Here is a 456,686-nt window from a genome sequence, read left to right on the forward strand (position 1 = left end):
GTGCGCTGCCAGGCGGCGAGCCATTCCGCCTCGGGCGTTTCGGTCGGCACGGCATCGAAGATGCCGGCATTGTTGATCAGCACGTCGATCCGCCCGTCGAGCCGACCGAGTGCCTCGTCCCATAGCCGCGATGGGGCGGCGGGATCGGAAAGGTCGGCGGCGATCCGATCGGGCGCGGGGGCAGTGGCGTGGCCGACGAGGCGGACGTCCGCGACGTCGCTCAACATGTCAGCAATTGCCTGGCCTATGCCGCGGCTGGTGCCGGTGGCAAGAATATGGATGCTCATGCTGCGCGCGATACGGCGCGCACGGGCGCGCCGCAACCGCGCGTCAGACAGTGATGCGCGCCACGAAGTCGGCAGCCGACAGCGCGAGATCGCCCAGCTGCGCCTCGACCCGTTGCAGCCCGGCCTCAAGCGCACCGATCTGTTCGACGACATGATCGGTATCGCTGCGGATCATCGCGATCGTGCCGGCGGAACTGTCCGCAGCCAGCGCAGTCTCGTCGATGGCGGCGGTGATCATGGTGACGGTCTGGGCCTGATGCTCCATCGCGGTGCGGATGCGCAGCGCGGAGGACTGGACATCGCCCACGGTGTCGCGGATCGATCCGTTGGCATCGACGGTCTGGCGGGTGGCGGCCTGGATCGCGGCAATCTTGGCGGCAATGTCGTCGGTGGCACGCGCGGTCTGGCTGGCGAGGCTCTTCACTTCCTGCGCGACGACGGCGAAGCCGCGGCCGGCATCGCCGGCGCGTGCCGCCTCGATGGTGGCGTTGAGCGCGAGCAGGTTGGTCTGGCCGGCGATATCGCGGATCAGGCCGAGGATCGAATTGATCGCCTGGGCATGGTCCGACAGCGCTTCCGACACTGCGACCGCAACCGCCGACTGGTCGGCAGCACGAGTCGCGACCTGGGCGGCGAGTTCGACTTCCGAACGAGCGTCCTCGATCGCGCGGATCAGGCCGGCGGCGGTCTGCGCGGCCTCGCGCATCGCGATCGCCGATTGTTCGGCCGCAGCCGCCACTTCGGATGCCTTACCCAGCATGCCGCGCGCGGCGCCGGAGGTACCGGCGGCCAGCAGACGCAGGGCGCGGCCCTCTTCCGAGCTCGTCTCGACATTGGCGGCGATCCCGTCGCGGAACAGCGCGGCTTCGGCCGCACGATGTTCGGCGGTATCGGCATCCGCCAGTTCGGCCAGCAGCGCGGTGATGACTTCGGCCTCGACGAGCGCGAGATGCAGCACCAGCCCCGCCTGCCGCTCGATCGTAGCGGTATCGGGGGCGCGCGCAGCCAGCAGCGCGATGGTGGCGTGATGCGCGGCGCTCAATGCCCCCAGCACCACGACCAGCGGGATCCTGCGCAGATGCGCGCCGATCGCGAGCCGCCGGGCGATCGTCACCCAATGCTGGCTGCACGGCGCACCGAATTTGGCGCGGACGAAGGCGCTGGTTTCCGCCAATGCCTGTTCGCGCGAGACCTGCTCCGTGCTGGCGCGATAGGCCGCGCAGGCGCTGTAGCGCTCCCAGAAGGTGATTCCGATGGCTTCTTCATGGCCGGCGATCAGCGGGCCGAGTTCGGCGACGGCGGTCAGCCGGCCATCGGCGTCGAATTCAGCGAGCCGGTCCGACAGGCGAACGCGTGTGTCGCCGCGATCGGCCGCGATCGTGCCGAGAATGCCCATACGCGCTTCCTTCATGCCGCGATCCTCGTCGTGAAATCGCCGGCTGCCGCTTCCAGTGACGAAAGTTCGGTATCGACCGCGCTGAACCCCGCATCGAGCAAGTCGATCTCGCCTGCGACATGCTCGGTCTCGGCCTTGATCGCTGCGATCGTGCCCGACATCGAATCGGCGGCCAGCGCGGTCTCGTCGACCGCGGCGGTTATCATGGTGACGGTCTGGGCCTGATGCTCCATCGCGGTGCGGATGCGCAGCGCGGAGGACTGGACATCGCCCACGGTGTCGCGGATCGATCCGTTGGCATCGACGGTCTGGCGGGTGGCGGCCTGGATCGCGGCAATCTTGGCGGCGATGTCGTCGGTGGCACGCGCGGTCTGGCTGGCGAGGCTCTTCACTTCCTGCGCGACGACGGCGAAGCCGCGGCCGGCATCGCCGGCGCGTGCCGCCTCGATGGTGGCGTTGAGCGCGAGCAGGTTGGTCTGGCCGGCGATGTCGCGGATCAGGCCGAGGATCGAATTGATCGCCTGGGCATGGTCCGACAGCGCTTCCGACACCGCGACCGCAACCGCCGACTGGTCGGCAGCACGAGTCGCGACTTGGGCGGCGAGTTCGACTTCCGAACGAGCGTCCTCGATCGCGCGGATCAGGCCGGCGGCGGTCTGCGCAGCCTCGCGCATCGCGATCGCCGACTGTTCGGCCGCAGCCGCGACTTCGGATGCCTTGCCCAGCATGCCGCGCGCGGCGCCGGAGGTGGAGCGGGTATGGTCGCGCAGTTCGCTGGCGCGGTCGCGCACGCCTTCCAGCGTGCCGGCGACCTGCTGCTGGAAGACCGCGCTGTCGCGGCCGCGCGCCGATGCGGCGGCCTCGCGCTCGATCGCGGTGACTTCGGCCAGGATGATGTCGAGTTCGATCATGCTCAGCCGCAGGATCGTGCGGCGCGATTCGGTCAGAAACGCGGGATCATCCGCGAAGGCGGCCTCCAGCCCGATGATCATCGCTTCGGCCAGACCGACCAGCGAATCGACCAGCCGCGGGATCGGCAGCCCGGCGGCCGCGATCGCACGGCCATGGCGGGCGAGATCGATGATCCAAGCGGCATCGATCGGCGCCTGCCAACGGCCTGGGGTGGCGGCAATCACAGTCTCGATCAGTCGGCCCAGTGCCTGTTCGGCGACGCCGGTGATTGCACTGACCTCTGGCAGCCGCGCCTGCCAGAAGCGGCGTGATTCGGCGAGGATCACGTCTCCAGCGCGAGCGAATAGCGCGGCGCGTGCCTGATCGAACGCGCCTTCGGGATTATAGTGAGCGACGCGGATGGCGATCTCGGATCGGGCCAACAGGCCGTCCTTCATCTCGGTCGTCGGGGAATGATACATCGCGCAGCGCGCCCTTCTTCAAGACCTTCGCCGATCGGGATAGGCGCAACTGGTTAAGGGCCTGTTAGCCGTATGCGCTGCGACGTTCGGTTGCGTTTGCACGATGGCGCGCATCGGCTATGGGATCGCGCGACGCTGACCGGGAGTAAGCATGGCACGCAATCAGGCACGGCCGCTATCGCCGCATCTGACGATCTGGAAATGGGGCCCGCACATGGCGGTCTCGATCTTCCACCGGGCCACCGGGTCCGCGCTGGCGATCGCAGGCGGCGTCCTGTTCACCTGGTGGCTGGTGGCCGCGGCGATGGGCAAGCAGGCCTATGCCAGGTTCATCGATTGCGTGACTTATGACGCGCCGGCCGCCGCGCCCGGCGCGCCGGTCGATGCTGCCGCCCATGGCGGGCTGACCTGGTTCTGGCTCGTGGTGCTGATCGGGCTCAGCTGGGCGTTCTTCCAGCACATGGCTTCGGGCGTGCGGCATTTCGTGCTGGATACCGGCGCAGGTTACGAGCTGCGGACCAACAAGACGGGATCGGTCGCCGTCTTCGCTTTCTCGATCATCGCGACGATCCTGCTGTGGGCAGGCATCCTTGGCGGAGTGTTCCACTGATGGGTACGGGAACCGGCATCGGCCGCGTCCGCGGGCTGGGCTCCGCGCGGCACGGATCCAAGCACTGGCTGCAGCAGCGAATGACGGCGGTCGGCAACCTGCTGCTCGTGCTATGGTTCGTGGTGTCGCTGGTGCGTCTGCCGAGCCTGGATCACGACGCGGTCGTCACCTGGCTGTCGAGCCCGCTGGCGGCAGTGCCGTTGATCCTCCTCACGGTCTCGGTGTTCTGGCACCTGAAGATCGGGCTGCAGGTCTTCATCGAGGATTATGTGCATGACGAGGGGCTGAAATTCGCCGCCGTCATCGCACTCAATTTCTATGCGGTGGGCAGCGCCGCGCTCGCGATCTTCTCGATCGCGAAGATTGCCTTCGCGGGAGTTCAGGGCTGATGGCCGAGGCCTACAAGATCATCGACCATGTCTATGACGCGGTCATCGTGGGGGCCGGCGGATCGGGCCTGCGCGCCACGATGGGCTGTTCGGAAGCGGGGCTGAAAACCGCCTGCATAACCAAGGTGTTCCCCACCCGCAGCCATACCGTGGCAGCGCAGGGCGGGATCGCCGCGTCGCTGGGCAATATGGGTCCGGATCACTGGACCTGGCACATGTACGATACCGTCAAGGGATCGGACTGGCTGGGCGATCAGGACGCGATCGAATATCTGTGCCGCGAGGCGCCGGCCGCCGTGTACGAGCTGGAGCATGCCGGCGTGCCGTTCAGCCGCACGACCGAGGGCAAGATCTACCAGCGCCCGTTCGGCGGCATGATGCAGAATATGGGCGCCGGCCCGCCCGCGCAGCGCACCTGCGCTGCCGCCGACCGTACCGGCCACGCCATGCTGCATGCGCTGTACCAGCAAAGCCTGAAGTATGACGCGGACTTCTTCATCGAATATTTCGCGCTCGACCTGATCATGGGCCAGGATGGCGCCTGCAAGGGCGTGATCGCGATGTGCATGGAGGATGGCTCGATCCATCGCTTCCGCGCGCATGCCACGGTGTTGGCGACGGGCGGCTATGGCCGCTGCTATTTTTCGGCGACGTCGGCGCATACCTGCACCGGCGATGGCGGTGGCATGGTGCTGCGCGCCGGCCTGCCGATGCAGGATATGGAATTCGTGCAGTTCCACCCCACCGGCATCTACGGCGCAGGTGTGCTGATCACTGAAGGCGCGCGCGGCGAGGGGGGGTATCTCACCAACTCCGAAGGCGAGCGCTTCATGGAGCGCTATGCGCCGTCGGCCAAGGACCTTGCCTCGCGCGACGTGGTGTCGCGCTCGATGGCGGCCGAGATCCGCGAGGGCCGTGGGGTCGGCGCGCACAAGGATCATATTTACCTGCACCTCGATCATATCGACCCGAAGGTGCTGGCAGAGCGGCTGCCCGGCATCACCGAGACCGGCAAGATCTTCGCCGGCGTCGATCTGACGCGCCAGCCGCTGCCGGTGACGCCGACCGTCCATTACAATATGGGTGGCGTGCCCACGAACTATCACGGCGAAGTGGTGACGCTGAAGGACGGCGAGCCCGACAGCGTGGTGCCCGGCCTGTTCGCGGTGGGTGAGGCGGCGTGCGTGTCGGTCCACGGCGCAAACCGGCTCGGATCCAACTCGCTGATCGACCTGGTGGTGTTCGGCCGCGCGACCGGGCACCGCATCGCTGACCTTCTGAAGCCCAACGGCAAGCATGGTGCGGTCGACAGCTCGGCCGACGACAAGGCGCTGAGCCGGCTCGACCGGTTCCGCAACGCCAGCGGCGGCACGCCGACCGCGACCTTGCGCAACGAGATGCAGCGCGCAATGCAGGCGCATGCGGCGGTCTTCCGCGACAATGCGCTGCTGGCCGAGGGCAAGACGAAGATCGATGCGATCGCCGCGGGCCTCGGCGACATCGGCATCACAGACCGCTCGCTGATCTGGAACACTGATCTTATCGAGACGCTGGAGCTCGATAACATGCTGCCGCAGGCGGTGGTGACCATGCATTCGGCCGCGAACCGCAAGGAAAGCCGCGGCGCGCACATGCAGGAGGATTATCCCGAGCGGAACGACGCGGAATGGATGAAGCACACGATCGCCTGGTTCGATCCGGCGGCGGCGGATACGGTGCGGATCGATTACAGGCCGGTCCACGAATATACGCTCACCGACGAGATCGAGTACATCAAGCCGAAGGCACGAGTTTACTGACCATAAAGTTGCAGACTGGCGTGCGTCGCGCATGTCTCGAAACGGGACTTTATGCGGCAGGCGCGAACGAATGTGGCGTTGTCGAACTGCGGGAGCAGGGATAGCGTCAACGACGAGACATCTGGGGAAGTGAATCATGAGAAAGTTGCTTTTGACTGCCGTTGCGGCTCTCGCGCTCGCCGGTCCCGCCACCGCAGCGACGATCTATGGCGTGGACGAGCAGAACCGCCTGATCTCGTTCGACAGCAGCGCGCCGGGCGCGACGCTGAGCCAGGTCCAGCTTTCGGGCGGCAATGCCACGAACTTGCTGGCGTTGGACTTCCGGCCGCTAACCGGCCAGCTCTACGGTCTTGGCGATGACAACGTTATCTATACCGTCAACCGCGCCACCGGACAGCTGACCGCGGCGAGCGGCACGCTGGCGCTGACAGGCAGCAACTTCGCGTTCGACTTCAACCCGTCGATCGATCGCCTGCGGATCGTCAGCAATCTCGACAACAACTATGTCTTCAACCCGAACGACGGATCGCTGACCAACGCCGTCGCGGTGGCCTATGGCGCCAGCGATCCGAACTTCGGCCGCAACGCTGTGATCACCGCCGCTGCTTACACGCCGTCGGCGCTGACCAACAATCCGGCGACGAGCTCGCTGTTCGTGATCGACGCCAACCTCGACATCCTGGCCCGCCAGGCGAACAGCGCCGGCACGCTGACCACGGTCGGCGCGCTGGGTGTGAACTTCGGTGCGCGTGATAGCTTCGACATCGACGGTGCCGGCATTGGCTATGCGCAGGACGGTGCGAACTTCTACACCGTGAACCTGGCGACCGGCGCGCTGTCGCTCGCCGGCACCACCGATCGTGTGCTCTATGGCATCTCGGCGGCGACTGCCGTTCCCGAGCCCGCCGCCTGGGCGCTGATGATCGGTGGCTTTGGCCTGGTCGGTGGCACGATGCGCCGCCGCACGCGCCGCGAGACGCTCGCGACCGCCTGATTTATTCTCAAGTGACCGAAAGGGTCGTCGGCCATGTGCCGGCGGCCCTTTCCTTTTAGAATTGGCGGATCGGTTCGACTCGGCCGGCCGGAATCAGCGGCTATCGGCCTGATCCGGAAACTGACCGGGCCGCGGTGCCGCAACCTCGATCACACCGTCGGCCACTTTCGCCAGCACCGGCGTCCTTGCCAGCACTTCGCCATCGATCGAGATGGGCAATGGCGGATCGGTCGCGACGCGCAGCGCACGGCCGTGGAACTCACGCGTCGTCGCATGCCGAGAATCGAGCCGCAATGTGCTCGCGATCCAACTCCAGACCAGGTTGTGCCGGCCACGGCCGAGTACCGCTTGGACCACGATCTCGCCCGAATCCACAGCGGCATCGTCCACCAGCAGCGTACCGCCATGATAGGGCCCGTTCGAGATCCGCACTTCGAGCGCGTCGATCGTGACCGCGTCCTGGCCTTCGCCAACCGTGAGCTTGAATGGTTTGAAGCGTGCCAGCTGCAACGCGGCCCACGACAGATAGCCGGGTCGCCCGAACCACTTCTTCAATCCATGCGGAACGGTTTCCGCAATCAGCGGCGAGATTCCGATCGCGGCGCAATTGGCGTAATAGTCGCCATCGATCATGCCGAGATCGATCCGGCGGCGCTGGCCGTTCGCAATGACGTCGACCGCGCTATCGAGATCGATCGGAATGCCGAGCGTGCGCGCGAAGCTGTTGGCGGTGCCCAGCGGCAGCAGCGCGAACACGATATCCTTGCCCACCACATCGTCGACCGTGCCGGATAAAGACCCGTCACCGCCGCCGACGATGATCATCTTGGCACCGGCCGCGATCGCCTGCCGTACCGTATCCGTCATCCGGCTGGGATCGCGGACCGCAAACGCCGGATCGACCTTCACCCCCGCGGCCTTCAGCTTCTTGCAGGCGGCGCGGAACGTCGCGCGGCCCTTTCGGGATTTGGCGTTGACGATCAACGCGGCGGTGCGGGGGAGCGGGCGGTTCATGACGGGGGCATAACGCTGCGCCCGGCAAACGGGTGCACGTCGGCGTGCGCTTTCCTGCTGCGGCCGCCCGGTCTAGAAGCCGGGGATGAGCCACGCCCGATATCCCGCGCTTCGCCTGCGCCGTACCCGCATCGCTCCGTGGAGCCGCGCGATGGTAGCCGAGACGATGGTGACACCCGCCAACCTGATCTGGCCGTTGTTCGTGACGTCGGGCAAGGGCGTAGAGGAACCGATTGCCGCGTTGCCCGGCGTATCGCGCTGGTCTGTGGACGGGATCGCGGCGCGTGCGCGCGAGGCGCGTGATTTGGGCATTCCTTGCCTGGCACTGTTCCCGAACACGCCGCCCGAATTGCGGACCGAAGATGGCCGAGAGGCGCTGAACCCCGACAATTTGATGTGTCGCGCGATCCGCGCCGCCAAGGATGCCGCCCCCGAAGTCGGTATCCTCACCGATGTCGCGCTCGATCCCTACACCGCGCATGGCCATGACGGGCTGACCGATGCCGCGGGCTATGTGCTGAACGACGAGACGAGCGCGGTGCTGGTCGATCAGGCTCTGGTGCAGGCTGCGGCCGGGGCGGACATCGTCGCGCCATCCGACATGATGGACGGCCGGATCGGGGCGATCCGGTCCGCCCTGGAAGACGGCGGCCATCGCAACGTGCAGATCATGGCCTACGCCGCCAAATATGCGTCCGCCTTCTATGGCCCGTTCCGCGATGCTGTCGGATCACGCGGGCTGCTGAAGGGGGACAAGCGCGGCTACCAGATGGATCCGGCCAATGCCGAGGAAGCGCTGCGCGAGGTGGCGATGGATCTGGCCGAGGGCGCCGATACGGTGATGGTGAAGCCCGGGCTGCCCTATCTTGATATCGTGCGGCGCGTGAAGGAACGGTTCGAGGTGCCGGTGTTCGCCTACCAGGTATCCGGCGAATATGCGATGATCGAGGCGGCGGCGGCAGCCGGCGCGGGCGATCGCGATGCGCTGGTGCTGGAGACGCTGACCGCGTTTCGGCGCGCCGGCTGCGCCGGCGTGCTGACCTACCACGCTGCCCACGCCGCGCGCCTGCTGGGCTGATCGATGAGCGAGGCGCCGGTTGCGGCGGAGACCGATCGGCGCGCGCGCGCGCTGTTCATCGCCACCATCCTGTCAGGGTCCTTCCTGCTGTTCCTGATGCAGCCGCTGGTGGCGCGCATGGCGTTGCCGCGGGTCGGTGGCGCGCCGGCGGTGTGGAACAGCGCCATGCTGGTCTACCAGGCGCTGCTGCTGGCGGGGTATGGCTATGCGCATGTCGTCGGCCGGCTCACGCCTCGGCTGCAGGCCGGCGTCCACATCGCGCTACTGGCGGTAGCGGCGCTGTGGCTGCCGATCGCGCTACCGGCAATGACGATGCCCGCCACCGCCCGGCCCGAACTCTGGGTGCCATGGCTGTTGCTGACGACGATCGGGCCGCTCTTCCTGGCGGTTTCCGCACAAGCGCCGCTGATGCAGCGCTGGTTCGCGCTCGGTTGGCCGCAGGCGAATCCCTATGCGCTCTACGCCGCGTCCAACCTGGGCAGCTTCGCCGGCTTGATCGCCTATCCGTTGCTGCTCGAGCCAACGCTGGCGCTGGCTGCGCAGAGCCGGGTCTGGGCGATCCTCTACGCGGTTCTGCTGCTGCTCGTCATCCTGTGCGCACGCACGCTGCCGCAGGTGGCGCCGGCAGAGGCGCATCACGAAGCCACCCCCGCGCCGACCGTGCGCCAATGGCTGCGCTGGATCGCGCTGGCCGCGGTGCCGTCGGGCCTGATGCTGTCGACCACGACCCACCTGACGACGGATATCGTGGCGATGCCGCTGGTGTGGGTCACGCCGCTCGGGCTCTATCTGCTCAGTTTCACGATCGCCTTCTCGAACCGGCAGCGGCCGGCGCGGATCATCGCCTGGGCCTTTCCGATCGCGGTGATCGTGGCGGCTGCGATGGCGTTCAGATCGACCACCAACAGCCCGTTCGCGGCTGCTGCCCTGGGGTTGGCAGTGCTGCTGATTATCTCGGTGACGCTACACAACGAACTGTATCGCCGACGGCCGGATGCGGCGCACCTGACCGCATTCTACCTGGCGATGGCGATCGGCGGGGTGCTTGGCGGGGTGTTCTGCGCGATCCTGGCACCGGTGCTGTTCGACTGGGCTTATGAACATCCTCTGCTGCTGGTGGCTGCCGCGGCGATCGCGCGCTGTCGGCCGGTTGTGCCGCTGCTCGACCGGTTCTGGCGCGATCCGCGCTCGGCGCGTATCGGCCTGATCACGATCGTGGCTGCCGTGCTGCTGTTCTGGCTGGTGTCGACGGGGCTGGTGATCGTGGTCCCGGATTGGGCCCGCCAGGCGGCGGTGGCGATGCTGTGCGTGCTGGCGCTGCTTTCGGTCGGCCGGCGGATGCTGTTCACGTTGTGCGTCGCGGCGGCGGCCCTAGCCAATGGGGGTACCGACGGCATCCGCATCTCGACCGAACTCGACGCGCGCACCCGCAGCTATTTCGGGATCTACACGGTCATCGATCGCCCGCGAACGCGCGAACTGGTGCATGGCACCACGCTGCACGGCGTGCAAAGCCGCGTGCCCGGCCAGGAATATCGGCCAGCCAGCTATTACGCGCCGGGATCGGGCGTGGGCATGGCGATGACGGATGCGCCGCGACTGTTTGGCCCGCATGCTCGGATCGGCGTGGTCGGGCTGGGGGCGGGCACGCTCGCCTGCTATAGCCGGCCGGGCCAGGAATGGCGCTTCTACGAGATCGATCCCGCGGTCGTCCGCATCGCTAGCGATCCGGGCAAGTTCACCTATCTCCAGCATTGCCTGCCGCGCCCGGACATCCGGATCGGCGATGCTCGGCTGACACTTGCCGAACAGGGCCATGCGCCGCACGACCTGCTGGTGATCGACGCCTTCTCGTCGGATGCGGTGCCGATGCATCTGCTGACGACCGAGGCGTTCGCCGTTTATGGCGCGACGCTTTCGCCCGATGGGCTGCTGCTGGTCCATATCTCCAACCGTTTCCTCGATCTGGAACCGGTGCTGGCCGCCGCCGCGCGTGCCGGGCGCTGGCGGGCGGCGCTGCGCGATCATGAGCCGGATGCGGCCGAAGCTGCGGCGGGGGCCACGCGATCGGTGTGGGTCGCCTTCTCGCAGAGTGCGATGACGATGGACCAGCTGACGACTCGCGGCGGCACCCGCGTCGGTGATTGGCAGAGCCTGGACCAGCGCCCCGGTTTCGTGGCGTGGACCGACGATTATGGCAGTATCCTGCCGCTGCTCCGACGACGCTGAGAAAAGGGGATGACGACGATCATCGAGACCGCGCGGCTGCGGTTGCGCACCTGGCGCGATGGCGATGCCGATCTGTTCGAGCGGCTGACCAATACCCGGGCGGTGATGGCGCATCTCGGCGGCGTGCAGCCACCCGGCTATTTCGCGCTCGCTGTCGAGCGCATGGTCGCGCTGCAGGCGGAGCGCGGCCATTGCTTTTGGGCGGTGGAGCGAAAGGTCGATGGCGCGCTGCTCGGCTTCTGCGGCATCAAGATCTCCAGCAGCGCCGGCCCCGATGCGGACGCAATGCCCGAGATCGGGTGGCGGCTACGGGAAGATACCTGGGGGCAGGGCTATGCACGTGAAGCCGCGATCGCGTCGCTTGATCATGGTTTCGGCGCGCTCGGGTTCGGTCGCGTGATCGCCTTCACGCTGCCCGGCAATACCGCGTCATGGGGTCTGATGCTGCGGCTGGGCATGACACGGCTGCCCGATTTCATCGAGCCGCGGTTCGGCCCCGAGCTGAACCCGACCGTCTATTTCGAGATTCGCCGCGAAACCTGGCTTGGCGGCGCTCGTGACCGGGCGGTTCAGCCTGCGAGCATCGCCGACAGTTCGGCATAGCGCGTCGCCTGGGCTTCGCTCGCGGCCTGCGTGCGCGCCCACAGCGCATCGAGCGTGCTCGTGTCGACCGAAGTGTCCGCCTGGGCCCGTGCGAGCCGCAGGCCATCGAGCTGGCTGAGTGCCGCGATCATGGGTGCGCGTGCGGCATCGAGCGCCGACAAGGCTTGCTGTCCCGCCACCCACGCATCGGATCCGCTGGCGACGCCCTGTGCTCGCGCGATCGCAGGAGCCGCTTCCCGCTCGGCTGTTGTCCAAGCCGATTCGGCGTCCGACACCGTTTTCGCGAGCATAGCGACCTCGGCTTCCAGCGCGGGATCGGCGGCAGCGGGTGGGCCGGCCTCGGTGCGCTCCGGTGCGTCGGCCAGCGCTTCCACCGGGCGCGGCGCCAGTGATGGATAGGCGCGGGGATCGGCGGCACAGCTTGCCAAGGCGACTGCGAATGCGAGCGGAGCGAGGTGGGAAAGGCGCTTCATGACGCCGGGCTTTGACGGTTTCCGAATATCGACGCAACGGGCTTGCCAGCCGAGAGTCTTCCGACTAACAGGCCCCCTCCAACGCGCCCGTAGCTCAGCTGGATAGAGCATCAGACTACGAATCTGAGGGTCGGACGTTCGAATCGTTCCGGGCGCGCCATTTCAGTTCAAAACCACGAACGCCTAGCACCGCCGCCTCTACGCCAGAGGCGGCGGTGAGGGTGCGAAGCAGTTCGCTGCGTAGGCCGCGAATGCGAACCTCCGTCTTGCTGACCACTTCGACCCGCTGGGCGACGGCCCGGACATGATCGCGGGCGAATGAGCCGTCGCCCTGGCGCAGCTTCCTGCGCGCCGCCATTGCAAAGGCCCGCAGGCTTTCGGGCGTGATGGCCGGGCCGATCTTCTCGATATGCGTCACCGCCCGCTCGGCGTCGCCCCTGGCCTGGTCGCGCGTGGCCGTCAGCTCCGCGATTCGATCTTTGAGCGACAGATCGCTCACATCGATCACGCCATTCTCGATCGCGTCATAAAGCCGCTTGAGCTTCGCTTCGGCCTCGGTCGCGCGGCGCTCCAGATCGGCAACATGGAGCCGTCGCTGCTCCACCCATTCGTCGCGGCGTTCGAGGATCTGATCCATCATCTCCTCAAGCCGCTTCGGATCGAGCAGCCGCCATTCCAGATGCCCGACCACGGCTTCGTTCAGCCGATCCATCGGAACCGTTATGCCGGGGCAACCCTTCGCGCCCTGCCGCGCCTTCGTGGAGCAGGTGTAATAGCGATATTCGCGGCCGACGCTGCTGGTGCCGGTGCGCAGCGTCATGGCCCCGCCACAGCACGCGCAGAAGCAGATGCCCGTGAGCAGCGTTGGGCCGCCCACGGCCATCGGCGGCATCATCTTCGGGCTGCGAGCCTTAAGCGACCGCTGCACGGCCTCGAACTCCGCTTCCGAGACGATGGCGGGCACTTCCATGATGGCGTGCTCGCTCTCGGGCTTGGGCGCCTTGGTGCGATAGTCGCGGTAGTTGAACTTGTGCTGTCCGATATAGGTCGTGCGGGTGAGCACCTGATGCACGGCCCCAAGGCCCCAACGACCGCCGTCGCGGGTGCGGATATTGTTGTCGTTGAGCCAGGTCGCGATGGCCTTGAGGCCCATCGGTCCATTGTCATCGACGCCGTTCAGGGCCATCCGGTAGATGCGTCGCACCGTCTCGGCCTGGATCGGGTCGATCTCCAGCTTCTTCTTGACCTTCGCTCCGCGGTGCCCGGCCTCGATGATCCGATAGCCGATCGGCGGACGCGCTCCGTTCCAGAAGCCCTGGCGCGCGTTCTCTTTCATGGACCGCAGCGTATGCTTGCCATTCTCCTTCGACTGATATTCGTCGAACAGGGTCATGATCTGGCGCATCATCACGCTCATCGGGTCGTCGCCTAAATCCTGCGTGATCGAGATCAGCCGCACGCCGTTTTTCGCCAGCTTGCGGACGTAGAACTCGAACTGGAACTGGTCGCGGAAGAAGCGCGAGAAGCTGTGGACGAGGATTACGTTGAACGGCGACGGCTTCTGCATCGCCGCGTCGATCATCGCCTGGAAAGCGGGGCGTCGGTCATCCGTCGCGGTATTGCCGGGCTCGACGAACTCGGCCGCGACCTCCCAGCCGCGCGACAGGCAATAGCCTTCGATCTGCCGGCGCTGGTCGGGGATCGACAGGTCGCTCTCGGCCTGGCGGCCGGTGGAGACGCGCAGATAGAGCGCGGCGCGGGCCATCGCCATGACCGGCGGGGTGTCCTCGACGCGAAGGGCTGCGTCTGTCATGGCATGAACCTCCTCATCTCACGGCAAGGGTCCGAACAGGTCGTCCAGCTCCTTGCGCAAATGGCCTTCGATGACGCGCAACTCGGCGTCGCCGATCGGAACCCGTTCGGGCCAATCGTCCGTGACAATGATCGGCCCGTTTTCTTTAATGCCGCGTGCGCGGGACGGCGCCCGCTTCGCTGGCGCCTGCATATAGTCGTGCAGGTCGTCGAGACCGTCCGACCAGCCGCGCGGCACGCGACGACGACGTTTGCGAGACAGGGCCATGCGCCGACGCTGATGCCCGGCTGCGCCGGGTGCAAATGGTTCGGCTGGGCGTAGCGCAGATAGGGGCTCATGGCGGCTCTGGCGAGGCCGCCGCCAAGCGCTCCCGTGTTTCCGACTCGCTCGCAGCCGCCAACAACGCCGCCCAATTGTCGGGCGGATTGCCCTTGTCGAGCATCTTGCGGAACACCGCATAGGCGTCCGACTTCGACCCATAGGTGCGCAGCGTGTTCTCGTCGTTCACCCAGGCGAACACGATAACCTTGGCGCTGGTGCTGTAGCGGAAGAACAGCCGGAACCGGCCGCCGCCGAACTTCGCCCGGAACCAGTGCTTGCGGTCGTCGCCCAACGTGCCGCCCTGCCGATAGTCCGGGCGCGTGGGGTCTTGGGGAATTGTCTCGAATACGAGCTGACGCAGCGCTTCCAGCAGCTTCGCATTGGCCGACTTGCGCCAGCCACGCGGGTCTTTCTCCCGCAGACGCGCAACGGCCGCCCCCAGCTTCTCGAACTGATCGAGAAACAAAGGGTGGGCAATAAGCAGCCACCCGTTGACGACCATCATCAGAGATCGACATCGCCGTCGATCGGCGCATCGAGATCGACCTTAACGCCCTCGGTCAGCGCCGCGATACGCTTGGCGAGCGCGGGTGACAGCCCGGTCAGCGCCTCGGGCCGGCGTTTGATGTCCTCGGCCAGAAACGTCAGAAAGCTATCGATCGCCGGATCGTCATGCTCGGCATCGGCGCGATGCACCGACACCCCATGCTCATCGACGCGAAAGGCGATTTTGCCGCCGTAATCGACGCCGAGTGCCTGGCGGACCGACTTCGGAATGGTGGTCTGACCCTTGGCGGTGATGGTGCTGATTTCTTCGAGCAACGCGGGCATGGCTAATCTCCTTCACCCGCAGAATGTAAGGAAATCGCATTACTTTGTCAAGGTGGGGCCTTTCGCTGGCATCACACCATTCTTGGCATCACATCCCGGTGAATCAGTCCGATAGAAGAAGAATCTGCCCGGGTTCTCCTCGTTGGACTTGCCCAAGGTCCGGTACAACATATGGCGAAACCTATTTTCTTCCGGCAGTGTTGCGTGCGGGGCTTCACTATTACAACCGCTGCGAGTCGCGGGGCGGAAACGGGGGCGGGATGATTCTCACTGACAATGAGACAAAGGTCGATCTCCTCAACAACGAGGCGATCGCCAAGACCATCATCGAGCTGCTGCGCGAAAAGCCTGAACGCGCCGTAACGATCGGGGTTCATGGTGATTGGGGTGCGGGAAAGTCCAGCATCCTGGAGATGATCGAGAACGGCCTCAGTTCTGATGAGGACGTGCTCTGCATCAAGTTCAACGGCTGGCGCTTCCAAGGATTCGAAGACGCCAAGATCGCGCTGATCGAGGGCATCGTCACCGGGCTTGTCGAAAAACGTCCATTGCTCACCCAGGCCGGCGTGGCCGTGAAAGACATCTTTCGGCGAATCGATTGGCTCAAGATCGCGCGGCATGGGGGCGGTCTCGCTTTCACCGCGTTCACCGGCATCCCCACAGCCGATCAGATCGGCGCGGTTGTCGGCACCTTAAAGGGCATCTTCTCCGATCCCTCGAAACTCGCCACGCAGGAGAATTATGACAAGGCCATCGACGGTGTGCAGGGGCTCCTGAAACCGGGAGAGTCGAAGAATGTCCCCGAAGAGATCGAGGCGTTTCGGAAAGCCTTTGACGACCTGCTCAAGCAGGCGGGCGTCAAGCAACTGATCGTCCTCATCGACGATCTCGACCGCTGCCTGCCGGACACGGCGATTGAAACCCTCGAAGCCGTCCGCCTGTTCGTATTCACCGCCCGCACCGCGTTCATCGTCGCGGCCGACGAGGCGATGATCGAATATTCTGTGCGCAAGCATTTCCCCGAGCTGCCGGACACGACTGGCCCCCGCGACTATGCGCGCAACTATCTCGAAAAGCTGATCCAGATACCGTTTCGGATTCCGGCTTTGGGCGAGACCGAAACCCGCATTTACGTCACCCTGTTGCTCATCGGCGCCGAGCTTGGCGAGGACGATCCCGCTTACTCGGCGCTCATCATCGTCGCGCGTGAATTGCTCAAACGCCCTTGGCAAACGGCCGGGCTCGACGCGCAGACGGTTAAGACCGCCTTGGGCGACAAAGCCGGTCTGATCCAGAATGCGCTCACCTTGAGCGATCAGATCGGTCCGATCCTGGCTAGCGGCACTCAGGGCAATCCGCGGCAGATCAAGCGCTTCCTGAACACCTTGCTGCTCCGCCATCAAACTGCGCTCGCTCGCGGCTTTGGAGAAGAGGTGAAGCTGCCCGTCCTTGCGAAACTTATGCTAGCCGAACGGTTCCTCTCCAGATTGTTCGACCAGATCGCCAGCGCCGCCGCCCGCGATCCGGACGGCCGTTGCGTAGATTTGGTAGCGCTCGAAGCCGCCGCGTCGGAGGAGAAGCCAGCCGCCAAGACAAAGCGGACCGGGCCGAAGATCAGTTCAGTGGATGACGCCAAGCCGACCGCCGTGCCGGATTCCAAGGACAGTGCCATCCTGACGGAATGGAAAGCGGCCGACGCGATACGGGCCTGGGCGCGGCTGTCACCGGCCTTGGCCGAAGTCGATCTGCGCCCCTATCTGTTCGTGACCAAGGATCGGAAGGACTACTTCGGCGCGGCCTCTGTCCTCGGGCGTCTGGCGGCGGTGGTCGAAAAGCTGCTTGGCCCGAAACTTGCGGTCCAGGCGTTCGAAGGTGAACTCAAGCAGCTCGTTCCGGCCGAGGCCGCGCAGGTCTTCGAGGAACTGCGCGGTCGCGTCATGGGCGGAGACGCTTTCGATACGGCGCCTCCCGGCATCGACGGGCTCGCCGTGCTGGTTCGCGCGCACCCGACACTGCAAGCCAATCTTCTCGACCTGCTCGAAGCCTTGCCGGCCGACCGGTGCGGGCCGTGGCCCGCATCCGGCTGGGAGGGCATCATCAAGGATTCCGACGCCGTAGCTCGATTCGAAAAGCTCCTCCAAGGGTGGTCGACGTCCCAGTCGTCGTTCCTGAAGACGACAGCGAGCGCCGCGCTGCGCACGCGGAAAGGTGGGCGCTGATGGGCACGTCGAACGCCTATGGGGGTGCCGGCGGCGGCACACCCCTCATTCCGAGTTGGCTACAGGGTGACGGTGACGGCGGGGCCGGCACGGGGGCAGGCGATGGCGACGGGGCACAACCCCTGTCATCTGATGGATCGCCTCCTGCAGTTCCGTCCGCGCCGGCGCCTCGGCCAACCGCGCCGGCAGGAGCATCGGATCGCTTCACGTCGGCCCGAAACAATTTCACGCGCTTCGTAAGCTCGGGCGGCAGCGACCGCAGGAGTCTCGGCCGCGCTGTCTCGCAATATGTGTCCAAATCGGCGGGCGGTTCGCGCCAGGCCGCGCAGCGCATGGGCTCATCGCGGGGCTCGGGCGCCGGGCTCGTCCGTTTCCTCAACGACGCCAGCGCCAATGGCGTTCGCGAAGCGCTGCGAACGCTCAACCTCGAAAGCCTCGCCGGGCGGCCGATCGAGGAGGTGTTCGCGGGACTCGCCGATTACATCTGCCCCGAGGGCGGGTCGATCGACGAGGGCATCGCGCGAGACGCTTTTGTCGAGACGATCGCCGATCTCGCCGGTGCGGGCATCGCCGACATCGACGCGCTGACGCCCGGCCAAATCCAGACCGTCTTCGAACTATACGCGACCCACGCGATCGAGGCGCGCATCTGCAACGACATCGGCACCAAGGTCGTCACCTTGCCGGCCGACCCACGCGCGGCCGAGAGGGTTCAAGCGCAACTGCGTGATTTCATCCAGCGCGGAGTCAGCGACGCCATCAACGCCGCGGGCGTCAACATCCAGTCGCTGACCCCTGATGCGGTGATGGGCTTCGTGACCAACGTCTATCAATCCGCTTTCGACGTGTTGCAGACGATGGGCGATGGGGAGGCAGCAAAATGAGGCGTCACGTCATCATCGGTCGTTTCGGCGAGGACGATAAGACCCGCGTCCCCAAGGCGCGCGACGAGGTTGCATCGACCTTGCAGTTGGTGGCGGGCAAGCGTCTCGATCACGGGATCGGTCGCGCATTGGCCGACCTCAAGGCGCTGCACCTGACCCCCAGCGAAATCGGCGCGGACATGCTCGTGGTCGCGGCGCATGTTCACGCAGCGGATACCCGCATCTCCCGTTCGACGCAATCACAGGATTCCTGGACGCGCGAGATTCGGCTGGTCGTTCCCGTAAGCGATCCGGTGCGATGGACAGCTGCCGCGCCCATTCTGGTCCGCGCCTTGAACTTCCTGACCGGCGACAGGTGGGATGTCGGATTCCGCAAACGGGCCAAGGGCTATGCGAAGCTGGTTCCCGCCGCGGCACCCACCCTTATTCCCGTCCCGTTCGATGGTGTGAGTCTGTTCTCCGGCGGCCTGGATAGTCTGATCGGCGCGATCGACAGCTTGAATGCGGGCGAGACGCCGCTCCTAGTCAGCCATGCGGGCGAAGGGCTGGTGAGCAAGTCGCAGGAGCACTGCTTCGAAGGGTTGAAAGCCGCTTACAAATCATCCGCATTCGATCGACTGCGGGTGTGGATGAGCTTCGATAGCGGGCTGGTAGAGGATGTCGGATCGGAGGACACCACGCGCGGCCGCTCGTTCCTATTCTTCTCACTGGGCGTCGCCGCCGGGACCGCGCTCGACCGCGACTTCGTGCTCAAGGTTCCGGAAAACGGCTTAATCGCGCTCAACGTGCCGCTTGATCGGCTTCGGCTCGGCGCGCTCAGCACTCGGACGACGCATCCTTTCTACATGGCCCGGTGGAACGATTTGCTCAGTGCGCTCGGCGTCGAAGGGAAGGTCGAGAATCACTATTGGGACAAGACCAAGGGGGAGATGGTCGCCCAATGCGCCAATCCGGCCCTGTTAAAGCAGCTCGCCCCGCTGTCGCTATCATGTTCGTCACCAACGAAGGGGCGCTGGACCAAGAAGCCGCAGGGGCACTGTGGATACTGCCTGCCATGTCTCATTCGGCGGGCTTCTCTGCGAGGCAAGGATTCGACAGTTTATGGTGTTCCCGACCTGAAGGCCGACACATTGGACACCAGGCAGGCCGAAGGTCAGCAGGTCCGATCCTTCCAGATCGCAATCGCGCGGCTATCAAAGCGCCCGGAACTCGCAAAGGCCCTCATCCACAAGCCGGGGCCGCTCTATGATGATCCATCACGCCACGATGACCTGGCCGATGTCTATCGCCGGGGATTGAAGGAGGTTGGGCGCTTGCTGACTGGCGTTCGCGCCGCACCGTCGTAAGAGGCCCCATGCGATCGGGTCTCGTCGATTTTCATTGCCACCTCGATCTCTACCCCGACCACGCGGCCGCGGTGGAGCGTTGCGAGCGCGATGGCGTGTTCACCCTCACCGTGACCACTACGCCAAAGGCTTGGCCGCGGAACCATGAACTGGCGTCGGCCACCCGTCACGTCCGAGCGGCTCTCGGCCTGCATCCTCAACTGGTCGCCGAACGTGCTCATGAGATCGGGCTATGGGAGGAATTGCTGCCGCGCACTCGCTATGTGGGCGAGGTCGGGCTGGACGCCGGCCCGCGGTTCTACAGGTCGTTTGAGACGCAAAAGGAGATTTTCGCTCGCGTGCTGACGCTGTGCGCGGCGGCGGGGAACAAGATCGTCACGACGCATAGCGTCCGCGCGACCAAGGCCGTCCTCGATATGATTGAGCAATACATGCCGCCCCCGCGTGGGCGCGTGGTGCTTCATTGGTTCACTGGTACAGCAGCGGAGGCCAAAAGAGCTCTCGATCTCGGCTGCTATTTTTCGGTGAACGCGGAGATGCTCACCAATGAAAAACGCGCGGCGGTAACCAAGGCGCTCCCGTTGGATCGCGTTCTGACTGAAACGGATGGACCGTTCACTCAGACCGACGCCCGTCCGACCACGCCGAGCGATGTCTGGATCGCTGTGGAAGGCTTGGCGCGTCTGCACGGAATTCCGCCGGCCGATATATCCGCCACGATCATGCGGAATCTGAAAAGTTTGCTTGTAGAACAAGCATAGACGCCACCCATAGGACCGAGGCTCTATCTCCGCTGCCTGGGCACAGGTCGCCTCAGGTTTCGTTATCCTGCTCGCGCCGCAATTCTCTAATTCGCTCGATAACGGGGGAGCTGATCGTGGGGCGATTGATGTCCCGGAACAGCCGATTGACCTTGATGACACCTGAGTCCTCAAGGATCATCCGGCGTGTTTCTCTCCAATCCCGTCGGAATTGCGCGAGCCGCGCTTGCCGCTCGCTTTCTATCAGGTCGCGCAGGTCTTCCACGCCCATGAAAAGCGCGGTGCAATGGGCGCCCAGTTCCTCGTCTATATAGAGGACGCTGCGCGTTGTGTGTTCCGCGATCGGCATGATGGCTGCGGAGATCAGCTCGTGCCGCTCGGCCGCCGACAGTTCCGGATTGTCGATCACTTCGTTCGCGATCCGATGGCTCTCGAATAGGATATTTATAAGGGTGTCGTAGGCTTCGAGACGCTTGGCGAAGATCGCCGCTGCGAATTGTTCTGCTCTCTGCCGTCGCCTCAATAATTCTCCCAAGACGATGCCCAGAGGAACCCCCACGAGACCGATCAGGGCTCCGGTTAGTTGTGACCAGTCCATTGCCCCTCCAGAATGACAACACTGCCGCAGATGCGATCTAATTCCGCCAGCCACGCGCCCCGCTGTTGCCGGTCATAGATTGTGCGCGTGCATGGCGATTGCGGCGGCGCGTCGTTCATGAACGCGAACGGTCCTGAATATCGAAATCCGGTTGGGAGAGGCCGACGATCATGTCGATGAAGCGCTTGGCCTCGGCGATAACCTCGCCTGCCTCGGCGGCATTGCTGAAGCGCCCCTGATGGACCACCTCGTTGCGGACCTTGTTGATTTTCTCGGCCGACGCGATCAGCGCCTTCGCTGTCTTGCTCTTCTTCGGCCGCGCGAAATAGATCGGGACGAATAGCCGTTCGACCTTTCCGCGAAGGCCATTGGCCCACATCAGGAATTGATCGACGATGACCGCATCGAACTCGGTCTGTCGCGCCCATTCATGCCGGATCGCATAATTCGCCGCGATCTCCGCTGCGGTTGAGCATCTCACGATCGCTGCGGACGGCTCATCGCGAAGATGCAGCCCGGACAGCTTGTTCCATTGGGACTGCAATTTTTCGAGGTCGGAGCGCTCATTATAGGGCGTCTTCCTCTTGGGCCGATGACCTTCATCCGGTCCTTGCATCTTGTGTCTTCGCCCCCAACAGACTCGGCCTCGATACTCTATCGCGACATTTCAACTTAGCGAGCCTGTCCCACTTCGGCCAGATAATGCCGATAGGCGAACCCGATCAGATCCCGCACCAGTTCCAGGAGGCCGCCCGTGGGCAAGCCGTCGAACGGATCGCCGTGCGCCAAGGCATTACGGCGATCGGCAAGGGTCGGCTTCGTCTCGCCGGTCAACTGGCCGATGGCCGTGCCGCCGCACCGGGCGATCATGGGAATCTGCCCGTCGGTTAGCCCGTCCTTCGTGACCATATCCTTGAGCAGCGCATTGAACGAACGTCGGGGCGGGGTCGCCATTAGCGCCGTGGACGGATCGAGTCGCTTCCTGGGAAGCGGCTTGACGTCGGCCCCGTAGCGATCGTTCAGAGCCAGCTCCAAGGCTGTCAGCGCAACCAGCTCACCGGCCTTCACCAAATCAAGGTCGATCCAGCCCAAGAGATAGAGCTTCTGAGCCCGCGCATATTTGGCCTGCACGATCTGCGGAATGAGCGGGTCGAGAGCGAGGCTGGCGACGAAGGCCCGCCACTGTTCGGCGTCGTCGAACTGGATAAAGCCGCCGGGCCGGCCCGGCGCTGGCCAGGGCAATAACAGCGGTTCCGATCGTGGCGGCGGAACCAAGTCCGGCGGCCAACTCGTCATTCGGAGCGAGCCTTCCAAATCGCGGCGATCCTGTTCCAAGCCCTGCGCCACACCGACATGGTTGAAGGAAGCACGCCCGGCCCCCTTCGCGTGATGGTCGCCTTCACATTGTCGAACGCCCCCTCGTGGAACCCCATCAGGAACAGGGCGCGCAGTTTGTCTGCGGCCAGCGGCATCGGCTGCACCGTATCAGCCTCGCGGCGTGCGTAGTCGAGCAGCAGTTCGCAGCGCGCATGAATATCGGCGATGTCCTGAATATATTCTTCGATCTCGGACTTGAGGATATTGCGGCGGCCGGCTGTGCCCGCCACCACATCGGCGTGCAAACCGCGAAGTCGGCCGACTTGAACTTGCAGGCGACCGAGCAAATCGGCGATCACCTCCGCCACTTCATTGGACGCGGCTTCTATCACCTCGGCGAGCGCGGCCGTCTCGCCTTGCGGCAATGGCGGAATCTCCCAGGCAATCAGCGCCTCGCGCTCAATATGATTACCCGGCGCGGCCAGATAGAGACGGCGCAGGTCTCTGGCGACGGTCCGCGCATATTCCATGATGCTGCTGAGCACGAGCGGCAAGGTCGAGCGCGCGGCGGCATGGCGCCGGCCCAGCCGGTCCAACTCGAACCTGCGCGCCTGGCGTGTCTGGTGATAGACGAAACCGGCGCCGATCAGCGCCGCTAGGATCGCCAGCCCGCTTGAGATCAGCGTCTGCCACTGGTTCGCGAATGCCCCCCAATCGGTCACACCATCACCCCTCCGGCAGCGCGATCGAAACCGCAATCGCCGCCGCGATCGGTCCCGAGCGCCGCTCGATCAGCCGTCCGACGATCTCCTGCCGATCCTCGCCAAACTGTTGACCCACCTTGCAGCGCAGCAGCAAATCGGCCGCCCAGGTCTCCAGCCGCCAGTTGCTCGCCGGTCCCGCCGCTTCCAGCGCGGCAAGAGTCGGCGCAGCGCCTTCGTCCAACGCTTCCAGAACGCCATCGACGTCCGCCATCGAATAAACCCGGCAGCCGAGCGGAGGGTGGTTCACGCTCTGATAGGACGCCACTGGATAGCGCACGGTCGTCGGGATCATTGGAGGATTGTAGAACAGGTAATAGACGGCATCGCCGAACTCGTCATTGAGGCGCCGGATCACCTCCACCTGGTCGCTGCCGGCAGTGAGCGCCCCATAGGTGCAATCCACCGAGAACTCGAATTGGCGATGCGCCTTGCCCAGTGGTGATTTCGGATCGCGGCGCAGAAAGGCGTTCATGCCATAGGCGAAGCCGACCGGATCATCGTCCTCGACATCATTGTTGAGGGGGTAGAGCCGTTTGGATTGCAGCAGCCCGATCTTCTGCGCGAGCAATGTCCCGGCGCGATAGACGAAGACCAGCACCGCGATGTCCGCCGTTTCCCAGCGGCCCAAACGGCGCAGGCCCCCGATATTGTGGACGTTCATCTCGACGATCGCGCCCGAGGACAACAGCCGCGGCGGAGAAAAGGGTATCACCGCCTCAACCAGCCCATCGTCGAGGGCGGTCTCGCGAATATTGGGCACATTGACCAAGCGTTCGGTCACTTTGCGGTTCGCCTCGGCGAACACGGCGCGAAACCAGTCGATCGCGTCTTCGGCAATGTCGGGCCAAGTCGTCATGTCTCAAGCATAGCAATCGTCGAACTTCACGTCGTTCCAAAATCCGACGGCATTGGAGCGGCAGGAGCAAGTATATGGGAAGGCAGATACTTTGGCGCCTCCCTGCGGGACCGCCGCTCTATCTCCGCTTCGCTCCGACCGAGCCCCTAACGGGTCTCGTCCGTGCCGGTAACGATCAGCATGGCGGGATTGGCGCTCGCGCGCCGAATGGCAAATCCGCCGACGCGGATTTGTGTCTTTCCCAAGCTGCGGAGATCGGGCCAGGGCTGCGCCGGCCCGATCGCTTTGACGGTCGTTGCACTCCCCGAGATGGGGTGGGCGTCGCTTCCCTCTAGGCCCGCCGCGCCGAGCCGCAACGCGCGTTCCGCGCTTACCTCCTCTGCGTTCCGGTCCTGCGGATGCTGCCCGGCTCCGCCGGCGAGCCTTCCGGTCGCTCTTTCGCCGCCCACCCCATTCCGGGGTGCGTGTGGTTTTGAAGGAGAAGTGTGATGAACGCTGTTACCGAAACAGTAGCCGCCGAGCCTGTGTCGGGCGTCGAGATTTTCGTGCCGCTGGCCAAGCTCAAGAAGTCCCCGCGCAACGCGCGCAAGGTGCCGCATGGGGAAGCCGCTATCGAGGCGCTGGCCGCTTCGATCCAGCACAAGGGGTTGATCCAGAATCTTGTCGTCGAGCCGGAGGTCAAAGAGGACGGCACGCCGACCGGCTATTATCTCGTCACCGCTGGCGAGGGCCGCAGGCTGGCGATGCTGCTGCGCGCCAAGCGCAAGCAGATCAAGAAGTCCGAGCCTGTGCGCTGCTGGCTGGATACGCAGAACGATCCCTCCGAGATCAGTCTGGACGAGAACGTGACCCGGACGCCCATGCACCCCGCCGATCAGTTCGAGCGGTTCGCAGAGCTTTCCAATGACAAGGGTTGGGGCGCGCAGGAGATCGGCGCGCGGTTCGGCGTGTCGGCTTCCGTGGTGAAGCAACGACTTCGTTTGGGCGCTGTCAGTCCTAAGCTGTTGCAGGTCTATCGCGACGATGGGCTGACCTTGGACCAACTTATGGCCTTCGCGATCACCGAGGACCATGCCCGGCAGGAGCAGGTATTCGAGAACCTGCATCACAATCGCGAGCCATGGATCATCCGGCGCGACATGACCGCCAGCAATGTTCCGGCCACCGACCGGCGCGCGGTGTTCGTCGGGGCCGACGCCTATGTCGAGGCGGGCGGCAATATCATCCGCGACCTGTTCAGCGAGGACCGGGGCGGGTTCTTCGAGGATGCGGGCCTGCTCGACATGCTCGCCGCCGAGAAGCTGCGCGAGATCGCAGGCGAGGTTCAGGCCGAAGGCTGGAAATGGGCCGAGGCGCATATCGACTATCCCCACGCCCACGGGATGCGGCGCTTCTATCCGCAGACCATCGCCCTGTCCGACGAGGACGAGGCACGGCTGGAGGCGCTGTCCACCGAGCATGACGAGCTTGCCGAAGGCTATTCGTCCTATGACGAGATGCCCGAGGACGTTGCGGAGAAGCTGGAGGCGGTCTCCGACGAGATCGACGCCATCTCCGAGAAGCGCCATGCCTACGACGCCAACGTGATCGCGCATGGCGGCGTGTTCGTGGTGCTGAACCATGACGGCGTTCCCCGTCTCGAGCGCGGTTTTGTCCGTCCCGAGGATGAAGCGCCGGCCGATCCGCAGCCGGAGGACGAGGGCGACGCAATCGACCCGAAGGCCGTAGAGAATGAGCCGACCGAGGACGGTGACGAGGACGCGCAGGAGATCGAGGACGAGGACGAGGACGAGGACGAGGAACCGGGCAAGCCGATTTCCGACAGCCTTACCCGCGACCTGTCCGCCCACCGGACGCTGGCTTTGCGCGTGGCGCTTGGCGAGCGGCCCGATCTGGCGCTGATCGCCTTGACCCACACGCTCACGGCGCAACTGTTCTACAGCTATGCCGAGGCCGGTTGCCTTGAGGTTCGTCCGACCGTGACGCCGCTTGGCAGCCATGCGGACGGGATCGAGGACACCCCGCTGGTCGCCACCGCGAACGAGGCCCGCGAGGCATGGGCCGAGCGGATGCCGCGTGATGTTGCCGACCTGTGGGGCTTCATTGTTGGTCTGGACGATGAGAAGCGATTGGCGCTGTTGGCGCATTGCGCATCCCGCACCGTCAATGCGCTGCGGTTGCCGTGGGACCGCAAGCCCCGGACGCTGCAAACGGCGGACAGGCTGGCGACCGCACTGGCGCTGGACGTGGCGAAGGACTGGGCGCCGACCGTGGACAGCTACCTTGGCCGCGTCACCAAGGCGCATATCGTGGCGGCTGTGTCCGAAGGCGTGTCGGAGGATGCCGCTCGCCGTATCGCGGACATGAAGAAGCCGGACATGGCGCAAGCCGCCGAGCAGCTTCTGGCCGGGAGCGGCTGGCTTCCCGCCGTGCTGCGGACGCCGAAGCCGGAAGCAGAGCAGCCCGCATCCGTCGAGGTCGAGGACGTGGAAAGCGTGGAGCAGCCGTCCGAAGTGGAGGCTTCCGATACCGAAGCGGAGAACGGCGAAGCGTCCCACGCCGTCGCCGCCGAATAGCGGCTTGGGCCGGGATCGCGTGAGCGGTCCCGGCCTTCCTTTTGTCGCCGGCAAAAAATCGCGGCCGCGCCCTTTCCGGGCGCGGCGCTTTTCCTCGCGCAAGATCAGGGACGCGGCGGCATATGGCCGGCATCGAGCCGACGATGGATGAGGGAGACGAGCGTCAGAAGATCTTCGGCGTCGGTCTTGGTCATAAGCCAATGGATACGCGCTTCATGGGCGGTCGGATTACGGAACATCCCGAACACCCCTTTGACCAGGTTGGCGAAGCCGCCTTGCTCGCTGCGCTCGCTGGCCGTGCCGCGCGTATTGATCGCCAGCATCGGGGGATCGCCGCCCAGCACGCGGTCCACCAGCGTTCCCCCATCATCTGACAGGCCCGTCCTGACCCGCATCTTGTCGGCGACGCTTTTCACCGCCTCCTGAACCGCGTGGAAATAGTCGTCGGCTAGCAGCTCCGCGCGGCAGAAGCGCAGCACGTCCGGGTGAACGCCGCGCGTCTCCAAATCGGTGCGCAATTCCTTCGCGCGGCGCTGCGCTTCCGGCAAGGTGGTCGCCTGTTCGACTGTTTCAATCTTTCCGGCTTCGCTAACCACGAGGCCGGCGAAGGCGAGGGCCTGGTTGAGACTGGCGCGCATGGGCTCGTAACGGTGCGGCTCGCGACTATAGCGGGCGGGGCTCATCGCATGGCGGATGAAGCCGAGGATGCGGGTGCGGTCCTGCCGGGAGTTCTGGCTAGCGGCGAAGGCGTTGTAGATGCGGTGCCGCTTGGTCATCTCGCCCGGATCGGTCATCTGACAGGTCGCTATCAGCATCGCAATCTCGGTCCCTTTGAGTCCCGTTTCCGTGTCGCCTAGCGCGCCAGCGATGGCTTCGAGCTGATCCTGCGAAAACAGTTGCGCCACCTTTTCCTTCTCCCCCTTGTGAACCTCCGCGGTCTCCTCTGGTCGAATCGGCAAATCACCTTGGAACGTAGGATGAACATCGCGCAAGGCTGTTGGCAGAGTTGCCGACATAATCGCCGATCATACGAAACTCCCTGACTTCTGAGCCGGACACCCGGCGGCCTCCCCAATGGCTTGTCTGACCGAAGCCGATCGCCTTCCCGCAAGGGTGTCGTCCGGCTTTTTTCCGCCGCCTACGGCTTTGCATCGCGAAGCAAAAAAACCGCCCGCCACCCAACCTCCACTGCGTTGCGGCCGCAAGCGGTGCGGGGTCGATCGCGCCCCGGCCGACGCCGAGCCATCGAGGCCGCGATGGGCGTGGCCCGAGCAAGTAGGAGATTACGACATGGCCACGATCGGCACATTCACCGCCAACAGCAAGGGCGAGTTTACCGGCGTTATCAAGACGCTCACCCTCAACACCAAGGCGACCCTTCGCCCGATCGAGAAGGAAGGCGAGAAGTCCCCCGACTTCCGCATCCAGTCCGGCAATATGGACATCGGCGCCGCCTGGAAGAAGACCAGCCGCGAAGGCCGCGACTACATCTCGGTCAAGCTGGACGATCCGAGCTTCCCGGCTCCCATCTACGCTACGCTGTCCGAAACCGACACCGCCGGTGAATACGCGCTCATCTGGTCCCGCTGACCCCGACACGGCGCCCCGCTCCATCGGAGCGGGGCGCCTTCGTGCGTTTGTTTCGCCGGTTTTCAAAGCGGACGGGCCGTAGGCCCGGCATGTTGTCAGAGGTGCTTGGGGCGCTGCCCCCAGCGCCCTTCGGAGCGGCTTCCGCCCAGCTTCCTCCACGGCTGCGCCGTTCCGTGCAGCCGGTTCCCCGCGAAGCCGCCCACTCCGGTTGCACCCCCGGTCTCGCCGACGGGCAGGGTTTCAGCGCGGCGCTCCGCTGCGCGGAAACCCAAGCCCAAGGAGGTCAAAATGCACTACCAGCTTGCTACCCGGTTCGGCCGCAACGCCCATCAGATCAGCGGCCGGGAGCCGCTCGACAACGAGGCGCTCTATCGCCACGTCCCGTCCATCTTCGCCCGCGAGGCGCATGACAGCCGTTCGGAGCGGTATGTCTATGTCCCGACCATCGACATCGTGGAGGGGTTGCGCCGGGAGGGATGGTTCCCGTTCTTCGCCGTTCAGTCGGTTCCGCGCGACGGCAGCCGTCACGGTCACGCCAAGCACATGCTGCGCCTTCGCCGCGACGACGGTATCGGCAAGCCGGAGGCCGCCGAGGTCATCATCGTCAACAGCCATGACGGGACGAGCGCCTATCAGATGTTCGCCGGGATGCTGCGCTTCGTCTGCACCAACAGCATGATTGCGGGCGAGCGGTTCGAGGAAGTCCGCGTGCCGCACAAAGGCAATATCGAGCATGACATCATCGAAGGCGTCTATACCGTCGCCGAGGACTTCCCCCGGCTGATCGACGCCAGCGAGTCGATGAAGGCGATCCAGCTTTCCCCGGACGAGCAGCGGTTGCTTGGCGAGGTAAGCCTTGTTGCCCGCTACGGCGACGACGAAAGCCCACTCCGGCCAGAGCAGATCATCGAGCCGCGCCGCCGCGAAGATGTGGACCGCAGCCTTTGGACCACCTTCAACGTCATTCAGGAGAATGTCGTTCGGGGCGGGTTGCAGGGCCGGAAGCGCAACGCCGAGGGCCGCATACGCCGGGCGCAGACCCGCGCGATCAACGGCATCGACCAAAACGTGACGCTCAATCGCGCCCTCTGGACGCTGGCCGAAGGGATGCAGCGCCTCAAGGCCACCTGACTATCCGCCACCGCAGGGCCGGAGTTTCCGGCCCTGCGGCTTCGCCATTTTTGCGCCGATCCGCCGCAGCGGATCGGCGGCGATCGCGCGTCCTGGAGTCCGCCCGGCCGCAAGCGCGCTCGCCGGGCTGCCGCCCGGCTCGCGCTAGGTGGTGGCCAAATACTGCACATTATTCTATGACGAGAGCGGGCCGCTACGCGGCGGCCTGGGGTGTGGAAACCCCACGTTTAGCGGTTCGGCGCCGGCCGTGACGGTGCCGCCATCCTTGACCACATGGTCGGGGAGCCTGTGATGTATACAACAGGCTTCCGGGCTAAAGGTCACAGGAACCGACTAAACGCGGTTTTCCAACTCCCCGACTACGGGTCTAGGAGCTGTTTGCGGGGGCGCACCGCAAACCAGCAGGTCGTGCGGGATTGGTGTGGCTGTGCGGATTCTGCTTGCAACTATGTCGAACCGGCGGATCGAAATTGGTCCGCAAGGATCGTATTGGTTAACGCCTGCGACTATTCGGGGGCAGCATGGACGCAGATAGATTCGACGATTGCGCGCCTGATTGTTCGCAGCTCACTAGCTACGACGAATGCCATCTCGCGGCCTACCTGCGATTGCTCGATGCCGAGGAGGATGGTGCCGATTGGCGTGACGCTGCCGCCGCCATCTTCAACATTGACGTAGCGGCGGAACCTGATCGCGCCCAGACGATGCACGCGACCCATCTTGCCCGCGCGCGTTGGATGACCGAGGTCGGATACGCGCACCTGCTTGGCTGCGAACAGCGGCTAAACCGTTAAGATTTAGCTCCATTTTGGAAGCATTCTCTCTGCCCTCGCTGCACGGTTGTGCGCGGTCTTTGCGCTATTCTAGCTAGGACAACCGGAAGATGTTGCGCTCCGAAATCCGTGCCAAGCGCGGTTGGGAGGATGCAATGCCGACGCCGCCAGGGCGTCGCCAGCGGAGCGCCGGCGGACTGCCCGACGCCCTCGGGCGCGCCGATTTAGCCGCCGAGTTTCTACGCCGAAACCGCACCTACCGCGCCGAACATACGCAGATGCAGAAGCGCATCGCGGACGGCGCCGTCGCAAAGAACGCCGCCGAGACGGCGTTCGCGCGGCGATGGGGGTTGTCCTTTCGCCACAGCGCCAGATGACCTTTCAGACCCGGTTGTCTGGCGCCCAGAGCTAACCGCCGTCACGGTCATTCTCGACGCCGCACCGGATGGATTCGAGACCGCCACTTCGGTTGATCCCCGCGCACTCGGCGAGTTGCTCGCCGATCAGGCTGGAATTGAAGGACGCCATGTCATCGTTGCCGATGCCGCTGGTGAGCATCGGCTATGGCTGCGCGATCCGCAGCCCGGGCGGCCGCTCGCCGCCGTCATACCGCTCGACAAGGATTTCATCACGCGCATCGCCAGCCTGCTGCGCTTCCACCGCCGCTTGCTCGGTCGGGCGGAAGGGCCGCTGCCGCGCGGTTGGCCGCTTACCGCCTATCGGCTGGCGCGCCTCGACCTTATGCTCCGCGCGCTCGACCTGCGCGACGAGGGCGCAACCTATCGTGAGATCGCAACCGCCCTGGGCCGCGACGACGCCGCCCGGCTGTCGGCGAGCGACTGGAAAATGTCGGCGTCACGCTCATTCGTGGTGCGCCTGGTCCGCGACGGCATCGCCATGATGAACGGCGACTACCGCAAACTGCTCCGCATCCGCTGATCCGAGCCTTCTGCGTGACCCCCTATAGGGGGGTCGCATCCGTGCAGCAGCACATCTTCATACCCCACCCGGCCGCGTTCATTCTGACAATTACGCCTCCTGCCGCCACCGCCCGCAGGAGCCGTCACTTGTCCGATACGCCCACCAATCTCCCGCCCCGCTTCCTGCGAACACCGGAAGCCGCGCGCTTTCTTGGCCTCTCGGGACGCACGCTTGAGAAGCACCGCTATTTCGGCACCGGCCCGGCCTACCGCCGGATCGGGGGCCGCGTCGTCTATTCGGTCGATGATCTCCGCGCCTGGGCCGATATCGGCATCAAGCATTCGACCTCCGATCCGGGGCAAGACGACCTCATGCCGCGCGCGGACTCTGCCATCGCCCGGAGCCGGCGATGACCGTCCCGCCGTCACCCATGCGCCACCGCCAACCGTCCGACGACGGCATGACCCGTGTCGAGCTGACCTGGATCGAGAAGCGGATCGAGCACTGGATCAGGTTCGGCCGCGTCGCGGTGGACGAGATCGTCGATCGCCGCCGCCGCATCGTTCGCTTCCGCCCCGGCGCGATCTTCGCGTTCGTCCGCTGGGCGGCGAATGACTACGGCACGGTCAGCTCGCGCATCGACATCGTGCGCGCGGTCGGCACCGGCGAGCCGTTCACGACGCTGCCGTTCGTGCGGCCCGGCGGCGACATCCTGCTCAAGATCGAGGGCTGGCCGAAAGTCAGTCAAGTGCTCGCCGCGATCGACGCGACGGAGGCCGCCGGCGTCGATCCCTGCGACGCCGCGCCCGACCACTGGCGTCATGTTCACAATCGTATCTCCGCCGGACACGAGCCGCGCCCTTACACGCTGGAGCGTCATCGCGCCTGGCTGAAGCGCCGGGAGATCGAACAGTGACGCGCCGGGGCTGGACGATTGCGACGGCCACGGCGGCTTCGCTGTTCGGCGCATCATTCGCCGCCATCGCTTTGTTCGATCCGCTACCGCGCGTCGTCTGGAATGCGAGCGCGAGTGCGCCGACCGGGCTGTATCGTATCGAACCCGTGCGCGATCCCCCGCACGGCGCGCTGGTCGCCGTGACGCCGCCCGCGCCGTTGGCGCGGTGGCTGGCGGAACGTGGCTATCTCGGCGAGCGCGTGCCTTTGTTGAAGCACGTTGCGGCCAAGCCGGGGCAGCGCGTGTGCCGGATCGGCGCCGTCGTCAGTGTCGATGCGCGGCCCGTCGCCATCGCCCGCGAGCGCGACGGCCGAGGCCGTCCATTGCCGACCTGGCAGGGCTGCCGGACGTTGGGCGTCGGCGAGCTGCTGATGCTGAATCCCGATCACGCCGACAGCATGGACGGCCGCTATTTCGGGCCGTTGCCGGCCTCGACCGTGCTTGGCCGCGCCATTCCGATCCTCACCCGCGACACCCCCGACGCGCCGCTCATTTGGCGCTGACCCGCCTTCTCAACTGCCAACCAAAGGAGATCACCATGCAGATCGGCAGCTTTTTCCGCACCGCCAGCGGCTACGAAGGCATCATCGAGACGGCGACGCTCGACATCCGTATCTCGATCGTTCCGGCCGAGCCGAGCGACGCCGACAAGGCGCCGGACTGGCGGGTCCATCGCGGCGATAGCGGCGAAGGCCCGGAGATCGGCGCAGGCTGGAACGAGACTGGCGAACGCGCCGGCGATTACGTCTCGCTGCGCATCGACGATCCCGCCTTCGCGCAGCCGATCCGCGCCGCCCTGTTCCAGAGCACGGGCGACAAGTCGGCCTGGTCGCTGCGCTGGAACCGCCAGCCGAAGTCGCGCGAGCAGGACTGATCGGATGCGCTTTTCCATCATCCCTTTGTTCGCGGGAAAGCCGTCTCATCCCTTCGTCCCGCTCGGTCGCGGGCCGGCCGGCGCGCGCAGCGTAGATCAAGGGCGGCCGCAGGCCGGCGCAGCGCGCGCACCCTTGAACGTAGCGAGCACGCTGGCAGGCTGGCGGCGGAGCGGAGTCGGATCGGCGGTGGCGTTGGGCGTCGCGCTGCTGTCGGGTGGCGCTGCGCCTGTCGCGGCGACGGCGCAGAATTTGTCGGCTGCGCGATCGGCAGCGGCTCATCCCTACGCCGGTCATGTTGCCGACGCCGCGCGGAGGTTCGGCATCCGCGAAGCATGGATATGGGCGGTGATGCGCGTCGAGAGCGGCGGCAACGCCCGCGCGGTCTCGCGCGCCGGGGCGATGGGATTGATGCAGATCATGCCCGCGACCTGGGCCGACCTTCGCGCCCGATACGGTCTCGGCCCCGACCCCTTTAACGTGCGCGACAACATCATGGCGGGCGCGGCCTACCTGCGCGAGATGTACGACCGCTACGGCAATGCGAGCGCGATGCTAGCCGCCTACAATGCGGGACCGGGCCGCTACGACGATTACCTGTCGCGCGGCCGTCCGCTGCCGCCCGAAACGGTCGGCTACCTCGCCCAGCTCACGGCCATCGCTGGCACGGCTGGCGCTGCGGAGGTGGCGGTGAGCGCGCCACCCGATCCGTTCGCCTGGCGACGAGCTGGGCTGTTCGTCCGCACCGCCAGCGCCGCTTCGGAAGCGGTGGCTGCGCAGCTCGGCAGCGAAGAAGCTGCGTCCGATCTGCCGACCGATCGGCGAACATCCGGCGACGCGGACTCCGCCGCTCCGCCGTCTAATGAGCCGGCCGACACGCTGTTCGTCCCCCGCGCCCGCGCGGGCCGACCGCGATGACCCGCGCCTTATCCCCATCATCCGTCCCGAGCAGGAAAGTGGCTGGGGAGGGAAAAAACGGCAGGGACAGACGAGGGCAAGATACAAGGCCCGCCCCGTTTCGCCGAAAAGCCGAGGCTTTTCCGTGGCTTCACGCGGGGGCGTCGGTCGGCGCGCGTGCCGCGCGGAAGAGAAAAGCCAGCAAAATCAACGCCTCGAATAGCACCATAGGCCATTCTCGGCCGAAAGCACCCCGGCCGTGAGCGAGGAAAGCGACTTCCGCGTCCGGCCGGGCAAGGCCAAGCGCAGCAAGGCGCAGGCCCGCAACGCGCGCGGCCTGGTCGCTGAGGTGCTGCGCGCCGCCGCCATGAGCGGCGGCAACCCGCGCCGCGCCTGGAGCGGACCGACCCGCCGCGGCCAGTCCAACTTCGGCCGGGGCCGCACCGCGTTCGCGCGCAGCCGGCTGTTCGGATCGGGCCGGCGCGTCCTGGTAAAGGCGCTGCCCGTCAACCACCGCGGCCGGGGCGGATACCGCATGGCGCCGCTGTCTGCGCACGTCGCTTACTTGAAGCGCGAGGGCGTCACCCGCGACGGCTCGCCGACCCGCATGTTCGACGCGGCCGGCGACAATGCCGACGATCGCGGCTTCGCCGATCGCTGCAAGGACGACCGGCATCATTTCCGCATCATCGTCTCCCCGGAGGATGCGGCCGAGCTGACCGACCTGCGCGAATACACGCGCGACCTCGTGCGCCAGATGGAAGCGGACCTGGGGACGCGGCTTGATTGGGTCGCGGTCGATCATTGGAACACCGACAACCCGCACGTCCACCTGCTCGTGCGCGGCGTCACCGACACCGGCGCCGATCTCGTCATGGCGCGCGACTACATCAGCCACAATCTGCGCTCCAACGCCGAAGAGCTGGCGCAGGCCGAACTCGGACCCAAGCCTGAGCATGAGGTTCAGCGCACGCTCGAACGCGACGTGACGGCCGAGCGCTGGACCCGGCTCGATACCGAGATCAAACGCGCGGCCGACGAGCTGGGCGTCATTGACCTGCGCCCCGACCGCCCCGGCCCGGACGACCCGCAGCTCCGCCGGTTGATGGTCGGGCGGTTGCAGTATTTGGAGTCGATGGGACTCGCCGCGCAGGGCGAGCCGGGCGAGTGGGCGGTAGCGGAGGGCGCGGCAGCGAAGCTGCGCGAGCTGGGCACGCGCGGCGACATCATCCGCACGATCGGCGCGGCGCTCCGCGAACATGGTCAGGACCGGCCGCTCGACAGCTACGCCGTCGTCACTAGCGCGCCCGAGAGGCCGATCGTCGGCAGGCTGATCGACAAGGGCTTGCACGACGAGTTGACCGGCACGGCTTATGCGGTGATCGACGGCACGGACGGGCGCACTCACCATGTCCGGTTGCCCGGCATCGAGGCGCTGGAGCACAGCCCCAAGCTCGGCGGGATCGTCGAGTTGCGCGTGATCGGCCAGCCCGGTGAGGATAAGCCGACACTGGGGCTCGCCACGCGCTCGGACCTCGACCTCGCCGCGCAGGTCAAAGCGCCCGGCGCAACTTGGCTCGACCATCGACTGATTGAGCGCGGCGCCGGCGTTGCGGACGGCGGGTTCGGCGCCGAGGTGCGCCGCGCGATGGACGCGCGCACCGACCATCTCGTCAAGGAAGGGCTGGCCCGCCGTTTCGGCGAGCGCACGGTGTTCGAGCGCGGAATGCTCGACACGCTGCGCAAGCGGGAGCTGGACGCGGTTGGCGGGAAGATCGCGGGCGAGACCGGCCTTGCCTACCGCCCCGCCGCATCCGGCGAGAAGATTGCGGGCATCGTGCGCCAGCGCCTCGCGCTCGCGTCCGGCCGCTTCGCCATGATCGACGATGGCCTCGGCTTCCGGCTCGTGCCCTGGGCCAGCACCCTCGAACAGCAGCTTGGCCGTCAGGTGTCCGGCGTCGTCCGCGCCGGCGGCGGCATCGACTGGACGCTGGGCCGCAAGCGCGGCCTCGGCATCTGAATCAGGAGACCACTATGGCTGCGACCAAGATACTCTGGGGCCAGATCATCATCGTGTTCCTGATCGTGCTCGCCGGGGTGTGGGGCGCGACGCAGTGGACAGCCGCCGCGCTCGCCTATCAGCCGGAGCTTGGCCCGCCGTGGGTCGTTGCCTTCGGCTGGCGCATCTATCCGCCGCCGGCCTTCTTTTGGTGGTGGTTTTCGTTCGACGCCTACGCGCCCGATACCTTCAAGACGGGCGCGTTCATCGCCGCGTCGGGCGGGTTCGCGTCGATCGCCGTCGCCATCGGCATGTCGGTGTGGCGCGCGCGTGAGTTGAAGAACGCCGAGACCTACGGGTCGGCGCGCTGGGCGACCGGGCGCGAGGTTCGCGGTGCCGGGCTGCTCGGGCCTAACGGCGTCGTGCTCGGCAGGCTCGCGCGCGACTATCTCCGCCATGACGGCCCCGAGCATGTGCTGTGCTTCGCCCCGACCCGTTCGGGCAAAGGCGTGGGTCTGGTCGTTCCGTCGCTGCTGACCTGGCCGGCATCGGCGATAGTGCATGACATCAAGGGCGAGAACTGGACGCTGACCGCCGGTTTCCGCGCGCGGCACGGCCGCGTGCTGCTGTTCGATCCGACCAATTCGGAGTCGGCCGCCTACAACCCGTTGCTGGAGGTGCGGCGCGGCCAATGGGAGGTGCGAGACGTGCAGAATGTCGCCGACGTGCTGGTCGATCCCGAAGGATCGCTGGAGCGGCGGAACCATTGGGAGAAGACATCGCACTCGCTGCTGGTCGGCGCGATCCTCCATGTCCTGTATGCCGAGGCCGATAAGACGCTGGCTGGGGTGGCATCGTTCCTCTCCGATCCGTCGCGCACGATTGAGCAGACGCTGGCCGCGATGATGGCGACGCCGCACCTAGGCGAAGCCGGCGTGCATCCCGTCGTCGCCTCTGCCGCCCGCGAGCTGCTGAACAAATCGGACAACGAGCGATCGGGCGTGCTCAGCACCGCCATGTCGTTCCTCGGGCTCTACCGCGATCCTGTCGTCGCGCAGGTCACGCGGGCGTGCCAATGGCGCATATCGGATCTGGTGGAGGGCGAGCGGCCGGCGACGCTCTATCTGGTCGTGCCGCCCAGCGACATCTCGCGCACCAAGCCGCTGATCCGCCTCATCCTCAACCAGATCGGGCGGCGGCTGACTGAGGAGCTGACGCCCAAGGGCAATCGCCATCGCGTGTTGTTGATGCTCGATGAGTTTCCCGCGCTCGGCCGCCTCGACTTCTTCGAGTCCGCCCTGGCATTCATGGCGGGGTATGGCCTCAAGGCGTTTCTGATCGCGCAGTCGCTCAATCAGATCGAGAAGGCTTACGGCCCGAACAACGCGATCCTCGACAACTGCCATGTCCGGGTGAGCTTCGCCACCAACGACGAGCGCACCGCCAAGCGGGTGTCGGACGCACTCGGCACCGCGACCGAGATGCGGGCGATGAAGAACTACGCCGGGCACCGCCTGTCGCCGTGGCTCGGGCATTTGATGGTGTCGCGGTCGGAGACCGCCCGCCAGCTCCTCACGCCGGGCGAAGTCATGCAGCTCCCGCCTGACGACGAGATCGTCATGGTCGCGGGCGTCCACCCGATCCGGGCGAAGAAGGCGCGCTACTTTCAGGACCACCGCCTGGCCGAGCGGATCACGGATGCGCCCAAGCCGATTGCAGGCGCGGCACGTCCCGATGACTGGACCGGCCGCGCTGCCGCAGCCGACCCGGCCGACGTGGCGCGGATCGTGCGGGCGGAGGAGGACGCGGCCAATGGCGGCCTGCGCCGCGAACCGGAGCTGCCTGAGCATGTGGCCATTGCGCCCAAGACATCGCCGCCACCGGCGCAGGAATTTGCGATCGTCGATGACGAGCAGGACGACGCGGCCCGGCAAGCGGCTGTCCGTCGCCGAATGCAGAGCCTTGCGCGGCAGGCGTCGCTCGACCCCGGCGACGGCATCGAGCTGTAGGAGACCGCCATGCGGACCCGGCTCAACGTCTATTTCCCGCCAGCGCTCGCCAAGCAGGTTGACGAGCTGGCGATCCGTCGCCGTATCTCCCGCTCGGCGATCGTGGAGGCGGCGGTCGCCTCCTACCTCTCGCCGGATGGCGCCGACCGCATGGAGGCGGCGTTCGCTCGACGGCTCGATCGCTTGTCGCGTCAGGTACAGCGGCTGGAGCGCGACACCGGACTCACGATTGAGGCACTGACATTGTTCGTGCGGTTCTGGCTGACGGTGACGCCGCCATTGTCCGACGAGGATCAAGCGGCCGCGCAAGTGAAGGGGCGTAAGCGCTACGAAGGTTTCGTCGAGACGCTCGGCCGGCGCTTCGCCAGCGGCAAGAGCTTGATAGACGAGATACCGGAAGATGTCTGGCCGCGTTCGCGTCGTCCGAGTCGGACTGAATAGACACGCCAACGACCCGCTAGTCGAAAAGCAATTCCGCCGCCGGCAACGTATCTGCCGCCCCCTCTACTACGCCCGCAAGTAGCTGTTGCAGCGGAAGTATTTGTGCGTCTCTTGCTGTGCCCCGACAGCCGGGCGGCGGTTCGCCCGGCCCTTCGTAGGGGCCAGTTCTTTGACCGTTCATCCGATCCGATCCGAGGCCAAAACGCGCGGCGCGCGGATGCTGCGCACCGCGCTCGGGCCGTCGATCGCGGCATGGCTGGACGACCCGGCCGTGATCGAGGTGATGCTGAATCCGGACGGGCGGTTGTGGCTCGATCGGCTCGGCGAAGGCGTCAGCGATACCGGCGAGACGCTGACCGCCGCCGATGGCGAACGCATCGTGCGCCTGGTCGCGCATCATGTCGGCGTCGAGGTTCATGCTCGCAGCCCCCGCGTGTCGGCCGAGCTGCCGGAGGGTGGCGAACGATTCGAAGGCTTGCTGCCGCCCGTCGTTGCGGCTCCCGCCTTCGCTATCCGCAAGCCCGCCGTCGCGGTGTTTACGCTCGACGACTATGCGGCGGCTGGGATCATGTCGCCGGCCGAGGCCGCAGCGCTGCGCGATGGCGTAGCGGCCCGCGCGAACATCCTCGTCGCGGGCGGCACCGGCAGCGGCAAGACCACGCTCGTCAACGCGCTACTTGCCGAAGTCGCCAAGACCACCGACCGCATCGTTCTGATCGAGGACACGCGCGAGCTGCAATGCGCCGCGCCCAACCTCGTCGCCATGCGGACGAAGGACGGCGTGGTGTCGCTGTCCGAGCTGGTCCGCTCGTCGCTGCGGCTCAGGCCGGATCGCATCCCGATCGGGGAGGTGCGCGGCGCCGAGGCGCTCGACCTCATCAAAGCCTGGGGCACCGGCCATCCGGGCGGCATCGGCACCATTCACGCCGGCACCGCCCTTGGTGCGCTCCGCCGCATGGAGCAGCTCGTTCAAGAGGCTGTCGTTACGGTCCCTCGCGCGCTGATCGCCGAGACAATCGACCTGATCGCCGTGCTGGTCCGTGACGCGCATGGCCGGCGTCTCGCCGAGCTGGCCCGCGTCGAAGGACTCGACGCCGCGACCGGCGACTACCGCCTTACCCCGCTTCCCAAACCCCAGCCCGGAGACCTGCCATGATCCATGCCATTCGGCATGGCGCGCGTCGCGCCATGCTCGCCACCACCGCCAGCGTCGTCGCGCTGACCTTTGCCGTTCCGGCCCACGCGGGCGGATCGTCGATGCCGTGGGAAGCGCCGCTGCAAAGCATCCTCGAAAGCATCGAGGGGCCGGTGGCCAAAATCGTCGCGGTCATCATCATCATCGTGACCGGCCTAACGCTGGCCTTCGGCGATACTTCCGGCGGTTTCCGCCGGCTGATCCAGATCGTGTTCGGCCTCAGCATCGCCTTCGCCGCGTCGAGCTTCTTCCTGTCGTTCTTCTCGTTCGGCGGCGGGGCGCTGGTCTGATGCAGGACGCAGCCGAGCCGATCGCGGGTTTCTATGCCCCCGTCCACCGGGCGCTGACCGAGCCGATTTTGCTCGGCGGCGCCCCCCGGTCGCTCGCCATCGTCAACGGGACGCTGGCCGGCGCGATCGGGCTCGGCCTGCGTCTCTGGATCGCCGGCCTCGTCATTTGGGCGATCGGCCACGCGCTTTCCGTATGGGTTGCACGGCGCGATCCGCAGTTCGTGGACGTGGCCCGGCGCCATCTCCGCTTCCCGACATGGATGCAGCCATGATGAGCTTGCGCGAATATCGCAGCAAAGCCGCGCACCTTGCGGACTTCCTGCCCTGGGCCGCGTTGGTCGGCGAAGGCGTCGTGCTCAACAAGGACGGGTCGTTCCAGCGCACTGCACGCTTCCGTGGCCCTGATCTGGACAGTGCGACGCCGGCCGAGCTGGTGGCGACCACCTCACGGCTCAACAATTCGCTTCGCCGGCTCGGTTCGGGCTGGGCGATCTTCGTCGAAGCCCAGCGGACGCCCGCGCTGGACTATCCCGAGGATGATTTCCCCGATCCCGTGTCGGCGCTGGTCGATATGGAACGGCGCGAACAGTTCCGTGAGGAAGGCGCGCATTTCGAGAGCGCCTATTTCCTGACGTTGCTGTGGATGCCGCCGGCCGAGGAAGCCGCGCGGGCCGAAGGCTGGCTATACGAGGGCCGGTCCACCACCGGCGTCGATCCGTGGGAGCTGCTCAAAGGCTTCACCGATCGCAGCGACCGCGTGCTCAATTTGGTCGAGGGTTTCGTGCCCGAGGTCCGCTGGCTCGATGACGGCGAGACGCTGACCTACCTCCATTCGACGATTTCGACGCGGCGACAGCGTGTGCGCGTGCCGGAAACCCCGATGCACCTCGACGCGCTGCTCGCCGATGAGCCGTTGACCGGCGGGCTGGAGCCTTGCCTGGGCGACCATCATCTCCGCACGCTCACCATTACCGGCTTTCCCAGCTCGACGTTTCCGGGGCTGCTCGACGAGCTGAACCGGCTGGCGTTCGGCTATCGCTGGTCCACGCGCGCGATCATGCTCGACAAGATCGACGCGACCAAGCTGCTTACCCGCATTCGTCGCCAGTGGTTCGCCAAGCGCAAATCCGTCGCCGCCATCTTGAAGGAGGTGATGACCAACGAGGCGAGCACGCTGCTCGACAGCGACGCCTCGAACAAGGCCGCCGACGCTGACACCGCCTTGCAGGAGCTGGGCGCCGACTATGCCGGCATGGCCTACGTCACCGCCACGGTGACGGTATGGGATCGCGATCCAGCCATCGCGGCCGAGAAGCTGAGGCTCGTCGAGAAGGTCATTCAGGGCCGCGACTTCACCGTCATCCCCGAGGGCATGAACGCGATCGAGGCGTGGCTGGGCAGCCTTCCCGGTCACACCTACGCCAATGTTCGCCAGCCCCCGATTTCCACCATCAATCTCGCCCACCTGATCCCCCTGTCAGCAGTATGGGCGGGGCCGGAACGGGACGAGCATTTCGGTGCAGCCCCCTTGCTCTACGCAAGAACCGAAGGCTCGACCCCGTTCCGGTTTTCCCTTCACGTCGGCGATGTCGGCCACACGCTGATCGTCGGCCCGACCGGCGCCGGCAAATCGGTGCTGCTCGCGCTGATGGCGATGCAGTTCCGCCGCTACGAGAACAGCCAGGTCTTCGCCTTCGATTTCGGCGGCAGCATCCGCGCCGCGGTGATCGGCATGGGCGGCGACTGGCAGGATCTCGGCGGGATGCTCGCCGACGAGGCCGGCGACGGCGTGCAGCTCCAGCCGCTCGCCCGTATCGACGATCCGGCCGAACGAGCGTGGGCGGCGGAATGGCTGGCGGCGATCCTCGCGTCCGAAGGCGTCGCGGTCGATCCGCAAGCCAAGGAGCATATCTGGTCGGCGCTCAATTCACTGGCGTCGGCGCCGGTCAGCGAACGCACGCTGACCGGCCTTGCCGTGCTGTTGCAGAACCAGCAGCTCAAACAAGCGCTCGCCTCGTATTGCATCGGCGGGCCGTGGGACCGGCTTCTCGACGCCGAGGACGAGCGCCTGGGCGAAGCCGCCGTGCAGGCGTTCGAGACCGAAGGACTGGTCGGCGCCGGCTCTGCCGCCGCCGTTTTGTCCTACCTGTTCCACCGGATCGACGGGCGGCTGGACGGCTCGCCGACACTCATCATCATCGACGAGGGCTGGCTGGTTCTCGACAGCCCGGACTTCGCAGCGCAACTCCGCGAGTGGCTGAAGACCCTCCGGAAGAAGAACGCGAGCGTCGTCTTTGCCACGCAGAGCCTTGCCGACATCGAAACGTCGAGCATCGCCCCGGCCATCATCGAAAGCTGCCCGACGCGCATCTTCCTGCCGAACGAGCGCGCCGCCGAGCCGCAGATCGCCGCCATCTACGAGCGGTTCGGGCTTAACGCCCGCCAGATCGAAATCCTCAGCCGGGCGACACCCAAGCGCGACTATTATTGCCAGTCCCGGCGCGGCAACCGGCTGTTCGAGTTGGGGCTGGGCGAGGTCGCGCTGGCCTTCTCAGCCGCGTCGGCCAAGGCCGATCAGCTCCGCATCGCCGACATCATCGAAACCCACGGCCAAGCTGCTTTCGCGGCCGAATGGCTGCGCCATCGCGGCTGCGCGTGGGCGATCGAGCTTCTTCCCCCCAGCCAGCAGGAGTTACCGCTATGACCCGACTTTCCCTGCGCCGCGCCATTCTGGCCGGCGTCCTCGCCACCGCGACCATCGCGCCGATTATGGCGCCCGTGCCGGCCTACGCGCAGCTCGGCGGGATCGTCTATGACCCGACCAACTACGCGCAGAACGTGCTGACCGCGGCGCGCACGTTGGAGCAGATCAACAATCAGATTCGCCAGATACAGAATCAGGCGACTTCCCTGCTCAACGAGGCCCGCAATCTGGCGAGCCTCCCGCAATCCTCGCTCGCCGAGTTGCAGGGCCAAGTGCGCCAGACCCAGCAGTTGCTCGGTCAGGCGCAGCGCATCGCCTATGACGTCGGCCAGATCGACCAGGCTTTCACCAGCCGATACACGGCCGGCGCCATGTCGGTCCCGCAACGGCAGCTCGTCGCAAACGCGCGCGAGCGGTGGGAGACCAGCGTAGGCGCGTTTCAGGACGCGCTCCGCGTTCAGGCCGGAGTCGTCGGGAATATCGACGGCTCGCGTGCGACGATGGACCGCCTCGTGTCGGCGAGCCAATCATCTCAAGGCGCGCTCCAAGCGGCTCAGGCCGGCAACCAGCTTCTCGCGCTGCAATCGCAGCAGCTCGCTGACATCGCGGCATTGCTGGCCGCCCAAGGCCGGGCGCAGTCGCTGGAGGCGGCGCGAAATGCAGCCGCCGAAGCTGAGGGGCGCGAGCGCCTCCGCCGCTTCCTCGGCAACTGAGCCGATGTCGGCTGCCGCCAAGATTGCCGGTGTGGCCACGCTGGCTGGGTTCATGATGACGGTGGCGGTGATCGCCGCCGTCACCGAGCCGCGCGTGCCAGAGGCGGCCAACGCCGCGGAGGCACGCGCCGAGCGCGACCCGTTGGCGGCGGAGTTGGCGCGTTGCCGCGCGCTCACCATGCCGGACTCAGGCTGCGAGGCGGCATGGGCGGCGCACCAGCGCCGGTTCTTCGGAAAAGAAGGCACTCAGCCGTGAACGACACCGGCGTTATCGACAACTTCCTACAGGTCTTCACGACCTACATCGACAGCGGGTTCGGGCTGCTCGGCGACGAGATCGCGTTCCTCTCAACCACGCTGATCGCCATCGACCTGACGATTGCCGGCCTGTTTTGGGCGTGGGGCGCCGATGAGGACGTGCTTCAACGCCTCATCAAAAAGACGCTCTACATTGGCGTCTTTGCTTTCATCATCGGCAATTTCTCGACGCTGGCGACGATCGTGTTCCAGTCCTTCGCAGGGCTCGGTTTGAAGGCAACGGGCGATTCCATGAGCATCGCCGACTTCATGCGCCCCGGTTTCATCGCCGCGACCGGCTTGGACGCGGGTGAGCCGCTGGTCGTTGCCGCAGGCGAGCTGGTCGGTCCAATCTCATTCTTCACCAACTTCGTGCAGATCGTGGTGTTGTTGCTCGCTTGGGCGCTTGTCGTCATCGCCTTCTTCATCCTGGCGATTCAGATTTTCGTGACGCTGATCGAGTTCAAGCTGGTGACGCTCGCCGGCTTCGTGCTGTTGCCGTTCGCCTTCTTCAACAAGACCGCCTTCATGGCCGAGAAGGTGTTAGGCCATGTCGTCTCCACCGGCATCAAAGTTCTCGTGCTCGCCGTCATCACCGGCATCGGCACGACGTTGTTCAGTCAATTCACCGCCGCCGCTGGCCCTGAGCCCACGCTGGAGCAAGCGATGTCGATCGCGCTCGGCGCGCTGTCGCTGCTTGGCCTGGCGATCTTCGGCCCCGGCGTAGCGAACGGCATCGTTTCAGGCGGGCCGGCCCTGGGCGCGGGCGCAGCCGCCGGGACCGCGCTTGCCGCAGGCGGCGCGCTGGTCGGTGGTGCAGCCGCCGCACGCCTCGGTGCCGGTGCGGCCGCAGGCGCGATCGGCGGCGCGGCACGAGGGAGCGCCTTTGCGTCCGGCGCCGCCAGCAGCGCCTATGCGCTCGGCTCGGCAGGCAAGACCGGCGCAGCCGCCGTCGCGGGCGGCGCGGCCGGCGTCGGCCAAGCGGTGGCGGGTGCGGCGATGTCCCCGCTTCGGAAGGCCGCCGCGTCCCTGAAAGACAGCTATCGCTCTGGCGGTCGCGCCGCAGTCACGGCGACGGGAGGCACGATTTCAGGCGGCGCTTCGCCATCGGCACCAGCCCCCGACGACAGGCCCGCTTGGGCATCGGCCATGAAGCGCCGCCAGACCATGACCCACGGCGCGACGATCGCCGCCCACACCCTGCGTTCCGGCGACGGCGGGGGAAGCGGCTCGTCCGTCGATCTCCATCAGAAGGACTAGCTGCCATGTTTCGACGACCGACCATCCGCTACGGCCAGACCCCCGAACCGACCACGCCCTATCAGCGCGCCGCCCAAGCCTGGGATGACAGGATCGGTTCGGCGCGCGTGCAGGCCAAGAACTGGCGTCTCGCATTTTTCGGCACGCTCGCCCTTTCGGGTGGCCTGGCTGGCGGCCTCGTCTGGCAATCGGCCCGTGGCCATATCGTCCCTTGGGTGGTGCAGGTCGATCGGCTCGGCGAGGCGCAGGCGGTCGCGCCGGCCGAGGCCGGCTATCGCCCGAGCGACCCGCAGATCGCGTTCCATCTCGCCCGCTTCATCGAGCAAGTCAGGAGCGTGCCGGCCGATCCGGTCATCGTTCGTCAGAACTGGCTTCGCGCGTATGACTTCACCACCGATCGGGGCGCGGTCGCGCTCAACGATTACGCTCGCGCCAATGACCCGTTCGCCAACGTCGGGCGGGTGCAGGTGGCGGTGGACGTGTCCAGCGTCATCCGCGCGTCACCGGACAGCTTCCGCGTCGCCTGGACGGAGCGCCGCTATCAGGACGGCAGCCTCACCGCCACCGAACGCTGGTCGGCGATCCTCACCATCGTCGTGCAGCCGCCTCGCACGCCAGACGCACTTCGCAAGAATCCGCTCGGCGTATTCGTCAATGCCCTCAACTGGTCAAAGGAGCTGTCGCAATGACCGGCATTCCCTTTCGGCGCGCCGTCACAGCCGCGCTGCTCGTTTCCACCTCCACACTCGCCGGCTGCGCCACTACATCCGCCCGGCCGCCCGCCATCGCATACGACGATCCGCCGCGCGAAGTGGCCGCGACGCCGGCCGCGGAGCCGCCGCGTCCGGTGGAGATTGTTACTATTCCCGAACCGCTCCCGCTTCCCGGTCAGCTCAAGCCAATGCCGGATGCGCCTCGCGGGTCGGAGCCTACCGATCCCCGTAGGCGCGTCGGCGACGCAAACGCCGCCGCGCGGGTGCAGCCGGCGCGTGACGGCTTCCTCAATGCCATCCAGCAATATCCCTGGACGGATGGTGCGCTCTATCAGGTCTATACTGCCCCCGGCCAAGTGACGGACATCGCCTTGCAGGAGGGCGAGCAGCTCGTTGGACCGGGGCCAGTCGCGGCCGGTGACACCGTTCGTTGGATCATCGGCGACACGATCAGCGGCGCGGGCGCGACCGCGCGCGTCCACATCCTCGTCAAGCCGACACGGGCGGACCTCGCCACCAACCTCGTCATCAACACCGATCGGCGCACCTATCATCTGGAGCTGCGTGCGACGCCCGCGACCTACATGGCCTCAGTGTCATGGACCTACCCGCAAGATCAGCTCATCGCGCTACGCGGCGGCAACATCGCCGCTGCGGCGGTCACGCCGGCCGCGAGCGGCGTGGATGTGACTTCGCTCAATTTCCGTTATCGCATCGAGGGCGACCGCGCCCCGTGGCGTCCCGTTCGTGCGTTCGACGACTCCGGGCAGGTGTTCATCGAGTTTCCGGCGGGGATCTCGCGGGGCGAGATGCCGCCGCTGTTCGTTACCGGCGCGGCCGGGGACGCCGAGCTAGTCAATTATCGCGTGCAGGGCCGCTACATGGTGGTGGACCGGCTGTTCGCCGCCGCCGAGCTGCGTCTGGGCGATCGGCGCAATGAACAGCGCGTCAGCATCGTGCGCGACGACGGACGGGAGCGGCGGCCGTGAACTTGTCCACCGACATTCCCTCCGCCGAGCCGGCCGCGCCGCAGCCGCTTCTCGCCGATCCAAAGCCATTCCAGCTTCGAGGCGATCCGCCCCGCGTCATGCGTCTGTCCCGTAAGGCGCTGACCGTCATAGGCGTGGCCGCCGGCCTCGGTATCGGCGGCTCGCTGATCTACGCGCTCAAACCGGCTGGTGAACGGCAGGCGGAAGAACTCTACAACACCGAGAGCCGCGCCACGGCCGAGACCATCACCTCGGGACCGAGGGACTATTCTCAAGCGCCGCGCCTTGGGCCGCCACTTCCCGGCGACCTCGGCGGCCCGATCGTGTCCGCCCAGCAGCGCGGCGAAAACGTGCCCGTGCCGCCGATCGGCACGCAGCCGGCCCAACCTGATCCGCGCGTGCAGGCCGAGGAGGCTGCGCGCCAGCGCGCCCAGCAGGAACGCGACGCTGCCCGCATGAGTGGCGTATTTCTCGGCGGCAACGCGGGCTACGCTGGAACGGCGCCGGCCCCATCGCTGATCTTGCCCGACCAAGCCGCTCAGCCAACGCAGCAGGCGAGCGCAGCGCAGGGCGATCAAGCTGGCCGGCGCGCTTTCATGGCGCAAGCCTCGAACCAGCGAACGGTGAGCGCGGAGCGGCTGACCGCACCCCCGTCGCCCAACATCGTGCAGGCCGGAAGCATCATCCCGGCGGCGCTCATCACCGGGATCAGGTCCGATCTGCCCGGCCAGATAACGGCGCAGGTGACGCAGAACGTCTATGACAGCCCGACAGGCCGCATCTTGCTCATCCCGCAAGGTGCCCGGCTGATCGGCGAATACGACAGCGAGATCACCGCCGGGCAGACCCGTGTTCTCCTCGCCTGGGACCGGCTCATCATGCCGGACGGGCGCTCGATCGTTCTCGAGCGCCAGCCCGGCGCGGACGGCGCTGGGTTCGCGGGCCTACAGGACCGCGTGAATCAGCATTGGGGCAATCTGCTCAGGGCGGCGGCCGTCTCGACGCTGCTCGGCGTCGGCGCCGAGCTGGGAGCCGACAGCGAGGATGACTTGACCCGCGCGCTGCGGCGCGGCTCGCAGGACACGATCAATCAGACCGGCCAGCAGATCGTTCGGCGGCAGCTCAATGTGCAGCCGACCCTCACCATCCGGCCGGGCCATCCGCTGCGCGTGGTCATCACCCGCGACCTGGTGCTCGAACCTTTGGGAGCGACACGATGACAAAATTGAAGCTGGGGCCATTGGTGGACGATCGGCCTGTCAAACTGGCTGTGGAGCTACCCGCCGGGGTCCACCGCGATCTTGTCGCCTACGCCGCCGCGCTCGCGGCGGAGACCGGACAGCAACCTATGCCGCCCGAAAAGCTGGTGGCGCCTATGCTTGCACGCTTCATGGACACCGACCGCGGCTTTCGTCGCCACCGCGCGCAAGGCAGTTGAGAGGTTCCCGGCTTTCAGTTGCCGGTGAAACGCTTGAAGCGATCCCGGCTATCGACCTCGATAACTGCCTGCTCAGCGTTGGCGCATTCATCACCGCGCACCGACCCGTCACGACACCCTGTTACGATCTGCCGAGCCTCGTCGAGATTGGCCGCGAAATACTGAGTGCCGCGCGCTGCGGTCGGCTGAGGCACGGCGGCAGCCGGACTGACGGCGACCGCTGTTTGACGAAGGGGGGCGAGGACCGGCCGCAAGAAAAAACCGCCTGTGAAGCCGATGACTAAAGTAACAAGAACGATGATTATGGTCCTGCCTTGTGACATCGAAACTAACTCCACTAACTGGATGTCTAGTTTACCGAAATCTTGGCGAGAAATCAAAAGACAGAGCATAGCGGGTCTTGATGAATCCAAGAAAGCGCCGCAACGCTGGATTGCGATTGTCGTCTCGCCAGCAACCCGAGTATCCTGTCAGTGCCGGTCCTTGTTCGCCATGAATCGGCCGATAGACGACACTAGGATAGATCGCTCCGGTCGATCCCTCGCAGACAATGGTGACGCCCGAATTGGCGCCGAGGATGCTCAGCACGGTCTCACGGCTCGCCCGCGACATCCGGATGTCAGGCTTACCGCCGGAGATCGGAAGTCTGCCAAGCAGCATGTCGCGAATTTCCGGGCCGGGATCGGCCGCAGGCAGAAGGAAGTGCTCGCCCCGAAGATCCGTCCAGTGAATGATGTCACGTTGAGCCAACGGATGTGAGGCGGGCAACGCGGCTAGCATCCGCTCGCTCCATAGCGGCTCGCAGCGAAACCCGTTGTGGCTGGGCGTCCCCATCAGGATCGCTATGTCGATTTCGCCCGTGTCGAGCCCAGCGAGCAGAAGGCTGCGATCCGCCTCGACGCATTCCAGTTCGACGTCAGGATGCGCTTCGCGCCAGCTAATGAGGGTCGCTCGGAGATTGCCGGCGGAGACCGAACTATTATACCCGAGCAGTAAACCGCCAGCGCGGCCCTGGCCGGCTGCAAGCATCATGGTGACTAGCTTATCTGCCGTTGCCACCATTGGTCGCGCGCCACGAATAAACGCGGCTCCGGCGAGCGTCGTTTTGACCCCAGCCCGCGACCGCTCGAAGATAGACATTCCTATCGAGCGCTCCAATTTCGAGATGGAGCGACTGAGGGTCGATTGTTCAATATCAAGTGCCCGGGCGGCTCTGTAAAAACTACCATGATCCGCCGCGGCGATAGCATAACGAAGCTGGCGGATTTCAAAGGGCAAGCGGAACTCCTTACTCCGTTCAGTGATATCAGATACCTGCCAGAAACAACCCTATCTGAGCGCCGCTGCGGAGCGATTGGGAATGACGCAACTTCCTCCTATCGTCGCGGCGAGCAAGGCCAAGCTTCAGCCAATGCTTGTTCGGCGCCAGCGACCATGTGAACGTCCATGAAGTAGGCATTGTCTTCTGCCCAGCGCAGATAGGCTGAACGCAATCTATTCCGATCGTAACGCGGCGCCCCACACTCGCTACCCCGCGCCACTATCATCATGTCCAGCACGCCTTGAAGGTACGCGCCGCACGCTGGGTTGTTGGCGCGGCAACTTGCAACAAGTTCAGAGCCGTTCGTATCAGTCGGTTGTTCCTGCGCATAACTAGAAGCAGCGAGTACGACGGATGATAGACACGCTCCGATGCTATAACCGATAGTCCTAAACATACTTGATCCTCGGATGTTGTTATCAAGGAATGGGCCTTACCCTCACTCAGGCCCATTCAGGCGAGTGAGAGTTCAGTCGCCATCCTCATCGCTGTCGTTTTCATTCCCGAGGATTTGGCCTGTCGGCGTTACGAACAGCTCCACGTTCTTGCCAGCTTGGTCCTTGCCTTCGATCTCGTAGAGCGTGCTGCCGTCCGCCTTTCTGGTCACCAGCTCGGCTTCGCGGACGGACGCGAGTCGTGTGCGTGCGGCGTTCATCGCGGCCGCCGGCACCTGGTCGAGCGCGACTTCTTCCTCGCTATGCTCGCCGATAATGCGGTTTTCGTTCGCCTCATGGTTCTGCTGCGCTGCGAGCGCCACGCCTGCCACCGCCAAAACAGCAGCGCTGGCTCCGATGACGAGAGTTCGTTTGCTAGCCATGTTCCGTTCCACTTCCTTCGGGGCCGGGGGATGAACGGGCGGCGGTCGCGGCCCGACTGGCCGTCGTCCGATCTTAATTTTGTCGATTGTTCATTGTGTCGAGTGCCGAGCGGAGACCGCGTGCGAGCTTTGCCGCGTCGTCATTGGCCCAAAAGTGCAGGAAGAACAGGCGCGGCTCGTCGTTCAACATATGATTGTGAAGTGCGGTGACTTCGATCCCGTTCGCTCGAAGCGCTCGAAGGACGGGGTCTACTTCGCTCGCGATGAGGACGAAATCGCCCGTGATCGCCGCCTTGCCGCCGCCGGTAGGCTGAAAATTGATTGCGGTCGCGGTTCCCATTGATTGAGGCGTCACCATGCCGCCATCCATGAGCCGCTCCGCACGGGGAATACTGTATTGCAGAACGCCGCCATTGACCCTGCCTTCGGCTCCCATCAGCTCGTCCAGAGCATCGGAGTTGAGATCGAGGCGGGAGGGTGCTCCCGCGCCAGGAGACGGTGGAGACATTGGGGTGCGGCTTGCGGCAATGGCTTGGCGCAGCGCCGCCGCTAGCCTTACCGGATCGCCATGCGCAGCTATGTGCATGTACATGGTGCCGGGCGCGGACCGCAGCAGGTGATTGTGGAGCGCGGTGATGGTGAATCCGCCTTGTAAAAGGCGGGTCATCACGGGGTTCACTTCCTCGTGCGTGAGCACAAGATCGCCCATTACCATCACGTCGTCACCTATCGGCTGAAACGCGGCCCAGGAGCCGAGCGCCAGCGAAGGCTCTATCGAGACGCCATCCAGGACAACGCGCAGGTCGGAGCGAGGAAATCCGTAGCGACGAACTCCGTCGGCCTGCTCGACGCCGACGCGCCCCAGCGCGGCGTCAACCTTCGTCCAGTCCGGAGCCGCCCAAGCAGGCGCGGCTAGCAGCAGCGTAGCCAACCCCGATAACAACACCGTTCGCATAGTTTTGCTTCAGCTCCTGATGCATAATGACATGATGGTCGATGCTTCTTCGGGCACGCCAAGGCTGCGAGACTCATGCATCGGCGCGGACCGCAAGGCACCTTGTAGATTCACAAGGTCCGCTGGCGGCATTTTGCACTAGAACGCGCAAACATACCCTTGTGCGAAAGCGGCCGGCGGCAAACGACATTGGAGCGCGCTGTCGATGCTCCTCGCACAAGGCTATGGTTCTCCAACAACGCAGAGGAGATGCCTCCGCACTATGCGCCTGCTACTGATCGAGGATGACGAGGATACGGGGAGCGCTGTCGTTGAAGCGCTGCGTGCTCGTGGTCATGCCGTGGATTGGGAGGAGGATGGGAAAAGCGGACTTGATCGCGCCGCGAGCGGCGCCCACGCGTTGCTGATCGTTGACCGAATGCTGCCAGAGATGGATGGGCTATCGGTCGTCACCGAGCTGCGCCGTCGGCAAGTCGTAGCACCCGTGCTGATGCTTACGGCGCTAGGCTCAGTGGGCCAACGAGTCGAAGGTCTTGAAGGTGGAGCCGACGACTATCTTGTCAAACCGTTCGCAATCGCCGAACTCGTCGCGCGCGTTGAAGCGCTGCAGCGCCGCGCAGCCGGCCCGCCCAGCATCCTCTCGCTGGGCGACTTGACGCTCGACCGCCTCGCTCGGACGGTGCGGAGAGGCGACACGCCGATCGAACTAATACCGCGCGAGTTCCAGCTTCTCGAACTACTGATGCTGAACTCGCCGGCCGTGCTCACGCGGTTGATGCTGCTGGAGACCGTGTGGAAGTTCCGTTTCGATCCTGGCAGGAACCTCGTCGAAAGCCATATCAGTCGGCTGCGGGCCAAGATCGATCGCGGTGACGATCCCCCCCTGATCCATACCGTGCGTGGGGAAGGCTATGCCGCTTGGAGTGATTAGCCGGCTGTTGCGCTCGACGGTGTCGCGTCTTGTTGCCCTCAACGCGCTGCTGCTCGTCATCAGCATGGTCGCCGGCGCGCTCGGCGGCTGGATCGCAACGCGTGGGGTCGTTGAACGCGAGGCTCGAAACCGCATCGAGCTGGAGTCGCATGTCATCGCCGTCGAGGCGGACCGGGGAGGGCTTGATCGCGCACTTGCCATGATCCGGACGAAGGCCGAACGGCCGGGTTCGCCTGAGTATTATCTCATTGGTCCAGAGGGACGCACGTTGATCGGCGACCTTCAGGTGGTGCCGCGAGAGACCGGTTGGCATTTCGCCGATCAGCCTTCGCCGCGACCTGGCATCGAGGGCGTTCATTTACTGGCGCTGACGCAACGCCTTCCCGATGGCTCCCTTCTAATCGTCGGGGAGGACATGGAGCGAAGCGAAGCGATCCGCGACGCTGTTTTCGGGGCCACTCTGATCGCCGGCGGAATCGCGTTGGTCTTTGGCATCGTCGCAGGCCTCTTTGCCACGCGGCAGACGCTCCGCCAGATGAAGCGGATCAACGTCACTGTCCGCGCGGTCGAGGGCGGAGATCTCTCTGCGCGGACTGGAGCTCCAGTTCACGCGCGCACCGATCTTGATCAGCTCGCGTTGGCGATCGATCGAATGCTCGACCAAATCGACACGCTCGTCGCCACGATCCGCCGCGTGTCGGCGGAGGTCGCTCATGACCTGCGCACGCCGCTGACACGCGTGAGGCACGCGGTCGAAACGGCGCTCGCGCAGCCCGATGGCGAGAAACGGACCGCGGCGCTGGGACGGGCGATGGCGGGGCTGGACGAGGCACTCCGTCTGTTCAGCGCGGTGCTGGAGTTGGCGGAAATCGATGCCGGTAATGCTCGCGCGCGATTTGAGCCGATCGATCTGGCGGAGATCGTGGACCGGGTGGTGGATGCCTACCGTGCGGAGATTGAGGCTTCCGGCCGCCACATCTCGGTCCGCTCGGTTCGCACGGCGGTCGCCGGTGACGCCGACTTGCTGGCGCGCGCGCTCGCCAACCTGATCGAGAACGCGCTCAAATACTCCCGTGAGCACGCTCGGATCGATGTTTCGGTCACCGAGCACGCGGGCACGGTGACGATGGCGGTCGCGGACGACGGTCCTGGCGTAACCGATGGCGAGGTCGAGGAGATGTTGCGCCCGTTCGGGCGCTTGGACCGAGCGCGGCGTAAATCCGGCAACGGTCTCGGCCTCGCGATTGCCGACGCCGTGGCTCGGCTGCACCGCGGAACACTGACGTTTGCACGGCTCCAGCCGGGCCTGGCCGTCGAAATCAGACTACCGCGGGAATTGGCGGAGACGGCCGCCTTGAATGCGCATCGCTGACTAAGCGCGACCGAAAACGCTCCGCTAGTCCAGAGACCGACTAGCGTGTCCCGGAACGCGCGAACGCTTATGCCGGCGAAGCGGCGGTTCCTCGGCCGGCGACACGGCGCTCCCGCGCGGCAACCGCGCGCCGATACGCGGCCTCGGCTACCGGCCGCACGGCGCTGGGCGGAAACGGCGCTACCGAGCTGACGTTGATCTCGCACAAGACATAGCTGTCCGAGCCGCGATCATGCTTTGGCCCGTAGAGGAAGTCAGCATCCCAGAGCAGCGGGAGCTCGTCACGCTCGACGGCGAGGATGTGCTGCAAACCAGGTATCCACGACTGTTCCATACTGTCTCTGAGCGACTGAAAAGCGCCCGCATCGGCGGGGTGCATGACCCGTGGATTTGGCTGCGCCTCCGGCGAGTCGACCCCTTCGGGGGGTGGCGGCAACAGCGCGCGGATCAGTTGATGCCCGAAACCGACGACCTTGTCCGCGCTGACATAGCAGCGAATCATGCCCTCTCCGAGCCGCGGCTGGAAGGGTTGGTCGATGAGGCATTCGCCCCGCTCGAAATAGGGTGCGAACCGATCGATCAGGGCATCGAGGGGCATCTCAAGCGGAACGCTGCCCCGCGCGGCGTGAAGGACCGAAACGTTGGGTTGGGCGCCGCGCCCCCGGTCAACAACTTCGACCCGCCACACGCCCCGGCCGCCATTGCTCCGGTTTTCCTTGAGCACACGCGCCCCGGAAGCGAGGCGTTCAGGGAGCAGCGCGCGCAGTTCCTCTAGATCGGCGTAGCGGTGGGTGTCCGTGCCCCAGCCTAGCGCGCGCGTGGAATGAAGCACGTTTTTCACGCCCATCTTCGCGATGACATCGGGATGCGCACTGATCGAGACGCCCGCCCCCGCCGCCTCGTGCAAAATCGGATCGAGCCTTGAGCGGTCACCGGCGTCGCTGATCGGGTCGGCCCAGACCATCACGCCGTCGCAAGTCAGCAGACGGTCGCGCGCTGTACCAGCCGTCTCGTCGGCATATCCAATCGCCTCGACCTCGCCGCCCAGCTCACGCAGGGCTGCCATGATCGGCCACTGGCGCGCGCTGTGCGCGTCCGCGGGGCTGGTGGGGACGTCGGTTCGCCACAGCAGGCCGATCTTGGGGCAAGTGGTCAAGGCTGACTTCGCTCGCTTCCCGTTCATCGCCGCTTTCCAACTCAGGCGCTGGCGGCGGCGATCGCATGCGCATAGCGGCGGTCGACTGCTTCCCAGTCGAGGTTCTTGAACCAGGCATCGATATATCTGGCTGCCTGGGTGCCATAGTCCATGTGGAAGCTGTGCTCGTACATATCGAGGACGAGCACCGGCACGCCAGCCGCCGCGCCGTGCATATGGTCCCAAGCCCAGTGATTGTTGAGCGAGCGGGTGTGGAGGTTGTAACCCAGGATCGTCCAGCCCGACCCTCCCGCCAGGCTCATGCCAGTGCGCCGGAACTCGGCCTCCCAGTTCGCGAATGAGCCGAAGGCGGCGTCGATCGCGTCGCGGACCGAACCGGCCGCCTGACCGTCGCCGCCCAACCCGTCGAAGTAGATTTCATGCAGCACCACCGAGCCGGTACGGTGCAGTTCCTCGCGCTTGAGGCCGCCGTAGATGGCAGGCGGCGCTTCGGTATCGGCGAGCGCGGCGGCCAGCCGTGGCCGCAATGCGTTCAGCGTCCTGACCGAGCCGGCATAGTTGTTCTCGTGATGCGACGTGATCAATCGCTCGGACAGGCCCTCGAGCTTGGCCGGATTGAACTTGAGCGGCTTGATCTGATGGTTGCCGGCAAAGGCGGGGACAGTCGGCGGCGCGGCGGCCGGCGTCTGGGCGGAGGCTTCGTTGATCGTCATGGCGGCGGCTCCTATGCCTAGGGTTGCGATTGCACTGCGTCGGGAGAGATTGTCGATCGCCACGTTCGGTCCTTTCCAATATGATTGATTAGGCTGCGTAAGAGTGATGGTGCGTCGCGATCATCCGAACAGGACAAGGCCCGTCCCCGCCGCGGCGAGAACAACCCACAGGATCGTCGTTTTGGCCTTGAACACATAAAGGAGCGCGAGGGCGACGGCGAAGATTGCGAGCGGGATCACCACGCCGGGCACGTTCACGAGAGTCTTTTGCCCTAGTTCCAGCGTCGTGGCGGCGATCAGCCCGACGACCGCTGCGGATATTCCCTCTAGGAAGGTCTTGATCTTTTCGCTGTCTACCAACCGTTCAAGCTGGTCATGAAAGAACAGAGAAAAGCTGAATGCCGGCAGAAAGATGCCGATCGTCATGACGATCGCTCCGAGTGGGCCGCCGCCGAAATATCCGATGAACGTCGAGAAGATGATCAGGGGCGCCGGCAGAATTCCCGATAAGGCGAGCCCGTCGAGGAACTGCGCATCCGTCATCCATCCATTGCCGACCGCATCTGCACGCAGGAACGGGATGACTGTGTAGGCCCCGCCAAAGGTGAGGAGCCCGGCCTTGAGGCCCGAGATGAAAAGCTCCAGCAGCGACGGCTTTTGGTTTGCGATGGCTTGCGCCGAGACCGCATCCCCACCGACCGTACTGCCGAAAGTGACCCAGGCGAAGTAGAGGCCGACCCCGACGAGCACGGCCATGAGCAGGCCGGCCATCACCCGCTGATGGCGCGCCGCGAACATATAGACGAGGCCCGCGATCGGCAGGGTGAGCCAGAACGGAGTGCCGACGAGGGCCGCCAGGCCGGCGACGCCCGCGATACCCCAAAGCCAGCGGTCGAGCAGGATGTGACCGCCAATCCGGTGCACGGCGCGCACGATCAGGGCGATGACGGCGGGTTGAACTCCGAGAAATGCCGCGGTCGCGGCGGCAGTCTGCATGATCCCGGTGGAGAGATACAGCCACGACAGCGCGAACATTAGGACGAAGCCCGGCATCATGAATCCCAGACCCGCAAGAAGGCCGCCGAGCTTTCCCTTGGGAAGCGTGCCGAAGAAGACGCACAGCTCGTGCGCCTCCGGACCAGGGAGCACCTGATAGACGGCGAGGATGCGGTTGAACCTGGCGCTGGAGACCCAGTGTTCCTCATCGACCAGCTCACGGCGGATCATCGCGATCTGGGCGATCGGGCCACCCCAGGCCAGGAAGCCGAACCGCAGGAACTTCGCGAAAATCTGCGCATAAGAAAGGTCGGGCAATGTGCCTCCGTTCTCAGGAGCCAATGCCCCATCCGCCACGTTTGTGCTCATTCGCTACGTTCCTCAGATCATGATCGTCATCCCTCGACCGATGGTCGAACGCGCTGCGCTGACTGCCGATCGAGTGGACTGCCCAGAGTGAAATGCGTGTAGAAGCCGTCCAGCGCGTCGCTTGCGTTGGCGATGCGCTTGAGATCGTCATCTGTGGACGCGCATACGCCTGCAAGCATGGCACCAAGGCCTGCCGTCTCGGAGCGCCCGAACTTGCCGTCCGCTATGTCCAGGTCATGGATAATCTCGCCGATCGCGACGAGTGCGGGATCATCTTCGAGCCTAGCTCGCCTCACGATCGTCTCGAAGCTGCACCGGTCTTGTTCGTGGGTGAACTCGGCATCGGCCATGTCGAAGCGCAGCTCGCCCGCATCGGGCGTGTAGCTCCTGCCATCGACGAACTTGAAGCTGGCGTGGGGGTCGACGAATCGTCGGATCAGCCAAGCGCAGGCGATGCGATCGACATGGACGCCGCGCCGCGTCACCCAGACGCGATTCTTGAGGTCGGCGGGCGGAAACGCAGCCGCTTCGCCCGTGCGGCCGACATCGGGATGGGCATAGCGCTTTTCGTCCAACTCCCGCAGCGCCGCCTCCGCACCTTGACGGCCGTGAGCGCCAAAGAAGTCTAGCCGGACAATCTCGGAAAGCCGTCTCTGGAGTTTCGCAATCTCGGCCCCCGACGTCGGCCCGGTGTCGAGCAGCCTGTGTGCGGCCAGGGCCACCTCGTCATAGTCGGCGTCACGCGCAGCGTCGAAAAGCCCTCGTAGCTCCGCGTCGCTTTGGCCTTCGATCATCTGCGCGTTGATCAGCACCGCCTCGCCGCCGCTGTTCGTGATCTCTCCCAGCAGGTCGCGGAATGCGGCTTCGTTTTGCTCGCGACGGGGGAGCACATGAACCGCGTTTTTGAGCGGCACCGCGCCAATCGCTTGTAAGCGACGCCAAATCTTCACGCGCATGTAGGGTGGCTTCGCGGGTAGTTGGTGCAGCAGTGCTAACCAATGTTCCGGGTCGGGCGAGGATTCCATAGCACATGCGTATCATCAACAATATTAAAATGAAACACATATATCTCAGTTCCAAGCGGAGATAAGCCGCCGGCGCGCAATCGGTTCAAAAAATGGCAAGGCTGGCGGTTGGACGGCGCGCCCGTCTCGAAAGGGCAGTCGGTCAGGGACGGGTCCGCTGCGTGCGAGATCAATGAACCCGCTACGATGGTTCAACTTAGGAAGCGGGCTACTTCCCCCCGCTTTTCGTCCGTCAATACAACCATCCTGCAGGCTCGGCGGAGTAGTATTAGTGGCTGGCTATATCGGGGAAGGGCGGCACGTTGCGCAGATTGGCGCTTCTAGCGTAGCGTTAACGGCGATACGTATTCGTTACCTTTATCCTGCGCGGGGCGCCATTTTTCCTGTTTTTGTATTGTCGCGCGGTCCGCGATGGTGGTCGTCAGATTAGCCGGCATGACTGGCGTAGCCAGAAAAGGCTGGTGGATCATTTGATCCGACACCACGGAACATCGAGCGGTCAGCTCTCACGAGGCTAGACAGTGCTGAACCGGGTATCCCACCGCCTTGACCTGCAACCAGTTCGAACAGTCGAGCGATAACGCCCTACGCGTGCGATAGTTGATCGGGAGCGATATGGGGCGACGTTTCCTCGCTAGGGCTCGCATGGCACCGCGATCGAACCGGGTGCTCGGCATCAGACCTCCGGCGACTGGCGCCGCATGATGAGGAATAGGTCACTGGCTCGAGGCTTTATTGGCAATCGGCGGCGCGGCATGGTGTGCGGCGTCCTGCTCGCGTACCTCTCCGCATCGGGTTGCGACCGTCCTGCAGCGTCGTCCCCTGCCGCAGAGGAGCCAGCCCCTGCAGTTGTCACGCGCGGGTTGGACCCCGCGAGAATGCAGGCAGTCGTCACGACGGCGTCCCGATTGCCGCGGATTCGCTCGCTCCTCGTGCTGCGGGACGGGCAGACTTTGGCTGCGCGTGTGTTCAACGGTGGGCCGCCTCTAAACCGGCCTGTGAACATCAAATCTGCTTCGAAATCGGTGATTTCGGCGCTGATCGGGATTGCAATCCAGCGCGGCGCGATCCGCGGGGTGGACCAGCCCATCGTGTCGTTGTTGCGCCAGGACGCGCCGGCGGACCCCGATCCCCGCCTCGGGCGCGTCACGATCGGCAATCTGCTGTCGATGCAGGCCGGTCTGCAACGCACCTCAGGCGAGTATTACGGAGCGTGGGTATCGAGCTCCAACTGGGTCCGTTACGCTTTGTCGCGCCCGTTTGCCGCAGAGCCGGGGACCGAAATGCTCTATTCGACCGGTTCCACCCATCTCCTGTCGGCAGCACTGACCCGGGCGACGGGGCGCAGCACGCTTGCCAATGCTCGCGACTGGCTGGGACAACCGCTGGGGATTGCCATTCCGTCATGGCCGGCCGATCCGCAGGGCATCTATTTCGGGGGCAACGAGATGCGGCTGTCCCCCGAGGCTCTCGCGCGCTTCGGGGAGTTATACCGGCTGGACGGTATCATCGACGGCCGCCGGGTGCTGCCAGCAGGCTGGGTCGCGCAGAGCTGGACGCCGCGAACGACATCACCCTGGAGCGGCCAGCGTTACGGATACGGGTGGTTCCTGTCCGAAGCCGGGGGCCATCCCATCCGCTATGCCTGGGGATATGGTGGACAGATGGTCTATGTGATTCCGGACCTGGCTCTCACGGTCGTCATGACGTCGGATGCGGGGGGTGCCAGAGACGGGGACCATATCGACGCGCTTCACCGGTTGCTGACGGAAGGTATCATTCCAGCGGCAGCGGTCGGGCGTTCCGGCGGCTGATAGCAGGGGCTGCCGGCTCAGCCCTCGCTGCGCAGTGTGTCTGCAATCCGGACGTTGGCGGTGATCATGTCCGCCGTCAGAGACGAATGAATGTCTGTACACGCCATCGGCCGGTCCCGGCTTCGATAGCGCGTGCCCAGCATCCGTGGGAATCGCGGATGAAGCGCCTGTGGATGCCGTCGGCATGCTGGACGAAATCCGGATAATCGACGCGGTGATGCGCCATGATGAGCCGGCCGCCGGGCCGAAGCACCTGCGCGACAGCACAGGCAACCTTGGCCATGTCGCCGGGGGACAGATAATAGAGGACTTCCGCAATGATGACTGCATCATAGCGATGGCGCGGAAACCGGTCTGGCAATACCAGCCGGGTGACCCGGACCCGTGGGTCGCCGGGGACAGCGCGGCGGACTAGGTCAGTCCCGCTCTCGGTGCCCTCGGTGGCGTCGAGTCGAAGCGCGAAACGCGCCAGCGCCACGCTGTTCGAGCCATTGCCCGCGGCAAGTTCGAGCACGCGGCCAACGGGGCCATTGCCCAGCCCGCGCAGGATCGCACTCCGTTTGCGTGCTTCGTCGCGGCTGGTGAAGGTGCTCCACGGATCGGCGTCGTTGACGAACTTGCGATCGAAGCCTTGGAGATCGATGGGTTTCATCGCCGCGACCCACGGAAGAACTCGATCGGGCGTGCAAAGCGTGCGAGCTCTGACGGTGATATGGCGAAACCATCGGGATCATCGCGGATCAGGCCCATCTGGGTTCGATAATGGAGGATCGCACCTCGCTTTGCCGCGCCGATCGGACCCAGCGGCAGGAAATGCGTCGCGGCGCGCGAGCGGGTGAGACGGTTCGGCCACACCAGATAGTGGAGGGTTCGCCAGCGGCCGGGTCGCATCGCCGATGCAATCGCACGGTGATCGGGATGATCGTCGTCCGCCGCGGGCAAGACCAGCAGATCGGGCCTCGTGGCGCATGCCACGCGCGTCACGGCCCGCCGGACGTTCCGGGGCGAGGACGACAGGCTGCCGTCCGGTAATCCGAGGAAGCGCACATCGCCAGCATCCAAGCCGGCGCTGCGCATCGCTGCCAATGTTTCCCGTCGACGCTCCGCGATCAGGCGATCGCGAGGCCAGCGCAGGCTGCCGGCGTGGGAGCCGGCACCATCCGTTACCACTACGATGCTGACCCGCGACCGGCGCGATCGAAGCCGGCGGATCAGACCATAGGCGCCGATCGTCTCGTCATCAGGATGCGGCGCCACGACCAACGCATGGCGCACGCCTGAAATCGACAGCGGCTTCACAGGTCCGGAACCAATATTCCTTGCGCCGCCGCGGCGCCGACCCGCATGCGCTGTGCATCGGGCATCGGCTGGCGGAGATAGACCATGAGATCAGTCAACGCCGCCGACAGCGGATGGGCAGTGAAGAGGCCGCTTACGCCCACGGCCTGTTGTGCGAGCAGGATCGCACGCTCCGCGCAGCCGGCCACCGCGATCCGCGCCGCAGCGACATGTTCGATGTGGACGGGCGTCCCCCAGGTGCCGGCCGCGTCGCGCACCGCCGCCGCTGCCACCATCGCGTCGATCGCCAGATCGGCAAGCCGCCCGCTCTGGTGCGGGTCCTGGGCGCGCCCCGTGCGGTTTAGATGATCGCGAACATGATCGAACAGGCCCGCTATGCCACCCGCGTGACAGGCGACGAACCGCAGGGCCCCGCCACTGAAGAAGGGTTCGCGCGCATAATCGCCCGGAAGGCCGATTAAGCGAAGGCTGGCGGGCGCTGCCCCTTCCCAGCGAACGATATGCGTCTGTGATCGCTGCATGCCGACGACCGACCACCAGCCTCGATCGATGATCGGTTGTGACAGCGCGAGATCGACGAGCACCAACCGGTTGCCATCCGGCGTGTCGGCCGAGGCAATGGCGTGATCGAGTATTCCGGCGCCCGATGCAAAGCTCTTTCCGCCCCACAATCGTCCTTCGCTCAGACGAAGCGGCTCGTCGGTCAGCGCCGCGTTCCAGACTCCGAAGAGGTCACCGCCGGCGGCGCGGGTCGTAGCGGCCTGGGCCACCTCCCGCTCCCCGTAGCGAGCAATGATCTGAAGCGCGTCGACATGACCCTCGAGCAGCCGTGCCAGCGGTAGATCAGTCCGCGCGACGCGGTAAAGCAGACGCAGCAGCGTCAGCAGATCCGAAGATGACCGCGGATCGCCTGGAAAGGGCAGGAGCGATTGCAGGGCGGCGAGCACAGCGCGCATCTGTTGAGGTGTATCGGTCGGCTTCGCAAGCGCTGCGTCCAAGGGATCGAGTTCGGTCATGCTGCCAGCATCCGGGGTCCGCCATGGAGCCGCGCGAGCGTTTGCTCCGCTTGATCGAGCATCACGAGCCGCTCGCCAGAAGGCGGCTCGGGCACGACGATGGCGGCAAACGCAGCGGCGTTCACCGCCCTCCCGGCAGCGGCGAGGACATGGTCCACATCGGTATCCAACAGCTTCGCCAATGCCGGATATCCGGTTTCGATATCGTCCCAAGCCACGCGTGCGGCCGCTTGCCGGACGTAGCGCCACACGACGTCATCGGGATCGGCCATCATCGGCACGGTCGCGCCGACATCGATATCGCGAAGATGATCGGCCAAGCCGCCGACCGCCCGGCCAACCCTCCGCGCGGAGGTTGTCACGCGGATCGCGTCGTCATGGCGGACACGCAATCCGGCCCGGTGCGCCGTGTCAACCATGCGTGCATCCTCTGCCGAGGGGAGCGGATCGAAGCCACCGAGCGATCGATAAGCGCCCAAGCGAAATCCCAAGCTTGCCCCGCTCGTATAATGATGGGTCGCCGGCGCCTCCCATGGCAGGGGATCGATCTTCCTGCGAAGCATGTGCAGGCTGTCTAGATAGGCTTCCACCCGATCCTGCAACGGGCTCGGAAAGCCCGGCTCGCGCATGATGCGGCCCGCCGCAACGTCTGCGACCTCCAACGCAGCGAGGTTGGACGCTAGCCAGTTCGATGCCGGTACCGAATCCGCATCAGTGGAGACGATGATCGCACCGGGCCGGTCGCCGAGCAGGTCGAGACCGAGCGCCATTGCGCGGCCCCGTGCCAGGCCGGCATTCGGCGCGCCGGCGGCAATGTCGGCTGTTATGACCCTGAAAGGCAATTGCTTGGAACGCGCCGCCACCACGTCGGCGCTGGCGTCCGAGCAGCCGTCGTACAGCAGGCATAGCACGAACGGACCGGCGCCACGCTGGGCAGCAAGGGCGTCGAGAAGATTGGGCAGGAGCCGAGCTTCATTGCGGCACGGAACACAAACCGCGGCCGCGATCTGCACCGCTGGCTCGATCCTCTTATCCGGGTTGCTCCGCGTCTCTGACGAGCACCAGAGCCCGCTCATGCCGAAACCGGCGATGTTTCACCATGTCGAAAGCCGAGGGCAGCAAAGTTGAAGAGCATCAGATCGTCCCGGCCGCGACAGGCGGTGGAACACTAACGCCCGCTGCGTTCGAAAGACCGACAAAATCATATTGAGGTCGATCAAGTCGCCCCGATCATCGAACCTCGAGCTAGGCGACGACCCTTCCGCGTTCGCCGGGGGCGACATTCGGCTCCGTCGTCGATTTTGCGGGCACGGCGATCGCGGCCACCAGTCCGCCGTCCGGGCGGTTCGCCAGGGTCAGGGTACCGCCTTCGCGTTCGACGGTGCGGGAGACGATGGCCAGTCCGAGGCCAAGGCCTTTCGTGTTCCTCCCGCGTGCGGCGTCCAGCCGGACGAAGGGGGAGAGCACGCTGTGCAGATTTTCCTCAGGGATGCCCGGTCCGTCGTCCGATACGGTGAGCCGGATGTGGTCATCGTCGCGCGCGATCGTGACATCGGCACGCCCGCCATAGTGGATGGCATTGTCGACGAGGTTGACGATCGCACGCCGCATCGCGATCGGCCGGATCACGGCCTGGAGATGATCGGGGCCTGCATAGCTGGCCAGCTGGCCGGCATCGGCCGCATTGTCGACGATCGTCGCGGCGAGCACCGCCAGATCGATTGCAACGGGTGTCTCGGGGTCATCGTCGCCGCCGATGAAGGCGAGCAGCGATGCGACCATAGCCTCGACCTCGTCGATATCGGTGCCGATCTCGTCGCGCACACGTGGATCGGCAATCTCGTCGAGCCGCAGCTGGACACGGGCGAGCGGGGTGCGGATGTCGTGGCCGACAGCGGCCAGCGCCTCGATCCGGTCCGCCACCAGCCGATGAATGCGATCCTGCATTTCGTTGAAGGCGTGAATCAGCCGCCGCACTTCCTGCGTACCCTCGTCCGCCATCAATTGGGGCGGCTGATCGCCGGTGCCGATCCGTTCGGCGGCGCGGGCCAGGTGCTGGAGCGGGCGCAGCATCCGCCGGATCAGCAGTGCGCCGACGACGAGCAGCGCGATCGCCGGCACCAGCGCGACCATGATCCGCTCCAGCGCGAAATCGAAACGATGCAGCCCGCCTTGCGCGGCGAAACGCATCCAGCTGCCGTCCGTCAATTGCAAGCTGCCGATCACGGTCGTGCGCCGGCCGAGATTGGGTGTGGCGAGGCGGAGGCTCGTGGTGCGCAGACCCGGCTCCCAGGCCAAAATTTCCTCCTGCGTCTCGATCAGCTGTGCGGTCGCGGGGAAGCGGGCCGGCATTGCCGTGGCCGGCGACCAGCCGATGAAATAGCGGTCAGTCGTCAGTTCGCGCGCGATTGCAGGGCGATCCCGCGGCGGGCGCTCGGTCAGCAGCTTGCGTGCGATCACCAGATGCTCGGCAAGCCGGTGGGCCTCGTCGTCGCGCCACGAGAAGCGATTGGCGCGTTCGTAGAGCAGGGTGCTGACGAGAAACTCGGCCAGCACCGTGAGCAGCAGGATCAGCAGGATGCGGCCGAGCAGACCCAGCGAGATCCGCATCGGATCGATCAGTCGCGTTCGACCGCGGCCGTGAACATGTAGCCGACACCACGGACCGTCTTGATCGGGGCAGCGCGATCCTCCGCAGAGATCTTGCGCCGCAGCCGGCTGACCAGCACGTCGATGCTGCGATCGGACGAATCGCCGAGCCGCGTGCGCGACAGTTCGATCAGCCGTTCGCGCGCGATCACCCGTTGCGGCTGGCTGATGAAGGTGGCGAGCAGATCGAATTCCGCCCCGGTGAGATCGACCAGCTCGTTCGACGGGCCACGGAGCTCACGTCGCGGGAAGTTGACCGACCAGTCCTCGAACCGGACCTCCTCCGCACGTTTCTCGGTCGCGCCATCCTCCAGCCGTCCGCGCCGAAGAACGGCGCGGACCCGCGCCATCAGCTCACGCGTGCCGAAGGGCTTGGCCAGATAGTCGTCCGCGCCAAGCTCGAGCCCGACGACGCGATCCGCCTCGCTCGTCTTCGCGCTGATGAAGATGATCGGCACCTCGCTGTTGCGGCGAATCTGCCGGCACAGATCGATGCCATTGGTGCCGGGCAGCATGATATCGAGGATCACCAGATCGACCGGACCGCCATCCATCGCGATCCACATCTCCGGCCCCGACGAAGCGGAGCGGACGATATAGCCGTTTTCCTGCAGCACGCGCGCGATCAGCGTGCGCAGCGGCGGATCATCCTCGACCAGCACGATCGACTGCGCGCTCATCGCAGCGATCCGTCCGGTCGCGATGCGAGGGGAGTTGGCAAGATCATCGCTATCCACCTAGGAAGCTGCGCAGGGCCGGTCAATCTTGACGGCGAGAGGGGCCGCGCGCAGCCACGCCGGCGCAGGCGGGGGATCAACGTGAAGGTCACCATATTCGGTGCGACCGGGGATCAGGGTGCCGCGCAGGTGCGCGCGCTGGTCGCTGCGGGGCACGATCCGATCGCGGTCAGCCGCGCTCCAGCACCGATCGAGATCGCGGGGCAGGCGATCGAGGCGCGCGCTGCGGACTTCGCCGATCACCCCTCGCTCGATGCCGCGATCGCCGGGGCGGATGCGGTGTTCCTGAACCTGCCATCGACATCATTCCAGGCGGCGCCGCCGCTGATCGCCGCGGCGAATGTGATCGCGAAGGCGGCACAGGCGCGCGGCGTGCGATCGCTGATCTTCAACACCAGCATGCCGGTGCCGGCCGAACCGCTGGGATTTGCGGGGCAGGATGCGCGGCATGAGATGCGGCGGCTGGTGTTCGAAGCCGGTGTGCCAGCGGTCAGCATCCAGCCGGTGGTGTTCCTCGACAATCTGCTGAAAGGCTGGGCGTGGCCCGAGATCGCGCGCAACGGCCGGCTCGTCTATCCGCACCACGCGATGCTCAAGGTCAGTTGGATCTGCCATGACGACCTGGCCGCGCTGATGATCGCGGCGCTGGACCGGCCGGAACTGTCGGGCCGCAGCTTCGCCGTCGGCGGCGCGGATACGGTCCGGCTGCCGGAACTCGCCGCGATCCTGACCCGTGCCTGGAGTCGGCCGCTCACCTGGGAAAGCCAGAGCATCGAGACATTCTGCGATAATATGCGGCGCGTGTTCGAGAAGCGTGCGACGCTGGATGCAGAGTCGATGGTCGGCGAACTCGGCCGCATCTATCGCTGGTACAATGAATCGTCCACGCATCCATTCCGGATCGACATGGCCCCCGTGTTGCGCGAGCTACCCGTCGCGCTGACGCCGATCGCGGCCTGGGCCGCACGCCAGCAATTGCCGGCCTCCTGACGCCGCCCTTTCATTCCGCCCCGGAACACCTATATCAGCAAGGCTGATTTCGCGTTTCTTTCGGATATCGGGCCGCTTCGGCTCCACCCCTTGTCCCAGTGCAGCCTGAAAAAGCCGGGATGACCGCTGCCGCCCGATCGTGCGACAGCCAAGGGAGATGACCATGTCCAGAGCGCTCAATATTAATATGGCCCAGGCCGATGTCGTGGCGCTGTGCGCCAAGCGCAAAGTCGGTATCAGCGCGATCGAATCGCTGACATCGGGCGGCACCCGCGTCGTCATGCACAACGCGGCCGATGCCGACGTGATTGCCAAGGCTTATGGGGCCAAGGTGATCGCCGGGCCGGTACGTCGCACCCCCACACGCCTACTTCGTCAATGATCGGGATGACCAACAGACTATGCCTCCATTCAAGGATCCGGGTTTTCAGGAACGGACTGCCGCTGCCGCGCGCGCGAAGGAAGCCGCGCTCGCCAAGTTGAAGGCGCGGCCCAAACCAGACGAGGCCGAACTGGCGGCGCGCAACGCCGCGCGTCTTGCTCGCGAGGCCGAAGAGGCGGAACGCCGCGCCGAGGTGAAGCGCCAGCGTGAGGCGGCCGAGGCCGAACGGCGCGCCGAGGCAGAGGCCGAAGCGGCGGAACGCGCCCGGATCGAGGCGGAAGCGGCAGCTGCTAAGGCCGCGGCCGAGCCACAGAAAGTCGAGCTGACCGAGGCGGAGCGCAAGGCGGCCCGCGACGCGCGCTACGCTGCCCGCAAGCAGCGCAAGGGCCGCTAGGCCAAAGGAGCCGGTGATGGCCAAGGGCCAGAAGAAATCGAACAAGGAAGTTCGCAAACCCAAGGCCGCCAAACCGGCGACGGGGGCGGCGAACGCGTCGATCAAGGGCAAGCCGGTCGAGATGACGACCATCCGGGATTGATCGCCAGACCGGATGACGCCGCGCGAACTCATCGATACCGCCGCCGTGCCGGGTGGCGACGTGCTGCGGCTGTTTCGTCGCGGGCGCGACTTCATGATCGTGCTCGACGGCAACGAACTGATGAACAGCCGGATGAGCGGATCCGAGGAAGCGCTGGCCTACATGAGCTGTGCCCGGCTCGGTGATCGGCGTGCGCCTCATCTGCTGATCGGCGGATACGGGATGGGCTTCACGCTGCGGGCTGCGTTGGCGACGCTGCCTGAAAGCGCGCGGCTGACTGTCGCGGAACTGGTGCCGGGGATCATCGCTTGGGCGCGCGGGCCGATGGCGGAGCTGGCGGCCGGTTGTCTCGACGATCCACGCGTGACCGTCGTCGAACAGGATGTCGCTGCGCTGATCGCAGCGCCGGCCGCGCGCTACGACGCCATCCTGCTCGATGTCGACAATGGGCCGGATGGGCTCACGCGCCGTGGCAACGATCGCCTCTATACCCATGCCGGGCTTGCCGCGGCGCGAGCAGCGCTGGCACCGGGCGGCGTGCTTGCGATCTGGTCTGCGGCCCCGGACAAGCCGTTCGCCCGTCGGCTCGGTGAAAGCGGCTTCGGGGTCGAGGAAGTGGTGGTCCGCGCGCGCAGCAACGGCAAGGGGCCACGCCACATCATCTGGTTCGCCACCCCCCGGTGATCCGCTTGCGGCGCTGCGCCGGCCGCGCCATAACCTGCGGCGACCATCGGGAGTAGGCGTATGCGAGCGATCGGCTTGATGTGGCTCGGATTGCTCGCGACGGCAGCGACCGCGGCGCAGGAAGCGCCCACCCAGGCGGTGCCGGGGCAGGGGGGCACCGCGCAGGGCGATGTTTCCGTCACCATCTATAATGGCGATATCGCGCTCGTTCAGGACATCCGCTCCCTCACTCTTGGCCAAGGTCGGGTCCGCCAGACCTTTCCCGACGTCAGCGCAGCGATCCGGCCCGAGACCGTGTCGCTGGCGATCACGGATGCCAGCATCGTCGAGCAGAACTTCGACTATGACCTGCTGAGCCCATCGAGCCTGATGGAAAAGGCGGTCGGCGAGACGATTACTTTGCTGCGCACCAACCCCGCGACCGGCGTCGAGACGCGCGAGCGTGCGAAGGTTCTGGCGGTGAATGGCGGGGTGGTGCTGCAGATCGGCGAGCGGATCGAGGTGCTGCGCGACGACGGCCTGCCGGTCCGTGCCATCTTCGATCGGGTGCCGGAATCGCTTCGTGCACGGCCGACGCTATCAGTCACGCTGGCCAGTACGCGCGGCGGTACGCGTCCGGCGACGCTGTCCTATCTCAGCCGCGGGCTCGGCTGGAACGCCGATTATGTCGCGCTGTTCGACCAGAAGAGCGGCACTGTCGACGTGCAGGGCTGGATCACGCTGCGCAACACCAGCGGCACGACCTTTACCAACGCGCGCACGCTGCTGGTGGCGGGCGAGGTTGCGGGCGAGGACGATGGCGGCGGATATCGGCCGATGCCGCCGCGCCCGTCGCGCGGCGCGATCCGCCAGGCCGGGACCGAAACGGCCGATCGCGAGCAGCTGGGCGACTTCTATTTGTATCCGCTGCCCGAGCGCACCACGATTTCGGACAAGCAGACCAAGCAGGTAAGCTTCCTCGACGTTAAGGGGGCGCAGGCGGCATCGGGCTATGCGTTCGAGAATGGCTGGCTGGGCACGGCCGGCGAGCCGCGAAGCGCGCAAAGCGTGCTGCGCTTCGCCAATTCGGGTGCGGCGGGGCTGGGCGATGCGCTGCCGGCCGGCACCATCCGCGTCTATGTGCGCGATGCGCGCGGACAGCCGCAGTTCACCGGTGAGAACCAGATCGGCCACACGCCGCAGGGGTCGCGGATCTCGCTGACGACCGGCGACGCGTTCGACGTGAAGGTGCAGCCGGTGGTCGAGCAGCGCACGCGCCTTTCCGACAGCCGCTGGCGCACCGCGATGCGCTACACGCTGACCAATGCGCGCCGCGCGCCGGTCACTGTCGAGCTTGTCCAAGCGGGCCTGGATTGGACCGACACGCGAGTGATCGCGGAAAGCCGCAAGGGCGAACGGCGCGATGCGGGTACAGTCGTCTGGCAGGTGCCGGTGCCCGCCAATGGCGAGGCGGTCGTCACCGCCACCTTCGACACGCGTTACTGATGCACGGCCGGCTGGCGTGGCTGGCGGCGCTCGTGGTGACGCCGGCGTCCGCGCCGGCTCAAGGCGTGCCGCTGGTCATATCGCCCGGGCCTGATCGGACCGTGGTTACAGTCTATCGCAATCCGGGTCGCTACCGCGCCGCGGCGATCGATCTGCGAGCCTTGGGCGGGTTCGCATTGATCACCGAAACGCGCCGTATCCGGTTGCCCGCGGGCGCTGCGACGCTGCGCTTCGAAGGTGTCGCCGATGGGATCGTGCCGGTGAGTGCCATCATCGACGGCCTGCCTGGCGGCACGATCGAGAAGAACCGCGATGCACGGCTGTTGAGCCCGGCGGCGCTGATCGATGGTACGCTGGGCCGCACCGTCACGATCACGCGCACCAATCGCGCGACGGGCAAGCCGGTCAGTGAGCAGGCGACGATCCTCGCCGGGCCCAACGAGGGGGTGGTGATCAGCAGCCGTTCCGGCATCGAGGCGCTACGCTGTTCCGGGCTTGCCGAAGGCGTGCGCTTTCCCGGCGTGCCGAAAGGTCTCTCGGCGAAGCCCGTACTGAGTGTCGCAACCCGCACACCGACGGCGCGCACGGCGACGGTCACGCTCTCCTACCTCGCATCCGGGTTCGACTGGAGCGCGAGCTATGTCGCAACGATCGCGCCGGGCGGCACCCGGCTCGATCTGTTCGCATGGCTGACACTTGCCAATGCGAATCCGGAGCGGTTCGCCGATGCCGAAGTGCTGGCGGTGGCGGGCCGGCTCAATCGTTCGGCGATCGATGACGTCGCCCGGCGGGCGGCCGCGCTGCGGCTGGTCTGCTTTCCGCTAGGCACGACCACATCAGACCTGCGTGTGGCCGAGACCGAACAATTCGACGAGATCGTCGTGACGGCATCGCGGGTGATGCGGCCGGTAGCCGCCATGGCGGCGCCACCGCCGCCACCGGCGCCACCTCCGCCGCCACCGCCCCCGCCGGAAGATCTGGGCGACCTGAAGCTCTATCGCGTGCCCGAGCGGGTGACGGTGGCGGCGCGCGCGCAGAAGCAGGTGGCGCTGCTGGCCGCAAGCGGCGTCCCGTTCGAGCGGCGCTATCGCCGCGCCGTCTATCCCGGCCAGACCAGCGTGCCGATGCCGACGGCGATCGTGCTCGAGATCGAGAACGACAAGGCGGCCGGGCTCGGCATGCCGCTGCCCAACGGATCGACTGCGCTCTACGCGGACCGAAGCGGCGATCGGCTGCTGCTCGGCGCCGGCGCCCTGACCGACCGGGCCGAGGGCGAGCGCGTACGGATCGCATCGGGCATCAGCCGGCAGGTGACGGTGGCGCAGCGAACGCGCGAACCGGGCACATCCACGATCCTGGCGAGCAACGCCAATCCATTCGCGGTGACCTTGCAGGTGCCGATCGGCACGGCCGGGCAGGCGATCGACGGCGCGGGGCTGGAGCGGATCGACGGGATCGCGACCTGGACGGTCACGCTCGAACCGCGCAGCCGGGCCGAATTGTCCTATCGGTTCGCGACCGCGGGCTGATCGGTCAGCCGCGCTCCGCCGCTAGCCGGCGCAGATCCTCTGCATCGATCGCTTCCAGCGATGTGCCGCGGCTCTCGCGCATGTAAAGCGCGGCGGCCAGGCTGACAGCGCCCGAGAACAGGACGTAGACGGCGATCGGGACCCAGCTGTCATATTCGCGCAGCAACGCCGTGCCGATCAGCGGTGCCCAAGATCCGCCGAAGATCGCCGTGACCTGATAGCCGAGCGACACGCCGGAATAGCGCATCCGGGTCGGAAACATCTCGGTCATCACCGCCGGCTGCGCCGCATACATCAGTGCATGCACCGCAAGCCCGATCATGATCGCAGCCAGGATCGGCAGGGTCGCACCGGTATCGAACAGCGGGAACGCAACGAAAGGCCAGGCCATCGTCAGCGCCGCGCCGGCCAGATAGACCGGCCGCCGCCCGATCCGATCGGTCAGCGCGCCGATCGGGGGGATCAGCACGACATGCAGCAGATGTGCGCAAAATAGCAGCGCCAGGATCCGCGTCGTATCGACCTCGCGGTGGTGCAGGTAGGTGATCGAAAAGGTGACCACCATGTAATAGAGGATGTTCTCGCCGAAGCGCAGCGCCATCGCGGTGAACACGCCGCGGGGATAGCGCCGGAAGACTTCGGTCAGCCCATATCCGGCTTCGGCATGCTGCTCGACCTGCTCTCGCGCCGCTTTGAAGATCGGTGAGTCGCTGACCTGGGTGCGGATGTAATAGCCGATCACCACGATCACTACCGAAAGCCAGAACCCGATCCGCCAACCCCAGGCCAGGAAGGCATCGTCCGACAGCGTGTAGGACAGGATCAGCAGCACCACCGTCGCCAGCAAGTTGCCCAGCGGCACGCCTGCCTGTGGGAAGCTGCCCCAGAAACCGCGCCGGGTATCGGGGCTGTGCTCGGTCACCAGCAGCACCGCGCCGCCCCATTCGCCGCCGAGGGCAAAGCCCTGGATGAAGCGCAGCGTGACCAGCAGCGCCGGTGCCCAGTAGCCGATCGTGGCGAAGCTCGGCAGGCAGCCCATCAGGAAGGTCGATGCACCGATCAGCACGAGGCTGAATTGCAGCAGCGACTTGCGACCCACCTTGTCGCCGATATGACCGAACACCACGCCGCCGAGCGGCCGTGCGATGAAGCCCACCGCATAGGTGGCGAAGGCAGCGATGATGCCGTCGAGATCGTTGCCGGTATCGGGGAAGAACAGCTTGCCGAACACCAGCGTCGCGGCCGTACCGTACAGGAAGAATTCGTACCACTCGACGACCGTGCCTGCCATCGATGCACCCACGATCTTGCGCAGGTAGGATGTCTCGATCGGCTGGGCTTGCGACATGCGGATTGCGGCTCCGGATGGTTGGGAGGGTGACGGCAGAGGCAGATCGCGGACGGCGTCCGATCAGCGCGCGTCCGTCAGGAACAGCTTGCGCAGGAACAGGGTTTCCACTTCCCGGCGCAGATCATTGTTGGGCTTCTTCAGGAAGCCGTGCCCCTCGTCGGCGAACAGTACGTACCAGACTTCCTGGCCGTTCGCGCGCAGGCGCGAGACGACCTGGTCGCTCTCGAACTGCGGTACGCGCGGATCGTTGGCGCCCTGCATCACCAGCATCGGCTTGCGGATCTTCGCCAGGTTGGCCATCGGGGCGATCCGCGCGAACACGGCCGCCATCTTCGGATCGCGCTCGTCGCCATATTCCGCGCGACGATTGTCGCGGCGATAGGCTTCGGTGCGTTCCATGAAGCTACGGAAATCGCTGATCCCGTACCGCTCGACCCCGCCGACCAGCCGGTCCGAATAATGCGTCATCACCGCCAGCGACATATAGCCGCCATAGGACTGGCCATAGACCGCGACCTTGCCCGCATCGAGCCCGGGCTGCTTTGCCACCCAATCGAGCAGCGCGCCGATATCCTTGACCGAATCCTCGCGCTTCTCGGCATTGTCGAGATTGAGATAGCGCTTCCCATAGCCATCCGATCCGCGGACGTTCGGCAGGATCACCGTGGCCTTCAGAACATCGGCGAAATATTGCGCGCCATAGTTCCAGATCGGGCGGGTCTGCGCTTCGGGCCCGCCATGGATATCGATGATGACAGGGGTCTTCTGTCCCGCAGGAATGCCTTTCGGCCGATAGACCAAGGCGGGCACGGACAGGCCATCGAAGGATTTGAAGCGGATCAACTCGGGCTCGGCCAAAGTGGCGGGATCGAGTTCACCCAGTTCTGAATTGGTCCAGCGGGTAAGCGCGGCCCCCTCGATGTCCCAGCTCCAGACATCGCCGGCCGAGGTGGCGTTGGTCAGCCCGATCGCCAGCCGCTTGCCATCCGGCGAGAATTTGATTGCGGTGACGACGCCGCGCGGCAGCTCCGGCTGCGGCAGGGCGCGGCGCGTGATCCGATCCTGCACGACGAGCTTCGAGAAACCGTCCTCGTTGATCGTGTAGGCCAGCACGCGGCCGTCGTCAGTCAGGTCGTAGCTTTCGACATCCCATTTCAGCCCGGGGGTCAGCACCGTCTCGCGGCCGGTCGCGACATCGATCTCGACCAGGCGGCGGACATCGCTGTCGCGGTCTGAGATCGCGATCAGGCGATCGGCTCCGCGCAGGAAGCGCGGATCCTCATAGCGGGCGGGCGGAGCGTCGGGCGCGATCCTGGTCGATGTACCGCTGGCAAGGTCGAGCCGGAAGATCTGGCTTTCACGGTTGGAGATGCCGCGCGTGTAGAGCAGGCTCGCCTTATCGGCCGCGATGTCGGCCGGAGCGATCGATCCATCGACCTTGATCAACTCGCGCGGCGCGCCCGCCGCTGCCGGATCCAGCGCCAGCAGCGTGTAGGCAGCGGACCCCTTGGTCGCGCGCGACCAGACCGCCAGCGTGCCATCGCGGGAAAAGACAGGCGTGCCGTTGCGTGTGCCAGGCTCGGTCAGCTGGGTCGCGGCCCCGGTCAACCCGCGGGCATAGAGCTGAAACCACTCGTCGCCGCCGGTATCACGGACGAGCACGAACCGATCCGATCCGGGGATCGCGGTCGCGCTGGACACCGGCTCGTCGCCGAACGTAATCTGGGTGCGCGCGGCTCCCGGCGCCGCGACATGGTGGAGTTGCTGCGTGGCGCCGAAGCGGGTGGCGATCAGCATCGATCCATCAGGCAGCCAATCCTCGAACAGTGCGGCGCGGCTGTTCTGATAACGTTGAACCGCGCTGCGCACGTCGTCCGGGATTTCAGGCACTCCCTGCACCGTGGCGCTGCCGATCGTGCGCGTCGGCACGGCGGCGGGCTGGGCGAATGTGGCGGATGCGAGGGCGAGCGCCGATACGGCGATGGTCAGTCGATGAAGCATCGTCCGGTCTTAGCGGTGCGGCTCCGTGGGTCAAACCGCAAGGCGATCGTCACCGCTCGTCGCGCCAGATCATGACACTGTCTCGAAACAGGATAACTTCTTGTTTCACTGCTCTTGTGCGCCGCGCAATGATCGTTAACCCTGTGTTTAGATTCGGGTGATGGGCATTCGGATCATGCGTGAGTCGCGGCAGCGTGGGGCAGTCGCGGGCCACTGATAGTGGAACAAGGGACGACGCCATGAAGAAAATGAAGATGGCCGCACTCGCGGCGAGCGCGCTTATCATGTCCACGGTGCCGGCGACGATGGCTCAGGCCGCGACGCTAACGATCGACGTCACGGGCTGGAACGCTGAGGGCTTCCTCGATGCCGCTGGCAACACGCTTCAGAACTTCAACATCGGCGCTGGATCCACAGTCACGGGCGTCGCCTACGATGTGACGATCGAAGCGTTCGATCCGAGCTGGCTGTCCGAGGCGACTTTTTCGCTGACCGACAGCGATCAGTTCGCCGGCGTCTTTATCTCGCCGGGCTTTGAAGACGATAATCCCGGCGTGGGCAGCTATTCGGATTCGGTGACCCTCGCCGATTTCGGCCTCGACTTCGCGGTCGGCAGCGACGGCATTCTGCGCGTTGAATTTATCGATACGTTCGTCGATGCGGTTTCCCCGAACGCGACGGCCCTCGCAGGCACGCTGACCATTACTTACGACGCCATCGGTGGTCCCGCCGTTCCCGAGCCGGCTGCCTGGGCGCTGATGATTGGTGGTTTCGGTGCTGTCGGCGGCGCGATGCGTCGCCGTGGCAAGCAGACCGTGTCGGTCACCTACGCCTGATCGCATTGCGATCGTGACAGCGCCGCCGGTCGAAAGACCGGCGGCGTTTTCACGTCCGGCGCCGGTAAAGATGTCGGCAGGACGCTATGGGCTGCCTGAAGAACAGCAGGTCACTATCGTCGTCCGGCAGCTGCGAAGAGCCTGCGGGCTCAGCTCTCCAGCGTCTCGTCGCCGCGATATTTCAGCTCGAGATAGCGACCCTGCGTCGCGAGCTTGTTCAGGTCGCCGCTGGCCAGCTGCTCGGTCATTCGCTTGAGTTCGTCGTCGACCACGCGAAGACCCTCGGCCAGCTGCTTGTCCGGGCTCATGCCGCCACGCGTGCCGGATCTTAGGCCGGCGGGAACCCGGCGATAGCCGTCTACCAATTCGGGCAGCTCTTCACCGATCAGCTTGCGAATCTCGAACGCCGCCGGCTCACGCGGGTCGAGCGTCGCCAGCTGTGGCGCCAGCGCCTCGAGCCGCAGACCGAGCCCGTCGACCAGCCGCTGGGCAGGGGCGGGCAGGGCTGGCCGCTGGGCTTCCAGCCAGCGTTCGGTGCGCAGCGGCAGCTGGGCCAGATCGGTCTTGCTAATCGCCTGGCCGGCCGGCGGTACGATCGCCGGCGCAGCCTCGGTCGAAGGCCAGAACAGGATCGCCGTGCCCAGCGCCAACATGGCAACGATCGTAAGGAAAAAACCGATCGGGCCGATCGGCGTGAAGAAGCCGATCACGCCCGCCACCACCGCCACGCCCAGCACCGCGAGCGCCGCGCGCACGATCCGGCGCATCACCGACTGCCACATCAGCTGCCGCCGCCGCTGCGCGCGGGCGCGGGATTCCGGCGTCATGCGGTGGAGCAGGCTTTCCGCCTGCTGGATCACGCGGTTGGGATCGATCACCGGCGGCTATTCCAGGCGGAACGGTTCGGCCGTACCCTGCGACGCGCCTTCCGCCCGCGCGATATAGCCGCGCGACTTCTCGACCTCGTCGGTCAGCGTGTCCACCGTCTGCTTCATCGACGACAGGGCCTGGACCTTGAACTTGTCGATCTCGTCCATCGTCACATAGATGTTCTGGAACGCGCGTTTCAACGTATCGAGCGGGATGGTCGAGCTGGCGGCCTGGCGGTGGATCTCGGCGGTCTGCGTGCGCAGCAGTTCGCCGGTGGAATCGATGATGCTGGCGGTGGTGGTGTTCAGCGCGGTGATCTGGTTTAGCACCAGCTTCTGCGCGGTCAGCGCCTGCGCCACGGTCACCGCGGTACGCAACGCCGATACGGTCGTGGTCGATGCGCGATCAACGCCCTTCACCAGTTCGACATTGTTCTTCTTGACCAGATCGAGCGCGAGATAGCCCTGCACCGTCACGGCCATCTGGGTCAGCAGATCGGTGGTGCGCTGGCGGACATAGAACAGCGCAGTCTCGCGGATCGCCCTGGCCTTGGCCGGATCGGTCATGTCGAGATCGGCGGCCTTGTCTTCCAGGCGCTGGTCCATCGTCTTGGAAATGTGGATCATCTGTTCGAGCCGGCCCATCGCCGCCCACAAATTCTGCCGTTCCACGTCGATCGCGGCATTGTCTTTCAGCAGCTCGTCCTTGCCGGATGCCAGCCGCTGCAGGATCGCGGCGATATGGCCCTGGGCCGAGGTATAGCCGTCGAAATAGGACTTCATCCGGTTGCCGAACGGGATGAAACCCAGGATCTTGCGCGGGCCGCTGAGCTTGCCCTGCTGACCGGGATCCAGTTCCTCGACCGTGCGACGCAGCGCCGCGAGATCGGTGCCGACAGAGCTGTCCTTATCCATTGCGCGCACCGGGCGATCGAGGAAGCGGTTGGACTGGCCAGCGGCGTCCGCAATCTCCTTGCGGCCCATATTGGTGATCGCATCGACCTTCTTGCCGAATTCCGGGCTGTTGGCGTCGACCGCCACCAGCTCTGCGATGAAGCCGTCCACCTTCTGCTCGAGCTGGGTCTTCTGCTCGTCCTTCAGTGGCACCAGACCGGCAGCCTTCTCGATCGAGACGGTCGGCACCGGATCGGGCGGAGTCAGGGTCAGTTCGCTTTCGGTCTTGGTCGCGGTCGATGCCATCATGATCCTCCAGCGCCCAACATGGCCGGGCGAGCCGTGTTATTCAAGTGATACAGCCGTCAAGACACCCTAGCGCCGATCTCTGCGCACGCGAAAGAGGCAAAGGGATTGCGTGAACTGCAATTGGGCCCGCCGCGTTATGCAATGCGAGGGCCGTGCAATCCGCTTTCCGAAAGCGTAAAGGCGAAGCGCCATGACAGATGCCGATCTCGCGCTGATCCTTGCCCGCGCCCAGTTCGCTTTCACCGTCTCGTTCCACTTCATCTTCCCTGCCTTCTCGATCGGGCTTGCCAGCTATCTCGCCGTGCTCGAAGGTGCCTGGCTGTGGACGGGCAAGGAGAAATATCTCGACCTGTTCAGATACTGGCTGAAGATCTTTGCTGTGGCGTTCGCGATGGGCGTCGTCTCCGGCATCGTCATGTCCTACCAGTTCGGCACCAACTGGTCGGTCTTCTCGGATCGGGCGGGGCCGGTGATCGGCCCGCTGATGGCCTATGAGGTGCTGACCGCCTTCTTTTTGGAGGCGGGGTTCCTCGGCGTGATGCTGTTCGGGATGGAGAAGGTCGGCCGCAAGCTCCATTTCGCGGCGACGCTGATGGTGGCGATCGGCACCTTCATTTCCGCCTTCTGGATCCTGAGCGTGAACAGCTGGATGCAGACCCCGGTCGGCTTCGGCATCAATGCCGATGGCCAGTTCGTGCCGGCGGGTGGCTGGCTGTCGATCATCTTCAATCCCAGCTTTCCCTACCGCCTCGTCCACACCGTGATCGCCGCTTATTTGACGACCGCGTTGGTGGTGGGCGGTGTCGGCGCGTGGCACCTGATCAAGGGGAACGCGACCCCGCAGGTCCGCAAGATGTTCTCGATGGCGATGTGGATGGCGGCGATCGTGGCGCCCATCCAGATCTTCGTGGGCGACATGCACGGGATCAACACGCTCGAACATCAGCCCGCCAAGGTGATGGCGATGGAAGGCCATTTCCAAAGCCACCCGGATGGGGCACCGCTGATCCTGTTCGGCCTGCCCGACGACGCCGCCGAGACGGTCCGCTACAAGATCGAAATCCCTAAACTCTCCTCGCTGATCCTGAAGCATGATCTCAATGCGCCGCTTGCCGGCTTGGATACCGTCGCCAAGACGGATCGGCCGCCGGTGTGGATCGTGTTCTGGTCGTTCCGGATCATGGTCGGGCTGGGCCTGGCGATGCTGGCGCTCGGGCTGTTCAGCCTGCTGGCGCGGTTTCGCGGCAAGCTTTACGATTGGTCGCTGCTGCACCGTTTCGCCTTGGTCATGGGTCCGGCCGGGTTCGTCGCGGTGATCGCCGGCTGGGTGACGACCGAAGTCGGCCGCCAGCCATGGGTGATCTACAATCTGCTGCGCACCGCCGATGCCTCGTCCGAGATCGGGCTGCCGGGCATCGCCGGATCGCTGGTGGCGTTCGTGATCGTCTATTTCACGGTGTTCGGTGCGGGCACCGTCTATCTGCTGAAGCTGATGGCGAAGCCGCCGCATCCGCATGAGTCCGGCGATGTCCAGGCGCCGATCCGTTCGGCCGGGATCACGCCGGCGCATGGCGTGGCGAAGCACGGCACGGAGAAAGGCGAATGACCCCCGATCCGACGCTGACCGTCATCTGGGCCGGCATCATCGCCTTTGCCGTGGCGATGTATGTCGTGATGGATGGGTTCGATCTCGGAATCGGCATCCTGTTCCCGGGCTTTACCGTAGGCGATGAACGCGATTCGGCGATGAACGCCATCGCGCCGGTGTGGGATGGCAACGAGACCTGGCTGGTGCTGGGCGGGGGTGGGTTGATGGCAGCGTTCCCGCTGGCCTATGCCGTCGTGCTGCCGGCGCTCTATGCGCCGCTGATCGCGATGCTGCTGGGACTGGTGTTCCGCGGCGTCGCGTTCGAATTCCGCTGGCGTGATCCCGCGCATCGGCGACGCTGGGATGCGGCGTTCTGCGCTGGATCCTTCTTCGCCACCTTCGCGCAAGGCGTGACGCTGGGCGCGCTGCTGCAGGGCATCGCAGTCGAGGGCCGTGCCTATGCCGGCGGCTGGTGGGATTGGCTGACCCCGTTCAGCCTGCTGACGGGCGCGAGCCTGGTGATCGGTTATGCGCTGCTGGGTGCGGCCTGGCTGATATGGAAGAGCGAGGGCCGGCTGCATGACGACGCCCGCCGCTATGCCAAGGCGTTGGTGCCCGCGCTCCTGCTCGCGATCCTGGCAGTCAGCGCGTTCACGCCGTTCCTCGAAGGCAAATATTATGAGCGCTGGTTCCGCTTTCCCGGGCTGCTGGTGACGATCCCGATGCCTCTGCTGCTAATCGGCGCGAGCGCGGCGCTGTGGGCGGCGGTCCGCCGCGGGCATGACGGCGCGCCGTTCGCGTGGACGTTGGCGGTCTTCGCGCTGGCGATGGCAGGCCTGGCCGTATCGTTCTGGCCGGACGTGATCCCGGGCCGGCTGACGATCTGGCAGGCCGCGGCGCCGGCTGACAGCCAGATCTTCATGCTGGTCGGCGCGGCGGTGCTGGTGCCGATGATCCTGGCCTACACAGCCTGGTCCTACTGGGTCTTTCGCGGCAAGGTCGGCCACGAGGGCTATCATTGATGGCGTGGCGCAGGTTTGGCTGGTTCGTTGCGATCTGGGCAATGAGCGTGGCCGCAATCGGCGCGGTTGCGTTCCTGATCAGGGCCGTGCTGCTTTGAAGTCCGTCATTCCGGCGAAAACCGGGTTCTGACGTCGCGGGCGGCGCTGTGCGTGTGTTCGGATGCCCGATCACATTTTGTAAGACGGTGCTTATTTCTTGGCCGCGTTCTTCCGTCTGGTGTCCCATCCCTTGCGGGCGGCGGCAGACCGGGCTTCCGGCGATCCCTTCTTCTGCGCGGAGCCGCCGGCCTTGGAAGCGGCATTGGCGTTCGCCTTACCGCGGCCGGATCCGGATTTATTGCCTCCGCCGCTGTCCTTGTTCACCGTTGCCCAGGCGCGCGCTTCGGCCTCCTTCTCCGGCACGCCGCGCTTCTCATAGCGTTCCTCGATATGCTCGGCCTTGCGCTTCTGCTTGTCGGTATAGGCGCTTTTGTCTCCGCGGGGCATGGCCGCTCTCCTCGTTGATCGGGCTCCAACGCACCGTGTCGACTTTCGAGCCTTTCCGCGCCGCACCATTTCGGCTATGCGCGCGCCTCAACCGATCCCTCGCATCCAGGAATTTCCATGAGCCTCCGCAACGTGGCCATCATCGCGCACGTCGATCACGGCAAGACCACGCTCGTCGACCAGCTGTTCCGCCAGTCCGGCACCTTCCGCGACAATCAGCGGGTCGAGGAGCGGGCGATGGATTCGAACGATCTCGAAAAGGAACGCGGGATCACCATTCTGGCCAAGTGCACCTCGGTCGAATGGGAAGGCACCCGCATCAACATCGTCGATACGCCCGGCCACGCCGATTTCGGCGGTGAGGTCGAACGCATCCTCTCGATGGTCGATGGCGTGATCCTGCTCGTGGATGCCGCCGAAGGCGCGATGCCGCAGACCAAATTCGTCACTGGCAAGGCGTTGGCGCTGGGGCTCAAGCCGATCGTCGTGGTCAACAAGATCGATCGGTCCGACGCTCGCATCCAGGAAGTGCTGGACGAAGTGTTCGATCTGTTCGTGACGCTCGAAGCGAATGACGAGCAGCTCGATTTCCCGGTGCTCTACGCATCGGGGCGCAACGGCTATGCCAACGAGAATCCCGATCTCCACGAAGGCACGCTGGCGCCGCTGTTCAAGAAGATCGTCGATCATGTGCCCGAGCCGGCGGCCGATCCGGACGGCCCGTTCAAGTTCCTCGTCACGCTGCTCGATCGTGACAATTTCCTGGGCCGCATCCTGACCGGGCTCGTCGCCAGCGGCACCGTCAAGGTCAACATGCCGATCCACGCGCTCGACAATGACGGCAAGGTGGTCGAGACCGGCCGCGCCTCCAAGCTGATGGCGTTCCGCGGGCTGGAGCGGGTTCCGGTCGAGGAAGCCAAGGCCGGAGACATCATCTCGATCGCTGGCCTGGCCGTCGCGACCGTCTCGAACACGATCGCCGACACCAGCGTGACCGAGCCGCTGCACGCCCAGCCGATCGATCCGCCGACGCTGTCGATGCGCTTCGCCGTCAACGACTCGCCGATGGCGGGCCGCGAGGGCACGAAGGTGACCAGTCGCATGATCCGCGACCGGTTGCTGCGCGAAGCCGAGTCGAACGTGGCGATCAAGATCACCGAGGCGGCCGACAAGGACAGTTTCGAAGTGGCCGGCCGTGGCGAATTGCAGCTGGGCGTGCTGATCGAGACGATGCGCCGCGAGGGGTTCGAGCTCGGCATCAGCCGGCCGCGCGTGCTGTTCCGCGATGGCGAGAATGGTCGCGAGGAGCCGTATGAGACGGTCGTGATCGACGTCGACGACGAGCATTCGGGCACGGTCGTCGAGAAGATGGCAACGCGGAAGGCGGAGATGACCGACATGCGGCCCTCGGGCGGCGGCAAGACGCGGATCACCTTCTCCGCGCCGTCGCGTGGGCTGATCGGCTATCATGGCGAATTTCTGTCCGATACGCGCGGCACCGGGATCATGAACCGGCTGTTCGAGAAATATGGTCCCTACAAGGGCAATATCGAGGGCCGGAAGAACGGCGTGCTGATCTCCAACGGCGCGGGCGAGGCGGTGGCCTATGCGCTCGGCCCGCTCGAGGAGCGCGGCGTGCTGATGGTCGGGCCGGGCGAGGCGCTCTACGAAGGCATGATCATCGGCGAGAATGCCAAGACCGACGATCTCGAAGTCAATCCGATGAAGTCCAAGCAGCTGACCAACTTCCGTGCGTCGGGCGGCAAGGACGATGCGATCCGGCTGACCCCGCCGCGGCGGCTGACGCTGGAACAGGCGATCGCCTATATCGACGATGACGAGATGGTCGAGGTGACGCCGAAGTCGATCCGGCTGCGCAAGCGCTTCCTCGATCCGCACGAGCGCAAGCGCCAGAGCCGCGCCAAGGCGGCTGCGAACGGCTGATCGATTCTGCCCCGCCGCTCTGCCGGCGGGGCAATTGTTTCCGGATGTCTTTGATCGTTAACGCGATCTTCACCGCGCTGTCCCGTCCATGACATGCGCTGCCGCGATAGCCCCTGCACCAACCAAGCAGGGAGACTGTCCATGAAGCCGATCATCCTCGCCGCTGCGCTCGCCGCCGGCGCAATCCTGTCGGGCGCCGCCGGTGCCGCCACGCTGACGCCGGTTTCGGTGACCGCCACGAGCACGTTCAACAACGGCTTCTACACGCCGAATAACCTGATCAACGGCAGCGGCCTGTCGGGCGGTCTGCACGACAATTTCTTCGGCAACATGTGGCAGACCGAGCAGAGCGAAACCGACAAGCTCGCGCAGATAACCTTCGATCTCGGCGATACCTATCAGGTCGATGCCGCCAACATCTGGCAATTCAACTATGCCGATGGCGTGCAGATCCCTGGCGTCATCAGCACGCTGGATCGCGGCGTGAAGGCGTTCCGCCTGCTGACCTCGCTCGACGGCGTGACCTTCACCGAAGTGTTCAACGGCACGCTGGCCCGCGGCACCGGCGAGCCGCTGGCCGCGCAGACCTTCGCGCTGAACGACGTCGCCCGCTACGTCCAGATCGATATCCTCAGCAACTATGCGGAAGGCACGATCTACACGACGTTCGCGTCGGGCCTTTCGGAAGTGCAGTTCGAGGGATCGGCGATCACCGCGGTGCCAGAGCCGGCGGCCTGGGCGCTGATGATCGGCGGCTTCGGTCTTGTCGGCGGCAGCCTGCGTCGGGCCTCGCGCCGTCCCGTCATCGCCTGACGTTATCGCCTTCAGGAACCAGTCAGGTCCGTCTTGATTGAATCCTCCGACACGGGGGTTCGATTGGAGACGGACCATGAGGAAACTGATTACCGGAAGCACCACCGCCCTGATGCTGGGCGCGGCGACTATCGCCACCACCGTCATTCCCACCGCGCCGGCCGATGCGCAGCGTTGGCGCGGAGACGGATTCCGCGGTGGCGGTTTCAACCGCGGCTGGAACCGAGGCGGCTGGAATCGCGGCTATTATGGCCGCGGCTATGGCTGGAACCGTGGCTATTATCGTGGGCGGGATCGCACCGGCGTGGCGATCGGCGCGGGCCTGCTGGGATTGGGCCTGGGTGCCGCGATCGCCTCGTCCAACCGCGACCGTTATTATGACCGCGGCTATTATGGCGGCGGTTACTATGACCGTGGCTATTATGGTGGCGGCTGGGGACGTGATTGCTACACCCGACGCGTTTGGGATCCCTATCTCGGCCGCCGGGTCCGCGTCCGCTATTGCGACTGATGCTGGAGCCCCCACCCTGATCGGAGGGGGCTTTACGTTCGCGTAAAGCTGCGCCATCCTTGCGTTGAAAGAGGATGGCCATGATGGACGAAGACGCATTCCGCGCAGAAGCGCGCGCCTGGCTTGAAGCGAATTGCCCTGCCGAGATGCGGACGCCCGTCCAGTCCGATGCCGACATCTGCTGGGGCGGCCGCAACGCCCGCTTTTCGAGTGACGCGCAGAAGCAGTGGCTCGAGGCGATGGCGGAGCGCGGCTGGACGGTACCGGACTGGCCAGTGGCTTATGGCGGCGGCGGCCTGGACCCTGCCCAGACCAAGATCGTGCGGCAGGAGATGCAGCGCATCGGCGCGCGCAATCCCCTCTATTCCTTCGGCATCTCGATGCTGGGTCCGGCTCTGCTGAAATATGGCAGCGAGGCGCAGAAGCAGCGCTTCCTCCCCGAAATCGCACGCGGCGAGATCCGCTGGTGCCAGGGCTATTCGGAGCCGGGTGCCGGGTCTGACCTTGCGGGCCTGCAAACGCGCGCCGAGGACAAGGGCAATCACTGGCTGGTGAACGGCCAGAAGGTGTGGACCAGCTATGCCGACAAGGCAGACTGGATCTTCTGCCTCGTCCGCACCTCCACCGAATCCAAGCAGGGCGGGATCAGCTTCCTGCTGTTCGACATGGCATCGCCCGGCGTCACCACCCGGCCGATCCTGCTGATCTCGGGTAATTCACCCTTCTGCGAGACGTTCTTTGACGATGTGAAGGTGCCGAAGGATCAGCTGGTCGGCGAGATCAACAAGGGCTGGAACGTCGCCAAATATCTGCTGGGTCACGAACGCGAGATGATCTCGGGCATGGGGCTGGCAGGCGGCGCGTTGGGGCCCGACCTGGCGCTGGCGGACGACCCCGTGCTGCGCGCGCAAGTGGCGTTGTTTGATGTCGACGCGCTGGCCTTTGCCGCGATGTCGGAACGCTTTCTCGACGAACTGAAGCATGGCCGGGCGCATCCCGCGCAGCCGTCGATGATGAAATATGCCGGGACCGAGCTCAACAAGCGCCGCCACGAATTGATGATGGCAGCGGGCGGTGCCGACGCGCTGGAGTGGAAAGGCGCGCGATCTCAGGACGGACGGACTTCGCGTGCGTGGCTGCGCACCAAGGCCAATTCGATCGAGGGCGGCACCAGCGAGATCCAGCTGGGCATTATCGCAAAGCATATCCTGGCGCTGCCGGGCGCCTGAGGGGAGACGAGCGTGCCGCTGTTCCACGACGAAGATCAGGCGATGCTGAAGGACATGGCCGCGCCCTTCCTCTCGGATGCCGCGCCGGTCTCGCACCTGCGCGCGCTGCGTGATGCAGACGACCCTGCGGGCTATTCGCGCGATTTGTGGCGGCGGTTCGGGGAACAAGGGCTGGCCGGCGTGCTGGTGCCCGCAGCGCATGGCGGCAGCGGCCTCGGCCATGTCGAGGCCGGCATCGTGCTTGAAGAGATCGGACGCAACCTCACTCCTTCGCCGTTCCTGACGAGCGCGGTGGCCGGAACCACGGCGCTGGCATCGGCGGACGAAGGGCTGCAGTCGCGATGGCTGCCAAGGATCGCGGCCGGCGATGCAGTCGTCGCGCTGGCGATCGACGAGGGGCCCAAGCATCGGCCCACCGCAATCTCCGCCACCGCCGTTCGCGCCGGCAACGGCTTTCGCCTGGAAGGCGGCAAGCAGTTCGTGATCCATGCCAAATCGGCCGACCTCCTGATCGTGGCGGCGCGGACCGGCGGTGCAGCGGGAGATGAAGCGGGGATCACGCTTTTCGCTGTCGATCCGGCGGCAGGGGGGCTCTCGATCGATCCGGTGCGCTTGGCCGACTCCACGATCGCCGGGCGGCTGGCGCTGGACGGCGTGGCGGTGGACGCCGATGCGGTGATCGGCGAGATCGACGGGGGCTGGGAGTTGCTCTCGCGCATGCTGGACGCCGGCCGCGCCGGCGCAGCCGCCGAGATGATCGGGGCGGCAGCCGCCGCGCTGGACCGCACGGTCGAGTATCTCGGCCAGCGCAGCCAGTTCGGACGGCTGATCGGTGAGTTCCAGGTGCTGCAGCACCGCGCCGCACATCTTTATTCCGAGCTGGAGATTGCCCGCGCGGCTGTGCTGAAGGCGCAGCAGCTGCTCGACGCCGGGGACGAGCGCGCCCCGCTGATGGTGGCGGTGGCCAAGGCAAAGGCAGGCCGCGCATCGGCGCTTGCCGTGCAGGAGGGTGTTCAGATGCACGGCGGCATCGGCATGACCGACGCGCACGATATCGGCCTGTTCATGAAGCGCCAGCGCGTGCTGGACGAACTGTTCGGCGATCCCGGCTTTCATGCCGACCGGGTGGCGCGCCTGAACGGCTATTGATCGACTCTTTACGCGCTTGCGTTAGGCTGGCGCCATCCCGTGGGGGGATGGATGCAGCGCGACCGCAAAGCCTTGGCGATCCTCGATGCAGCGCTGGAGCTGCCGGCGAACGATCGCGCCGCGTGGCTGGAGGCAAGCTGCGCCGATCATGACCTGCGCGCGAAGGTGCAGGCGATGCTCGCGCTCGAGGACGATGCCGCGCAGCTGATGCCGACCGAGGCGGGCATCGTCGGTGCATCCGAGATCATTCCCGATCGGGTCGGGCCGTTCCGGATCGACGGCGTGATCGGCCGCGGCGGCATGGGCACCGTGCTGCGGGCCGAACGCGACGACGGCGTCTATCAACAGACTGTCGCGATCAAGCTGATCCGCGCCGGTCTGCACGATGCGCAGGCCGCGCAGCGGTTCGCGCAGGAGCGCCGCATTCTTGCCAGGCTCGATCACCCCGCGATCGCGCGCATCCTGGATGGCGGCACCAGCGATGGGCGGCCATGGCTGGCGATGGAACATGTCGACGGCGCTGCCATCACGACCCATGCGCGCGCTGATCGGCTGTCGTTGGCCGATCGGCTAGCATTGTTCCGTGAAGCCTGCGCAGCGGTGCAGGCGGCGCATCGCCAGTTGATCGTGCATGCGGACATCAAGCCGTCCAACATCCTCGTGCGCAGCGGCGACGGTCAGGTGAAGCTGCTCGATTTCGGGATTGCGCGGCTGGTGGACGCGGAGCCAGCGATCGCCGGCGGGCACCCGCTGACCCGCGTCTATGCCGCGCCCGAGCGGATCGCAGGCGAGCCGCCGACCGTATCCGGCGATGTCTACGGGCTTGGCATATTGCTGCACGAGCTTCTGACCGGACGATTACCCGGCCGCATTGGTATTGCCGAACCTGTGGAAGGCGATGGATCGCCACTCGATCCCGGCGCTGTGGAAATGTTGCCCTCTGCAGTGGCCGCGGACCCGGCGGTGCCCGCGTCGGCGCTGTCCGGGGATATCGACGCCATCGTCATACGCGCGATCGCTGCGCAGCCGGCCAACCGCTATCCCGATGTCGGCTCGCTGATCGCCGATCTCGATCGACACCTCGGTCGCCGGCCGGTGCTGGCACGCGGGGGTGGGCGGCGCTACCGGGCCGGCCGCTTCATCGCGCGCAACCGGCTGCCGTTGGCGATCGGGATCGCGGTGTTCCTGGCGCTTGCGATCGCGGCCATCGTATCAACCACGCAGTATCGTTCGGCCGCACGTGCGCGCGCCGCCGCCGATCTGCGGTTCGAGGAAGTTCGCGCGCTCGCGCGTTTCCAGCTGTTCGACCTTTACGATCAGCTCGTCCAAGTCCCCGGCACGGTATCGGCCCGCGCAAAGCTGGCGGAGCAAGCGCAGACATATCTCGAGCAGCTCGTCGCGTTGCCGGGAGCCGCGCCGGATCTCCGGCTGGAAGTCGCACGCGGCTTCGATCGTTTGGCGGAAGTGCAGGGCGTGCCGCGTTCGCCGAACCTGGGCCAGCCGGACCGTGCGCGTGCCGCCATCGCGCGGTCGGAGGCGCTGCTGGCGACGCTCGATCCGGCGCGTCCGGCAGTAGCGCGCGAAATCGCCGTCAACCGGATCTGGGCGGCGCAGATCGCCACCTGGCTCGACTTCAAGCCCGATCAGGCAGCGCCCTTGCTGATCCGGGCGCGGGCTGCGCTGGACCGTGCGGGCGCCCGCGACGATGCGATCGAGGCGCAGTGGCACAGTGCCGAACTCGATCGCATCGGCTGGTCCGCCGACTATTCCGGGCTGGAACAGGCCGCACGGCGCACGCTTGCAAGCTTCGCCGATCGACCACCGAGCGCGGACGTCGTGCGAGTGCGGGCCGATGCGCTCAATGCGCACGGCGATGCCGTCTATTATCTCGGACGGCGGGAGGAGGCGCTTGCCGATTACCGCGCTGCCGACGCGCTGCTGTCCGGCTGGCAGCGGGGGCGGCCGCCGGACGCGTCCATCATCGGCAGGCGCACCGTGGCGGGCTATAATGTCGCGACCACGCTGGAGGCGCTCGGCCGTACGCGCGAAGTGCCCGCGATCGTCGACCGGCTGGTCGCGCAGGGCGAGGTGCTGGTCGCGCTCGAGCCGGCTGATCAGGCGCTCCGTCGCCGACACCTCGTCAACCTCGAACTTGCAGCGCAGATATTTCTGCAGAACGGCCGCAATGGGGACGCACAGGCCCTGCAGCGCCGTGTGATCGCGGCACGCGAGGCGGACCTGCGCGCGCGGCCCGGTACCGCCAACGCGGCGCGGGACGTGGCCTTTTCCCGCATGGTGCTCGGTACGATCCTGTGGACCTCGGGTGTGCCAGCTGATGGCTGCGCCGAATGGCGCGCTGCGCATGCACGGTTCGCCGCGTTGGAAGCCGCCGGCGATCTGGCCGCCCACGATCGCGGCACCCTGCTGCCCTACCTCGTGCGCGGAGTGGACATCTGTTCGGGCAGGCTGCCGCCGAGCGCGTTCCGCCCGCCGGGATGATGCCGCCCGCGTCTCGATCAGAACTGTGCGGGTTCGGCGTAGCCTTGGCCGTCACGCGCGATCCGGCGCACCCGTCCGATGCTGGGCGTGGTAGTCCAGCAAGCCAGTCGCGCTAACTTACGCCTTCCGACTTCAGTTGCTGCGTGATCATGCTGCGCAGCAAATCCTTGCGAACCTTGCCTGATGCGGTGCGCGGAAGGTCGTCGACGATCTCGATCCGCTCAGGCCGCTTCTGCGGCGCCAGGCCATTGGCCGAGACGAAGTGTGCGACTTCATCGAATGCCGGCAGATTGTCGCCGCGCATGACAAGGAAAGCACAGACCCCCTCGCCAAGCCGGGCGTGCGGCATCGCGACGACCGCAGCCTCGGCAATCGCGGGATGGCGATGCAAGACATCCTCGATCTCCTTGGCGGAGATATTCTCGCCGCCACGGATGATCAGGTCCTTCTTGCGGCCGGTGATCCGCAACCCGTTTTCGGGCGTGATCAGGCCGATGTCTCCGGTGCGGAAATAACCCTCGTCGTCGATCGCCTCGCGGGTCTGGGCTTCATCGGCATAGCCCATGAACATCGCGGGGCCGCGTGCGACGATCTCGCCCTCGCTGCCCTGCGGCAACGGGTTGCCGCCGTCATCCAGAATGCGGACGTCATAGTCGATGATCTCGCCGTCGGTGGTGGCAGCGAGTTCCGCATCGTGCGGAAAGCCGAGCGTGACCAGCGGCACTTCGGACGATCCGAACACACGGAACGCGACGGCCTTGCCGAACAGCGCGTTGGCCTGGCGCACCACGTCGGGCGGCACTGCTGCACCGCCACAGGCAAAGAAGCGCATCGAAGGCAGCGTCGTGCCTGCCGCGCGGGCGTGATTGGCGAGCTCGGTCAGAAATGGAGTCGCCGCCACGGTGCCGCGGACCTGATAGCGCTCGATCAGCTCCAGCGCCTGCGGGGCATTCCAGCTTTCCATCAGCACGGTGCGTGTGCCGACGAGAAACGGCAGCTCGAGCCCGTTCGAGTAGCCCGAGACGTGCGTGACGGGGGACGGCATCAGGATCGCGTCACCTGCACCGATCCCCCAATGCCCTGCACAGCGCAACACCGCGCGCGCCAGCGTGTCGTGGCTATGCAGAACACCCTTTGGCCGACCGGTAGTGCCCGAGGTGTAGAGGATCATCTTGACGCTGCGTGGGTCGACATCCGGCAGGCGGTCACCCCGGCCGCGCCCGGCCGCCACTAGATCAGCGAAGCCCGTGCCCGATCGCACTGGCACGGCGTGGGCCAGCGCCGGCAGGTCGGGCCGGATCCGGTCCACCATCGCCGCGAAATCATAGCCGCGGAAACTATCGGCATGAAAGAACACCCGTGCGCCGCAGTCGGCTAGCATCTGTCGCACCTCGGCATCGCGATAGATGCTGACGATCGGGTTGATCACGAAGCCGCCCAGCGCTGCCGCCAGGTTGATCGTGGCTGCCTCGATCCAGTTCGGCAGCTGGAATGCCACGACATCGCCGGGCCGCACGCCGAGATCGATCAGCGCCGCGGCCAGCGCCTCCGCGTCGGCGGCCAGGCTGGCATAGGTGGCACCAGATGGATCGCCCAGGAACGGCGCCGCATCAGGTTCTCGCTCGGCCCAGTCGCGCGCCAGCACACCGATGGTTCGGCCGGTCCAGGCGCCGCTCTCGGCATAGGGCAGATGGTGTCTGGCGGGCGGCGTCAGCCAGGCCCAGGGCGCCGATTGCGCAACGTCGACCATGCTCTCCATGCCCCGGTGCATAAGGCGCGGCGCCGGGCGGTCCACCTGTCATTCGCGACAGCTTGCAGTCAGGGGGGCGCTCTGGTGCTATGGCATCTAGCAGACCCAGTATGCGAGAGGACCAGCATGGACCGCCAAGACATCGGCGATATCGCCGAGATCCTGCTCGATTATGTCGAGAATGACGGCACGTTCCAGTCCGACAAGATCACCACCGTGCCCACCGACGCCTATTTCGATCAGGACTTGTGGCAGCGCGAGATGGATCTTGTGTTCAAGCAGGTGCCGCTGATGCTGGCGCTGTCGTGCGAACTGCCGAACCCCGGCGACTACAAGGCGATGGACGCGCTGGGCCTGCCGATCCTGATCACCCGCGACAAGCAGGGCACGGCACGGGTGTTCCTGAACGTCTGCTCGCATCGCGGCGCGCCGGTGGCGAACGACGGACATGGCAACTGCGCGCGCTTCACCTGCAAATATCATAGCTGGACGTTCGGGCTGGACGGCAAGCTGCTCGCGATTTCGGACCGGCAGAAGTTCGGCGATATCGATAAGGCGACGCGCGGCCTGACCCCGCTGCCCTGCGCCGAACAGGGCGGAATGATCTTTGCGGTGCTGAAGCCCGGTGCAGAGATCGACATGGACGGTTTCTTCCAGGGTATGCTGGATGATTTCGATCAGGCGGACCTGAAGAACTGGACCTTCCTGGGCAGCCGCGAGATCTTCGGCGCCAACTGGAAGATCGCGTTCGACGGCTATCTCGAGGGCTATCATTTCGCGTCGCTTCATCCGACGACGATCCACCCGCGCACGCCGTCCAACGTCACCCATTATGAAAGCTTCGGCCCGCACATCCGGATCGGTTTCCCGCAGGTGTCGATCGCCAAGCTGCGCGACGTGCCGCGTGAGGAATGGGGCACGCAGGAGAATAACGGGTTCGATTTCGTCCGCATCCTCTTCCCCAACATCTCGGCCTTCCTGGCGCCCGAGATCGCGCAGATCGCGCAGCTCTTCCCCGGGCCGACGCCCGAGGAGAACCGCACCGTGCTGCTCTATGCCCGGCGCGATCCGCCGCGCGACGAAGAGGACAAGGCCAATCTGGAGGGCATGATCGATTTCCTCCGCAACGTGACCTACGAGGAGGATTATCTGATCGGGCTGGAGCTGCAGAAGGGGCTCAAGGCCAAGGCCCATGACAGCATTATCCTGGGCAAGAACGAGCGTGGCAACCAGTTCTTCCACGAGACGCTGCAGTGGTACATGGGGGGCAAGCAGGGCCCGGCTCCGCGGATCTGATGCGATGCTGAAAACGCTGACCCTGCTCAAGCGGCGGCCGGATATCGATCGCGCTGAATTCATCCGTCGCTACGAAACCGGCCACCGGTTGATCGGTGAGAAGGTGTTGCGAGGTCACGCCCAGCGCTATGTGCGCCGCTATCTCAATCCCGTGCCGAACCCGGTAACGGGCGAAGTCGAGGAACCGGCCCACGACGTCGCAATGGAGATGTGGTTCGCGGACGAGGCGGCCTATCAGGGCTTCCTGCAGGCCATCTCGGACCCGGTGGTGATGGCCGAGATCGTGGCGGACGAGGAAACGCTGTTCGACCGTGCGTATAATCGGTTTTTCCTGCTCGAGGAGCATGAGAGCAATCTCGACTGATCGCAGCCGCCCTCTCCATCCATCGTCCTCAGCCAACGGCTGTCCGCAAACGGGACGAGCGACTCATTCCGATCCCTTTCGGCAGCGCAACATTCCGGTTATGGAATGAGTGTCGGGGCGCCCACCAGAGGGCGAGTCGAATGTAGTGGAGAATGGGGATGAAAGCTTTTGCGATGGCGGCACTGGCCGCACTCGGCAGCCTCGCCGCCGCGAGCCCGGCTTCGGCGGTCGTCTATACCGTCGATGCGCAAGCCAACAGCTCGTCCGGTGGCACCGGCCTCGCCTCGATCACGCTTGTTGCCGGGCAGGCGTTTACGGTCAGCTCGAGCCTGAACGATCTGTGGCGCGCGGGCGATCTGCCGCGCTATTCGGATGGACGCGGCATCTTCGAGACCCGGTTCGCGACCGCAGCCGATGACTCGGGCGAAGCCGTTGGCACGCTGATCGAGGACAATATCTTCGGCCAGTGGACGCAGAACGGGCTGACCGCGAACTACGGCGCGCTCGTCGGCGAGATCAACGGGATCTACCAGGAACTGGGTGCCAATTTCTCGGGCAACGCCTGGGCCAGCGGCACGCTGAACCTGTATTATTGGGATTCAAACGCCGGCGATAACAGCGGCACGATCGCGTTCGACATCAACGCGGTGCCCGAGCCGGCGGCATGGGCGCTGATGATCGGCGGCTTCGGTGTCGTCGGGGGCACGTTGCGGCGCCGCAGCCGGCCGTTCGCTGCCGCCTGATCGCCCGTCTCGGGCCATCTGAGGGGCGCGCAGGCCGAAAGGCTTGCGCGCCCTTCTCGTGTCCGGCTGCGATCAATGACGACGCGCAAACAAAAACCCCGCCAATCGCTTGGCGGGGTTTTCGCTCTAGCGGACTGAAGGATCAGGCGCTGTAATACATGTCGAATTCGACCGGGCTCGGCGTCATTTCCCAGCGGGCGACCTCGGCCATCTTGATCTCGATATAGGCGTCGATCTGGTCGTTGGTGAACACGTCGCCCTTGGTCAGGAAGGCGCGGTTCTTGTCCAGTTCCGACAGCGCTTCGCGCAGCGAGGCACAGACGGTCGGCACTTCGGCCAATTCGGCGGGCGGCAGATCGTACAGATTCTTGTCCATCGCCTCGCCCGGGTGAATCTTATTCTCGATCCCGTCCAGGCCTGCCATCAGCAGCGCCGCATAGCAGAGATAGGGGTTGGCGGTGGCATCCGGGAAGCGAATCTCGACCCGCTTGGCCTTCGCACCCGCGCCATAAGGGATGCGGCACGAAGCGGAGCGGTTGCGCGCCGAATAGGCCAGCAGCACCGGCGCCTCGTAACCCGGTACCAGCCGCTTGTAGCTGTTGGTGCTCGGGTTGGTGAAGGCGTTGCAGGCCTTGGCATGCTTGATGATGCCGCCGATGAAGTAGAGCGCGAGTTCGGACAGTCCGGCATAGCCGTTGCCCGCAAACAGCGGCTCCTTGCCGTTCCAGATCGAAATGTGGGTGTGCATGCCCGAGCCGTTATCTTCCTTGATCGGCTTGGGCATGAAGGTCGCGGTCTTGCCATAGGCCTGGGCGACCTGGTGGACGACATACTTATAGATCTGCATCCGGTCCGCTGTGGTCACCAGCGTGCCGAATGTCAGCCCCAGCTCGTGCTGGGCGGCGGCCACCTCGTGATGATGCTTGTCCATCGGCAGGCCCATCTCGAGCATGGTCGAGACCATCTCGCCGCGGATGTCGACCGCGCTGTCCACAGGCGCGACCGGGAAATAGCCGCCCTTGGCGCGCGGGCGGTGGCCTAGATTGCCGGTTTCATATTTGGTGTTGGTGTTGGTCGGCAGCTCGATATCGTCCAGCCGATAACCGCTGGCGTTGTAGCTGTTCTCGAAGCGGACATCGTCGAACATGAAGAATTCGGCTTCGGGGCCGACATAGACGGTGTCGCCGATGCCGAGTGACTTCACGTAGGATTCCGCGCGCTTGGCGGTGGACCGCGGGTCACGCGAATAGAGCTCACCGCTGCTTGGCTCGACGATGTCGCAGAAGATCACCAGCATCGGCGTGGCCGAGAAGGGATCGGTGTAGACCGCATCCAGATCCGGCTTCAGGATCATGTCGCTCTCGTTAATCGCCTTCCAGCCCTCGATCGAGGAGCCATCGAACATCAGGCCATCGGTCAGCTCGTCCTCGCCGATCACGACCGAGCACATCGTCAGGTGCTGCCACTTTCCCTTGGGATCTGTGAAGCGCAGGTCGACCCACTCGATCTCCTGCTCCTTGATCTGCTTCAGAATGTCGGATGCCGTGTTGGCCATGTATCGTCCCCGTGCTCGTCACCCCGGCGGCTGCCGGGATTTCCCTTGGTTGAACTGGGCCGCCGGGTTTCCCGGTCGGCCGGCGTGGATTCAGATCGCGTCGCTGCCCCTCTCGCCCGTGCGGATGCGCAGCGCGCTTTCGACCGGAATGACGAAGATCTTGCCGTCGCCGATCCGCCCGGTCTGGGCGGCCTGCGCGATCGCCTCCACCACCCGGTCCGCCAGCGCATCGTCGACGACGACCTCCAGCTTCACCTTGGGGAGGAAATCGACCACATATTCGGCGCCGCGATAGAGCTCGGTATGGCCCTTCTGGCGGCCGAACCCCTTCGCCTCGGTAACCGTGATGCCGGATACGCCGACGTCGTGCAGCGCTTCCTTCACCTCGTCGAGCTTGAAGGGTTTGATGATCGCTTCGATCTTCTTCATGGGCGCTCCCTCCCGAACCAGCGCTGCCGCGCGTCTTTCAAATAACGTGCCACCTAACGAATCGGCCGCACGGGATGATAGCCGCATCCTACGCCATGGTGCGCTGCCACAAAACAGGGCAGCCATGGCATCCTTGCCCGCTTTTTAGGCACTTCGAGCGAACGTTGCTCCCCAGGCAATGAATGCGCGCGATCCTATCAAAAAGACAAGCATGATTGACTGTTTTTTGGCCTGTCGGCACGTTGCGCCTCAAGCTGCAATCAGCGGCCGGGAGGAGAGCGATGCGCGCCTGGATCACGCACGATTATGGCGACATGCGCCAGGCTGAGGTCGATTGCGGTGATCCGAAGCCGGGCTGGGTCCGCGTCCGTATCCTTGTGACGCAGCCAAGCATTACCGAGATCCTGCTGTTCCAGGGCGAGCGCACCTATGGCCATGACATCATCGCGCGACGCTTGGCCGAAGGGCCGGCGCAACTGTTCGGCCACGAATTCTCCGGTCAGGTCATCGCACTGGGCGAGGGTGTCACCGATCTGGCGGTGGGCGATCGAGTGGCCGCGCGCGGATCGCACCCTGAGGGCATCGTCGGGTTCGACTATCCGGGCTCGTTCGCCGAAGAGGGGGTGTTCCCCGCCAGCCTGTTCGTGAAGCTGCCGTCATCAGTGAGTGACGGGGCGGGGGCCGCAATCCAGGCGCTGACCGATTGCGTGTCGGCTGCTCATGCCGCGGGCCCCCTGCTCGACGAGACCGCTGTGGTGATCGGTCTCGGCGCGATGGGGTTCGGCTGCCTCCAGGCGGCCAAGGCAGCAGGCGCCGGGCGCATGATCGCGATCGGCCGCCGACGTGAAGCGCTCGACATGGCACTGGCCTTGGGGGCCGACGTCGCGATCGATGTCACCCAGGAGGATCCGGTCGCCGCCGTCCGCGCGCTGACCGGCGGGCGGGGGGCGGACATCGTGTTCGAGTGTGCCGGCGGGCCGGTCTCTCGCGGGCTGGCCGGCAACGCCACCATGGTGCAGGCGGCCGAGATGGCGCGCGAGGAGGGCAGGGTGATCGGTCTCGCGTTCGACGGGGACGCCGCGATGCTACCCTATTCCGCCTTCCGCTTCCGCAGCATCCGCTTCGCCTTTCCCGCGGTGCTGACCCGCGCCCTGTTCGAGGCGACCGTGCGGATCGTGGCGGATGGGCGCGTCAAGCTCGATCCGCTGATCGGTTGCACGCTGGATGGACTTGAGGCGCTGCCGCAAGCGTTTGCGATGACAGCCGACAAGGGCCGCCACGGGCTGATCAATCCGGTTCAGATCCGGGTAGGGCACGCCACGGAGCAGGCCGGACGCATTCAGGCGTAAGGCGGTGCGTGCAGGCCGGTCGGGCTGGTGGTGAAGATCTCGCAACCTGTCTCGGTGATGCCGACCGAATGCTCGAACTGCGCGGACAGCGAACGATCGCGCGTCACGGCCGTCCAGCCATCGTCCAGCACCTTAACGTCGGGCCGGCCGATGTTGATCATCGGTTCGATCGTGAAGAACATGCCCGGCCGCAATTCCGGACCCGTTCCGGGCCGCCCGGCGTGGACCACCTCGGGCGCATCGTGGAACACGCGGCCGAGGCCGTGGCCGCAGAAATCGCGGACCACACCGTAGCGATGCTTTTCGGCAAAGCTCTGGATGGCATGAGCGATATCGCCCATCCGGTTGCCGGGCTTCGCCTGCTCGATACCGCGCATCATCGCTTCGTAGGTCACCTCGACCAGCCGGCGCGGCTTGATCGGTACGTCGCCGACCAGATACATGCGGCTGGTATCGCCATGCCACCCGTTCAGTTGCGGGGTGACATCGATGTTGACGATGTCGCCGTCCTTGAGCGTCTTCGGCCCCGGTATGCCGTGACACACGACATGGTTGATCGAGATGCAGCAGCTGTGCGTATAGCCGCGATAGCCGAGCGTTGCCGGCACCGCACCGCCCTCCAGCGTCATCCGGCGCACGATCGTGTCGAGCTCCGCTGTGGTGACGCCCGGCACGACATGCGGCACGAGTGCATCGAGGATCTCCGCAGCCAGCCGGCCCGCCGCGCGCATGCCGATGAAGCCGTCCTCGTCGTACAGCTTGATGGCGCCGTCGCGCTCGACGCTGTCGGCGCGGGTGATCGTCACATATTCGTTCATGCAGCCCATATAGCGCCTGCGCACCGGCTTTGCGAGGCTTGCCACCCGCGCTATGGCCGATGCCATGGCCGAACCGCGTATCTACACCGCAGCGCTGCTGATCATCGGCGACGAGATCCTTTCCGGGCGCACCCAGGATCGCAACATTGCGCAGGTGGCGCTGTGGCTGAACCTGCAGGGTATCCGCCTTGCCGAAGTGCGCGTCGTGCCCGATGTCGAGCAGCGGATCGTGGCGGCGGTCAACGCGCTGCGGGTGGACAACGACTATCTGTTCACGACCGGCGGCATCGGCCCGACGCATGACGACATCACTGTCGATGCGATCGCCTCCGCGCTCGGCGTGCCGGTGGTGGTCCACCCGAAGGCGCGCGCCGTGCTCGAGGATTATTACGCCACACGCGGCGGGTTGAGCGAGGGCCGGCTGCGGATGGCGCGCGTGCCCGAGGGGGCCGAATTGATTGAGAACCGCATGTCGGGCGCGCCTGGCATCCGGCTGGGCAACATCTTGATCTTGGCCGGCGTGCCGCACATTGCGGGGCAAATGCTGGAGGGGCTGTCCGGCCAGCTTGAAGGTGGTCAGCCGCTGCTGTCGCGGACGATCGGCTGCTGGGTGCCCGAAAGCGAGATCGCCGACACGCTGCGGCAGTGCGAACGCGCCCACGAAGGCTGCCAGATCGGCAGTTACCCCTTCTTCCGAGACGGCCGGGTCGGCGCGAACTTCGTGATCCGCTCCGTCGATCGGGGCCGGCTGGATGCATGCGCCGACGATCTGCTTGGCCGGCTCACCGCGCTCGGGCACCAGCCGGCGGACGCCCAGATCTGATCGCCGGATGGCGCGCATCCTGATCGGCTGGGAGCTCGGATCGGGCAGCGGCCATGTAACCAAGCTCACGATGATCCTCGCCGAACTGCGCGCACGCGGGTACGACGTAACGATCGCCGCGCAGGATATCGCGCGCTGGCCGGCCGACATACCCGTCTGGCAGGCGCCGCTCTGGCCGCAGCAGATCGTGCCGCTGCATCGCCCGAACATCGTGACGCCGAACACGATGGGCGACATACTGGTCGCAATGGGGCTGGCAGACCGGCCGGCGCTGACCGCGATGATCGCGGCCTGGGACCGCATCATCGCGGCGGTCGATCCGGCGCTGGTGATCTCCGAATATGCGCCGGGCCTGCTGCTGGCCGCCCATGGCCGCGTGCCTACCCTCTCGCTCGGCACTGGCTTTTCACTTCCGCCGCCCGAACATCCGGTGTTCGCCAGCCTGACCGGCAAGCCCGCGGTCCATGAAGAGGCCCCGCTGCTCGACGGGCTCAATCGCGCGCTGTCCGCCAATGGCCGGCCGGGCCGGGATCGGCTGCCAGGCATCTTCAGTGCGGATCGCCAGATCGTCGCGGCGTTCGAAGAACTCGATCCCTATCGCGGCTGGCGCCTGGAGCCGGCCGGCGTGCCGCATGTTGGGCCGGTGCCGCTGGCCGACAGCAGCGGCGACGAGTTGTTCGTCTACATGAATGGGTCACAGCCGCGCACGCCTGCCTTCTTCGATGGGCTGGTGCGGTCGGGCCTCCCGGTTCGGCTCTACGATGCGCGTCTGCTTGCATCCGATAGAATGGTGCTGGAACGCGCCGGTATCACGGTCGAGACCGCGCCCGTGCCGTGGACGAAGATCGCCGCCCGCTCGCGGATGGTCATGTCGCACTGCGGGCTCGGCTTCTCCGCATCCGCGCTACTGGCGGGGCTGCCGCATATCCTGGTGCCATATGATATCGAAAAGGGCATGATCGCGGCGGCCGTCGAGCAGCTCGAACTCGGCGTCATCGCGCGCTTTGCCACCATGACCGCGGATGGTTTCGCTTCGACGCTGGCCGATGCCTGGTCCAACACTGCGCTTTTCCACCGGACTACGGCCGCCGCGCCGCGGTTCCGATCGCGGATGACCCGCGGCGTGGCCATCCAGACAGCCGATCTTGCGGCAGCGACGATTGCCGGCACCGACATTTAGTTTGGCCCGCCGGGGGCCGTTTGCACGCCGGGGCGTTGTGGGGGCTCAACCGAAAAGGAACTGCCCATGCTGAACTCCGACCATGACATTCGCACGCTGAACTCGCTGATCGCAACCGTGATCGACAGCGTGGACGGCTATCAGGAAGCCGCCAAGGATGCCGAGAGCGGCCGGTTCGGTTCGATCTTCACGGCCCGTGCCAGCGAGCGCCGACAGGCTGCGACCGCGCTGCAGGGCGAAGTCACGCGTCTCGGCGGAAATCCCGAGGATGACGGCACCGTGCTTGCCGGCGCCCACCGCGCCTTCCTCAATCTGAAGTCCGCGGTCACCGGCCAGGACGACAAGGCGATCGTCAATGAAGTCGAGCGCGGCGAGGATCACATCAAGGCGAAGTTCGAGGAAGCGCTGCAGGATCGTGAGCTTTCGCAGCCGGTCCGTGCCGCGATCGAGACGGCTTATCGCTCGGTGCGCGAAGGTCATGATCAGATGCGCGACCTGAAGCATTCGATGGAAGCCAACTGATCGATAGGGCGGCGGCGGACACCTGGTTCGTCGTCGCCCGCCGATCGGATCACTGGGCGGCCTGATGCCGTCCCAGCACTGATCTCGCAGCCGCCAGTGTAGCCGAGATGTCCCGCGCTGCAGCGGGCAATTGCTCTGAGAAAACGAGCCCGATCTGGCGACGCAGGTCGAACCCGGCCAGCATCGGTCGGCTTATTCCCGCGATTGGCAGGCCGGCCGGCATCACGGTAATGCCAATACCCTGACGGATCATAGCGAGCGCGCGATCGTCCGACTGGGTCTTGAAGCTGAACGGCGGACGGATTCCGCGCAGCGTGAAATGGCGGCTGGTTTCCGCCAACGCCTCGCACCCGCGGCGCAGGATCATCGTCTCGCTCGCCAGTGCCTCGGCGGCGACTGCATTCTGCCCTGCCAAGCGATGCGATGCCGGCATTGCGAGGCGATAATCCTCCATGAACAGCGGTTCGCGATCGAACCGACCGCCGCTGCGCAGCACGGTGATCGCGGCATCGATCCGTCCGCGTTCGAGCCGCGCCGCCAGATCGCGCTCGGTCCCTTCGACCAGTTCGATGGGCTCTGGCATGGTGCGGGCTGCAAGCATCGCTTCGGTCAGCCCGGTCGCCAGCGTGGATAGGATGCCCAACCGCAAGGTCCGGACTGGTGCGCGCGCTGCCACCAGCCGCTCAGCCTCGTGAAACTGCGCCTCGATCAGTCGGGCCTGATCGAGCAGCCGACTGCCCGCCTCGGTCAACTGCACGCGCTGGCTGGACCGCACGAACAGTCGCGTGCCCAGCCGCGCCTCCAGCTTGGCGATCGCCACCGACAGCGTCGGCTGCGCCACGTTGACCCGAGCGGCGGCGCGGCTGAAGTTGCCGGCATCGACGATCGCCAGGAAATAGCGGAGCTGCGCACGATCCATCATAGTCTGACGCTATACCCAAGGCCATGATCCTTCAATTTCCCAATGAACCGGCGGCTTGCTATGGACCGGTGAAACAGAGAGAGGATGCGCATGACTGCCGCCCTGGATTTCGCGCTCGGCGAGACTGCCGATATGATCCGCGACACCACACGCCGCTTCGCCGAGGACCGGATCGCGCCGTTGGCCGCGAAGATCGATGCGGAAGACTGGTTCCCGATCGCGCTGTGGCCCGAGATGGGGGCACTTGGGCTACACGGCGTAACCGTCGCCGAAGCGGACGGCGGCCTGGGCCTTGGCTATCTCGATCATGTCGTCGCGGTGGAGGAAGTCAGCCGCGCCTCGGCATCGGTCGGCCTGTCCTACGGCGCACATTCGAACCTCTGCATCAATCAGATCGCTCGCTGGGCCAACCCGGAGCAGAAGGCGCGTTTCCTGCCGAAGCTGATCTCGGGCGAGCATGTCGGCTCGCTCGCCATGTCCGAAGCCGGGGCAGGATCGGACGTCGTCTCGATGAAACTGCGCGCGGTGCGCACCGATGGCGGCTGGCGGCTGACCGGGACCAAATTCTGGATCACCAATGCCGCTTATGCCGATATGCTCGTCGTCTACGCCAAGACCGGCGAAGGCAGTCGGGGTATCACCGCCTTTCTGATCGAAAAGGGCATGGCCGGTTTCTCGATCGGCCAGAAAATCGACAAGATGGGCATGCGCGGGTCGCCGACGGCGGAATTGCTGTTCGACGACTGTTTCGTGCCGGATGCGAATGTGATGGGGCCGGAGAATGGTGGCGTCGGCGTGCTGATGTCGGGGCTGGATTACGAGCGGGTGGTGCTGTCGGGTATCCAGATCGGCATCATGCAAGCCTGCCTGGATGTCGTGCTGCCTTATATTCGCGAGCGCCAACAGTTCGGCAAGCCGATCGGCGCGTTCCAGCTGATGCAGGCCAAGGTGGCAGACATGTATGTAGCGCTCAATTCGGCGCGGGCCTATGTCTATGCCGTCGCGCGCGCCTGCGATGCCGGGCAGACGACGCGCTTCGATGCGGCCGGCGCGATCCTGCTGGCATCCGAGAATGCGGTGCGCGTTTCGCTGGAGGCGATCCAGGCGCTGGGCGGCGCGGGCTATACGAAGGATTGGCCGGTCGAACGCTTCGCGCGCGACGCCAAGCTGCTCGACATCGGCGCCGGCACTAACGAGATCCGCCGCATGCTGATCGGCCGCGAACTGGTGGGGGCGGCGTGACCGCGCCGACGCTCGATACAGCGCTTGACCGCGAAGGGGAGGCGTTCCGTGCCAACGCCGCGCATAATCGCGCTTTGGCCGAGAAACTGCGCGCGGATGTCGCGCAGGCCGCGCTCGGTGGATCGCAGGCATCGCGCGATCGCCACGTGTCGCGCGGCAAGCTGCTGCCGCGCGAGCGGGTGGAGCGCCTGCTCGATTCGGGTTCGCCGCTGCTGGAGATCGGCCAGCTCGCCGCGTGCGACATGTATGAGGGCGAAGTGCCGGGGGCGGGCATGATCGCCGCGATCGGCCGTGTTTCCGGCCGCCAGTGCATGATCGTCGCCAACGATGCGACGGTGAAGGGCGGCACCTATTATCCGATGACGGTGAAGAAGCATCTCCGCGCGCAGGAGATTGCGGAGGCCAACCGGCTGCCCTGCATTTATCTGGTCGACAGCGGCGGCGCGAACCTGCCGCATCAGGCGGAAGTCTTCCCCGATCGCGATCATTTCGGCCGGATCTTCTTCAATCAGGCCAACATGTCCGCCAAGGGCATCCCGCAGATCGCCTGCGTGATGGGCAGCTGCACGGCGGGCGGCGCCTATGTGCCGGCAATGTCCGACGAAAGCGTGATCGTGCGCAACCAGGGCACCATCTTTCTAGCCGGGCCGCCGCTGGTGAAGGCCGCCACCGGCGAAGTGATCTCGGCCGAGGATCTGGGCGGCGGCGATCTGCATGGCCGCAAATCCGGTGTGGTCGATCATGTCGCCGAGAATGACGAGCATGCGCTGACGATCGTGCGCGATATCGTCTCGACGCTGGCGCCGCCCGCCGATCCGGGGCTAAACATGCGGGCGCCGCGCGCGCCGAAATTCGACGCCGATGACCTCTACGGCATCGTGCCGCAGGACGTGCGCGCGCCGTACGACGTGCGCGAGGTGATCGCGCGGATCGTCGACGGGTCCGAGTTCCAGGAGTTCAAGGCCCTCTACGGCACGACCCTCGTCTGCGGTTTCGCACATATCTGGGGCATCCCGGTCGCGATCCTGGCGAACAACGGCGTGCTGTTCAGCGAAAGCGCGGTGAAGGGTGCGCACTTCATCGAGCTGGCCTGCCAGCGCCGGATCCCGCTGCTGTTCCTGCAGAATATCTCGGGCTTCATGGTCGGCGGCAAATATGAGGCCGAGGGCATCGCGAAGCATGGTGCGAAGCTGGTGACGGCAGTCGCCACCGCCAGCGTACCCAAGATCACGGTGCTGATCGGCGGCAGCTTCGGCGCGGGCAATTACGGCATGTGCGGCCGCGCCTATTCACCGCGCTTCCTGTTCAGCTGGCCCAATAGCCGGATCAGCGTGATGGGCGGCGAGCAGGCCGCATCGGTGCTGGCGACCGTTCACCGCGACGCTGACAGCTGGACGCCCGAACAGGCGGAGGCGTTCAAGGCGCCCGTTCGGCAGAAATATGAGGACGAGGGCAACCCCTGGCACGCCACCGCACGGCTGTGGGACGACGGCATCATCGATCCCGCCCAGACCCGCGACGTCCTCGGCCTCGCCTTCGCCGCGACGCTGAACGCGCCTGTGCCCGAACGGCCGGCGTTCGGCGTGTTCCGGATGTGATGGGATAGGGCGCGAAGACATGATCACCTCACTCCTGATCGCCAATCGTGGCGAGATCGCCTGTCGGATCATTCGCACGGCGCGATCGATGGGCATCCGCACGGTCGCGGTCTATTCGGATGCCGATGCCAAGGCGCTTCATGTCCGGCAGGCGGACGAGGCGGTGCATATCGGCGCTTCACCCGCGCGCGAAAGCTATCTGGTTGGCGAGAAGATCATCGCCGCGGCGAAGGCGACCGGTGCCGAGGCGATCCACCCGGGATACGGCTTTCTGTCCGAGAATGCCGGCTTTGCACAGGCCGTGATCGATGCCGGACTGGTGTGGGTCGGCCCGCGCCCCGCCAGCATCACCGCGATGGGGCTGAAGGATGCCGCCAAGGCGCTGATGGCGGGGGCAGGCGTGCCGACGACTCCCGGCTATCTCGGCGAGGACCAATCGCCCGACCGGCTGCAGGCCGAAGCCGATGCGATTGGCTATCCGGTGCTGATCAAGGCCGTGGCCGGCGGTGGCGGCAAGGGCATGCGCAAGGTGGAGGCCGCCGGCGACTTCGCCGACATGCTGCTGTCCTGCAAGCGCGAGGCGGCCTCTTCGTTCGGTGACGATCGTGTGCTGATCGAGAAATATATCACCCGCCCGCGTCATATCGAAGTGCAGATCTTCGGGGATACCCACGGCAATATCGTCCACCTGTTCGAGCGCGACTGTTCGCTGCAGCGCCGCCACCAGAAGGTGATCGAGGAAGCGCCCGCGCCAGGCATGGACGAGGCGACGCGCGAAGCGATCTGCGCCGCAGCCGTGCAGGCGGGGCGCGCAGTCGATTATGTCGGCGCGGGCACGATCGAATTCATCGCCGATGCCAGCGAAGGCCTGCGCCCCGATCGCATCTGGTTCATGGAAATGAATACCCGCCTCCAGGTCGAGCATCCGGTGACCGAGGAAATCACCGGCGTCGATCTGGTGGAATGGCAGCTGCGCGTGGCGAGCGGCGAGCCGTTGCCGAAGCGGCAGGAGGACCTGTCGATCAACGGCTGGGCGATCGAGGCGCGGCTATATGCGGAGAACCCGGCGACGGGCTTCCTGCCGAGCACGGGCCCGCTGAGCTTTCTCAAGCTGCCGCATGAACGTGTGCGCGTCGAGGCTGGCATCGCGATGGGCGACGAAGTCACGCCATTCTACGATCCGATGATTGCCAAGATCGTTGTGAGGGCTTCCGATCGCAACGCTGCGATGGCGGCGCTCTCAAGTGCGCTGGATGGCGTCGCAGTCTATCCGGTGCGGACGAATGCCGCGTTCCTGCATCGGCTCGTGAACGATCCGCGCGTGCTGGCGGGCGATCTCGATACGGGTCTGATCGCCGCGGCTGGCGACCGGCTAGCCGGGCCAGCGACGCCATCGGAGAGACTGCTTCGCATTGCGGCCGACGCCTTTCTCGAGGGCGAAAGGGGCGCTTCGGGTTCGGCCAAGTCTTTTCCGGAGCGTCGCGCGGCCGAGAGTCTTTGGAACAGTGGGTTCAGGCTCAATGGGCAACCGACGTCGGTTTTCCGGCTCTCAGTCGAAGGTACGGATCACGAGATCGACCTGCTCTCTCGTCCCAACGGACCTGAGCACGCAGTTCCTTTAGAAGATTTTGTACTCGTGTGGGAAGCGGGCGCGTCCTTCGCGATCAGGCCTCATCGCGCGGGCGGCGTCGCGGGCGGGGTCGCCTCCGACGGTGCTATTCTCTCGCCGATGCCGGGCAAGGTGATCGCAGTCGAGGTCGCCGAGGGCCAAGCCGTGGCCAAGGGCCAGAAGCTGCTGACGCTGGAGGCGATGAAGATGGAGCATTCGCTGACCGCGCCGTTCGATGGCGTTGTGGCGGAGCTGAAGGCTGTCGCTGGCGGGCAGGTGAGTGAGGGGATGATGCTGGCGAAGGTCGAGCGGGCGGAGGGGTGACGTTCCCTCTACATCGTCATTCCCGCGCAGGCGGGAATCCACTGCCGGCCTTGGATGGACCTCGAGCCTCTGGCGGGTCGCTCTCGCGGAAGGGTGGATTCCCGCGTGCGCGGGAATGACGAAGTAAGGCAAAGAGCGCGCGCCGCCGCCTACAGGTCCTTTTCGTAGATCCGGTACACCTTGTTGACCCGGCTCTCGATCGTCTCGGCGATCGAGCGCATGCCCTGATTATCCTCGAGGATCCAGCCGATCTCGCCGCGGGTGGCGCCATATTTGGCGACGGCATCGCGGCGGATATATTCGATCATCATGAAGGCCAGCTGGCTTGCCAGACGGGTCGCCTGCAGCCGCTTGACCACGCCCATCAGCGGCACGCGCATCGTGCGCACCTTCGGCGCGCGCAGCCACCACAACAGCTTGGCCCAGTTGAACGGCAGCAGCGAGCCGCCATAATCCTTCAGTTTCTCGTTCAGGTCGGGCAGCGTCATCATGAACGCAACCGGTTCGCCTTCGACCTCCGCGATCCGGATCAGGTCCTCGATCACGATCGCCTTCAGCTTCTTGCCGGCATAGGCGATCTCATCGTCGGTCAGTGGCACGAAGCCCCAGTTGTCGCCCCAGGCATCATTGAGGATGCCCAGGATAAGCGCGGCTTCCTGATCGAAGCGCGACTTGTCGACGCGGCGCACGCGGATGCGCGGGTTGCGCTCGCCCGAGCTGACGATGCGCTGCACCAGCGGCGGCAGCGGCGGCACGATATCGAGCTCGTAGGTGTAGAGCTCCTTGGCCGGACGATAGCCGGCCTGATTGACCCAGCCCGCATAGGCGGGGGGGTGATGCCCCATCATCACCGTCGGCGGATGATCGGCTCCGTCCACCAGGAGGCCGGGCTCGTCCCAGATCGACAGGCTGTAGGGGCCCATCGATCGCGTCATGCCTTGTCCTCGCAGCCAGCCCTCTGCTGCTGCGAACAGGGCAGCCGCGCTGTCGGCATCCTCCGCTTCGAACATGCCAAAATGTCCGGTGCCTGCGCCGCCAGCCTGTTCGCGCGGCATCGCCAGTACGAGTTCGTCGACCTGGGCCGAGATCCGGCCCGTTACTCGATCCCCGCGCGAGGCAAGGAAAAAGGCCGCGCGGGCATGACCAAACCATGGGTTCTTCGCGGGATCGATCAGCCCGCGAACCTCGTCCTTCAGGGGCGGCACCCAATTGGCGTCGGCCGCGTAGAGGCGGAAGGGGAGGTCTACGAACGCCTTGCGGTCGGCCGCACTCTCGACCCGGCGGACTGCGACCGCGACCGACATGTTGCGCTATTCGCCCTTGCGCTGGCGCGGATGACCGCTGGCGACGCCGCCTGAAAGATTGGCAACATGCGGATAACGCTCTGCCACATCCTCGGTATAGCCGATGTTGAACACGGTCTTGCTCTTCTTTCGCTCGCCGACCTTCTCGTAATAGGTGCCGAACGCCCTGTCCCAGAAATAGTTGGTGATGCCGTAATTGCCATTCTCGTTATGGAAATGATGCGCGAGATGGCGCTGCTTGATTGCGGCGACCCACTTGTTCTTGGGCTTGTACGTGAGATGCTGGATGCAGTGGAAATATTCGTAGACGCAGGTCATGATCATGCCGGTCGCGGTCGCGATCGCGGCACCGCCGAATTCCCCGATCAAATAGCCGACCGGCGCAGTGACGAGGAAGATCGTCGGCAGGGTGGTGTGCAGCCCGCCGAACAACACCTCGAGATGGTTCGGATCCTGGTGATGATCATAATGGATCCGCTTCCAGGTCGAGGCCAGCAGCTTCGATTTCCACATCCACTTGCTGTGCAGCACCCAGCGATGGAGGCAATACCAGGCCAGCGGATACAGCAGCACCGCGATCAGGATCGACGCCAGCGTCTCGACGAGCGAAGTCGGCCGCCAGATGTAGAGGCCGATGCAAACCGCTGCCGACACCAGATAGGCGATGATCGCCGGATACTGGAAATAGGCGACGGTGAGCTCCTTCAGCGTCATCCGATCCAGATAATGCGATCGGTTCCAGAAACCGGGCTGCTGCTCGATGCTCTTCACGTCTATTCCTCTGGTGGCCGCCGGGCGTTGCCCGACAGATATGGCGGTGATCCTTGGAAAGGCAATGCGGCGCTTTTGCGACCATTTCCCGCTTATCCGCCGTTCACGCCAGTCGCATGCGCCGCCCCGCCTTGCCCAGCGCGGCGCGATCCTGCGGATCAAGCCCGAACCGCAGGGCGATCCATGCCGCCGCCGGCAGCAGCAAGAGCAGGCCCGCCGCCCGCACCGGCGCACCGAGCGGGGCGAGCAACAGGCCGATCGCCCACATCGCCGCGACCGCCGCGATCGCGATCGCCGCGCCGAGCAGGCTGTGACGGTCGAACGTCGGCAAGCCTTCGGTCAGCCGCAGTTCGATCGCTGCCGTCCAGGCGACTAGCACCGTACCGACGGCGACGGCGATCGCCATTCCCGTCCCCGCCATCGGCGGCACCAGCCAGATCGACAGCAGCGCCCAGGCAGCAAGGCCGATCGCCGAATTGAGCAGCGGCAGCGCGCGATGCCCGGTCATCTCCACAACCGGGGTCGCCGCGCCGACAATCGCCTCGCCGGCGCGAGCCAGCACCAGGATGATCAGCAGCGGCAGCGCGGCGCGGGCCTCGGGCGCGAAGACGCTCAATATGTCGTCCGCCAGCAGCAGCAGCACGCCCGCCACCGGGATCACCAGCGCGGTCGAGACACGGGTGGCGAAGCGATAGAGCGGGGCGATCCCGGCGCGGTCGGCGCGCGCCTGCGCCGATGCGAGCGGCGCCATCACATATTGGAAAGCCTGCCGCACGATCAGCGGGATCGACGCGATCTTGCGCGCGATCCCGAACAGTCCGGCTGCTGTCGCCCCGCGCGCGCCCGGCAGCATCAGGTTCAGCACCACTGCCGGCAGATCGTTGAACAGCCGGCGCGTGACGGCGGCGGGCAGGGTGGCGAAGCCGGTCGCCAGCAGCGCCCCGCGGACCCGGCGGGGCAGGGGGGCACGCAGCAGCAACTCTCCGTCGAAGTAGCGCAGCAGCAGGCGGGCCGATAGCGCCGCAGTCAGCGCCAAGCTGGCAAGGTGCGCCACGATCAGGCCCAGCGGGCCGACCCCGATCGCGAACAGCGCGACCGCGAACGCCAGTCTTGCAATCTGCTCCCAAAAGATGCGCAGACGGATCTCGGGCCCGAATGCGCGGCGCGCGCGGGCCGCGGCGGTCGAGACTTCTATGAAGGTCCATAGCGGCAGCGCCCATGCGAACAGCGCAACCGCCAGCGGCAGCGTGACGCGATCGGCTGGCGCGGCCGAGATCAGCGCCGCGATCGATCCCGCTGACAGCGTGGCCGCAAGCGCGATCAGCAGTGCCGGCCCGACCGATACGAGCAGGGCGAAGCGGACCGCCGCATGCGCATCGCTTTCGGATTCGGTGGGCACCACGCGCTGCAGGGCCTGGGTCATCGAAAGATCGACGATATTCTCGGCGATGTTCACCGCCGCCCACAGCACGGTGTAGACGCCGTAAGTGGCGATGCCGAACAGCCAGGTATAAACGGGCTGGGCGATGACTTCGATCAGCGCGCCGAGCCGGGCCAGCGTCGCCAGACCAGCGCCCCGCGCGACATCTGCGCGGCTGACGTGCGGCGGGTCGTCCGCCGGGTCCGCGATCACTCCTCGGTGCGGATCAGCACCGCCTCTCCGATCAGCAGGAACAGCGCGAACGGCGCCCAGGCTGCCAGTAGCGGCGGGTATGCCCCGAGATTGCCCATCGCCAGCGCGAAATTATCGACCACGAAATAGGCGAAGCCCAGCGCCATGCCGATAACCGCGCGGATGAAAAGCTGGCCGGACCGGGCAAGGCCGAACGCGGCGACGCCCGCCAGCAGCGGCATCAGCATCGCCGAAAGTGGACCCGACAGCTTGTGCCACAGCCCCGCCTCAAGCGCGCCGGTCGGGCGACCGGCGGCGCGCAGATCGTCGATCGCGCCAGATAGCGACAGGAACGAGCGCTGCTCGGCATCGACCGTGGCCAGCGTGAAGCGATCCGCCGTCACCCCGCGCGCGACGACCAGACTGGCCGGCCGCGTCACGGTGCCGCGCGCGACATCGAACCGGCGCACTGCTCCGTCGAGCTGCCAGCCGTCTCCCGAGGCTTGCCCACGCTGTGCATCGACGACGGTGTTCAACGTCCCGCCGCTGCGATCATAGATGGTGACGCCGCCCAGCCGGGTGGCTGGTCCGCGCCCGGCGACGGTATCAACGTGGATCAGATCGTCGCCATCGCGCACCCAGACATTGCTGGCAATGCCCGATGTCGGCGGGACGGGGCCATAGTCGGCGGCCTGCCAGGCATCGAGCGCGGCGGTCGACCGCGCCACGATGCGATCGTTAAATGCGAAGCTGATTGCCGCAATGAACAGGCTGGCCAGCACGAGCGGCGCCAGAATCTGGTGGGCGGAAATGCCCGCCGCTTTCATCGCGATGATCTCGCTGTTCTGGTTCATGGTGGCAAGCGTGACCAGCGTGCCCAGCAGCACCGCGAACGGCAGGAAGCGCTGCACGATCTGCGGTGCGCGCAGGCCGATGTAGCGCAGCAGTTCGGCATTGCCGTTGCCGGGATGGGCCAGGATATTGCCCGATTCGCCGAGCAGATCGAGCGCCATCAGCACGAGCACCAGCGCGAACAGCACCGCCATGCTGGTCACCAGAAACTTGCGCGCCATGTAAATGGTCACAGTGCGCGAAGCGAAGAAGCTGAGGTTGATACCGCTCACGCCGCGATCTCCCGCTGGCGGCGCAGCTTGGCGAAGCCGCGCTTGATCGCCGCCCCCACCTTGGCGGCCACGCGTTCCAGCGCGCCGATCGGCTGCCCGCCCGGCACGTACGCCAGCGTGCGATACATCCACCAGGTCAGGCCCGAGAAACCTAGGAAGGGCACCCACAGTGCGATCACCGGATCGACACGGCCGAGCGCGCCGAGCGCCTCGGCATATTCATTGATCTTGTGCAGCGTGACGACCAGCACGATCGACAGGAAGACGCCCAGCGCGGACGACGATCGCTTTGGCGGCACGGCCAGCGATACCGCCAGCATCGGCAGCAGGAACATGCTCGCAACCTCCACCAGCCGGAAATGGAAATTGGCGCGCAGCTCGTTCTTGGTCTGGGGGGATGTGCCCTTGGCCCAGGCGGTCATCGCCAGTTCGGGCATCGTCATCTCACGGTCGCGCCCGCCGCGCTGGCGGAAATTCTCCATCTTCGGCAGATCGATCGGCAGGTCATGCCCGACGAAGCTCAGCACCCGCGGCGTCGGGAAGCCGGGCTGATCGTGCACGAGGCGGCCGTTGGTCAGCCTGAAGATGATCGTGTTCGGATCGTCGGTCGCCATGAAGGTGCCGCGTTCCGCCGTCACCGCCAGCGTGCGGCCATCGCGCGAGCGCGCGTTGACGAAGATGCCGGAAAGGTCGCGCCCGCCTTCCTCCGCCTTCTCGACCCGCAGCGTCATCCGGCTGCCGAGCTTGGTGAATTCGCCCACCTTGATCGATGCGCCGAGCGCGCCCGAGCGCAGTTCGAAGCGCAGCCCTTCATAGGCGTAGCGCGCATAGGGCTGGACGAAGCCGACGATCAGCAGATTGAGCGCGGCCAGGGCAAACGCATAGACATAGGCGACCCGCAGCAACCGCCCGTAGCCGAGCCCGACCGCGCGGAAGATATCCAGCTCGTTCGACAGCGCGAGCTTCCGGAAGGCGAGCAGGATGCCCAGCATCAGCCCGATCGGGATGCCGAGCGAGAGATATTCGGGAATCAGGTTCGCCAGCATCTTCCACACGACGCTGACCGGCCCGCCTTCCGATGCCACGAAGTCGAACAGGCGGAGCATCTTGTCCAGGATCAGCAGCATCGCCGCGATCACGAGCGTGGCCAGCAGCGGCACGGCGATCAGGCGGGCGATGTAGCGGTCGGTCAGGCTTAGCGATTTCAAGATACGGACGCCTCACGACCATGTTCTGGCCGCATTCGCAGCCCATCTGCCGAAACGCAAAGGGGGAAGACGGCCCACGCGTGTTGGCGGGGCTATAGCTTCCAGGAGTACATTGGTCATGTCGAAACTGAAGGCCCTGTTCGCAGCTGCCACGATGTTCGCCGCCGGCGCCGTCGTCGTGCCCGCGCAGGCCGCGGTGTTCGGTCCGGATGCCGCTGCCTGCGCGCGCGGTGGCGGCGAGGCGGCGGTGCTGGTGAATGTCGAAGGCTTCAAACAGCGCAGCGGCATGTTGCGCGTGCAGGTTTATGGCGACAATCCGGCCGATTTTCTGGCCAAGGGACGCAAGCTGAAGCGGATCGACGTGCCGGTTAGCCGAACCGGTCCGATGGCGGTGTGCGTCGCGCTGCCGCAGCCGGGCCAGTATGCGGTCGCGGTGCGCCACGATGTCGATGGCAACGGCAAGTCCGGCTGGAACGATGGCGGCGGCTTTTCGCGCAATCCGCGCATCTCGCTGACATCGCTGAAGCCCGATTATCGGGAAGTCGCCATTCCAGTGGGGCGCGGCGTGCGCGAGGTCGGGGTGGTGCTGAACTATCGCCAGGGATTGTCGATCAAGCCGATCGCCATGGCGTCGCGGGGGTAGGACATGACCAGCGTCGCGCTTTTGTCGAATCCCCGATCGACCGGCAATCGCGCGCTGCTGCCGCGGATCCGCAGCTTCTGCGCGCAGCACCCCGATATCTTTCACTATGAGGTCGAGGAAGTCGGCCAGATCGAGGATGCGCTGCGGCAGATCGCGCGCGTGAAGCCGAAGGTGCTGGTCATCAACGGCGGTGACGGCACCGTCCAGGCGGCGCTGACCGAGCTGCACCATGGCGGCCATTTCGGCGATGATCCGCCGCCGGTCGCCGTGCTGCCCAACGGCAAGACCAACCTGATCGCGCTCGATCTGGGCGCCGTCGGCGATCCGCTGGTCGCGCTGGAACGGGTGATGGAGATTGCGCGCACCAATGTCGATCTGCACGTGGTGCGGCGCGAGCTGATCCAGCTGACAAGCGGCGATGGCGAAAGCCGGCCCGTGCTGGGCATGTTCCTGGGGGGCGCCGGGCTGGCCAATTCGATCCTCTATTGCCGGCACAAAATCTACCCGCTGGGCTTGCCCAACGGGCTCAGCCATGTGCTTACCGTATTTGCGGTGATTGCATCGCTGATCTTCGGCATCCGCGCCGCCTTCCTGCCGCCGCGGCCGTCGCCGGTCACCGTGTCGCTGATGCGGCAGGGCGAGCTGCGCGGTCGGTTCACACTGCTGATCGTGACCACGCTCGAGCGGCTGCTGGTCGGCACGCGCACGCAGGCCGATGGCGGCAGCGCGCTCGGCGGGCTGAAGCTGATGATGGTCGATCAGAGCCCGGTCAGTCTGGTCCGCGCGATCGCGGCTGGTGTCACCGGCAAGCTTGGTCAGCAGCGCATGGCTGGCGTGCATATCGAGCGTGGCGACGAGATCCATATCGCCGGTGTGCGCTCCAGCGTTATCCTGGACGGTGAGCTCTTCTATGCCGAAGACGGCCGCCCGATCGTGCTGCGCCAGACGCGGCCGATGCCTTTCCTCAAGCTCGCCGCCTGACGCCGGTACCATGGGCGCGGTCGAGGCGCTGGTGGCGGGAGAACTAGACGGCCCGGTCGATCCCCGCGTGACCGCCTTCGCGGAGGCGATCGCTGCCCGGCACGGTACCGCGTCCCGCGCGGTGCTCTTCTACGGTTCATGCTTGCGTTCGGCCGAGCTCGACGGGCAGATGCTCGATTTCTACCTTATCGTCTCCAGCTATCACGCCGCTTATGGCGGCGGCTGGAAGGCACTGGCCAATCGGCTGCTGCCGCCCAACGTCTTTCCCGCCACCCATGAAGGGCTGGCCGCAAAATATGCAGTGCTCAGCGAAGCCGATTTCAAACGCGAGACCGGGCTTGGGGCGCGGGATGTCTCCACCATGGCGCGGTTCGCACAGCCGGCCCGGCTCGTCTGGAAAGCCGATCGCGCGGCGGAGGGGATCACGCTGGCGGCAGTCGCGCAGGCGTCGCGATCGCTGCTCGCGCTGACCGTGCCGACGCTGGAGCGTGGCATTGCTGACGATCCCGAAGCCGCATGGCGTGCTGCCTTTCGGCTTACCTATCGCTGCGAGCTTCGTGCCGAGCGTGCCGCTCGGCCGGATGCGATCGTTGATGCCGATCCGGCGCGCTATGCAGCGCTCGGCAGGCTGGTGGCTGCGGAAGCGCCGCGATTGGGCAGCCCGTCGGTCGGTTCCGGCTGGGCGGCATGGGCGCGACGGGGGCGCCGGCGGCAGGTGATGAAGCTGATCAAGGCCAGTACCACATTTGCCGGCGGGATCGATTATCTGGCCTGGAAGATCAATCGCCACGCCGGCACCGATATCGCGATCCGCCCCTGGCAGCGGCGCTGGCCGCTGCTGGGCGCGATGGCGCTGTTACCGCGCCTGATGGCGAAGGGCGCGGTGCGATAGCAGCCGTGCGATTTGGCAGCGCGCGGCGCAGCCGCTAAGGGCGCGGCCATGACGCTCTATACCCGTTTCGCCGCGCAGCTCGATGCGATCCTGTCTGATCTTGAGGGCGATGGCCTGCTCGCGACCGGGCTCGATCGCCGCAACGTCGCGGTCGAGCCGCCGCGTGATCCCGCGCATGGCGATCTGGCGACCAACGCCGCGATGGTGCTGGCGAAGCCCGCCGGCACCAACCCGCGCGCGCTGGCCGCGCTGATCGCGCCGAAGCTGCAGGCGCTCGACGGGGTGACCGCAGTCGAGATTGCAGGTCCGGGGTTCATCAATATCCGCCTGGCCGACGATGTCTGGCGTGGCGAGCTGCGTACGATCCTGGCGGAAGGCGGTGACTATGGCCGGTCGGACAAGGGCACCGGGGTGCGGGTGAACATCGAATATGTCTCCGCCAACCCGACCGGACCGATGCACATGGGCCATTGCCGCGGGGCTGTGGTCGGCGATGCGCTGGCCAATCTGCTCGCCTATGCCGGGCATCAGGTGATCCGCGAATATTATGTCAACGACGCGGGCGCTCAGGTCGATGTGCTAGCCCGCTCGGTCCACCTGCGGTATCGCGAGGCGCTCGGCGAAGCGGTGACGGTGCCGGAAGGTCTCTATCCAGGCGATTATCTGAAGCCGGTCGGGGCTGCGCTCGCCGGCGAGTATGGCGAGCGGTATCGGGAAGCGCCCGAAGCGGACTGGCTCGTGCTGTTCCGCACCCGCGCCGTGGCGGCGATGATGGACATGATCCGCGCCGATCTCGCGCTGCTGGGCATCCATCACGATGTGTTCGCGTCCGAGGCGGCGGTGCAGGCGGCGGGCAAGCCGGCGGCGGCCGAGGCGACCTTGCGCGCGCGCGATCTGGTCTATGACGGCGAGCTCGAGGCTCCGAAGGGCGAGACGTCCGAGGATTGGGAACCGGTCACCCTGCCGCTGTTCCGCTCGACCCGCTTCGGGGACGATCAGGATCGCCCGATCCGCAAATCGAATGGGCAATGGACCTATTTCGGTGCGGACATGGCCTATCATTACCAAAAGGCCGAGGGTGCGGATCAGCTGATCGACATCTGGGGGGCGGACCATGCCGGTACCGTCAAGCGTATCCAGGCCGCGGTCGCCGCGCTGACCGAAGGCAGGGTGCCGTTCGACGTGAAGCTGATCCAGATGGTGCGGCTGCTGCGCGGCGGCGAGCCGGTCAAGATGTCCAAGCGCTCGGGCAGCTTCGTGACGCTCGCCGATGTCGTGGAGGAAGTGGGCAAGGACGTGGTCCGTTTCACCATGCTCACGCGACGCGCCGATGCGCAGATGGATTTCGACTTCGCCAAGGTGGTGGAGGCGTCGAAGGACAATCCGGTCTTCTACGTCCAATATGCCCATGCCCGTGGGCGATCGCTGCACCGGCGCGCGGGCGAGGCGGGCATCGATACCGGCGGCACCGCGGATCTGTCGCGGCTGGACGGCGAGGAACTGGCGCTGGTCAAGCTGGCCGCGCAGTTCCCCCGCATCGTCGAGGCAGCGGCGGCGACTCGCGAGCCGCACCGGATCGCCTTCTATCTCGGCGATCTAGCTGCCGCGTTCCACGCCTTGTGGAATCGGGGCAACGATGATCCGCTGCGACGCTTTTTGATGGTTAACGATGCCGAAACCACACGTGCCCGGCTCGCATTGTCGGATTCGATCGGGCAGATAATCCGCAACGGCCTCGGCATCATGGGGGTGGCCGCGGCGGAGGAGATGGCGTGATGGTTGATGGCGCGCGCACCGGGGACGACGAGGATCGCCTGCCTTGGCTTGAACCGGTCGAGGACGAGGATGGCGATGACGGCGTCGGCACGGGCAAGCTGATCGCCGCGGTCGTCATGGCGCTCGTCGCGCTTGGCCTGGTCGTCGGGGGCGTGTTCTGGCTGCGCGACAGCACCGCCGGCCCCGCCACTGGCGACGGCGAACTGATCGCCGCACCGGAAGGCGCGTACAAGTCACGCCCTGACGATCCCGGTGGCATGCAGGTCGAAGGGCAGGGCGATATCGCCTATGCCGCCAGCGAAGGGGCCTCGCCCGATACCGGCATCGATCTGTCACGCTTGCCGGAGGCACCGGTCAAGGACGGCATGACCAGCGCCGACGCTGTCGCCCCCAAGAGCGCGCCGGCAACGGCCGCGACACAGCCGGCGGCACCGGCACCGGCACCGGCACCCGCCAAGGCCCAGCCGGCGCCCGCTGCCAAGGCGCCAATCGCGGTCGCAGCCGCACCGAAGGCGGCGCCCAAGGCGGCCGCACCGGCCCCGGCTGCCGCGTCGGCCGCGGGCGGCACCATCCAGCTCGGCGCCTTTTCCAGCGAGGCGAAGGCGAACGCGGCTTGGAAGTCGCTGGCCGGCCGCTACGCCTATCTCGGCGCGCTGTCTCCGCTGGTGACGCCCGTGACGAGCGGATCGAACACGCTGTATCGCCTGCGGGTCGCCGCTGGCGGTCAGGCGGGGGCGATCTGCGGGCGGCTGAAGGTTGCCGGCGAGACGTGCGCGACGATCAACTGAGGCTGGATCGGGTATGACCCGGCAGCTTTTTGCCGCGGTCGAGGCCGGCGGCACCAAGTTCGTCTGCGGCATCGGAGATGCGATCGGCGGATCGCGGGAGACGGCGCGGATCGACACGCGCGATCCGCATTCCACGCTTGCCGATGTGATCGTCTTCTTTCGCGCCGCATCGACCCGGCATGGGCCGCTCGCCGCACTCGGCATCGGCAGCTTCGGCCCGCTCCAACTCGATCCGGACGCCGCCGATCATGGCGCGCTCACGACGACGCCGAAACCGGGCTGGCGGGGCGCACCGCTGCTCGCCCCCCTAGCCGAGGCGCTGGGGCTGCCGGCGGCGATCGATACCGATGTCAACGCCGCTGCGCTGGCGGAGGCGCGGATCGGGGCGGGGCGTGGCGCCCGCTCGCTCGCCTATGTCACGATCGGCACCGGCATCGGCGTCGGCCTCTATGACGATGGCCGGCTGATCCACGGTGCCGGGCATCCGGAGGCAGGGCACTTGCTGCTGCGCCGCCACCCCGCGCTTGGCGACTTCGCGGGCGTCTGCCCCTATCATGGCGACTGCCTGGAAGGCGTGGCCAGCGGCCCGGCCATCGCTGCGCGCTGGGGGGCGGCGCTGTCCGCATTTCCGGCGGATCACTCCGCCTTTGCAGCGCAGGCCGATCATGTCGCCCAGTTGGTCGCGATGCTGGCGCTGGTCGCTGCGCCCGAGCATGTCGTGCTCGGCGGCGGAGTAATGGCGCAGGAGGCTCTGTTCCCGATGATCCGCGCCCGCACCCGCCAACTGCTTGCCGGCTATATTCCGCGCTTCGATGACCCCGCGACGCTCGATGCGCGGATCACGCCGCCGGGCTGCATCGAGCCGTCGGGTCTGGTGGGCGCCTATCTGCTGGCCGAGGACGCGCTGACGGTCAGACCGCCGGCTTAGGGTCATGTTCCATCCCGTCGACCGGCGGGCCGCGCCTGGTCAGGGCTTGATCGGGAGATTCGTTCAGCCACCCCGGCCGGCGCGACACGACGATCATCGCCAAGGCAGGACCGATGAAGCTGGTTGGTCATGGCATGCGGTCATGCCGGGATGTGCGATGGAGCGGGTAGCGGGGATCGAACCCGCATCACAAGCTTGGAAGGCTAGTGCTCTACCATTGAGCTATACCCGCACGATCGAGCACTTAGGGCCTGCTGGCCTGTATCGTTTACAGGGCGTTTCACACGACCCGCCTGATCTGCCCGCTCAGTGCCACCGCGATGGCCGAATCGTCAACACAGGTTCGGCGGATGGTGAAATGCTTCCAGGCAGCCGAGAGCTGTTTCCTAATGCCGGACGTGTCGCCACGCGACAGCCGGGCGCAAATGAGAGATGGACGGTGGGCGGGGCTTGCGGTGATATCATTGCCAAGTCGTTCGATTCGCCGGTTTGCGCGTAAACATCAAGCTTCGGTCTGGAGGGTGTCTTTGAACGAGCTGCGCGAACTCGATGAAGGAGTGAATCGGATCGGCTGCATCATCATCATGGCCTATTGCGCCGTCCTCTTCGCCCTGCTGTGCTGGTTCGTCTACAAGTCGATCAACTGATCATCCCCGCGGGGTGTGACCCCGCCAGGCTGGCGCAGCCCCGGCCGCACGGCTAAGTCGCCGACATGATCCGCATCAACGAATTGAAGCTTCCGCTGCATCATGCGGATGAGGCGCTTCCGGCTGCGATCTGCAAGCGGCTGAGGATCACGCCGCGCGAGCTGATCCGTTTCCAGGTCGCGCGTCGCGGGCATGATGCGCGCGACAAGGCGAATATCCAGCTTGTCTATGCTGTCGATGTGAACGCGAAGAACGAGCCTGCGATCCTCGCGCGCGCGCGCCGCGACCGCGATATCGGGCCGACCCCGGATACACGCTATGTCCCGCCTGCCACAGCGCCCGTGGGGATCCGCCGACCGGTCGTGATCGGCGCCGGACCGTGCGGGCTGTTCGCGGCGCTGATCCTCGCTCAGGCCGGGTATCGGCCGATCATCGTCGAGCGTGGCAAGGTGGTCCGGGAACGTACCAAGGATACCTGGGGGTTGTGGCGGCGCAGTGAGCTCAACCCGGAATCGAACGTCCAGTTCGGCGAAGGCGGCGCCGGTACGTTTTCCGACGGCAAGCTCTACAGCCGGATCAAGGACCCCCGTCACCTCAACCGCAAGGTGCTGACCGAATTCGTCCGCGCTGGCGCCCCGCCCGAGATCCTGACCGAAGCGCATCCCCATATCGGCACCTTCCGCCTGGTGACGATGGTGGAGAGCATGCGCGCCACGATCGAGACGCTGGGCGGCGAATATCGCTTCGGCACGCGCGTCGACGGGCTCGAAATCGACACCAGGCCGGATGGCAGCCGTCGGCTGTGCGGCCTGCATCTCCATGGCGGCGGCCATCTTGAGGCCGATCATGTCGTGATGGCGATCGGCCACAGTGCGCGCGACACGTTCGAGATGCTTTACGCCGCGGGCGTACACGTCGAGCCGAAGCCCTTTTCGATCGGGGTGCGGATCGAGCATCCCCAGTCCTGGATCGATCGGTCGCGCTTCGGCCATGCCGCGGGCAATCCGATCCTGGGTGCCGCCGAATATCATATCTCGCACCACTGTTCGAACGGGCGCACCGTCTACAGCTTCTGTATGTGCCCGGGTGGAACGGTGGTCGCCGCCACGTCCGAACCCGGCCGGGTCGCGACCAACGGGATGAGCCAATATTCGCGCAACGAGCGCAACGCCAATTCCGGCTTCGTCGTCGCGATCGATCCGGCGCGCGATTACCCCGGCGATGCGCTGGCCGGCATCCGGCTGCAGCGCGTGATCGAGGAACGCGCGTTCGTGGCGGGCGGATCGGACTATCGCGCCCCGGCGCAACGCGTCGGCGATTTCCTGGCAGGGCGGCCGTCGACGACGCTCGGCGCCGTCATGCCGTCCTACCGGCCCGGGGTCACGCCCACTGATCTGGCCGAATGCCTGCCCGATTTCGCAATCGCAGCGATGCGCGAGGCGATCCCGGTGTTCGGGCGGCAGATCCGGGATTATGATCATCCCGATGTCGTAATGACTGGTGTCGAGACGCGAACCTCGTCGCCGGTGCGCTTTACCCGCGGCGCCGACGGGCAGAGTTTGAACCTGCCTGGCCTGTTTCCGGCGGGAGAGGGCGCGGGCTATGCCGGCGGCATCCTTTCGGCGGCCGTGGACGGCATCAAGGCGGCGGAAGCGGTAGCGCACAGCATCGCCCGCGAATGACACGTCAATAAAAAAAGAGCCGGTCCCCAAGGGGAGCCGGCTCTGAAGTTTTAGGAGAGGATGCCTGAAAGGCATGGTCTTTGTGCATCTGCGAACGCAATTGTGCAAGTGCGAAGTTGAAGGGCGATTCACGTTTTTTTCGATCACTGCTGATCGGAATGACACCGATGTCATCTGGGATGCTCTTTTCACGCTTTGGTGATGGACTGGCGCTATCAGGCGGACATGACAGCTGCTTCGATCGATCCGTGCCCGCGCTCGGCCGTCTCCGGCGGGGTTGGCCTCTCTGGCCTGGCGGGGCTGGGGCTCTGGGCGTTCGTCGCGAACGATCATGGCATGGACGGCCCGTATGCGGCTGCAGTTGCGGTGCTGGCATGCGCGCTGCCGATGATCCTGTGGTCGCTCTTCGTCGATCGCGTCCAGCGCGCATCTTCGACCGGCATCGTTTGGCAGCGCGAACCTGCGCCGCTTTCACAGACGCTGCCGATCTCGGCTGTGAAGATTGCAGGGTTGTGGGCGACTTGGGCGCTGATTGCCGGCGTCTATGCGATCGGGCGCTGGTATTGGGAGGGAGCGTATCTCTACGCGATGCAGGCGCTGGCGATCGCGTTGCCGCTGCTGCTCGCGGGATCGATTCCCTATCTGGTCTGGCTCGATCGCCGGCTGATCGAGCCGCGCGACGGCGCCTATGCGCTGGGTCTGATGCTGCTGGGACAAGGGGCACGCGCCGATCGCGCGGCGCTGGCCGAACATGGCCGTCAATGGACGATCAAGGCATTCTTCACGGCGTTCATGATCTCGATCGTGCCCGGCAATTGGCAGGCGATGATCGCCAGCAATACGGCGCATCTCCTGTCCGATCCGTTGGCGCTGGCGCAATGGCTGATCGCGGGCCTGTTCATGGTGGATGTGGTGTTCGCCACGGTCGGCTACATCATGACGTTCAAGCCACTCGATTCGCATATCCGGTCGGCCAATCCGTTCGCAGCGGGCTGGGCGGCGGCGCTGATCTGCTATCCGCCATTCATCATGATGGGGCCCGGGGCGCCGCTCGACTATCATCGCAATACGCAGGACTGGAACCTCTGGCTGGCCGGCCATCCCTGGCTGATCGCGGTTGTCGGCGCGGCGCTGGTGTTGCTGGCCGGCATCTATGCCTGGGCCACGGTGGCGTTCGGCCTGCGCTTCGCCAACCTCACCCATCGCGGCATCCTGACGCACGGGCCCTATCGCTGGACCAAGCACCCCGCCTATCTGGCGAAGACCAGCTTCTGGTGGCTGGCGACCATGCCGTTCCTGACGACAGGCAGCTGGATCGACGCAGTCCGCAACAGCGTCGTGCTCGCACTGGTGACAGCCGTCTATTACTGGCGCGCGCGGACCGAAGAGCGGCATCTGTCCGCCGACCCGGCCTATCGCGCCTATGCCGAATGGATGGATCGCAACGCGCCGATCCCGCGCCTGCTGCGCTGGATCAGGGGCGGGCGGGTGGCGCCGGCGCTGGTTGCGGCGGAATAGCGGCGGCCGGGGTCGGCGGCGCACGCCGTGCGGTCAGAATCTTGACCGGAGCCGCAAGCATCTGGCCGCGCATCACGCCTTCGCCTTCGGTCGGCGAAGTCTGCGCATCGAGAATGCGGCGGACGGTCTCCATCCCCTCGACCACCCGGCCGAAGGCAGCAAAGCCCTGATTGTCGCCGGGCAGCTTGGGATCCGCATCCATCGACGGGATCGCACCCAGCGTGATGAAGAAATCCATCGTCGCGCTGCCGGGCGCGTTGCGGGCCATGGATATCGTGCCGTCCGCATGGGTCAGCCCGCTCTTCGTGGTCGGCTCGTGCGCGATCGGCGGCAGCAGCTTCTTGGGATCGTTGCGCAGGCCGCCCTGAATGAAGCCGAAATTGGGCGCGACCTTGCTCGTGCGGTAGAATTCGGTGTTGTCGAGCCGCTTGCCATCGACATAGCGCAGGAAGTTCGCGGCGGTAATCGGTGCGCGCTCGGTTTCCACCGCGATCACGATCGGCCCCTCGCTCGTCATGAGGGCTACCCGTATGGTGGCGGGCTGCGGTAGCACCGGTGGCGGGGCTGCAGGCGTTGCCGCCGGCGGCGCCGGGGCCTGGGCGGATGCGATCGCGGGTAGCAGGGCAAGCAGCAGGATCAGGCGCGAATTCATGCGATCTCCCCGGTCTGGTGGCGGTCTCTACCGATGATAGCCGAACCCGCGCGGCGGAGACAGGTTGCCAAAGCGGCGCGCGCGCGCGAACGAGGGCCATGACCGATCCGACTGCGCCCGCTGCTGGCTTTCGCTCGATCCACGCGCACGGCTTCGTCCGCGTCGCGGCCGCCACGCCGCCGGCCAGTGTCGGCGATGTCGGCTTCAACGTCGATGCCACTCTGTCGCTCGCGCGGGCCGCCGCCGAACGCCACGCCGATGTGGTACTGTTTCCCGAGCTTGGATTGTCCTCCTATGCGATCGATGATCTGCATCTGCAGGAAGCGCTGGTCGACGCGGTCGAGGCCGGGGTCGGTCGGCTGATCGCGGCCAGCGTCGATCTCGCGCCACTGCTGCTGGTGGGTGCGCCGCTGCGCCGCAACGGCCGGCTCTACAATTGCGCGCTGGCCATCCAGCGGGGCCATCTTCTCGGGGTCGTGCCGAAGAGCTTCCTGCCCAATTATCGCGAATATTACGAAAAACGCTGGTTCTCGCCCGGGGTCGGGCTGACCGGGCTGGTGATCGACGTCGCCGGCCACACCGCGCCGTTCGGCACCGATCTGTTGTTCGCTGCCGATGGCCAGCCCGATGCGGTGATCCACCTTGAGATCTGCGAGGATTATTGGGCGCCGCTGCCGCCATCGACGGTTGGTGCGCTGGCCGGCGCCACCGTCCTGTGCAACCTGTCGGCATCGAACGTACTGATCGGCAAATCGCGCGAGCGGGCGTTGCTCGGCGCGTCGCAATCGGCGCGTGCGATCGCCGCCTATGTCTACACCGCCGCCGGCCCCGGCGAGAGCACGACCGACCTGGCATGGGACGGGCAGGCCACGATCCACGAACTGGGCGCCCTGCTGGCCGAATCCACCCGCTTCGGCGAGGATCCCGAACTGACCATCGCCGATATCGATGTACAGCGGCTGCGACTGGAGCGGATCCGCAACGGCACGTTCAACGACAGCGCCGCCGCCGCCGGCCATCCCGAGATGCGCTTCCGCCGGATCGGTTTCGAGCTGGTCAGAGCGACCGTGGACATAGGCCTCGAACGGCGCGTCGATCGTTTCCCGTTCGTGCCCGACGACTCCGCGCTTCTCGATGAGGACTGTTACGAGGCGTTCAACATCCAGGTCGAAGGACTTATGCGGCGGGTGCGCGCGTCCGGCGCGAAGCATCTGGTGATCGGTGTTTCGGGCGGGCTCGATTCCACCCATGCGCTAATCGTGGCCGCCAAGGCGTGCGATCGGCTCGGCCTGCCGCGCAGCACGATCCTGGGCTTCACCATGCCGGGCTTCGCCACTGGCGACGAGACGAAGGCCAATGCCTGGGCGCTGATGCGCGCGCTGGACGTGACTGGCGACGAGATCGATATCCGGCCGGCGGCGCGCCAGATGCTGGGCGATATCGGCCACCCCTTCGCCGCAGGTAAGCCGGCGTATGACGTCACGTTCGAGAATGTGCAGGCGGGGCTGCGCACCGACTATCTGTTCCGCCTCGCCAATCAGCGCGACGGCTTCGTGATCGGCACCGGCGACCTGTCCGAGCTCGCGCTGGGCTGGTGCACCTATGGTGTCGGCGATCAGATGAGCCATTATGCTATCAATGCGGGCGTGCCGAAGACGCTGATCCAGCATCTGATCCGCTGGTGCATCGCGAGCACGCAGTTCGATGGCGAGACCGATCGCGTTCTCGCCGCGATCCTGGGCACTGCCATATCGCCCGAACTGGTGCCGGCCGATGCCAGCGGTGCGCTGCAAAGCACCGAGGAGAAGATCGGGCCTTATGAGCTCAACGACTTCTTCCTGCACCATGTCGTTCGCGCTGGGCTGCCGCCCTCGAAGGTGGCGTTCCTGGCTTGGCATGCCTGGCACGATCGCGCCATCGGAGCATGGCCGGCCGCTTTCCCGGGCGATGCGCACAATCAATATGATCTCGCGACGATCCGGAAATGGCTGCGCAACTTCCTGTTCCGCTTCTTCCAGATCAGCCAGTTCAAGCGATCGGCGATCCCCAACGGTCCGAAAGTCTCCGCGGGCGGGGCGCTCAGCCCGCGTGGCGACTGGCGCGCGCCGTCGGATGGAACTGCCAAGCTCTGGATCGAAGAGCTTGAGGCGAACGTGCCGGAGACGTGGTGATCAGCGTATGCGACGTGCTGCGATGATCCTGACGGGGTCGCGGATCGTCTGCCCCATCGTCTGCTTGCTGTAGCCGCCGGGATAGGTAGGCAGCGCCAGAATGCGCTTCAGCACGTCCATTCCGCCGACAACGCGCCCGAATGCGGCATAGCCCGGATTGCCGGGGCTCGCGTCCAGCGATGGCGCGGGACCGATCGTGACGAAGAAATCCCCCATCGCGCTGCCAGGCTTGTTGCGCGCCATCGAGATCGTACCGTCGATATGGCGCAGCCCGGTCTTGCTGGTCGGCTCATGCGCGATCGGCGCGCGTGCGCGGGCGATGATGTGGCGGATGCCGCCCTGCACCAGACCGCGCCCGGATCCATCCTTGCGCGCGGCCGCGCGGTAGAAGCTGGTGCCGTCGAACCGCTTCTCGTCGACATAGGCCAGGAAGTTGGCGGTCGTGATCGGCGCGGCGCGCGCATTCAATTCGATCAGGATCGGCCCGGCGCTAGTCTGCAGCCTGACCTGCGGCAGCCGTGCGGGCTGCGCCGAGAGAGAGGATGCAGTCGCCGAAATCAGCGCGGCGACGGCAAAAAGCTTGGTGAACATCGCAGCAGCAATTGGGCGATCGCGCCGCCTGCGGCAAGCCCTGCACGGCGCATTCGTTAACGCAGCTTGCCGCAGCGTAAACGCCTTATTCAACAATTTGGAGCGAGAGAAACGGGGTGCGCAACGATCGTCCTTCCCGTTTGATCTCCGCGGCATGGCTCGCCCTGATCTATTTTGTGGTGACGTCGATCGCAGTCGGCACCACCCGGTTTCAGGGCGGGGTAGCGTTCATCTGGGTCAGCACGGCGATCATCGTCGCGCGGCTGCTGATGCTGCGGATGCGCGACTGGCCTTTGCCGCTGATAGCGTGCGGGATCGTCGGCATAATCGCGACGTCGCTGTTCGGTATCGGCGCGGCGGGCGCCATTCCGTTCGCCATGATCAACATGGGGGAAGCCGCCCTGTCCGCGCTGCTGCTGCGCAGGCTGATCGGCTCCGACGCTCCGTTGACGTCGCTGCGCTGGATGGCCGGCTTCGTGCTGGCGATCGGGATCCTCGCACCGATGACCGCGGCGTTCCCGGCGGCGGCGGCCGTGGCCTGGCTGACAGGCAAGCAATATTGGTCGATCTGGATCGACTTCTATACGGGCCATGCGCTCGGCACGATCACCTTCCTGCCGATCGCCATCCTGATCGCGCGGGGCGATGCGCTTCGCTGGGCCCGCTCGGCCCCACGATCCCGCAAGATCGAAGCGACACTGCTGATCGTGGGCGTCTCGGCGATCAGCGTGCTGGTATTTGCGCAGTCGACCCTACCATTGCTGTTCCTGCCGATGCTGCCGATCATCCTGGCGACATTCCGGATCGGGCGGCTGGGCGCCGCGATCTCGATCATGCTGCTCGCGCTGATCGGCGTCGTGTTCACGGCGCTGGGGCAGGGGCCGATCAGCCTGATGCACATGTCGCTGGGGGCCGCGCTGCAGTTCCTGCAATTCTATCTCGCGGCGACGGTGCTCACCGTGCTGCCGGTGGCGTCGGATCTGTCGCATCGCAAGGAGATCTTCCGTCGCCTGCGCGAGAGCGAGGCGCGCTACAGGCTGCTGACCGACAACTCGACCGATATCGTCTTGAACCTCGATGTCAGCGGCAGTGTCCGTTTCGTGTCGCCATCGATCCGCCAAGTGAGCGGCCATGACCCGGACGATCTGGTCGGGCAATCCAGCGAAGTCCTGGTCGCGCCGGCCGACCAGGCGGCGGCGGCCCAAACCCATCGCAAGGCGCTGGCCGATCCCGATAACACATACATCCTGGAGTATCGTGCGCCGACCGCTGCCGGCAGCGAGCGCTGGTTCGAAGCGCATGTCCGCGGAATTCGTGACGACGAAGGCGGCATCGTCGGCACCGTCAGCGTGGTCCGTGACATTTCGCACCGCAAGCTGATGGAGGATCGGCTGGTACAGGCGGCGCTGACCGATCAGCTGACCGGGCTCGCCAACCGCCGCGCGTTCGAACTGGAACTGGCGCGCCGGATCGACGGCGCCGCCGGCGGGGAGCCGGCAGGCTGCCTTGCAATCCTCGATCTCGACCATTTCAAGCGTATCAACGATCGCTATGGCCATGCCACCGGCGATCTGGTGCTCGTCCATTTCGCAGGCGTGGCGCGGCAGCTGCTGCGCGAAGGCGACATGATCGCACGGATCGGCGGCGAGGAGTTCGCGCTGATCCTGCCGCGCTCCACACCGGCACAGGCGCACCTCGTCTGCGATCGACTGCGCGAGGCGGTCGAACGGGTCGAGATGGCGGGCGAGGGCGGTACCGTCCATGTCACGATCAGCGGCGGGATCGCACCGTTCGATGGCGATGCCGTGCCCACGCAGGTGATGCGGGAAGCCGATATCGCGCTCTATCGCGCCAAGGCGGAAGGCCGCAATCGCCTCGCGATGGCGGCCTGACCGCCGGGGCCGTCACGCGGCCCCGGCCACTTGGATCAGAACTCGAACCGGCCGCTGACGCCATATTCGCGCGGGTTCTGGTAACTCACCAGTCCGGCATAGCCGAAATTGTCGAACACGCTCTGGATATAGCGCTTGTCGAAGATATTGCGGCCGAACACGCCGATCTGCCATCCGGCGGCAGAGATGAAGTCGAGATTGGCATCGACCATGTTGGTCGCCTGGATCCGTGACCGCGGCGAATTGTTGATCGATGACAGGAACTTGCTGTCGACATAGCTGTAGAGCCCGCGCAGTTGCACTTTGTCCTCACCGATCGGCAGCGAGAAGGTGAAGCCTGCGGTCGCCGACCATTTCGGCGAGTTCTGAAGCGGATTGCCGCTAAGATCCTCGGGGATGCCGGTCGGGTTGGCGGGGCTCACCGTGAACGGGTTGATGTAGGTGAACTGCTTGTACTTGGCGTCGAGATAGGCAAGCGAGCCGTTCAGCGTCAGATTCTCGATCGGAAGCGCGGTCGCCTCCAGCTCGAAGCCCTTGATCTCGGCCTTGCCCGCATTGAGGATGGTGTTGCCCTGTACCGGCAGGCCAGTCACGGGATCGTTGATGAAGTAGATCTGCGCGATCTGCAGATCGCGATAATTGGTGTAGAAGCCACCGAGATTCAGGCGCAGGCGGCGGTCGAGCAGATCGGTCTTCACACCCAATTCGAAAGTGTCGACCTTTTCCGGCTCATAGGGCCCGATATCCTGTTCAATGCCGATGCGGCCGGCGAAGCCACCCGATTTGAAGCCGCGTGCCCATGATGCATAGAGCAGCGCCTGTTCGGTGACGCGGTAATCGGCGCCTAGCTTCCACCCGACATTGTTCCAGCTCTTTTCGGCACTTGGAGCCGGGCCGCCCAGCACGACGCATTCGGTGCAGTCGAACGTGAAGCTGCCCGGTGCCAGCGCCAGCCGCGTCACAGTCGATGCCGCCATCTCGGTATTCTCGTAGGTATAGCGGATGCCCGCCTGCAGCCGCAGCCGATCGGTCACGTCGGCATAGAGCTGGGCGAAGCCGGACAGCGAATAATTGTCCTGATCCTGGTCGTTGCGCTGGTGCACCGGGCCGGCGAACGCGATACGGAAATCCTGGCGATGGGTGTAGTGCGTCTTCAGGTAAAAGGCGCCGGCGGTCAGGTTCAGCCAGTCCGTGATGTCGGCATTGGTGCGCAATTCCTGGCTGAATTGCCAGCCGGTCGTCTTGCGCCGCGTGTCGGCCAGGAACTGGACGCCCTGATCCTGGTCCGTGAATTCGAAAACGCGGAAATGCTTGTATCCGGTGATCGACGTGATGTCCCCGATCGGCGTGTTGCGCAGGTTCATCGTCAGCGTGGCGCGATAGGTATCGAGATTGCTGACGTCGGGTACGCTGTTGTTGGCCGAAAGCAGCCGGCCGGTCGATCGGCACCGCTGGAACCGCGACGGGCAGGGGTTGGGATAGCCCTTCACGTCCGGCGGCAGATAGAGCGACTCGGCATCAAAGCTCGTGGTGGCGCCGCCGTCGTTTGGGTTCGGCGTCGGCCCGGTTTCCGCCGGGGAAGCACCGATCTGGAACACCGGCGCGCCGTTGCGGCCACGATCATATTCACCGATCAGCGTGGCATCGAAGTCGGGGGTCGGCGTGAATTTCAGATAGCCGCGATAGATGGTGGTTTTGCGCGATCCCATGTCGGATCCGTCGACCACGTTGGTGAAGAAGCCGTCGCGCTGGCTGTGCGACACCACGATCTTGGCGGCCAGCGTATCGGGCACCAAGGCGAAGTCGATTGCGCCGGCGATGTCGAAGCGATCATAATTGCCATAGGTCGCTTCCACCTTGCCGCCGAATTCGCCGGTCGGCTGCGCGGTCACGATGTTGACCACGCCGCCGGTGGTGTTCGCGCCGAACAGCGTGCCCTGCGGGCCGCGCAGGACTTCGACCCGTTCGATATCGTAGAGGTCGACGAGTGCGCCCATCGAGAAGAATTGCGGCACGCCATCATAGACGATCGACACGGTATTACCGGCGTAAGGATCGGGTTCGACCACACCGATGCCGCGGATCGAGATCACCGCCGAGTTCGGCGTGTTCGAAAAATTGTTGAGCTGGATGTTCGGCACGGTGCCGTTCAGCCCCTGCAGGGTCACGGCCTTCAGCGCGCTGATCGACTCGCCGGTGACGGCAGTCACGGAGATCGGCACGTCCTGCAGATTTTCGGCCCGCTTCTGCGCGGTCACCACGATATCCTCGAGCCCGCCGCCCGAGCTATCCGGTGCGGCCGCGCCCGGGTTGGGTGATCCGGCACCGCCCGGTGGCGGCGGTACGACGCCGGGGGCAGGGGGGGCGGCCACATACGGCGCGGCAGAAGAGGGTACTTCGCTGGTGGTCTGAGCGATCGCCGCCTGGGCGGCAAAGACGAGCGCGACGGCAGCCCCGGCGTGCAGGCAGGTCCGAATGGTCATGACGATCCCCTCATCATGCGGCCGCGCTCCTCCGGCGCATCCGCTTTTTCCCCACCCGATCTGTCGGTCGGTCTGGCGCTCGCCTTGGCCGGCGTTGCGCCGCTTTCCGTTACGGATCGGCTGGTTGCAGAATATCCGTCAGTTTGTCCGCTAAGGCTGACTGTCATTTAGGTCAGTCGGCTACAGGCCAAGCACCGTCCGCGCGATGATGTTCATCTGCACTTCGTTGCTGCCACCGAAGATCGTCCACGCGCGGCTGTTGAGATAGCTGGGCGCGGCCACCTGCGCGGCCTTGCTGCCGACCGGTTCATCGCTGGCATTGCCATAGAGCGGCCGCTGGGTCGAAAGCTGGAGTGCAGCATGCCCATAGGTGCGCATCGCCAGCGTATCGACTTCCTGGCGCAGCGACGACGCGACAAGCTTGATCAGCGAAGTCTGCGGCCCCGGCGCGCGGCCCTGTGCCAGTTCGGCGAGGATGCGTAGCTCGGTCATTTCCAAGGCCTGTACAGCGAGTTCTACGCGCGCCAGTTCGCGCGCATAGAATGCATCGTGGATCAGCGCGCCGTTATAGCCGGCCGGCTGTTCACCCGCCTCGGCGCGCACACGCGCCAAAGCCGCCAGCAGCTCGGGGGCGAGGCAGGATCCGCCGCGTTCATTCTCCAGCAGGAACTTCGCGATCGTCCAGCCTTGGCCCTCGCTGCCGACCAGATCGCTGGCGGGCACCACGACATTGTCGAGGAAGACTTCGTTCACCTCATGGTCGCCGGCCAAGCCCATGATCGGCCGCACGGTCACCCCCGGGTCGCTCATGTCGATCAGCAGGAAGCTGATTCCCGCCTGCGGCTTCACAGTGGGATCAGTCCGCACCAAGCAGAACATATGGTCAGCGAAATGGGCGTGCGTCGTCCAGATCTTGCTGCCGTTGACGATGTAGCGATCGCCCTCGCGACGGGCACTGGTCTTCAGGCTGGCCAGGTCGGATCCCGATCCGGGCTCGGAGAAGCCCTGGCACCAGTAATCCTCCGCCGTCAGGATGCGCGGCAGGTAATGCGCCTTCTGCTCGGGCGTTCCGAACGTCCACAGCACCGGCGCCAGTAGCTTCAGGCCCAGCACCGGCAGCCCCGGCGCCGCCGCCAGCGCGCACTCCTTCTCGAAGATGTAGCGTTGGGTCGGGGTCCAGCCAGTGCCGCCATGCTCGACCGGCCAATGATAGCCCAGCCAGCCCTTGTCGTTCAGGATGCGTTGCCATTCCCGGCCCAGATCCGGTTCGGCGAAAACGGTTGGCGTGGCCTGTGCGCCGGCGCGGAGGTGATCGCTCAGATGGTCGGCCAGGAAACTGCGCACTTCATCCCTGAAGGCCAGTTCCTCGGGGGAAAGCTGGAGGTCCATGACGCTCGTCTACCACTCGGCGGGCGGGCCAGTCGCTGCCAGAAACGATAGGGTACGCTGGCGACCTAGCCGAAAGCCGAGTAGGTGGGCAGGGGCGCGATCCTATGGTGGATCGGGGCCGCGCGCTGGCGGCGGATATCTGGTAGAGTGCAGCGATCGGGGGCAGTGCCGTGAATTTCGATCTCGACGACCAGCAGCTGATGCTGCGCGACCTCGTCGCCCGCTTCGCCGCGGACCGCTACGACATCGACAAGCGCGCCCGCTATCGCCGCTCGCCGGAAGGGTTCGCAGCCGAGAATTGGGCGATGCTGGCCGAGCTGGGCTTGCTAGGCCTCCCGTTCTCCGAAGATCTGGGTGGGATCGGCAATGGCATCATCGACACCATCACCGTCGCCGAGGAGCTGGGCCGCGGCCTGGTCGGCGAACCCTGGCTCAGCGATCTGCTGATGGCGGCAAGGCTGCTGGAACGCGCCGGCAGCGATGCCCAGCGCGCGGCGTGGATCGGGCGGATCATCGCAGGCGAGGCGCGGCTGGCGCTGGCCCATGCCGAACAGCGCGCGCGCTATAACCCCAACTATGTCGCGACCGAAGCGCGCGATGGCGTGCTGAACGGCAGCAAGACCTTCGTGTTGGCCGGGGCCGGCGTGGATGCCTTCCTCGTCACCGCGCGCGAGGCCGGCGGCGTGGCCGATCCGTCCGGTATCGGTGTCTGGATCGTGCCGTCGGATGCCCGCGGGCTGGAGCGCCGCGACTATCGGTTGACCGACGGATCAGTCGCCTGCGAGCTGCGGCTGCACGGCGTTGCCGCCGCCGATCGGCTGCCGGGCGAGGCTGCCGCGGCGCTGGCCGACACGTTCGACGAGGCCCGCATAGCCGCCTGCGCCGAAATGGTCGGCATCATGGATATGCTGCTGAACGCCACGATCGAGCATGTCCGCACCCGCAAGCAGTTCGGCCAGCCGATCGGCAGCTTCCAGGCGATCCAGCACCGAATGGCCCAACTCTATGTCCGGCTCGAACAGTCGCGATCGCATCTGCTGCGCGCTGCGCTGGCGTCGGACGACGGCGGGCGATCGCTGGCGATCGCAGGCGCAAAGGCTTTCGTCAGCGAGAATGCGGTGCTGCTGGGAGAGGACTGCATCCAGCTGCACGGCGGCATGGGCGTGACCGAGGAACTGCCGATCGGGCACGGCCACAAACGCATCCTGCTGCTCGCCAATCTCTTTGGCGATCCCGAAGCCGAACTTGCCCGCTACGTGCAGCTGGCTGCCTGAGGCACGGCGCGAGCCACAAGCTCCAATCTTTCCTTAGTTTCGTTCGTGATGAGCCTGTCGAAGCGCGGCACTTCGACGGGCTCACTGCGAACGGTTCAGGTGGAAAGCATGTCTCGAAGAAGCAGCGAACGCCCCCCCTTACAGCGGATGCTGCTCGCCGTTCCACTTCATGAAACTGCCGCTCTGCTCGGGCGAAAGCTTGGCGATCACGTCGGCGATGCCGCTGGCGCTTTCCTCCGGCGTGATGTCGGCATTGGCGCCGCCCATGTCGGTCTGCACATAGCCGGGGTGCAGCACGACGGTGCTGATGCCCTTGTCCTTCAGGTCGATCGCCAGGATCTGAGCGATGCGCGTGCTTGCCGCCTTCGAGCTGCCGTAGGCGTAATAGCCGCCATAGGGCCAGGTCGACGCCGCCAGTTGGCTCGATGTGATCGCGACCTTGCCCTTCGCCTGTTCCAGCTGCGGAAGGAAGGCGCGCGTGACAAGGAAGGGGCCGATCGCCATCACCTTGAACGCATTCATCCATTCGTCGATGTTGATGCCTTCGATCGATTGATCTTCGCCCGCGAGGATGCCGGCATTGTTGATCAGCACGTCGACCGGCCCGCTGACCTGCTTCGCGGCCGCCTCGATCGAAGCCTGGTCGCCGATGTCGATCTGGCCGACCGTCACCTTGCCGCTCTCGTCCGCCAGCGCGTTCAGCTCAGTAGCGCTGTCGGGCGACCGGCAGAGCGCGATTACCTGATCGCCCGCTTCGACATAGTGGCGGGTCAGCGCCAGCCCGATGCCGCGGTTGGCACCCGTGATCACGATCGTCGCCATCGTCAGTCCTCCGTTCGAATGTCAGTCCTTGAAAAAGCCGATTGACGGATCCTCGGGCGACCAGCCCCCGAGCGTCGTCAGGCTTTCGTACATGCCATCGGTTTCCATCGTCGCCGAGCGGCTCATGCTCCAGTCCGAGATGAAACGCCGCTCCGAAATTGCCCAGCGCCCGTCGCGTTTCTCGAACCGATCGAGATAGCGGCCGCCGACCAAAGTCTCTTCCGGCGCGTCGCCCAGCGACAGCGTATGCGCGATCACATAGGCTTCGCCCACCGCACGGTCGCCTTCGATCTCGAAATATTCGTTGTTCACGCTGTGGAAGCAGCTTTTCAGGTTGGCACGCACCATCGCCACGATGTCGCGCGCGAATTCCGGCGCCTTGGCATCGAGCACGCCGGTGATCACGTCCGCATCCGGGTGAAAGGCGGATTGCATCAGAGCCGCATCCCCGCGGTCCGCGCCGCGCGCATAGGTCACCAGCAGATCGTGCAGCGCCTGCTTGGTGATGGCTTCCTCGACCGCGTCCATCCGCTGTCCTCCCTGGCTGTCGTCTGCGGACCGGTTGCGGAACAGGCCGTGCGACGGATCGCCCTCACGCTGCCCGCCGAGCGCTGCGGCGAGCCGGGCCGGCTCGTTGCTGGGCGCGTTCATGTTCCAGTCCATCACATAAGTGCGGTGCGCGATCCGCCATGCCCCGTCGTGCCGTACATGCCGGTCGAGATAGCGGCCGCCGATCATCCGTTGCTGGCCGGGGCCATGCTCGTCGGGGGTGCGGGTATAGGCGATCACATAGGATTCCGAACGCGCATGGTCGCCATCGACCAGGATCATCATGTTGGCGGTACGATGCAACGTCGTCGGCGCGCCTTCCATGGCGCCGGTCAGGAAGCCGGCGAAATCCCGCGCCGCGCCTTCGAACATGCCGTAGGCCACAGTGGCATCGGGCGCGTAGGCGGATGTCAGCAGGTCAAGGTCGTTGCGGTCGACCCCGCGGCTGTGGCGCGCCAGATTGGTGGCGATAGCACTGCGCGCGGCAAGCATGCCAGCGTCGATCGGTCGGTCGAGCACAGTCGCCATCGGCTCTCCTCTCGCCCTGCTTTCCGCAGCGTCATGCGGTGCTTGACCGCAAAGCATGGCCGCCGCACCTATCCTTTCGCTTCATTGAAGCGCCGGGCGCGGTTGGACAAGTGCTGACGAAGCGAGGACGAGAGGATCGATGGCGAATAGTTTCCACCGCGCGGTAGAAGCCGATGCCCTGGCCGATGGCAGCGCAACCGGCTTGATCGTCAACAGCTGGCCGGTGATGCTGGCGCGCGCCGAGGGCAGGCTTCATGCCACGATCGATCGCTGCACCCACGCCGCTTCCGAACTTTCTACCGGCCGCATTCGCCGCGGATCGGTGATGTGCCCGCTGCACGGCGCGCGGTTCGAACTGGCATCGGGCAAGTGTATCGGTGGCGCCTACAAGCCGCTGATGGTGTTCGAGACGCGCGAGGAAGGCGGCTGGATCGAGGTTGCCGTGCCGGACGAGGCACCGGGGTTCGAACATCTGCCGGTGCGCCCGCGCACCTGATCCCCGCTCGCCTTTTCCGCAGCTTCGCGCCGGGTGCGGCCGGGCTAGCCTGCCAAGCGACAAGCAACCAAGGAGAAGGATATGCCGTTCACCGGACCGATCGAGGACCGCCTCGCCATCCGCGAGTTGATCGAAAGCTATGCCGATGCAGTCGTGCGCGTCGATCCCGAAGCCTGGGGCGCGACCTGGGCCGAGGATGCGGTGTGGAGCATGCCCGACTATCCCCAGTTCCCGACCACCACCGGCCGCGACAATATCGTCGCGCTCTGGGTGGAGGCGATGAAGCATTTTCCGGGGGTGATCTTCGTGGCCAACCCCGGTTCGATCGAGATCGACGGCGATACCGCGAAGATGCGGTCCTACACGTCCGAAGTCTATGACCAGGAAGGCGTCACCAAGCGTGATCGTGGCGTCTATGAGGACGTCTGCGTGAAGCGCGACGGCAAGTGGCAGTTCAAGAGCCGCACCTTCCGTAACCTGCACCGCCAGCTCTGAGGCCGGCTCGCGCGCATCCCGGCCAGCCCGGAATGCGCGCGATCAGCGCCGCGCGGCCTTCTGCTCGGCTACCATCCGGCGCACGTCCGCCAGCAGCGCCTGCGCATCATAGACCACGCCGTCCTTGATGGTCCATTTCACCCCGCCGACACGTTCCAGTTTGTCGGTCTGCGGGTTGAGCCGCAGGTGGCCCGTGCCGTACAGAGTCTTGAGGTTGGCCAGTGGATTTTCGGGCACGATCACCAGATCGGCCAGCATTCCGGCCCGCACCAGCCCGAATGGCGGCTCCTGCTTCTTTGGATCGTAGATGGTACGCGCGCCGTTGATGGTGGCAGCGCTGATCACTTCCAGCGGATGGAAGCCCGCTTCCTGCAGCATCTCCAATTCCTGGATATAGGCGAAGCCCCAGATCTGGAAGATGAAGCCGGGATCGGAGCCGGTCGTCACCCGCCCGCCCATATTCTTGTAATCATTCACCAGTCGCATGAACGGCTGGTAGAAGCGCTTCCAAGCCACTTCGTTGGCCGTCGTCCAGTCGAAGAAGTAGCTGCCGTGGTTGACGCGGCTCGACTGGAAATAATCCCACATCGACGGCAACGTATAGTCCGCCTGCCAGTCCGCATTGCGTGCCCGCATCAGATCGCGCGACGCGGAATAGATGTTGAAGGTCGGATCGAATGCGACCCCCGCCTCCAGCTGCGCGGACAAATAATCCTGCCATTCGGGGCTGCCGGGTGTCACGATATGGTCGGCGATGCTGGCGACCTCGGCGAAGCGATCCTGCTCGTTGTTGAAATTATAACCCGGCGGATAGGCCTGTGTCCGGCTGTCCTTCAGCAACGAATCGAGATGCCCGTAGAAATGGGTGATCGTGCCCAGGCCCAGCGCGCCTGCCTGGCGACCGTTGAGTTCGGCCAGTCCCGGCTGGGCGAGATGCGCGACCGTGCCGAGCCCGGCCAGCTTCGCCTCTTCGATCGCGGCGGCGATGATCGCCGGTGTCTCCCCATCGCGATTGAAGAACTTGATGCCGTCTACGCCCGCGCCCTTCGCCCAGCGCACCCATTCGCGTGCCTTGGCCGGGCTGTCGACGCGGCCATTCGTCCAGCCGTCACCCAGCGTCAGGTAAGGGAACATGCGCGGTGCCACGATCCGATTGGCGGCCGATCGCGCACGATCGTCGCGCGTGCGCGGCCAACCCCCGAAATCGAACGAGACGCCGCGCACGCTCGTCACGCCATGCGCCAACCACAGCTTGTAGCCATATTCGGGGTTAGGTGCCTTGTCGGCATCGCCATTATGGCCATGGACGTCGACGAAGCCGGGCAGCACGTACATGTCGCGTCGATCTCGCGGTCCGCGCCGGCAGGTGGCCGATCCTTCTCCAGCGGCAGGCCCGGCGTGCCGGCGGAACGGACCGCGGCGATGCGATTGCCCTCGATCACGATATCGACCGGCCCGCGCGGCGGCCCGCCATTGCCCTCGATCACGGTCGCGCCGCGGATCACCAGCCGGGGATAGGGGCCGCCGCCTTCGTCCGCGCGCCGGTCCGGCGTGCGCTGCATCTCGGCAGCGGCGATCGGGGCGGAGACCAGCGCGCACAGCGCCGCTGCAATCCAAGCCGTTCGCAGCATCCTTCACTCCCCTGTTGCCCGCGGACCGGCTTAGAGGCGCGGCCGGCTGATGCAAAGGCTAGGTGCGTCGCGGCCTATGACGCGGGAGCGTGGCGCTGACAGGATGGAGGATCGAATGACCCAGGAAGAGCGCAATCTGAAGGAGACCGAGAAGCTCTATGCGCTGAGCGCGGCCGGCGACTGGCCCGCTGTGCGCGAGATGCTGACCGACGATTTCTTCGCCACAGAGGCGCCGGGCCTGCCCTATGAAGGCGTCTATTCGGGCAAGGACGGGCTGGAGCAGCTCTACCGCAAGGTGATGGGCATGATGCCCGTTCAGGGGCTGGACCTGATCCAGATGACTGCGGGTGGCGATTGGGTGATCGTCATCGTCGAGATGATCGCCAGCGATGCCGACGGCGAGTTCCGCATCCCCCTGGCCGAGGGAACGCGTTTCCGCGACGGTAAGGTCGCCGAGATCAAACCCTTCTACTTCGATCACGCGCTGGTTCACCGCGCAGTGGCGGCGGGCAAGGTCGCCGCTTAGCTTCGGTCCGTCATCCTGACGAAAGTCAGGATCCAGATGCGCATCGCTGGCGGCTCTGGATCCTGACTTTCATCGGGATGACGACGGTCCCGCTTATCGCGCGAACAGCGCTTCCGGCGCTTCGATCAGCCGCTTCAGCGCCGCGAGGAATTTCGCACCGACTGCCCCATCGATCGCGCGGTGATCGCATGACAGGGTGAAGCCCATGCGGCTTTCGAACGCGCCCGATCCGTCCGCCTGCTCGGCGAACACGCGGCGCGTATTGCCCACCGCCAGGATCGCCCCCTGCGGCGGATTGATGATCGCGTCGAAGCCGTCGATCCCGAACATGCCGAGGTTTGAGACGGTGAAGCTGCCGCCGTCCATATCCTCGAAGCCCAGTCGTCCGGCCTGCGCCTTGGCGATCAGCGCCTTCGTGCGTTCGGCGATCTGCTGCGGCAGCAGCGCCTCGGCATTGCGCACGATCGGCGTCACCAATCCCTTGTCGCTGGCCACCGCCACCGCGACGTCGGCATAGGCGAAGCGGTGGATGGTATCGCCGTGCACCTGCACGTTGCAATCCGGCTCCTCGATCAGCGCCAGCGCGACCGCACGGACGATGAAATCGTTCAGCGAGACCTTGGCGCCCAGGAACAGGTTAGCCTGCTGGCGCAGCGCCACCAGCGCATCCACGCGCGCTTCCATCCGCAGATAGAAATGCGGCACCGTCTGCTTGGCCTCGGTCAGGCGGCGGGCGATGATCTTGCGGATCTTATCCATCGGCACGACCTGCGCGTCCGGACGCGGCGCATCCACGGTGGTGGACACGCTGCCCGATGCCGTCGGCGTGGATGCCGGGGCAGGGGCGGGCACCTTCGCCAGCACGTCACCCTTCGAGATCCGGCCCCGCGGCCCGGTGCCGCTGATCCCAGCCAGATCGATGCCGTGCTGCTTGGCCAGCCGCTTTGCGAGCGGCGAGGCGAAGGCCTGTTCGTAGCCGGCCTCGTCGACTGCGATCGAGATCGGCGCGCCGCCATAGCCGCCGGCCGGCGGACGGCCCGCCTGATCGACATCCTGCAGGCTGATGCGGCCATCCTTGCCGCTGCCGTTGATGCCCGAAATGTCGATGCCGCGCTCCTCGGCCAGCTTGCGCGCGGCCGGGCTGATCAGCGCATCATCGGGAATCGCCGGCTTGGCCGGAGCGGGGGCGGGAGCCGGTTCCGCAGCGGCCGGGGCAGGGGGGGCGGAGGGTGCCGGCGCGCGATCGTCACGCCCGGCCGATCCCAGCGCGTCGGCCGGCTTAAAGTTGGCCAGGAACGCGTCGATCTCCTCGGCGGTCGCGGGACCATCCGAAAGCACCGCCAGCAGCGCCCCGACCGGCAGCGTCTCGCCGGCCTGCGCCACGATCTTCACGAAAGTGCCCGGCTCCTCGGCCTCGACCTCGTTGGTGATCTTGTCGGTCTCGATCAGTGTCAGCACGGTGCCCTTGGTAAAGGGCGCGCCTTCGGCCACCATCCATTCGGCGATGGTGCCTTCGGTCATCTCGATGCCCCATTTGGGCATGGCGAACGGCTTGAGCGCGGCCATCAGCGATACGCCAGCACGGAACGGACCGCGTCGATCACCTTGGGCGGCGACGGCAGATAGGCGCTTTCCAGTTCGCGCGCGAACGGCACCGGCGAATGCGGCGGCGTCACCATCATCGGCGGCGCCTTCAGCGCGGCGAAGCCCTTGCGCGCCACCATCGCGCAGATGTCGGCCGCGACCGAGCAGCGTGGCGGGCTTTCCTCCACCACCACCAGCCGGCCGGTCAGCTCGACCGAATCGAGGATGGCTTCCTCGTCCAGCGGGCTCGTCGTGCGCACGTCGATCACGTCACAGCTGATGCCTTCCTCGGCCAGCTTGTCGGCCGCGCGCTCGCAGACGCCGACCATCATGCCCATCGTCACGATCGTCACATGCTCGCCCGCGCGCACCTGGCGGGCATGGCCGAACGGGATCAGATAATCGCCGTCCGGCACTTCGCCCTTCATGCCGTAGAGCGCCTTGTGCTCGAAGAAGAGCACGGGATCGTCGTCGCGGATCGCCTGGGTCAGCAGGCCCTTCGCATCGGCCGCGGTCGACGGCATCACGACCTTCAGGCCGGGCATCGAGGTCATCATCGAATAGACCGCCTGGCTGTGCTGCGGGGCGGCGTTGAAACCGGCGCCGTAGATCAGCCGGATCACCACCGGGCACTTGGTGCGCCCGCCGAACATGTAGCGAAACTTGGCGATCTGGTTCCAGATCTGATCCATGCAGACGCCGACGAAATCGGCGAACATCAGTTCCGCGATCGGGCGCTTGCCCGCCAGTGCCGCGCCGGCCGCCGATCCGATGATCGCGCTTTCCGAAATTGGGGTGTCGATGATGCGGTTCGATCCGAACTCCTCCCAGAGACCGGTCGAGGTGCTCCAGATGCCGCCGATCGCCTCCGGGCCGCCGGCGGTGCCCATGCCGCCAACCAGATCCTCGCCCAGCATCATCACATTTTCGTCACGCCGCATTTCCGACCGGATCGTCTCCAGGATCGCTTCGCGGATCATCATTCGAGCCATGGGTCTGCTTTCCGATCAGTAGGAGATGTAGACGTCTTCGAGCACCGCTTCCGGGCCCGGTGCCGGCGCGGCGCGCGCTTCGTCGACCGCCTGGTCGATCAGCGTATTCACTTCGGCATCGATCGCATCGAGGTCGCCGCCTTCCAGCAGGCTCGCCTCGGTCACGCGCTGCCGGAACGCCTTCAGGCAATCGCGCTCGGCCCGGATCCGATCGAGTTCGCCCGGCCCGCGATAGCGCTGCGGATCGCCCTCGAAATGGCCGTAGAAGCGCTCGGTATCCAGCTCGACCGCGGCCGGGCCGTTGCCCGCCCGGACATATTCAAGCACCTCGCGCATCGTTTCGTAAGTGGCGAAATAGTCGCAGCCATTGGCGCGCCACGCCTTCATGCCGAACGCTTCTGCGCGGCCGGCGATATCGGTCGCGGTAGCGGTGGCATAGGACGGGCCGGTATGCTCGGAATAATGGTTGTTCTCGAACACGAACACGACCGGCGCCTTGGTGACGACCGCCATGTTCATCGCTTCGAACGTGGTGCCCTGGTTGCAGGCACCGTCGCCCGAGAAAGACAGGCCGATCTTGCCCTTGCCGTTGGCCTTGGCGGCAAGCGCCGCGCCCAGCGCCTGCGGCGCGCCCGCGCCGACGATGCCGTTGGCGCCCAGCATGCCCTTGTCGATATCGGCGATGTGCATCGATCCGCCCTTGCCCTTGCAGGTGCCGGTCGCGCGCCCGTAGATCTCCGCCATCATTGGCTTCACGTCCACGCCCTTGGCCAGGCAGTGACCATGGCCGCGATGGGTGGAGACGATGAAGTCGTCGTCATCGAGATGGTCGCACACGCCCACGGCGGCCGCTTCCTGCCCGCAATAGAGATGGGTGAAGCCGGCGATCTCGCCCTTGGCGATCTCCTCGTGCAGGCGCTCCTCGAACTGGCGGATGGTGGCCATCCGCCGGTAAGCGCCCAGAAGCTCTTCGCGGCTCAATTGCATGACAGATCCTCAGCGTGACAGGATGGTGACGGCGGAGACGCCCGGGGCGCCATAGACATGGGTGTAGCCGATCTTCGGATCGCCCGGCACCTGCCGCGCGCCGCCGGTGCCGCGCAGCTGGACGACATTCTCGTATACTTGGCGCAGGCCGGATGCGCCGATCGGCTCGCCACAGGCGATGCAGCCGCCATCGGTGTTGATCGGCAGCGCGCCGCCGATGCGGGTGCGGCCCTCGGCCAGCCACTGCTCCTGCTCGCCATCGGCGCAGAAGCCGTTCTCGGCCATATGCATGATCTCGGCGCCAGCCTCGGTATCCTGAATCTGGGCGACGTCGACGTCACCCGGGTCGATTCCCGCCGCCTCGAAGGCGGCCTTGCTGGCGACGCGGGTCGCGGTCGCGGTGCCGCCGCCGATGTCGATCGACGGAGCGAACACCTCGAACGACCCCGGCGGGCGCGTGCGCATCGCTGCTGCTTCCAGCCGGATGATCGGCACGCCCATCGCCTTCGCGCGCGCTTCGGAGGCCAGGACCAGCGCCACCGCGCCTTCGGCCGGCGAACAAAACATATATTTGGTCAGCGGATCGCTCACCATCTGCGAATTCAGGATCGTCTCGAGATCGACCGGCGTACGCCGCCACGCATGATCGGCCAGCGCGCCATTTTCGAAGCTCTTCTCGGCGACCCGGCCCAGCGTGAGCGGCGTGATGCCATGCTGGTGCATGTAGCGCTGGATCTTGGTCGCGAAGAACTGGGTGGTCAGCATCAGCCCGGTTTCGCCATACCATTCGGGCAGGCCCCACTCGGCAGGCTTCGGGTCGAACGCGCCGCGCGGATGCTTGTCGAACCCGACTGCCAGTCCGAGATCGAACTCGCCCGATCCGATCGTGCTGGTCGCGCCGAACAGCGCCGACCCGCCGGTGGCGCAGCCATTCTTCACGTTGATGAACTGCACGCCCGACAGGCCAAGCCGCGCCACCATCGTATCGGCATTGCCGGCCGAATCCGATCCGCCATAGGCGAATTGGATCTGCGGCCATTCGATGCCGGCGTCGGCCAGCGCGCTGCGCACCGCCGCCACGCCCATGTCGAGGCCTGTCATGCCGTCGCTGCGACCGAACGGGTGGATGCCGATACCGACGATGCAAGCCTTGCTCATCGTGCGGGCTCGAACGCGTAGGTGGTCAGCGTCGCGCCGTCGGCGGCGGTGGCGAACGGGATCGTCGTCAGCCGCACGGGCTGTCCGCAGGCGAGCGCGGCGAAATCGACGCCGGTCAATCGGCTCTCCACGATCACTTCTCCCGGCAGTTCGACATAGGCCAGCGCGAACGGTTCGAACGGTTGCGGTCCGGCATAGGGCGGCGATTTGGGCGCGAAGCGCTGCACGGTCCAAGACCAGATCGTGCCGTCCCGGCCCAGCGGCACGGGTTCGAAGCGCTCGCCCTCATGACCTTCGGGCATCGGGAACACGATCCGGCCCGTTTCCCGATCCCGCCCACCGATCAGGCGCGGCGGCTGTTCGTCGGTCAGGATGCCGTCGGCGATCGGCCTCGTCGTCACAGATCCTCCCCGTTTGCTATGCCGCCACCTAAGCCGCAAAGCCGCTGCCTGCGGGACTCGCACATTGATTAGGCCGCTCTTCAAACCCGATTCAGTGGCCACGGCAAGCCCCGGGCGGAAAAAGATGAGGACCGCTCACCTATCGCGAAACCTGTTCCGGGCGCGGGACGGCACTGGCGCGAGGCGATCGGCCGCCCTAGATGGCGGAACATGTCCGCGCCGCTTTACAACCAGGCGATCCTGCGTCTCGCCACGGCGATCCCGCATCAGGATCGGCTCCCGGCGCCCGACGCCACGATCGAGAAGCGCTCGCCCATCTGCGGCAGCCGGGTGACGGTCGACGTTGCGCTGGGGGCTGACGGTCGACTGGCCGAACTCGGCCTTCTCGTCCGTGCTTGCGCGCTGGGGCAGGCTTCGGCCGCACTGATGGGCGACCATGCGATCGGCCGTGATCCCGCAGAACTGGCGGCGGCGCGCGATGCGCTGACGGCGTTCCTGGCCGGCGAGCGCGACGATCCCGGCGACTGGCCAGGTCTCGACATCCTCGAGCCCGCACGGCCGCACCGCGCGCGCCACGCATCGATCCGGCTGGCGTTCGAGGCGGTGGCCGAGGCGGCTGCTCAGGCTGCGGCAGGACGCGGCTGATGGAACATGGCGCCACCGCCTTTGTGCGCGATGGCGTCGTCATGCTGGGGGCGGCGCTGGCTTGCGTGCTGCTGTTCCGCAGGCTCGGGCTCGGCGCCGTGCTGGGCTATCTCGTCGCGGGCGCGGCCATCGGTCCGCAGGGGCTGGGGCTGGTCGGCGGTGCGGAATCGAAGATGGTCATCGCCGAACTCGGCATCGTGCTGCTGCTGTTCCTGGTCGGGCTTGAGCTCCACCCCAGCCGGTTGTGGCGGCTGCGGCGCGACATCTTCGGGCTCGGCACGGCCCAGGTGGTCGCCTGCGGCATGCTGCTGACGGCCGTGATCTTCGCCTTCACCGGCTTCAGCATGGCCGCGGCGATCGCACTCGGCCTGCCGCTCGCGCTGTCGTCGACCGCGCAGGTGCTGCCGATGCTGCAATCGTCGGGTCGGCTCAATACGCCGTTCGGCGAACGCAGTTTCTCGATCCTGCTGTTCCAGGATCTGTCGATCGTGCCGCTGATCACGATCATCGCCGCGCTCAGCCGCGCGCCCGCCGATCCCGGCGCTCCGCCGGGCTGGCTGCTCGGTATCTATACCGTGCTGGCGATCGTCGGGCTGGTGCTGGCGGGCCGTTACATCATCAACCCGCTGTTCCGGCTGATCGGCGGCCTGGGCGAGCGCGAGCTGTTCATTGCGGCGGGCCTGTTCACCGTGCTGGCGGCAGCCGCGGTGATGGCCTCGCTCCATCTGTCGACCGCGCTCGGCGCGTTCGTGGCAGGCGTGATGCTGGCCGACTCGCCCTATCGCCACGAGATCGAGGCCGATGTCGATCCGTTCCGCACGATCCTGCTCGGCCTGTTCTTCGTGGCGGTCGGCATGATGCTCGATCTCCAGGTCGTCGCCGCGCGGCCCTTCTTCGTGATCGCTCTGGCGGCCAGCGTGGTGATCGTGAAGGCAGGCACCATCTCGCTGATCGCGCGCGCCTTCGGGGTGGATTGGCGGCCCGCCTTCGCGCTCGGCCTGTTGCTGAGCCAGGGCGGCGAGTTCGCGTTCGTGCTGTTCGCGCAGGCGACACAGGCGCAGCTGATCGATCCGGCGGCGGCCAGCCTGTTCGGTGCGGTCGTCACGCTGTCGATGGCGACCACGCCGTTCCTGATGATGTTCGCGCGCCGCTTCAACGCCAAGGGAGCGGGCCCCGATCGCGACGATCTCGAACCGCCGTCCGCCGCGATGCCGGCCGCTGCCATCGTCGTCGGCTATGGCCGCTTCGGGCAGACCGTGGCGCAGATGCTGATGGCGAAAGCCGTCACCGTCACGCTGATCGATCGCGATGCGGAGATGATCGATGTCAGCGCCCGCTTCGGCGCGAAGGTCTATTATGGCGATGGCACGCGGCTCGATCTGCTGCGGCTGGCGGGCGCCGCCGATGCGCGCGCGATCTTCTTTTGCACCGATGATCGCACGCTGGGCCCGGCCGAACTCGAACCAATCCTGAAGGCGTTCCGCCAGGCCGCGATCTTCGTGCGCGCCTATGATCGCCGCCACCTGATCGCGCTCGACGGGCTGGATCTCGCCGGCACCACGCGCGAGCTGTTCGAAAGCGCCGTCGTGATGGGCCGGCAGGGGCTGGAAGCAGTCGGCATAAATCCGGCCGAGATCGCCGAAGTCGAGGCCGAGTATCGCGAGCGGGATCGCTTGCGGCTCGAACGGCAGAGCCGGTCGGGCGATCTCAGCGAGGGCAAGGAAATCATGTTCAGGCCGAACAATGCGATCGGCAGCGACGTGGAGCCGGCGGCGTGATGCTGGGGCTGGCGGCGGCGCTGTCGGCCGCGATCGCGGTGGCGGCGGGGGCGTTCGGCGCGCATGGTGCGGAAGGCAAGGCGGCCGATTGGCTCCGCACCGGCGGACTCTACCAGCTCGTTCACGCCGTCGGCGCGCTTGCGCTGCTCGGCCAGCCGGCGATGCGTGGGCCCGCCTGGCTGTTGATCGGCGGCGCGGCGCTGTTCGCGCTCACCCTCTATGCGATGGCGCTGGGCGCTCCACGGATCCTCGGCGCGGTCACGCCGATCGGCGGCGCGGCAATGATCGCGGGCTGGTTGTGGGCGGGTTATCTGTTCGCACGCGGTTGAGCGGTCAGCCGACCGCGTCGATCACCGCGCCGATATAATCAGGATCGTCGCCGCTCAGTGCGGGCGAGGGGGCATTGCGGCCATAGATGAAGCCGTAGGTGGGATAGGTCGATCCGCCGAGCGCCGCGTTGCCATGATACCAGACCTTGACCTCGCTCCAGTCGCCCGCGGCCGACACGTCGGTCAGCGTCACGTCGCGTTCGACATGGCCGCGCGTGCCATCGATCCGCGACCAATTGCTGTGCGTTACCATCAGGATACGGGGGCCCACGATCCGGCTGACGACCGAGACATGGCCGAGCTTCATGCCGCCATGCGGGCGGAACACCAGCACCGCTCCGGGGCGGGGCGCGTGGCCGCGATCATAGCGGCCGGCCGCTTGATCCCACCAGGTCCAGGCATTGCCGTAGATCTGTACGCCGGAAATGGTGCGCGCGAACGGCACGCATTCGCCGCCACCCAACTCGGGCACGAGCTCCGCACACAGCGGCGCGGGCACGGCAAGGATCAGGGCAAGGGCAGCGAAACGACGCATCGCGCGCCAATCTCACCGCAAATGGTTAACAAAAGGTTACCGGATTAGTCGGCCTCGCGCTGCGCAACGGCGCGTTTGGCGAACTGGCGACCGCCGACCAGCGCTGCCGCGGCTGCGCCGAACAGCAGCAGCATCGGCGGCGCGGGCACTGGTGCGGGCGGTTCGCCGCCGCTGCTGCCGGTATGCGGCGGCGGGCCATAGCTGCTCGATCCCTTGCTCGAGCTGCCGAAGCTGGACGAGCTGCTGGTGCTCGACGAGGTGGAGGAGCTCGTCGACGACGAGGTCGACGAGGATGTCGAGGACGACGTCGACGAACTGGTGCTGACATTGCCCGACGAGGACGAGGTCGAGCTGACATTGCCCGACGAGGTCGACGTGGACGAGCCGCCGGTCGAGGTCGAGGACGATACGCCGCTGGACGTGGACACGCCGCTCGAAGTTGACACGCCGCTCGACGTGGACACGCCGCCGGTAGATGTCGAGACGCCGCCGGTCGAGGTGGAGACACCGCCGGTGGAGGTCGATCCGGTGCTGCTGGAGGTCGACGCGACGAAGAAGCCGCCGCCGCCGGTGCTGCCACCCCCGAAGAAGCCGCCGCCGAAGAAGCCACCGCCGCCGAAGCCGCCCGATCCGCCGATGATCGCGGGCACCGCGCCGCCGCCGCCCAGCACCGGCGCTTCGGGATAGGGCACCGCCGCGGCATAGCCGGGTGCGGGGGTCGTCACGACTGTCGTTCCGCCGGGGGCGCAGGTCGTGGTGGTCACGGTACGGCGCACGATCCGCTTGGCAGCCCTGCGCGGGGCGACCTTGGAGATCACCCGCTTTTCCTTGGCCTTGTAGAGCGCGCGCGGTGGGTTTTCAGCGACATGCACCGCGCCCCCGCCCAACAGGGCACCGCCGCACGCACAAGCGCAAAGTTTGGCCATCGCAATCTTGACAGACATGCCGCTTCTCGCTCCGCATCGGCAGTAAACCCAGCGCCCCGGAAAGGGAAATGCACCGCGAATTCATTGCCTGATAGAACAAGCAATGCAGAACAATCTGTTAATCGCAAGTTCGTTAACCACGAATAGGCGGGTTTGGGACGAACTGTTGCGCGGATACGAACAATGATCATGGTTAATGTCTCATGATGATGCGTTCTCCACCAATGTATCGAGCCGTCAAGGTTGACGGGCATGGTTGATGCAGGCAGCCCGATCCTCCGGTTCGAAGATCGCCGCCGAGTCGGTGTTCAGCCCGCGGCAATCCGGGCCGGTGCAGGGGGACGTGGCGGTGCGGACGCAGGCAGCCCAGGAAACCGTTTTCCTGTTCTCGCCGTAGCTTGTGCCGTCCCGAGGCTGTGGCTATAGGCCCGCCCGGGGCACCCGCTTCGGATTGGCGCAACGTCGACCGGTGCGGCGAGGGTGGAGCGGAGACCGAGCGATGGCGACGGCGTTGAGTGGCGTATCCGGGCGTGATCTTCCCCAGGCGGACAATGATCCCGGTAGCTATCGGCCGAATGGTGACGAGCCGTTTATGGGCCCGCGGCAGCAGGCCTATTTCCGCGCGAAGTTGACCGACTGGAAAGAGTCGATCCTGCGCGAGGCCAAGGGCACGCTGGCCCAACTCCAGAATGACAGCCTGCGTGAACCCGACATCACCGATCGTGCTTCGAGCGAGACCGATTGGTCGATCGAACTGCGCACCCGCGATCGTCAGCGCAAGCTGATCTCCAAGATCGATGCCGCGCTGCGCCGGATCGAGGAAGGCGAATATGGCTATTGCGAGGTGACCGGCGAGCCGATCTCGCTTGCCCGGCTCGAAGCCCGGCCGATCGCGACGATGACGGTCGAGGCGCAGGAGCGTCACGAGCGTCATGAGAAGGTCTCGCGCGACGAATAGCGCCCGCGATCGTTCGGGCGGCTTAACGGATTCTCGACCTTTCGGACCCTAGGAATGTCGACGGCAGCCGCCGGGCAACGCGCGGCGCCATCTCTGTCGCATCGAGGGTCGCGTGGACGGATCATTCAGCTTTCACGAACAGGATCAGGACCAGGAGGCCGCGGCCAACGCGCGCCAGCGCGCCGAGCAGCGCAACAGCATGTTTCTACAGGCGCATGTGATACCGGTTGCCGGCGGTGATGCTCAGCTGCTTCGGGTGCGCAACCTGTCGTCCGGCGGATTGATGGCCGAAGGCGGGCGCGGCCTCGTCCGCGGCGCGATCGTCAAGATCGACCTGCGCGGGATCGACAATATCGCCGGTCGGGTCGCCTGGACGACCGAGGATCGCATCGGCATCGCATTCGACGCGCCGATCGATCCTGCCGAGGCGCGCCGCGCGCGGCCGGCATCGGCGGGTACCACCATGCTACTCGTCAAGCCGTCGCCCGAATCGAGGCGGCCGCCGCTGCGCGTCAAGATCTGATCGGTAGGAAGGCCGCGCATCCCGCGCGAAGGGTGGGGGCCGGTGTCGCCCGCGCGGCACGGCGCGGGCGTTGCCCCCAGGGCCGGCGCTAGAGGCGCGCCAGCATCTCCTTGATCTTCAACTTCTGCTTCTTGAGCTTCGCCACCAGCGTTTCATCGGGCAGCGGGCGCCGTGTCTCCGCAGCGATACGCGCGTCGAGGCCGGCATGCTTGGCCTGCAATGCGGACAAGTGGGTGTTTTCCATCAGGACAGTCTCCTTTCGTTGCCGATTGGAACGAGGAGTAGATCATTTTTGCTCCCCCCTGTCGCGCGGAATCGGCGCACGTGCGATGGGCTGCGGGTAGATCCGGGATGGGCGGAGGCGGCGGCTTTCTGGGCGTCCGACGCTGCAGCGGGGTTGAGCGCTGCCACGCTTGCCCGTAACGACCGTCGCAGGGTTCAGCGCATGGGAGCCAGCATGGAGCAGGACGAGATCCTCCGCCGGATCGAGCATCTCCGCATCGAGCATCGCGATCTCGACATGGCGATCGATGCCCTGCGCGAGGGGCTCGCGCGCGACGAACTGCAACTGGCGCGGATGAAACGCCGAAAGCTCAAGCTGCGCGATGAGATTGCGAGCCTCGAGGATGATCTGATCCCCGACATCATCGCCTGACGGTTGCGGGCGCGCCTATTCGCGAACGTCTCGCAAGAGTCGATTTCGCGCCACATTCCGCGGCTCACTGCGTTAACGGGCCGACACAGCTTCAACCAAGCCAGGAGACGCCGCGATGGCCTTCGAACTTCCGCCGCTGCCTTTCGACAAGTCCGCGCTCGAACCGCACATGTCCGCCGAGACCTTCGACTATCATCACGGCAAGCACCACAAGGCCTATGTCGACAAGGTCAATGGCTGGATCGACGAGAAGGGGCTGGCCGGCCTGTCGCTCGTCGATGTCGTCAAGAAGGCGAAGGATGGCGGCGACAAGCCGCTGTTCAACAACGCCGCGCAGATCTGGAACCACACCTTCTTCTGGCACTGCCTGGCGCCGGCCGGGCAGGAGCCGTCCGGCAAGCTGGCCGAACTGATCCAGTCCGGCTTCGGCACCAAGGAAGCGATGCTGGAGAAGCTGGCAGCCGAGGCGGTCGGCCATTTCGCCAGCGGCTGGGCGTGGCTCGTGCTTGAGAATGGCGCGCTGAAGATCACGTCGCTGCACGACGCTGACACCCCGATCGTGCATGGGCTGACCCCGCTGCTCACGCTCGACGTGTGGGAACATGCCTATTATATCGACTATCGCAACGCGCGGCCGAAGTTCGCCGAAAGCGTGCTCGGCAACATCATCAATTGGGAGTTCGTCGCCCAGAACCTGGACGGCGAAGGCGTGAGCCGCGCCGACCAGCAGCAGGGCTGATCCGCGGCGTGACGGCGTTGCTCCGGCGAAAGCTGGAGCAACGCGCCACGCACGGCTGACCAAACTCAACCGTCGGTTGAAAGTCACGCATCAACCGGCCAAAGCGGCGCACCGAAAGGGAGCCGCCCGTGACCGATGATCGCTTCGACAAATCCCGTCTGCCCAGCCGACATGTCTCGGTCGGCCCGGAGCGGGCTCCTCACCGCAGCTATTATTATGCGATGGGGCTGACCGAGGAGGAAATCGCGCGTCCGTTCGTGGCAGTGGCGAGCGCGGGCAACGACAGCGCGCCGTGCAACACGACGCTCGATGCGCAGGCCGATATCTGCCGCGAAGGCGTGATCGCAAACGGTGGCATGCCGCGCCGTTTCAACACCATCACCGTCACCGATGGCATCGCGATGGGCCATCAGGGCATGAAGAGCTCGCTGGTCAGCCGCGAGGTGATCGCTAACTCGGTCGAACTTTCGGTACGCGGCCACTGCTATGATGCGCTGGTCGGCTTTGCGGGGTGCGACAAGTCGCTGCCGGGCATGATGATGGCGATGCTGCGCCTGAACGTGCCGTCGATCTTCGTCTATGGCGGATCGATCCTGCCCGGCCGCTACGAGGATCGCGACGTCACTGTAGTCGACGTGTTCGAGGTGGTCGGCAAATATGCCGCCGGCGCGTGTCCGCTGAAGGATGTCCACGCGCTCGAGAAGGTCGCGTGCCCCGGCCACGGCGCGTGCGGCGGCCAATTTACGGCCAACACCATGGCCTGCGTCGGTGAGGCGATCGGCCTCTCACTGCCTAACAGCAACATGATGCCTGCACCCTATCGCGGACGGGATGAGATCGCCCGCGCCGCCGGCCATCAGATCATGGAACTGATCGCGCGCAACCTGAGGCCGCGTGACATCTGCACCCGCGAAGCCTTTGTGAATGCGGCCCGGATCGTCGCCGCAACGGGCGGCTCGACCAACGGCGCGCTGCATCTGCCGGCAATGGCCAACGAAGCCGGGATCGCCTTCGACCTGTTCGACGTCGCCGAAATCTTCAAGACCACGCCCTACATCGCCGATCTGAAGCCGGGCGGCCGCTATGTTGCGAAGGACATGCACGAAGCCGGCGGCATCTACATGCTGATGAAGACCTTGCACGCCGAAGGATTGCTGCATGGTGACTGCATGACGGTGACCGGCCGGACGCTTGCCGAGAACATCGATCGGGTCACCTGGAATCCCGATCAAAAGGTGATCTACGATGCCAAGGCGCCGATCACGCCGACCGGTGGCGTCGTTGGGTTGCGGGGCAGCCTGGCGCCGGACGGTGCGATCGTGAAGGTCGCCGGCATGCACCGGTTGCAATTCAGGGGCCCCGCGCAAGTGTTTGATTGTGAGGAAGATTGCTTTGCCGCAGTCGAGGCGCGCCGGATCACCGAAGGCTCGGTGATCGTGATCCGCTACGAAGGGCCGAAGGGCGGCCCCGGCATGCGCGAGATGCTATCCACCACCGCCGCGCTCTACGGCCTGGGCATGGGCGAAACGGTCGCGCTGATCACCGACGGCCGCTTCTCGGGCGCGACCCGCGGTTTCTGTATCGGCCATGTCGGACCGGAGGCGGCCAACGGCGGCCCGATCGCGCTGGTCGAGGATGGCGACGTCATCGCGATCGACGCAGAGGCGGGTACGATCGATCTCGACGTGGCGGAAGAGGTGCTGGCCGAGCGTCGCGCCCGTTGGCGACCGCGGGTCAACGACTATCAGTCCGGTGCGCTGTGGCGCTATGCGCAGAATGTCGGCCCCGCGCATCAAGGCGCCGTCACGCATCCCGGGGCGCAGGCCGAGCGTCATGTCTATGCCGACATCTGACGCTGCGTTCATCGCGAAGCAACGGCCTGTAAGGGTTTCTCTTACGGCAGCTTTCATCGCGGTGGGTTTGGCGGGCTGCGGAAAATCGGAGCCCGATCCGTTTGCGGTCGATCCGGCGACCGCCGCGGCGCGTGACCGCATCGTTTGCCGCGTCGGCGCGGCGACCGCTTTCGCACCTGCCTGCGCGATCGAGCGTAGCGTGGAGGAGCGCGGGTTGGTGCTCACCATCCGCCACCCCGACGGCGGGTTTCGCCGCCTGCTCGTCACCAGGGACGGGCGCGGTGTGATCGCGGCGGACGGTGCGGAACCGGCCCGCGTCGCGACTGAGGGATCAGGTGTGATCGAGGTGACGATCGGCGGCGACGCTTATCGCCTGCCGGCCACGGTGAAGCCCACGCAATGACCCCGATCCTGACGGCCGCCGAAATGCGCGCGGCGGAACAGGCTTTGTTCGACGCCGACACGAGTGTCGATGCGCTGATGACGCAGGCCGCGGCGGGGGTGGCCGAAGCCGTTTGGCGGTTCGCGGGAGGATCGCCGACGCTCGTGCTTTGCGGACCCGGCAACAATGGCGGCGATGGCTATGTAATCGCACGTCTTTTGATGGAACGCGGCGTGCAGGTTTCGGTCGCGGCGACTGCGCCACCCCGGACCGAGGTCGCAGCCCGCGCGCGGGCGGCGTGGACCGGGGCGGTGTCGGACCTCGCGGACTGTTCGGCCCAGCCGGTCCTCGTCGATGCGCTGTTCGGTATCGGGCTGACACGGGGACTTGATGAAGCTGTGGCGGATCGGCTGGCGATGCTGGTCGAAGCCAGCACCCATGCAATCGCGGTCGATCTGCCCAGCGGGATTGGCACCGACGACGGCGTCTTGCTGTCGCCCGTGCCCCGGTTCGATCTCACGGTCGCACTCGGCGCGCTCAAGCCTGCGCACGTGATCGCCCGATCGGCCGAGCGCTGCGGGCGCATCGCCACTGTCGATCTTGGTATTGATTCGCGGTCTGCACGCACGAACCGGATCGAACGCCCGAGATTGGCCGCGCCGGGCATCGATGCCCACAAATATCGCCGTGGCCTGGTCGTTGCGATCGGGGGCGCGATGCCGGGCGCGATCGCGCTGTCCGCAGCCGCAGCCCTGCGCGGCGGGGCCGGCTATGTCGTGGCGGTCGGGGCAAACCCCGCACACGGCCCGCAGGCGATCGTCCATCGCTCGGCTGATGCGCTGGACGCCACGCTTAATGATCGCCGCATCGGTGCGATCCTCATCGGCCCGGGGCTCGGCCGCGATGCCATTGCACGCGATCGCCTCGATCGCGCGCTGGCGAGCGACCATCCGCTGGTCCTCGATGCCGATGCGCTGGTACTGCTTGCCGGGCGGCCGGGCGGGGCGGGGGCGCTCGCGCATCGTCCGGCGCCATGCGTGCTGACGCCGCACGACGGGGAATTCGCCCGGCTCTTTCCGCGGCTGGGCGGCAGCGCGATCGACCGTGCCCGCGCCGCCGCGGCAGCATCCGGCGCGATCATCGTCCTGAAGGGGCCGGCGACGGTGGTGGCTGCGCCGGTCGGGCAAGCCGCGATCGCCGCGCTGGCGCCGGGTTGGCTGGCCAGTGCAGGCACCGGAGATGTCCTGGCCGGACTTTGCGCCGCGCGCCTTGCCGGCGGCACGCCGCCGTTCCAGGCAGCCGCCGAAGCGGTTTGGCTGCATGGCGAGGCCGCCCGGCTGGCCGGCCCCGCGCTGATCGCGGACGATCTTGCCGCCCATATCCCTGCCGCGATCGGATCCGCCTTATGAGCCTCGTCACCCGCATCGCCGGCCGCGGCGAGGGCGTCACCGAAGACGGCCGCTTCGTGGCGTTGGCCGCCCCGGGAGACATTATCGATGCCGCCGGCGCGATCATGCCCGGCCCGCACCATGTCGTGCCGCCCTGCCGCCACTTCCCGAAATGCGGTGGCTGCCAGCTCCAGCATGTCGACGATGCCGCCTATGCGGGGTTCATCGTCGATCGCATCGCCGGCGCACTGGCCGCGCAAGGCCTGGACCGCCCCGAGATCGCGGCGCCGGTCCTGTCGCCGCCGCGCACCCGCCGGCGCGCATCGCTGCGGGCGGAAAAGATCGGCAAGCGGCTCGTGCTCGGTTTTAATGAGGGCGCCAGTCACCGAATCGTCGATCTGCGCGAATGCCATGTGCTGCATCCCGCGCTGTTCGCGCTCGTCGATCCGTTGCGCGGCCTGCTCGATCGGCTCGTTCCGGCCCGGCGGGCGGCGGCGGTCCAGATGACGTTGATCGACGGTGGTATCGATCTGCTGCTGGAAAAGGTGGAGGTGGAAGGGCTCGGCCCAACCGAGGCGCTGACCGAATTCGCCGAGCGCCACGATCTCGCCCGTCTGTCGATCGACGACGGCTATGGCCCGCAGCCGCGCTGGGAACCCGGTGCCGCCACCATCACGCTGGGCGGCGCGCCCGTGCCGTTCCCGGTTGCCGGCTTCCTGCAAGCCACGGCGGAAGGCGAGGCGGCACTGGTCGATGCGGTCCGCGCCACTATCGGCGAAGCGCAGACCGTGGCCGATCTGTTCGCTGGCCTCGGCACGTTCGCGCTGTCGGTGCCCGGGCGGGTGCTGGCAGTGGAAGGCGCGCGCGATGCCGCGCTGGCGCTGCGCAGCGCCGCCGGGCGGGCGCAGCGGCCGCTGCTGGTCGAGCATCGCGATCTGTTTCGCCGCCCGCTGACCGCGGTGGAACTGTCGCGGTTCGATGCGATCATCCTCGATCCGCCGCGCGCCGGCGCGCGTGAGCAGGCGGCAGAGCTTGCCAGCGCGGAATGCGCAGCGATCGCCTATGTCTCGTGCAACCCCGCCACCTTCGCGCGCGATGCGAAGGATCTGGTCGCGGGCGGCTGGCGGCTGGATCGCATCGTTCCGGTCGGCCAGTTCCGCTGGTCGACCCATATCGAGCTTGCGGCCGCCTTCAGCCGCCCCGGCTGATCAGTGCAGCTTCGCGATCGCAAGCCCATCGGCCTTCGCGCGATCCTTGACCGACTCCTCGCTGCGGGTCAGCGCCTTGGCGATCGCCTTCAGCGCCATACCCTTCTTGGCAAGCGTGTGCAGCTTCTGGATCTCGGCCGCGGTCCAGGGCTGGCGATGCCGTTCGAAGCCTTCGCCCTTGGCCATCAGGCGAACAGCTTCGCCCAGCCGCGCTTGGCGCGGTCGCGCCAGTGGCCGCGATGATAGGCGTCGGAGGTCAGCAGCGGGAGTACCGATCCGGCCTCGGCGAACACCATCTGCTCGATGCCGGTGTTCACCTTGCCCCAGCTTGCCGCCTCCTGCAGCGTGGATGAGGAGCAGGCGCCGTCGCGCACGTCGGCCACGGTGATCTGCACCGCATATTTGTGCACCGCGACATCCTCATGGCCTAGGATTTCGGCGCAGACGACCGTATCCTGGATGAAGTTTTTCGGCACGCCGCCGCCGATCATCAGCAGGCCGGTCGTGCCCGCCGCGATCTTGATGTCGGTCAATTCGCGGAAGTCAGCGATCGAATCGAGCGTCAGATAGGGCTTGCCGGCCTTGGCGCGATCCACCTGATGCTTGACGAGCCCGAACCCGGCCGAACTGTCGGTAAAGGCTGGGCAGAAGATCGGCACGTCATGCTCATAGGCGAGCTTGACGAGGCTGTTCTCCTTCTTGCCATGCTCGACCAGATATTTGCCCATCTCGCGGATGAAGGCGCGCGACGAATAGGCTTTTGGCTCCAGCGTCTCGGCGATCTCGAAGATCGTATGGTCAACGTTCTGGAGATCTTCCTCGTCGATATAGGTGTCGTAGATGCGGTCGATGTAGAGCGAGCGCAGCGTGTCGTCGTCAGGCACTTCCAGCGCCTGATAATGTTTGTAGCCGAGCCCCTCGAAGAAATCCATGTCGACGATGGTGGCGCCGGTGGCGACGATGCCGTCCACCATGTTCGAACGGACCAGCTCCGCATAGGCATCCATGCAGCCGCCCGCCGAAGTCGAGCCCGCGATCACCAGGAAGATCGTGCAGTCCTTGTCGGCCAGCATGTCGTTATAGATGCGGGTCGCGCGCGCGAGATCGCGGCTCGTGAAGCTCATCTTGCCCATCGCATCGATGATCGGGCGCGCGTCGAACTGGGTGATGTCGACATGCTCGACCACGGTGGAGAGCAGCTCCGCCTTGCGGGTATCGTTGATCGCGGCGTCGGTCATGAAAATCTCCGGAAATCTGGCAGTCCGTCGCTCTCGCTGAGGCGGAAGCCCATGACCGCGCGGCTTGCCGCGCGATACAGCCATGGGCCCCCGCTTGCGCAGGGGCGACGGACTAATGGTCGGTCGGCGTTACAGCGTGACGACGTTCGACGGAACCGTCCGATCCTCGGTCGTGTCCAGATACAGGCTCGCCATCGGTTCGTCGGTCACGATCACGGTTTCGGAAACGCCGAACCCGTTGAACCCGGTTCGCATCGCGCAGCCATAAGCGCCGAGCATCCCGATCTCGAGATAGTCGCTGGCGCGGGTGTCGGCGGGCAGCATGAACGGGCCGACCATATGATCCATGTCGTCACAGGTCGGGCCGTAGAAGCTGAAGCCCATATCCTTGGCATCCGAATCCGGCTCGCGCAGCAGAGCGGTCGGGAAACGCCAGCCGATATGCGCCGCATCGAACAACGCGCCGTAGGCGCCGTCGTTGATGTAGAGCTCGTCGCCGCGGCGCCGCTCGACCCGCACCAGCAGGCTGGCATATTCCGCCGAAAGCGCGCGGCCGGGCTCGCACCACAGCTCGGCCGAATAGCTGATCGGCAGACTTTCGAACGATTCATGGATCGCGCGGAAATAGGTTTCCAGCGGCGGCGGCGTCATGCCGGGATAGGCGGACGGAAATCCGCCGCCGACATCGACCACGTCGACCGTTACCGCGGCCTGCACGATCGCCTCGCGCACCCGACCCATCGCCTGCAGATAAGCGGCGGGGCTCATCGCCTGACTGCCGACATGGAAGCAGATGCCCAGCGCGTCCGCTGCCTGGCGCGCCGCCATCAGCAGCGGCGCGGCGTCGCGAGGATCGACCCCGAATTTCGATGCCAGGCTGAGCTTGCTGTGTTCGGAAGACACGCGGATCCGCACGCACAGCGTGAGATCGGTCGCCTCGCCGGTCGCGCGCATGATCTTTTCCAGCTCGTCGATCGAATCGAGCGAGAAGGTTCGCACGCCATGCGTGTGATACGCCTCGGCAATCGCTTCCTCGGCCTTCACCGGGTGCATGAAGCAGAGCGTGGCTTGGGGCAGGGTGCGCGCGACGAGCCGCACCTCGGCGATCGAGGCAACGTCGTAATGCGTGATGCCGTTGTCCCACAGGATCTGCAGCAGATCCGGCGAGGGATTCGCCTTGACCGCATACATCGAGCGACCCGGAAACTTCTCGACGAAGAAGCGGGCCGCCCGCGCCGCGGCGTGCGGGCGGACAAGCGTGACCGGCTGGACCGGACGACGATCAGCGATATCGATGCCGCGAACGGCGTTCGAGGGGGCTTTCGCTAGCCCCAGCGCGCGATGATGCTTGTGCAACTCAAGGGACCTCCAGTGCCACGGGCGAACCCACGGTCTTCAGTTTGAAATCACTGCCTTGCGGTGGAAGTCCCATGGGGCAGCGGACGCGCTACATAGGATCGCCGACCCCCCCTGTAAAGTTGCAATCAGACGACCGTTGCGTCGCCTGCCGGAATGCGGGACAGGGGGTGCGATGACAGGGATAAATGGCGGAAATCGGCGGCCTTCGCGCGCCGGCGTGCTGGCGGCGGCAGGTCGGCTCGCGGGGGTGGCGACGCACACGCCGGTGCTGCCGTTAAGCTTTGCCGGCACCGAATTCGCGCTGAAGGCCGAATCATTGCAGCTTGGCGGCGCATTCAAGTTTCGCGGTGCCTATAATCGGCTGGTGCAGATTCCCGTGGCGGATCGACCGCGCGGCGTGGTCGCCTTCTCGTCGGGCAATCACGCGCAGGGCGTCGCACGCGCGGCCGCGATGCTGGGCATGCCAGCGCTGATCGTGATGCCGGCCGATGCCCCCGCGGTGAAGCGTGACGCCACGGCGGCACTGGGGGCGGAGATTCTGCCCTATGATCGCGCGACCGAGAGCCGCGAGGACATCGCGGCACGGGTGGCGGCAGAGCGCGGTGCGGTGCTGGTGCCGTCATTCGACGATGTCGACGTGATCGAGGGGCAGGGCACTGCCGGGCTGGAGGCAAAGGCAGACTGGCCGGGTGTCGCCTGCGTCGTGATCTGCTGCGGGGGCGGCGGCCTGTCTGCCGGGATCGCGCTCGCCATTCCCGACGCCGAGATCATTGTCGTCGAGCCCGACGGCTGGGACGATATGGGCCGCTCGCTGCGCGCGGGGCACATCCTGCCGGTCGGGCCGAACCCGCCCGCTACCGCCTGCGATGCGCTGCAGACGACGCGCGTGTCGCCGCTCACCTTCGATGTGCTGGCCGAACGCGGAGCGACCGGCCTGTCCGTATCCGAAGCCCAGGTCCGCGAAGCGATGCGCGCCGCCTATCGGATGGGGCTGGTGGTCGAGCCGGGCGGGGCGGTCGCACTTGCGGCGGTGCTGTCGGGCCAGGTGCCGGCCGACGGGCGCCGCACGCTCGTCATCGCATCGGGCGGCAATGTCGATCCGGCCGCATTCGCGAAGGTGATCGCGTCATGATGTCGGGACAGAGCTTCGACCTGTTCCTCGCCATCGCGATGCTGGCGATCTTCGCACTGGCCGCCGGCGGCATCGTGCTGCTGCGGCGCGGGCAGGACAGGAAGCGCGGCATACTGATGCTGGTCGCCGCGCTCGTCCTGTTCGGCAACGTCCTGATCTGGACGTGGCCGGCCTGATCTCAGCGGATCGGCGAGTTCGGATCCAGCCGCATGTCCAGATAGCGGTCCACGCTGCCCATCAGTTCGGGCATCTCGTCGGCGAAGAAGTGGTTCGCGCCGGGGATGGTGTCGTGATGGATGGTGATGTGGCGCTGGGTGCGCAGCTTGTCGACCAGCTTCTGCACCGCATTCGGCGTCACCACCTCGTCGGCATCACCCTGGATGATGATGCCCGAGGACGGACAGGGCGCCAGGAACGTGAAGTCGTACATATTGGCCGGCGGCGCGATCGAAATGAAGCCGCGGATCTCGGGCCGCCGCATCAGCAGCTGCATCCCGATCCACGCGCCGAAGCTCACGCCTGCGATCCAGGTCGTCTGCGCTTCGGGATGGATCGACTGCACCCAATCGAGCGCGGATGCCGCATCGCTCAGCTCGCCGACGCCGTTGTCGAACGTCCCCTGGCTCTTGCCGACGCCGCGGAAGTTGAACCGTAGCGTGGCAAAGCCGCGCCGGACGAACGTCTGGTAGAGCGCCTGCACGATGCGGTTGTTCATCGTGCCGCCGCTGGAAGGGTGCGGATGCAGGATCATCGCGACGGGCGCCCGCGGACGCGGCCCCGGCTGGAAACGGCCTTCGAGGCGGCCCTCGGGGCCGGGAAAGATCACTTCGGGCATCGGTCCTGCTTCGATAAAGAGCATGGCGGCGGGTGCGCGGCCGGGCGCGCTCCTATATAGGTTTGCGCCGCAGTTCCACAATCATCGTGAGGCACGCCTTGGCCGACCGGCTCTATCTCGATCATGCCGCGACCACGCCGCTGCTGCCGGCCGCACGCGCGGCAATGGCCGATGCGCTGGTGCATTGGGCCAATCCGTCGAGCCCGCATGCCGAGGGGCGGGCGGCTCGCGCCGCGCTGGAAGACGCGCGCAGCCGCATCGCCGCCGCGCTCGGCTGGCGCGGATCGCTGATCTTTACCAGCGGCGCCACCGAGGCGATCGCGATCGCGATGGCGCGCGCCCGGACCGCCGGTCGCGCGATCTCCGCGGTCGAGCATGATGCCGTCCGCCGCATGGCATCCGATGCCGCCGTGCTGCCGGTCGATGGCCGCGGCATCGTCACCAATGCGCGACGGGGCGGGCTGGTCGCGGTCCAGTCCGTGAACAACGAGACGGGCGTGTTGCAACCGCTTGACGAGATCGCTGCCGAAATCGCTGGAAACGGTGGGTTGTTGCTTGCCGATTGCGCACAGTCCGCCGGCAAGGTCGCATTGCCCGATGCCGATTTCGTCGCTGTCTCGGCGCACAAGCTGGGCGGCCCGCCCGGCATCGGCGCGTTGCTGGTGCGCGATCTGGCGACGCTGGAAGCCCCCGGCGGGCAGGAACAGGGCTATCGCGCCGGCACGGAAAATCTGCCCGCCGTCCTGGGCTTCGCCGCCGCGCTCGATCAGCGCCGTGATTGGATGGCCCGCGCGGCCGACCTGCGCGAACATCTCGAGCGGCGCATCGTAGCCGCCGGGGGCGAGGTCGTCGCCGCCGATGCGCCCCGCCTGGCGACGATCGCCAGCTACCGCATGCCGGGCGTGCCCGCCGCCGCCCAGCTGATCCGGTTCGACATGGCTGGTATTTCCGTTTCGGCGGGCAGCGCCTGCTCCTCGGGCAGCGTCAAGCCCAGCCATGTGCTGGCGGCAATGGGGTGGGACGAGCCCCACGCGCGCGAGGTCGTCCGAGTGAGTTTCGGCCCCGATACCGGGCGCGCCGATATTTGGCGCTTCGCCGAAGCGTGGGTCGCGCTCGCCGCTGATCGGAGGGCCGACGCGGCATGATCTATCTCGATTATCAGGCGACGACGCCGCTCGCGCCCGAGGCGAAGTCGGCCATGCTGCCCTGGCTCGACTCCTTCGCGAATCCCCATTCGTCGCATCGTGCCGGCCGTGCCGCCAAGGCGGCGGTCGAGGCGGCACGTGAGCGCGTGGCGGCGCTGCTGCCGCCGGGCGGCCGCACTGTCTTTACCAGCGGGGCGACCGAGGCACTCAACTGGGCGATCAAGGGTGCCCCGCCCGGCGATATCGTGACGATCGCGACCGAGCATGCCGCCGTGCTCGACACCGTCGAGGCGCTGAGCTGGGCCGGACGGCAGGTGACCATCCTACCGGTTGACGGCGATGGGCTGGTCGACCGGCAGGCGGCGCTCGGCGCGATCGTGCCGGGCGTGTCGCTGGTGGCGGCGATGCTGGTCAATAACGAGATCGGTGTGATCCAGCCGATCGGCTGGCTGGCCGATCTCGCCCATGCCGCCGGCGCGCTGTTGTTGTGCGATGCGGTGCAGGGTTACGGCCGCATCGAAATTCCAAAAAGTTGCGATATGGTGGCAATCTCCGCTCACAAGATCGACGGGCCGAAGGGAATAGGCGCGCTCTGGCTGCGAGACGGCACGCCGCCGATCGCCCCGCTGCTGCATGGCGGCGGGCAGGAGCCAGGGCGCTCGGGCACGCTATCGCCGATGCTCTGCGCGGGCTTCGGTGCGGCAGCCGCGATCGCGGGCGAGCGGCGCGACGTTGACGGAGCACATGTCGCGACCCTGTTCGATCGACTGCGATCAGCACTGCCGGGATGGACGCTCAATGGAACGGCCGACGCCCGTTATCGTGGCAACCTCAATCTCCGCCGCGATGGCCTTGATGCCGGGCGGCTGATCTCCGAACTGCGCGAGATTGCGCTGTCCGCCGGTTCGGCCTGCGCCAGCGGGTCGGGCCGGCCCAGCCATGTGCTGCGCGCGATCGGGCTCAGCGACGCGGAGGCCAGATCGAGCATTCGGCTCGGCTTCGGCCGCTACACGACCATCGCCGAGATCGACACTGCCGCCGCCGCGATCCGCGCCGCGGCCGATCGCCAGCGGATTTTGGCGGCGTGACGGTCCTCGTCCGGTTCGTGTCTGCCGATGGCAGCGCCGTGCAAGAGGTGCAGGCTGCGCCCGGCGATCGGTTGCTTGATGTCGCCCAGGCCGCCGGCCAGCCACTGGAAGGGACGTGCGAGGGCCAGATGGCCTGTTCCACCTGCCATGTCATCGTCGCGGCCGAAGATTTCGATGGCCTGCCGCCCGCCAGCGAGAATGAGGAGGATTTGCTCGATCTCGCCGCCCACGCCACGCGTCGATCGCGGTTGGCCTGCCAGATCTGGCTTGACGGCATGGACCGGTTGACGGTGCGGATGCCGCCCGAAGCGCGCGACATGCAGGGGCGTTGACAAGGATTGCTATCTCGCATGAGGCGGAAGGGCAGGCCATCGACGATCGCGCGCCGCATGTGCGCACGCTGAAAAGCGGTCGCCATTTTCTCTTTTGGCGGAAAGGCGCGAACGCGATCCAGATCATTGCTGTTTTGCATGAAAGCATGGATCTGCCGCGTCATTTCCGCGAACCCTTGCCTCATCCTGCGGGCTCGACCATATGGGCCGCGGGAGTCGGGCGGACGGTGCCGTCGCCAACTTGGTCAGGCCCGGAAGGGAGCAGCCACAACGATTTCGCAACGGGTCGTTCCGGCTCCCACCCTGCCGTATTGTGAACATCAGCGGAACGTCGTGCTGTCCTACAGGCGACGTTTGCGCCATGGTCGCGCTATGCGTTCGCACCGGCACCCCGTCGATTCGCTTTGCTCCCGTTCGATCCGACATCAGGTCCTTTCGGGCACGCGGGGTGCTCACAAGCGCTGCTTTCAGTGCTTTCGGCCCGGCCTCGACGGCGCGGGGCAGGCTGGCTAGGGCAGTGCGCGCATGACCGACTCTCCCGCCTATCGCGTGCTCGCGCGCAAATATCGGCCGCAGCGCTTCTCGGAGTTGATCGGCCAGGATGCGATGGTCCGCACGCTCGGCAATGCCATCAAGCGCGATCAGCTGGCGCATGCCTTTCTGCTGACCGGCGTTCGCGGCGTCGGCAAGACATCGACCGCGCGGCTGATCGCCAAGGCATTGAATTGCATCGGGCTGGACGGGCAGGGCGGCCCCACCATCGATCCGTGCGGGGTATGCGAGCCGTGCCGCGCGATTGCGGAAGGCCGCCATATCGACGTGATCGAGATCGATGCCGCCAGTCATAACGGCGTCGACGATATCCGCGAGATCAGTGACGCGGTGCGCTACGCGGCCGTCTCCGCCCGCTACAAGATCTACATCATCGACGAAGTCCACATGCTGTCGAAGCAGGCTTTCAACGCCGTGCTGAAGACGCTGGAGGAGCCGCCGCCGCATGTGAAGTTCCTGCTGGCGACGACCGAAGTCCAGAAGGTGCCCGTCACCGTGCTGTCGCGCTGCCAGCGCTTCGATCTGCGTCGTATCCCGGCGGAGACGCTGGCGGCGCATTTCGCGCACGTCGTGACGGAGGAGGCGGTGTCGGCCGAGCCGGAGGCGCTGGCGCTAGTGGCGCGCGCGGCCGAGGGGTCGGCGCGTGATGGCCTGTCAATCCTCGATCAGGCGATCGCGCATGGCGGCGGCAACGTCACGGCCGATCAGGTGCGCGACATGCTCGGCCTGTCTGATCGTGGCGCGATCCGGCGGTTGTTCGGTCTACTACTGGCTGGCGACGCGCCGGCGGTGCTGGCCGCGCTTGCCGACCAGCATGATCTGGGCGTCGATCCCGCTGCGATCCTCCACGGACTGCTGGAGACCTGCCATGGCGTCACGCGAGCGAAAGTCGGTGGCGCGGCCGATCCGGCGCTGTCGAACGAAGAGCGCGAGGCCTATCTGGATTGGGCCAGCCGGCTCGGCTTCGCGACCCTTCACCGGATGTGGCAACTGCTGCTGAAAGGCCATCAGGAAGTGCAGCAGGCTGCGCTCCCTGCCGAATTGGCCGAGATGGCACTGCTGCGTATCGTACATGCCAGCCAGCTGCCCGACCCTGCCGATCTGATGCGGCGGCTGGCGAACGGCGGTGGAATCGGTGCACTGCCTGGTCCGGCCGCCGCCCCCGCGGCGGCCGAGGCGCAGACGCCAATGCTGCGCGCGCCGGCCGATTTCGCCGCGATGGTGGACCTGCTGGAGAGCCGCCGCCCGCTGCTTGGCCAGCAGGTGCGCGATTTCATGGCGCTGGTGCGCTACGCGCCGCCCGATCTGGTGATCCAGCCGCGCCGCCCGATGGCCAGCGATTTCACACGCGAGCTTGCCGCCGCGCTTCGCGAGATCACCGATCTGCGCTGGGACGTCGCGATCGCTGATGGCCCCGCCCAGCCGACTTTGCTGGAACAGGAGAAAGCCGCCGCCGCTGCCGAGCGCGATGCCGTTCTCGCCCAGCCCGTGGTGAAAGCCGCATTCGAGGCCTTTCCCGATGCCGAACTGATCGACTACAGGCTGGGTAAAGCCGGGAGCGCATGACGATGGACATGGAAAAGATGATGGCAGCCGCGCAGGAAGCCGCGGCCAACATCCAGAAACAGATGGGTGACGCGCAGGCGAAGCTCGATACGATCGAGGTCGAGGGCGCGGCCGGCGGCGGCATGGTCAAGATCCGCGCCACCGCGAAGGGCCGGATCCTGGGGGTCGAGATCGACGAGTCGCTGCTCGCGCCGTCCGAAAAGCAGATGCTGGAGGATCTGGTGGCGGCCGCGATCAACGATGCGCGCACCAAGGCCGATGCTGCGGGCAATGCCGAGATGGGCAAGCTCACCGCAGGTCTGCCGCTCCCCCCGGGCTTCAAGCTGCCGTTCTGATCGTCGGCAGCGTCAGCGCAAGCACCGGTCAAGCCCGCTGCGGCGGACGACGCCGATCCGCCCTTGGATCGAGCTGCCATAGCGCCGCGTGAAGCCCTTCGGGGCAACCGCGCCGCGCTTCTTGGGCAGCGGCAACACGGCGGCGATCCGCGCGGCCTCGGTCGGGGAAAGCCGGCTGGCGTCGTGGCGGAAATAGCGCTGAGCACCGGCATTGACGCCATAGGTGCCGATGCCGGTTTCCGCGATGTTCAGGTAGACCTCCATGATCCGGCGCTTGCCCCAGATCGCCTCGATCAGCACAGTAAACCAGGCTTCCAGTCCTTTCCGAAAGAAGCCGCCGCCCTGCCACAGGAAGGCATTCTTCGCGGTCTGCTGGCTGATCGTCGAACCGCCGCGGATCCGGCGCTTGACGGCATTGTCCGCCATCGCCGCCATGATCGCTTTGTAATCGAAGCCGTGATGGCTGCAGAAATTCCAGTCCTCGGCGCCGATCGCGGCGCGCGGCATGTTCGGATCGATCTGCGAAAGCGGCATCCAATCCTTGGTCACGCCGCGGCCCGCGAACCAGTCGCCCGCCATCGTCGCGGTGAGCGGCGCAGGCACGAACCGGTAGATCAGCACCCAGAGCACCGACAGCGCGACGAACGCCACGACGCCGCGACCGATCCACCACCCGATCCGGTAGGGCCAGGATCGCGCCGGGCGGGCGGCGCGGGGGCGTGCGGTCTTGCGGCGGGCCATCGCGGCCCGCATAGCGTGACGATGCAGGGCCGTCACGCCCGATGGAGCTCCGGATGTCGTTGCTGATCGCTCTCGCGCTCGCTGCCGCCGCCCGCGATTACTGCCCCGAACGGCCGGGTCTCGGCACGCCTGCATGCACGATCGAGGCGGGCCACCTGTCGGTGGAGACATCCGTGGCAGACTGGACCATCGATCGGGGCGCGGACACCGTTCTCATCGGCGATACGCTGCTCCGGCTGGGGCTGAGCAATCGGCTGGAAGCACAGCTGGGTTGGACGCCGCTTGGGTTCTCGGGCGGTCGATCAGGAGTCGGCGACGTTACGCTGGCGCTGAAGGCCAACCTGCGAAACCCGGATGGCAGCGGTTTCTCTGCAGCCTTGCTGCCATTCGTGACCGCGCCCGCCGGCGGCGGCGCGATCGGAGCCGGCGATTGGGCGGCCGGGCTGGTCGTGCCGGTCGGGGTCGACCTCGGCCATGGCCTGTCGCTCCAATTGACTGGCGAAGTCGACGCCGCAGTCGATCAGGATCGTCATGGCCGCCATGCTGCGGTCGGTGGGGTGATCGGGCTGGGCGCAGAGCTGTCGGATGCTGTAGCGACGGCAATCGAGATTGGCGCCACCCGCGATGATGATCCTGCGGGGACGACGACGGAAACGCTGGCGTCGTTATCACTCGGCTGGCTGGTCAGCGACGACTTCCAGCTCGATGCCGGCGTCGCCGCCGGACTGAACCATGACAGCCCCGATCTCCAGCTGTCGATCGGGGTGTCACGACGGTTCTGACCGGTCAGGTCGGCGAGGGCAGCAGCCTTTTCTCGCCCGCGATCCGCATCATCGCCTTCTGCAGCTTGTCGAACGCGCGCACCTCGATCTGGCGGACGCGCTCGCGGCTGACGCCATAGACCTGGCTCAGTTCCTCGAGCGTCTTGGGGTCCTCCGCCAACCGGCGTTCGGCCAGGATATGCTTCTCGCGATCGTTCAGCGCGTCCATCGCCTCCTGCAGCATATTATGGCGGACGCTTTTCTCCTCGGCATCGGCGATGCGCTCATCCTGCAGCGGATCGGTATCGACCAGCCAATCCTGCCACTGGCCCTCGCCATCCTCGCGCATCGAGACGTTGAGCGAGGTATCCCCGCCCATTGCCATGCGACGGTTCATGGACGTCACGTCATCTTCGCTGACACCAAGATCGGTCGCGATCTTCTTCAGATCCTCGGGCTTCAGATCGCCATCCTCGAACGCATCGAGCTGGCTCTTCATCCGGCGCAGGTTGAAGAACAGCTTCTTCTGCGCAGCGGTGGTGCCCATCTTCACCAGGCTCCACGACCGGAGGATATATTCCTGGATCGAGGCGCGGATCCACCACATCGCATAAGTGGCGAGGCGGAAGCCGCGATCGGGCTCGAACTTCTTCACGCCCTGCATCAGGCCGATATTGCCTTCGGAGATCAGTTCCGATGTCGGCAGGCCATAGCCGCGATAGCCCATCGCGATCTTCGCGACGAGCCGCAGATGCGAAGTCACCAGCCGCGCCGCGGCGTCGGTATCGGCATGCTCCTGAAAGCGCTTCGCCAGCATATATTCCTCCTCGGGCGTGAGGAGGGGGAATTTGCGGATCTCGGAGAGATAACGGTTGAGACTCTGCTCCCCGCCAAGTGCGGGAATCGTCGCCGGGACGTTCTTGCCGCTAGCCATGATCTTCGGTCACTCCCTTCTGCGGCATCGGTCCAAGCCGTGCCGCACTTGTCGTCCGCTATATCGCAAGCTCGCTTAACAGTCGCTGCATGTCGTGCGGAATATCGCTATCGAACGCCATAGCCGCGCTTGTGATCGGATGGATGAATCCGAGCCGCGCAGCGTGCAGCGCCTGCCTCTCGAACCCCAAACGCTTCAACAGGCCGCTATGCTCCCCGCGCGTGCGCCCATAGGCCGGATCGCCCAGCAGCGGATGGCCGATCGATGCCATGTGCACGCGCACCTGATGGGTCCGCCCCGTCTCCAGCCGGCATTCGATCAGCGCGGCGCCGGCCAGCCGCTCGACGGTGCGATAGTGGGTCACCGCGCGCTTGCCGCGTCCGTCGCTGACCACCGCCACCTTTTGCCGGTTTGCAGTGGATCGGGCCAGCGGTGCATCCACAGTGCCGGCCGGCGGTGTGGGGTGGCCGGCCGCGATCGCGCGGTAGCGTCGTTCGATGCTGTGCCGGGCGAACTGCGCCGCCAGCCCCTCATGCGCGCGATCGGTCTTCGCCGCGATCATCAGGCCGGACGTATCCTTGTCGATCCGGTGGACGATGCCCGGCCGCTCGACCCCGCCGATGCCGGACAATGATCCGCGACAATGGTGCAGAAGCGCGTTGACCAGCGTCCCATCCAGATTGCCTGCAGCCGGATGCACCACCAGCCCCGCAGGCTTGTCGACCACAATCAGATGCTCGTCCTCGTAAGGCACGATGAGCGGAATATCCTGCGCGATATTATGCGCCGGCGCGGGCGCGGGCACATCAACCTCGAACGCGCCGAACGACTTCACCTTCCAGGCCGGATCGCGGAATAGGACGCCTTCGTGCCGTACCGCGCCGGACGAGATCAGCGCCTTCAGCCGCTCGCGAGAGAGAGTAGGCAGCGCCGCCGCCAGTGCCCGGTCCAGCCGCCAGCCTTCCGCCTCCGGCGGCACTATCGCGCGTTGTATCGAACCCCCGTTCATCCGGGTTATGAGATGGCTATGGCGATCGAGATTTCAAGGCAGGTGCTGGCGCGAATCCTGGCCCACGCCGCCGGTGATCCGGAGTGGGAAGTTTGCGGCCTGTTGTTCGGACAGCCGGACCGGATCGACGTCGCCGAGCCTGCTCGCAACATCGCACCGTCGCCGGCCGACAGCTTCGAACTCGACCCTGCGCAGCTGATCGCGGCGCACCGCGCCGCACGGGCCGGCGGGCCAGCAGTCATCGGCCATTATCACTCGCATCCCGGCGGCCGGGCCGTTCCATCGATGCGCGATGCCGATGCGGCGCGGGGCGGGGAGCTATGGCTGATCGTGGCCGATGGGGAGGCGGCGGCATTCCGCGCCGAAGCGGACCGGACATTCCGTCCAGTCGCGCTGCGAGTGCGATGACGCCGCCTTGCGTTGCATCGCCCGTGCCGTCACAAGGGCGGCCCTTCACCAAGTTTTCCGGGACCATCGTCGGCATGTCCAGTTCGAGCGTCGATTTCGCGAGTCTGCTCTGTTCGCGGCTGTGCCATGATCTGTTGAGCCCGGTCGGCGCGATCAACAACGGGATCGAGCTGCTGGCCGACGAGCATGATCCCGAGATGCGCGCCCGCTGCCTCGATCTGCTGGCAGAAAGCGCGCGCGCTTCGGCGGCAAAGCTGAAATTCTTCCGGCTCGCCTTCGGTGCCGCGGGCGGCTTCGGCGATGCGGTCGACACGCGTGAGGCGCGCGCCGCGATCGAAGGGCTTCTGGGCCAGGATCGTCGCATCCAGCTCGGCTGGATGGTCTCGGATCCGTCACTGCCGAAGGGCGCGATCAAGATTCTGCTCAATCTGGCGCTGATCGGCGCCGACGCGCTGGTGCGGGGCGGCCGGCTCGATATCGGTGCCGAGGATGGCGAGATCGTGGTCCGCGCCGAAGGGCCTCGGTTGGTGCTCGATCCCGAGCTGCGCACTGCCCTGCTGGGCGAAGTCGAACCATCGCAGCTTACCCCGCGCGCCGCCGCAGCCTGGCTCGTCCATTCTCTCGCTCGGGATCAGGGCGGAGAAGTCATGGTCTCCGACGCGGACGAGGGCGTGCTGCTGTTCGGTGCCGCGCTGCCGACCGGCCGCAACAAGCTCTAAGGTTGCGCTGGCCGCCCAAGCGCGGCAAGGGGAGGCCGACCTCGGGGAGTGGCGCAGCCTGGTAGCGCATCTGCTTTGGGAGCAGAGGGTCGCAGGTTCGAATCCTGTCTCCCCGACCAATCTCATCCAACAGCGCATCGTCCGCGGCAGGCTGCATTCCCTGGCGATGCGGTGATCGACGGCTACAACGTCAATTCCACGATCGGGGTAGTGCTGAGCCGCTCGATGTCGCGGCGTGGCGGGGCGCCGAACAGACGGCGATACTCGCGGCTGAACTGGACAGGCTCTCGTAGCCGCGGCAGGAGCATGACGAGATCTGCGCCACCCTGATCTCGCCGAGCGTGGTGGCCACAGAACTCGGGCACGACATCACCGATCCCGATGTCGCCAAGGCGCTGCAGGGCTGGCGGCAGAAGTCGTTGACGCCGGATGCGATCGCGCGCGCGATCGAACAGCCCGAGGGCGTGGATATCAACGAAGTGATTGTCCGCCCCACCGCGGCGGATCTGTAAGCCGGGCCGCGGGCGCTATGCCGATTTGCGACCCCAGCTTTCACGTTCGGCAAACACCCGCGCCACTTCGTCCATATTGTCCGATCCCCAGGCGCAGAGCGGAGCGAGCGCCGCCGACAAGCTATGGCCGAGCGGGGTCAGCGTGTAATCGACCCGCGGCGGCACTTCCCGATAGTCGGTGCGCTTCACCAGGCCATCGGTCTCGAGCTCCTTCAGCTGCTGGATCAGCATCTTGTCGCTGACGCCGCGTACGGCACGCTTGAGTTCGCCATAGCGATTGGGCCCTTGTGCCAGGAAGTAGATGATCAGCGGCTTCCACTTGCCTGCAATGACGCGGAGCGTCGCATCGAGGCCACAGGTGAAGGCGGGGGGATCAAGCTGCTTGGTCATGTAAGGCACTTACCAAAAGGTGCATACTTGTCGATAGGGATGTGCAAATCCACCTCGCGTTCTCCTCGAACGAGTGGAGATCAAGATGAGCAGGTTGGCAGGCAGGACGGCGGTGGTGACCGGCGGCGGCAGCGGCATTGGGCTGGCGTCGGCAAAGCGCTTCGTGGCGGAAGGCGCATTCGTTTACATCTTCGGCCGGCGGCAAGACGCGCTTGACGCGGCGCTCGCTGAACTCGGCGATCAGGCGCGCGCCGTCCGCGGGTCGGTCAGCGATCCGTCCGATCTCGATCGACTCTATGATCAGGTCGCGGCGGAGCGCGGGAGCGTCGATATCGTTTTGGCAAACGCAGGCACCGGCTCCTTCGCGGCGCTCGGCGCGATCACCGCGCAACAATATGATGAGACATTCGACGTCAATGTGAAGGGCGTGCTCTTCACCGTGCAGAAGGCGTTGCCGCTGATGCGCGCAGGCGGATCGATCATCCTGACAGGATCGACCACCGGAGAAATGGGAACGCCGGAGTTCAGTATCTACAGCGCCACCAAGGCCGCGGTGCGCAATCTCGCTCGCAGCTGGGCGCTGGACCTGCGGGGTACCGGCATCCGCATCAATGTATTGTCGCCTGGACCGACGCGGACCGACCTTGCGCTGGCGGTCATCGGCGAGGAGGCATTCGAAGCGCTCGGCGCGACGACGCCGCTCGGCCGGCTCGGTGAACCGTCGGAAACCGCGGCTGCCGCCGCGTTCCTGGCGTCTGACGACAGCAGCTACATGACTGGCGGCGAGATTTTCGTGGACGGTGGGCTGGCGCAAATCTGACACGCGGGGCGGCGGCGGAAGTGCCGTCGCCCCCCATATCGTCTACGGCGGCCGAGCGGAGGCGGCGGCCGGCAACAATCGGTACCAGCTCTTTTCATGCATATTCCGGGACTTGACGACTGGCCCGGGCGGGGTGACCTTATCGCAGACGAACAAGCGGCGGGATGACGGCATGCGTTCGAGGGTGGACCTGCGGCGAAGCCCTGCAATCCGTCGCGCAGCGCGCCGCACCGGGCTTTGCCCCCGGATCATTGGACGCCTTGATTGATGCGGGCGACCGCTCCGAAACAGCCTGCACGTGCGCCGCTGGCCTGGTCGCTTCCCGCACGCGCGGGGCAGCCTTTGCCGCCAGCGATGGTCGGATCGCTGCAGCCGGCGGTTGGGATCGACCTGTCGGCGATCCGCATCCATGCCGACGCGGCCGGGGCAGCCGCTGCCGATCAGCTCGGCGCGCGCGCGCTTGCGCTGGGGCGGCACATCGCCTTTGCGTCCGGTGCCTATGCGCCCGGCACCGATGTCGGGATGCGCTTGATCCGACATGAACTTGCCCATGCCGCGCAACAGGCCCGGGGCGGCGAGCGCCCGGCCGATGGCGGCGTCGCGGCGTTGGAGGCCGATGCCGATCGCGCGGCGGCGGGTGATGGCGCGCCGATACTGGGATCCGGCGTCGGGATTGCGGGCGATGGTCTGGAGCCGCGTGCGCGTGGGCGCTATGCCAAGCGGGTCCATTTCGCGAACCTCGGCGAATATGCGCAGGCGCCGACGGTGGCCGGTTCCGATCCCGAGATCGATCCGACCGGGGGATTGTGGGGCACGGTCTGGACCGATGAGGCACCGGCCAGCGTGGCACCGCCGCCACCCGCTCCGGTCGTCCCACGCGCCAAATCCCGCCCGAAAGCTACGGCCCCGGCACCGCCGCCGGTCACAGCACGGCAGCTGCGCGATGCGGTCGATGCGCTGCCGCCCGAGTTCGTTTCGTCGCCTGCCATGCGCAATGTCGAAATGACGCTAGGGGTGCTCGGCGGCTCGGCCGAACTGGTCGGTGGCGCCTATGCGGGGCTGACCCCGGCCGGTCTCACGCTGATGCTGCACGGCGCCGACCAGATCCAGACCAGTCTGCGCCGCTCGACAAATCCCGGTGCGAAGTCGGCTGCCTACACGCTGGGCTGGCTGGGTGCCGGCATCGCCAGCCAGGACCCCAAGTGGCGCAACGTCGGCGGCGTAGCGGCAGAGATGGTCTCCGGGCTCGGTGCGACGGTGGCCGGCGGCCGCACCCCGATGGCGACGATGGGCGAATTGGAGGCGGCGGCGGAAATGATGCCGAGACCGTCTCGCGCGCTCGGCCTGCCCGATCCCTTTCCCGCTTCGCAGGCCCCGGTGCCGGATCCGTTCCCTACGCCGGATTCGGTCTGGCGTGCGCGGATCAACGCGCGCATCGCTGGCCACACCAACGCTCCCTTCACGCCTACGCCGCTGAGCGAGGGCGAATTCTACGACACGCTCCATGCGCCCGGCACGCCGATTTCGCTGGGCATGTATGGCAGCGGTGTCGACATGATCGAGGTCAGGCCGGGACAGATCCTGCCGATGGAAACGACGCTCGAACGCAAGCTGCTGATGAGGCAGGGCAAACGGGTCGGCGCACGCAGCCTCGGCTATGTCGAACAGGGTGAGCGATATCGTCCCGATGACATGCTCCCGCATGCTGTCGGCGATGGCCCCGTGCCGGAATGGGTGCGCGAGCTAGGACCGGAGGCAATCCTGTGGTGGGAGGACAAGTATCTGCAGGAGGCGGACCGGATCCACCTTTGGCTGACCGGATATGAGGGGCCGAAAGCCACGCCGATCACCGCGGGGGAAATCGAGCGTGTGCTGCGACCCGACCTGCGCGACCGCCTTGTCGTCCACCGCCCCGGAACCACCTATTATCCCGATCCGGAGGATATCGAGCGTTATCTGTCCTTCAACCTGCAGCGACGCCTGCGGGAGAAGGCTGCCGAGGCTGCCAGGAAAGCGGGCCCGAAGTAGGAAAAGGTGCGTGAGCCCCGACTCGAACGGGAATACCGACATGCATCGAGCGGACTCGAAGAGACCGCCTTCCACAAACCGAAGAGCTCTACCAAGAGACGCCCACGCGATTTGCATCAGGCACCGCGGCCGCCCGCACGTCAAGCCCAGTTGTTCGTGATCCGGCCGTTGACGAAATCCGGGACCGGGTCGGCCGCGCTCTCCAGCAGATTGTCGGCGACCGTCCAGAACGGCTTGCGAGGAATTGGCGGCACAGGCACGACCAGCACGCCGGTTCGCAAGCCGCTGACATGATTGTCGCGTATCGTTAGCATCCGCCCGAGCGTGCCGTAGACCCGAATACCTTCGCCCACGATCGGCTTCTTAATGTCCGCCACCGCGATGCTGTTCGCCAGGATGCGGGTCTCATCCGCATTGCCGACGAACAGGCCGACGAGCGCGCCATCACCTTTGCCCGGCAACGTCACACGGTTGCCTCTGAGCGTCACCCGACCGATGCTGAGCCGTTCGGAGCGCGGTGCCTGACGGCTGATCGCAACGCGGATCCCGGCGCGGCAGCCCTCGACCTCGTTATCCGATACGCACACCTCGCGTGCGGCTGCGCCGGCCACCACCAGCCCTGCGGCTGGCGCACCACGACGCACACTGCCGGTCGCACCCGCATACCAATCCTCGAACGGCTTGCCGCCGCCGCGCCCGCGCGCCTGATCGAGCTTGCGTTTGCGCTTGGCGATGTCCGCCGCCAGCACGCGCGTGGAACGGAAATTTCCCCGCTCGCGATAGAGCGCCTGCCACGCATCGACGAGCGGTTCGGGCACCTGCACCTTGGCGGTGATCGCTCCCGCCGTAATCGTCGTCTCGACATAACCGTCCGGCGGCGCGAGCTTGCCTCGCGATGCCGCGCGCTCACGCCCGGCTTCAGCGATGGTTCGCGGCCAGAGCAGGATCGCGCGCGGTTTGCCGGGCCGCGCTGTGCCGCGCACCGCTGGCGCGGCCAGCACGCGATTGCCCGCGATTTCGCTCGTCCGCGCGCCCGAAACCAGCAATCCGGTGCCATCGGTCCCCGCCACCAGCGTGCAGTCGCGCACCCGTGCGAGGGACATCAGCGGTATGCCCGTCTCGTTGAGCCCGCCGTGCAGGCGCAGGCATGAGGCAGGCGCGCCGCCCGCGGCGCGTGCATCGATGCTCGTGATCGTCACCGTGCCGCAATCCCGGGTGGTGATCGCGCCGAGTATGCCGATGCCGTCAAGGCGACCGGTCTCGGCCTTGCCGGCAGTGACGGCAAGCGCGGTCACTTCTACGCTGGCCCAATGGCTGAGGATGAGCGCCGCCTCGCCACCGGCAAGGAGGCGCGTGGCGAGACCGCATCCGGTGATGCGCAGATTGCCGGTTCCGCCGCCATCGAGGACCAGGGGCTTGGACAGTCGATACTCGCCTGCGCTCAGACAGATCTGCAGCTGCCGATCCGCGGGCATCCGCTCGGCGAGTGGTGCGAGGTCCTCGCCCGCGGCGACGGTGATGGTGCAGCCGCAGCCATCGCCGCGATCGGCCGGCCAGTGCTGGCGGCAATCCTCGATGCCTTGGGCCGACACGATGGCTAGCCGGGCATAATGCCGGTGCGGGCCATGCGGCGCGGCATGGTCGAGGGGGTCGACCGAAGCGTCGGCGGCGCGCGCAGCGAACAGCCACCAATCACCCGTGCGAAAGGCATCGCCGCCGTCGAGCGCGAAGGCGACGCTGATGCCGTCTTCCAGCGCGACCGCCGTCCCGGCCACAGGGATGGTGATGTCCCCGGCCGCGCCGGGGGCGTCCAGATCGTCGATGAGGCCGCCATCGTCCCGAAGCACACGGCCCGCCTGATCCCACCGGCGCAGCAGCGTTCCCGGTGCTGCGATGCCATCCGCAGGGATGTGGGTCGCCGGCAGCGGTGCGGACAACGTGACCGTCGCAGTCGCCGCTTCGACGCCGCCCGCCGGCGCGATCCGGCGCAGCACACCCGGCTCGCCGGCAAGCGCCCGCCCGGGATCGGAGAACTCGACCCAATCCCCCGCGCGCAGGCCGAGCCGCTCATCGCGACCAAGCGAATCGAGCACGAGCCGACTGCCGCCACCTTCGATCCGGGCCACGCGCACCGCGACGCTGCCATTGTCGCGCGACCATTTGAAGCTTGCGGTCCCGATCGGGCCGCCCCGATGCACCTCGACCCGGTAGAGCTGGTTCTCCAGCCCGCGATAGCCACCCGCGGGCGGCACGAGACAGGGATCGCTGACCGGCGTCACCTCGGTCGTGCCAACTGTGAGCCGCGCGGGCGATGGCGCGGTGAGCGCTGCCCAGGCGGGTGCATCGGCCGCCGCCGCGCAGCTTGCGCCGCCGATGTCGGCCGCGCGCACGCGCCACACCGTCTGTAGCCGGGCCGCTGTGTCGACGCCGACTGCGGGCTCGATCAGCTCAGGCGCCTCCAGATAGGTGACCTCACGGCGCCAGACCTCGAGATAGACGAGCATCGCCCCGACTGTCGTCACCGGCGGGGGCGCGTCGGCCCAAGGTTGATCGGTCCACGGCATCGGCCCGCCGCCGCGCCATTCGGCAAGTGCGGGATCCCACTGCGCCGCGCCGCTCCCGCGATTTTCGGCGACGAGCCCGTCGACATACAGCCGACCCGGCCCGATCGTGAAATCGGTTCCGGTCCGATCGATCCGGAACGCATCGGGGGTCGCCGCGGGAACGATCGCGCGGCCGGCCAGGTCGATCGCAGCGGCGCGGAGGCGACGGTCGAGGATCGCCGCCTGCTCGTTCCAATCCGCGTCGAGCTGGACCCGGCCCTGTTGCATGACGACGCCGGCATAGTCGCGCTCGGCGCGAAACGTATCGCGGCTGATGTCGGCGCTCATCGGGACTATCCTTCCGTGACCTGGACGATGCCGATCTCGATCCCGGCCGGGACCTGTTCGGCGAGGCGGATGGCGAGGTTGGCGAGCCGGCGGGTCGCGCCGACATGGTTGAAGGCGCCGGGTTCGCCCTCGTCGCTGGCGGCGGTGGCGAGCGGGCTGCCCGCGGGCAGGTCGAGCCGCGCATAGAGCGGATGGCCGTAGCGGAGCGAGGCGGTGGCGGGCACCGCCCGGTCGTCGCCATCGGGCAGGCAGCGGAACCGGCGCGGCACGCGGGCATCGGCCGGCAGCCAGCTGAAACGGACGCACCCTTGCTGGCGTCGTTCGACGGACACGGCCGGGCTGGCGCCGGTCGCGATCAGCAGGCAATCCTCGACGGTATCGATCGCCGCCACCGCCACACGGCCGATCACCGTCGTGCGACGCAGGCCGATCGTGCCGCCTTCCAAGGCGACCAAATCGAGCGCCGTGGCATCGATGATCGTGTCCGTCGCCGACAGCGTCGCATGGCGATCCAGCAGGACGGGGCCGAGAATCGTGCGCTCGATCGTGACGGCCGTGCCGCCACTCGAAACCGTCAGGCTGGGTGCGCCGGGATCGCCTGGCGCGCTATCCGGCAGCAGGGTACGGCCGGGGACCAGCGTGGCGTCGCGCAGCCATAGTCGTGCGAGCGCGTTGCCGGTGCGGTCGGGCGAGACGATATCGCCGGCTAACAGCACGCCGTCCAGCCCGAACCCGCTGTCGGGGCCGCCGGTCACCACCATCGTCTCGGGGCTGACGAGCAGTGGTCGATAGCCCTCTTCGGCAACGATCCGAAGCTGCCCCCCGTCGGCAACGGCAATCTCGGCGGGCAGCGTATGGCGCCCATTGTCGGTGAGGAGCACCGTGCCGTTGCCGCCCAGCAGTTGGAGCGCCTCGTCGATCGTCGACGCTTGCGGCCCCGGCACCGCCACCACCATCCCCTCGATCGCAGGGATACGGGCATATTCGCCGCCGCCGATCGCCGCGGTGAAGCCTTCGTGCCACCGCATCGTCACCGACTTGCCGGCATCTTCGATGGGCAGCATGATGCGCCCGAGCGCCGGATCGAGCGCGATCCCGTCGGCCGGGTCGTGCGCCCAGTCTTCCAGTCGGCAGGCGCGAATGCGGTCGGCGGGCACCGCGGCCCCGTCGATACTGAGTTCGACGCCCAGCAGCTGCCCATCGGCATCGCGCCCGTAAAGGGCTGGCGCTCCGCTCGAAAGATCGCGGGCGAGTTCGCGGAGGCCGATCGGTCCGGGTGCGGCCAGCGGGCCGGCGAGCGTGGCAATCGAGGCTTCCGACTGCCCGCGATGCCAGAGCGGGGTATCGCAGCCCAGCGGATTGACCAGCAACCGCCGATCATCGAGTGCGACCGCCGGAGTGTCCGTTCGGGCAAAGCCATCGACCGGCCACACGAACACCGCGACGTTGGAAATGTTGTGACGGCCACGGCCGCTAGCGATCCGCCGCACGTCGATCGTCCGCGGCAGCCGATCGAACGGCGTGCCCGCCGCCCCGCAGGCCGCGACGTTCCGGACGGAAGCAGTGGCCGGCCGATCGCGCTCGACATGGTTCAGCCATTGGGTGCGCGCGAGGCTGCGGAAGAACTCGACGCCATGCGCGGCCCAGCCGGTCGCGTCGCGCGCCGCCGCCTCGATCGCCGCCAGCGTCCCCTTGCGCCGCCGCAACGCGATCGTATGCGCGACTTCGGCACGCGCCAGCGCTTCGTTGCCGGCCGGCGCGCGCAGCGGGCGATATCCGACCAGCGCGCCGAGATAGGGGATCGCCCAGTCGGCGGCCGTCTCGATGAACAGATCGTCCGACAGCTGCTCGACATCCTCCTCGATGATCGCCAGCTCGCGGCCGATCGCGGCCAGCAGCGCGCGCAGCGGCTCGCCGGCCTCGCCGTCACGCAGGCGGTGGATCGCTGGGAGTAGCGCATAGAGCATGTCGGGATCGGCGCTCATGCGATCAGCTCCACGGTCGGCGGCGCGGCCGGCAGCAGCAACTCGGCCGGCAGCGGCAGCGCATCGCGCGAGACTGCCGGCAGACGTGCGAAGAGACGCGGGACGACGGTTGCCGGTGCGCCATCCAAGTGAAGCGCCAACAGCACGACCGATGTCACCGATGCGGACGTGCGGTGAAGCAGTGCCGCCACCGCATCGGCCGTGACCGGTTGCCCGAAATCGCGCGCATTAAAGCCATGCGCATCCGCCAGCGCGGTGGCGAGGCGTGGCAGCTCGACAGCGGGGTCGGCATCATTGGAAAGTCGCACCCCGGCCTTAAGACGAAAGCGTCGCGGCTGGTAGCCGGCGACGCGCAGGGGCAGGTTGGGATCGCCATATTGCGCGAGCATCTGATGCAGCGATCGCGCCAGTGCCGATCCCGGCGAGACCTCCGCGCCTCCTTCGCCGGCGACACTCACCAGCACGCCGCGGCCCGGTCCGATCGGAATCCAGTCGGCACGTGCCTTGGCGATCCCCGCGAAAGATCTGGCCAGATCGCCATAATCCTCGACGCTGACCGCCCGTTCCAGCGTGCGCGTATGGAGGGGGGCGTTGGCGCGCGCGGTGCCGATCGGCTCGCCAGCAGCGCCTCCGGCCGCTGGGGCAGGATTGGAGACCTCCGACACGCCGAGTGGCCGGGTGAGCAATGTCGTGACCTGTCCGGCCGCGATGGGATCACCCGACTGCGCCCGCGCATATCGCGCCCGGATATTGTCGCGGCCAGCGGGCGGAATCGCGCCCTCGATGCCGTCACCGAACAGGATGATCGTGCGTCCCTCGCCATCCTCGGCGGTCGCGAAGACGCGGTCGGTGGCGGTCTGGCCGGCCAGGCTGGGGACCTCGCGCCACAGCAGGTCGTTGACCCGTACCTCGAGCGTCGATGCGCGCCCGTCCGGCGTGGGGGCGGGCCGGTGGGCGAGGGGGTTCTGTCGCAATACGAAGCGCTGGTCGGGCCGGCCGCTGGAGCCGCCGAGGGTTTCGGACACTGTCTCGCCCGCGAAAGCGGAGGTGACATTGGCGTTGATCCGCACGCTCGCGCGATCGAGCGGCACGGCCAGCGGTGCGTCCAGGCGCAGCTCGCCACCCTCCTGGCCCGCGACCAGAGCCGCGAGCGTGATCATGGGTGCCGTGTCTGGCGCAAGGGCGGAGGCGATGGCGGCCTTCGCGACCAGCGCGACGCCGGCGATCCCGCCGGCGTCGATCGCATCGATCGCGAGCGCAGGTTGGCCCTTGATCGCCACCGCGCGCGGCAGCGCGGTGAGCGCGAGCAGTTCGCCACTAATCAGCTTGCGCCCCGCCGCGCCGGGCGCGGTGAAGACGCCGCCGTTGCTAGTGATGCGAACATGCGCGCGCTTGCCGGATATGGCGATCCGCCGCCCGGCCGGCAGATCGCACCCGGCGGATCCCAGTCGCAGCCGGTCACCGTCGAGCAAGGAGGCGAGCGGTCGCGGGGCAGGCTGGAGCGGCACGCTTCCAGCCAGCACGCTCGTGGCTCGCAGCGGGAAGCCGGCATCATCGAGATCGGCGCCGTTATCCGGCATCACCCGGGTGACGCGGGCGGAGAGCCCGAAATCGGCGCGGGCGGCCGTCTCGACGCCCGTGACGCGGTAGAGGCCGATCCGCCTGTCGGAGCTCAGCACCACCCAGCTGCCGGGAACGACGTTCTGATACGCCGCATCCAGATCGAACCGGTTGGGCTTGGACTTGCCGGGCTGGATGGTGAAGTTGACCCACTCGCCATTGGCGATGAGCCCCGGCGGCAGCCCGTCGCGCACGAACAGCGTCGCCTGCGGGGCGGCGCCGCCAAACAGTCCGGCCCGCAGGCGTAGCGCATGCACGCTGGCGCCAGCACCGCTCGCCCAGCGCGTGCCGAGTGGGGTGCGCCACGACACCTTGGTCTGCCGGCCGGCCGGATCGACCGCGACGGCATCCACGATCCGCAGGTCCCAGCGGGTGGCGGCGACATCGGTCAATCGCTCGTCGCCGACCAGCAGGATGGCGTCTCCGCGTGCCAGTCCGGTCGAAACACCTTCCAGCCATAGCGCGGTGTCGTCCGGCTGCGGTCGCCAGGGCGCGCCGGGGGCGAGCGCGATCGCATTCCAGTCGGCGCGCACCGCGAGAGCGGCGACGGTCTCGAAGGTCTGCGCGGTCTGGCCCGCACCGGGCACGCTCTGCGCGCGTGTTCCGGCCGGCACCACTGTCACGTCGTGGCCCTGCACGGTGAATGCCAGGTCCAGTCCGGCCGCCACGCCGGGCGCGGCGCGATAGCCAGTCAGCGCGGCGAGCGACGCCACCGATCGCGGCTCCACAGCGGTCGGCAGGAAGCCTTCGCTGGCGATCCGCTCGGCGTAGAAGGCCAGCACGTCCAGCATCCCGGCGGCGGCATCGCATAGCGCGATCGCCGGATCGTCGCTGGTCCGAGCAGTCAGCCCGCGCGCGCGGGGATCAACGGTCAGGCTCGCCCGCATCGATGTCAGGAAGCGCGCGTGCGTGCCTGCGCGCCGCTCGATCGCGGTCAGCCCCGGCAGGACGGTGCGGGCCAAGGGCGTTGCCAGCGACAGGCCGGCACAGCAGTCGCAATCGCAGCCATCGGCACAGTGGACCATCACCGCCCTCCGCGCAGATCGAGCGCGACGGGTGTATCCAGCCGGGCAATCTCAAGCGGCCCAAACCGCAATATCGCGCTGGCAAGCGGCTGCAGATCGTCGACGGCGTCGGCGCGCGCGAACCGGGTGACTTCCACCGATACGACGCCCGGCACCCCGCGCGCCGCCGCCAGTATCGGCGAAAGCGGGATCGCCTGGCCGAAGCTCAGCCGATCCGGATGGAACAGCGCCACCCGCCCGTCGGCCGCGATCCCGCTGCCGAGCGCCTTCGCGAGCCCTGCCGCCACCTGCGGCCGCAACGCGCCGTCCGCCACGCACACCAGCAGCGATACCAGGATCGGCACCGGCACGCCGTCGCCGATCGCCAGATCGCGTCCGGCCAGCCGCAACCGGTCGAGCGCGGCCAGCGCCGCCGCACGTGCCGGCGGATCGGGGGGATCGCCGCCTTGCCGGTCGAGCGCGACGAAGGTCGTTCGCCAGCTACCCGTCCACCGGCTCGATGCCGCCGCAAGGGTTACGGCAGGGAGCCGCGCCCCGGCTGCCTCCCAGTCGGCAAGCGTCACCGCGCGCTCCTGCCGGCGAAAGGCTTCGGGAGCGCGGCGGCGGATCTGCGCGGCGCTCTCGGGCGCGGTACCGCCATGCGCGGCAAGTGGGTTGCGCGCGCCCGCCAGTCGCGGATCGGCCGAGACAACGTGACGGATCGCCTCTGCCCCGACATTGCCGGCGATCCCGCCGCCGACGCGGTAATGTGCGCTGAACGTGGTGCCGCTTGCCGGCCGCCGGCCGTAGCGGTCGTCCCCGAACCGCAGCACCGCGTGCCCGTCATCGTCGATCTCCGCGACCAGATGGCGGTCGGCACTTTCCGAGAGCAGCAGGTCGGGCTGCGCGGTCCAACGCTCGCCGGCATCGTCGGTCAGCAGCATCGCCGGCCGCGCAAGGCCATCACCGCCGGCCCGGTGGACCAGCGGCCCGTGCGCCAGCACCGGTCGATAGCGCGGCGGGATAGGGCGGGGCGGGGCATCGGCGCAGCGATCGGCAGGTTCGGGCGGCATGGTCAGCCACGGCTCAGGCACGGGCGGCAGCGGCTCGTCGCGCACCGTCCGGCCGTGGACGGCGCGCACCAGATTGCCGCGTGCGACCGCGACCGGCTGATTTCGCGCAGCATCGGTGCCGAGGCACAGTGCGAACGGCAGCGCCTGCGCCGGTTCCCATGCGATCTCGGTCACCTCAAGTGGAGGATCGGGCAGGGGATCGACGAGCGGTTCGGTGCCGTCGAAAGCGCGCACTGCGGTGAGCCGGACGGCGTGGCGGCGCGACGGATCGGCATCGGCGGCACGACCCGTTACGGCATCCAGCACTTCTTCCAGGATGAGCCAGTCGCCCGATCGCAGCGCAGGATAATGGCCGACCAGTGTCGCCGAGGTGGCCCCGGCGGCCAGACAGCACCGGCCATCGCCCCAGTCATGCAGCGGCATCGCGTGATGATCTGGGTCAAGCCGCACGCTGCCAAGCGCGGTGTCGAGGGCATCGCGGCCTTCGTCATCGACCGGTTCGAACCAGATCGGAGCGCCGCCACCGGTGGCAAGCGCCACGCCGGCGAGCGGGATATCCTGCGCCGGCAGCCCATCCGCCAGCCGAAGCTGCACAAGCGCTTCCGCCGCCCGGCCTTCGTCGATCCGGTAATCGACGAGCAGAGCATGGCGGCGCAGCGAGATGCGGTGGCGCGCGGTGCCGAGATAGGCTTCCTGCGCAACCGCGTCCTGCCGCCACGAAAGCGCATCCCCCGCATAAGCGAGCAGTTCGGCAAGGGTCACGCCGAGATCGGCGGGCGAGCGGCCCTCCCAGCCCGGCAACAGCGCCCGCATGCGATCCAGCATCAATCGTCTGAAACCAGTATAGTCGCGCGCCAGCGTATCAAACGGGATGGCAGGCGGCGGCGGCTTGTTCTCTGAACAGCCAGGCGCCACGCAATCTGCATCGCCAGAACAGTCGACCTTGAAGGAGAAGGCGATCGCTGCCAGCCGTGGATCGAGGCCTGCAGGCGGCCGATCGTCTCCCAGCCCCCGGTGCAGGCGCAACTCATACGGCGCGTTGCCGCCGGGCCGGTCCGTCCACACCACGAGGTTGCGGTCCGGATCGAGGCCGAGCGGGCCCAGTGCGGGCACATCGGCAGGGCGGGAGACTGCCGTCACCGAGACGGCTGGCGCGCCGGTGATCTGGGCAAAAGGCAGCTCGGCCAGCGGCTTCAGCATATGGACGACCAGTAGCTGCTGCCGTGCGATGCCCGGCGGTGCATCCCGGTCCAGCACGTCCAGCCATTCGATGCCGTTCAGCAACGGATGGTCGGCCACGCGCGCGCGGCGCGTCTCGTCGCAGCAAAGATAGCGGGTCATCCCACGCCCCCCGGTGCGACCGCGAACGCCTCCGTCAGCAACCGATCGTCGGCCAGCAACCGGTAGCGCAGGGCGACACGTAGCTCGGCATCGGACGCCTCGACATCCAGCCCCTCCACCGCGATCAGATCGGCCAGATGGCGCTGCAGCGCGGTGGCGATCAGCATCCGTGCCGCCGCAGCCAGTTCCAAGCTGTTCGGTGCGAACACCAACTGCAGCACTCCGCAGCCGAAATCAGGCCGCATCGGCCGTTCGCCCGGACTGGTGAACAGGATCTGCTCGATCAGCCCGCGTACCCATTGCGCATGATCGGCGGCGCGCGTGCGGCCGCTGCCGTCGAACCCGAGCGGAAAGGCGAAGGCGCCGTTCATATCGCCGTCACCCGGGGTTGGGCGCCAGCCACGACCAGCGGCACCGCGTTGGGCACGGTCACGGCCTGGCTGTCCAGCAGCAGCAGCGGCTGGCCGAGCGACGTCACGCGCGCCGCCGCCGACACGAATTGTGCGGAAACGCACGGCAACGGCGCCCCGGCGACGTTGAACGGGCATCCCGCCACCAGCCACGGCGCGGTAACGGTCACTACCGGCTGGCCGCTCACCAATACGCGCACGTTGGGTGCCGTGGGCTGCGCGCTGCCGCCATGCACGCAGCTGACGATCGCACCCTGGTGGAGCAGCGGGCCCGGCATCACGTGACCACCAGCGCGCCGGAGTTGATCGTCACGCTCGGCCCGGCCAGCACGATGCTGGCACCTTTGCCGTTCTGGATGGTGATGCCGGTGTCGTTGACGGTGATGGTCGCACCGGTCCCGCTTTTCAATACGATGCCGCCGGTCGGGCCGGGCAGGTCCGATATGGTCAGGCCGTTCTGCAGCGGCGTCTGCAACGTGATCGCGGGCACGCCGGGCGGGGTCGCTGCGGCAAGCGTGGGCAGCTCGGCAGCGCTGCCCCAGAAACAGCCGCTCCAGATCGGGCGGTCCGGGTCGCCAGCCTCGAATTCCACCCACACGCCCGCACCGGGCGGCGGCACCGCGACCATGCCGGTCTGGATGCCGGCGACGGGCACGCACGGCATCGCCCAGCTCAACGGCGCGAGCCCGCTGACGTCGGGCGCTTGCACCTGCAGCCGCCCGATACCAAGCGGATCGACATTGTTCAGCACCACGCCGCGATGCTTGCCGAAGAAGCGCCCGCCGCTCACGCCGCCACCCGATCGACCGTGGGGATCAGCCCATTGCGCGTAAGCCGGAAATTCTGGCGGAAACTGCCGCGGGTCAGCGTCGTGGTGACCGAGGCGACGAACCACAGCCCGTCATAGGCGATGCCGACCCCGCGCAGCCCGACCAGCCCGCGCGCGCGCAGCGGCTGGCCATAGCGCAGCACGTCCAGCGATCCCTCGGCCTCCGCGGCGTCCTGACTGCGCGAAGCCGCGGCGATGCCCGCCATGATCGCTTCGGCAGGGCTCAGCCCGGCTGTGTCAGGTAGCGGCGTCACCCGCGCGACCGGCGTCGGCAGCAGCCCCAGCGGCGGCTGAAGCGGGTTCAGCGCGGGCACGGGCAGCGGGATCGGCGCGCGGGTCGTCTGGTTCTGGATATAAACGATCGGCAGCACGCCGCGGCTGGGATCGAAGCGCAGGCGCAGCTCCTCGACATTGGTCAGCGAGTCCATGTCGACGTTCAGCGCGGGTTGCGGGATGCCCAGCTTCAGTTCCGGCCCGAAATAGGCGACCGATGTCGCGGGCACCGGTGTCGGCTCGATATAGAAGACATAGCCGCAATCGCGTGCCAGCTGCTGTAGATAACCGAGGTCGGTGCCTTTGTGCGCAGGCACGCGATCGACGGGCACGGGCACGTCGGGCAGCAGCGGCGGGATCGGCAGCGGCACGATCCCGAACGCGGCATAGCGCGCACAGATCAGCGCGACCCGCGCCGGGATCGGCATCGCCGGATAGGGCAAGCCGGAAAAATCGACGCGGTCCATCACTGCGCTCAGATCATCGCCGGTGATGACGATCCGGCCAGGTTCCCCGGGGCTGCCGGCAACGACTTCGGCATGCGCCATCACGCCATCGAACAGCGGTACCGGGGCGCCACCCATCATCGCCAGGATCAGCACCCGCAGCGGCGGTGTCGCCGGGCTCACCGCGCCGCCGGTTGCGAGCAGGAGGAGGGTATTGAGTTCGGACCTGCGGTCGATCGCAAGCGTGATCTGGAAGCCGCTGGGCCCGCCCGAGGCCGTCGTGATCTCCACCTTCTCGACCGCTTCGATCACGAGACGCGGTGCCGGCAGCGGCACGATCGGGCCGATCATCAGCATCAGCCGAACCGCCTCAATCATCGTCCGCGGCCTCCAACCCGGCAGGCAGAGTGAGACGCACCGTCGATCCGGGGGCCGCAGTCAGCGCGGCCGGATCCGAAACCCCGTTGGCATCCGCCAGCCGCCACCACGACAGCGGATCGCCCAGGTGCCTCGCTGCGAGCAGATCGGGGCGGTCGCCCGCTTGCGTGCGCACGGTGGCGAGCGTCGTCAGGTCCGCCGGATCCGGCAGCGGCCGCCGCAGCGAATAGCGGTGGGTACTTCCGTCCGGCGCGGTCCACGTGGCGGTCGCGACGCCATGGTAGCGGCTGCCGGCCGGATAGGCCGCAACGTCGAGCGCATTGGCCTGGCGGAATGCATCGATCGGGTCGCTCACGGCACCGCTCCCAGCCCGAGCGCGTCGAGCGGCCGGCCGGGCGCGGATCGCGCCAGCTCCTCCTTGACCTTGAGATAGCCGAGATGGAGCGCTGCGCCCCGGTGCCGCGCACCGAGCTCGTCGGGACCGAGCACTGCCATCGCTATCGTCACCGTCGCGCGGATCGGGTTCAGGCGCGGATCGAACGCTTCCTCGACGATCGACAGGTCGGTGATCCGCACCGGCGCGACCCGGCGGCCACCCCAGACGAACAGCGCCAGCGGTGCCTCGATTGGCGCGACCTCCAGCATCCCGAGATCGGCGAGCCGGCGACGGTCCTCGAGTTGGCCGGTGGTGGGATGCAGCAGCAGTTCGAGCGCGGAAAGCTGTGGCTGCAATCCATCGGCGACCACTGCCGGGAAGCTTGCCGGCACCTCCAGCTGGTCGGCCGCATCGAGCACCGCTTCGAGCTGGTAACGCTCCACCGCGGGTCCGCGCAGCCGGAGCGGACCGCCCCGGCCAGGCGTGTCGCTGGCCCGTGGCTGGAGACTGCGGGTCAGCCGCTCTGGATTATATTGCAGCGCGATGACTTGCCGGACCGCGCCCGACGCGACGTCGATCTGGACGATGCCGGCCTTCAGCACGCGCGGCGATGTCGACAGGCCGGTCACCGTCCGGTGCCTTGGGACTGCACGACATGCGCAAGCTCGTGTGCGATTAGACGCCGCCCGGCGGCATTGCCAGGTTGGTAACGGCCGGATGCGAAGGCGAGATGGTGGCCCAGCGCCCAGGCCTTCGCGCCCACCGCCCGCGCCGCCGCCTGGCCGGCGATATCGTCATGCACGCGGACCGCGGCGAAATCGGCCCCGAACCGCCGTTCCATATCCAGCCGCAACCCGGGCTCGAGCGGTCGTCCGGGATCGGCCAGAGCGCGGTCGACGGCGGCAGGCGCGGCATCGGTCGCCGGCGCGCCAGGCTCGGCCGAGCGCTGCAGCTCGCGCAGTTTCAGCTGTAGCTCCGGCGTCGGAATTTGCGGACCGCGATAGCCGGTGGCCGGCCGAGCGGGTGCTGCCGCCGGTAGCGTCAGCGCGGGCCATCGCGCCGCGATCGCGTCGATGTCGACCTCGGGCTGGCGAAGTCGTGCAGCCGCCGCGCGCGCCACTTCACCGACATCGGGGGCGGGGATCGGCCCACGCCACCCCGGCTCGCGCAAGGGCTGCAACCTGGGATCAGGCTCGGCGGCCGTTTTCGGCCTCTCTTCATATGATCCGCCGAAACTGAAGTCGGCAAAGATCGGCCAGCTTGCCGACACGCCCGCGGCGAACTCGCCAGCTCCGTCCAGTCCTTTCAGATTGAGCTTCCAGTCGATCCCCCCGGCCGGGATTTCGGGAATATCGACCGGCGGGTCCTTGCGCGCCACCGCCAGTCCGGTCAGCGCGCTCGCCCCGGCTCCGATCAGCAGCGAACGGCCAAGCATTGTCTCGGTCGCCCATCGCACCGGGCCAAGCTGCTTGATCCGCTGCTTCACCGCCTTGCCCGTTTCCGTCTTGGGCAGCGCCTCGGCCACCTTCTTCGCGCCGTCCTTCAGCTTCTCCTCATCGGTCTTCTCACAGCGCAATGCTGGCCCGGCGCGGCTGAGCGCGGGGGCGCGGCCGGCGAGCACGGCAGCAGCGGCGCGATCGGCTTCGGCCTCCAGCCGATCGTCGCTGCGTGCCGCGGGTATGTCGCGCGCCGGAGATGCTGCCATTCTCATGCGGCAAGCACCTTGGCCAGCGCCTGTCCCGCCGCGCGTCCCAGCGTCGTTGCCTGCCCCGCGGGCGTGGGCGGCAGAGTGACACGGATCATCTCGCGCCGAGCGGGGTGATTGGCGATCCCTGCCTCCATGAGAGCGGCGCGCAACGCGTTCACCAGTGCCGCCTCGTCGATGCCAGCGGCGCCGTGCACGACGAGCCGGTCGATGCGGATTGTGACCCGGCTCATGCCCAGCCTCGCGTTTCGGCGTCGCTCAGCGGACGTTCGCGTTTCGCCGCATCGGCGCGCGCCGCGACAACCATGTCCGCCATCACCGGGGCCCGGCCCGCATCGGCGGCGATGAAGGCGGCATTGAGCGCGATCGTACGGATCGCCCCCCCGGCGACCGCCAGCCGCGCCAGTCGGTCCGGGTCGATCGCGCCGGCCGGCATTCCCGGCGGCAGCACGCGTCGCCAGATCGCCGCGCGGGCGGCTTCGTCGGGGAACGGAAAGGTGATCACGAAGCGCAATCGGCGCAGGAAGGCCGGGTCGATCGCGGATTTCAGGTTGGTCGTCAGGATCGCCAACCCCGCGAACCGCTCAACCCGCTGGAGCAGATAGCCGACCTCCAGATTGGCGTAGCGGTCATGGGCCTCGCGCACCTCGCCGCGCTTGCCGAACAGCGCGTCGGCCTCATCGAACAGCAGCGCCGCCCCCGCATCCTCGGCGGCATCGAACAGCCGGCGCAGATTCTTCTCGGTCTCTCCGATATATTTGCTGACGGTTGCGGACAGATCGACCCGGTAGAGATCGATCCCGAGCGCGTGCGCGATCGCTTCGGCCGCCATCGTCTTGCCGGTGCCGCTTTCGCCCGCGAACAGCGCCGTCACGCCGAGTCCGCGGCCGCCTTGGCTTGCCGCGCCCCAGCCGAGCTCGACTTGCGGCCGTGCCCGCATCTGGGCGATGATCGCATCGATCGACGCGCGCTCGGGCGGCGGCAGTACGAGGTCGTCGAGCGTCGCGCCGCCGCCGATCCGTTCCGCCAGCGAGTCCACCTTGGCGCGGCCGGCGCTCCGGCAGTCCTGGGCCAGCGTCGCGGGATCGCCTGCACCATGCCGGGCGATGGCGGCGGCACCGATGCGATGCCGCAAGGCCAGCGCATCGGCTTCCGCGCCGCGCGCTTCGCCCAACGTCGCGCGCCAAAGCGCCGCGCGCTCCACAGGGCCGGGCAGGTCGATTTCGGCGCGCAGCGATGGCCGGTCGAGCTCGACCGCATCACGCGTCGCGACGATCAGGGGCGCATGGATCGCTTCGGCCAGGCGCAGCGTGGGCGCTGGCAGCGCATCTGGCGCGCGGAGCAGCAACATCGCACCGGTGAGCGCCGCCTCCCGATCGAGCAACGCGGTCAGACGCACACGTGCGCCGGGCTCGGCCGGCACTGCATCCGCATCGAGCACAAGCACCACCAGCCCGAATGCACCGGCGAGAGCGCGCGCGGTGTCGGTCAATCCAGCGCGGTCGTCGCCCGACAGCAGAATTGCAGGCAGCCGCTCGCCTGGCGCCACGCCGGCCAGCGCGTTCAGCAATCGCGCCACGGTGTCGGCATGCGCAGCCGCCAGCGGCCCGGGCGGCGCGGGATCGAGCGTGGCGATACCGGCGAGCCGCGGGTCGATCCCGTCGACGCCGAGCAGATAGTGGATCAGACGCTCGTCGATGATCAGCGGCGCGGTGGACAGCGTCGGCCCTTCCTGGGGCATCAGCAAATGCCAGCGACGGAGGGGTCGTGCCGGCGCGATCGCACTCCAATGGGGTTCGGCGAGCGTCGCCAGCGCCAGCGCCAGCGTCGGCCAGCCATCCGCCGCCTCGGCGCGCGCTGCGATCGCCTCGGCAAGTCCGCGGTCGACTTGGTGCCCCACCGCCAGCAGGATCAGGTCGCGTTCGAACGGAGACAGCGCGAACATCGCCGCCATCCGCGCCAACGGCGCGGCCGGATCGGTCTCGACTTCGGCCATCGGGTAATGCTCGCCCGCAAGCGCGGCGACCAGGCGGGCGATGCCGCTGGCCAGTGCGGCGCGTGCCGGATGCGGGTGCATCGCGCTCATGCGATCACCAGTTGCGCATCCGCGCGGAAGGCGGGCGGCTGCGCCGCGCGGTCGACAGGGTCGCTCTCGAACCCGTCGATCACGATTCGCACGACATGCGCACCCGACGGCGGGTCGACGACGGTGAAGGTCGCGCTGGTCGTCGGCGCGGCGGGGCTTTCGGCCAGGCTTTCGCGCCCGTCGAGGAGCAGTGCCAGCGTCTGTCCGGGCCGGGCGGCCGGCGTGAAGGAGATTACGATCGTCGCCATATCGTCGGTCGGTGTCACCGGCCCGGCCGGCAGCGCGGTGAGGGCAGGGCGCACGACCAGCCCCAGCCGATTGCTCGCCCGGCCGTCGGCCGCGACCAGCCACAGCGTGTAGAGCCCCGCCGGGAACATTGCGGCACCCCCGGCGGGTAGGACCAACAGGCGCTCGCGCGGGCTGCTGCCGGCGGCGAGCGGCATCGTTTCGCGTACGCCGAACCGGTCGAACGCCAGCACTGCATGGGTGGCGTCGGTCAGCGCGTCGCCGGTCAGCGTCAGCGTCTCGCCCAATGCCGCCACCGGTCCGCCGGCCGGACCGGCGATACCGGTGAGGCTCATCGTGGCCGCGCTTACGCCCGAGCGCACCGCGAGCGCGCGGCGGAGAACGGGCAGCGGCGCGGAAACCGGGCGGCGCGATTCGATCAGCACCACCGAGGCGATATAGGCTGCGGTCGGCCGATAACTGGTCTGGAGCGACGACCACAGCCGCGCCATTTCCTCGGCGGTCATCGCCGCGGGCTGGATGCGGATCTGTTCGACCTGGTCGGCAAGCCCGGAGTCCGCGAGCGCGCGCTGCGCCGGCGGCAGCGATGTGCCAAGCTGCGGGCCGGGGTTGAGCGCACGGCGGATCTGCTCACGTCGCAGCACCGGCGTCTCGTGGATGAGCTGCATCGCATAGCCCAGCAGCACTTCGGCATGCAGTTCCTCGGCACCATAGGCGGTCAGCAGATAGTGGAGATCGAGCGCGAGCGGCGGGTTGCTGCGTCGTCCCGCGTCGAGCCCGTCGCGCGCTGGCAGGCCGGCATTACGCCAGGCCGGGTTGGGCGTGACCTGATGGAGGAACAGGTTGAGCTGCGATGCCGCCGGTTGGTTGTTCGGCGATACCCGGTCGGGTGGCAATGCGCTGACCTTTACGGTGGCGCCCAATATGCCGGCGGCGTTGCCGTCGATCACGCCATCGGCCAGCAGATCGCGCAGCACCGCGGTCACCCCGGCGATGGCGAGCGCGCTGCTCACGCCTGCCGTTTCGCGGCGAGATAGTCGTCGAGCGACTGGGGCTGGCGACGCAACGATTCCACCGGCGAAGGACTTCGTTCGAACGGTGGCGGCGGAACGGTGAGTTCGACGCGACCGATGACGATGTGGATGTCGGGCGGGGCAGGCGGGACCGTGGGGGCGGCCGCCGCGATCGGCGGGCGTGGTGCCAGCGTCACCGCTGGCGGGGTCGGCGTCGCATGGGGACGGACAGACGAGGGTGCGGCCCAAACGGCCTCCGTTCCGCGCGGCCGAATGGTCGGCGATGCATCGGCTGCGGTGGCCGATCGCCGCCGCGAAACTGGGTTGGGGGATGCCGGGCTGACGGCCCCGTCCGGCGCATCCGCACGGCTCGTCGCGGAAGTTAAAGCCGCGTTCGTCGGGGCTGGGAGCGCCGGATCGGCGCTGCCTTGCAGCGCTGAAGGTCCGGGCCATTGACGCAGCGCCGCTCGCTCGCCCTCCCCACTCGTGAGATCGGCTTCGATTTGCGCGCGGACCTTCGGAGCAGTTGCCCCAGTCCTTTTATCGCCAGTGTCGGCCGGCTCGAAACCGTCACTTTCGTGCGCAGGCTCCGTGCCAGCCCCGATCGCGGTGTCCGGGTTCCACCCCGGCGATCCGAGGCCCTGTGCCGCCGTACCGTCGCCGCGCGCGCGCGCAAGCAGGCGCAGGAAGTAGCTCATTGCGCCAGTTCCAGCAGCCGCTGGCGCCGGGCGGGGGCAAGCGCCAGGATCGCGGTATCGCTCCAGCCATAGGTTCGCGCGAGGCGATCGATGTCGTGCAGCAGCGTATCCGCAGCCGCCGTCAGCGCGCGCCAGGCGAGTGCGGCGGGGTCGAAACTGGCCTCCGCAACCGCGCCGCAGGACGGGCAGGCAAAATCGAGGCGGATGTCGCCGGCGCCTGATCCCTCGAGCGCCACTTCGATCCGGTCGACAGTCGCGGCGTCGAGAGAATCCGGGTCCGCCCTACTCGCGCGCGCTGCTAGCAGCCGCCGTGCGGCGGCATCCGGCAGCGCCAGCGCATCGGCCAGATCGCGGCTGGTGGGCGCGCGGAGCGATGACGGCAGTGGCGTGTCGGCAGCGATCAGCGCTGCCAGCGGCACGGCGAGCGCAACAGGCTCTCCGCAGCTTGCACAGGTCGCTACGCTGTCCACCGTCTCGGCCCCTTCCAGCTCGCCGAGCAATGTCATGAGCGCGCGATCGCGGCGATCGAGAGGCCAATCCCAGGCATCCCGCTGCTCTGGCCCTGCCGCCAGCAGCACGGCGCGCGCCAGCGGCTCCAGCGTGACGCCCTGCTCCCACAAGCAGACGATCTCGGATGGCGCCAGCGCCACGGCGTGCCTCAGGACGGCTCGGTAAAGGAGAGCTCGGCAGGCTCGGCGACGTCATAGTCGCGTTCCCAGCCTTCATGTTCCAGCTTGATCGACTGGATCAGCACCGCATTGGCATTGGCATCCAGATCCGAGATCGCCTGAAATTCGGAAACCCAGGCGCGGAAGACCTTGTACGAGATGGCGAGCTGGCCGGCCTCGTTGTAGATGTCGATCAGCAGGTCCTTGCGGAAGCTGGACAGCGAGACTTCGGCGCCCAGCCCGGATCCGTAATTCCAGATGCGGTTGGCCCACTGTTCGAAGTCGCGGTCATGGGTGACGCCCCGTTCCAGCGTGATCGCTTCATATTTGGTGCGGCCGGGCGATTTGCGCGAAGTGGACGGATCGCCGCCCTCGCGGTGCTCGATCACCTCGGTCATCCGCTTGAGCGCGCCGACCTTGCTCACCCCCGCCACATAGCGGCCGTCCCATTTCACCCTGAACTTGAAGTTCTTGTAGGGATCGAACCGTGTCGCATTGACCGTGAACTGCGCCATGGTGCCGTTCTCCTCCCGTTACGCCTGCTGCCCGGCCAGTTGCTGGATCTTCAGCACCACGAATTCCGCGGGTTTGAGCGGCGCGAAGCCGACGACGATGTTGACGACGCCGGCATTGACGTCGGCCGCGGTCGTGGTTTCGCGATCGCACTTCACCAGATAGGCCTCGCGCGGGCTTGCACCGGCGAACGCGCCCTGGCGGAAGAGGCCTTGCATGAACGCGCCGATATTGAGCCTGATCTGAGCCCATAGCGGCTCGTCGTTCGGCTCGAACACGACCCACTGGGTGCCGCGGAACAGGCTTTCCTCCAGAAACAGTGCGAGCCGCCGCACCGGCAGATATTTCCATTCCGATGCTAGCACGTCGGCGCCGCGCAGCGTCCGCGCGCCCCAGATGACCGTGCCGACATTTGGAAAGGCGCGGACGACGTTGATCCCGCGCGGGTTCAGCCGTCCCTGTTCCGCGTCGGTCAGGCGGATCGCGGGGCCGGAAACCCCGGCCAGGCCGGCCTCCAGACCGGCTGGCGCCTTCCACACGCCGCGCGCGCCGTCGGTCCGCGCGATCGCACCTGCTACCGCGCCCGCTGGCGCGAACTCGGCGATCCGGCCTTCACGCAGCGGATCGGGGGCCAGGATCCCCGGAAAATAGATTGCGCCGTTGGCGCTCGCGGAAAGGTTCAGGGTGGCCAGCGCGTCCGGTGCGGCGGCGGCCGCGCCGTCCTTCCAGGCGAAGGGCGCGTCGGCGATGAAGATCGCGCGCTTGTCGGTCGCGATCTTCAGCGCGGCATCGCGGGTGGTGCCGTCGATATCGGTACGGTCGCCATTGGCATCGAACGCATAGGGCGGCACGACCAGCAGGTTGAGAAGATCGACCCCAGCCAGCGCCGCAAGGCCCGGCGCGACGGCCGCCGCATTAATTGCGCCGCCGGGCGCGCCTTCGGTGAACGATGCCCAGGCGTCCTCCACGTCGAAATCCGCGTCCGCCCCTGTGCTCGCGGCCGGGGCCTGGGTGGGGGCCGCACCGTCGAGCCGCGCCAGCGTCGATTCAGCCGCCAGCACGGCTCCTACGAAGCGCGGATGGGCCGGGGAGGGGGAGACGTTGAGGAAGCGTTCGATCGTGCCGGTCGCCTTGTCCCGCAACAGGAGATTGAAAAGCGTCTCCCCCGGCGCCGGTGGACGGGTATCCGCAGTCACGCGGGCCTGCAGATCGTTGCCCCAGCTGCCCCTGGCCGCGGCGATCAGCGACAATTTCTTGCTCGATCCCGCCTTGCCCTTGGCGGCAGCGGCGTCGGCACCGACGACCCGCACGATGATCGCCTCGCCCCCGCCATTCGCGTAGAATTGCGCGACCGCGTAGCTCATCGGGCTGCTGCGGGAGAGGCCGCCGAAGCGTCGCTCATATTCGGTGAAGCTGGAAATGCTGACCGGCGTTTCGACCGGCCCGCGCGTGGCCGCGCCGACGAAGCCGGTGACAGACGTGGCGACGCCGGTAAGCGGCCTGACCCCGCTCGGCACTTCCTCGACATAGACGCCGGGATAGGTGAGCGCGACAGGCATCGGCTGGCTCCTCGCTGGCGGTCGATCAGCGGGACAGCGGGAATCTCACGCGATACTCGGTGGTTTCGGTCGTGCACGATCCCGGCAAAATCGACGTTCCGACGGAAAAGTGCGCGTTCGGCCCCCCACCGACTGCCGCGATCCTTTCCGCCCTCCCGCGGATCGAACCGAGTCGAGGGAACGTATCACGATAGTTGCGCTGCGTGAACAGCGGTAAACACTTCCAGCCGCTGTGCAATGCAGCCCACCGCGCGCGGTAAACCGGCCCGGTGGCTCGAGTCGAGTGGTAGCCGCTATACTGCGTAGCTTCTGTCCGACGGGTCGGAACGGAAGAAGTCGGGCTGAAACCGACTATGCTTGATGAAGATGGAATTTAGCGTGATCCATGGTCCAACTTCAAAAGAGTCCGGGCGGCCGGAGGCGGGAGGAGTGCGATCCTATTCGCCGCAGTCGAGGCTGATCGCCGCACTCTGACGCTGCGCGCCCCAGCTGGCGGTCGCGACGATCGGCCCGGCACACTGGATATCGTTGACCCAGAGCGGGCTCCAAACGGGCTCGCTGTACGGGATTGCGACGAATTCGAAGGTGCGGGTGGCGAGCAATTTGCCGGCGCGCGTCCTGACGCTGATCGTCAGCGGCAGGTCGCTGTTCGCGCCGATATCGCGGCCGGGCGGCATCTGGATCGGCACAGATACCAGCAAGTCCTCGGCCGGCTCCTTCACGTCGCCTTCGCCTGCGCCGGTGTTCCAGAAGCTCATCTTGGCCGGCGGCGCGACGTCGGCCGAAAGCGTGCCGCTCGCCTTGTAATAGAGCTGAAGGCGGATCGGGCCGAGCTTCGGACCGGCCGGCGCGGCGGCGGCCATCAGGGCGCAGAGGAGGATCATCACGCGCGTGGCCAGGCGCTAGAGCTTTGCAAGGATCTTTTCGGCCGTCTTGATCGCGATCTGCCGCTTTTCCGCGTCCTTCACGATCGGATAGCCCGGATGATCGGCGGGATCGTGGATGAACGGCGGGGTGATCTGGACGAAGGCCTGGCCCTTGCGGACGGACAACATGCTCGCCACTCCCCACGCCGCTTCGTCGCCCAGCTTGGGTGCCGCGTTCTGGTCTTCCTTCAACAGTTCCGCGGCGTCCGCACCGGCGCCGCCCATGCCGGATACCGATTGCCCGATGCCGCCGAGCAGCTTCGCCGCGCCGCGCACGGCATCCATCTGCTTCAGGCCATCGGTGGTGACGATCATCACCCGCATGCCATCGTCAGGATTGCTCTTGTACCGGCAGGTGTCGTCCTCGCGGATCGTCTCCACCACCTTGTCGGTCGTGATCGCCGTAACCTCCGCTGCGGTGAGATAACTGCAGGGATCGGCGCTGGCAGTCGCGGCGACGCCCGCATCCGCCGACGCCCCGTCACCTTCCGCCGCTGCGGACCCCGCGTCCTTCGATCCGCATCCGCCCAGCGTGAGCACCGCTCCCACACCGGCCGCAATCATGATTCCGGTCCATCGTGCCATTGTCGTCCCCCCTCGGATGTTGCTGCCCCTGGATGAAATGGATGCCGGACTGCCGCCTTACCGTCCGGTCACCAGCGGCGCTTGCGGCGGCGGCGGGAAGGCATAGGGGTTGACCGTCTCGCCAGGTGTGCCGCTGGTCACCGCTCGGTAGATCGCGCGTCCCGCCGGGCCGTAGCTCAGCACTTCGACCGAGACGATCGACAGCAGGATCACGCCCGTCCCCCAGATCCAGGCCGGATGGATGCTGCGGTTGCGCCGCCTATCCGCGACGATGCCCGCCAACGGAAACAGTAGCACGCAAAGCGCCGTCACCTCGAATGCCCACGGGATGAGCAGCGGCATCGGCAGCAACCGCCCGAATGCCGGGCCGAGCAGGTTCGCCATCCCGCAATAATGGAGCCGCCGGTGCCAGCCGGTCTGGCGTCGCATCGCGACTGCCGCCCAGGTCAGCCCGGCGAAGGTGAGCACCGACACCGGGTTGAGGATCAGGAATTGCACGGGCGGGAAGAAGAATGGCGCTTGTCCGCGGCGGACCATCATGACGGTGGCGAGAATGCCCATCACCACCATCGGCACGATCCAGCCGGCGCCGATCCACCCGAGCCTGCGGTGCAGGCTGCGATTGCCGTTCGTCGCCAGCAAGGTCTGCGCGACATAGATGCCGACCCAACCCATGAAGACCATTGCGTGGAGGTGCACCGGCAGCGGTGCGTGGAACGTCGACCGCCCCATCGCGAACTGCATCGAGAAGGCGACCAGGATCAGCCCCGCCATCCACAGCGACGTGACGACGAAAAAGCGATCGTCCCCCGACACATGGATCCGTGGCCGAATCGATGCGGTCATGTCGTTCCCCCGACACGAAACCTATCGCCTCGATGCTCCGCCGATAGCATATTTGCGACAAGCGGGGTCCGGCCGACCTGCCGCTCGCGATGGCTCAGGGCAGCTTACCGCCCGTCTCGCTTGTGGCGAGAATGTCGATCGTCCGCTGGTCGCGTTCGCCCCCGAACCAGCGCTGGATCGCGGTCGCGAAAAAGGGCTCGTCGGGCGCCGCTTCGATGAACAGCGTCAGTGAGGAGCGGAGCTTGGCCGCGTCCACGGCTCCGAAAACGGCGTCTGCGGTGGTACCCTCAAGCGTATCGAGGACCCCAACGCATTCGCGGTATCGTGCACTCAGCAGCGGGTGAGCGAGATAGGCCTGCGCTTCCTCGATCGATCCGATCGCATAATGGCGCGCCGTCTCGCTCCTGCCGAGGCCGGCCACCTGCGGGAAGATGAACCACATCCAGTGGCTCGTCTTCCGGCCATGGCGCAGTTCCGTCAACGCACGATCATATGTGGTCTGCTGTGCCATCACGAAGCGATCGAGATCGAACCGGTCGATATTTGCAGGATCGGTCATGCGGGCCGTTCTTGGCGGCGAACGGCTTTGTTGCCGAGCGACGCGGCTTCATCGCTAACAGCCTGTGGATGGTTGGGGGTCAGCACCAGCGTCCGACCTTCCACGCGCCAGCCTTTCAGGCGCGACAACAGGTTCATCCCCACCACGCTGAAATCGCCAAGCCCGGGGGCGACAACCACCGGCACATCGCGCGCCAGCACATTGCCGATGCGGAGTTCGTCGACCGTCGCGGTCTGCGCGCGGACCGTGCCGTTGGCGGTCCGCAGCAGCACCGGTGGAAAGCTTTCGGCCGGGGTGATGCCTGCGGCTGCGGCCGTCGCCGGGGACAGCGCGGTGATGCTCGCACCGCTGTCGATCAGCATTCGGCGCTCCACCCCGTTCAGGCGCACCGTCGCCCAGAAATGCCCGTCGCCGGCCATCTGGAGCCGCGTCTCGCTCCCCACGACCTGCTGCGCATTCGGGCGGAGCTTCGCGGTCAGGCCGGCAAGCGTCGGATCGTAGGGGGCGAGCCGATCGATCGCCAGCACGATCCCGCCCGCCAGTGCGAGCAGCACCGCCACATCGACGATCCGGCCAAGGATCGGCACGCGCCGCAGCAGCCCAAGCCCCAGGATCGCAGCCACGATCAGGATCGGCAGGCGATACTCGACGAGAAGATCCGGGTTCATGCGGCGGCTATCGTCCCTCGAGGATTTACCGGGGCTGACCAATCACTTGCGGCCGGCATTTGCAGCCATGCCGTCACGGATCGATCTCGGCGCCGTCCCAGGCGAAGATGCGGCCGCTGTCGACCATGTTCAGCCCATCGATCACGGCCAGCAGCCGCTCGGCCGAGAAGGCCGGCGTGAACAGCTTGCCCGGCGGCACGCTGGACCGGAACGGCGCGCTGAGGGCGGTGGCGACGGTGCCGGGATGCAGCGCCACGCACAGCGCGTGCTTGTGGGTGCGGCCCATTTCGATCGCGGCGCAGCGCACGATCTGGTTCAGCGCCGCCTTGGAGGCGCGATAGCCATACCAGCCACCGCTGCGATTGTCGGATATGCTGCCCACCCGCGCGGAAAGACAGGCGATGACCGCGCGGCGATCGCGCGCCAGCAGCGGCACGAAGTGCTGCAGCACCAGTGCCGGGCCGATCGTGTTGATCGCAAAGCTGCGCGACAGCCGCTCCGCATCGAGCGCCTTCAACGACCGCTCCGGCCCGCCCCCGGCATCATGCAGCAGCCCGGTCGCCACGATCACCAGGTCGATCGGCGCGCCGATATCGCGCGCCGCCCCCGCGATGCTGTCAGGATCGGACACATCGATCACACCGGGGACCACGCCAGGCTGCCCCGGCCGGTCCGGTGAGCGCGAGAGTGCGAACACCGTCTCGTAACGGCCCGACGCCGCTGCCGTTTCGACCAGCGCCGCACCGATCCCACCGCCTGTACCGATGATCACAGCCCGGCTCATCGCAGCAGCCGGGGGTAGAGGGGGCGGGGCATGCGCGACCGGTATGGCTTCAGCTGCATGTCACCAACATAGGGTCACGGCCCTACCGCGGACAGCCTCCGAATATAGTATCAATTGACACCATATCGGCCGGAGCTTATCTATCGTTCAACGAATTTCGGAGAGCACGTGATGGAAAAGTTCGACGTCAATCCGCTTGGCCTGAACGGCTTCGAGTTCTGCGAATTCACCTCGCCCGATCCCGACGCGATGGCGCGGATGTTCGATCAGCTCGGTTTCGTGCCCGCCTCCACTCACCCCACCAAGGCTGTCACGCGCTGGAAGCAGGGGCGGATCAACCTGCTGTTGAACCGTGAGCCGACCGGCCATGCCGCCGACTTCCGTGCCGCGCACGGCCCGTCCGCAAGCGGCATGGCATTCCGCGTGTCCGATGCGAAGGCCGCCTTCGATTTCGCGGTCGCCAACGGCGCCACCCCCGCCGATGCCGCCGCAGGCGGGCTGGGGCAGGGCTATGCGATCGAGGGTGTCGGCGGGTCGATGCTCTATCTGGTCGATCGTCATGGCGATGCGGGCAGCCTGTATGACGACTGGGATGCGGTGCCCGGCGCGGCCGAGGCCGAGACCGAGAATAATGTTGGGCTCGATCTGCTCGATCACCTGACGCACAATGTGCGCCGCGGGCAGATGCGGGTCTGGGCGGAATTCTATGCCCGCCTGTTCGGATTCGAGGAGCAGAAATTCTTCGACATCAAGGGCAAGGCCACCGGCCTGTTCAGCCAGGCGATGATCGCTCCCGATCGCGCGATCCGTATTCCGCTGAACGAGAGCCAGGACGAGACCAGCCAGATCGAGGAGTTCATCCGCGAATATAATGGCGAAGGCATCCAGCACCTCGCGCTCACCACCAGCGACATCTACCAGACGGTCGAAAAGCTGCGCGCTCGCGGCGTGCGGCTGCAGGATACGATCGAGACCTATTACGAGCTCGTCGATAAGCGTGTGCCGGGGCATGGCGAGGATCTGGAACGTCTGCGCCGCAACCGCATCCTCATCGACGGCGACGTGAAGGAGGAGGGCATCCTGCTCCAGATCTTCACCGAGCCGATGTTCGGTCCGATCTTCTTCGAGATCATCCAGCGCAAGGGCAATGAAGGCTTCGGCAACGGCAATTTCCAGGCGCTCTACGAGTCGATCGAGCTCGACCAGATCCGCCGCGGTGTCGTGACGGTCGACGCCTGATGGACGAGATCCTCCCCGAAACGGGGAGGGGGACCGCCGGCGCAGCCGGTGGTGGAGGGGGTGCGCCGCATGCGGAGCGCCTTGCCGCACCCCCCCTCCACCGCCCTGTGGGCGGCACCCCTCCCCGTGCCGGGGAGGACTATATCCCCGGGCTCGGCAATCATGTCTCGACCGAGGCCGTGCCCGGCGCGCTGCCCATCGGCCGCAATTCGCCGCAGCGCCCGGCGTTCGGCCTCTATGCCGAGCAGCTGTCGGGCACCGCCTTCACCGCGCCGCGCCACGAGAATCGCCGCAGCTGGCTCTATCGGATGCGGCCGAGCGCGGAGCACCCGCCGTTCGCGCGCTATGCCGGGGCGCCTCGGTTCGCACCCGGCACCAGCGATGCGCCGCTGCCCCCCAACCGGCTGCGCTGGGATCCGCTGGCGATTCCCGTCGAGCCGGTCGACTTCCTGGATTCGCTGACGACGATGATGGCGAACCGCGATCCAGCCAGCCTGGAGGGCGTCGCGATCCATCTCTACGCCGCCAATCGCGACATGGCCGGCCGCGCCTTCCAGAATGCCGATGGTGAGTTGCTGCTGATCCCGCAGTCCGGCCGGCTCGACATCATGACGGAGCTCGGCCGGATCGCGATCGATCCCGGCCAGATTGCGCTGATCCCACGCGGCGTCCGCTTCCGCGTGAGCCTGCCGGACGGGGAGGCGCGCGGCTATGTCGCAGAAAATCACGGTAGTCTCTTTCGACTGCCCGATCTCGGCCCGATCGGATCGAACGGCTTGGCCAACCCGCGTGATTTCGAGACCCCCGTCGCTGCGTTCGAGGATAGCGACGAGCCATGCGAGATCGTCCAGAAATATCTCGGCTCGCTATGGACCACCACGATCGATCATTCGCCGTTCGACGTGGTTGCCTGGCATGGCAACCTTGCGCCGTGGCGCTATGACCTGGCGCGGTTCAATACGATCGGCACGGTCAGCTTCGATCATCCCGATCCGTCGATCTTCACCGTGCTCACCTCGCCGTCGGATGTGCCCGGCCGTGCCAACGCCGACTTCGTGATCTTCCCGCCACGCTGGATGGTGGCGGAAGGCACGTTCCGCCCGCCGTGGTTCCACCGCAACGTGATGTCGGAAGCGATGGGGCTGATCCACGGTGCCTATGACGCCAAGGCGGACGGCTTCGCGCCCGGCGGGCTCAGCCTGCACAATCTGATGGCGGGGCACGGCCCCGATGTCGCCAGCTGGCGGGGTGCGAGCGAAGCCGATCTGAAACCGCACAAGATCGATGGCACGATGGCGTTCATGGTCGAAAGCTGCTGGCCCTATCGCCCGACCGCGCAGGCGCTGGAAAGCGCGCAGCCCGATTATGATGCGGTGTGGGCGAATTTCCCGAAGGCGCAGCTGCCCGGCTGACCGATCAACCCGATGCCCGCGCGACGATCGCGGGCAGACGCGGCAGCAGTTCGCGGGCCAGGAACCCCAGCGTGCCGATGTCTGCCCCGGCTTGGCGACCGGCTTCGGCATGCAGCCAGACCCCCCAGGCAGCGGCCTGCGCTCCCGGCAGTCCGCGCGCCGCCAGCCCGCCGATTACCCCGGCCAGGACGTCGCCCGAGCCTGCCGTGCCCAGGCCCGCGGCGCCGCCTTCGAATGCCAGCGCCGCGCCACTCGGTTCCACGATCAGCGTGCGGCAATCCTTCAGCGCGACGGTGACGCCAAGTAATTGGGCGGCGCGCGCCGCCGCAGCCTCGGGATCGTCGGCTATTTTATCGCGGTCGATATCCAGCAGCGAGGCAAGCTCGCCATGATGCGGCGTCATCACCATGTCGAGCCGGTTCGCGCCCTGCAGCGCAGCGCGGTTGCGGCATGCCGTCAGCGCGCCGGCGTCCAGGATCAATCGAGCGGCTTCGGGCATCGCGCGGCACGCGGTATCGATCAGCCCGCAGCTATGCGCGCATTCGGCCATGCCCGGCCCTATCACCAGGCTGTCGCAATGCGCGGCATGTTTGGCGATCAGGTCGGCGGCAGCGCCATCGATCTCGCCCTCGTCGTCGGTCGGCAGAGCGATCACGGCAGCTTCGGGAAAGGCGAGCCCGATCGCCAGCGCAGCTTCCGCAATCGTCGCGATCTGCACCTTGCCCCCGCCGACCCTGAGCGCCGCCTCCGCCGTCAGCGCGACCGCGCCCGGCACGAAGCGCGAACCACCGACGATCAGCACGCGGCCGCGCTCGTTCTTGTCCAGCCCCGTCACGATCGGCGGCAGCGGATGGCGCGCGCGCCATTCGGCGTCGAGGCGGTCCGGCCCGCTCATCCGCGCGCGGCCACGGGCGGATCGGCGGCGTCTGTCACCGCGACCGCTTCCTGAGCGACCGGCACGGTATAGTTGTAGCGCTCCAGCCTCAGTGCGCCGTTGCGCCCGCTGGCCGCATCGAAGTGATATTCGGTCACCGCGCAATTGGCGACATCGCCTTCGCGGTCCACCGCCAGGATCGTGGCCTCGTCCATATTCTCTATGATGTAGCGCAGGCACAGCACCACCACCTGGTGCGCCACGATCAGCACGCGCCGCCCGGCATAGTGCAGCGTCACCGTATCCAGCAGCGATCGCAGTCGCAGGATCACGTCGCACCAGCTCTCGCCGCCGGGCGGGCGGTGATAGAATTTGCCGAGGATGCGGCGGAACTCGGCCTGATCGGGCAGGGCGGTCGCGATCCCCATCGTTGTCAGCCCATCAAGGATGCCGAACTCCTTCTCGCGCAGCCGCTCGTCCGCGCACAGCGGCAGGTCCGCCTCGACCCCGCCGGCTTCGCGGACCAGCGTCGCGGTCTGGCAGGCGCGGCGATAGGGGGAGACCAGCACGACATCGGGCCGCTCGTCGGCCGGCATCTGCCCGAACCAGTGGCCGACTGCGCGCGACTGATCTTCGCCCAGCGGGCTCAGCGGCACGTCCACGTCGCGGCCATCGAGCGGTATCCGCTCCAGCCCGGCATCATGCGCTGCATCGCGGGCTACGTTGCCCGCGCTCTGTCCATGACGGACGATCCAGAGCGTATCGGGCCAGCGCTGCGGCGTTGTGGTCTTGTCCATTCCCTGCCAATCGCCGGGCCTGCCGCCGGGTTCCGGCGCTGAACCTCGATCAGTCAGGGCGGGGTCAGCCGCTCGAGCTCCTGTGCCCGCTCGCGGGTCATCCGCCGTCCGCATTCCGCCACGGCCAGCGCGCGCAGCGTTCCCTCCGCCGCGGCATAGACCCGGCAATTCAGATCCCGCCACGCCGGCCAGGCCTTCTGCGCGGCAGCCAGCGGTGCCTTCTGCGGTTCGGGCACGCCGGCCAGCGCCGCGCGATAGGCGGCTGCCATCCGCTGATCCCAGACCTTGCCGTCCGCCATTGTGCAGGCGACCATCGATGCCATGTCATAGCCGCAGGTGGTAGGCCCGCCGGCGGGGGCGGGGGCGGCGGCCTGGAGCAGCAGAGCGAGCGCGATCATCATCGCAGCATAAGCGGATGACGGTTTCCCGCAACGGCCTCGACGCCCAATGCCTTGCCCGTTATCCTGTCAATCTGTCGTGAATTGACAAGGGTTGTGGGATGGCCGAGCGCAAGATCTTCGCCGGGCGGCGCATCCGCAAGCTGCGCCGCGCTGCCGGCCAGACCCAGGCCGCAATGGCGGAGATGCTGGCGATCAGCCCGAGCTATCTGAACCTGATCGAGCGCGACCAGCGTCCGCTGACCGCGGCACTGATGCTGAAGCTGGCCGATCTGTTTGATTTCGATCCCCGCCAGCTCGCCGCCGAGGAGCCGGGCGGTGGCATGGAGGCGATGCGAAGACGGCTCGCCGATCCGCTGTTTGCCGATCTCGAAATCGATCGTGCCGAGCTGGGCGAATGGCTGTCCGCGGCGCCCGGCGGGGTGGAGGCATTCGCGCGATTGTTCGATCGGCTGCGCGGCACGGATCCGGGCGCGGCCGCCACCGATGGCGAGGTCGCCGCGATCGCCGCCGCCCGCCGCGAGATCGATCGCTGGCGTAACCATTTCGCCGATCTCGACGCGGCCGCCGAAGCGCTGGCAGATGAGCTGCGCATGGGCGCCAGCGATCTCTACGGCGCGATCGCCGATCGGCTGCGTGTGAAGCACCAGATCCAGATCCGGATCCTGCCGGTCGATGTTATGCCCGACATGCTCCGCCGGCTCGATCTCCACGCGCGACAGCTGCAGCTGTCCGAAATGCTCGATCAGGCGTCGCGCACCTTTCAGGCTGCGTTCCAGCTGGCGCAACTGGAGGCGCGTGGCGAGATCGAGAGCCTAATCGCCGGGGCCGGTTTCGGCGAGCGCGTGGCCGAACGTCTCTATCGCCGCCATCTCGCCAGCTATTTCGCGGCAGCGGTGATGATGCCCTACGCCCGGTTTCTACGTGCCTGCGACGCCACCGGCTATGATGTCGAGCTGCTCCAGCGACGGTTCGGGGCGGGTTATGAGCAGGTCGCGCACCGCCTCACGACGCTGCAACGGGTCGGCGCGCGAGGCTTGCCCTTCTTCATGATCCGCGTCGATCGCGCGGGGCAGGTGTCGAAGCGCTATGGCGGCGCCAGCGGATCGGCGCTGATCGATGCCGGCGGACGCTGCCCCTTGTGGAAGCTGTTCGAAGCGTTCGATCGCCCCGGCCGGATCGAGCGCGACCTGTTGGAGCTGGAAGACGGCAGCCGCTGGTTCACCTTTGCGCGCACCGTTCATCCGCAGGGCCGGCGCGCGGGGCTGACGAATGCCGAATTCGTCGTCGGTCTGGGGATCGATGCCACGCTCGCGGCGCCGCTGGCGCTGGCACGCGGCGTCGATCTGCGCAGCGGCGGTGCCAATCCGGTCGGTCTGGGCTGCCGCAACTGTACGCGCGCCGGTTGCCCCCAGCGCGCCGCACCACCCGCCGGCCGGACGCTGACGTTCAACGAACGCGAACGCAGCTTGTCGCCCTTCGCGTTCGCAAGTGACTGAGCAATCCTTATTGGTTCGTTTCCGCTGTCCTACAAGGGTGGAATCGGCTATGAGAGCGGTCGTTGTTTCTCATTGTCGGCCTGCGGAATGGATGCGCTTCGACGTGTTGGCCCAGCCTTCGCTGCGCTTGATGGTTCGGTTGCCACGGCCGCCCCGCTTGGGTGACGTCTCACACCCTCGCACAAGCGCTGCTTTCACTGCTTTCATTCTTGAAACGCCGCTGCACGCGGCTTCGCTCAACTCGCGCTTGTCGTATCGAGCGCGGCGATCTGGGCGGGGCTCAACTGCAGCCGCATCGCGGCCAGCAGTTCGTCCAGCTGTGCGATGCTCGTCGCGCTTGCGATCGGAGCAGTCACGCCGGGGCGTGCGGCAAGCCAGGCCAGCGCCACCTGCGCGGGCGTGGCGCGGGCATCGTCCGCCACCGCGACCAGCGCATCGACCAGAGCGAATCCGCGATCGTTGAGATATTTGTCGATCCACGGCCCCCGCGCCTTGCCCTCCGCATCTGCCGTACGGCGATATTTGCCCGTGAGGAATCCGGAGGCGAGCCCGAAGAACGGTATCACGCCCAGCTCGCGCTCGATCGCGACCTGCTGCAGCGATCCTTCGAACGCGTCGCGCTCGAGCAGATTGTAGAGCGGCTCGATCACGCCAAAGGCCGCCAGCCCGTTGCGCGCCGAGATGTCGAGCGCCGTCGCGATCCGGTCGGCCGAATGGTTCGATGCGCCGATCGCTCCCACCTTGCCTGCCTTGACCAGCCCATCGAAAGCGGAAAGCGTGTCTTCGAGCGGCGTTTCGGCATCGTCCTTGTGCGCGAAGTAGAGCTCGACATGGTCGGTACGCAGCCGCGCCAGCGATCCGTCGATCGCCGCTTCGATGTGCGCGCGATCGAGCGGGCAGCCGCCCGGATGCGGCATCAGCCCGACCTTGGTTGCGATCTGCACGCGGTCGCGCCGGCCGTCACCCTGTGCCAGCCATTCGCCGATCACCGTCTCGGACTCCCCGCCCGCCAGTCCCGGTGCGAACGCCGAATAGATATCCGCCGTATCGATCATCGTGCCGCCGCCATCGATGAAGGCATCGAGCAAGCGGAAGCTCGTCGCGCGGTCCGCGGTCCAGCCCAGCACGTTGCCGCCGAACACGAGCGGTGCGATCGAGAGGCCGGTGGTGCCGAGCGGTCTGAGCATCCTATTTCCTTTCCGTACGGTCGGTCCGTTCAGCCGAAGCGATCGAGGCTGCTGTGCCCCTGCGCCTTCAGCGCCTCGACCGCACGCTTCACGTCCTGGCTGCGGCCGCGCGGCAGGATCAGGATGGCGTCACCGGTCGCGATCACGATGAGATTCTCGACACCGACCGCGGCGACCAGCGGGCCATCGCTGCGGATCAGGCAGTTGCGCGTGTCGATCGCCACGACCTCGCCGTGATGCGCGTTCGCATCGGCGTCCTTGGCGCCGATCGCGTGCAGCGCATCCCAACTGCCGAGATCGGACCAGCCCATGTCGACCGGTGCCACCGCGACCCGGTCCGACTTCTCCATCACTGCATAATCGATGGAATCGGATGGTGACGCCATGAACGCATCGCGGTCGGGGAACAGCCGGCTGCCGTCGCGGGTCGCCCCGTCGGTCGCGGCGCGCGCCGCCGCCGCGATCTCCGGCACGTGCGCGTCGAGCGCGGCCAGATAGGCATCGGCGCGGAACAGGAAGATGCCGCCGTTCCACGCATAGCAGCCCTGGTCGAGATAGGACTGGGCCGTGTCGCGATCGGGCTTCTCGACGAAGCGCTCGACCCGCGCGACGCCGTCGCCCAGCGGTTCGCCCACGCAGATATAGCCATAGCCCGTCTCGGGTGCGTCGGGCGCGATGCCGAAAGTGCAGAGCCAACCGTCGCGCACCAGCGGCGTCGCCGCCTCGATCGCTGCGCGGAACGCCGCGACATCGTCGATGATATGGTCGCTTGGCATCACCAGCATCACCGCGTCACCAGGCAGGATGGCGGCGGCCAGCGCGATCGCCGGCGCCGTATTGCGTCCGGCGGGTTCCAGGATCAGCGCCTGCGGGGCTGCGCCAACCGCGGCAAGCTGCGCTTCGATCTCGTCGGCATGGGCCGCATTGGCAACCACGATCGGTGCCGCGAAACCAGCGTCGATCGGCGCGCGCTGTGCAGTCAGCTGTAGCATCGTCTCGGCCGCGGTCAGGCTCAGCAGCTGTTTCGGCCGCGCCCCGCGCGACATCGGCCAGAGGCGGGTGCCGGACCCGCCGGACAGGATGACGGGAACGATCGCAGCTTGGTCGGTCATGGAACGGCTATACTCCCGGCTTGGGGCAAGGCAACCGCGCCACCACGCGGCCCGCCCTGAAATCCCGGCGTCGGGTCGTGGTTGCGCGAGATCGCCCGCTTTTCAGGAAATATTCGCTTCTTTGCGCCATGATCCGCCGCAGTCGCAGGCCCCGGTCGGGGTCCGGTCATGGGAAGCGGACGCGTTGGTCAGGCTGTTCAAACATTATGTGCCGCACGCCGTGCTGCTGCTTGGATTGCTCGATTTCATCGCGCTGATCATGGCGGCGGAGATCGGTTGGGTCACGCGGCTGCACCAGATCGGCAGCGTGCCGGAGCCGATCGTCGATCGGTGGCCGGAACTGCTGAGCTTCGCGCTGGCCGTGCAATGCGCGATGATCGCGGTCGGCAGCTATGGTGCGGACGCGCTGCAATCGATGCGCTTTGCAGTCGCGCGGCTGGTAGTCGCCTTCTCGCTCGGCGTGATCCTGATCTCTGTGATGTCGTTCATCATGCCGGACAAGATGCTCTGGCGGTCGGTGCTGCTCTACACGCTCGGCTTTGCGTTCGCCTTCCTGGTCGGGCTGCGGCTGATGTTCGGCGGCATGCTCGGCGGGCAGGCGTTCAAGCGGCGGGTGATGGTGCTGGGTGCCGGCCGGCGGGCGGAACGAATCCGCGAACTCGCCCGCGTCAAGGGATCGAGCTTCCTGGTCTGTGGCTATGTCGCGATGAACGATGGGCCGCAGCATATCTCGTCCGCGATCAACCGCGACGCGATCGAAAGCCTGGCCGAACATGTCGTCAACCTCAACGCCAGCGAAGTGGTCCTCGCGCTGGACGAGCGCCGCAATGCGCTCCCGCTCACCGATCTGCTGCGGATCAAGACCACCGGTGTCCACGTGAATGAATTGTCGACCTTCCTGGAGCGCGAGACGGGGCGGGTCGATCTCGACAGCGTGAACCCGTCATGGCTGATCTTCTCAGATGGCTTTTCCGGCGGGCGGCGGCTGTCGGCGATGATGAAGCGGCTGTTCGATCTCGCGGCGTCGGCGCTACTGCTGCTGCTCTCGGCACCCGTGATCCTGGTGACGGCGATCATCGTGAAGCTGGAGAGCAACGGCCCGGCTTTCTACCGCCAGACCCGGGTCGGCCTGTATGGCGAGGAATTCTCGATCGTGAAGCTGCGCTCGATGCGGCAGGATGCGGAGGTCGGCGGGCAGGCGGTGTGGGCGGAGAAGGACGACCCGCGCATCACCCGTGTCGGGCGGATCATCCGCAAGCTACGGATCGACGAGCTGCCGCAGGTCTGGACGGTGCTGAAGGGCGAGATGAGCTTTGTCGGCCCGCGGCCCGAACGGCCCCAGTTCGTAACCGACCTGACCGGCCAGATGCGCTATTATGCCGAGCGCCACATGGTGAAGCCCGGCATCACCGGCTGGGCGCAGATCAATTATCCCTATGGTGCGAGCCTGGAGGATGCCCGGCACAAGCTGGAATATGACCTTTATTACGCCAAGAACTATACGCCCTTTCTCGATCTGCTGATCCTGTTGCAGACGGTTCGGGTGGTGATCTGGCCCGAAGGGGCGCGATGATCGGGCCGGATCTTTCGATCCTGTCGACCGCCTGCCACGCGCTGGCGGCGCTGCTGTTCGCGGCGCTTTCGGCTTGGCAGGCGATCCGCGGGCGCGCGCTGGCGCAACGCTGGCTTCCGGCCGCGGCATTCGCGCTGACCGCACTATGGGCATTGGCGATCGCTGTCGCCGGGCCGTGGACGCTGCTGGCGCAGCAGGCCGAGCTGGCGCGCAACTTGGGCTGGCTGGGCACGCTGCTGGCGCTGCTGGCCCGCGCGCAGGGCGGGCCGCGATCGCGCGCCGTCGTCGCGCTCCATGGCGCCGTCGGCACGGTCTTCGTGTCTCAGTCGGTTGTCGCACTGCTCGTCAGCTGGCAGATCGGCACCGCACGGATCACCGATGCCATGCTGGTGGTGACCGCACCGCTGGCGATGATGGGGATGGTCGGTGCCCTGCTGCTCGTCCACAATCTCTACACCGCCGCCACGCCGGCGGCCCGCGCCGCGATCCGGCCGGCCCTGCTGGGCCTGGCGATGCTCTGGGCTTACGACCTGAACCTCGCGACGCTGGCATGGATCGATGGCGTGTCTGCGCTATTGACGGCATTGCGCGGCGTGATTGCGGTGGCGGTCACGCCACTGTTCCTGGTCGCTATCACGCGAGAGGCGGGGTGGCGCATCGAGCTCAGCCGCAAGGCCGCTTTCGGATCATTGGGCGTGCTGGCGGCGTCCGCCTATCTGCTGGCGATGCTGGCTGCCGCCGTTCTGATGCAGCGCGCCGGCGGCGATTACCGGCAGCTCGGCTGGATCAGCCTGGCCGGCGCGACCGCGCTGGCCGCGGGCATCCTGATCGTGCCGGCGCGGTGGCGGGCCTGGGTGCGGGTGACCGCATCGAAGCATCTGTTCAGCCACCGATATGACTATCGCCTGGAATGGCTGCGTTTTTCGGAGACGCTGGGCCTTCCCGGCAGTGATCCGGCACCGCTGGACGAGCGGGTGGTGCAAGCGATCGCCCAGATCACCGAATCGCCCGGCGGCCTGCTGCTGCAACCCGATGGTGGCGGCGGTCTGGTCGCAGGCGCACACTGGAACTGGCCCGATCCGGCGCCGGCGGCCTGCGCGGACGGTGAGTTCGCAGCGATGCTCGAGACCGATGGCCGGATCGTGGCGCTCGACGAGGCGCGTGCCGGGATCGGCCATGCCCCGCGATGGATGCTGACCAGCTTGAGGGCCTGGGCAGTGGTGCCGCTGATCCACCAGGGCCGGCTGGTGGGCGCGGTACTGCTCGCGCGCCCCGCGCTGTCGCGCGGATTGGACTGGGAGGATTTCGATCTGTTGCGCGCCGCGGGTCGACAGGCGGCAAGCTCGCTGGCCGAAGCGCGCGGCCAGGAGGCGTTGTCCGATGCGCGGCGGTTCGACGAGTTCAATCGCCGCTTCGCCTTCATCATGCACGACATCAAGAACCTTGTGAGCCAGCTCAGCCTGGTCGCCCGCAATGCTGAGCGCCACGCCGACAACCCAGCCTTCCGCGCGGACATGATTGAGACGCTGCGCGAGTCGGTCGGCAAGATGAACGATCTGCTGGCCCGTCTATCGACCCAGGCCAAAGCCCCGGTCGGCGAGGCCCGACCGATTCCGCTCGGCGCGATCGCGGAGGCCGTCGTGGCCCCGCGGCGAGGGGTCGCGATGCTCGCGATCGACGGGCGCGGCGATGTTCGCGCAATGGCCGATCCTGGCCGACTGGAATCAGCGCTCGGCCACCTCGTGCAGAACGCGATCGAGGCGAGCCCGTCGGGCAGCCCGATACTCGTGCGGATCGCCCGGCGCGATGCAGCTGCAGCGATCGACGTCATCGACCAGGGCTGCGGCATGTCCGCGGAATTCATCCGCACGCGCCTGTTCCGTCCGTTCGCCTCGACCAAGGACAATGGCTTCGGCGTCGGCGCATTCGAAGCGCGCGCGCTGGTGGCGGCCATGGGCGGGCGGTTGGAAGTCGAAAGCCGTGAAGGTGAGGGGTCACGCTTCACCATCATCCTGCCACTGGCCGATACGGCCGCCGACTGGTCCGCCGGACCGCCTACCCGGAAGGTCGCCTGATGGCCGATGATCGCCCCGTGCTCCTCGTCATCGAGGACGATGCCGGGCTCGCCCGTCAGCTGCGCTGGGCCTATGAAGGGCACGACGTAGTGATCGCGCCAGACCGCGCGGCGGCGATCGATGCGTTGCGGCTTCACGAGCCTGCGGTCGTGACGCTGGACCTGGGCCTGCCCCCCGATCCGGACGGCACCAGCGAAGGCTTTGCGACGCTCGACGCGATCCTGGCGCTGAAGTCGGACACGAAGGTGATCGTGGCATCGGGGCATGGCGCCCGCGAAAGCGCGCGGCGTGCGATTGCCGCCGGCGCATGGGATTTCTACCAGAAACCCGTCGATATCGACGCACTGGGGCTGATCGTGGCGCGCGCCTTCCATGTCCATGCGCTGGAAGCGGAGAATGCCCGTTTCGCCGCGGCGACTGGCGACAGTGCGCCGGTGCTGGGCGGCATGATCACGGGCGCGCCCGAAATGCTCAAGGTGGTCCGCACCATCGAGCGGGTGGCAGCGGCCGACGTATCGGTAATGCTGCTTGGCGCCAGCGGCACCGGCAAGGAGTTGCTGGCACGCGGACTGCACGCGAGCAGCCCGCGCAATGCCGGGCCGTTCATCGCGATCAACTGTGCCGCGATTCCCGAGACGCTGCTGGAAGCCGAACTGTTCGGCCATGAGAAAGGCGCCTTCACCGGGGCGATCAAGACCACCGAAGGCAAGATCGAGCAGGCGCAGGGGGGAACGCTGTTCCTGGACGAGATTGGGGATGTGCCGCTGCCGTTGCAGGTGAAACTGCTCCGCTTCATTCAGGAACGGGTGATAGAACGGATCGGTGGTCGCAAGCCGATCCCGGTCGATGTCCGCATCGTTTCCGCCACGCACCAGAATGTCGACGCGATGGTGGCCGTCGGTCGCTTCCGCGAAGACCTCTACTATCGGCTAGCCGAGATCGTCGTGCGCATTCCGACGCTGGCCGAACGGACCGGCGATCCAGCGCTGCTGGCACGTCATTTCCTGACCCGCTTCGCGCGCACGATGAACCCGCAGGTGCGTGGCTTCTCGCCCGACGCGCTGGCAGCGCTGGCCGCACATGGCTGGCCAGGGAATGTCCGCGAGCTTGAGAACCGGGTGAAGCGCGCGGTGATAATGGCCGATGGCAAGCTGATCTTGGGTAGCGATCTTGATCTGAGCGATGGTGCCGAGCCGGAACCGCTGAACCTGCGCGCCGCTCGCGAGATCGCCGACCGGCGCGCGATCCGCGAGGCGCTGGCGCGAGCCGAAGGCAATATCTCCGCCACGGCAAAGCTGCTCGGAATCAGCCGGCCCACGCTCTACGATCTGCTGAAGCAATATGATCTCCAATCGGCCTGACGCGCGCGTACTGATCGCCTGCCTGCTGCTGCTGTCGGCGCCGGTGCTGGCCAGCCCCGCCGCCGACCGGTTGCGCGCGGCGCGGGCCGCGATCGACCGCGGCGACGGCGTCATGGCGGAGGCAGAGCTGGACCGCGCGGTGGCGCAAGGTATCCGGCCGCAGATGCTGCTTACGCTGCGCGCCGAAGCGATGCTCGCCGAGGATCGCACGATCGATGCGCTGCGCCTGCTGGATCGCGCGCCCAAGACCGGCGAAGCGCTGCGGGTGCGCGGGATCGCGGCTTCGGCCAACGGGGACGATGCCGTCGCCGCTGCCGCGTTCGCCCAGGCCGCAAGGCTGAGCCCCGGGAGCGCGCGGCTGTGGACCGACATCGCCGGCTTTCGGCGCGATGCCGCCGATCCGGCAGGCGCAGAGATTGCAATCGACCGGGCGCTGCGGCTGGCGCCCGGCCATCCTGCTGCACTGGTGCGGAAGGGCGAACTGGTCCGTGCGCGCTACGGCTTGGCGGCGGCGGTCGGCTGGTTTGATCGGGCACTGGCGCGGGCGCCGGGCGATGTGGCTGCGCTGTTGGCCCGTGCGGCCACGCTAGGCGAACTGGGCCGCACCAGGGCAATGCTGTCCGACACGCGCGCGGTATTGGCACAGCGCCCCAAGGATCCCACCGCGCTCTACCTGCAGGCGACGCTGGCGGCGCGCGCTGGCCAGAACGATCTCGCCCGCCGACTGCTGCTCCGTCGCCCGGCGGCAGACGATCTGCCCGCGGCATTGCTGCTTTCGGCCGTGGTCGACCTGCGCACCGGCAATACCGAGCAGGCGATCGGCGCGCTGCGCCGGCTGCTCGCCGATCAGCCATTGAACGGACGCGCACGTCGGCTGCTGGCATTGGCGCAGTGGCGTGATGGCGATCCGGCGGCGGTGGCGGCGACGCTGGCCCCGATCGTCGAGAGCGTGGAGGCCGACAGTTGGGCGCTGACGCTGGCCGCACGCGCGCAGGAAAAGCTGGGTGACCGGACCGCTGCTGCGGCGCTGCTCGATCGCGTGAGCGCGCCGGGCAATATGGCGGTGCCTGGCGATCCCGGACGGCTGCCCGGGCTGCGGGCGGCTGCCACTGCGGCGGGAGGCGAAGCCGAGCCGCGAATCGCGCTGATCCGCGCGCTGTTGGCGACCGGCGGTGCCCAGGAGGCGATCCTGGAAGCCCGCGCGCTGGCGCTGGCCAATCCCGGTGTGACCGACGCCTGGGTGCTTGTCGGCGATGCGCTGACTGCGGGCGGGCGCCCGGCCGTCGCTGCGGAGGCCTATCGCCGCGCGGCCAATCTCGGCTTTTCCGAGCCAGTCGCGATGCGGCTGATCGCGGCGCTGCGGCGTGCCGGGCGGGCGCAGGCGGGAGCGGCGGTGCTTGCCACCTATCTCGCGCAGAATCCGCGCAGCGTGCCGGCCCGCCGGCTGCAGGCGGATGCGCTGATGGTGGCAGGCAACTGGAACGGCGCGGCCCGCGTGCTGCAGGGCCTGCGCGCCACGCTGGGCCCGCGTGACGTGGTGATCGCGAACAATCTGGCGTGGGCGCTGTTCAACAGCCGCCAGCCCAGGCCAGCGCTGGCGTTGCTGGATGCGGCGCGGTCGATGGCGCCGGCCAGTCCGGCTCTAGCCTACAGCGCCGGATGGATGCGCCACGCCTTGCGCCGGCCGGGCGGGATCGCGCTGCTGGAGCAGGCCGCGAACCAGGTGCCCGACAGCCAGATGGTGCAGCAGCGATTGGCGGCGGCGCGGCGCGGATAGAGCGCGGCAAGGGTGCCAATCGGTGTCGATCGCCGTAAGGGATGCGGCATGACCGATGCCATCGACCGGATCGCCGCCGCGCTTGAGCGGATCGCGCCGCCCCAGCCGCCCCAGGCCGATCCGATGGCGCACGCCGCCTATGTCTGGCGCGGTGGCGGGCTGGCGCCAGCGCGCGCGTTCACCCCGGTCGCGATCGACCTGCTGACCGGGATCGATGCGCAGAAGGCGGCCGTGCTGGCGACGCTCGAGCGACTAGCCGCCGGTGCCGCGGCGCATGACGTGCTGCTATGGGGCGCGCGCGGAACGGGCAAATCCGCGCTCGTGAAGTCCGCGGTCGCTGCGGTGCAGGCCAGCGGTGCGGCCTTGGCGTTGATCGAGGTGGCGGGGGATCGGCTGGCGGAATTGTCTGCGTTGTTCGCCCTGATCGCCGATGCCCCACGCGCCTATGCGATCTTCCTCGACGATCTGGGCTTCGAGGAGGGCGGGGCGGGGCCGCGGCTGCTGCGGTCGATGCTGGAAGGCGGGGCCGAGGCGCGGCCGGCCAACGCGCGACTGTTCGTAACCGCGAACCGTCGCCACATCGTGCCGCGCGACATGCGCGAGCAGGACAGCGCGATCAATCCGCGCGACACCACCGACGACAAGCTGGCGCTGGCCGACCGGTTCGGCCTGAGCCTGGGTTTCCACGTTTGCGACCAGGACGCCTATCTGGCGATCGTGCGCGGTTATACCGAGCGACTGGGACTTCCGTTCGATCCGCAGGAGGCGATTACATGGTCGACCCAGCGTGGTGCGCGCTCGGGCCGGATCGCTTGGCATTATGTGACCGAACTGGCTGGCCGGGCGGGACGGGCGCTGGGCTAGGCGAGCCGCATTCGATGAGTATGCGGGTACCCTGAAAGCAGCGAAAGCAGCGACTGTGCTCACCCTGGTCGCGGTTGCGGATCGACGATCGGCGATGTGAAAGAGCCATGTTCACCATGGCAGATCCACGGGCTGTAGGACAGCGCTTTGCCGCAGCGGATGCCGGCCGCCGTCAGCGTGATCCGGTCGCACCGTGCTTGGCCGGCAGCGCGAAGGCTACGATCTCGTCCGACGCGCCGAAGATTTCGCCATCGCCGGTCGCGGCGACCGCGACATATTGGCGGCCCGTGGAATCAGCATAGGTCATCGGCGTCGCTCGGGCGCCGGCGGGCAGCTTGCCCTTCCACAGTTCGCGCCCGTCGCGCGTATCGTAGGCGCGAAGATAGGCGTCCGGCGTGGCGCCGATGAAGACCAGGCCGGATGCCGTGGTGATCGGACCGCCGAGGTTGATCATCCCTTCGAGCGGACCGAATGGCAGCCCTTCGCCCGTGCCGAACGGCTTGTTCCACCGGGTTTGCCCCGTCGCCAGATCGATCGCATGAAGCGAGCCATAGGGAGCCGGGGTGCAGAGCCTGCCGCCGACGCCGAACAATTCCCGCTTGAGCACATAGGGCGAGCCGCCCATCCGGGCATATTCGAGCCCGATCCGTTCGCCATCGGCGTCCTTTGCCCGCGCCGCTTCGGCCGCGTCGCGGGGTAGCAGCGTGATCACCGCAGCAATGCGGTTGGTCGGCACCACTACCGTCTGCGAAGCCGGGTCGAAGGCCATGCCGCCCCAGTGGGCGCCGCCGATATTGGAGGGCACGATCAGCGAGCCGCGTTCGGACGGCGGCGTGAACGGCCCGTCATTGCGCAGCTTCGCCAGCGTGGCCAGGCATTTGGCGCGCAGCGCGGGATCGGCGATGCCGGCTTCGATCTCGGCCGCGGAGTAGGCGGCTGGCGAAAGCGGGAACGTGCCGAACGGCTGTGTCGGGTAGGCGGTCTCGCCGGCCGCATCGCTGGCCGGCACGGGCCGCTCGGTGACCGGGAAAAGCGGCTTGCCGGTATCGCGATCGAGGATGAACAGCTGGCCGGTCTTGGTGACCTGCGCGACCGCGGCATGGGACCGGCCGGCGATGGTGACGTCGATCAGGGCCGGCGGGGCGGCGTTGTCGTAATCCCACAGATCATGATGCACCGTCTGGAATGCCCAGCGCAGGCGGCCGGTGCGCGCATCGAGTGCGACCACGGAATTGGCATGGGCATTCGCGCCGATCCGCGACCCGCCCCAATAATCGACCGCGGGCGAACTGGTCGGCAGGAAAACCAGGTTGCGCGCGGCATCGGCCGCGATCACCGACCAGGTGTTGGCCGCACCGCTGCGATGCGCATCGGCACCCTGCCAGCTTGCGTGCGCGGGATCACCCGGATCCTGCGGTACCGGATCCCATGTCCAGAGCCGGCGACCGCTGCGCGCATCATAGCCGCGCACCTCGCCGCTTGCGGCGGTAATGCGGTTGTTGTCCGCCACCGCCGAGCCGACCACGATGACGCTATTGACGATCGCGGGGGGCGAAGTCAGTTCATATTCGCTGATGTCGCTCGGCGCATTGCGCAGACCGGGCCTGAGATCGATCTGGCCGGCGGTTCCGAAAGCAGGACAGAGGCGGCCATTGGCGGCGTCGAGCGCGATCAGCCGGGCATCGATCACGGGCGCGATGATACGGGCGGCACAGGGTGCGCCAGCCCGAGCGCGTGGATCACGCCAGTAGGACACGCCGCGGCTGACGAAATCGCCGAACCCGGCGCTGCGATCAACCTTGGCATCGAAGGACCAGCGCTCGCGCCCGGTCGCCGCATCGAGCGAGACGATCCGGCCGGCGGCGGTCGACAGATACATGGTGCCGGCGATCACCAGCGGCGTGGCGGCAGTGCGCGGCGGGCGCTGGCCATCCGCGCTGCGAGGCGGCTCGCCGGTATGATAGCGCCAGGCGACGGCAAGCCCGGCGACATTGTCGCGATCGATTTGCCTCAGCGGTGAATGCCGATCGCCCAGCTGGGTATGGCCATAGGCGCTCCAGTCTGCGTCCGCGGCCAGGCCCGCGGTGCCGGCAAGCCATGCGCCAGCAAGCGCCAAGACCTTGTTCGATCGCCGACTCATCCCAGGTCCCCCCGCGCACGTCGGCAGCAGCCTAGATCGGATGCGAGGCAGGGTGAAGCGCGGCCGGCTTCAGCGCGGCACGTCGAACAGCTGTTCGCGCGGGGCATAGGGCGCGCCGAGCGCGGCCGCCATCTGATCCAGCGTATCATCGACCAGCAACGGCAGCGGCACATCCTGATCGGCATGCGGAAACCCGATGTCGCGCCGCATCAGCATATTGCAGAACATCAGCTTGCACAGCCCGACCCGCAGCTGCAGCATGACCGGCGGCACATGCTGGCACGCCTCCGTCAACAGCCGCCGGGTCCGGCGCAGCGCGGGCATCAGCTCTTCCTGATTGTCGTAGGGATGCGGGATGCCAGCCGCGCGCGACCGGGTGAGATACTGCGCCAGGAATGCCGAATAGGGATGCCCGCCATGTTCGTCGGCGATCGTAAGGTGCGGCAGACACAGGATCTGGAGCAGCACGCGAACATCGGCGAGCCGGCCCGCCCGCTCGGCGGTCGCAAGCATCGCGGCGCGCTGATCCTCGAACAGATCGGTGCGGTGCGCGAAGATTTCGTAGACCAGCTTTTCCTTGGTACCGAAATGATACTGCACGGCGGTGTTGTTGCCCTGGCCGGCGGCAGCGGCGATCTCGCGCAGCGCCACGCCATCGATGCCGCGATCGGCGAACAGCCGCTCGGCCGCTTCCATGATCTTCACGCGGGTGACGGCCGCGACGCCGGGCCGCCGCCTGCGGCTTTCGGCCGCATCCTCGATCATCGTCGCCATCATATCCCCCCACCGGATGGTACCGGACGAACGGCCGGACCCTTCAGCGCGTCGCAGCCGACCCCAAGATCACGGTCGCCTGGCTGGACAAGGTGCCGCCATTGCCGTGCGCCAATGCGATATCGGCGCCCGCGATCTGGTTCGCCGCCTCGCCGCGCAACTGTCTGGCTGCTTCGACGATCGCGAACAGGCCATACATGCCGGGGTGAACGCAGGAAAGGCCGCCGCCATTGGTGTTGACCGGCAGCCGCCCGCCCGGGCCGATCGCGCCGCCTTCCACGAAGCGGCCGCCTTCACCCTTGGGGCAGAAGCCGAGATCTTCCAGGAACAGGATCGTGTTGATGGTGAACGCATCATAGAGCTGCACGACATCGACATCGGCAGGAGAGACGCCGGCCATCTCGCAGGCGCGCGGCCCGCTTTCGGCAGCAGCGGTGGTAGTAATGTCCGGCGCGTTGCTGATCGCATTGTACCAGGTCGCCGCCGCCGCGCCGAGCACGGGCACGATCGGGCGGGGGCCGGCGGCGGCACGATCGGCGCGGGTCATCACGATGGCGGCGGCACCGTCCGTCACCAGACAGCAATCGCGCACCGAGATCGGTGAACTGATGATGCGCGCCGAAAGGCAATCCTCGATGGTGAGCGGACCCTTCGCAAAGGCTTCCGGATTGGTGTTGGCCCAGCCGCGCGCGGCGACGGCGACTTCGGCGAGCTGTTCGCGCGTGGTGCCATATTCATGGAAGTGGCGTGCCGCGGCCAGCGCGTAGGACGAAAGCGGGTAGAGCGGCTTGTAGGGTGCTTCGAAGCGGTTGCTCTTTGCAGGCGTCGACAATTTGCCGCCGCTGGACCGCTGGTTCGAGCCATAGGCGATCAACGCGACGTCGATGAAGCCGGCATCGAGCATGGTGGCGGCGGTCGCGACGTGGCTCATGAAGGCGGAGCCGCCGGTGCGGTTGCAATCCGTGAAGCGCGGGCTGAGCCCATAATATTCGGCGAGGCTGAGGCCGGCGAACAGATCGTCGGGCAGGCAGATGAACAGACCGTCGACATCGCCGAGCGGGATCGCGGCATCGGCCAGCGCCATGAGCCCGGCCTTGGCCGCCAGTTCGAGCGGGGAGAAGCCGGGCTGCTCGCCGATCCCGAAGGTGGCGAGGCCGGCGATCGCGGTCTTCGCGCGGGGGAAACGACCGCTCATCGCGCTGGCTCGAACACCAGCAGCGGTGCATCGTCCTCATGCACGATGCGCGCGCGGACGCGCTGGCCGATCGCGATGTCGGCGGCGGGCAGGCCGTCGATCCGGCTCATCAGGCGGGGGCCTTCGTCGAGATCGATCAGTACTACGGCATAGGGTTCGGCCGGCGGCTTCGGGTGGATCACCGTCGCGGAATAGACGGTGCCCATGCCGCTTGCCTCCAGCCATTCCCAGTCGGCTTCTCCGGTGCGCGGCTCGACATGGCGGGGCGGGAAGAACCAGGTGCCGCTATCGATCGCGCGCTGAAGCGTGAAGCGACCTTCTGCCAGCGCGGTGCGCCATTCGGCCTCGGGGCCGGGTCCGGTCATGCAGGCACCCGCACCGCGCCGGTGGCGACCATCGCCTCGATCGCATCCGCGGCATAACCGGCCTCGGCCAGTACGGAGCGGCTGTCCGCGCCAAGCGCCGGGCCGGGCTCACCGATCGCGCCCGGCGTCTCGGAGAAGGTGGTCGGGATGCCGGGGAAGCGCAGCGTGCCTTCGCGTGTCTCGCGTTCCTGCCAGAAGCCGGTTTCGACGAGATGGTGATCGGTGAGCAGATCCTGCGGGCTCGCGATCGCCATCGCCGGGATGTGCGCCTCGCGGAAGATGTCGAGCCATTCGGCCGTGGTGCGGCCGACCATCACCTCAGCCACCCGCGATAGCACGGTGGCGATGTTCTGCGTGCGGCTGCGCATCGTGGCGAACATCGGATCCTTGGACCATTCCGGATCGCCGAGCGCCGCGAAGAAGGCGCGCCAATGCTTGTCGTTGTAGATCATCACGCCGATATGGCCGTCCGCGGTGGCATAGGGCCGGCGCGAGGTGGCGGTGACGCGCGGATATTCGGGCGGCCCCAGTGGCGGCGCGAACAGCGATCCGCACAGATGCTCGATCATCGTGAACGAGACCAAGGTCTCGTACATTGGTACCTCGATTTCCTGGCCGATACCGGTGCGCTCGCGCGCGAACAGCGCGGCCATCACCGCATAGGCACCGGTCAGCCCGGCGACCTTGTCGGCCACGACGGTGGCGAGATAGGTCGGCTCGCCCTTCGACAGACGCGCCTGGAGATCGACCAGGCCCGAGGCGGCCTGCACGATATCGTCATAAGCGGGATAGTCGCGATAGGGGCCCGAGCGGGCGAAACCGTAGAGGTTGGCGTAGATGATCTTCGGGTTGGCCGCCTTCAGCGCGGCATAATCCAGCCCCAGCTTGGCGATCGCGCGGGCGCGCATCGAATGGATGAAGACATCGGCGCTTTCGGCCAGCTTCAGCAGCGCCTGCACCGCGGCAGGCTGCTTCAGATCCAGCACCAGGCTGCGCTTGCCGCGGTTGACGTTCAGGAACATGCCGCCGCGGTCGGCCTCGTTGCCGGGCGGGAGATAGCGGGTGGTGTCGCCATCCGGGCTTTCGATCTTGATCACGTCGGCGCCGAGATCGGCAAAGATCTGGGTCGCGTAGGGCCCCATCAACACGCTGGTGAGATCCAGCACGTGCACGCCCGCGAGCGGGCCCTGGCCACGCCCGCTCACAGCGTGGCCCCGATGGTCGACGATGGGATCATGGTGACGGCCTTGCAGTTGAAATGGGGGCGGCGGCGCGCCGGATCAGGCAGCGCGCGCGGCTTCGATCGAGGGATTCATCTCGCGCAGCTGGCCTTCCAGCAGCAGCAGGATCGGCTCGACCATCTCCTCGCTCATCGCGCCGGTCAGCAGGTGGATCGCCAACCCCTCGAGCATGGTCTGCGACAGCGCCATCGCGATGTAGAATTCGCGCGGGCGACCCTGCCATTCGGGGAAGAGCATGACGGCCTGCGCATTGAAGCGCTCGCGGAACTCGACCTGCAGCGGCTGCAGGATGCGCGCCAGATCGGAATTGGTGCGCGCGGCAAGCGCAAGCTCATGGAAGGCGACGAAGCCAGGCTTTTGCAGCTGTTTCCAATAGGTGCGGACGAGCGCCCCGGTGTCGTGGTTCTCGGTATCGGCAGCTCGGCGGAATGCGCGGAGCCGCTTTTCGTGGAGCTCGACAATCGCGGCCTTGATCAGCGCAGCGCCGTTTTCGAAATGGTGCAGCATCGCGCCGCGCGACAGGCCGGCCTCGGCCGCAACCTGCGGCGTCGTGGTATTCGCATATCCGACCTTGACGATGCAGCGGATCGTTGCTTCGATCAGTTTGGCCCGCGTCTGCGCACTCTTGAGCGACTGCTGGGTTGGGCCGTTGGCACCAGCCTGGCGGGCAGGCCGCGCCTGCTGGCCGGATCTGGAGGCGGCAAGAGCCATTGGACGAACTTCCTTTCAGGAAACAAACATGATTGTTTTTTGACGGGCAAGTCAAGCGCTGTTTGGCCCGACGCGCATCCGTAGGCCGGCGGGCAAAGCGCTCTCGGCAGGATCGGTTAGTCCCCGCGTCGCGCAAATAAAACATACATGCATGTTTTCTGTTGCCGCACGGGCGGTTTCGGGTGCAAGGACGAGGCATGGAGACGGGGCCGCGGACCGCGCTGATCATCGGCGCATCGAGCGAAGGTGGACTGGGCGAAGCCTGCGCGCGGCGCCTTGCCGGCGACGGCTGCAGGATTCTCGTGGCGGGGCGGCGGATGGCGCCGCTGGCGGCGCTGGCCGCCGATATCGGCGGTCGCGCGATCCCTTGCGATCTGGCCGACGAGGCATCGATCGAAGCGATGCTGGCGGAGGCGGGCCCGATCGACGTGCTGGTGAACGCTGCAGGCACGACCCTGTCGCAATCGATCACGAAGATTCGGCGCGAGCAGATCGAAGCGCAGTTCGGGATGCACGTCACCGCGAACCTGCTGCTGCTGAAACATGCCGCGCCGCGAATACCGCAGGGCGGATCGATCATCCTGTTCTCATCGCTGACAGGCACCGTGCCGGGTGTCGGGCTTTCCGCCTACGCCTCCGCCAAGGCAGCGCTGGACCAGATCGTGCGGATCGCGGCGCTGGAATTCGGGCCGCTGGGTATCCGCGTGAACGCGGTGGCACCCGGCTTTTCACGCACGCCGATGACCGAATCCTTCCTCGGTCTGAATGGCTTCGATACGCTCTACCGGCGCGAGTCCGCGTTGGGCGCGCTGGCGACGCCGGAGCAGGTGGCGGCAGCGGTGTCCTATCTGACCGCGCCGGATTGCTTCGCCAGCGGCGATATCCTTCAGGTCAGCGGGGGCGCGCAGCTGTGCCGCCTGCCGCGGGCCGACGAACTGAAAACTGCATCGGGGAGATAGACGTGGATCTGGGACTTCAGGGCAAGAAGGCGATCCTGGTCGGCGCGGCGCGTGGCATCGGCATGGCCGTGGCCGAGACGCTGGCGCGCGAGGGTTGCGACCTGGCGATCACCGCGCGTTCGGAAGACGGCGTGAAGGATGCGGTCGCGCAGCTCAAGCGCTATGGCACCAACGTGATCGGCAAGGCCGCGAACGTGAAGAAGGCTGACGACTACAAGGCCTGGCTGGAATGGGCCGACGCTGAAATCGGCGGCGCGGACATCCTGATCCCGATCAGCTCGGCCGGCGGCGGCCTGGGCAGCGAGAAATATTGGCACAACGCGTTCGAAGTGGACGTGATGGGCCCGGTCCGCGCGGTCGAGGCCCTGATCCCGGGGATGACCGAGCGCAAGTCCGGCTCGATCGTGCTGATCGCGACCACCTCGGCCGGCGAGGCGATGGGCGGGCCGATGGCCTATAATGCGCTGAAGGCATCGCTGGTCACCTGGGGCAAGCAGCTGGCGCTGTTCCATGGCAAGGACGGGATCCGCGTCAATGTCGTCTCGCCCGGCCCGATCGAGTTCGAGGGCGGCAACTGGGACATGATCAAGGGTACGATGGAGAAATTCTACCAGTCGCAGCTGCGCCAGCAGCCTTCGGGCCGGCTGGGCACGCCCGAGGAAGTGGCGCGCGCGATCGTGTTCCTGGCGAGCCCCGCGGCGAGCTGGTGCAACGGATCGCACCTTGTCGTCGATGGCGGCTACACCAACCGCACCCATTTCTGAGCAGAGCGGCGAGAGGCCGGAGACAGGCACGATGGACGTCAAGCGCAAGGTCGATGTGATCAGGGTCAATCCGCAGGACTGGCCCAACGGAACCCCCGCCCAGAAGGAGGAGGATCCGGATCTCGGCTATGATATCATTCCGGCCGAGCGCTACACTGGCGAAGCGTTCATGAAGCTCGAATGGGAGCGGATGTGGACGAAGGTATGGCTGCTGGGCGGCCGATCCGACGACATGAAGGAACCCGGCGACTATATCTGCACCGAGATCGGCAAGGAATCGGTGTTGATCGTCCGCCAGGAAGACGGGTCGATCAAGGCGTTCGCCAATGTGTGCCTGCACCGCGGCAACAAGCTGCGCCCCGAGGGGCGCGGCAATGCCGAGCATTTCCAGTGCATGTATCACCACTGGACCTACGACAAGGCGGGCTGCATCACGCGCATCCCCGATCTCGACACCTTCCCGCAGGGCATGCCGACCGAGGGACGCGTACGCAGTTATCATTGCGGCGAATGGGGTAGCTTCGTGTGGTTCACGCTGAACCCGGATCCGGAGCCGCTGGAAAGCTACCTATCACCGATGCAACAGCATCTGAGCCCCTATCATCTCGAGCGGATGGCGTGGACACGCGACGTGACGGTGGAGTGGGACTGCAACTGGAAGGCCAGCGTCGACGCGTTCAGCGAGGTCTATCACGTCCAGGGCATCCACCCGCAGCTGCAATGGTATCTCGACGATACCAACGCGCAGGTCGACGTATACGAGAAGCATAGCCGCTATCTGGTGCCGTTCGCCGCGATCTCGGCGCGGGTCGCGCTGCCGTCGGCGATCCCGCCCGCGATCTACGAGATCATGGTGAAGGCGGGGATGGACCCGGCCGAATATGAGGGGCGGGTAAGCGACATCCGCCGCGACGTGCAGCTGTTCAAGCGCAAGCACGGCGCATCGCAGGGCAAGGATTATTCCGAGCTCAACGACGATCAGCTGACCGACGACTATCATTACTCGATCTTCCCGAACGTCTCCATGAACGTACATGCCGACGACGTGATGATGTTCCGCCAGCGGCCGCATCCGACCGACCCCAACAAGATGTTCTACGACATCTGGATGTTCGAATTGGTGCCCGAAGGCGAAGAATGGCCCGAGCGGCCGAAGCACAGGCGCTTCAAGCATGGTGATCGATCGATCGGCCAGGTGCTGGATCAGGACGCGTTCAACCTGCCGACCGTGCAGAAGGGCATGCAGTCCGATGCCTTCCCCGGCCTGTGGATCGGCGACCAGGAACTGCGCATCCGCCACTTCCACAAGGTGCTGGACGACTATGTCTATCCCGAAGGGAAGGGGGCCGGCAGCGTCTGACCGGCGCTGACGGAACGACCGGGCGATCCGCGCGCTTCCTCCTTGTCCAGGAGGGAGAATCGCGATGACCGAACAGAACGACAAGGACGATGGCGAAGGCACCGGCGTGTGCCCGGAATGCCGCGGTAGTGGCGAATATCAGGGGATGACCTGCCCGCGCTGCGATGGGTCCGGCAAGCTGGTCGAGGGGATCGGCGGCTGATCTACAGCGCGTAGACCAGATCGCCCTTGCCCCACTGGCTGCGGATGGTGGCGGCGTTGAACTTCTGTTCGGCGATGTCGGTGGAGGGCCAGTTGTCGCTCCAGTCCAGCACCACCTGGCGCTGGATGATGCGCCATTCGGTGCCGCGCCGTTCGAACCGGTCGAGATAGCGGCCGCCCATCGCGAACAGATGCTTGCCCGGTTCGATCTCGCCTTCGCCGTGATGGGCGAGATAGGCCGGGCCGAATATGTCGGCCGCCTGCTCGGGCGAGACCTTGCACAGCGAATAGAGATAGGCCTCGGACGCCGCCCGGTCGCCATCCACATCGATATGGATGTTCGAGATGGCGTGGACGGCGACTTCGAACCAGCGCTGGATGCCGTCGATGATGAACGGGATGAACTCGGCGGCACCGCCCGAATAGATGCCGTGGATATCGACGCCGTCCGGCCAGTAAACCGTCTCCATCATCGCGAGATCGGCGCGGTCGAGCGCTGTGCAGTAGCGCGTCAGCACCGCATAGATGTCACGCCGCGCGACGAGATCCTCGAGATCGGCTTGCGACACGGTCATGGAACGTTCGACCAGACGAGATCGCCGGGGCCGCGTTCGCCGAGCGGGCGGAGCGTGGCGAACATGCCCTGGTCGCGGATCTCGCCGGAAGGACGGTTGTCGTTCCAGTCCATCACCACCTGGCGCTTGGCGATCCGCCATTCGCCGTCGCGCCGCTCGAGCCGATCGAGATAGCGGCCGCCGAAATAGAAATGATGGTGATTCGGATCGAGCCCGCTCTTGTCGAACTTTTCCATGTAGCGCGATCCGAAGATCTCATGCGCCTTTTCAGCGCGCACCTTGTGGTAGGCGAACAGATAGGCTTCGCTGGTGCAGACGTCGCCTTTCACCTCCATGTGGATGTTCATGATGGCGTGCATCGTCACCTCGAACCATTCCTGGATTTCGCGGACGATATATTCGGCGAATTCGGCGGCGTTGCCGTTGAACACGCCGTGGTTGTCGATGCCGTCCGGCCAGTAGACCGATGCCATCAGCGGCGCATCCGCGCGATCGAGCGCGCGGCAATATTTGGTGAGCACCGCATAGCAATCACGGCGGTCCACCAGATCCTGTAGATCGGCTTCGCTGACGGGCATGGCTCTCTCCTGTCGGGGCGTTGCGCCCTTTTCTGCGTCCGGGTTTGCCTCGGACAGTCAGCCCAGCGATCGGTAGAAGCTCAGCTCCATGTCGCTTGCCAGGCAATCGAGCACGGGCGGCACCAGCCGATCGTGGAAATCGATGTGCATGTGATGCTCGAACGCGGCATCGTCCTTGAAGGTGGCGACGACCAGGAAGACAGTCGGGTCGTCGTCGGACTGGAACAGCTCGTACACGCGCGCATCCGGTTCCTGCGCGAAGACGAGATCCTTGAGTTCGGTCTGCAAAGCGATCAGCTCATCGACGCGATCGGGCTTGCAGCGGAGCGTGGCGACGAAGCTCTTGGCGCTCATGCCGCTGCCCCCAGTCCCAGTTCCTCGACAAGTTCGGTGCGCAGCCTGAACTTCTGGATCTTGCTGGTCGACATCGGCCAGGCCTTCACGAAGCGGATGTGGCGCGGAGTCTTGAAGCTGGCGAGCTTGCCCTTGCAGTGCTGGATCAGCTCGGCTTCGCCCGCGGCGGCGCCATCGACCAGTTCCACGAAGGCGGCCGGCACCTCGACATAGCGATCGTCGGGGATGCCGACGACCTGCGCCAGCTTCACCGCCGGGTGGGTCTGCAGCATCGCCTCGATCTCGGCGGCGGCGACATTCTCGCCGCCCACCTTCAGCATGTCCTTGGTGCGGCCATGGAACATGATGTGGCCGCTATCGTCGAACGCGCCGATATCGCCGGTGTGGAACCAGCCGTCGCGGATCACCTCCGCCGTCTTTTCGGGGGCATTGTAATAGCCGCTGAGCATGCCGGGGCCGCGGATCACGATCTCGCCCTTGCCGCCGACAGCGACATCCTCGCCGGTTTCCGGATCGACGATACGGACATCCCATCCGTCGATCGGCGCGCCGCAGCGGCCGGTGCGCAGATCCCAGCTGTCGTCGATATGGCTGGTGGTGACGGTGCCTGCGCCTTCGGTCAGGCCATAGGTGCCGACCTGGATGGTGTGCGGCATCGCTGCGCAGACGGCATCGCGGATCCAGGTGGGCTGGACCGCGAAGTTGGAATTCATCAGTCGCAACTTGGAAAGATTGGTGGTCTTGAACGTCGGGTGCGTGATCAGATCCTGCATGATCGTGACGAACGACGGATAGGCGATCGTCGCGCCTTCGCGGCCCAGCATCTCGAGCGCGATGCCGGCTTCGAAATGGGGGACGGTCATGTAGGGGCCGCCAAGATCGAGAATCATCGTCATCGGCAGGATGCCTGCGATGTGGAAGATCGGTAGCGGCGACCAGACCTTGTCTTCGGCCGTCACGCGATAGCGGCGGCCGAGGCTGCGGCTGTTGCCGATCTGCGCGGCGTGGCTGATCAGTGCGCCCTTCGGATTGGCGGTGGTGCCCGACGTGTAGAGGATGAACGCGATATCCTGCGGATCGACCGAATCGATGCGCGCGTCGACATCGGCGTCGCTGACGCCGGACCCCATCGCCAGCGCGTCGGCCCCGCTGAGCAGCCCTTGCGCGCACGGCTCGTCGATGCAGACGATGGTGCGCAGCATCGGCGCTTCGTCCAGCTGGAGCGCGCGCGGGTCGGACGCAGCGGCCAGCGAGGGGAGGGCGGCCTTCAGCCGCTGCCCGAAATCGAGCGAGTCGGCCACCTTGCCTGTGGTGAACAGCGCGACGAGATCGGCATCCTTGACGAGGAACGCCAGTTCATGCGCCTGATAGCGGGCATTGACCGGCACCGCGACGGCGCCGGCCATCGTGATGCCGAACAGCAGCTCGACGAACTCGGGACGCGTCGTCAGCAGGATGCCGACATTCTGACCGGGTTGCACGCCCATCGCGATCACCGTCTTCGCCCAGGCGCGCGCCCGCGCTTGGAGATCGGCGTAGGAAAGGCTGCGATCCGGAAAGATCAGCGCGGGGGCATCGGCATATCGTGCCGCCGACGTGCGGAGCAGTTCGCCGAAGGTGAGCGGAGCCTCGCTCATGCTGGGCGCTCCAGATCATACAGCAGCTCGCGCGAATAGCTGCCATCCATGCATTCGAGCATCTTGGCGATGATCGGCTTGCCATGCTCGGTTTCCATATGCGCCTTGTCGGCCGCCTCGTCGACGAAGGACTCGTACACCGCGAACATGCCGGGCTCTTCTAGCCGAAAGAATTTGAAACCGAGCGTGCCGGGTTCGCGCGTGGTCGCGAGCGATTCCATCTCCTTGGCCAGCGAGACGAATTCAGCCTCTCGATCGGCCTTGATGCGGAAGCGCGACAGGAAACTATACGCCAAGGGATCATCCTCTCGATTCGCCGCGGGCAGTTTCACGCGCCGTCGCGGCCGATAGAAAACAATCATGCATGATTTTTCAAGCATCTTGTTCGCGAGCTCGGCATTGCGCCTTGTGCGCCTGCGAACATGCCCCGGCTTATAGCAGATTGTTGCTTTGTGACCACAATGTCGTTCGCCAAAGAAAAAGTCATGCATGACTGATTGCAATCCGTTGCGCAGCCGCTCTATGTTCGCCCGGCAAACACGCGAGTGGACCAGTTTCGAAGTCCGCCGTTACCGGGAGGAGAGCGATGATGACCTTGAGGGGACTCCATAATAGCGTTGCGTCCGCGGTGCTGGCCACAGGCCTGATCGCAGGCCCTGCCTTGGCTCAGGACGCGACGACCGATCCGGTGCCTGCTGCCGACGCGCAGCCCGGCCCGAATACCGTGACCAATGCCGCCGGCGCCCCGTCGGCGACCAACGCCCCGGCCGACGATGGCGGCTTGGCCGAGATCGTCGTCACGGCCACGCGTCGCGATTCCAACCTGCAGCGCACGCCGATCGCGGTGTCCGCGGTGGACAGCACGCTGATCGAACAGTCGCAGCCGCGCGATCTGGGCGAGATCGCGGCGTTCGTGCCGAACTTCTCCGCCGCGACGATCACCAACTTCAACGCCGCCTCGTTTGCGCTGCGCGGCGTGAGCGTGAACACGATCATCGTCTATTTCGAGCCGCCGGTGGGCGTGCTGGTAGACGATTTCGTCGTGCCATCGGTGCAGACCCAGCTGCTCGATACGTTCGACATCGCGCAGGTCGAAGTGCTGCGCGGGCCGCAGGGCACGCTGTTCGGCAAGAACACTACCGGCGGCGCCGTCACCGTGCGCACCAAGCGCCCCGAGATGAACGTCATCGGCACCGAGGGCCGCTTCCAATATGGCAGCTTCGGCACCAACAAGGTGCAGGCATCAGCCAACATCCCGATCCTGGATGACGTGCTGGCGCTGCGCCTGGTCGGCGGGTTCGAGAAGAGCGACGGCTATTACCGCAACGGCGCGTGCTACAATGTGTCCGACTTCACCGGCAGCAAGTTCAACGGGCGGGTCGGCTGTCTCGACGGCCGGCGGCTGGGCGGCAAGGAAGTCTGGAACGCGCGCGCAAAACTGCTGTTCGAGCCGACCGACACGATCAGCGCACTGCTGCAATATGAATATATCCGCGATCGCTCGGACGCGATCCCGTCGGTCAACGAGAATACGCTGTTCCAGGGGCCAGGCGGGGCCGGCTCGTTCCTGACGACTCTGCTCGGCGTGGCGGTGCCCAACCCGAACAGCAACGATCCGCTTGATAACGCATCGTCGTCGGAGCGTTTCTCGGGGCTGGTCACGCTGCCGCTGGGCCAGCGCATCAATGTGGACGGCGTCTATCTGAACGTTGATTTCGATCTCGGGCTCGGCACGCTGACCTCGGTTTCGGGCTATCGCTTCCAGCGGTCGCGGCTGCCCAACAGTTACGCCGGTGCCACTGCGATCGCCGCCGATGGCGAAGCGCTTTCCTTCTTTGACGCCAACCGCGACGATGACCGCAAGACCTATCAGCAGGAACTGCGCTTCGCGTCCGATTTCGGCGGCGCGTTCGATATCGTGGCGGGCGGCTTCTACCAGAAGGACGAAACCGACTTCTGCGTGGCGCAGCTGTTGGGCTTCCTCGATCTGGTCGGCCCGCCGACGCCTTATGGCCGGTGGAACGTGACGCCCTACACGCTGTGCAATGCGCAGAAGGCGGAATCCAAGGCGGTGTTCGCCGAAGGCACGTTGAAGGTCGGCGACACGATCACGCTGACCGCGGGTGCGCGCTACAGCTGGGACGACAAGGTGTGGCGCGGCCGGCAGCAGACCTTCACCCAGGATCTGGGGACACCGGTGCGGCCGATCACGATCAACAGCCCGCTGGATCTGAGCGTTTACAACTTCCCCGACAATGTGCTGCGCGTGGAGGCGCACGACAAGAAGCTGACCTATCGGGCCAGCGTCGGCTGGCAGGCGGCGCCGACCTTCTTCGCCTATGCGACTGCATCGCGCGGCTACAAGGGCGGTGGGTTCAACGACCAGGCCGGCAGCTTCGCACCGTTCGGCAATGATTTCGTGGCGTTCGCGCAGGCTGCGCAGGCGACCCGACCGGAAACCGCGGACAGCTACGAAGCCGGCTTCAAGAGCGAATTCTTCGATCGCAAGCTGCGCTTCAACCTCACCGGCTTCTACGTGAAGTACAAGAATCTGCAGAAGAACATCAACGTGCCGATCGTCGTGAATGGGCAGCCGAACCAGTTCACGCAATTCCAGAACGCGGCGAGCGCAACCGTGAAGGGCATCGAGGCGGAAGCGTCGGCAGTGCTGTTCGAAGGCTTCACGCTTCGCGGCGTGCTGGGATATCAGGACGGCAAATATGGCGAATATGATGCGCCGGGCTCGGGCTATGATCTCGGCTCCGCTCCACTCGACCGTGCGCCGAAATGGCAGTGGACGACCGATGCCTCGTGGCAGATCCCGCTGGGCACAGACTACAAGGTCCAGCTGAACGGCAATGTCGCCTATACCAGCCGCAATCTTTCGACCCAGGCGATCGATACGCCGTTCGGTAACACGTATCTCAACGCGCGCACGCTGGTGAATGCATCGATCACGCTGGCGGAAGCGGAGGATAACTATTTCGTCCGCCTGATCGGTCGCAACCTGACCGACGAGCGCTACCGGGTGGCGTCGCAGAACGTGGCCGGCCTGTGGCTCAACACCCAGTTCGGTCCGCCGCGTTATTATGGCGTCGAGGTCGGCTTCAAGTTCGGCCGGGGTCGGTGATCCGGACGGCGGCCATGATCGGCCGCCGGCCGTTTGCCGCGGGCGAAGGCTTCGGCCCCCGCCCGCGGCGGACGGCATCACGCCGCCAGCGTATCTTCCATGCACACCGTATCGAGCTGCAGGATGTGGGTGACGCGGCCGAGCGCGATCCAGGCGCCGCAGCAAAGCGTGAGATCGACAATCTCGGCATCGCTGAACTGGGCGTGCAGGCGCGTCCAGAACGCCTCGTCCTCCTCGAAGCCGCGCGGATCGTCCGACATGCGCTCCGCGAACTCGATCGCGATCCGCTCGCGCGCATCGAAGGCGTCCGCGCTGCGCCAATCGGCGATCGCGCCATAGAAGGCCTCGTCGGGCTTCGTGCCGCCACGGGCGACGACCGACTGCGTGGAATCTCCGCCCACCGAATCGAGATAGCCATCCAGGTGCTGCGCGGCGCGGAAGCCCTGGCACACCATGCAGCCGTTGATCTGCGCGATGCGGAAGCGCGCCGCTTCCATCACACGCAGCGGCAAGCGCGACGACTGATAGACCGCCTTGGCATAGCCGCCACCGGCCGCCCCGATCTCGGGCGCGTAATGGCCGAGCGTATAGCCGAGCGGATCATGCTGTTGATCGTTGGGGACGTGGATACGCGCCATCGGGACTCTCCTTTGTCTTCCGCATTCGATCAGCGCATAACATCGATCCCGAGTCGATCCAATCAACGAATGGCGAAGGCGTGATATCTGGAAATAGACCGCGCCTGATCCGAAACGAAACTCGAACCCGCGACTGTCGATTCGCGGCCCGGAGGTGAGTGATGTCTGCAAATGCTGCCTATGATTACCGGCGGACCTGGCCGATCAACCCGGAAGCCCCGGCCGACAGCTTCGAGGCAAAGGCGCCCTATATCGATCATGGTGTAGCGCCGATCGATGGCGAGCGTTACTGGACGACCGAGTGGATGGAGCGCGAGCGCACCCATTTGTGGGCGAAGGTCTGGAACTGGGCCGGTCGGGTCGAGCAGATTCCCGATGCCGGGGATTTCATCACCTTCGAGATCGGACGCGAAAGCTTCATCATCACGCGCAACGAGGATGGCGACATCCGCGCCTTTTTCAACCTCTGCCCGCACCGCGGCAACCGGCTGGTGCAGGGCGAGGGATCGGTGAGCGGTGGCTTCACCTGCCCGTTCCACCGCTGGCAGTTCGACCTGGACGGCATCAACACGCAGGTCACCGATCGCGAGACGTTCCGCCCCGAGGCGCTGTGCCGCGACACCAGCCTGACGCCGGTGCGCTGCGAGACCTGGGAAGGGTTCATCTTCATCAATATGGATCGCGACGCCCAGCCGCTGCTCGAGCATCTCGGCCCACTGGTCGAACATGCCAAGCCCTACCGGCTGGCGGAGATGCGGATCCTGCGCTGGATGCGATCGACCTGGGATTCGAACTGGAAGGTGGGCGTGGACGGCTTCAACGAGGCCTATCACGTCCATGCGATCCACCCCGAGATCCTGACCGTCTTCAACGATTATCACGCGCAGATCGATCTCTATCCCAACGGCATGAGCCGGATGGTGACGAAGTTCGCGCATGAAAGCCCGCGCTATCCCGATGCGAAGGCCGATCAGCTGAACCCCGGTCTGCGCGCCACCATGATCGAGGTCGGCCTCGATCCCGACAGTTTCATCGGGCGGATGGAGGAGGTGCGACCCGCGGTGCAGAAGGCCAAGCGCGAGCGCGCGGCCCGGCTGGGGCTCGATTATTCGGGTTTCCTGGACAATCAGCTGACCGACGACTGGAACTACGACATCTTCCCCAACATCCAGATGGGCATCCATCCGGAAGGGGTGAGCCTGCTCTATTTCCGCCCGCACAAGCATGATCCGCGCAAGTTCATCTTCGACGTGATCGTGATGATGCATCCTCAGGAGGATCCGAAGATCCTGCCGCCGGCCTATATGGGCCTGCCCGAAGGCTGGGACATTTCCGGCCGCGAACTGGCGCAGCCACAGGAGATCGACTGGCGCGACGGCGGGCTGGGTCAGGTGTTCGATCAGGATAGCGGCCTGTTCCCGCTGGTGCAGGAAGGGATCGAGAGCCTCGGCTATCGCGGCGCGATCCTGTCCGAACAGGAACAGCGGATCGGCCATTTCCATGCCGAGCTGGACCGATACATGGGTGTGGAGCGCAAGGCGTGATGCGAACGCGGACAATCATTGCCCTTCTCTCGGGCGCGGTGATGCTGGCGGGATGCGGGGGCGGCGCGAGCACATCGACCGCCGGATCGCCGCCCGTCGCTGCTGCATCCCCCGAGGCGCAGCTGCTGGACACGGCCGACGGCAACGACTGGCCGGGTTTCGGTCGCACCTACGGCGAGCAGCATTTCAGCCCGCTGGCCGAAATCAACGACGGCAATATCGGCCAGCTGGGCCTGGCCTGGTCGCTCGATCTGGACGTGGGCAACTCGGTGACCGGGCCGATCGCGGTTGACGGCGTGATCTATTTCGCGCGCGCCTACAGTGTCGTCGTGGCGGTGGATGCGGTATCCGGCAAGACGCTGTGGACCTATGATCCCAAGGCGCCCGAGGCATCGGGCGCGCGGCTGCGGCAGGGCTGGGGCAGTCGCGGCATCGCCTGGTGGAACGGCAAGGTCTATACCGCAACGCAGGATGGCCGGCTGATCGCGCTCGACGCGAAGACGGGCACGCCGGTCTGGACCAGCCAGACGATCGATGAGGGCGATCCCCGGTTCATCAGCGGGCCGCCGCGCGTGTTCGACGGCAAGGTGATGATCGGCAATGCCGGCGCGGACGAAGCCAATATCCGCGGCTATGTGACGACCTACGACGCCGAGACCGGGAAGAAGCTGTGGCGGTTCTGGACCGTGCCAGGCAATCCGGCGAACGGGTTCGAGGACAAGGCCATGGAGATGGCTGCCAAGACTTGGGCGGGCAAATGGTGGGAGAAGGGCGGTGGCGGCACCGTCTGGAATTCGATCAGTTACGATAAGGACAGCGACACCGTCTTCATCGGCACCGGCAACGGCGCGCCGTGGAACCACAAGATCCGCAGCGAAGGGAAGGGTGACAACCTCTTCCTGTGCTCGATCGTGGCGCTGGACGCCAAGACCGGCGCCTATAAATGGCACTATCAGATCAACCCCGGCGAAAGCTGGGACTTCAATTCATCGATGGACATGGAGCTGGCCGATCTGACGATCGACGGCAAGCCGCGCAAGGTGCTGATCACCGTGCCAAAGAACGGCTTCGTCTATGTGCTCGATCGCGGCACCGGCAAGTTGATTTCGGCCGAGCCGTTCGTGAAAGTCACGTGGGCTCGCGGCATCGACAAGGTGACCGGGCGGCCGATCGAAAATCCCGGCATCCGCTACGAGGATGGGCCGACGACCTTCTCGCCGACGCCGGTCGGCGCGCACAGCTGGGTACCGATGGCGTACAGCGCGCAATCGGGGCTGGTCTACATCCCCTCGATCGAGCTGGAATCGACCTTCGACGATCGCGGCATCGACCGGGCGAACTGGAAGCGGCGGCCGGGCATGGCGCTCGATTACGGCGTCAACGCATCGATCGATATTCCAAAAGGCCGCGAGGAAAGCGCGAGCGCACTCGTCGCCTGGAACCCGGTGACCCAGAAGGAGGCGTGGCGAATCCCGACGCCGTTGCATTACAATGGCGGCGTGATGGCGACCGCGGGCAACCTGGTGTTTCAGGGGCAGATGGACGGGCTGTTCAACGCCTATGACGCGAAGACCGGCAAGCGGCTCTGGTCCTATGACGCCAAGGCGGCGGTGATCGCCCCGCCGATCAGCTTCCGCGCGAATGGGCGCCAATATGTGACCGTGCTGACCGGCAACGGCACCAGCGCAGGCTTTCTGGGATCGGCGCTGGCGAAGTTCGGCATCGATTACCGCACGCAGGCGCGGCGCGTGCTGACCTTCGCGATCGGCGGCAAGGCGACGCTGCCGGCGCGAATCCCGTATCGGGCGGTGGCCGTTGCCGACGCGGATTACCGTGCGGACGCAGCGGCCGCCAAGCGGGGCGAACTCACCTACAACACGCGCTGCGTCGTCTGTCATGGCGGCGGGGTGGCGGCGGCCGGTGTGGCGCCCGATCTGCGCACGTCGGAGGCGGTGATCTCGGCCGAGACCTTCGATGCGATCATCCATGACGGTGCGCTGGTGCCGGCCGGCATGCCGCGGTTCGAGGACATGACGCCCGCCCAGCGGGCCGACCTGCGGCAGTATATCCGGTCGAAGGCGGCGGAGCTGCGGATGGGTGCTCGGGCCGACACGACGGCCAAGCCGGTTCGCTGAAGATAAGGGGGTGCGGTGCCCGGCCCGGAGACAGGCCGGGCGCCGTAATCAGCCGAGCGTTCGCAACGGGTCGCTGCCGTCCCAATCGCGAGCGGCCGCTTTGAAGACTTCGAACATCTCGTGCATTTCGGGTTGCGCCTCGATCAGCTCGATCATCGTGCCGGGCCAGCCGGTATCCGTCTCGAGATAGGAGAAGCGCGAGATCGGCAGCTTGCCTTCGACCGCGACCTTGATGCCGGCGGCACGCGCCGCGGCCATCTGCGCGTCATAATCGGTGGCGAACGTGCCGAGATGATGCAGGCCCTGGCCACCCTTGTCGAGAAACTCGCGATAGATGTTGGGATCACGGCCGGGCACGATGATCTCGATCATGGTATCGCCGCTGTAGGCGATCGCGCACTGGTCGAGGATCTCGTAGGCGGTGCTCTCCTTCTCGCGCATCTTCATCCATTCGAAGGCGAGCGGGGTAGGGAACAGGAAGAAGGGGCCGACGCCGAGCGTCTTTGTCCAATGCTCGATCGCGGGTTCCAGCGCGGGCACGACATAGGCCATCTGGAAAATCGGTCCGAACAGTCGGCTCATCCACTCTCTCCTCGCCAGCGCGCCCTGTCGGCGCGTCGAAAAAGATCATGGCTGCGAAAAGCGCACTTGTAAAACAATCATGACTGTCTTTTTATAGCGCCGAGCACCCAGCGAAGACCGGGAGTCGAGGAGACAGCCATGAATTATCCCTATCTGCTGTGGGACATCCACACCGGCGCACCGCACCCGTTCAACGAACGGGCGCCGCAGATCGACAACGGCACCGACCGCCCCACTGGCGAGCGCTATCATGATCGCGATTTCGCGGCCCGCGAATGGGAAAAGGTGTTCGCCAAGAGCTGGCTGCTCGCCTGCCCGGTTTCCGACGTGCGTGAACCCGGCGATTTCGCCAAGTTCGACATCGGGCCCGAAAGCTTCATCATCGTGCGCGGCGACGATGGCGACGTGCATGCCCATTACAATGTCTGCTCGCACCGCGGCAGCCAGCTGGTCCAGTCTGATACCGGATCGCTGACCAAGTTCACCTGCCCGTTCCACAGCTGGCAATTCGATCTGGAGGGCCACAATATCGCGGTCACCGATCGCGAGACGTTCCGCCCCGAAGTGCTGTGCCACGATCTCGACCTGACCTCGCTGCGCTGCGAGGTTGCGGCCGGGTTGGTGTTCATCTCGATGAATCCGGATATCGAGCCGCTGAAGGACTGGCTTGCGCCGATCCTGCCCGCGCTTGAGCTTTACGACATGGACAAGATGTATGTCGTCCAGCACCGCAAATCGGATTGGGGCGCCAACTGGAAGGGCGGGGTGGACGCCTTTGCCGAGATCTATCACCTCCATGCGGTGCACCCGCAGACGCAGTGCCTGATGGACGATCGCACCCAGATCGATCTCTATCCCAACGGCTTCAGCCGCCAGTTCGTGCCGTTCGCGCAGCCCAGCCGCCGGTTCGACGACCAGGAGACGATCAACCCCGGGATCGCGATGATGCTGCAGGATGCCGGCATCGATCCCGCCAGCTACCAGGGCACCGCACAGGAGACGCGCGCTGCGGTGCAGGCAGCCAAGCGGGCCCGCTCGGCGCAATATGGCCTTGGCTATGAGCGCTTCTCCGACAGCCAGCTGAGCGACTCGACGGTCTACAGCGTGTTTCCCAACGCGCAGATCGGCTGCCATCCGGAAGCGGTGTTCCTGCACCGTTTCATCCCGCACGCGACCGATCCGAACCAGTTCACCTATGATACGATGATCCTCTACCGCCATGTCGATGCGCCGGGCTATTGCCCGCCGGCCTGGATGGGGCTGAGCGAGGAGATCGACACCAGCGGCGAGACGCGGCCCGACGTGGTCCACACCGGGCTGGGCGAGCCGCCGGGCCTGGGCGAGGTGCTTGATCAGGATTCGGATTTGCTGCCGATCGTCCAAGCGGGGGCCCGCTCGCGCGGTTTCCGCGGCCCGCTGTGGAGTGAGCAGGAAGCGCGGTTGCGCCATTTCCACGGCGAGCTCGATCGCAAGATGGCGGAATAGCGGCCGCACCGGCAGAGGGGCGGACTCGGGAGACGATGATGAATTATGATCCGCGTGCGTGGAAGGTCCATCAGGGATCGACCCACAAGTTCGACGAGCCCGCGCCCTATATCGACAATGGTACCGCGCGCCCGACGCCCGAGCGGTACACCGATCCCGCCTTTGCCGCCGAGGAATGGGAAAAGATCTTCGCGCGCAACTGGCTGTTCGCCGGTCCCGTGGCCGATGTGCGCGAACCGGGCGACTGGATGAAGTATGACATCGGGGTCGAGAGCTTCATCATCGTGCGCGCAGACGACGGGACGCTGAAGGCGCACTACAATGTCTGCCCGCATCGCGGCGCGCGGCTGGTTTCTTCGGACGTGGGATCGCAGGCCAGCTTCAGCTGCCCGTTCCACAGCTGGCAGTTCGCACTGGACGGCAGCAACATCGCGGTGACCGATGCCGAGACTTTCCGGCCGGAAGTGCTGTGCCATGGCACCGATCTGACATCGGTGCGCTGCGAGGAAGCGGCCGGGCTGGTGTTCATCTCGATGAACCCGGATGTCGAGCCGCTCGCCGATTTCCTGGGGCCGATCCTGCCGATGCTGGAGACGTATCGCATCGGCGAGATGAATCCGGTGCAGCATCGCCGCTCGGATTGGGCGGCGAACTGGAAGGGCGGGATCGACGCCTTCTACGAGAGCTATCATCTCCATGCGATCCATCCGCAGACGATGGGGATCATCGACGATCGCACGCATATCGATCTCTATCCGAATGGCATGAGCCGGCAGTTCGTGCCGTTCGCGCAGCCCAACTCGCACTATCCCGATCAGGGCGAGGTGAACCCCGGCATCGCGATGCTGCTGGCGGATGCCGGGCTCGATCCGGCGAGCTGGAACGGCAGCGCACATGAATCGCGTGCCGCGATCGCCGCCGCCAAGCGCGATCGCGCCGCGCGGCTGGGGCTGGATTATGATCGCTTCTCCGATGCACAGCTGACCGACAGCACGATCTTCGGCATCTTCCCCAATGCCCAGATCGGCTGTCATCCGGAAGCGGTGTTCCTTCACCGTTTCAAGCCGCATGGTGACGATCCGAACCAGTTCACCTACGAAACCGTCATCATGTACAAGCATGTCGACGTGCCCGGTTATGGTGCTCCGGGCTGGATGGGGCTGGGCGACGATGTTGATCTGACCGGCGACACCCGGCCCGACGTGGTCCACACGCCGCTCGGCGTGCCGCCGGGAATGGGCGAGGTGCTGGACCAGGATTCCGATCTGCTGCCGGTGGTGCAGAAGGGCGCGCGCTCGCGCGGGTTCCGCGGCCCGATCTGGTGCGAGCAGGAGGCGCGGCTCCGCCATTTTCATACCGAGCTCGATCGCAGGATGGCCGCTGCGAACTGATCGTCGCTTTACGCCGCACAAGGGAGGTGAGAGACAGGCGCCATGTCTCTCATCGTTCACCATCTCGAGAATAGTCGGTCGCAACGCGTGTTGTGGCTGCTGGAGGAGCTCGGGCTCGACTATGATGTCCGCCGCTATGCGCGCGACCCAAAGACGATGCTGGCACCGCCCGAATTGAAGCGCGTCCACCCGCTCGGCAAATCGCCGTTGCTGGAACATGACGGGCGGATCATCGCCGAATCCGCGGCGATCATGGAATATCTGGTTGAATTGGGCGGGGGGCGGTTCGGGCCGCCGCCGCACCGCGATGCGGCGCTGCGCTACCGCATGTTCATGCATTATGCCGAAGGATCGATGATGCCGCCGCTGCTGGCGCTGCTGGTGATCGGGCGGCTGGGGCTGCTCGGCCGGCCCGCGCGCAAGCCGCTGCTGGCGATGATGGCGCAGCATCTGGCCTGGCTGAACGGCGAGCTCGCCAATCGGCCCTGGTTCGCGGGCGAGGACTTCACTGCGGCCGACATGATGATGAGCTTTCCGCTGGAGGCATCACGCGCCCGGGCGGGGCTGGACGATCGCTATCCGAATCTGATCGACTGGCTGGAGCGGATCCATGCCCGCCCCGCCTATGGCCGTGCGCTGGAACGCGGCGGGCCATACGCCTACGCATGATCCTGTTCGCCGCCCTGCTGCTGATGGCGCCGCTGCCTGAGCAGGTGGGCCATGCGCCGGCCGGCGTGTCGGCCGAAGAGCTGGTGGCAGAGACCGAGGCCTATTTCGCCGCGAAGGATCGCGGCGATGCCGAGGCGGCCTATCGCCGACTTGCGCCATCGGTGAAGGCCTATCTGCCGCCCGATCTGTGGAAGGCCAATCTCGCGCAGTTCAACGCCGGGGCGGGAAAGCCCGAGGGCCGCGAGATCGCTCGGCTGACCTGGTACGACAACCCCCCGGAGGCGCGCGAGCCGGGGCTCTACGTCGCTGCCGACTTCACCGGGCGGTTCAGCGGGCTGGCCCTGATGTGCGGCTATGTAATGTGGCACCGCGAGGCGGACGGCACGTTCCGGATCGTGCGCGAGGAGCAGAATGTGCTCGACAAGGAAACCGCCGCCCAACTTGCGCCCGAGCGGCGTGCTCCGCTGGCCCGGCAGTTCGGCTGCCCGTCATGATCCGGCCCGTCTTGAGAAGGGGCCGCACCTCCACTAAGTCCCGCTCATGACATCGACCAACGACATCCGCCGTTCCTTCCTCGACTATTTCGCGGGGACTGGCCACCGCGTGGTGCCATCGGCGCCGCTGGTGCCGCACAATGATCCGACGCTGATGTTCGTCAACGCCGGCATGGTGCCGTTCAAGAATGTCTTCACCGGGCTCGAGACGCGCCCCTATGTCACTGCTACATCCTCGCAGAAGTGCGTGCGGGCGGGTGGCAAGCATAATGACCTCGACAATGTCGGCTACACGGCGCGCCATCACACCTTCTTCGAGATGCTCGGCAATTTCTCGTTCGGGGATTATTTCAAGGAACAGGCGATCCATCATGCCTGGACGTTGATCACCAGGGAATGGGGCATCGATCCGGCGCGGCTGACCGCGACCGTCTATCATACCGATGACGAGGCGTTCGATCTCTGGAAGAAAGTGGCCGGTCTGCCCGAGAGCCGGATCATCCGGATCCCCACCAAGGACAATTTCTGGGCGATGGGCGATACCGGCCCGTGCGGCCCCTGTTCGGAGATCTTCTTCGATCATGGCGATCATATCCCGGGTGGCCCGCCCGGCAGCCCGGACGAGGATGGCGACCGCTTCGTCGAGATCTGGAATCTTGTCTTCATGCAGTATGAGCAGGAGGCGAACGAGATCGTGCGCGACCTGCCCAAGCCGTCGATCGACACCGGCATGGGGCTGGAGCGGGTGGCGGCCGTGCTGCAGGGCGTGCACGACAATTATGATACCGACACGTTCAAGGCGCTGATCGCGGCGTCCGGCGAACTGACGAAAAGCGCGACCGATGGCGCCAACACCGCATCGCACCGCGTGATCGCCGATCACCTGCGCGCATCGGGCTTCCTGGTGGCGGACGGCGTGCTGCCTGCGAACGAGGGCCGCGGCTATGTGCTGCGCCGGATCATGCGCCGCGCGATGCGCCACGCCCACCTGCTGGGCGCGGCCGAGCCGCTGATGCACCGGCTGGTGCCGGCGCTGGTAGCCGAGATGGGCGCGGCCTATCCTGATCTGGTCCGCGCGCAGCCGCTGATCGAGGAAACGTTGAAGCTGGAGGAGACGCGCTTCCGCCAGACGCTGGCCAATGGACTGCGCCTGCTGGACGAGGCCACCGGCAGCATGGCCGAAGGCGATACGCTGCCAGGTGCGACTGCGTTCAAGCTCTACGACACGTTCGGCTTCCCCTATGACCTGACCGAGGATGCGCTCAGGACGCAGGGTCTGTCAGTCGATCGCGCTGGGTTCGATGCCGCGATGGCCGAGCAGAAGGCGGCAGCGCGCGCGGCCTGGAAGGGGTCCGGCGAAAAGGCGTCCGACGACCTGTGGTATGATCTGGCCGAGCAGCATGGCGGCACCGAGTTCACCGGCTATGTCAGCCATGAGGGCGAGGGCCAGGTGCTGGCGATCGTCAAGGACGGCGCGGTGGTCGACGTGGCCGCGGCCGGCGATGAGGTCGTGATCCTGACCAACCAGACACCCTTCTACGCTGAAAGCGGTGGCCAGATGGGCGACGCCGGCACGATCAGCGCCGATAGGCTCAAGGTCGAGGTGAGCGATACCGCCAAGCCGCTCGGGCGGCTGCACGCGCATCGCGCTCGGATCGTCGAAGGCAGGGTGAAGCCGGGCGATCCGGTGCACCTGTCGGTCGATGCCGATCGCCGGGCGCGGTTGCGCGCCAATCATTCGGCAACCCACCTGCTGCATGCGGCGCTGCGCCACCGGCTGGGTGGCCATGTCACCCAGAAGGGCAGCCTGGTCGCGCCCGATCGGCTGCGGTTCGATTTCTCGCAGCAAAAGGCGATGACTGCGGACGACATCGCCGCGGTCGAGGCCGAAGTGAACCGTCACATTCGTGAAAATGATGCGGTCGGCACACGACTGATGACGCCCGAGGCGGCGGTCGAAGCAGGCGCGTTGGCACTGTTCGGCGAGAAATATGGGGAAGAAGTGCGCGTGCTCTCGATGGGTCGCGCCGATGACGACAGCTATTCGGTCGAGCTCTGCGGCGGCACCCACGTCAATGCGCTGGGCGATATCGCGCTATTCAAGATCGTGGCGGAGAGCGCAGTCTCGTCCGGCGTCCGCCGCATCGAGGCGTTGACCGGCGAGGCGGCCCGGCTGTGGCTGACCCAGCGCGAGGACAAGCTGAAGGAAGTCGCCGCGACTCTGAAGGCTTCGCCCGAGGAAGTACCGGCTCGGATCGCCAGCCTGGTGGAGGAACGCAAGCGACTGGAGCGCGAACTGGCCGAGGCAAAGCGGGCACTGGCGCTGGGCGGCGGTGCCGCCAAGGCGGAAGCCGCAGGCCCGGAGCAGGTCGGCGGTATTGCGTTCACAGGCCAGGTGATCGACGGGCTCGATCCCAAGGCGCTGCGCGGCCTGGTCGACGAGGCGAAGGGCCGGCTCGGCTCGGGTGTCGCCGTACTGGTTGCCGTCAGCGATGGCCGTGCGACGGTCGCGGTCGGCGTGACCGACGATCTGAAAGGATCGCTGAGCGCGGTCGATCTGGTCCGTACCGCCGTCGCCGCGGTCGGCGGGCAGGGCGGTGGCGGCCGGCCGGATATGGCGCAGGGCGGCGGGCCGGACGGTTCGAAGGCGGCCGATGCGGTCGCAGCGGTACGCGCGGCGCTGGAGGGGCTGGCGGTCGCCGCTTAGGCGGCCTCGCTGTCGCCGGTCGGATCGCTGAGCCGTCGCCCGCGCTGCGGCGGCTCCCGCTCCATCTCGGCCATCTCCATGATCTTGGCGCGCAGCTGGGCGCGCTTTTCGTGGATCGATGCGATCACCGGGCCCATGGCGAGCCCCATATCGACCAGCACCGCTTCCGAGAGCTGGAGCGAGCTTTCGAGCGTCTCTGGCACCGCATCGGTGGCGCCGGCCCGGTACAGCAGCGCGGCATGTTCCGGATCGCGAGCGCGGGCGACGATCGTGAGATCGGGATAGAGTTCGCGAACCTGCGTCGTGATCCGTGCCACCTGCACTGGATTGTCCATCGTCAGCACCAGCGCATCGGCGCGATCCAGCGCCAGCCGATCGATCATGCCGGGGCGCATCACATCGCCGAAGCTGGCGTTGTAACCGCGCCGGCGCGCATGGTTGACCGCGTCGATATCCGCATCGATCGACAGGTAGGGCAGGGCGTGCGCCTGCATCATCTGGGCGACTAGGCGCCCGACGCGACCGCAGCCGACGATGATCGCACGGTAACCGCCTTCGGGCGGCTCGGCATGTTCTTCACGCCCCAGTTCGACCCGTTGCGCGGCATCATGGCCGATCCGGGCCAGCAGCGGGGTGATGGTCAGGCCGATCGCGGTCACGATCTGCCAGAAGGCGGCGGTCGACGGCAGGATCAACTGGGCCTGCACGGCAGCGGCGAGCACGATCAGCGTGGTTTCCGAAGGCGACGACATCAAGAGGCCGGTTTCGGCGGCGACGCCCTTGGTTGCGCCGCTCAGCCGCAGCAGCAGCGCGGTGACCACCGATTTCAGCGCCACCACGCCGATCACTGCGATCGCCAGTTCCCACCAGTTGGCGACGATCATGCGGATATCGAGGCTCATGCCGACCGTGATCAGGAACACCCCGAGCGCGAGGCCGCGGAAGGGCGCGGTCGTCACCTCGACATCGGTATGATAGTCGGTCTCCGCGATCAGCAGGCCCGCCAGCAGCGCACCGACGATCGGCGACAGGCCGGCCGCGGTCGTGGCAACGCTGGCCAGGATCACGACCAGCAGGCTGGCGGCCAGGAACATCTCCGGGCTCTTGGTGCGCGCGGCCTGTGCGAACAGCGGCGGCAACGCGAACCGGCCGGCGACCATCAGCACCGCGACCGTCGCGCCGCCGATCAGCAGCACCTGTCCGATACTGTCACCGGTGCCGGCCGCCGCGGCCGGGGCCAACGCGCCGAGCAGGAAGATGATCGGGACCAGCGCCAGATCCTCGAACAACAGCATCGAGAATGCGGCACGGCCGACCGGACTGGTGGTGCCCACCATCGGCAGCACGAGCGCCGTCGACGACAGCGCGAGCGCGAGCCCGAGCCCGATTGCACCGCCCCAATTCTGGCCAATGAAATGCAGGGCGATGCCGATCAGCAGGCCCGACACCAGCAGTTCGGCGGCACCGAGGCCGAACACCTGCGATCGCATCGACCAGAGCCGACGGAACGAGAGTTCGAGACCGATCGAGAACAGCAGCAGCACGATGCCGAATTCGGCGAAGGGCGCGATCAATTCGGGGTTGGAGATCGTGATATGGTAGAGCCAGGGATATTGGCCGATCAGCGAGCCGAGGCCGGCCGGGCCGACGAGCAGGCCGACGAGGATGAAGCCGATCACGGGGTTCACCCGCAGCCTGGCAAAGGCGGGGATCACGATGCCGGCGGCGCCGAGAATGACGAGCGAGTCGCTGAACGCTTCGGAATGCAGGGGAAGGGCCATGCCCCACCTTCGCCGCGATGCGGCGCAAACGCCAGTCTTGCACTGTGCGCCAAGCGGGGCAACGGTGGTCGCTTACCCCTTTTGACGACATTTGAAGGAGGCGCAGGCCTTTGCCGCACGCCATTCCATTGATCGAGACCATCGTCGGCGGGCTCGTGCTGGCATTTCTGTTCGGCGCGGTCGCGCATCGCCTCGGGCTGCCGACCATTGTCGGCTATCTGGCGGCAGGTATCGCGGTGGGGCCGTTCACCCCGGGCTTCGTGGCGGACCAGGATCTGGCGACCGAGCTGGCCGAGATCGGCGTGATCCTGCTGATGTTCGGGGTCGGCCTGCATTTCTCGCTGAAACAACTGCTGGCAGTGCGCAAGATCGCCATTCCCGGCGCGATCGTGCAGATCGGCGTCGCGATGGCGATGGGTTGGGCGCTGGCGCGCGGCCTGGGATGGAATGACGCGGCGGGACTGCTCTTCGGCCTCGCGCTGTCGGTGGCCAGTACGGTCGTGCTGCTGCGCGCGCTGCAGGAACGGCGGCTGATTGATACGGAACGCGGCCAGATCGCGGTCGGGTGGCTGATCGTCGAGGACCTGGTGATGGTGCTGGCGCTGGTCATGATCCCGGCGCTGGCGGGATCGGGCAGCGGCATCGATATCGGCATCGCGCTGGCGATCACGGTTGCGAAGGTGGCGGGCTTCGCCGCACTGATGCTGCTGTTCGGACGGCGCGTGATCCCGTGGATGCTGCACCAGATCGCCCACACCGGATCACGCGAGCTGTTCCGTCTGGCGGTGCTGGCGCTGGCGCTGGGCGTGGCGTTCGGATCGGCCTCGCTGTTCGGGGTGTCGTTTGCGCTCGGCGCCTTCTTCGCAGGCATGATCCTGGCCGAATCACCGTTCAGCCAGCGGGCTGCCGAGGAAACGCTGCCGCTGCGCGATGCGTTCGCGGTGCTGTTCTTCGTGTCGGTCGGTATGTTGTTCGATCCTGAGACGGTGATCGAGCAGCCGGGTGCGCTGCTGGCGACGGTCGCAATCATCATGATCGGTAAATCGATCGCGGCCTTTGCGATCGTGCGCGCGTTCGGGCGTTCGTCACGCACCGCAACCACAATTGCAGCGAGCCTCGCGCAGATCGGTGAATTCTCGTTCATTCTCGCCACCTTGGGTGGCAAGCTGGAGATATTGCCGGAGGATGCACGCAACTTGATCCTTGGTGGCGCGATCATCTCGATCATCCTGAACCCGCTGCTGTTCGCACTGATCAACCGGATTGGCGGCAAGCTGATCGATCGTGACGACGATCAGGCGATCGGCGGCGCCCCGGCTCCGCAGCAGGGCGGCCATGTCGTGCTGGTCGGCCATGGCCGCGTCGGCGGGCGCGTGGCCGACAAGCTGTGCGCGGCCGGCATCCGGCTGGTGGTGATCGAGGCCGAGGACGATGTCGCACCCTGCCCGGGAAATGCGCGGCTGATCCTGGGCAATGCCGCCTCGGCCAAGACGCTCGAGCAGGCCGAACTTGCTACCGCGCGGCTGATGTTCGTCGCTATCCCGGAGACGTATGAGGCGGGCCAGGCGATCGAGCAGGCGAAGCGGCTCAACCCCCGGCTGCGTATCGTCGCGCGCAGCCATTCGCCCAAGGAGTCGGAATATCTCGAAGCGCGTGGTGCCGACATGACGATCGTGCCCGAAGCCGAAGTCGCCAAGCGGATGATCGATGAGGCGTTGATGGGCGCCCCCGCGGATTGATCAGCCGCCGCCGGGCGCCTTCGTGCCCATCGGCCGCGCCTCAGGATGGGGGACATCGGCCTGCGGGCCGCGTGTCCAATCGATCTGGTAAAGGTCGAACCGTCGATCGGCCAGATTGCGCACCGTGCCTTCCGCGCGTGCCCAGGTGAGGTCGGCGAGGTTCACGTCACTGATCGTCAGTGTCTCGACATTCTCGCTCGCTTCGGCGGCAATCCCGTCACGCGCAAACGGAAAGTCGCATGGGGTCAGGATGCAGCTCTGCGCATATTGGATGTCCATATTGTCGACGTTCGGCAAATTGCCGACATTGCCGGACATCACGACGAAGCACTGGTTCTCGATCGCGCGCGCCTGACAGCAGTAACGCACGCGGAGATAGCCCTGCCGGCTATCGGTGCAGAACGGCACGAAAATGATCCGCGCGCCTTCGTCGACCAGGCGGCGCGCCAGTTCCGGAAACTCGCTGTCGTAGCAGATCAGCACGCCGATCGGGCCGCAGTCGGTCTGTATCGTATCGATCGACGTGCCGCCCTTGATGTTCCACCAATAGCGCTCGTTAGGCGTCGGGTGGATCTTCTCCTGTGCGTGGACCGAACCGTCGCGCAGGCAGACATAGGCGACGTTCTGGATCTCGCCATCTTCAATTCGCGTCGGATGCGATCCGCCGATGATATTGATATTGTAGCGCAAAGCCATCCGCGACAATTCCGCCACCAGCGGCTCGCGATGCGCGGTGAGCCGGTCGATCGCCTGCATCGGGCTCAGCGTCTCAGTCTCGAACGAGAGCAGCGAGAGGCTGAACAGCTCCGGGAAGACGACAAAATCGGAGCGATAGTCCGACGCGACATCGACGAAATATTCGACGCTTGCCACGAACTCCGCGAAATCCTTCACCGCGCGCGCCTGGAACTGCACAGTCGCAAGGCGCACGCTTTCGATTCCGCGGGGAACGCGGAACGCGACCGGCTCGTCCGGATCGACATAGGGATTGCGCCAGACCATGCGAGCGGCGAACCCGGCCGACTTGCGGTCCTCGGGCAGATAGCGCGGCAACACGCCATGCGGCTCGAACCCGTTCGCGAGCTGGAAGCCGATCACCGGATCCTTGATCTTTCCGCTGGCAACGCCGAGCACATATTCTTCGGCCGATACGCCGTTTCGCCGGGCGCGCGCGAAGCCGGGCATGCGCCCGCCGAACATGATGCCCTTGAGCTCGAGCTCCTCGGCCAGCGCGCGCCGCGCCTCGTAAAGCCGCTTGCCGATCCGCAGACCCTGCTGCTTGGGATCGACCGCCATTTCATAACCGTAGAGCCAGTCGCCAGTCGGATCATGGCGCGATCCGAAGCCGTTGCCGCTGATCTGTTCCCAATCATGCGGGCCGAACGCGACCGCCTCGTCGATGCGTGAACTGGCGCAGTAGCCGACGACGGTGCCGTCATAGACAGCCACGAACTGGCCGGCCGGGAAATTGTTGATCTGCCCGCGGATCATGCCGAGGCTGTAGGGTTCGAAGCCCGGGTAGACGCGCGAGATCAGCGCGACGATGCCGCGCGCGTCCGCTGCTTTCGCTGGCCGGACTTCGAGGCGTGCCTTGGTGCTGCTGGTCATGCCTACCCTTCGAAGGACGCGCCGGCTCTGGGATCCGGCCTCACTCGTTGGGCAACGGGCGGACCCGAAACAAGTTCAGGCCCGCGACCGTTTTTATCATGGCTGCTTCACTGCCAGTTGGTCATCGCCTTCTCGAGATTGGCGCGGACCTGCTCGAAGAACTGCTCGGTCGTCATCCAGGGCTGGTCCGGGCCGATCAGGATCGCAAGATCCTTGGTCATATGGCCGTCCTCGACCGTCTTGATGCAGACTTCCTCGAGCGTCTCGGCGAAGCGGACCACGTCGGGGGTGCCGTCGAACTTGCCGCGGAACTTCAGGCCGCCGGTCCAGGCGAAGATCGACGCGATCGGGTTGGTCGAAGTCGCCTTGCCCTGCTGGTGCATGCGATAATGGCGGGTGACGGTGCCGTGTGCGGCCTCCGCCTCAACCGTCTTGCCATCGGGCGAGAGCAGCACCGAGGTCATCAGTCCGAGCGAGCCGAACCCCTGCGCGACCTGATCCGACTGCACATCGCCGTCGTAATTCTTGCAGGCCCAGACGAAGCGGCCGCTCCACTTCAGCGCGGACGCAACCATGTCATCGATCAGGCGATGCTCGTAAGTGATGTTGCGATCGCGGAACTTGTCCTTGAATTCCTTGTCGAAAACCTCCTGGAACAGATCCTTGAACTGGCCGTCATAGGCCTTCAGGATGGTGTTCTTGGTCGACAGGTACAGCGGCCAACCGCGATCCAGCGAATAGTTCATGCTGGCGCGCGCGAAATCGCGGATCGATTCGTCGAGATTGTACATGCCCATCGCGACGCCCGAGGCGGGATAGTTGAACACTTCCTCCTCGATCTTCTGGCCATCCTCGCCTTCCCACACCATGCGCAGCTTGCCGGGGCCGGGCACGCGGAAGTCGGTCGCGCGATACTGATCACCAAAGGCATGGCGGCCGACCACGATCGGGTCGGTCCAGCCAGGGATCAGCCGGGGCACGTTCTTGATGACGATCGGTTCGCGGAAGACGACGCCGCCCAGGATGTTGCGGATCGTGCCGTTGGGCGACTTCCACATCTTCTTGAGCTTGAATTCCTCGACCCGCTGCTCATCGGGCGTGATCGTCGCGCATTTCACGCCGACGCCATATTTCTGGATCGCGCGCGCGGATTCGACCGTGATTCTGTCATCAGTCTCGTCGCGCTTCTCCATGCCCAGGTCGTAATATTCGAGCTGGATATCGAGATAGGGCAGGATCAGCCGCTCGCGGATCCATTGCCAGATGATGCGGGTCATCTCGTCGCCGTCGAGCTCGACGACCGGGGTCTTCACCTTGATCTTTTCCATGGCGCGCTGGCTCCGGCGAATTTGGGTTCGCCACGCGCTTAAGGGGGGATGGCCGCGGGATCAACCGGCGCGGGCCGGCCGATCGGCGGGCTGCCGGCCATTGCCGATCCCGGGCGCCCATCCTAGAAAGCGGGCATGACATCTCTCGAAAAGCCGGACGTGGTGACCACGACCGTGAAGTGGCGGTTCCCATCGGTTCATCCCGAAGGGCGCAAGTTCGCGCTCATCTCGGGGGCGCTGGCGGCGCTGTTCCTGTTCTTCATCTGGGATGAATTGGGCTTCGTGCTGGTCGGCGTCACCATCTGGGTGCTCGCCTTCTTCCGCGATCCGATCCGCACCGCGCCGACGGGCAAGGGACTGGTGATCGCGCCGGCCGACGGGCTGATCACTCTGATCACCACCGTGCCGCCGCCGCGCGAGCTGGAGGGGCCGGACGGCCTGGGCACCGCGCCGATGGTGCGCGTGTCGATCTTCATGTCGGTGTTCGACGTGCACATCAATCGTTCGCCGATCGCGGGCACGATCAAGCGTGTCGTCTACATTTCGGGCAAATTCCTTAACGCCGATCTCGACAAGGCGAGCGAGGACAATGAGCGCCAGCATTTCCTGGTCGAGGATGCGGACGGCACGCGGATCGGCTTCACCCAGATCGCGGGGCTGGTGGCGCGGCGGATCGTGCCGTTCGTGAAGCCGGGCGACATCGTGGCCCGCGCACAGCGGGTCGGGCTGATCCGCTTCGGCAGTCGGGTCGACGTCTATCTGCCGGCGGGCACCGCACCGAAGGTGGCGCTGGGGCAGCGGACCCTGGCCGGTGAGACGGTGCTGGCGAAGATCGGCGATGGCGAACGGGTGGACGGGCTGGCCCAATGATCGATGCGCGCGGGCCGCGGCGCGGCATTCCGCTGCGCGCCGTGGCGCCCAACGCGGTCACGGCGCTGGCGCTGTGCTTCGGCCTGTCGGGCGTGCGCTTCGGCATCTCGGCGGCCGGCGGCGTCTCCGGCGATTGGGAGAAGGCGATCGGCTGCATCATCGTGGCCGGCGTGCTCGATGGCCTGGATGGCCGCATCGCGCGCATGCTCAAAGGCGAAAGCCGGTTCGGGGCGGAGCTCGATTCGCTGTCGGATGTGATTGCGTTCGGCGTGTCGCCAGCCGTAATCATCTATCTGTGGTCGCTCCAGCATATGCCCCAGTTCGGCTGGACGATCTCGCTGGCGCATGCCGTCTGCTGCGCGCTTCGGCTGGCGCGGTTCAACGCGAACATCGATGTGAAGGACCAGCCGCATAAGTCGGCCGGGTTTCTCACCGGCATCCCCGCGCCGACCGGTGCCGGCCTGCTGTTCCTGCCGGTCTACCTCTGGCTGTGGACCGGGCTCGCCTTCTTCCGCGAGCCGCTGGTGGTCGCCCCGTGGGCGGCGTTGGTCGCGTTCCTGATGGTGTCGAACGTCGCCACCTATTCATGGAGCGCGTTGCGCATTCGCCGCGGGGTGCGGCTGGGAATGCTGGCGGCGGTGGCGCTGCTGGGTGCGTCGTTGATCTCGGCACCCTGGGCAACACTAACGGTTGTCAGCATCGCCTATCTGGCGTCGGTTCCGTTCGGCATCCTGGCCTATGCCAAGGTCAGGCGGCAGCGAGCAGCCGCGGCAGTGCCCGACGCACCGGCTGCGGCCTAAACGCAGGCCCCGCACGTCGGCGGGCCACGGGACGGGGCGCCGGAGTCTGCAAGCCGAGCGCGGTCATCACCGCATCGCGCTCATCCCAAAAAGCTGCTGCCAGGACTGTGAGGGCGGCAGCGAACGCGGCGATGAAGAACAGTGCGGACAAAATGTGCATCAAGGCACCTCGGGCTCGAGTTCAGGCAGCAACGTCACCGCCCTGTCATCGTTCCATATGTTCACCTTTCGTTCTTTTTTGCAAGCCTTGATTTGCTGGGGCGATGCGGCTAAGGGCGCTCCCGCAACCCACAACCAGGGCTCATAACCCGGTGCCGGTACGCGTCCCTTGGACGATCCGGCCATCGCCCTGGTGAGGATCAACCGGAAGGAGACTATCCCATGGCGGTTCCCACCGTCTCGATGCACGAGCTGCTCGAAGCTGGCGCCCATTTTGGCCACCAGACCCATCGCTGGAACCCGAAGATGAAGCCTTACATCTTCGGCGATCGCAACGGCGTCCATATCATCGATCTGTCGCAGACCGTGCCGCTGTTCGCGCGCGCGCTCGATTTCATCGCGCAGACGGTGAGCCATGGCGGCAAGGTTTTGTTCGTCGGCACGAAGCGCCAGGCGCAGGAGCCGATCGCCGAGGCGGCGCGCCGTTCGGGCCAGCATTATGTCAACCACCGCTGGCTGGGCGGCATGCTGACCAACTGGAAGACCATCTCGGGCTCGATCAAGCGCTTCAAGGCGATGGAAGAGCAGCTGTCGGGCGATATCCACGGCCTGACCAAGAAGGAAATCCTTCAGCTCACCCGCGAGCGCGACAAGTTCGAGCTGTCGCTGGGCGGCATTCGCGACATGGGCGGCATTCCCGACGTGATGTTCGTGATCGACGCCAACAAGGAAGAGCTGGCGATCAAGGAAGCCAATACGCTGGGCATCCCGGTCGTCGCGATCCTCGATTCGAACGTGTCGCCGGACGGCATCGCCTTCCCGGTGCCGGCCAATGACGACGCGGCGCGTGCGATCCGCCTGTATTGCGATGCTGTCGCCCAGGCGGCGACGCGTGGCCAGCAGGGTGGCCGTGCGGCCCGTGGCGAGGATATCGGCGCGATGGTCGAGCCGCCGGCCGAGGAAGCGCTGAGCGCGTAACATTTCTCCGTCATCCCGGCTTCGGCCGGGATCTCGCGGGGCCGGCAGGATCGGCCGTTCGAGACCCCGGCCATAGGCGGGGTGACGCCCCTTCGTATCGAAAGGATCTGGACATGGCGGAGATCACCGCTGCAGCCGTCAAGGAGCTTCGCGAGAAGTCCGGCGCGGGCATGATGGATTGCAAGAAGGCGCTGACCGAGACCGGTGGCGACATGGATGCCGCGGTCGATTGGCTGCGCACCAAGGGGCTGGCGACTGCCGCCAAGAAGTCCAGCCGCACCGCGGCCGAGGGCCTGGTCGGCGTGGCCGTGTCCGGCACCAGGGGTGCCGCGGTCGAGGTGAATGCCGAGACTGACTTCGTCGCCAAGAACGAGCAGTTCCAGGATTTCGTCCGCACCGTGACCGGCCTGGCGCTGGACGGCGGCAGCGATGTCGAGGCGCTGGGGGCTGCGGCCTATCCGGGCGGCGGCACCGTGACCGAGAAGCTGACGGCCAATGTCGCCACCATCGGCGAGAACCAGCAGCTGCGCCGCGTGCGGGTTGTCGAGGTGTCGCAGGGCGCGGTCGTTCCCTACATCCATAATTCGGTCGCACCGGGCATGGGCAAGATCGGCGTGCTTGTCGCGCTCGAGGGAGATGCCCCGACAGAAGCGCTGAATGCGCTGGGCAAGCAGCTGGCGATGCACATCGCCGCCGCCTTCCCGCAGGCGCTGACCGAAGATGGCCTGGACCAGGGTCTGATCGAGCGCGAGCGCGCGATCGCAACCGAGAAGGCCGCCGAATTGGGCAAGCCGGCCAACATCATCGAGAAGATGGTCGATGGCGCCGTGGCGAAGTTCCGCAAGGAGAACGCGCTGCTGAGCCAGCTGTTCGTGATCGACAACAAGACCAAGATCTCGGACGTGGTGGCCGCGGCCGCCAAGGATGCCGGCGGCACGATCGTGCTGAAGGACTATGTCCGCTTCCAGCTGGGAGAGGGCATCGAGAAGCAGAGCAGCGACTTCGCAGCCGAAGTCGCCGCGGCGGCCGGCACCGCGTCCCCGCGCGAGCCGGCGCCCGCCAACTGAGCGTCGCTCTCCGCCCCGGCGAACGGGGCGGGGAGGCCGCTTGGCATCGTATCGGCGCGCCACTAAGGTGCGCGCCGATCCCCCCAATTACGCCGATCGGATCCTGCCAGCGATGCCCCGCCCGCGTTACAACCGCATCCTGCTGAAACTGTCCGGCGAAGTGCTGATGGGCACTGGCGGACTTTCGATCGATCCGGCGGTAACCGCGCGTGTCGCCGGCGAGATCGCTCACGCCAAGGAAATGGGCTACGAACTTTGCGTCGTGGTCGGCGGCGGCAACATCTTCCGTGGGCTTGCCGCTGCGGCGCAGGGCTTCGAGCGCGCCACGGCCGACTATATGGGCATGCTGGCGACGGTGATGAACGCGCTGGCGGTACAGAACGCGCTCGAGCAGATCGGCGTCGATACGCGGGTCCAGTCAGCGATTCCGATGGCATCGGTGTGCGAGCCCTTCATCCGTCGCCGGGCCGAGCGGCATCTGGAAAAGGGCCGGATCGTGATCTTCGCGGCCGGCGTCGGCAGCCCGTTCTTCACCACTGACAGCGGGGCCGCGCTGCGCGCCGCCGAGATGAAATGCGACGCGCTGTTCAAGGGCACATCGGTGGACGGCGTCTATGATGCCGATCCGAAGAAGGTGCCGACCGCAACCCGTTATGAAACCGTGAGTTTCAACCGCGTCCTGTCCGACGATCTCAAGGTCATGGATGCCAGCGCGGTTGCGCTGTGTCGCGACAACAACATCCCGATCGTGGTGTTCAATATCCGCGAGCGCGGCAACCTGGCCCGCGTGCTGGCGGGCGAGGGGATTGCGACGACGGTCCAGAATGAGGAGACGGCCGATGCCCGCCTATAACAAGCCCGATATCGAGCGTCGCATGCACGGTGCGGTCGAATCGCTGAAGGGTGACTTGTCCGGCCTGCGGACCGGCCGCGCGACGACGTCGCTGCTCGATCCGGTCACGGTCGAGGTCTATGGCGCGCAGATGCCGATCGTGCAGGTCGCCACCGTATCGGTGCCCGAGCCGCGACTGATCTCGGTGCAGGTGTGGGACAAGTCCAATGTCGGCCCGGTCGACAAGGCCATCCGTTCGGCCGGGTTGGGTCTCAACCCGATTGTCGACGGCACCACGCTGCGTTTGCCGATTCCCGACCTGACGGAGGAGCGCCGCAAGGAACTGGCCAAGCTCGCCGGTCAATATGCCGAGAAGGCCCGGGTCGCGGTGCGCAACGTTCGCCGCGACGGCATGGATGCGCTGAAGACCGACGAGAAGAAGGGCGAATTCGGCGAGGACGAGCGGAAGCGTCACGAGACCGAGATCCAGAAGCTCACCGATGCCACCATCGCCGACATCGATGCGACGGCGGGCGCCAAGGAAAAGGAAATCCTGGGCAAGTGAGCCGGGCGCGTGCAGCGTCTGACAGCGTGACGCCGGCCATGTCGGCGCCAGCTGCGGTGCCGCGTCACGTCGCCATCATCATGGACGGCAACGGCCGCTGGGCCAAGCGGCGCCTGTTGCCGCGCGTGGCTGGCCATCGTCAGGGCGCTGAAGCGGTGCGGCGTACGATCCGCGCGGCGCGCGACCTCGGTATCGAAGTGCTCACGCTCTACGCCTTTTCATCCGAGAACTGGCGTCGGCCCGAGGCTGAGATCGCCGACCTGATGGGCCTGCTGCGCCATTATCTGCGCGCTGAACTCGACGAGCTGCATGAAAACGCGATCCGCCTGCGGATCATCGGCGATATCAGTCGCTTCGCGCCCGATCTGCGCGCCATGATTGAAGATGCGGTAGCGCGCACCCGGGCCAATCGCGGCGCGACGTTGGTGATCGCGCTGAATTATGGCGCGCAGGACGAGCTGGTGCGGGCGGCACGGGCGCTGGCGGCTGATGCGGCGGCCGGGACGCTCGATCCCAAGGCGATCGATGCTGCGGCGATCGAGGCAAGGCTTGATACGGCCGACCTGCCCCCGCTCGATCTGCTGATCCGCACGTCAGGCGAACAACGTCTGTCGAACTTCATGCTGTGGCAGGCGGCCTATGCCGAATTACGCTTCACCGATATCCTGTGGCCAGACTTCGATGCCGCCGCATTGGCCGAAGCGGTCGCCGATTATGGGCGGCGTGACCGGCGTTACGGCGGTCTATGACGGGCGGCAGCGTCCGGCGCAGGGTGCTGAGACGGATCATACCGGGGCGGGCCCCGGGCGCGCGCCGGTCCGATCTCGCCACCCGCGCAATTGCGGGCGGGGCGATGATCGCGGTGGCGCTGGCTTGCCTGCTGCTGGGCGGGCTCGCCTTCTGGGCGCTGGCCTGCGCCGCCGCCTTGCTGATGGTCGGCGAATGGGCCGGCCTGATGCGTTGTACGGAAGGCCGTATCCGGCTGGCACTGGTGGCTTTCGCGCTGCCTGTGATCGCGCTGGCGCCGATCGTCGCCGGGCCGGGACGCGACACGGTCGCGCTGCTGATCGCAACTGCGCTGGCAGTTATGGTGGCCGGCAACAGCGCGAGGCTGGGGGCAGGGCTCGTCTATGCCGGTCTGCCGACCGCGGGGCTGTTGTTCCTGCGCGAGCAGCCGGATGGCCTGTGGCTGGCACTGTGGACGCTCGCGATCGTCTGGGCGACGGATATCGGTGCCTATTTCGCGGGACGCCGGTTTGGCGGGCGCAAGCTGGCGCCGCGGCTGAGCCCCAACAAGACCTGGGCGGGGCTCTACGGCGGCATGGCGGGCGCACTTGTGGCCGGCGCGGTGATCGCGGTCCTGGGCGGGCTCGGGCCGGCCTTTTTCGTGCTGGGCGCGCCGCTGGCGGTGACAGCGCAGATGGGTGATCTGTTCGAAAGCTGGCTGAAGCGGCGCGCGGGCGTCAAGGATTCGGGTCGATTGCTGCCCGGCCATGGCGGCGCCTTGGATCGGCTGGACGGAGTCGTCCCGGTCGCTGTGATCGTCGCCGGTGCCGTGGCTGGGGGGCTGTTGTGAGCCGCCGGACGATCAGCATCCTCGGCGCGACCGGATCGGTCGGCGCGTCGACGCTCGATCTGGTGGAGCGACACCCGGACCGTTTCGAGATCCTGGCGTTGACCGCGCATCGCGATGTCGCCGGGCTTGCCGCGGCCGCGAGGCGGACCGGGGCGCGGCTGGCGGTGATCGGCGACGAGACGGTGGCGCCCGAGCTTGCGGCAGCGCTGGCCGGCAGCGGGATCGAAACCGCCGCCGGCTGCGATGCAGTGCGCGACGCCGCCGCGCTCGGCGCGGATTGGACGATGGCCGCGATCGTGGGCTGTGCCGGGCTGCCGCCGGTGATGGCGGCGATCGAGGCGGGCGGCACGGTGGCGCTGGCCAACAAGGAAGCACTGGTTTCGGCAGGCGCGCTGATGACGGACGCTGCCCGCCGTCATGGCGCAACGCTGCTGCCGGTCGATTCGGAGCATAATGCGGTCTTCCAGTGCCTGGATTCCGCGCAGATCGACCGGGTGGCGCGGATTATCCTGACGGCCAGCGGCGGCCCGTTCCGCCGCACCTCGCTCGAGGCGATGCGGGCAGTGACGCCGGCACAGGCGGTCAAACATCCCAACTGGTCGATGGGCGCGAAGATCTCGGTCGATTCCGCCACGCTGATGAACAAGGGGCTGGAGCTGATCGAGGCATTCCACCTGTTCCCGGTCGGCGCGGATCGGCTGGACGTGGTGGTGCACCCGCAGTCCGTGATCCATTCGATGGTGGAATATGTCGACGGGTCGGTGCTGGCGCAGCTCGGTACGCCCGACATGCGGACGCCGATCGCTCACACGCTGGCCTGGCCGGACCGGATGGAAGGCCCGTCGGCCCGGCTCGATTTCGCGACACTGGGCGCGCTGGAATTCGAGGCGCCCGATCTGGCACGCTTCCCGGCGCTGGGCCTGGCGATGGCGGCGATGCGCGCCGGCGGCGCGCGCCCTGCGATCCTGAATGCGGCCAACGAAGTGGCGGTCGCCGCCTTTCTTGCCGGCCGGATCGGCTTCCTCGATATTGCCGCAATCGTCGGTAAAGTATTGGATCGCTACGATCCCGCCGCGCCGTCGTCGATCGACGCGGTTTTTCAGATCGATGCCGAGGCGCGGGTCGCAGCCGCCGCGGCGATGGAGAGCATGAACCCGTGATCGACGCCCCCGGCATCCCACTGACCGTGATCGCCTTCTTCCTGGTGATCGGCCCGCTGATCTTCATCCACGAGATGGGCCATTATCTGGTCGGCCGCTGGTTCGGCGTGAAGGCGGAAGCCTTCTCGATCGGGTTCGGCAAGGAAGTGGCGGGCTGGACCGACAGCCGTGGCACGCGCTGGAAGGTCGGCTGGATGCCGCTCGGCGGCTATGTGAAGTTTGCCGGGGACATGAACCCGGCATCCCAGCCCAGCGAGGAATGGCTGGCGCTGCCGCCCGAGGAACGCGCGCAGACGTTCCAGGCGAAGCCCGTTTGGCAGCGCTTCCTGATCGTGCTGGCGGGTCCGCTCGTGAACTTCCTGTTCGCGATCCTGGTGTTCATGGCGGTGTTCGCCGCGTTCGGACAGGCGCGCACGCCATCGCTGGTCGGCGCGGTCGAGCCGGGATCGGCAGCCGCGGCGGCGGGCATCCGTGCCGGGGATCGGCTGACGATGGTGGCGAACCGGTCGGTCGATCATTTCGAGGATATCGGCCGGATCGTGGTGATCCGCGCTGGCGAGACCGTTCCGGTCGATGTCTATCGCGACGGCCGACAGCTGCACCTGACCGCCCGGATCGGTACCGAACTGCAGCGTGACCGGTTCGGCAACGAATTCAAGGTGGGCTTGCTGGGCATTCGCGGCACCGGCCGCCAGGTGCGCGAACCGGTCGCCTTGCTGGACCTGCCGTTCGTCGCAGTCGAGCGGACGGTGCAGGTGGTGCGGATGATCATCGATACCAGTTGGCAGATCATCTCCGGCCGCCGTTCGGTCAAAGAGCTCGGCGGTCCGCTCAAGATTGCGCAGTTCTCCGGACAGATGGCGACGCTCGGCTGGTTCGATCTGCTGATGTTCATGACGATGATCTCGATTAATCTGGGATTCATCAACCTGTTGCCAATCCCGCTGCTGGATGGGGGGCACCTGCTCTTCTATGGCGTCGAGGCAGTCAGGCGGCGGCCGGTCAATCCGCAGGTGACTGAATGGGCGTTCCGTTCGGGCCTGGCGGTGCTGCTGGCGTTCATGATGTTCGTGACGGTTAATGATCTGAGCTCTTTCGGTCTGTGGACGCGCCTAGCCGGGTTGATCGGCTGACGCGCATCGGGCAGGGCAGCGGATCGACGGATGCCTCGCAAGCGGCATTCGCGGGGAGTGCGCCATCGCCCGGCGGGCGGCGGTCGGATCAGAAGGCGGGATGCGTGACAGCTGTAATGGGTAGCAAGGGCGGCCGGCGGATTGCCTCGGCATTGATGGTGAGCACCATCCTGGGCGGTGGCCCGCTCTATGCGCAGATGGCGACCGGCCCGATCCAGGCCGCGCCCGTACCGACCACTCCGGCTCCGGTGGTGGGCAATGCCAGTACCGTGGTGCGCACGATCAGCGTGACGGGAAACCAGCGGCTCGAAGCGGATACCGTCCGCTCCTACATCAAGCTGCGGCCTGGCGATCCCTACAGCCGTGAAGCCGGCGATCAGGCGCTGAAGGATCTCTACGCGACCGAACTGTTCGCCGACGTGACGGTGACGGATTCCGGCAATGGCGACATCACCATCCAGGTGCGCGAGAATCCGGTGATCAATCGGATCGTGCTCGAAGGCAACAAGCGCCTCAAGGAAGACAAGATCCGCCCCGAGATCAAGCTCGCGGCGCGGCAGATCTTCACCCGATCGAAGGTCCGCGCCGATGTCGCGCGGATCATCGAGCTCTATCGTCGCCAGGGCCGTTTCGCCGCGACCGTCGAGCCCAAGATGGTGACGCTCGACCAGAACCGTGTCGATATCGTGTTCGAGATCAGCGAAGGTGCGAAGTCCAAGGTTCGCCAGATCAACATCATCGGCAACGAGAAGTTCAAGGACAGCGAGCTGCGCGGCGAGATGGCGACCAAGCAGTCGCGTCTGCTGAACTTCTTCTCGTCCGGCACCAGCTATGATTCCGATCGCCTGGCCTACGACCAGCAGAAGCTGCGCCAGTTCTACCTGACTCAGGGCTATGCCGATTTCCGCGTGATCTCGGCGGTGGCCGAACTGACGCCGGACAAGCGCGACTTCATCATCACCTATGTGGTGGAGGAGGGCGAGCGCTACAAATATGGCGAGGTCGGCCTGGAAAGCGAGATCCGCGACATCAAGTCCGAGAACTTCAAATATCTGCTGCCGATGAAGCAGGGCGACTGGTACAACGCCAAGCAGATCGAGGACACCGTCGACCGCATCACCGAGACGACCGGGCTGCTGGGCTTCACGCCCGAGGTTCAGCCCGATTTCGTGCGCGACAAGGAAGCCAAGACCATGTCGGTCACCTTCCAGATCCGCGATGCGCCGCGCCGCTATGTCGAACGGATCGACATCAACGGCAACACCACCACGCGCGACAAGGTGATCCGGCGCGAATTCCGGCTGTCCGAAGGCGATGCGTTCAACAGCTTCCGCGTCAAGCGCTCGCGTGACCGGATCCAGAGCCTGGGATATTTCCAGGACAAGTTCGAGATCGAGCAGAAGCCTGGATCGACCCCGGACCGTGTGGTGCTCGAAGCGAATGTCGAGGAGAAGTCGACTGGCGAGCTGCAGGTTTCGGCCGGCTTCTCGTCGCTCGAGCGGTTCATCGTCGATCTGTCGATCCGCCAGCGCAATTTCATGGGCAAGGGCCAGGAGTTGCGCGCGAGCGTCAACTATTCCAGCTATTCCAAGTCGATTGAGCTGGGCTTCACCGAGCCCTATCTGTTCGACCGGAACATTGCGGTCGGCGTCGACGTGTTCCGGCGTGACTACAACTCGTTCAACTTCATCAACAACAACCGCAACACCACCTATCAGCAGGTGACGACCGGCTTCCAGGTCCGCGCCGGCGTGCCGCTGACCGAGTTCGTCAGCCTCGCGCTGCGCTATGGGCTAAGCTACGATGACGTGACTCTCGACCGCGACACTTTCTTCTCGAACGGCGTCTGCGATCCGCTGTTGGCGGGCCGCTATCTCTGCGAAGCGATCGGCAAGCGCACGACCTCGTCGGTCGGCTACAGCCTGGTCTACAACACGCTGAACAACAGCGTCCGGCCGACCGCGGGCAACCGGGTCGTGCTGAGCCAGGATTTCGCGGGCCTCGGCGGCAGCGTGAAATATATCAAGACGCGGATCGACGCGGACAAATATTTCAATCTGGGATCGGGCTTCATCTTCAACCTCGGCGTCGAGGGTGGCTACATCAAGGGTCTGGGCCAGGATGTCCGGCTCACCGACCGCTTCTTCCTGGGCGAGCCGCAGATGCGCGGCTTCGGCATTCGCGGCGTCGGCCCGCGGGTGCTGCGTCGCTTCTATGACCAGGCAACGCCGCCGGCGCTGATCCTGGATCGCAGCAGTTCGACCGACGATGCGCTGGGCGGCAATGCCTATTATCTGGGCCGGGCGGAGCTTGAGATTCCACTCGGTTCGGGTGCGCGCGAACTGGGTCTACGCCCGTCGATTTTCGCCGATGTCGGTGCGGTATTCAGCGTGCGGAACCCGCAGCCTATCTCGAACCCGCCGCCCGGGCTGCAGCGGCGCGATGCCAATGGCAATCTGCTCTACACGATCGCCGCCGACCAGACGAATGCGGGCCTGACCACGACCTGCGCGACTGGCATGATGACGGCCGCCGGCGGACCGTGCGTGGGTGCCTTTACCAACGATCCGCTACGCGTGCCGGCGTTCGAGGAAGTGTTCCTCGGCGATACGCCCAAGCCGCGCGTCTCGGTAGGTATCGGCGTCAACTGGAATTCGCCGTTCGGGCCGTTCCGCATCGACGTCGCCAAGGCGCTGCTCAAGGAGCCGGGCGACAACACCAAATTGTTCACGTTCAACGTAGGGACACAGTTCTGATGAAGAAGATCCTTTCCACCCTGGCGATCGCCACGGGTATCGCGGCGGTGGCGCCGGTTTCGGCGCAGCAGGCGGTGGGCGTGGTCGATCTCGACCGTGCCGTCGCCAGCGTGACGGCCCTGCGTACTGCCGAGGGCCAGATCCAGACCCAGTACAAGCCGCAGATCGACGCGTTCAACGCGCGCCGCACTGCCGCCACCACCGAACTCCAGAACCTGCAGCGCGAGATCCAGACGCTTCAGGCGAATTCTGCCACGCCGCCGGCCACGCTGCAGGCGAAGGTGACGGCGTTCCGTACGCGGGAAGCCGCGATCCAGCGTGAACTCGCCCCGCTGGCCGCCCCGTTCCAGCGCCCGCTGGCCTATGCCCAGAGCCAGGTCACCGAGAAGCTGGAGCAGGCGCTGCGCGCCGCGATGACCGCCAAGCGCGTCGGCGTGGTGCTGAACCCGCAGCAGGCGGTGCTGACGCTGCCTTCGAACGATATCACTGCTGATGTGACGACGCAGCTCAACACGCTCGTCAAGACCGTCAGCACGACGCCGCCGGCGAACTGGCAGCCTGGCCAGCCCGCGGCCGCAACGCCGGCCGCAGCCACCCCGGGCCGGTGAGCGAGACGACCGAGGCTGCGGCCGCCATCGGCCCGCTGGATATCCGGCGGGTGATGGCGGGGCTGCCGCATCGCTATCCGATGCTGCTGGTCGATCGGGTGGAGGAGATCATCCCCAATCGATCGATCCGCGCGACCAAGGCGGTGTCGATCAACGAACCGTTCTTCCAGGGCCATTTTCCGGGCCGCCCGATCATGCCGGGCGTGCTGATCGTGGAGGCGCTGGCGCAGGCGGCCGGCGTTCTGGCGATCGAATTGCTCGGCCTCGCGGATAGCGGCAAGCTCGTCTATTTCATGGCGATCGACGACGCGAAGTTCCGCGTTCCAGTCGAGCCGGGCGTACTGCTGAGCCTCGAGGTGGAATTCGTGCAGCAGCGCGCGTCGGTCAGCAAGTTCGCCGGCAAGGCGCTGGTCGGTGGCAAGGTGGCCGCGCAGGCCAATTTCACCGCGATGATCGCCGATCAGCCGGCCTGATCGGTCAGCATCCAGCCGCTGGCACCGGGCGTCACCCCGAACCAGCGGCTGATCGCCTGATCGGATAGCGCGTCCGCCGCCGGACCATCGGCCACGATCCGGCCGCCATCCACCACCAGCACCCGATCCGCCCACACACGGGCAAGCGCGAGATCGTGGATTGCCGCAACTACGGCGGCACCGCGATCGGCCTCTGCGCGCAACAGCGCCATCGTCTCGATCTGGCGGCGCGGATCGAGATTGGCGACGGGTTCGTCGAGCAGCAGTACCGCCGGCCGGGCGACCAGCGCGCGGGCGAGCAGGATGCGCGCGCGCTCCCCGGTCGAGAGCCTGTCCGCTCGCCGGTCTGCCAACGCGCGCCCATCGACCAGTGCGAGCGCCGCTTCCACCGCCGCCGGATCGCGCGTCGCACCCAGGCCCAGCGCCACCACATCGCGGGCGGCGAGCGGCCAGGCGATCGCGCGCCCGGCGGGAGCGAATGCCAGCGCGCGAAGGCGGCGGGCGGGGGGCAGGCGATCGAGCGCGACGCCATCGATCGCCACGTCACCGCTCCCCGCGACACCGGCGATGGCGTGGAGCAGGCTCGTCTTGCCGGCCCCATTGACGCCGACGACCGCGACCAGCTTGCCGCGGTCGAGATCGAGGTCTGTCGCCTGCAGCCGGCCCTCGACCTGAAGCGCGCGGGCGACGAGGCGGGTCATGCGCGCCAGTCCGCGCGGGCGCGGACGATCAGCCACAGGAAGAAGGGCGCGCCGAACAGCGCGGTCAGCAGGCCGACCGGAAGCGGCCGGCCCGCCGGCGCGAACCGCACCGCCAGGTCGGCGGCCAGCAACAGCGTGGCGCCGATCGCGGCGGCGGGCAGGATCGCGCGACCGGGATGCCCGGCGGTCGATCGCCGTGCGAGGACGGGCGCGACGAGGCCTATGAAACCGACCGCACCGCACACCGAAACTGCAGCGCCGATCCCGACTGCGGCCACCACGACGATGCGGCGGCGCAGGCGATCGAGATCATGCCCCATGCTGCGCGCAGCTTCTTCGCCCAGCGCCAGCGCATCGAGCGCCGGGCCGTCGCGCGCCAGCAGCGCGATCGCGGCGGCGGCCGGGACAGCTACGAACGCGGCCTGAGCCAGGCTACGATCGACCAGCGATCCCATCAGCCAATCATAGGCGTCGTAGAAGGCGAACGGGGAGGGGGCGAGCGCAAGCGCGAGCGCGGTGGCAGCGCCGGTGACCGCGCTGATCGCGACCCCAGCGAGCAGCAAGGTGGCGGTACCGGCACGCGGGCCGGCCAGCAGCAGCAACAGGCCTAGCGCAATCAGCGCTCCACCAACGCCGCCGGCCAGTAGGGCCAGCGGGGTCGCGAAGCCGAGCAGATAGGAGGTCACCACTGCCCCCAGCGCCGCGCCGCCGCTGGCCCCGGTGATGTCGGGCGATGCCAGCGGGTTGGCGAACAGTGCCTGGATCGCGGCACCCGACGCGCCCAGCATCGCTCCATAGCTGAGCGCCAGCAGTGCGCGTGGCAGCCGCAGTTCGAGAAGGATCGTCGTCGCGAGCGCGGGATCGTCGCGCCACAATGTCGCCAGCCCGGTCGCGGGCAGCAGCAGCGCGGCCGCGAACAGCGCCGCGATCAGCACGGGCGCGATTCGCATCATTGGCCGAGCGACCGCAGCCGCGCGATCTCGGGGATCAGGCTCGGACCTAGGCAAGTCCAGCGGCGGCCCTCGGTGCGGATCCGGCGCAGGCGTGGCATTCGGGCAAGTGCGGGCTGCTTCAGCCACTGCGCTTCCCGCGACGCCTGCCCGGCGCGATAGTCGCTGGTCAGCAGCACCGCGGGCGGGCGTCGAAGCAGCGTTTCGAGATCGATCCGCCCGCCCGGCAGCGGGCGCTGGCGATAGCCGGCCAGCGCCAGCCACTGCGCTCCAAGCCCGTCCGAAGACAGCGATCGCCCGCCGCCCGACAGATAGATGGCGTCATGCCGCCGGCCGGGTACCGTCCGCGACAGCGCGACGATACGCGCCGCCAGCGCGCGGCCCCGATCCGACCGGCCGACCGCATTGCCGACGATCCGGATCGATCGGACGACGTCTTCGAGCGTCGCCGGGAAGGGCAAATCGACCAGTCGCGCCCCGATCGCCTGAGCGATCCCGGCGCGATCGCGGCCGCTGCCGCCCATGGTCACGATCAGATCGGGCCTGAGCGGCGCGACCGACAGCAGGCTGCCGTCGTTCGCGCGGGTGCGACGGGCGGCCTGCCACAGCGCGCTTTCCGCCGGATCGCGGGACAGATGGGTGACGCTGGCGATCCGCACGGGATCGGCCAGCATCAGCACAAGTTCGTCGCTGCACAGGTTGAGCGACGCGATCCGCATCGGTGCCGCGCTATGCGCCGAAGCGCACGCGCACGCCGCCATGGATGCTGCGACCAGGCGTGTTGTAGCCCACCACATCCTGATAGTTCGCATCGCCCAGATTCTCCACGCGCCCGAACAGTTCCAGCGCCGGCGCGATCCGGAAGGCGATCCGGGCGGAAGCCAGCACATAATCATCCAGCATCACGGTCTGCGCCGGGAATAGATCGAAATCGGTATCGCGCCGCTTTCCGACATAGCTGAGCGCGGCACCCAGCGTCAGCCGGTCGGCGGTCCAGTCCGCCACCAGATTGCCGCTGTGGCGCGGGCGGCGTACCTCGCGCTGCTGCAGCCCCGCCGCCACCTGCTGATCCTTCGCATCGAGCCAGGTGTAGTTGGCGCTGATCCGCAGCCCCTCGATCGGACGCACTTCGCCGGTCAGCTCCACGCCGCGGCGCTTCGACTTACCGGTCGCGTTGGCAGCGGACGACAGGAAGGTGGTTGAATCGAATACCGATACGATTTCGTCGCGCAGGCGGTTGGAGAAGGCGGTCACGCCGAGATCCAACACAGGGCTGCGATAGCGGACGCCCGCCTCATAGCCCTTGGAGCGTTCCGGGATCAGGTTCGGATTGCCGACGAAGCTGCCGGGGAAGAAGCCGTAGAGATCGAAGAAAGTCGGCTGCGCGATGCCCTCGCCATAGCCGGCAAAAAGGGCGAAGCGGTCGGTCGGGCGCACGATCAGGTTTGCGCGCACCGTCGTCTCGTCGGCAAAGCGGTTGAAGTCGTCGTGACGGACCGCGACATCGGCCGACAGGATATCGAGCGAGGCGCGCCACTGGCCGACATAGGCGGTGCGGCCGCGGGTGCGGCGCTGATCGGTGAAGCCGCCGAACTGCGTGTCGCTGGTCTCGAAGCTCTCGTCCTCGCGCTCGATCCGGCCGACCAGTTCGTGTGCCACCGCGCCGGTATCGAAGCGCGCGGCAACCTGGCTGGCGACGCGGAAGCGATCGCCCTGGCTGTCGTTCAGCGGTGTAGTGCCATCCCGATTGCGATTGTCGCTGTCGAGATATTGCGCCTCGACCAGCAGCGCGAGCGGAGCGCGCGGATCGAGCCCGAGGCGCCCCCAGGCGCGCACCGCCTTCGTGTCGGTGCGGGTCGAATTGGCGGTGTCGGCGCGCAGGAAGGTGACGGGATCGGTACCGTCGAACTGGCTCTCATGACGCAGGTAACGGCCGACGATGCCGAACTCGCCATCGCTGCCGGGGCGGGCGACCGCCTTCAGGCTGATCGTGCGGGTCTCGTATCCGTCGCGATCACCGGTGCCGCCGCCCAGGATGTCGATACCGTCCTCGCGCTGCCAGCTGGCGGTGGCGGAGACGCCGGCCTTGTCCGATCCGAACGCGGCGGACGCGACACCACGGGCGGATTCGCGACTGCCATATTCGCCGGTCAGCGTGGCGGAGGAGGCACCGATCGGATCGGGCGTCTCGAGCGCGATAACACCGCCCAGCGCTTCCGATCCGAACAGTGCGGACTGTGGGCCGGTGATCACTTCGATCCGGCCGAGGCCGTCTGCGGCCAGCGTTTCGAACCGCGCCTCGTTGCCGGCGGCGGGATCGTTGAAGGCGATGCCGTCGATCAGGAGCAGCGTGTGGTTCGCCTCGGCCCCGCGCAGGCGGACCTGCGCCTGCGCCCCGCGCGCGCCGCTGGTCGCGACAGACACACCCGGCGCGAAGCGGATCAGGTCAGTGACGCCGACGGCCCCCAGCGCATCAATGCGATCCGCATCGATCACGGTGGCGGAGACGGCAGTTTCATCGGCCGGCACGGGTGTGAGCCCCGCGGTGACGATGATCTCAGGCGCAGCGAGGGCCGCGGCCAGCGTGGTGGTGGCGAACAGGATGGACATCGATATCAACTCCGCAACGACAGGCAGTCGTCACGGCGATCCGTAGCCACCATTGGCGCCGGATCACGCGCTGGCGGCTGGACCCGGCCGGGCGCGGACGACAGCGGAGGCAGGTCTCCTGGCTTGCGGGTCATCACCCGTCTCCCCGCCTTCCCGGCCGAATGGCCAGTGGCGTGTGGGGAGGGGGCTCGCCGCTCACAGTTGCGGGCACAGCGCCGGATTTCCGCCGGCTTCCCTTTTCACCCCCGTTGCCGGGGGCACCTTCGCTGCGGCGGGCGGTTAGGGGGATGGTGCAGTGCGGTCAAGCGGCTTGTCAGTTCGGGTGGCAGCCGCTATGCGCGCGCCTCTCTCCCGGCTGGTCGGAAACCAGCCCCAATCGGAGCCTGAACATGAAGAAGGACATTCACCCCAAGCTGAACCGCATCACGGTTCAGATGACCGATGGCACCACGTTCGAGACGCGGTCCACCTGGGGGAACGACGGCGACACGCTGACGCTGGACATCGACCCTACCGTACACCCGGCCTGGACCGGCGGGCGCGGCACGATGCTGGATTCGGGCGGTCAGGTCGCGCGCTTCAACAAGCGCTTCGGCGGCCTCACGCTCGGCGGCAAGAAGTAAGCAGCGCGGCCGGCCCCGCGCCGGCCGCCGCTCAGCGCCTCAGCGCGGCGACCATGCCGGCGGCGATCGACAGGGCAATCTCGGCCGGGCCGAGCGCGCCGATGTCGATTCCCGCCGGCGCGTCGATTCGGGCGAGGTCGGCATCGCTGACGCCGGCGGCGCGCAGCCGATCCAGCCGGGCGGCGTGGCTGCGCTTCGATCCCAGCGCCGCGACATAGCTGGTTGGCCGGGCCAGCGCCGCGATCAGCGCCGGATCGTCGATCTTTGGATCGTGGCTGAGCGTGACGACGGCCGTCTCGGCACCGGGGTCGAGCGCGGCGATCGCTTCATCCGGCCAGCGGGAATCGAGAGTAAGGCCTGGAAAACGCTCCTCGGTCAGGAAACGCTCTCGCGGATCGACGATGATGGTGCGTGCATCGAGCGGACCGGCATAGGCGGCCAACGCCTGCGCGATTTGCACAGCGCCCACGATGATCAGCCGGCGCGGCGGGCGGTAGCGGTTGACGAACGCGCCCTCGCGGGGATCATCGGCGATCAGGCTCTGACCACTGGCCAGATCGGTGGTGATCGCAAGCGCGCGGGCGGACGCGCGCGCTTCCGCCAGTGCGGCAAACAGCGAACGCGGGAAGCCGCCCTCGGCGACCGACTGCACGAGCACGCTGATCGCTCCGCCACAGGGCAGATGCGCTTCCCAGGCGGCATCGTCGCTGATCGTGAAATCGAGCAGCCGGCTCTCGCCGCTGGCGATGGCATCGGCCGCGGCCTGCAAAATCTCGTTCTCGACGCACCCGCCCGAGACGGAACCTTCGAAGCGCCCGTCTTCGTGCACCAGCATGTGGCTGCCGCGCGGGCGGGGGGCGGACCCCCAGGTCGAGACGACGGTGGCGAGTGCCATGCCGCCGGGAGACTGGGCGGAGGCCAGCAGGCGATCGAGTTCGCCGGTGCCGGCGGGGGTGGGCGATATCATGCCCGCGATCTAGGCAGGCAGGTGCGCCACCGCAACGGCGCTCAGTCGTCGATCGTCCGGCGAAACGTCTCCGGCAGCCAGATCAGGCCGATCACGACCGTCGCCGCCGCCACGATCACGGGATACCAGAGCCCGTAATAGATATTGCCGGTGGCCGCGACCATCGCGAACGCCGTCGTCGGCAGGAAGCCGCCGAACCAGCCATTGCCGATATGATAGGGCAGCGACATCGACGAATAGCGGATGCGGCTGGGGAAGAGTTCGACCAGCAGCGCCGCGATCGGGCCATAGACCATCGTCACCAACAGCACGAGCGCGGTCAGGATCGCGACGACCTTCACGCGATCGATCTGCGCGGGATCGGCCTTGGCGGGGTAGCCGGCGGCGGCGAGGGTTGCGGTCAGATCTGAACGGAAGGCGGCGATATCGGCCTTGGCCGACGGCGTGGCGAGGCTGGCTTCGGGTGCCGTTAGCGCCATACCGCCAATCTGAACGACGGCAGCCGCGCCGGGCGTATCTGCCTGGGCGTAGCTGATCCCCGCCTTCGCCAGCGCTGACTTCACGATGTCGCACCCCGTCGTCTCGAAACTGTTGCGCCCGATCGGATCGAACTGGACCGAGCAGCGCGCCGGGTCGGCTGAGACGGTAACGGGAGCCGCCGCTTGCGCACGGGCGAGCGCGGGGTTGGCGGCGGTGGTGAGCGCGCCGAACAGTGGAAAATAGCTGAGGGCTGCGAGCGCGCAGCCGGCGAGGATGATAGGCTTTCGTCCAATCCGATCCGACAGCCAGCCGAAGAAGACGAAGAACGGCGTGCCGATCGCCAGCGCGATCGCGATCAGGATGTTGGCGGTCGCGCCATCCACCCGCAGCGTCTTCTCCAGGAAGAACAGCGCGTAGAACTGGCCGGTGTACCAGACCACCGCCTGCCCCGCGACCGCGCCCAGCAGTGCGATCAGCACCCAGCGCAGATTGCCCCACCGCGCGAACGCCTCCGTCAACGGGGCCTTCGATGTCGCGCCTTCGTCCTTCATCTTCTGGAACACCGGGCTTTCGGCCAGCTGAAGCCGGATCCACAGCGACACTGCCAGCAGCAGGATCGAGACCAGGAACGGCACCCGCCAGCCCCAGGTGGCGAACGCGGCCTCGCCAATCGCGCCGCGCAGGCCGATCACGACGATCAGCGCGGCGAACAGGCCCAGCGTCGCGGTCGTCTGAATCCAGCTGGTGAAGAAGCCGCGCCGGCCGGGCGGGGCGTGTTCGGCGACATAGGTCGCGGCACCGCCATATTCGCCGCCAAGCGCCAGCCCCTGCAGCAACCGGAGCGATACCAGGATCAACGGCGCGGCGACCCCGATCGATGCATAGGAGGGCAACAGACCCACCGCGAAGGTGGACAGGCCCATGATCGCCATCGTGACCAGGAAGGTGTTCTTGCGGCCGACCAGATCGCCGATCCGCCCAAAGATCAGCGCGCCGAACGGCCGCACGGCAAAACCCGCGGCAAAGGCGGCGAGCGCCAGGATGAACCCGGTTGTCTCGTTCACGCCCGAGAAGAATATCGCGGAGATATGTGCCGCGAGCAGGCCGTACAGATAGAAATCATACCATTCGAATATGGTGCCGAGTGAGGATGCGGCGATCACCTTGATCTCGGCCCGCGTCACCCGCGTCCGGCCCGATCCTGCCGCATCCACCATGCCGTCGCTCTCCCCGTTGTTGCGCGCCTTATGGAGCGGTGATCGCCCGCCGGTCGAGCCCCGGGCAAAATACTATGCGGATGCTATGCAAGGCACGGAAACCGATCTCGCTTTGCTACGCGCGGCGGACCTAATTGCGCGTCCTCTCGATCAGACGGAGGACGAGCGTGCAGGACATGATCTGGATCGCGGTGATGGCGGGGCTGGCGGCGGCAACGCTGGCCTATGCCCGGTTGTGCGACGCTGCCTGAGGCACACGCGCGATGACCCTCGATCTCTGGCTCGCCGCGATCACCGCGCTCGGGCTGCTCGTCTATCTCGTGGCGGCGCTGATCCGCCCCGAACGCTTCTGAGGACGCTGACATGACCATCCAGGGCTGGACCCTGATCCTCGGCTTCGTCGCCATCCTGCTGCTGCTGACCAAGCCGGTCGGCCTGTGGCTGTTCGCGCTCTACGAAGGGCGGCGCACGCCGCTGCATGCGGTTCTCGGCCCGGTCGAGCGCGGCTTCTATGTCGCGGCCGGCATCGATCCCGCGCAGGAGCAGGGCTGGCGGCGCTACGCGCTGCACATGCTGCTGTTCAACATCGTGCTGATCGGCTTCACCTATGCCGTGCTGCGACTGCAGGGTGTGCTGCCCGGCAATCCGCAGGGGCTGCCCGGGTTGAGCCCGCATCTGGCGTTCAACACCGCGATCAGCTTCGGCACCAACACCAACTGGCAGAGCTATGGCGGGGAATCGACGATGTCGAACCTCAGCCAGATGCTAGGGCTGGCGATCCACAACTTCCTGTCAGCCGCAACCGGCATCGCGCTGGCGTTCGCGCTCTTCCGTGGCTTCGCCCGGCGTGAGTTCAAGACGATCGGCAATTTCTGGGCGGATTGCACGCGGGTGACGCTGTATCTGCTCCTGCCGGCCTGCATCCTCTACGCGCTGTTCCTGATTGCGAGCGGCGTGCCGCAGACGTTGGCCGGTACGGTCGACGTCGCCACGCTGGAAGGCGCGAAGCAGACGCTGCTGCTGGGGCCGGTCGCCAGCCAGGAAGCGATCAAGATGCTCGGCACCAATGGTGGCGGCTTCTTCAACGCCAATTCGGCGCATCCGTTCGAAAACCCGACCGGCCTGACCAACCTCGTCCAGATGCTGTCGATCTTCGTGATCGGCTTCGGGCTGACATGGTGCTTCGGCAATGCCGTCGGCAACACCCGCCAGGGTTGGGCGATCCTGGCCGCCATGATGATCTTGTTCCTCTGCGGCGTGGCGGTCAGTTACTGGCAGGAGGCGGCGGGAAATCCGGTGCTCCATGGCCTCGGCGTCGCCGGCGGCAACATGGAAGGCAAGGAAGTCCGCTTCGGCATCGCCGCCTCCGCCCTTTTCGCTACGGTAACGACGGCGGCTTCGTGCGGCGCGGTCAACGCCATGCACGACAGCTTCACCGCGCTTGGCGGCATGATCCCGCTGTTTAATATGCAGCTGGGCGAAGTGGTGGTGGGCGGCGTCGGCGCCGGCATCTACGGCTTCCTGCTGTTCGCCATCCTCGCGGTATTCGTCGCCGGGCTAATGGTGGGGCGCACGCCCGAATATGTCGGCAAGAAGATCGAGGCGCGCGAAGTGAAGCTGGCGGTGCTGGCGATCGCGGTGCTGCCGTTGACGATCCTGTCGCTGGCGGCGCTAAGTTCGGTGGCGGGGCCGGGACTGGCCGGGCCGCTGAACAAGGGGCCGCACGGCTTTTCGGAAATCCTCTACGCCTTCACCAGTGCGGTCGCCAACAACGGCTCCGCTTTCGCCGGGCTCACCGCCAATACCGAATGGTATAACGGGCTGCTTGGGATGGGCATGTGGATCGGCCGCTTCTTCGTGATCGTGCCGATGCTGGCAATCGCGGGCAGCCTGGCCGCCAAGAAATACACGCCCGACAGCGCCGGATCCTTCCCGACCACGGGTGCGCTGTGGATCGGCCTGCTGGTGGGCATCGTGCTGATCCTGGGCGGCCTCACCTTCCTGCCGAGCCTCGCGCTTGGCCCCATCGCCGATCATCTCGCGATGATCAACGGCCAGACCTTCTGACGGGATCGCAGATCATGACCCGCACCGAGAAGAGCTCGCTCTTCACATCCGACCTGGTGATCGCCGCGATCGGCGACGCCTTCCGCAAGCTCGACCCGCGGCAGCTGGCCCGCAATCCGGTGATGTTCACCACCGCCGCGGTGGCGGTGCTGCTCACCATCCTGCTCGTCGTCGGGCAGGATGGGCTGACGACCGGCTTCAAGCTGCAACTGGTCGTCTGGTTGTGGCTGACCGTGCTGTTCGGCACCTTTGCCGAGGCCATCGCGGAAGGCCGCGGCAAGGCGCAAGCCGCGTCACTGCGCGACACCAAGGCCGATCTGCGCGCCAAGCTGCTGACCGGCGTCGGCGATATCTGGGAACTGGTGCCCGCCACCCGCCTGTCGGTGGGCGACGAGGTGCTGGTCGAGACGGGTGATCTGATCCCGTCCGATGGCGAGGTCGTCTCGGGGGTGGCATCGGTGAACGAAGCCGCGATCACCGGCGAGAGCGCGCCCGTGATCCGGGAGGCAGGCGGGGACCGTTCGGCGGTGACGGCGGGCACGCGCGTGATTTCGGATTCGATCCGGGTGCGTGTGACGGTGGAGCCCGGGCAGGGCTTTCTCGACCGGATGATCGCGCTGGTGGAAGGTGCCGAGCGGCAGAAGACGCCGAATGAGATCGCGCTGACGCTGCTGCTGGTGGGGCTGACGATCATCTTCCTGATCGCGGTCGGCACGGTGCCCGGCTTCGCCAGCTATGCGGGCGGCAGCGTGCCCGTCGCCATTCTGGCCGCGCTGTTGATCACGCTGATCCCGACCACGATCGCCGCCCTGCTGTCCGCGATCGGGATCGCGGGGATGGACCGGCTGGTGCGCTTCAACGTGCTCGCCAAATCGGGCCGCGCGGTGGAGGCGGCGGGTGACATCGACGTACTGCTGCTGGACAAGACCGGCACGATCACGATCGGCGATCGTCAGGCATCCGAGTTCCGCGCGGTCGGCGGCACGAGTGCCGATGCACTGGCCGAGGCCGCTTTGCTCGCCAGCCTGGCCGACGAGACCCCTGAGGGCCGATCGATCGTGGTGCTGGCGCGCGACCGCTTCCAGGTGCGCACTACGACATTGCCCGAAGACGCGGAAGTGATCGGCTTCACCGCGCAGACCCGCATCTCTGGTGTCAAGATCGGCGGCCGTACGATCCAGAAGGGCGCGGTCAACTCGATCCTGAAGGCGAACCCCGGGGCAGGCGAGACCGCGGCGGCGACCGAGCTGCGCCGCATCACCGACGAGATCGCGCGCGCCGGCGGCACCCCGCTGGCGGTGGCCGAGGACGGCCGGCTGCTGGGCGCGATCTTCCTGAAGGATGTGGTGAAGGCCGGCATTCGCGAGCGGTTCGGCGAACTGCGCACGATGGGGATCCGCACGGTGATGATCACCGGCGACAATCCGCTGACCGCCGCCGCCATCGCGGCCGAGGCCGGGGTCGACGACTTCCTCGCGCAAGCCACCCCCGAGGACAAGCTGGCGCTGATCCGGCGCGAACAGCAGGATGGCCGGCTGGTCGCGATGTGCGGGGATGGCACCAACGATGCGCCCGCACTGGCCCAGGCCGATGTCGGCGTGGCGATGAACACCGGCACGCAGGCTGCGCGCGAGGCCGGCAACATGGTCGATCTCGACAGCGATCCGACCAAGCTGATCGAGGTCGTCGGGCTCGGCAAGCAGCTGCTGATGACCCGCGGCGCGCTGACCACCTTCTCGGTCGCCAACGATGTCGCCAAATATTTCGCGATCATCCCGGCGATGTTCGTCGCGCTCTATCCGGGGCTGGGCGTGCTGAACGTGATGGGGCTGGCCAGCCCGGAAAGCGCGATCCTTTCGGCGATCATCTTCAACGCGCTGATCATCCCGCTGCTGGTGCCGCTGGCGCTGAAGGGTGTCGCGTACAAGCCGATGGCGGCGGGGCCGCTGCTGGCGCGCAATCTGGCCGTCTACGGACTGGGCGGCCTCGTCGCGCCGTTCGTGGGGATCAAGATCATCGACCTGGCCGTCAGCGGCCTGGGTCTCGCCTGAGGACATCGACATGGGCAAGGACATCACCAGCGCGCTGCGGCCCGCTTTCATCTTCACGATCCTGTTCGCGCTGCTGCTGGGGATCGGCTATCCTCTGGCGATGACGGGGATCGGCCAGACACTGTTTCCGGCACAGGCGAACGGCAGCCTGGTGCGCGAGGGCGGCCGGGTGATCGGCTCCACGGTGGTGGGGCAGGCTTTCGTATCCGATCGCTATTTCCGCACCCGTCCGTCGGCTGCCGGCAAAGGCTATGATGGGCTCGCCTCGTCGGGCTCCAACCTGGGGCCGACCAGCGCGGTGCTGGTCGATCGCGCGCGCGCCGATGTCGCCGCGCAGCGTGCCGGGGGCCTCGCCGGACCGATGCCAGCCGATCTTGTCACCACGTCTGGTTCGGGCCTCGATCCGGACCTTTCCCCCGATGCAGCGCAGGCTCAGGTTGAGCGCGTCGCAGCCGCGCGTGGCGTGCCGGTCGATCGCGTCCGCGCACTTGTCGAGCGTCAGGTCGATGCGCCGCTGCTCGGTATCATCGGCGAACCGCGGGTCAACGTGTTCGCTCTGAACCGCGCGCTTGACGCCATGGCACCGCGTTGAACGCAGCGCCGGCGCGCCCGTCTCCGGAAGCCCTGTTGCGGCAGGCCGCGCAAGAAGGGCGTGGCCGGCTGAAGATCTTCCTTGGCGCGGCGCCCGGCGTGGGCAAGACCTATGAGATGCTGTCCGACGGCGCCAGCCGGCGTCGCGACGGTGTCGACGTCGTGATTGGTGTGGTCGAAACGCATGGCCGGTTCGAGACCGAGGCACTGGTACGCGGCCATGAAGTGATCCCGCGCCGTCCGGTCCGCTACGAGGGACGGACGTTGGAAGAAATGGATGTCGATGCCGTCATCGCCCGGCATCCGCGCCTCGTGCTGGTCGACGAGCTGGCCCACACCAACGCACCGGGCAGCCGCCATCCCAAGCGATACCAGGATGTCGAGGAACTGCTGGCGGCCGGCATCGATGTCTATTCGACGATCAACATCCAGCATGTCGAAAGCCTCAACGATGTGGTGGCCTCGTTCACCCGCGTCCGCGTGCGCGAGACCGTGCCGGACAGTATACTCGAGGCGGCTGAGATCGAGGTCGTCGATATTCCGCCCGACGAGCTGATCGACCGGCTGAAGGCTGGCAAAGTCTATCTGCCGCAGGAAGCGACGCGCGCGCTGTCGCATTTCTTTTCCAAGTCGAACCTGTCGGCATTGCGCGAACTGGCGTTGCGCCGCGCGGCCCAGGCCGTCGATGCGCAGATGCTGGATCATGTCCGTGCGCTGGGCGTCGGCGGTACCTGGGCCGGGGGCGAGCGGATCGTGGTCGCGGTCAGCGAATTGCCCGGGGCCGACAGCCTGATCCGCGCCACCAAGCGGATCGCCGACGCCCAGCGCGCGCCGTGGACGGCCGTCTATATCGAAACCGCGCGGGCCCAGACGCTTTCCGCCGCCGATCAGCGCCGCATCGCCGAGACGCTGGATCTGGCGGCCCAACTCGGCGGCGCAGTCGCTTCGGTCCCGGCCACCTCGGTGCTCACTGGCCTGAAGACGTTCGCGGCCGAGGCGCGTGCGACTCAGCTGGTGGTCGGCAAATCCTCGCGCTCGCGATGGTTCGAGCTGCGGCACGGCTCGGTCGTCGATCGGCTGGTTCGCGAGACGCCGGGGATTGCGGTTCACGTCATGCCCATGCCGCAGCCTGTCGGCGGCCGCGTCTCGGGTCCGCTCTGGTCACAGCTGGCCGGCGATTGGGGGCGGCCGGCCGGCTATGGCTGGAGCGCGGCGATGGTGGCGGGTGTTACCGCGGCGGGCAGCGCACTGTTCCACATCCTCGATCTCGGCAATGTCGCCCTGCTGTACCTGCTGCCGGTCATGGTCGCTGCCAGCCTGTTCGGGCTTCGCACGGGGCTTTTCGCCGGCATCGCATCAAGCCTGGCCTACAACTTCTTCTTCCTGCCGCCGACCGGCACGCTGACGATCGCAAACCCTGAGAATATCGTGTCGGTGCTGGTATTGCTGGGGGTGGCGATCGCGACCAGCCAGCTGACCGCGCGGGTGCGTGCGCAGGCCGATCTGGCCGCGGCAAGCGCACGCACCAATGCCGCGCTGGCCGGTTTCCTGCGCGCGCTGACACCGCTCAACGATCCGGTCGCACTGGCGCGGGCGATCTGCGACGAAGTCGGCCGGCTGTTCGGCCTGCAGACGGTGATCCTCGTGGCGGATGGCGGCAGCCTGGTCGTGCAGGCGGCCAATGCAATCGATTACCGGCTGGACACGATCGAGATGGCGGCAGCCCAGTGGGCCTTCGATACGGCAACCCCGGCCGGGCGGGGATCTGGGACGCTGACTGCATCGGACTGGCTGTTCCAGCCGCTGCGGGCGGGCGAACGCACGGTGGCGGTACTTGGCCTATCGCGTGCGAGCGGGGGGGATCCGATCCGGCCGGACCAGCTGCAGCTGCTGAAGGGGCTGATCGATCAGTCCGCGCTCGTGCTCGAACGGCTGCGCCTGGAGATGGAAATGCGCGACGTCGATGCCGTGCGCGAGCGGGACCGGCTGCGCGCTGCTCTGCTGTCTTCCGTCAGCCATGATCTGCGGACGCCGCTGACATCGGTGATGGCGGCCGCCGCGGCGTTGCGGGGCGGGGCGACCCCGGATCTGATCGATACGATCGAGAGCGAGGCCGGCCGTCTCAACCGGTTCGTGGGCAATCTGCTCGACATGGCTCGGGTGGAGGCGGGTGCGCTACGCCTGAAGCTCGAACCCGTCGACCTGACCGATGCCGTGGCGGGCGCGGCTCACGACACGCGGAGCGCTTTGGCGGGCCATCCCGTGCAGCTGGACGTACCGCCCGACCTGCCGCTGGTGCGCGTCGATCCGCAGCTGCTGCATCACATCCTGATCAATTTGTTCGACAATGCCGGCCGCTATGCGGATGCGGGCACGCCTATCATCATCCGGGGTCGACATCGCCACGCTGTGCTCACCCTGCAGATCATCGATCAGGGGCCCGGTCTGCCGCAGGGGCAAGAGCGTGACGTGTTCGATACTTTCCACAGGTTGGAAGGATCGGACCGCGCGGCCGGCGGCACAGGGCTCGGGCTTGCCATCGTCAAGGCTTTTGCTGAAGCCATGGGGATGACGGTCGAGGCAGGCAATCGTGAGGGCGGCGGCGGGGCGGCATTCAGCCTGCAATTCCCTTCCGGCCTTCTCGTGCGCGATACCGGCGAGGATGTGGCATGAGCGGGCCGCTGGTACTGATCGTCGATGACGAGCAGCCGATCCGACGGCTGCTGCGCAATACGCTTGAGCGTGCCCGATACGAGGTCGCCGAGGCGGCCGATGCCGCATCCGCACTGGCAGCCGCGCGGGGCTCGCCGCCGGCCGCGATCCTGCTCGATCTCGGGCTCCCGGATCGCGACGGGCTCGAGCTGGTCACGCTGCTGAAAGGGCAGGGCGATCCCGTCATCATCATGGTGTCCGCACGCGAGGCGACCGACCAGAAGGTGGCCGCGCTCGATCTTGGCGCGGACGACTACATCACCAAGCCGTTCGATTCGGAGGAGCTGCTGGCGCGCCTGCGCGCCGCGCTACGTCATCATGGTGCCGTGATCCGCGTGCCAGCCACGCTGCGCGCGGGTGAGGCCATGATCGATCTGGAACGACGCCTGGTGCGCCGCGCCGACGGAGTGGAGAGCCATTTGACGCGCAAGGAGCATGACGTGCTGGCGGCGCTCGCCCAGCATCCCGGCCGTGTCGTCACGCATCAGCGGATCATGGCCGCCGCCTGGCCGCGCGAGCATGACCATCGCATCGAATATCTGCGGATCGTGATCCGCAACCTGCGCCAGAAGCTGGAAGGCGCCAACGCGGTAGGATCGGTGATCGCGAACGAACTCGGCGTCGGATACCGGCTGCTGGCCGACTGAGGACCGCATGAGCCCATCGCGAGGCTCATGGATGGCTGCCGAGGTCTCGTATCGGCGAATGCTTGGAATCGCGTGGTGACCCCTACGGGACTCGAACCCGTGTTTTCGCCGTGAGAGGGCGACGTCCTAGACCGCTAGACGAAGGGGCCGTTCGCGGAGCGGCGTCCTTATGGAGCGGGCCGGTTCGAGTCAAGCGGGAGGCGGTATCGGCGATCAGCGATGCTGTAGGCGATGGCGGGTTCGGTTTGTATCGTACTGCCGGCACGTGACACCGTCAGCACCGCGCCGGGGCGGGCCGGATCGCGGCTGGCGTCGATGCGGTAGCCGAAGCCGCGGTTGGCGAAGCTGTAGATGTCGTGGCGGCCGGCGTGCTGCAAAGTGCCGCCGGTGAGGCGGATGGCAGGACCGGTGATCGAAACCGCATCGTGGGGATAGGCCTCATAGCGCAGCCCGCCCCGGGTGTCGGCGATCACCAGGACGGTGCGGCGCGGCGTGATCAGCAGCAGCCGCGCGCCGGGATCGAAGCGGCAGCGCATTCGACCGGACGGCTGATCGATCGAGGTGAAGCTCGGCAGCGCCGGTGTCGGCGCCGGATACATACCCGGGTTGACGGCATGGAGCGCGCCCGCGTCGCGACCCGATCCCGCCTTCAGGGGGAAATAGATCTGGCCGGCGCCCGGATCGCCGGGGCCGACCCGGAATGCGGCGCTCGCCACCTTGAACCCGGGCTTCGCAAGGCGGCGGATGATCGCGTCACCACTGCGGCTTGGGTGCCCGATCAGCGCGATCTCCTGCCGATCGACGCCGTCGCAGACGAACCAGAGCGATCGCCAGCGATCACCGCGACGCTCGAAGCTGAGCGCACCATTGGTGAGGGGATCGGCCGAGATCGCCAGCTGCGGCAGCAGCATGAAAGCGATGGCGAGAACGAAACGCGGGCGGGGCATGCGGGATCAACCCGCGCGCCGCCGACCGGCTCCCTGGGCGACGTCAGGCAGCGGCCTTGTCGCGGTCGCGCATCTCGGCGTTCAGCATCTCGGCCAGCAGGAAGGCGAGTTCGATCGACTGGCCCGCATTCAGGCGTGGATCGCAATGGGTGTGGTAACGATCCGCCAGGCTCTGTTCGGTCACGTCGATCGCGCCGCCGGTGCATTCGGTGACATTCTGGCCTGTCATCTCGGCATGGATGCCGCCGCCGTGCGTGCCTTCGGCACGGTGGACGGCAAAGAAGCCGCGGACCTCAGCCAGGATGCGATCGAACGGCCGCGTCTTGTAGCCATTGGCGGCTTTCACGACATTGCCGTGCATCGGATCGCACGACCACACGACCGGCCGCCCCTCGCGCTTCACTGCGCGGACGAGCGCGGGAAGATGCTTTTCGATCTTGTCGTGCCCGTAACGCGTGATCAGCGTGATCCGACCGGGCACGCGGCCCGGATCTAGCGTGTCGAGCATCCTGAGCAGCGAGTCCGGCTCCAGGCTCGGACCGCATTTCAACCCGACCGGGTTACCGACGCCGCGCAGATATTCAACATGCGCCGACCCTTCGAAGCGAGTGCGATCGCCGATCCAGAGGAAATGGGCCGACGTGTCGTACCACTGGCCGGTGAGCGAATCCTGACGGGTCAGCGCCTGCTCGTAGGGCAGCAGCAGCGCCTCGTGGCTGGTGTAGAATTGCGTGCTGTTCAATTGCGGCACGGTTTCGGGATTGATCCCGCACGCTGCCATGAAGTCGAGCGCCTCGCCGATCCGATCGGCGACCGCCTGATATTGCTGCGCCCATGGGCTGCGGCCCATGAAATCGAGCGTCCAGGCATGCACCTGATGCAGGTTGGCATAGCCGCCCTGGCTGAAGGCGCGCAGCAGGTTGAGCGTCGCGGCGGCCTGCGAATAGGCGCGGATCATGCGCTGCGGATCAGGCGCGCGCGCGTTCCCCTCGAACGCAATGTCGTTGACGATATCGCCGCGATAGCTCGGCAACTCGACATCGCCGATTTGCTCGGTGCCGGCAGAGCGGGGCTTGGCGAACTGGCCCGCCATCCGCCCAAGCTTCACCACCGGCAGCTTGGAGGAGAAGGTGAGGATCACCGCCATCTGCAGGATCACGCGGAACGTGTCGCGGATCGTGTTCGGATGGAATTCGGCGAAGCTCTCGGCGCAATCACCGCCCTGCAGCAGGAACGCCTTACCTGCCGCCACCTGCGCGAGATCGGCAGTCAGCGTGCGAGCTTCGCCGGCGAAGACGAGCGGTGGATAGCTGGCGAGCTGCGCCTCTGCCGCCTGAAGCGCGGCCGGATCGGGATAATCGGGAAGCTGCCGGGCTTCATGCGCCTGCCAGCTCGTCGGGGTCCAATTGCTCGCCATCTCACTCGTCCTTCCGCGCGCCGCCTTGCGCCACGGGAGGGGGATACGCAACCATAGCTCTTCTATCAGGCTGATCGACCGGGCGGATCAGGCGCCCGGCACGCCCAGGGTTCGCGCGGCATCGGCCAGCTTTGCGGCATCGGCCGGGTTCGCGGCCCGCGCGGCAGCCAGCGCCGCAGTCGCACCCGGCGCGTCGTTTAACACCATCCGCGCGCGCATCAGGCGGATCCAGCCATCGGGATCCTTCGGGTTTGCAGTCAGCTTGGCGGCGAGCCCGTCCACCATCTGCTTGACCATCGCATCCTGCTGGCTGGGTGGCAGCGACGATGCGGCGGCGAGCTGATCCCGGGTCGGGCCTGGAATACCGGCTGACGCCACTGCGGCTCCGCTGCCCGTCGCGACCGGCGGGGCGATCGCAGCCGGGGCCGCTGCGGGCAGCCGGCCGGCGATGTCGATCTTGTTCGCGGACGCCACCTGCTGGGTGATCTGGCGGACCGACTCGGCGTAAGGAGCATCGGCCGGGCTGTCGTTCAGCAGGGCGATCCAGTCTTCCACCGCGCCTTTGTGGTCGCCGCCCATATCCTTGCGGACGGCCAGGAAATATCGTGCGCGAGCATCCTTGGCATCCTGACGCAAGGCGGTTTGGAACGCCTGAGCGGCCTGTGCATCGACGCCGCCTTCGCCGGCCAGCACCATCGCTTCTCCGAGTGCCGACCAGGCCGAGCCATCGGCGGGCGTAAGCGCGGTGAGCCGCTTATAGGCATTGACGCTGTCGCCATAACGGGCGGTTTCGAAATAGCCGATCGCCAGCATCCGCCAGCCCTGCGCGTCGTTGGGATTGGCCTTCAGCCGGGTCTCGAGCGCAGCGATCATCGTCCGCAGGTCACCCGCGGGGGCAGCGGCCGCGACGGGAGCCGCCGCATCCTCGCGCTGCCGCAGGACCGCAATGGCGACCGCGATCAGCGCGATGATCGCCGCGAGCGCGAGCGCGATCCGCCCGAGCGGTAGGGTTCGGCCGGCAGCGGTGGCCATGCGATCGGTCTCCAAATGTTTCGCAACTGCACATCCAGTCTAGCGGTCGCCGTGCAAGATGATAGAGTGGCCGACAAGGGGTCGCACCAAATAACCGCAAGGGCCGGGGGGAAGCCGGCAGTTTCAACGGCGTATGGGTGTGGGGGCGGAATGGCAGACAGCTATCGGATCGCCGTGATCGGCTCCGGGCCCGCGGGCCTGAGCGCGGCGGCGCGCGCGGCGCAGCTGGGGCTGAGCCACGTGCTGCTGGAGAAGACCGACCATCTGTCGGACACGATCTACAAATATCAAAAGGGCAAGCATGTGATGGCCACGCCGAGCCAGCTCGTGCTGCGCTCGGACCTGCCGTTCGACGCCGGCAAGCGCGAAGCGATCCTCGGCCTCTGGAACGACGGCGCGGCCGGACAGAAGATCAACGTGCGCTATCATGCCGAGGTGAAGTCGATCGCGGGCGAGAAGGGCGCCTTCGAGATCGGGCTGCGGGATGGATCGACCATCCGCGCCGAGACGATCATCATGGCGATCGGTACTCAGGGCAACCCCAACCTGCTGCGCGTTCCCGGCGCCGACAGCGGCAACCCGATCGTTCAGTATCAGCTCGACGATCCCGGCGAATATGTGGACGAGCATATCCTGGTTGTCGGCGCGGGCGATGCCGGGATCGAGAATGCGATGGGCCTGGCCGCGGATCCCGCGCAGCGCAACATCGTGACGATCATCAACCGCACGGCCGATTTCAGCCGCGCCAAGGATGCCAATGTGAAAGGCCTGTTCGCCGCGCGCGATCAGGGCCGCGTCAACGTGATCGGGGAGACATCGCCCAACCGGGTCGAACCGGGGTTCGTGACACTGGACACGCGCGACGGCGAGATGCGCATTCCCTGCAATCGCATCATCGCGCGGATGGGGTCGGCTCCGCCGCGCAAATTCATCGAGGAATGCGGCATCGAATTCACCAGTGCCGACCGCGAGGCTTTCCCCAAGCTCACCTCGACCTTCGAATCGACCAAACCCGGCATCTTCGTGATCGGCGCGCTGGCGGGCTATCCGCTGATCAAGCACTGCATGAATCAGGGCTATGACGTCGTCGAGTTCATCAACGGCAACACCGCCCTGAAACCGGCCGACGAGCCGATCCTCGAAGCCAAGTTCGCGCAGCTGCCGCAGAGCCGCTCGGTCGACGAGTGGCTGGAATTCCTGCGCGCCAACGTGACGATCCTGAACGACCTGTCGCCGCTTCAGATGCGCGAGTTCATGCTGGACAGCGAGGTGCGGGCCTACAGCCGCGGCGATACCATCTTCGAGAAGAATGATCCCGGGTCGTCGCTGTTCGGCATCGCATCAGGATCGGTCGTGGTCGATGTCGGTCGCGGCCGAACCGTACCCATCCCTGTCGGCTCCATCTTCGGCGAAGTCGGACTGATCTCGGGGCGCCGGCGTGGTGCCACCATCAAGGCTGCGGCCGATGCCATCCTCGTCGAGGTGTCGCGTACGGCCGCCCTCAAGCTGATGGCGTCCGTCCCCGCAGCGAAACGCGCCGTGACCCGTATCTCGACCGAGCGGCAGCTGCTGCAGATGTTCGGATCGAGCTTAAAGCCCGAGGATCTGAGCGAAGTGCTCGACAAGGTCGAGATCAAGACGGTGCGCGCCGGCGAGGCGGTGCTGACCGAGGGCGAGGAAGGCAAGGACATCTATGTTATCCGGTCCGGATCGATGGTCGTCGAAAAGGCGATCGGCGGCCGGCCGGTGTTCCTGCGCTATCTGCCGGCGGGCAATTATGTCGGCGAGATGGCGCTGATCGATGGCGGCCGCCGCACCGCCACCGTGCGCGCTGCGGTGAAATCGGAACTGATCCGCGTCGATGGCGAGGCGTTTGGCCGGTTGCTCGCGCGCAAGCCCGAGCTGTTCGCGAAAGCCAAGCAGGACATGGCGTCGCGCCAAGATCTGAACGCCTTCATTGAGGCCAAGAAGGACAGTTTCTCGACCGTCGTCGACATGTATTCCGAGACGGCAAAGTTCCTAGTCGACAATGGCATCGGCGAAGCGACCGACGTGCTGCTGATCGACGAGAATCTGTGCGTTGGCTGCGACAATTGCGAGAAGGCGTGCGCCGACAGCCACGAAGGCCTGTCACGGCTCGATCGCGAAGCTGGGCGCACCTACGCCCATCTCCACGTGCCGACGTCGTGCCGCCACTGCGAACATCCGCATTGCATGGCCGATTGCCCGCCCAATGCGATCCACCGCGGCGCCGATGGCGAGGTGTTCATCGACGATAGTTGCATCGGGTGCGGCAACTGCCAGCGCAATTGCCCCTATGGCGTGATCCGGATGGACAAGGTGCCGCCGAAGAAGCCGAGCCTGCTGAGCTGGCTGTTCTTCGGCGCGGGGCCTGGGCCGGGCGAGCCCAACAAGAAATGGGCGTACAAGAATGCCAAGGGCGAAGCGCCCAAGAAGGCGATCAAATGCGACATGTGTTCGGGCATCGAGGGCGGCCCGGCCTGCGTGCGCGCCTGCCCGACCGGCGCCGCGATCCGCGTGGCACCAGAAGGATTTCTGACCGTGGCGCGGCTGGAGCAGGCGCAATGATCGCCGGGGCGGGGGGCTGACCATGGCATCGCGGGGGATGCAGAAGGAACGCGCGCGCGGCCGCAAGGTGACCGCGCATGAAGGTTTCCTACGCTATGGTCATTTCCGCTGGCTCAAGATCGTCAGCGTGATCGGCATCGTGATGATCGCTATCTACGCGCTCGTCGACGTCCAGCCGCGGCCGAACGGCGGCAGTTGGTACGGCTACACGCTGGGCACAATCGGTGCGCTGTTGATCCTGTGGCTGACGGCACTCGGCCTGCGCAAGCGCGCGATGACGCCGGGCAAATGGTCGTTGAAGGCGTGGACGTCAGCGCACGTCTATCTCGGCCTGCTGCTGATCGTGATCGGCACGCTGCACGCGGGCTTCCAGTTCGGCTGGAACGTCCACACGCTGGCCTATGCGCTGATGATGCTGGTGATCGTCTCGGGCATCTACGGCATCTCGGCCTATGCTACGCTGCCCGAAAAGCTGTCCGACAATCGCGGCGAAACGACCGAGACGATGATGCTGGACAATATCCGCCAGCTCGACCGCCAGCTGCACGATACCGCGCAGCCGCTGGAGCATCGCTATGCTGAAATGGTGCGGCTGAGCCTGGAAGACGATCCGTTCGGCGGTGGCCTGCTTGCGCGGCTCAGCGGCCGATATCCGCGCTGCGGCACGGCACGCGCGCAGGCTCTTGTCCGCCAGCATACCGGCTACAAGGCTGCGATCGGCAATGATCCGCTCGAAAAGGTGGATAGCCTGCTGGAACGCAAGCGCGCGATGCTGTCGCGGATGCGCAAGCATATGCGGCTGAAGGCGCTGCTGGAAATCTGGCTGTACGTGCATGTGCCCGCCACCTTCGCGCTGATCGCGGCGCTGACCGCGCATATCGTCAGCGTCTTCTTCTACTGGTGAGCCGCCCATGACCTTCGTCGTCCGCCAGATCGCCCGCACCGCCGACGGCCGCGAGATCGTCCGCCCCACCCACTATGCCAAGGATCGGCTGACCGTCGGCCGTGGCACCGAGAGCGATATCCTGCTCGAGGATCTCGCGGTGACTCTGCACCATGTCACGATCAGCGAGGCCGGGCCGGATCGCATCCGGATCGAGGCGGCGGCCGGGCTGCCGTTCGATCTCGACGGCAGCTCCAAACAGCAGGCGGAGGTTGCGCCGTCGCGCGGCGCCAATCTGCGGATCGGATCGCACTCGCTGGATTTCGCGCGCGGCGACAACGGCGAGACCGTCATCACGGTCGAGCGTGTGGGCGGCATATCGGAAGCGTCCGAAGAGATTGACGAGAGCCGTGCCTTCTCGTTGACCGGGCGGGCGCCGGGCAAGCGCGCGATGGCCTGGACGCTGATCGCGCTGACGCTGGCCGCCTTCCTGGCCTGGCCGATCTGGAGCTTCTATAATCGAGCCGAGCCGGCCGATCGGACGCTGGAAGTGGCGCGAGAACGCCAGCCGAACCGTTTCCATGCGGACGAGACCTGGTCGTCGGGCCGCCTATCGCTGGCGCACGCCAATCTCGAGAATGACTGCAAGGCCTGCCATACCCAGCCGTTCGTCGCCGTTCGAGACGACAGCTGCATTGCCTGCCACGACGATGTCCACGATCACGCCGATCCCCGCCGTCTGGTCGGCGCGCGGGAGAAGCCCGGCTTCTTCCGGGCCGCGCAGATCAACATCGCCGGCGCGTTCAACATTCCGCAGGGGCGCTGCGTGGAATGCCATACCGAGCATGAAGGCGCCAAACAGATGCCGGTGACGGCACAGCGCTTCTGCAGCGACTGCCATGCCTCGCTCGACCAGCGACTGCGCGATACCAAGATCGACAATGCCGGCGACTTCTCCAAGGCGCACCCGCAGTTCAAGGTGGCGGTGCTGACCAACTGGACGGGCCCCAAGCCGCAGTTCCAGCGGATGTCGCTGGATGCATCGCCGCGTGAGGATTCCGGGCTGAAGTTTCCGCACGCGCTGCACCTTTCAGCCACCAACGGCGTCGCGCGCATGGCGCAGACGCTGGCCGACGAGCATGACTTCGGCAAGAAGCTGGAATGCAAGAACTGCCACACACCAGACCGCACCGGCGTTCGCTTCCAGGATATCGAGATGGAGGAGAGCTGCGGCATGTGTCACAGCCTGGCCTTCGATCGGGTTGACGGCACCACCCGTACGCTTCGCCACGGCGAACCTCGCCAGGTGATCGCCGAGCTGCGCGATTTCTATGCGGTCAACGGCCCGGCTCGCCCGCCGAGCCTGGGGGGGATGGCGCGGCGACGGCCGGGTGATTTTGCGGCCGACCGCACCGCCTTCAACTACAACAACGCGGTCGCCAACCAGGGCAGCCGGTCGGCGGCGGCCATCCGGGCGGTCTTCTCCGAGGGCGGAGCCTGCTATGATTGTCACCGGATCGACTTCAGCACCGCCGGTGGCCTGAATGTCGATGTCCATCCGGTAAAGCTCACCCAGCGCTACATGAGCAAGGGCTGGTTCGATCACGCGCCGCACCGGAAGGAAAAGTGTGAAACCTGCCATGCGGCGAAGACGTCGAACGCGTCGTCGGACGTCCTGCTGCCCAAGATCGCGACCTGCCGCGAGTGCCATGGCGGCGAGAGCGCGCGCAAGGAGGTGCCGTCTTCCTGCGCGATGTGCCACGATTACCATGTCGGCGACGGACCCCCGGCAATGGCGAAGCGCGTGCGACGGGAACGGATCGCGTCGCGTTGAAGGCGCTGGCCATGGGCGGGGTTTACAGCTTGTGCGCTGAATCACAGGCTGTGCCCTGCGACACGCTATCGTGCGACTCATGTTCCGATCGATGCCAGATCCTGATCCCGGCCATGCGCCGGGCTGGGGCCATCCGAAGAGGAGTGACGATCGCGTGATGCTCGTCGCCCAGATTACCGATCTCCACCTGGGCTTCGATCCCGGCAATCCGCACGAGTTCAACCGCAAGCGGCTCGATCAGGTTATCGCCCGGCTCGCCAATCTCGATCGCCGGCCGGATCTGATCCTTGCGACCGGTGACCTGGTCGATCGCGGCGATGTCGAGAGCTATGCGGCGCTGCGCGATGCGCTTTCGGCGGCTGGTGTTCCGGTCTATCTGTGCATGGGCAATCATGACGTGCGCGACAATTTCGCGCGCGTGTTTCCCGAGACGCCGATCGCCGACGGCTTCGTGCAATATGTCGTCGATCATGGCCCGCTCCGCTTCGTGGTGATCGACACGCTGGAGGAAGGACGCCACGGCGGCGCCTTTTGCGAACAGCGCGCGGCATGGCTGTCTCGGACGCTGGCTGAGGATCTTCACCGGCCGACCGTGATCGTGCTGCACCATCCGCCGGTCGAAACCGGGATCGACTGGATGACGACCGATCCGGCTGAACCCTGGGTGATCCGGCTTGAACAGGCGATGGCCGGCCATGCCAACATCGTGGGCATGGTTTGCGGCCATATCCATCGCCCGATCGTCACTGGCTGGAAGGGCTGGCCGGTCGCGGTCTGCCCATCGACCGCGCCGCAGGTGGCGCTGACGCTGTCGCCGATCGATCCCGATCGACCCGATGGCCGGCCGATGATCGTGGCTGATTCGCCCGGCTATGCGCTGCACTATTGGAACGGGCAGTCGCTGGTCACCCATTTTGACACCAGCGACGAACATGTCGTGCTGGCGCGTTATGACGGCGCGATGCAATCGCTGGTGCAGGGCATGCTGGACGAGCGCCCAGCCTGATCATCGGATGAGGCCGTTGTGCCGGTTCCACCCTAAGCTGCACTTCGTAGTCCCCTGAGTTTCGACCACGTCGGTGACTGGTCGCAGCCGCGAGACTTTACCAGCTATGCCGCGTCGGATCTTGCGGCGAAGGTTCGCGAGCGATCGCGCCTTACTGCCCGGCCAGTCGGGCCGGCACCCAATCCTTAAGGTCGGGCGCGTCGGTGACCTTCCACGGGATACCGCGCTTGTTCAGGAAGAAGCGCTCCATCTCGGGCCGGGTGAAGGGGCGAGAGCCGAGCCGGCCGAAGATCGCCATCTGCCCGCCGGTCTCGTCCACTGCGCGATCGCGATCGAGGCCCTTCGACAGGGCCAAGGCGGGCGAAGGGGTGCGCGCCCAGGCGATCAGCTCGGGCTTGGGTGCGGGTGAGAAACCGTAGAAATTGGGCTGGCTGTCCGGGCTGGTCAACTGGATGACCTTCATGCCGCCTCGACCATCGGCGACGTAGCCGAATAGCGAAGCGTTGGTGGTCCCCACGATCACGTCCTGCGCATCCACCATTTTCCCGCCGAACGTTTCCTTCAGATAGACCGAGGGTCGTTCCGGATTCTTCACATCGACGATGACGAGGCCTTCGGCACCGCCCGCGACATAGGCATAGGTGCGCGCGACATAGACGCGGCGCGCATCGGCCAGCGGCACCGTGGCGGCAGGGATCGCGCGCGGCGCGGCCAGCGCTGTCACGTCGAAGACCTCGAGACCATCGGCCGTCGTCACCCATAGGTAGCGGAACTGTACCGCGGAGGCGCGCGCATCACGAAGCGGCACTTGCGCGGTCACGCGCGGCTTCAGCGGATCGTTCAGATCCAGCACGACCAGGCCGGCATCGGTGGTGATATAGGCGATGTGCCCGGCCAGCGTGATGTGCCGCGCCCCCTTCAGCACGCCTCCTTCGTTCCAGGTCAGGCTGCGCTTCAGGAAATTGTTGCGCGGCTCGCCATCGGCCATCGTCTCGATGTTGACGACGATCAGCCCTTCCTCGGCGTCGGTGACGAAAGCGTAGCTGTAGATCGGGTGGAACGGCTGCTCCTCGTTCATCGCACGCATCTCGGGCGTGTTGCGCAGCGGGTTGATTGGCTGGGTGGTTGCCAGCGCCATACAGGTGGCGTTGCGGCTCTCGACATGGGTGTCGTGGCCGAGTTCGGAGAAGGGCCCGGTCAGGATTCGTTCGGAGAAGCCCTTGTTGGCGACCGAGGCGATGTCATAGGCGCGGAAGCCGCCCTTGCCTTCGGCGACGAACAGATATTCGCCGCGATGCTGGAGGCAGCGGGCAGCGCCGGCAGTGGCCTGCACCGTGTTCGAGAATTCCTCCAGCGCCTGGGTCTCGCCCGAGAATTTCTCGCCGAAGCGCTCGCCGCGCTTCCATTCGATCAGTTCACGGCCGTTGCGCTCGACATGCGCCTTCCACCAGTCGGGATAGGCATAGCGGTGGAGATACGAGCCGATTACCGCCTGCGGCTCCTCCCACTCGGTCACGCGCACCGCCTCGAACCCGGCTTCGAGACCGGTCCAGACATGCATGCCCACGAAGTTCACGAAGTTGGTGCCCATCAGCAGCAGCTGCGACATGATCGCGTTGTTGTCGTCGGCAGCTGACAGGTGGCAATCAGAGCAGGTCTTGGTTTCCGTAGTGCGCACCGTGTGCGGGAAGTGCGGGGCGAACGCCTGGCTGGAGAAGCCCGCCGCCGAGATCGGCGGCTGCTGCACATAGATGCGCTCGCGATTGATGTTGGTCGAGGACAGCACGAGCGCCGAAGTCGACCGGATTGGCGCGATCTGGTTGCCCTTGGTGGTCTGGTGACGGCCGAGCTGGAACATGTCGTCACGCGCGACCTGCGGGTTATAGGTCGCGAAGTTGCGCGTCTCTATCCCGTCATATTTGTGGCTGCTGGTCTTCCAGTTCGCCTCGATCGGCAGGTGGCAGCCGCCGCATGACGTCGTCCAGCTGAGATGGCAAGTGAAGCACGCCATCTCGCCATCCTTGTGCGCGCGATCGGCCATCGCCACGCCGGGGCCGAACTCGAACCGCCCGGTCTCCGCGCCCGCCTTGCTCATCAGCTTCGCGCGCGCCGCCTTCGGATTGAAGTTGGCGCTGGCGCGATCGACCGTCTCGGCAACCAAACTGACCTTCCATTCGAGCTTGGGATCGACGATCGAGCGCTGAATGAGGGTGCGCTCGCCGCGCTCGTCCACGCCCCATTCGAAGCGGCGGCGGCCATCCGGGTTGCGCAGCAGCGCCAGATTGGTGCCGCCGGGTCGCGCGGCCGGGCCGGAGGTCAGCAGCGTCGGCATCGCATCGGGCGTGCCGTGGCAATCCTTGCAGCCGATCTCGACCGCGTTGGCGACTTCGCCATAGATCAGGCCGTTGCCATGGCTGTCCTGCGCAAAGTGGCAGTCGGCGCACTGCATGCCCTTCTCGGCATGGATGTCCATCATGTGGACCGCCTTGCCCTTCTGCACGCCGGGCGGCACGAATTCGGGCATGCCGGCCTTGCGGAACTTCTCGGGGTCGTCGTTGGCCACGGTCTTGCCGTCGCCGTCGAGCAGATTGCCCTCGCGATCGCGCTTGTAGATCGCGCGGAAGTTCCAGCCATGGCCGTGATAGTCGGCGAACTGGGTGTCCTTCGCCTTCGGGTTCACATCGTCATACACGCGGCGCAGGAAATCCAGATCGCCCCATTTGCCGCGCACCGCCGCCGCTTCGGGATTGCGACCGAGGATCTCGAACGCTTCCTTCGCGGTCGGATATTTCTGCTTCTCGGGCCACATCAAAGGCGCGTCGGACTCATAGTCCCACATCGTGTAGCCGAGATAGCTGTTCAGGAAGATGTTGGGCTGGTGCATGTGGCAGTTCATGCACTGCGCGGTCGGAATGGCGCGGGTGAAGGCGTGCTGGATCGGGTGGCCTTTCTCCTTCTGCCCGGTGCCGACCGGGTGCGGCACCGTATCCGCGCCGCCGCCGGGGATGCGCGCCGCGGCGGTCTGCGTGGCGGCCTTCAGCGCGCCATGGCCTTCGGGCATCGTGCCATGGCCGTCGCCATGCGCGGGCTCCATCTTCCCGGCGATGGTAGGATCGACGGTCGCGGTCTGCCCGTCGCGGCCATATTGTGCGTAGAGCAGCGAATGGCGCGGCTCGCGATCGTTCGCATAGACGACATGGCAGCCGGCGCAGCCCGACGAGCGATAGTCACCCGGCTGGTCATTGGTGCCCATGAACCACATGAACGGATCGTTGAGCCGGGTCTTGTGGATGTTGAGCACCGGGATCGCGACGCGCAGGCCGGTCGCGGGGCCGCGGTTCGATTGTTTCAGGTCGGGCCGGCCCGGCTCTTCCAGGCGCTGGATGATGCCATTGGGATTGGGCAGGCCGATCTCGGGGAACTGGCTGACGATGTTGCGGCCGCCGCGTTCGAACACGCGGAAAATGTCCCCCGGCGGGATCACGTGCCAGGTCGGCAGCGGGTACATGGCGGGCAGCGCGCCGCGCGCCTTCTGCGCCTCGGTCACGGTGCCGTGCGGCTCGCCCGGCGAGACGATCTTCGCCGGCTCGCCCTTCATCGTATAGGCCTCGCCGAAGGCGTAATTCTTGTAGGGCAGGATGCCGTTGTTATAGGCCGCACCACCCCACAGCATCGCGCCGGTCGACATCAGCGAGCGTTCGGCAGCTTCAATGATCTCCATGTGGCAGGCGCCGCAGCTGTCGCGCGCGACGCGATAGTCGGACGGATTGACGAAGCGGATATATTCGGGCGCCTCGCGATTGAGCAGCGTGTAGCTGCGCTTCGGGTTCGCGGACGACGGCCAGTGCCAGCTGTTCGGATATTTGGGCAGCGCATGCGCCTTGTCGCGCGCCGACACATAGGCCGGATCGGTCATCCGCAGGCTGGCGGCGACCGTCACCTTGGCATCGCCGCCATGGCAATCGGTGCAGCCGAGCACCACCGCCGGCGAAGCGTGCATCGTCTTCTGGTCGGACGCGGTGTGACAGGAGACGCAGCCCGCGCTCTTGCCGTCGGCCTCGGGCCAGCCCTGGTTCTGCGGGGCGGCGGGCGTGAACGCATATTTGATCTTCTGCGGTTTCTCGCCTTCGGAGGCGCGCGAGGGCGCGGCGGTCAGCAGCGCGAATGCCAGCAACAGCAGCGCCGCCAGCAACGCCCAGAAGCCGGTCGGCCGGCGGATCGAGATATTCGCCATGCCCATCAGAAGCTCAGGATCACGTTGAGCAGGACCGAATAATAGCGATCGTCCCTGCGGTTGTTGGTGAACAGGTCGGAGAAGCCCTTGCCGGGATCGAGCACCGCGGCCGACAGGCGGAACACCGAATTCTGGATGAAATTCGGCCGGTAGATCGCCGCGGCCGATACGTCCCACCCGATCTCCTTGGGGATCGAGCCTTCGTTCCGCAGCGCCCTCAGCGTCGCCGTATCCTCGAACCAGAGATGGTTGACGTTCGTCGAAATCCGGAATTCGGGCAGCACGTCGAAATCCGCGCCGACGCCGAGCAGCATCGTGCCCGGATTGTTGAAGTTCGACTGCCCCTGTTCCTTCGACGAACGCAGCGAGGCGAGGATGCCGTTGCGGCCGTTGATGCCGACCGCGCGGCCGCCGCCCGCGAACGGGATCGTCTGGCGGATCCAGTAGCTGGTATCGGCGCCGGCGAAGATCGGATTTTCGAAGATGGCGTCGAACCCGGTTTCCTTGTTGTCATACGGGTTACTGTCACCGCTGGCGTAAAGGCCGGACAGGCGAAAGCGCATCCAGTCGACGTCGTAGCTTGCCTCTGCCGCGGCGAAGAAGGCGCGGATATTGGCCGGCTTGTCGGTGAAGATGCTGTTGCGGTCCTCGCCGAACGCGAAATAGGCGCTCGACGTGAGGTTCATGCGACCGATCCGGCCATCGTTGGAATAGCCGAGATAGACAACGTCATAATCGCGCGCGCGCAGCGATCCCAGCAGCGCCGGGCGCACCGGAAAGCCGTTGTCGTCGATCGTGACGGGATCGTTGCGCTCGCGGTTGAGGTTGTAGGTGGCGGACACCTGGCTGGTCAGCCCGGGAAACGGGAAATCCTGCGCGAACAGATTGGCGAAGAACACCGCATCATCACGCGGGCGGCGCGTGACATCATTGAGACCGGAGTTGGTGTCCTTTTCCAGACGCCAGAAAGCCGCCAGATTATACTGGTAGCGGTTGTTGTCGCGATTGCCGAACAGACGCACGCCGAGCTGGTTATCGTTGAACAGGAAACCGCGGAAATCGGCTTGGAAAGGCTGGATGCCGACGCGGACCGAATCGAAGTCGTAGCGGTCCGATACGTTGCGCAGGTGCTTGTCGATGAAAGCTTCCTGCACGCCGACGAAGCCGTCCAGACGTCGCGATTTGCGCGCGGGCTGCACGAACAGGATCCGCCGCTCGCTGATGTCGGCGAAATTCTCCTGGAATGCGAGGGTGACGCGATACTCGATGTCCGGCGGCTTGTACGCGGTTGATCCCTTGACCAGCGATACGCCGGTGATGAAGGTCTGCGCCGCCACGAAGCTATCCGCGCGCCCGAAAAGATCATTAGAATCAGGCCGCTCGGTCGTCTGAACGCCGACCGGCACGGGGAAGGAGCGCGGTTCCACGATCGTATCCGACACCGCGTTGACGATGAAAAACCAGTCATCGCCCTTTATCGGTAGCCAGCGCAGCCAGGACGGCATCTTTTCCTTCGAAAGCGGCCGATCGCCCTTCAGTACATTCTGGTTGTACGGATCGAACCAGCGTTCCTTGACGACGCCCAGGCTCTCGATCAGCCGCCAGCGATCGGGCACCGGGATCTGGTCCACCGGAAAAGCCTCAGGCGGGGGCGGGCGGACCGCACCGACATTTTCCTGCGTCACCCGATCGGGCAGTTTTTCCTGCACGCCCGGGCGGCGCCGGCCATCGAGCAGCGCGCCATCGGCATCGACCGCGGGTGCATCGGCCAGCGCGGGATCGCCCACTGCGGGATCGGGCGAAGCCGCATCAGCAGACGGCGCATCGGCTGCGACCGGGGACGGGGCGGGCGGCCCCTGGATTTCCGGCCCAGCAGCGGACGCGGGATCAGCCGGCGCGGGATCCCCGGCGGGCGGCGCGGTCTCCTGTGAGACGATCAGCGTGATCGGCAGGAGCGCAGCCGGAGACCGGTCCAGCGAACCGGTCGCCACGGCGGCGAGCGAGACGAGGGAGCCGGGAACGATCATCAGATGCCCTGGCACACATTCTGTTCGGACGTGTCCACGAACGGCGCGAATGGGCAGCTGACATAGCGCAGCCGCACATCGGTGCCGTTGACCGGGATCACGATCCGATCGGCACGCATTTCCGGCGCGGCATGACCGAAGCCGCCGAGCCGGCGCCCGGCATTGGCAAGCCCCAGGAAGGAGATCATGTCATCCTGATCGATGCCGTCACCCGAGATGCCGATGCCGCCGATCAGCGTGTTTCCCCGATAGATAGGGACGCTGCCCGGGAAGATCTGAATGCCGTTAGCGAGCCGGTTGGTGCCGGTGCCCGCCACATCGGGCATCCGGGTGCAGCGCCGCGGCGTATCATTATTGATCGCGCCACCGCCGCCCGCGCCAGAATTCTGCACGAAGAAGATATGTTCCGCCAGGTTGGTAACGATCAGCGCCGACTGGAGCCCGGTCGCAAACGGGTTGAACTCGCTGATCGGGCGCGAGAACGGGCCGGGCGCCGTGCCCACCTGCCCATCCGGGAAATAGGGGCGCGACAGATTGCCGTTGGCGCGATCCGAAAAGGCGGTCTTGCCGGTCAGCGCAGCCGGATCGTTCAGGAAAGTGCGGACCTGGCGCACGCGATCCTGCACATCGGCCAACGGGTGCTGGAGCAGTTCGCTACCAGCGAAAGGCGCGGAGAAGAAGGTGGCGGTGCGCGCCTTCTGAAGGGAGACATCGGTACCGAAGAGGGGCGCATCGGGCCCGCGCACGATCCCGAGGATCGCGCCGCGTGTATCCACGACCGAGATCGTGACTTGGGCACGGCTGTCCTGCGGCTGGCGGATTGCAGCGCGGGCCCGGCTCATGATGAGGAACGCTTCTTCGAGCAGGGCGCGCGTCTCCGCGGCCGTCAACGGCTGAGTGATGTCACCAGCGTCGGTCCCCGCGCGCGGCGGATAGCGGTTGCTGCCTGATCCGTCGGACAGGAGATAGGCGTCGGTATAGCTGAACTCGCTTGCCGATGCGCGGCGGACGCCCGATGCCTCGCTGCCATAGGCAGTGCCGGCCAGAATCGTGGGCGTGCCGGTCTCGCCGAAATAACCGCGCACGCGGATCAGCGAGCCCTGGCTGCCGTTGATGCTGGCGAACGGCGGCGCGGAGGCAGGCTGGCTGGAGAAGCGATCCGGCGTAGCATCGACATAGCGCAGCGTAGTGCCGTCGATCGAGATGCGGTTGGCGCGGATCGTCTCGGGCGCATCGAAGCCGACCGTGCCTGCCAGCGCGATATATTCTTCCGCATCATCATCGATATCGAGGACGTTAGGATCATCCCCGTACCGGCCATCGCCCATGATCCCGACGCCGCCGACCACGACGCCATTCTTGTAGATCGGCAACCCGCCCGGGTCGGCCGAAAGGCCGAGTGGCGACCGCTTCGGCCCGATCAGCGCGGTGGCGCCCCCGGCCGCAGCGAAACGCGTGTTAAGATCAGAGCATGGAAGCGAGGAGAACTGCACCCCGAACAGCGGCCCCGATTCCAGTCCCACGGTATTCGGGGACAGCGGAAAATGCTGCTGGATGATGAAGCTGGCCGTGCGGGTCGAAAAGGCGTTGCCGCTCGACGACAGATAGGCGCCGGTGATTGCCTTGGCGATCGCGCCCATCGAGGCCGGAAAATCGACCGCCTGCACGTCGAAATTGCCGCCCGGACCGGGGTTCGCCTGCGCGCGGGCGCGGGCGCCGGTCATGTTGAACACCGCCAGAACGTTGCCGACGCGGTCCACCACCGCGATGGTGGAAGGCAGGTTGCGCGCGCGCGCTTCGGCCACCGCCTGCGCGATGATCCGCTCGACCTCGGCCACGGTCAGCGCTTCCTGCGCAGGCGGCGTGAACACGCTTGCCGGAGTCTGCGGTTGGGGCGGGTTGGCCGCTGGCGAAGTCGATCCTCCGCCACCCCCGCATGACGCAAGGACGAGCGCGAGCGTGGTGACACCCGATACGAGGCGAAGGCGGCGGTTCATCTGAGGGCCCGGATCGCGGACGCGGCCCGCGCGAGCGAGGCGCGGAAGTCCAGCGGGCGGTAATCATTGGGATCGCGCACCGCCTGATAGGCGCGGTTGATGTCGGCGCGGATCGTGCCGGCTGACCCGGCACCGACATAGCCGGCATTGACGAGCGCGTTCAGCAGCGTGTCCGTCGCCATGACGGCCTGCACGCTGCCTTCATAATCGGTGTAGCGGGCGGCGGTGGCGCCGCTGGCGATGCTATCGATGATCGCAAAGGTCTGCGCGCGATCGAAGCTGGCCTGGTTGAAGCTGGTGGCAAGCGCTTCGGCGGTCGCGCCCAGCTTCGCGGCGGCCTTCAGCGCCGCGGGCCGCCCTTGCGCGATCGCGGCATGGAAGGCACGGCTATCGGCTTCGAACCGTGCGGAAAGCCCGGGTGCTGCCGCGCGGACGGCCGCCGAGAGCATGATCATGTTCTCGTCGTTGAACGCCGGCATGCCCGCAGGGATCGGGCGACCCGGATTCGCCAGCTTGCCGGGTCGGGCGCCGGCATCGTCCGAGATGCGGCGATGGCAGGTGTGGCAATCGAAGAAATAGAATTCCGGGAAGATGCCTTCCTGGCCGAGATTGGCGTTCTGGAAGAGGGTGAGCGCTCGATCAAGCGCCACCGCCTGGCCGACCGCCCAGGTCTTCACGCCGTTGCTGCGGCCCTTGCGGCGGGCGTAATCGCCATCCTCGTCATGATGTTGTTGCAGCGTCGTGAAGAGATCAAGTTCGAACGAGATGCGCGGATGCCCGGCAGCCATGATCCGGTGGTTGACGAACTGGCCGCTCGAGGCCGAGCCGAAATGGCAATCGAGGCAGACTTCGGCGCGGGCACGCGCGTTTTCGAGCGGGATCATGCCGCGCGCGACATTGCCTTGATGGCTCGCGCCGACAGCATAATGGCTTGCCAGCCAATTCTGCGCGCCGCCATGGCAGGCTTCGCAGCCGACGCCGTCCGAAAGCTGGAACCGTGGGCCGCGGCCGGCGGCGGCAGGATCGGCGTGGCAACCGAGGCATGTGGGTGAAGACGCCGCCGAGCCGAGTCCCAGCCGCTGCGCAATCGCGACGCTGCGCGGCTCGCTGAGGATCCGGAAGGCGCGACTGTGTGCGCCAGTGGGGCTGGAATCCTCCTGCCAGCGCAGCAGCTCATCCTGGCGGACGACTTTGCCATTGCCTTCCTGGCGGCCGTGGCACGTGGATCCCGAGCAGGAGGCGACGCCGACATGCACCGAGCCGCCGCGCGACTGGGCGACCGCTTCGGGTGAAGCGCCGCCGAAGCCCGCAGCGAATGCGGCAATGGCCATCACGACCAGCACGCAGACGAGCGTGCCGACCCACCAAGCCGATCTGGCCCCGAGTTCCCCCGACATGACGCTCCCCTTCCGGCCTGTCGGCCGGACCGCTAGTTCCCCAAGAAGCGACCCCGTTTGCTCGCTTTTATGGCGATCCGCGCGGCACTGGCAACCGGAATCGGCGAGCACCGGGCAATCTTTGGCCAGCAGGCGGCAACAATTCCCACAATTGCGGTCTCACCGATTCCTTATTTGATTCCGCGCGCTCGCTGTGGACAATAGATGACCGGCAAGGGAAGGGGTTTCGCATCTTGGGCGACCTGTTGGGAACGACCGGCCTGTGGGGGCTCGCGGCGCTGGCGGGTCTCGCCGCGCTGCTGCCGCATATCGCTGGCAGCCGGGTCGCACTGGCGGTGATGGCGATCGCGCTGGCGGCGCTGGCCTGGGCCGACGATGTCCCGTTCGCAGGAGCACTGTTCCTGGCGGGCGCCGGCGTCGCGCTGTTCCAGGCGGCACTGCTGGCGATCCGCAATCTGCGGCTGCGGTTCAATCCGGAAGAGCAGCGCATGGTCGAAAGCGCGTTCGGCACTCTCGACCGGCGCCAGGCGCGCCAGCTGATCGACCAGGGCGTGTGGCTGGACGGCAAGGCCGGCGAGGTCCTGACCCGTGAGGGCGAACCGGTCGGTAACCTGTTCTATCTCGCGGACGGCACCGCCGCCGTTTCCAGCCGCGGCATGTGGATCGCCACCGCCACCGCGCCGACGCTGGTCGGCGAGATGACGGTGCTCGACCAGTCGGGCGCCACTGCCACCGTCTCGCTCGATGGTGCGGCGCGGATGTGGTGTGTTGATGGGCCCGCGCTTCGCCGTTTCCTCAAAGAGAATCCGGATATCCGGATGGCGCTGGAAAACAGCTTCTTCGGTAGCCTGATCGCCAAGCTGCGCTCGTCGAACATGAAGATGGCCGAAGCAGGCGGCCTGCCGCGAATCAGCGCGGCCGCCTGACCGCGATCAGCGGCGCCGGATCACGAGATTGCGGATCTCGGTCATGTCTTCCATCGCGAAACGGACGCCTTCGCGGCCGAGCCCCGAATCCTTCACCCCGCCGTACGGCATGTTATCGACCCGGTAGCTGGGCACGTCGTTCACGACGACACCGCCGACATCGAGCCCGTCCCAAGCGTCAAGTATCTTGAAGATGTCGCGCGTGAAGATACCGGCTTGCAGCCCGAACTTACTGTCGTTTACAATCTCCAGCGCTTCTTTCCATGTCGTGAAGCGCTGGAAGAAGGCGACCGGGCCGAACGCCTCCTCGCGGTTAAGCTTGGTGTCGCGATCCACATTCTCGAGCAGCGTCGCATCCAGCATGGCGCCCTTCCGCGTGCCGCCACACAAGATGGCCGCACCCTTGCCGACCGCTTCCTGGATCCACGAATCGAGCCGGCTCGCTTCCTTCTCGTCGATCATCGGCCCGATGAAGACATTCTCGTCATGCGGATCGCCCGACACGAGCGTCTTGGCCTTGGCCACAAGCTTGTCGCGGAAGGCGTCATAGACATCAGCATGGACGATGATCCGCTGCACACCGATACAGCTCTGTCCCGATTGATAGAAAGCACCGAACACCGTGCGATCGACCGCATCGTCGAGATCCGCATCGGCATCGATCACGACCGCGGCATTGCCGCCGAGCTCGAGCACGACCTTCTTCTTGCCGGCCTTCGCCTTCAGCGCCCAGCCCACATCCGGCGAGCCGGTGAAGGACAGCAGCTTCAACCGCTCGTCGGTCGTGAACAGATCCGCCCCATCGCGGTGCGCGGGCAGGATCGAGAAGGCGCCCTTCGGCAGATCGGTCTCCGCCAGCACCTCACCCATGATCAGCGCGCCGAGCGGGGTGCGGCTGGCAGGCTTCATTACGAACGGGCAGCCCACCGCGATCGCCGGAGCGATCTTGTGGGCAGCCAGGTTCAGCGGGAAATTGAACGGTGAGACGAACGAGCAGGGCCCGATCGGCACCCGCTTCCACATTCCCTGATAGCCCTTGGCGCGGGGGGAAATGTCGAGCGGCTGGACCTCGCCCGTCATTCGCACGCTTTCCTCGGCGGCGATCCGGAACGTGTCAATCAGCCGCGTGACCTCGCCGCGGCTGTCCTTGATCGGCTTGCCAGCTTCCACGCACAGCGCTTCGGCCAGTTCGTCGGACCGATCCTTGAAGCGATCGACGCAGTGCTGAAGTACCGCCTGGCGCTGGAAGGCGGGCATGCGCGCGCAGTCTTCCGCCGCATCGACTGCCGCCTGAATGCCCGCATCGATCAGCTTGGCATCCGCCAGCGCGACCCGCGTCGCCACCTTGCCGGTATATTTGTCGGTGACTTCGAGGTCGGTATTGGGCTGCTGCGCCTCGTTTGCCAGATAGAGCGGGTAGGTGGATTTGAGCGTCATCGCCTTCTCTCCCCCTCCCTGGACGGGAGGGGCCGGGTGTGAGTGTGTGCGGGGCGCGGCGCTTCAGCCTTGACCCACCCCAACCCCTCCCTTGCAGGGAGGGGCTTCCGCTTACAGCTTCGCCGACAATTCCTTGATGTCCTTGTTCAGAATGCGGTCATTGTCCGAATAGTCGACCGGGCAATCGATCAGGTGCACGCCAGGCGTATCGAGGCACTGCTTCAGCAGCGCGGGCAGGCCGGCCGCATCCTCCACACGGTGGCCGTTGGCGCCATAGGCTTCGGCATATTTCACGAAATCGGGGTTGCCATAGGTCAGCCCCCAATCCTGGAAGCCCATGTTCGCCTGCTTCCAGCGGATCATGCCATAGCTGTCGTCGCGCAGGATCAGCACGGTGATGTTGAGGCCGAGGCGGACGGCGGTTTCCATCTCTTGGCTGTTCATCATGAAGCCGCCATCGCCGCAGATCGCCATCACCTTGCGATCCGGATAGACCATCGCGGAGGCCATCGCGGAGGGCAGGCCCGCGCCCATCGTGGCCAGCGCATTGTCCAGCAGCACGGTATTCTGCTGGCGCGCGGCATAGTTGCGCGCGAACCAGATCTTGTAGACGCCGTTATCGAGGCAGATGATGCCATCGGCCGGCATCGCTTCGCGGATCTTGCGGACCAGGAAGGGCGGATAGATCGGGAAGCGATCATCTCCGTCGATCGAGGCGGTATGCTCCGCCTCCGCCTTGCGCGCGGCCAGCATCCTGTCGAACGTCCAGCTGCCCGACGGCACGATGTCGTTCTTGATCTGCCAGATGGCGTTGGCGATATCGCCGATCACCTCGACGGTCGGGAAATAGACCGGATCGACCTCGGCCGAACGGGTGGAGACGTGGATCACTGGGGTGCCGCCATTCTTCATGAAGAAGGGCGGCTTTTCGATCACGTCGTGGCCGATATTGACGATCAGGTCAGCGCTCTCGATGGCCTTGTGGACGAAATCCCCTGCCGAAAGCGCGGCGCAGCCGACGAAACGCGGATGGGTTTCGTCGATCACGCCCTTGCCGAGCTGGGTAGTGACAAACGGGATGCCGGTCTTCTCGACCAGTTGCAGCAGCATCCGCCCGGTCAGCTTGCGGTTGGCGCCGGCGCCCAGCACCAGGATCGGCGACTTCGCCTGTTCGAGCAGCTTGACGGCGGCGCGCACCGCCTTTTCCTCAGCGGACGGACGGCGCGCGATCGACGGGGTTAGCGGACGGCTGTCGGTATGCTCGTCGGCGACATCCTCGGGAAATTCGATGTGGGTGGCGCCCGGCTTCTCCTCTTCGGCCAGGCGGAACGCCTCGCGCACCCGGCTCGGGATATTGTCCGCGGATGCAAGCTGATGCGTGAACTTGGTGATCGGACGCATCATGTCGACCACGTCGAGGATCTGGAAGCGGCCCTGCTTCGATTTCTTGATCGGTTTCTGCCCGGTCACCATCAGGATCGGCATGCCGCCGAGCTGGGCATAGGCGGCAGCGGTAACGAGATTGGTGGCGCCGGGACCGAGCGTCGCCATGCAGACGCCGGTCTTGCCGGTGTGGCGACCATAGGTGGCGGCCATGAAGCCGGCGCCCTGTTCGTGCCGGGTCAGGATCAGCTTGATCTTGGTCGATCGCGACAGGCTGTCCAGCATGTCGAGATTCTCTTCGCCCGGGACGCCGAAGATATATTCGACGCCTTCTTCTTCCAGACATTCGATGAAGAGATCGGAAGCCTTGCTACCCATGTCGCCTGTTCCCCCTGCGGGCGGCGGCCGCGATGTCCCCTTCGCGGGCCGTGCCCAGATGCTGCCGTGAACGCGACCCCGGATTTGCTCCGTGTGGGGCGATAGCTACGCGATCAGGCGGGCAGGGGATAGCGATTCGTGGCCCTTACGATCAGGGTCAGCTTGCCGCCTCGGCGCTAGAGCGAGACCTTCCAGTCCCAGCCAAGCGCATCGCCATCCATGAGCTCGACCCCGGCCGTGCCGAGCCGATCGCGGATCGCATCACTCGTCGCATAATCCTTCGCCGCGCGAGCGGCGAGACGCTGGGCGAGAGCAGTTTCGATCGCGTCCGCATCGATGCCCGCGCCGGCCGGCCGGATGCGCAGCGCTGCGCGATCGACGGTGAGCAATCCCAGCCCCAGGACAAGATCCATTGATGCCACGACCTTTAGCCGATCCCCCGGTGCGATCGCCTTGGCAGCCAGCGCCTCGTCCAGCAGTGGCAAGGCGCGGGGCGTAGCGAGATCATCGGCCAAGGCCGCATCGAATCGTTCGAGCAGAGCCAAGGCAGCGGCGGGCAATCCCGCCTCAATCACGCTGCGCTGATAGGATAGCGATGCACCGCGGCTGAAGGCGGCATCATCGAGCACGCCCGACCACCCGGCATTGCCAGCCTTGGCGCGTAGTTGCGCCACCGCGATCGCCAGCCGCTTCAGCCGGGTCAGGGCAGCCAGCACATTGTCCGGTGAAAACTCGAGCTCGCTGCGATAATGGCCCGACAGGCAGAAGAGCCGATAGGCGAGGGGATGCACGCCGCGATCGACCAGCGATTGCAGCGTCGCGAAGCCGCCTGCCGACTTCGACATCTTGCCGCCGCGATCGATCAGGAAATTATTGTGCATCCACCAGTTGGCACCGGTGGCGGCGCTGCATGAATGCGCCTGGTTTTGCGCGATCTCGTTGACGTGGTGGATCTCGCGGTGATCGATACCGCCGGTGTGGATGTCGAACTGCGCCCCGAGATATTTGGCACTCATCACCGAGCATTCGAGGTGCCAGCCCGGCGCGCCCGGCCCCCACGGCGATTGCCATTCCATCTGGCGCTGCTCGCCCGCCGTCGACGTGCGCCACAATGCGAAATCGGCCGGGCTGCGCTTGCCTTCGACCTCGGCGATCCGGCCGACCGCCTCATCCGCGCGCGCACCGGCGAGCCGCCCATAGTCGGGCGCCCTGGCGGTATCGAAATAGAGACCGCCGTCCAGCCGATAGGCATAGCCGTTCGCCTCGATCGCGCGGGCGAACTCGATCATATCCTGGATATGGTCGGTCGCCACGCTCCACAGCGTCGGCGTCATGATGTTCAGCCGGGCGAGATCGTCCTTGAACGCGGCGGTGTAGAAGGCGGCGATCTCCCAGATCGTCTTCTTCTGAGCCTGGGCGGCAGCTTCCATCTTGTCGTCGCCGGCATCGGCATCCGATGTAAGATGGCCGACATCGGTGATGTTGATGACGTGGTTGGTCGGCCAGCCCTTCCAGTTCAGCGTGCGGCGCAGCGTGTCGGTGAATACGTAGGCGCGCAGATTGCCGAGATGCGCGAAATTATAGACGGTCGGCCCGCAGCTGTAGAGCCGCACCATCGCAGGATCGATGGGCTGGAATTCGCGGATCTCGCGGGTGAGGCTGTCGAACAGGCGGAGCGGGGCAGTCATCGCGCGGCCTTAATGCCGGCAGGGCGCTGCGCAAAGTCCCCCGCCGGCATGGTTCGCGATCACGGCGTGGTGTCGTCGTCCTCGTCGTCGTCCTCGCCCCAAAGATCCTCGTTGCCCGCGCCGGTGACGGGCTCGTCGATCAGCGGCGCGAACGAGAAGGTGCCGTAGCTTGGCAGCTCGATCAGCGGCAGGTCGAAGATGGTCGTGATCGCGGTCTCGTTTGCCTCGCCGGTCTGGAACACATCCGGATCCAGCGCCTCGCGAATCGCATCCTGCACGGGCGGGAAGAAGATCGGCACGAACTCGGGCTCGGGCTCGGGTTCGGGTTCAGGCTGGAAGACGCAGGACGCGACATTGGCGATCAGGCAGCCATTGGCGGTCGCACGCGGATCGAGCGACCCGGTCTGGCTGTCGGAACCGCGCACCACCAGCCGCGGGATCAGGTCGGTGCCGGTCACGAAGCCGGTCGTGCTGACCTGGCGACCGTTGATCGCCACCGCCGCCGGGCCGTTGCCGGTTGTTACGATGATCACGCCGCCGGCCCCCGCGGTGAAGCCGGCCCGATCGGCGAAATTGAGGGACCCTTGCACGCCGCTGTTCTGGATGTAGAGCGCGTTGCGCACCCGGAATTCCAGCGTTCCGGCTTGCAGATAGCCCTCGGGGCGAAGCCCGCCATCCACCTGCGCCAACCTGGCGCTGCGCGCATCCAGATCGCTGGCGGCTGCGATTGCGGCGGCCGCCTGGCTGCTGCCCGAGAAGACCTCGCTCGCCTGCAGCACCAGTCGGCCGGCGAGGGTGTCGCCCGCCGCCATCCGGATCGATCCGGTATCGGTGAACAGTTCGACACGCTGGCCGCCGGACAGCGCCAGCGTGTCGCTCGCGCCCGCCGCGTTGAAGGCGATATCGCCGATCACGCGGATCCGGCCCGGCGTGCCGACCGAGAACAGCGCATTCTCGCCGAACAGGCGGGGCGCACGAGGTTGCTGGTCGGCCGTGGCGGCGGAGCCCGTGATGGTCAGATCGCCGATGATGATGTCGGGATCCCCGCCTTGCTGCGCGCCCGGATTGAGCAGCGCGATCGAGCGGGCGCGAACGGTGCCCAATTCGGCCCCGTCGATCGTGTAGCCGGCGGTACCGCCGTTGCCGACGAACATGCGGTTGGCGGGGTTGCCATTGGTGAAGCTGACGCTGCTCGCCGCACCGCGACCGATCGTCACCGCGTTCGCGATCGCGATATCGGACGAGGTGAAGCCGATCGCGTTGCCCAGCACGTCGCCGTTCACCCGGATCAACCCGGTCGACAGCACCGAGACATCGGTGGCGGCCGTCACCGCGCCGCCCAGCAGCGTGTCGCCGCCGCTCGCCGTACGAACAGCACCACCAGTGGCATTCAATGCGGTCAGATCGAGCGACTGGCCCGAGCCGAGCAGGATGTTGCCGGCATTGATCGGACCATTCAGCCGCAGCGTGGCACCGGCAGCGGTCGGCGCGATCGCGGCCAGCGTGGCAGGATCGAAGCTGCCGCCGAGCAGGCCGCCGAACGAGAAGGACGATAGCGGCTGCCCCGTGCCCAGCAGCGACTGCGATCCGACGAACAGGCTGTCGCCGGCTCCGGCACCGGCCGTGACTGCTCCCAGCTCGACGGTGCCGTCCGCCAGCACGAGCACGCTGGACGGCGTCGTGATCGCCCCGGTCTGCAACAGGCCGGCGGCATTGCCCAAAGCCACGAAGCCGCTGCCGGTGATCTCACCCGCGAACAGGCCGGATTGCGCGTCGATCACGGTCGCGAAGGCAGGCCCGGTCGCCTCGATCGGGCTGCCGCGATCACCGACATTCACCGTGCCGACCGTCACCGCGGCGCTGCCGCGGACCTCGACCGCTTCTGCAGAAAGATTGCCGAGGTTGATGGCAGCCGGCGTGGGCGCCGCGACGTTGCTGACATGGATCGAGGGCGGCTCGGCCTGGCCACTCGGTGCCACCTGGCCGTTGCGGACGGTGAACAGCAATTGCCCGACATTGCCGTTGTTGGTCGTCTGTATCAGCGGGGCCGGGCCGCCGTTGAGGAAGCTGCCGACGATGCGCGACCCCGGCAGTTCGAAGAACGTGCCTTCCTGCCCGCCGGTGCCGGCATTGTAGCCGACAGCGGCCGATACGCCGCCGAAGCCGTTCGTGCCGCCGCTGGCACTGCCGGTTTCCCAACTGATGTTCGTATAGTTGAAATAGATGTCGAAATTGCCGCTGCCGGTATCGGCGCGATCAGTCAGGATCAGCTGGAAATTGTTCAGCTTGTCCGCCTGGTTGGCGAAATAGCCGACGCCGTTATAGGTCACGCCGAACGCGTTGCGGCCGGCGAACGTGCCGGGGCCATAGCTGGTCTGGGCCGAACCCTGGTTCCGCGTGTCCACGTCCGCGAAGAAGGCCGCGATGATCGGCAGCCCGCGATACCCGGCGCCAAGGCCGCTCGGCGTGAAGGTACCCTGGCCCTGCCGGAAGGTGATGTAGCCATTGTTGCTGACGAAGGTGTCGCCGTAGGTCTGGCCGAAATAATTGACGTCGAACGGCAGGTCGACCGCGCTGGTGAAGCAATCGTCGCAGCGTGGAACGAAGAAGCTGTCGAAGCCGGGTGCGATGCCGGCGGTCGCCGGATCGGTGCCGCCGGGAACACCGCCGCCATTGGTGATGCCTTCCAGCAACGGGCCGGTTCCCGCAGTCAGATCGCCGGCGTCGATGGTGCCGGTTCCGGTGACGAAGATCGAGCCGGCAGCACGAACGTTGCCAAGCCGGATCGCGTCCGCCGCGCTTATGCGCACGAAGCCGCCAACGCTCTCGACATTGCCGAGCGTCACGAGCCCATTGCGGCTGCTGGCAGCCACGCTGGCGTTCGCGCGCAGATCGCCCGTCACAAGATCATCAGCTGCGAACAGGCTGAGCGCGCCGCCCGCGGTCGGATCGCCGCCGATCGAGATCGCGCCACCTTGCGCCGATACCGACAGATCGCCACCCGCGGTGGCGGAAGCCAGCGTGACGCCGCCGCCCGAGGATGCCCGCAGATCGCCCGCATCGGCGCGCAGCGTGCCTCCGTTGATCGTGCCCCCGGCGCGGATTTCGAGATCGCCACCGGTCGCTACTGCGTCGAGGATCGTCGCTGCGCCGGTGGCAGCGATGTCGATCGTGCTGGCCAGCACGTTACCGCTCGTGAAATTGCCCGCGGCCTGCGCGGACAGCCGCCCACCCGCCGTGAGGTTGCCTGCATCGATCGCACCGCCACGGGCCACGAGCGTGATGCTGGAGGCGGCATTGGCGCGGCCGACCGTGATGCCCGTCGCAGCATCGGCCCTGATGCTGCTGCCGGCCAGTCCGCCTTCGCCGCCATCAGTGTTGGTGCCGGTCGCATCGAGCGTGCCGGCTGTGATCGCGCCGCTGTTGGCCGTAAGGTCGATATCGTCGCCGGCGCGGGCGCTGTCGAGGTCGATCGAACCGCCGGCGGCGACAAAGGCCAAAGTGGCCGTCACCGTGCCGATCCTCAGCCCATTACCGGCCGTCGCGAACAGATCGCCACCGCTGTCCGCCGCCGCGACCCCGATCGCATTGCCCGCGGAAAGCGAGACGATCGTGCGTCCTTCGAGCAGACCTTCCGACGTCAGCCCGTTGCCGGCCCGCACAAGTAATCCACCCCCGGCGCTCGCGGTGCCCAGCGCGACGTTGCCATCGGCATCAATATCGATCCCGCCCGCGGCGAGCAGGGCGTTCGAGCCCGCATCACCGGTGGCGGAGATGAAGATGTCCGCGGCAGAATCGCCAACGCCGACCTGGGCGTTTCCGGCGCGTGCCGTCACGAAGATGCTGGCATCGGCGATCTCGCCGCCTTCGCCCTGGCCGATACCCAGGCCGGTCGTGGTCGCGCTTTCGATCGCGACGGTCGTGCCGTTGGCGACCAGCGAGCCGCCCGCCTGCGCGGTGCCGATCGTGATCGCGCCGCCCTGGACCAGCAGGTTACCGCCCGCCAGGAGCGTCGCGAAATCGATCGTGCCGCCGGCGGAGATCGTTGCACCGCGACCCGCGCTCGCATCCGTCACGTCGACATCGCTGCCCGAGACCGAAATCGTGTCCCCGGCAATGATCGAGGTGCCCGAGACCCGACCACTATCGGAGAACAGTACCACGTCGCTGCCCGCACGTGCGTCGGCGAAGGTGATTGCACTAGTTGCCTGCGCTTCGACGAACGAACCGGCGGTCAGGTCACCGGCGGTGATGAAGCCGGAAGGGCCACCTGCAACCAGACTGATCAAGCCAGCCGAGTCGGCTTCGGTCAGCTCGATCCCGGCGGTTGTCGCCTGGATGCGGATGTTGACGCCATCGCCCGATCCACCTTCGCCACCATCGGCGACATCGGGTCCGGTACCGGTCGCGAATGCGCCTGCACTGCGAACACTGGCTGCCGCGATGACGATATCGTCGCCTGCGGTAGACAGGCCGAGATCGGCGGCGCCCGCGGCGGTGACGAAAATATCCTCGAACGCAGTCAGGCTGCCGGTGGTGATTGCATCGGTGAGTGAACGCAGCACGATCGAGCCGCCCGACTGGAGATCGCCGGTGACGATCGCGCCGGACTGCGCGTTGACGTTGATGCTGCCGCCGGCGATGCCCGAGGCGATGTCGATCGGACCGGCGCTGGCGGACGCGCTGATGCGGTTGCCGGCGGAGAGCGCCCCGGTCGAGATCGCGCCACCGGCGCTCAGGAAAATGTCGTCGAGGGCAGAGCCGGCATCCAGCGTGATCGCTCCGGTCGACGTCGCGACGATATCCTGGTTGCCGAAGCCTTCACTACCGTCGCCGCCGACACTGATCGTGCCGAGCTGCAGTTCGCCGCCGGTGGCGCGGAAGATATCCTCGCTGGTCGACTGGCCGATCCGGATCAGGCCGGCAGCATCCAGCTGAACATCGCTGCCGGCCGCGATCGTCCCGATATCGATCGCGCCGCCATCGACATCGACGAAGCCTGCACTGTCGATCGTGTTCGCGTTTACCGAATCGACCGCGCGCAGGCGGGCGAAGCTGCCTGCGGTGCCGCTGTCCAGCAGGATCGCGCCGGCCGAATTGAGCGATAGGATGGACGCTGCATTGAGCCGCCCGGCATCGATGTCGCCGGCAGTGCTCGTCAGTGTGATCCCGCTCTGGCTGTCGGCATTGCCGATCGCGATGCTGGTCCCGCTGATCGTGATCGACGCAAGCGTCGCCTCATTGCCGCTGGCATCGCCGACGACCACGTCGCCATTGGCCGAAATCAGCTGCAGGGACCGGCCTTCGACCGGCGTCACCGTGCCGATGCTGATGCCATCGGGCGCGATCAGGCGCAGGTTCGATCCCCTGACGGTGGCGCGATCCTCGATGTCGATCCGCGTCGCAACGCGTAGTTCGCCAGCGGTGACGAGATTGCCGGCCGCGTCGAGCGTATCGAGCGATCCGCCGACGTCGAGGTTGCCGACCCGCAGGCCACCGCTGCCGGCGGCGATCCCGAGATCGCCGGCGCTGGAAATGGTGGCGCCGGACGCCTCGATCCCGGTGGCGGTCAGCAACACGGTGCCGCCATCGCCAGTACCGGCCAGCGTAGTGCCGCCGTTCACGAAGAGGCCGCCCTGGGTCGACTGAACCAGCAGTTGCCCTGCCTGGAACGCGGTCGAACCCTCTCCGCCGTCGAAGCCGAGGCGGATATCGCCCTGGGCGCGAAGGCTGGCGCTGACGACGTCGAACCCGCGGCCGATCGAAAGGTCGGTGGGCAGGAAGCTGCCATCGTCGCCCTGCTGCCCGCCGATCTCGAGCGTATCGGTGATCGCGACAGTGCCCAGGCATATTCCGCCCTGCAGGCAATCTGGCGACAGCTGGCCGCCATCATCGCTGCGGAAATCGCTGGGCGCCGGCGCGGCCACTGCGCGCACGCGCAGGCTGCGTGCCGAAATCGTGGCAGCGCGGGCATCGACGGTGCCGCCGGCGATGGCGATCGTGCTGTTATCGGCAGTGATCAGGCCCTGTGCGATCACCGATGCGACGTTGCCGCTTTCAGGCTGGTAGTTGATCGGCACCTGCCCGGCGCTGAGGGACACGCCGGCAAAGCCGTCGAACTCGTCGTCGCCAGGATCAGGCGCAGCGATCGGATCGATAGCCGCGCGCAATGTGCTCCCGGCTGCGAGCAGGATATCGTCGCCAGCAGCAAGATTGATGCGGTTATCCGAAGACAGCGAGACACCATCGCCGATGATGATGTCGCGCCCGGCCACCAGCTCGATCGTGCCTGTCGCGGTCAGCCCCTCGGTGATTGTGACGTCGCTTGGACCGAGCGGATCCACCTGGACGAAGGACGGAACGAGACTCTCGCCGGCGACCACGGTGATCGATCCGCCGCGCAAGCTCGGCGCCCCGCCGCTTTCGGCCCCGTCGTCGATGAACACCGCGCCGGTCACGTTGGCCTGCTGGATACGCACATTGCCCGCAGCGCGGACATCGATCGAGTCGATACCGCGCAGCGTATCGACGTCGATCTCGCCGAAGCGCGAGATCAGGCCGATCGATCCGGCCTCGATCACGCTGCCTTCGCCGCCAAAGATCGAGCCGCTCGCGCTGACGAACAATGAATCGGCAAGGATCGTGGCGGGCAGGACCTCCGGTGCACTTTCCCCGCGGTCATGCGAGATATCGACGAAGCTGTCGCCGAACAGGAAGATCCCCGATCCACGAACCTGGCCGCTGCCGACCGCACGGACGATGATCGGCGCACCCGAAAAGACCTGCGCGCCTCCGCCGACATCGATCAGGCTGTTGTCCGCCAGTACCGAGACGCCGCTACCTTCACCGGGATCGAAGCCGAACAGGTTGGCGCTGAGATAAGTCGTGCGGATCGCGCCGGCCGTCGCTGCGCCGCGCGCTTCCAGCGACAGCCGGCCGGCCGCACCGCCATAGAAGAATCCGTCGCCATCCTGGCCCGAATTGCCCGATGCCGACGCCGAGACGAAGCCTGCTGCGATCGTACCGAGCAGCGGACCGCCTTCGCCGCCATCGCTGTCGGATGCCGCGAGCAAGAGCGAGCCACCACTGCCCTGGCCCGATCCGCCGCCGGCCGCGCGCACCGCCGGGATCTCCGGAATCGGCGGGGTCGGGGGAATCGGAGGCTCGGCATCGGGGTCGCCCGGGTCGCCGGGCACGAACGGCCGGGTCTGGCCGGTGCCGCCACCGCCACCCGAACCGCCGAAGCCATCGGCCACCAGGTTGATGTCGCCGGCAGTGATGGTGCCGCCGACCGCGTTGAATGCGATCGGGCCGCCGAACGCCGCGCCGCCATGGCCGCCGATGCCGCCGGCATCGCCGAAATCGCTGCCGTCGCCACCCGCGCCGCCATTGCCGCCGGTCGCGCTGACATTCAGATCGAACCCACCGTCGCCGCTGGGCACGAGATTGATCGAGCCGCCGTCGCGTGCCACGAAGACGAGCGTGGCGCCCGTCGCCGAGCCGCCCGCACCGCCGATGCCGCCGCGAACCTCGTCGCCGCCGTCGCCGCCGCGTCCGGCGATCACCTGCGCGCCGATCGCGAGATCGCCGAGCGATAGCTCGGCTCCCGCGCCCGCCTGCGCGGTGAAGCTGCCACCGATCGCGATACCGCCATCACCGCCCGCAGCCGTGAAGCCGTTGGCACCATTGCCGGCAAAGGAGGAGATCAGGACATCGACCGCACCGAAGCTGGATGCCGTATTGCCCGCAATCAGGGAGACCGTTCCGCCGCTGGCATTGCCGCCGCGGCCGCCGGTCGCTCCGGTGGAAGCACTGCCGGCCTGCGCGGTGGCATTCACCTCGATGCCACCGGTAGCTAGCGAGCCATCGGTCGTCGTAAAGCTGACCGCGCCGCCGCGCGCGAGCCCACCGTCATTTCCGGCCGCCAAGGCGCCTTGGCCCTGCGATGCGTTGCCGCCGGTGCCGCGGGCCTGGACGCTGATCAGATCCGCCGCGATGCTGCCATCGGTCGCGAGGAAGGTGGCCGTACCGCCAATCCCTGCGCTGCCTACGACGCCTGACAGGCTGCCATAACCGAAGTCGCTGCCGCCACCGCCGAAGCCGGCGATATTGACGTCGAGCCGCGCGAAGTCGAGCGTACCGGACAAGGCGAAGAGTTCGCCATCATCGTCGAGGATCACGCCGTTCGATGCGATGGTGACCGAGCCGCCTGTCCCTGCGCCGCCGATGCCGGGCGTGGCACCGTTGCCCCCGCCAAAGCCGCCACTGCCCAGCGCGGACAGCGTGGTATCGCCGTTCACCGCGAGCGTGCCCGCCTCGGCCGTCAGCAGGATGTTGCCGCCCTGTCCAGCGCCACCATTGCCGCCGCTGCTGGAGAATAGCTCAACGCCGCCGCCCGTGCCGTCGACCGACACTGACAGGCCGGCCACCTCGATCCGGCTGTCCGCGACCGCCGAACCGGCCAGCGTGATCGTTGCCTGACCACCGGTGGCGGCCCCGCCGCCCGTGCTTCCGGTTCCGCCCTGGGCCGCGCTGCTGATCGCGAGCGAAGTGGGAGACGTGAAGCTGCCACCGCTCGCGGTGAGGTTCACCGTACCCCCGATAGCGCTGCCGCCGGTGCCGCTTGCGTCGCCGCCACGCGCGGCCGCCGTGATCCGGGTGTCATCGGAGACGGTGAGGGCGGCTCCATTCGCGACCGTCAGCGAGACCGTTCCGCCCTGAGCGGCGCCGCCGTTTACGGTGAGGTCGCTGAAGCCGTTCGCCGCCTCGGCACTGGCATCGAGCGTCAGGCTGCTCAGCGAGAGCGGCCTGAACTGCAGCGCGAACTCGACGACACCGCCGGTCGCGGCACCACCCGTGCCACCGCCGGTGCCGCTTGCGAGCAGGGCCAGCGTCGCGGGCAAGGCGAGGCTGCCGTCGCCCAGCAAGGCCCGGGCCGTGCCGCCGGTGCCGCTCGCGGCGCCGGTGCCGATCCCGGCGACTCCGCGCGCATCGATCTGTAAGTCCTCGCTGATCGCCAGGCTGCCACCCGATTGCAGCAGGGCAGCCGTGCCGCCGGCGCCGCTGCCGGCCGTGCCGGCGGCACTGCTATCGCTGGTCCCCCCATTGCCGCCACGGCCGGCCGCCAGCAGCGAAACGCCGCTCGTCGTCAGCCCGCCGCCGAGGCGAAGGACGGCACTGCCGCCGGTGCCGACACCGCCCGCTCCGCCGGGGCCGGCCTGGCGGTTCGCGCCGCCCTGGGCGCCGATCCCGCTGGCGTCGACAGTGATTGCGCTGGCGAGAACGGTGCCGCTGGCGAAGTCCAGCGTGGCGTTGCCGCCAGCGCCGCTGCCGCCGGCGGGTCCCGCGGGAACCCCATAGCCATCTTCGCTGGTACCGCCGCCGATGCCGGCCACGCTGACGTTCAGCGTGCCGAAATCGACCGAAGGAACGCTGGTGCCGCCGATATTGATCGACACGGTGCCGCCTGCCGCGGCGCCGCCCGGACCGGAATTGAAGGATTGGCCGCCGGTCCCGCCCGCACCCACCCCGGTCTGGGTTGCAGAGAGCGTGCCGCTCGTCACCGTCAGCCCCGCCGCGCCGCCCGATCCTGACCCGCCGGCACCGCCGGTCACACCGTTGGCAAAGGTGCTGGCGGCGCTGCCGCCGCTGCCCGAGGCGTCGATGACGAGCGTCGCCGTCGTGATGCCCTGGCTGCCGTCTGCGGATTGCAGCGTCACGCTAGCGCTGCCGCCGGCACCCGCGCCGGCCGCGCCCTGCTCTTGGGCGTTGCCACCGGTTCCGATCGCACGCACGAAGAGGTCGCCCGGCGCGAGGAGCGTGGAATCAGTTACGGTCACACGCGCGGTGCCGCCAGCGCCGCTTCCGGCCGGAGCAACGATCTGATCGGGGGAGCTCCCGCCGACGCCGTTGGCGCTGACCGTGATCGCTTGCGCGCCCTGCAATTGGGCGCTGCCGGTCAGGATCAGGCTTGCGGTGCCGCCGCGCGCGGCGCGGATGACATCGGAAGAACCGGTCTGCGCGTCTGCAGTGACCTCGATCCGGCCCGGCAGGGAGATCGCAAGGCCATCGATCTGCAGCGTGGCCGTACCGCCGATCGCACCGCCGGCGTCGCCGTCGGCATCGAAGCCGCCACTGGCATTAGCGCGAACGATCAGCGAATTGCCGCCATAGTCGAACGTGCCATCGGTCAGCGAAACGATCGCCGTACCGCCGGTCGCATCGCTGCCGCCGCTTTCGCCGCCATCGAGCAGGATCGAGGCATCGACGAACAGATCCTGCGAGATCGAGAGGTTGCCACCGTTGCTCGTCAGTTCGGCGCGACCGCCGATCGATTGGCCCGCGGCGGCATCGACGCCGCCGAAGCCGCCATCCGCACCGCTTTGAATCTGAACGAAATCGAAATCGCCGGTCGCGCCGGGCGCGAGGAGCATCCGCGCAGTACCACCGGTGGCATCGCCGCCGGCTCCTTGCGCTTGCGCACCGCTATTGGGATCGAAGGAGAAACCGCCGAACCCGCCGCGTGCGAACGCACTCACGAACACCGAGCTGCTGACGATCGATCCGCTGTCGATCACCAATTCCGACGTGCCGCCGAGCGCGGTGCCCCCGGTGCCGAGAGCATTCGCCAGGCCTTCGCCGCCGCCGCCGCCGCCGCCCGACGTGAAGGTATCGGCGGAAATCGAAGAGGTGGTGATCGTACCGCCGCTGGCGCGGATCGTGGCCGTGCCGCCACGAGCATTGCCGCCGGATCCACTTGTTTCGGCGCTGCCGCCGCGGCCGCCATTGGCGCCCGCGCTGGCGAACAACGATCCGATATTGAACTGGCCGGCGCTGACGTCGATCGCAACGCGGCCACCTTCCGCGACACCGCCATTGCCGCCGGCACCCGGCTCCAGCTGGCCATAGCCGACTTCGTTGACGCTGCCGCCGCCGCCGCCCGAGCCCTGTGCCTGCGCGCTGACGAACTGGGTGTCGATCGATCCCCCGCTTCCGATGATCTCCACCAGGCCGCCGACACCGCCGCCGCCATTGCCGGCCGCGCCGCCGCGACCGACATCGCCGCCATCGGCACCGGTGCCGCGTGCGCCCAAGTCGATGAACGACGCGGTGATCTGGCCGGCTTCGGCCAGGATCCGCACCGTGCCGCCCGTGCCGGCGCCGCCGGGCAGGGTCGTCGGCGGGCAGCCGCTGCTGCAGAACTGGCCGCCGCCCTGTCCGTTGGCGGTCGCGGTCAGCGATCCGGTGTTGAACAGGCCGGGGAGCAGTTCGTCACCCGGCCCGAGCCCGCCGACATCGACTTCGACGAAGACGGTGCCGCCGGTGCCTGCGCCACCGCCGCCGCCGATCGCCGCGCCGCCGGTACCGTTCGCGGACAGGATTGTGGAGCCGACGCGCAATTCGGTATCATAGGCGTCGATCGTCACCGCACCGCCGGTCGCGTTCCCGCCGACTGCGCCGTTCGATCCGATCGCATCCGCCGTCATCACGATCGCCGACGCATTCACGCGTGCGATCAGATCGGCCCGCAACAACGCCGTTCCGCCCTGCACGTCACCGGCAAGACCGGTGGCATCCGCCTGAATCACCAGCCCGCCGCCGATCGTGGCATTGCCGGCGAGGATCGCGAGGCTGGCATTGCCGCCGCTGCCGACGGCGTTGCTGGCGTTGATCAGCAGATCCCCGCCGACGCTGAGGTTCGCGGAGGACACGCTTACGGCTGCCGTGCCCGGCAGCGTGCCGAGCAGGGTGGTGATACCGGTCGAGCGGACCAGCAGCGTGCCGGCTACGCTGGCGAAACCCTCGTCCTGTACGGTGAAGCTCGCCGATCTTCCGCCGATCAGCGTGACGTCGCTGTCAAAGATCGAAGAGGCCGTGGGCGCCACATTGGCGGCGATGCCGTCGCTCGCCACACCGAAGATGCGCGAGGTAGCCGTCGTCGTCTCGAGCCGCGCGAGCGAGCCGATCGTGGTGGTGACGGGGATATCGACCAGCACCGGAATCGCGGCACCGGTATCGGGGTTGGTGCGGATATTGCCACCGGCCGCCAGCACGACCACGCCATTCTCGACTGTGACGCCTTCGGCCACCGGCTGATAGCCGACCGAACCGCCGACCAGCATCGAGACCACGTTGTTCTTCGGCATTGCCACGAAATAGGTGACGTGATTGTCGCCCGTCCCGCTGCTGCCGGCGCCCGTCGTCGTACCGGTATGGCTGAGCACGGTATCCCCGGCCGCCGCGACCGGCGAGCCGCCACCAGCCGGGATATTGATGTCGAACAGACCGCCGTTGATCCGGATATCGGCCTGCTGCGCGGCTACATATGCGGCCGATCCGTTGACATCGACCAGGCCGGCCTGGCTGATCCGCGGGGCGACCAGCGCGATGTAGCTGCCTTCCCCGATCGCGCTCAGCTGACCGGCGATGTCGATCGATGCGGTGCTGCTCTCATCGGAATTGCGGAGCCGGATCACGCCTTGGGGATCGGTGAAAACGGGCTGGCCATCCACGGTGGTGACGGCGATGTCGTTCGCGGTCAGCATCAGGCTGCCGACGTCGATGACACCGTTCGGGCCGAGCGCGATACCGCCGGGGCTGTAGAACCAGACTGTGCCGCCGCGCACGCCGCCGGTCTCTGGCCCGACATAGCTCAATGTGGTGCCGTCGAGCCGGATCTGCGGATTGCCCGCGCCCGGGTTGATCCGGTTGAGGACGGTGTAATTGCCTTCAGTGCTCTGGAAGACGGCGGTGGTGCGCGCGTCCTGGAACACGCGCTGGCCATTCTCGATCCGCCCGTTGGCGGTCCAGTCGATGGTCGCGGTCGGCGCGGTCACGGTCACGGTCGTGTTGCCGGTCGATTCGCTGACCGTGGCGTTCACCTGGGCGGTAACAGTGCCCTGATAGGATTGCGCACGGACCGCCGGGCCCTGTGCCCCCAGCGCGGCAGCGACGGCACAACTCGCCAGCAGGGAGGCGCGCGCGGTCCGGTTGGCCGGACGCATCGGATCAGCCGCGATCGACATGGGCAACCTCTTGGGACTGACTGGACAGGGCAGGGGAGGGGATCATGGCCGGCTCCACGGGACGAGCTTGGCCGTAAGCGACATCAGGAAGCGCAGATCGCCGCGCCGGGTCTGGAAGCCCGCCGTCTTCAGCGGCTTGGCGAGGGTGAGATCGAGCCGGGCGCGATCGCCATAGGTGATCCGCGCCCCGCCGCCTGCCGATGCCAGATCGGATCGGCCTGGCGGCACCGGTACCGGCGCGTTCCGATTCCAGACGCGCGCGACATCCGCGAACACATAGGGCTGGATCGCGACGCTGGTGATCGACTCGGGAACCAGCTTGCCGATGCGAACCTCGGCACTCACGCCGACGCCGCTGTCGCCGATGATCGTGCCCGGATCATAGCCGCGACCGACCGTATAGTTGCCACCGGAGAACTCTTCGTAGCTGACGAGCGAACGGCGGGAATATTGCGCGCGTGGTGCCAGCGAGAAGGCGATGTTGGGCATCGGACGCAGCTCGACCAGGCCCTGAAAGCGGATCAGCGCCGCCTGTGGGTCGCCCTCGATCCGGCTCAGCGCGAGCTGCTGCGCGGGGGTGGCGCCGGCGGGCAGGCAGCGCGTAAAGCCCGGCCCGCAGCCATTGCTCGCACCGAATATGTCGAGGCCCTTGCGGAACTCGATCGACCCGGCGGCGCGCCAGCGCGGCTCGACCGAAGAATAGCCTTGGACGCTGCCGATGCTCAGCCGATCGAGCGAGTCGAAATCGAGCCGCAGATAGGCGATGCGCAATTCGTCGCGGCTGGCCGGTCCGAAGCCTTGCAGGCGGACGCGCTGATCGATGAAATCCAGCCCGATCGCGCCGCGCAGGTTGGCGGCTTCGCTGCGCAGGAACGGATAACCGCCTTCGATGCTGCCGACGAAGGTCTTGGCGCGCACCTGCGCCGCGCCGCCTGGACCGACGCCGCCGGTATCGGGCTTTGTCCAGGCCTGGGTCGCGCGCACCCCGAGCGTGGCGCCGTCCGATCCCACGCGCAGGTCATAGCCGCCCTGCAGGACATGCTGCTCCTCGAAATCGGCGGTCGCGAAATAGCCAAGCGTGAGCCGATCGCCGGCGCCAAGCAGATCGTAGAACTCGCCGCGTAGCAGCCCGCCGAACCGACCGACTTCCTTGGAACCGTAATTCTGGACGTTGAAGTCGACCGATACCGGCGTGCGCGAAACCGTGACCTCGCCGACCACTTCGCCCGGCGTAGTGCCTGCAGGACGCAGCGTGAGCCGCACGTCATAGCCAGGAATATCGCGTGCCAGCAGTAGATAACGGGCGGCTTCCTGCTCGTTGAAGGCAGGCTGGTCGGTCAGCTTGCCGAGATAGGACGCGATCAGCTTTTCCGAATTGCCGGCGTCGCCGCGTACCTGGACCGCGACCAGTTTCGCCATCAGCACATCGAAACGGACGACTCCGTTCTCGATCCGCTGCGCCGGCACCTGGACCGCGGCAAGATAACCCTGGCGGCGCAGGATGGTGGCAGCCCGATCGCGGATCTCGCAGACCGTGGCGATCGGCACTTCGCGCCCGGTGAAGTCTGCATAGGCCGGGGCCAGGGTCTCCGGCGACACGACGCGCAGATTGTCGAACTGCACGCTGTCGATCCGGACGTTGATCGCCGCATAGCGCGGATCGGCGAGCGGGCAGGGCGCGCGCTCGATCCCGCCGTCCACAGTAAGGCGCGAGGGCGCGCGCGGCGCCGGGCCGATCGGCGCGCGGTTGATCTCTTCACGGGTCGGCGTGGTCGATTGAGCCAGCGCGCTCCCCGCACCAGTCGCGAGCGTCGCCATCAGCAGACCGGAACGGGCCACTCGTCCCATGGATGCCATCGTCGCGCCCCCCTTGCGCCAAGCCACAGGCTAGGGCGCCAGGCGCCCCGCCGAAAACAGCGACCGCATAGCCCCGCGAAACTGCGCGCCATGCGAACTTCCGCACGATCACCGCTCAAGCGGGCATCGGCGGATCAGTGCTTCCCTGCGACCTCCGGGAGGCGGGGGCGCGCGGTTCATCCGGCATCACCCCCCTCGGGAACTGGCTATCATCCGGCCCCCGAGTCTTCAAGCACGGGGCTCGCCCCGCACGCGTCGTTCAACCCGCCGCCGGCTTGCCGCCTTCCGGCACCGCAACCGTCTCGATCAGCAGGTCGAGCTGGGCCTGGCAGCCATTCTTGATCAGCGCCGCGGCCGTATCCTCCAGTCCTTGGGGGTTGCTACCCAGCACCGCGAACTTCAGCACGGTGGGCGCTGCCGCCCCAGGCCAACTGATCCGATATTCGGCGCCATTCGCGATCGGCAAGGCGGCCGGCCAGGGCTTGGCCGACTGACCCTTCAGCCACATCGTCTTCTCGGCCTTCCCGTCGGCGCCGGCCAGCGTCATCTCGGTCGCCGCGCTCGCATCCGCACGCCAGAGCGTGACCGCGGCCGGATCGGCGACGCAGAAGGATGAATTTCGCTCGATATCGACATACCAGATGTTCGGATTCTTGCCGTTGTCCGCGGGCGCCGTCGCGGCCACGCCGCCGCGCACCGCCCCGATCCGGGCGCGCCGCTCGGAGCGCTGGTTGACCAGCGAGGCCAGCGTCGTGCGGGTCTCCGCCGGCGGCGAAGCGCTCGCGGTTGGGCTGAAGCTGCCCGGGCCCTTCAGCGTACGGGTGCCGCGTCCATCGAGCACCACGACCTGATCGTTGGCCTTGAGCACGATCTTTGCGGAGTCGGGAATCGCCTTGCCCGGCGGGAAGCTGCGCGCGGACGGGCCACTCGATCGAACCACCAGCGTTTCCGCCGCGGCGACCCCGCCATAGGCCAAGGCTGCGGCGCAGAGCGCCCCCCCAGCAACGCTAATCCAAGACAAAGCTGCCTCCTGATCCTACCTGTTTCAAACGATATACTAGATTTGCGACACCCGCATCATCGGGATGGTCACCGGCATATTCCTCCAGCCTTTGTAAGGCTTGTGGATCGCCTTGATCGAAAGCGTTCACCATGTCTGTGAACGCTGTCACATCCGCCGCACTCATCTGCGGCACCGGTTCCCAGACTGCGATCGGCGTCGATCGGCCGCGGACCGCGACGCGGCCCATCGGGCGGAACAGCGTCAGCGTCGAGCGTGCTCGCGCGGTATCGCTCAGCAGCACCTTGGTCTTGAGCTGCTTGTTGGCGCCTTCGAGCCGGGCGGCGAGGTTCATGCTGTCGCCGAGCGCGGTATATTGCATTCGCCCCTCGCCGCCGAAATTGCCGACGATCGCCTCGCCGCGGTGGACGCCGACGCGAGTGACCCCGATCGGCGGCACCCCGGGCGGCGCGCTCGTCCGGAACACTTCCCCGGCCTGATACATCGCGATCGCCGCCTTGGCGGCACGATCGGCATCGTCGGGTCGTGAGATCGGCGCGCCCCAGAAGGCGACGACCGCATCGCCAACGAACTTGTCGATCGTGCCGCCATGTTCCAACACCACGGCACTCAACCGATCGAGATAGGAATTCAGCAGGAAAGCGACCATTTCCGGTTCGATCGCATGGCTGAGCTTGGTGAAGCCCTCAAGGTCGGAGAAAAGCGCGTAAATCTCGCGCTTCTCGCCATGCAGTGCCAAGCGATCCGGATTGCGGAGCAATTCGTTGGCAATGTCGACGGGCAGATATTTACCGAGCGCCGACTGCGCGAAACGACGCTGGTCTGACGTGACCGCCCGTGCGGCGGCCGACACCGCCGAGAACGCGACGATCCAGCCGACCGCCCAGCCGAAGGCGGGAACCCGCTGTGTATCAACGCCAAGCGATCGCAGCCAGAAGGGCAGCGCGGCGATCAGCGCCAACTGGAGCACGAACAGCAGTCCCGCCACGATCGGCTTCACGTCAAGTAGCGCCGTGCCCGCTGCGCAGGCGATCACCAGCAATGCGGCAAGCCAGACGAGCCAATAAGGTGTCACCACCAGCCGCTTGGCGTCGAGAAGTTGCGCAAGCAGGGTGGCGTGGACCTCGAGCCCGGTGGTGGTCTGATTGGTCAGCCGCGTCGCCGGTGTCTCGAACTGGTCGATATCGGCGATGTCGCCACCGATCAGGACATAGCGGCCCTGGATCTGGTCGCGCATCGCATCGGCGAGAGCGGGATTTTCGAACAGCTCGATCGAAAGGCTGTTGAACACCGGCCGCTCGGGATCGGCGGGCAGGCGATAGCGGATGCCGCCCTGATAATCGCGAAAGCGGGTATCGCCGGCAACCGCATTGGGCAGCAGCGGCGGCAACACGGCGGGCTGGGTCGGCCAGCTCCGCGCGACATTGTCGGGATCGGCTTCGAGCCGAATGCTCGTCGGGCGGACGTTGCCCGGCTTCAGCTGCTTCAGGAAACTCGCGAGGAATTCCTCCTGCCAGACCTGCATGAAATTGGCGTTGGTGGCGTTCGACGCAAAGCCCAGATAGGTCGGCGTGCGCATGCCCCGGAAGGCGCGGATCAGTTCCGGATCCTCAGGCTGCGGCTGATCGATCAGGATATCGATGCCGATCGCCTTGGCGCCGAGACGGTCGATGTTCGTCAATGCCTTGGCCAGCAACGCGCGATCGAGAGGCGATCGCTTGCCGGTCAGTTCCAGCGTGCGATCGGTATAGACCACCATCACGATCCGCGGATCCTGCTCCACCTGCGGCGCGGTGACGAGGGCGCGCACGTCATAGAGCGCCCGTTCCGCATCCACGGCGAGCGGGATCGACCAGCCGAAGCGCGCGAACAGGAGGGCGATGACAAGGAACAGGATCGTGACCGCGATCCGCGCCCAGCCGACCTGGCGGGCAAGTCGCCGGATCGAACCGCCGCCGTCCGCGATCGCGGCGGACATGTCGCCGCGGACGCGGTCCATCCTCACCGTCGCGCGGCCCGGTCCGCTCCGCCCGGACGGGACGCGGACGCCGGCGCGCGCAGTACGGGCTGTGCACCGTCACCCACGATCGAGAAGCCTGCCCAGTAATAGGGATGCGACGTGGCCGCTTCGTCCATCAGCTTGACCTGTGCCACGCGCAACGCCTCGGCCACGCTGGTGCCGGCCTGCGCATCGAACAGGCCGGAGATCAGCCGCTCGGTAGCGCGGAAATCGTCCGGCGCAGGCCAGTGGCTGGCAAGCACGGATCGCCCACCGGCACCGACGAACGCCCGCACCAAGCCGTCGAGCGCCGATCCGCCACCGCGCGTGACGCCGACTTCGCGGGTCGCCTCGACCGTTGCTTTGCCGGCGGTATCGCAGGCCGAGAGGATCACGAGATCGGCGTTCAGCCGCAGATCATAGATTTCGCTGAAGGTGAGCAGCCCATCCGATCCCGCTCCACCGAACGATGTGAGCAATGCTGGGCGGGCCGGGCATTCGGGGCGCGGCGCGGTCACCAGCCCGTGGGTTGCGAAGTGGAGGATGCGGTAGTCGGCGAGATCGTCGCGCGACTTGACCGCGGTGTCGCTGAATTCGGATCCGGTGACGACATTGGCGACGGTCGCGCCGATGATCGATTGCGCGGTCCGCAATTCGGTCGCGGCGATCGGCTTGTTCCATTCCGACAGCGGCCAGTTGCAGTCGATCGCGCCGTCCGACGACAGCGATCGCGTCGCGGTCAGCTGAGTGAAGCGGGAGAGCGGTGCGTTCTGCCCGAAGCCCAGATATTCGCGCCGCGCCGAGGAGGGGGCAGCGTTGCGCACGTCGCGAAAGCCGCGCGCCGAGACCGCTGTCGAGACATCGGCACTGCGGCCGAGCCACTTGATGCCGGTGAAATCGAACTCGTCCGCGTTCGGCTGCTTGTTGCGCGCGAGATAAGCGTCGACGCCCGCCTGCTCGGTGACCAGCAGGTTGGCGGGCAGCTGCAGCATCGCGCCGTCCGGCTCGAACACCAGATGCTTCGCCGCACCGAGCCGATCGGCGACCGGGCCGAACAGATCGAGATAAAGCGCGCGCGATGCCGCGACGTCGAACGGGAAGGTCAGGAGCTGGCCGTCCTGTTCCTTGACGATCGTATCGCGCAGCGCGGCCACGCGCGTCTCCAGCGCCTTGGCCTTGATGGGTGCGGCAAAGGCGGTCGCCCCCGCCGCATCGGCATAGATGCCATAGACGTCGTTACCGACGATCGCGAGCTTGAGATACGCTTCGTCGGGTTTCAGCGCCTTGCGCAGATCGGCCAGCGTCAGCGCCTGGGTCGAGATTGCACTGTAGCGCGGATATTCCGCCAGCTTGTTCTGGGTCGCGATCTGGTCGGCTTCCAGCCCGGTCAGGCCCGTGCGCAACTGATCGAGGCGCAGCTTTTCTTCCGGCGTGGTCTGCGGGGCCGCCGACAGCCGCGCGATCTCGATCCGGCTGCGTTCGATGTCGCGGGTCAGGGTCACCGATTGGCGGAAAAGGCGCGACGCCTCGTCGCTGCCACCCGATAGCTCGCGTGCGAGGATCGCCTGGGTATCCGCGACGCCGGGGCGCACGATCGTCTCGCTTGCCAGGAAAAAATCATCCACGAGCGCCGGATTTGCGGGAATTTCGCGCGCGAGCAGCGCAAAATAGGGGGCGAGCAGATTGTCGTAGCCCGTTGTCGCCCCCCCGCTGGCGGTGATCCCGGCCACTACCTCGCGATAGAGCGCAAGCGATGCCGCGCTTTGCCCACGCCGGCCGAGGAATGCCGCCAGCCGGGCCTTCGATGCATTGGCCGCAGCGGAATTGGGATATTCGCCTTCCAGCAACGCCAGCGCATCGCGGAGGATCTTCTCCGATCCAGCAAGATCGCCATTGGCCTCGGCGACGGCGGCGAGCTCTGCCATCGTTTGCCCGCGCAGCCGCGTGATCGAGACGACCCGGCCCTCGCGGATCGCGATCAGATCCGCCAGCGCCTTCGTCAGCGCCGCTTGCGCGCCCGGCAGGTCACCGCGCAGCCGCTGGATCGTGCCTTTCAGCTCCAGCGCCTGGGCGTCGAGGATCGCGACCTTCTCGTCTGCAGTCAGGCTGGCATTCTCGGTCAGCCCCAACTGCCGCGCCATCGGCACCGCGGTGTTGATCTCGGATGCGGCCAATGCGTCGATCTCGGCGGTCTCGGGCTTCGCATCCGCCATGCCGACAGCGGCAAGCGGCCGATCGAGCTCTGCAACGGCGGCATCCAGCTTCTGCTGGTTGAGCAGATGGATGGCATAGAGGTTACGGCGCAGGCGCAACTGCACCGGATCCGCGGTCGGGATCAGCGACGCTTGCGCGAACAGCCCGTCGGCTTCGGCGAACTCGCCCAGATTGCTCTTCTGCAACGCGCGATTGACGAGATATTCGCCGTTGCGGTTGCCGCCCATCCCGGGCGCCCGCTGCAGCAGCGTGTCGAAGAATTCGGCTGCCTCGGCATAACTGCCGCTATTGTTGCGGCGATAGCCTTCCTGCAGTGCCGCATCGAGGTCCAGATTGCCGGCCTGCACGCGTGCGAAAGCGGCCGGATCGGCGACCGATGTGGTGGCGACCGCAATCTCGCCAGGGATGATCCGGTCGGCGATGATGGTGCGCAAGGCGAGCTGCAAGGGACTGTCGTAGCCGGACAGGCCCTCGGCGATATAGGTCGTGCGCCCGCGTGCGAGGCTATAGGTACGGTAGCCGACATTGCCTGAGTTCAGGGCACAGTCCGCCTGCTGCACGGCCCCGAGATCTGCGATCTGGCCAGGGGCGGCAGGGGCGGGACACTGGGCACGATCGGCACGCAGCGCGGAAACGCGCGCGACTGGATCGTCCGCGCCGTTACGCAGCGCATAGACCTGGCCGATCGGCGCGGATGCGTCGCGGCAAAGGATCGTCCAGCTGCGATCGAACATGCCCTTCAGCGCCGGATCGACTGCCTTCGACTGCATCTGGCACAGCACGCCGGCGCCGCTGCCGAGCCTGAAGCTGTTCATCACGCTCGGCTTCATCGCCGGTTGCGCGACCGCCGGCAACGATGCGCCGAGCGCAGTCGCCGCCAAGAGAGTGAAGATGTGACGCACAGTCGCCTCCCGCCAATGGCTCGATCGGCGACCGCAATCCCCCGCAGAAGCCCTGCGAGGGGTCCATCGCCTATCCTGTCGTTGCGCCCCGGTCGTGTCGTTCGACTCTTGGCATATACGATAGACAAAGCGGGCTGGGTTGCGAAGTCTTTCCGATCACGGGGGCGATCGCCAACCGCGATTGTCAGGCCGAGGCCACAAACGAGAACGGGCGCCCCTCGCGAAGAGGAACGCCCGTTCGTATCAACCGGCGCGCGCTGCGGCGCACCGAGCGACTTACATCGCGTTCGCCTCTGCGGCGTCCTCGACGTTGTCGGCGGCAGCTTCAGCGTTGTCCGCGGCGTTCTCGAGCGCAGCGGCCTCAGCCTCGTTGCTGGTGTTGTCGGCGGCTTCCTCGAGCACGTCGGCGGTGTTCTCCAGCGCCTCGGCGGTGTTCTCGGCGGCGTTCTCCGCGGCGGTGTCGGGCGTGCAAGCCGCCAAAGACATCAGGCCGGCGGCGGCGACGACAAAGCTCAGCTTCTTCATTCGTGCTGCTCCCATAGCATCATAACGGGCGCGGCCCGAACGCCGTCCCAGACGCCCCATCTAGCGCCGCAATCTCTTCCGTCAACGTAGAAAACGAACGGTTTGAATGAATTCTGTTGCAGCGCAGCACGAAAGAGCGCAACTTTCTTCGCATTGAAGCATTTCGTTCAGTGCGGTTGCCCGAAATCTTAGGTCAACCCAAATGCCGGAATTTCGGCGATTTTCCGGTTTGCGGAGGGAGCGAAAATGGTGTCGCGCAAAGCGGATGGTCGCCAGCTGCAGCGGATCGCACTGATCGGCAATTATCCGCCACGCTTGTGCGGCATCGCAACCTTCACCGCTCATGTTCGCGACGCGCTGGTGGAAGCCTACCCCGATCTCGATGTCGATGCGTACGCAATGGACGACCCGGGCTCCGCGCACCTCTATCCTGCGGATGTCGTCCAATCGATCCGTCAGCATGAAATGGCCGACTATCAGTCCGCAGCGGCGCGCATCAACGACAGCGATGCCGACGTCGTTTTGGTCCAGCACGAATACGGCATCTTCGGCGGTCCCGCCGGAGCGCTTCTCCTGCGTTTGCTCGATCGGGTCGCAGCGCCCGTGGTGGTCACGCTGCACACCGTGCTCGAACAGCCGAATGCGGACCAGCGCAGCGTCGTCGAAGCCCTGGTGCGGCGCGCATCCAAGCTGATCGTGATGGCGGAGAAGGGACGCGAGATCCTGATGCGCGTTCACGGAGTTCCTGCCGAGCGGATCGCGGTCGTGCCGCACGGCGTGCCCGATCGCCCGATGGCCGAGCCGTCCGCGCTTGCCGGTCGGTTCGGGCTGGAAGGGCGGCGCGTCCTGCTGACTTTCGGCCTGCTGTCACCGAACAAGGGCATCGAGACGATGATCCGCGCGCTCACCGCGATCGTCGCTGATGATCCGACGGTACTCTATGTGGTCCTGGGCGCGACCCACCCGCATCTGGTTGCCCATGAAGGCGAGGCCTATCGCGAGAGCCTGCAGTCGCTGGCGTCCGAACTTGGCGTCGCCGACCATGTCCGCTTCATCGACCGGTTCGTGGAGCAGGAGGAGCTGCTCGACCATATCGAAGCCGCCGAGATCTACGTCACGCCCTATCTGAATGAAGCGCAGATCACCTCGGGTACGCTTTCTTACGCAGTCGCGCTGGGCAAGCCGGTCGTATCGACGCCTTACTGGCACGCGGCCGAACTGCTCGGCGATGGCACCGGCGCGCTGGTCGATTTCGGCGATGCGGCCGGTTTCGCTGGCGCGATCCGGTCTCTGCTTGCCGATCCTGACCGGCTCGGCGGTTTGCGCGCGGCTGCCTATGGCAAGGGCCGGTCGATGACCTGGTCTTGCTTCGCCAAGGCCTATTACGCCATTTTGGTCGACGCGGCCGAGCGGCGCCCGATCCGCCTGCGGGCGACGCTGCCTGCAATGACCGCGGTACCGCCGAGCCTGACTGGCGTGGAGCGGATGACCGATGGCTGCGGCATGCTGCAGCATTCCATCTTCAGCGTGCCGGACCGCGACCATGGCTATTGCGTGGACGACAATTGCCGCGCGCTGATGCTGATGCACCGCGTCGATGGTGATGCCAGCGAGCGCGCCGACGACTTGGCCAACGTCTATGCCTCGTTCGTCCAACATGCCTGGAACGGTGAACGCGGACGTTTCCGGAATTTCATGGGCTATGATCGCTCCTGGCTCGAATCGGAAGGCTCGGAAGACAGCTTCGGTCGTTCGCTCTGGTCGCTCGGCGTGACCGCCGGCGAAGCGCGCCGCCCTGAATTGCGGCGTTGGGCGAGCCATCTGTTCGACCAGGTGGCGCCGCACGCACTGGAACTCGGGAGTCCGCGGACCTGGGCATTCGCGGTTCTGGGCGCCGATGCGATGCTTGACGTGATGCCGGGTAACGGGGCGGCGCGACGGATTATCCGCTCGTTTGGCCCGAAGCTGATGAGCCTGCTGGCCGAATGGCGCCGGCCGAATTGGCACTGGTTCGAATCCGTGCTGGGCTACGACAATGCCCGCCTTCCCGAAGCATTGATGCGGTGCGGTGTGCGGCTCGGCGATGAGGCAATGCTCACCAGCGGTCTCGAGACACTCGGTTGGCTGGATGACATCCAGATTGCGCCTGAGGGTCATTTCCGCGCGGTCGGTACCGACAGCTTCGGCCAACCCTATTCCCCGCCACGACGGTTCGACCAGCAGCCGCTCGAAGCGTGGGCGTCCTGTGACGCAGCCGCCTACGCGTTCGAACAGACGGGCGACGTGCGGTGGCGTGACGCCGCCTGGCGCGCCTATCGCTGGTATCTGGGTGACAATGATATCGGCGTTCCGATCGCCGCGCCCAGCGATGGTGGCTGTTTTGACGGATTGATGAGCGACCGCGCTAATCTTAATCAAGGTGCAGAATCGGTGCTCGCCTTCCAATTTGCTTGTTGCACGATCGCAGCACTCGATGAGAAGGCGGGCTCGACGGAACGGCGGGGCATCAGTCTGCCCTGATCGCGGCGTCGGTCGAGCGGAAGGGGTCTGGTGTACGACGTAATCCACGCGCCACTGCGGTTGCAGGCCGATGCTTCGCGCGTCGTCGTCCGGCCGTTTCATATTCCGATCGAAGCCGCGAGCGCCAAGGGGCGCCCGGGCCGGGTGCGCCGCATCGTCGACAGCGTCCTGTCGATGGACGAGACCGCGGCGGAGGCGGAGCTATCGCTGGTCTTGCGCGATTTCGAAGCGCGCCACTGGCAGACGCGCAATGTGTTTGACACGCGATACAGCGTTCTCGAAGCGGCGCTCGGACTGGACGGCGACACCGTCGCACCGGTCAAGAAGCAGCTGATCGGCGCCTACTTCTGTCACGAATATAGCTATGCGGCGGCCGCGCTGATGAACCCCAGCATCGTGCCGCATCCCGACCAGACCGGGCTCACCAACGGCGCGGTACGGATCGCGATGTCGCTGCGCGCGGTCGGCGAAGGGCATATCTCGTCGGTCGCGTTCCGGGAGGGCATATTAGGCCCAGGCGCGAGCTTCGAATTGATGCCGGAGCCGCCGTTCGCGACTTCGGCGGATACCGCACAGGAGCTCGGAGAGGGCGCGATCGAGGTCCACCGTCACCGCGACAGCTCGCTGTCCGGCACGGTATTGTTTCCAATGACGGAGGCACAGCGCAACGGCCTCGAGGATCTGCGCCTGGTGAAGTTCACCCACGGCGACGGCAGCGACGAGTGGCTGGGCACCTACACCGCCTATTCCGGCTCGACGATTCGATCCGAACTTCTGCGTACCCGCGATTTTCGGTCCTTCGTGCTCGCTCCGATGTCGGGGCCCGCGGCACGCAACAAGGGCATGGCGCTATTCCCCCGCAAAGTTGGCGGTCATTACATGATGATCGGCCGGCAGGACGGCGAGAATGTCTATCTCCTGAAATCGCGGACGCTGACGAAATGGGGCGAGGGGCAATTGCTGCTGGCGCCACATTATCCGTGGGAGATGGTCCAGATCGGCAATTGCGGATCGCCGATCGAGCTAGACGAAGGCTGGTTACTGCTGACCCACGGCGTTGGAGCGATGCGCAAATATTCGATCGGAGCCGTGCTGCTGGACAAGGACGATCCGTCGAAGGTGATCGGCCGGACCAGCCAGCCGCTGCTTTCACCGGCAGACGAGGATCGCGAAGGCTATGTGCCGAACGTGCTCTACACCTGCGGGGCGATCCGCCACGGCGATCTTCTGTTCATCCCCTACGGCGTAGCGGATAGTTCGGTGGCGTTTGCCTTCGTGCCGATCAAGGGGCTGATCGCGGCGATGCGCTGATCGTCAATCGATCCGATAGTGGATCGGTTTGAAGCTGCCATTGTTCGAATCCGGCGCCGAACACGCGGTGAGACCGATCACAAGATCCTGTTCTGCGCGGAAGACGATGCTGTCACCGGCTCGGCTCAGCGGCGCTTCCACGCGGAGTATGCCGGTTTCCCCATCCACTGGAACGTTCATGAAGCAGTTGAACGCGACCGGAATCTGATCCTCGCCGATCCCGTAGGGCGCGAGCGCGGCCGCAAGGTTGCCGAAGCATCCACGATGCGGATCAGCGTCGCCGTACAGGATGCGGAACGTATCCTTCGAGCACGGTGTGAGCAGAAAATCGTGGCGGCCGACATCGTCCCGCTCGATCGTCAGCAGCACGCGGCTGCGGTTCGAGTAGAGCTTGTCACCCGTCGTCAGGTAGATGCGGCTGGCATAATCCAGTGTCCGTCCGGATGAGATCGCCTCGGCGACGTCGTCGCGCGCGAAAGCGAGCAGATCGGCGACCTGTTCGCCCAGCGGATCAATCACGGTCAGCGTCTGACCGGCATCGAGAGTGAAGGCCGTGCCGCTGCGCGGCGCAATCTCATGCGGCATCGCGCGCGCCTCCAACGCCGCGGCTGAACGGGCATTTCCACCCATCACCGACCAGTCGGCCACTATACTGGCGTGCTTCCGATACCGATCCGTGGCGGGCCAGCATAGGGTTCGGCGCGCCCGCCAGCGCGACATCCCGGTTGATGATCGCGCCGCGCAGTTTCTCATATTGGCCCATCGCGCGAAGCTGCTCGAATTGGTCGTGGAGATTGAAGACGAGGGCAGGAGTGGCGAAGCGCCGGGCAGGCCGCGAAGCTTGCGGATGCAGGCCGACCACGAAGAATGCCTCCCCCCCGAAGCTCAGCGAGAAATGGGGATTTTCGGGATCGGAGCTTACGCGCGGGTCAGGCTTCTGGCCAAGCCATTCGTCCTTGTCCGACAGCGACTGGACCCGTTGCCAAAGATGCTGCTCGAAGGTCGTCTCGTCGAGCGCGTCCGGCCCTTCGAACAACACGACCAGCGTCTGGAACAGCTTCGGATCGGCCCGGTATCCCGACGCCAGATGCATCAGCGTCGGCAGCACGCGAAGATCGTCCCAGGCCGATCGCATGTCCCGCGCCACGATGAATCGCATCTGACCGCGCGACAGCGCCGATTTTGCGCCAACGCATGGGAATTCCTGATCGCGCACGAAGGTCCGGAACCGTTCTGCAAGCGGGTGATCGACGTCGTTCTGGGGAGGTAACATGCCACGACAACCCATCCCGGCAGGTTGCGTTGCATTTCGCACACCGATGCTGATCCAGGTCAGGACGATTTTTGCCGTGGCCGATTAGATATGCGATCAGGGCGTGAAAGAGGGGCGCAATGATCACAACCAACTTCCTGCGTGGGCGCCGGAGGCGCGAACTTTCCCAGCATGAAAAGGCCGTGCTGGAGGCATCGGTTTCCGAAGTACGCCGCCTGCCGCGCCGCACGACGATCGTGCGGCAGGGTCAGCCGGTCGAGAATTCCACTTTGCTGCTCGAAGGCGTGATGCTGCGCTACATGGATGACCGGGAGGGGCACCGCCAAGTCGTGGCGATCCATATTGCCGGCGATTTCGTCGATCTCCATGGCTATCCACTCGCCTGGCTCGATCACGACGTGGCAACCGCAAGCGCATGCCGCGTGGCGCTGGTCCCGCACCGCAACCTCGAAGCGATCACGCATCAGGAGCCGCATCTGGCGCGCCTGCTGTGGTTCAGCACGCTGCTCGATGCGGCGATGCACCGCGAATGGATCTTCCGGATCGGCCGGCTGGGCGCCGCGGGGCGGATCGCGCATCTGTTCTGCGAGCTCAACGTGCGGCTCGGCGCGATCGGGCTGAGCAATGGGCGCAGTTATCGATTGGCACTGACCCAGATCGATCTGGGCGAGGCATGCGGGCTGACCAGCATCCACGTCAACCGCACGCTGCGGGTGCTGCGCGAGGATGGGCTCGTCACTTTCGAAAAAGGGCAAGTGACCATCCAGGACTGGGATCGCCTGCGCCGCTTGGCCGAGTTCGACCCGGCCTATCTCTATCTGTCGGACGCGGCCTGACGCCCGGGGTAGTCGATCAGCTCACGAGCAGCCCGTGGCGCTTCTTGCCGAGGCTAAGTCGCTGTTCGCCGCCCACGAGATCGACGACGCGGTCACCATCGTCGATCCGTTCGCCTTCGAGCCGCACCGCGCCTTCGGCAATCTTGCGCCGCGCCTCGCCGCGCGATGCCACGAAGCCGAGCCCGATCAGCGCATCGATCACGCTGGTATGGGCAGTGACCGCGAACCGCGGCAGCGCCTCGCCCGACGCGCCCTCCTCGAAGGTGCGGCGCGCCGTCTCACGCGCGCGATCGGCCTCGTCGCGTCCGCGGCAAAGCGCCGTCGCCTCGTCCGCCAGCACGATCTTGGCCTGGTTTATCTCCGAGCCCGGCAATGCTTCCAGCCGGGCGATCTCCTCCAGCGGCAGATCGGTAAACAGCCGCAGGAAGCGCCCGACATCGGCGTCGTGCGTGTTCCGCCAGAATTGCCAATAGTCATAGGCCGGCAGGCTGTCCTCGTGCAGCCACACCGCGCCTGAGACGGTCTTGCCCATCTTGCCGCCGTCGGCTGTGGTGATCAGCGGCGTGGTGAGCCCGAACACCTCGGTGCCGTCGACCCGGCGAGTCAGCTCGATCCCGTTGACGATATTGCCCCACTGGTCCGATCCACCCATCTGCAACCGGCAACCGACCCGGCGCGACAGCTCGCGGAAATCATAGGCCTGCAGGATCATGTAATTGAACTCGAGGAAGCTCAACGATTGCTCGCGGTCCAGCCGGAGCTTGACCGAATCGAAGCTCAGCATCCGGTTGATCGAGAAATGCTGGCCAATGTCGCGCAGGAACGGGATATATTCGAGCCGGTCGAGCCATTCGGCATTGTCGACCATGATGGCGTCGGTCGACCCGTCGCCGAAGGTCAGGAATCGGGAGAAGATGCGCTGGATCGCGGCGATGTTGGCCGCGATCGTCTCGTCGCCCAGCAGCTTGCGCGCCTCGTCCTTGAAGCTGGGATCGCCGATCTTCGATGTGCCGCCACCCATTACCACGATCGGCTTGTGCCCGGTCTGCTGCAGGCGGCGCAGCATCATGATCTGCACAAGGCTGCCGACGTGCAGCGAAGGCGCAGTGGCATCGAAGCCGATATAGCCCGGAACGATCTGTCGCACGGCCAGCGCATCCAGCCCCGCCGGGTCGGTCGCCTGATGGATATAGCCGCGGTCTGCGAGTAGGCGGAGAAGATCGGACTGATAGGTCATGGCGGTTCCGGCTCTGGTGCGGCTCCCCCCCTATCCGGTCGTCCCGCGCGAAGTCGAGGGACGTTGTGCAGCGCGTATCGACTTCGTTCGACGCGATCGGAGGATCTAAGGGGATGACGGAATTGAAGCTGGCGGTGGGCCTGATGTCGGGCACGTCGCTCGACGGGATCGATGCCGCGCTGATCGAAACCGATGGCGATGGCGTCGTCAAGCCTATCGCGTTCCGGTCGGATCCCTATTCCGATCAGGCGCGTGGCCAGCTGCGGGCTGCAGCCGAACTGGCGCTGATGTTCGAGCGGCCGCGCGCCAATCCGGATATCCAGGCGGCAGAGGAGATGCTGACCCGCCGCCATGTGATGGCGGTGCGGCAGCTTCTATCGCAATCCGGCATCGCAGCGGATCGGATCGCGGTGGTGGGCTTCCATGGCCAGACGATTGCGCATCGCCCCGATCGCGGCTGGACCTGGCAGATCGGGGACGGCGCGGCGCTTGCCGCCGGGCTCGGCATCACTGTCGTAAACGATCTGCGCTCTGCCGATGTCGCGGCGGGCGGGCAGGGGGCGCCGCTGCTGCCGGTCTATCATCGTGCGTTGGCAGCCGACCTGCCGCGCCCCGTCGGCGTGCTGAACCTGGGCGGCGTCGCCAACATCAGCTGGATCGGCGAGGGCGATGCGCTGGTCGCATTCGACACTGGGCCGGCCAACGCGCTGGTCGATGATTGGATGCTGGCGGAGACCGGACAGGCCTATGATGCCGATGGCGCGCTGGCCGCGACCGGGCGGATCGACGAGACGGTGCTGACCGCGATGCTCGACCATCCCTATTTCGATGCGCCGGCGCCCAAGTCGCTCGACCGCGCGGATTTCACCATTGCCCCCGCGCGCGGCCTTTCGGTAGCCGATGGCGCCACCACCTTGACTGCCTTTACCGCGGCTACCGTCGCCCATTCGCTGCGGCTGCTGCCATCGCGGCCCGAACGGCTGATCGTGGCGGGGGGCGGCCGCCACAACGGCACGCTGATGGCGATGCTGGCCGCGGCGTGCGGGTTGCCGCTCGATCCCATCGAGGCGCTGGGCTGGAACGGAGACGCGACCGAGGCGGAGGGTTTCGCATATATGGCCGTGCGCGCGCTGGATGGCCGCCCGATCAGCTTTCCAGGCACCACCGGGGTGCCCAAGCCGATGACCGGTGGGATGATCCATCGGCCGTGAGCCTTGCCTGTGAAAGCGCATGATGCTTGAGAGCGCCATGCCGATCCGCCCGCTCTTCGTCACGCGTCTCTATCAGGAAAGCCTGGGGGACACCGACTTCGTGGCCGAGCTGGAAGCGGCCGCCTATGCGATTGCCGAGGAGGATCGTGCCGGGCGCGCCTGGTCGAAGGCGCACGGCTATCGTGGCTATACCTCCTATGCCTCGCTGGATGATCTGCCTCGGCGCGATCCCGCCTTTGCCGAACTGGCGCGGCGGCTGCCGGCGCATGTCGGCCGTTTCGCCGACGCCTGCGGCTATCAGCGGGGGGGCAGGCGGCCCCGGATCGATGGGCTGTGGATCAACATCCTGAAGCCGGGCGGCGGCCATAGCGGCCACATCCATCCGCATTCGGTGGTGTCGGGCACGCTCTATCTGGCGGTTCCGCCCGGCGCAGGAGCACTCAAGCTGGAGGATCCGAGGCTGCCGATGATGATGGCCACTCCGCCACGCCGCGAGGACGCATCGGAAGACAGCCGCCCATTCATCTATGTCGATCCAGAGCCCGGCATGATCCTCCTTTGGGAAAGCTGGCTGCGGCACGAGGTGGTAGCCGGGACCGGGAAGGGCGATCGGGTCAGCATCAGCTTCAATTATCGGTGGTGAGCATGATCCGTATGATGATTGCCCTACTGGGCACGACATTGCTGCTGATCGGTTGCGGGCGCAAACCGCCTCCCGCCGAAACGGCCCCGCCGCCGGCGCAGGTCACCGCGCCGCTGCCGGAAGTGCGCGATGACGGCCCGTCGCTGCCGCCCGAGGATGGCGCCGGCGGGTTTCGCACCATCAATTCTGGTCTGGATACGACAGAGGCACTGTGGCACCTGCGGTCCGCGCTGAATGTCGCAGCATTGAATTGCGACGCGGCGACAGCACCCGGACTGGTGGCCGGTTACAACGCGTTGCTCAAGGACCGGCGTAGCATCCTCGCCAAGGCCTATGCCGCCGAACAGCGGCGGTTTTCCGATCCCCGCGCGCTGGATCTGCATATGACACGGCTCTACAACTATTTCGCCCAGCCTGGCGGCACGCGCGGCTTCTGCCCGGTCGCTTCCGCAGTCGCGGAAGAAGCGCGTGCGACGGCGCCCGGGGCACTACCTGCCTTTGCCGGCAGCGCGATCAATCGGTTGGATGCCCCGTTTCAGGATCATTATCGCCGCTGGCGGGATTATCGCGTGGCGCTCGCCGCGTGGCGGGCCGGCACCCGTGCACAACCGCCTGCTCCGGCCCAACCTCGTATCGAAACAGCGGCGCGCACGTCCGATGCGGGCGGCTGGCTGGTGCAGCTCGGCGCCTTTTCGGGACAGGCGGCGGCGCGCACCGCTTGGGATCGGATCCGCACCCGAGCGCCAGGCTTCGCGAGCTATACGCCGCGTTACGAGGATGTTCCCGGCAAGTCGCTCGTGCGGGTCCGCATCGGACCAGCCAAGGACCGTTCGACCGCGCTGGCGATGTGCGCGACCGCGGCTGCGGCGGGACTCGACTGCGCGCCGGTGGCGAGCAACTAAGCCGGGTCGGTCGACGGCGACCGTCCTTCCTACACTTTCCGGCTCAACGCGCGCATCGCATCGTCGAGCCCGTCGAGGGTGAGGGGATACATGCGGTCGTTCATCAGCTGCCGCATCAGCTGTGTGCTCTGTGAATATTGCCAGTGTTGCTCGGGTACCGGGTTCAGCCAGGCAGCCGCCGGATAGACGCCGGTCAGCCGTTGCATCCACACCGCGCCGGCTTCCTCGTTGAAATGCTCGACCGAGCCGCCGGGATGGCTGATCTCGTACGGGCTCATCGCCGCATCGCCGACGAAGACCAGTTTGTAATCGTGGCCGAACTTGTGGAGCACGTCCCAGGTCGGCGTCCGCTCGGCGAAGCGGCGGCGATTGTCCTTCCACAGCCCTTCATAGGGGCAGTTGTGGAAATAGAAGAATTCGAGATGCTTGAACTCGGTGGTCGCAGCCGAGAACAGCTCCTCGACGAACTTGATGTGGGGATCCATCGATCCGCCGATGTCTAGGAACAGCAGCAGCTTGACCGCATTGTGCCGTTCCGGCCGCATGCGGATGTCCAGCCAGCCCTGCCGCGCGGTGCCGTCGATCGTGCCGTCGATGTCGAGCTCGTCTGCCGCACCGGCCCGCGCGAACCGGCGCAGCCGGCGCAGCGCCACCTTGATGTTGCGAGTGCCGATCTCGCGGGTCGAATCCAGGTTCTGGAACTCGCGCTTGTCCCACACCTTGATCGCACGCTTATGCCGGCTTTCGCCCCCGATCCGCACGCCTTCCGGATTGTAGCCCGAATTCCCGAACGGGCTGGTGCCACCGGTGCCGATCCATTTGTTCCCGCCCTGGTGTCGGCCCTGCTGCTCCTCCAGCCGCTGCTTCAGCGTGGCCATGATCTCGTCCCAGTCGCCCAGCGACTTGATCTTCTCCATTTCCTCGGCGCTGAGATATTTCTCGGCGACCGCCTTCAGCCATTCCTCGGGCACTTCCGCCTGATCGGTCGCAAAACCCGTTTCCAGCCCTTTGAACACCTTGGCGAACACCTGATCGAACCGATCGAGCAGGCCTTCGTCCTTCACAAAGGTCGCGCGGGCCAGATAATAGAATTCCTCCGGCGTGCGCTGGATCACCTCTCGGTCGAGCGCATCGAGCAGCACGAGCTGCTCCTTCAGGCTGGCGGAAATGCCGGCGGCGCGCAGCGCATCGAGAAAGCCCAGGAACATGGCGTCTTCCTAGATCGACCGGCGCAGTCGCGCCAGCCGGTCAGTCGTCGATCGTCGCGAGCCCAGCCTGCTGGCCGGTCAGTACGGGCAGGGCGGCCTGCACCGCGAGCGTGGGTTCGGGCAGGCCGTCGTACAGCGCGACCAGCGAAAGCCCGACGGTCGACCCCGCATAGGCAGCCATGGTCCGGCTCCCGGCGCGTGCCGTGGGCGAGGGCGCGATGTTGAGACTGACACCGGCATCGCCGAGCAGCGCGACATAGTTGTCACCGGATTTCGATCGATAAAGCGAGATAACGTCCGCGGGCAGGCCCGATCCGGTATCGCGGCACCAGAGATCGGGGCGGGCGGCAAGGCTGCCGGCGCCGCCGCGCACCGCGGAGAGCACCGTGCGACCGCCGCGTGTCGCTCCCGCCACCTGCTGCGCATCAGGTGACGCCTCTGGCCGGCCAGCCACGATCGGCGCATCGCCGCACGCAGCCGGCATCACCATTGGATGCGGCGCGGGCACGGTCCGATCGAAGCGGACGACCTGGAGGATCCGGTCCATCTTCGCCGACACCGATGCTGCATCGAGTAAGGCGGACGTGACACGCAGCTTCAGCATCCATTCGCCAATCTGCGCGATCGCCACCCCGGTCGATCGGAAACGCGCGCCTTCAGGCAGATTGATCGCGCGGCGCAGCCCGGTGGGCGCGGCAGCGCCGCCGAGCGTGAACGGCACCGCTGCGGCATCGCTGCCGGATGCGCCGACATTGACCTGCATCGCAGCGGCAGTCCGCTCCATCCACAGCACAGGATTGGGGTGGGTGGAGCGATAGACATACAGCGTCACCGGTTCCTCGGCGGTACCATATTGCAGGATCGTATCGACCGACTTGCCGCTGGAAAGGTCGCGTGTTTCGCCACGCTTCAGCCCGGCGATCTCGTCTGGCAAGGTGATCCCCGCTGCCGGCTGCGTCCAATCCGCGAGCGCCGGGGCGGGCAAAGCGGTCAAAGAAACGAGCGACAGCAGGGCATATTTCATCGTCGCTATCCTCAGCCGATCGCCGCGATCTCGTAGAGGAAGTCGACGAAGCCCATCGCCGCATCGTCGATTCCCGCGACCTTCGGGTTGCTGCTGTCGATCACGAAATATTCGTCCGGGGCATGCGCGCCGGATCCGTGGCCCAGCCCGAACTGGCCGGCCGGCAGGCCGACCGGCTGCCCGGTGAAGACCACGCCCGGCCATGACCCCGCCAGCCGCGGATAGACTGATGTCGGCACCTTGTGGCGGGCATAGGTGGCCAGCTCCGCCTTCACCAGGCTGCTGTCCTCTGCGGTTTCGGTCGGGTCGTATCCGCCCGACACGTTCATCTCCACGTCCTTGAAGCCTTTGGCATCGAGATGGGCGCGGATCTTGGCGACGGCCTCCTCGCGTGTCTGGTTCGGCACCAGCCGGCAATCGATCTTGGCGACCGCGCGGCCGGGCAGGATCGTCTTGCCGCCGGGGCCCGTATAGCCGGACACCAGGCCTTCGATGTTGATGGTCGGCACGGATGCCAGCCGCTCCAGCGATTGCGGCCAGCTCATGTCGTCGATCCAGCGCTGCACACCCAGCTGCCGCTTCGCATCGGCTTCGCTCAGATTGCGCGCCGCTTCGGCCAGCAGCGCCTTCTCGCGCGCGGTCAGCGGGCGCACATTGTCCATATAGCCATTGACCGCCGGCATGTTGCCGTCCGGCGTGACGAGTGTCGAAAGTGCCGCGATCAGCCGCCAGGCTGGGCTGTCAACATTGGCCTTCTGGCTGGAATGAATATCCTTTTCCGGTCCGCGGCCCCATGCCTTGCCCGATGCCACCAGCTCGAACTCGATCATGCCCTTGGCGCCGAGGTTGACCGCCACGCCCCCCGTCGTCGGGCTCTGCCAGCCGGAGGGGATGATGACGCCGACACATTTTTTAAGCGCCGCCAGCACGCGCGGCGTGCGCACGATATCGTTGAAGTTGGGCGATCCGATCTCCTCCTCGCCCTCCGCCACCAGCACCAGGTTGACGGGCAGCTTCCGGCCGCTTGCCTTGAACGCGTGCACCGCCGCCAGGAAGGTCGCCTCCGGTCCCTTCTGGTTGACTGCACCACGGCCCATCACGACCTTGCCGAAGCCGGGCTTGTCAACGAGCCGCGCCTCGATCGGCGGCACGGACCATTCCGCCGGGTCATACTGCTTCACGTCATACATGAAGTAGATGCCCATCGTTTTCTTCGCGCCGGCATCGAGCACCGCGAACACGCCGGGGTGGCCCTTGGTCGGGATCTTCTCAACCGTCTGGAAGCCGGCGTCGCGCGCCAGCCGCATCATATGATCGCAGCCCTTGTCCATGTCGCGGTTCTCGGCCGCAATGGATGGCATGCGAATCCATTCCTGCAGACGCTGGACGGTAGCGTCATGCCCGGCCGTGATCGCCTTGCGGATCGAAGCCAGATCGCCGCTGGCTGCCAGGGTGGCGCCCGGGGTGAAGATCGCCGCGCCGGCGGCCGCGCCGCGCAGCACTGCGCGCCGCTCGAAGAATAGCTCGTCCATCAATGCGCCCCTTGTCTGCCCAGGCGCGCATCACAGCCCGGATGATCCGAGCCTGCAAGGATTATCGCGGCTTGCGGAACCGGTAGGCGAATTGATCGGTCCGCCCGCGGATCGCGGGATCGAAGACATTGGCGGTGTGCGGATCGGCGGGATCACGCAGAAGCGAAGTCTCGGCTTCGAACTTGAACCCGGCCTTCTCGATCTCGGCGCGGGCAGCGGCGGAATCGATCCGGTGCAGCGTATCGGCATCGCGCAGGCCTGAGCCGGCAGCCGCGGCATGATCGATCACCAGCAAAGTCCCGCCGGGCTTCAGCACCCGGAACAGCGCAGCATTGACCACATCGGCGGTGTCGGCAGGGAAGGGCTTCAGGTGCAGGTCGTGATAATTCTGGACCGTGATGATCGCATCGACCGGCGCCGGGAACTCCACGTCGTGCAGGTTGGTGGTGATCGGCACCACATTGGCATAAGCCGCTGCGACCCCCTTCTGATCCTCGCCATATTTGGCCATGAAGCGGATGAACTCGTCCGGCTGGAAGGCGAAAACCTTGCCCGTCGGACCCACGGTCGCAGACAGGAGGCGGGTATAATAGCCGCCACCCATGATAAAATCGGCGACCGTGTCGCCCGGCTTGATGCCGGCAAAGGCCAGTGTTTCAGCCGGCTTGCGGGCGGCGTCGCGCGCCTTGTCCGCCGCCGGCCGCGCGGGATCCGCCAGTGCGGCGCTGATCGCGGCCGAAGGCTTCTGTGCGGGCAGCGGCGCGGCTGCCAGAAGGGCAAGCATCAGCAAGGTGTGCTTCATGGCGACCACTCCCCATCGTTCGGCCGCGAGAGCTTATCGCAGCACGGGTCGCGATCCCAGCGTGTTTCAGCTGCCCTGGCGTCGTGCCATGAAGGCCAGCCGCTCGAACAGCATCACATCCTGCTCGTTCTTCAACAGCGCACCGTGCAGTGGCGGGATTGCCTTGCGAGCTTCCTTGGACTGCAGCACTTCGAGCGGCATATCCTCCGCCAGCAACAGCTTCAGCCAATCGATCAGTTCGCTGGTCGAAGGCTTCTTCTTCAGGCCCGGCACCTCGCGGACCTCGTAGAAGATGTCCATTGCGCGGCTCACAAGCGATTTCTGGATACCGGGGAAATGGACGTCGATGATCGCCTGCATCGTCTCGCGATCGGGGAATTTGATATAGTGGAAGAAGCAGCGGCGCAGGAAAGCGTCGGGCAGATCCTTCTCGTTGTTCGACGTGATCACGACGATCGGCCGTTCGCGGGCCGCGATCGTCTCCTTGGTCTCATAGACGTCGAACGCCATGCGATCGAGCTCCTGGAGCAGATCGTTCGGAAACTCGATGTCCGCCTTGTCGATCTCGTCGATCAGCAGCACGGGCAGGGTGGGGGATGTGAACGCCTCCCACAGCTTGCCGCGACGGATATAGTTGGCGATATCATGCACGCGCGGATCGCCGAGCTGGCCATCGCGAAGCCGCGCCACCGCATCATATTCGTAAAGGCCCTGCTGCGCCTTGGTAGTGGATTTGACGTGCCAGGCGATCAGTGGCGCGTTGGCTGCCTTCGCGATCTGCTCGGCCAGCACCGTCTTGCCGGTGCCGGGCTCACCCTTCACCAGCAAGGGCCGCCGCAGTGTGACCGCAGCATTGACGGCCACCTTCAGATCATCGGTGGCGACATAATCGCTGGTGCCCTGGAAACGCATGCCTTGCCCTCGGTTGCCGGTTGCAACCGAGCGTTAGGCACAAGCATCCGCTGCGTGCAAGCCGCGGATCACTGGTCGATGCGTGCGGCCTGCCGGCTTTCCAGCAGATCCCACAACCCGCGATGCTGCACGAACAACTGGCTCGCGCCGAAGCCGATCGCGCGCGCCACCGCCGGATCGCCCGCCGCCGCGGTGATCGCGGCGTGGGTCGCGATGGCGTCCGGTATCAGGGTTGGTTCGACCGCGACGCCGCAGCGCCGGGCAGCCGCATCCAGCACCGCCCGCACCGCCACCCAATCCAGCGCCAGCGCGAAGGCCGCTCCCAGCGCGGTGCCCATCCGGTCAGATCGGGCGAGCATGCTCAGCGCGTGATGCTGGCCGATGACCGCCGCCTCGCATTCGGTCTGGCGCAGCGTGCTGGGCAACGGCCCGACCGCGACCACGAGCTTCGTGATGTACAGCCGCTCGGCCGCGAAACCGGCGCTCGTGCGCTTCAGCCAGTCCCCCGCCGGCGAGAGCGCGGCCCGCTCCAGCGCCAGTTCGGCCAATCCAGGATGGCGGCCGTGAAGCATGCAGAGAAAATGGGTGGCGTCCGCGAGGTCGCGCGTCGTCGACTTCCGGGTCAGGAGCGCCGCGGGCGCCGGATGCGCCGCGCTGCCATCGGTCGAAGCCGACGTGGCGAGACGGTCGGCAATGTCCGATCCGGCAAGGTCGACAGGGCTGATACGCATTGCACTCTCCGCATTGGCCGCGCGCTGGCGCACGACCGGTGTGAACGCGCTTCTATACCGAAGCACGTAAAAGTGCGGTGAAGGCGGCATTAGGCTTCCGGCAATCTGTTGCCGCCCGGCAAACGTAAGCCGGTCAGGCCGACGGGCAGACTTTTTCCATCTTGCCGACGATTTCATCCATCAGGTCATAGCCGTCCCAGGGCAGCCGGGCATCGTCGCTGGTATTCGTCTGCATCGCGATGCCGATTGCCGGCCGCTCATAATAGCGCACCCAGCTTATGTAGCCGGGGATGTAGCCGCTATGTCCATAGGCGGTGCCGGCCGGCGTGCGCTGGATATGGATGCCCATTCCATATGTGTCGCCCTTGTCATCCGCGGGCTTCACGGGGGTCGTTGCCAGACGCCAGTCGCGCTCGCCGTGGACATTGCCGGTGCCCAGGCGGACGATCCAGCGAGCGAGATCGGGCGCGGTGGAGACAAAGCCGCCGCCGCCGCTTTCGAACTGCGGATTATAGATCAGGCGTCCGCCCCCCATCATGGCATCGCGGCCGAACAGGCTGCGCGCCCCCGCATAACCAGCAGTCAGGCGCGCTGGCGCCGGCGTCAGCGCAGCGACGGTGTCGCGCAGACCGAACGGACGCAGCAGGGAGCGCTCGATATAGGCCTGCCAGGGCTCGCCCGCAGTTTTGGAAATGATCTCGGCCACCAGCACATAATTGATGTCGCTGTAGCGGAAAACGCCAGGCTTCCCCGGCGCGTTACGACGCAGCGGACCGACCCAGTCGTCAAGGATGCGGGTACGCAGCGGATCGGCGATCAGCCCATCCATGAAGGGGCCATCATATTCGCCGTAGCCGCTCGTGTGAGACAGCAGCATGCGCGTCGTCACCACATCGCCACCGGGGATATCGATGCCCGTCAGGATGCGGCCGATCGGGCGATCGAGATCGAGCCTGCCATCTTGGGCGAGCTTGAAGGCGGCCGCGCCGAAGAATGTCTTGCCGACGCTACCGGCAAGCATGCGCGCATCGGGCCGCATCGGCGTCCGTCGCTCATAATCGGAAAAGCCGCTCGCCACCGCAACCGGTGTGCGCCAGCGCAAGGGTACCGATATGGCCAGGGTGACGCCCGGTTCGGACTTGCCGGCCGTCGCTTTCGCTATGACGTCCTGCGCGATCGCCGCCACTGCGCCCGGAGTGCACGGCGCTCTGGTCGGCTGGGCCGATGCGGCGATGCTCAACGGCAGGGCCAGGAGAAGCGCGCAGCCTCGAACCAGCCCATGCCGTGTCATCATCGGTCGTCCCCTATTGGTCCAGGAAGCTCCGCATCTTGCGGCTGCGGCTGGGGTGCTTCAGCTTGCGCAGCGCTTTCGCCTCGATCTGGCGGATGCGCTCGCGCGTCACGCTAAACTGCTGGCCGACTTCCTCAAGCGTATGATCGGTATTCATGCCGATGCCGAACCGCATCCGCAGCACACGCTCTTCACGCGGGGTGAGCGAGGCGAGCACGCGCGTGACCGTCTCCTTCAGGTTCGCCTGGATCGCGGCGTCGACCGGGATCACCGCATTCTTGTCCTCGATAAAGTCGCCGAGGTGCGAATCCTCCTCGTCGCCGATCGGCGTCTCGAGGCTGATCGGCTCCTTGGCGATCTTCATCACCTTGCGAACCTTCTCGAGCGGCATCGACAGCCGCTCGGCCAGTTCCTCCGGGGTCGGCTCGCGGCCGATCTCGTGCAGGATCTGGCGGCTGGTGCGGACCAGCTTGTTGATCGTCTCGATCATGTGCACCGGGATGCGGATGGTGCGCGCCTGATCCGCGATCGAACGCGTGATCGCCTGCCGGATCCACCAGGTGGCATAGGTGCTGAACTTGTAGCCGCGGCGATACTCGAACTTATCGACCGCCTTCATCAGGCCGATATTGCCTTCCTGGATCAGGTCCAGGAACTGCAGGCCGCGGTTCGTGTACTTCTTCGCGATCGAGATCACGAGACGCAGGTTCGCCTCGACCATCTCCTTCTTGGCGATGCGGGCCTCGCGCTCGCCCTTCTGCACCATATTGACGATGCGACGGAACTCGCCCAGCGCCATGCCGGTCGCCTGGCTGATCTCGCCGATCTCCGTGCGGATGCGATCGACTGCATCGGCCTCCGCGTTCGCGAACGCGGTCCACTTCTTGTCGATCTTGCCGACGCGTTCGAGCCAGCCTTCCTCAAGCTCATGATCGACGTAGAGATCGAGGAAAGCCTTGCGCGGCACCTTGTGGCGCTCGGCCAGACGCAGCATCTGTCCGCCCAGCGCGGTCAGGCGCCGGTTGAAGCTGTAGAGCTGGTCGACCAGATACTCGATCTTCTGGCCGTGGAACTGCACGCTCTCGACTTCGGCGGTCAGTTCCTCGCGCAGCCGCTGATATTTACGCTCGTCGCCGGCCGCGAAATCGTCCGCCTGGCCAAGCGCGGTCAGCCGCGCCGCCTGCACCTTGGCGAACTTCTTGTAGAGGCTCGTGATGGTGGCGAACTTTTCCAGCGCCTGCGGCTTGAGCGTCTCCTCCATCTGCGCGAGGCTGAGGGTATTATCCTCTTCCTCGTCGTCGCTCGGGCGCGGCGCGCGCCGCTCGGTCAGGGACTCCTCGTCCTCGTCGACGGCGGACACTTCCTCCGGCTCTTCCTCTTCCTTGAAGGACGGACCGGCGCTCTTCTCCGAGATCTCGGCGCTGTCATCGTCTTCGGCGCCCTCGACCTGCTCGGCGGTCGGCCCCTTGGAAAGCATGGCGTCGAGATCGAGGATTTCGCGAAGCTGCATTGTGCCTTCGTTCAGCGCGGTCGACCATTCGATGATCGCGTTGAAGGTGATCGGGCTTTCGCAGAGGCCCAGGATCATCGTGTCGCGGCCAGCTTCGATCCGCTTGGCGATCGCGATCTCGCCCTCACGGCTGAGCAGCTCAACCGCGCCCATCTCGCGCAGGTACATGCGGACGGGATCATCGGTGCGATCGACCGTCTCCTTCTTCGCGGTCGCCTGCATGACGGGCGAGGGCTCGCCCTCGTCGACGCCGACGACCTCCTCGGGCGAGTCGTCGTCCTGTGCTTCGCCTTCCTCGCCGGCCTCGTCATTCTCGACGATGTTGATACCCATCTCGGACAGCGCGGTCTGGATGTCCTCGATCTGGTCGGACGACATCACGTCCTGCGGCAGCGCTTCGTTGAGCTGATCATACGTGATGTAGCCGCGCTTCTTGGCGCGGGCGATCAGCTTCTTCAGCGAGGCTTCGTTCAGGTCGATCAGCGGTGCATCGCTGCCTTCGCTCTTGTCGCCTGCGTCGCTGCCGTTCGTCTTCGCCATCTGCTACCCTTGGTCCTCAAATGTCCGCGCCGTCGCCCACCAGCGCGGCCAGTGCCCGATCCGCTTCGGCCAGCGCCGCCCGAAGGCGGGATTGTTCAGCGAAGCCGGCGTCGTCCGGTTCCGCCATCAGCCGCTCCGTCGCGCCAGCCAGTGCCGCCTCAAGCTCTGGCCGGGCGGCAAGCGTGTCGATCACCGCCACGAGGTCTCGCCGCTGACGTTCCGGGTCGGCATTGCTGCGAAGGAAGGAAAAGGCAAGACCGTTCGTCCGGCGCGGCCCTTCCCCCGCACCGGCAAGGCCGGCAGCCTCCCATATGGCTCGCGAATCGGCGCTTTCAAGATCGGGTAGCGCGTCTGCCAGCCCCCGATCGACAATCAGGTCGCGGGCACGCGCCAGCGCCCGATCGGGGATCACCAGCCGGTCGATGGCCTCGGCTTCGGCGGCGATCAGATCGGGAAAGCGGATCAGCCCGGCCAGCACCGCGCGTGCCAGCGCAGGCGCGGTGCCGGCGCCCCGGATGGCGCGGGCGGCATCGCTGAGCGGACGGGGCGGTGGTGCGCCTCGCCAGCCGCCAGGCCCGCGCCGCTCGGTCCACTCGCGCCGGCGGGGCGGGGCAGGGGCAACGGTGCCGAATAGTGCATCGAAGCGGCTGCGATATTCCAGCCTGTACTGATCGCGCACATCGCGGTCGGCAATCGCGTCGATCGCCTCGCCCAGGCGCCTGCGCAGGCCGGCGCGCGCCTCCGGGGTGGAGAGCGGGAGTGCCGACTGCTCGTGATTCCACAACCGGTCCGCCAGCGGCTCGGGCGATGCCAGCAGGGCCTCTACCGCGGATCGGCCACCACCGCGCACCAAATCATCGGGATCCTGACCCGTCGGCAGCGTGGCGAATGCCAGTGAGCGAGCCGGGGCCAGCAGCGGCAGCGCTCGTTGAGCGGCGCGGATCGCGGCCTTCTGCCCGGCAGTGTCGCCATCCAGGCAGAGGATCGGCACGTCGACGATTCGCCACAGCCGCTCAAGCTGCGCCTCGGTCAGCGCGGTGCCGAGCGGTGCGACGGCCTCGTCGATGCCGGCGCGCGCCAGCGCGATCACGTCGAGATAGCCTTCGACCACGATCAGTCGGCCGGCCTTGCGTGCAGCCGCGGCGGCGCGATCGAGATTGTAGAGCGTCCGCCCCTTGTCGAAGAGCGGGGTTTCGGGTGAGTTCAGATATTTTGGTTCGCCATCGCCGATGATCCGCCCGCCGAACCCGATGGTGCGGCCGCGCGGATCGCGAATGGGGATCATCAGCCGGCCGCGAAACCGATCATAGGGCACCTTGTCGTCGACCGCGATCAGCAGGCCGGCTTCGACCAGCCGATCATTGCCAGCCTTCGCCAGCGCCGCCTTCAGCCGCCCGCGCGAATCGGGTGCGAAGCCAAGCCCGAACGCGCGCCGTTCGCTCTCGCCGATCCCGCGACGATCGAGATAGGCGCGCGCCGCGCCGCCATCGACGCCGGTCAGTTGCTCGCCAAACCAGCGCTCGGCTGCCGCCATCACGTCATGAAGCCCGGACAGCTGTTCGGCCGTCTGTGCCGCGCGCGGATCGGCTGCCGGCATCTCGAGCCCCGCCGCTGCCGCCAGTTCCTTCACCGCATCAATGAAGGGCAGGCCGCGCGCCTCGGTCAGGAACCGGATCGCATCGCCGTGCGCGCCGCAGCCGAAGCAATGGTAGAAGGCCTTGTCGTCATTGACGTAGAAGCTCGGCGTCTTCTCGTCATGAAAGGGGCAGCACCCCTTCATCTCGCGCCCGGCCTTCTGCAGCTTCACCGACTTGCCGACAAGCGCAGACAGCGACGTCCGCATCCGCAGCTCGTCCAGGAATTGCGGGGAGAGGGTCATGCGCTTCGTCGGCCCTCCTGCGTGCGGGAGGGGGCGGGGGTGGACGATCCAGGTTGGCTGTCACCACCCTCTCCGTTCGTCCCGAGCGAAGTCGAGGGACGTTCATGCGGCGGCCGGGCAAAGAAGGAAACGGCCGCCCAATCTCCGCGGATCAAAGCTTCCTTCTTGGCGCGCGACCATCCCTTCACGCGCGCTTCTGCGGCCAGCGCTTGCTCACGGGTCTGGAACACCTCACGCCAGACGGGTTCGACCGGGCGTCGCCGTGAGGTGAAGTCGCAATAGCCGCCAGCCTGATGTTGGCCGAAGCGCCGATCCACGTCATCCGTGTGGCCGGTATAGTAGCGGCCATCGGCACAGCGGAGAATGTAAGCGGAGAACGCCATCAACGATCCTCGGTCTGGCGTCCCTCGACTTCGCTCGGGACGAACGGAGAAGATGGCGGCGTAGGCGACGCTCAGCCCAGCCGCGCTTTTACCAGGCCGCTGGCCTTCGCCATATCCATCGTGCCGGCGTGCCGTTCCTTCACCGCGGCCATCACGCGGCCCATGTCCTTGATCGATGTCGCGCTCAGTTCGGTAGCGATTGCGTCGATCGCAGCCTTCGCCTCGTCCTCGCTCATCTGCGTCGGCAGGAAGCGCTCGATCACGGCGACTTCGGCCTCCTCGGCTGCGGCCAGCTCTTCGCGGCCGCCCTTGCGGAACATCTCGATCGATTCGCGGCGCTGCTTGATCATCTTCTGCAGCACTTCCGTTACCAGCAGGTCGTCGTCGGGCTGGGTAGTGGCAGTGCGCAGCTCGATGTCGCGATTCTTGATGGCGGACTGGATCAGCCGCGTCGCGGCCACGGTCGCGGTGTCGCGTGCCTTCATGGCGGCGATCTGCGCCGCCTTGATTTCGTCTCGGATCATGGAATGCCTCTGGCGGTAAAGGCGGAACGATAGCGGGTCGCGCTGCGATTTGATAGACGTTGACCCTGCCGCCGCACCCTCCTAGTCACCCCGCCGTTTACCCGCCCGCCGACAACAGGAGCGCCAGCCTTGGCCGAGACCGAACCCGCGCGTCCACCCGAAGGAGCGACCGGGGCGTTGGTGCTCGCCGATGGCGCGATCCTGTGGGGCCGGGGCTTCGGCGCGGAAGGAGCCGCGGTCGGCGAGGTCTGCTTCAACACCGCGATGACCGGTTATCAGGAAGTGATGACCGACCCGTCCTATGCGGGCCAGATCGTCAACTTCACGTTCCCGCACATCGGCAATGTCGGTGCCAATCCCGAGGATGTGGAGGCGCTGAACCCCCATGCGCTGGGCTGCATTGTGCGCGAAGACGTCACCAATCCTTCCAACTTCCGCTCCGCCCAGCGCTTCGATGGCTGGCTGCGCAATAATGGCCGGATCGGGCTCTCGGGTATCGACACGCGCGCACTGACCCGTGCGATCCGTGTGAAGGGCGCGCCCAACGGCGTGATCGCGCATGCGCCCGACGGCCGTTTCGACGTGCCCGCGCTGCTCGATCAGGCGCGCAGCTGGCCGGGGCTGGAGGGCATGGATCTCGCCAAGCAGGTCTCCGCCACCCAGAGCTACAAATGGGATGACGGGCTGTGGACCCTGGGCGAAGGCTATGCCGCCCACGCCGCCAATCCGGATGGACCACATGTGGTCGCGATCGACTATGGCCTGAAGCGCAACATCCTGCGCAACCTGGTGGCGGCCGGGGCGCGCGTGACGGTGGTGCCCGCCACCGCGACCTTCGATGATGTCATGGCGCACCAGCCCGACGGCGTCTTCCTCTCCAACGGCCCGGGTGATCCGGCCGCGACCGGCGCCTATGCGGTGCCGGTGATCCGCGACCTGCTGACAGCGGGCAAGCCGATCTTCGGGATCTGTCTGGGCCACCAGCTGCTTGGCCTGGCGATCGGTGCGAAGACGTTCAAGATGCATCAGGGCCACCGGGGCGCCAACCATCCCGTCAAGCGCACTGCCGACGGACGCGTCGAGATCACCAGCATGAACCATGGCTTCGCGGTCGATGCCGACAGCCTGCCCGCCGACGCCGAGGCCACCCATGTCTCGCTGTTCGATGGATCGCTCGCCGGGTTGAAGCTTGCCAGCGGCAAGGCCTTTTCGGTCCAGTATCATCCCGAAGCCAGCCCCGGCCCGCAGGATAGCCACTATCTGTTCGATCAGTTCGTGGCTCAGCTGAAGGAACGCGCATGAGTGCCAAGATCGATCCGGCACGGATGGAAGAGGAATGGGCGGCGGACCAGGAAGTGCTGAAAAGCCTGGCCGAGAATGGCGACCGCGCCGAACTGGTTCGTCCCGTCGACGTCAGCTTCCGCGGCTCCGTCGAGGCGCTGGACCGGCTGGAGGATGCGGCCGAAGCGCTCGGGTTCGAGGTCGTCGATCGCGAAACCGACGATGATGGCACGCTCACCCTGTTCCTCGAGCGCGAACAGGCCGCCGATGCCGCCTCCATCAAGGCGCTGACCACCACCTGTCTCGAGATCGAAGCTGAATACGGCGTCGAATATGATGGCTGGGGTTGCACCGCTGAAACCGGATCCACGCACTGATGCCCAAGCGCACCGACATCTCCTCGATCCTGATCATTGGCGCGGGGCCGATCGTGATCGGCCAAGCCTGCGAATTCGACTATTCCGGCACCCAAGCCTGCAAGGCCCTGCGCGAGGAAGGCTATCGGATCATCCTCGTCAATTCGAATCCGGCCACGATCATGACCGATCCCGATCTGGCCGACGCCACCTATGTCGAGCCGATCACGCCCGAGATCGTGGCGAAGATCATCGATAAGGAGCGGCCCGATGCGGTGCTGCCCACGATGGGGGGGCAAACCGCGCTCAACACCGCGCTGGCGCTGTTCAACGATGGCACGCTGGCGAAATATGGCGTCCAGATGATCGGCGCCGACGCCACCGCGATCGACAAGGCGGAGGATCGCCAGAAATTTCGCGAGGCGATGGACCGGATCGGCCTGGAAAGCCCGCGTTCGGCGATCGCTCACAGCGTGAGCGAGGCGCTGGCAGCGCTCGATCATGTCGGGCTGCCGTCGATCATCCGACCAAGTTTCACCATGGGCGGGCAGGGCGGCGGCATCGCCTATAACCGCGAGGAATTCGTTGCGATCGTTACGTCGGGCCTGGACCTGTCGCCGACGACCGAGGTGCTGGTCGAGGAATCGGTCCTCGGTTGGAAGGAATATGAGATGGAGGTCGTACGCGACCGCCATGACAACTGCATCATCGTGTGCTCGATCGAGAATGTCGATCCGATGGGCGTCCATACCGGGGATTCGATCACGGTCGCCCCGGCATTGACGCTCACCGACAAGGAATATCAGATCATGCGCAACGCCAGCATTGCGGTGCTGCGCGAAATCGGTGTCGAAACAGGCGGTTCCAACGTCCAGTTCGCGGTCAATCCGAAGGACGGTCGGCTGGTCGTGATCGAAATGAATCCTCGTGTCTCGCGCTCGTCGGCGCTGGCTTCCAAGGCGACCGGCTTCCCCATCGCCAAGGTGGCGGCCAAACTGGCGGTCGGCTACACGCTGGACGAGATCGACAACGACATCACCGGCGCGACGCCGGCCAGCTTCGAACCGACAATCGACTATGTCGTGACCAAGATCCCGCGCTTCGCGTTCGAGAAGTTCAAGGGTGCCGAAAACAACCTGTCGACCGCGATGAAGAGCGTCGGCGAAGTCATGGCGATCGGCCGCAACATCCACGAGAGTTTGCAAAAGGCGCTGCGCGGGCTCGAGACCGGTCTTTCCGGTCTCAACAGCGTCGCCCATCTGGAGGGCGCATCGCGCGATGCGATCGAGGCGGCGCTGTCACGGGCGACGCCGGATCGGCTGCTGATCGCAGCACAGGCGCTGCGCGAAGGTTTCAGCGTCGACGACATCCATCGCATCGCGCGCTACGACCCTTGGTTCCTTGAGCGATTGGCTGAAATCGTCCACGCCGAACAGCGGGTCGCCAGCGAGGGGTTGCCGCGCGACGCGGCCGGGCTGCGCCGCCTGAAGGCGATGGGGTTCAGCGATCGTCGCCTTGCCCATCTCGCGCTGCAATCCGCCAACTTGCGGGGCATGGATCGGGCCCAGGCACGCGGGTCGGGCATCATCCACGATGCGATCGCGGCGATGACCGGAGGCGTTACCGAAGCAGAGGTGCGCAGCCTGCGGCACAAGCTGGGCGTGCGGCCCGTGTTCAAGCGGATCGACACCTGCGCCGCCGAGTTCGAGGCGAAGACGCCCTACATGTATTCCACCTATGAGGCACCGGCCTTTGGCGAGCCCGAGTGCGAGAGCCTGCCCAGCGACCGGAAGAAGGTTGTCATCCTGGGGGGTGGGCCGAACCGGATCGGGCAGGGGATCGAGTTCGATTATTGCTGCTGCCATGCCTGCTTCGCGCTGGCCGACGCCGGCTTCGAGACCATCATGGTCAACTGCAATCCCGAGACGGTGAGCACGGATTATGACACGTCCGACCGGCTCTATTTCGAGCCGCTGACGGTGGAGGACGTACTCGAAATCCTGCATGTCGAGCAGCAGAACGGCACGCTGCACGGCGTGATCGTGCAGTTCGGCGGGCAAACCCCCCTGAAACTGGCGCAGGAACTGGCGGATGCCGGTATTCCGATCCTTGGCACGAGCCCGGACGCGATCGATCTGGCCGAGGATCGCGAACGGTTCGCCGATCTGGTCTCTTCGCTCAAATTGCGCCAGCCCGCCAACGGCATCGCGCGCAGCCGCGACGAGGCGATCGCGGTGGCGGATCGGATCGGTTACCCGGTGCTGATGCGCCCCAGCTATGTGCTGGGCGGCCGCGCGATGGAGATCGTGGACGGCCCGGCCCAGCTTGACGACTATATCCAGACGGCGGTGCAGGTATCGGGCGATTCCCCGGTGCTGATCGATCAATATCTGCGCGATGCGATCGAAGTCGATGTCGATGCGATTTGCGACGGCACTGACGTCGTGGTTGCTGGCGTGATGCAGCATATCGAGGAAGCCGGCGTCCATTCCGGCGACAGCGCCTGTTCGCTGCCGCCGCACAGCCTGACCGCCGAGATCGTGGCGGAAATCGAGCGGCAGACCGTGCTGCTCGCCCATGCGCTGAAGGTGCGTGGATTGATGAACATCCAGTTCGCGGTGCAGGCGGGCGATGTCTATCTGATCGAGGTCAATCCGCGTGCGAGCCGCACGGTGCCGTTCGTCGCCAAGGCGATCGGCCAGCCTGTGGCGAAGATTGCCGCTCGGGTGATGGCGGGCGAGCGCCTCGCCGATCTGCCGGCGATCGATCGGCGGATCGACCATGTCGCGGTCAAGGAAGCGGTGTTTCCATGGGCGCGCTTCCCCGGGGTCGATCCCGTGCTCTCGCCAGAGATGAAGTCGACCGGCGAAGTCATGGGAATCGATGGTGATTTCGCGACTGCGTTCGCCAAGGCGCAGATCGGTGCGGGTACGATATTGCCGTCATCGGGCACGGTCTTCGTTTCAGTGCGCGACGGCGACAAGCCTGTGATCCTTCCCGCCGTGCGCGACATGATTGCGCTTGGCTTCCGGTTCGTCGCGACCGCAGGCACTGCCCGCTATCTCGAAAGCCAGGGCCTGCCGGTCGAGACGGTCAACAAGGTGGCACAGGGGCGGCCGCATATCGTCGATCGGATCAAGGACGGCGGTATCGCGATGATCTTCAATACGACCGAGGGCTGGCAGTCGCTCAAGGACTCCGCGTCGATCCGCGCATCGGCTGTTGCCGGGCGAATTCCCTATTTCACGACGGCGGCCGCATCGGTAGCCGCGGCGCAGGCGATTGCCGCCGTGGGTGGGCGCTCCCTTGAAGTGCGCGCGCTCCAGTCATATTATCGTCGTTCGCAGGTCTGACCCCAAACATAGATGAGGGACATGCGGGCGATCTTCGCACAAGATCGTCTGGGACAGTTTTTTTGACGAAAGGGCTTGGTCGATGGCGACCGTCGAGAAGTTGCCGATGCTGGAGATCGGCCAGCGGATGCTGACCGAGCAGCTGGCCGCGTTGCGCCAGGAGCGCCCACAGATTGTCGAGGCGATCGAGGAAGCCCGCGCGCACGGCGACCTATCCGAGAATGCGGAGTATCACGCCGCCAAGGAGCGCCAGGGCCAGATCGAGGCCATGATCGGCGATATCGAGGATCGCCTGAGCCGCGCACTGGTTATCGATCCCAAGACATTGTCCGGTGACAAGGTCGTGTTCGGCGCAACCGTGACTTTGCTCGACGAGGACGAAAAGCCCGTCACTTATCAGATCGTCGGCCAAACCGAGGCGGATGCGAAGACGGGCAAGATCAGCTATAACTCGCCGCTCGGCCGCGCCCTGATCGGGAAGAGCGTCGATGAGGACGTGGAGGTCACGGTTCCGTCCGGCGACCGTTATTACGTCATCTCCAAGATCGACTTCATCTGATCCAGCGCTGCGCGCATCCATTGCGCGCAGGGCTGGGCAGGGCCATCTCCTTCCCATGAGAATTGCGCCCCCGCGCGCCACTGCGGCGCTGATCGCTGCGACGGTCGTCAGCTGGATCGCTCAGTCCTTTGGGCTGCTCGGCGTGCACGTCGTGCCGGCAGCGGGGTTCATTCCCGCGCGTGTCTCCGGCCTGGCGCTGGATTGGGCCGCGCCCTTGTGGATCACGCCGCTCACTGCGACGATGCTTCATGGGGGATTGCTGCATGTCGGCCTGAACATGCTGATGCTGGGTTTCACCGGCCGCGCGGTAGAAGCTGTGCTGGGCACGCGCCAGTTCCTGCTGCTCTACGTCATATCCGCCTATGCTGCCGCCGCCGGGCAATTCATCGCGTCGCCCGGTGATATTGCGCCAATGATCGGCGCATCGGGCGCAGTCTCCGGGGTGCTGGCCGCCTATGTGATGATGTACGGCACCACCCCCGTCGCCCATGCCAATCCCAAGGTCGGGCGACTGCTGGCTGTGATTTGGGTGGTTGCCGCCTGGATCGGCATCCAATTGCTGACCGGGATCGCCTTTTCAGGCGGCGGCACCGGCATTGCGATCGCCGCACATATCGGCGGATTCCTGGCCGGAGTCGCGCTGACGCCGCTGATGCTCCGGCTACGTTGGCGACAGCGGGGCCTTAGCTGACGGGTCAGGCCGCGCCGGGCAGGTTCGGCTCGAGCAGCCGGTGCAGGTGCACCACGACATATTTCATCTCGGCATCGTCCACGGTACGCTGTGCGGCACCGCGCCAAGCCTTTTCGGCGGACGCGAAATCGGGAAACACCCCAACAAAATCGATCTTCTCGAGATCTTCGAAGTCCAGTCCGCGCGGATCCTTCACGCGTCCGCCGAACACCAGATGCAGCTTGCTCATCGTCGTTTCCCTGAAAAGCGATCGGCCGCCCGGTGGTGCCGGACGGCCGATCATACCCGCATTGTCGAGCAGACGCTCTAGCCGCGCTTGCGCATCAGCGCCACCAGCGCGTCGAACCCCTGCCGCTGGATCACGGCGTCGAAATCGGCCGCCTGGGTCAGGCTGAGGTTTATGCCGGCTACCGTGAGGTTGGACACCTTGTAGGCCGGGCCAGCCTTGTCGAGCGTCCACTCGGCGTTCACCGGCCGCGCTCCGGGCTTGGTCACGGTCGTCAATACCTTGGCGCCGTTCGGCGCCGGGATCGCGCGCACGACTTTCAGGTCGGCACGGGCGTAATCGAAAAGGCGATCGGCATAGGTGCCGATGATGAAGTTCGGAAAAGCGGCCTTGTAGGCAGCACGTTGGGCCGGCGTGATCTTGCCGGACCAGCGCCGGATCAATCGGTCGCCGATCGCATCGACAGCAAAATGCTGCGCGAGCAACGTGCGAAACTGTGCTTTCGCGGCAGTCTTGTTACCGGACCGCAGCGCCGCGAAGCCTTCGTCTGACAGAGTATCGACAAACCGGGCGGGGTCGCTGCTGTCGACAGCGAGGGAAGGCGTGGCGGTGGCGGTCACTGCCACAGCACCAGCGGCCATCAGGGAAATGTAACGCATCGTTCAAACTCCGTGACGGGCGCAGCAATCTGCGCCCGTCTCTATGGGGTCATGCCTTTTCGGACATGAATGGATGTTGAGCGGTCAGACGGTGGGCTTGCGCACCGCGTCCGCTGCTGCAGTACCGGCGGAACCCGCAGCCTTCGCGGCGATGTCCACCAACTTGTTGACCTGGTCTTTCGCTGCGTCCTTGTTCAGGCCACGCTCGTCCAAGGCAGCCAATCCTGCGTCGCGCGCCGCGCCGGCCGCCTCGCGCACCGCGCCGTTAAGCTTCGTGCCGATCGGGCCGAGTAATTCCTTTTCCTTGTCCGAACGCGGTACCAGAGCACCGGCGATCGCGCCCAATGCCAAGCCGCCGACAAGAGCCGCGATCGGATTGGACTCGATCGTCTGCCCCGTGGCACGTGCCGCGTCGCTCGCCTTTTCGCGGGCGGTACGATAAGCTTCTTCGGCCTTCTCGCGAGCGGTCTCCAACGTTTCCGTCGTCTTGTCCTTCGCGACGACATAACCGTCGTGAACGGCGTCGCGCGCGGCGGTCGTCTTCTCCGACAGCGTATCGCGAACGACGTGGGTCTTCTCAGACAGGGTATCGCGCACGGTAGCGAGCTTGCTCTGCGCGTGGCCGTTGTCCTGGCCGGTCTGGTCGATCGTTGCAGTCATGATCAGATCTCCTTCTCGGGGGCAGCGAACAGCGGATCGGGTCCGCGCACGCCCGTTTCGTCATTGTAACCTTCGAGCACGGAAGGGGTTGCGAGAGGCTCCGGCGTTTTGCGCGTCAGCCGGTCGATCATTGCAGCGAAGCCGCGGCGAAGCGGCTTCTGGACAACCAGTGCCACCGCCGCCGCCGCCGCCGCGCCGGCGGCGACAGGTCGCCGCCGGACCAGATCGACAGCATCGTCCGCAAACTCCTCGCCGCGCTCTCGCACCGTCTCTATGGCCGAGCGGGCGATATTGCGTGGATCGAGCCGGGTTTGCAGTGCTGCCAACGCTTCCGCCATCCCAGCGCGTGCCGTTGCCGCCTCCACCTGCGCCGCGCGCAGTTTTGCAGTCGCCCGGCTCATAGTCGACCGCCTTGGGTGACGGCGGCATGGGCCTCCTCGACGACCTCCACGGGCGCCTTCGGCGGGAAGGCTTGCTTCAGGCCGATCTTGGCCATGATGCCGGCCAGCACCAGCCCGGCAATGCCAACCAAGAAACCGGCTGCGACCGGACCGATGAACCGGCCGAGGCCGATCACAAGCCCGACCAGCAACATCACGACGGCAGCCTGCGCGACCAAGTAGGCGCCGGCCAGCAGACCGATCCCCACCCGGGCGCTTTCGACCCTGTGTTGAACACCGGCGATCTGCACTGCGATTTCGGCGCGCAGAAGCCGCTGAGCATTCTCGAGCAGGCGCGAGAACAGCGTGCCCAGCGGCGCATCATCGTCCGGTTTTGCCCCCGTCATGACGTCAGAGGACCACGCCGTCCGTCGTCGATCCCACCGTCGTCTTCGGCGCATTCGATGTGTGGGGTGGCGTGTCGAGGTCGGCGAGCGACTTGTCGGCGACGCCCTGCGCAGCATCGGCACCTGCCTTGATCACGCGCGCCACGACGAAGCCCAGCGCCGCGGCCGCCCCGATCGCAAGCGCGGGGCTTTTGCGGACGGCGTCGCGCGCTTCGGCGACCAGATCGTCGATATCCTTGTTACGCAGCGTCGTCGAAAGGCCGGAGATGGCCTGCGCGGCCTGACGGGCATAGGCACCATATTGCTCGCCCACCTTTTCATCGATCTGGCCGGCCGCATCCTCGACAAGGCGTGATACGCCGTCGAGCGCATCGGTCGCCTTGTCCTTGCCCTGAACCGCATAGGTGCGTGCCTTGTCGGCAGCCTGGCCCTTCAGATCGGTCGCTTTTTCGGCGATCTTGTCCTTCGCGGCCTGGGTCCGGCTGGACGGCTCGGTCTGGTCGAAGGACGGGTTCGTCGTATCATCGACGCCAGCACCGGTGATGATGCTGTCGGTGCCTTCGGGGAAGCCATTGTTGGCCATCTTCTGTCTCCGTGGAAATTGGTTCGGAGCAACAACATCCGCCGGCCCGCGCCTGTTCCATCTCGGCCAGGAGAATTGCCTATCCAGATCATGGCCGATAGAGCGCGAGCCGAAACCAGTCCAGCGAGAAAGGTTCGTATCCGAAATGACCGCGATCGTCGATATCCATGCCCGCCAGATTCTCGACAGCCGCGGCAATCCCACGGTCGAAGTCGATGTGACGCTGGAGGACGGCAGCTTCGGCCGCGCGGCAGTGCCGTCAGGCGCATCCACCGGCGCCTATGAGGCAGTCGAGCTTCGCGATGGCGATAAGGCACGCTGGGTCGGCAAGGGGGTGGAGAAGGCCGTCGAGGCGGTGAACGGTGAATTGGCGGTCGAGCTTGAAGGGCTGGAGGCCGAGGACCAGTCCGAGATCGACGCCGTGATGATCGAGCTGGACGGGACCGAGAACAAGTCGCGGCTGGGCGCCAACGCGATCCTCGGCATCAGCCTGGCGACGGCGAAGGCCGCGGCGGAAGCGCGCGGCTTGCCGCTCTATCGCTATGTCGGCGGCACTGCGGCGAACGTGCTGCCGGTGCCGATGATGAACATCATCAACGGCGGCGCACATGCCGACAATCCGATCGACTTCCAGGAATTCATGATCATGCCGGTCGGCGCGGAGAGCTTCTCCGAAGCGCTGCGCTGCGGAGCCGAAATCTTCCACACGCTGAAGAAGGCGCTCCACGACAAGGGTCTGGCCACGGCGGTCGGTGACGAGGGCGGCTTCGCCCCGAACCTTGCATCCGCACCCGACGCGCTCGACTTCATCATGAAATCGATCGAGCAGGCCGGCTATCGTCCGGGCGAGGATGTCGTGCTGGCGCTGGACTGTGCGGCCACCGAATTCTTCAGGGACGGCGCCTATCATCTGGATGGCGAAGGCCGGACACTTTCGCCGGACGAGATGGCCGCCTATCTCGCTGATCTGGCTGCCCGCTACCCGATCCTGTCGATCGAGGACGGCATGGGCGAGGACGATCGCGCCGGCTGGAAGGCACTGACCGATCGCATCGGCAAGACCGTGCAGCTGGTCGGCGACGATCTGTTCGTCACCAATCCGCATCGTCTGTCGGATGGCATCGCCGAAGGGCTCGCCAACTCGCTGCTGGTCAAGGTCAACCAGATCGGCACGCTATCCGAGACGCTCGAGGCAGTCTCGATCGCGCAGCGCGCGGGCTATACCGCCGTTATGTCGCACCGGTCGGGCGAAACCGAGGACTCGACGATCGCCGACCTCGCGGTCGCCACCAACTGCGGTCAGATCAAGACCGGGTCGATGGCGCGTTCGGATCGGCTGGCTAAGTATAATCAGTTGCTGCGGATCGAGGAGGAGCTGGGCGCGATCGCTCGATATCCCGGGCGCGCTGCGTTGAAGCGGTGAGCCGCATTTTCCGCTTGCTTCGCGGCCGTCATCCTGATTCTGTGGCGGCCATGAAGCGCACCCGTTTCAACCGTCGCCTGCTGGTTTCTGCCGCGATTCCTGCGGTCGGCCTGCTGCTGCTCGCCTATTTCGTCGGCTCGGCGGTGATCGGCCCGAACGGCGTGATGGCGTTCGGCGACTATCGCCGGCTGAAGGAACAGCGCGCGGTGGAGCTGCAGCAGGTCCAGGCGGACCAGCAGAAGCTGCACGCCCGGCTCGCATTGCTGGATCCGCGGCGCGGGGTCGATCCCGATCTGGCGGACGAGCTCGTTCGCCGCCGAACTGATCAGGTTCGCGAAGACGAAGTGATCGTCCGCCGCCGCTGATCGCGGTGCCGCGCGGTTGCGGAGCCGCGCGTCGCAGGCCTATAGACTGCCGCACGATAATCCAGCTCGAGGAGCCCGATCCCTTGGCAAAGGCAGCCCAGCCGCGCGCCGCGAAACCCGCTCCCGCCCGCAGCCGCGCGCCGCGAGCCGCGGCCGAACCCGCCGCACCGCCCGCGACCCCGAACCGCGAGCGACCGGCCGAACCACAGCGTTACGAAGCGTCCAAGGCGGAGCTGCTCGAATTCTACCGCCAGATGCTGCTGATCCGTCGTTTCGAGGAGAAGGCGGGCCAGCTGTACGGGCTCGGCCTGATCGGCGGTTTCTGCCATCTCTATATTGGGCAGGAAGCCGTGGCGGTCGGGCTCCAGTCCGCGCTCGAGGTGGGCAAGGATTCGGTGATCACCGGCTATCGCGACCATGGCCATATGTTGGCTTATGGCATCGATCCCAAAGTGATCATGGCCGAGCTCACGGGGCGCGCCGCCGGCATCTCTAAGGGCAAGGGCGGGTCGATGCACATGTTCTCGACCGAGCATAAATTTTATGGCGGGCACGGAATCGTCGGCGCGCAGGTGAGCCTGGGGACCGGCCTGGCTTTCGGCCACAAATATTCGAACGATGGCGGCATCGCGATGGCCTATTTCGGCGATGGCGCTGCCAACCAGGGCCAGGTCTATGAATCGTTCAACATGGCCGAGCTGTGGAAGCTGCCGATCATCTTCGTGATCGAGAATAATCAATATGCGATGGGCACCTCGGTCAATCGCGCATCGTCCGAAGACCAGCTGTATCGCCGCGGCGAAAGCTTCCGCATCCCCGGCATCCAGGTCGACGGAATGGACGTGCTGGCGGTGCGCGGTGCCGCCGAGGAAGCGGTGAAGTGGGTGCGTGCCGGCAAGGGACCCGTGCTGCTCGAACTCAAGACCTATCGCTATCGCGGTCATTCGATGTCCGACCCGGCGAAATATCGCTCGCGCGAGGAAGTCCAGTCGGTGCGCGACAAGTCCGACCCGATCGAGCATGCGAAGAAGGAGCTCGAGGCGCTCGGCGTGAAGGAAGACGAGCTGAAGGCGATCGAGAAGGAGATCAAGGCGATCGTCGCCGAGTCCGCCGATTTCGCCGAGGAAAGCCCCGAGCCCGATCTGGCGGAACTGCACACCGACATACTGGTCGGCAGCTACCCCTGATCGCCGGCTTTTCCTCGCCCGAACGCCCCGCCTTTCCCTGAAAGTCAGACCATGTCGATCGAACTGAAGATGCCCGCGCTTTCGCCCACGATGGAAGAGGGCACGCTCGCCAAATGGCTCGTCAAGGAAGGCGATGCGGTCAAGTCGGGCGATATCCTGGCCGAGATCGAGACCGACAAGGCGACGATGGAGTTTGAAGCCATCGACGAGGGCACGATCGCGAAGATCCTGGTGTCGGAAGGCACGGACGGCGTGAAGGTCGGTGAGGTGATCGCGATCATCGCCGAGGAAGGCGAGGATGCCGGCGCGGCCGAAGCACCGCAAAAGGAGAACGCTCCCGAGAAGCCCGCCGCGAAATCGGACGACAAGCCCGGCGAAAAGGCGTCGGGCGACAAGGCGGCCGCGCCTGCACCGGAGGGCGGCGAGGCGGCCCCGGGTCAGATGGAAACAGGCGCGCGTGATCTGGTTGCAGCGGTGGAGAAGACCGAAGTGCGCGACCCGGAGGTGCCCGCCGGCACCGAGATGGTGAAGACCACGGTCCGCGAAGCGCTGCGCGACGCAATGGCCGAGGAGATGCGCGGCGACGATCGCGTGTTCGTGATGGGCGAGGAAGTCGCGCAATATCAGGGCGCCTACAAGGTTACGCAGGGGCTTCTGGACGAGTTCGGCGATCGTCGCGTGATCGATACCCCGATCACCGAATATGGTTTCGCCGGCGTGGGCGCAGGCGCCGCGATGGGCGGGCTGCGGCCGGTGATCGAATTCATGACCTTCAACTTCGCGATGCAGGCGATAGACCACATCATCAATTCGGCGGCGAAGACCAACTATATGTCGGGCGGTCAGATGCGCTGCCCGGTCGTGTTCCGCGGCCCCAACGGTGCCGCGGCGCGCGTGGGCGCGCAGCACAGCCAGAATTACGGGCCCTGGTATGCCAGCGTGCCCGGCCTGATCGTGATCGCACCCTATTCGGCGGCGGATGCCAAGGGGCTGCTCAAGGCCGCGATCCGCTGCGAGGATCCGGTCGTGTTTCTCGAGAACGAGCTGCTCTACGGGCAAAGCTTCGAGGTGCCAAAGCTCGACGATTATGTGCTGCCGATCGGCAAGGCACGGATCGTGCGCGAGGGCGCGGACGTCACGCTCGTCAGTTACACGATCGGCGTCGGCGTCGCGCTGGAGGCCGCGGGCAAGCTGGCCGAGGAGGGCATTGAGGCGGAAGTGATCGACCTGCGCACGCTGCGCCCGCTCGACACCGAAACCGTGCTCGCCAGCCTGAAGAAGACCAACCGCATGGTCGTGGTCGAGGAAGGGTGGCCGACCTGTTCGATCGCCAGCGAGATCATTGCGATCGCGATGGAACAGGGCTTCGACGATCTCGACGCGCCCGTGCTGCGCGTGACCAACGAAGACGTGCCGATGCCCTATGCCGCCAATCTTGAAAAGGCGACTTTGGTCAACGCGGCGGCGGTGGTGAAGGCGGCGAAGACGGTCTGCAACCGCTGACCGCCCGCCCGGTCAGGCAGTGAACTTGTCGCAAGTCGATCGCGCGGAGGCGGGGATGCCGCCCGACTGGATCACCTGGTTCACGCGTTGCCGCACGTTGAAGGCGCTCTGATACTTCAGCACCTTGCTGCCGAGCAGATCCCGGCCGAACGGTGACAGCGCCTGATAGCGATACTCGACCTCGACGAACATCATGGCAGTGCCCGGTGATGCCTTGATCGCGTTGTTCGCAGGGCCAAGGCCATCGCGCAGAACCGCATTGTTCTGGCCGGTCCCTTCCGGGCCATAGGCGGAAACGAAATTGCGCATGCCGGCGCAGCGCTGCCAGCGGATATACTGCCCCTGCAGCGCGGGATTGGTTTCGGCGTTGTTTTCAACGCTGGACAGGATGATCCGGCCGTTGCGCGCGAACCCGATATCCTGGCCGACGAACTTGGCACCTTCCATCAGTTCGTTGACGTCGACTTCGGTAATTGTCTCTCGCACGCGGGCGGCGTTATCCGCCGCCGTCATCGCGATCTGGCTCACGCGCAGGTTGGCAACGCCATAATTCGCCACTTCGAGCCCGGTCAGGCCGAGCGACAGCAGCACCGGCAGCGAGACCGCGAACTCGATCATGGCCAGGCCGCGTTCGTCGCTGCGCAGCCGGCGAGCCAGGGTGGCGAGGCGGGGCAGGAGATCAGCTTTCATATTTGCACTCGGGGAAGGATTGGGTGCCATAGGGCTGGTTGCGCAGCACGGTGTTCGCAGAAACTGTCTGCCAGTTGCTCCAGCCCAGCATCCTGGTGAGCGGCATCGTCCGTTCGAACCGGATCTGGACCGTGTAGAAGATGATGTCGTCGGACCCGCCCAGCCCGATCCGGCCCGATGTCGCGGCGCCGTCGCGGACATTGTTGCGGTTGTCGTCGAAATAGCAGTCGACACCGCGATCATAGACGGTGTTCGCGGGCGAGGAGAGCTCGCGATACTTCTCCATCTTGTTGACGCCGGAAAAGTCCGAATAGCTCTTCTTGATCACTTCCACATTGTCGGCTGTGGCGAAATGGCTCGCCTCGCGCTTCACATAGGCGTCGATCTGCTCCTGCGTCATATCGCCGACGGTGGCGAAGCGTGCCGCGCGATGCAGCGCCCCTTCGAGCACGGACGAGGCGTAGGACCGATAGCCCAGGTCGAACAATGCGAGCAGCGTCATCACGAGGAGCGGGGCGACGAAGCCGAACTCCAGGATGGTGACGCCGCGCGCATCGTCGCGCAGGCCCCGCAGCGGGAGACGCTTTCCGATCACTGCGTCAGCCTCAGCGCGCCGATATTCTTGCCGATTTCGGTGAACTTGGCGATCAGCGTCGCCTTGTTCGCGGCAGTCGATGCCTGGGTGCTGCTGCTCGCGCAGTTGGTAAGATCGGTATCGAGGCCGCTGGCGAAGGCAATGACCCACACCGACACGTTCATCGATTTCACCCGGTTGCACATCAGCCGGAAGCGCTGCTTGTGACGGGCATCCTGATCGGTGTCGCTGCCGGCCGCGCCGACGCGGTTGTCCCACACCTCGATGCCATAGGTGCTGTAAAGCGTCTGCCCGGTGTCGAGATAGCCGTCCGTCATGAAGATCAGATGCTTGGTCACGGGCATGCCGTTGTAGCTGGTGGGGTTGTCCGCACCGAAGATGCCGCCGGACGAGATGAACCGCGCACCCCAGATCATGCCATTGTCATGATAGGTGCCGCCCGTCGGAGCGAGCGTATTCAGATAGGCGGAAAGCTCGGTACGGTCGTCCCACTTCTGGAGCCGCTTGGCAGGCGCCGGGCAGGCGACCTGCGGCTTGGCGCCGGTCGTGGTGCTGCTCGTGCTGGTCCGGTAATACTCCTGCTCCGGCCAATAGGGACGCCACTTGCTTCCGGCCTCCGCATCGCTCGGCACCATATCGACGTTCAGGTCGAACGCCTGATCGTTGATCGCGGCGCTGGTCGCGGTCAGCGCGCTCGAGGTCTTGCGCTCCTCGATGCAGCCTGCCCACGTTGATGTGACGAGCGTCGCCTTGCCCTTGCCGTTATTCTCGTTGGTGGCGTCGGTCGGTCGACCAGTCTTGGTGACCACGGCATTGCCGGCCTTGTACAAGCTGGTATCGCGCGTGACAGGGCCATACTTCCAACGATAGTTTGGCGTGCTGACTTTGGTATTGGTGCGCGTCTGGGTCTGCGTCTGCGTACGCTTGTCCACCCGACAGTCGCGCGTCGTGCCGCTCGTCGTGCTAACGCCCCATTGATACCTGTACTGCGTCCGCGAGCTGGTCTGGGTCTGATTGAAGGTCTCGGTCTGCACACCGTCTTCGTCAGTATTGGTCGTCGCGGCGGCTGGATTGTCTGCTGTTGTCGTGACAGCCGACGGGTTGGGCGACGGAACGCGGGCCGAACAGTTGGCTTCCGTCATCTTGGTCGAGGTGTAGCTGTGCTGGGCCCATGCGGTGTTGTTGACGCCCGCGCCGGTCCAGTTGCTATCGAAAGTCGTGTAGGTGCCGTTGGTCGTGTTCGTGCTGGCCCAGGTGCCATCCGGTTCGCGGACGCGCGACTGGTAGGTCCAGCTGCTCTCGATGTAGTTCGGGCTGGCCGCATAGACCGCCGCGCCCACGTTGATGCCGCTCGAATAGGGCACGATCCCGTAGCGCATCCGCATGTTGACCGAAGGCTGGTGGAGCCGATCCTGCACCGGCTTCAGCTGGTCGTAGAGCGCCAGCACAGCTTCCTTCAGCGCCGCCATCCGCAATTCTGCGCGGACAGTGGTAACGCCGACCTGGCTCGGGTTCGCATTGACCCAATTGGAGCAGGTGGCGGCGTCGTCGCTGGGCAGGCAAGCCATCGATCCGGTGACGTCGAGCACCAGCATGATATCGGTGTTGACGAAATCCTGCTTGGCATCGCAGCTCACTGTCAGCGGCAGCGCGGCATAGCCAAACAGGCCCATCACCGTCGTGGGGATCATGCTGTGGGCCGTCACGACGACTGTCGTCGCATTGGTTGGCGATGCCGCGACCGTGGGTTCGAACCCCTTTGCGCCGAACGCCGCAGTGCCATCGACACCGACCTGGCCGGTGTTGAAGTTGAACTTGAAGAACTTCTTCGCCTCCGTGATCACTGCTTCGTCCACAGTGCCGTTGGTCATCGCACGGCGGCCTGCCAGGGCGCCCGCATCGCAGGCCTGCTGGAGCCGCTCGCGCGCCATGTAGCCGCGCGACATGTCAACGCCGCCGCCGATCAACGCGGTCAGCGGCACCAGGGCCGCGCCCACGATCGCAAAGGTGTTGCCGGTCGTGTCGCGCCGCAGACGGGCCAGAAATCCGGGTCCCCGCTTGTCATTTGCAGTGTTGCTGTCGGTCATCTCGATTGCCCTGCTCGGCGGACGGTCCGCGTGATTAGGCCAGCGGTTTGCCGAAAAATGGCTAAGGGGCTGTCTCGCAATCCGGTTAATCGCTCGTTTGCCACAAATCCGGTGGCGGGCGTGGTGGCGCGATTGGAGCGGCTTTCGCGTCGGTATGTTCACACGCTACGGCATGGGGATGAGCGAACCGCAACTCGACGATCCCGAACGCGCGCTGGTACTGGCCTATGTTCCTGCCGAAGTCCGCCCGGCGCTGACGACGCTGTGGCGTCTGGACGAGAGGCTCGGCCGCGTGCTGCGCACCACGTCCGAGCCCCGCATCGGGCAGATCAGGCTCGCCTGGTGGCGGGAAGCGCTGAACCGGCTGGATGTTGCGCCACCGCCGGCGGAACCGCTACTGGCGGAAGTCGCCGCGACGGTGCTGGTGCGCGGCATCGCCGGCAGCGCGTTGGCAGACCTTGCAGATGGCTGGGTGCCGCTGCTGGCGTCACCGGTGGATGACGAAGCGCTGGCGCTTCACGCGGTCGAGCGCGGGGGCCGACTTTTCGCCTTGGCGCAGACACTGCTCGGTATCGATGACGACCCGGCGGTCGATCGCGCGGGGGAGGGCTGGGCGCTCGTCGATCTGGCGCGGCGCAGCGACGATCCCGCGCTTGCATCGCGCGCGCTGGCGATGGCGCGGCAACGGCTTGCGGGCAAGCGTCGCTGGCGGCCGGCAGAACGTCCGCTGGGCATGCTGGCGGTGCTGGCCGCGCGCGATGCGCAGCGTGGCGTCAGCCGGCAGGGATCGCCCGGCCGGCTGGCGCGCATGCTCTGGATGCGCCTGCGCGGGCGCTGACGTCAGTTCGCAGGCGTGGGCGGCACCGGGCCGAGCGGCGTGCGATCGAACGCCAGTTCGGACAGCATGACGGCATAGGCCGCCACATTCTGGCGAAGCTGTTCGGGATCGACCTTATCCAGCGTATCGTCCGGCGTGTGGTGATAGTCGAAATAGCGGGTGCCATCCTGCGAGAAGGCGATCACCGGCACGCCGGTCGCCGCTAGCGGCCCGATGTCGGACCCCCCGCTTGCCAGATTGTTGCCGCGCGCGATGCCCAGCGGCTCCAGCGCGGTCGCCAGCTTCGCGACCACGGGCAGCGCCGCTTCGCTGACCTTGCTGCTCATCTTCCAGATCCGGTCCGCGCCGAAGTCGCTCTCGGCCAGTACGACATGGCGATCGGCTCGATGCGCCTCGAGATAGGCCTTGCCGCCGAACAGGCCGACCTCCTCAGCCCCGAACCAGACGACGCGGATCGTGCGCTGCGGGCGGCGGCCGCTGTCCTTCACCAGCTTCGCTGCCGCCGCCACGATCCCGCAGCCGGATGCATCGTCGATCGCACCGGTACCCATATCCCAGCTGTCGAGATGGCAGCCCACTAGGACGATATCCTTCGTGCGGCCGGGCACCTCGGCAATCACATTGCCCGACTGCCGGTTGCCGATCTGCCGCGGGGTCAGCACCAGCTTCATCCGCACCGGCTTGCCGCGCGCAAAGATTCGCTCGATCTGCTCGGCATCGGGCAGCGACAGCGCGGCGGCCGGTATCGGCGTGACGCCGGGATCGAAAGTCTGCACGCCGGTGTGCGGATTGCGATGCATGTCGGTTCCGATCGACCGGATCACGATCGCCGCCGCACCCTTGGCGCTCGCGATCGACGGACCCTGGCGGCGCGCGCCGCCGAACGCGCCATAGCTCGACCCGTCCTGTGTCGCCGTCATCCGGTGCGACACGAACACGATCTTGCCGCGTACCTGGGCTGGTGTAGCGGCCTTCAGCGCTTCCAGCGTGTCGAACCGCACCACTTCAGCCTCCAGCCCTTCCGCGGGTGTCGCGCCGCTGTTGCCGAGAGCCGTCAGCACCAGCCGCTGCGGGAAGGGGGCGGTGATCTCGGCTCGCTCCTCGCCGCGCTCCCACACCGGCATGTCATAGGGCTCGATCCGCACGTTCGCGAAGCCCAGCGCCTTGAGCCGATCAACCGACCAGGCGCGTGCTGCGGCCTCGCGCTCGGTTCCGGCTGGGCGGGGACCGACCTCGGTGGTCAGGCCTTCAGTGATGTCCCAGGCGGTATCGTCCTTCAGCGCGGCATCGCGGATCATGGCGGTCGGGTCCTTCGATGCCGGCGGGGCGGCGAAGGCAAAGCTGGCCATGGCGACCAGCGGCAGGGCGGAAGCGGAAAGCGCGAGCGGCAGCGAGATCATGGTGGCGTGCGTCCCATCATTGTCGTTGGCACCGCCACGCCCGAGCGCGCGGCCGCCGTCAACCCCCCGCGGCGCCGATGCTACCGCTTTGAACTTGGTCGCGGCTTCCGCTAGGGACGCGCGCAATATCCCAGCGAACCGATCCGGAGACCGCCCAGTGGCCGCGCAATACGCCTTCGTGATGAAGGACATGACCAAGACCTTTCCCGGCGCGCCGAAGCCGGTGCTGTCGAACATCAATCTGCAATTCTATCAAGGCGCGAAGATCGGCATCGTCGGCCCCAACGGCGCCGGCAAATCGACGCTGATGAAGATCATGGCCGGCATCGACAAGGATTTCTCGGGCGAGGCCTGGCCCGGCGAGAACATCACGGTCGGCTATCTGCCGCAGGAACCCGAGCTCGATCCGACCAAGACGGTGCTCGAGAATGTGAAGGATGGCGCGCGCGAGACGGCCGACCTGGTCGATCGGTTCAACGCGATCTCGAACGAGATGGGCGATCCGAAGGACGACACCGATTTCGATGCGCTGATGGAGGAGATGGGCGAGCTGCAGGCAAAGATCGACGCGGTCGATGGCTGGACGCTCGACAATCAGCTCGAGATCGCGATGGAAGCGCTGCGCTGCCCGCCGAGCGACTGGTCAGTGGAAAATCTGTCGGGCGGTGAAAAGCGGCGGATCGCGCTGACCCGGCTGCTGATCCAGAAGCCGTCGATCCTGCTGCTAGACGAACCGACCAACCATCTCGACGCCGAAAGCGTGAAGTGGCTGGAGAACCACCTCAAGGAATATGCCGGCGCGGTGCTGATGATCACCCACGACCGCTATTTCCTCGACAATGTCGTTGGCTGGATCCTCGAGATCGATCGCGGCAAATATTTCCCCTACGAAGGCAACTACTCAACTTATCTCGAAAAGAAGGCGAAGCGCCTCGAGCAGGAGGAGCGCGAGGAATCCGGCCGGCAGACCGCGATCCGCAACGAGCTCGAATGGATCCGGCAGGGCGCCAAGGCGCGCCAGACCAAGTCGAAGGCGCGTATCGCGAAATTCGATCAATTGGTCGAGGCATCGAACAACCGCGCGCCCGGCAAGGCTCAGATCGTCATCCAGGTGCCCGAGCGGCTGGGCGGCAAGGTGATCGAGGTCGAGAATGTCTCGAAGGCCTATGGCGACAAGCTGCTGTTCGAGAATCTATCGTTCACGCTGCCGGCGGGTGGCATCGTTGGCGTGATCGGCCCGAACGGCGCCGGCAAGTCGACGCTGTTCAAGCTGATAACCGGCCAGGAGACGCCGGACAGCGGTACGGTCGACCTCGGCACCACGGTGCGGCTCGGCTATGTCGACCAGAGCCGCGATCATCTCGACCCGAAAAAGAATGTATGGGCCGAGATTTCGGATGGGCTGGATTATATGAAGGTCAACGGGCACGACCAATCGACCCGTGCCTATGTCGGCGCCTTCAACTTCAAGGGTGCGGACCAGCAGAAGATCGTCGGCAAGCTATCCGGCGGCGAACGCAACCGGGTGAACATCGCCAAGATGCTGAAAAAGGGCGGCAACGTCCTGCTGCTCGACGAGCCGACCAACGATCTCGACGTCGAGACGCTCGGTGCGCTGGAAGAGGCGATCGAAAATTTCGCGGGCTGCGCGGTGGTGATCAGCCATGATCGCTTCTTCCTCGATCGGCTAGCGACCCACATCCTCGCATTCGAAGGCAATAGCCACGTCGAATGGTTCGAGGGCAATTTCGAAGCCTATGAGGAGGACAAGCGCCGCCGCATGGGCGACGCGGCCGATCGCCCGACCGCGCTGGCCTACAAGAAATTGACGCGCTGATCGGGCCTTCAGGCTCCTCGCTGAAAGGCGGCCGGCGGAAATCACCGCCGGCCGTCAATAGCTGAGTTTCGGATACCAGTCGGTGCCGCGGCCTTCCGGGGTCAGATCGAGCACCGACCAGAGCACACCCAGGTCGGGATAATCGCGCGGATCCTGACCTTCATCGGCCATCTCGGCTGTCATCTGGCTCATCCAGAACAGTCGTACCTGATCGCCATCGCGGCGATAGACGATCAGCGCCGGATTCTCGTAGCCGTCGTCGCGGATCAGGCCCAGGTCGCGGGCATAGTCGTCGCCCTCGCACTGGACGAAGTCCAGATTGCGCCAGCCACGTTCACTGGCGAAATTCATCTGCCGTTCGACCGTGGATCGACCGATGATCTTCAGCGCGGCACGCTGCTTGATGTCGCGCGCATTGCCATCCAGTGCGCCGAGCAGATTCGTGCACATCGGGCAGGGGCGCTCGCGTTCCGGCCCGTACATCCAGAAATAGGTGATCAGCGTATCGTGCCCGCCAAAGAGGTCGATCAGGCCCAGCGATCCATGTTCGATGCCGTTGGCGTCATGGAACCGATAGTCCTTCGCGACCACCGGCCCGGGTGGCAGCGCCTGGCGGCGAGCTGCGATCTGCGTGGCCTGCCGCCGGAGCGCGATCTCGTCGATCAGCAAAGCCTTGCGCGCCTTGACATAGTCATCGCTCGCGCCCGGAAACCGGATGGTGAGGCCCTCGGCGAGCTCGGCCGGGCTTGATAGGCCTGGTTCCGCATCGGACATCGTCAGTCTCCCAGCATTATCGGTCGCAGCCGTTGCCGCCGGACGCAGCGTCAGCGCACCCGTTTGACAAAGGTCCGCCCGTCCCGATCCTCGAGCCGGAATTCGGGCAGCGTCGCGATCAGATCCTGCAGCTTTGCAAAACCGAAGCTGCGAACATCGAAGCTCGAACGATTGCCCGCCAGCCGGCCGAGTTCGGACAGACTTGCGAAACCGTCCTTGTCACGCTTGGCGGCCTTCCAGGCGTCGCCGAGCAGCTTGACGATATCGTCATCGACCGGCGCTGTCGGCTTGATCGCCGGTGGGATGCCGGCGGGCGCGGCGCGGGTCGCTGCGGCCTTTGCCGTCGGCGGTATCGGAGCGCGGGGCGGGGCGGGGGGCTCGGCCTGCAAAGCAAGGCCGGTCACATCGATGAAGCGGGTGCAGGCCTGCCGGAAGCCTTCCGGCGTGCGATCCGATCCGAAGCCGTAGACCGGCAGCCCTTCCTGCCGGATCCGCATCGCCAGCGGCATGAAGTCGCTGTCGGAGGACATGATGCCGAAGCCGGTGACGCGGCCACGGAACATCAGATCCATCGCATCGATCGTCATCCGCATGTCGGTGGCGTTCTTTCCTTTGGTGATGTCGAACTGCTGATAGGGCTCGATGCCGTATTTCAGCGACATCGCGCTCCAGCTCTTAAGCGCAGGCTTGCTCCAGTTGCCATAGGCGCGCCGCACGTTGACGACGCCCAGTTCGGCCAGCACCGTCAGCGCCGGATCCAACGCTGCGGGTGAAGCATTGTCGGCGTCGATCAGCAGCGCGATGTTGCCGATCGGGGGGATGTCGTTGCTCATCCCAACCCGATACCAGCATGGCCGGTTCGCGACACCCGCAATCGCAGTGGCATCATGCCATCAGAAATAATCGCGCGGATCGGGAGTCGGCGCATCGCACGCCGCGCGTACGCCATCCTCGCAGTCGATCACCTGCAGCCGCCAATCGGCCATCGCCTGCGCATAGGCGGCCTGCTGGCGCGCATAGCGGCGATCGCCCCTACGGCGCTGCGCGTCGTTGGCGGCCAGCGCGTCGGCATAGGCCTCGCGATCCGCTTCATACTGCGCCTCCGCATCGAGCGGTGCGTTGGGCTGGTTGTTGACCGCGGCGTTCCGGTTCAACCGCGCCGTCACCGGCGCCTCGCGCGAATTGATGGCATCGGCGCGCGACGACGGCTTGTCGTAACCGCGGTCATAAGGCAGCTCCTCGCGCGGGTCGGTCGGGCCGTTATCGGGCACGCTGGGCTGGGCGATCAGCGGCGTCGCGACCAGGCCGAGCGCGGTCGCGGCGATCAGGGCGGAAATTTTCATGGTGGACACTCCATCGATTCGATGGGGTGGCAACGTTGCCCGATAGAGCTCGTTCCGCCGCTGCATCGTCCGCGCACACCGGCACTGGCAACCGCGGCTGTGGATCGCTATCTGGCAGCCATGATCGAGCCCGTTTCCCAGCCCCGCCCCGAGCGCGCCCGCAAGCCTGACTGGATCCGCGTCAAGGCGCCGGTCGGCACGGCCTTCGCCGAAACCAAGGCGTTGATGCGCCGGCTGAACCTCGCCACCGTCTGCGAAGAGGCGGCCTGCCCGAACATCGGCGAGTGCTGGACCAAGAAACATGCCACGGTGATGATCCTGGGCGACGTCTGCACGCGCGCCTGCGCCTTCTGCAACGTCAAGACGGGCATGCCGCGGATGGTGGATGCCAGCGAGCCCCAGCATGTGGCGGACGCCGCGGCCGAACTCGGCCTGGAGCATATCGTCGTGACCTCGGTCGATCGTGATGATCTGCCGGATGGCGGCGCATCGCAGTTCGTGAAGGTGATCGAAGCACTGCGCCGGACGACGCCGTCCACGACCATCGAGATCCTGACGCCGGATTTCCGGAACAAGCATGAGGCCGCGGTCGAGGCGATCGTCGCCGCGCGCCCCGATGTCTACAATCACAATCTGGAGACGGTGCCCCGGCTGTATCCGACGATCCGCCCAGGCGCCCGCTATTATGCGTCGCTGCGGCTGCTGGAGAGCGTCAAGCGGCTCGATCCGTCGATCTTCACCAAGTCCGGCATCATGGTCGGTCTGGGCGAGGAGCGACTGGAAGTGCATCAGGTGATGGACGACATGCGCTCGGCCGGTATCGATTTCATGACTATCGGCCAGTATCTGCAGCCGACGCCGAAGCACGCCAAGGTCATCGATTTCGTGCCGCCAGCGACGTTCGCGGCCTACGCGTCGATCGCGCGTGCCAAGGGTTTCCTGCTCGTCGCCTCATCGCCGCTGACCCGATCGAGCTATCATGCCGGCGACGATTTCGAAAAGTTGCGCGCTGCGCGCCAGGCGCAGCTCGCCCGCGTCTGATGCCGCGTCACGCCGAAACGCGCCGGCTGCCCTACACGCCCGAGCAGCTGTTCGATTTGGTGGCGGATGTGCCGTCCTACCAGAAGTTCCTGCCGTGGGTTGCCGCGGTGCGTGTGCGATCGGACAGCGAGACGGAGATGGTGGCCGACCTCGTGGTCGGCTTCAAGGCGTTGCGCGAACGCTTTACCAGCCGCGTGGTCAAGGATCGACCGAACAGCATCCGAGTCGACTATGTCGACGGGCCGCTCGATCACCTCGTCAACGAATGGGGCTTCCGTCCGGACGGGGAGGGCGGCACCTTCGTCGACTTCTGCGTGGATTTCGCGTTCCGGTCCCGCCTGTTCGAGGCGATCGCCGGTCAGATGTTCGATCGCGCGCTCCGCAAGATGATCGGCGCGTTCGAGGCGCGCGCAGCCGAACTCTACGGCAACGCGGCCGGCGGCGTCAGCAAGTCGAGCGCGATAAGCGCGGCCTGAAGCCGCACCCCGGCCCGGCCGAGATCGCCAAGCTCGTGCCGATCGGCCGTCACCGCATCGGGATCGCCGCCCCGGGTCGCACACGCGAAGACGACCGTACCGACCGGCTTCTTGGCCGATCCGCCACCTGGCCCGGCAACGCCGGTGATGGCCACGGCCACATCCGCGCCGCTCCGCTCGAGCGCGCCGCGCGCCATTGCCCAGGCGACCGCGATCGAAACCGCGCCGAAGGTTTCCAGGACGTCCTGGTTGACGCCGAGCATGCGCATCTTGGCCTGATCGGCATAGGTGACGTAGCCCGCCTCGAACACGTCCGAGCAGCCTGCGATCTCGGTCAGCGCCGCGGAAACGAGCCCACCGGTGCAGCTTTCGGCAACCGCAACGCGGCGCCCGGCTGCGCGGTTCGCCTCGATCGCGGCACGTGCGGCCTTGACCAGTTCCGGCGGCAGGCAGGTGTCGGCCGCGTCGCTCATGATGGCTTGCAAATTGCGAACTTGCCACCACGCTTGTCGGCCACCTCCATCAAGGCGACGACCAGGCCGACGATATTGCCGGCCGGCAGCGGCGCGATCAGTCCGATCAGGCGATCGGCGGTTGCGCAATCCTCGGTCGGCACCTCGGCCGCGATCAGATCGCGCACGATCGGATCGACGATCGCCGAAAGGGTCTCGTCGCTCAGCATCTCGGGCAGTCGCTCTCCGCCCACCTGATCGATCGCGGCGCGGGCCTTGCGCCAATCGGGGCGGATCTCGCTGCGGAAACGCGACGCGAGCGCACCGCCCGAGCTTCCCAGATAGGATTGCGCAGGCAGCACCGGCCGGCAACGCGTTGTCAGCCCTTCCACGATGGCCGGCGCGACGGCCCCGATCATCGCTTCGGCCTGATCGCGCGGCACGCACGGCGGGGCGGCCTGCGCGGCGCTGGCGGCCAGCATGGCGATCGTTGCGAACAGCGTCTTCATGTACACTCCGGCAATCTCACGGTCGCGACTGCCTGGGCGGCGATACCTTCGCTCCGCCCGGTGAAACCCAGCCGCTCGGTGGTGGTGGCCTTCACGCTAACCCGCGCCTGATCGAGCCGCAACAGCGCGGCGATATTCGCGCGGATCGCGTCACGGTGCGGACCCACCTTCGGCACTTCGCAGATGATCGTCACATCGACATGATCGATCGTCCCGCCAGCTGCCAGCACAAGATCGCGTGCATGGGCCAGGAATTGGTCGGACGCTGCGCCCCGCCACTGCGGATCCGACGGCGGGAAATGGCTACCGATGTCGCCCGCCGCGATCGTGCCGAGCAGCGCATCGGTCAAAGCATGCAGCGCGACATCGGCATCGCTATGCCCCGCCAGCGCCTTGTCATGTGCGATCCGCACGCCGCCCAGCATGACATGGTCACCCGCGGTGAAGCCGTGCACGTCGAAGCCCATCGCCGTGCGCGTCGTCGCAAGCCGCGCTGAAGCCGCCACGACGTCATCCGCGATCGTTATCTTCTCAAGCATCGGCGACCCCTCGACCATCGCCACCGATCCCCCCGCCTCGCGCAGCATCTGGGCATCGTCGGTAGCCTCACGCACCGGGTTCCACCCGGCATGGGCCGCGCGGATCGCGGCGAGATCGAAAGCTTGGGGCGTCTGCACCCGCACCAGCAGATCGCGGGGTACGGTATCCCCCAGGACGCCGTCGCGCCGCGCGAGCGTATCGGCGACCGGCAGCACCGGCACCGCCCCCGGCGTTTCCACCAGGGCGGACAGCAGCCGATCGATCACGGCTGCCGGCGTGAATGGCCGCGCGGCATCATGGATCAGTACGCGCCCGGTATCGGCGGGCAGCGCTGCGAGCCCGGCGGAGACGGACTGCCGTCGCAGCGCGCCGCCGATCACGGGCGAGGGCAGTGCACGGTCGCCGATCGCAGCGTGATACAGCGCTTCCTGCCCCCCGCCGATCACGACCTGGATCACGTCGATCGCGGGATGGGCAGCTAGTGCATCGATCGCATGGGCCAACACAGCCTTGCCGGCTATCCGCTGATATTGCTTGGGCAGATCGCCCCCGGCACGCGTACCGCTGCCTGCCGCCACGATCACCGCCGCTGTCCGTCCGCTTTGAATCATGCCACGCCCTAGCCCGGCGCAGCCTTGCCCGCCAACCGCTTTCCAGCTAGGGCGACTGCCCAATTCTTAGGCAGATCGATAACGTGACTCCGCGGCTCGCCCCCATTCAGATCGGTCCCGTACGGATTCAGACGCCCGTCATCCTGGCGCCGATGACTGGTGTGACCGATCGGCCGTTTCGCACGCTCGTGCGCCGCTACGGATCCGGGCTGAACGTGACCGAGATGATCGCCAGCCAGGCGATGATCCGCGAAACGCGCCAGTCGCTGCAGAAGGCGGCCTGGGATCCGGTCGAGGAACCGGTGTCGATGCAGCTGGCGGGGTGCGCGCCGAGCGAGATGGCCGAGGCGGCGAAGCTGAACCAGGATCGTGGTGCCGCGATCATCGACATCAACATGGGCTGCCCGGTGAAGAAGATCGTCAACGGCGATGCCGGGTCCGCGCTGATGCGCGATCTGAAGCTGGCGGCCGCGATCATCGATGCGACCGTCAAGGCGGTTTCCGTGCCCGTCACGCTGAAGATGCGGATGGGCTGGTGCCACGATAGCCTGAATGCGCCTGAACTCGCTCGTATCGCCGAGGATCTGGGCGCACAGATGATCACCGTTCACGGCCGGACCCGCAACCAGATGTACAAGGGCAGCGCCGACTGGGCGTTCGTACGTCGCGTGAAGGATGCGGTTTCGGTGCCGGTGATCGTCAATGGCGACATCTGCTCGATCGAGGATGCCGATGCGGCATTGGCTCAGTCTGGTGCCGATGGCGTGATGATCGGCCGGGGCGCCTATGGCCGGCCGTGGCTGCTGGGGCAGGTGATGCGCTGGCTCGAAACTGGCGAGCGGCGACCCGATCCATTGATCGAGGAACAATATCACGCGATCATAGCGCATTATCATGCGATGCTCGGCCATTACGGTAACGAGACCGGTGTCAACATGGCGCGCAAGCATATCGGCTGGTACACCAAGGGGCTGAACGGATCGGCGGATTTCCGCAACCGCGTCAATCAGGAGCCCGATCCGCGCCGCGTCTTGGCGATGCTCGACGATTTCTACGCGCCGTGGCTCTCCCAGGCGGCGGCCTGATCCGGTTCGGGCGGCGTGCCGCCGCGACCGACGCACCAGGCAGTGACGAGGTCGCGGCGGCGCTGCCCACGCCGATGCTGGTGCTGAACGCGCAGAACCAGGTCGCCGACGCCAATGCCGCGGCCGAACTGTTGCTCAATCAATCGCGCGCCGCGCTTGTCGGCCGGCAGATCGCCGAGCTGATCGGGCACGATATGGAGAGCCTCGCCGCTGACGCGCCGTTCGCGGCCTATGACGAGGCGATCGATCTGCCGGGGCGGCGGCGACTGCAGGCGGACGTCATGGCGGCGCCATTGCCGGACCGGCCGGGATGGCGGGTGGTGACGATCCACAGTCGGGCGCCATCGCACATCGCTCATCGCCGGGCGGACCGCGAGGGCGGCAAGCTGACCGCAGTCGGCGCAGCCGCGATGCTGGCGCATGAGATCAAGAACCCGCTGTCGGCAATTCGCGGGGCGGCGCAGCTGGTGGAAGGAAGCGATCCCGGTAGTCGTGACTTGACCGCGCTGATCCGTGACGAAGTGGATCGGATCGCGGCACTGATCGACCGGATGGAAGGCTTCACCGATACTCGCCCGCTCGAGATCACGCCGCAGAATATCCACGCGATCCTGGCCCATGCTCGCGAAGTGGCGCTGCAAGGATTTGCGCGCGGTTGCGAGATCAAGGAGCTCTATGATCCGTCGCTGCCCTCGGTGCTGGGTCATCGTGACGCCCTGATCCAGATCCTTATAAACCTGATGAAGAATGCGGCAGAGGCAATGGGTGGGACGGGCGTGATCCGTCTATCAACGGCTTATCGCCATGGCGTCTCGCGATTGACCGAAGGCGGCGACGGGCGACGCGCCTTGCCGATCGAGGTCTGCGTGATCGACGAAGGCCCTGGCGCACCGCCGGAGCTGGGCGATCATCTGTTCGACCCGTTCGTCACAACCAAGCGGACCGGATCGGGCCTCGGGTTGGCGCTTGTCGACAAGCTCGTGGCCGATCAGGGCGCGATGGTCGAATATGCGCGTGAAGGCGATCCGGCGCGCACCGTGTTCCGGCTGCTCCTGCCGCGGATGCCGGGATGAGCGCGGGGCGCATCCTCGTTGTCGACGACGACGCAGCGATCCGCACCGTCGTTCGCGAAGCGTTGCGGCGCGCGGGGCATCTGGTGGAAACGGCCGGCTCGGTCGCTGAACTCACCAAGGCAGTCGCTGGCTTCGACCCCCATGTCCTTGTTACCGATGTCATCCTCCCGGACGGCAACGGCCTCGATGAAGTCCCCGCCCTGATCGCGGCGCGACCGGCGATGCCGGTCATCGTGCTCTCTGCGCAAAATACGCTCGCGACCGCGGTGCGCGCGACTGAACAGGGCGCCTTCGAATATCTGCCCAAGCCATTCGATCTGCAGGAACTTCTCCGCGCGGTACAGGATGCGCTGCGCGCTCGGCGCGCGGTGCCGGGAGCGCTTGCCGATGCCACTGAGGATCTGCCGCTGATCGGTCGTTCGGCCGCGATGCAGGACGTCTACCGGATCATCGCACGGGTGGTCGCGAACGATCTGACCGTGCTGGTGCTGGGCGAGAGCGGAACCGGCAAGGAGCTGGTCGCCCGCGCGATTCACGATCTCGGTCCGCGGGGGGCGCGCCCGTTCGTGGCGATCAACATGGCGGCGATCCCGCGCGAGCTGATCGAAAGCGAATTGTTCGGCCACGAGCGTGGCGCCTTCACCGGCGCGGCGGCGCGAACCGCGGGTCGGTTCGAACAGGCGCAGGGCGGGACGCTGTTCCTCGACGAGATCGGCGACATGCCCTTTGAGGCGCAGACCCGGCTGCTCCGCGTTCTCCAATCGGGCGAATTCACGACTGTCGGCGGCAATCGCGCGATCCGCGCGGACGTACGGATCATTGCCGCTACCCATAAGGATCTGCCTCGCCTGATCGCCGACAACGGGTTTCGCGAGGACCTCTACTACCGGCTCAACGTCGTTCCGATCCGGCTGCCGGCACTGCGCCAGCGGCCCGAGGATATCGCCGAGCTCGCCCGCCATTTCCTCGACCGTGCGGCAGCCGAAGGACTGCCGCGCAAGACGCTGGACGGCCACGCGATCGAACGGCTGATGCGGCATGGCTGGCCGGGTAATGTCCGCGAACTTGAGAATCTGATGCGCCGTCTAGCCGCGCTCGCACGTGAGGAGGTGGTGACCGAGCAAGCGGTCGAGGCGCATCTGAGTGGGCAGGGGGTGGGCGAGCCGCCGACCGCGATGATCTCGGCCGGTGGCCTGGGGGATGCGGTCGAGGCTCATCTCGCACGCTATTTCGCCACCTTCGGCAGCGATCTTCCACCCGATGGCCTGTTTGACCGCGTGCTGGCCGAAGTCGAGCGCCCACTGCTGACGCTCGCGCTGGCGGCGGCGCGCGGCAACCAGCTGCGGGCAGCGCGGCTGCTCGGAATCAACCGTAACACGCTGCGCAAGAAGCTGTCCGACCGCGGGATCGAGCCTGCCGGCGTGCGGCGAAACGGCTGATCCGCACGCCGCACCGATCACGCGAATGACTGTGGTCAGTGCGCCACCCTGTGGTAAGCTCGCAACGATGACGCTCGATACTGCCCGACGCGCCGACCGCGGCCCGCGCTGGCTGCGGCGGCTCGTGCTGCTTCGGCAGCGCCGGCTGATGCCGCTGATCGAGTTCGGCACCGTCGTCTCCGCGATTGCGATCGGGGTCGCGACCTACTTCGTCGTGACGAGCGGCGCCTCTCCCGGCCGGCTGCTGACCCCGCCGCTGATCGCATTGTTGCTGGTCGCCAACCTGGTGCCGGTGATCGCACTGCTTGTCCTGCTTGCGCGCCGTGTCGCGCGCCGGCGGGCGCAACTGTCGGAGATTGGCGGCGGTGGACAGCTTCATGTCCGGCTGGTCGCGATCTTCTCGGTCATCGCATCGGTGCCGACCTTGCTGGTCGTGATCTTCGCATCGCTGCTGTTCCAATATGGCGTCGAGTTCTGGTTCTCCGATCGTGCCCGCACGGTGCTGGAGAATGCCGATCGCGTCGCCCAGGCTTATGTCGACGAGAATAAGGAGCGGATCACGGGCGAGATCGTGCCGATGGCCGGCGATATCCGCAATGCGCTGGCCGAAGTCACGCTCGACGATCCACGCTTCAGCGAGAGTTTCGCGTTTCAGGTTGCCGCGCGCGTGCTGAGCGAGGCCGCGATCCTGTCCGTCGGGGACGATGGCGGCGTCCGGCTGATCGGCGGCGCCAATCTCGATGCGCGCCCGCTCGACAAGCGGCTGCCCGCGGCTGCGGTGCCGATCCTGGCCAGCGGCAGCCCCCGCGTGGTGACGGAGGCGGGAGATCGGGTGGAAGCTGTGATCCTGCTCGATCCGGCAAGCCGCACCTATCTCTATGTATCGCGGCTCGTTGATCCGGCGGTGCTGAAGCAGGCGGCGCGCGCCTCATCGGCGCTGACCGACTATCGCGCGCTCCAGCAGCGGGCGCGCACAGTGCAGCTGCGGTTCAACGCGGCGCTGCTGTTGGTGTCGCTGCTGATCGTGGCCGCAGCGATCTGGATCGCGCTCGCGCTGGCGGATCGACTGGTACGCCCGGTGCGCGAGCTCGTCGCTGCAGCGCGCGCGGTGGCCGGCGGCGATCTTGCCGCGCGGGTGCCGGCGCCGCGCAGCCAGGACGAGGTCGGCACGCTGGGATTGGCGTTCAACCGCATGACCCGGCGGCTTGAGGAGCAGACCGGCGCGCTCGTTTCCGCCAACAGCCAGATCGACAGCCGTCGCGCGCTGATCGAGGCGGTGCTGTCAGGGGTCAGCGCCGGCGTGCTTTCGGTGGATCGCGAACGACGGGTGAGGATTGCCAACAGCTCGGCCGCCGCACTGCTGCGTGCAGGCGGAGGCGGGTTGGTCGGTCGGCCGCTCGGCGAGATCGCGCCGGAGTTGGAAGAATTTGCAGTTGCCGGTGATCGGGAAGGGATCGTCCAGCTGGCGACCGGGGGGGACCCGCGCACGCTGGCGGTTCGGCTCGTCCGTGCTGAAGATCAGCTGGTGCTGACGTTCGACGATATCACCCAGCAACTGCTGGATCAGCGCCGCGCCGCCTGGGCAGATGTCGCACGCCGGATCGCCCATGAAATCAAGAATCCACTGACACCGATCCAGCTGGCGGCCGAACGACTGCAGCGCCGTTATGCCAAGGAGGTGACATCCGACCCGGCCGTTTTCGAGCGGCTGACCCAGACGATCGTTCGCCAGGTCGGCGATCTGCGTCGGATGGTCGATGAGTTCTCATCATTCGCACGGATGCCCAAGCCCGTGTTCCGATCGGAATCGCCGATCGATATCGCGCGCCAGGCGATCACGCTGCACGAAGTGGCGCACCCTGCGATCCGGTTCGAGCTCGACTCCGGTGACGGGGTTGCCGCAATCGTGTGCGATCGCAGGCAGCTGGGCCAGGCTCTGCTCAACATAGTCAAGAACGCGGTCGAAGCGATCGAGGCGAAGCCCGATCCCGTCGGCCAGATCATTCTGTGCCTGCACGATGAGAGTGAACGACTGATCATCGAAGTGGCCGATGACGGCATCGGTTTGCCTCCCGACCGCGATCGCCTGACCGAGCCCTATGTCACCACGCGTGTGCGCGGCACCGGGCTCGGGCTGGCGATCGTAAAGAAGATCGTCGAGGAACATTTCGGCACGATGAGCTTCACCGACCGCGAAGGCGGCGGCAGCATCGTCCGTATCGTTCTCGACCGCACGATCCTGTCGCCGCTTGCCAGTGGCGACGAACCTGACTCCCTCCTGCTCGAAAGTGCATGACAATGGCGCTCGATGTTTTGATCGTGGACGATGAGCAGGACATTCGCGAGCTCGTCGCCGGTGTGCTTGAGGACGAGGGCTATTCGGCGCGCAGCGCTTCCGATGCCGACGGCGCGCTTGCCGCGCTATCGGAACGGCGCCCCTCGCTGGTCCTGCTCGATGTCTGGCTGCAGGGGTCGCGGCTCGACGGGCTCGACCTGCTGGACGAGATCAAGTCGCGCGATCCCTCGCTGCCGGTGATCGTGATCTCGGGCCATGGCAACATCGACACTGCGGTCTCCGCCGTACGGCGCGGCGCGGCGGACTTCATCGAGAAACCGTTTGAAGCCGAGCGGCTGCTGCTGCTGGTCGCGCGCGCAACCGAAACCGATCGGCTGCGGCGCGAGAATGCCTCTTTGAAAGCGCAGATCGGGCAGGAGGAAGAGCTGACTGGCTCCTCCGGTGGGATAAATGCGGTGCGGGCGACGCTGAAGCGGGTCGCGGGCACGGGCAGCCGCGTACTCGTCACCGGCCCGGCCGGGGTCGGCAAGGAAGTCGCGGCGCGGCTGCTTCATCTCTGGTCGAACCGAGAGCAGGCGCCGTTCGTGGTCGTATCGGCGGCGCGAATGACCCCGGAACGCGTCGAGGAGGAATTGTTCGGGGTGGAGGAGGGGGGCGTCGTCGCCCGGCCGGGCCTGCTCGAACAAGCCCATGGGGGCACGCTGTTTCTTGACGAGATCGCCGACATGCCGTTGACGGCGCAGGCCAAGATCCTGCGCGTGCTGACGGATCAGAGCTTCACCCGCGTCGGCGGTACGCGAGTGGTCAAGGTCGATGTCCGGGTCGTCTCCGCCACGGCGCGCAGCCTCCAGGACGAGATTGCCGCAGGCCGGTTCCGCGAGGATTTATATTATCGTCTCAACGTCGTACCGGTCAATCTTCCGGCGTTGACCGAACGTCGCGAGGATATTCCCGCGCTAGTCGAGCATTTCGTTGCGCGCTATGCCGCCGAGCGCCGCGTCGCCACCCCGCGCATCTCGGAGGAGGCGATCGCGGCACTGCAATCCTATGACTGGCCGGGCAATGTCCGCCAGTTGCGCAACGTCGTCGAGCGCACGATCATCCTGGCGCCAGGCGACCGGCTGCACACGATCGAAGCCGACATGCTGCCGCCGGAAGTTATGTCCGAACAGGCCCGGCTCGCACCGGGGGAAGCGGCCCGTTCGATCATGGGCACACCGCTGCGCGAAGCGCGCGAGACGTTCGAGCGCGAATATCTGCGTGTTCAGATTCGGCGCTTTTCCGGCAACATTTCGCGTACGGCGACCTTCATCGGCATGGAACGGTCGGCATTGCACCGCAAGCTCAAGACGCTCGGTCTGGCCGATCCGCGCGAGGACAGCGAATAGGCCGCGCGCGAACGGGCCTTCCGCTTTCCTGCATCAGCCTCTATCTCTTGCCCGTTCCCGCATCCGGCGGGACGGCGAGACGCCCGCGAAAGGCGCTCTTCCGCGGGCCACGACCCGCCAATGTGAAAGGTCCGAGCCAAATGGCGGACAAGGTCAACAACCTTCAGGACATCTTCCTGAACTCGCTGCGCCGTTCGAAAACCCCGGTCACGATGTTCCTCGTCAAGGGCGTCAAGCTGCAGGGCATCATCACCTGGTTCGACAATTTCTCGGTGCTGCTGCGCCGTGACGGCCAGAGCCAGCTGATCTACAAACATGCGATCTCCACTGTCATGCCCGCGCATCCAGTCGACCTGAGCGAGGTCGAGAAGGGGTTCGAGGAACGCAAGTCGGCGCTGCTCCAGGAGATTTTCCTGACCGCGGCACGCAAGGCGCGCGAACCGGTCACGATGTTCCTGGTCAACGGCGTGATGCTGCAGGGCGAGATCGCGGCGTTCGACCTGTTCTGCCTGCTGCTGCGCCGGGATGGGCTGAGCCAGCTGGTCTACAAACATGCCATCTCCACAGTGCAGCCGGCCAGTCCGCTGAACCTCGGCACCGGGGAAGAGGAAGAGGGTAGCGATTGAGCGTTTTCAACCGGGCCGAGGATGACGGCTTCGCGCGTGGCGCGCGGGCGATCGTGGCGTTGCCCGAGCAAGGTAGCGTGCGGCGGAGCACCGAAGCCCGCCTGGACGAAGCGGCGGGCCTGGCAGAGGCGATTGGAATCGATGTGGTCGATCGCATCGCCGTGCGCCTGCGCGACCCCAAGGCGGCGACCCTGTTCGGCGCCGGGCAGGTCGAAAGTATAGCGACTGCCGCCCGCATAGCGGAAGCCGAACTGGTCATCGTCGACGGCGCGCTTTCGCCGATCCAACAGCGCAACCTCGAAAAGGCGTTCGATACCAAGGTGATCGACCGCACTGGCCTGATCCTCGAGATTTTCGGCGAACGCGCTGCAACTGCCGAGGGCCGGCTGCAGGTCGAGCTCGCCCATCTCGATTACCAGCAGGGCCGCCTGGTACGCAGCTGGACCCATCTAGAGCGGCAGCGCGGCGGCTTCGGCTTCCTCGGCGGACCGGGCGAAACGCAGATCGAGGCGGATCGCCGCATGATCCGCGATCGCATGGCGAAGCTGCGCCGCGAGCTGGAGCAGGTCGCCAAGACACGCGGGCTTCACCGCGCACGCCGCCAGCGCGCACCATGGCCAGTGATTGCCTTGGTGGGTTACACAAACGCTGGAAAGTCTACGCTTTTCAATCGCATGACCGGCGCAACGGTGATGGCGGAAGATCTGCTGTTCGCCACGCTCGACCCGACCATGCGGCAGATCAGCCTGCCGGGGCTCGACAAGGCAATCCTGTCCGACACGGTCGGTTTCGTGTCGGACCTGCCAACCCAGTTGGTCGCCGCATTCCGTGCGACGCTGGAGGAAGTGACCGCCGCCGACATCATCCTGCATGTCCGCGACATCAGCCATCCCGACAGCGACGCACAGGCCACCGATGTCGAGATCGTCCTCGGTGAGATTGGCTTGGGGCCGCGGGCCGATCCGGATGCGATCGATGACGTCCCGGTGCCGATCCTCGAGGTCTGGAACAAGCTGGACCTGCTGGCACCGGAAGAAGCCGAGCGTGTGCAGGGGGAAGCGGCGCGGCGCGATGACGTCATTCTCGTGTCAGCGCTTTCGGGCGAAGGCATCGATGCGCTTCGCACGTTCGTTGGCCAGCGGCTGACGGCGGATGCGCGTCTCCATCGATTGACGGTTCCGATTGCGGACGGTGGTGCTCTCGCCTGGTTGCACGCACACGGCGAAGTGCTTGCCGAAGTTGCTGACGATCAGGCGATGACCGTCGATGTCCGCCTGTCGGACAAGGACTGGGCGCGGTTTCACGCCCGCGATTGAGACTGACGGCTTAGACCTCGCTGGCCTTTACCTCGTGCCATAGAGCTTCCTTGTCGGCGAGCGAGAGCGCGGCAAAACCCTCGGACAGCGCCTCCATCTGTCTGAAGCGGCGCTCGAACTTCGCATTGGCACTGCGTAACGCAGCTTCGGGATCGATGCCGAGCTTGCGTGCCCAATTGACTGCGGCGAACAGAAGGTCGCCGATCTCGTCGATCCGCGCTTCGTCGTCAGTTGCGGTGTCGACTTCTTCGATCTCCTCGATCAGTTTTGCGCGCGCGCCGGCAGGATCGGGCCAGTCAAAGCCAGTTCGCGCCGCACGCTTCTGCAGCTTTTCCGCGCGCATCAGCGCGGGCAGGGCGATCGCGACGCCTGCCAGTGCACTTCCATCGGGCGATCGCCCCACGCGCTCGACGGCCTTGATGCTCTCCCATTGGGCGTGACCGGTCGCGCGCTCGGCATCACCGAACACATGCGGATGGCGGCGAACCATCTTGTCGCAGATCGACGTCAGCACGTCATCCAGCGCGAACGCGCCGGCTTCTTCAGCCATGCGGGAATGGAAGACGACCTGCAGCGCCAGGTCGCCAAGCTCGTCACGCAGATCGTCCATATCACCGCGCGCGCAAGCGTCGGCGACCTCATAGGCTTCTTCGATCGTGTAAGGTGCGATCGAAGCGAAGGTCTGTGCGACATCCCACGGGCAACCAGCGATTGGATCACGCAATTGGGCCATGACGGCGACGAGGCGGTCGATTGGACGCTCGGGAACAAGGGGATCGCTCATAAGGTCCGGCACCTCACACTCGTAGTCTGATAATACGCATTATGTAAAACGTCCTCATGGCTCGAGGATGAGGGTGCGGCCCTCGACGCCCCATCTTCCGAGGCTGGACAGGAAGTTCATTCCGAGCACGTTGATATTTCCAAACGCCTCCGCGCTGACAGCCGCGAAATCCCTTCGTTCGATTTCGCCAACGACCAAACGGTCGATCGTCACACGGTCGGCACGCACCGAGCCGTTCGCGGTGTCCAGCATGACCGGCAGCTTGCTGCGGCGGGCAACGTTCGCCGTGCGGACGGTTTCACTCGACAGCGCCGTCGTCGTCGCGCCGCTATCGATCAGGAAGCGCACCTGTTCACCGTTAACTGTCGCGCGAATCCAGAAATGCCCGTCCGGGCCCATCGGGATCCGCAAGGTGCTGCCGGCTTTCTCACCCGCTTCCGGATCCAGCGCTGCGAGCATCCGATTGCCGACCGCGCGTGCTTCCTCGCGATAGGCGTAGATCGCGATCGCAGCCGTGAAGATCGCGAGCCAGCCCAGCGCCATCTGGATGACCTTGCCGAAGGCAAGTCGGCGCGCGACCAGCGAACTCAGCATGACGAGCAGGAAGCTGGACAGGATCAGGCCTTGCGCGAGATCATCGCCCGTCACAGCGCGATCTCCAGGCCGTCATAGCCCGGCTCAACGCCCGGCGGCAGCGTCGCCGAGACGCTCCGATAGTCCATCGACTGGTCCATATGCGTCAGCACGGCACGGCGCGGCGCCAGATCCGCGATCCAGCCGAGCGTCGCGGCAAGATGCGGGTGCGTGGGATGCGGGCGGTGGCGGAGAGCATCGACCACCCAAAGGTCAAGAGCCTCGAACGTCTTGACCATGGGCACCGTCATCGCATTGAAATCCGTCGAATAGCCGACTGCCCTGCCCGCATGCTCGAACCGCAACCCGGCCGAAGTGATGGCCCCATGGGGCTGGTCAACGGCGTGTACGACGATGTCACCGATCATGATGCGATCCGGAAGCGGGTCGGCGGTAACTGTCGGCGGATAGCCGTCATGCCCGTCGAACGCATAGCCGAAGCGCGAACGCAGCGATGTCAGCGTCTCGGCGCGCGCATAGGCCTGGACCGGCCGGCCGCGGGCGTGGAAGAGCTGCCTTAGATCGTCGATCCCATGGCAGTGATCGGCGTGATCGTGCGTCCAGATCACCGCGTCGATTGCGGCGATCCCAGCATCCAGCAACTGTTCGCGCATGTCGGGCGTGGTGTCGACGAGGATCGTCGTCGTCGCGCTGCGCACCAGGACCGATGCGCGGCGGCGGCGGTTGCGGGGGTCCGCGGGATCGCAATCGCCCCAATCATTGCCGATGCGCGGCACGCCGGATGACGTACCGCAGCCCAGCAGCGTCAGCCTCACGCGGCGACCTTGTTGAACAAGGTCAGGAAGTTGTCCGCAGTGCTCGCCATCAGTTCTTCGGCTTCGACTCCACGTAGTGTCGCCAGGAAGCGCGCGGTGTCGGCTACGAACGCCGGCTCCCCGGTCTTCCCGCGGTGCGGCACCGGCGCCAGAAACGGCGCGTCGGTTTCGACCAGCAGCCTGTCGCCGGGCAGCGTCTGCGCGATCGCCTGCAAATCCTTGGCATTCTTGAACGTCACGATGCCGGAGATCGAAATGTAGAGGCCAAGATCGAGTGCGATCGCAGCGAACTCCGCGCTCGCGGTGAAACAGTGGATGACGCCGGTGAAAGCCCCCTTCCCCATCTCCTCACTCAATATCGCGGCAGTGTCCGCCTCCGCATCGCGGGTATGGACGATCAGGGGCAGGCCGGTTTCGCGCGCAGCCGCGATATGGCTGCGAAAGCTGGCGCGCTGGCGATCACGATCGCTATGATCATAATAATAGTCGAGCCCGGTCTCGCCGATCCCGACCACGCGCGGGTGCGTCGCCGCCGCGACCAGGCGGGCGGTATCGATTTCGGGATGCGCATCGGCCTCATGCGGATGGATGCCCACCGACGCCCAGACATCGGGCTCGCGCTCGGCAGTGGCGATGATCTCGCCCCATTCACGCTCGCGCGTCGAGATGTTCAGCATGTGGGTGACGCCGGTGCCGCGAGCGCGCGCAAGCACCGCGGCCTGATCCTCGACAAGCCCCTTATAGTTCAGATGGCAGTGGCTATCAGCCAGCATCGCGTGTCTCGTTCAGCTCCAGCCTCGGGAAGATAGGGACGGGCGGCGCGAGCACAAAGCCGGACGCGGCCAGGCGACTATACCAGTCCGGGTCCGCGAGCGCCGTCAGGTCACGCTCGTCAACGGGAATTCCCATCGCGTCCAACAGCTTGATTGCGGATGCTGGGACTACAGGCGATATGGCGATGGCAAGGTCGCGGATGCAGGCGAACAACGTTGCCAGTACGGTGGCCATCCGATCGGGATCGGTCTTGCGCAGTGCCCAAGGTGCCTGCGCATCGACATATTGATTGCAGGCGAACACCGCCCGCATCCAGGCTTCGATACCTTTTTCGAGAGCCAGAGCGCCGAATTCGCGCGGGAAATCGACCGCACAAGCGTCATGCACGAGCGTCCGCAATGCGATATCCGCCGGGTCGCTTAAATCGGAGGAGGGAAGCACGCCGCCAAGATTTTTCGCGATCATCGAGAGGACGCGTTGCGCCAGATTGCCGAAGCTGTTGGCAAGATCGGCATTGGCCCGAGTGACGATCGCCTCGTCGCTATAGCTGCCATCCTGCCCGAAGCTGACTTCGCGCAACAGGAAGTAGCGCAGCGCATCGACGCCATAGGTTTCAGCAAGAGCGACCGGATCGATGACGTTGCCGACCGACTTCGACATCTTCTCGCCCCGGCTCAACAGGAAACCGTGGCCAAACACCGATCGCGGCAGCGCCAGCTTCGCCGACATCAGGAAAGCCGGCCAGTAAACTGCATGGAATCGTACGATATCCTTTCCGATCACGTGCAGGTCGGCCGGCCACCATCGGTCGGTTGCCGCCGGATCGGCCGGATAGCCGGCACCGGTCAGATAATTGGTGAGTGCATCGACCCAGACATACATGACATGACCGTCGCTGCCCGGGACCTTGACGCCCCAATCGAAGCTGGTGCGTGAGATCGAAAGATCCGAAAGCCCGCCGCGAACGAAGGCCATCACCTCGTTGCGCCGGCCTTCCGGCCGAATGAAATCCGGATTGGCCTCGTAGTGCGCGATCAGCCGATCCTGGAAGGCCGATAGCCGGAAGAACCAGCTTTCCTCGACCGTCCATTCCACCGGCGTGCCCTGCGGCGAAAGCCTGCCCTCTTCACCGTCGATCAGTTCCTTCTCGTCGTAAAAGGCTTCGTCGCGGACCGAATACCAGCCTTCGTAGCGACCGGAATAGATGTCGCCGGCATCCGCCATCGCCTGCCACAGCGCCTGGCTGGCGATATGATGGTCAGCGTCCGTAGTCCGGATGAAGCGATCGTAAGAGATGTTGAGAGCGTCAGCCATCGCCTTAAAATGGCCGGACATTTCGTCAGCAAGCGCACGCGGCTCCAGATCGCGCGCGCGTGCGGCTTGGGCCATCTTCAGCCCATGCTCATCGGTTCCGGTCAGGAATCGAACGTCGCGGCCTGCCAGCCGCTGGAAGCGCGCAATCGCATCGGTCGCGATCGCCTCATAGGCATGGCCGATATGCGGCCGGCCATTGGGATAGCTGATCGCGGTCGTGATATAATAGGGTTCGGGCAAGGCAGCCTCTCTCGACAAGCCTCAGCCTTTAACCGAGCGCTCGTCGGGGGCAAGCGCCGCGACCAGCCCCGCAATCTCGAAGACGGTCGTCTGCGGATCGAGCGATAGGCCGGGTGCAGCGCGCGCAAGGTCGCGCGCGTGCTCCCAAAGGCCGATCGCGGCCGCCAGCGCGAGCCCTTGCCGACGCTGCGCTTCCTGAGCGATACGGCTCGGCGCCCGATCCAGGAACGCCTCGTAGCGCGGCTGCGCGGCCTTTGCCGACAGCGACTGTGCCAGCGCAGAACGCCGGGCATTGCCGCGATCGCCGTCTCGCGCCAGCCGGTCGAGCTCAGCATCCAGCGCTGCAATCTCGAGACCGGCAAAGCGCAACCCCGCCCCCGGCGATCCGGCACCGATTGCTGCCAGTACGGCGATCTCCTCCTCGGTCGCGCCGGGCAGCGCGCCGCGCAGCACGCGGGCCATGTCCGCGGCATCGAGTCGCCCAAAGCGCAGTTGCCGGCAGCGCGAGCGAACGGTTGGCAACAGCCGGGCGGGCGCATGGCTGACCAGCAGGAAAATGGTGCCCGCAGGCGGTTCCTCCAACGATTTCAGCAGCGCATTGGCGGCCGGCGCCTCCAGGTCATCGATTGCATCGATCACGACGACCCGCCGTGGCGACAGGCTGGGCATGGTGGCGAAGCGCGGCCCGAGCCCGCGGATCTGATCGACGCTGATATTGCGCGCGAGCGACTTTGTCCTGTCATTCTCCAGCCGCGTCAACCGGATCAGATCCGGATGCGATCCGGCCGCGATCAGGCGCGCGATGCGATGATCGGGCTCCACATCCAGCCCGGTGTCGGTCGGCGGCGGCCCAGCGGCCTCGGCCAATAGTCGTGCGGCGGCCGCATCGGCGAACATCGCCTTGCCCACGCCGCGGGGCCCGGTCAGCAACCAAGCATGATGCAGCCGGCCGCTGGCCATCGCTGCCAGAAAGGTCGCTAGGTTGGCGTCATGACCGATTGGCGTCATGCGAACGCCCCGTCGATTGCTGCCAACAACCGATTGGTCACGGCCGTCGGCTCGCCGAGCGCGTCGATGATCCGGAAGCGTGCCGGCTCCGCCGCGGCCAGAGCCTGGAACCCGTCTGCGACCCGCCGATGATAATTTGCGCCGCGAGCATCGAACCGGTCGGCGCGGCCGTCGTCGCGCGCTTTCAGACGGGTCGCGATGGCCTCGGGCGGTGCCGTCAGCAGCAGTGTGAGATCGGGAAGCAGCCCGCCGCTGCCGGTCTCGTGCAATGCCGCGATGCGATCCAGGCCGAGCCCGCTCGCCATGCCCTGATAGGCGCGCGAGCTGTCGACAAACCGGTCGCACAGCACCCACCGGCCCGCGGCAAGCGCGGGCGCGATCGTCCTCGCAACATGGTCGCCGCGGGCGGCCGCGAACAACAGTGCTTCTGGGCCATCGTCCCAATCACGCTCGAACAACAGGCTGCGGATCGCCTCTGCGCCGGCGCTGCCGCCGGGTTCGCGCGTCTCCACCAGATCGATCCCGCGCGTACGCAGCGCGGTGCCCAACGCACGCGCCTGGGTGGACTTGCCGACCCCTTCCCCGCCCTCCAGCGTGATGAACCGCCCGCGCGTCACGTACCGCGGATCAGGCCATGCCGAGCAGCCAGCGCAGCCCGGCCCAGATCCGCCCGAAGAAGCCCGCTTCGGCGACATCGGCGGCGGCGACCAGCGGCAGCCGCTGCGGCGGCATGTCGGCCGTCGCTACCACGAGATCAGCGACATGGGTGCCGGCCTTGATCGGCGCCTTCAGCGGGCCATCATAGACGACGCGCATCCGGAGATCCGATCCCAGCCCGGCCGGAACCGTGACCGAAAGATCGCGCGGCGCGACCAGCCCGACCTGATCCTCGCTGCCCAGCTGCACGCGCGCGGTCTGCACCGCCTGGCCCTTCTTGAAAAGCGGCTTGGCCGTCCACGCACCGAAGCCCCAGTTCATGAACGCGACCGACTGCTCGATCCGGCCGTTGAAGCTGTCGAGCCCGGCCAGCACCATCACCAGCCTGCGGCCGTTCTGCTTAGCCGAGCCGGTGAAGCCGTAGCCCGCTTCGGACGTGTGGCCGGTCTTCAGCCCGTCGGCGCCAGCGACGCGGCCCAGCAGCGGATCACGATTGGCCTGGGTGATGTCGGCACCCGAGCCCATGGTCTTGCCCCACGTGAAGCTCTTCTGGCTGTAGTACGCCTTGTAGAGATCGGGGAAATCCTCGATCGTCCGCTCGGCCAGCGTCGATAGGTCGCGGGCGGTCACGAAGGTCACGCCTGCATCCGGCCAACCGTTCGAATTGCCGAAATTGCTGTTCGTCATCCCCAGCTCTTTCGCGCGCCGGTTCATGAGCGCCACGAACGCGGGTTCGGTGCCCGAAATGCCCTCGGCCAGCACAACACATGCATCGTTGCCGGAAAGCGTGACGATGCCGTGCAGCAGGTTGCGCACGCTTACCTGCTCACCGGGGGAAAGGAACATCGTCGAACCGGCTTCGGGCCCGTGCCAGCGCCGCCACGTTTCCGGCTGCACCGTGATCATCTTGTCCAGGCTGAGCTCGCCCTTCTTGATCAGGTCGAACACTACATAGACCGTCATCATCTTCGCCATCGACGCGGGCGGCATCCGCCGATCGGCATCGCGGGCGAACAGGATCGCACCCGACGACAGATCCTTCATGAAGGCGACCGGTGCCGGCGTGTCGAACGGCGGTGCCGCGGCCGGGGCAGCGCCTGCCGCCAGCAGCGCGAACAGCGAAAGGGATTTGAGACGCATCATCTACTCACTTGTGGGCGGAAGGATCGGACGCCTGATAACCATCCGCTGTCGCCTGCGCCAGCACCGGATCGGTCGCGGCGCGGCGATCGATCCGCCGCACGCGCACCTGGGCGATCCCGTCGCGCACCAGCCCGATCCGCTGAGCTGCGGCCTGCGACAGATCGATGATCCGGCCGGGGACGAACGGGCCGCGATCGTTGATCCTCACGATCACCCGGCGGCCGTCATCCAGCCGGGTCACCTCGACCAGGCAGGGCATCGGCAAGGTCGGATGCGCAGCGGTCAGGTCACCAGGGCGATAGCGTTCGCCATTCGCGGTCGCGCGACCCGCATGGCCAGGCCCGTACCAGGATGCCAGGCCGGTGCGGTCATAGCGGCGGTCGTCCGCCGGATAATAAGTGCGGCCGGCGATGGTATAGGGCTTGCCGATCTTGACCGCCCCTGCCGCGCCGCGCCCGCGATCGCCCGCGCAGCCGGCCAGCGCCATGCACCCGGCCAGCGCCAGCGCGCCGGCCGCCCTCACCGCGCCACTTCGTCGGCCAGCAGGCCCACCGACAGCGCGTAGAAATTGGAGCAGTTATAATCGAGGATCGATCGATAGTTGGTCGTCAGCAGATAGGCGGTCGCGCCCGGTCCGTCGGGTTCGATCAGGCTGGCGAACTCATTCTCCGCCGGCGCCGGCCAGCTGACCGGCTGCACGCCCAGCGCACGCCATTCGGCCATCGTTAGCCAGCGGCTGTGCCGTTCGTGCACACGCGGGCAGCGCGGTGATGTGATCCGTGCGCGCAATCCCTGACGATCGAGCTCCGCCGGCACGCGCACGGCCACGCCCCAGGGAACGTTGGGCTTCCAGCCGGCATTGACCAGATAATTGCCGATCGACGCCAGCGCATCTGTCTCGTTGGTCCAGATGTCGCGGCGGCCATCGCCGTCGCCGTCCACCGCCAGTCGCAGATACATGCTCGGCAGGAACTGCGGATAGCCGGTCGCCCCGGCCCAGCTGCCCTTCAGCCGCTCGCGCGGGATGCCCGACTGCAGCAGCTGCAGGGTCGCGATGAATTCGGTAGTGAACAGTTCGCGACGACGCCCGTCATAGGCCAGCGTCGCCAGCGAGCGCAGCAGATCGAAATCGCCGACATAGGTGCCATAGCCGGTCTCATGGCCATAGATCGCCATCATCACCGATTCGGGCACGCCGGTACGTGCCTCGATCCGCGCCAGCTTCGGACGCAAATCCTGGTAACGCTTCCGGCCCCGCCCGATCCGGTCGGCATCGACATGGCGGGCCTTGTAAGGTGCGAAGCGCGGGATCGCGGCCGCCGGCGCGTTGGGATTCCCGCCCGGTTGATCGCGGTCGAGCGCCACGACGCGCGGATTGTAGCTCAGCGTCGGCAATACGCGATCGAGCGTATCGGCGCGGATGCCGGCGCGCATGGCACGCGGCCGCAGCCCATCGAGAAAGGCGCGGAACGCGGCTTCGCGATCGTCGATCACATCGGCGCCAGGCAATTGCGCCTCGGCCGGTGCGGCGACGCGCATCGCCCCTGCCCCGGCCAGCATCGCCACACCAATCATCACTCGCTGCCAACCCTGGCGCATGCCTGTCTCCCACTCGTCCGGCAGCTTCGCACAGCCGGGCCCGCGCAGGAAACCCCATCGTCGCAGTCCGGCCACGCCGCACCGCTTGCACCCGCAGCCGGATTGAGCCATCCCCCCGCCGCGGGAAGAGTGGCCGAGTGGTTTAAGGCAGCGGTCTTGAAAACCGCCGTGGGTTCACGCTCACCGTGGGTTCGAATCCCACCTCTTCCGCCACCGGCCGTCGATCGATTAGAATCGCATCGCGGCGCGGACCGAGGCGCGAGGGGTGCGGTCGCGGCTGTCGAAGCGGTCGGCGTTGAGCGGTACTGCCATCTCGAAACCCAGATCGATCCGCTTCCAGCCGAGGCGAACCCCCGCGCCGCTCGACAGCAGGCTGCCGCCGCCGAAGCCGTTCCGCAGATTGTCGACATAGCCGCCATCGACGAAGCCGTAGAGCTGCAGCCGCTCGATGAGATCGCGCGGACCGCGCTGGAAATCCAGCCGCAGTTCCGCGCTGCCCAGGATGCCGCTGTCGCCGGTGCGTTCGCTATAGTCATAGGCGCGACCGAACGTCGGGCCGCCGGCGCCGATCTCGGCGGTCGCCAGCAACGGGCGGCTGGCCAGCTGCCCGGCTGAGGCCAGGCGCAGGCTCAGCCGCTCGCTCAACCGCTTGTCCCAGTCGGCAGCGAAGCCCGCTGTCACGAACCGGGCGTCGCCATCGTCGCGCGAGCTCAGCAGATCGCCTTCGCGAGTGGCGTCGCCGACCGGCAGCCCCGCCGTTACCGTCAATTCGCTGCTGTATGTACCGCCAGCGATCGTGCCGCGGCCGTTGATCGACACCGCCAGCGTCGTCAGCCGATCGCGGCGCAATGGCCGGCCGAGAATATCCTGGTCGATTCCCGTGCCGCGCAGTTCCAACCCGGCCCACAGGCTGTGCGCCTTGCGGCGGATCAGCGCATGACTGTAGCTCAGATAGGCCTCGACGCTCTTGCCGACCACGTCGAAGGCGCTGAGGCTGGCCCCCGGATTGGACCGGCCATAGGATCCGCCGAACGTCAGCCGCCCGCCGGTGGCGATTACGGGCAGCGCATAGCGCGCGCCGAAGAATGCGAATTCCTTCGGGTCGTTGGGCGTGTTGGCCGCCAGCAGGCCGATCTCGTCGCCGGCCGTCGCGACGCCGCGGAGGTTTGCGAGCAAGGTGGAGCGGATCGGACCGACCTCGCTGCTACCGCGATTATCGACCTGGAAAAAGGCGTTGGCGCGGTCTTCGACGATGGTGACGAGCAGGATGCCGAAGCCATCCTGGCGAACGAAGCGACTTTCCTTGACGCGGACGCCAGGGATGTCGCCGATCGCGAGCAATGTGCGTTCCAGTTCCGATCGGGTGATCGCACGCCGGCCGCGCAGCCGATCAAGGATTCGTTCTGCTGCGGCGTTGCTTGCGCCCAGCGCGCGGACGGCATCGATCCGTCCCTCGTCCAGAGTGACCTCGATCAGGCCACCGGCCATCGACTGAGGCTGGATCGACGCCGTGGCGAAGGCTAGCCCGCGCCCGCGCGCGACATCGGCCACGGCCCGGGCCAGATCGCGCAAGCCCGATGCATCCAGCGATTGCCCGACGAACCTGCCGAACACCGGGGCGAAGGCCGATGTCGGTACCACCTCGTTGCCGATCACCCGGATCGCACCCGCGACGATCGACGGACCGGCGCGCGTCCCTGCTGTCGGATCGGGGGCGCCCTCGACACTGATCGCAGGCGGCGGAGCGGGCGTTTCCTTGGTCGGCAGTGAATCGCGCGTGATTGTGGGGTCGGCGCGGTCGAGCACATTCTGTGCCTGGACCGGCATGGTCATGGCGAGGCCTGCCGCGGCAAGAAATTTGATCTGGATACGCATTCGCCGGTCTCACGCCATGGGAGCGCCCTCTTTCGTTCCGAAGGTATTGAAAAAGCGTGATGCGGCCGGGCGTTAACTGCATCCGCTCATATTTAAAAAGGTCTCGCCGCGTACGCAGGCTGCCGACACTGGGTTTTCGGAGTGCGTTTGATGCGAAACAGTCTGGTCCTGCTGCTGGCGAGCGCTTGCCCCACGGCCGTGCTTGCCGCGACCCCCGGCTGGGTCATCAGCGAGGCATCGGGACCGGTCCAGGTCACCAGCGCGGGCGTATCGCGCGTCGCCACCCGCGGCGGCGCCCTGAAGCCCGGCGATATCATCAATACGGGCAAGGGCGCACGCGCCGTTATCGTGCGTGGTCAGGAATATATGATGGTCGCACCCGGCACCCGGCTGCGGCTTCCCGAAGCGGAACAATCGGGCGGAATCACCCAGGTGTTCGAGGAGTTCGGCAACATCGTCTTCATGATCAAGAAGATGACGATGCCGCACTTCAGCGTGAAGACCCCATATCTCGCGGCGGTCGTAAAAGGCACGACCTTCAGCGTCGGGGTGTCGGACAAGGGCGCGACGGTTCAGGTCGTGGAAGGCGCGGTCGATGTCGCCACGCTCGACGGCGGTGCCACTGATCGCCTGACGCCAGGCGCGATGGCGCTGGTCGGTGCCGACAGCCGCTTCAGGCTGCGCATCGAAGGCGATGGCCCGCCGCGCGTGTTCGATTCGCCAGCCGCATCCGATGCGCCTGCGTCCGAGCCGGCCCCATTGGCGGAGACAGCACCGGTATCCGAAGATGCCGAGCAGCCCGCGGGTGTCATCGCGGCGATCTATGAGGAGCCGGTCGCGCTCACCGATACGACCAATGGGCTGGTCGAGGGCAGCGCCGGCATTCAGGCGGCTGTGTTCACGCCGGTCGCGGCTGTCGATCCAGCGGTGGAATCGGTTGCCCGGGCGACTGCAGTGTCGACCGAGGCCGCAACCACGACCGTGAAGCTGACCGAGATCGCCTCGCTCTCGGTTGCCAGCCAGTCGGCGTCCGGAATGGCCACCGACAGCCTGGCTCAGGCTGACGCGGCCGCCGCTGCCAAGCGCGATGCCGAGGCTGCAAATCAGGCTGCCGCCGCAGCGGCCGCCGCCTCGGCCGCCAGCGCCGAACAGGCCGCCAGCGAGCAGGCCGCGAGTCAGGCGGCGCAGGTCGCGGCCGGCAATGCCGCTGCCGAAGCACAGGCAAATGCCGCGCAGGCAGCCGAGGAGGCCGCCCGCGCCGCGGCGGATCAGGCCGCCAAGGATGCCGCCCGCGCCGCCGCAGACGCCGCTGCGGATGCCGCCAGCCGCGCAGCCGAAGCCGCTGCCCAGGCCAGCGCAGAGACTGCCGCCCGCGAGGCCGCCACCAGCGCCGCCGCGTCTCGAGCAGCCGAGGACGCAGCCACCCTGGCCGCGCAGGCTGCCGAGGCCGCAGTCCAAGCCGCCGCCGATCGTGCCGCGCGCGATGCGGAACGGGCTGCGGCCGAAGCCGCCGCCACGGAGACAGCTGCAATTGCGACTGCCGCCGCTCGGGCGGCCGAGGAAGCGGCACGGATCAGTGCCGAACTCGCCGCCGACCAGGCCGCGGATCCGATCAGCCGCGCAGCGGCCGAGCGTGCGGCGATGGATGCCGCGGCCGCGGCCGAGCGCGCCGCGCGCGATGCGGAACGTGATGCGGGCCGGTCGGCCGAAGCGGCCGAGCGCGCTGCGCGGGCACAAGCCGACCGCGCTGCCAAGGATGCTGCTCGAGCCGCTGCCGAAGACGCCGCCCGCGCCACGCGCGATGCCGAGCGGTTGGCGCGCGAAAATGCCGACAAGGCGGCAAAGGACGCCGCCAAAGAAACCGAGAAGGCTGCTCGCGAAGCGCGGAAGGCTGCGGAAGATGCGGCGCGGGCAGCAGAGGACGCCGCCCGTGCTGAACGCGACCGCCTGGCTCGCGAGGCGGCACGCGCCGATACGGACAAGGCCGCGAAGGATGCCGCCCGCGAGGCCGAACGCGCCGCGCACGAAGCCGAGAAGGCGGCAAACGACAAGGCGGCGAAGGATGCCGACAAGGCCGCCAAGGACGCCGAGCGCGCTTCGGCAAAGGCTGCTGAGGACGCCGCCAAGGACCAGGAAAAGGCAGCGCGCGATGCCGCTCGGATCGCGGAGGATATCGCCAAGGCCGCCGACAAGGCCGCAAAGGATGCCGCGAAGGATGCAGACAAGGCCGGCAAGGACGCCGCCAACGCGCTCGAGACTTTGATCGGCAAGGTCAAGGGCGGCAAGATCTGAACCCTGGCGACCCCGCGTCGGGGGCTCCCCTCCACCGATATCCGATCGGGTTTACGCGGCCTTAGCTGTTGCACCTTACGCCGAACCGATCGGCGGTGGCTTCGCCGGGTGCCGCAGGGAAAGGGTATCGCGATGCGGATGTCGACAACGGGCGGGCCGGCCAGGCCCGGGCAATGACGTTCCGCCTCTCCTCCCGCCGGGCGAGCAGCTGGCTGATCCTGACTGTCGCGCTCGCAGTGGCGATCGCGACTGCGCTCAGCCAGTTCGGCCAGGCCGCCGACCGCGCCCTCGATCCGCTGCGGTTCGCAGCCGTCAGTCGTCCGGCATCGGGCAAGGTGGTCGTCGTCGAGATGGATGCTGCCAGCATCTCGAAGATCGACCGCTGGCCGTGGCCGCGCGATCATTATGTGGCAGTCGTCGATCGGCTGGCAAAAGCCGGCGCCGCCGATATCGTATTCGACGTCGACTTCTCCTCTCCTTCCACGCCCGACGGTGACAGAGCGTTCGCGGCCGCGATCGTTCGCGCCAAAGGCTTGGTGGCGCTGCCGACCTTCGCGCAGCGCGCCGCGATGGATGATGACCGCTCGATCGACGCCTTGCCGATCGCGTCGCTTCGCAAGGATGCCATGCTGGCATCGGTCAGTATCTCACCCGATCCCGATGGCATCGTGCGCCGGGCGCCGCTCGCCACGATGACACAGGGCACCCCCCGCCCCTCGCTTTCCGCCTACATTGCGCGCGCCTCCGGCACAGCCGATCGGCTGTTCCCGATCGATTACGGCATCGAACCCGCAACCATTCCCCGGCTCAGCTTCATCGCCGTTCGTGACGGGCACTTCGACCCCAGCGCCATTGCCGGCAAGAGCGTGTTGATCGGCGCCACCGCAGTCGAAATGGGTGATCGCTACGGCGTTCCGCGCTGGGGGGTGCAGCCGGGCGTTGTCGTCCAGGCGCTCGCCGCCGAAAGCCTGCTGGCCGGCATTCCGGACAATGGCAGCCCGCTGGTCGGGCTCGTCGCTGCGTCGCTGCTCGGCTTCCTGATCCTCGCACCGCGCGCACCGCGCTGGGCCGCCATGGCTTGTGTCTATGCACTGGCGGCGCTTTGCACCGGCGCAGTCATGGCCCAGGCGCAGATCGGGATCGTCTATCCACTCGCCCCGGCGCTGATTTTGGTCATGGTCGCCACGATCGGGCGCTTCGCGCGCGACATCATCGAGCGTTTCGCCGCTCAGCGATCGATCGACGACGAAAGCGGCCTGCCAAACCGCCGCGGACTCATCGGATCGCTGGCCGGCCGGCCGGAGTTTCGCCTGGCGGTCGCGCATATCGACAATTTCGACGAACTTGCCGCCGTGGTCGGCCGAGAGGCGGATAGCGTGCTGATCCAGCGGGTCGCCGAGCGATTGAAGCTCGTCGCGATCGATGGCGAGGTCTTCAGGCTTACCAATCGCATGCTGGGTTTCCCGCTGGCTGATGAGGCCTATCAGGACGCGCTCGACGGTCTACGGGCGGTCATGCTGCGTCCGATGGAGATTGCAGGCCGCCAGGTCGATATCGTGATGACGATCGGTGTCTCGGTCTGCCGCTGCGGGATCGATGCCTGCCTCGCCGAAGCTGCTTTGGCGGCCGACGAAGCCCGTCGCGATGGCGCATTCTGGCGCCAGACCGAAGTCGACCGGGCGTCGCTGGAACGGCAGACGTCGCTGATGGGCGAACTGGATCAGGCGCTGACGGACCGCGCGATCGAAGTCCATTATCAGCCAAAGCTCGATCTTGCCGCCAATGCAATCGGCAGCGTCGAGGCGCTGGTCCGTTGGCCGCATACGGTTCGCGGCTTCATCGGACCCGATCAATTCATCCCGCTGGCCGAGCAATCGAACCGCATCGCCGCGCTCACGCTCTACGTGATCGAGCGCACGATGCAGGATCTCGCCGCCTGGCATCGCCAGGGCTTCCCGATCAAGGCGGCAGTCAACATCTCGGCGAAGCTGGTCGCGTCGGACGATTTCGATCTCGAGGTCCGCCGGCTGTTCGATCGCGGACCGGTCGCGCCCGCGTCGCTAATCTTCGAGGTGACCGAGACGGCAGCGATCGACGATCCGGAACGGGCGAGGATCGCGCTCGAGCGCTATCGCGCCATGGGCATCGCGATCTCGCTCGACGACTATGGCACTGGCCAGTCGACCCTCTCCCATCTCCGCCATCTGCCGCTTTCGGAACTCAAGATGGATCGCAGCTTTGTGCAGCATGCGCATGAGAATCGGAATGATTCCGTGCTGGTGCGATCGACGATCGACCTGGCTCACGCGCTCGGCCTGAAGGTCGTCGCCGAGGGGGTTGAGGATACCGCCTGCCTCGACTTCCTTCGCTCCGCAGGCTGCGACGTGGCCCAAGGCTATCTCATCAGCCGTCCGGTTACGGCGGCAGCGCTCATGGAACTGCTGATCCGGGATGCCGGATCCAAGGCGGCATGAACTGTCGGCGGTAATGACCGGCCCGGCCGGCGCGAACTGGATGCGCCGGCCGAGCCGGTAACTTAATTCAGTCCTGAAGCTCGGGCGGTACCTTGCCGCCATTGGCGGCGAGCTGCTTCATCACGGCCCGATGCAGCGCGATATTCTGTTCGGCGCTGCCATGATCCCCGGCATGCACGTTCAACTCGGCAGCAAGCTCCTTCCGCGCGGCCAGGCTCGAATCGAGATCGAGGAGCTGTAGGAGATCAACGATCGATTGACGCCAATTGCTGGGCCGGCCCTTCTCCGCTGCCAGCTTGGTCAAAACGGCATCGACATCTACTGGCGCTGCAGGCGCAACCGGAGCTGCAGGAGCTGCGGGCGCAACCGGTGCGGCGGGGGACGCAGGCGGTCGCGCCGGCTGTGCTGCACGGGGCGGCGGCGCGGACGGCGCCGGGGCGGCAGGCTTGTCGCGGGAAAACTGACCGCCGAGCGGCCCCTCGTCCCCGAAGATGGCATGCTTGATCTTGTCGAATAGGCTCATCGCTGGTTCCTTCCGGTCTGGCCGCCGTCAACGCGCGATTGGCGAGAGCGCTGCATCAGTCATGCGTGGCCGCACGCCATTAATCCCGCCGAGCCGGTGTTCGGATACAGTGCAGCTATGATAGCCGGGCCGCATGCGTACGAAAGCATAGAGCGGCAGCCGCTGGAGCGGGGGAAAGTTGCCTCCCCGCGCGCATACGCGCGAAGGGTGGCGCTTTGGTTACGGGGGCGGTAGAGCGGCGCAGCCGGGGTTCGCCGGCCCGCCACCGTCATCAATTCGGGATCCAGCCTTGGCCACCACGCCACCTATTGCCGACACCAGCGACATCTCGCCCGTCTCGATCGTCGACGAGATGCGGACCTCCTATCTCGACTATGCGATGTCGGTCATCGTCGCGCGCGCCTTGCCCGACGTGCGCGATGGGCTGAAGCCGGTTCACCGCCGGATCCTCTTCGCCAGCCAGGAAGGCGGCTTCGTGCCCGGCCGGCCGTATCGCAAGTCCGCCAAGATCGTCGGCGACGTGATGGGCAATTACCATCCGCATGGCGATAGCTCGATCTACATGGCGCTTGCCCGCATGGCGCAGGATTGGGCGATGCGCGTGCTGCTGGTCGATGGCCAGGGCAATTTCGGATCGATGGATCCCGACCTGCCCGCATCGATGCGCTACACCGAAGCGCGGCTGACGAAGGCGGCGATGACGCTGCTGGAGGATATCGACAAGGACACGGTCGATTTCGGTCCGAACTATGACGGATCCCGGCAGGAGCCGCTGGTGCTGCCGGCGCGCTTTCCCAACCTGCTGGTCAACGGTGCGGGCGGCATCGCGGTCGGCATGGCCACCAACATCCCGCCGCACAATTTGGGCGAGGTGGTGGATGCCTGCATTGCGTTCATCGAAAACCCGCTGATCACGGTCGACGAGCTGATCGAGATCGTGCCGGGCCCCGATTTCCCGACCGGCGGCCTGATCCTCGGCCAGGGTGCGGCGCGGAAAGCCTATCACACCGGGCGCGGCTCGATCATCATGCGATCGCGCCACATCGTCGAGGAAGGCCGCGGCGATCGCCGGTCGATCGTGCTGACCGAGATCCCCTACCAGCTCGGCAAGAACGGGCTGGTCGAAGGCATTGCCGAGGCCGCGAAGGACAAGCGGATCGAAGGCGTCAGTGACATTCGCGACGAATCGAGCCGACACGGCGTGCGCATCGTGATCGACCTGAAGCGTGACGCGACACCGGACGTCGTGCTCAACCAGCTCTGGCGTCACACCCAGGCGCAGACCAGTTTCCCGGCCAACATGCTCGCGATCCGCGCCGGCCGGCCCGAGATCCTGTCGCTGCGCGACATTATCGAGGCGTTCGTCCGCTTCCGCGAGGAAGTGATCACCAGGCGTTCGAAGTTCGAACTGCTGAAGGCGCGCGAGCGGGCGCACATCCTGCTCGGCCTGGTGGTCGCCGTCACCAATCTTGACGAGGTCGTTCGCATCATCCGCGCTTCCGCCAGCCCGGCCGAGGCGCGCGCCGCGCTCGCCGCGCGCGAATGGCCGCGCGACCAGATCGAAGGCTATATCAAGCTGGTCGAAGCGGTCGAGACGATCGGCGACGAGCCGACCTATCGCCTGTCGGACATCCAGGTCCGCGCGATCCTCGATCTGCGGCTCCACCGGCTGACGGCGCTCGGGCGCGACGAGATTGGCGGCGAGCTGCAGAAGCTGTCCGAGTCGATCGCCGAACTGCTCGCGATCCTCGGTGATCGGGTGAAGCTCTATGCGGTGATGCGCGCGGAGTTCGACGCAATCCGCGCCGAGTTCGCGACGCCGCGCCGCACGCTGATCGCACCCGCCGGCGACGATATCGACGATGAGGACCTGATCGAGCGCGAGGACATGGTCGTCACCGTTACTCATGGCGGCTACATCAAGCGCACCCCGCTCGACGCGTTCCGCGCCCAGAAGAAGGGTGGCAAGGGCCGTTCGGGCATGGCCACCAAGGACGAAGATGCGGTCACCGCGCTGTTCGTCACGTCGACGCACACGCCGGTGCTGTTCTTCTCCAATCACGGCAAGGTCTATCGCAAGAAGGTCTGGCGGCTGCCCGAAGGCGCGCCCCAGGCCCGTGGCCGGCCGATGGTCAACCTGCTGCCGCTGGCCGCCGGGGAAACCATCACCACCGTTCTGCCGCTGCCCGAGGACGAGAATGAATGGGGCAAGCTCCACATCCTGTTCGCCACCGCACACGGCACGGTCCGCCGCAATTCGATGGATGCGTTCGCCAATGTGCCGACCGCTGGCAAGATCGCGATGCGCTTCGGCGAGGGCGACGAGGGCGATGTAACCGACCGGCTGATCGGCGTCAGCCTGCTGACCGAGGAGGATGACGTGTTGCTCGCCACCCGCGGCGGCCGCGCGATCCGCTTTGCGGCGACCGATGTGCGCGAATTCCAGAGCCGTACCGCCACCGGCGTCCGCGGCATCCGCCTGCTCGATGGCGACGAGGTGATCTCGCTCTCGATCCTGCGCGGCTTCGAGGCGACTACCGAGGAACGCGACGCCTATCTGCGCGCGGCCCCCTGGAAGGATGGCGACCGCGAGCCGACCCTCTCCGAAGAGCGAATGGCCGAGTTCGAGGCAGCGGAGGAATTCATCCTCACCGTCTGCGCCAATGGCTATGGCAAGCGCACGTCAGCCTATGAATATCGCCGCACCGGCCGCGGCGGCCAGGGCATCACCAATATCGAGAATCTCGCGCGGAACGGCCCGGTCGTCGCCAGCTTCCCTGCCCATAATGGCGAACAGCTGATGCTGGTCACCGATCAGGCCAAGCTGATCCGGATGACAGTGGGCGATACGCGCGTCATCGGCCGCAACAGCGCCGGTGTGCGCCTGTTCAACGTAGCCGATAACGAGCATGTCGTCTCCGCCGCGCGGATTAAGGAGAGCGAGGAGGAAGCCGAGGCCGATGTCCGTGGCGAGCCCGCCCCGGTCACCATCGCGCCCGAGCGGGATACCGATATCGGCGAGGACCTTGCCGATGGCGGCGAAGGCGATCCGGGCGAAACGGAAGAATGAGCGACGCCGTCGCGTACAAGATCCTGACCGCCGATCAATGGGCGCGCTTCGAGGCGGATGGCCGCTTCGAAGGCGCTCCGGTCGATCGCGCGGATGGCTATATCCACATGTCGACCGCCGCACAGCTTGCGGAGACCGCGGCACGCCATTTCGCCGGACAAGATGGCCTGATCTGCGCGACGATCGACCTCGGCGCGCTCGGTGCGGCAGTCAGATGGGAGCCGTCGCGGGGCGGCGCGCTCTTCCCGCATCTGTACGGCGTGCTCGACAGATTAGCCGTGATCGCGGCGGCGCCGATGCCACTGGGAAAGAATGGCCGGCATATTCTGCCGGCCGCTCCCTGACGTCGCTAAGGCATTCTGCCCCCGGCTAGAGGACTTACCTTGAAGTCGCTCCCTCCGCGTGGCGAGGGCCAGAAGCCAACGAAATAGCCGAGCTTTTGGCCGCAAGCGTTCACGATCCAGCGTTCATAGACGCGGCCCAGCACGGAAATTCGATACGCTGCGGACTGAGGCACGTAATTGGGCGGCATTGTCATTGCCTCCACCGAAAAGATGAACGCGCATTTCCGGGTTGCCTTGGTGTGCTGCGTGATCGTCGTCAGCAGATCGCGCACCAGGGTCGGCGTGGCGCGGGTGCGCCCCTTGAACTGAACATCATATGCGGACGCAGGTGTCGCGATCGCCGCTGCCGCGATCGCGGCGCCGAGAAAAGGCTTGAAGATCAACATCGTCTCCTTTCGGGTGACGCTTTTCCAAAGACGTTCCTGCCGCTGCCGACCTTGCCCCGAGATGAATATTTCCGCCCGGCGATACCCCCGGGTCGTCAGGCATAGAGGTCCACGACCTCGGCTCCAGGGAGTACCGCTTCCACCAGCAGGCTGCGGTGGCAGGTCGCCGGATCACGCTCGAAACACAGCAGCGCCGAGGGCAGTTCGCGCGCCGCCTCCTCCATCTGCGCGGCCGCAACGATAGCCTCGGGCGTGTCGAGCTGCACCGCATAGATCCGCCGCAGACCGGCCAGATCATGCTTGCGTGCCGCCTCGCGTCCCGCCGGCGGCGTGCCCAGCGGCTTCAGTCCAAGATAATCGATGCCCGCCTCGCGCAGGCCGGCGGCCAGCACATTCTTTGAAAAGCCCGGGCGGCGCGACAGCGGCACCGCGCGGACGTCGATCAGGCGCTTCACCCCGGCGGCGACCAAAGCCGCCACCAGATCGGCCTGCGTTGCGCCTTCATAGCCGATCGTGAAGATCCTCATCCCTCGTCCCTCTCGCGACAGACGGCCTCGATGTTTATGCCATCGGGATCAAGAACGAATGCCGCATAGTAATCGGACCCGTAATGCGGGCGCAGCCCGGGACCGCCATGATCGACACCGCCGGCCGCCAACGCCGCTTGATGGAAGGCGCGCACCGCCGCCCGGTCCTTCGCGCGAAACGCGATATGGGTGCCCTCCCCAACCCGCTCATTGTCGCCGACCCAGAACCAGGGATCACCCGGCGTTCCAAAGCCATGCGCGGCCCCACCGCTGCCATTGTCCGCAGCGGCGATCGACTGGATCAATGAGATGCCCAGCGGAGCGAGCGCCGCTTGATAGAAAAGCCGCGATCGCTCCGCGTTGGAGACAGCAACGCCGATATGATCGAGCAAGATCCTTCCTCCCGGCAGCCAGCGAGGTCCCGCAAGCTGTATCCAGCTACATAGTATTCATACTGTGTCTGGACATGCGCAACCCGAGCGCGTTCTCAAGCGTCGCCGACTTGATTTGAAGATCGGGATCGCCGCCGATCCGGCCATCTGCATCGCAGTGGCAGCGCGCGCGGATCGGCTGGAACCACCCGCCGGCATTCGGTATCGCGCTTCGGATGAGCTATGACATCCATATCGTCGGCGGCGGTCTCGCCGGATCCGAAGCCGCCTGGCAGCTCGCGCAGTCCGGTCACAAGGTGCGGTTGTCCGAGATGCGCGGCGTGGAAGGCACGCCCGCCCATCATACCGATCAGCTGGCGGAGCTGGTGTGTTCGAACAGCTTCCGATCGGACGACGCCGACAGCAATGCGGTCGGCCTGCTGCATGCAGAGATGCGCAGCCTCGGCTCGCTGATCCTTGAGCAAGCCGATATCCACCGCGTGCCGGCCGGATCGGCACTGGCGGTCGATCGCGAAGGCTTTGCTGAAGGCGTTACCGCCGCGATTTCGGCCCATCCCAATATCGATCTGGTTCGCGAGCGGATCGACACGCTGCCGGATGGCCCCGCCATCCTCGCCACTGGCCCGCTGACCGCAAGCCACCTCGCCGGGGCGATCGCTGCTGAAACCGGACGCGATGCTCTCGCATTCTTCGATGCGATCGCGCCAATCGTCCACCGCGACAGTATCGACATGGACATTGCCTGGTTCCAGTCCCGCTGGAACAAAGGCGAGGGCAAGGATTACATCAACTGCCCGCTCGATCGGGACCAGTATCTGGCTTTCCACCAAGGCCTGATCGATGGCGAGAAGGGCGAGTTCAAGGACTGGGAGCGGAACACGCCCTATTTCGACGGCTGCATGCCGATCGAGGTGATGGCGGAGCGTGGCGTCGATACCTTGCGCTTCGGCCCGATGAAGCCGGTCGGGCTCGATGACCCGCGAACCGGGCGCTGGCCCTATGCCGTCGTCCAGCTTCGGCAGGACAATGCGCTCGGCACGCTGTGGAACATCGTTGGCTTTCAGACCAAGCTCAAACATGCCGAACAGGTGCGCCTGTTCCGGACCATTCCCGGGCTCGAGAAAGCCGAGTTCGCCCGGTTGGGCGGGCTGCATCGCAATACGTTCATCCAGTCGCCGAAGCTGCTCGATGGCGCGTTACGGCTGCGCAGCCGGCCGAACATCCGCTTCGCTGGGCAGATCACCGGATGCGAAGGCTATGTCGAAAGCGCGGCGATCGGGCTGCTGGCCGGGCGGTTCGCCGCCGCCGAATTGGCCGGCACGAGCCTCGCCCCGCCACCCATCGAGACAGCACTGGGCGCGCTGCTCGGGCACATCACCAGCGGGGCGGATGCCGACACCTATCAGCCGATGAACGTCAATTTCGGACTGTTTCCGCCGATCCTCGGCCGCACCAAGAAGGCCGATCGCAAACGGCTCTACACGGCGCGGGCGCGCGAGGCTCTGGCCGCATGGGCAGCGTGATCGCGCCGCTCAGTCGTCGGCCGCATCCTGTCGCACCATCGGCGGGCAGTTGCGCGGCCCCGGCTTGCGGACGACCCGCGTGGTCAGGAATTCCGCCGCGGTCAGCGTGCCCGATCGATCGCGATCGGCCTTCGCGAACTTGTCCGTCGTTTTGACCGCATATTCCTCGAAGCTCAGCCGCCCGTCGCCATTGGTGTCGAGCTTGGCATAGGCCTTGCGCCGCGCTGTCAGATATTCCTCGCGGCCGATCGCGCCGTCCTTGTCCTTGTCATAGCGCGAGAAACGCTTTTCCTCGCGCGTCTTCTCGGTTGCGCGCGGCGGCTCGGCGATCGGTTCCGGGGCGGGGCTGTCGCTGTCGGTCAGCGCGGGCGGGCGCGGGATCATGCCGCCCTGCCCGGCCTCGGCCGGCCCGCGCATCCAGAAGAAGCCTGCCGCGACGAGCAGCAGCGCCGCTGCCACCCAACCCAGATTACGCGCCATTCGCCCTCCTGTCGCACCCCTGCCACGATCGCGGTCGAAGCTGGCACCGGATCATGGCGGACGCCAGTGGAAACCTGCGCACGGTGCCGCGTTGTCGCTGCGCAATCAGGAGTTTGTCCATGCCCTATATCAAGACCCGCGATTCGGTTGACCTGTTCGTCAAGGACTGGGGATCCGGACGCCCCGTGATCCTGCTGCATGGTTGGCCGCTCAACGCCGACAGCTGGGACGATCAGGCGCTGGCGCTGGCAGAGGCGGGCTATCGCGCGATCGCCTATGATCGACGCGGGTTCGGGCGATCGGGGCAGCCTTTCTCCGGCTACGACTATGACACGCTGGCCGACGATCTGGCTGCGGTGATCGAAGCGACCGGGGCCGAGGATGCGGCGCTGTTCGGCTTCTCGATGGGCGGCGGCGAGGTCGCGCGGTACATGTCGCGCCATGGCGGCAAGGGCATCAGCCAGGCCGGGCTGATCGCGTCGGTGGTGCCCTATCTGAAGAAGGACGCCAGCAATCCGGACGGCGCCGACCCCGCGATGTTCGACCAGATCAAGGACCAGCTGCGCAAGGACCGGCCGCATTTCCTGGCCGGCTTCCTGCAGGACTTCTACGGCGTGGGCTATATTTCGAGCCCGGTCAGCCAGGAAGTGCTGGACCAATCGCTCGGCTGGGCGCTGCAGGCAGCGCTGCCGGCAACGATCAAGTGCGTCGATGCCTGGAGCAGCACGGACTTCCGGCCCGACCTGCCGGCCTTCACCGTGCCGACGCTGATCGTGCACGGCACCAGCGACAAGACCGTCCCGATCGACATCAGTGCGCGCAAGGCGGCCGAGGGGATCGCCGATGCGGAGCTCGTCGAATATTCGGGCGCGCCGCACGGCCTGACCGCGACCGAGAAGGACCGACTGTCGCAGGACATGATCGATTTCCTGTCGCGCCGCTGACGTAGACACCGCTCCATAGCGACGACGAAGCCCGGGATCTCGGCAGCGATCCCGGGCTTCATCCTGTCCGCCTCGGCCGAAAGCAGCGAAAGCAGCGCTTGTACACGCCCCCGGCCGGCCGATCCGATCGATCGGCGGCGGCCGGAACGGCGGTCAGAGGTCGTCGTCGGCGCTGGGCCCGGTCATCATCTGTTCAGCGACGCCCGCCGCATTGGCGCGGATCGCCTTTTCGAGCTTTTCGGCCAGCTCGGGATTCTCCTTCAGATAGGTCTTGGAATTCTCGCGACCCTGGCCGATCCGGATCGAATCATAGGAGAACCAGGCGCCCGATTTCTCGACCAGGCCAGCCTTGACACCGAGATCGAGGATCTCGCCCATCTTCGAGACGCCCTCGCCGTACATGATGTCGAATTCGACCTGCTTGAACGGCGGCGCGACCTTGTTCTTGACGACCTTCACCCGGGTCGCGTTGCCGACGATATCGTCGCGATCCTTGATCTGGCCGGTGCGACGGATGTCGAGCCGGACGCTGGCATAGAATTTCAGTGCGTTGCCGCCGGTCGTCGTTTCCGGGCTGCCGTACATCACACCGATCTTCATGCGGATCTGGTTGATGAAGATCACCAGCGTCTTGGAACGGCTGATCGATCCTGTGATCTTGCGCAGCGCCTGGCTCATCAGCCGGGCCTGCAGGCCGACATGGCTGTCGCCCATCTCACCTTCGATCTCGGCCCGCGGCACCAGAGCCGCGACCGAATCCACGACCAGCACGTCGACCGCATTCGAGCGGATCAGCGTATCGGTGATCTCCAGCGCCTGCTCGCCCGTATCGGGCTGCGAGACGATCAACTCGTCGATATCGACGCCGAGCTTCTTGGCATAGCTGGGATCGAGCGCATGTTCGGCGTCGACGAACGCGGCGGTGCCGCCCGCCTTCTGCGCCTCGGCGATCGCATGCAGAGCCAGCGTGGTCTTGCCCGAGCTTTCCGGCCCGTAGATCTCGATGATGCGACCGCGCGGCAGGCCGCCGATGCCCAGCGCAATGTCGAGCCCGAGCGATCCGGTCGAGATCGCCTCGATCTCCACCTTCTCGCGGCTGCCCAGCTTCATCGCCGAACCCTTGCCGAACGCGCGATCGATCTGCGCCAGCGCTGCATCGAGCGCCTTCTGCCTGTCCATGTCGGCCTTTTCCCTATCGGTCCCGATGAGCTTCAACTGTGCCGCCATGATGTCGTCCCCTGCGTCCGAGGTCCAGCGCAACTGCGCCTGCGGCATCACTTACATGATTTGTTCCAGCGGAACAAGAGTGGAACATCAGCCCGCGTCGACATCATCCAGAACGGATTGCACCCCGGCCATCGTGAATGGCTTCGACAAGGTGCGGACGCCGGCGTGGCGCGCGGGCGGATCGGCGACATGGCCGCCGGTCGCAAGCACGAACGGGATGCCGCGCTCCTCCAGGGCATCGGCGATCGGCCAGCAGGGTTCGCCCCCGCGCAGATGGACGTCCAGGATCGCGAGGTCGAACCCGCCGGCCGCGACCGCTGCCAGCGCATCCTCGACCGTGTCGCAGCTGCCGGCCAGGCTGTGGCCCAGCGTCTCGATGAAATCCTCGAGCATCATTGCGATAAGGGGCTCGTCCTCGACGAGGAGGACCGATCGTTCAGAAGTCATTACGGCCCCCATAGCAGGAACCACGGGCCCCGCTAGGGCCTTTTGGCGGCCAGCGCATCGCGCGCTGCGGCGCCAAGTTGCTGAACTGAAAAGGGCTTTGCCAAAAAGGCGACATTGTCGATGTCGATCGAGCGGCGCAGCTGTTCTTCGGCATAGCCCGACATGAACAGGATCGGCAGCGCTGGATTGCGCTCCCGCGCGTGGCGCACCAGCGTCGGGCCATCCATCGCAGGCATAACGACGTCCGATATCAGCAGGTCGATCGATGCCCCCTGCTCCAGCATTTCCAGCGCACGTTCGCCATTCTCGGCGGTCAGCACCTGATAGCCCTGGCGGCTGAGCGCACGTTCGGCGACTGCACGCACCATATCCTCATCCTCGACGAGCAGGATGGTGCCGGTGCCCCATAGCAGGCCGGCAGGCTCTTTGGCCGCCTTGGGCGCCGGTTCCGCCTTGGGATCGGCAAGATGGACCGGCAGGTAGATGGTGAAGGACGTGCCCTCGCCGGGCTGCGAATCGGCGAAGATGAAGCCGCCGGTCTGCTTGACGATACCGTAGACGGTCGACAGGCCGAGCCCGGTGCCTTTGCCCACTTCCTTGGTGGTGAAGAAGGGTTCGAACACTTTCGGCAGGATTTCCGCCGGGATCCCGGTGCCGGTATCGGACACCGACAGCGCGGTATAGTCGGCCACTGGCAGGATATCGGAGCCGATCTTGCGAACCTGGGCGGCCGAAACCGAATAGGTCTGCAGCGTCAGCGTGCCGCCGTTCGGCATGGCATCGCGCGCGTTGACGGCGAGATTGACGATCACCTGTTCCAGCTGGCCGGGATCGGCACGGATCGCACCGAGATTGCGACCATGCTTGACGGTGAGGGTCACGGTCTCGCCCAGCAGCCGTTTCAGCAGGTTCGAGATTTCCGAAATGACGTCGGGCAGCTGCAGTACCTGCGGACGCAACGTCTGCTGGCGTGAGAAGGCAAGCAGCTGGCGCGTGAGCGCGGCGGCTCGGTTGGAATTGTGCCGGATCTGCTGGATGTCGTCATAGTCGCTGTCGCCGGGCGTGTGGCGCATCAGCATGAGTTCGCAGTAACCCAGGATCGCGGTCAGGATATTGTTGAAATCATGCGCGACGCCACCGGCCAGCTGGCCGACCGCCTGCATCTTGGTGGCCTGCGCCACCTGCTTCTTCAGCCGGGATTCCTCGCTATTGTCCTTCAGGCTCAGCAGCACGCTGGCCTCGCCCAGCCCTTTCGCGCCGGCGATGGTGAGCGCGACCGGCTCCTCCGGACGGCTCGCCAGGCGGATCGACAGATCGCCCGAATGCGCGCGCCCGGCGGAAAAGCGCCGGATCGCATCGGCCACCGCGCCCTTGTCCTCGCGCACCACCAGATCGGACGGATAGACCGCCGACTGGCCCGACTGCAGCCCCGCCGCGCGGCAGAAGGCATCGTTCATGAACAGGAAGCGGCCATCGCGATCGGACAGCGCCAGCCCCAGCGGCAGCATCGCCAGCAGCGCGTGGACATTGGCGGTGGCCGGCGCGCCGGTCGCGGCCGACAGCGCGACGTGTGGCGCCTCGTCCAGCATCAGGAACAGCGCCACGCCGGTGCCGGCATCGTCGAGCGGGATCTGCACCAGGCGCAGCGGGGTGCCATCTTCCCCTTCGGCCGCCAGGCGCACCAGCCCGTCCTCGCCGATCCGCAGCTGATCGACGAACGGGCGGAAGCCAGGCTCGGCATCGCGCCGGCCGAGCGCACGGGCCAGGAACACGCGGTTGGCGCTGGTCAGCCGCCCTTCGCTATCGACAAGTGCGGCCATGACGCCGGCCTGGCCCATGCGCTTGCCGCCCGGCCCCTCGACCAGCCGGCGCGCGCCTTCGGCCGGGGTGATCGCCTCCGCCCTGGCCAGCCGCCAGACGAGATGATCCTCGCCGACACCGGCGCGGACGACCGTGGCGCGATAGGTCTGCCGGGCGGACGTCAACCCCGCGACCTCACCCCGCCCATCGCGCCACGCGGCCCGGCCGGCTGCGGTCAACCGATCGAGCCCATCACCATCGAGCGCGATCGCCGTCGGCATCGGCAGGCCGCGAAATTGCGCCTCATAGGCCGGGTTCGCGCAGATCAGCGCGCCGCTGCGATCGGTGATCGCGGTCGCGACCGGATCGTCTGCGATGGCAGCGGCCAGCAGCGCGATATCGGCGTCACCGGTGGCGGCCCCGGCCTGCACGCGCAGCCGCGACACGGCCAGGGCAATGCCGCCGGCGCACAGCGCGATGCCGGCGAACAGCGCGGGGACGAGCGTCGATCCGGTGACCCACCACAGCAGCCCGATCGACAGCGCCAGCGCGGTCGTGACGCCGGCCAGCACCGCCGCCTCGGACGGGCGGGCGGCTGGATCGGCGGCGGGGGCGAGCGCGGAAGCGACGGGCATCGCGCCTCTTTCGGCGCTGGCGGGCGGCAGCGTCAAGCGCGCCGCCCGGGACCTCGTCCCGCCGGCGGGGGACGTCATCGCATCGGCGTGGGGATCAGGCGTGGCGGATCGCCCGGTTGCGACCGCGCGCCGCCCATTTGTGCGAGATCCAGAGCCGCCAGCCCAGTGCCGAGACGACATAGCCGATCGCGGCCGAGACGATCGCGATCACCGCCAGCCCGAAGATCATCGCCGGCGCGGCTTCCGAAAAGGCCCAGGCCACCCATTCGGAGAAGCTGGCGCCCTTTTCGAACAGCAGCATGAACGAGGTCACGTCCGCGCCCATGCCGAGCATGCGATTGCCCACGAACAGCGAGGCCGCCAGGATCAGCGGGGTCGTGGCGGGATTGGACAGGAAGGTCATCGCCGCCGCGATCGGGATGTTGGCGCGGCACGGCAACGCGAACAGCGCGGCCCCGGCGATCTGCACGCCCGGGATCATCAGGAAGATGCCAACCAGCAACCCCAGCGCCACGCCGCGCGGCACCGACCGCCGCGTGAACCGCCACAGCGCGGGCACGAAGATGCGGTGCGCGAACGGGGCCAGCCAGCGAATCCCCTCGAGCGTTTCCCGTCGCGGCATGGTCTTGGCGGCCCAGCGCCGGACGGTTTCGAACATCAACCGCGTTCGCGCAGGATGCGGGCCTGATCGCGCTTCCAGTCCCGGTTCTTGGTCGTCTCGCGCTTGTCGTGCAGCTTCTTGCCCTTCGCCAGTGCCAGTTCCACCTTCGCGCGGCCGCGCGGGTTGAAATAGATCGCCATCGGGATCAGCGTCATCCCTTCGCGCGCCACGCCGACCTGCATCTTCGCGATTTCGCGTTCGTGTAGCAGCAGCTTGCGGGGGCGCTTGGGTTCATGGTTGTGGCGGTTGCCATGGCTGAATTCGGGCACGTTGGCGTTGACCAGCCAGACCTGCCCGCCCTTCACCTCGGCATAGGCTTCTGCGATCGAACCTTCCCCGAAGCGCAGTGACTTCACCTCGGTTCCGGTCAGCGCGATGCCGGCCTCGAAGAAATCCTCGAGGAAATATTCATAGCGCGCACGCCGATTCTCGGCGACGACCTTGGTCTTCTCGAACGTGGCGGGCTTGGGACGGGCCATCGAGGATCAGGCCAGGCCGGCATGGGCAAGCGCGGCATCGACCGCGGCGCGCGAAGGCGCGGATGGCGGCGTCATCGGCAGGCGCAGATCGACGGGAAAGGACGGATCGACCCGCGACAGCGCATATTTGACCGGCCCGGGCGATGCATCGCTGAACAGCGCGGCGTGGAGTGGGAACAGCCGGTCCTGCAGGGCGAGCGCATCGGCCCAGCGGCCGTCTGCACAGGCGCGCTGGAATTCCGCGCAGAGCTTGGGCGCGACGTTCGCGGTGACCGAGATGCAGCCGACCCCGCCCATCGCCATGAAGCCGAGCGCCATGTCGTCATTCCCCGACAGCTGGCAGAAATCGGTGCCGCACGCCAGCCGCTGGGCGGCGACGCGTTCCACCCGGCCGCTGGCATCCTTGATGCCGACGACGGTCGGATGCCGCGCGACCTCGGCCAGCGTCTCGACGCTGATGTCGGTCACGGTGCGCGCCGGCACATTGTAGACGATGATCGGCAGGTCGCAGTGGGCGACGAGATGATCGTAATGCGCCTTGATGCCGGCCTGGCTGGGGCGGTTGTAATAAGGCAGCACCACCAGCGCCGCCGTGGCCCCCGCCGCCTTGGCATGCTGCATATGATCGAGCGCGACACCGGTGTCGTTCGATCCGCAGCCCGCGATCACGGGCACCCGGCCGGCCGCCTGCTCGATGCAGACGCGCACGACATGATTATGCTCGCCGATCGACATTGTGGCGCTTTCGCCGGTGGTGCCGCACGGCACCAGCGCGGACGATCCGCTGTCGATCTGCCAATCCACCAGCCGGCGGAATGCAGGTTCGTCGAACCTGCCGCCGCGGAACGGCGTGACCAGGGCCGGAATAGATCCGGAAAACATGCGCTACTCCCTTCACCTCGATCGGCGCGCGGCGCATAGTGGCCGCATGAACCAGCATCGAGACCGTTCAGCGCCAGATAAGGTTGCCCCCCCCACCCTGTCCAGCATGGTGAAGCGCCTTGTCCTGCCGAGCGTGCTGCTCGCTTCCGTCGCGACGGCCGCAACGCTGTCGCAACAGACCCCGATCGCGAACGATCCGACCGCGCCGCTGCCGGGCGCGGTGCTGGCGCCACCGCCGGCGCGTGCCCCGGTCGCGATGGCCGCGACACCGGCCTATGATCCGCTGTCGTCGGCGGTGGCCGAATGGAACCGGCTGCGCCAGTCCGACAGTTTCGCTTTTTCCGAATATGCGCGCTTCCTGGTCGCGCATCCCGGCTGGCCGGGCGAGGCCGCGATGCGGCGCGCCGCCGAAAAGCGGATCGATGCCACCGTCGCGCCGGCGCAGATCGTTTCATATTTCGCCGCAATGCCGCCGCTGGGCGTGACCGGCCATGCCCGCCATGCCGAGGCGCTGGCCGCGATGGGCCGCACTGCCGAGGCGCAAGCGGCCGCGCGCCGCGCCTGGACGACAGGCATCCTGTCTCCGCCCGACGAAGTGCTGCTGTTCGGCCGCTTCGGCAGTGCGTTCACGCCGCAGGACCATGACCGGCGGATGGAGACGTTGCTCTGGGCCCGCGCCACCGCGCCTGCGGTGCGCCAGATCGCCTATGTCTCGCCGGCCCGCCGCCCGCTATATGATGCGCGGCTGGCGCTGCAGACCGGGCGCGGCGAGATCGCCCGGTTCGATCAGGATGCCGGCTATGCGATCGATCGCGCGCGCTGGATGCGGGACAATGGCCAGAGCGCCGCAGCCCGCGCCTATCTGGCCGGCCCGCTGCGCTTCGATGCGCCACCGACCGATCCCGCCGCCTATCTTGACGGGCTGTTGCTGCATGCTCGCGGCGCGGCCAACGACAATCAGTCAACGATCGCGCTCGGCATCGCGCAGAAGGCGGCGCTCGCCTATCCCGCCGGCACTGCGGTGCGCGACAAGCCGCTGGCAGAGCGCGACGATTATACCAGCCTCGTCTGGCTGGGCGGGATCACCGCGCTGAAAAAGCTGGCCCGCCCGGCGGAAGCGGCGCAGCTGTTCCAGGATTACGCCCGCGCCGCGCAGACCCCGCAGACGCAGACCAAGGGGCTCTACTGGGCCGGCCGGGCCGCACAGGCCGCCGGCAATAGCGCGCAGGGCAATGCGTGGCTCGGCGAAGCGGCGACCCATCCGGACCAGTTCTACGGTCAGCTTTCGGCCGAGCGGCTGGGCACCACGCCGATGCTGCCGCCCGACATGCCGGTGGCGGTCGATCCCGCGCGGCGCGACGCGTTTCAGCGGCAGGAAATCGTGCGCGTGGCGCGCCTGCTGGGCGCGCAGCGGCGCTGGCAGGACCAGAGCCTGTTCATCCGCACCATCGCAGGCTCGGCAAAGACGCCCGAAGAGCATCAGCTGGCCGCCGACCTGTCGCGCAGCATCGGCCGGCCCGATCTGGCGGTGATGGTATCGCGCAGCGCTCGCGCAGGCGGGCACGAACCGATGCGCTTCGGCTTCCCGACGATCGCGGTGCCGCCCGCGATGGCGGACAACTGGACGATGATCCACGCGATCAGCCGCCAGGAAAGCCAGTTCGATCGCGAGGCCACCAGCCGCGTCGGTGCCAAGGGTCTGATGCAGCTGATGCCCGGCACCGCGCGCGAGCAGGCCGGCAAGATCGGCCTGCCTTACGACTATACGCGGCTGACCAGCGATCCGCAGTACAACGTCATGCTCGGATCCAGCTTCTATCAGCGGATGCTGAGCTATTATGGCGGCAATCATGTGCTGGCGGTGGCGAGCTACAATGCCGGGCCGGGCAATGTGAACAAGTTCATCCGCGCCAACGGCGATCCGCGGCTGCCGGGGGTGGATGTGCTTGACTGGATCGAGGCGATCCCGCTCAGCGAGACGCGCGGCTATGTCCAGCGCGTGCTGGAGAATGCGGTGGTCTACGACCAGCTGAACCCGCAGGGGCCGCGGATGACGACGCGCAACCGCCTGTCGTCCTATCTCGGCCGGCAGACCGCGGGCTGAGCTGCCGTATTTCCGACGATGGTCGATCGCCCGAACCACATCACCCCGGCCGGCTACGGTGCGCTGCGCCGCCGCTATGAGCAGCTGTTCGCGGTCGAGCGCCCGAAGATCGTCGAGACGGTGTCCTGGGCGGCGGGCAATGGCGATCGGTCGGAGAATGGCGACTATATCTATGGCCGCAAGCGGCTGCGCGAGATCGATCGCGAGCTCGGCTGGCTGTCGAAGCGGATGAAGGCGGCCAAAGTGGTCGATCCTGCGGCGCAGACCGATCGCGGCCGGGTATGGTTCGGCGCCACCGTGACACTGGCGGACGAGGACGATGTACAGCGAACCGTGACGCTGGTCGGCGAGGACGAGGCCGACGCCTCGGCGGGCCGCATATCCTGGTACGCCCCGCTAGCCCGCGCGCTCCGCGGGGCGGCGATCGGCGATCTCCGGCGGGTGACGCTGCCGGGCGGGGACAAGGAGTGGGAGATCATCGCGATCGCCTATCCCGCAGGCGGCTGATCAGAACACTGCGTTCAGCGTCAGGCTGGCGATGTGGTTCATCCGGTCCTGCCCCGGCCGCCGCACATGTTCGCCGAGATAGCCGGGCTCCAGGCTGATCGTCTTGGAGACCGGAAACGCGACCCCCGCGAATCCGCGCACGCGATCGAGTCCGCTACGCTGGCCCCAGCGCGTATCGTCAAGCGCGACGAAGCCCTCTGCCCAGCCAACCGCCCGCACCGGGCCGGCCAGCGGCGCGGTCAACCGCAGCAACTGGCGCAGGCGCAGCCCCATGTCGGACGATCCTTCCACGAAGCGTTGCTCGAACCGGGTGCGGCCGGTCACCGTGAGTCCCTTCCCGTCGCCCATCGCGCGGAACGACAGCTGCTGCCAGATGCGATGCTCATGCGTACGCGCCCGGCCGACCGGATCGGTGCGAACATAGGCATAGCCCAGGAATGCGGTGGTCGTCGGATCGAGCTTCACCCCGACGCCGGGGCGCAGCAGCAGCTGGCCCAGCCGCCCGGCATCGTCGCTGAACCTGCCCTGCGCTTCCAGCCAGACGACCAGTCGGTCGCTGACGGGAATGGTGGCGGTGGCAGCACCCCAGGCCTGAAAATCGGATTCGGCGGCATGGGCGGGGGCTGCAGTTGCTGCGGCCAAGAGGATCGAGAAGAGGGCGGAGCGAGTCATCGCGCCGCATTGCCGCGCATCGCCCCGCCCCGCTTTGCGCGCACCTTTAATTTGATTGCTGATTATCAATCAGCCCGTGGGCGCGGGCGAGGCGCATCACCTCCGGGTCGGCATCGGGTGCCTGCATCGGTACTGCCTTCTCGAGCCGGTCGGCGACGTGCGACAGCACCGCGATCCGCGCCGCCTTCTTCGATCCTGCGTCCACTGCATGCCACGGCGCCCAGCGCGTATCGGTGTGGCGGAACATGTCCGCCATCGCCGCCAGATAATCGGCGCGCCGGTCGCGGTTGCGGAAATCCTCCGCGCTGATCTTCCAGCGCTTCCACGGATGCGCGATCCGCGCCGCGAGCCGCTTGTCCTGTTCTGCCTGGTCGACGTGCAGGAACAGCTTCACGATCGTGATGCCGTCATCCTTCAGCCGCGCTTCGAATTCGTTGATCTCGTCATAGCCGCGCCGCCATTCGCGTTCGCTGGCGAACCCTTCGACCCGTTCGACCAGCACGCGGCCATACCAGCTTCGATCGAACACCGCGATCTCGCCGGCACCCGGCAACTTGGTCCAGAACCGCCAGAGGAAGGGACGCGCCTTTTCCTCCGCCGAGGGCGCGCCGATCGGCCACACCTGAAAATGACGCGGATCCCACTCCGCGGTCAGCCGCTGGATCGCGCCGCCCTTGCCCGCCGCATCCCAGCCTTCGAGCACGATCACCGCGCTACGACGGTGGACGATGTGCGCGACCTGGATCCGCGCCAGCCGCTCCTGCAGCGCGGCGAGATCGGCGTCATAATTGCCCGGATATTTGGCGCCGGTCTCATGGTCCGCGAGGTCGATCATGGGTCCACTCCGTCGCCCCTGCGCAGGCAGGGGCCCATGGCTGTATGATTTGCCACGCGGCTTTTGTCAGCGGCTCATCCGGCGGCAGGCCACAAGGCAACCAGTCGGCCAACCCGGCAGACATGGGCCCCTGCCTCCGCAGGGGCGACGAATTAGGACGGTGACTTAGCCGGCGGCTCCACCACGCGGATGTGCAGTTCGCGCAGCTGCTTGGCCGTGGCCGGCGACGGCGCCTGCATCATCAGATCCTCCGCCTTCTGATTCATCGGGAACAGCACGACCTCGCGGATGTTCGGCTCGTCCGCCAGCAGCATCACGATTCGGTCGATCCCCGGGGCGGATCCGCCGTGCGGTGGCGCGCCGAACTTGAAGGCGTTGATCATGCCCGCGAAATTGGTGTCGACATCGGACTGCGAATAGCCGGCGATCTCGAACGCCTTGTACATGATCTCGGGCTTGTGGTTCCGGATCGCGCCGGACGACAGCTCCACCCCGTTGCAGACGATGTCATACTGGTAGGCGAGGATATCGAGCGGATCCATCGTCTCCAGCGCCTCAAGCTCGCCCTGTGGCATCGAGAAGGGGTTGTGGCTGAAGTCGACCTTCTTGGCGTCCTCGTCATATTCGAACATCGGGAAATCGACGACCCAGCAGAATTTGAACACGCCCTGCTCGATCAGACCCAGCTCCTCGCCCACTTTCGTGCGCGCGGCGCCGGCCAGCTTGGCGGCCTGCAGTTCCTTGCCCGCCGCAAAGAACACGCCGTCGTCCGGCCCCAGGCCCAGCGCCGCGATCAGCTTCCCGGTCGCATCCTCGCCATGGTTCTTGGCGATCGGCCCGCCGGGCACGCCATCCTTGATGTTGATATAGCCCAGCCCCGCATGGCCTTCCTTCTTCGACCAGTCGTTGATGTCGTCGAAGAATTTGCGGCTCTTGGCCCCCGCCCCCGGCGCCGGGATCGCGCGGACGACGCCGCCGCCTTCGACGATGCGGGCGAAGATGCCGAAGCCGCTCTCGCGGAAATGATCGGTGACGTCGCTGATCTCGATGGGGTTGCGCAGGTCAGGCTTGTCCGAACCGTAGCGCAGCATCGCATCGCGATAGGCGATCCGCGGAAATGGCGCGGGCGTCACCGCCTTGCCGGCCGCGAATTCCTCGAACACGCCGTGCAGCACCGGCTCGATTGCGGCGAAAACATCGTCCTGCGTGACGAAGCTCATCTCGAAGTCGAGCTGGTAGAATTCGCCGGGCGAACGGTCGGCCCGCGCATCCTCGTCGCGGAAGCAGGGCGCGATCTGAAAATAGCGGTCGAAACCGGCCACCATCAGCAGCTGCTTGAACATCTGCGGCGCCTGCGGCAGCGCATAGAATTTGCCGGGGTGGACGCGGCTGGGGACCAGATAGTCGCGCGCCCCTTCGGGGCTGGATGCCGTCAGGATTGGCGTCTGATACTCGGTGAAGCCCTGCGCGATCATGCGCTGGCGGATCGACGAGATCACGTTCGATCGCAGCACGATGTTGCGGTGGATGCGCTCGCGGCGAAGATCCAGGAAGCGGTAGCGCAGCCGGATATCTTCGGGATAGTCGGCCTCGCCCGCCACCGGCAGCGGCAGTTCCTGCGCGGCGGACTGCACCGTCACCTCGCGGGCGAAGACCTCGATCTCACCGGTCGCCAGGTTGGCGTTCACCGTCCCCTCGGCCCGCGCCTTCACTTCGCCCGTCACGGTCACCACGCTTTCGGTGCGCGCGCCTTCCAGCACCGGCAGCGCGGGCGAATCCGCATCGCACACGACCTGGGTCAGCCCATGATGATCGCGCAGGTCGACGAACAGCAGCCCGCCATGATCGCGCTTGCGGTGGATCCAGCCGGACAGGCGGACGGTCTGGCCGACATCGGACGCCGTCAGCGCGGCGCAGTTGTGCGAACGATAGATATGCATGGGGCTGGCGGAGACGGGATCGGCCCCGATTTGTCAAGCGCGGCGGCCGATACTGGCGTCATGGCGGCGAAGCGGCTAGGCGCCCATTCCATGAAGATTCACCCGCTCATCACCACGACCGAAGAGCTTGCTGCGCTGTGCGCCCGGCTTGCCAAGTCATCGTTCATCACGGTCGATACCGAATTCATGCGGGAAAACACCTATTGGCCGGAACTGTGCCTGATCCAGATTGCCGACGTGCATGAAGCGGCGGCGATCGATCCGCTTGCCAAGGGGCTCGATCTTGCGCCGCTGCTCGACCTGATGGTCGAAAATGACGAGGTGTTGAAGGTCTTCCACGCCGGCGGCCAGGATCTGGAGATCATCCACAACCTGACCGGCAAGACCCCCTATCCGCTGTTCGACACGCAGGTGGCCGCGATGGCGCTCGGGATGGGCGAACAGATCGGATATTCGAACCTGGTCGAGAGCTTTCTGGGCGTGAAGCTGGACAAGGGCGCCCGCTTCACCGACTGGTCGCGCCGCCCGCTCGACAAGCGCCAGATCGACTATGCGATCGGCGACGTCACCTATCTGGCCGAAATCTTCCCGCGCATGCTGGACAGGCTGCGCAAGAAGGATCGTGGGGCCTGGCTGGATCAGGAGATGGACCGGCTGGGCGATCCCGGCAGCTATGTGAACGTGCCCGAGCTGGCCTGGACGCGGGTGAAGGTGAACAGCCGCAAGGCCGAGGTGCTGGGCCGGCTGAAGGCGCTGGCCGCCTGGCGCGAGCGTGAGGCGCAGAACAAGAATATTCCGCGTGGCCGCATCGTGAAGGACGAGACGCTGGCCGATCTCGCCAGCCATCCGCCACGCACGCAGGCCGATCTCGCCAAGGTACGCGGGCTTTCCGCCAGCTGGGCCGGCAACGATATCGGCGGGCGGCTGATCGCGGTGCTGGCCGCCGCCGGCCCGCTGCCCGATGCGGAGATGCCGCCGCGCGAGGATCGCAAGCCGGGTCTCGGCAAGGATGGCGCGCTGGTCGCGGACCTGCTGAAGCTGCTGTTGAAGATCCGCGCGCGAGACGCCGATGTCGCCTCCAAGCTGATCGCGCGTTCCGAAGAGCTTGAGCTGCTGGCCGCGGGCCGGCGCGATGGCCTGTCGATGCTGGAGGGCTGGCGCTACGAGCAGTTCGGCCGCGATGCGCTGGATCTGGTCGAAGGACGGCTGGCCTTCGCCGTGATCGACGGCAAGCTGAAGATGACCCGTACCGGAGACGACGCATGATCCGCCTGATCCTGCCTGCAACGCTGCTGCTGTCCGCCTGCGCCCCGGCCGACGATCGTCCGCCGGTGGGTGAAACCGTGCCCGCCGACGGCCCCTGCGACGCGACCCCCGGCCAGAAATTCCTTGGCGCTATCGGCGATCCGGCCGCGGTCGAATCGATCCGCATCGCCACCGGTTCGCGCGCCGCGCGTCGGATCGAACCGGGCATGGCAGTGACGATGGATTATCGGCAGGACCGAGTGAACGTCGAGCTGGATGAGGCGGGCAAGATCAAGGCGGTCCGCTGCGGCTGAGGGGAATCCTCCCCGGCACGGGGAGGACCAACCCTAGCCCCGCACCGCCTTCAACCCCATCGCCGCGGCCAGCGCCTTGTGCCGCCGCTCGACCGCCTCGCCATAGAGCGGCGCATCCGCTCCGGACAGGGTCAGTACCAGCCCCCCGTCGAACACAGCCAGCCGGCCATGCTTGAGCGGCCCGGCCACCCCGCCCGACAGCCGCTGCCCGAGCCGGATCGCCAGCCCCCACCGCTGCGCGCGTGCAATCTCCTCCGGCGTGCAGAGCTTTGCGACGACATCGATCCCGCTGCTACCTCCGCCGAAGCTGGTCTCCAGCGCCTGCGCCATCATGCCGCGGCCGCGCGCATCGATGCCGACCCAGTTGCCATGGAGCGCGGTCTCCAGCCCACGTTGCGCGCGGAATTCGGGGTGCACGCGCCAGCCGACATCGGCCAGCAGGCAAGCCGCGCGCCGGATCCGCTCGTCGCCGGACGATTCGCCGGCGAACAGCGGCGCGATCCAGCGATCGATCAGGTCGCCATGTTCAGGAAAACGCCCCTGCCGCTCGCCTTCCTCGCGTGCGGCCACGATCAGTGGATCCTGTTCGCGCACCGCGTCGGGAAGCGAGACATGGATCAGCCCTTCGCGCAGCCCATAGGACGAGGCCACCATGCCGCTCGACCCCAATCGCCGCACCACGACCGACAACAGCGCCGCTGCATCGGCCAGCGTGGGGATGCGCGAGGACGACAGGTCGGGAATGGCGCGCAGCCGCTTGCGATCGACCTGCGCCAGCACCCGCACCAGCCGCTGCGCCTGTTCGGCGGGCATCCGGTAATGATGCACGATTGGCAACGGATAGCCTGTCAGATGCATGTCGAGCCGCGCCAGCGCGCGCCACGATCCGCCGACCAGATAGAAAGGCAGCCCGCGCCCGCGATCGCCCCAGCTGCACGCCTCCAGCGCTTGCGCCACGGCGCGATCCAGTGCACGCGGCCCTCGCGCACGGATCGCGCCCAGCCGCAGCACACCCAGCGGGAACGAGGCGCGTTCGCGCACCTGCCCATCGCCGATCCGGATCAGTTCGAGGCTGCCCCCGCCCAGATCGCCGACCACGCCGTCCGCATCGGGGATGCCGGCCAGCACGCCCTGCCCCGCCATCTCCGCTTCCTGCTCGCCCGATAGCAGCTCGATCGAAAGCCCCATCGCGGCGAGCCGCACCAGCAGGTCGGGCCCGTTCGCGGCCTCGCGCACCGCCGCGGTGGCCACGGTGCGCAGCTGCGTCACGCCCATCCGATCCGCCAGCATCCGGAACCGATCGAGCGCGGCCAGCGCGCGCGCGACCGATTCGTCGTCCAGCCGGCCGTCGCGGGCCAGCCCCTTGCCCAGCCCCGCCATCACCTTTTCGTTGAACAGCACCGCCGGCACCCGCGCGATCCGGTCGTAGACGACCAATCGGATCGAGTTGGATCCAATGTCGATGATGCCCAGACGGCCGTCAGCCAGCGGGACCACGCGCTCGGCACGCGAGAAGAGCGACCTTTTCATTGCGGCCCCGGATAGCGGGATCGGATCGTGCGCGGAAGGATTATCCCCGTCGCTTCAGGCTGAGCTTGGGCACCGATCCCGACCGCTGCAGTGCCGCCCCGCGCCCCGACAGCGACGGGTTGGTCATGAAGTAACGATGCAGGTTGAACGGCCGCGTACCCTTGGTCGCGCGCACATAATCGCCGTCCGGCTGCAGCCACCAGCTCTGCTCCGTATCGATCAGGTTGGCCACCATCACCTGGTCCAGGATCTGCGCGTGCACCGTCGGATTCTCGATCGGCAGCATATATTCGACCCGCCGGTCGAAGTTGCGCGGCATCCAGTCGGCCGACGAGATGTAGACCTTGGCGTCGCGGTTCGGCAGCGCCGCGCCGTTCCCGAAACAGATGATCCGGCTATGCTCGAGGAAACGCCCGATCACCGATTTGACGCGGATATTATCGGACAGGCCGGGAACGCCGGGCCTGAGGCAGCAGATGCCGCGCACGACGAGATCGACCTGCACGCCCGCCGCGCTTGCCCGATACAGTTTCTCGATGATCGCGGGATCGACCAGCGAATTCATCTTGGCCCAGATCGCCCCCGGCTGGCCCGCCCGCGCCGAATCGATTTCCGCATCGATCCCTTCGGAAAGCCTGTCGCGCAGACCGTGGGGTGAGATCGTGAGCAGTTCCAGGTCGGTCGGCTCGACATAGCCGGTGATGTAGTTGAACAGCATCGCCGCATCGCGGCCGGCGCGCGCGTCGGCGGTGAAAAAGCTCAGGTCGGTATAGATTCGCGCCGTCACCGGATGATAATTACCGGTCCCGAAATGGCAGTAGGTGCGATAGGCCCCGCCCTCGCGCCGCACCACCATCGATATCTTGGCGTGCGTTTTCCAGTCGATGAAGCCGTAGACGACCTGCACGCCGGCGCGCTCCAACTGGCTGGCCCAGAGCAGGTTCTGCTCTTCGTCGAACCGGGCCTTCAGCTCGACCACCGCAGTCACTGATTTGCCCGCCTCGGCCGCATCGACCAGCGCCTTGATCACCGCCGATTGCTTGCCTGCACGGTAGAGCGTCTGCTTGATCGCGACCACGTCCGGGTCCGCCGCGGCCTGGCGCAGGAAGGCCAGAACCACGTCGAAGCTCTCATATGGATGGTGGACGACGATGTCCTTCGACCGGATCGCGGCGAAGCAATCGCCGCCATGCTCGCGGATCCGTTCCGGAAAGCGCGGGCTGAACGCCGGGAACTTCAGATCGGGCCGATCCTCGTCGACCAGGAAACCAAGCTCGGCGATGCCCAGGAAGCTGGCGGTATCGGTGACCAGCGTCTCGCTGCCGCCGACCTCGTCCTTCACCAGCCGCTCGAGATTCTCGGGCATGCCGGTTTCCATCTCGAGCCGGATCACACGGCCTTTGCGGCGCTGCTTGATCGCGGAGCGGAAGAAACGGACCAGATCCTCTGCTTCCTCCTCCAGCTCGATGTCGCTGTCGCGCAGCTGGCGGAACGCGCCCGTGCCGTTGACCGCGTAACCGGGGAACAGGATGTGCACCATCCGCCGGATAAGCGTCTCGATCGCCACATAGCGCGCGGCTTCGCCAGGCAGGCGGATGAAGGGCGGCAACGTGCCAGGCACCATCACCAGTTCCAGGATCGGCTCGCCATCGGACAAGCGACGGAGATCGAACATCAGGCTGAAGCCCTTGTTCGGAATGAAGGGAAACGGGTGGGCCGGATCCAGCGCCTGCGGTGTCAGCACCGGAAAGATCTGTTCGCGGAAATGCGCTTCGAGCCATTCGAAATCGTCACCGCGGATCTGGTTCTCCTCCAGCACCGCCAGCCCGGCCTTTTCCAGCTCCGCGCGCAGCGTGACCCACACTGCCTGCTGCGACGCCATCAGCGCATCGGCACGCGCCTCGATCGCGGCCAGCTGCTGCGCCACCGTCAGCCCGTCTGGCGATCGCGTGTCGACATCCTGCAGCAGCTGCCCCTTCAGGCCGGCCACCCGCACCATGAAGAATTCGTCGAGATTATTGCCCGAGATCGACAGAAAGCGCAGCCGTTCCAGCAGCGGGTGCGCCGTATTGCAGGCTTCGTCCAGCACGCGCTGATTGAAGGCCAGCCAAGAAAGCTCGCGATTGAAGTAGCGGTTGCGTGGCGCGATCGGCGCATGCGCCTCGCCATCCTCGATCGGAGCAGGGGTAATGGGGGCGGCATCGTCCATCAACGCAACCTAGCCGCAATCGCGTGAATCGTCGATGACTGTAGCGCGATCGGCCGTCCGGCGCGGCCCAGGCGATGCCGGCCCCGCCCGCCGGTCCGCTGCCGGCCGCGCGCACCACTGCGATTCCCCGCACGCGCAGCGGTGCCGCCACCGCTTCGAATTGGCCGTCGCCCACGGCGATCGCCCAAGCCGCTCTGCACCCCATGCGACATCGGCCAGCCCGGCGGGATCGGGCACTTTCCCGGTGAACCGCACCGCCGCCGGCGAGATCGCAGGCGGCGTCAGCAGGATCGTCCACCCCTCGGCCGCCGCGCGCGCCTCGAGCGCGCAATAGGTGGCGCGCGTTGCGCCGGGCAGCGGCGCGAACCGTCCCCGATCCGGCGCGCCTCGCTGTCGACCACCAGCGCATCCGGCGCCACGCCTGCGATCCGCGCTACGGCGCCGGCCACCCGCTCGGCGGTCTGGCCCGCGATCGCCGGGTCGCGCCGCGGCGATCTGCGCGGCTTCCCCCGCTCCGGTTTCGAACCCGACGTGGATCTGGTCGCCATGCAGGTCGAGCGGCATCGCCGCCGCGCGCCGGGCGTTCGCCACCGCCGGTCGGCATCGGGCACCACCGCCGGGGTCAGCACCGCCGCGCGCACCATCACCGGTCGGCGATCGAAATCGATATCGAGCTGGCTGATCCGCGCGGCATCGCCGAACGGCATCAGCACCGCATCGCGGATTTGCCGCCGTGCGACCGATTCGACCGCGATCTGCTCAGCGCCCGCCAGCGGGATCGCCAGCGCGGCCAGCCCGATCACGATCAGCAGACCCTGCAGCCGCGTCTGCATGGGTGAGAGGTGCGCGCCGGACCCTTAGAGTCGCGCCACCACCGCCGCTGTCGGCGCGATCGTCACCAGGTTCGTCAGGAACAGCAGCCGCGATCCGCCCAGCACCGTCCAGTTCTGCGTCGCCAAGCCGAATCCGATCACAGCCAGTGGCGGCATCAGCGCGATCGCGATCGCGACGCCCACCACGGTCGTGCTGCGTTAACGGATCTGCGCGTACACACCGGCCAGCGCGGAAAGCAGTGCCACCAGCAGATCGAACAGGTTGGGCCGGGTGCGGATCGCGATCTCGCTGGTCACCGTCTGGATCGGCGAGACCGCGACGAACGCCGCCGATAACGCAACCGCGATCAGAGATCCCAGCGCCAGCGCGATGCCGGCGCGCCGCATCTCGGCCAGATCGAAGGTCGCGATGCCGAAGCCCAGCCCGATAATTGGCATCATCAGCGGCGAGATCAGCATCGCGCCGATCAGCACCGCGGTCGATGGGAGCAGCAGCCCCAGGATCGCGAGTCCGGCCGATATGACGATCGCGAACAGATAGGCGCGGCTCCAACCCGACTGTTCGGAGATCTGCACCACAACCGCGGCGTGATGCCCCTCGCCAACCACATGTGCCTGCTCCAGCCTGCGATCCCGCTGCCGCAATTCAACACACTCGTCAGAGCATCTCATCCTGCCGGGCGGCCATGCCCACCCGTTCCAGCGCGGCGCGCGCGATCGGGATGGTCACGCCGCGCCGCTTGGCGAGTGCCAGTTCGTCCAGCGCGTCGACCAGCCGGGTGATCCCCAGATAGCTGCGTTCCACCCGCCGGCCGAGATAGGCCAGCAGTTCGGGGGAGGCCGCCAGCCCGCGCCGGCCCAGCAGCCGTTCCACCAGCGCTGTCGCCAGCGCATCGTCGGGCTCGGCGATCGTGGCACTGGGCGTGGCCGCCAGGCGCGATCGCAAATCGGGCAGCCGCACCGCCCAGGCCGGCGGCGCGCGTTCGGCCACCAGCAGCAGCGGTCGGCGATCCGCCTGCGCGCGGTTCCAGGCGTGGAACAGCTCCTCTTCGGGCCGGCGATCGGCATCGTCGATCAGCGTGCCGCCGCTGCGCCCGGCGAAGATGCGGCCGAGCAGGCTGCGGCCCGATTTGCGCGGGCCGGCCAGCACGCAGGCCTGCACCGGCCACAGCGCGCGATGATCGAGCTGGCGAACGGCGGCGGCATTGGCGTCGGAAACGATGAAATCGCGCTCGTCCGCCTGGGCCGGCCAGTCGAACGGCAGCGCGATCTGGCTCATGGCTGCGCCGGTTCGGCGGGATCCGGAACGGTGGCGGGCGGCGGGGCGGCGGCGGGCGCACCGCGGCGGATGCGCAGCTGCCCGCCGCCCGCATCAGCCACCTGATAGCCGCGGGCCGCCAGCGCGATCCGCAGCCCTTCGACATCGCCGTCGTAGATCGCGCGCATCACCGATACGCCGCCCAGCGCCAGGCTGAGCGGAGTCACCTGCCGCATTCCCGGCACTGCACGCAGCGCCAATTCGGCCGCGCCCAGCGCAGCGGCATCGGCGGTATCGATCTGCAGCGTCAGCAGCGTGCCGCCGAGCGGTGTCGCCTCGGCCAGCGGATCGTCCGCCAGGCTGTCTTCCAGCAGCTCGGGATCCTCTTCCTCTTCCAGCACCAGCGTCGGATCGGGCGCCAGCCGGCCGTCGCGCAGCGCGCGCACATAGGCCCCGTCGAGCGCGCCGACCGCGCGATCCATCAGCGCGGCCAGCGTCTCGCCGCTTTCCGATCGCAGTTCGATCCGTTCCAGCAGCCGGTTATCGGGTCCGTGCCGCGCGATCAGCGTGGCGGTGGCAGGCCCGCCGGGCCACAGCCGGCGAAGGTGGATCTCAGGCGAGATCACGTCCGACGCGCCATAGGTGTCGACCAGCATCCGCCACCAGATCCGCCCAGGCCGCCGCGCCTGCGCCGCATTCAGCAGCAGCGGATCGACACCGTTGCCGACCGGCCGCACATAATCCACCGGGCTGCCCCCGGTGCGGAACCGCGCCCAGGCCTCCTGCCACGGATTACGCCGTTCCAGGCTGACCGGCGCGCCGCCCGACCACATTACCGGGATCACCAGCATCGGCGCCGATCGCGCCACCCGGCCCTGCACGCCCAGCAGCCGCCCGGCGCGCGCGCGATCGAACAGCACGCCCAGCCGCGCGATATAGCGCCGCTCGCTGACCTGTTCCTGCTCGACGACAATGCCCGCCACGATCGAATCGAGCGTGCCGTCCGGCAGGCCCGGCGCTGCCTTCGGCGAAATGCCGTTGATCCGCGCATAGAGCATCCTCCAGCCCAGCCGCTGCGCCTGGCGCCAGCCGCCCAGCCGCGCGGTCTCTGCATCCTTGCCCGATACGTCGACGGCGACGCCGGTGACCTCATAGCTGGACGAGCTGTCGATCGGCGGCACGCCGCGGTCGCTGCCCTCGATCTGGGCAAGCAGGATCGTGCCCGCTCCGGCAGCCGCGGCCAGCACGGCAAGAAGGGCCAGGGAGCGTTGCGACCGGGTCATTGCGCCGCCTTGTGGCGAGTTGGGCGTGGAAATCCAAGCCCGATGTCGATAGCAGCCATCGCATGGCTACGACCCCAACCCCTTACAGCTATGCCCGCGCGGGCGTTTCGATCGCGGCGGGCAATGCCCTTGTCAAGGCGATCGCCCCGCTGGCGCGCGCCACCAGCCGCCCCGGCGCCGATGCCGAACTGGGCGGCTTCGGCGGCTTCTTCGATCTCAAGGCGGCAGGCTATAGCGATCCACTGCTGGTCGCCGCGAACGACGGTGTCGGCACCAAGCTGAAGCTGGCGATCGACAGCGGACGGCACGATGGCGTGGGCATCGATCTGGTTGCGATGTGCGTGAACGACCTGATCGTGCAGGGCGCCGAGCCGCTGTTCTTCCTGGACTATTTCGCGACCGGCAAGCTCGACGGCGAAGTGGCCGAACGCGTGATCGCCGGCATCGCGGAGGGTTGCCGCATTGCCGGCTGCGCGCTGATCGGCGGCGAGACCGCGGAAATGCCGGGCATGTACGCGCCCGGCGACTATGATCTGGCGGGCTTCTGCGTGGGCGCGGTGGAACGCGCGCAGGCGCTGACCGGCGATCGCGTGGCGCCCGGCGATGTCATTCTCGGTCTCGCTTCCTCCGGCGTCCATTCCAACGGCTATTCGCTAGTGCGCCAGCTGGCGGCGGACAAGGGCTGGCGGCTCGATCGGCCGGCGCTGTTCGATCAGGAAGTGCTGCTGATCGATGCGCTGATGGCGCCCACCCGCATCTATGTGAAATCGCTGCTGCCGCTGGTCCGCGCCGGCGCGATCCGCGCGCTCGCGCACATCACCGGCGGCGGCCTGCTCGAGAATATCCCCCGCGTGCTGCCGGAAGGCGCGCATGCCGCGATCGATGCCGATGCCTGGCCGCAGCCGCGGCTGATGGCGTTCCTGCAGGCGCAGGGCGCGATCGAGCCCGAGGAGATGGCCCGCACCTTCAACTGCGGCATCGGCATGGCGCTGGTGGTCGCGGAGGAACAGGCCGATGCCGTCGCCGCCGCGCTGGGTGCGGCCGGCGAGACCGTGTTCCGCATCGGCCGCGTGGATGTCGGCGACAAGGGCTGCACCGTGCGTGGATCGGCCGAGACGTGGAGCGCCCGCGCGCCCTGGGAAGCGACGCATGTGGCGTGAGCCGAGCACACATCGTCATCCTAGAGAAGGCCGGGATCCAGCGTCACGAACGTCGCCCCTGCTGACCTGGACCCCGGCTTTCGCCGGGGTGACTGTCGCAGTGGTCCGCGCATCATGAAAGCCCGCGTCGGCGTGCTGATCTCGGGTCGCGGCTCGAACATGGCCGCCCTGCTTTACGCATCCCGCACGCCCGACTGCCCGTACGAAATCGTGCTGGTCGCCGCCAACGATCCGGACGCGCCCGGTCTGGCCCATGCCCGCGCCGAAGGGATCGAGACATTCGCGCTCAGCCACAAGGGGATGGCCCGCGCCGATTTCGACGATCGCATCGATGCCGAGCTGCGCCGCGCCGCCGTCACCCATGTCGCGCTGGCCGGATACATGCGGCTGCTCTCGCCCGGCTTCGTCGATCGCTGGGCGGGGCGGATGGTCAACATCCACCCCTCGCTGCTCCCGCTCTACAAGGGGCTCGACACGCACGCCCGCGCGCTCGAGGCTGGCGATACATACGCCGGCTGCTCGGTCCATCTCGTCACGCCCGAACTCGACGACGGCCCGGTCCTCGGACAGACCCGCGTCGCGATCCTGCCCGGCGATACGACGGAGACGCTGGCCGCGCGCGTGCTGATCGCCGAGCATCAGCTCTATCCGCGCGTGCTGGCCGAACTGGTGACCGCCGCCATCCGCCCCGATGCGCTGCTGGCGGAGGTCCGCGCCCGCGCGCTCGCGCTGCCCCGTGCAACCGAGAAGATCTCGCACGGCGCGCCCGGTTTCCTGATCGAAGGCGGCAAATTCTTCGCCTATTTCAGCGACAATCATCATGGCAGCGGCACGATATCGCTGCTGACGAAGACGAGCGGCATCGAGGAGCAGGAGATGCTGATCGAGACCGATCCCGACCTTTATTACCGCCCCGCTTATTATGGCGCCGCCGGCTGGGTCGGGCTGCGGCTGGACGGCGGCGATCCCGATTGGGATCGGGTCGATCAGCGGCTGATCGCGAGCTGGCGACTGGTCGCGCCCCGCAAGCTGGCCGATCTGCTGTGAGCGACGAGCCCGAGACCCCGCGCGAGGAAGCCGCGCGCATCCGCCGCCGCTGGATCAATCTGGGCGAACTGCTGGCGGTGGCCGCGGTCGCCATCTCCGGCCTTACGCTCTGGCTCAACTGGAGCGAGCGGCGCGACGCCACCGTCGAGCAGACGAAGGTCGAGCGCCGCCAGACCGCACAGGCGGCCAGCATCGCGCTGGGTGGTGCCGCAGACGAAGATGGCCGCCGGCTCGAGATCGCCTCGCTCCGCGCCGACCAGTCGATCCAGGGGCAGACGATCCGCTTCCCGGCTGCGCTCGGTCTCGGCGCGGTCGAGACCACCGGTGATGCCCGCATAGAAGCCGACTGGATCGAGAAGCCGCTGCGCCGCGCGCTGAAGGGCGCGAAGGACGGCGCCCGCGGCGATCGCCGGCTGCCGGTGCTGATCACCACCCGTTTCTGGAGCGCCGGCGAGATCCGCACCGCCATCGGGCTCTACGATGTCGGCTATCGCTTCTCGGGCGGCGGCCTGCTGAACGATCGCGACGTACGGTTGACCGGCCTCAGCTATATCGGCCCAGCAACGCCCGCCCAATCAGCCGAGCGCCTGCAAGCCGCCTGGAAGACCCGCGCCGGCGGCTGATCACGGGGCTTGCCGTATCGCCGGGGCGGATCGGCGCACCATGTTGGACCGATCGACGGATAAGCTCGTTGGTCCGCAGATGAAACGGCAACCGTCGAACCCTTCTGTGCGCGCGCTCGGCCTCATGCTGCTCGCCGGCTCTGCTGCGACCGCGCAGGATCTGCCGACGACCCAAATCGAGGATCATGGCGCGGTCGTGCGGCAGGACGCGCTGACCCGATCGCTGCTGCGCACGCCTCGCCCAGGGTCACAAAGCCCGTCCCCGGCGCAAAGGTCGGCTTGCGCCGCGCTGCCCCGCCTGCGCATTCAACATGGCTCGGACCATCCCAAGCTGCTCAGGCTGGAGGCTCACTGCCGTGATGCCGGGCTCTGATCCGGCCCGCACCGCCGAAATCTTCAATCCTCGAGCTTCGCCATCTCGGTAATGAGGCCACCCCGCTGGGTGAGCGCGGTACGATCCAGCGGCACGCGGTAGAGCGCGCGCAGGAACCGGCGATCGGCCTCGGAAAGCGCATTCGGGCGTCCGTCCCCCGCCTCGAACAGCGCCAGGATCGAACCCGCGGGCGATGCATCCGCGCTGCGGATCTCGGCCAACGCCACCATCGCCGCATAATCCGCCACCGAATTGAGCGGCACTCCGGTTGCCAGATCGACATCGATCAGCACGGTAGCAGTCGACATCGCCCGCACGGTGGGCGTGCGGATCATGCTGGCCGAATAGGATAGATTGGACGGAATGTTCGACGGCAGCGCCGATCCGCCGCCCTCGCTGGCGTCGCCCCCGCTCCAGACCGGCGGATCACCACCGATCTGGCCGTCGCGTCCGCGCAGGATCGTCTGATACCACCAGCGAACCGGTGCATCGCCCGTCATCAGCGCGGTTCGATCGCTGGCCGAGACTTCGGCGAATCGCCGGCTTTTCTTCCTGAACACGGTCTGCGCTACGCCGGCCGCATCCTTGATGAAGCTGACCGTGATGTTCGCACCGCAACCGGGCCGCGCGACGGGCACCTTGGCGGCCCGCGCGGCGGCTTCGATCCGCGCGGTCACCCGGTCCGCGATCGGCTTCGGCACGCCGATCGCCCGTGGGCAGATCGGATCGATCCAGCGCGCGATCGGCCGGTCGCCCTGCGCCACGCCGGTCTCGCGAACGAACGCCTGCGCTTCCTTGCGACGCGTCTCCGGATCGGTGCGCTTGCCCGATACGACGATGGTTGGCGTGTCAGGCGGGGATGCGGCGGTGCCAGCGGGCTGCGCGGCGGCCAACAGCATCAGGCTCGCGATCATCATCGGGCGACCTCCCTCGGATGCCCGATGATGCCTTACCACATCACTGAAGTCAGCCGACAATTTCCTCGGGCTTGAAGAAGTAGTCGATCTCGATCTTGGCATTCTCCGGGCTGTCCGAACCATGCACCGAGTTCGCCTCGATCAATTCGGCGTGGACCTTGCGGATCGTGCCTTCGTCGGCGTTGGCCGGGTTGGTGGCGCCCATCACTTCGCGGTTCTTCGCGACGGCATTCTCGCCTTCCAGCACCTGCACGACGACCGGGCCGGAAATCATGAACGAGACCAGCTCGCCGAAGAAGGGCCGTTCCTTGTGCACGGCATAGAAGCCCTCGGCCTGCTCCTTGCTCATCTGGATGCGCTTGGACGCGACGACGCGCAGGCCGGCATCCTCCAGCATCTTGGTGACGGCGCCGGTCAGGTTGCGGCGGGTGGCATCGGGCTTGATGATCGAAAAGGTGCGTTCGGTCGCCATGGCTTCAGCCAAGCTCCTGTGATGTGAGGCTGCGGAAAGTGGCGGCTCTCTAGGCGGGGTCACCGCTTTGCGCAACCCGCCAGCCGGTCTCGATCAGGAAGCGCCGATAGGCCGCCTTCCGCGCTGCCGGATCGGCCGGCGCTGGCCCGCTGGTCGCGCGGTGGCGGGTGATCGCATCCGCCAATGGTTCAAGCCCCACCGCCGCCCGCCGGGCGTCGACTTCGGCGGGATCGGCGATCGGGTTCGGTGCCATCATGCCCTGCGAGTCCCAGTGGAACTGGGTGCCGTAGCGCTGCGGCCGCCCTTCCATTACGGCGATCCGATCCGACAGCATCGCCGCCTGCCAGCGCGGTGCGGCACTTGCCGCCAGCGCCGCCAGCGCGCGCCTCTGAAATGCGGGCTGCGCGATCGCATGCTGCGCGATCAGCCAGGCGGCGTCTGCCGCCGCCGCGCCCACGCGCGCCGCATCGGGCCAGCCGCCATCCAGAAGGCTGTCGAGCAGCGCCGCATTGGCATCGTGCACCGCACGCATCTCGGGGTGATAGCCATCGAACAGCGCGCCGCTTTCCGCGAGCCGCGTGCGGACCCGGCCATCCTCCGCCGCGGCCTCGATCAGCGCGGCGGCGGCCTCGGAGTCCGTCACGCCACCTGATCCCAGCGGCTGCCGTCATGCCGCCAGAAGCGCCGCTCGACCGCATCGCGCCCCGCCAGCCCGCGCCACGCCGCCCGCGCGCCGGCCAACCCGTCCTCGTCGAACAGCAGGAAAGCCCGATCGAAGCCCAGCGCCTCGTCACGCCAAAGCCCGTCCGCCAGCGCGACATGGCGTGCGCCGTTGGCCGCCTCCGGCGCATCGGCAATCAGGATCGGCTGCACCGCATCGGCGGGCCCGCCCGCCCGGCCATGCGCCAGGAAGCCGTCGGGATCGCCATCCCACAGTGCCGTGTCGAGCGCCTCGGCGCGCGCTTCGTCCGCCACCACTACCAGCAGACGACCGCCGCCGGCGACCACTCGCGCCGCGATCCGCGGCAACACCGCGCTCACCGGCAGCGGGCCGAGCTGGTAGAAGTCGACCTGCACCGCGGCCTCAGGCTTCCAGATTGTCCGCCACGAAGCGGTCGATCAAGCGCACGCCATAACCGGTCGCGCCTTTGTCCCACAGCGGGCCGGGCTTGGCCGCCCATACCATGCCGGCGATGTCGAGATGCGCCCAGCGCACGTCATCCTCAACGAACCGCTTGATGAACTGCGCCGCGGTGATCGATCCCGCATCGCGCGGGCCGACATTCTTCATGTCCGCGATCGGCGAATCGATCATCTTGTCATAGGCATCGCCTATCGGCAGCCGCCACAGCGGATCGCCCGCCGCCTTGCCCGCAGCCACCAGCTGATCGGCCAGCGCGTCATTGTTCGAAAAGATGCCGCCATGCTCATGCCCCAGCGCGATGATCATCGCGCCGGTCAGCGTCGCCAGGTCGATCACGGTCTTCACCTTGTGGGTGCGCTGCACCCAGGTAATGGCATCGCACAGCACCAGCCGACCCTCGGCATCGGTGTTGATCACCTCGATCGTCTGGCCGGACATGGATGTGACGACATCGCCCGGCCGCTGCGCGTTGCCGTCGGGCATATTCTCGACCAGGCCGCACACGCCGATGATATTGGCCTTCGCCTTGCGGCCCGCCAGCGCCTTCATCGCGCCCGCCACCGCACCCGCGCCGCCCATGTCCCACTTCATGTCTTCCATGCCGCCGGCCGGCTTGATCGAGATGCCGCCGGTATCGAACGTCACGCCCTTGCCAACGAACGCCACCGGCGCGGCATCGCCGCCGCCGTTCCAGCGCATCACCAGCAGCCGCGCCTCGCGCACCGAACCCTGGCTCACGCCCAGCAGCGCGCCCATGCCCAGCGCCTTCATCTGCGCCTCGTCCAGCGCCTCCACCGTCACGCCCAGCGCTTCAAGCTCGCGGCACCGCTCGACGAAGCTTTCGGGATAGATGATGTTGGCCGGCTCGGCGACCAGCGTGCGCGTGAACATCACGCCCTCGGCCACCGCCGATGCCCGGGCCCACGCGGCGTCCGCCTCCGCGCCGCCGCCCACGATCGTCACCGCCTTCAGGCTCGGCCGCTGCTTCTCGCTCAGCTTGGTGCGATAGGCGTCGTGCCGCCAGCTGCGCAGCGCCGCGCCGGTCGCCACATGCGCTGCGGCCTCGCCCCCGGCCGCCTCGCCCAGATCGATGGCCACCGCCGTCTCGCCCGATGTCAGCAGCCGCGCCGCGATCGCGCCGCCCGCCTTCTCCAGCGCCGCCGCCCGGGTCGTGCCCGCGCTGCCGATGCCCACCAGCAGCGTGCGCCGCGCGCTTCCGTCCGCTGGCACCCACGCCTCGACGATCGCGCCGGGCTCGCCATCGAACCGCCCGGCCGCCGCCGCCGCGCGCAGCACGCCCGATCCGTCGCCCCCCGCAATCGCATCGAGCCCGCCCGGCGCCACCAGCAGCGCAAGCGGTCCGGATGCAGGGCGGTTGTCGGCGAAGCTGACCTTCATGGGAGTGTTCTTCCTCTATCGATTGAACCCGCCATCTAGGCCCCCGACTACCGGATTGCGAGGGGCGAGCGCCCTCGAACGGGCAAAAGCTGGCGAGCGGGCGCGGGATCGGCCACGATCGCACCATGATGGATCGCCCGCACCACCCCCTCACGCTCGACCGGCACGGAGCCGAGCATCACCCGGCGGTGGCCGAAGCCCGGATCGATGCCCTGCGCGCGATCTTCGACACGCTGCCCGCTGCCCGCCCGGGCACGCGGCTGTACGGGGATCTAACATTGCGGAACATCTGCGATGCCGGGGGTGTGATCGGGAGCCTGGCCGCAGCCCATCTCGGAGCGAACTGCTGCGCCGTGCGCGCAATCGCGCTCGACAAGAGCGCGTAGACCAATTGGGCGCTCGGCTGGCATCAGGATCGCACCATCTGCGTCGCTGCCCGCCATGCGGTCGCAGGCTGTGGCCCGTGGACGATCAAGCAAGGGCTGACCCACGTGGCACCGCCGTTCGATCTGCCGGCGGGCATGATCACGATCCGCGTCCATCTCGACGATGTGCCACCCAGCAATGCCCCGCTGCTGATCGCGCTCGGATCGCACCGCCACCCCGTCGCCGAACCCGCGATCGCGCAAAGCGTCGCTGCCAGAACGATCCACAGATGCACCGCACGCAGCGGCGATGCCTGGCTCTACGCCACCCCGATCCTCCACGCCTCGGCCCGCGCGGACTACCCCACGCGCCGCCGCGTGCTGCAGATCGACTTCGCCGCCGAACCCCTGCCGCCGCCGCTGCAGTGGCTGGGCATCTAGGCGTCGGACAGGATTCCACGGTCCGAAGCGCCGCCCGGCAGCCATGTCCGCTGAGCGCCCGCCCCCGTCATCCCGAGCTTAACCCGGGATCCCGCTATCCGGTCGCAGTGCCGGAGGTGCGGGAGTACGGATTGAACCGGATGACCGCTATCGCCCAATTGCGGACATTCGTCGCGCAGGCCCGGTAGGCGTGCTAGGTCCGGCGCCGAGGTGGATACATGACACGTTGGCGGCGGTTCATTGCTTGGATCGTTAAGGACATCGGCGATCAAGGCTGGCCTAGCACGCACTCGCTTTCCTCGATTGTCCCGATCGGTCCATTGATCATCATCCTGCCGCCGCTTTGGTATTTTGATCCTCCAGCCAGCATCCGCTATTGGCTTGTGGGCATAGCAGCCGTTCCAACTGCCGCCTTGTTCAGCATCTGGGCGTGGCGACTCTTCGTCGCCGGTCGACGGCAGGTTCGAAAGGTCAGACGATTGAGACGCTGACGCTTGCGTCCGCTTTCCACCAAATGCGGACATTCCGCCGCTGGATGCAAGATTCGCGATGACCTTTGAAACCCTGCTGGTTGCTGGCGCGATTTTCGGCCCTCAATCCAAAACCCCGCGATCCCCCGCGGTTAAGAATAACGCCTAACATCCTGAGCGCATAATTTGAAGCGGAGCGAAGGGTTTTACGGGCATCAGGATAGATATGGTACCATTCTCATAAATCAAAGGAATAAAGTTTTTTGGCATGCTGGTGTCTATCCCTATCCTCACGTCTTTTTGACTTTTAATCGCTATTATGGCTGGTTCAAATCGGATATAGCTGCCAGCTTTATCTATTCCTCTGCTATACTTCACGGTACCGTTATCAAAGTGAGCAGTTCCACTTGCAAGTTTTATGCGAATTAAGTCATTTGAATAGCAGCCATCAATAGGAATATTATTTGGTACGCTAGAGTTACTGGAACAGGCGGTGAATAGAAAAGTTAATGATAGACGGCTAATCAAATTTACCTGTCTATAATAGCATTGGTTCATTGACGACGCCCCTCAACTTGAATGTCAGTGTTCGAAAAGCCGCCGGTTAAACTCACGTTTAGACCCTTGGAGGCGATCGTCGCATCGGCTCCGACGAGTGTTCCATCCGCCTTAGATGTCGATACTTCGTCTAAGCCATAACTAAGCGCGAAAGTGTCAGCAGGGCCCATAAAAGTTGCCCGGCTCTCAGAAAATCCGCGAATGACGAAACTGCGACGCACGGTGCGAGACTCGCGGGCGGAAGCCGACGTGGCACACCTGCAGCCGCCCCGCTCTGACCCCGTTCCGGGCGATCTAAACGTGCGCCTTGGCATCCTGCGGCAGAAGCCGAACTGGTACGCCGACGATAGCCGAGGCCGCAGCCTAGCTCAACCGTTCGCGAACCGGCATTCCTGGCGCCCATGGAAACGCGACACGTTTTTGCCGAATGTCTGCTCTCGCCCAATCACGGACATGAGCGATGCTTGAACGTCCAGATTCAATCTTCCCCCGGTTCGTCGTTAAAGAGGTAGCGGATGCCGTCGATGCTTCCGTTCGGCCAAACCACCAACTCGCGCTCGTTGATAAACTCAGTCTCTATCGTGTCCCCGGTAGCAGGACCGTCCCAGATGAGGGTCAGCCGATCGCCCGGCTCTAATTCAAAGCACTGTGGCCAAGGCTCAACGGACACGTAAATTGGGCCGTCCTTTCTGTTGACGAATGTCTGCTGGGTTTGCGCCATGCCTCTGGTTTAGGGCTGCGCCACGCTGCCGCCAATGTCCGCTATCCACCAAAGTCGGACATTGGCTGCGAGCATACGCCCCTCTCGCGATTGACATGCCCCGCCCCCGCGCAATGATTACGCCCAGAAGAATGAACCGGAGAGGATGGGCGGTTGGAGTTGGAGATCGAGGTCGTTGCCGAGGGGCTGGCGTTTCCGGAGGGGCCCGTCGTGATGGCGGACGGGTCGGTGATCGTGGTCGAGATGCTGGCCGGGCGGCTCACGCGGTGCTGGGGCGATGGCCGCAAGGAGACGGTGGCCGAACCCGGCGGCGGGCCCAATGGCGCCGCGATCGGGCCCGATGGCGCGCTCTACATCTGCAACAATGGCGGCATCGATCCGGCCACGCTGCACAGCTTCGTCGGCCCCGGCTATGAAGGCCGGATCGAGCGGATCGACATCGCGACCGGCACGGTCGAGCGGCTCTACGATCGCGGCGCGCGCTATCCGCTGAGCGGACCCAACGATCTCGTCTTCGCGGCCGACGGCAGCTTCTGGTTCACCGATCAGGGCAAGACCTGGGAGGATCAGCACGGCATGGGCGGGCTGTTCCACGCGCAGGCGGACGGCTCGGCGATCACCACGATCGATCACGGCATCATCTATTATAACGGCGTGGGCCTCTCGCCCGACGGCGCGACGGTCTATGTGGCGGACACTTATACCGCGCGGATGCTGGCCTATCCGGCCGGTGCCGGCGCGGGCGCGAAGCCGCGGCTGGTCGCCACCGTGCCGGGGCTGGTCGGGCTGGACAGCCTGGCCGTCACGCGCGCAGGCAATATCTGCGCGGCGCAGCTGTTCGAAGGCGCGATCGCCACGATCACGCCGGACGGCCAGATGAGTCGGATCCCGTTTCCGGACCATTACACCACCAACATCGCCTTCGGCGGCGAGGACATGTGCACGGCCTGGATCTGCCAGTCCTCGACCGGCCGGCTGATCAAGGTCCGCTGGCCCGAGCCGGGGCTGGAGCTGGCGTTCAACGCGTAGCGGGATGATCGAGCCCGCCTCGCGACATACCCTCCCCGTCACCCCTGCGAAGGCAGGGTCCCATGGCTGCCTGGTGGGGAATGCCGGCCTCTGCACAGCGGCAAACGGCGGTTCAGCCACCGCCTCGGGCAGAGCCAAGCGCGGCGGTGATGGCCCACGCGCCGCTTCCCAGTCGCCCCTCCGAAGGCAGAGGCCTATGGCTGTCGCGTGGGGCAGTCGAGTTTCTGAACAGTGGCAAACCGCGCGTCGGCCACCCGCTCGGCCGTCGCGCCCTATCGGAGAGCCATGGGCCCCTGCCTTCGCAGGGGCAACGCGGTGATCGGTGCGCTCGCGGTGCCACCACACACCGCACACCGCACACCGCCCCCACCGCCGCTATTCTGCCGCCTCGGCGTCCGCCCCGCTCGCATCCTCCACGACCGCCAGCTTGGTCAGCGGCCGCACGCCAGTCTCCGCCAGCGGTAGCGGCTCGATCGGCTTGCCGCCTGTCTCCACCTTCAGCGCCTCGAACCGTTTGGCCTGCGTCATCACCTGGCTTTCCAGGCTGCCGACCATGTCGTTGTAGGCGCCCGTCGCAAGGCTGAGATTGCGGCCGAGCTTGGCGACATGGCCGCCCATCGTCGCCAGCCTTTTGTACAATTCTTTGCCGACGGTCGCCACTTCCTGCGCCTGTTCGGCCAGCGCTTCCTGCCGCCACATGCCCGCCATCACCTTGGCCAGTGCCAGCATGTTGATGGTCGATGCGATGATCACGCCTTGGCGGAAGGCGCTTTCAATCAGGTCGGGCGCGCGCTCGGCCGCGGCGGACAGGAAATGCTCGCCGGGGATGAACATGATCACGAAATCGGGCGAGAGATCGAATTGCCGCCAATAGGCTTTCCGCCCGAGATCGCTGGCATAGCTCTTCATCGCGTTGGCATGGCTCAGCAGCAGCCCGGCACGGACCTGCTCGTCCTCCTCGTCGAACGCCTGCTCAAACGCGACCAGCGGGCATTTCACGTCGATCACGATGCAGCGCCCGCCCGGCAGGTTGATCACGCAATCGGGCCGCAGTTGCCGCCCCTCGTCCGATACCGAGGATTGCAGCGTGAAATCGACATTCTCGGCCAGCCCGGCCTGTTCGAGGATGGTGCGCAGCTGCTCTTCGCCCCAGCGCCCGCGCGCCTTCGGGCTCGATCGCAGCACGTTGGTCAACCGCGCCGTCTCGCGCCGCACCACCTCATTGCCCTCGGTGAGCCGGCCGACCGCTTCCTTCAGCGCGCCATAGCTGTCGGCACGCGACTTCTCGATCAGGTCCAGCTTCTCGTCATAGCGCTTCAGCGATTGCTCGACCGGCGACAGCAGCGCCTTCAGCTTGCCTTCGCTGGCCTCGCCCGCCTGCTGGAAACGCTCGTCCGCGCGCTTCAGGAACAGCGACTGCGCATCGTTCATCGCCTTGGCGGCCAGCGTGCCGAAACTGTCCTGCAGCTTCGCTTCCATCGTCCGCAGCTGTTCGATCTGGGCGGTGAACGCGCGTTCGCGCTCGGCCGCGGCGGAGCGCAACGCGGCCAGCTCATGCCGCGCGGTATCGCCCTCGCCCCGTACCGTCGCCAGCGCAGCCTCCAGCGCGTCCGCCTGCCCTGCCCGCAGTTCGGCGCGACCCAGCTCGCCCAGCGCGCGGGTCGCCTTCTCGCGCCAGTCGTCGCGCTCGGCCGCCACGCCCTTCGCGCCGCGCCCGAACAGCGCCCAGCCGATCGCGCAGCCCACAAGCAGTGCACACAGCATGGCGATCAGCGCAAGCGAATCCATCAGGCCCTCACCGGAACATTGCAAGAACCAGTGACGCCGGAACTCCTACTTTGCAAGCCCCGGCGGAACGGCCCGTCGCCCCGCTTCGTTCGCCGGATAGCGAGGAGAACCCAATGTCGATCCACAAGATGATCCAGTCGCACCCCGATGTCGGCGCGGATTTCAACGATGCGCTGGCCACCGCGGCGCGTCACGCGATGTTCTGCGCGGTGATCTGTACCTCTTGCGCCGACGCCTGCACCGCCGAGGCGATGGACACGGCGCAGTGCGTGCGGACCTGCTCGGATTGCGCCGACATCTGCACCGCGACCGCGCGGGTCGCGGTTCGCCGCGCCGGCCAGAACATCTTCACGATGCGCGCATTGTTCGAAGCCTGCATCGTCGCATGCGACATCTGTGCGGAAGAATGCGCCCGGCACGATCACGAGCATTGCCGCCAGTGCGCGGAAATGTGCCGCGAATGCGCGCGCGACTGCCGCGCCGCACTGCCGACGATCCAGTAACGCCGAGCCCGCAGGCGGCGCGCTGGCCTATTCAGGCAGCGCGCTTCAGCTTGCGGTTCTTGTCGAGCTTCTTCAGCAGCATCTCGCGCTTCAGCCGCGACAGGTGATCGACGAACACGATCCCCTCCAGATGGTCCATCTCATGCTGCAGACAGGTGGCCAGCATCCCGTCGATGGGCTCGTCATGCTGCGCCCCGTCGCGATCCAGCCAGCGCGCGCGAATCGCGGCCGGCCGCTCGACATCGGCGAACACGTCGGGGACCGAAAGACAGCCTTCCTGATAGACCGACTGTTCGGCGGACGGATCGTAAATCTCGGGATTGATGAAGACGCGCGGATTGCGGATCGGCTTGCCGTCCTCGTCTTCCTCTTCCTGCAAGTCGATCACCAGCACGCGCTTGGGCACGCCCACCTGGATCGCGGCCAGGCCGATGCCGGGCGCGTCGTACATCGTCTCGAACATGTCGTCGATCAGCGTGCGCAGGCCGTCGTCCACCGTATCGACGGGTTCAGAAATGGTGCGCAACCGGGGATCGGGCACTTCGATGATCGGGAGAATGGCCATCCGCTGAAAATATGCCCGCGGCCGCCGGGAATCAAGGATCGCGTCAGGCCACCGGCCGCCTTGCGCGCAGCGCCTGCGCCAGCGTGCCCTCGTCGAGATAGTCGAGCTCGCCGCCCACCGGCAGCCCGTGTGCCAGCTGGGTCAGCCGTACGGGATGCCCCTCGATCCGCTCGGCCAGATAGTGCGCGGTGGTCTGTCCCTCCAGCGTGGCGTTCATGGCCAGCACCACTTCGTCGATCCCGCCGGCCGCGATCCGGCTGATCAGCCGGTCGATCGACAGATCCTCGGGCCGCACGCCTTCCAGGGCGGACAGCCGGCCGCCCAGCACATGGAAGCGGCCGGGAAACAGCCGCGACCGATCGAGCGCCCAGAGGTCGGCGACTTCCTCAACCACGCACAGCATCCGGGCATCGCGCCGGGGATCGCTGCAGATCGCGCAGGGATCGCTGGTATCGACATTGCCGCAGACCGAGCAGGTGGCGAGCGCCGCGCTCACCGCCTCCAGCGCCCGCAGCAGCGGCACCAGCGTCGCCTCGCGCTTCTTCAGCAGGTGCAGCACCGCGCGCCGGGCGGAGCGCGGGCCGAGGCCGGGCAGCCGCGCCAGCGCCTGGGTCAGCGCATCGATCTCGGGAGAAGCCATCGCATGCGGAGATAGGGGCTTGCCACGGCGGTTGCCAAGCGTTTGAGGAAGGCGATGCGCATCGCCTTCATGGGAACTCCCGATTTCGCCGTGCCCACGCTCGACGCGCTGGTCGCGGCGGGCCACGAGATCGCGGCCGTCTATTGCCAGCCGCCGCGACGCAGCGGGCGCGGCAAGGCAGTCACGCCATCGCCCGTGCAGCGGCGGGCCGAGACGATCGGGCTACCGGTCCGCTCGCCGGTCTCGCTGCGCGATGCCGATGCGCAGGCCGACTTCGCGGCGCTCGATCTCGATGTCGCGGTGGTCGCCGCCTATGGCCTGATCCTGCCGCAGCCGATCCTGGATGCGCCCCGGCTCGGCTGCCTGAACGTTCACGGCTCGCTGCTGCCGCGCTGGCGCGGCGCCGCGCCCGTGCAGCGCGCGATCCTGGCCGGCGACGAGCGCACCGGCGTGATGATCATGCAGATGGAACGCGGGCTCGATACCGGCCCGATGCTGGCGCGCACCGAAACCGAAATCGACGGCAAGACGGCCGGCGAACTCACGGCGGAACTGGCCACGGCCGGCGCGGCGCTCATGGCGGAGGTGCTGGCCGATCCTGCGCGCTTCCCGCCGCAGCCCCAGCCCGAGGACGGCGTGACCTATGCGGCCAAGATCGACAAGGCGGAGGCGCGGATCGACTTCACTGCCGATGCTGAGCAGGTCGAACGGCAGATACGCGCCTTCAACCCCGCGCCCGGAGCCTTCTTCGAACATGCCGGCGAACGGATCCGCATCCTTGCCGCCCTCGTCGTGGGCGAAAACGGCGCGCCCGGCACCGTGCTCGACGATCGGCTCACGATCGCCTGCGGACGGGGCGCGATCCGCCCCGTGCAACTGCAGCGCGCCGGGCGTGGCGCAATGGCTGCAAGCGAGCTGCTGCGCGGATTTTTCATCCCGGCCGGCACGCGGCTGGCGTGACCCGCTTTCGCCTGACGGTCGAATATGATGGCCGCCCCTTCATGGGCTGGCAGCGGCAGGCGCACGGGCCAAGCGTGCAGGCCGCGATCGAGGCGGCAGTGCTGGCGGTGACGGGAGAGACGGTCGCGGTCCATGCCGCCGGGCGCACCGATGCCGGCGTCCATGCGGAAGCGATGGCCGCGCATGTCGATATCGCAAAGCCGATCGCCCCGTTCCGCCTGTCCGAAGCGCTGAATGCGCGGCTGCGCCCGCAGCCGGTTGCGATCCTCGATTGCGCGGCTGTGGCGGATGACTGGCACGCGCGCTTCTCGTGTCTCGGCCGGCGCTATCGCTACGATATCGTCAATCGCCGCGCGCCGCTCACCTGGGAGGCCGGTCTCGCTTGGCAGGTCGCCGCCCCGCTCGATGCCGATGCGATGCAGGCCGCCGCGCAAGCGCTGGTCGGCCGCCACGACTTCACCACCTTCCGCTCGGTGCATTGCCAGTCCGACAGCCCGGTGAAGACGCTCGACCGCCTCGAGGTGGTCCGCACCAGCGATCAGCTGTCACTATTCGCCGAAGCGCGCAGCTTCCTGCATCATCAGGTGCGATCGATGGTCGGCTGCCTCGTGCTGGTCGGCCGCGGCAAGTGGTCCGCCGTCGATCTTGCCGCGGCGCTGGCCGCGGCGGACCGCGCCGCGCTCGGCCTGAACGCGCCGCCCGACGGCCTCTATTTCACCGGCGCGGTCTACTGATCGGTCACAGCCGGTCGAAATCGATCGGCGCGTGCCGGTCCAGCGTCTGCGGCGCCTCGGGCATCGGATATTTGAGCCCGGTCGCGCAATTGAACAGCAGCACCCGAACACTGGCCGAGACTTCGCCCGCCGCCAGCGCCTGGCGATAGGCGGCCAGCGTCGCCCCGCCTTCGGGGCACAGCAGCAGCCCATCGCGCCGCGCACAATCGTCGACCGCGGCCAGGATCGCATCGTCCTCGACCGCGATCGCCTTGCCGCCCGACTCGCGCACGGCGCGCAGGATCAGGAAATCGCCGACCGCGCGCGGCACGCGGATGCCGGCGGCTACGGTGTGCGCATCCTCCCAGCGTTCGGCATGTTCCACGCCGGCCTCGAACGCGCGCACGATCGGCGCGCAGCCAGCCGCCTGCACCGCATACATTCGCGGCCGTTTGGGCCCGATCCAGCCGATCGCCTCCAGCTCGTCGAACGCCTTCCACATACCGATCAGCCCGGTGCCGCCGCCGGTCGGGTAGAAGATCGCATCGGGCAGCCGCCAGCCATATTGGGCAGCCAGCTCCAGCCCCATCGTCTTCTTGCCCTCGATCCGATACGGCTCCTTCAGCGTCGAGAAATCGAACCAGCGCCCCTCGGCCGCACCCTTGCCGACGATCGCGCCGCAATCGTCGATCAGGCCATTCACGCGCCACACGCGCGCACCCTGCATCGCGATCTCGCGCACGTTGATCTCGGGCGTATCGGCCGGGCAGAAGATGATCGTCTCGATCCCGATCCGGCTGGCATAGGCGGCCAGCGCCGCACCGGCATTGCCGTTGGTCGGCATCGCGATCCGCGTGACGCCCAGCGCCTTGGCCATCGAGACCGCCATCACCAGCCCGCGCGCCTTGAAGCTGCCGGTCGGCAGCCGGCCCTCGTCCTTCACCATTACCTGCGCGCCGCCGCTCGCCGGGATCGGCACCAGCGGCGTCTCGATCTCGCCCAGGCTCACGATGTCGGCGGTGCGGCGCACCGGCAACAGTTCGCGCCAGCGCCACAGGTCGGTCGGCCGTATCGTCATCGCATCACGCGAGACCGCGACCCGTACGCCCGCCAGATCATAGCGCACCAGCAGCGGCCTGCCGACGCGTGACAGCCCGTGCAGCATATCCGCGGGGTAATGTTCCCCGGTCATCGAGCATTCGAGATGGGTGACGAAGGTCGGGCGGTCCGCCGAGAGATTGTCGTTCATGACCTCGCTAACGCACGGCCTGCAAAAGTGGCCCGGCGCGATCGCGATCGTTTGCGCGTCCGATCCCGAACAGGCGCGTCAGGCTCTTGTCCAGCATCAGCAGCTGCCACAGCAGCCGGCCCTGTTCGGATCGGCCCGCGCGGTGATCGGCGGCGGCCTTGGCGATCACCGCCGGATCGAACCAGCCCGTCTCGACCAGCGCGGGCGCATTGGCCAGCGCGGCCGCCTGTTCGGCCAGCGGCCCGCGGAACCAGCCGCTGATCGGCGTCACGAACCCCATCTTCTTCCGGTAGAGGATGGAATCGGGCAGATGGCGGCGCAGCGCGCGCTTCATCAGCCATTTGCCCTGCCCCTGGCGGATCCGCATCGATACCGGCAGCCGCGCGGCGAATTCCACCAGCCGGTGATCCAGCAGCGGCTCGCGCGCTTCCAGGCCGACCGCCATCGACATACGGTCGACCTTGGTCAGGATATCGCCCGGCAGCCAGATCTTGAGATCGGCATATTGCGCCCGATCCAGCGGGTCGCGCGCCGGCGCGCCATGCATCGCATCGATGATGCGCTGTTCCGCCCGGTGCCCGGCCAGCAGCGCCTTCGCTTCCGGCCGGTAGAGCGCGTCGCGCATCGCCGGCGGGGTCACGCCTACCGACAGCGCATAGGCCTCCGCCCCATCACGGGCGAGGCCCTGGAAGGTCGATTTGAAACGCAACGGCTGCGGCGCCCAGTCCAGCTTCGGCCACGCCCGGCCGAGCGGACCGAACACGCCTCGCCGCACCCCGGCGGGGATCAACCCGCGAGCGCGTTCCTCGCCCAATTGGAAGAGATGGCGGCGATAGCCGGCGAACGCCTCGTCCGCGCCGTCGCCCGAAAGCGCCACTGTCACCGTCTCGCGCGCCAGTTCACACACCCGATAGGTCGGTAATGCAGAGGCATCGGCGAACGGCTCGTCGAAATGATCGGCCAGCGTGTCGATCAGCCCGAAATCCGCGGATGCCACCGTGCGCGTGCGATGGTCGGTGGCGAAACGCTCGGCCACGATCCGGGCGTGCGCGGTCTCGTCCAGCCCCGCCTCGTCGAACCCGATCGAACAGGTCCGCACCGCGCCCGCGCTGGCGCCCGCCATCAGCGCGACCACGCCCGACGAGTTGACTCCGCCGGACAGGAACGCGCCCAGCGGCACGTCGGCCACCATCCGGCTGCGCACCGCTTGGTCGAGCAGCGCGGCCAGTTCCTCCTCCAGCGCGGCGGCGCTGCCGGTCGCACGATCGGCGAAGCTCACATCCCACCAGCGCTGTGGCGCAGGCAACGGCCGGCCGCGGCGCACGTGCAGGAAATGGCCCGCCGGCAGCTTGGCGATGCCCGCCACGATGCAGGCATCGTCGGGCACATAGCCCAACCCCAGATAATCCTCGACCGCGTTGAAATCCGGCGCGCGCTTCACCAGCGGATGCGCCAAAAGGCCCTTCAGCTCGGATGCGAACAGCAGCGCACCATCGGGCAGCTCGGTCAGGAAGAGCGGCTTCACTCCCAGCCGGTCGCGCGCCAGAAACAGCGACTGATCGGCCGCATCATGGATCGCGAACGCGAACATCCCGTCGAAACGGTCCAGGCAGGCCGGCCCCCATTCCCGCCAGCCGTGCAGGATCACTTCGGTATCGCTGGCAGTGCGGAAGACATGGCCGCGCGCTTCCAGCGCCGCACGGGTCTCGCGAAAATTGTAGATTTCGCCGTTGAAGACGACGCACAGCCGCCCGTCTTCCGACAGCATCGGCTGGTCGCCGGTCGCCAGATCGATGATCGAAAGGCGCCGGTGCCCCAGCCCGACACCGGGCGCGGTCCACACCCCCTCGCCGTCCGGCCCCCGGTGCGCGATCGCATCGATCATGCCACGCACGCGCGCTGGATCGACCGGCTTGGCGGTTTCGCGGTGGAAGATGCCGGCGATGCCGCACATGACTAGAGTACGCCTCCCCCGTTCGTCCCGAGCGCAGTCAAGGGATGCGCCACAAATGCTGCGCGCGGTGTCTCGACTTCGCTCGACACGAACGGGTGGGCTTTCCCGGTCACTGCGCCAGCGTCCGATCGACCAGCGCATCGATCGGACCCAGATCGGCCAGGAATGCATCGATCGCGGGTCGCGCCGGGCGACCGGGGCGATCCTCGGCTGAGACGAACACCGCCGCCGCGCGCTGCGGCCCGCCGATCAGTCGGGCCTTCATCGTCTGGATCTTGACCGCGAGATCGCTGCCGGTGGTGACATCGCCGACCCGGTAGAAGCTGGCGACTTCGCGCACAAGCTTGCCGGGGCCGGTGATGCGCTGGCTGCGGCCACCTGCGGGGGCGGTGGTATCGGCCGCCCAGCCCCAGCTGCTGTTCTCGCCGATCGCGCCTTGGCCGAAGCCGACCAGCTCACGCCCTTCGGACTGGCGCGCAAATACGATGATCGCCAGATCGACTTTTTGCCCGGCGGCATCGCGATAGCGGCCGAACAGGCTGTGGTCGGGCGCGGTATAGACCGGCCGCCACCAGGCCCCCGTGATCGGCGCGCGCTGCCAGCCTGCCACTGTCGGCAGCGCGATCCGCGCTGGCAGCGGGCTCGCTTGCGCGGCGACAGCGGCCGACCATGCGACCGGAGCCGCGATGATCGCCGCCGCCGCCAGCCCGACGCGAATGGGATCGCGCGCGCGTCCGGTTGGTAGAGTCACGGGATCGAACCAGGCATCGCCCGGCCGCCGATCGAAGAAACGCCAGCCGATCGCGGTGACGACCGCCATCACAATCGCGAAGAAGAACCAGCCATAGACGATGTGGTCGAACCCGGTCGCCGTCTCTACGCTGGTCAGGTGCGCGACCTGGATCGTCGCCCAGGCGCGCAGGCCGTTGGCCAGCACCGGTGCTGCCAGCGCCAGTGCCATGAAGCCGATCCGCCGCGGCCAGCTGGTGAAGCAGACATTGGCGACCAGCGCGCCATAAGCCGCCATCGCGATCAGAAAGCTGACGCCCGAACAGGCTTCCGCCACTTCGAACCAGCCATTGGGGATGGTGATGAACACGCCATCGATCGTGGCGGGCACCCCCGTCAGATGCAGCAGCGCCATCACCATATGCGCCGTCAGCGTCTGCAGCGGCGGCACCAGCTGGTCGCCGGCCGGCACCAGGAAGACGGCATAGCCCAGCGGAAAGGCCAGCGCGCGCGTCACCGCCGGCCCGGTCATCGCTACTACCGATCCGGCCAGCATCAGCACCAGCCCGGCGTGCCGCGCCAGCGCGACCCCCGCCGCCTGCCCCAGCAGCCAGCCGCCCGCGCCGGCCGCCACCACCAGCAGCCCAGGCGACCAACCGATCGGCGTCAGCCGCGCCAGCCCCGTCCGGCGCTGCCATATGCTCCAACCGATGATCGGCGGAATCAGCAGGCAATGGCCGAAGGTGGAACTGGTCCACCAGATCGTCACGATATCCGCCACGTCGCGCGCGCAGAGCAGCAGCGCGAGCAGCCACAGCGCGCCGATCCGGCCGATCGCGGCCGTCCAGCCGCTGCCGCGATCGATCGCCGGCGCGGCCAGCGCGGCGGCCGTCACGCCGCCGCGCCGATCGCCGCCGGTTCGCGCCCGATCAGCGCCGGCAGCCCGGCAAGCCGTGCATCCCAACCATAGCGCGCCACCATCCGGGCCCGCGCCGCCCGGCCGATCGCGGTTGCGCGATCGGGATCGCTGAGCAGACCGACGATCGCGGGTGCCATCCTCTCCAGCGGGCAGACGATCAGGTCGCGCCCGTCGAGCGCGTCGATGCCCTCGTGCGCGGCCGGGCTGGCGACCACCGGCCGCGCCATCGCCATCGCTTCGAGCACCTTGTTCTGGATGCCGCGCGCCGTCAGCAGTGGGGCGACCACCGCCGCCGCATGCGCCAGCCACGGCCGCATGTCGGGCACCGCCCCCGTTACCACCACGCCCGGCAGATCGGCCAGCCGCTGCACCGAGCGGGTCGGCGCGCGCCCGGCGATCACGAAGCGGACATCGGGCCGCGCGGTGCGGATCAGCGCGAACGGACCGCACGCGAACGCCTCGACCGCCTCGATATTGGGGGCGTAATCCATCTGCCCGGTGAATAGCAGGAAGGGCGTATCGATCGGCGGCTTGGGCCATAGCTGCGCAGGATCGAATCCGGCCAGATCGATGCCATTCTCGATCGGCTCGATCCGCACGCCCGGTGCGCCGGCGCGGAACAGCGCTGCCTCCGCCTCGCTTACGAACAGGCTGGTATCCGCCTGCGCCGCTACGGCCCGTTCGAACCGCGCCAGCAGCCGCGCCTCGCGCGCGTGGATCCAGCGCATCGGCGCCTTCGCATCAGCCGCATAGGCCGCGAACTTCGCCGAATCGACATCGACGAAATCCATGATGAACCGCCGCCCCCCCAGATCACGCGGCACATAGGTCGCCATCTGGCCCGAGAACACGAACAGCGTGTCGATCGGCCGCTCTATGAGCAGCCGGTCCACAGCGGCCCGGATCGCGTCATCGTCGAACATCGCCACCGATACCGGTTGTCCCTTGGCGAGCGCGGCAAGACCGCCCTCCAGCCGGCCGCGCGTGCGGACCACCGTCGCCAGGCTCGCCACCATCGGCCGCAGCCCTTCGGCCGCTGCAGCATCGTCGTCATCGTCGGCGAATGCGACCACATGCACCGGCGCCAGCGCCGCCAGCGCCTTCACCAGATGATAGGATCGGATGCGGTCGCCGCGGTCGGGCGGATAGGGCGCGCGGTGCGCCAGGAAAAGAATCTCGCCCATCAGCCGAGCCCACGCGCGATCAGCGGGCCGATCCGGTTCGCGACCGCCAGCGGCAGCCGCCGCCACGCGGCGACCTTCGCGCTATATTTCGGGTCGAGGGGGTTGATCCTGCGCGGCTCCCGGCCGCCCGCGGCACGCGCCGCATAGGCAAGCGGCACGCCTCCAAACCCCCAGTTCCGCTTGAACGCCGCTGCGCCCGTGCCCGTCTTCGACCGACCGAAGTCGAAGCGCGTGCAGCCGCGCGCACGGGCATGGCGCATCAACGCGAAATACATCAGGTCGTTGGCGCGCCATGTCCGCGCCCCGGCGGTGCCGCCGCCCCAATAGGGATAGACGGTACCGCGGAAATAGAGGCTGAGCACGCTCGCCAGCGGCACGCCCTCCCTCGCCACGGTAAGGATGTCGGCATCCGCGCCGAACCGGTCCAGCACGCGCGCGAACAGCGTTGGCGGAAACACCGGCGTGCCGAGATTGTGGACGCTCGCCGCATAGATCGCATGATGATCACGCAGCGCCGCCGCGTCCCGGCCAATCGCGACATCGAGATCGAAACCCAGTGCGCGTCGAACTTCGGCGCGCTGCTTGCGCGGGATCGCCAGCAATTCCGCCTCGTCGTCCGCCGCCAGCGGCCGCGCAAAGCCGAGATAGCTGGTGTCGTCGCGCGCCCAGCCCGCGGGCAGCGCGCCGCCGCGCAACTCAAGCGTGGGACAGCTCAGCGTTTCCGCCAGCGCCCAGCCCGCCTCCGCCAGCGGTTCGACCAGCAGTGGATCGTCCGCCAGCACCCCACCGCCGACCGCGAAGCCGGTGGAAACCAGCGCGCGGCCGAACAACGGGCTGTGGACTTCGGTCAACGGCAGCAGGCCGACGATCGCGCCGCCACGTTCGGCGGTCAGGCAGTGCGCGTGCTGTCCGCAGCCCTCCGCCACGCCCAGCTGCCAGGCAGTCAGGTGGAACGGCGTCGCCCCCGCCGCGGCGCGCACATAAGCGTCGATCGCGGCGCATTCGGCCGGATCGTTGAGGCGCGCCGCCCGGATCGTGGCGGAGGCCACCGGATGGTCCATCCTCATATCCGCGCGGCTTCGATGGCGGCGGCGGCGTCCACCCGCCCCCAGCGCGTCTCCGCCAGCAGCCGTTCGAGCTTGCCCGTCATCGCGCCGAGCCGGCTATAATGGCGCAGCCGCGATTTCAGCGGTGCGCCTGCCACGCGCGGCTGGCCGGGGTCGATTTCCCATGGATGGAAATAGAATATCGCAGGCCGCCCCTCGGCATTCACCTGATCGACCGCCCAGCGCGAGAATCGATACGGCAGCAGCCGGAAGAAGCCGCCGCCACCTGCCGCCAATGTGCGGCCGCCCAGCCGCGCGGTCGTCACCGGCAACTCGATCAGCGCCGCATCCGGAATCGGCCGCCAGGCGAAGCGCGGGCTTTGGGCCCAGCCATAATGGTCGTGCCGCACCGGCGCGACGCTGGACGAATAGGCATAGCCTTCCTCGGCCAGGATCGCGTGTGCCCAGGGCGTACGTGCATCGATCGAGAAGCTGGGCGCGCGATAGCCGGTGATCGCGACCCCGCCCGCATCCTCCAGCACCGCACGGGCACGACGGATATCGGCGCGGAACTGATCGGGCGTCATCCGGAACACGCGTGCATGATCCCAGCCATGGCTGGCCAGTTCGTGCCCGGCATCGACGATCCGGCGGATCAGCGCAGGATGGCGTTCCGCCACCCAGCCCAGCGTGAAGAAGGTGCCCCTAGCACCGGCACGGCCGAACAAGTCGATCACTGCATCGGTATTGGCTTCCACCCGACGGATGCAGCCGTCCCAATCGGCCCGATCGATTACATGCTCGAACGCGCCGACCTGAAACCAGTCCTCGATATCCACCGATAGCGCGTTGACGACCGCCACATCATCCTCCCGCCCGCCCGCGACCGGGGGGCGCCATGCGCGCGTCATGCCGCGTCGGAGTGGAGCGCGTCCAGCCGCGGACGGGCATCGTCACCCTCGACCCATTCGACCAGCAGCGACAGCACACGATGCAGCGCGCGTTCCTGCTCGTCGAACCGCGCTTCCAGCGCCGCCAGCCGGCGGGCCAATGCCGGATCGGCGGCGACGGGGGCGGCCGGCGCGAACAGCGCTTCGGATCGGCTTGCCGGTTCCGGCTGATCGGCCGGGGCGGTGTCGAGCTCGGTCGCCGCCGCAGCCACGGTCTGGCCTTCGATCGTGTCAATTCCTTCGACCGCGCCCAGCAGCAGCACGCGCGCGGCCAGCAGGTTCAGCCGGCGCGGCACGCCGCCCGTCTCGGCATGCAGCGTGGCATAGGCGGCGGCAGTGAAGTGCGGCCGCCCGGTCCAGCCCGCCAGCGTCAGCCGGTGCTCGACATAGGGGCCGACCTCGGCCGCCCCCATAGGTTCGAGATGATGGGTCGCGATCACACGCTGGCGAAGCTGCTCCAGCCGCGGCGATGCCTTCACCCGGTCGCGGAACTCGGGCTGGCCCAGCAGGAAGATTTGCAGCAGCGCCTGCCCGCCGGCCTGGAAGTTGGAGAGCATGCGCAGCTCCTCCAGCGTCTCTTCCGGCAGATTCTGCGCCTCGTCGACGATCAGCAGCACGCGCTTGCCGGCGCGCGCCTCATCCTTCAGGAACCGCTCGATCCGCCCCAGCAACGCGGCCTTGTTGTCGCTGCCGGGAGAGATGCCGAACGCCTGCGCAGCACAGCGCAGCATGTCGTCCGGTCCGATCTGGGTCGAGACGAGCTTCACGGCCGTCAGCCGGCTCTTGTCGATCGTGGCCATCAGGTGCGCGACCAGCGTGGTCTTGCCCGCGCCGATATCGCCGGTGATGACGATGAAGCCTTCGCCCTGCGCCAGGCCATAGCCCAGATAGGCCATCGCCTTGCGGTGGGTTGCGCTGTCGAAATAATAGCGCGGATCGGGCGTCAGCTGGAACGGCTGGTCGGATAGCCCGTAATGGTCGGCGTACATCGCGGCCTCCAAATCAGAACTGGTATCGCATGCCGAGCAGCAGCTGGCCCGAAAGATCGCTTTCGAAGCCTTCCTGATCGAATGCGTAGAGGCCAACGGTAGCATTGCCGGTCAGCCGGTCGGTGAAATTGTGGAACAGCGCGCTGGTGGCGCCCGCGCTCGTCACGTCGGCGGCACCCGGGATGCCCGGATCGTAGAAATCGACATAGACCGCATTCTCAAGGCTGGTGCGCGGCGCCAGCTGGCGAGCAAGCGTGCCCTGCAGCGTGATGCTGCTGTCCTTCACGCCATCCTGTGCGAAGATCGTCTGGAACAGCGGTGACAGATAGCGCCGCTCGGCATAGCCGCCGCCGATGCCCACTTCCCAGCCATGAAGCCGTGCCGAATAGAGCGCCGTCACGCCGCGGCTGCGATAATTGGCGGTGGTGACGGATTGGAAGCTGTCGTTGAAACAGCCGCCGGTGCCGCCCGCGCCGGGGTTCGTTCCGAACACGCAACCGCCGAACCGATTGGTCAGGCCGTTGCGCGGCACGTTGAAGCTGGCCGGAAGCCCGGAAAGATTGCGGTTCAGCGATCGGCCGAAACTGTCGACCGCGTTGTAGACCGTGATGTTCAGCGCGCTCTGCGGCCCCGTCTGCCAGCTCAGCAGCCCGGTGACCGCGGTCGCGCCGTAGCGCTTGCCGACGCGGGCTTCCAGGGTGGTGCGGCGGTTGGGCTTCCAGATCACGCCCGCGTCGTAGATCAGCCCATTCTCGTCATAGGCCAGCAGCCGCGGCGAGGTCGGATCCGTTACGAAGCCGCCATTGCCGTTCAGCACGGGAAAGCCATCCGTCCCCAGCAGCGGCGCACGCTGGCTGCTCTCGAGATCCTCGTAACCGACGCCCGCGGTCAGCGCGAGCGTGTAGGAGACCGGCACCGTCACGTCGCCGCGCACGAACAGCGCCTCGTAGCGCTGGTCGAGCTGACTGGCATCCTCGCGCTCGTAACCCGTCGCCACGCTCCACCCGAACGGCAGGATGCCGGTCTCCATGCCGATGCTGGCATAGGCGGTATGGCTGGTCGAATCATCGTAGCGGTCGAGCGGGCGCTGGCCCGGCGGCAGATCCACGCCGAGGCCGTCGCGCACCTTCACATAGCCTAGCCGATAGCCGGCCGCCCAGTTCATCTGGCCGATCTCGCCGCGCAGGTTCGGACCAGCATAGGCAGCGAACACTTCGGAGACGTTGCGATTGTCACCGGTCAGGAACACCGGGGCCCCACCGCGGATGTCGGTGCGTGCGCGCGTCGCCAGTGCACCAGCCTCGATCGTCAGCAGATCGGGCACTGCAGTGTAGTTCAGCCGCGCCAGCCCGCTGTGGATCTCGTCGTCGGCAAGATTGTCGTTCCAGGCGAAGCGCCGTTCGTAGCGATAGCTTACCGTCGTCTCGATCCGCTGGGTGCGAATGCCGGCATCGACGCCTGCCGCGACTGCGGTATAGGTCAGCACGTCGCCGCCATTCTTCAGATCGGCATCCAGCACCTGCTGGACCTCGATATAGGGCTGCACGCCCGATACGGTGCGGGCATCGGCCGAGATGCCGGCCAGCGCGCCGACCAGCAGGGTCGATGCGATCGGAAGCGCGATCCGCATCACGCGTCCCCCTGTCCATAATATCCGAAGCGGCTGCCGCCCGAAGGCAGGCTGACGGCGTTGAGCAGCAGCCGGATCGTCTCGCAGCCGGCGAGCATCGCGACGGCATCGCGCAGGTCCGCCTCCGACGTTCGGTCGGCGCGCGCGACCAGCACGACCTGGCCGACATGATGCGCCAGCTCGGACGCGGGCGACGCCGCCAGCGCGGGCGAGCTATCGAACACGATGATCCGGTGCGGCGCATGAGCCACCAGCCGTTCCAGCACCGCACGGGTGCGGGCCGATGCGATCCGCTCGGTCACGTCATGCCCGGCACGGCCGGCGGGCAGCACCGAGAGATTGCCGACATCGGTGCGGATGATGCACGCCTCGGCATCCAGTTCGGGATCGGCGATCGCATCGATCAGCCCGGGGCCGGCATCCAGCCCCAGCGTCGACAGGATCGAAGGCTTGGCAAAATCGGCGTCGACCAGCAGCACTTCATGATCGCGCTCGGATGCCAGCGACAAGGCCAGGTTCACCGCGCAGAATGTCTTGCCGTCACCGGGTTGCGCGGACGCCACCAGGATCATGCGATCACGCGGGGCAGCGCCCCCAGCGGTCGCGGCGTGCAGCAGCTGCCGCTTGACGATGCGGAACTCCTCGGCCAGCGCGCCGACCGGGCTGTCCGGCAGGATAAAGCCCGCCTCGCGCAGCGCATCGCTGTCGATGGTGCCGGTGCGGCCTTCCCAATGGGTGCCCTGCGCTTCGTCCGCGAACTCGATCGGATCGGGCGAGAAGGCAGCGACCCGCTTCGGATCGGGCTCGATCGCGATCGGCGCGCGCGCGCGCATCGCCGCCTCGAAGTCGAAGACCTCGGCGGCACGCTCGATCAGGGAGCGGGCGGGGCTCGTCATGGCAGGCTCCTCATGCGACCAGCCCGCGCTGGACGAATTCGATCAGCAGCAGCAGGCCGAGCGCGCCGGGCAGTGCGCCGGCGGCCATCGCGAACTGGCGCAACCGCTGGGCGCGCAGGGCGCGGACCGCGGGGGTCGCAATCTCGCCGATCCCGCCCAGCACCGGCAGCCCGGTCGCCTTGGCCAGCCGTTCCGCGGTCGGATAGGTGGTGCGGAGCTGGCCGATGGCAAAAGCCGCGCCGATCCCGCCGCCCAATGCGACCACCAGCACCGCGAACAGCAGCAGCGGGCGATTGGGCGCCACCGGCAGCCGCGGCTGCGACGGCGGATCGATCACGCGGAATTTAACCGCATCGGTCTTCGACGCGACATCGGACCGCAGCTTCACATCCTCGCGATCGGCGAGCAGCTTGTCATACTGCGCCTTCTTCACGTCATAGTCCTGCTGCAGACGCGCCTGCTCGGCCGCGACGCCTGGCTCCTCCGCCTGCTTGGCAGCAAAGCTCGCCATGTCGGCACTCAGCTGCGCCTTGCGCGCACCGAGCGCGGCAACGGTTGCCTGCTTCTCGGCCTGCATCGATCGCATCGTGACATACATCGGGTTGGGCGCGCTCGCGCCGCCGCCGCCGCGCGGTTCGCGTGCAGCACTTCCGCGCAGCCGTGCGATCTGGGCTCTGGCGGCGATCATGTCGGGGTGCTGGTCGGTCCAGCCCTTGGCGGCCCCGTCGCTGATCTGTCCTTCGAGCGCGGCGATCCGCCCGCTCGCCCCGCCAACCACACCGCCGCCGCCGCCCGCCACCGGGATGCTGGCAGGCGTGCCCGCCATCTGTCCGTTGACCGCCGCCAGCGCGCCCTGCGCCGCCATCAGCTGCAATTCGACCTGCGACATCTCGATCCGCGCGCCTTCCATGCGCTGGCTGATCGATCCGATGCCTGGCAGCAGCCCCAGATATTTCTGCTCGAACGCCACCCGGCGCTGCTCGGCCTCGCGCAGTGCGGCCTCGCGCGTCTTCAGCTCGGCATCCAGGAAGCTCAGCGTCTGGCCTGTCTCGTCGCGATCACCCGCGAGATTCTCCTCGACGAACAGGTCGATCAGTTTCTGAACGATCGCGCGCGAAAGCTTGGCGTTCTCGGCATCGGAAAGCCCGCCCGCGCTGACCTTCGCGCTGACTTCGAAGAAATTGTCGGCCTGCGCCGTCAGCGTGATCGACTTGCGCAACGTCTCGACTGCGCCGGCCACGTCCTGCGGGCTCTGCGCCTTGAGGCCAAGATCGGTACCACGCACGACCTTTTCCAGGATCACCGACGAGGTGAGCATCTGGCGGACGCGGTCGATGTCCTTCTGCTGGTCCTGTGCGGTCACGCCGACCTTGCTGGAGAGCAGCGACTGGGTCTGCACGAACACGCGCGCCCGGCTTTCATAGGCGTTGGGGATCAACGAGACGATCAGCCAACCCAGCAGCGCGATCGCCCAGGCTACCGCCAGCGCGATCCAGCGCCGCCGCCAGACCGCGAAGGCGGCGATGCGCAGTTCCTCGTAGATGCCGTTCATCCGCCCGGGCTTCCAATCAGAACGAGGATTCGGGGATGATGATCACGTCACCCGGTTCCAGCCGGACGTTCGCCTTCGAATCGCCGCGCTTCAGCAGATTGTTGATCTTGAGCGCGAATTCCTGCTGCTTGCCGCTCGCTCGGTCGTGCCGGACCAGGCGGGCATTGTTGCCCGACGCGAATTCCGAGAGGCCGCCGACCGCGATCATCGCATCGAGCAGCGTCATGTTCGCGCGGTAGGGCAACGAGGCCGGCTTCTCGGTCGCGCCGACGACGCGGACCTGCTGCGAATAGGTGCCCGAGAATTCCTCGACGATCACCGACACGATCGGATCGGCGACATAGGTGGCGAGCTTCGCCTTGATCTCGTCCGAAAGCTGGCTCGGCGTCTTGCCAACCGCGGCAAGGTCCGCGATCAGCGGCGTCGTGATCCGGCCATCGGGGCGCACCTGCACCTTCGCGCCCAGTTCCGGATTACGCCACACGAAGATCGACAGCTGGTCGAGCGGGCCGATCACATATTCCTCGCCCGGGCCCTCCTGGGTCGATACGAAGGAGGCCGGCGGCAGTTCGGGCGCGTTGGGGCCACCCATCGAGCAGGCCGACAGCGCGATCGCCGACGCCGACAGCGCGAGCAGGATCCGGGACGAGCGACGGACAGACATCATCTTCACCTCGTGCAGCCGACCGTGAAAGCGGTCGCATCCGGCAATCGTCTTGGCCGAGAGAGGTGAAGATTGGGTTTAGGACGCTACGCCAATGCGCTTGGCGAACCGGGCCCTGCCTGCGAAAGCAGCTGAATGACGATTACGGTCGCGCTGTTCGAGGATCTGCGGGCGGTCGCCGCCGATGCCGCCGGGGCGCTCGATCGTGACCGGCAGGCATCGCTCCACGATCGGATCGACTGGCTTTGCGCGATGGCCGACCATGGCCTCGGCGGGCGCCCGCTGGTTGCGCGGGCACGCGACAGCTTCGGCAACGCCGCATGGCTGCCGCTGGCGGCGGACGGTCGCGCGGCGCACGCCTATGCCTGCTGGTACACGCTCGACTATCGACCAAGCTTCGCTGGTGACGGCGACCATGATGCGCTGCTGATCGCAATCGCCGTTGCGCTGAAGCCGATGTTCGACCGCATCGTGCTTGCGCCGATGCAAATCGATCAGGCCGAACGGGTCACCGCCGGCTTTTCGCGTGCGGGCTGGCGCGCGGAAACGACCACGACGAGCGTCAACTGGCGCACGGCCATCCCGCCCGATCCTGCCGATTGGTGGGCGGCGCGGCCGGGCCGGCTGCGCAGCACGCTGGCCCGCAAGGAACGCGCAAGCGGACTGCGCTATAGGATCGTCGATCGTTTCGATTCCGCGCTGTGGGCGGACTATGAGGCGATCTATGCGGACAGCTGGAAGCCGGCCGAGGGATCGCCCGGTTTCCTGCGGGCGCTGGCCGAGCGCGAGGGCGCGGCCGGCGCGTTGCGCTTGGGCGTCGCCTTTGCCGGCAGCGATCCGGTCGCCGCGCAGTTCTGGCTGAGCGAACATGGTATCGCCACCATCCACAAGCTCGCGCATCGCCGCGCCGCCGACCCCCTATCCGCCGGCACGCTGCTGACGGCGGCGATGTTTCGCCATGTCTTCGCAGCGGATCGGCCTGCGATCGTCGACTTCGGCACGGGTGACGATGCCTACAAGGCGGACTGGATGGAACAGGCGCGTCCGCTCGTCACGCTCACGCTCACGCGGCGCGGCAGCATCGCCGATCTGGCCGCGCGCGGGCGGGCGCTTGTCCGCCGCATTCGGAGCGACTAGGGGGCGGCGATGGGGAAACGGCCAGGATATGCGGTGTTGGCGGATAGGGATGGGCTCGAGGTTGATCGCACCGTGCGCGCGGTGCTGGCAGACGTGCTGGGGCTGGACCAGGCCCGCGTCGCCGCCTTCGATGATTTCACACCTTTGTTCGGTGCGCTGCCCGAGCTGGACTCGATGGCGGTCGCCGGCCTGCTGACCGAGCTTGAGGATCGGCTGGGCATCATCATCGAGGATGACGAGGTCGACGGCGCGATGCTTGAGACGTTCGGCGCGCTTTCCACCTTCGCGCGCGGCAAGTCGCTGCAGTGAACGAGGCGCTCCGCGGCGAGGAAGTCGCAGGAGCCCGCCCCGAGCCGATCTTCGCGCGCGGCCCGACCGAGGGGCCACAGATCCTGATCGTCCAGCCGCTGTTCGCGGAGCGTAATCGCACGCGCATCCTGATCGGCGATGTCATGCGCCGGCTCGCAGCGCACGGCATCGGCTGCTGGCTGCCGGAACTGCCTGGCGAAGGCGAGAGCGCGACCCTGCTGGAGCAGACGAGCTGGGCCGCGTGGCGCGCCGCGGTGGCCGCCGCCGCCGATCATGTCGCCGCGCGCAGCGGCAGCGTTCCCTTCGTCGCATCGCTCAGGGGCGGCGCGCTGCTCGACGATGCGGCGGCGGCGCGCGGCTGGTGGCGGCTTGCGCCGACCGGCGGCGCAGCGCTGCTGCGCGACGTGATGCGCGCGCAGCTGATGGCGGATCGCGAGGCCGGGCGCGGCGGATCGCTGGCCTCGCTCGATGCGGCTGCGCTGGCCGGCCCGGTATCGCTGGCCGGCATGACGCTCACCCCGCCGCTCTATGCCGGCTTGCGCGATGCGGTGCCGGCCGAGGTGCAACCGCTGCGGATTGTGCGGTTCGAAGGTGATGGCGGCAACGCCAGCGACCGGCTGGCAGGCGAAGCGCTGTGGCGGCGGGCCGAACCCGGACGATCCGCCGATACTGCCGATCTGATCGCGGCCGACATCCGATCCTGGATCGAGACGTGCGGCGCTACCTGACGATCGCGTGCGAGGGCGTATCGCTGGCGGCGACGCTTGACTT

General features: G+C 66.6%; 415 protein-coding genes, 5 tRNA genes, 1 other RNA gene, 2 pseudogenes and 1 riboswitch (2 of these 424 only partly in view). Of the genes and pseudogenes, 205 read left to right on the forward strand and 218 right to left on the reverse strand.

The features are described from left to right. The 3 genes in view from ABC347_RS02755 to ABC347_RS02765 are tightly spaced (at most 43 nt apart) and all read right to left on the reverse strand, a layout consistent with a single transcriptional unit that may run on beyond the window. Positions 1-287, reverse strand: partial view of an SDR family NAD(P)-dependent oxidoreductase gene (locus tag ABC347_RS02755; protein ID WP_413244259.1) — the 5' end (the start) only. The gene continues 427 nt to the left of window position 1, outside the view; only the first 287 of its 714 coding nucleotides appear in the window; the start codon lies at positions 285-287; the stop codon falls past the left edge of the window. Positions 288-330: 43 nt separating this feature from the next. After that, complete coding sequence (locus ABC347_RS02760; protein WP_413244260.1) at positions 331-1,698, reverse strand: methyl-accepting chemotaxis protein; 1,368 nt, start codon at positions 1,696-1,698, stop codon at positions 331-333. Continuing rightward, positions 1,695-3,056 (reverse strand): methyl-accepting chemotaxis protein, encoded by a 1,362-nt coding sequence (locus tag ABC347_RS02765; RefSeq protein ID WP_413244261.1) that lies wholly within the window; start codon positions 3,054-3,056, stop codon positions 1,695-1,697. Before ABC347_RS02765 ends, ABC347_RS02760 begins: the two co-directional genes overlap by 4 nt. Before the next feature lie 151 nt (positions 3,057-3,207). On the opposite strand from ABC347_RS02765, the gene ABC347_RS02770 reads away from it, so the two are divergent. The 4 genes from ABC347_RS02770 (at position 3,208) to ABC347_RS02785 (ending at position 6,848) form a co-directional block, all read left to right on the forward strand. Beyond that, entirely contained in the window at positions 3,208-3,666 is a 459-nt protein-coding gene (locus ABC347_RS02770; RefSeq protein ID WP_413244262.1) for a succinate dehydrogenase, cytochrome b556 subunit, read from the forward strand. Next, the gene (gene sdhD / locus ABC347_RS02775; RefSeq protein WP_413244263.1) at positions 3,666-4,055 is read left to right on the forward strand and encodes a succinate dehydrogenase, hydrophobic membrane anchor protein; all 390 of its coding nucleotides are present in this window, start codon (positions 3,666-3,668) and stop codon (positions 4,053-4,055) included. The genes ABC347_RS02770 and sdhD overlap by 1 nt, the downstream gene beginning before the upstream one ends. Continuing rightward, complete coding sequence (gene sdhA / locus ABC347_RS02780) at positions 4,055-5,854, forward strand: succinate dehydrogenase flavoprotein subunit (RefSeq protein WP_413244264.1); 1,800 nt, start codon at positions 4,055-4,057, stop codon at positions 5,852-5,854. Before sdhD ends, sdhA begins: the two co-directional genes overlap by 1 nt. Positions 5,855-5,990: 136 nt before the next feature. After that, positions 5,991-6,848 (forward strand): DUF4394 domain-containing protein, encoded by an 858-nt coding sequence (locus ABC347_RS02785; RefSeq protein WP_413244265.1) that lies wholly within the window; start codon positions 5,991-5,993, stop codon positions 6,846-6,848. Positions 6,849-6,941: 93 nt separating this feature from the next. On the opposite strand, the gene ABC347_RS02790 is transcribed toward ABC347_RS02785, so the two are convergent. Further along, on the reverse strand, positions 6,942-7,862 hold the full coding sequence (locus ABC347_RS02790; protein ID WP_413244266.1) for a diacylglycerol/lipid kinase family protein: 921 nt from the start codon (positions 7,860-7,862) through the stop codon (positions 6,942-6,944). A gap of 85 nt (positions 7,863-7,947) precedes the next feature. Here ABC347_RS02790 and hemB point away from each other — a divergent pair, with 85 nt between their 5' ends. From hemB to ABC347_RS02805, 3 genes are read left to right on the forward strand one after another with little or no spacing between them, the layout of a single operon-like run. Then, positions 7,948-8,940 carry a porphobilinogen synthase gene (gene hemB, locus ABC347_RS02795; RefSeq protein ID WP_413244267.1) on the forward strand — a complete coding sequence of 331 codons (993 nt, stop codon included), beginning with the start codon at positions 7,948-7,950 and terminating at the stop codon, positions 8,938-8,940. A gap of 3 nt (positions 8,941-8,943) precedes the next feature. Next, on the forward strand, positions 8,944-11,169 hold the full coding sequence (locus ABC347_RS02800; protein WP_413244268.1) for a spermidine synthase: 2,226 nt from the start codon (positions 8,944-8,946) through the stop codon (positions 11,167-11,169). 9 nt (positions 11,170-11,178) lie between these two features. Beyond that, positions 11,179-11,772, forward strand: coding sequence for a GNAT family N-acetyltransferase (locus ABC347_RS02805; protein WP_413244269.1), 594 nt, complete (start codon positions 11,179-11,181; stop codon positions 11,770-11,772). Here ABC347_RS02805 and ABC347_RS02810 read toward each other — a convergent pair. Continuing rightward, the gene (locus ABC347_RS02810; protein ID WP_413244270.1) at positions 11,739-12,245 is read right to left on the reverse strand and encodes a hypothetical protein; all 507 of its coding nucleotides are present in this window, start codon (positions 12,243-12,245) and stop codon (positions 11,739-11,741) included. The genes ABC347_RS02805 and ABC347_RS02810 overlap by 34 nt on opposite strands. Positions 12,246-12,328: 83 nt before the next feature. Between ABC347_RS02810 and ABC347_RS02815 the strand changes: the two genes are divergently transcribed. Continuing rightward, positions 12,329-12,405: transfer RNA gene (locus ABC347_RS02815), tRNA-Arg, on the forward strand. On the opposite strand, the gene ABC347_RS02820 is transcribed toward ABC347_RS02815, so the two are convergent. The 3 genes from ABC347_RS02820 to ABC347_RS02830 form a co-directional block, all read right to left on the reverse strand. Next, positions 12,361-14,058, reverse strand: a complete 1,698-nt coding sequence (locus tag ABC347_RS02820) for a recombinase family protein (protein WP_083215788.1) — start codon at positions 14,056-14,058, stop codon at positions 12,361-12,363. The two genes, ABC347_RS02815 and ABC347_RS02820, sit on opposite strands and share 45 nt — an antisense overlap. 334 nt (positions 14,059-14,392) lie before the next feature. Then, positions 14,393-14,884 carry a type II toxin-antitoxin system YhaV family toxin gene (locus tag ABC347_RS02825; protein WP_066961253.1) on the reverse strand — a complete coding sequence of 164 codons (492 nt, stop codon included), beginning with the start codon at positions 14,882-14,884 and terminating at the stop codon, positions 14,393-14,395. Then, positions 14,884-15,210 (reverse strand): type II toxin-antitoxin system PrlF family antitoxin, encoded by a 327-nt coding sequence (locus tag ABC347_RS02830; protein ID WP_066961256.1) that lies wholly within the window; start codon positions 15,208-15,210, stop codon positions 14,884-14,886. The genes ABC347_RS02825 and ABC347_RS02830 overlap by 1 nt, the downstream gene beginning before the upstream one ends. A 260-nt stretch (positions 15,211-15,470) precedes the next feature. Between ABC347_RS02830 and qatA the strand changes: the two genes are divergently transcribed. The 4 genes from qatA to qatD all read left to right on the forward strand — a co-directional run bounded on the left by qatA (position 15,471) and on the right by qatD (position 20,420). Beyond that, the gene (qatA, locus tag ABC347_RS02835; protein ID WP_066961537.1) at positions 15,471-17,429 is read left to right on the forward strand and encodes a Qat anti-phage system ATPase QatA; all 1,959 of its coding nucleotides are present in this window, start codon (positions 15,471-15,473) and stop codon (positions 17,427-17,429) included. A 290-nt stretch (positions 17,430-17,719) separates the two neighbouring features. After that, complete coding sequence (gene qatB, locus ABC347_RS02840; protein WP_413244271.1) at positions 17,720-18,313, forward strand: Qat anti-phage system associated protein QatB; 594 nt, start codon at positions 17,720-17,722, stop codon at positions 18,311-18,313. Continuing rightward, positions 18,310-19,659, forward strand: coding sequence for a Qat anti-phage system QueC-like protein QatC (gene qatC / locus ABC347_RS02845; protein WP_066961262.1), 1,350 nt, complete (start codon positions 18,310-18,312; stop codon positions 19,657-19,659). The genes qatB and qatC overlap by 4 nt, the downstream gene beginning before the upstream one ends. Positions 19,660-19,667: 8 nt before the next feature. Continuing rightward, positions 19,668-20,420, forward strand: a complete 753-nt coding sequence (gene qatD, locus ABC347_RS02850) for a Qat anti-phage system TatD family nuclease QatD (RefSeq protein WP_066961265.1) — start codon at positions 19,668-19,670, stop codon at positions 20,418-20,420. A gap of 52 nt (positions 20,421-20,472) precedes the next feature. Here the strand turns inward: qatD and ABC347_RS02855 are convergent, their stop codons facing one another. The 5 genes from ABC347_RS02855 to ABC347_RS02875 form a co-directional block, all read right to left on the reverse strand. Further along, entirely contained in the window at positions 20,473-21,018 is a 546-nt protein-coding gene (locus ABC347_RS02855; RefSeq protein WP_066961267.1) for a hypothetical protein, read from the reverse strand. 115 nt (positions 21,019-21,133) lie between these two features. Beyond that, the gene (locus ABC347_RS02860) at positions 21,134-21,499 is read right to left on the reverse strand and encodes a hypothetical protein (protein WP_255250173.1); all 366 of its coding nucleotides are present in this window, start codon (positions 21,497-21,499) and stop codon (positions 21,134-21,136) included. A gap of 191 nt (positions 21,500-21,690) precedes the next feature. Then, positions 21,691-22,353 (reverse strand): hypothetical protein, encoded by a 663-nt coding sequence (locus tag ABC347_RS02865; protein ID WP_413244272.1) that lies wholly within the window; start codon positions 22,351-22,353, stop codon positions 21,691-21,693. Further along, entirely contained in the window at positions 22,311-23,057 is a 747-nt protein-coding gene (locus tag ABC347_RS02870) for a hypothetical protein (RefSeq protein WP_066961284.1), read from the reverse strand. The genes ABC347_RS02865 and ABC347_RS02870 overlap by 43 nt, the downstream gene beginning before the upstream one ends. 4 nt (positions 23,058-23,061) lie before the next feature. After that, entirely contained in the window at positions 23,062-23,955 is an 894-nt protein-coding gene (locus ABC347_RS02875) for a hypothetical protein (protein WP_066961287.1), read from the reverse strand. 488 nt (positions 23,956-24,443) lie between these two features. Between ABC347_RS02875 and ABC347_RS02880 the strand changes: the two genes are divergently transcribed. After that, the gene (locus ABC347_RS02880; protein WP_066961293.1) at positions 24,444-26,531 is read left to right on the forward strand and encodes a ParB/RepB/Spo0J family partition protein; all 2,088 of its coding nucleotides are present in this window, start codon (positions 24,444-24,446) and stop codon (positions 26,529-26,531) included. Positions 26,532-26,635: 104 nt separating this feature from the next. On the opposite strand, the gene ABC347_RS02885 is transcribed toward ABC347_RS02880, so the two are convergent. Then, positions 26,636-27,547 carry a TIGR02391 family protein gene (locus tag ABC347_RS02885; RefSeq protein WP_238147094.1) on the reverse strand — a complete coding sequence of 304 codons (912 nt, stop codon included), beginning with the start codon at positions 27,545-27,547 and terminating at the stop codon, positions 26,636-26,638. Between the two features lie 274 nt (positions 27,548-27,821). Here ABC347_RS02885 and ABC347_RS02890 point away from each other — a divergent pair, with 274 nt between their 5' ends. The 24 genes from ABC347_RS02890 (at position 27,822) to ABC347_RS03005 (ending at position 47,718) form a co-directional block, all read left to right on the forward strand. Continuing rightward, on the forward strand, positions 27,822-28,121 hold the full coding sequence (locus ABC347_RS02890) for a DUF736 domain-containing protein (RefSeq protein ID WP_066961296.1): 300 nt from the start codon (positions 27,822-27,824) through the stop codon (positions 28,119-28,121). 288 nt (positions 28,122-28,409) lie between these two features. After that, the gene (locus ABC347_RS02895; RefSeq protein ID WP_066961299.1) at positions 28,410-29,252 is read left to right on the forward strand and encodes a DUF932 domain-containing protein; all 843 of its coding nucleotides are present in this window, start codon (positions 28,410-28,412) and stop codon (positions 29,250-29,252) included. 521 nt (positions 29,253-29,773) lie between these two features. After that, positions 29,774-30,046, forward strand: a complete 273-nt coding sequence (locus tag ABC347_RS02900; protein WP_066961302.1) for a DNA -binding domain-containing protein — start codon at positions 29,774-29,776, stop codon at positions 30,044-30,046. A gap of 89 nt (positions 30,047-30,135) precedes the next feature. After that, the gene (locus ABC347_RS02905) at positions 30,136-30,402 is read left to right on the forward strand and encodes a transcriptional regulator domain-containing protein (protein WP_238147095.1); all 267 of its coding nucleotides are present in this window, start codon (positions 30,136-30,138) and stop codon (positions 30,400-30,402) included. 49 nt (positions 30,403-30,451) lie between these two features. Then, positions 30,452-30,964, forward strand: a complete 513-nt coding sequence (locus ABC347_RS02910; protein WP_408014388.1) for a DUF2285 domain-containing protein — start codon at positions 30,452-30,454, stop codon at positions 30,962-30,964. 128 nt (positions 30,965-31,092) lie between these two features. Next, positions 31,093-31,359 carry a helix-turn-helix transcriptional regulator gene (locus tag ABC347_RS02915; RefSeq protein WP_015459426.1) on the forward strand — a complete coding sequence of 89 codons (267 nt, stop codon included), beginning with the start codon at positions 31,093-31,095 and terminating at the stop codon, positions 31,357-31,359. Next, the gene (locus tag ABC347_RS02920; protein ID WP_066961305.1) at positions 31,356-31,862 is read left to right on the forward strand and encodes a DUF2840 domain-containing protein; all 507 of its coding nucleotides are present in this window, start codon (positions 31,356-31,358) and stop codon (positions 31,860-31,862) included. Before ABC347_RS02915 ends, ABC347_RS02920 begins: the two co-directional genes overlap by 4 nt. Beyond that, on the forward strand, positions 31,859-32,404 hold the full coding sequence (locus tag ABC347_RS02925) for a S26 family signal peptidase (RefSeq protein ID WP_066961308.1): 546 nt from the start codon (positions 31,859-31,861) through the stop codon (positions 32,402-32,404). The genes ABC347_RS02920 and ABC347_RS02925 overlap by 4 nt, the downstream gene beginning before the upstream one ends. A gap of 35 nt (positions 32,405-32,439) precedes the next feature. After that, on the forward strand, positions 32,440-32,775 hold the full coding sequence (locus ABC347_RS02930) for a DUF736 domain-containing protein (protein WP_066961547.1): 336 nt from the start codon (positions 32,440-32,442) through the stop codon (positions 32,773-32,775). 4 nt (positions 32,776-32,779) lie between these two features. Then, on the forward strand, positions 32,780-33,691 hold the full coding sequence (locus ABC347_RS02935; RefSeq protein WP_066961310.1) for a lytic transglycosylase domain-containing protein: 912 nt from the start codon (positions 32,780-32,782) through the stop codon (positions 33,689-33,691). Between the two features lie 238 nt (positions 33,692-33,929). After that, positions 33,930-35,690 (forward strand): relaxase/mobilization nuclease domain-containing protein, encoded by a 1,761-nt coding sequence (locus tag ABC347_RS02940; RefSeq protein WP_066961313.1) that lies wholly within the window; start codon positions 33,930-33,932, stop codon positions 35,688-35,690. A 14-nt stretch (positions 35,691-35,704) separates the two neighbouring features. After that, positions 35,705-37,678 carry a conjugal transfer protein TraG gene (locus tag ABC347_RS02945; RefSeq protein ID WP_066961315.1) on the forward strand — a complete coding sequence of 658 codons (1,974 nt, stop codon included), beginning with the start codon at positions 35,705-35,707 and terminating at the stop codon, positions 37,676-37,678. 9 nt (positions 37,679-37,687) lie between these two features. Next, a complete protein-coding gene (locus ABC347_RS02950) occupies positions 37,688-38,119 on the forward strand; it encodes a ribbon-helix-helix domain-containing protein (RefSeq protein WP_066961322.1) in 432 nt (143 codons plus the stop codon). Positions 38,120-38,288: 169 nt separating this feature from the next. Then, a complete protein-coding gene (gene trbB / locus ABC347_RS02955) occupies positions 38,289-39,275 on the forward strand; it encodes a P-type conjugative transfer ATPase TrbB (RefSeq protein ID WP_066961324.1) in 987 nt (328 codons plus the stop codon). Beyond that, complete coding sequence (locus tag ABC347_RS02960; RefSeq protein ID WP_054725809.1) at positions 39,272-39,604, forward strand: TrbC/VirB2 family type IV secretion system protein; 333 nt, start codon at positions 39,272-39,274, stop codon at positions 39,602-39,604. Before trbB ends, ABC347_RS02960 begins: the two co-directional genes overlap by 4 nt. After that, on the forward strand, positions 39,604-39,876 hold the full coding sequence (locus tag ABC347_RS02965) for a VirB3 family type IV secretion system protein (protein WP_054725812.1): 273 nt from the start codon (positions 39,604-39,606) through the stop codon (positions 39,874-39,876). Before ABC347_RS02960 ends, ABC347_RS02965 begins: the two co-directional genes overlap by 1 nt. Next, a complete protein-coding gene (gene trbE / locus ABC347_RS02970) occupies positions 39,873-42,308 on the forward strand; it encodes a conjugal transfer protein TrbE (protein ID WP_413246986.1) in 2,436 nt (811 codons plus the stop codon). The genes ABC347_RS02965 and trbE overlap by 4 nt, the downstream gene beginning before the upstream one ends. Beyond that, the gene (trbJ, locus tag ABC347_RS02975) at positions 42,305-43,021 is read left to right on the forward strand and encodes a P-type conjugative transfer protein TrbJ (RefSeq protein ID WP_066961326.1); all 717 of its coding nucleotides are present in this window, start codon (positions 42,305-42,307) and stop codon (positions 43,019-43,021) included. Before trbE ends, trbJ begins: the two co-directional genes overlap by 4 nt. A gap of 4 nt (positions 43,022-43,025) precedes the next feature. Then, the gene (gene trbK-alt, locus ABC347_RS02980) at positions 43,026-43,277 is read left to right on the forward strand and encodes a putative entry exclusion protein TrbK-alt (RefSeq protein ID WP_066961328.1); all 252 of its coding nucleotides are present in this window, start codon (positions 43,026-43,028) and stop codon (positions 43,275-43,277) included. Next, a complete protein-coding gene (gene trbL / locus ABC347_RS02985; protein WP_066961331.1) occupies positions 43,274-44,578 on the forward strand; it encodes a P-type conjugative transfer protein TrbL in 1,305 nt (434 codons plus the stop codon). Before trbK-alt ends, trbL begins: the two co-directional genes overlap by 4 nt. Positions 44,579-44,583: 5 nt before the next feature. Then, on the forward strand, positions 44,584-45,267 hold the full coding sequence (trbF, locus tag ABC347_RS02990) for a conjugal transfer protein TrbF (protein WP_066961334.1): 684 nt from the start codon (positions 44,584-44,586) through the stop codon (positions 45,265-45,267). Next, the gene (gene trbG / locus ABC347_RS02995) at positions 45,264-46,280 is read left to right on the forward strand and encodes a P-type conjugative transfer protein TrbG (protein WP_066961336.1); all 1,017 of its coding nucleotides are present in this window, start codon (positions 45,264-45,266) and stop codon (positions 46,278-46,280) included. The genes trbF and trbG overlap by 4 nt, the downstream gene beginning before the upstream one ends. Then, positions 46,277-47,500, forward strand: a complete 1,224-nt coding sequence (locus tag ABC347_RS03000) for a TraB/TrbI/VirB10 family type IV secretion system protein (RefSeq protein WP_066961339.1) — start codon at positions 46,277-46,279, stop codon at positions 47,498-47,500. The genes trbG and ABC347_RS03000 overlap by 4 nt, the downstream gene beginning before the upstream one ends. Further along, positions 47,497-47,718, forward strand: a complete 222-nt coding sequence (locus tag ABC347_RS03005) for a DUF2274 domain-containing protein (protein WP_066961341.1) — start codon at positions 47,497-47,499, stop codon at positions 47,716-47,718. The genes ABC347_RS03000 and ABC347_RS03005 overlap by 4 nt, the downstream gene beginning before the upstream one ends. Before the next feature lie 14 nt (positions 47,719-47,732). Here the strand turns inward: ABC347_RS03005 and ABC347_RS03010 are convergent, their stop codons facing one another. From ABC347_RS03010 to ABC347_RS03030, 5 genes are all read right to left on the reverse strand, one after another. After that, positions 47,733-48,098: a hypothetical protein gene (locus ABC347_RS03010; protein ID WP_459565461.1), complete on the reverse strand. Its 366-nt coding sequence runs from the start codon at positions 48,096-48,098 to the stop codon at positions 47,733-47,735. Further along, entirely contained in the window at positions 48,073-48,996 is a 924-nt protein-coding gene (locus ABC347_RS03015; RefSeq protein WP_066961345.1) for a LysR family transcriptional regulator, read from the reverse strand. The genes ABC347_RS03010 and ABC347_RS03015 overlap by 26 nt, the downstream gene beginning before the upstream one ends. 98 nt (positions 48,997-49,094) lie before the next feature. Continuing rightward, positions 49,095-49,436 carry a Rap1a/Tai family immunity protein gene (locus ABC347_RS03020; protein WP_376785211.1) on the reverse strand — a complete coding sequence of 114 codons (342 nt, stop codon included), beginning with the start codon at positions 49,434-49,436 and terminating at the stop codon, positions 49,095-49,097. Between the two features lie 72 nt (positions 49,437-49,508). After that, on the reverse strand, positions 49,509-49,856 hold the full coding sequence (locus tag ABC347_RS03025; protein WP_066961352.1) for a hypothetical protein: 348 nt from the start codon (positions 49,854-49,856) through the stop codon (positions 49,509-49,511). Between the two features lie 73 nt (positions 49,857-49,929). Continuing rightward, a complete protein-coding gene (locus ABC347_RS03030) occupies positions 49,930-50,811 on the reverse strand; it encodes a DUF1259 domain-containing protein (protein WP_066961355.1) in 882 nt (293 codons plus the stop codon). Positions 50,812-51,073: 262 nt separating this feature from the next. Here ABC347_RS03030 and ABC347_RS03035 point away from each other — a divergent pair, with 262 nt between their 5' ends. Together ABC347_RS03035 and ABC347_RS03040 are read left to right on the forward strand one after the other, a co-directional pair. Then, positions 51,074-51,742 (forward strand): response regulator transcription factor, encoded by a 669-nt coding sequence (locus tag ABC347_RS03035; RefSeq protein ID WP_066961358.1) that lies wholly within the window; start codon positions 51,074-51,076, stop codon positions 51,740-51,742. Continuing rightward, a complete protein-coding gene (locus tag ABC347_RS03040) occupies positions 51,735-53,114 on the forward strand; it encodes a sensor histidine kinase (protein ID WP_413244273.1) in 1,380 nt (459 codons plus the stop codon). The genes ABC347_RS03035 and ABC347_RS03040 overlap by 8 nt, the downstream gene beginning before the upstream one ends. 67 nt (positions 53,115-53,181) lie before the next feature. Here the strand turns inward: ABC347_RS03040 and ABC347_RS03045 are convergent, their stop codons facing one another. The 4 genes from ABC347_RS03045 to ABC347_RS03060 all read right to left on the reverse strand — a co-directional run bounded on the left by ABC347_RS03045 (position 53,182) and on the right by ABC347_RS03060 (position 57,304). After that, positions 53,182-54,297 (reverse strand): Cj0069 family protein, encoded by a 1,116-nt coding sequence (locus tag ABC347_RS03045; protein ID WP_096367793.1) that lies wholly within the window; start codon positions 54,295-54,297, stop codon positions 53,182-53,184. Between the two features lie 14 nt (positions 54,298-54,311). Next, a complete protein-coding gene (locus ABC347_RS03050; RefSeq protein ID WP_176489053.1) occupies positions 54,312-54,983 on the reverse strand; it encodes a superoxide dismutase in 672 nt (223 codons plus the stop codon). A 120-nt stretch (positions 54,984-55,103) separates the two neighbouring features. Beyond that, positions 55,104-56,348 (reverse strand): chromate efflux transporter, encoded by a 1,245-nt coding sequence (chrA, locus tag ABC347_RS03055; RefSeq protein ID WP_066961365.1) that lies wholly within the window; start codon positions 56,346-56,348, stop codon positions 55,104-55,106. A 26-nt stretch (positions 56,349-56,374) separates the two neighbouring features. Next, positions 56,375-57,304, reverse strand: a complete 930-nt coding sequence (locus ABC347_RS03060; RefSeq protein ID WP_255250174.1) for a chromate resistance protein ChrB domain-containing protein — start codon at positions 57,302-57,304, stop codon at positions 56,375-56,377. A 947-nt stretch (positions 57,305-58,251) separates the two neighbouring features. Between ABC347_RS03060 and ABC347_RS03065 the strand changes: the two genes are divergently transcribed. Then, positions 58,252-59,187, forward strand: a complete 936-nt coding sequence (locus ABC347_RS03065) for a serine hydrolase domain-containing protein (RefSeq protein WP_413244274.1) — start codon at positions 58,252-58,254, stop codon at positions 59,185-59,187. Positions 59,188-59,263: 76 nt separating this feature from the next. Here the strand turns inward: ABC347_RS03065 and ABC347_RS03070 are convergent, their stop codons facing one another. The 6 genes from ABC347_RS03070 to ABC347_RS03095 all read right to left on the reverse strand — a co-directional run bounded on the left by ABC347_RS03070 (position 59,264) and on the right by ABC347_RS03095 (position 64,831). Continuing rightward, positions 59,264-59,839: a class I SAM-dependent methyltransferase gene (locus tag ABC347_RS03070; RefSeq protein ID WP_413244275.1), complete on the reverse strand. Its 576-nt coding sequence runs from the start codon at positions 59,837-59,839 to the stop codon at positions 59,264-59,266. Further along, complete coding sequence (locus ABC347_RS03075) at positions 59,836-60,444, reverse strand: PIG-L deacetylase family protein (protein WP_413244276.1); 609 nt, start codon at positions 60,442-60,444, stop codon at positions 59,836-59,838. The genes ABC347_RS03070 and ABC347_RS03075 overlap by 4 nt, the downstream gene beginning before the upstream one ends. Before the next feature lie 38 nt (positions 60,445-60,482). Next, positions 60,483-61,502 carry an acyl-CoA dehydrogenase family protein gene (locus tag ABC347_RS03080; RefSeq protein ID WP_413244277.1) on the reverse strand — a complete coding sequence of 340 codons (1,020 nt, stop codon included), beginning with the start codon at positions 61,500-61,502 and terminating at the stop codon, positions 60,483-60,485. Continuing rightward, positions 61,499-62,515, reverse strand: coding sequence for a glycosyltransferase family 2 protein (locus ABC347_RS03085; protein WP_413244278.1), 1,017 nt, complete (start codon positions 62,513-62,515; stop codon positions 61,499-61,501). The genes ABC347_RS03080 and ABC347_RS03085 overlap by 4 nt, the downstream gene beginning before the upstream one ends. A gap of 232 nt (positions 62,516-62,747) precedes the next feature. After that, the gene (locus ABC347_RS03090; protein WP_413244279.1) at positions 62,748-64,112 is read right to left on the reverse strand and encodes an ATP-binding protein; all 1,365 of its coding nucleotides are present in this window, start codon (positions 64,110-64,112) and stop codon (positions 62,748-62,750) included. 8 nt (positions 64,113-64,120) lie between these two features. Then, complete coding sequence (locus tag ABC347_RS03095) at positions 64,121-64,831, reverse strand: response regulator (RefSeq protein ID WP_413244280.1); 711 nt, start codon at positions 64,829-64,831, stop codon at positions 64,121-64,123. Positions 64,832-64,969: 138 nt separating this feature from the next. Between ABC347_RS03095 and ABC347_RS03100 the strand changes: the two genes are divergently transcribed. From ABC347_RS03100 to ABC347_RS03130, 7 genes are all read left to right on the forward strand, one after another. Next, positions 64,970-65,878 carry an SDR family oxidoreductase gene (locus ABC347_RS03100; protein ID WP_413244281.1) on the forward strand — a complete coding sequence of 303 codons (909 nt, stop codon included), beginning with the start codon at positions 64,970-64,972 and terminating at the stop codon, positions 65,876-65,878. A gap of 163 nt (positions 65,879-66,041) precedes the next feature. Then, a complete protein-coding gene (locus ABC347_RS03105; RefSeq protein ID WP_413244282.1) occupies positions 66,042-66,260 on the forward strand; it encodes a hypothetical protein in 219 nt (72 codons plus the stop codon). A 19-nt stretch (positions 66,261-66,279) separates the two neighbouring features. Further along, entirely contained in the window at positions 66,280-66,654 is a 375-nt protein-coding gene (locus ABC347_RS03110) for a DUF6481 family protein (protein ID WP_413244283.1), read from the forward strand. Between the two features lie 16 nt (positions 66,655-66,670). Beyond that, positions 66,671-66,796, forward strand: coding sequence for a hypothetical protein (locus ABC347_RS03115; protein WP_413244284.1), 126 nt, complete (start codon positions 66,671-66,673; stop codon positions 66,794-66,796). Between the two features lie 12 nt (positions 66,797-66,808). After that, positions 66,809-67,480, forward strand: a complete 672-nt coding sequence (locus ABC347_RS03120; RefSeq protein WP_413244285.1) for a spermine/spermidine synthase domain-containing protein — start codon at positions 66,809-66,811, stop codon at positions 67,478-67,480. A 78-nt stretch (positions 67,481-67,558) separates the two neighbouring features. Continuing rightward, positions 67,559-68,965 carry a DUF4139 domain-containing protein gene (locus ABC347_RS03125; RefSeq protein WP_413244286.1) on the forward strand — a complete coding sequence of 469 codons (1,407 nt, stop codon included), beginning with the start codon at positions 67,559-67,561 and terminating at the stop codon, positions 68,963-68,965. Further along, entirely contained in the window at positions 68,965-70,494 is a 1,530-nt protein-coding gene (locus ABC347_RS03130) for a DUF4139 domain-containing protein (RefSeq protein ID WP_413244287.1), read from the forward strand. The genes ABC347_RS03125 and ABC347_RS03130 overlap by 1 nt, the downstream gene beginning before the upstream one ends. Before the next feature lie 4 nt (positions 70,495-70,498). Here ABC347_RS03130 and ABC347_RS03135 read toward each other — a convergent pair whose 3' ends face one another. Both ABC347_RS03135 and ABC347_RS03140 read right to left on the reverse strand, forming a co-directional pair. Next, a complete protein-coding gene (locus tag ABC347_RS03135) occupies positions 70,499-71,842 on the reverse strand; it encodes an MFS transporter (RefSeq protein ID WP_413244288.1) in 1,344 nt (447 codons plus the stop codon). Positions 71,843-71,905: 63 nt separating this feature from the next. Further along, on the reverse strand, positions 71,906-73,846 hold the full coding sequence (locus ABC347_RS03140; protein WP_413244289.1) for a S9 family peptidase: 1,941 nt from the start codon (positions 73,844-73,846) through the stop codon (positions 71,906-71,908). 239 nt (positions 73,847-74,085) lie between these two features. Here ABC347_RS03140 and ABC347_RS03145 point away from each other — a divergent pair, with 239 nt between their 5' ends. Further along, complete coding sequence (locus tag ABC347_RS03145; RefSeq protein ID WP_413244290.1) at positions 74,086-74,682, forward strand: PEPxxWA-CTERM sorting domain-containing protein; 597 nt, start codon at positions 74,086-74,088, stop codon at positions 74,680-74,682. Positions 74,683-74,831: 149 nt separating this feature from the next. Here the strand turns inward: ABC347_RS03145 and ABC347_RS03150 are convergent, their stop codons facing one another. Continuing rightward, on the reverse strand, positions 74,832-75,560 hold the full coding sequence (locus ABC347_RS03150) for a hypothetical protein (RefSeq protein WP_413244291.1): 729 nt from the start codon (positions 75,558-75,560) through the stop codon (positions 74,832-74,834). 6 nt (positions 75,561-75,566) lie between these two features. Continuing rightward, positions 75,567-76,751 carry a toxic anion resistance protein gene (locus tag ABC347_RS03155; protein WP_413244292.1) on the reverse strand — a complete coding sequence of 395 codons (1,185 nt, stop codon included), beginning with the start codon at positions 76,749-76,751 and terminating at the stop codon, positions 75,567-75,569. A gap of 193 nt (positions 76,752-76,944) precedes the next feature. Between ABC347_RS03155 and ABC347_RS03160 the strand changes: the two genes are divergently transcribed. Genes ABC347_RS03160 through ABC347_RS03170 form a run of 3 tightly spaced genes read left to right on the forward strand, consistent with a single transcriptional unit; the run spans position 76,945 to position 79,462 of the window. Further along, positions 76,945-78,360, forward strand: coding sequence for a cytochrome ubiquinol oxidase subunit I (locus tag ABC347_RS03160; RefSeq protein WP_413244293.1), 1,416 nt, complete (start codon positions 76,945-76,947; stop codon positions 78,358-78,360). After that, the gene (gene cydB / locus ABC347_RS03165) at positions 78,357-79,364 is read left to right on the forward strand and encodes a cytochrome d ubiquinol oxidase subunit II (protein ID WP_413244294.1); all 1,008 of its coding nucleotides are present in this window, start codon (positions 78,357-78,359) and stop codon (positions 79,362-79,364) included. The genes ABC347_RS03160 and cydB overlap by 4 nt, the downstream gene beginning before the upstream one ends. Continuing rightward, positions 79,364-79,462, forward strand: a complete 99-nt coding sequence (locus ABC347_RS03170) for a DUF2474 family protein (RefSeq protein ID WP_413244295.1) — start codon at positions 79,364-79,366, stop codon at positions 79,460-79,462. Before cydB ends, ABC347_RS03170 begins: the two co-directional genes overlap by 1 nt. Positions 79,463-79,553: 91 nt before the next feature. Here ABC347_RS03170 and ABC347_RS03175 read toward each other — a convergent pair whose 3' ends face one another. Then, positions 79,554-79,850 carry a plasmid stabilization protein gene (locus ABC347_RS03175; RefSeq protein ID WP_413244296.1) on the reverse strand — a complete coding sequence of 99 codons (297 nt, stop codon included), beginning with the start codon at positions 79,848-79,850 and terminating at the stop codon, positions 79,554-79,556. A gap of 117 nt (positions 79,851-79,967) precedes the next feature. On the opposite strand from ABC347_RS03175, the gene typA reads away from it, so the two are divergent. The 6 genes from typA (at position 79,968) to ABC347_RS03205 (ending at position 87,995) form a co-directional block, all read left to right on the forward strand. Further along, positions 79,968-81,794 (forward strand): translational GTPase TypA, encoded by a 1,827-nt coding sequence (gene typA / locus ABC347_RS03180; RefSeq protein WP_413244297.1) that lies wholly within the window; start codon positions 79,968-79,970, stop codon positions 81,792-81,794. A 141-nt stretch (positions 81,795-81,935) separates the two neighbouring features. Further along, on the forward strand, positions 81,936-82,607 hold the full coding sequence (locus ABC347_RS03185) for a PEPxxWA-CTERM sorting domain-containing protein (protein WP_413244298.1): 672 nt from the start codon (positions 81,936-81,938) through the stop codon (positions 82,605-82,607). 76 nt (positions 82,608-82,683) lie between these two features. Then, positions 82,684-83,118: a hypothetical protein gene (locus tag ABC347_RS03190; protein WP_413244299.1), complete on the forward strand. Its 435-nt coding sequence runs from the start codon at positions 82,684-82,686 to the stop codon at positions 83,116-83,118. An 80-nt stretch (positions 83,119-83,198) separates the two neighbouring features. Then, positions 83,199-84,347 carry an acyl-CoA dehydrogenase family protein gene (locus ABC347_RS03195; RefSeq protein ID WP_413244300.1) on the forward strand — a complete coding sequence of 383 codons (1,149 nt, stop codon included), beginning with the start codon at positions 83,199-83,201 and terminating at the stop codon, positions 84,345-84,347. Positions 84,348-84,359: 12 nt separating this feature from the next. Then, entirely contained in the window at positions 84,360-85,496 is a 1,137-nt protein-coding gene (locus tag ABC347_RS03200) for an acyl-CoA dehydrogenase family protein (RefSeq protein WP_413244301.1), read from the forward strand. Between the two features lie 72 nt (positions 85,497-85,568). Next, positions 85,569-87,995 (forward strand): serine/threonine-protein kinase, encoded by a 2,427-nt coding sequence (locus ABC347_RS03205; RefSeq protein WP_413244302.1) that lies wholly within the window; start codon positions 85,569-85,571, stop codon positions 87,993-87,995. Between the two features lie 112 nt (positions 87,996-88,107). On the opposite strand, the gene ABC347_RS03210 is transcribed toward ABC347_RS03205, so the two are convergent. Beyond that, complete coding sequence (locus ABC347_RS03210) at positions 88,108-89,754, reverse strand: AMP-binding protein (protein ID WP_413244303.1); 1,647 nt, start codon at positions 89,752-89,754, stop codon at positions 88,108-88,110. A 117-nt stretch (positions 89,755-89,871) separates the two neighbouring features. Between ABC347_RS03210 and ABC347_RS03215 the strand changes: the two genes are divergently transcribed. The 3 genes from ABC347_RS03215 to ABC347_RS03225 all read left to right on the forward strand — a co-directional run bounded on the left by ABC347_RS03215 (position 89,872) and on the right by ABC347_RS03225 (position 92,148). After that, positions 89,872-91,041 (forward strand): aromatic ring-hydroxylating oxygenase subunit alpha, encoded by a 1,170-nt coding sequence (locus ABC347_RS03215; RefSeq protein ID WP_413244304.1) that lies wholly within the window; start codon positions 89,872-89,874, stop codon positions 91,039-91,041. A 4-nt stretch (positions 91,042-91,045) separates the two neighbouring features. Then, on the forward strand, positions 91,046-91,405 hold the full coding sequence (locus ABC347_RS03220) for an EthD domain-containing protein (protein WP_413244305.1): 360 nt from the start codon (positions 91,046-91,048) through the stop codon (positions 91,403-91,405). A gap of 158 nt (positions 91,406-91,563) precedes the next feature. Then, positions 91,564-92,148, forward strand: coding sequence for a PEPxxWA-CTERM sorting domain-containing protein (locus ABC347_RS03225; protein WP_413244306.1), 585 nt, complete (start codon positions 91,564-91,566; stop codon positions 92,146-92,148). A 142-nt stretch (positions 92,149-92,290) separates the two neighbouring features. Here ABC347_RS03225 and glnA read toward each other — a convergent pair whose 3' ends face one another. After that, complete coding sequence (glnA, locus tag ABC347_RS03230) at positions 92,291-93,703, reverse strand: type I glutamate--ammonia ligase (protein ID WP_413244307.1); 1,413 nt, start codon at positions 93,701-93,703, stop codon at positions 92,291-92,293. Between the two features lie 90 nt (positions 93,704-93,793). After that, complete coding sequence (locus ABC347_RS03235; RefSeq protein ID WP_413244308.1) at positions 93,794-94,132, reverse strand: P-II family nitrogen regulator; 339 nt, start codon at positions 94,130-94,132, stop codon at positions 93,794-93,796. A 281-nt stretch (positions 94,133-94,413) separates the two neighbouring features. On the opposite strand from ABC347_RS03235, the gene ABC347_RS03240 reads away from it, so the two are divergent. Then, positions 94,414-95,481, forward strand: coding sequence for a zinc-dependent alcohol dehydrogenase (locus ABC347_RS03240; RefSeq protein WP_413244309.1), 1,068 nt, complete (start codon positions 94,414-94,416; stop codon positions 95,479-95,481). On the opposite strand, the gene map is transcribed toward ABC347_RS03240, so the two are convergent. Beyond that, complete coding sequence (gene map / locus ABC347_RS03245) at positions 95,472-96,299, reverse strand: type I methionyl aminopeptidase (RefSeq protein ID WP_413244310.1); 828 nt, start codon at positions 96,297-96,299, stop codon at positions 95,472-95,474. The two genes, ABC347_RS03240 and map, sit on opposite strands and share 10 nt — an antisense overlap. 64 nt (positions 96,300-96,363) lie before the next feature. Between map and ABC347_RS03250 the strand changes: the two genes are divergently transcribed. From ABC347_RS03250 to ABC347_RS03260, 3 genes are all read left to right on the forward strand, one after another. Next, positions 96,364-97,122: a competence/damage-inducible protein A gene (locus ABC347_RS03250; RefSeq protein ID WP_413244311.1), complete on the forward strand. Its 759-nt coding sequence runs from the start codon at positions 96,364-96,366 to the stop codon at positions 97,120-97,122. Between the two features lie 7 nt (positions 97,123-97,129). Then, entirely contained in the window at positions 97,130-98,302 is a 1,173-nt protein-coding gene (locus tag ABC347_RS03255; RefSeq protein ID WP_413244312.1) for a glycosyltransferase family protein, read from the forward strand. A 66-nt stretch (positions 98,303-98,368) separates the two neighbouring features. Next, positions 98,369-98,824, forward strand: coding sequence for a PA2169 family four-helix-bundle protein (locus ABC347_RS03260; protein WP_413244313.1), 456 nt, complete (start codon positions 98,369-98,371; stop codon positions 98,822-98,824). A 49-nt stretch (positions 98,825-98,873) separates the two neighbouring features. Here the strand turns inward: ABC347_RS03260 and ABC347_RS03265 are convergent, their stop codons facing one another. Next, positions 98,874-99,746, reverse strand: a complete 873-nt coding sequence (locus ABC347_RS03265; RefSeq protein WP_413244314.1) for a LysR family transcriptional regulator — start codon at positions 99,744-99,746, stop codon at positions 98,874-98,876. A 90-nt stretch (positions 99,747-99,836) separates the two neighbouring features. Between ABC347_RS03265 and ABC347_RS03270 the strand changes: the two genes are divergently transcribed. Genes ABC347_RS03270 through ABC347_RS03280 form a run of 3 tightly spaced genes read left to right on the forward strand, consistent with a single transcriptional unit; the run spans position 99,837 to position 104,519 of the window. Continuing rightward, positions 99,837-100,988: an acyl-CoA dehydrogenase family protein gene (locus tag ABC347_RS03270; RefSeq protein WP_413244315.1), complete on the forward strand. Its 1,152-nt coding sequence runs from the start codon at positions 99,837-99,839 to the stop codon at positions 100,986-100,988. Continuing rightward, complete coding sequence (locus ABC347_RS03275; RefSeq protein ID WP_413244316.1) at positions 100,985-102,586, forward strand: carboxyl transferase domain-containing protein; 1,602 nt, start codon at positions 100,985-100,987, stop codon at positions 102,584-102,586. Before ABC347_RS03270 ends, ABC347_RS03275 begins: the two co-directional genes overlap by 4 nt. Before the next feature lie 19 nt (positions 102,587-102,605). Further along, positions 102,606-104,519: an ATP-binding protein gene (locus tag ABC347_RS03280; RefSeq protein ID WP_413244317.1), complete on the forward strand. Its 1,914-nt coding sequence runs from the start codon at positions 102,606-102,608 to the stop codon at positions 104,517-104,519. Positions 104,520-104,668: 149 nt separating this feature from the next. Here the strand turns inward: ABC347_RS03280 and ABC347_RS03285 are convergent, their stop codons facing one another. The 5 genes from ABC347_RS03285 to lptF all read right to left on the reverse strand — a co-directional run bounded on the left by ABC347_RS03285 (position 104,669) and on the right by lptF (position 110,538). Further along, complete coding sequence (locus ABC347_RS03285; protein WP_413244318.1) at positions 104,669-105,823, reverse strand: N-acetyltransferase; 1,155 nt, start codon at positions 105,821-105,823, stop codon at positions 104,669-104,671. Between the two features lie 6 nt (positions 105,824-105,829). Next, the gene (locus ABC347_RS03290; protein WP_413246987.1) at positions 105,830-106,537 is read right to left on the reverse strand and encodes a sterol desaturase family protein; all 708 of its coding nucleotides are present in this window, start codon (positions 106,535-106,537) and stop codon (positions 105,830-105,832) included. A gap of 160 nt (positions 106,538-106,697) precedes the next feature. Beyond that, positions 106,698-108,227, reverse strand: a complete 1,530-nt coding sequence (locus tag ABC347_RS03295) for a lipopolysaccharide biosynthesis protein (protein ID WP_413244319.1) — start codon at positions 108,225-108,227, stop codon at positions 106,698-106,700. Then, positions 108,224-109,321 carry an LPS export ABC transporter permease LptG gene (lptG, locus tag ABC347_RS03300; protein WP_413246988.1) on the reverse strand — a complete coding sequence of 366 codons (1,098 nt, stop codon included), beginning with the start codon at positions 109,319-109,321 and terminating at the stop codon, positions 108,224-108,226. The genes ABC347_RS03295 and lptG overlap by 4 nt, the downstream gene beginning before the upstream one ends. Before the next feature lie 5 nt (positions 109,322-109,326). Beyond that, on the reverse strand, positions 109,327-110,538 hold the full coding sequence (gene lptF, locus ABC347_RS03305; protein WP_413244320.1) for an LPS export ABC transporter permease LptF: 1,212 nt from the start codon (positions 110,536-110,538) through the stop codon (positions 109,327-109,329). 118 nt (positions 110,539-110,656) lie between these two features. Between lptF and ABC347_RS03310 the strand changes: the two genes are divergently transcribed. Genes ABC347_RS03310 through ABC347_RS03335 form a run of 6 tightly spaced genes read left to right on the forward strand, consistent with a single transcriptional unit; the run spans position 110,657 to position 116,546 of the window. Beyond that, complete coding sequence (locus tag ABC347_RS03310) at positions 110,657-111,181, forward strand: DUF2141 domain-containing protein (protein WP_413244321.1); 525 nt, start codon at positions 110,657-110,659, stop codon at positions 111,179-111,181. Between the two features lie 3 nt (positions 111,182-111,184). Then, on the forward strand, positions 111,185-112,162 hold the full coding sequence (locus ABC347_RS03315) for a diacylglycerol/lipid kinase family protein (RefSeq protein ID WP_413244322.1): 978 nt from the start codon (positions 111,185-111,187) through the stop codon (positions 112,160-112,162). Between the two features lie 10 nt (positions 112,163-112,172). Next, positions 112,173-113,054, forward strand: a complete 882-nt coding sequence (locus ABC347_RS03320; RefSeq protein ID WP_413244323.1) for a hypothetical protein — start codon at positions 112,173-112,175, stop codon at positions 113,052-113,054. Between the two features lie 48 nt (positions 113,055-113,102). Next, a complete protein-coding gene (gene argS, locus ABC347_RS03325; RefSeq protein WP_413244324.1) occupies positions 113,103-114,830 on the forward strand; it encodes an arginine--tRNA ligase in 1,728 nt (575 codons plus the stop codon). Next, positions 114,830-115,618, forward strand: coding sequence for an SPOR domain-containing protein (locus tag ABC347_RS03330; RefSeq protein ID WP_413244325.1), 789 nt, complete (start codon positions 114,830-114,832; stop codon positions 115,616-115,618). The genes argS and ABC347_RS03330 overlap by 1 nt, the downstream gene beginning before the upstream one ends. Positions 115,619-115,631: 13 nt before the next feature. Further along, entirely contained in the window at positions 115,632-116,546 is a 915-nt protein-coding gene (locus ABC347_RS03335) for an ROK family protein (RefSeq protein ID WP_413244326.1), read from the forward strand. 158 nt (positions 116,547-116,704) lie between these two features. Here ABC347_RS03335 and ABC347_RS03340 read toward each other — a convergent pair. Beyond that, positions 116,705-116,778, reverse strand: a tRNA-Gly gene (locus ABC347_RS03340). A gap of 480 nt (positions 116,779-117,258) precedes the next feature. Here ABC347_RS03340 and ABC347_RS03345 point away from each other — a divergent pair. Both ABC347_RS03345 and ABC347_RS03350 read left to right on the forward strand, forming a co-directional pair. Further along, positions 117,259-118,875: an NAD(P)/FAD-dependent oxidoreductase gene (locus tag ABC347_RS03345; protein WP_413244327.1), complete on the forward strand. Its 1,617-nt coding sequence runs from the start codon at positions 117,259-117,261 to the stop codon at positions 118,873-118,875. Positions 118,876-119,100: 225 nt separating this feature from the next. Next, positions 119,101-120,393 (forward strand): methyltransferase family protein, encoded by a 1,293-nt coding sequence (locus ABC347_RS03350; RefSeq protein WP_413244328.1) that lies wholly within the window; start codon positions 119,101-119,103, stop codon positions 120,391-120,393. Here the strand turns inward: ABC347_RS03350 and ABC347_RS03355 are convergent. After that, complete coding sequence (locus ABC347_RS03355; protein WP_413244329.1) at positions 120,350-121,045, reverse strand: peptidylprolyl isomerase; 696 nt, start codon at positions 121,043-121,045, stop codon at positions 120,350-120,352. The two genes, ABC347_RS03350 and ABC347_RS03355, sit on opposite strands and share 44 nt — an antisense overlap. 98 nt (positions 121,046-121,143) lie before the next feature. On the opposite strand from ABC347_RS03355, the gene ABC347_RS03360 reads away from it, so the two are divergent. After that, positions 121,144-123,216, forward strand: a complete 2,073-nt coding sequence (locus ABC347_RS03360; protein WP_413244330.1) for an NAD(+) synthase — start codon at positions 121,144-121,146, stop codon at positions 123,214-123,216. On the opposite strand, the gene ABC347_RS03365 is transcribed toward ABC347_RS03360, so the two are convergent. Further along, the gene (locus ABC347_RS03365) at positions 123,217-123,807 is read right to left on the reverse strand and encodes a peptidylprolyl isomerase (protein WP_413244331.1); all 591 of its coding nucleotides are present in this window, start codon (positions 123,805-123,807) and stop codon (positions 123,217-123,219) included. It abuts the gene before it with no gap. 116 nt (positions 123,808-123,923) lie between these two features. On the opposite strand from ABC347_RS03365, the gene ABC347_RS03370 reads away from it, so the two are divergent. After that, the gene (locus ABC347_RS03370; protein WP_413244332.1) at positions 123,924-125,699 is read left to right on the forward strand and encodes a sensor domain-containing diguanylate cyclase; all 1,776 of its coding nucleotides are present in this window, start codon (positions 123,924-123,926) and stop codon (positions 125,697-125,699) included. A 35-nt stretch (positions 125,700-125,734) separates the two neighbouring features. On the opposite strand, the gene ABC347_RS03375 is transcribed toward ABC347_RS03370, so the two are convergent. Then, complete coding sequence (locus ABC347_RS03375; protein ID WP_413244333.1) at positions 125,735-128,182, reverse strand: TonB-dependent receptor; 2,448 nt, start codon at positions 128,180-128,182, stop codon at positions 125,735-125,737. 180 nt (positions 128,183-128,362) lie between these two features. Next, positions 128,363-129,571: an acyl-CoA dehydrogenase family protein gene (locus ABC347_RS03380; RefSeq protein ID WP_413244334.1), complete on the reverse strand. Its 1,209-nt coding sequence runs from the start codon at positions 129,569-129,571 to the stop codon at positions 128,363-128,365. A 170-nt stretch (positions 129,572-129,741) separates the two neighbouring features. On the opposite strand from ABC347_RS03380, the gene ABC347_RS03385 reads away from it, so the two are divergent. Beyond that, entirely contained in the window at positions 129,742-130,845 is a 1,104-nt protein-coding gene (locus ABC347_RS03385; RefSeq protein ID WP_413244335.1) for an acyl-CoA dehydrogenase family protein, read from the forward strand. A 138-nt stretch (positions 130,846-130,983) separates the two neighbouring features. Here the strand turns inward: ABC347_RS03385 and ABC347_RS03390 are convergent, their stop codons facing one another. Both ABC347_RS03390 and ABC347_RS03395 read right to left on the reverse strand, forming a co-directional pair. Beyond that, entirely contained in the window at positions 130,984-131,667 is a 684-nt protein-coding gene (locus ABC347_RS03390) for an SDR family oxidoreductase (protein WP_413244336.1), read from the reverse strand. A gap of 21 nt (positions 131,668-131,688) precedes the next feature. Then, positions 131,689-132,744: a nuclear transport factor 2 family protein gene (locus tag ABC347_RS03395; protein WP_413244337.1), complete on the reverse strand. Its 1,056-nt coding sequence runs from the start codon at positions 132,742-132,744 to the stop codon at positions 131,689-131,691. A 139-nt stretch (positions 132,745-132,883) separates the two neighbouring features. Here ABC347_RS03395 and ABC347_RS03400 point away from each other — a divergent pair, with 139 nt between their 5' ends. Continuing rightward, positions 132,884-133,240: a Rieske (2Fe-2S) protein gene (locus tag ABC347_RS03400; protein ID WP_413244338.1), complete on the forward strand. Its 357-nt coding sequence runs from the start codon at positions 132,884-132,886 to the stop codon at positions 133,238-133,240. 81 nt (positions 133,241-133,321) lie between these two features. After that, positions 133,322-133,735, forward strand: coding sequence for a nuclear transport factor 2 family protein (locus ABC347_RS03405; RefSeq protein WP_413244339.1), 414 nt, complete (start codon positions 133,322-133,324; stop codon positions 133,733-133,735). Between the two features lie 42 nt (positions 133,736-133,777). On the opposite strand, the gene ABC347_RS03410 is transcribed toward ABC347_RS03405, so the two are convergent. Continuing rightward, positions 133,778-135,070, reverse strand: a complete 1,293-nt coding sequence (locus ABC347_RS03410) for an amidohydrolase family protein (protein WP_413244340.1) — start codon at positions 135,068-135,070, stop codon at positions 133,778-133,780. Then, positions 134,965-135,366, reverse strand: a complete 402-nt coding sequence (locus ABC347_RS03415; RefSeq protein WP_413244341.1) for a hypothetical protein — start codon at positions 135,364-135,366, stop codon at positions 134,965-134,967. The genes ABC347_RS03410 and ABC347_RS03415 overlap by 106 nt, the downstream gene beginning before the upstream one ends. Before the next feature lie 115 nt (positions 135,367-135,481). On the opposite strand from ABC347_RS03415, the gene ABC347_RS03420 reads away from it, so the two are divergent. Next, positions 135,482-135,892 carry a nuclear transport factor 2 family protein gene (locus ABC347_RS03420; RefSeq protein ID WP_413244342.1) on the forward strand — a complete coding sequence of 137 codons (411 nt, stop codon included), beginning with the start codon at positions 135,482-135,484 and terminating at the stop codon, positions 135,890-135,892. Between the two features lie 93 nt (positions 135,893-135,985). On the opposite strand, the gene ABC347_RS03425 is transcribed toward ABC347_RS03420, so the two are convergent. From ABC347_RS03425 to ABC347_RS03445, 5 genes are read right to left on the reverse strand one after another with little or no spacing between them, the layout of a single operon-like run. Further along, positions 135,986-137,458: a dihydrolipoamide acetyltransferase family protein gene (locus ABC347_RS03425; protein ID WP_413244343.1), complete on the reverse strand. Its 1,473-nt coding sequence runs from the start codon at positions 137,456-137,458 to the stop codon at positions 135,986-135,988. After that, the gene (locus ABC347_RS03430) at positions 137,458-138,468 is read right to left on the reverse strand and encodes an alpha-ketoacid dehydrogenase subunit beta (RefSeq protein WP_413244344.1); all 1,011 of its coding nucleotides are present in this window, start codon (positions 138,466-138,468) and stop codon (positions 137,458-137,460) included. Before ABC347_RS03430 ends, ABC347_RS03425 begins: the two co-directional genes overlap by 1 nt. Positions 138,469-138,483: 15 nt before the next feature. After that, positions 138,484-139,455: a thiamine pyrophosphate-dependent dehydrogenase E1 component subunit alpha gene (locus ABC347_RS03435; RefSeq protein ID WP_413244345.1), complete on the reverse strand. Its 972-nt coding sequence runs from the start codon at positions 139,453-139,455 to the stop codon at positions 138,484-138,486. 9 nt (positions 139,456-139,464) lie between these two features. After that, positions 139,465-140,613 carry a thiolase family protein gene (locus tag ABC347_RS03440; protein ID WP_413244346.1) on the reverse strand — a complete coding sequence of 383 codons (1,149 nt, stop codon included), beginning with the start codon at positions 140,611-140,613 and terminating at the stop codon, positions 139,465-139,467. Then, complete coding sequence (locus ABC347_RS03445; protein WP_413244347.1) at positions 140,610-141,014, reverse strand: Zn-ribbon domain-containing OB-fold protein; 405 nt, start codon at positions 141,012-141,014, stop codon at positions 140,610-140,612. The genes ABC347_RS03440 and ABC347_RS03445 overlap by 4 nt, the downstream gene beginning before the upstream one ends. Before the next feature lie 210 nt (positions 141,015-141,224). Here ABC347_RS03445 and ABC347_RS03450 point away from each other — a divergent pair, with 210 nt between their 5' ends. From ABC347_RS03450 to ABC347_RS03460, 3 genes are read left to right on the forward strand one after another with little or no spacing between them, the layout of a single operon-like run. Next, a complete protein-coding gene (locus tag ABC347_RS03450; RefSeq protein WP_413244348.1) occupies positions 141,225-141,659 on the forward strand; it encodes an iron-sulfur cluster assembly scaffold protein in 435 nt (144 codons plus the stop codon). Then, positions 141,659-143,437 carry a cation:proton antiporter domain-containing protein gene (locus tag ABC347_RS03455; protein ID WP_413244349.1) on the forward strand — a complete coding sequence of 593 codons (1,779 nt, stop codon included), beginning with the start codon at positions 141,659-141,661 and terminating at the stop codon, positions 143,435-143,437. Before ABC347_RS03450 ends, ABC347_RS03455 begins: the two co-directional genes overlap by 1 nt. Further along, a complete protein-coding gene (locus tag ABC347_RS03460; RefSeq protein WP_413246989.1) occupies positions 143,437-143,766 on the forward strand; it encodes a DUF423 domain-containing protein in 330 nt (109 codons plus the stop codon). Before ABC347_RS03455 ends, ABC347_RS03460 begins: the two co-directional genes overlap by 1 nt. A 4-nt stretch (positions 143,767-143,770) precedes the next feature. On the opposite strand, the gene ABC347_RS03465 is transcribed toward ABC347_RS03460, so the two are convergent. Continuing rightward, positions 143,771-144,301 (reverse strand): CHAP domain-containing protein, encoded by a 531-nt coding sequence (locus tag ABC347_RS03465; protein ID WP_413244350.1) that lies wholly within the window; start codon positions 144,299-144,301, stop codon positions 143,771-143,773. A gap of 213 nt (positions 144,302-144,514) precedes the next feature. On the opposite strand from ABC347_RS03465, the gene ABC347_RS03470 reads away from it, so the two are divergent. From ABC347_RS03470 to ABC347_RS03480, 3 genes are all read left to right on the forward strand, one after another. Next, on the forward strand, positions 144,515-144,988 hold the full coding sequence (locus tag ABC347_RS03470) for a hypothetical protein (RefSeq protein ID WP_413244351.1): 474 nt from the start codon (positions 144,515-144,517) through the stop codon (positions 144,986-144,988). A 738-nt stretch (positions 144,989-145,726) separates the two neighbouring features. Then, complete coding sequence (dksA, locus tag ABC347_RS03475; RefSeq protein WP_413244352.1) at positions 145,727-146,185, forward strand: RNA polymerase-binding protein DksA; 459 nt, start codon at positions 145,727-145,729, stop codon at positions 146,183-146,185. 112 nt (positions 146,186-146,297) lie between these two features. Continuing rightward, complete coding sequence (locus ABC347_RS03480) at positions 146,298-146,708, forward strand: PilZ domain-containing protein (RefSeq protein WP_413244353.1); 411 nt, start codon at positions 146,298-146,300, stop codon at positions 146,706-146,708. 88 nt (positions 146,709-146,796) lie between these two features. Here ABC347_RS03480 and ABC347_RS03485 read toward each other — a convergent pair whose 3' ends face one another. After that, positions 146,797-146,952, reverse strand: a complete 156-nt coding sequence (locus ABC347_RS03485; protein ID WP_413244354.1) for a DUF465 domain-containing protein — start codon at positions 146,950-146,952, stop codon at positions 146,797-146,799. Positions 146,953-147,165: 213 nt separating this feature from the next. Between ABC347_RS03485 and ABC347_RS03490 the strand changes: the two genes are divergently transcribed. The 6 genes from ABC347_RS03490 to ABC347_RS03515 all read left to right on the forward strand — a co-directional run bounded on the left by ABC347_RS03490 (position 147,166) and on the right by ABC347_RS03515 (position 152,933). Beyond that, positions 147,166-147,363, forward strand: coding sequence for a YdcH family protein (locus ABC347_RS03490; protein ID WP_413246990.1), 198 nt, complete (start codon positions 147,166-147,168; stop codon positions 147,361-147,363). A gap of 115 nt (positions 147,364-147,478) precedes the next feature. After that, entirely contained in the window at positions 147,479-148,102 is a 624-nt protein-coding gene (locus tag ABC347_RS03495) for a superoxide dismutase (protein ID WP_413244355.1), read from the forward strand. A 128-nt stretch (positions 148,103-148,230) separates the two neighbouring features. Beyond that, positions 148,231-149,955 (forward strand): dihydroxy-acid dehydratase, encoded by a 1,725-nt coding sequence (gene ilvD / locus ABC347_RS03500; RefSeq protein WP_413244356.1) that lies wholly within the window; start codon positions 148,231-148,233, stop codon positions 149,953-149,955. A 61-nt stretch (positions 149,956-150,016) separates the two neighbouring features. Continuing rightward, positions 150,017-150,358: a hypothetical protein gene (locus ABC347_RS03505; RefSeq protein WP_413244357.1), complete on the forward strand. Its 342-nt coding sequence runs from the start codon at positions 150,017-150,019 to the stop codon at positions 150,356-150,358. Further along, positions 150,355-151,746: an NAD(P)H-hydrate dehydratase gene (locus ABC347_RS03510; protein WP_413244358.1), complete on the forward strand. Its 1,392-nt coding sequence runs from the start codon at positions 150,355-150,357 to the stop codon at positions 151,744-151,746. The genes ABC347_RS03505 and ABC347_RS03510 overlap by 4 nt, the downstream gene beginning before the upstream one ends. Then, on the forward strand, positions 151,743-152,933 hold the full coding sequence (locus tag ABC347_RS03515) for a class I SAM-dependent RNA methyltransferase (protein WP_413244359.1): 1,191 nt from the start codon (positions 151,743-151,745) through the stop codon (positions 152,931-152,933). The genes ABC347_RS03510 and ABC347_RS03515 overlap by 4 nt, the downstream gene beginning before the upstream one ends. Here ABC347_RS03515 and ABC347_RS03520 read toward each other — a convergent pair whose 3' ends face one another. From ABC347_RS03520 to ABC347_RS03530, 3 genes are all read right to left on the reverse strand, one after another. Next, positions 152,934-153,119: a hypothetical protein gene (locus ABC347_RS03520; RefSeq protein ID WP_413244360.1), complete on the reverse strand. Its 186-nt coding sequence runs from the start codon at positions 153,117-153,119 to the stop codon at positions 152,934-152,936. Next, positions 153,119-154,171 (reverse strand): 1,9-bis(guanidino)-5-aza-nonane synthase, encoded by a 1,053-nt coding sequence (locus ABC347_RS03525; protein WP_413244361.1) that lies wholly within the window; start codon positions 154,169-154,171, stop codon positions 153,119-153,121. The genes ABC347_RS03520 and ABC347_RS03525 overlap by 1 nt, the downstream gene beginning before the upstream one ends. A 129-nt stretch (positions 154,172-154,300) precedes the next feature. Beyond that, a complete protein-coding gene (locus ABC347_RS03530; RefSeq protein ID WP_413244362.1) occupies positions 154,301-155,527 on the reverse strand; it encodes a type III PLP-dependent enzyme domain-containing protein in 1,227 nt (408 codons plus the stop codon). A 175-nt stretch (positions 155,528-155,702) separates the two neighbouring features. Between ABC347_RS03530 and ABC347_RS03535 the strand changes: the two genes are divergently transcribed. Continuing rightward, a complete protein-coding gene (locus ABC347_RS03535) occupies positions 155,703-156,662 on the forward strand; it encodes a threonine ammonia-lyase (RefSeq protein ID WP_413244363.1) in 960 nt (319 codons plus the stop codon). After that, positions 156,662-156,838, forward strand: a complete 177-nt coding sequence (locus ABC347_RS03540) for a hypothetical protein (RefSeq protein ID WP_413244364.1) — start codon at positions 156,662-156,664, stop codon at positions 156,836-156,838. Before ABC347_RS03535 ends, ABC347_RS03540 begins: the two co-directional genes overlap by 1 nt. Positions 156,839-156,840: 2 nt before the next feature. Here the strand turns inward: ABC347_RS03540 and ABC347_RS03545 are convergent, their stop codons facing one another. Beyond that, the gene (locus ABC347_RS03545) at positions 156,841-157,497 is read right to left on the reverse strand and encodes an alpha/beta hydrolase (protein ID WP_413244365.1); all 657 of its coding nucleotides are present in this window, start codon (positions 157,495-157,497) and stop codon (positions 156,841-156,843) included. A 98-nt stretch (positions 157,498-157,595) separates the two neighbouring features. Here ABC347_RS03545 and ABC347_RS03550 point away from each other — a divergent pair, with 98 nt between their 5' ends. From ABC347_RS03550 to ABC347_RS03575, 6 genes are all read left to right on the forward strand, one after another. After that, a complete protein-coding gene (locus ABC347_RS03550; RefSeq protein WP_413244366.1) occupies positions 157,596-158,642 on the forward strand; it encodes a cysteine desulfurase family protein in 1,047 nt (348 codons plus the stop codon). Beyond that, positions 158,639-159,730 (forward strand): cysteine desulfurase family protein, encoded by a 1,092-nt coding sequence (locus ABC347_RS03555; RefSeq protein WP_413244367.1) that lies wholly within the window; start codon positions 158,639-158,641, stop codon positions 159,728-159,730. The genes ABC347_RS03550 and ABC347_RS03555 overlap by 4 nt, the downstream gene beginning before the upstream one ends. Continuing rightward, on the forward strand, positions 159,727-160,062 hold the full coding sequence (locus tag ABC347_RS03560; protein ID WP_413244368.1) for a 2Fe-2S iron-sulfur cluster-binding protein: 336 nt from the start codon (positions 159,727-159,729) through the stop codon (positions 160,060-160,062). The genes ABC347_RS03555 and ABC347_RS03560 overlap by 4 nt, the downstream gene beginning before the upstream one ends. 208 nt (positions 160,063-160,270) lie before the next feature. After that, an RNA gene (gene ffs, locus ABC347_RS03565) (signal recognition particle sRNA small type) lies at positions 160,271-160,368 on the forward strand. Positions 160,369-160,587: 219 nt separating this feature from the next. Further along, a complete protein-coding gene (locus ABC347_RS03570) occupies positions 160,588-162,180 on the forward strand; it encodes a DNA polymerase III subunit gamma/tau (RefSeq protein WP_413244369.1) in 1,593 nt (530 codons plus the stop codon). A 2-nt stretch (positions 162,181-162,182) separates the two neighbouring features. After that, complete coding sequence (locus ABC347_RS03575) at positions 162,183-162,515, forward strand: YbaB/EbfC family nucleoid-associated protein (protein WP_413246991.1); 333 nt, start codon at positions 162,183-162,185, stop codon at positions 162,513-162,515. A gap of 12 nt (positions 162,516-162,527) precedes the next feature. On the opposite strand, the gene mtgA is transcribed toward ABC347_RS03575, so the two are convergent. Beyond that, positions 162,528-163,256, reverse strand: a complete 729-nt coding sequence (gene mtgA, locus ABC347_RS03580; RefSeq protein ID WP_413244370.1) for a monofunctional biosynthetic peptidoglycan transglycosylase — start codon at positions 163,254-163,256, stop codon at positions 162,528-162,530. A gap of 53 nt (positions 163,257-163,309) precedes the next feature. On the opposite strand from mtgA, the gene ABC347_RS03585 reads away from it, so the two are divergent. Next, positions 163,310-164,038 carry a transporter gene (locus ABC347_RS03585; RefSeq protein ID WP_413244371.1) on the forward strand — a complete coding sequence of 243 codons (729 nt, stop codon included), beginning with the start codon at positions 163,310-163,312 and terminating at the stop codon, positions 164,036-164,038. Between the two features lie 4 nt (positions 164,039-164,042). Here ABC347_RS03585 and rpoH read toward each other — a convergent pair whose 3' ends face one another. Then, a complete protein-coding gene (gene rpoH / locus ABC347_RS03590) occupies positions 164,043-164,951 on the reverse strand; it encodes an RNA polymerase sigma factor RpoH (protein ID WP_413244372.1) in 909 nt (302 codons plus the stop codon). A 58-nt stretch (positions 164,952-165,009) separates the two neighbouring features. Next, a complete protein-coding gene (locus tag ABC347_RS03595; RefSeq protein WP_413244373.1) occupies positions 165,010-165,960 on the reverse strand; it encodes an RluA family pseudouridine synthase in 951 nt (316 codons plus the stop codon). Between the two features lie 18 nt (positions 165,961-165,978). Between ABC347_RS03595 and ABC347_RS03600 the strand changes: the two genes are divergently transcribed. From ABC347_RS03600 to ABC347_RS03610, 3 genes are all read left to right on the forward strand, one after another. Then, positions 165,979-166,368, forward strand: coding sequence for a M67 family metallopeptidase (locus ABC347_RS03600; RefSeq protein ID WP_413244374.1), 390 nt, complete (start codon positions 165,979-165,981; stop codon positions 166,366-166,368). 74 nt (positions 166,369-166,442) lie between these two features. Continuing rightward, the gene (locus ABC347_RS03605; RefSeq protein WP_413244375.1) at positions 166,443-167,087 is read left to right on the forward strand and encodes a histidine phosphotransferase family protein; all 645 of its coding nucleotides are present in this window, start codon (positions 166,443-166,445) and stop codon (positions 167,085-167,087) included. A 42-nt stretch (positions 167,088-167,129) separates the two neighbouring features. Further along, a tRNA-Pro gene (locus ABC347_RS03610) sits at positions 167,130-167,206 on the forward strand. Positions 167,207-167,269: 63 nt separating this feature from the next. Here ABC347_RS03610 and ABC347_RS03615 read toward each other — a convergent pair. Further along, a pseudogene (locus ABC347_RS03615) lies at positions 167,270-167,371 on the reverse strand (AraC family transcriptional regulator); the annotation flags it as partial. 57 nt (positions 167,372-167,428) lie between these two features. On the opposite strand from ABC347_RS03615, the gene ABC347_RS03620 reads away from it, so the two are divergent. After that, on the forward strand, positions 167,429-167,599 hold the full coding sequence (locus ABC347_RS03620) for an SDR family oxidoreductase (protein WP_413244376.1): 171 nt from the start codon (positions 167,429-167,431) through the stop codon (positions 167,597-167,599). Between the two features lie 15 nt (positions 167,600-167,614). Here the strand turns inward: ABC347_RS03620 and ABC347_RS03625 are convergent, their stop codons facing one another. Then, positions 167,615-167,989, reverse strand: coding sequence for a winged helix-turn-helix transcriptional regulator (locus tag ABC347_RS03625; protein WP_413244377.1), 375 nt, complete (start codon positions 167,987-167,989; stop codon positions 167,615-167,617). A gap of 85 nt (positions 167,990-168,074) precedes the next feature. On the opposite strand from ABC347_RS03625, the gene ABC347_RS03630 reads away from it, so the two are divergent. Further along, a complete protein-coding gene (locus tag ABC347_RS03630) occupies positions 168,075-168,809 on the forward strand; it encodes an SDR family NAD(P)-dependent oxidoreductase (RefSeq protein WP_413244378.1) in 735 nt (244 codons plus the stop codon). A gap of 267 nt (positions 168,810-169,076) precedes the next feature. Beyond that, entirely contained in the window at positions 169,077-170,837 is a 1,761-nt protein-coding gene (locus tag ABC347_RS03635) for an eCIS core domain-containing protein (RefSeq protein ID WP_413244379.1), read from the forward strand. A 140-nt stretch (positions 170,838-170,977) separates the two neighbouring features. Here the strand turns inward: ABC347_RS03635 and ABC347_RS03640 are convergent, their stop codons facing one another. The 24 genes from ABC347_RS03640 to ABC347_RS03755 form a co-directional block, all read right to left on the reverse strand. Continuing rightward, the gene (locus ABC347_RS03640) at positions 170,978-173,728 is read right to left on the reverse strand and encodes a DUF6519 domain-containing protein (RefSeq protein ID WP_413244380.1); all 2,751 of its coding nucleotides are present in this window, start codon (positions 173,726-173,728) and stop codon (positions 170,978-170,980) included. Between the two features lie 5 nt (positions 173,729-173,733). After that, entirely contained in the window at positions 173,734-175,713 is a 1,980-nt protein-coding gene (locus ABC347_RS03645; protein ID WP_413244381.1) for a hypothetical protein, read from the reverse strand. Then, complete coding sequence (locus ABC347_RS03650; RefSeq protein ID WP_413244382.1) at positions 175,710-178,358, reverse strand: baseplate J/gp47 family protein; 2,649 nt, start codon at positions 178,356-178,358, stop codon at positions 175,710-175,712. The genes ABC347_RS03645 and ABC347_RS03650 overlap by 4 nt, the downstream gene beginning before the upstream one ends. Continuing rightward, entirely contained in the window at positions 178,358-180,751 is a 2,394-nt protein-coding gene (locus tag ABC347_RS03655) for a baseplate J/gp47 family protein (protein WP_413244383.1), read from the reverse strand. Before ABC347_RS03655 ends, ABC347_RS03650 begins: the two co-directional genes overlap by 1 nt. Beyond that, complete coding sequence (locus tag ABC347_RS03660; RefSeq protein WP_413244384.1) at positions 180,748-181,122, reverse strand: GPW/gp25 family protein; 375 nt, start codon at positions 181,120-181,122, stop codon at positions 180,748-180,750. The genes ABC347_RS03655 and ABC347_RS03660 overlap by 4 nt, the downstream gene beginning before the upstream one ends. Further along, on the reverse strand, positions 181,119-181,439 hold the full coding sequence (locus ABC347_RS03665; RefSeq protein WP_413244385.1) for a hypothetical protein: 321 nt from the start codon (positions 181,437-181,439) through the stop codon (positions 181,119-181,121). Before ABC347_RS03665 ends, ABC347_RS03660 begins: the two co-directional genes overlap by 4 nt. Next, entirely contained in the window at positions 181,439-181,951 is a 513-nt protein-coding gene (locus ABC347_RS03670; protein WP_413244386.1) for a phage baseplate assembly protein V, read from the reverse strand. Before ABC347_RS03670 ends, ABC347_RS03665 begins: the two co-directional genes overlap by 1 nt. Next, positions 181,948-183,087 carry a hypothetical protein gene (locus ABC347_RS03675; RefSeq protein ID WP_413244387.1) on the reverse strand — a complete coding sequence of 380 codons (1,140 nt, stop codon included), beginning with the start codon at positions 183,085-183,087 and terminating at the stop codon, positions 181,948-181,950. Before ABC347_RS03675 ends, ABC347_RS03670 begins: the two co-directional genes overlap by 4 nt. Then, entirely contained in the window at positions 183,080-183,442 is a 363-nt protein-coding gene (locus ABC347_RS03680) for a LysM domain-containing protein (RefSeq protein WP_413244388.1), read from the reverse strand. Before ABC347_RS03680 ends, ABC347_RS03675 begins: the two co-directional genes overlap by 8 nt. Beyond that, positions 183,439-184,092, reverse strand: a complete 654-nt coding sequence (locus ABC347_RS03685) for a hypothetical protein (protein ID WP_413244389.1) — start codon at positions 184,090-184,092, stop codon at positions 183,439-183,441. The genes ABC347_RS03680 and ABC347_RS03685 overlap by 4 nt, the downstream gene beginning before the upstream one ends. Continuing rightward, a complete protein-coding gene (locus tag ABC347_RS03690) occupies positions 184,089-185,174 on the reverse strand; it encodes an eCIS core domain-containing protein (RefSeq protein ID WP_413244390.1) in 1,086 nt (361 codons plus the stop codon). The genes ABC347_RS03685 and ABC347_RS03690 overlap by 4 nt, the downstream gene beginning before the upstream one ends. After that, positions 185,171-185,401, reverse strand: coding sequence for a PTS sugar transporter subunit IIB (locus ABC347_RS03695; protein ID WP_413244391.1), 231 nt, complete (start codon positions 185,399-185,401; stop codon positions 185,171-185,173). Before ABC347_RS03695 ends, ABC347_RS03690 begins: the two co-directional genes overlap by 4 nt. Continuing rightward, entirely contained in the window at positions 185,398-187,254 is a 1,857-nt protein-coding gene (locus ABC347_RS03700; RefSeq protein ID WP_413244392.1) for an ATP-binding protein, read from the reverse strand. Before ABC347_RS03700 ends, ABC347_RS03695 begins: the two co-directional genes overlap by 4 nt. After that, positions 187,251-188,513 (reverse strand): Pvc16 family protein, encoded by a 1,263-nt coding sequence (locus ABC347_RS03705; RefSeq protein WP_413244393.1) that lies wholly within the window; start codon positions 188,511-188,513, stop codon positions 187,251-187,253. Before ABC347_RS03705 ends, ABC347_RS03700 begins: the two co-directional genes overlap by 4 nt. Next, the gene (locus ABC347_RS03710; RefSeq protein WP_413244394.1) at positions 188,510-188,710 is read right to left on the reverse strand and encodes a hypothetical protein; all 201 of its coding nucleotides are present in this window, start codon (positions 188,708-188,710) and stop codon (positions 188,510-188,512) included. The genes ABC347_RS03705 and ABC347_RS03710 overlap by 4 nt, the downstream gene beginning before the upstream one ends. 497 nt (positions 188,711-189,207) lie before the next feature. Then, a complete protein-coding gene (locus ABC347_RS03715) occupies positions 189,208-189,861 on the reverse strand; it encodes a hypothetical protein (protein ID WP_413244395.1) in 654 nt (217 codons plus the stop codon). Between the two features lie 8 nt (positions 189,862-189,869). Then, positions 189,870-190,394: a phage tail protein gene (locus ABC347_RS03720; protein ID WP_413244396.1), complete on the reverse strand. Its 525-nt coding sequence runs from the start codon at positions 190,392-190,394 to the stop codon at positions 189,870-189,872. A gap of 18 nt (positions 190,395-190,412) precedes the next feature. Continuing rightward, positions 190,413-191,951 (reverse strand): phage tail sheath family protein, encoded by a 1,539-nt coding sequence (locus ABC347_RS03725; protein ID WP_413244397.1) that lies wholly within the window; start codon positions 191,949-191,951, stop codon positions 190,413-190,415. Between the two features lie 437 nt (positions 191,952-192,388). Then, positions 192,389-192,835, reverse strand: a complete 447-nt coding sequence (locus ABC347_RS03730) for a hypothetical protein (RefSeq protein ID WP_413244398.1) — start codon at positions 192,833-192,835, stop codon at positions 192,389-192,391. 18 nt (positions 192,836-192,853) lie between these two features. Continuing rightward, positions 192,854-193,441, reverse strand: coding sequence for a DUF3558 domain-containing protein (locus tag ABC347_RS03735; RefSeq protein ID WP_413244399.1), 588 nt, complete (start codon positions 193,439-193,441; stop codon positions 192,854-192,856). A 78-nt stretch (positions 193,442-193,519) separates the two neighbouring features. Continuing rightward, positions 193,520-194,308, reverse strand: coding sequence for a hypothetical protein (locus tag ABC347_RS03740; RefSeq protein ID WP_413244400.1), 789 nt, complete (start codon positions 194,306-194,308; stop codon positions 193,520-193,522). 94 nt (positions 194,309-194,402) lie between these two features. Beyond that, on the reverse strand, positions 194,403-194,867 hold the full coding sequence (locus ABC347_RS03745) for a DUF1810 domain-containing protein (protein ID WP_413244401.1): 465 nt from the start codon (positions 194,865-194,867) through the stop codon (positions 194,403-194,405). Continuing rightward, on the reverse strand, positions 194,864-195,535 hold the full coding sequence (locus ABC347_RS03750) for a retropepsin-like aspartic protease family protein (RefSeq protein ID WP_413244402.1): 672 nt from the start codon (positions 195,533-195,535) through the stop codon (positions 194,864-194,866). The genes ABC347_RS03745 and ABC347_RS03750 overlap by 4 nt, the downstream gene beginning before the upstream one ends. A gap of 73 nt (positions 195,536-195,608) precedes the next feature. Continuing rightward, positions 195,609-196,319 (reverse strand): SDR family NAD(P)-dependent oxidoreductase, encoded by a 711-nt coding sequence (locus ABC347_RS03755; RefSeq protein ID WP_413244403.1) that lies wholly within the window; start codon positions 196,317-196,319, stop codon positions 195,609-195,611. A 171-nt stretch (positions 196,320-196,490) separates the two neighbouring features. Here ABC347_RS03755 and hppD point away from each other — a divergent pair, with 171 nt between their 5' ends. Both hppD and hmgA read left to right on the forward strand, forming a co-directional pair. After that, positions 196,491-197,558: a 4-hydroxyphenylpyruvate dioxygenase gene (gene hppD / locus ABC347_RS03760; RefSeq protein WP_413244404.1), complete on the forward strand. Its 1,068-nt coding sequence runs from the start codon at positions 196,491-196,493 to the stop codon at positions 197,556-197,558. Then, positions 197,558-198,970 (forward strand): homogentisate 1,2-dioxygenase, encoded by a 1,413-nt coding sequence (gene hmgA, locus ABC347_RS03765; protein ID WP_413244405.1) that lies wholly within the window; start codon positions 197,558-197,560, stop codon positions 198,968-198,970. Before hppD ends, hmgA begins: the two co-directional genes overlap by 1 nt. 4 nt (positions 198,971-198,974) lie before the next feature. On the opposite strand, the gene ABC347_RS03770 is transcribed toward hmgA, so the two are convergent. From ABC347_RS03770 to ABC347_RS03780, 3 genes are read right to left on the reverse strand one after another with little or no spacing between them, the layout of a single operon-like run. Further along, positions 198,975-199,865 carry an NAD(P)H-hydrate dehydratase gene (locus ABC347_RS03770; protein ID WP_413244406.1) on the reverse strand — a complete coding sequence of 297 codons (891 nt, stop codon included), beginning with the start codon at positions 199,863-199,865 and terminating at the stop codon, positions 198,975-198,977. Continuing rightward, a complete protein-coding gene (locus tag ABC347_RS03775; protein ID WP_413244407.1) occupies positions 199,862-200,641 on the reverse strand; it encodes a histidine phosphatase family protein in 780 nt (259 codons plus the stop codon). Before ABC347_RS03775 ends, ABC347_RS03770 begins: the two co-directional genes overlap by 4 nt. 53 nt (positions 200,642-200,694) lie before the next feature. Continuing rightward, positions 200,695-201,039, reverse strand: coding sequence for a lysozyme inhibitor LprI family protein (locus ABC347_RS03780; protein WP_413244408.1), 345 nt, complete (start codon positions 201,037-201,039; stop codon positions 200,695-200,697). A 101-nt stretch (positions 201,040-201,140) separates the two neighbouring features. Between ABC347_RS03780 and ABC347_RS03785 the strand changes: the two genes are divergently transcribed. Next, positions 201,141-202,538 (forward strand): helix-turn-helix domain-containing protein, encoded by a 1,398-nt coding sequence (locus ABC347_RS03785; RefSeq protein WP_413244409.1) that lies wholly within the window; start codon positions 201,141-201,143, stop codon positions 202,536-202,538. 236 nt (positions 202,539-202,774) lie between these two features. Here ABC347_RS03785 and ABC347_RS03790 read toward each other — a convergent pair whose 3' ends face one another. Beyond that, positions 202,775-203,725: an aldo/keto reductase gene (locus ABC347_RS03790; protein ID WP_413244410.1), complete on the reverse strand. Its 951-nt coding sequence runs from the start codon at positions 203,723-203,725 to the stop codon at positions 202,775-202,777. Positions 203,726-203,754: 29 nt separating this feature from the next. Continuing rightward, positions 203,755-204,837 (reverse strand): mannose-1-phosphate guanylyltransferase/mannose-6-phosphate isomerase, encoded by a 1,083-nt coding sequence (locus ABC347_RS03795; protein WP_413244411.1) that lies wholly within the window; start codon positions 204,835-204,837, stop codon positions 203,755-203,757. Between the two features lie 184 nt (positions 204,838-205,021). Between ABC347_RS03795 and ABC347_RS03800 the strand changes: the two genes are divergently transcribed. Genes ABC347_RS03800 through ABC347_RS03820 form a run of 5 tightly spaced genes read left to right on the forward strand, consistent with a single transcriptional unit; the run spans position 205,022 to position 212,487 of the window. Next, positions 205,022-206,410, forward strand: a complete 1,389-nt coding sequence (locus ABC347_RS03800; RefSeq protein ID WP_413244412.1) for a TIGR03013 family XrtA/PEP-CTERM system glycosyltransferase — start codon at positions 205,022-205,024, stop codon at positions 206,408-206,410. Continuing rightward, on the forward strand, positions 206,407-208,485 hold the full coding sequence (gene prsK, locus ABC347_RS03805; protein WP_413244413.1) for an XrtA/PEP-CTERM system histidine kinase PrsK: 2,079 nt from the start codon (positions 206,407-206,409) through the stop codon (positions 208,483-208,485). Before ABC347_RS03800 ends, prsK begins: the two co-directional genes overlap by 4 nt. Next, positions 208,485-209,846: a PEP-CTERM-box response regulator transcription factor gene (gene prsR / locus ABC347_RS03810; RefSeq protein WP_413244414.1), complete on the forward strand. Its 1,362-nt coding sequence runs from the start codon at positions 208,485-208,487 to the stop codon at positions 209,844-209,846. Before prsK ends, prsR begins: the two co-directional genes overlap by 1 nt. After that, the gene (locus ABC347_RS03815; protein WP_413244415.1) at positions 209,827-211,623 is read left to right on the forward strand and encodes a tetratricopeptide repeat protein; all 1,797 of its coding nucleotides are present in this window, start codon (positions 209,827-209,829) and stop codon (positions 211,621-211,623) included. The genes prsR and ABC347_RS03815 overlap by 20 nt, the downstream gene beginning before the upstream one ends. A 48-nt stretch (positions 211,624-211,671) precedes the next feature. Then, positions 211,672-212,487 (forward strand): ATP-binding protein, encoded by an 816-nt coding sequence (locus ABC347_RS03820; RefSeq protein WP_413244416.1) that lies wholly within the window; start codon positions 211,672-211,674, stop codon positions 212,485-212,487. A 172-nt stretch (positions 212,488-212,659) separates the two neighbouring features. On the opposite strand, the gene ABC347_RS03825 is transcribed toward ABC347_RS03820, so the two are convergent. From ABC347_RS03825 to ABC347_RS03850, 6 genes are all read right to left on the reverse strand, one after another. Beyond that, positions 212,660-214,603 carry a pyrroloquinoline quinone-dependent dehydrogenase gene (locus ABC347_RS03825; protein WP_413244417.1) on the reverse strand — a complete coding sequence of 648 codons (1,944 nt, stop codon included), beginning with the start codon at positions 214,601-214,603 and terminating at the stop codon, positions 212,660-212,662. Positions 214,604-214,696: 93 nt separating this feature from the next. Next, positions 214,697-215,401 (reverse strand): TetR/AcrR family transcriptional regulator, encoded by a 705-nt coding sequence (locus ABC347_RS03830; protein ID WP_413244418.1) that lies wholly within the window; start codon positions 215,399-215,401, stop codon positions 214,697-214,699. 43 nt (positions 215,402-215,444) lie between these two features. Then, complete coding sequence (locus ABC347_RS03835) at positions 215,445-216,596, reverse strand: thiolase (RefSeq protein ID WP_413244419.1); 1,152 nt, start codon at positions 216,594-216,596, stop codon at positions 215,445-215,447. Continuing rightward, complete coding sequence (locus tag ABC347_RS03840; protein WP_413244420.1) at positions 216,593-216,961, reverse strand: Zn-ribbon domain-containing OB-fold protein; 369 nt, start codon at positions 216,959-216,961, stop codon at positions 216,593-216,595. Before ABC347_RS03840 ends, ABC347_RS03835 begins: the two co-directional genes overlap by 4 nt. Then, positions 216,958-218,166: a CaiB/BaiF CoA transferase family protein gene (locus ABC347_RS03845; RefSeq protein WP_413244421.1), complete on the reverse strand. Its 1,209-nt coding sequence runs from the start codon at positions 218,164-218,166 to the stop codon at positions 216,958-216,960. The genes ABC347_RS03840 and ABC347_RS03845 overlap by 4 nt, the downstream gene beginning before the upstream one ends. Before the next feature lie 75 nt (positions 218,167-218,241). Next, positions 218,242-218,913, reverse strand: coding sequence for a TetR/AcrR family transcriptional regulator (locus ABC347_RS03850; protein ID WP_413244422.1), 672 nt, complete (start codon positions 218,911-218,913; stop codon positions 218,242-218,244). Between the two features lie 197 nt (positions 218,914-219,110). Here ABC347_RS03850 and ABC347_RS03855 point away from each other — a divergent pair, with 197 nt between their 5' ends. From ABC347_RS03855 to ABC347_RS03870, 4 genes are all read left to right on the forward strand, one after another. Further along, complete coding sequence (locus ABC347_RS03855) at positions 219,111-219,872, forward strand: SDR family NAD(P)-dependent oxidoreductase (RefSeq protein WP_413244423.1); 762 nt, start codon at positions 219,111-219,113, stop codon at positions 219,870-219,872. A 2-nt stretch (positions 219,873-219,874) separates the two neighbouring features. Continuing rightward, positions 219,875-220,636 (forward strand): SDR family NAD(P)-dependent oxidoreductase, encoded by a 762-nt coding sequence (locus ABC347_RS03860; RefSeq protein ID WP_413244424.1) that lies wholly within the window; start codon positions 219,875-219,877, stop codon positions 220,634-220,636. 31 nt (positions 220,637-220,667) lie between these two features. Further along, positions 220,668-221,996 (forward strand): aromatic ring-hydroxylating oxygenase subunit alpha, encoded by a 1,329-nt coding sequence (locus ABC347_RS03865; protein ID WP_413244425.1) that lies wholly within the window; start codon positions 220,668-220,670, stop codon positions 221,994-221,996. A gap of 64 nt (positions 221,997-222,060) precedes the next feature. Then, positions 222,061-222,198, forward strand: coding sequence for a hypothetical protein (locus ABC347_RS03870; protein WP_413244426.1), 138 nt, complete (start codon positions 222,061-222,063; stop codon positions 222,196-222,198). A 1-nt stretch (position 222,199) separates the two neighbouring features. Here ABC347_RS03870 and ABC347_RS03875 read toward each other — a convergent pair whose 3' ends face one another. The 5 genes from ABC347_RS03875 to ABC347_RS03895 are packed head-to-tail and all read right to left on the reverse strand — an operon-like array spanning position 222,200 to position 225,832. Next, positions 222,200-222,772 carry a nuclear transport factor 2 family protein gene (locus tag ABC347_RS03875; RefSeq protein WP_413244427.1) on the reverse strand — a complete coding sequence of 191 codons (573 nt, stop codon included), beginning with the start codon at positions 222,770-222,772 and terminating at the stop codon, positions 222,200-222,202. Further along, the gene (locus ABC347_RS03880; protein WP_413244428.1) at positions 222,769-223,350 is read right to left on the reverse strand and encodes a nuclear transport factor 2 family protein; all 582 of its coding nucleotides are present in this window, start codon (positions 223,348-223,350) and stop codon (positions 222,769-222,771) included. Before ABC347_RS03880 ends, ABC347_RS03875 begins: the two co-directional genes overlap by 4 nt. A gap of 57 nt (positions 223,351-223,407) precedes the next feature. Further along, positions 223,408-223,704 carry a putative quinol monooxygenase gene (locus ABC347_RS03885; RefSeq protein ID WP_413244429.1) on the reverse strand — a complete coding sequence of 99 codons (297 nt, stop codon included), beginning with the start codon at positions 223,702-223,704 and terminating at the stop codon, positions 223,408-223,410. After that, on the reverse strand, positions 223,701-225,341 hold the full coding sequence (locus ABC347_RS03890; protein WP_413244430.1) for a class I adenylate-forming enzyme family protein: 1,641 nt from the start codon (positions 225,339-225,341) through the stop codon (positions 223,701-223,703). Before ABC347_RS03890 ends, ABC347_RS03885 begins: the two co-directional genes overlap by 4 nt. Continuing rightward, entirely contained in the window at positions 225,338-225,832 is a 495-nt protein-coding gene (locus ABC347_RS03895; RefSeq protein WP_413244431.1) for a putative quinol monooxygenase, read from the reverse strand. The genes ABC347_RS03890 and ABC347_RS03895 overlap by 4 nt, the downstream gene beginning before the upstream one ends. Before the next feature lie 98 nt (positions 225,833-225,930). Here ABC347_RS03895 and ABC347_RS03900 point away from each other — a divergent pair, with 98 nt between their 5' ends. Continuing rightward, a complete protein-coding gene (locus ABC347_RS03900; protein ID WP_413244432.1) occupies positions 225,931-228,471 on the forward strand; it encodes a TonB-dependent receptor in 2,541 nt (846 codons plus the stop codon). Positions 228,472-228,548: 77 nt separating this feature from the next. On the opposite strand, the gene ABC347_RS03905 is transcribed toward ABC347_RS03900, so the two are convergent. Continuing rightward, entirely contained in the window at positions 228,549-229,109 is a 561-nt protein-coding gene (locus ABC347_RS03905) for a carboxymuconolactone decarboxylase family protein (RefSeq protein WP_413244433.1), read from the reverse strand. A 161-nt stretch (positions 229,110-229,270) separates the two neighbouring features. On the opposite strand from ABC347_RS03905, the gene ABC347_RS03910 reads away from it, so the two are divergent. Together ABC347_RS03910 and ABC347_RS03915 are read left to right on the forward strand one after the other, a co-directional pair. Further along, positions 229,271-230,653: an aromatic ring-hydroxylating oxygenase subunit alpha gene (locus ABC347_RS03910; RefSeq protein WP_413244434.1), complete on the forward strand. Its 1,383-nt coding sequence runs from the start codon at positions 229,271-229,273 to the stop codon at positions 230,651-230,653. Beyond that, entirely contained in the window at positions 230,653-232,788 is a 2,136-nt protein-coding gene (locus ABC347_RS03915; protein WP_413244435.1) for a PQQ-dependent dehydrogenase, methanol/ethanol family, read from the forward strand. Before ABC347_RS03910 ends, ABC347_RS03915 begins: the two co-directional genes overlap by 1 nt. Before the next feature lie 48 nt (positions 232,789-232,836). Here the strand turns inward: ABC347_RS03915 and ABC347_RS03920 are convergent, their stop codons facing one another. Beyond that, a complete protein-coding gene (locus ABC347_RS03920) occupies positions 232,837-233,370 on the reverse strand; it encodes a VOC family protein (RefSeq protein WP_413244436.1) in 534 nt (177 codons plus the stop codon). 138 nt (positions 233,371-233,508) lie between these two features. Here ABC347_RS03920 and ABC347_RS03925 point away from each other — a divergent pair, with 138 nt between their 5' ends. Genes ABC347_RS03925 through alaS form a run of 5 tightly spaced genes read left to right on the forward strand, consistent with a single transcriptional unit; the run spans position 233,509 to position 240,116 of the window. Continuing rightward, positions 233,509-234,855 (forward strand): aromatic ring-hydroxylating oxygenase subunit alpha, encoded by a 1,347-nt coding sequence (locus tag ABC347_RS03925; RefSeq protein WP_413244437.1) that lies wholly within the window; start codon positions 233,509-233,511, stop codon positions 234,853-234,855. Positions 234,856-234,893: 38 nt separating this feature from the next. Further along, positions 234,894-236,246: an aromatic ring-hydroxylating oxygenase subunit alpha gene (locus ABC347_RS03930; RefSeq protein ID WP_413244438.1), complete on the forward strand. Its 1,353-nt coding sequence runs from the start codon at positions 234,894-234,896 to the stop codon at positions 236,244-236,246. A 42-nt stretch (positions 236,247-236,288) separates the two neighbouring features. Beyond that, a complete protein-coding gene (locus ABC347_RS03935) occupies positions 236,289-236,915 on the forward strand; it encodes a glutathione S-transferase family protein (RefSeq protein WP_413244439.1) in 627 nt (208 codons plus the stop codon). Beyond that, positions 236,912-237,409, forward strand: coding sequence for a DUF4019 domain-containing protein (locus ABC347_RS03940; RefSeq protein WP_413244440.1), 498 nt, complete (start codon positions 236,912-236,914; stop codon positions 237,407-237,409). Before ABC347_RS03935 ends, ABC347_RS03940 begins: the two co-directional genes overlap by 4 nt. 46 nt (positions 237,410-237,455) lie before the next feature. Beyond that, entirely contained in the window at positions 237,456-240,116 is a 2,661-nt protein-coding gene (gene alaS / locus ABC347_RS03945) for an alanine--tRNA ligase (RefSeq protein WP_413244441.1), read from the forward strand. Here alaS and ABC347_RS03950 read toward each other — a convergent pair. Continuing rightward, entirely contained in the window at positions 240,113-241,897 is a 1,785-nt protein-coding gene (locus ABC347_RS03950; RefSeq protein ID WP_413244442.1) for a cation:proton antiporter domain-containing protein, read from the reverse strand. The two genes, alaS and ABC347_RS03950, sit on opposite strands and share 4 nt — an antisense overlap. A gap of 110 nt (positions 241,898-242,007) precedes the next feature. Between ABC347_RS03950 and ABC347_RS03955 the strand changes: the two genes are divergently transcribed. Next, positions 242,008-243,636, forward strand: a complete 1,629-nt coding sequence (locus tag ABC347_RS03955) for a cation:proton antiporter domain-containing protein (RefSeq protein ID WP_413244443.1) — start codon at positions 242,008-242,010, stop codon at positions 243,634-243,636. On the opposite strand, the gene ABC347_RS03960 is transcribed toward ABC347_RS03955, so the two are convergent. Together ABC347_RS03960 and ABC347_RS03965 are read right to left on the reverse strand one after the other, a co-directional pair. Continuing rightward, positions 243,637-245,244, reverse strand: coding sequence for a GNAT family N-acetyltransferase (locus ABC347_RS03960; RefSeq protein ID WP_413244444.1), 1,608 nt, complete (start codon positions 245,242-245,244; stop codon positions 243,637-243,639). A gap of 107 nt (positions 245,245-245,351) precedes the next feature. Next, a complete protein-coding gene (locus ABC347_RS03965) occupies positions 245,352-246,572 on the reverse strand; it encodes an NADP-dependent isocitrate dehydrogenase (protein WP_413244445.1) in 1,221 nt (406 codons plus the stop codon). Between the two features lie 135 nt (positions 246,573-246,707). On the opposite strand from ABC347_RS03965, the gene ABC347_RS03970 reads away from it, so the two are divergent. From ABC347_RS03970 to fabZ, 13 genes are all read left to right on the forward strand, one after another. Continuing rightward, positions 246,708-247,442, forward strand: a complete 735-nt coding sequence (locus ABC347_RS03970; protein WP_413244446.1) for a phosphatidylserine decarboxylase — start codon at positions 246,708-246,710, stop codon at positions 247,440-247,442. Continuing rightward, a complete protein-coding gene (locus ABC347_RS03975; protein WP_413244447.1) occupies positions 247,439-248,242 on the forward strand; it encodes a CDP-alcohol phosphatidyltransferase family protein in 804 nt (267 codons plus the stop codon). The genes ABC347_RS03970 and ABC347_RS03975 overlap by 4 nt, the downstream gene beginning before the upstream one ends. Positions 248,243-248,623: 381 nt before the next feature. Next, a complete protein-coding gene (gene rpsB, locus ABC347_RS03980; RefSeq protein ID WP_413244448.1) occupies positions 248,624-249,379 on the forward strand; it encodes a 30S ribosomal protein S2 in 756 nt (251 codons plus the stop codon). A 113-nt stretch (positions 249,380-249,492) separates the two neighbouring features. Next, positions 249,493-250,446: a translation elongation factor Ts gene (tsf, locus tag ABC347_RS03985; protein WP_413244449.1), complete on the forward strand. Its 954-nt coding sequence runs from the start codon at positions 249,493-249,495 to the stop codon at positions 250,444-250,446. A gap of 112 nt (positions 250,447-250,558) precedes the next feature. Continuing rightward, a complete protein-coding gene (gene pyrH, locus ABC347_RS03990) occupies positions 250,559-251,299 on the forward strand; it encodes a UMP kinase (protein WP_413246992.1) in 741 nt (246 codons plus the stop codon). Beyond that, positions 251,286-251,843, forward strand: coding sequence for a ribosome recycling factor (frr, locus tag ABC347_RS03995; protein ID WP_413244450.1), 558 nt, complete (start codon positions 251,286-251,288; stop codon positions 251,841-251,843). The genes pyrH and frr overlap by 14 nt, the downstream gene beginning before the upstream one ends. A gap of 38 nt (positions 251,844-251,881) precedes the next feature. Beyond that, positions 251,882-252,592 carry an isoprenyl transferase gene (locus ABC347_RS04000; protein ID WP_413246993.1) on the forward strand — a complete coding sequence of 237 codons (711 nt, stop codon included), beginning with the start codon at positions 251,882-251,884 and terminating at the stop codon, positions 252,590-252,592. Beyond that, complete coding sequence (locus ABC347_RS04005; protein WP_413244451.1) at positions 252,589-253,419, forward strand: phosphatidate cytidylyltransferase; 831 nt, start codon at positions 252,589-252,591, stop codon at positions 253,417-253,419. The genes ABC347_RS04000 and ABC347_RS04005 overlap by 4 nt, the downstream gene beginning before the upstream one ends. Continuing rightward, positions 253,416-254,579: a 1-deoxy-D-xylulose-5-phosphate reductoisomerase gene (locus ABC347_RS04010; protein ID WP_413244452.1), complete on the forward strand. Its 1,164-nt coding sequence runs from the start codon at positions 253,416-253,418 to the stop codon at positions 254,577-254,579. Before ABC347_RS04005 ends, ABC347_RS04010 begins: the two co-directional genes overlap by 4 nt. Continuing rightward, positions 254,576-255,712 carry a M50 family metallopeptidase gene (locus tag ABC347_RS04015; RefSeq protein ID WP_413244453.1) on the forward strand — a complete coding sequence of 379 codons (1,137 nt, stop codon included), beginning with the start codon at positions 254,576-254,578 and terminating at the stop codon, positions 255,710-255,712. The genes ABC347_RS04010 and ABC347_RS04015 overlap by 4 nt, the downstream gene beginning before the upstream one ends. 116 nt (positions 255,713-255,828) lie before the next feature. Beyond that, positions 255,829-258,468, forward strand: a complete 2,640-nt coding sequence (gene bamA, locus ABC347_RS04020) for an outer membrane protein assembly factor BamA (protein ID WP_413246994.1) — start codon at positions 255,829-255,831, stop codon at positions 258,466-258,468. Next, positions 258,468-259,076, forward strand: a complete 609-nt coding sequence (locus ABC347_RS04025) for an OmpH/Skp family outer membrane protein (protein WP_413244454.1) — start codon at positions 258,468-258,470, stop codon at positions 259,074-259,076. The genes bamA and ABC347_RS04025 overlap by 1 nt, the downstream gene beginning before the upstream one ends. Further along, entirely contained in the window at positions 259,073-259,549 is a 477-nt protein-coding gene (fabZ, locus tag ABC347_RS04030) for a 3-hydroxyacyl-ACP dehydratase FabZ (RefSeq protein ID WP_413244455.1), read from the forward strand. Before ABC347_RS04025 ends, fabZ begins: the two co-directional genes overlap by 4 nt. On the opposite strand, the gene ABC347_RS04035 is transcribed toward fabZ, so the two are convergent. Genes ABC347_RS04035 through ABC347_RS04050 form a run of 4 tightly spaced genes read right to left on the reverse strand, consistent with a single transcriptional unit; the run spans position 259,537 to position 263,810 of the window. After that, positions 259,537-260,250, reverse strand: coding sequence for an ABC transporter ATP-binding protein (locus ABC347_RS04035; protein ID WP_413244456.1), 714 nt, complete (start codon positions 260,248-260,250; stop codon positions 259,537-259,539). The genes fabZ and ABC347_RS04035 overlap by 13 nt on opposite strands. Then, entirely contained in the window at positions 260,247-261,200 is a 954-nt protein-coding gene (locus ABC347_RS04040) for a FecCD family ABC transporter permease (RefSeq protein ID WP_413244457.1), read from the reverse strand. Before ABC347_RS04040 ends, ABC347_RS04035 begins: the two co-directional genes overlap by 4 nt. Continuing rightward, on the reverse strand, positions 261,200-261,919 hold the full coding sequence (locus ABC347_RS04045; protein ID WP_413244458.1) for an ABC transporter substrate-binding protein: 720 nt from the start codon (positions 261,917-261,919) through the stop codon (positions 261,200-261,202). Before ABC347_RS04045 ends, ABC347_RS04040 begins: the two co-directional genes overlap by 1 nt. A gap of 10 nt (positions 261,920-261,929) precedes the next feature. After that, complete coding sequence (locus ABC347_RS04050; protein WP_413244459.1) at positions 261,930-263,810, reverse strand: TonB-dependent receptor plug domain-containing protein; 1,881 nt, start codon at positions 263,808-263,810, stop codon at positions 261,930-261,932. Positions 263,811-263,901: 91 nt separating this feature from the next. Continuing rightward, positions 263,902-264,090: riboswitch (cobalamin riboswitch) on the reverse strand. Positions 264,091-264,199: 109 nt separating this feature from the next. On the opposite strand from ABC347_RS04050, the gene rpmE reads away from it, so the two are divergent. After that, entirely contained in the window at positions 264,200-264,433 is a 234-nt protein-coding gene (gene rpmE / locus ABC347_RS04055; RefSeq protein ID WP_413244460.1) for a 50S ribosomal protein L31, read from the forward strand. A 31-nt stretch (positions 264,434-264,464) separates the two neighbouring features. Here the strand turns inward: rpmE and ABC347_RS04060 are convergent, their stop codons facing one another. Both ABC347_RS04060 and ABC347_RS04065 read right to left on the reverse strand, forming a co-directional pair. Further along, positions 264,465-265,328, reverse strand: a complete 864-nt coding sequence (locus ABC347_RS04060; RefSeq protein WP_413246995.1) for an XdhC family protein — start codon at positions 265,326-265,328, stop codon at positions 264,465-264,467. A 113-nt stretch (positions 265,329-265,441) separates the two neighbouring features. Next, entirely contained in the window at positions 265,442-267,097 is a 1,656-nt protein-coding gene (locus ABC347_RS04065; protein ID WP_413244461.1) for an MFS transporter, read from the reverse strand. Positions 267,098-267,360: 263 nt separating this feature from the next. Between ABC347_RS04065 and kdpF the strand changes: the two genes are divergently transcribed. Genes kdpF through ABC347_RS04095 form a run of 6 tightly spaced genes read left to right on the forward strand, consistent with a single transcriptional unit; the run spans position 267,361 to position 275,165 of the window. Next, entirely contained in the window at positions 267,361-267,450 is a 90-nt protein-coding gene (gene kdpF / locus ABC347_RS04070; protein WP_413244462.1) for a K(+)-transporting ATPase subunit F, read from the forward strand. A 10-nt stretch (positions 267,451-267,460) separates the two neighbouring features. Beyond that, positions 267,461-269,164: a potassium-transporting ATPase subunit KdpA gene (gene kdpA / locus ABC347_RS04075; protein ID WP_413244463.1), complete on the forward strand. Its 1,704-nt coding sequence runs from the start codon at positions 267,461-267,463 to the stop codon at positions 269,162-269,164. Positions 269,165-269,178: 14 nt separating this feature from the next. Then, entirely contained in the window at positions 269,179-271,215 is a 2,037-nt protein-coding gene (kdpB, locus tag ABC347_RS04080; protein WP_413244464.1) for a potassium-transporting ATPase subunit KdpB, read from the forward strand. A 10-nt stretch (positions 271,216-271,225) separates the two neighbouring features. After that, the gene (gene kdpC / locus ABC347_RS04085) at positions 271,226-271,807 is read left to right on the forward strand and encodes a potassium-transporting ATPase subunit KdpC (protein WP_413244465.1); all 582 of its coding nucleotides are present in this window, start codon (positions 271,226-271,228) and stop codon (positions 271,805-271,807) included. After that, positions 271,804-274,479, forward strand: coding sequence for a DUF4118 domain-containing protein (locus ABC347_RS04090; RefSeq protein WP_413244466.1), 2,676 nt, complete (start codon positions 271,804-271,806; stop codon positions 274,477-274,479). The genes kdpC and ABC347_RS04090 overlap by 4 nt, the downstream gene beginning before the upstream one ends. Further along, positions 274,476-275,165: a response regulator transcription factor gene (locus ABC347_RS04095; RefSeq protein WP_413244467.1), complete on the forward strand. Its 690-nt coding sequence runs from the start codon at positions 274,476-274,478 to the stop codon at positions 275,163-275,165. Before ABC347_RS04090 ends, ABC347_RS04095 begins: the two co-directional genes overlap by 4 nt. A 73-nt stretch (positions 275,166-275,238) precedes the next feature. Here ABC347_RS04095 and ABC347_RS04100 read toward each other — a convergent pair. The 4 genes from ABC347_RS04100 to ABC347_RS04115 form a co-directional block, all read right to left on the reverse strand. Further along, positions 275,239-275,314: transfer RNA gene (locus tag ABC347_RS04100), tRNA-Glu, on the reverse strand. Between the two features lie 18 nt (positions 275,315-275,332). Continuing rightward, a complete protein-coding gene (locus ABC347_RS04105) occupies positions 275,333-276,076 on the reverse strand; it encodes a hypothetical protein (protein WP_413244468.1) in 744 nt (247 codons plus the stop codon). Positions 276,077-276,155: 79 nt separating this feature from the next. After that, positions 276,156-277,529 (reverse strand): class II 3-deoxy-7-phosphoheptulonate synthase, encoded by a 1,374-nt coding sequence (locus ABC347_RS04110; protein WP_413244469.1) that lies wholly within the window; start codon positions 277,527-277,529, stop codon positions 276,156-276,158. Between the two features lie 87 nt (positions 277,530-277,616). Next, positions 277,617-278,561 carry a tetratricopeptide repeat protein gene (locus tag ABC347_RS04115; RefSeq protein ID WP_413244470.1) on the reverse strand — a complete coding sequence of 315 codons (945 nt, stop codon included), beginning with the start codon at positions 278,559-278,561 and terminating at the stop codon, positions 277,617-277,619. Positions 278,562-278,711: 150 nt separating this feature from the next. Between ABC347_RS04115 and ABC347_RS04120 the strand changes: the two genes are divergently transcribed. The 4 genes from ABC347_RS04120 (at position 278,712) to ABC347_RS04135 (ending at position 284,873) form a co-directional block, all read left to right on the forward strand. Further along, entirely contained in the window at positions 278,712-281,150 is a 2,439-nt protein-coding gene (locus ABC347_RS04120; RefSeq protein ID WP_413244471.1) for a cyclic nucleotide-binding domain-containing protein, read from the forward strand. Positions 281,151-281,172: 22 nt separating this feature from the next. Continuing rightward, the gene (locus ABC347_RS04125; protein ID WP_413244472.1) at positions 281,173-282,054 is read left to right on the forward strand and encodes a hypothetical protein; all 882 of its coding nucleotides are present in this window, start codon (positions 281,173-281,175) and stop codon (positions 282,052-282,054) included. Between the two features lie 7 nt (positions 282,055-282,061). After that, a complete protein-coding gene (locus tag ABC347_RS04130; protein ID WP_413244473.1) occupies positions 282,062-283,867 on the forward strand; it encodes a cytochrome c3 family protein in 1,806 nt (601 codons plus the stop codon). Between the two features lie 157 nt (positions 283,868-284,024). Next, the gene (locus ABC347_RS04135; protein WP_413246996.1) at positions 284,025-284,873 is read left to right on the forward strand and encodes a phosphodiesterase; all 849 of its coding nucleotides are present in this window, start codon (positions 284,025-284,027) and stop codon (positions 284,871-284,873) included. 151 nt (positions 284,874-285,024) lie between these two features. Here the strand turns inward: ABC347_RS04135 and ABC347_RS04140 are convergent, their stop codons facing one another. From ABC347_RS04140 to ABC347_RS04155, 4 genes are read right to left on the reverse strand one after another with little or no spacing between them, the layout of a single operon-like run. Continuing rightward, complete coding sequence (locus tag ABC347_RS04140; protein ID WP_413246997.1) at positions 285,025-289,107, reverse strand: hypothetical protein; 4,083 nt, start codon at positions 289,105-289,107, stop codon at positions 285,025-285,027. 5 nt (positions 289,108-289,112) lie between these two features. Next, a complete protein-coding gene (locus ABC347_RS04145) occupies positions 289,113-291,134 on the reverse strand; it encodes a hypothetical protein (RefSeq protein ID WP_413244474.1) in 2,022 nt (673 codons plus the stop codon). Beyond that, entirely contained in the window at positions 291,134-293,131 is a 1,998-nt protein-coding gene (locus ABC347_RS04150; protein WP_413244475.1) for a heme-binding protein, read from the reverse strand. The genes ABC347_RS04145 and ABC347_RS04150 overlap by 1 nt, the downstream gene beginning before the upstream one ends. Further along, a complete protein-coding gene (locus ABC347_RS04155; RefSeq protein WP_413244476.1) occupies positions 293,128-294,528 on the reverse strand; it encodes a multiheme c-type cytochrome in 1,401 nt (466 codons plus the stop codon). Before ABC347_RS04155 ends, ABC347_RS04150 begins: the two co-directional genes overlap by 4 nt. 233 nt (positions 294,529-294,761) lie before the next feature. On the opposite strand from ABC347_RS04155, the gene ABC347_RS04160 reads away from it, so the two are divergent. Then, on the forward strand, positions 294,762-295,454 hold the full coding sequence (locus ABC347_RS04160) for a cyclic nucleotide-binding domain-containing protein (RefSeq protein ID WP_413244477.1): 693 nt from the start codon (positions 294,762-294,764) through the stop codon (positions 295,452-295,454). A gap of 6 nt (positions 295,455-295,460) precedes the next feature. On the opposite strand, the gene ABC347_RS04165 is transcribed toward ABC347_RS04160, so the two are convergent. The 9 genes from ABC347_RS04165 to ABC347_RS04205 form a co-directional block, all read right to left on the reverse strand. After that, on the reverse strand, positions 295,461-296,891 hold the full coding sequence (locus tag ABC347_RS04165) for an aldehyde dehydrogenase family protein (protein WP_413244478.1): 1,431 nt from the start codon (positions 296,889-296,891) through the stop codon (positions 295,461-295,463). A 111-nt stretch (positions 296,892-297,002) separates the two neighbouring features. Continuing rightward, a complete protein-coding gene (locus ABC347_RS04170) occupies positions 297,003-298,652 on the reverse strand; it encodes an acetolactate synthase large subunit (protein ID WP_413244479.1) in 1,650 nt (549 codons plus the stop codon). 176 nt (positions 298,653-298,828) lie between these two features. Further along, a complete protein-coding gene (gene cysS / locus ABC347_RS04175; RefSeq protein WP_413244480.1) occupies positions 298,829-300,340 on the reverse strand; it encodes a cysteine--tRNA ligase in 1,512 nt (503 codons plus the stop codon). A 59-nt stretch (positions 300,341-300,399) separates the two neighbouring features. After that, positions 300,400-313,365 carry a nidogen-like domain-containing protein gene (locus ABC347_RS04180; RefSeq protein WP_413244481.1) on the reverse strand — a complete coding sequence of 4,322 codons (12,966 nt, stop codon included), beginning with the start codon at positions 313,363-313,365 and terminating at the stop codon, positions 300,400-300,402. Positions 313,366-313,407: 42 nt separating this feature from the next. Next, the gene (locus tag ABC347_RS04185; protein ID WP_413244482.1) at positions 313,408-315,213 is read right to left on the reverse strand and encodes a ShlB/FhaC/HecB family hemolysin secretion/activation protein; all 1,806 of its coding nucleotides are present in this window, start codon (positions 315,211-315,213) and stop codon (positions 313,408-313,410) included. Between the two features lie 268 nt (positions 315,214-315,481). After that, positions 315,482-316,243, reverse strand: a complete 762-nt coding sequence (locus ABC347_RS04190) for a hypothetical protein (protein WP_413244483.1) — start codon at positions 316,241-316,243, stop codon at positions 315,482-315,484. Then, on the reverse strand, positions 316,230-318,242 hold the full coding sequence (locus ABC347_RS04195) for a CHASE2 domain-containing protein (protein ID WP_413244484.1): 2,013 nt from the start codon (positions 318,240-318,242) through the stop codon (positions 316,230-316,232). Before ABC347_RS04195 ends, ABC347_RS04190 begins: the two co-directional genes overlap by 14 nt. 2 nt (positions 318,243-318,244) lie before the next feature. After that, positions 318,245-321,286, reverse strand: coding sequence for a CHAT domain-containing protein (locus tag ABC347_RS04200; protein WP_413246998.1), 3,042 nt, complete (start codon positions 321,284-321,286; stop codon positions 318,245-318,247). A gap of 348 nt (positions 321,287-321,634) precedes the next feature. Beyond that, positions 321,635-321,883 carry a hypothetical protein gene (locus ABC347_RS04205; protein WP_413244485.1) on the reverse strand — a complete coding sequence of 83 codons (249 nt, stop codon included), beginning with the start codon at positions 321,881-321,883 and terminating at the stop codon, positions 321,635-321,637. Positions 321,884-322,129: 246 nt separating this feature from the next. On the opposite strand from ABC347_RS04205, the gene ABC347_RS04210 reads away from it, so the two are divergent. Next, complete coding sequence (locus tag ABC347_RS04210; protein WP_413244486.1) at positions 322,130-324,403, forward strand: glycosyltransferase; 2,274 nt, start codon at positions 322,130-322,132, stop codon at positions 324,401-324,403. A 30-nt stretch (positions 324,404-324,433) separates the two neighbouring features. Further along, entirely contained in the window at positions 324,434-325,714 is a 1,281-nt protein-coding gene (locus ABC347_RS04215) for a glycoside hydrolase family 130 protein (RefSeq protein WP_413244487.1), read from the forward strand. Positions 325,715-325,717: 3 nt separating this feature from the next. Here the strand turns inward: ABC347_RS04215 and ABC347_RS04220 are convergent, their stop codons facing one another. Then, a complete protein-coding gene (locus ABC347_RS04220; RefSeq protein ID WP_413244488.1) occupies positions 325,718-326,299 on the reverse strand; it encodes a DUF1989 domain-containing protein in 582 nt (193 codons plus the stop codon). Continuing rightward, on the reverse strand, positions 326,289-327,002 hold the full coding sequence (gene gntA / locus ABC347_RS04225) for a guanitoxin biosynthesis heme-dependent pre-guanitoxin N-hydroxylase GntA (protein WP_413244489.1): 714 nt from the start codon (positions 327,000-327,002) through the stop codon (positions 326,289-326,291). The genes ABC347_RS04220 and gntA overlap by 11 nt, the downstream gene beginning before the upstream one ends. Before the next feature lie 104 nt (positions 327,003-327,106). On the opposite strand from gntA, the gene ABC347_RS04230 reads away from it, so the two are divergent. After that, positions 327,107-327,823, forward strand: coding sequence for a Crp/Fnr family transcriptional regulator (locus ABC347_RS04230; RefSeq protein ID WP_413244490.1), 717 nt, complete (start codon positions 327,107-327,109; stop codon positions 327,821-327,823). 16 nt (positions 327,824-327,839) lie between these two features. Here ABC347_RS04230 and tyrS read toward each other — a convergent pair whose 3' ends face one another. Continuing rightward, on the reverse strand, positions 327,840-329,060 hold the full coding sequence (tyrS, locus tag ABC347_RS04235; RefSeq protein WP_413244491.1) for a tyrosine--tRNA ligase: 1,221 nt from the start codon (positions 329,058-329,060) through the stop codon (positions 327,840-327,842). A 113-nt stretch (positions 329,061-329,173) separates the two neighbouring features. Here tyrS and ABC347_RS04240 point away from each other — a divergent pair, with 113 nt between their 5' ends. Genes ABC347_RS04240 through ABC347_RS04250 form a run of 3 tightly spaced genes read left to right on the forward strand, consistent with a single transcriptional unit; the run spans position 329,174 to position 331,816 of the window. After that, positions 329,174-330,271 carry an anhydro-N-acetylmuramic acid kinase gene (locus ABC347_RS04240; protein WP_413244492.1) on the forward strand — a complete coding sequence of 366 codons (1,098 nt, stop codon included), beginning with the start codon at positions 329,174-329,176 and terminating at the stop codon, positions 330,269-330,271. Between the two features lie 37 nt (positions 330,272-330,308). Further along, entirely contained in the window at positions 330,309-330,914 is a 606-nt protein-coding gene (locus ABC347_RS04245) for a TIGR02466 family protein (protein ID WP_413244493.1), read from the forward strand. A gap of 2 nt (positions 330,915-330,916) precedes the next feature. Further along, positions 330,917-331,816 (forward strand): SPOR domain-containing protein, encoded by a 900-nt coding sequence (locus tag ABC347_RS04250; protein ID WP_413244494.1) that lies wholly within the window; start codon positions 330,917-330,919, stop codon positions 331,814-331,816. 29 nt (positions 331,817-331,845) lie between these two features. On the opposite strand, the gene ABC347_RS04255 is transcribed toward ABC347_RS04250, so the two are convergent. The 11 genes from ABC347_RS04255 to ABC347_RS04305 all read right to left on the reverse strand — a co-directional run bounded on the left by ABC347_RS04255 (position 331,846) and on the right by ABC347_RS04305 (position 344,152). Beyond that, positions 331,846-333,024, reverse strand: a complete 1,179-nt coding sequence (locus ABC347_RS04255) for a vWA domain-containing protein (protein ID WP_413244495.1) — start codon at positions 333,022-333,024, stop codon at positions 331,846-331,848. A gap of 40 nt (positions 333,025-333,064) precedes the next feature. Then, on the reverse strand, positions 333,065-334,048 hold the full coding sequence (locus ABC347_RS04260; RefSeq protein ID WP_413244496.1) for a hypothetical protein: 984 nt from the start codon (positions 334,046-334,048) through the stop codon (positions 333,065-333,067). Between the two features lie 11 nt (positions 334,049-334,059). Then, on the reverse strand, positions 334,060-335,580 hold the full coding sequence (locus tag ABC347_RS04265) for a M20/M25/M40 family metallo-hydrolase (RefSeq protein ID WP_413244497.1): 1,521 nt from the start codon (positions 335,578-335,580) through the stop codon (positions 334,060-334,062). Positions 335,581-335,641: 61 nt separating this feature from the next. Further along, on the reverse strand, positions 335,642-336,382 hold the full coding sequence (locus ABC347_RS04270) for a class I SAM-dependent methyltransferase (RefSeq protein WP_413244498.1): 741 nt from the start codon (positions 336,380-336,382) through the stop codon (positions 335,642-335,644). Between the two features lie 66 nt (positions 336,383-336,448). Further along, positions 336,449-337,294, reverse strand: a complete 846-nt coding sequence (locus ABC347_RS04275; RefSeq protein ID WP_413244499.1) for an AAA family ATPase — start codon at positions 337,292-337,294, stop codon at positions 336,449-336,451. Between the two features lie 68 nt (positions 337,295-337,362). Next, on the reverse strand, positions 337,363-338,025 hold the full coding sequence (locus tag ABC347_RS04280) for a DUF6975 family protein (RefSeq protein WP_413244500.1): 663 nt from the start codon (positions 338,023-338,025) through the stop codon (positions 337,363-337,365). 133 nt (positions 338,026-338,158) lie between these two features. Next, on the reverse strand, positions 338,159-339,319 hold the full coding sequence (locus tag ABC347_RS04285; RefSeq protein WP_413244501.1) for a serine hydrolase domain-containing protein: 1,161 nt from the start codon (positions 339,317-339,319) through the stop codon (positions 338,159-338,161). A 10-nt stretch (positions 339,320-339,329) separates the two neighbouring features. Next, positions 339,330-341,366, reverse strand: a complete 2,037-nt coding sequence (rpoD, locus tag ABC347_RS04290; RefSeq protein WP_413244502.1) for an RNA polymerase sigma factor RpoD — start codon at positions 341,364-341,366, stop codon at positions 339,330-339,332. A gap of 16 nt (positions 341,367-341,382) precedes the next feature. Beyond that, positions 341,383-343,245: a DNA primase gene (dnaG, locus tag ABC347_RS04295; RefSeq protein WP_413244503.1), complete on the reverse strand. Its 1,863-nt coding sequence runs from the start codon at positions 343,243-343,245 to the stop codon at positions 341,383-341,385. Then, positions 343,242-343,628 carry a GIY-YIG nuclease family protein gene (locus tag ABC347_RS04300; RefSeq protein ID WP_413244504.1) on the reverse strand — a complete coding sequence of 129 codons (387 nt, stop codon included), beginning with the start codon at positions 343,626-343,628 and terminating at the stop codon, positions 343,242-343,244. Before ABC347_RS04300 ends, dnaG begins: the two co-directional genes overlap by 4 nt. Positions 343,629-343,699: 71 nt before the next feature. Further along, positions 343,700-344,152, reverse strand: coding sequence for a GatB/YqeY domain-containing protein (locus ABC347_RS04305; protein WP_413244505.1), 453 nt, complete (start codon positions 344,150-344,152; stop codon positions 343,700-343,702). A 129-nt stretch (positions 344,153-344,281) separates the two neighbouring features. Between ABC347_RS04305 and carA the strand changes: the two genes are divergently transcribed. From carA to ABC347_RS04330, 5 genes are all read left to right on the forward strand, one after another. After that, a complete protein-coding gene (gene carA, locus ABC347_RS04310) occupies positions 344,282-345,454 on the forward strand; it encodes a glutamine-hydrolyzing carbamoyl-phosphate synthase small subunit (RefSeq protein ID WP_413244506.1) in 1,173 nt (390 codons plus the stop codon). Further along, complete coding sequence (locus ABC347_RS04315) at positions 345,451-345,810, forward strand: ribonuclease E inhibitor RraB (RefSeq protein WP_413244507.1); 360 nt, start codon at positions 345,451-345,453, stop codon at positions 345,808-345,810. Before carA ends, ABC347_RS04315 begins: the two co-directional genes overlap by 4 nt. Continuing rightward, complete coding sequence (gene carB, locus ABC347_RS04320; protein ID WP_413244508.1) at positions 345,810-349,142, forward strand: carbamoyl-phosphate synthase large subunit; 3,333 nt, start codon at positions 345,810-345,812, stop codon at positions 349,140-349,142. The genes ABC347_RS04315 and carB overlap by 1 nt, the downstream gene beginning before the upstream one ends. 82 nt (positions 349,143-349,224) lie before the next feature. Continuing rightward, entirely contained in the window at positions 349,225-349,701 is a 477-nt protein-coding gene (gene greA / locus ABC347_RS04325; RefSeq protein ID WP_413244509.1) for a transcription elongation factor GreA, read from the forward strand. Positions 349,702-349,756: 55 nt separating this feature from the next. Then, positions 349,757-350,392 (forward strand): rhomboid family intramembrane serine protease, encoded by a 636-nt coding sequence (locus ABC347_RS04330; RefSeq protein WP_413244510.1) that lies wholly within the window; start codon positions 349,757-349,759, stop codon positions 350,390-350,392. Positions 350,393-350,396: 4 nt separating this feature from the next. Here the strand turns inward: ABC347_RS04330 and ABC347_RS04335 are convergent, their stop codons facing one another. The 6 genes from ABC347_RS04335 to ABC347_RS04360 form a co-directional block, all read right to left on the reverse strand. Further along, positions 350,397-350,621 (reverse strand): DUF4170 domain-containing protein, encoded by a 225-nt coding sequence (locus ABC347_RS04335; RefSeq protein WP_413244511.1) that lies wholly within the window; start codon positions 350,619-350,621, stop codon positions 350,397-350,399. Between the two features lie 77 nt (positions 350,622-350,698). Next, positions 350,699-351,277 (reverse strand): MlaC/ttg2D family ABC transporter substrate-binding protein, encoded by a 579-nt coding sequence (locus ABC347_RS04340; RefSeq protein WP_413244512.1) that lies wholly within the window; start codon positions 351,275-351,277, stop codon positions 350,699-350,701. A gap of 84 nt (positions 351,278-351,361) precedes the next feature. After that, a complete protein-coding gene (locus ABC347_RS04345) occupies positions 351,362-351,937 on the reverse strand; it encodes an ElaB/YgaM/YqjD family protein (protein ID WP_413244513.1) in 576 nt (191 codons plus the stop codon). Positions 351,938-351,939: 2 nt separating this feature from the next. After that, positions 351,940-352,338, reverse strand: coding sequence for a DUF3618 domain-containing protein (locus tag ABC347_RS04350; RefSeq protein ID WP_413244514.1), 399 nt, complete (start codon positions 352,336-352,338; stop codon positions 351,940-351,942). Then, positions 352,335-352,724 carry a phage holin family protein gene (locus ABC347_RS04355; protein WP_413244515.1) on the reverse strand — a complete coding sequence of 130 codons (390 nt, stop codon included), beginning with the start codon at positions 352,722-352,724 and terminating at the stop codon, positions 352,335-352,337. Before ABC347_RS04355 ends, ABC347_RS04350 begins: the two co-directional genes overlap by 4 nt. 4 nt (positions 352,725-352,728) lie before the next feature. After that, positions 352,729-353,307, reverse strand: coding sequence for a hypothetical protein (locus tag ABC347_RS04360; RefSeq protein ID WP_413244516.1), 579 nt, complete (start codon positions 353,305-353,307; stop codon positions 352,729-352,731). Between the two features lie 145 nt (positions 353,308-353,452). Between ABC347_RS04360 and eno the strand changes: the two genes are divergently transcribed. The 4 genes from eno to ABC347_RS04380 all read left to right on the forward strand — a co-directional run bounded on the left by eno (position 353,453) and on the right by ABC347_RS04380 (position 357,785). Continuing rightward, complete coding sequence (gene eno / locus ABC347_RS04365; protein ID WP_413244517.1) at positions 353,453-354,730, forward strand: phosphopyruvate hydratase; 1,278 nt, start codon at positions 353,453-353,455, stop codon at positions 354,728-354,730. Positions 354,731-354,780: 50 nt separating this feature from the next. Further along, the gene (locus ABC347_RS04370; protein WP_413244518.1) at positions 354,781-355,095 is read left to right on the forward strand and encodes an FtsB family cell division protein; all 315 of its coding nucleotides are present in this window, start codon (positions 354,781-354,783) and stop codon (positions 355,093-355,095) included. Positions 355,096-355,178: 83 nt separating this feature from the next. After that, positions 355,179-356,282: a pyruvate dehydrogenase (acetyl-transferring) E1 component subunit alpha gene (pdhA, locus tag ABC347_RS04375; protein ID WP_413244519.1), complete on the forward strand. Its 1,104-nt coding sequence runs from the start codon at positions 355,179-355,181 to the stop codon at positions 356,280-356,282. Between the two features lie 51 nt (positions 356,283-356,333). Continuing rightward, positions 356,334-357,785, forward strand: a complete 1,452-nt coding sequence (locus ABC347_RS04380; protein WP_413244520.1) for a pyruvate dehydrogenase complex E1 component subunit beta — start codon at positions 356,334-356,336, stop codon at positions 357,783-357,785. 12 nt (positions 357,786-357,797) lie between these two features. On the opposite strand, the gene ABC347_RS04385 is transcribed toward ABC347_RS04380, so the two are convergent. From ABC347_RS04385 to ABC347_RS04395, 3 genes are read right to left on the reverse strand one after another with little or no spacing between them, the layout of a single operon-like run. After that, positions 357,798-358,475 (reverse strand): TadE/TadG family type IV pilus assembly protein, encoded by a 678-nt coding sequence (locus ABC347_RS04385; protein ID WP_413244521.1) that lies wholly within the window; start codon positions 358,473-358,475, stop codon positions 357,798-357,800. Next, positions 358,465-359,070: a TadE/TadG family type IV pilus assembly protein gene (locus tag ABC347_RS04390; RefSeq protein WP_413244522.1), complete on the reverse strand. Its 606-nt coding sequence runs from the start codon at positions 359,068-359,070 to the stop codon at positions 358,465-358,467. Before ABC347_RS04390 ends, ABC347_RS04385 begins: the two co-directional genes overlap by 11 nt. Further along, entirely contained in the window at positions 359,067-361,157 is a 2,091-nt protein-coding gene (locus ABC347_RS04395; protein WP_413244523.1) for a TadE/TadG family type IV pilus assembly protein, read from the reverse strand. The genes ABC347_RS04390 and ABC347_RS04395 overlap by 4 nt, the downstream gene beginning before the upstream one ends. Before the next feature lie 178 nt (positions 361,158-361,335). Between ABC347_RS04395 and ABC347_RS04400 the strand changes: the two genes are divergently transcribed. After that, positions 361,336-361,995, forward strand: a complete 660-nt coding sequence (locus ABC347_RS04400; RefSeq protein WP_413244524.1) for a squalene/phytoene synthase family protein — start codon at positions 361,336-361,338, stop codon at positions 361,993-361,995. A 2-nt stretch (positions 361,996-361,997) separates the two neighbouring features. On the opposite strand, the gene ABC347_RS04405 is transcribed toward ABC347_RS04400, so the two are convergent. Beyond that, positions 361,998-363,344: a M20/M25/M40 family metallo-hydrolase gene (locus ABC347_RS04405; RefSeq protein WP_413246999.1), complete on the reverse strand. Its 1,347-nt coding sequence runs from the start codon at positions 363,342-363,344 to the stop codon at positions 361,998-362,000. A gap of 208 nt (positions 363,345-363,552) precedes the next feature. On the opposite strand from ABC347_RS04405, the gene ettA reads away from it, so the two are divergent. Beyond that, positions 363,553-365,232, forward strand: a complete 1,680-nt coding sequence (ettA, locus tag ABC347_RS04410; RefSeq protein WP_413244525.1) for an energy-dependent translational throttle protein EttA — start codon at positions 363,553-363,555, stop codon at positions 365,230-365,232. 54 nt (positions 365,233-365,286) lie between these two features. Here the strand turns inward: ettA and ABC347_RS04415 are convergent, their stop codons facing one another. Genes ABC347_RS04415 through ABC347_RS04425 form a run of 3 tightly spaced genes read right to left on the reverse strand, consistent with a single transcriptional unit; the run spans position 365,287 to position 367,349 of the window. Continuing rightward, positions 365,287-366,006 carry a DUF899 family protein gene (locus ABC347_RS04415; RefSeq protein WP_413244526.1) on the reverse strand — a complete coding sequence of 240 codons (720 nt, stop codon included), beginning with the start codon at positions 366,004-366,006 and terminating at the stop codon, positions 365,287-365,289. A gap of 50 nt (positions 366,007-366,056) precedes the next feature. Beyond that, positions 366,057-366,839 carry an NYN domain-containing protein gene (locus ABC347_RS04420; protein WP_413244527.1) on the reverse strand — a complete coding sequence of 261 codons (783 nt, stop codon included), beginning with the start codon at positions 366,837-366,839 and terminating at the stop codon, positions 366,057-366,059. A 60-nt stretch (positions 366,840-366,899) separates the two neighbouring features. Then, complete coding sequence (locus tag ABC347_RS04425) at positions 366,900-367,349, reverse strand: hypothetical protein (RefSeq protein ID WP_413244528.1); 450 nt, start codon at positions 367,347-367,349, stop codon at positions 366,900-366,902. A 120-nt stretch (positions 367,350-367,469) separates the two neighbouring features. Here ABC347_RS04425 and lipA point away from each other — a divergent pair, with 120 nt between their 5' ends. Both lipA and ABC347_RS04435 read left to right on the forward strand, forming a co-directional pair. Further along, on the forward strand, positions 367,470-368,390 hold the full coding sequence (gene lipA, locus ABC347_RS04430; RefSeq protein WP_413244529.1) for a lipoyl synthase: 921 nt from the start codon (positions 367,470-367,472) through the stop codon (positions 368,388-368,390). Next, positions 368,390-368,866 carry a type II toxin-antitoxin system RatA family toxin gene (locus ABC347_RS04435; protein WP_413244530.1) on the forward strand — a complete coding sequence of 159 codons (477 nt, stop codon included), beginning with the start codon at positions 368,390-368,392 and terminating at the stop codon, positions 368,864-368,866. The genes lipA and ABC347_RS04435 overlap by 1 nt, the downstream gene beginning before the upstream one ends. Here the strand turns inward: ABC347_RS04435 and ABC347_RS04440 are convergent. The 3 genes from ABC347_RS04440 to ABC347_RS04450 are packed head-to-tail and all read right to left on the reverse strand — an operon-like array spanning position 368,812 to position 370,978. Next, entirely contained in the window at positions 368,812-369,339 is a 528-nt protein-coding gene (locus ABC347_RS04440) for a CinA family protein (RefSeq protein WP_413244531.1), read from the reverse strand. The genes ABC347_RS04435 and ABC347_RS04440 overlap by 55 nt on opposite strands. Then, positions 369,336-369,827, reverse strand: a complete 492-nt coding sequence (locus ABC347_RS04445; protein ID WP_413244532.1) for a hypothetical protein — start codon at positions 369,825-369,827, stop codon at positions 369,336-369,338. The genes ABC347_RS04440 and ABC347_RS04445 overlap by 4 nt, the downstream gene beginning before the upstream one ends. After that, positions 369,824-370,978, reverse strand: coding sequence for a bifunctional 2-C-methyl-D-erythritol 4-phosphate cytidylyltransferase/2-C-methyl-D-erythritol 2,4-cyclodiphosphate synthase (locus ABC347_RS04450; RefSeq protein ID WP_413244533.1), 1,155 nt, complete (start codon positions 370,976-370,978; stop codon positions 369,824-369,826). Before ABC347_RS04450 ends, ABC347_RS04445 begins: the two co-directional genes overlap by 4 nt. Positions 370,979-371,061: 83 nt before the next feature. Here ABC347_RS04450 and dusB point away from each other — a divergent pair, with 83 nt between their 5' ends. The 7 genes from dusB to hflX all read left to right on the forward strand — a co-directional run bounded on the left by dusB (position 371,062) and on the right by hflX (position 380,201). Beyond that, positions 371,062-372,063 carry a tRNA dihydrouridine synthase DusB gene (dusB, locus tag ABC347_RS04455; protein ID WP_413244534.1) on the forward strand — a complete coding sequence of 334 codons (1,002 nt, stop codon included), beginning with the start codon at positions 371,062-371,064 and terminating at the stop codon, positions 372,061-372,063. Next, positions 372,039-373,136: a two-component system sensor histidine kinase NtrB gene (locus ABC347_RS04460; protein ID WP_413244535.1), complete on the forward strand. Its 1,098-nt coding sequence runs from the start codon at positions 372,039-372,041 to the stop codon at positions 373,134-373,136. The genes dusB and ABC347_RS04460 overlap by 25 nt, the downstream gene beginning before the upstream one ends. Beyond that, entirely contained in the window at positions 373,133-374,575 is a 1,443-nt protein-coding gene (gene ntrC / locus ABC347_RS04465) for a nitrogen regulation protein NR(I) (protein WP_413244536.1), read from the forward strand. The genes ABC347_RS04460 and ntrC overlap by 4 nt, the downstream gene beginning before the upstream one ends. Positions 374,576-374,642: 67 nt before the next feature. Beyond that, positions 374,643-376,871, forward strand: a complete 2,229-nt coding sequence (locus ABC347_RS04470; protein WP_413244537.1) for a sensor histidine kinase — start codon at positions 374,643-374,645, stop codon at positions 376,869-376,871. Positions 376,872-376,873: 2 nt separating this feature from the next. Then, positions 376,874-378,259, forward strand: coding sequence for a nitrogen assimilation response regulator NtrX (ntrX, locus tag ABC347_RS04475; RefSeq protein WP_413244538.1), 1,386 nt, complete (start codon positions 376,874-376,876; stop codon positions 378,257-378,259). A gap of 140 nt (positions 378,260-378,399) precedes the next feature. Next, positions 378,400-378,885 (forward strand): RNA chaperone Hfq, encoded by a 486-nt coding sequence (gene hfq, locus ABC347_RS04480; RefSeq protein WP_413244539.1) that lies wholly within the window; start codon positions 378,400-378,402, stop codon positions 378,883-378,885. Continuing rightward, on the forward strand, positions 378,882-380,201 hold the full coding sequence (gene hflX, locus ABC347_RS04485) for a GTPase HflX (protein ID WP_413244540.1): 1,320 nt from the start codon (positions 378,882-378,884) through the stop codon (positions 380,199-380,201). Before hfq ends, hflX begins: the two co-directional genes overlap by 4 nt. 10 nt (positions 380,202-380,211) lie before the next feature. On the opposite strand, the gene mazG is transcribed toward hflX, so the two are convergent. From mazG to ABC347_RS04535, 10 genes are read right to left on the reverse strand one after another with little or no spacing between them, the layout of a single operon-like run. Continuing rightward, positions 380,212-380,985 carry a nucleoside triphosphate pyrophosphohydrolase gene (gene mazG, locus ABC347_RS04490; protein WP_413244541.1) on the reverse strand — a complete coding sequence of 258 codons (774 nt, stop codon included), beginning with the start codon at positions 380,983-380,985 and terminating at the stop codon, positions 380,212-380,214. Positions 380,986-381,039: 54 nt separating this feature from the next. Then, positions 381,040-381,633: a retropepsin-like aspartic protease family protein gene (locus ABC347_RS04495; RefSeq protein ID WP_413244542.1), complete on the reverse strand. Its 594-nt coding sequence runs from the start codon at positions 381,631-381,633 to the stop codon at positions 381,040-381,042. Then, positions 381,630-382,394, reverse strand: coding sequence for an MBL fold metallo-hydrolase (locus ABC347_RS04500; RefSeq protein WP_413244543.1), 765 nt, complete (start codon positions 382,392-382,394; stop codon positions 381,630-381,632). The genes ABC347_RS04495 and ABC347_RS04500 overlap by 4 nt, the downstream gene beginning before the upstream one ends. Next, positions 382,391-383,167, reverse strand: coding sequence for a TatD family hydrolase (locus ABC347_RS04505; protein ID WP_413244544.1), 777 nt, complete (start codon positions 383,165-383,167; stop codon positions 382,391-382,393). The genes ABC347_RS04500 and ABC347_RS04505 overlap by 4 nt, the downstream gene beginning before the upstream one ends. Further along, a complete protein-coding gene (gene metG, locus ABC347_RS04510; protein WP_413244545.1) occupies positions 383,157-384,722 on the reverse strand; it encodes a methionine--tRNA ligase in 1,566 nt (521 codons plus the stop codon). Before metG ends, ABC347_RS04505 begins: the two co-directional genes overlap by 11 nt. A gap of 21 nt (positions 384,723-384,743) precedes the next feature. After that, positions 384,744-385,730 carry an AAA family ATPase gene (locus ABC347_RS04515; RefSeq protein WP_413244546.1) on the reverse strand — a complete coding sequence of 329 codons (987 nt, stop codon included), beginning with the start codon at positions 385,728-385,730 and terminating at the stop codon, positions 384,744-384,746. Then, complete coding sequence (tmk, locus tag ABC347_RS04520) at positions 385,727-386,347, reverse strand: dTMP kinase (protein WP_413244547.1); 621 nt, start codon at positions 386,345-386,347, stop codon at positions 385,727-385,729. The genes ABC347_RS04515 and tmk overlap by 4 nt, the downstream gene beginning before the upstream one ends. 10 nt (positions 386,348-386,357) lie before the next feature. Then, positions 386,358-387,530: a D-alanyl-D-alanine carboxypeptidase family protein gene (locus ABC347_RS04525; RefSeq protein WP_413244548.1), complete on the reverse strand. Its 1,173-nt coding sequence runs from the start codon at positions 387,528-387,530 to the stop codon at positions 386,358-386,360. A gap of 4 nt (positions 387,531-387,534) precedes the next feature. Continuing rightward, entirely contained in the window at positions 387,535-388,053 is a 519-nt protein-coding gene (locus tag ABC347_RS04530) for a septal ring lytic transglycosylase RlpA family protein (RefSeq protein WP_413244549.1), read from the reverse strand. Then, entirely contained in the window at positions 388,050-389,129 is a 1,080-nt protein-coding gene (locus ABC347_RS04535) for a lytic murein transglycosylase (protein WP_413244550.1), read from the reverse strand. The genes ABC347_RS04530 and ABC347_RS04535 overlap by 4 nt, the downstream gene beginning before the upstream one ends. A gap of 123 nt (positions 389,130-389,252) precedes the next feature. Here ABC347_RS04535 and ABC347_RS04540 point away from each other — a divergent pair. Next, positions 389,253-389,342: transfer RNA gene (locus ABC347_RS04540), tRNA-Ser, on the forward strand. A 15-nt stretch (positions 389,343-389,357) separates the two neighbouring features. On the opposite strand, the gene ABC347_RS04545 is transcribed toward ABC347_RS04540, so the two are convergent. Then, complete coding sequence (locus tag ABC347_RS04545) at positions 389,358-391,004, reverse strand: ShlB/FhaC/HecB family hemolysin secretion/activation protein (RefSeq protein ID WP_413244551.1); 1,647 nt, start codon at positions 391,002-391,004, stop codon at positions 389,358-389,360. 150 nt (positions 391,005-391,154) lie between these two features. On the opposite strand from ABC347_RS04545, the gene ABC347_RS04550 reads away from it, so the two are divergent. Together ABC347_RS04550 and ABC347_RS04555 are read left to right on the forward strand one after the other, a co-directional pair. Next, a complete protein-coding gene (locus ABC347_RS04550; protein ID WP_413244552.1) occupies positions 391,155-393,296 on the forward strand; it encodes a FecR domain-containing protein in 2,142 nt (713 codons plus the stop codon). Positions 393,297-393,469: 173 nt separating this feature from the next. After that, positions 393,470-395,770 carry a putative bifunctional diguanylate cyclase/phosphodiesterase gene (locus tag ABC347_RS04555; RefSeq protein WP_413244553.1) on the forward strand — a complete coding sequence of 767 codons (2,301 nt, stop codon included), beginning with the start codon at positions 393,470-393,472 and terminating at the stop codon, positions 395,768-395,770. Between the two features lie 67 nt (positions 395,771-395,837). On the opposite strand, the gene ABC347_RS04560 is transcribed toward ABC347_RS04555, so the two are convergent. After that, positions 395,838-396,293: a DUF3597 family protein gene (locus ABC347_RS04560; RefSeq protein WP_413244554.1), complete on the reverse strand. Its 456-nt coding sequence runs from the start codon at positions 396,291-396,293 to the stop codon at positions 395,838-395,840. 289 nt (positions 396,294-396,582) lie between these two features. Here ABC347_RS04560 and gyrA point away from each other — a divergent pair, with 289 nt between their 5' ends. Then, positions 396,583-399,363, forward strand: a complete 2,781-nt coding sequence (gene gyrA / locus ABC347_RS04565; RefSeq protein WP_413244555.1) for a DNA gyrase subunit A — start codon at positions 396,583-396,585, stop codon at positions 399,361-399,363. Continuing rightward, on the forward strand, positions 399,360-399,707 hold the full coding sequence (locus ABC347_RS04570) for a DUF952 domain-containing protein (protein ID WP_413244556.1): 348 nt from the start codon (positions 399,360-399,362) through the stop codon (positions 399,705-399,707). The genes gyrA and ABC347_RS04570 overlap by 4 nt, the downstream gene beginning before the upstream one ends. 5 nt (positions 399,708-399,712) lie before the next feature. On the opposite strand, the gene ABC347_RS04575 is transcribed toward ABC347_RS04570, so the two are convergent. The 3 genes from ABC347_RS04575 to ABC347_RS04585 form a co-directional block, all read right to left on the reverse strand. Beyond that, a complete protein-coding gene (locus ABC347_RS04575; RefSeq protein WP_413244557.1) occupies positions 399,713-400,093 on the reverse strand; it encodes a hypothetical protein in 381 nt (126 codons plus the stop codon). Between the two features lie 95 nt (positions 400,094-400,188). After that, positions 400,189-400,620 carry a DUF488 domain-containing protein gene (locus ABC347_RS04580; protein ID WP_413244558.1) on the reverse strand — a complete coding sequence of 144 codons (432 nt, stop codon included), beginning with the start codon at positions 400,618-400,620 and terminating at the stop codon, positions 400,189-400,191. Next, on the reverse strand, positions 400,617-401,012 hold the full coding sequence (locus ABC347_RS04585) for a VOC family protein (protein WP_413244559.1): 396 nt from the start codon (positions 401,010-401,012) through the stop codon (positions 400,617-400,619). Before ABC347_RS04585 ends, ABC347_RS04580 begins: the two co-directional genes overlap by 4 nt. Positions 401,013-401,227: 215 nt before the next feature. Here ABC347_RS04585 and trmFO point away from each other — a divergent pair, with 215 nt between their 5' ends. Next, positions 401,228-402,535, forward strand: coding sequence for a methylenetetrahydrofolate--tRNA-(uracil(54)-C(5))-methyltransferase (FADH(2)-oxidizing) TrmFO (gene trmFO / locus ABC347_RS04590; RefSeq protein WP_413244560.1), 1,308 nt, complete (start codon positions 401,228-401,230; stop codon positions 402,533-402,535). A 9-nt stretch (positions 402,536-402,544) separates the two neighbouring features. Here trmFO and ABC347_RS04595 read toward each other — a convergent pair whose 3' ends face one another. Further along, positions 402,545-403,015: an EF-hand domain-containing protein gene (locus ABC347_RS04595; protein ID WP_413244561.1), complete on the reverse strand. Its 471-nt coding sequence runs from the start codon at positions 403,013-403,015 to the stop codon at positions 402,545-402,547. A 119-nt stretch (positions 403,016-403,134) separates the two neighbouring features. Here ABC347_RS04595 and ABC347_RS04600 point away from each other — a divergent pair, with 119 nt between their 5' ends. Continuing rightward, positions 403,135-403,959 (forward strand): alpha/beta fold hydrolase, encoded by an 825-nt coding sequence (locus tag ABC347_RS04600; RefSeq protein WP_413244562.1) that lies wholly within the window; start codon positions 403,135-403,137, stop codon positions 403,957-403,959. A 153-nt stretch (positions 403,960-404,112) separates the two neighbouring features. Here ABC347_RS04600 and recA read toward each other — a convergent pair whose 3' ends face one another. The 6 genes from recA to dapA form a co-directional block, all read right to left on the reverse strand. After that, positions 404,113-405,186 (reverse strand): recombinase RecA, encoded by a 1,074-nt coding sequence (gene recA / locus ABC347_RS04605; protein ID WP_413244563.1) that lies wholly within the window; start codon positions 405,184-405,186, stop codon positions 404,113-404,115. An 87-nt stretch (positions 405,187-405,273) separates the two neighbouring features. Then, a complete protein-coding gene (locus tag ABC347_RS04610) occupies positions 405,274-405,633 on the reverse strand; it encodes a response regulator (RefSeq protein WP_413244564.1) in 360 nt (119 codons plus the stop codon). 32 nt (positions 405,634-405,665) lie between these two features. Then, a complete protein-coding gene (locus tag ABC347_RS04615) occupies positions 405,666-408,068 on the reverse strand; it encodes a hybrid sensor histidine kinase/response regulator (RefSeq protein ID WP_413244565.1) in 2,403 nt (800 codons plus the stop codon). Positions 408,069-408,162: 94 nt separating this feature from the next. Further along, positions 408,163-408,726: a DUF2062 domain-containing protein gene (locus ABC347_RS04620; protein ID WP_413244566.1), complete on the reverse strand. Its 564-nt coding sequence runs from the start codon at positions 408,724-408,726 to the stop codon at positions 408,163-408,165. Beyond that, positions 408,726-409,208, reverse strand: a complete 483-nt coding sequence (smpB, locus tag ABC347_RS04625; RefSeq protein WP_413244567.1) for an SsrA-binding protein SmpB — start codon at positions 409,206-409,208, stop codon at positions 408,726-408,728. Before smpB ends, ABC347_RS04620 begins: the two co-directional genes overlap by 1 nt. A 6-nt stretch (positions 409,209-409,214) precedes the next feature. Beyond that, positions 409,215-410,090 carry a 4-hydroxy-tetrahydrodipicolinate synthase gene (gene dapA, locus ABC347_RS04630; protein WP_413244568.1) on the reverse strand — a complete coding sequence of 292 codons (876 nt, stop codon included), beginning with the start codon at positions 410,088-410,090 and terminating at the stop codon, positions 409,215-409,217. A gap of 106 nt (positions 410,091-410,196) precedes the next feature. On the opposite strand from dapA, the gene ABC347_RS04635 reads away from it, so the two are divergent. Beyond that, entirely contained in the window at positions 410,197-412,194 is a 1,998-nt protein-coding gene (locus ABC347_RS04635) for a lytic transglycosylase domain-containing protein (RefSeq protein ID WP_413244569.1), read from the forward strand. Between the two features lie 18 nt (positions 412,195-412,212). Next, positions 412,213-412,701, forward strand: a complete 489-nt coding sequence (gene greB / locus ABC347_RS04640) for a transcription elongation factor GreB (protein WP_413244570.1) — start codon at positions 412,213-412,215, stop codon at positions 412,699-412,701. Here greB and ABC347_RS04645 read toward each other — a convergent pair whose 3' ends face one another. The 3 genes from ABC347_RS04645 to aspS form a co-directional block, all read right to left on the reverse strand. After that, positions 412,702-413,373, reverse strand: a complete 672-nt coding sequence (locus ABC347_RS04645) for a DUF2490 domain-containing protein (RefSeq protein ID WP_413244571.1) — start codon at positions 413,371-413,373, stop codon at positions 412,702-412,704. It lies immediately after the preceding gene. A gap of 46 nt (positions 413,374-413,419) precedes the next feature. Then, positions 413,420-414,208 (reverse strand): polyphosphate kinase 2 family protein, encoded by a 789-nt coding sequence (locus ABC347_RS04650; RefSeq protein ID WP_413244572.1) that lies wholly within the window; start codon positions 414,206-414,208, stop codon positions 413,420-413,422. A 152-nt stretch (positions 414,209-414,360) separates the two neighbouring features. Beyond that, entirely contained in the window at positions 414,361-416,148 is a 1,788-nt protein-coding gene (gene aspS, locus ABC347_RS04655; RefSeq protein WP_413244573.1) for an aspartate--tRNA ligase, read from the reverse strand. A gap of 90 nt (positions 416,149-416,238) precedes the next feature. Between aspS and rnd the strand changes: the two genes are divergently transcribed. After that, on the forward strand, positions 416,239-417,414 hold the full coding sequence (rnd, locus tag ABC347_RS04660) for a ribonuclease D (protein WP_413244574.1): 1,176 nt from the start codon (positions 416,239-416,241) through the stop codon (positions 417,412-417,414). Next, positions 417,411-417,707, forward strand: coding sequence for an I78 family peptidase inhibitor (locus ABC347_RS04665; RefSeq protein ID WP_413244575.1), 297 nt, complete (start codon positions 417,411-417,413; stop codon positions 417,705-417,707). Before rnd ends, ABC347_RS04665 begins: the two co-directional genes overlap by 4 nt. A 33-nt stretch (positions 417,708-417,740) precedes the next feature. On the opposite strand, the gene ABC347_RS04670 is transcribed toward ABC347_RS04665, so the two are convergent. The 6 genes and pseudogenes from ABC347_RS04670 to ABC347_RS04695 form a co-directional block, all read right to left on the reverse strand. Beyond that, positions 417,741-419,237, reverse strand: a complete 1,497-nt coding sequence (locus ABC347_RS04670; protein ID WP_413244576.1) for a Ppx/GppA phosphatase family protein — start codon at positions 419,235-419,237, stop codon at positions 417,741-417,743. Positions 419,238-419,277: 40 nt separating this feature from the next. After that, a complete protein-coding gene (locus tag ABC347_RS04675) occupies positions 419,278-421,446 on the reverse strand; it encodes an RNA degradosome polyphosphate kinase (protein WP_413244577.1) in 2,169 nt (722 codons plus the stop codon). Between the two features lie 281 nt (positions 421,447-421,727). Beyond that, the gene (locus ABC347_RS04680) at positions 421,728-422,279 is read right to left on the reverse strand and encodes a hypothetical protein (protein ID WP_413244578.1); all 552 of its coding nucleotides are present in this window, start codon (positions 422,277-422,279) and stop codon (positions 421,728-421,730) included. A gap of 24 nt (positions 422,280-422,303) precedes the next feature. Beyond that, positions 422,304-422,951, reverse strand: a pseudogene (locus tag ABC347_RS04685) (DUF389 domain-containing protein). Then, positions 422,938-423,558: an HdaA/DnaA family protein gene (locus ABC347_RS04690; RefSeq protein WP_413244579.1), complete on the reverse strand. Its 621-nt coding sequence runs from the start codon at positions 423,556-423,558 to the stop codon at positions 422,938-422,940. The pseudogene ABC347_RS04685 and the gene ABC347_RS04690 overlap by 14 nt, the downstream one beginning before the upstream one ends. Next, a complete protein-coding gene (locus ABC347_RS04695; protein ID WP_413244580.1) occupies positions 423,555-424,820 on the reverse strand; it encodes a heavy-metal-associated domain-containing protein in 1,266 nt (421 codons plus the stop codon). The genes ABC347_RS04690 and ABC347_RS04695 overlap by 4 nt, the downstream gene beginning before the upstream one ends. 62 nt (positions 424,821-424,882) lie before the next feature. Between ABC347_RS04695 and purM the strand changes: the two genes are divergently transcribed. The 4 genes from purM to ABC347_RS04715 all read left to right on the forward strand — a co-directional run bounded on the left by purM (position 424,883) and on the right by ABC347_RS04715 (position 428,023). Next, the gene (gene purM / locus ABC347_RS04700; RefSeq protein ID WP_413244581.1) at positions 424,883-425,980 is read left to right on the forward strand and encodes a phosphoribosylformylglycinamidine cyclo-ligase; all 1,098 of its coding nucleotides are present in this window, start codon (positions 424,883-424,885) and stop codon (positions 425,978-425,980) included. A 111-nt stretch (positions 425,981-426,091) separates the two neighbouring features. Further along, positions 426,092-427,027 carry a phosphoribosylglycinamide formyltransferase gene (purN, locus tag ABC347_RS04705; RefSeq protein WP_413247000.1) on the forward strand — a complete coding sequence of 312 codons (936 nt, stop codon included), beginning with the start codon at positions 426,092-426,094 and terminating at the stop codon, positions 427,025-427,027. After that, the gene (locus ABC347_RS04710; protein WP_413244582.1) at positions 427,024-427,650 is read left to right on the forward strand and encodes a hypothetical protein; all 627 of its coding nucleotides are present in this window, start codon (positions 427,024-427,026) and stop codon (positions 427,648-427,650) included. Before purN ends, ABC347_RS04710 begins: the two co-directional genes overlap by 4 nt. A gap of 40 nt (positions 427,651-427,690) precedes the next feature. After that, positions 427,691-428,023, forward strand: a complete 333-nt coding sequence (locus tag ABC347_RS04715) for a hypothetical protein (protein WP_413244583.1) — start codon at positions 427,691-427,693, stop codon at positions 428,021-428,023. Between the two features lie 23 nt (positions 428,024-428,046). Here ABC347_RS04715 and ABC347_RS04720 read toward each other — a convergent pair whose 3' ends face one another. From ABC347_RS04720 to ABC347_RS04740, 5 genes are read right to left on the reverse strand one after another with little or no spacing between them, the layout of a single operon-like run. Beyond that, positions 428,047-428,940: a hypothetical protein gene (locus ABC347_RS04720; RefSeq protein ID WP_413244584.1), complete on the reverse strand. Its 894-nt coding sequence runs from the start codon at positions 428,938-428,940 to the stop codon at positions 428,047-428,049. Positions 428,941-428,989: 49 nt separating this feature from the next. Continuing rightward, entirely contained in the window at positions 428,990-429,412 is a 423-nt protein-coding gene (gene ndk / locus ABC347_RS04725) for a nucleoside-diphosphate kinase (protein WP_413244585.1), read from the reverse strand. 49 nt (positions 429,413-429,461) lie between these two features. After that, on the reverse strand, positions 429,462-430,055 hold the full coding sequence (locus ABC347_RS04730; RefSeq protein ID WP_413244586.1) for a DUF6624 domain-containing protein: 594 nt from the start codon (positions 430,053-430,055) through the stop codon (positions 429,462-429,464). After that, on the reverse strand, positions 430,052-430,489 hold the full coding sequence (locus ABC347_RS04735; RefSeq protein WP_413244587.1) for a DNA polymerase III subunit chi: 438 nt from the start codon (positions 430,487-430,489) through the stop codon (positions 430,052-430,054). The genes ABC347_RS04730 and ABC347_RS04735 overlap by 4 nt, the downstream gene beginning before the upstream one ends. 7 nt (positions 430,490-430,496) lie before the next feature. After that, complete coding sequence (locus ABC347_RS04740; RefSeq protein ID WP_413244588.1) at positions 430,497-431,954, reverse strand: leucyl aminopeptidase; 1,458 nt, start codon at positions 431,952-431,954, stop codon at positions 430,497-430,499. 128 nt (positions 431,955-432,082) lie between these two features. Between ABC347_RS04740 and ABC347_RS04745 the strand changes: the two genes are divergently transcribed. Together ABC347_RS04745 and ABC347_RS04750 are read left to right on the forward strand one after the other, a co-directional pair. Continuing rightward, the gene (locus tag ABC347_RS04745) at positions 432,083-432,340 is read left to right on the forward strand and encodes a hypothetical protein (RefSeq protein WP_413244589.1); all 258 of its coding nucleotides are present in this window, start codon (positions 432,083-432,085) and stop codon (positions 432,338-432,340) included. Positions 432,341-432,445: 105 nt separating this feature from the next. Further along, a complete protein-coding gene (locus ABC347_RS04750) occupies positions 432,446-432,760 on the forward strand; it encodes a phytanoyl-CoA dioxygenase family protein (RefSeq protein WP_413244590.1) in 315 nt (104 codons plus the stop codon). A 1,506-nt stretch (positions 432,761-434,266) separates the two neighbouring features. Here the strand turns inward: ABC347_RS04750 and ABC347_RS04755 are convergent. Continuing rightward, entirely contained in the window at positions 434,267-434,509 is a 243-nt protein-coding gene (locus tag ABC347_RS04755) for a hypothetical protein (protein ID WP_413244591.1), read from the reverse strand. A gap of 153 nt (positions 434,510-434,662) precedes the next feature. Here ABC347_RS04755 and ABC347_RS04760 point away from each other — a divergent pair, with 153 nt between their 5' ends. Further along, a complete protein-coding gene (locus ABC347_RS04760) occupies positions 434,663-435,538 on the forward strand; it encodes an SMP-30/gluconolactonase/LRE family protein (RefSeq protein ID WP_413244592.1) in 876 nt (291 codons plus the stop codon). 375 nt (positions 435,539-435,913) lie between these two features. Here the strand turns inward: ABC347_RS04760 and ABC347_RS04765 are convergent, their stop codons facing one another. Further along, the gene (locus tag ABC347_RS04765; protein ID WP_413244593.1) at positions 435,914-437,326 is read right to left on the reverse strand and encodes a DNA recombination protein RmuC; all 1,413 of its coding nucleotides are present in this window, start codon (positions 437,324-437,326) and stop codon (positions 435,914-435,916) included. A gap of 113 nt (positions 437,327-437,439) precedes the next feature. Between ABC347_RS04765 and ABC347_RS04770 the strand changes: the two genes are divergently transcribed. Next, complete coding sequence (locus tag ABC347_RS04770; RefSeq protein ID WP_413244594.1) at positions 437,440-437,829, forward strand: four-helix bundle copper-binding protein; 390 nt, start codon at positions 437,440-437,442, stop codon at positions 437,827-437,829. A 31-nt stretch (positions 437,830-437,860) separates the two neighbouring features. On the opposite strand, the gene def is transcribed toward ABC347_RS04770, so the two are convergent. Both def and recR read right to left on the reverse strand, forming a co-directional pair. Continuing rightward, the gene (gene def, locus ABC347_RS04775; RefSeq protein WP_413244595.1) at positions 437,861-438,394 is read right to left on the reverse strand and encodes a peptide deformylase; all 534 of its coding nucleotides are present in this window, start codon (positions 438,392-438,394) and stop codon (positions 437,861-437,863) included. A gap of 43 nt (positions 438,395-438,437) precedes the next feature. Next, complete coding sequence (recR, locus tag ABC347_RS04780) at positions 438,438-439,034, reverse strand: recombination mediator RecR (protein WP_413244596.1); 597 nt, start codon at positions 439,032-439,034, stop codon at positions 438,438-438,440. Positions 439,035-439,088: 54 nt separating this feature from the next. On the opposite strand from recR, the gene fmt reads away from it, so the two are divergent. Next, a complete protein-coding gene (fmt, locus tag ABC347_RS04785; RefSeq protein ID WP_413244597.1) occupies positions 439,089-439,994 on the forward strand; it encodes a methionyl-tRNA formyltransferase in 906 nt (301 codons plus the stop codon). Then, complete coding sequence (truA, locus tag ABC347_RS04790; RefSeq protein ID WP_413244598.1) at positions 439,991-440,728, forward strand: tRNA pseudouridine(38-40) synthase TruA; 738 nt, start codon at positions 439,991-439,993, stop codon at positions 440,726-440,728. The genes fmt and truA overlap by 4 nt, the downstream gene beginning before the upstream one ends. 4 nt (positions 440,729-440,732) lie before the next feature. Here truA and ABC347_RS04795 read toward each other — a convergent pair whose 3' ends face one another. From ABC347_RS04795 to ABC347_RS04845, 11 genes are all read right to left on the reverse strand, one after another. Continuing rightward, positions 440,733-441,956, reverse strand: a complete 1,224-nt coding sequence (locus ABC347_RS04795) for a threonine synthase (RefSeq protein WP_413244599.1) — start codon at positions 441,954-441,956, stop codon at positions 440,733-440,735. 7 nt (positions 441,957-441,963) lie between these two features. Next, positions 441,964-443,910: an XrtA/PEP-CTERM system amidotransferase gene (locus ABC347_RS04800; RefSeq protein WP_413244600.1), complete on the reverse strand. Its 1,947-nt coding sequence runs from the start codon at positions 443,908-443,910 to the stop codon at positions 441,964-441,966. A gap of 109 nt (positions 443,911-444,019) precedes the next feature. Then, complete coding sequence (xrtA, locus tag ABC347_RS04805; RefSeq protein ID WP_413244601.1) at positions 444,020-445,534, reverse strand: exosortase A; 1,515 nt, start codon at positions 445,532-445,534, stop codon at positions 444,020-444,022. Further along, positions 445,531-446,745, reverse strand: a complete 1,215-nt coding sequence (locus ABC347_RS04810) for a TIGR03087 family PEP-CTERM/XrtA system glycosyltransferase (protein ID WP_413247001.1) — start codon at positions 446,743-446,745, stop codon at positions 445,531-445,533. Before ABC347_RS04810 ends, xrtA begins: the two co-directional genes overlap by 4 nt. Continuing rightward, positions 446,742-447,803, reverse strand: a complete 1,062-nt coding sequence (locus ABC347_RS04815) for a FemAB family XrtA/PEP-CTERM system-associated protein (protein ID WP_413244602.1) — start codon at positions 447,801-447,803, stop codon at positions 446,742-446,744. The genes ABC347_RS04810 and ABC347_RS04815 overlap by 4 nt, the downstream gene beginning before the upstream one ends. Before the next feature lie 2 nt (positions 447,804-447,805). Then, positions 447,806-448,699: an XrtA system polysaccharide deacetylase gene (locus tag ABC347_RS04820; protein ID WP_413244603.1), complete on the reverse strand. Its 894-nt coding sequence runs from the start codon at positions 448,697-448,699 to the stop codon at positions 447,806-447,808. Then, a complete protein-coding gene (locus tag ABC347_RS04825; RefSeq protein ID WP_413244604.1) occupies positions 448,696-449,727 on the reverse strand; it encodes an XrtA/PEP-CTERM system-associated ATPase in 1,032 nt (343 codons plus the stop codon). Before ABC347_RS04825 ends, ABC347_RS04820 begins: the two co-directional genes overlap by 4 nt. Positions 449,728-449,740: 13 nt before the next feature. Then, entirely contained in the window at positions 449,741-451,357 is a 1,617-nt protein-coding gene (locus ABC347_RS04830; RefSeq protein WP_413244605.1) for a porin family protein, read from the reverse strand. After that, positions 451,357-452,253, reverse strand: a complete 897-nt coding sequence (locus ABC347_RS04835; RefSeq protein ID WP_413244606.1) for an AAA family ATPase — start codon at positions 452,251-452,253, stop codon at positions 451,357-451,359. The genes ABC347_RS04830 and ABC347_RS04835 overlap by 1 nt, the downstream gene beginning before the upstream one ends. A 10-nt stretch (positions 452,254-452,263) precedes the next feature. Next, entirely contained in the window at positions 452,264-453,805 is a 1,542-nt protein-coding gene (locus tag ABC347_RS04840) for an XrtA system polysaccharide chain length determinant (protein WP_413244607.1), read from the reverse strand. A 16-nt stretch (positions 453,806-453,821) separates the two neighbouring features. Beyond that, on the reverse strand, positions 453,822-454,469 hold the full coding sequence (locus tag ABC347_RS04845) for an XrtA/PEP-CTERM system exopolysaccharide export protein (protein WP_413244608.1): 648 nt from the start codon (positions 454,467-454,469) through the stop codon (positions 453,822-453,824). Between the two features lie 135 nt (positions 454,470-454,604). Here ABC347_RS04845 and ABC347_RS04850 point away from each other — a divergent pair, with 135 nt between their 5' ends. The 4 genes in view from ABC347_RS04850 to ABC347_RS04865 are tightly spaced (at most 9 nt apart) and all read left to right on the forward strand, a layout consistent with a single transcriptional unit that may run on beyond the window. Further along, positions 454,605-455,606 carry a GNAT family N-acetyltransferase gene (locus ABC347_RS04850; protein WP_413244609.1) on the forward strand — a complete coding sequence of 334 codons (1,002 nt, stop codon included), beginning with the start codon at positions 454,605-454,607 and terminating at the stop codon, positions 455,604-455,606. Positions 455,607-455,615: 9 nt separating this feature from the next. Next, positions 455,616-455,915: an acyl carrier protein gene (locus tag ABC347_RS04855; protein ID WP_413244610.1), complete on the forward strand. Its 300-nt coding sequence runs from the start codon at positions 455,616-455,618 to the stop codon at positions 455,913-455,915. Continuing rightward, positions 455,912-456,643 (forward strand): hypothetical protein, encoded by a 732-nt coding sequence (locus ABC347_RS04860; RefSeq protein ID WP_413244611.1) that lies wholly within the window; start codon positions 455,912-455,914, stop codon positions 456,641-456,643. The genes ABC347_RS04855 and ABC347_RS04860 overlap by 4 nt, the downstream gene beginning before the upstream one ends. Continuing rightward, positions 456,628-456,686: the beginning of a hydrolase 1, exosortase A system-associated gene (locus ABC347_RS04865; RefSeq protein ID WP_413244612.1), read on the forward strand. It continues 715 nt past the right edge of the window; the window shows 59 of its 774 coding nt (coding positions 1-59); the start codon lies at positions 456,628-456,630; its stop codon lies beyond the right edge, outside the window. Before ABC347_RS04860 ends, ABC347_RS04865 begins: the two co-directional genes overlap by 16 nt.

This window comes from Sphingomonas canaveralia (genome assembly GCF_047238125.1).
Taxonomy (GTDB): Bacteria; Pseudomonadota; Alphaproteobacteria; order Sphingomonadales; family Sphingomonadaceae; genus JBDFMH01.

Excerpts from the sequence above, each read along its gene's own strand:
- ABC347_RS02760 (WP_413244260.1), bottom strand. The coding sequence starts at position 1,698 with ATGAAGGAAGCGCGTATGGGCATTCTCGGCACGATCGCGGCCGATCGC.
- ABC347_RS02765 (WP_413244261.1), bottom strand. The coding sequence starts at position 3,056 with ATGTATCATTCCCCGACGACCGAGATGAAGGACGGCCTGTTGGCCCGA.
- ABC347_RS02770 (WP_413244262.1), top strand. The coding sequence starts at position 3,208 with ATGGCACGCAATCAGGCACGGCCGCTATCGCCGCATCTGACGATCTGG.
- sdhD (WP_413244263.1), top strand. The coding sequence starts at position 3,666 with ATGGGTACGGGAACCGGCATCGGCCGCGTCCGCGGGCTGGGCTCCGCG.
- sdhA (WP_413244264.1), top strand. The coding sequence starts at position 4,055 with ATGGCCGAGGCCTACAAGATCATCGACCATGTCTATGACGCGGTCATC.
- ABC347_RS02785 (WP_413244265.1), top strand. The coding sequence starts at position 5,991 with ATGAGAAAGTTGCTTTTGACTGCCGTTGCGGCTCTCGCGCTCGCCGGT.
- ABC347_RS02790 (WP_413244266.1), bottom strand. The coding sequence starts at position 7,862 with ATGAACCGCCCGCTCCCCCGCACCGCCGCGTTGATCGTCAACGCCAAA.
- hemB (WP_413244267.1), top strand. The coding sequence starts at position 7,948 with ATGAGCCACGCCCGATATCCCGCGCTTCGCCTGCGCCGTACCCGCATC.
- ABC347_RS02800 (WP_413244268.1), top strand. The coding sequence starts at position 8,944 with ATGAGCGAGGCGCCGGTTGCGGCGGAGACCGATCGGCGCGCGCGCGCG.
- ABC347_RS02805 (WP_413244269.1), top strand. The coding sequence starts at position 11,179 with ATGACGACGATCATCGAGACCGCGCGGCTGCGGTTGCGCACCTGGCGC.
- ABC347_RS02810 (WP_413244270.1), bottom strand. The coding sequence starts at position 12,245 with ATGAAGCGCCTTTCCCACCTCGCTCCGCTCGCATTCGCAGTCGCCTTG.
- ABC347_RS02820 (WP_083215788.1), bottom strand. The coding sequence starts at position 14,058 with ATGACAGACGCAGCCCTTCGCGTCGAGGACACCCCGCCGGTCATGGCG.
- ABC347_RS02825 (WP_066961253.1), bottom strand. The coding sequence starts at position 14,884 with ATGATGGTCGTCAACGGGTGGCTGCTTATTGCCCACCCTTTGTTTCTC.
- ABC347_RS02830 (WP_066961256.1), bottom strand. The coding sequence starts at position 15,210 with ATGCCCGCGTTGCTCGAAGAAATCAGCACCATCACCGCCAAGGGTCAG.
- qatA (WP_066961537.1), top strand. The coding sequence starts at position 15,471 with ATGATTCTCACTGACAATGAGACAAAGGTCGATCTCCTCAACAACGAG.
- qatC (WP_066961262.1), top strand. The coding sequence starts at position 18,310 with ATGAGGCGTCACGTCATCATCGGTCGTTTCGGCGAGGACGATAAGACC.
- qatD (WP_066961265.1), top strand. The coding sequence starts at position 19,668 with ATGCGATCGGGTCTCGTCGATTTTCATTGCCACCTCGATCTCTACCCC.
- ABC347_RS02855 (WP_066961267.1), bottom strand. The coding sequence starts at position 21,018 with ATGGACTGGTCACAACTAACCGGAGCCCTGATCGGTCTCGTGGGGGTT.
- ABC347_RS02875 (WP_066961287.1), bottom strand. The coding sequence starts at position 23,955 with ATGACGACTTGGCCCGACATTGCCGAAGACGCGATCGACTGGTTTCGC.
- ABC347_RS02880 (WP_066961293.1), top strand. The coding sequence starts at position 24,444 with ATGAACGCTGTTACCGAAACAGTAGCCGCCGAGCCTGTGTCGGGCGTC.
- ABC347_RS02885 (WP_238147094.1), bottom strand. The coding sequence starts at position 27,547 with ATGTCGGCAACTCTGCCAACAGCCTTGCGCGATGTTCATCCTACGTTC.
- ABC347_RS02890 (WP_066961296.1), top strand. The coding sequence starts at position 27,822 with ATGGCCACGATCGGCACATTCACCGCCAACAGCAAGGGCGAGTTTACC.
- ABC347_RS02895 (WP_066961299.1), top strand. The coding sequence starts at position 28,410 with ATGCACTACCAGCTTGCTACCCGGTTCGGCCGCAACGCCCATCAGATC.
- ABC347_RS02900 (WP_066961302.1), top strand. The coding sequence starts at position 29,774 with ATGGACGCAGATAGATTCGACGATTGCGCGCCTGATTGTTCGCAGCTC.
- ABC347_RS02905 (WP_238147095.1), top strand. The coding sequence starts at position 30,136 with ATGTTGCGCTCCGAAATCCGTGCCAAGCGCGGTTGGGAGGATGCAATG.
- ABC347_RS02920 (WP_066961305.1), top strand. The coding sequence starts at position 31,356 with ATGACCGTCCCGCCGTCACCCATGCGCCACCGCCAACCGTCCGACGAC.
- ABC347_RS02930 (WP_066961547.1), top strand. The coding sequence starts at position 32,440 with ATGCAGATCGGCAGCTTTTTCCGCACCGCCAGCGGCTACGAAGGCATC.
- ABC347_RS02935 (WP_066961310.1), top strand. The coding sequence starts at position 32,780 with ATGCGCTTTTCCATCATCCCTTTGTTCGCGGGAAAGCCGTCTCATCCC.
- ABC347_RS02945 (WP_066961315.1), top strand. The coding sequence starts at position 35,705 with ATGGCTGCGACCAAGATACTCTGGGGCCAGATCATCATCGTGTTCCTG.
- ABC347_RS02950 (WP_066961322.1), top strand. The coding sequence starts at position 37,688 with ATGCGGACCCGGCTCAACGTCTATTTCCCGCCAGCGCTCGCCAAGCAG.
- ABC347_RS02960 (WP_054725809.1), top strand. The coding sequence starts at position 39,272 with ATGATCCATGCCATTCGGCATGGCGCGCGTCGCGCCATGCTCGCCACC.
- ABC347_RS02965 (WP_054725812.1), top strand. The coding sequence starts at position 39,604 with ATGCAGGACGCAGCCGAGCCGATCGCGGGTTTCTATGCCCCCGTCCAC.
- trbE (WP_413246986.1), top strand. The coding sequence starts at position 39,873 with ATGATGAGCTTGCGCGAATATCGCAGCAAAGCCGCGCACCTTGCGGAC.
- trbJ (WP_066961326.1), top strand. The coding sequence starts at position 42,305 with ATGACCCGACTTTCCCTGCGCCGCGCCATTCTGGCCGGCGTCCTCGCC.
- trbK-alt (WP_066961328.1), top strand. The coding sequence starts at position 43,026 with ATGTCGGCTGCCGCCAAGATTGCCGGTGTGGCCACGCTGGCTGGGTTC.
- trbF (WP_066961334.1), top strand. The coding sequence starts at position 44,584 with ATGTTTCGACGACCGACCATCCGCTACGGCCAGACCCCCGAACCGACC.
- trbG (WP_066961336.1), top strand. The coding sequence starts at position 45,264 with ATGACCGGCATTCCCTTTCGGCGCGCCGTCACAGCCGCGCTGCTCGTT.
- ABC347_RS03005 (WP_066961341.1), top strand. The coding sequence starts at position 47,497 with ATGACAAAATTGAAGCTGGGGCCATTGGTGGACGATCGGCCTGTCAAA.
- ABC347_RS03020 (WP_376785211.1), bottom strand. The coding sequence starts at position 49,436 with ATGTTTAGGACTATCGGTTATAGCATCGGAGCGTGTCTATCATCCGTC.
- ABC347_RS03025 (WP_066961352.1), bottom strand. The coding sequence starts at position 49,856 with ATGGCTAGCAAACGAACTCTCGTCATCGGAGCCAGCGCTGCTGTTTTG.
- ABC347_RS03030 (WP_066961355.1), bottom strand. The coding sequence starts at position 50,811 with ATGCGAACGGTGTTGTTATCGGGGTTGGCTACGCTGCTGCTAGCCGCG.
- ABC347_RS03035 (WP_066961358.1), top strand. The coding sequence starts at position 51,074 with ATGCGCCTGCTACTGATCGAGGATGACGAGGATACGGGGAGCGCTGTC.
- ABC347_RS03045 (WP_096367793.1), bottom strand. The coding sequence starts at position 54,297 with ATGAACGGGAAGCGAGCGAAGTCAGCCTTGACCACTTGCCCCAAGATC.
- ABC347_RS03050 (WP_176489053.1), bottom strand. The coding sequence starts at position 54,983 with ATGACGATCAACGAAGCCTCCGCCCAGACGCCGGCCGCCGCGCCGCCG.
- chrA (WP_066961365.1), bottom strand. The coding sequence starts at position 56,348 with ATGAGCACAAACGTGGCGGATGGGGCATTGGCTCCTGAGAACGGAGGC.
- ABC347_RS03060 (WP_255250174.1), bottom strand. The coding sequence starts at position 57,304 with ATGCGCGTGAAGATTTGGCGTCGCTTACAAGCGATTGGCGCGGTGCCG.
- ABC347_RS03065 (WP_413244274.1), top strand. The coding sequence starts at position 58,252 with ATGCAGGCAGTCGTCACGACGGCGTCCCGATTGCCGCGGATTCGCTCG.
- ABC347_RS03070 (WP_413244275.1), bottom strand. The coding sequence starts at position 59,839 with ATGAAACCCATCGATCTCCAAGGCTTCGATCGCAAGTTCGTCAACGAC.
- ABC347_RS03080 (WP_413244277.1), bottom strand. The coding sequence starts at position 61,502 with ATGACCGAACTCGATCCCTTGGACGCAGCGCTTGCGAAGCCGACCGAT.
- ABC347_RS03090 (WP_413244279.1), bottom strand. The coding sequence starts at position 64,112 with ATGCGGATCTCGCTGGGTCTGCTCGGCCGCATCCTGCTGATCCTGCTG.
- ABC347_RS03095 (WP_413244280.1), bottom strand. The coding sequence starts at position 64,831 with ATGAGCGCGCAGTCGATCGTGCTGGTCGAGGATGATCCGCCGCTGCGC.
- ABC347_RS03105 (WP_413244282.1), top strand. The coding sequence starts at position 66,042 with ATGTCCAGAGCGCTCAATATTAATATGGCCCAGGCCGATGTCGTGGCG.
- ABC347_RS03110 (WP_413244283.1), top strand. The coding sequence starts at position 66,280 with ATGCCTCCATTCAAGGATCCGGGTTTTCAGGAACGGACTGCCGCTGCC.
- ABC347_RS03115 (WP_413244284.1), top strand. The coding sequence starts at position 66,671 with ATGGCCAAGGGCCAGAAGAAATCGAACAAGGAAGTTCGCAAACCCAAG.
- ABC347_RS03120 (WP_413244285.1), top strand. The coding sequence starts at position 66,809 with ATGACGCCGCGCGAACTCATCGATACCGCCGCCGTGCCGGGTGGCGAC.
- ABC347_RS03125 (WP_413244286.1), top strand. The coding sequence starts at position 67,559 with ATGTGGCTCGGATTGCTCGCGACGGCAGCGACCGCGGCGCAGGAAGCG.
- ABC347_RS03130 (WP_413244287.1), top strand. The coding sequence starts at position 68,965 with ATGCACGGCCGGCTGGCGTGGCTGGCGGCGCTCGTGGTGACGCCGGCG.
- ABC347_RS03135 (WP_413244288.1), bottom strand. The coding sequence starts at position 71,842 with ATGTCGCAAGCCCAGCCGATCGAGACATCCTACCTGCGCAAGATCGTG.
- ABC347_RS03140 (WP_413244289.1), bottom strand. The coding sequence starts at position 73,846 with ATGCTTCATCGACTGACCATCGCCGTATCGGCGCTCGCCCTCGCATCC.
- ABC347_RS03145 (WP_413244290.1), top strand. The coding sequence starts at position 74,086 with ATGAAGAAAATGAAGATGGCCGCACTCGCGGCGAGCGCGCTTATCATG.
- ABC347_RS03155 (WP_413244292.1), bottom strand. The coding sequence starts at position 76,751 with ATGGCATCGACCGCGACCAAGACCGAAAGCGAACTGACCCTGACTCCG.
- ABC347_RS03160 (WP_413244293.1), top strand. The coding sequence starts at position 76,945 with ATGACAGATGCCGATCTCGCGCTGATCCTTGCCCGCGCCCAGTTCGCT.
- cydB (WP_413244294.1), top strand. The coding sequence starts at position 78,357 with ATGACCCCCGATCCGACGCTGACCGTCATCTGGGCCGGCATCATCGCC.
- ABC347_RS03170 (WP_413244295.1), top strand. The coding sequence starts at position 79,364 with ATGGCGTGGCGCAGGTTTGGCTGGTTCGTTGCGATCTGGGCAATGAGC.
- ABC347_RS03175 (WP_413244296.1), bottom strand. The coding sequence starts at position 79,850 with ATGCCCCGCGGAGACAAAAGCGCCTATACCGACAAGCAGAAGCGCAAG.
- typA (WP_413244297.1), top strand. The coding sequence starts at position 79,968 with ATGAGCCTCCGCAACGTGGCCATCATCGCGCACGTCGATCACGGCAAG.
- ABC347_RS03185 (WP_413244298.1), top strand. The coding sequence starts at position 81,936 with ATGAAGCCGATCATCCTCGCCGCTGCGCTCGCCGCCGGCGCAATCCTG.
- ABC347_RS03190 (WP_413244299.1), top strand. The coding sequence starts at position 82,684 with ATGAGGAAACTGATTACCGGAAGCACCACCGCCCTGATGCTGGGCGCG.
- ABC347_RS03195 (WP_413244300.1), top strand. The coding sequence starts at position 83,199 with ATGATGGACGAAGACGCATTCCGCGCAGAAGCGCGCGCCTGGCTTGAA.
- ABC347_RS03210 (WP_413244303.1), bottom strand. The coding sequence starts at position 89,754 with ATGGAGAGCATGGTCGACGTTGCGCAATCGGCGCCCTGGGCCTGGCTG.
- ABC347_RS03215 (WP_413244304.1), top strand. The coding sequence starts at position 89,872 with ATGGACCGCCAAGACATCGGCGATATCGCCGAGATCCTGCTCGATTAT.
- ABC347_RS03220 (WP_413244305.1), top strand. The coding sequence starts at position 91,046 with ATGCTGAAAACGCTGACCCTGCTCAAGCGGCGGCCGGATATCGATCGC.
- ABC347_RS03225 (WP_413244306.1), top strand. The coding sequence starts at position 91,564 with ATGAAAGCTTTTGCGATGGCGGCACTGGCCGCACTCGGCAGCCTCGCC.
- glnA (WP_413244307.1), bottom strand. The coding sequence starts at position 93,703 with ATGGCCAACACGGCATCCGACATTCTGAAGCAGATCAAGGAGCAGGAG.
- ABC347_RS03235 (WP_413244308.1), bottom strand. The coding sequence starts at position 94,132 with ATGAAGAAGATCGAAGCGATCATCAAACCCTTCAAGCTCGACGAGGTG.
- ABC347_RS03240 (WP_413244309.1), top strand. The coding sequence starts at position 94,414 with ATGCGCGCCTGGATCACGCACGATTATGGCGACATGCGCCAGGCTGAG.
- map (WP_413244310.1), bottom strand. The coding sequence starts at position 96,299 with ATGAACGAATATGTGACGATCACCCGCGCCGACAGCGTCGAGCGCGAC.
- ABC347_RS03250 (WP_413244311.1), top strand. The coding sequence starts at position 96,364 with ATGGCCGAACCGCGTATCTACACCGCAGCGCTGCTGATCATCGGCGAC.
- ABC347_RS03255 (WP_413244312.1), top strand. The coding sequence starts at position 97,130 with ATGGCGCGCATCCTGATCGGCTGGGAGCTCGGATCGGGCAGCGGCCAT.
- ABC347_RS03260 (WP_413244313.1), top strand. The coding sequence starts at position 98,369 with ATGCTGAACTCCGACCATGACATTCGCACGCTGAACTCGCTGATCGCA.
- ABC347_RS03265 (WP_413244314.1), bottom strand. The coding sequence starts at position 99,746 with ATGATGGATCGTGCGCAGCTCCGCTATTTCCTGGCGATCGTCGATGCC.
- ABC347_RS03270 (WP_413244315.1), top strand. The coding sequence starts at position 99,837 with ATGACTGCCGCCCTGGATTTCGCGCTCGGCGAGACTGCCGATATGATC.
- ABC347_RS03280 (WP_413244317.1), top strand. The coding sequence starts at position 102,606 with ATGATCACCTCACTCCTGATCGCCAATCGTGGCGAGATCGCCTGTCGG.
- ABC347_RS03285 (WP_413244318.1), bottom strand. The coding sequence starts at position 105,823 with ATGTCGGTCGCGGTCGCAGTCCGCCGGGTCGAGAGTGCGGCCGACCGC.
- ABC347_RS03290 (WP_413246987.1), bottom strand. The coding sequence starts at position 106,537 with ATGACGCTGAAGGAGCTCACCGTCGCCTATTTCCAGTATCCGGCGATC.
- ABC347_RS03310 (WP_413244321.1), top strand. The coding sequence starts at position 110,657 with ATGTCGAAACTGAAGGCCCTGTTCGCAGCTGCCACGATGTTCGCCGCC.
- ABC347_RS03315 (WP_413244322.1), top strand. The coding sequence starts at position 111,185 with ATGACCAGCGTCGCGCTTTTGTCGAATCCCCGATCGACCGGCAATCGC.
- ABC347_RS03320 (WP_413244323.1), top strand. The coding sequence starts at position 112,173 with ATGGGCGCGGTCGAGGCGCTGGTGGCGGGAGAACTAGACGGCCCGGTC.
- argS (WP_413244324.1), top strand. The coding sequence starts at position 113,103 with ATGACGCTCTATACCCGTTTCGCCGCGCAGCTCGATGCGATCCTGTCT.
- ABC347_RS03330 (WP_413244325.1), top strand. The coding sequence starts at position 114,830 with ATGGTTGATGGCGCGCGCACCGGGGACGACGAGGATCGCCTGCCTTGG.
- ABC347_RS03335 (WP_413244326.1), top strand. The coding sequence starts at position 115,632 with ATGACCCGGCAGCTTTTTGCCGCGGTCGAGGCCGGCGGCACCAAGTTC.
- ABC347_RS03345 (WP_413244327.1), top strand. The coding sequence starts at position 117,259 with ATGATCCGCATCAACGAATTGAAGCTTCCGCTGCATCATGCGGATGAG.
- ABC347_RS03350 (WP_413244328.1), top strand. The coding sequence starts at position 119,101 with ATGACAGCTGCTTCGATCGATCCGTGCCCGCGCTCGGCCGTCTCCGGC.
- ABC347_RS03355 (WP_413244329.1), bottom strand. The coding sequence starts at position 121,045 with ATGAATTCGCGCCTGATCCTGCTGCTTGCCCTGCTACCCGCGATCGCA.
- ABC347_RS03360 (WP_413244330.1), top strand. The coding sequence starts at position 121,144 with ATGACCGATCCGACTGCGCCCGCTGCTGGCTTTCGCTCGATCCACGCG.
- ABC347_RS03365 (WP_413244331.1), bottom strand. The coding sequence starts at position 123,807 with ATGTTCACCAAGCTTTTTGCCGTCGCCGCGCTGATTTCGGCGACTGCA.
- ABC347_RS03375 (WP_413244333.1), bottom strand. The coding sequence starts at position 128,182 with ATGACCATTCGGACCTGCCTGCACGCCGGGGCTGCCGTCGCGCTCGTC.
- ABC347_RS03380 (WP_413244334.1), bottom strand. The coding sequence starts at position 129,571 with ATGGACCTCCAGCTTTCCCCCGAGGAACTGGCCTTCAGGGATGAAGTG.
- ABC347_RS03390 (WP_413244336.1), bottom strand. The coding sequence starts at position 131,667 with ATGGCGACGATCGTGATCACGGGTGCCAACCGCGGCATCGGGCTGGCG.
- ABC347_RS03395 (WP_413244337.1), bottom strand. The coding sequence starts at position 132,744 with ATGGCGACTGTGCTCGACCGACCGATCGACGCTGGCATGCTTGCCGCG.
- ABC347_RS03400 (WP_413244338.1), top strand. The coding sequence starts at position 132,884 with ATGGCGAATAGTTTCCACCGCGCGGTAGAAGCCGATGCCCTGGCCGAT.
- ABC347_RS03405 (WP_413244339.1), top strand. The coding sequence starts at position 133,322 with ATGCCGTTCACCGGACCGATCGAGGACCGCCTCGCCATCCGCGAGTTG.
- ABC347_RS03410 (WP_413244340.1), bottom strand. The coding sequence starts at position 135,070 with ATGTACGTGCTGCCCGGCTTCGTCGACGTCCATGGCCATAATGGCGAT.
- ABC347_RS03415 (WP_413244341.1), bottom strand. The coding sequence starts at position 135,366 with ATGCTGCGAACGGCTTGGATTGCAGCGGCGCTGTGCGCGCTGGTCTCC.
- ABC347_RS03420 (WP_413244342.1), top strand. The coding sequence starts at position 135,482 with ATGACCCAGGAAGAGCGCAATCTGAAGGAGACCGAGAAGCTCTATGCG.
- ABC347_RS03425 (WP_413244343.1), bottom strand. The coding sequence starts at position 137,458 with ATGGCCGCGCTCAAGCCGTTCGCCATGCCCAAATGGGGCATCGAGATG.
- ABC347_RS03430 (WP_413244344.1), bottom strand. The coding sequence starts at position 138,468 with ATGGCTCGAATGATGATCCGCGAAGCGATCCTGGAGACGATCCGGTCG.
- ABC347_RS03435 (WP_413244345.1), bottom strand. The coding sequence starts at position 139,455 with ATGCAATTGAGCCGCGAAGAGCTTCTGGGCGCTTACCGGCGGATGGCC.
- ABC347_RS03440 (WP_413244346.1), bottom strand. The coding sequence starts at position 140,613 with ATGAGCAAGGCTTGCATCGTCGGTATCGGCATCCACCCGTTCGGTCGC.
- ABC347_RS03450 (WP_413244348.1), top strand. The coding sequence starts at position 141,225 with ATGTCCGCGCCGCTTTACAACCAGGCGATCCTGCGTCTCGCCACGGCG.
- ABC347_RS03455 (WP_413244349.1), top strand. The coding sequence starts at position 141,659 with ATGGAACATGGCGCCACCGCCTTTGTGCGCGATGGCGTCGTCATGCTG.
- ABC347_RS03460 (WP_413246989.1), top strand. The coding sequence starts at position 143,437 with ATGCTGGGGCTGGCGGCGGCGCTGTCGGCCGCGATCGCGGTGGCGGCG.
- ABC347_RS03465 (WP_413244350.1), bottom strand. The coding sequence starts at position 144,301 with ATGCGTCGTTTCGCTGCCCTTGCCCTGATCCTTGCCGTGCCCGCGCCG.
- dksA (WP_413244352.1), top strand. The coding sequence starts at position 145,727 with ATGGCGACGGCGTTGAGTGGCGTATCCGGGCGTGATCTTCCCCAGGCG.
- ABC347_RS03485 (WP_413244354.1), bottom strand. The coding sequence starts at position 146,952 with ATGGAAAACACCCACTTGTCCGCATTGCAGGCCAAGCATGCCGGCCTC.
- ABC347_RS03490 (WP_413246990.1), top strand. The coding sequence starts at position 147,166 with ATGGAGCAGGACGAGATCCTCCGCCGGATCGAGCATCTCCGCATCGAG.
- ABC347_RS03495 (WP_413244355.1), top strand. The coding sequence starts at position 147,479 with ATGGCCTTCGAACTTCCGCCGCTGCCTTTCGACAAGTCCGCGCTCGAA.
- ABC347_RS03510 (WP_413244358.1), top strand. The coding sequence starts at position 150,355 with ATGACCCCGATCCTGACGGCCGCCGAAATGCGCGCGGCGGAACAGGCT.
- ABC347_RS03515 (WP_413244359.1), top strand. The coding sequence starts at position 151,743 with ATGAGCCTCGTCACCCGCATCGCCGGCCGCGGCGAGGGCGTCACCGAA.
- ABC347_RS03520 (WP_413244360.1), bottom strand. The coding sequence starts at position 153,119 with ATGGCCAAGGGCGAAGGCTTCGAACGGCATCGCCAGCCCTGGACCGCG.
- ABC347_RS03525 (WP_413244361.1), bottom strand. The coding sequence starts at position 154,171 with ATGACCGACGCCGCGATCAACGATACCCGCAAGGCGGAGCTGCTCTCC.
- ABC347_RS03535 (WP_413244363.1), top strand. The coding sequence starts at position 155,703 with ATGACAGGGATAAATGGCGGAAATCGGCGGCCTTCGCGCGCCGGCGTG.
- ABC347_RS03540 (WP_413244364.1), top strand. The coding sequence starts at position 156,662 with ATGTCGGGACAGAGCTTCGACCTGTTCCTCGCCATCGCGATGCTGGCG.
- ABC347_RS03545 (WP_413244365.1), bottom strand. The coding sequence starts at position 157,497 with ATGCCCGAAGTGATCTTTCCCGGCCCCGAGGGCCGCCTCGAAGGCCGT.
- ABC347_RS03555 (WP_413244367.1), top strand. The coding sequence starts at position 158,639 with ATGATCTATCTCGATTATCAGGCGACGACGCCGCTCGCGCCCGAGGCG.
- ABC347_RS03570 (WP_413244369.1), top strand. The coding sequence starts at position 160,588 with ATGACCGACTCTCCCGCCTATCGCGTGCTCGCGCGCAAATATCGGCCG.
- ABC347_RS03575 (WP_413246991.1), top strand. The coding sequence starts at position 162,183 with ATGGACATGGAAAAGATGATGGCAGCCGCGCAGGAAGCCGCGGCCAAC.
- mtgA (WP_413244370.1), bottom strand. The coding sequence starts at position 163,256 with ATGGCCCGCCGCAAGACCGCACGCCCCCGCGCCGCCCGCCCGGCGCGA.
- ABC347_RS03585 (WP_413244371.1), top strand. The coding sequence starts at position 163,310 with ATGTCGTTGCTGATCGCTCTCGCGCTCGCTGCCGCCGCCCGCGATTAC.
- rpoH (WP_413244372.1), bottom strand. The coding sequence starts at position 164,951 with ATGGCTAGCGGCAAGAACGTCCCGGCGACGATTCCCGCACTTGGCGGG.
- ABC347_RS03595 (WP_413244373.1), bottom strand. The coding sequence starts at position 165,960 with ATGAACGGGGGTTCGATACAACGCGCGATAGTGCCGCCGGAGGCGGAA.
- ABC347_RS03600 (WP_413244374.1), top strand. The coding sequence starts at position 165,979 with ATGGCGATCGAGATTTCAAGGCAGGTGCTGGCGCGAATCCTGGCCCAC.
- ABC347_RS03605 (WP_413244375.1), top strand. The coding sequence starts at position 166,443 with ATGTCCAGTTCGAGCGTCGATTTCGCGAGTCTGCTCTGTTCGCGGCTG.
- ABC347_RS03625 (WP_413244377.1), bottom strand. The coding sequence starts at position 167,989 with ATGACCAAGCAGCTTGATCCCCCCGCCTTCACCTGTGGCCTCGATGCG.
- ABC347_RS03630 (WP_413244378.1), top strand. The coding sequence starts at position 168,075 with ATGAGCAGGTTGGCAGGCAGGACGGCGGTGGTGACCGGCGGCGGCAGC.
- ABC347_RS03635 (WP_413244379.1), top strand. The coding sequence starts at position 169,077 with ATGCGGGCGACCGCTCCGAAACAGCCTGCACGTGCGCCGCTGGCCTGG.
- ABC347_RS03640 (WP_413244380.1), bottom strand. The coding sequence starts at position 173,728 with ATGAGCGCCGACATCAGCCGCGATACGTTTCGCGCCGAGCGCGACTAT.
- ABC347_RS03645 (WP_413244381.1), bottom strand. The coding sequence starts at position 175,713 with ATGAGCGCCGATCCCGACATGCTCTATGCGCTACTCCCAGCGATCCAC.
- ABC347_RS03650 (WP_413244382.1), bottom strand. The coding sequence starts at position 178,358 with ATGGTCCACTGTGCCGATGGCTGCGATTGCGACTGCTGTGCCGGCCTG.
- ABC347_RS03655 (WP_413244383.1), bottom strand. The coding sequence starts at position 180,751 with ATGACCCGCTATCTTTGCTGCGACGAGACGCGCCGCGCGCGCGTGGCC.
- ABC347_RS03660 (WP_413244384.1), bottom strand. The coding sequence starts at position 181,122 with ATGAACGGCGCCTTCGCCTTTCCGCTCGGGTTCGACGGCAGCGGCCGC.
- ABC347_RS03665 (WP_413244385.1), bottom strand. The coding sequence starts at position 181,439 with ATGCCGGGCCCGCTGCTCCACCAGGGTGCGATCGTCAGCTGCGTGCAT.
- ABC347_RS03675 (WP_413244387.1), bottom strand. The coding sequence starts at position 183,087 with ATGATTGAGGCGGTTCGGCTGATGCTGATGATCGGCCCGATCGTGCCG.
- ABC347_RS03690 (WP_413244390.1), bottom strand. The coding sequence starts at position 185,174 with ATGAGAATGGCAGCATCTCCGGCGCGCGACATACCCGCGGCACGCAGC.
- ABC347_RS03695 (WP_413244391.1), bottom strand. The coding sequence starts at position 185,401 with ATGAGCCGGGTCACAATCCGCATCGACCGGCTCGTCGTGCACGGCGCC.
- ABC347_RS03700 (WP_413244392.1), bottom strand. The coding sequence starts at position 187,254 with ATGAGCGCGATGCACCCGCATCCGGCACGCGCCGCACTGGCCAGCGGC.
- ABC347_RS03720 (WP_413244396.1), bottom strand. The coding sequence starts at position 190,394 with ATGGCGCAGTTCACGGTCAATGCGACACGGTTCGATCCCTACAAGAAC.
- ABC347_RS03725 (WP_413244397.1), bottom strand. The coding sequence starts at position 191,951 with ATGCCTGTCGCGCTCACCTATCCCGGCGTCTATGTCGAGGAAGTGCCG.
- ABC347_RS03730 (WP_413244398.1), bottom strand. The coding sequence starts at position 192,835 with ATGATCCTCCTCTGCGCCCTGATGGCCGCCGCCGCGCCGGCCGGTCCG.
- ABC347_RS03735 (WP_413244399.1), bottom strand. The coding sequence starts at position 193,441 with ATGATTGCGGCCGGTGTGGGAGCGGTGCTCACGCTGGGCGGATGCGGA.
- ABC347_RS03740 (WP_413244400.1), bottom strand. The coding sequence starts at position 194,308 with ATGACCGCATCGATTCGGCCACGGATCCATGTGTCGGGGGACGATCGC.
- ABC347_RS03745 (WP_413244401.1), bottom strand. The coding sequence starts at position 194,867 with ATGACCGATCCTGCAAATATCGACCGGTTCGATCTCGATCGCTTCGTG.
- ABC347_RS03750 (WP_413244402.1), bottom strand. The coding sequence starts at position 195,535 with ATGAACCCGGATCTTCTCGTCGAGTATCGCCTGCCGATCCTGATCGTG.
- ABC347_RS03755 (WP_413244403.1), bottom strand. The coding sequence starts at position 196,319 with ATGAGCCGGGCTGTGATCATCGGTACAGGCGGTGGGATCGGTGCGGCG.
- hppD (WP_413244404.1), top strand. The coding sequence starts at position 196,491 with ATGGAAAAGTTCGACGTCAATCCGCTTGGCCTGAACGGCTTCGAGTTC.
- hmgA (WP_413244405.1), top strand. The coding sequence starts at position 197,558 with ATGGACGAGATCCTCCCCGAAACGGGGAGGGGGACCGCCGGCGCAGCC.
- ABC347_RS03770 (WP_413244406.1), bottom strand. The coding sequence starts at position 199,865 with ATGAGCGGGCCGGACCGCCTCGACGCCGAATGGCGCGCGCGCCATCCG.
- ABC347_RS03775 (WP_413244407.1), bottom strand. The coding sequence starts at position 200,641 with ATGGACAAGACCACAACGCCGCAGCGCTGGCCCGATACGCTCTGGATC.
- ABC347_RS03780 (WP_413244408.1), bottom strand. The coding sequence starts at position 201,039 with ATGATCGCGCTCGCTCTGCTGCTCCAGGCCGCCGCCCCCGCCCCCGCC.
- ABC347_RS03785 (WP_413244409.1), top strand. The coding sequence starts at position 201,141 with ATGGCCGAGCGCAAGATCTTCGCCGGGCGGCGCATCCGCAAGCTGCGC.
- ABC347_RS03790 (WP_413244410.1), bottom strand. The coding sequence starts at position 203,725 with ATGCTCAGACCGCTCGGCACCACCGGCCTCTCGATCGCACCGCTCGTG.
- ABC347_RS03795 (WP_413244411.1), bottom strand. The coding sequence starts at position 204,837 with ATGACCGACCAAGCTGCGATCGTTCCCGTCATCCTGTCCGGCGGGTCC.
- prsK (WP_413244413.1), top strand. The coding sequence starts at position 206,407 with ATGATCGGGCCGGATCTTTCGATCCTGTCGACCGCCTGCCACGCGCTG.
- prsR (WP_413244414.1), top strand. The coding sequence starts at position 208,485 with ATGGCCGATGATCGCCCCGTGCTCCTCGTCATCGAGGACGATGCCGGG.
- ABC347_RS03815 (WP_413244415.1), top strand. The coding sequence starts at position 209,827 with ATGATCTCCAATCGGCCTGACGCGCGCGTACTGATCGCCTGCCTGCTG.
- ABC347_RS03820 (WP_413244416.1), top strand. The coding sequence starts at position 211,672 with ATGACCGATGCCATCGACCGGATCGCCGCCGCGCTTGAGCGGATCGCG.
- ABC347_RS03830 (WP_413244418.1), bottom strand. The coding sequence starts at position 215,401 with ATGGCGACGATGATCGAGGATGCGGCCGAAAGCCGCAGGCGGCGGCCC.
- ABC347_RS03835 (WP_413244419.1), bottom strand. The coding sequence starts at position 216,596 with ATGAGCGGTCGTTTCCCCCGCGCGAAGACCGCGATCGCCGGCCTCGCC.
- ABC347_RS03840 (WP_413244420.1), bottom strand. The coding sequence starts at position 216,961 with ATGACCGGACCCGGCCCCGAGGCCGAATGGCGCACCGCGCTGGCAGAA.
- ABC347_RS03850 (WP_413244422.1), bottom strand. The coding sequence starts at position 218,913 with ATGGCTCTTGCCGCCTCCAGATCCGGCCAGCAGGCGCGGCCTGCCCGC.
- ABC347_RS03855 (WP_413244423.1), top strand. The coding sequence starts at position 219,111 with ATGGAGACGGGGCCGCGGACCGCGCTGATCATCGGCGCATCGAGCGAA.
- ABC347_RS03865 (WP_413244425.1), top strand. The coding sequence starts at position 220,668 with ATGGACGTCAAGCGCAAGGTCGATGTGATCAGGGTCAATCCGCAGGAC.
- ABC347_RS03870 (WP_413244426.1), top strand. The coding sequence starts at position 222,061 with ATGACCGAACAGAACGACAAGGACGATGGCGAAGGCACCGGCGTGTGC.
- ABC347_RS03875 (WP_413244427.1), bottom strand. The coding sequence starts at position 222,772 with ATGACCGTGTCGCAAGCCGATCTCGAGGATCTCGTCGCGCGGCGTGAC.
- ABC347_RS03880 (WP_413244428.1), bottom strand. The coding sequence starts at position 223,350 with ATGCCCGTCAGCGAAGCCGATCTACAGGATCTGGTGGACCGCCGTGAT.
- ABC347_RS03885 (WP_413244429.1), bottom strand. The coding sequence starts at position 223,704 with ATGAGCGCCAAGAGCTTCGTCGCCACGCTCCGCTGCAAGCCCGATCGC.
- ABC347_RS03890 (WP_413244430.1), bottom strand. The coding sequence starts at position 225,341 with ATGAGCGAGGCTCCGCTCACCTTCGGCGAACTGCTCCGCACGTCGGCG.
- ABC347_RS03895 (WP_413244431.1), bottom strand. The coding sequence starts at position 225,832 with ATGCATGACTTTTTCTTTGGCGAACGACATTGTGGTCACAAAGCAACA.
- ABC347_RS03900 (WP_413244432.1), top strand. The coding sequence starts at position 225,931 with ATGACCTTGAGGGGACTCCATAATAGCGTTGCGTCCGCGGTGCTGGCC.
- ABC347_RS03905 (WP_413244433.1), bottom strand. The coding sequence starts at position 229,109 with ATGGCGCGTATCCACGTCCCCAACGATCAACAGCATGATCCGCTCGGC.
- ABC347_RS03910 (WP_413244434.1), top strand. The coding sequence starts at position 229,271 with ATGTCTGCAAATGCTGCCTATGATTACCGGCGGACCTGGCCGATCAAC.
- ABC347_RS03915 (WP_413244435.1), top strand. The coding sequence starts at position 230,653 with ATGCGAACGCGGACAATCATTGCCCTTCTCTCGGGCGCGGTGATGCTG.
- ABC347_RS03920 (WP_413244436.1), bottom strand. The coding sequence starts at position 233,370 with ATGAGCCGACTGTTCGGACCGATTTTCCAGATGGCCTATGTCGTGCCC.
- ABC347_RS03925 (WP_413244437.1), top strand. The coding sequence starts at position 233,509 with ATGAATTATCCCTATCTGCTGTGGGACATCCACACCGGCGCACCGCAC.
- ABC347_RS03930 (WP_413244438.1), top strand. The coding sequence starts at position 234,894 with ATGAATTATGATCCGCGTGCGTGGAAGGTCCATCAGGGATCGACCCAC.
- ABC347_RS03935 (WP_413244439.1), top strand. The coding sequence starts at position 236,289 with ATGTCTCTCATCGTTCACCATCTCGAGAATAGTCGGTCGCAACGCGTG.
- ABC347_RS03940 (WP_413244440.1), top strand. The coding sequence starts at position 236,912 with ATGATCCTGTTCGCCGCCCTGCTGCTGATGGCGCCGCTGCCTGAGCAG.
- alaS (WP_413244441.1), top strand. The coding sequence starts at position 237,456 with ATGACATCGACCAACGACATCCGCCGTTCCTTCCTCGACTATTTCGCG.
- ABC347_RS03950 (WP_413244442.1), bottom strand. The coding sequence starts at position 241,897 with ATGGCCCTTCCCCTGCATTCCGAAGCGTTCAGCGACTCGCTCGTCATT.
- ABC347_RS03960 (WP_413244444.1), bottom strand. The coding sequence starts at position 245,244 with ATGACCAGCAGCACCAAGGCACGCCTCGAAGTCCGGCCAGCGAAAGCA.
- ABC347_RS03965 (WP_413244445.1), bottom strand. The coding sequence starts at position 246,572 with ATGGAAAAGATCAAGGTGAAGACCCCGGTCGTCGAGCTCGACGGCGAC.
- ABC347_RS03970 (WP_413244446.1), top strand. The coding sequence starts at position 246,708 with ATGACATCTCTCGAAAAGCCGGACGTGGTGACCACGACCGTGAAGTGG.
- ABC347_RS03975 (WP_413244447.1), top strand. The coding sequence starts at position 247,439 with ATGATCGATGCGCGCGGGCCGCGGCGCGGCATTCCGCTGCGCGCCGTG.
- rpsB (WP_413244448.1), top strand. The coding sequence starts at position 248,624 with ATGGCGGTTCCCACCGTCTCGATGCACGAGCTGCTCGAAGCTGGCGCC.
- tsf (WP_413244449.1), top strand. The coding sequence starts at position 249,493 with ATGGCGGAGATCACCGCTGCAGCCGTCAAGGAGCTTCGCGAGAAGTCC.
- pyrH (WP_413246992.1), top strand. The coding sequence starts at position 250,559 with ATGCCCCGCCCGCGTTACAACCGCATCCTGCTGAAACTGTCCGGCGAA.
- frr (WP_413244450.1), top strand. The coding sequence starts at position 251,286 with ATGCCCGCCTATAACAAGCCCGATATCGAGCGTCGCATGCACGGTGCG.
- ABC347_RS04000 (WP_413246993.1), top strand. The coding sequence starts at position 251,882 with ATGTCGGCGCCAGCTGCGGTGCCGCGTCACGTCGCCATCATCATGGAC.
- ABC347_RS04005 (WP_413244451.1), top strand. The coding sequence starts at position 252,589 with ATGACGGGCGGCAGCGTCCGGCGCAGGGTGCTGAGACGGATCATACCG.
- bamA (WP_413246994.1), top strand. The coding sequence starts at position 255,829 with ATGGGTAGCAAGGGCGGCCGGCGGATTGCCTCGGCATTGATGGTGAGC.
- ABC347_RS04025 (WP_413244454.1), top strand. The coding sequence starts at position 258,468 with ATGAAGAAGATCCTTTCCACCCTGGCGATCGCCACGGGTATCGCGGCG.
- ABC347_RS04035 (WP_413244456.1), bottom strand. The coding sequence starts at position 260,250 with ATGACCCGCCTCGTCGCCCGCGCGCTTCAGGTCGAGGGCCGGCTGCAG.
- ABC347_RS04040 (WP_413244457.1), bottom strand. The coding sequence starts at position 261,200 with ATGCGAATCGCGCCCGTGCTGATCGCGGCGCTGTTCGCGGCCGCGCTG.
- ABC347_RS04045 (WP_413244458.1), bottom strand. The coding sequence starts at position 261,919 with ATGCGGATCGCGTCGCTCAACCTGTGCAGCGACGAACTTGTGCTGATG.
- ABC347_RS04050 (WP_413244459.1), bottom strand. The coding sequence starts at position 263,810 with ATGTCCATCCTGTTCGCCACCACCACGCTGGCCGCGGCCCTCGCTGCG.
- rpmE (WP_413244460.1), top strand. The coding sequence starts at position 264,200 with ATGAAGAAGGACATTCACCCCAAGCTGAACCGCATCACGGTTCAGATG.
- ABC347_RS04060 (WP_413246995.1), bottom strand. The coding sequence starts at position 265,328 with ATGGCACTCGCCACCGTCGTCTCGACCTGGGGGTCCGCCCCCCGCCCG.
- ABC347_RS04065 (WP_413244461.1), bottom strand. The coding sequence starts at position 267,097 with ATGGTGGATGCGGCAGGATCGGGCCGGACGCGGGTGACGCGGGCCGAG.
- kdpF (WP_413244462.1), top strand. The coding sequence starts at position 267,361 with ATGACCCTCGATCTCTGGCTCGCCGCGATCACCGCGCTCGGGCTGCTC.
- kdpA (WP_413244463.1), top strand. The coding sequence starts at position 267,461 with ATGACCATCCAGGGCTGGACCCTGATCCTCGGCTTCGTCGCCATCCTG.
- kdpB (WP_413244464.1), top strand. The coding sequence starts at position 269,179 with ATGACCCGCACCGAGAAGAGCTCGCTCTTCACATCCGACCTGGTGATC.
- kdpC (WP_413244465.1), top strand. The coding sequence starts at position 271,226 with ATGGGCAAGGACATCACCAGCGCGCTGCGGCCCGCTTTCATCTTCACG.
- ABC347_RS04095 (WP_413244467.1), top strand. The coding sequence starts at position 274,476 with ATGAGCGGGCCGCTGGTACTGATCGTCGATGACGAGCAGCCGATCCGA.
- ABC347_RS04105 (WP_413244468.1), bottom strand. The coding sequence starts at position 276,076 with ATGCTGCTGCCGCAGCTGGCGATCTCGGCCGATCCCCTCACCAATGGT.
- ABC347_RS04110 (WP_413244469.1), bottom strand. The coding sequence starts at position 277,529 with ATGGCGAGCAATTGGACCCCGACGAGCTGGCAGGCGCATGAAGCCCGG.
- ABC347_RS04115 (WP_413244470.1), bottom strand. The coding sequence starts at position 278,561 with ATGGCCACCGCTGCCGGCCGAACCCTACCGCTCGGGCGGATCGCGCTC.
- ABC347_RS04120 (WP_413244471.1), top strand. The coding sequence starts at position 278,712 with ATGGCAGACAGCTATCGGATCGCCGTGATCGGCTCCGGGCCCGCGGGC.
- ABC347_RS04125 (WP_413244472.1), top strand. The coding sequence starts at position 281,173 with ATGGCATCGCGGGGGATGCAGAAGGAACGCGCGCGCGGCCGCAAGGTG.
- ABC347_RS04130 (WP_413244473.1), top strand. The coding sequence starts at position 282,062 with ATGACCTTCGTCGTCCGCCAGATCGCCCGCACCGCCGACGGCCGCGAG.
- ABC347_RS04135 (WP_413246996.1), top strand. The coding sequence starts at position 284,025 with ATGCTCGTCGCCCAGATTACCGATCTCCACCTGGGCTTCGATCCCGGC.
- ABC347_RS04140 (WP_413246997.1), bottom strand. The coding sequence starts at position 289,107 with ATGGCGAATATCTCGATCCGCCGGCCGACCGGCTTCTGGGCGTTGCTG.
- ABC347_RS04145 (WP_413244474.1), bottom strand. The coding sequence starts at position 291,134 with ATGATCGTTCCCGGCTCCCTCGTCTCGCTCGCCGCCGTGGCGACCGGT.
- ABC347_RS04150 (WP_413244475.1), bottom strand. The coding sequence starts at position 293,131 with ATGAACCGCCGCCTTCGCCTCGTATCGGGTGTCACCACGCTCGCGCTC.
- ABC347_RS04155 (WP_413244476.1), bottom strand. The coding sequence starts at position 294,528 with ATGTCGGGGGAACTCGGGGCCAGATCGGCTTGGTGGGTCGGCACGCTC.
- ABC347_RS04165 (WP_413244478.1), bottom strand. The coding sequence starts at position 296,891 with ATGACGCTCAAATCCACCTACCCGCTCTATCTGGCAAACGAGGCGCAG.
- ABC347_RS04170 (WP_413244479.1), bottom strand. The coding sequence starts at position 298,652 with ATGGGTAGCAAGGCTTCCGATCTCTTCATCGAATGTCTGGAAGAAGAA.
- cysS (WP_413244480.1), bottom strand. The coding sequence starts at position 300,340 with ATGACTGCCCCGCTCCGCCTGTTCGACAGCCTCACCCGCGAGATCCGC.
- ABC347_RS04180 (WP_413244481.1), bottom strand. The coding sequence starts at position 313,365 with ATGTCGATCGCGGCTGATCCGATGCGTCCGGCCAACCGGACCGCGCGC.
- ABC347_RS04185 (WP_413244482.1), bottom strand. The coding sequence starts at position 315,213 with ATGGGACGAGTGGCCCGTTCCGGTCTGCTGATGGCGACGCTCGCGACT.
- ABC347_RS04195 (WP_413244484.1), bottom strand. The coding sequence starts at position 318,242 with ATGGACCGCGTCCGCGGCGACATGTCCGCCGCGATCGCGGACGGCGGC.
- ABC347_RS04200 (WP_413246998.1), bottom strand. The coding sequence starts at position 321,286 with ATGAAGCCGAGCGTGATGAACAGCTTCAGGCTCGGCAGCGGCGCCGGC.
- ABC347_RS04205 (WP_413244485.1), bottom strand. The coding sequence starts at position 321,883 with ATGAAGAAGCTGAGCTTTGTCGTCGCCGCCGCCGGCCTGATGTCTTTG.
- ABC347_RS04210 (WP_413244486.1), top strand. The coding sequence starts at position 322,130 with ATGGTGTCGCGCAAAGCGGATGGTCGCCAGCTGCAGCGGATCGCACTG.
- ABC347_RS04220 (WP_413244488.1), bottom strand. The coding sequence starts at position 326,299 with ATGCCGCATGAGATTGCGCCGCGCAGCGGCACGGCCTTCACTCTCGAT.
- gntA (WP_413244489.1), bottom strand. The coding sequence starts at position 327,002 with ATGGGTTGTCGTGGCATGTTACCTCCCCAGAACGACGTCGATCACCCG.
- ABC347_RS04230 (WP_413244490.1), top strand. The coding sequence starts at position 327,107 with ATGATCACAACCAACTTCCTGCGTGGGCGCCGGAGGCGCGAACTTTCC.
- tyrS (WP_413244491.1), bottom strand. The coding sequence starts at position 329,060 with ATGACCTATCAGTCCGATCTTCTCCGCCTACTCGCAGACCGCGGCTAT.
- ABC347_RS04240 (WP_413244492.1), top strand. The coding sequence starts at position 329,174 with ATGACGGAATTGAAGCTGGCGGTGGGCCTGATGTCGGGCACGTCGCTC.
- ABC347_RS04245 (WP_413244493.1), top strand. The coding sequence starts at position 330,309 with ATGCCGATCCGCCCGCTCTTCGTCACGCGTCTCTATCAGGAAAGCCTG.
- ABC347_RS04250 (WP_413244494.1), top strand. The coding sequence starts at position 330,917 with ATGATCCGTATGATGATTGCCCTACTGGGCACGACATTGCTGCTGATC.
- ABC347_RS04255 (WP_413244495.1), bottom strand. The coding sequence starts at position 333,024 with ATGTTCCTGGGCTTTCTCGATGCGCTGCGCGCCGCCGGCATTTCCGCC.
- ABC347_RS04260 (WP_413244496.1), bottom strand. The coding sequence starts at position 334,048 with ATGAAATATGCCCTGCTGTCGCTCGTTTCTTTGACCGCTTTGCCCGCC.
- ABC347_RS04265 (WP_413244497.1), bottom strand. The coding sequence starts at position 335,580 with ATGGACGAGCTATTCTTCGAGCGGCGCGCAGTGCTGCGCGGCGCGGCC.
- ABC347_RS04270 (WP_413244498.1), bottom strand. The coding sequence starts at position 336,382 with ATGAAGCACACCTTGCTGATGCTTGCCCTTCTGGCAGCCGCGCCGCTG.
- ABC347_RS04275 (WP_413244499.1), bottom strand. The coding sequence starts at position 337,294 with ATGCGTTTCCAGGGCACCAGCGATTATGTCGCCACCGATGATCTGAAG.
- ABC347_RS04280 (WP_413244500.1), bottom strand. The coding sequence starts at position 338,025 with ATGCGTATCAGCCCTGTCGACCTTGCCGGATCGGACATTGCCGACCGT.
- ABC347_RS04285 (WP_413244501.1), bottom strand. The coding sequence starts at position 339,319 with ATGATGACACGGCATGGGCTGGTTCGAGGCTGCGCGCTTCTCCTGGCC.
- rpoD (WP_413244502.1), bottom strand. The coding sequence starts at position 341,366 with ATGGCGAAGACGAACGGCAGCGACGCAGGCGACAAGAGCGAAGGCAGC.
- dnaG (WP_413244503.1), bottom strand. The coding sequence starts at position 343,245 with ATGACCCTCTCCCCGCAATTCCTGGACGAGCTGCGGATGCGGACGTCG.
- ABC347_RS04300 (WP_413244504.1), bottom strand. The coding sequence starts at position 343,628 with ATGGCGTTCTCCGCTTACATTCTCCGCTGTGCCGATGGCCGCTACTAT.
- ABC347_RS04305 (WP_413244505.1), bottom strand. The coding sequence starts at position 344,152 with ATGATCCGAGACGAAATCAAGGCGGCGCAGATCGCCGCCATGAAGGCA.
- ABC347_RS04315 (WP_413244507.1), top strand. The coding sequence starts at position 345,451 with ATGAGTGCCAAGATCGATCCGGCACGGATGGAAGAGGAATGGGCGGCG.
- carB (WP_413244508.1), top strand. The coding sequence starts at position 345,810 with ATGCCCAAGCGCACCGACATCTCCTCGATCCTGATCATTGGCGCGGGG.
- greA (WP_413244509.1), top strand. The coding sequence starts at position 349,225 with ATGGCGACCGTCGAGAAGTTGCCGATGCTGGAGATCGGCCAGCGGATG.
- ABC347_RS04330 (WP_413244510.1), top strand. The coding sequence starts at position 349,757 with ATGAGAATTGCGCCCCCGCGCGCCACTGCGGCGCTGATCGCTGCGACG.
- ABC347_RS04335 (WP_413244511.1), bottom strand. The coding sequence starts at position 350,621 with ATGAGCAAGCTGCATCTGGTGTTCGGCGGACGCGTGAAGGATCCGCGC.
- ABC347_RS04340 (WP_413244512.1), bottom strand. The coding sequence starts at position 351,277 with ATGCGTTACATTTCCCTGATGGCCGCTGGTGCTGTGGCAGTGACCGCC.
- ABC347_RS04345 (WP_413244513.1), bottom strand. The coding sequence starts at position 351,937 with ATGACTGCAACGATCGACCAGACCGGCCAGGACAACGGCCACGCGCAG.
- ABC347_RS04350 (WP_413244514.1), bottom strand. The coding sequence starts at position 352,338 with ATGAGCCGGGCGACTGCAAAACTGCGCGCGGCGCAGGTGGAGGCGGCA.
- ABC347_RS04355 (WP_413244515.1), bottom strand. The coding sequence starts at position 352,724 with ATGACGGGGGCAAAACCGGACGATGATGCGCCGCTGGGCACGCTGTTC.
- ABC347_RS04360 (WP_413244516.1), bottom strand. The coding sequence starts at position 353,307 with ATGGCCAACAATGGCTTCCCCGAAGGCACCGACAGCATCATCACCGGT.
- eno (WP_413244517.1), top strand. The coding sequence starts at position 353,453 with ATGACCGCGATCGTCGATATCCATGCCCGCCAGATTCTCGACAGCCGC.
- ABC347_RS04370 (WP_413244518.1), top strand. The coding sequence starts at position 354,781 with ATGAAGCGCACCCGTTTCAACCGTCGCCTGCTGGTTTCTGCCGCGATT.
- ABC347_RS04380 (WP_413244520.1), top strand. The coding sequence starts at position 356,334 with ATGTCGATCGAACTGAAGATGCCCGCGCTTTCGCCCACGATGGAAGAG.
- ABC347_RS04385 (WP_413244521.1), bottom strand. The coding sequence starts at position 358,475 with ATGAAAGCTGATCTCCTGCCCCGCCTCGCCACCCTGGCTCGCCGGCTG.
- ABC347_RS04395 (WP_413244523.1), bottom strand. The coding sequence starts at position 361,157 with ATGACCGACAGCAACACTGCAAATGACAAGCGGGGACCCGGATTTCTG.
- ABC347_RS04400 (WP_413244524.1), top strand. The coding sequence starts at position 361,336 with ATGAGCGAACCGCAACTCGACGATCCCGAACGCGCGCTGGTACTGGCC.
- ABC347_RS04405 (WP_413246999.1), bottom strand. The coding sequence starts at position 363,344 with ATGGCCAGCTTTGCCTTCGCCGCCCCGCCGGCATCGAAGGACCCGACC.
- ABC347_RS04415 (WP_413244526.1), bottom strand. The coding sequence starts at position 366,006 with ATGTCCGATGCGGAACCAGGCCTATCAAGCCCGGCCGAGCTCGCCGAG.
- ABC347_RS04420 (WP_413244527.1), bottom strand. The coding sequence starts at position 366,839 with ATGAGCAACGACATCCCCCCGATCGGCAACATCGCGCTGCTGATCGAC.
- ABC347_RS04425 (WP_413244528.1), bottom strand. The coding sequence starts at position 367,349 with ATGAAAATTTCCGCCCTGATCGCCGCGACCGCGCTCGGCCTGGTCGCG.
- lipA (WP_413244529.1), top strand. The coding sequence starts at position 367,470 with ATGATCGAGCCCGTTTCCCAGCCCCGCCCCGAGCGCGCCCGCAAGCCT.
- ABC347_RS04435 (WP_413244530.1), top strand. The coding sequence starts at position 368,390 with ATGCCGCGTCACGCCGAAACGCGCCGGCTGCCCTACACGCCCGAGCAG.
- ABC347_RS04440 (WP_413244531.1), bottom strand. The coding sequence starts at position 369,339 with ATGAGCGACGCGGCCGACACCTGCCTGCCGCCGGAACTGGTCAAGGCC.
- ABC347_RS04445 (WP_413244532.1), bottom strand. The coding sequence starts at position 369,827 with ATGAAGACGCTGTTCGCAACGATCGCCATGCTGGCCGCCAGCGCCGCG.
- ABC347_RS04450 (WP_413244533.1), bottom strand. The coding sequence starts at position 370,978 with ATGATTCAAAGCGGACGGACAGCGGCGGTGATCGTGGCGGCAGGCAGC.
- ntrC (WP_413244536.1), top strand. The coding sequence starts at position 373,133 with ATGAGCGCGGGGCGCATCCTCGTTGTCGACGACGACGCAGCGATCCGC.
- ABC347_RS04470 (WP_413244537.1), top strand. The coding sequence starts at position 374,643 with ATGACGCTCGATACTGCCCGACGCGCCGACCGCGGCCCGCGCTGGCTG.
- ntrX (WP_413244538.1), top strand. The coding sequence starts at position 376,874 with ATGGCGCTCGATGTTTTGATCGTGGACGATGAGCAGGACATTCGCGAG.
- hfq (WP_413244539.1), top strand. The coding sequence starts at position 378,400 with ATGGCGGACAAGGTCAACAACCTTCAGGACATCTTCCTGAACTCGCTG.
- mazG (WP_413244541.1), bottom strand. The coding sequence starts at position 380,985 with ATGAGCGATCCCCTTGTTCCCGAGCGTCCAATCGACCGCCTCGTCGCC.
- ABC347_RS04505 (WP_413244544.1), bottom strand. The coding sequence starts at position 383,167 with ATGCTGGCTGATAGCCACTGCCATCTGAACTATAAGGGGCTTGTCGAG.
- ABC347_RS04515 (WP_413244546.1), bottom strand. The coding sequence starts at position 385,730 with ATGACGCCAATCGGTCATGACGCCAACCTAGCGACCTTTCTGGCAGCG.
- ABC347_RS04525 (WP_413244548.1), bottom strand. The coding sequence starts at position 387,530 with ATGATGCGTCTCAAATCCCTTTCGCTGTTCGCGCTGCTGGCGGCAGGC.
- ABC347_RS04535 (WP_413244550.1), bottom strand. The coding sequence starts at position 389,129 with ATGCGCCAGGGTTGGCAGCGAGTGATGATTGGTGTGGCGATGCTGGCC.
- ABC347_RS04545 (WP_413244551.1), bottom strand. The coding sequence starts at position 391,004 with ATGCGTATCCAGATCAAATTTCTTGCCGCGGCAGGCCTCGCCATGACC.
- ABC347_RS04550 (WP_413244552.1), top strand. The coding sequence starts at position 391,155 with ATGCGAAACAGTCTGGTCCTGCTGCTGGCGAGCGCTTGCCCCACGGCC.
- ABC347_RS04555 (WP_413244553.1), top strand. The coding sequence starts at position 393,470 with ATGACGTTCCGCCTCTCCTCCCGCCGGGCGAGCAGCTGGCTGATCCTG.
- ABC347_RS04560 (WP_413244554.1), bottom strand. The coding sequence starts at position 396,293 with ATGAGCCTATTCGACAAGATCAAGCATGCCATCTTCGGGGACGAGGGG.
- ABC347_RS04570 (WP_413244556.1), top strand. The coding sequence starts at position 399,360 with ATGAGCGACGCCGTCGCGTACAAGATCCTGACCGCCGATCAATGGGCG.
- ABC347_RS04575 (WP_413244557.1), bottom strand. The coding sequence starts at position 400,093 with ATGTTGATCTTCAAGCCTTTTCTCGGCGCCGCGATCGCGGCAGCGGCG.
- ABC347_RS04580 (WP_413244558.1), bottom strand. The coding sequence starts at position 400,620 with ATGAGGATCTTCACGATCGGCTATGAAGGCGCAACGCAGGCCGATCTG.
- trmFO (WP_413244560.1), top strand. The coding sequence starts at position 401,228 with ATGAGCTATGACATCCATATCGTCGGCGGCGGTCTCGCCGGATCCGAA.
- ABC347_RS04595 (WP_413244561.1), bottom strand. The coding sequence starts at position 403,015 with ATGGCGCGTAATCTGGGTTGGGTGGCAGCGGCGCTGCTGCTCGTCGCG.
- ABC347_RS04600 (WP_413244562.1), top strand. The coding sequence starts at position 403,135 with ATGCCCTATATCAAGACCCGCGATTCGGTTGACCTGTTCGTCAAGGAC.
- recA (WP_413244563.1), bottom strand. The coding sequence starts at position 405,186 with ATGGCGGCACAGTTGAAGCTCATCGGGACCGATAGGGAAAAGGCCGAC.
- ABC347_RS04610 (WP_413244564.1), bottom strand. The coding sequence starts at position 405,633 with ATGACTTCTGAACGATCGGTCCTCCTCGTCGAGGACGAGCCCCTTATC.
- ABC347_RS04615 (WP_413244565.1), bottom strand. The coding sequence starts at position 408,068 with ATGCCCGTCGCTTCCGCGCTCGCCCCCGCCGCCGATCCAGCCGCCCGC.
- ABC347_RS04620 (WP_413244566.1), bottom strand. The coding sequence starts at position 408,726 with ATGTTCGAAACCGTCCGGCGCTGGGCCGCCAAGACCATGCCGCGACGG.
- smpB (WP_413244567.1), bottom strand. The coding sequence starts at position 409,208 with ATGGCCCGTCCCAAGCCCGCCACGTTCGAGAAGACCAAGGTCGTCGCC.
- dapA (WP_413244568.1), bottom strand. The coding sequence starts at position 410,090 with ATGTTTTCCGGATCTATTCCGGCCCTGGTCACGCCGTTCCGCGGCGGC.
- ABC347_RS04635 (WP_413244569.1), top strand. The coding sequence starts at position 410,197 with ATGGTGAAGCGCCTTGTCCTGCCGAGCGTGCTGCTCGCTTCCGTCGCG.
- greB (WP_413244570.1), top strand. The coding sequence starts at position 412,213 with ATGGTCGATCGCCCGAACCACATCACCCCGGCCGGCTACGGTGCGCTG.
- ABC347_RS04645 (WP_413244571.1), bottom strand. The coding sequence starts at position 413,373 with ATGACTCGCTCCGCCCTCTTCTCGATCCTCTTGGCCGCAGCAACTGCA.
- ABC347_RS04650 (WP_413244572.1), bottom strand. The coding sequence starts at position 414,208 with ATGATCGACCTCGCGGACCATGAGACCGGCGCCAAATATCCGGGCAAT.
- aspS (WP_413244573.1), bottom strand. The coding sequence starts at position 416,148 with ATGCATATCTATCGTTCGCACAACTGCGCCGCGCTGACGGCGTCCGAT.
- rnd (WP_413244574.1), top strand. The coding sequence starts at position 416,239 with ATGAAGATTCACCCGCTCATCACCACGACCGAAGAGCTTGCTGCGCTG.
- ABC347_RS04665 (WP_413244575.1), top strand. The coding sequence starts at position 417,411 with ATGATCCGCCTGATCCTGCCTGCAACGCTGCTGCTGTCCGCCTGCGCC.
- ABC347_RS04670 (WP_413244576.1), bottom strand. The coding sequence starts at position 419,237 with ATGAAAAGGTCGCTCTTCTCGCGTGCCGAGCGCGTGGTCCCGCTGGCT.
- ABC347_RS04675 (WP_413244577.1), bottom strand. The coding sequence starts at position 421,446 with ATGGACGATGCCGCCCCCATTACCCCTGCTCCGATCGAGGATGGCGAG.
- ABC347_RS04680 (WP_413244578.1), bottom strand. The coding sequence starts at position 422,279 with ATGCAGACGCGGCTGCAGGGTCTGCTGATCGTGATCGGGCTGGCCGCG.
- ABC347_RS04690 (WP_413244579.1), bottom strand. The coding sequence starts at position 423,558 with ATGAGCCAGATCGCGCTGCCGTTCGACTGGCCGGCCCAGGCGGACGAG.
- ABC347_RS04695 (WP_413244580.1), bottom strand. The coding sequence starts at position 424,820 with ATGACCCGGTCGCAACGCTCCCTGGCCCTTCTTGCCGTGCTGGCCGCG.
- purM (WP_413244581.1), top strand. The coding sequence starts at position 424,883 with ATGGCTACGACCCCAACCCCTTACAGCTATGCCCGCGCGGGCGTTTCG.
- ABC347_RS04715 (WP_413244583.1), top strand. The coding sequence starts at position 427,691 with ATGTTGGACCGATCGACGGATAAGCTCGTTGGTCCGCAGATGAAACGG.
- ABC347_RS04720 (WP_413244584.1), bottom strand. The coding sequence starts at position 428,940 with ATGATGATCGCGAGCCTGATGCTGTTGGCCGCCGCGCAGCCCGCTGGC.
- ndk (WP_413244585.1), bottom strand. The coding sequence starts at position 429,412 with ATGGCGACCGAACGCACCTTTTCGATCATCAAGCCCGATGCCACCCGC.
- ABC347_RS04740 (WP_413244588.1), bottom strand. The coding sequence starts at position 431,954 with ATGAAGGTCAGCTTCGCCGACAACCGCCCTGCATCCGGACCGCTTGCG.
- ABC347_RS04745 (WP_413244589.1), top strand. The coding sequence starts at position 432,083 with ATGGATCGCCCGCACCACCCCCTCACGCTCGACCGGCACGGAGCCGAG.
- ABC347_RS04755 (WP_413244591.1), bottom strand. The coding sequence starts at position 434,509 with ATGGCGCAAACCCAGCAGACATTCGTCAACAGAAAGGACGGCCCAATT.
- ABC347_RS04765 (WP_413244593.1), bottom strand. The coding sequence starts at position 437,326 with ATGGATTCGCTTGCGCTGATCGCCATGCTGTGTGCACTGCTTGTGGGC.
- ABC347_RS04770 (WP_413244594.1), top strand. The coding sequence starts at position 437,440 with ATGTCGATCCACAAGATGATCCAGTCGCACCCCGATGTCGGCGCGGAT.
- def (WP_413244595.1), bottom strand. The coding sequence starts at position 438,394 with ATGGCCATTCTCCCGATCATCGAAGTGCCCGATCCCCGGTTGCGCACC.
- recR (WP_413244596.1), bottom strand. The coding sequence starts at position 439,034 with ATGGCTTCTCCCGAGATCGATGCGCTGACCCAGGCGCTGGCGCGGCTG.
- fmt (WP_413244597.1), top strand. The coding sequence starts at position 439,089 with ATGCGCATCGCCTTCATGGGAACTCCCGATTTCGCCGTGCCCACGCTC.
- ABC347_RS04795 (WP_413244599.1), bottom strand. The coding sequence starts at position 441,956 with ATGAACGACAATCTCTCGGCGGACCGCCCGACCTTCGTCACCCATCTC.
- ABC347_RS04800 (WP_413244600.1), bottom strand. The coding sequence starts at position 443,910 with ATGTGCGGCATCGCCGGCATCTTCCACCGCGAAACCGCCAAGCCGGTC.
- ABC347_RS04815 (WP_413244602.1), bottom strand. The coding sequence starts at position 447,803 with ATGGACCATCCGGTGGCCTCCGCCACGATCCGGGCGGCGCGCCTCAAC.
- ABC347_RS04820 (WP_413244603.1), bottom strand. The coding sequence starts at position 448,699 with ATGACGCGCGCATGGCGCCCCCCGGTCGCGGGCGGGCGGGAGGATGAT.
- ABC347_RS04825 (WP_413244604.1), bottom strand. The coding sequence starts at position 449,727 with ATGTACGCCGACCATTACGGGCTATCCGACCAGCCGTTCCAGCTGACG.
- ABC347_RS04830 (WP_413244605.1), bottom strand. The coding sequence starts at position 451,357 with ATGCGGATCGCGCTTCCGATCGCATCGACCCTGCTGGTCGGCGCGCTG.
- ABC347_RS04835 (WP_413244606.1), bottom strand. The coding sequence starts at position 452,253 with ATGACGAGCCCCGCCCGCTCCCTGATCGAGCGTGCCGCCGAGGTCTTC.
- ABC347_RS04840 (WP_413244607.1), bottom strand. The coding sequence starts at position 453,805 with ATGAACGGCATCTACGAGGAACTGCGCATCGCCGCCTTCGCGGTCTGG.
- ABC347_RS04845 (WP_413244608.1), bottom strand. The coding sequence starts at position 454,469 with ATGTCTGTCCGTCGCTCGTCCCGGATCCTGCTCGCGCTGTCGGCGTCG.
- ABC347_RS04850 (WP_413244609.1), top strand. The coding sequence starts at position 454,605 with ATGACGATTACGGTCGCGCTGTTCGAGGATCTGCGGGCGGTCGCCGCC.
- ABC347_RS04855 (WP_413244610.1), top strand. The coding sequence starts at position 455,616 with ATGGGGAAACGGCCAGGATATGCGGTGTTGGCGGATAGGGATGGGCTC.